This is a genomic window from Pseudomonas inefficax (genome assembly GCF_032164165.1).
In the GTDB taxonomy this organism is placed as follows: domain Bacteria; phylum Pseudomonadota; class Gammaproteobacteria; order Pseudomonadales; family Pseudomonadaceae; genus Aquipseudomonas; species Aquipseudomonas inefficax.
The window spans coordinates 1827203-2288575 of record NZ_CP134401.1 but is presented as its reverse complement, the minus strand read 5'-3'; the positions used below and the strand labels follow the sequence as shown (position 1 = coordinate 2288575).

Annotated in this window: 402 protein-coding genes, 2 tRNA genes, 5 pseudogenes and 2 riboswitches (2 of these 411 only partly in view); of the genes and pseudogenes, 225 read left to right on the top strand and 184 right to left on the bottom strand. The window is 61.8% G+C overall.

Annotated features, from left to right (window positions below; translation table 11 throughout):
- The 16 genes from aroK to RIN61_RS10125 form a co-directional block, all read left to right on the top strand.
- Positions 1-493 carry the 3' portion of a shikimate kinase AroK gene (aroK, locus tag RIN61_RS10200; RefSeq protein ID WP_025340956.1) on the top strand. It extends 26 nt beyond the left edge of the window, so the window shows 493 of its 519 coding nt (coding positions 27-519); its start codon lies beyond the left edge, outside the window; its stop codon occupies positions 491-493.
- A gap of 96 nt (positions 494-589) precedes the next feature.
- Positions 590-1687: a 3-dehydroquinate synthase gene (gene aroB / locus RIN61_RS10195; RefSeq protein ID WP_112249658.1), complete on the top strand. Its 1098-nt coding sequence runs from the start codon at positions 590-592 to the stop codon at positions 1685-1687.
- Between the two features lie 15 nt (positions 1688-1702).
- Positions 1703-3337: an SPOR domain-containing protein gene (locus RIN61_RS10190; RefSeq protein WP_112249656.1), complete on the top strand. Its 1635-nt coding sequence runs from the start codon at positions 1703-1705 to the stop codon at positions 3335-3337.
- A gap of 371 nt (positions 3338-3708) precedes the next feature.
- A complete protein-coding gene (gene gltB, locus RIN61_RS10185; RefSeq protein WP_252378397.1) occupies positions 3709-8154 on the top strand; it encodes a glutamate synthase large subunit in 4446 nt (1481 codons plus the stop codon).
- Between the two features lie 106 nt (positions 8155-8260).
- Positions 8261-9679, top strand: a complete 1419-nt coding sequence (locus tag RIN61_RS10180; RefSeq protein WP_013974599.1) for an FAD-dependent oxidoreductase — start codon at positions 8261-8263, stop codon at positions 9677-9679.
- Between the two features lie 235 nt (positions 9680-9914).
- Complete coding sequence (hemE, locus tag RIN61_RS10175; protein ID WP_313857008.1) at positions 9915-10979, top strand: uroporphyrinogen decarboxylase; 1065 nt, start codon at positions 9915-9917, stop codon at positions 10977-10979.
- Between the two features lie 399 nt (positions 10980-11378).
- Positions 11379-12842 carry an N-acetylglucosamine-binding protein GbpA gene (gene gbpA, locus RIN61_RS10170; protein WP_243432320.1) on the top strand — a complete coding sequence of 488 codons (1464 nt, stop codon included), beginning with the start codon at positions 11379-11381 and terminating at the stop codon, positions 12840-12842.
- 51 nt (positions 12843-12893) lie between these two features.
- Positions 12894-13406: a cytochrome b gene (locus RIN61_RS10165; protein ID WP_112249651.1), complete on the top strand. Its 513-nt coding sequence runs from the start codon at positions 12894-12896 to the stop codon at positions 13404-13406.
- Between the two features lie 5 nt (positions 13407-13411).
- Positions 13412-13909, top strand: a complete 498-nt coding sequence (locus RIN61_RS10160) for a type II secretion system protein N (protein ID WP_112249649.1) — start codon at positions 13412-13414, stop codon at positions 13907-13909.
- Positions 13906-15747 (top strand): type II secretion system secretin GspD, encoded by a 1842-nt coding sequence (gene gspD, locus RIN61_RS10155; protein WP_112249647.1) that lies wholly within the window; start codon positions 13906-13908, stop codon positions 15745-15747. Before RIN61_RS10160 ends, gspD begins: the two co-directional genes overlap by 4 nt.
- Positions 15744-17207 carry a type II secretion system ATPase GspE gene (gene gspE / locus RIN61_RS10150; protein WP_313857005.1) on the top strand — a complete coding sequence of 488 codons (1464 nt, stop codon included), beginning with the start codon at positions 15744-15746 and terminating at the stop codon, positions 17205-17207. The genes gspD and gspE overlap by 4 nt, the downstream gene beginning before the upstream one ends.
- 1 nt (position 17208) lies before the next feature.
- On the top strand, positions 17209-18414 hold the full coding sequence (gspF, locus tag RIN61_RS10145) for a type II secretion system inner membrane protein GspF (RefSeq protein ID WP_112249643.1): 1206 nt from the start codon (positions 17209-17211) through the stop codon (positions 18412-18414).
- A 1-nt stretch (position 18415) separates the two neighbouring features.
- Entirely contained in the window at positions 18416-18862 is a 447-nt protein-coding gene (gene gspG, locus RIN61_RS10140; protein WP_075046635.1) for a type II secretion system major pseudopilin GspG, read from the top strand.
- Positions 18859-19323 carry a type II secretion system minor pseudopilin GspH gene (gene gspH / locus RIN61_RS10135; protein WP_112249641.1) on the top strand — a complete coding sequence of 155 codons (465 nt, stop codon included), beginning with the start codon at positions 18859-18861 and terminating at the stop codon, positions 19321-19323. The genes gspG and gspH overlap by 4 nt, the downstream gene beginning before the upstream one ends.
- A complete protein-coding gene (gene gspI / locus RIN61_RS10130; RefSeq protein ID WP_112249638.1) occupies positions 19301-19681 on the top strand; it encodes a type II secretion system minor pseudopilin GspI in 381 nt (126 codons plus the stop codon). Before gspH ends, gspI begins: the two co-directional genes overlap by 23 nt.
- Positions 19668-20258, top strand: a complete 591-nt coding sequence (locus RIN61_RS10125) for a type II secretion system protein GspJ (RefSeq protein ID WP_112249636.1) — start codon at positions 19668-19670, stop codon at positions 20256-20258. The genes gspI and RIN61_RS10125 overlap by 14 nt, the downstream gene beginning before the upstream one ends.
- A 68-nt stretch (positions 20259-20326) precedes the next feature.
- Here RIN61_RS10125 and RIN61_RS10120 read toward each other — a convergent pair whose 3' ends face one another.
- A complete protein-coding gene (locus RIN61_RS10120) occupies positions 20327-20479 on the bottom strand; it encodes a hypothetical protein (RefSeq protein ID WP_181457293.1) in 153 nt (50 codons plus the stop codon).
- 84 nt (positions 20480-20563) lie between these two features.
- Here RIN61_RS10120 and RIN61_RS10115 point away from each other — a divergent pair, with 84 nt between their 5' ends.
- The 4 genes from RIN61_RS10115 (at position 20564) to RIN61_RS10100 (ending at position 23098) form a co-directional block, all read left to right on the top strand.
- Positions 20564-21112, top strand: coding sequence for a type II secretion system minor pseudopilin (locus tag RIN61_RS10115; protein ID WP_207878233.1), 549 nt, complete (start codon positions 20564-20566; stop codon positions 21110-21112).
- Positions 21105-22214 (top strand): type II secretion system protein GspL, encoded by a 1110-nt coding sequence (gene gspL / locus RIN61_RS10110; RefSeq protein WP_112249632.1) that lies wholly within the window; start codon positions 21105-21107, stop codon positions 22212-22214. Before RIN61_RS10115 ends, gspL begins: the two co-directional genes overlap by 8 nt.
- A 92-nt stretch (positions 22215-22306) precedes the next feature.
- The gene (locus RIN61_RS10105) at positions 22307-22690 is read left to right on the top strand and encodes a hypothetical protein (protein ID WP_220087572.1); all 384 of its coding nucleotides are present in this window, start codon (positions 22307-22309) and stop codon (positions 22688-22690) included.
- 60 nt (positions 22691-22750) lie between these two features.
- Positions 22751-23098, top strand: a complete 348-nt coding sequence (locus tag RIN61_RS10100; protein WP_207878230.1) for a YgiW/YdeI family stress tolerance OB fold protein — start codon at positions 22751-22753, stop codon at positions 23096-23098.
- 101 nt (positions 23099-23199) lie between these two features.
- Here the strand turns inward: RIN61_RS10100 and RIN61_RS10095 are convergent, their stop codons facing one another.
- On the bottom strand, positions 23200-24477 hold the full coding sequence (locus RIN61_RS10095) for an MFS transporter (RefSeq protein ID WP_390899133.1): 1278 nt from the start codon (positions 24475-24477) through the stop codon (positions 23200-23202).
- A gap of 75 nt (positions 24478-24552) precedes the next feature.
- Between RIN61_RS10095 and RIN61_RS10090 the strand changes: the two genes are divergently transcribed.
- On the top strand, positions 24553-25455 hold the full coding sequence (locus tag RIN61_RS10090) for a LysR family transcriptional regulator (RefSeq protein ID WP_112249626.1): 903 nt from the start codon (positions 24553-24555) through the stop codon (positions 25453-25455).
- 119 nt (positions 25456-25574) lie between these two features.
- Entirely contained in the window at positions 25575-26348 is a 774-nt protein-coding gene (locus RIN61_RS10085; RefSeq protein WP_112249624.1) for a ParA family protein, read from the top strand.
- On the opposite strand, the gene trxC is transcribed toward RIN61_RS10085, so the two are convergent.
- The 7 genes from trxC to betI form a co-directional block, all read right to left on the bottom strand.
- Positions 26345-26779 carry a thioredoxin TrxC gene (trxC, locus tag RIN61_RS10080; RefSeq protein ID WP_112249622.1) on the bottom strand — a complete coding sequence of 145 codons (435 nt, stop codon included), beginning with the start codon at positions 26777-26779 and terminating at the stop codon, positions 26345-26347. The genes RIN61_RS10085 and trxC overlap by 4 nt on opposite strands.
- A gap of 129 nt (positions 26780-26908) precedes the next feature.
- A complete protein-coding gene (gene selO, locus RIN61_RS10075) occupies positions 26909-28369 on the bottom strand; it encodes a protein adenylyltransferase SelO (RefSeq protein ID WP_112249620.1) in 1461 nt (486 codons plus the stop codon).
- A gap of 180 nt (positions 28370-28549) precedes the next feature.
- Positions 28550-31858: a mechanosensitive channel MscK gene (gene mscK / locus RIN61_RS10070; RefSeq protein ID WP_313856995.1), complete on the bottom strand. Its 3309-nt coding sequence runs from the start codon at positions 31856-31858 to the stop codon at positions 28550-28552.
- A 35-nt stretch (positions 31859-31893) separates the two neighbouring features.
- Positions 31894-33636, bottom strand: coding sequence for a potassium/proton antiporter (locus tag RIN61_RS10065; protein ID WP_112249931.1), 1743 nt, complete (start codon positions 33634-33636; stop codon positions 31894-31896).
- Positions 33637-33891: 255 nt separating this feature from the next.
- Positions 33892-35589 carry a choline dehydrogenase gene (gene betA, locus RIN61_RS10060; RefSeq protein WP_112249615.1) on the bottom strand — a complete coding sequence of 566 codons (1698 nt, stop codon included), beginning with the start codon at positions 35587-35589 and terminating at the stop codon, positions 33892-33894.
- Between the two features lie 77 nt (positions 35590-35666).
- Entirely contained in the window at positions 35667-37139 is a 1473-nt protein-coding gene (gene betB / locus RIN61_RS10055; protein ID WP_133975992.1) for a betaine-aldehyde dehydrogenase, read from the bottom strand.
- Between the two features lie 39 nt (positions 37140-37178).
- Positions 37179-37835 (bottom strand): transcriptional regulator BetI, encoded by a 657-nt coding sequence (gene betI, locus RIN61_RS10050; protein WP_112249611.1) that lies wholly within the window; start codon positions 37833-37835, stop codon positions 37179-37181.
- 534 nt (positions 37836-38369) lie between these two features.
- Here betI and RIN61_RS10045 point away from each other — a divergent pair.
- Complete coding sequence (locus tag RIN61_RS10045) at positions 38370-40316, top strand: BCCT family transporter (RefSeq protein ID WP_252378435.1); 1947 nt, start codon at positions 38370-38372, stop codon at positions 40314-40316.
- A gap of 118 nt (positions 40317-40434) precedes the next feature.
- Complete coding sequence (locus tag RIN61_RS10040) at positions 40435-45057, top strand: dermonecrotic toxin domain-containing protein (protein ID WP_313856988.1); 4623 nt, start codon at positions 40435-40437, stop codon at positions 45055-45057.
- Here the strand turns inward: RIN61_RS10040 and RIN61_RS10035 are convergent.
- The 4 genes from RIN61_RS10035 to gpmI form a co-directional block, all read right to left on the bottom strand.
- The gene (locus tag RIN61_RS10035; RefSeq protein ID WP_112249607.1) at positions 45041-45829 is read right to left on the bottom strand and encodes a divergent polysaccharide deacetylase family protein; all 789 of its coding nucleotides are present in this window, start codon (positions 45827-45829) and stop codon (positions 45041-45043) included. The genes RIN61_RS10040 and RIN61_RS10035 overlap by 17 nt on opposite strands.
- Positions 45830-45837: 8 nt before the next feature.
- Positions 45838-47154, bottom strand: a complete 1317-nt coding sequence (locus RIN61_RS10030; protein WP_112249605.1) for a S41 family peptidase — start codon at positions 47152-47154, stop codon at positions 45838-45840.
- Positions 47155-47232: 78 nt separating this feature from the next.
- Positions 47233-48537: a murein hydrolase activator EnvC family protein gene (locus RIN61_RS10025; protein ID WP_313856986.1), complete on the bottom strand. Its 1305-nt coding sequence runs from the start codon at positions 48535-48537 to the stop codon at positions 47233-47235.
- 143 nt (positions 48538-48680) lie between these two features.
- Positions 48681-50216 carry a 2,3-bisphosphoglycerate-independent phosphoglycerate mutase gene (gpmI, locus tag RIN61_RS10020; RefSeq protein WP_112249601.1) on the bottom strand — a complete coding sequence of 512 codons (1536 nt, stop codon included), beginning with the start codon at positions 50214-50216 and terminating at the stop codon, positions 48681-48683.
- Positions 50217-50422: 206 nt separating this feature from the next.
- Between gpmI and RIN61_RS10015 the strand changes: the two genes are divergently transcribed.
- From RIN61_RS10015 to secB, 3 genes are read left to right on the top strand one after another with little or no spacing between them, the layout of a single operon-like run.
- Complete coding sequence (locus tag RIN61_RS10015; protein ID WP_112249599.1) at positions 50423-50836, top strand: rhodanese-like domain-containing protein; 414 nt, start codon at positions 50423-50425, stop codon at positions 50834-50836.
- A gap of 1 nt (position 50837) precedes the next feature.
- Positions 50838-51092: a glutaredoxin 3 gene (grxC, locus tag RIN61_RS10010; RefSeq protein WP_003249204.1), complete on the top strand. Its 255-nt coding sequence runs from the start codon at positions 50838-50840 to the stop codon at positions 51090-51092.
- Between the two features lie 39 nt (positions 51093-51131).
- The gene (gene secB / locus RIN61_RS10005) at positions 51132-51617 is read left to right on the top strand and encodes a protein-export chaperone SecB (RefSeq protein WP_013974581.1); all 486 of its coding nucleotides are present in this window, start codon (positions 51132-51134) and stop codon (positions 51615-51617) included.
- Between the two features lie 162 nt (positions 51618-51779).
- Here the strand turns inward: secB and trmL are convergent, their stop codons facing one another.
- Positions 51780-52241 carry a tRNA (uridine(34)/cytosine(34)/5-carboxymethylaminomethyluridine(34)-2'-O)-methyltransferase TrmL gene (gene trmL, locus RIN61_RS10000; RefSeq protein ID WP_112249597.1) on the bottom strand — a complete coding sequence of 154 codons (462 nt, stop codon included), beginning with the start codon at positions 52239-52241 and terminating at the stop codon, positions 51780-51782.
- On the opposite strand from trmL, the gene RIN61_RS09995 reads away from it, so the two are divergent.
- Positions 52240-52677 (top strand): hypothetical protein, encoded by a 438-nt coding sequence (locus tag RIN61_RS09995; RefSeq protein ID WP_313856981.1) that lies wholly within the window; start codon positions 52240-52242, stop codon positions 52675-52677. The genes trmL and RIN61_RS09995 overlap by 2 nt on opposite strands.
- Before the next feature lie 382 nt (positions 52678-53059).
- On the opposite strand, the gene ntrC is transcribed toward RIN61_RS09995, so the two are convergent.
- From ntrC to glnA, 4 genes are all read right to left on the bottom strand, one after another.
- Positions 53060-54496, bottom strand: coding sequence for a nitrogen regulation protein NR(I) (gene ntrC / locus RIN61_RS09990; protein WP_046613491.1), 1437 nt, complete (start codon positions 54494-54496; stop codon positions 53060-53062).
- Entirely contained in the window at positions 54493-55578 is a 1086-nt protein-coding gene (gene glnL, locus RIN61_RS09985; protein WP_025340937.1) for a nitrogen regulation protein NR(II), read from the bottom strand. Before glnL ends, ntrC begins: the two co-directional genes overlap by 4 nt.
- Before the next feature lie 265 nt (positions 55579-55843).
- Entirely contained in the window at positions 55844-56008 is a 165-nt protein-coding gene (locus RIN61_RS09980) for a hypothetical protein (protein ID WP_243432318.1), read from the bottom strand.
- Between the two features lie 173 nt (positions 56009-56181).
- On the bottom strand, positions 56182-57588 hold the full coding sequence (gene glnA / locus RIN61_RS09975; RefSeq protein WP_025340936.1) for a type I glutamate--ammonia ligase: 1407 nt from the start codon (positions 57586-57588) through the stop codon (positions 56182-56184).
- 490 nt (positions 57589-58078) lie between these two features.
- Between glnA and thiI the strand changes: the two genes are divergently transcribed.
- On the top strand, positions 58079-59533 hold the full coding sequence (gene thiI / locus RIN61_RS09970; RefSeq protein WP_112249590.1) for a tRNA uracil 4-sulfurtransferase ThiI: 1455 nt from the start codon (positions 58079-58081) through the stop codon (positions 59531-59533).
- A 127-nt stretch (positions 59534-59660) separates the two neighbouring features.
- Positions 59661-61481: a translational GTPase TypA gene (gene typA, locus RIN61_RS09965; RefSeq protein ID WP_016712460.1), complete on the top strand. Its 1821-nt coding sequence runs from the start codon at positions 59661-59663 to the stop codon at positions 61479-61481.
- A 192-nt stretch (positions 61482-61673) separates the two neighbouring features.
- Here the strand turns inward: typA and RIN61_RS09960 are convergent, their stop codons facing one another.
- Positions 61674-62078, bottom strand: coding sequence for a YkgJ family cysteine cluster protein (locus RIN61_RS09960; RefSeq protein WP_003259873.1), 405 nt, complete (start codon positions 62076-62078; stop codon positions 61674-61676).
- A 185-nt stretch (positions 62079-62263) separates the two neighbouring features.
- Here RIN61_RS09960 and RIN61_RS09955 point away from each other — a divergent pair, with 185 nt between their 5' ends.
- The 5 genes from RIN61_RS09955 (at position 62264) to RIN61_RS09935 (ending at position 67630) form a co-directional block, all read left to right on the top strand.
- Positions 62264-64714, top strand: a complete 2451-nt coding sequence (locus RIN61_RS09955; protein WP_207878226.1) for a glycogen/starch/alpha-glucan phosphorylase — start codon at positions 62264-62266, stop codon at positions 64712-64714.
- A gap of 254 nt (positions 64715-64968) precedes the next feature.
- Positions 64969-65979, top strand: coding sequence for a class 1 fructose-bisphosphatase (locus RIN61_RS09950; protein WP_313856973.1), 1011 nt, complete (start codon positions 64969-64971; stop codon positions 65977-65979).
- Positions 65980-65982: 3 nt separating this feature from the next.
- Complete coding sequence (locus RIN61_RS09945; protein WP_112249585.1) at positions 65983-66579, top strand: DUF924 family protein; 597 nt, start codon at positions 65983-65985, stop codon at positions 66577-66579.
- A 227-nt stretch (positions 66580-66806) separates the two neighbouring features.
- Positions 66807-67061 (top strand): outer membrane protein assembly factor BamE domain-containing protein, encoded by a 255-nt coding sequence (gene bamE, locus RIN61_RS09940; RefSeq protein WP_003249234.1) that lies wholly within the window; start codon positions 66807-66809, stop codon positions 67059-67061.
- Positions 67058-67630 (top strand): lipocalin family protein, encoded by a 573-nt coding sequence (locus RIN61_RS09935; protein WP_112249583.1) that lies wholly within the window; start codon positions 67058-67060, stop codon positions 67628-67630. The genes bamE and RIN61_RS09935 overlap by 4 nt, the downstream gene beginning before the upstream one ends.
- A gap of 115 nt (positions 67631-67745) precedes the next feature.
- Here RIN61_RS09935 and RIN61_RS09930 read toward each other — a convergent pair whose 3' ends face one another.
- On the bottom strand, positions 67746-69110 hold the full coding sequence (locus RIN61_RS09930; RefSeq protein WP_313856969.1) for a formimidoylglutamate deiminase: 1365 nt from the start codon (positions 69108-69110) through the stop codon (positions 67746-67748).
- A gap of 145 nt (positions 69111-69255) precedes the next feature.
- Between RIN61_RS09930 and hutC the strand changes: the two genes are divergently transcribed.
- From hutC to hutG, 7 genes are all read left to right on the top strand, one after another.
- Positions 69256-69966, top strand: a complete 711-nt coding sequence (gene hutC, locus RIN61_RS09925) for a histidine utilization transcriptional repressor HutC (RefSeq protein WP_013974563.1) — start codon at positions 69256-69258, stop codon at positions 69964-69966.
- The gene (locus tag RIN61_RS09920) at positions 69963-70535 is read left to right on the top strand and encodes a HutD/Ves family protein (RefSeq protein WP_112249579.1); all 573 of its coding nucleotides are present in this window, start codon (positions 69963-69965) and stop codon (positions 70533-70535) included. Before hutC ends, RIN61_RS09920 begins: the two co-directional genes overlap by 4 nt.
- 255 nt (positions 70536-70790) lie before the next feature.
- Positions 70791-72464: a urocanate hydratase gene (hutU, locus tag RIN61_RS09915; RefSeq protein ID WP_013974561.1), complete on the top strand. Its 1674-nt coding sequence runs from the start codon at positions 70791-70793 to the stop codon at positions 72462-72464.
- Between the two features lie 107 nt (positions 72465-72571).
- The gene (gene hutH / locus RIN61_RS09910; RefSeq protein WP_003259868.1) at positions 72572-74104 is read left to right on the top strand and encodes a histidine ammonia-lyase; all 1533 of its coding nucleotides are present in this window, start codon (positions 72572-72574) and stop codon (positions 74102-74104) included.
- 157 nt (positions 74105-74261) lie between these two features.
- Positions 74262-75665 carry an amino acid permease gene (locus RIN61_RS09905; protein ID WP_182328860.1) on the top strand — a complete coding sequence of 468 codons (1404 nt, stop codon included), beginning with the start codon at positions 74262-74264 and terminating at the stop codon, positions 75663-75665.
- A 16-nt stretch (positions 75666-75681) separates the two neighbouring features.
- Positions 75682-76887: an imidazolonepropionase gene (gene hutI, locus RIN61_RS09900; protein WP_313856962.1), complete on the top strand. Its 1206-nt coding sequence runs from the start codon at positions 75682-75684 to the stop codon at positions 76885-76887.
- A 10-nt stretch (positions 76888-76897) separates the two neighbouring features.
- Positions 76898-77701: an N-formylglutamate deformylase gene (hutG, locus tag RIN61_RS09895; protein ID WP_112249571.1), complete on the top strand. Its 804-nt coding sequence runs from the start codon at positions 76898-76900 to the stop codon at positions 77699-77701.
- Between the two features lie 59 nt (positions 77702-77760).
- On the opposite strand, the gene RIN61_RS09890 is transcribed toward hutG, so the two are convergent.
- Positions 77761-83283: a dermonecrotic toxin domain-containing protein gene (locus RIN61_RS09890; protein ID WP_313856960.1), complete on the bottom strand. Its 5523-nt coding sequence runs from the start codon at positions 83281-83283 to the stop codon at positions 77761-77763.
- 170 nt (positions 83284-83453) lie between these two features.
- Between RIN61_RS09890 and pip the strand changes: the two genes are divergently transcribed.
- The 7 genes from pip to RIN61_RS09855 all read left to right on the top strand — a co-directional run bounded on the left by pip (position 83454) and on the right by RIN61_RS09855 (position 92212).
- Complete coding sequence (pip, locus tag RIN61_RS09885; protein WP_112249567.1) at positions 83454-84425, top strand: prolyl aminopeptidase; 972 nt, start codon at positions 83454-83456, stop codon at positions 84423-84425.
- A complete protein-coding gene (dtd, locus tag RIN61_RS09880) occupies positions 84422-84859 on the top strand; it encodes a D-aminoacyl-tRNA deacylase (protein ID WP_025340925.1) in 438 nt (145 codons plus the stop codon). Before pip ends, dtd begins: the two co-directional genes overlap by 4 nt.
- A 323-nt stretch (positions 84860-85182) precedes the next feature.
- A complete protein-coding gene (locus RIN61_RS09875) occupies positions 85183-86844 on the top strand; it encodes a glucan biosynthesis protein G (RefSeq protein WP_252378436.1) in 1662 nt (553 codons plus the stop codon).
- On the top strand, positions 86837-89410 hold the full coding sequence (gene mdoH / locus RIN61_RS09870) for a glucans biosynthesis glucosyltransferase MdoH (protein ID WP_215520512.1): 2574 nt from the start codon (positions 86837-86839) through the stop codon (positions 89408-89410). The genes RIN61_RS09875 and mdoH overlap by 8 nt, the downstream gene beginning before the upstream one ends.
- A 235-nt stretch (positions 89411-89645) precedes the next feature.
- Positions 89646-90443 carry a transporter substrate-binding domain-containing protein gene (locus RIN61_RS09865; RefSeq protein ID WP_024087841.1) on the top strand — a complete coding sequence of 266 codons (798 nt, stop codon included), beginning with the start codon at positions 89646-89648 and terminating at the stop codon, positions 90441-90443.
- A gap of 79 nt (positions 90444-90522) precedes the next feature.
- Positions 90523-91485 carry an amino acid ABC transporter permease gene (locus RIN61_RS09860; RefSeq protein ID WP_112249560.1) on the top strand — a complete coding sequence of 321 codons (963 nt, stop codon included), beginning with the start codon at positions 90523-90525 and terminating at the stop codon, positions 91483-91485.
- Positions 91478-92212 (top strand): amino acid ABC transporter ATP-binding protein, encoded by a 735-nt coding sequence (locus RIN61_RS09855; protein WP_112249926.1) that lies wholly within the window; start codon positions 91478-91480, stop codon positions 92210-92212. Before RIN61_RS09860 ends, RIN61_RS09855 begins: the two co-directional genes overlap by 8 nt.
- Before the next feature lie 115 nt (positions 92213-92327).
- Here RIN61_RS09855 and RIN61_RS26935 read toward each other — a convergent pair whose 3' ends face one another.
- The 12 genes and pseudogenes from RIN61_RS26935 to ubiE all read right to left on the bottom strand — a co-directional run bounded on the left by RIN61_RS26935 (position 92328) and on the right by ubiE (position 102656).
- On the bottom strand, positions 92328-94271 hold the full coding sequence (locus RIN61_RS26935; protein WP_112249558.1) for a methyl-accepting chemotaxis protein: 1944 nt from the start codon (positions 94269-94271) through the stop codon (positions 92328-92330).
- 263 nt (positions 94272-94534) lie between these two features.
- Complete coding sequence (locus RIN61_RS26930) at positions 94535-95248, bottom strand: methyl-accepting chemotaxis protein (protein ID WP_404940928.1); 714 nt, start codon at positions 95246-95248, stop codon at positions 94535-94537.
- A 141-nt stretch (positions 95249-95389) separates the two neighbouring features.
- A pseudogene (locus tag RIN61_RS26925) lies at positions 95390-96334 on the bottom strand (methyl-accepting chemotaxis protein); the annotation flags it as partial.
- 217 nt (positions 96335-96551) lie between these two features.
- Positions 96552-97259 (bottom strand): 16S rRNA (uracil(1498)-N(3))-methyltransferase, encoded by a 708-nt coding sequence (locus RIN61_RS09840; RefSeq protein WP_215520511.1) that lies wholly within the window; start codon positions 97257-97259, stop codon positions 96552-96554.
- Positions 97256-98047: a twin-arginine translocase subunit TatC gene (tatC, locus tag RIN61_RS09835; RefSeq protein WP_085621727.1), complete on the bottom strand. Its 792-nt coding sequence runs from the start codon at positions 98045-98047 to the stop codon at positions 97256-97258. The genes RIN61_RS09840 and tatC overlap by 4 nt, the downstream gene beginning before the upstream one ends.
- Positions 98044-98421 carry a Sec-independent protein translocase protein TatB gene (tatB, locus tag RIN61_RS09830; protein ID WP_025340918.1) on the bottom strand — a complete coding sequence of 126 codons (378 nt, stop codon included), beginning with the start codon at positions 98419-98421 and terminating at the stop codon, positions 98044-98046. The genes tatC and tatB overlap by 4 nt, the downstream gene beginning before the upstream one ends.
- Positions 98422-98424: 3 nt before the next feature.
- On the bottom strand, positions 98425-98697 hold the full coding sequence (locus RIN61_RS09825; protein ID WP_112249552.1) for a twin-arginine translocase TatA/TatE family subunit: 273 nt from the start codon (positions 98695-98697) through the stop codon (positions 98425-98427).
- A 147-nt stretch (positions 98698-98844) separates the two neighbouring features.
- The gene (locus RIN61_RS09820) at positions 98845-99180 is read right to left on the bottom strand and encodes a phosphoribosyl-ATP diphosphatase (protein WP_013974545.1); all 336 of its coding nucleotides are present in this window, start codon (positions 99178-99180) and stop codon (positions 98845-98847) included.
- Between the two features lies 1 nt (position 99181).
- Positions 99182-99574, bottom strand: a complete 393-nt coding sequence (gene hisI, locus RIN61_RS09815) for a phosphoribosyl-AMP cyclohydrolase (RefSeq protein ID WP_013974544.1) — start codon at positions 99572-99574, stop codon at positions 99182-99184.
- A gap of 72 nt (positions 99575-99646) precedes the next feature.
- Positions 99647-101266, bottom strand: coding sequence for a ubiquinone biosynthesis regulatory protein kinase UbiB (gene ubiB / locus RIN61_RS09810; protein ID WP_112249550.1), 1620 nt, complete (start codon positions 101264-101266; stop codon positions 99647-99649).
- Positions 101263-101886, bottom strand: coding sequence for a ubiquinone biosynthesis accessory factor UbiJ (locus RIN61_RS09805; protein WP_112249548.1), 624 nt, complete (start codon positions 101884-101886; stop codon positions 101263-101265). The genes ubiB and RIN61_RS09805 overlap by 4 nt, the downstream gene beginning before the upstream one ends.
- Complete coding sequence (ubiE, locus tag RIN61_RS09800; RefSeq protein ID WP_013974541.1) at positions 101886-102656, bottom strand: bifunctional demethylmenaquinone methyltransferase/2-methoxy-6-polyprenyl-1,4-benzoquinol methylase UbiE; 771 nt, start codon at positions 102654-102656, stop codon at positions 101886-101888. Before ubiE ends, RIN61_RS09805 begins: the two co-directional genes overlap by 1 nt.
- A gap of 124 nt (positions 102657-102780) precedes the next feature.
- Between ubiE and RIN61_RS09795 the strand changes: the two genes are divergently transcribed.
- A complete protein-coding gene (locus RIN61_RS09795; protein WP_112249546.1) occupies positions 102781-103056 on the top strand; it encodes a polyhydroxyalkanoic acid system family protein in 276 nt (91 codons plus the stop codon).
- Positions 103057-103076: 20 nt separating this feature from the next.
- On the opposite strand, the gene RIN61_RS09790 is transcribed toward RIN61_RS09795, so the two are convergent.
- Positions 103077-107807: a DUF6543 domain-containing protein gene (locus tag RIN61_RS09790; protein ID WP_313856947.1), complete on the bottom strand. Its 4731-nt coding sequence runs from the start codon at positions 107805-107807 to the stop codon at positions 103077-103079.
- Positions 107808-107985: 178 nt separating this feature from the next.
- On the opposite strand from RIN61_RS09790, the gene RIN61_RS09785 reads away from it, so the two are divergent.
- Positions 107986-108405 carry a phasin family protein gene (locus RIN61_RS09785; protein ID WP_112249544.1) on the top strand — a complete coding sequence of 140 codons (420 nt, stop codon included), beginning with the start codon at positions 107986-107988 and terminating at the stop codon, positions 108403-108405.
- Between the two features lie 10 nt (positions 108406-108415).
- On the top strand, positions 108416-109201 hold the full coding sequence (locus RIN61_RS09780; RefSeq protein WP_207879640.1) for a phasin family protein: 786 nt from the start codon (positions 108416-108418) through the stop codon (positions 109199-109201).
- 112 nt (positions 109202-109313) lie between these two features.
- Here RIN61_RS09780 and RIN61_RS09775 read toward each other — a convergent pair whose 3' ends face one another.
- The 14 genes from RIN61_RS09775 to gshB all read right to left on the bottom strand — a co-directional run bounded on the left by RIN61_RS09775 (position 109314) and on the right by gshB (position 123342).
- On the bottom strand, positions 109314-109928 hold the full coding sequence (locus tag RIN61_RS09775; protein WP_112249540.1) for a TetR/AcrR family transcriptional regulator: 615 nt from the start codon (positions 109926-109928) through the stop codon (positions 109314-109316).
- A gap of 13 nt (positions 109929-109941) precedes the next feature.
- The gene (phaC, locus tag RIN61_RS09770; RefSeq protein WP_112249538.1) at positions 109942-111624 is read right to left on the bottom strand and encodes a class II poly(R)-hydroxyalkanoic acid synthase; all 1683 of its coding nucleotides are present in this window, start codon (positions 111622-111624) and stop codon (positions 109942-109944) included.
- Positions 111625-111792: 168 nt separating this feature from the next.
- Positions 111793-112644, bottom strand: coding sequence for a poly(3-hydroxyalkanoate) depolymerase (gene phaZ / locus RIN61_RS09765; protein ID WP_112249534.1), 852 nt, complete (start codon positions 112642-112644; stop codon positions 111793-111795).
- A 62-nt stretch (positions 112645-112706) separates the two neighbouring features.
- Positions 112707-114386 (bottom strand): class II poly(R)-hydroxyalkanoic acid synthase, encoded by a 1680-nt coding sequence (phaC, locus tag RIN61_RS09760; protein WP_112249532.1) that lies wholly within the window; start codon positions 114384-114386, stop codon positions 112707-112709.
- Positions 114387-114654: 268 nt separating this feature from the next.
- Positions 114655-115032 (bottom strand): gamma-butyrobetaine hydroxylase family protein, encoded by a 378-nt coding sequence (locus tag RIN61_RS09755; protein WP_003249306.1) that lies wholly within the window; start codon positions 115030-115032, stop codon positions 114655-114657.
- A 164-nt stretch (positions 115033-115196) separates the two neighbouring features.
- Positions 115197-116540: an ATP-dependent protease ATPase subunit HslU gene (hslU, locus tag RIN61_RS09750; RefSeq protein WP_003249308.1), complete on the bottom strand. Its 1344-nt coding sequence runs from the start codon at positions 116538-116540 to the stop codon at positions 115197-115199.
- Between the two features lie 76 nt (positions 116541-116616).
- On the bottom strand, positions 116617-117147 hold the full coding sequence (gene hslV / locus RIN61_RS09745) for an ATP-dependent protease subunit HslV (RefSeq protein ID WP_025340909.1): 531 nt from the start codon (positions 117145-117147) through the stop codon (positions 116617-116619).
- Between the two features lie 213 nt (positions 117148-117360).
- Positions 117361-118632: a dihydroorotase gene (locus tag RIN61_RS09740; RefSeq protein WP_112249527.1), complete on the bottom strand. Its 1272-nt coding sequence runs from the start codon at positions 118630-118632 to the stop codon at positions 117361-117363.
- Positions 118629-119633: an aspartate carbamoyltransferase catalytic subunit gene (locus RIN61_RS09735; protein WP_003257774.1), complete on the bottom strand. Its 1005-nt coding sequence runs from the start codon at positions 119631-119633 to the stop codon at positions 118629-118631. Before RIN61_RS09735 ends, RIN61_RS09740 begins: the two co-directional genes overlap by 4 nt.
- A 12-nt stretch (positions 119634-119645) precedes the next feature.
- Positions 119646-120164, bottom strand: a complete 519-nt coding sequence (gene pyrR, locus RIN61_RS09730; protein WP_063912001.1) for a bifunctional pyr operon transcriptional regulator/uracil phosphoribosyltransferase PyrR — start codon at positions 120162-120164, stop codon at positions 119646-119648.
- Positions 120165-120213: 49 nt separating this feature from the next.
- The gene (gene ruvX / locus RIN61_RS09725) at positions 120214-120651 is read right to left on the bottom strand and encodes a Holliday junction resolvase RuvX (protein WP_013974530.1); all 438 of its coding nucleotides are present in this window, start codon (positions 120649-120651) and stop codon (positions 120214-120216) included.
- Positions 120651-121220 (bottom strand): YqgE/AlgH family protein, encoded by a 570-nt coding sequence (locus tag RIN61_RS09720; RefSeq protein WP_112249525.1) that lies wholly within the window; start codon positions 121218-121220, stop codon positions 120651-120653. The genes ruvX and RIN61_RS09720 overlap by 1 nt, the downstream gene beginning before the upstream one ends.
- A gap of 171 nt (positions 121221-121391) precedes the next feature.
- Entirely contained in the window at positions 121392-122297 is a 906-nt protein-coding gene (locus RIN61_RS09715) for an energy transducer TonB (RefSeq protein ID WP_133975914.1), read from the bottom strand.
- Between the two features lie 91 nt (positions 122298-122388).
- Positions 122389-123342 carry a glutathione synthase gene (gene gshB / locus RIN61_RS09710; protein WP_313856930.1) on the bottom strand — a complete coding sequence of 318 codons (954 nt, stop codon included), beginning with the start codon at positions 123340-123342 and terminating at the stop codon, positions 122389-122391.
- Positions 123343-123639: 297 nt separating this feature from the next.
- Between gshB and RIN61_RS09705 the strand changes: the two genes are divergently transcribed.
- From RIN61_RS09705 to trhA, 7 genes are all read left to right on the top strand, one after another.
- Positions 123640-124041, top strand: a complete 402-nt coding sequence (locus tag RIN61_RS09705) for a response regulator (protein ID WP_112249519.1) — start codon at positions 123640-123642, stop codon at positions 124039-124041.
- A 47-nt stretch (positions 124042-124088) separates the two neighbouring features.
- The gene (gene pilH / locus RIN61_RS09700) at positions 124089-124454 is read left to right on the top strand and encodes a twitching motility response regulator PilH (RefSeq protein ID WP_112249517.1); all 366 of its coding nucleotides are present in this window, start codon (positions 124089-124091) and stop codon (positions 124452-124454) included.
- Positions 124451-125005, top strand: coding sequence for a chemotaxis protein CheW (locus tag RIN61_RS09695; protein WP_112249515.1), 555 nt, complete (start codon positions 124451-124453; stop codon positions 125003-125005). The genes pilH and RIN61_RS09695 overlap by 4 nt, the downstream gene beginning before the upstream one ends.
- Before the next feature lie 11 nt (positions 125006-125016).
- Positions 125017-127071 carry a methyl-accepting chemotaxis protein gene (locus RIN61_RS09690; protein ID WP_133975910.1) on the top strand — a complete coding sequence of 685 codons (2055 nt, stop codon included), beginning with the start codon at positions 125017-125019 and terminating at the stop codon, positions 127069-127071.
- Positions 127072-127119: 48 nt separating this feature from the next.
- The gene (locus RIN61_RS09685; RefSeq protein ID WP_313856924.1) at positions 127120-132072 is read left to right on the top strand and encodes a hybrid sensor histidine kinase/response regulator; all 4953 of its coding nucleotides are present in this window, start codon (positions 127120-127122) and stop codon (positions 132070-132072) included.
- Positions 132065-132538 carry a chemotaxis protein CheW gene (locus tag RIN61_RS09680; RefSeq protein WP_112249509.1) on the top strand — a complete coding sequence of 158 codons (474 nt, stop codon included), beginning with the start codon at positions 132065-132067 and terminating at the stop codon, positions 132536-132538. The genes RIN61_RS09685 and RIN61_RS09680 overlap by 8 nt, the downstream gene beginning before the upstream one ends.
- A 158-nt stretch (positions 132539-132696) precedes the next feature.
- The gene (gene trhA, locus RIN61_RS09675) at positions 132697-133314 is read left to right on the top strand and encodes a PAQR family membrane homeostasis protein TrhA (protein WP_313856920.1); all 618 of its coding nucleotides are present in this window, start codon (positions 132697-132699) and stop codon (positions 133312-133314) included.
- Here trhA and RIN61_RS09670 read toward each other — a convergent pair whose 3' ends face one another.
- Entirely contained in the window at positions 133315-134034 is a 720-nt protein-coding gene (locus RIN61_RS09670) for a 16S rRNA (uracil(1498)-N(3))-methyltransferase (protein WP_215520507.1), read from the bottom strand.
- Between the two features lie 58 nt (positions 134035-134092).
- Positions 134093-135499, bottom strand: coding sequence for an adenosylmethionine--8-amino-7-oxononanoate transaminase (locus RIN61_RS09665; protein WP_112249505.1), 1407 nt, complete (start codon positions 135497-135499; stop codon positions 134093-134095).
- A gap of 265 nt (positions 135500-135764) precedes the next feature.
- Between RIN61_RS09665 and RIN61_RS09660 the strand changes: the two genes are divergently transcribed.
- The 3 genes from RIN61_RS09660 (at position 135765) to RIN61_RS09650 (ending at position 139068) form a co-directional block, all read left to right on the top strand.
- On the top strand, positions 135765-137630 hold the full coding sequence (locus RIN61_RS09660; RefSeq protein WP_313856915.1) for a flavin monoamine oxidase family protein: 1866 nt from the start codon (positions 135765-135767) through the stop codon (positions 137628-137630).
- 273 nt (positions 137631-137903) lie between these two features.
- Positions 137904-138455, top strand: a complete 552-nt coding sequence (locus tag RIN61_RS09655; RefSeq protein ID WP_112249501.1) for a cytochrome b — start codon at positions 137904-137906, stop codon at positions 138453-138455.
- A gap of 34 nt (positions 138456-138489) precedes the next feature.
- Entirely contained in the window at positions 138490-139068 is a 579-nt protein-coding gene (locus tag RIN61_RS09650; protein WP_025340897.1) for a YceI family protein, read from the top strand.
- Between the two features lie 139 nt (positions 139069-139207).
- Here the strand turns inward: RIN61_RS09650 and RIN61_RS09645 are convergent, their stop codons facing one another.
- The 5 genes from RIN61_RS09645 to ahcY form a co-directional block, all read right to left on the bottom strand.
- Positions 139208-141097: an RNA helicase RhlE2 gene (locus tag RIN61_RS09645; protein WP_313856911.1), complete on the bottom strand. Its 1890-nt coding sequence runs from the start codon at positions 141095-141097 to the stop codon at positions 139208-139210.
- Between the two features lie 219 nt (positions 141098-141316).
- Positions 141317-142105, bottom strand: a complete 789-nt coding sequence (locus tag RIN61_RS09640) for a substrate-binding periplasmic protein (RefSeq protein ID WP_313856908.1) — start codon at positions 142103-142105, stop codon at positions 141317-141319.
- A gap of 165 nt (positions 142106-142270) precedes the next feature.
- Complete coding sequence (locus RIN61_RS09635; protein WP_112249373.1) at positions 142271-143347, bottom strand: hypothetical protein; 1077 nt, start codon at positions 143345-143347, stop codon at positions 142271-142273.
- 92 nt (positions 143348-143439) lie between these two features.
- Positions 143440-144285 carry a methylenetetrahydrofolate reductase [NAD(P)H] gene (gene metF, locus RIN61_RS09630; RefSeq protein ID WP_025340893.1) on the bottom strand — a complete coding sequence of 282 codons (846 nt, stop codon included), beginning with the start codon at positions 144283-144285 and terminating at the stop codon, positions 143440-143442.
- Positions 144286-144451: 166 nt separating this feature from the next.
- Positions 144452-145861, bottom strand: coding sequence for an adenosylhomocysteinase (gene ahcY, locus RIN61_RS09625; protein ID WP_025340892.1), 1410 nt, complete (start codon positions 145859-145861; stop codon positions 144452-144454).
- Positions 145862-145881: 20 nt separating this feature from the next.
- Positions 145882-145978, bottom strand: a riboswitch (S-adenosyl-L-homocysteine riboswitch).
- 178 nt (positions 145979-146156) lie between these two features.
- Between ahcY and RIN61_RS09620 the strand changes: the two genes are divergently transcribed.
- Positions 146157-146558: an acyl-CoA thioesterase gene (locus tag RIN61_RS09620; protein WP_009399312.1), complete on the top strand. Its 402-nt coding sequence runs from the start codon at positions 146157-146159 to the stop codon at positions 146556-146558.
- 122 nt (positions 146559-146680) lie between these two features.
- Here RIN61_RS09620 and RIN61_RS09615 read toward each other — a convergent pair whose 3' ends face one another.
- Positions 146681-147916, bottom strand: a complete 1236-nt coding sequence (locus tag RIN61_RS09615) for a cation:proton antiporter (protein WP_112249374.1) — start codon at positions 147914-147916, stop codon at positions 146681-146683.
- Positions 147917-148236: 320 nt separating this feature from the next.
- On the opposite strand from RIN61_RS09615, the gene RIN61_RS09610 reads away from it, so the two are divergent.
- On the top strand, positions 148237-149070 hold the full coding sequence (locus RIN61_RS09610; RefSeq protein ID WP_112249375.1) for an EamA family transporter: 834 nt from the start codon (positions 148237-148239) through the stop codon (positions 149068-149070).
- Positions 149071-149098: 28 nt separating this feature from the next.
- Positions 149099-149485: an MAPEG family protein gene (locus tag RIN61_RS09605; RefSeq protein ID WP_112249376.1), complete on the top strand. Its 387-nt coding sequence runs from the start codon at positions 149099-149101 to the stop codon at positions 149483-149485.
- A 115-nt stretch (positions 149486-149600) separates the two neighbouring features.
- Here the strand turns inward: RIN61_RS09605 and mltA are convergent, their stop codons facing one another.
- Positions 149601-150752 carry a murein transglycosylase A gene (gene mltA, locus RIN61_RS09600; protein WP_112249377.1) on the bottom strand — a complete coding sequence of 384 codons (1152 nt, stop codon included), beginning with the start codon at positions 150750-150752 and terminating at the stop codon, positions 149601-149603.
- A gap of 119 nt (positions 150753-150871) precedes the next feature.
- Here mltA and RIN61_RS09595 point away from each other — a divergent pair, with 119 nt between their 5' ends.
- The gene (locus tag RIN61_RS09595) at positions 150872-151318 is read left to right on the top strand and encodes a c-type cytochrome (protein WP_112249378.1); all 447 of its coding nucleotides are present in this window, start codon (positions 150872-150874) and stop codon (positions 151316-151318) included.
- A gap of 157 nt (positions 151319-151475) precedes the next feature.
- Here RIN61_RS09595 and RIN61_RS09590 read toward each other — a convergent pair whose 3' ends face one another.
- The 4 genes from RIN61_RS09590 to RIN61_RS09575 form a co-directional block, all read right to left on the bottom strand.
- A complete protein-coding gene (locus tag RIN61_RS09590; RefSeq protein WP_112249379.1) occupies positions 151476-151868 on the bottom strand; it encodes a DUF1090 domain-containing protein in 393 nt (130 codons plus the stop codon).
- A gap of 132 nt (positions 151869-152000) precedes the next feature.
- Positions 152001-153701, bottom strand: coding sequence for an NAD-dependent DNA ligase LigB (gene ligB / locus RIN61_RS09585; protein ID WP_207879533.1), 1701 nt, complete (start codon positions 153699-153701; stop codon positions 152001-152003).
- Between the two features lie 145 nt (positions 153702-153846).
- Positions 153847-155037, bottom strand: a complete 1191-nt coding sequence (gene metK / locus RIN61_RS09580; protein WP_003249375.1) for a methionine adenosyltransferase — start codon at positions 155035-155037, stop codon at positions 153847-153849.
- Positions 155038-155055: 18 nt separating this feature from the next.
- Positions 155056-156048: an ArsR/SmtB family transcription factor gene (locus RIN61_RS09575; RefSeq protein WP_133975878.1), complete on the bottom strand. Its 993-nt coding sequence runs from the start codon at positions 156046-156048 to the stop codon at positions 155056-155058.
- A gap of 344 nt (positions 156049-156392) precedes the next feature.
- Between RIN61_RS09575 and tkt the strand changes: the two genes are divergently transcribed.
- The 9 genes from tkt (at position 156393) to RIN61_RS09530 (ending at position 166013) form a co-directional block, all read left to right on the top strand.
- The gene (gene tkt, locus RIN61_RS09570; RefSeq protein ID WP_112249383.1) at positions 156393-158390 is read left to right on the top strand and encodes a transketolase; all 1998 of its coding nucleotides are present in this window, start codon (positions 156393-156395) and stop codon (positions 158388-158390) included.
- A gap of 179 nt (positions 158391-158569) precedes the next feature.
- Entirely contained in the window at positions 158570-159631 is a 1062-nt protein-coding gene (epd, locus tag RIN61_RS09565; protein ID WP_013974502.1) for an erythrose-4-phosphate dehydrogenase, read from the top strand.
- 12 nt (positions 159632-159643) lie between these two features.
- Complete coding sequence (locus RIN61_RS09560; RefSeq protein WP_112249384.1) at positions 159644-160807, top strand: phosphoglycerate kinase; 1164 nt, start codon at positions 159644-159646, stop codon at positions 160805-160807.
- Complete coding sequence (locus RIN61_RS09555) at positions 160807-161058, top strand: hypothetical protein (RefSeq protein ID WP_112249385.1); 252 nt, start codon at positions 160807-160809, stop codon at positions 161056-161058. Before RIN61_RS09560 ends, RIN61_RS09555 begins: the two co-directional genes overlap by 1 nt.
- 160 nt (positions 161059-161218) lie before the next feature.
- Positions 161219-161548 (top strand): MliC family protein, encoded by a 330-nt coding sequence (locus tag RIN61_RS09550; protein ID WP_112249386.1) that lies wholly within the window; start codon positions 161219-161221, stop codon positions 161546-161548.
- A gap of 100 nt (positions 161549-161648) precedes the next feature.
- Positions 161649-162713: a class II fructose-bisphosphate aldolase gene (gene fba / locus RIN61_RS09545; protein ID WP_008093958.1), complete on the top strand. Its 1065-nt coding sequence runs from the start codon at positions 161649-161651 to the stop codon at positions 162711-162713.
- 324 nt (positions 162714-163037) lie between these two features.
- A complete protein-coding gene (locus tag RIN61_RS09540) occupies positions 163038-165164 on the top strand; it encodes a putative bifunctional diguanylate cyclase/phosphodiesterase (RefSeq protein WP_207879535.1) in 2127 nt (708 codons plus the stop codon).
- A 39-nt stretch (positions 165165-165203) separates the two neighbouring features.
- Complete coding sequence (locus RIN61_RS09535) at positions 165204-165704, top strand: M48 metallopeptidase family protein (RefSeq protein ID WP_112249389.1); 501 nt, start codon at positions 165204-165206, stop codon at positions 165702-165704.
- Between the two features lie 12 nt (positions 165705-165716).
- Positions 165717-166013 (top strand): winged helix-turn-helix domain-containing protein, encoded by a 297-nt coding sequence (locus RIN61_RS09530; RefSeq protein WP_003249396.1) that lies wholly within the window; start codon positions 165717-165719, stop codon positions 166011-166013.
- A gap of 122 nt (positions 166014-166135) precedes the next feature.
- Here RIN61_RS09530 and RIN61_RS09525 read toward each other — a convergent pair whose 3' ends face one another.
- A complete protein-coding gene (locus RIN61_RS09525; RefSeq protein WP_112249390.1) occupies positions 166136-166588 on the bottom strand; it encodes a GNAT family N-acetyltransferase in 453 nt (150 codons plus the stop codon).
- Positions 166589-166743: 155 nt separating this feature from the next.
- On the opposite strand from RIN61_RS09525, the gene RIN61_RS09520 reads away from it, so the two are divergent.
- A complete protein-coding gene (locus tag RIN61_RS09520) occupies positions 166744-167481 on the top strand; it encodes a substrate-binding periplasmic protein (RefSeq protein ID WP_112249391.1) in 738 nt (245 codons plus the stop codon).
- A 129-nt stretch (positions 167482-167610) separates the two neighbouring features.
- Here the strand turns inward: RIN61_RS09520 and yccS are convergent, their stop codons facing one another.
- The 8 genes and pseudogenes from yccS to RIN61_RS09485 form a co-directional block, all read right to left on the bottom strand.
- A complete protein-coding gene (gene yccS / locus RIN61_RS09515) occupies positions 167611-169794 on the bottom strand; it encodes a YccS family putative transporter (RefSeq protein ID WP_112249392.1) in 2184 nt (727 codons plus the stop codon).
- Between the two features lie 236 nt (positions 169795-170030).
- Entirely contained in the window at positions 170031-171212 is a 1182-nt protein-coding gene (locus RIN61_RS09510; RefSeq protein ID WP_207879536.1) for a BaiN/RdsA family NAD(P)/FAD-dependent oxidoreductase, read from the bottom strand.
- Positions 171213-171334: 122 nt separating this feature from the next.
- Entirely contained in the window at positions 171335-172672 is a 1338-nt protein-coding gene (gene dbpA / locus RIN61_RS09505) for an ATP-dependent RNA helicase DbpA (protein WP_235874650.1), read from the bottom strand.
- 112 nt (positions 172673-172784) lie between these two features.
- The gene (gene mdtD / locus RIN61_RS09500) at positions 172785-174212 is read right to left on the bottom strand and encodes a multidrug transporter subunit MdtD (RefSeq protein ID WP_112249395.1); all 1428 of its coding nucleotides are present in this window, start codon (positions 174210-174212) and stop codon (positions 172785-172787) included.
- Between the two features lie 127 nt (positions 174213-174339).
- Positions 174340-175659 (bottom strand): TldD/PmbA family protein, encoded by a 1320-nt coding sequence (locus RIN61_RS09495; RefSeq protein WP_207879538.1) that lies wholly within the window; start codon positions 175657-175659, stop codon positions 174340-174342.
- Positions 175659-177101, bottom strand: coding sequence for a TldD/PmbA family protein (locus tag RIN61_RS09490; RefSeq protein WP_207879540.1), 1443 nt, complete (start codon positions 177099-177101; stop codon positions 175659-175661). The genes RIN61_RS09495 and RIN61_RS09490 overlap by 1 nt, the downstream gene beginning before the upstream one ends.
- A 32-nt stretch (positions 177102-177133) precedes the next feature.
- Positions 177134-177253 (bottom strand): annotated as a pseudogene (locus RIN61_RS26750) (hypothetical protein); the annotation flags it as partial.
- Positions 177241-178116 carry a LysR family transcriptional regulator gene (locus tag RIN61_RS09485; RefSeq protein WP_207879548.1) on the bottom strand — a complete coding sequence of 292 codons (876 nt, stop codon included), beginning with the start codon at positions 178114-178116 and terminating at the stop codon, positions 177241-177243. The gene RIN61_RS09485 and the pseudogene RIN61_RS26750, both read right to left, overlap by 13 nt.
- A 367-nt stretch (positions 178117-178483) precedes the next feature.
- On the opposite strand from RIN61_RS09485, the gene RIN61_RS09480 reads away from it, so the two are divergent.
- The 3 genes from RIN61_RS09480 to RIN61_RS09470 all read left to right on the top strand — a co-directional run bounded on the left by RIN61_RS09480 (position 178484) and on the right by RIN61_RS09470 (position 180742).
- The gene (locus RIN61_RS09480; protein ID WP_112249399.1) at positions 178484-178747 is read left to right on the top strand and encodes a DUF3077 domain-containing protein; all 264 of its coding nucleotides are present in this window, start codon (positions 178484-178486) and stop codon (positions 178745-178747) included.
- 112 nt (positions 178748-178859) lie between these two features.
- A complete protein-coding gene (locus RIN61_RS09475; RefSeq protein WP_112249400.1) occupies positions 178860-179819 on the top strand; it encodes a 2OG-Fe(II) oxygenase in 960 nt (319 codons plus the stop codon).
- Positions 179820-179821: 2 nt separating this feature from the next.
- Positions 179822-180742, top strand: coding sequence for a DMT family transporter (locus RIN61_RS09470; RefSeq protein WP_025340868.1), 921 nt, complete (start codon positions 179822-179824; stop codon positions 180740-180742).
- A 19-nt stretch (positions 180743-180761) separates the two neighbouring features.
- On the opposite strand, the gene RIN61_RS09465 is transcribed toward RIN61_RS09470, so the two are convergent.
- Positions 180762-182564, bottom strand: coding sequence for an acyl-CoA dehydrogenase (locus tag RIN61_RS09465; protein WP_207879544.1), 1803 nt, complete (start codon positions 182562-182564; stop codon positions 180762-180764).
- A 237-nt stretch (positions 182565-182801) separates the two neighbouring features.
- Between RIN61_RS09465 and RIN61_RS09460 the strand changes: the two genes are divergently transcribed.
- Positions 182802-183272: a hypothetical protein gene (locus RIN61_RS09460; protein ID WP_313856883.1), complete on the top strand. Its 471-nt coding sequence runs from the start codon at positions 182802-182804 to the stop codon at positions 183270-183272.
- A 1098-nt stretch (positions 183273-184370) separates the two neighbouring features.
- Positions 184371-184634 (top strand): DUF3077 domain-containing protein, encoded by a 264-nt coding sequence (locus RIN61_RS09455; RefSeq protein WP_112249403.1) that lies wholly within the window; start codon positions 184371-184373, stop codon positions 184632-184634.
- A 421-nt stretch (positions 184635-185055) separates the two neighbouring features.
- On the opposite strand, the gene putA is transcribed toward RIN61_RS09455, so the two are convergent.
- On the bottom strand, positions 185056-189009 hold the full coding sequence (putA, locus tag RIN61_RS09450; RefSeq protein WP_207878638.1) for a trifunctional transcriptional regulator/proline dehydrogenase/L-glutamate gamma-semialdehyde dehydrogenase: 3954 nt from the start codon (positions 189007-189009) through the stop codon (positions 185056-185058).
- Between the two features lie 31 nt (positions 189010-189040).
- Positions 189041-189292 carry a hypothetical protein gene (locus RIN61_RS09445; protein ID WP_146742865.1) on the bottom strand — a complete coding sequence of 84 codons (252 nt, stop codon included), beginning with the start codon at positions 189290-189292 and terminating at the stop codon, positions 189041-189043.
- 74 nt (positions 189293-189366) lie between these two features.
- Between RIN61_RS09445 and putP the strand changes: the two genes are divergently transcribed.
- The 9 genes from putP to RIN61_RS09400 all read left to right on the top strand — a co-directional run bounded on the left by putP (position 189367) and on the right by RIN61_RS09400 (position 200263).
- Positions 189367-190845: a sodium/proline symporter PutP gene (gene putP, locus RIN61_RS09440; protein ID WP_207878642.1), complete on the top strand. Its 1479-nt coding sequence runs from the start codon at positions 189367-189369 to the stop codon at positions 190843-190845.
- Between the two features lie 185 nt (positions 190846-191030).
- Positions 191031-191867, top strand: a complete 837-nt coding sequence (locus RIN61_RS09435; protein ID WP_207878644.1) for a 23S rRNA (adenine(2030)-N(6))-methyltransferase RlmJ — start codon at positions 191031-191033, stop codon at positions 191865-191867.
- Between the two features lie 254 nt (positions 191868-192121).
- The gene (locus tag RIN61_RS09430) at positions 192122-193879 is read left to right on the top strand and encodes a carbamoyltransferase family protein (protein WP_013974482.1); all 1758 of its coding nucleotides are present in this window, start codon (positions 192122-192124) and stop codon (positions 193877-193879) included.
- A complete protein-coding gene (locus RIN61_RS09425; RefSeq protein WP_112253726.1) occupies positions 193863-194993 on the top strand; it encodes a glycosyltransferase in 1131 nt (376 codons plus the stop codon). Before RIN61_RS09430 ends, RIN61_RS09425 begins: the two co-directional genes overlap by 17 nt.
- A complete protein-coding gene (locus RIN61_RS09420; RefSeq protein WP_112253725.1) occupies positions 194993-195889 on the top strand; it encodes an antimicrobial resistance protein Mig-14 in 897 nt (298 codons plus the stop codon). The genes RIN61_RS09425 and RIN61_RS09420 overlap by 1 nt, the downstream gene beginning before the upstream one ends.
- The gene (locus RIN61_RS09415) at positions 195886-197289 is read left to right on the top strand and encodes a PIG-L deacetylase family protein (protein WP_313856873.1); all 1404 of its coding nucleotides are present in this window, start codon (positions 195886-195888) and stop codon (positions 197287-197289) included. Before RIN61_RS09420 ends, RIN61_RS09415 begins: the two co-directional genes overlap by 4 nt.
- Positions 197290-197337: 48 nt before the next feature.
- Entirely contained in the window at positions 197338-198294 is a 957-nt protein-coding gene (locus RIN61_RS09410) for a glycosyltransferase family protein (RefSeq protein WP_215520489.1), read from the top strand.
- A 66-nt stretch (positions 198295-198360) separates the two neighbouring features.
- A complete protein-coding gene (locus tag RIN61_RS09405; protein WP_215520488.1) occupies positions 198361-199134 on the top strand; it encodes a glycosyltransferase family 2 protein in 774 nt (257 codons plus the stop codon).
- 37 nt (positions 199135-199171) lie between these two features.
- Positions 199172-200263 (top strand): glycosyltransferase, encoded by a 1092-nt coding sequence (locus RIN61_RS09400; RefSeq protein WP_313856869.1) that lies wholly within the window; start codon positions 199172-199174, stop codon positions 200261-200263.
- Positions 200264-200266: 3 nt separating this feature from the next.
- Here the strand turns inward: RIN61_RS09400 and RIN61_RS09395 are convergent, their stop codons facing one another.
- Positions 200267-200872: a serine/threonine-protein kinase gene (locus tag RIN61_RS09395; RefSeq protein ID WP_133979316.1), complete on the bottom strand. Its 606-nt coding sequence runs from the start codon at positions 200870-200872 to the stop codon at positions 200267-200269.
- 101 nt (positions 200873-200973) lie between these two features.
- On the opposite strand from RIN61_RS09395, the gene RIN61_RS09390 reads away from it, so the two are divergent.
- The 3 genes from RIN61_RS09390 to hldE all read left to right on the top strand — a co-directional run bounded on the left by RIN61_RS09390 (position 200974) and on the right by hldE (position 205525).
- Positions 200974-202149: an O-antigen ligase family protein gene (locus RIN61_RS09390; RefSeq protein ID WP_215520486.1), complete on the top strand. Its 1176-nt coding sequence runs from the start codon at positions 200974-200976 to the stop codon at positions 202147-202149.
- 15 nt (positions 202150-202164) lie between these two features.
- Entirely contained in the window at positions 202165-203973 is a 1809-nt protein-coding gene (gene msbA / locus RIN61_RS09385) for a lipid A export permease/ATP-binding protein MsbA (RefSeq protein ID WP_112253718.1), read from the top strand.
- Positions 203974-204103: 130 nt separating this feature from the next.
- Positions 204104-205525 (top strand): bifunctional D-glycero-beta-D-manno-heptose-7-phosphate kinase/D-glycero-beta-D-manno-heptose 1-phosphate adenylyltransferase HldE, encoded by a 1422-nt coding sequence (gene hldE / locus RIN61_RS09380; protein WP_112253717.1) that lies wholly within the window; start codon positions 204104-204106, stop codon positions 205523-205525.
- A gap of 134 nt (positions 205526-205659) precedes the next feature.
- Here the strand turns inward: hldE and RIN61_RS09375 are convergent, their stop codons facing one another.
- The 4 genes from RIN61_RS09375 to RIN61_RS09360 form a co-directional block, all read right to left on the bottom strand.
- A complete protein-coding gene (locus RIN61_RS09375) occupies positions 205660-206628 on the bottom strand; it encodes a metal ABC transporter ATPase (RefSeq protein WP_133975797.1) in 969 nt (322 codons plus the stop codon).
- A gap of 50 nt (positions 206629-206678) precedes the next feature.
- On the bottom strand, positions 206679-207491 hold the full coding sequence (locus tag RIN61_RS09370; protein WP_313856860.1) for an aldo/keto reductase: 813 nt from the start codon (positions 207489-207491) through the stop codon (positions 206679-206681).
- Positions 207488-208663, bottom strand: a complete 1176-nt coding sequence (locus RIN61_RS09365; RefSeq protein ID WP_313856858.1) for an NAD(P)/FAD-dependent oxidoreductase — start codon at positions 208661-208663, stop codon at positions 207488-207490. Before RIN61_RS09365 ends, RIN61_RS09370 begins: the two co-directional genes overlap by 4 nt.
- A 162-nt stretch (positions 208664-208825) precedes the next feature.
- On the bottom strand, positions 208826-209158 hold the full coding sequence (locus RIN61_RS09360) for a DMT family transporter (RefSeq protein WP_008095055.1): 333 nt from the start codon (positions 209156-209158) through the stop codon (positions 208826-208828).
- An 87-nt stretch (positions 209159-209245) separates the two neighbouring features.
- Between RIN61_RS09360 and RIN61_RS09355 the strand changes: the two genes are divergently transcribed.
- Positions 209246-210136 (top strand): LysR family transcriptional regulator, encoded by an 891-nt coding sequence (locus RIN61_RS09355; RefSeq protein WP_207878661.1) that lies wholly within the window; start codon positions 209246-209248, stop codon positions 210134-210136.
- Between the two features lie 11 nt (positions 210137-210147).
- Positions 210148-211419: a lipid IV(A) 3-deoxy-D-manno-octulosonic acid transferase gene (gene waaA, locus RIN61_RS09350; RefSeq protein WP_215520483.1), complete on the top strand. Its 1272-nt coding sequence runs from the start codon at positions 210148-210150 to the stop codon at positions 211417-211419.
- Positions 211420-211597: 178 nt separating this feature from the next.
- Here the strand turns inward: waaA and RIN61_RS09345 are convergent, their stop codons facing one another.
- On the bottom strand, positions 211598-213034 hold the full coding sequence (locus tag RIN61_RS09345) for a TolC family outer membrane protein (protein ID WP_207878665.1): 1437 nt from the start codon (positions 213032-213034) through the stop codon (positions 211598-211600).
- A gap of 160 nt (positions 213035-213194) precedes the next feature.
- Positions 213195-213301: riboswitch (TPP riboswitch) on the top strand.
- 154 nt (positions 213302-213455) lie between these two features.
- On the opposite strand from RIN61_RS09345, the gene thiC reads away from it, so the two are divergent.
- Together thiC and cytX are read left to right on the top strand one after the other, a co-directional pair.
- On the top strand, positions 213456-215336 hold the full coding sequence (gene thiC, locus RIN61_RS09340) for a phosphomethylpyrimidine synthase ThiC (RefSeq protein ID WP_025340847.1): 1881 nt from the start codon (positions 213456-213458) through the stop codon (positions 215334-215336).
- A gap of 164 nt (positions 215337-215500) precedes the next feature.
- Positions 215501-216784 (top strand): putative hydroxymethylpyrimidine transporter CytX, encoded by a 1284-nt coding sequence (gene cytX / locus RIN61_RS09335; RefSeq protein WP_313856849.1) that lies wholly within the window; start codon positions 215501-215503, stop codon positions 216782-216784.
- Here the strand turns inward: cytX and RIN61_RS09330 are convergent.
- Positions 216753-217499, bottom strand: coding sequence for an RsiV family protein (locus RIN61_RS09330; protein WP_133975782.1), 747 nt, complete (start codon positions 217497-217499; stop codon positions 216753-216755). The genes cytX and RIN61_RS09330 overlap by 32 nt on opposite strands.
- Positions 217500-217695: 196 nt before the next feature.
- On the opposite strand from RIN61_RS09330, the gene RIN61_RS09325 reads away from it, so the two are divergent.
- The 9 genes from RIN61_RS09325 to RIN61_RS09285 all read left to right on the top strand — a co-directional run bounded on the left by RIN61_RS09325 (position 217696) and on the right by RIN61_RS09285 (position 227112).
- Entirely contained in the window at positions 217696-218313 is a 618-nt protein-coding gene (locus RIN61_RS09325) for an NUDIX domain-containing protein (RefSeq protein WP_112253702.1), read from the top strand.
- Positions 218304-218756, top strand: coding sequence for a DUF1249 domain-containing protein (locus RIN61_RS09320; protein WP_016501905.1), 453 nt, complete (start codon positions 218304-218306; stop codon positions 218754-218756). The genes RIN61_RS09325 and RIN61_RS09320 overlap by 10 nt, the downstream gene beginning before the upstream one ends.
- A gap of 85 nt (positions 218757-218841) precedes the next feature.
- A complete protein-coding gene (gene cpdA, locus RIN61_RS09315) occupies positions 218842-219642 on the top strand; it encodes a 3',5'-cyclic-AMP phosphodiesterase (protein WP_112253701.1) in 801 nt (266 codons plus the stop codon).
- A gap of 273 nt (positions 219643-219915) precedes the next feature.
- Positions 219916-220524: a YqiA/YcfP family alpha/beta fold hydrolase gene (locus RIN61_RS09310; protein WP_112253700.1), complete on the top strand. Its 609-nt coding sequence runs from the start codon at positions 219916-219918 to the stop codon at positions 220522-220524.
- A gap of 34 nt (positions 220525-220558) precedes the next feature.
- Entirely contained in the window at positions 220559-222463 is a 1905-nt protein-coding gene (gene parE, locus RIN61_RS09305) for a DNA topoisomerase IV subunit B (protein ID WP_015272020.1), read from the top strand.
- Positions 222460-223446 carry an esterase-like activity of phytase family protein gene (locus RIN61_RS09300; protein WP_112253699.1) on the top strand — a complete coding sequence of 329 codons (987 nt, stop codon included), beginning with the start codon at positions 222460-222462 and terminating at the stop codon, positions 223444-223446. Before parE ends, RIN61_RS09300 begins: the two co-directional genes overlap by 4 nt.
- The gene (locus RIN61_RS09295) at positions 223443-223961 is read left to right on the top strand and encodes a retropepsin-like aspartic protease family protein (RefSeq protein ID WP_112253698.1); all 519 of its coding nucleotides are present in this window, start codon (positions 223443-223445) and stop codon (positions 223959-223961) included. The genes RIN61_RS09300 and RIN61_RS09295 overlap by 4 nt, the downstream gene beginning before the upstream one ends.
- A gap of 10 nt (positions 223962-223971) precedes the next feature.
- Entirely contained in the window at positions 223972-226230 is a 2259-nt protein-coding gene (gene parC / locus RIN61_RS09290) for a DNA topoisomerase IV subunit A (RefSeq protein ID WP_112253697.1), read from the top strand.
- Positions 226231-226401: 171 nt separating this feature from the next.
- Complete coding sequence (locus tag RIN61_RS09285) at positions 226402-227112, top strand: PqiC family protein (RefSeq protein ID WP_112253696.1); 711 nt, start codon at positions 226402-226404, stop codon at positions 227110-227112.
- A gap of 178 nt (positions 227113-227290) precedes the next feature.
- Here the strand turns inward: RIN61_RS09285 and RIN61_RS09280 are convergent, their stop codons facing one another.
- A complete protein-coding gene (locus tag RIN61_RS09280) occupies positions 227291-228754 on the bottom strand; it encodes an AhpA/YtjB family protein (RefSeq protein ID WP_313856837.1) in 1464 nt (487 codons plus the stop codon).
- 135 nt (positions 228755-228889) lie between these two features.
- Between RIN61_RS09280 and serB the strand changes: the two genes are divergently transcribed.
- Positions 228890-230104 carry a phosphoserine phosphatase SerB gene (gene serB / locus RIN61_RS09275; protein WP_166674312.1) on the top strand — a complete coding sequence of 405 codons (1215 nt, stop codon included), beginning with the start codon at positions 228890-228892 and terminating at the stop codon, positions 230102-230104.
- 46 nt (positions 230105-230150) lie between these two features.
- Here the strand turns inward: serB and asd are convergent, their stop codons facing one another.
- The 3 genes from asd to RIN61_RS09260 are packed head-to-tail and all read right to left on the bottom strand — an operon-like array spanning position 230151 to position 233413.
- A complete protein-coding gene (gene asd / locus RIN61_RS09270; protein WP_215520481.1) occupies positions 230151-231014 on the bottom strand; it encodes an archaetidylserine decarboxylase in 864 nt (287 codons plus the stop codon).
- A 9-nt stretch (positions 231015-231023) separates the two neighbouring features.
- A complete protein-coding gene (locus RIN61_RS09265) occupies positions 231024-231833 on the bottom strand; it encodes a rhodanese-like domain-containing protein (RefSeq protein WP_112253692.1) in 810 nt (269 codons plus the stop codon).
- Between the two features lie 44 nt (positions 231834-231877).
- Positions 231878-233413: an HDOD domain-containing protein gene (locus RIN61_RS09260; protein WP_313856831.1), complete on the bottom strand. Its 1536-nt coding sequence runs from the start codon at positions 233411-233413 to the stop codon at positions 231878-231880.
- Between the two features lie 130 nt (positions 233414-233543).
- Here RIN61_RS09260 and motA point away from each other — a divergent pair, with 130 nt between their 5' ends.
- Together motA and motB are read left to right on the top strand one after the other, a co-directional pair.
- Positions 233544-234395, top strand: a complete 852-nt coding sequence (motA, locus tag RIN61_RS09255; RefSeq protein ID WP_112253690.1) for a flagellar motor stator protein MotA — start codon at positions 233544-233546, stop codon at positions 234393-234395.
- A gap of 3 nt (positions 234396-234398) precedes the next feature.
- Positions 234399-235412, top strand: a complete 1014-nt coding sequence (gene motB, locus RIN61_RS09250) for a flagellar motor protein MotB (protein ID WP_215520479.1) — start codon at positions 234399-234401, stop codon at positions 235410-235412.
- Between the two features lie 176 nt (positions 235413-235588).
- Here motB and rsgA read toward each other — a convergent pair whose 3' ends face one another.
- Positions 235589-236620: a small ribosomal subunit biogenesis GTPase RsgA gene (rsgA, locus tag RIN61_RS09245; RefSeq protein ID WP_112253688.1), complete on the bottom strand. Its 1032-nt coding sequence runs from the start codon at positions 236618-236620 to the stop codon at positions 235589-235591.
- A 142-nt stretch (positions 236621-236762) separates the two neighbouring features.
- On the opposite strand from rsgA, the gene orn reads away from it, so the two are divergent.
- A complete protein-coding gene (gene orn / locus RIN61_RS09240) occupies positions 236763-237305 on the top strand; it encodes an oligoribonuclease (protein ID WP_003258152.1) in 543 nt (180 codons plus the stop codon).
- Positions 237306-237405: 100 nt separating this feature from the next.
- Positions 237406-238017, top strand: a complete 612-nt coding sequence (locus RIN61_RS09235; RefSeq protein WP_013974442.1) for a trimeric intracellular cation channel family protein — start codon at positions 237406-237408, stop codon at positions 238015-238017.
- A 171-nt stretch (positions 238018-238188) separates the two neighbouring features.
- On the opposite strand, the gene queG is transcribed toward RIN61_RS09235, so the two are convergent.
- Positions 238189-239253, bottom strand: a complete 1065-nt coding sequence (gene queG / locus RIN61_RS09230) for a tRNA epoxyqueuosine(34) reductase QueG (protein WP_112253687.1) — start codon at positions 239251-239253, stop codon at positions 238189-238191.
- A gap of 65 nt (positions 239254-239318) precedes the next feature.
- On the opposite strand from queG, the gene RIN61_RS09225 reads away from it, so the two are divergent.
- The 12 genes from RIN61_RS09225 to RIN61_RS26920 all read left to right on the top strand — a co-directional run bounded on the left by RIN61_RS09225 (position 239319) and on the right by RIN61_RS26920 (position 253835).
- Positions 239319-240179, top strand: a complete 861-nt coding sequence (locus tag RIN61_RS09225; RefSeq protein WP_112253686.1) for an NAD(P)H-hydrate dehydratase — start codon at positions 239319-239321, stop codon at positions 240177-240179.
- A gap of 2 nt (positions 240180-240181) precedes the next feature.
- On the top strand, positions 240182-240640 hold the full coding sequence (gene tsaE, locus RIN61_RS09220; protein ID WP_153671421.1) for a tRNA (adenosine(37)-N6)-threonylcarbamoyltransferase complex ATPase subunit type 1 TsaE: 459 nt from the start codon (positions 240182-240184) through the stop codon (positions 240638-240640).
- A gap of 11 nt (positions 240641-240651) precedes the next feature.
- Positions 240652-242082, top strand: coding sequence for an N-acetylmuramoyl-L-alanine amidase (locus RIN61_RS09215; RefSeq protein ID WP_112253685.1), 1431 nt, complete (start codon positions 240652-240654; stop codon positions 242080-242082).
- The gene (gene mutL / locus RIN61_RS09210; RefSeq protein ID WP_112253684.1) at positions 242079-243977 is read left to right on the top strand and encodes a DNA mismatch repair endonuclease MutL; all 1899 of its coding nucleotides are present in this window, start codon (positions 242079-242081) and stop codon (positions 243975-243977) included. Before RIN61_RS09215 ends, mutL begins: the two co-directional genes overlap by 4 nt.
- Position 243978: 1 nt before the next feature.
- Positions 243979-244950, top strand: coding sequence for a tRNA (adenosine(37)-N6)-dimethylallyltransferase MiaA (gene miaA / locus RIN61_RS09205; RefSeq protein WP_112253683.1), 972 nt, complete (start codon positions 243979-243981; stop codon positions 244948-244950).
- A 94-nt stretch (positions 244951-245044) separates the two neighbouring features.
- Complete coding sequence (gene hfq / locus RIN61_RS09200) at positions 245045-245305, top strand: RNA chaperone Hfq (protein WP_003258160.1); 261 nt, start codon at positions 245045-245047, stop codon at positions 245303-245305.
- Between the two features lie 12 nt (positions 245306-245317).
- Positions 245318-246619, top strand: coding sequence for a ribosome rescue GTPase HflX (hflX, locus tag RIN61_RS09195; protein WP_112253682.1), 1302 nt, complete (start codon positions 245318-245320; stop codon positions 246617-246619).
- A gap of 96 nt (positions 246620-246715) precedes the next feature.
- Positions 246716-247897 (top strand): FtsH protease activity modulator HflK, encoded by a 1182-nt coding sequence (gene hflK / locus RIN61_RS09190; protein WP_112253681.1) that lies wholly within the window; start codon positions 246716-246718, stop codon positions 247895-247897.
- On the top strand, positions 247897-248766 hold the full coding sequence (gene hflC, locus RIN61_RS09185) for a protease modulator HflC (protein ID WP_112253680.1): 870 nt from the start codon (positions 247897-247899) through the stop codon (positions 248764-248766). The genes hflK and hflC overlap by 1 nt, the downstream gene beginning before the upstream one ends.
- Positions 248767-249067: 301 nt before the next feature.
- Positions 249068-250255, top strand: coding sequence for an ATP phosphoribosyltransferase regulatory subunit (locus RIN61_RS09180; RefSeq protein ID WP_112253679.1), 1188 nt, complete (start codon positions 249068-249070; stop codon positions 250253-250255).
- A 56-nt stretch (positions 250256-250311) separates the two neighbouring features.
- Entirely contained in the window at positions 250312-251604 is a 1293-nt protein-coding gene (locus tag RIN61_RS09175; protein ID WP_013974430.1) for an adenylosuccinate synthase, read from the top strand.
- A 296-nt stretch (positions 251605-251900) separates the two neighbouring features.
- Positions 251901-253835, top strand: coding sequence for a methyl-accepting chemotaxis protein (locus tag RIN61_RS26920; protein WP_112253678.1), 1935 nt, complete (start codon positions 251901-251903; stop codon positions 253833-253835).
- A 141-nt stretch (positions 253836-253976) separates the two neighbouring features.
- Here RIN61_RS26920 and RIN61_RS09165 read toward each other — a convergent pair whose 3' ends face one another.
- The 4 genes from RIN61_RS09165 to RIN61_RS09150 all read right to left on the bottom strand — a co-directional run bounded on the left by RIN61_RS09165 (position 253977) and on the right by RIN61_RS09150 (position 257074).
- Complete coding sequence (locus RIN61_RS09165; protein ID WP_313856811.1) at positions 253977-255542, bottom strand: ABC transporter permease; 1566 nt, start codon at positions 255540-255542, stop codon at positions 253977-253979.
- Positions 255542-256555 (bottom strand): extracellular solute-binding protein, encoded by a 1014-nt coding sequence (locus RIN61_RS09160; protein WP_133975738.1) that lies wholly within the window; start codon positions 256553-256555, stop codon positions 255542-255544. The genes RIN61_RS09165 and RIN61_RS09160 overlap by 1 nt, the downstream gene beginning before the upstream one ends.
- A 257-nt stretch (positions 256556-256812) precedes the next feature.
- Positions 256813-256899: transfer RNA gene (locus RIN61_RS09155), tRNA-Leu, on the bottom strand.
- Between the two features lie 88 nt (positions 256900-256987).
- Positions 256988-257074: transfer RNA gene (locus RIN61_RS09150), tRNA-Leu, on the bottom strand.
- Between the two features lie 271 nt (positions 257075-257345).
- On the opposite strand from RIN61_RS09150, the gene rnr reads away from it, so the two are divergent.
- The 8 genes from rnr to RIN61_RS09110 all read left to right on the top strand — a co-directional run bounded on the left by rnr (position 257346) and on the right by RIN61_RS09110 (position 267071).
- A complete protein-coding gene (gene rnr / locus RIN61_RS09145) occupies positions 257346-259934 on the top strand; it encodes a ribonuclease R (protein WP_112253675.1) in 2589 nt (862 codons plus the stop codon).
- A complete protein-coding gene (rlmB, locus tag RIN61_RS09140) occupies positions 259931-260677 on the top strand; it encodes a 23S rRNA (guanosine(2251)-2'-O)-methyltransferase RlmB (protein WP_207878683.1) in 747 nt (248 codons plus the stop codon). The genes rnr and rlmB overlap by 4 nt, the downstream gene beginning before the upstream one ends.
- Positions 260678-260981: 304 nt before the next feature.
- On the top strand, positions 260982-261407 hold the full coding sequence (gene rpsF / locus RIN61_RS09135) for a 30S ribosomal protein S6 (protein ID WP_003249557.1): 426 nt from the start codon (positions 260982-260984) through the stop codon (positions 261405-261407).
- Positions 261408-261435: 28 nt separating this feature from the next.
- Positions 261436-261666 (top strand): 30S ribosomal protein S18, encoded by a 231-nt coding sequence (gene rpsR / locus RIN61_RS09130; protein WP_003249563.1) that lies wholly within the window; start codon positions 261436-261438, stop codon positions 261664-261666.
- Between the two features lie 33 nt (positions 261667-261699).
- Positions 261700-262563, top strand: a complete 864-nt coding sequence (locus tag RIN61_RS09125) for a hypothetical protein (RefSeq protein ID WP_085627323.1) — start codon at positions 261700-261702, stop codon at positions 262561-262563.
- A 20-nt stretch (positions 262564-262583) separates the two neighbouring features.
- On the top strand, positions 262584-263030 hold the full coding sequence (rplI, locus tag RIN61_RS09120) for a 50S ribosomal protein L9 (protein ID WP_003249568.1): 447 nt from the start codon (positions 262584-262586) through the stop codon (positions 263028-263030).
- A 113-nt stretch (positions 263031-263143) separates the two neighbouring features.
- The gene (gene dnaB / locus RIN61_RS09115) at positions 263144-264541 is read left to right on the top strand and encodes a replicative DNA helicase (protein ID WP_015271992.1); all 1398 of its coding nucleotides are present in this window, start codon (positions 263144-263146) and stop codon (positions 264539-264541) included.
- 226 nt (positions 264542-264767) lie between these two features.
- Positions 264768-267071 (top strand): YgiQ family radical SAM protein, encoded by a 2304-nt coding sequence (locus RIN61_RS09110; RefSeq protein ID WP_112253671.1) that lies wholly within the window; start codon positions 264768-264770, stop codon positions 267069-267071.
- A gap of 121 nt (positions 267072-267192) precedes the next feature.
- On the opposite strand, the gene RIN61_RS09105 is transcribed toward RIN61_RS09110, so the two are convergent.
- Entirely contained in the window at positions 267193-267780 is a 588-nt protein-coding gene (locus RIN61_RS09105; protein WP_112253670.1) for a cytokinin riboside 5'-monophosphate phosphoribohydrolase, read from the bottom strand.
- A 349-nt stretch (positions 267781-268129) separates the two neighbouring features.
- On the opposite strand from RIN61_RS09105, the gene azu reads away from it, so the two are divergent.
- On the top strand, positions 268130-268576 hold the full coding sequence (gene azu / locus RIN61_RS09100) for an azurin (RefSeq protein ID WP_085627326.1): 447 nt from the start codon (positions 268130-268132) through the stop codon (positions 268574-268576).
- Positions 268577-268687: 111 nt separating this feature from the next.
- On the opposite strand, the gene nadE is transcribed toward azu, so the two are convergent.
- Both nadE and pncB read right to left on the bottom strand, forming a co-directional pair.
- Positions 268688-269515, bottom strand: coding sequence for an NAD(+) synthase (gene nadE / locus RIN61_RS09095; protein WP_313856802.1), 828 nt, complete (start codon positions 269513-269515; stop codon positions 268688-268690).
- 3 nt (positions 269516-269518) lie between these two features.
- Entirely contained in the window at positions 269519-270724 is a 1206-nt protein-coding gene (gene pncB / locus RIN61_RS09090; protein ID WP_112253668.1) for a nicotinate phosphoribosyltransferase, read from the bottom strand.
- A 525-nt stretch (positions 270725-271249) separates the two neighbouring features.
- On the opposite strand from pncB, the gene RIN61_RS09085 reads away from it, so the two are divergent.
- The 6 genes from RIN61_RS09085 to RIN61_RS09060 all read left to right on the top strand — a co-directional run bounded on the left by RIN61_RS09085 (position 271250) and on the right by RIN61_RS09060 (position 277812).
- Positions 271250-272386: a branched-chain amino acid ABC transporter substrate-binding protein gene (locus tag RIN61_RS09085; RefSeq protein WP_075046518.1), complete on the top strand. Its 1137-nt coding sequence runs from the start codon at positions 271250-271252 to the stop codon at positions 272384-272386.
- Between the two features lie 153 nt (positions 272387-272539).
- Positions 272540-273454, top strand: a complete 915-nt coding sequence (locus RIN61_RS09080; protein WP_013974411.1) for an ABC transporter permease subunit — start codon at positions 272540-272542, stop codon at positions 273452-273454.
- 2 nt (positions 273455-273456) lie between these two features.
- Positions 273457-274761 (top strand): high-affinity branched-chain amino acid ABC transporter permease LivM, encoded by a 1305-nt coding sequence (livM, locus tag RIN61_RS09075; RefSeq protein WP_112253667.1) that lies wholly within the window; start codon positions 273457-273459, stop codon positions 274759-274761.
- Positions 274758-275633, top strand: coding sequence for an ATP-binding cassette domain-containing protein (locus RIN61_RS09070; RefSeq protein WP_010955466.1), 876 nt, complete (start codon positions 274758-274760; stop codon positions 275631-275633). Before livM ends, RIN61_RS09070 begins: the two co-directional genes overlap by 4 nt.
- Positions 275630-276346, top strand: a complete 717-nt coding sequence (locus RIN61_RS09065; RefSeq protein WP_015271986.1) for an ABC transporter ATP-binding protein — start codon at positions 275630-275632, stop codon at positions 276344-276346. Before RIN61_RS09070 ends, RIN61_RS09065 begins: the two co-directional genes overlap by 4 nt.
- A 698-nt stretch (positions 276347-277044) precedes the next feature.
- The gene (locus RIN61_RS09060) at positions 277045-277812 is read left to right on the top strand and encodes an SDR family oxidoreductase (protein WP_013974408.1); all 768 of its coding nucleotides are present in this window, start codon (positions 277045-277047) and stop codon (positions 277810-277812) included.
- Positions 277813-277910: 98 nt separating this feature from the next.
- Here RIN61_RS09060 and RIN61_RS09055 read toward each other — a convergent pair whose 3' ends face one another.
- From RIN61_RS09055 to RIN61_RS09045, 3 genes are all read right to left on the bottom strand, one after another.
- Positions 277911-279008: an AGE family epimerase/isomerase gene (locus RIN61_RS09055; RefSeq protein ID WP_252379083.1), complete on the bottom strand. Its 1098-nt coding sequence runs from the start codon at positions 279006-279008 to the stop codon at positions 277911-277913.
- A gap of 175 nt (positions 279009-279183) precedes the next feature.
- Positions 279184-279816 carry a TetR family transcriptional regulator gene (locus RIN61_RS09050; protein WP_112253665.1) on the bottom strand — a complete coding sequence of 211 codons (633 nt, stop codon included), beginning with the start codon at positions 279814-279816 and terminating at the stop codon, positions 279184-279186.
- Positions 279817-279938: 122 nt separating this feature from the next.
- Positions 279939-280391 (bottom strand): phage infection protein, encoded by a 453-nt coding sequence (locus RIN61_RS09045; protein ID WP_313856791.1) that lies wholly within the window; start codon positions 280389-280391, stop codon positions 279939-279941.
- Between the two features lie 340 nt (positions 280392-280731).
- Between RIN61_RS09045 and RIN61_RS09040 the strand changes: the two genes are divergently transcribed.
- Positions 280732-282798: an AsmA family protein gene (locus tag RIN61_RS09040; RefSeq protein ID WP_112253664.1), complete on the top strand. Its 2067-nt coding sequence runs from the start codon at positions 280732-280734 to the stop codon at positions 282796-282798.
- A gap of 130 nt (positions 282799-282928) precedes the next feature.
- Here the strand turns inward: RIN61_RS09040 and RIN61_RS09035 are convergent, their stop codons facing one another.
- Both RIN61_RS09035 and osmE read right to left on the bottom strand, forming a co-directional pair.
- A complete protein-coding gene (locus RIN61_RS09035) occupies positions 282929-283459 on the bottom strand; it encodes a ferritin-like domain-containing protein (RefSeq protein ID WP_112253794.1) in 531 nt (176 codons plus the stop codon).
- A gap of 47 nt (positions 283460-283506) precedes the next feature.
- The gene (osmE, locus tag RIN61_RS09030; RefSeq protein WP_112253663.1) at positions 283507-283848 is read right to left on the bottom strand and encodes an osmotically-inducible lipoprotein OsmE; all 342 of its coding nucleotides are present in this window, start codon (positions 283846-283848) and stop codon (positions 283507-283509) included.
- 123 nt (positions 283849-283971) lie between these two features.
- Here osmE and RIN61_RS09025 point away from each other — a divergent pair, with 123 nt between their 5' ends.
- Positions 283972-284862: an esterase/lipase family protein gene (locus RIN61_RS09025; protein WP_112253662.1), complete on the top strand. Its 891-nt coding sequence runs from the start codon at positions 283972-283974 to the stop codon at positions 284860-284862.
- On the opposite strand, the gene RIN61_RS09020 is transcribed toward RIN61_RS09025, so the two are convergent.
- Positions 284859-285731 carry a DMT family transporter gene (locus tag RIN61_RS09020; RefSeq protein WP_112253661.1) on the bottom strand — a complete coding sequence of 291 codons (873 nt, stop codon included), beginning with the start codon at positions 285729-285731 and terminating at the stop codon, positions 284859-284861. The two genes, RIN61_RS09025 and RIN61_RS09020, sit on opposite strands and share 4 nt — an antisense overlap.
- A 226-nt stretch (positions 285732-285957) precedes the next feature.
- Here RIN61_RS09020 and RIN61_RS09015 point away from each other — a divergent pair, with 226 nt between their 5' ends.
- The 3 genes from RIN61_RS09015 to RIN61_RS09005 all read left to right on the top strand — a co-directional run bounded on the left by RIN61_RS09015 (position 285958) and on the right by RIN61_RS09005 (position 288175).
- Positions 285958-286746: an AraC family transcriptional regulator gene (locus RIN61_RS09015; RefSeq protein WP_112253660.1), complete on the top strand. Its 789-nt coding sequence runs from the start codon at positions 285958-285960 to the stop codon at positions 286744-286746.
- A 62-nt stretch (positions 286747-286808) separates the two neighbouring features.
- Positions 286809-287096, top strand: coding sequence for a PsiF family protein (locus tag RIN61_RS09010; RefSeq protein WP_003258250.1), 288 nt, complete (start codon positions 286809-286811; stop codon positions 287094-287096).
- Between the two features lie 71 nt (positions 287097-287167).
- Positions 287168-288175 (top strand): AI-2E family transporter, encoded by a 1008-nt coding sequence (locus RIN61_RS09005; RefSeq protein WP_112253659.1) that lies wholly within the window; start codon positions 287168-287170, stop codon positions 288173-288175.
- A 134-nt stretch (positions 288176-288309) separates the two neighbouring features.
- Here RIN61_RS09005 and RIN61_RS09000 read toward each other — a convergent pair whose 3' ends face one another.
- Positions 288310-289581 carry an Hsp70 family protein gene (locus RIN61_RS09000; protein ID WP_207877177.1) on the bottom strand — a complete coding sequence of 424 codons (1272 nt, stop codon included), beginning with the start codon at positions 289579-289581 and terminating at the stop codon, positions 288310-288312.
- Between the two features lie 164 nt (positions 289582-289745).
- Here RIN61_RS09000 and cbpA point away from each other — a divergent pair, with 164 nt between their 5' ends.
- Both cbpA and RIN61_RS08990 read left to right on the top strand, forming a co-directional pair.
- The gene (gene cbpA / locus RIN61_RS08995; protein WP_207877179.1) at positions 289746-290699 is read left to right on the top strand and encodes a curved DNA-binding protein; all 954 of its coding nucleotides are present in this window, start codon (positions 289746-289748) and stop codon (positions 290697-290699) included.
- Between the two features lie 2 nt (positions 290700-290701).
- Positions 290702-291007, top strand: coding sequence for a chaperone modulator CbpM (locus tag RIN61_RS08990; RefSeq protein ID WP_025340803.1), 306 nt, complete (start codon positions 290702-290704; stop codon positions 291005-291007).
- 126 nt (positions 291008-291133) lie between these two features.
- Here the strand turns inward: RIN61_RS08990 and RIN61_RS08985 are convergent, their stop codons facing one another.
- The 17 genes from RIN61_RS08985 to cbiE form a co-directional block, all read right to left on the bottom strand.
- Positions 291134-291649 carry a GNAT family N-acetyltransferase gene (locus tag RIN61_RS08985; protein ID WP_215520473.1) on the bottom strand — a complete coding sequence of 172 codons (516 nt, stop codon included), beginning with the start codon at positions 291647-291649 and terminating at the stop codon, positions 291134-291136.
- 31 nt (positions 291650-291680) lie between these two features.
- Positions 291681-292379 (bottom strand): urea ABC transporter ATP-binding subunit UrtE, encoded by a 699-nt coding sequence (gene urtE / locus RIN61_RS08980; protein WP_085587952.1) that lies wholly within the window; start codon positions 292377-292379, stop codon positions 291681-291683.
- 146 nt (positions 292380-292525) lie between these two features.
- Positions 292526-293383 carry an urea ABC transporter ATP-binding protein UrtD gene (gene urtD, locus RIN61_RS08975; RefSeq protein WP_313856784.1) on the bottom strand — a complete coding sequence of 286 codons (858 nt, stop codon included), beginning with the start codon at positions 293381-293383 and terminating at the stop codon, positions 292526-292528.
- The gene (gene urtC / locus RIN61_RS08970; protein WP_112253654.1) at positions 293380-294459 is read right to left on the bottom strand and encodes an urea ABC transporter permease subunit UrtC; all 1080 of its coding nucleotides are present in this window, start codon (positions 294457-294459) and stop codon (positions 293380-293382) included. The genes urtD and urtC overlap by 4 nt, the downstream gene beginning before the upstream one ends.
- Positions 294459-295946, bottom strand: a complete 1488-nt coding sequence (gene urtB / locus RIN61_RS08965) for an urea ABC transporter permease subunit UrtB (RefSeq protein WP_313856781.1) — start codon at positions 295944-295946, stop codon at positions 294459-294461. The genes urtC and urtB overlap by 1 nt, the downstream gene beginning before the upstream one ends.
- A gap of 138 nt (positions 295947-296084) precedes the next feature.
- On the bottom strand, positions 296085-297350 hold the full coding sequence (urtA, locus tag RIN61_RS08960) for an urea ABC transporter substrate-binding protein (RefSeq protein ID WP_207877183.1): 1266 nt from the start codon (positions 297348-297350) through the stop codon (positions 296085-296087).
- Positions 297351-297612: 262 nt separating this feature from the next.
- Positions 297613-299019 (bottom strand): D-serine/D-alanine/glycine transporter, encoded by a 1407-nt coding sequence (cycA, locus tag RIN61_RS08955; RefSeq protein WP_112253651.1) that lies wholly within the window; start codon positions 299017-299019, stop codon positions 297613-297615.
- 235 nt (positions 299020-299254) lie between these two features.
- A complete protein-coding gene (locus RIN61_RS08950) occupies positions 299255-300622 on the bottom strand; it encodes a PepSY-associated TM helix domain-containing protein (RefSeq protein WP_112253650.1) in 1368 nt (455 codons plus the stop codon).
- Between the two features lie 58 nt (positions 300623-300680).
- A complete protein-coding gene (locus RIN61_RS08945) occupies positions 300681-302747 on the bottom strand; it encodes a TonB-dependent copper receptor (RefSeq protein WP_112253649.1) in 2067 nt (688 codons plus the stop codon).
- Positions 302748-302815: 68 nt separating this feature from the next.
- A complete protein-coding gene (locus RIN61_RS08940) occupies positions 302816-303247 on the bottom strand; it encodes a DUF2946 domain-containing protein (RefSeq protein WP_112253648.1) in 432 nt (143 codons plus the stop codon).
- A 23-nt stretch (positions 303248-303270) separates the two neighbouring features.
- Positions 303271-303756, bottom strand: coding sequence for a copper chaperone PCu(A)C (locus RIN61_RS08935; RefSeq protein WP_112253647.1), 486 nt, complete (start codon positions 303754-303756; stop codon positions 303271-303273).
- A gap of 47 nt (positions 303757-303803) precedes the next feature.
- A complete protein-coding gene (locus tag RIN61_RS08930; protein WP_207877189.1) occupies positions 303804-304193 on the bottom strand; it encodes a DUF2946 domain-containing protein in 390 nt (129 codons plus the stop codon).
- Between the two features lie 223 nt (positions 304194-304416).
- A complete protein-coding gene (locus tag RIN61_RS08925; RefSeq protein WP_112253646.1) occupies positions 304417-305271 on the bottom strand; it encodes an SPFH domain-containing protein in 855 nt (284 codons plus the stop codon).
- Positions 305272-305297: 26 nt separating this feature from the next.
- Positions 305298-305735 carry an NfeD family protein gene (locus RIN61_RS08920; protein ID WP_112253645.1) on the bottom strand — a complete coding sequence of 146 codons (438 nt, stop codon included), beginning with the start codon at positions 305733-305735 and terminating at the stop codon, positions 305298-305300.
- 142 nt (positions 305736-305877) lie between these two features.
- Entirely contained in the window at positions 305878-306603 is a 726-nt protein-coding gene (locus RIN61_RS08915; RefSeq protein WP_112253644.1) for a cobalt-precorrin-6A reductase, read from the bottom strand.
- Positions 306600-307694 (bottom strand): cobalt-precorrin-5B (C(1))-methyltransferase, encoded by a 1095-nt coding sequence (locus RIN61_RS08910; RefSeq protein ID WP_313856776.1) that lies wholly within the window; start codon positions 307692-307694, stop codon positions 306600-306602. Before RIN61_RS08910 ends, RIN61_RS08915 begins: the two co-directional genes overlap by 4 nt.
- Entirely contained in the window at positions 307687-308898 is a 1212-nt protein-coding gene (gene cbiE, locus RIN61_RS08905; RefSeq protein ID WP_313856774.1) for a precorrin-6y C5,15-methyltransferase (decarboxylating) subunit CbiE, read from the bottom strand. Before cbiE ends, RIN61_RS08910 begins: the two co-directional genes overlap by 8 nt.
- A 243-nt stretch (positions 308899-309141) precedes the next feature.
- Here cbiE and cobG point away from each other — a divergent pair, with 243 nt between their 5' ends.
- The 7 genes from cobG to RIN61_RS08870 all read left to right on the top strand — a co-directional run bounded on the left by cobG (position 309142) and on the right by RIN61_RS08870 (position 315652).
- Positions 309142-310473 carry a precorrin-3B synthase gene (gene cobG / locus RIN61_RS08900; RefSeq protein WP_181457391.1) on the top strand — a complete coding sequence of 444 codons (1332 nt, stop codon included), beginning with the start codon at positions 309142-309144 and terminating at the stop codon, positions 310471-310473.
- Entirely contained in the window at positions 310466-311092 is a 627-nt protein-coding gene (locus RIN61_RS08895) for a precorrin-8X methylmutase (RefSeq protein ID WP_003257545.1), read from the top strand. The genes cobG and RIN61_RS08895 overlap by 8 nt, the downstream gene beginning before the upstream one ends.
- Positions 311089-311823, top strand: coding sequence for a precorrin-2 C(20)-methyltransferase (locus tag RIN61_RS08890; RefSeq protein ID WP_016712210.1), 735 nt, complete (start codon positions 311089-311091; stop codon positions 311821-311823). The genes RIN61_RS08895 and RIN61_RS08890 overlap by 4 nt, the downstream gene beginning before the upstream one ends.
- Complete coding sequence (gene cobJ / locus RIN61_RS08885; protein ID WP_207877201.1) at positions 311811-313508, top strand: precorrin-3B C(17)-methyltransferase; 1698 nt, start codon at positions 311811-311813, stop codon at positions 313506-313508. The genes RIN61_RS08890 and cobJ overlap by 13 nt, the downstream gene beginning before the upstream one ends.
- 93 nt (positions 313509-313601) lie before the next feature.
- On the top strand, positions 313602-314285 hold the full coding sequence (locus RIN61_RS08880) for a hypothetical protein (RefSeq protein WP_112253638.1): 684 nt from the start codon (positions 313602-313604) through the stop codon (positions 314283-314285).
- Between the two features lie 58 nt (positions 314286-314343).
- Complete coding sequence (locus tag RIN61_RS08875) at positions 314344-315036, top strand: hypothetical protein (RefSeq protein WP_243432187.1); 693 nt, start codon at positions 314344-314346, stop codon at positions 315034-315036.
- Positions 315029-315652: a hypothetical protein gene (locus RIN61_RS08870; protein ID WP_112253637.1), complete on the top strand. Its 624-nt coding sequence runs from the start codon at positions 315029-315031 to the stop codon at positions 315650-315652. Before RIN61_RS08875 ends, RIN61_RS08870 begins: the two co-directional genes overlap by 8 nt.
- Here the strand turns inward: RIN61_RS08870 and RIN61_RS08865 are convergent.
- The 9 genes from RIN61_RS08865 to RIN61_RS08825 form a co-directional block, all read right to left on the bottom strand.
- A complete protein-coding gene (locus RIN61_RS08865; protein ID WP_112253636.1) occupies positions 315649-316245 on the bottom strand; it encodes a MarC family protein in 597 nt (198 codons plus the stop codon). The two genes, RIN61_RS08870 and RIN61_RS08865, sit on opposite strands and share 4 nt — an antisense overlap.
- 177 nt (positions 316246-316422) lie before the next feature.
- Positions 316423-319194, bottom strand: coding sequence for a hybrid sensor histidine kinase/response regulator (locus RIN61_RS08860; RefSeq protein ID WP_112253635.1), 2772 nt, complete (start codon positions 319192-319194; stop codon positions 316423-316425).
- A gap of 143 nt (positions 319195-319337) precedes the next feature.
- Positions 319338-320633 carry a phosphoribosylamine--glycine ligase gene (gene purD / locus RIN61_RS08855; protein WP_075046492.1) on the bottom strand — a complete coding sequence of 432 codons (1296 nt, stop codon included), beginning with the start codon at positions 320631-320633 and terminating at the stop codon, positions 319338-319340.
- A gap of 135 nt (positions 320634-320768) precedes the next feature.
- On the bottom strand, positions 320769-322376 hold the full coding sequence (purH, locus tag RIN61_RS08850; protein WP_063911866.1) for a bifunctional phosphoribosylaminoimidazolecarboxamide formyltransferase/IMP cyclohydrolase: 1608 nt from the start codon (positions 322374-322376) through the stop codon (positions 320769-320771).
- A gap of 81 nt (positions 322377-322457) precedes the next feature.
- Positions 322458-322778: a DNA-binding transcriptional regulator Fis gene (gene fis, locus RIN61_RS08845; protein WP_019099786.1), complete on the bottom strand. Its 321-nt coding sequence runs from the start codon at positions 322776-322778 to the stop codon at positions 322458-322460.
- Positions 322775-323788: a tRNA dihydrouridine synthase DusB gene (dusB, locus tag RIN61_RS08840; protein WP_046613238.1), complete on the bottom strand. Its 1014-nt coding sequence runs from the start codon at positions 323786-323788 to the stop codon at positions 322775-322777. Before dusB ends, fis begins: the two co-directional genes overlap by 4 nt.
- A gap of 254 nt (positions 323789-324042) precedes the next feature.
- Positions 324043-325413: a DUF3426 domain-containing protein gene (locus tag RIN61_RS08835; protein ID WP_313856766.1), complete on the bottom strand. Its 1371-nt coding sequence runs from the start codon at positions 325411-325413 to the stop codon at positions 324043-324045.
- Positions 325414-325455: 42 nt separating this feature from the next.
- Positions 325456-326334 (bottom strand): 50S ribosomal protein L11 methyltransferase, encoded by an 879-nt coding sequence (gene prmA, locus RIN61_RS08830; RefSeq protein ID WP_313856764.1) that lies wholly within the window; start codon positions 326332-326334, stop codon positions 325456-325458.
- 247 nt (positions 326335-326581) lie between these two features.
- A complete protein-coding gene (locus RIN61_RS08825) occupies positions 326582-327037 on the bottom strand; it encodes a MaoC family dehydratase (protein ID WP_112253632.1) in 456 nt (151 codons plus the stop codon).
- Between the two features lie 143 nt (positions 327038-327180).
- Between RIN61_RS08825 and RIN61_RS08820 the strand changes: the two genes are divergently transcribed.
- Genes RIN61_RS08820 through RIN61_RS08810 form a run of 3 tightly spaced genes read left to right on the top strand, consistent with a single transcriptional unit; the run spans position 327181 to position 328856 of the window.
- The gene (locus RIN61_RS08820; RefSeq protein ID WP_046613232.1) at positions 327181-327543 is read left to right on the top strand and encodes a CidA/LrgA family protein; all 363 of its coding nucleotides are present in this window, start codon (positions 327181-327183) and stop codon (positions 327541-327543) included.
- Positions 327540-328256: an LrgB family protein gene (locus RIN61_RS08815; protein WP_313856761.1), complete on the top strand. Its 717-nt coding sequence runs from the start codon at positions 327540-327542 to the stop codon at positions 328254-328256. The genes RIN61_RS08820 and RIN61_RS08815 overlap by 4 nt, the downstream gene beginning before the upstream one ends.
- 9 nt (positions 328257-328265) lie before the next feature.
- On the top strand, positions 328266-328856 hold the full coding sequence (locus tag RIN61_RS08810) for an LON peptidase substrate-binding domain-containing protein (RefSeq protein WP_112253631.1): 591 nt from the start codon (positions 328266-328268) through the stop codon (positions 328854-328856).
- A gap of 116 nt (positions 328857-328972) precedes the next feature.
- Here RIN61_RS08810 and RIN61_RS08805 read toward each other — a convergent pair whose 3' ends face one another.
- Together RIN61_RS08805 and RIN61_RS08800 are read right to left on the bottom strand one after the other, a co-directional pair.
- Positions 328973-330289 carry a bifunctional DedA family/phosphatase PAP2 family protein gene (locus RIN61_RS08805; protein ID WP_112253630.1) on the bottom strand — a complete coding sequence of 439 codons (1317 nt, stop codon included), beginning with the start codon at positions 330287-330289 and terminating at the stop codon, positions 328973-328975.
- A gap of 3 nt (positions 330290-330292) precedes the next feature.
- Positions 330293-330961, bottom strand: coding sequence for a DNA-3-methyladenine glycosylase (locus tag RIN61_RS08800; RefSeq protein WP_112253629.1), 669 nt, complete (start codon positions 330959-330961; stop codon positions 330293-330295).
- Between the two features lie 329 nt (positions 330962-331290).
- Here RIN61_RS08800 and RIN61_RS08795 point away from each other — a divergent pair, with 329 nt between their 5' ends.
- From RIN61_RS08795 to RIN61_RS08735, 13 genes are all read left to right on the top strand, one after another.
- The gene (locus tag RIN61_RS08795) at positions 331291-332562 is read left to right on the top strand and encodes a glutamate-5-semialdehyde dehydrogenase (RefSeq protein WP_112253627.1); all 1272 of its coding nucleotides are present in this window, start codon (positions 331291-331293) and stop codon (positions 332560-332562) included.
- Positions 332531-333223 carry a nicotinate-nucleotide adenylyltransferase gene (gene nadD / locus RIN61_RS08790; RefSeq protein ID WP_112253626.1) on the top strand — a complete coding sequence of 231 codons (693 nt, stop codon included), beginning with the start codon at positions 332531-332533 and terminating at the stop codon, positions 333221-333223. The genes RIN61_RS08795 and nadD overlap by 32 nt, the downstream gene beginning before the upstream one ends.
- 44 nt (positions 333224-333267) lie before the next feature.
- The gene (gene rsfS, locus RIN61_RS08785) at positions 333268-333687 is read left to right on the top strand and encodes a ribosome silencing factor (protein ID WP_009685825.1); all 420 of its coding nucleotides are present in this window, start codon (positions 333268-333270) and stop codon (positions 333685-333687) included.
- A gap of 10 nt (positions 333688-333697) precedes the next feature.
- Entirely contained in the window at positions 333698-334165 is a 468-nt protein-coding gene (gene rlmH / locus RIN61_RS08780; protein WP_003249722.1) for a 23S rRNA (pseudouridine(1915)-N(3))-methyltransferase RlmH, read from the top strand.
- Positions 334166-334181: 16 nt separating this feature from the next.
- Positions 334182-336071, top strand: a complete 1890-nt coding sequence (gene mrdA / locus RIN61_RS08775; RefSeq protein ID WP_313856757.1) for a penicillin-binding protein 2 — start codon at positions 334182-334184, stop codon at positions 336069-336071.
- Between the two features lie 38 nt (positions 336072-336109).
- Positions 336110-337213, top strand: a complete 1104-nt coding sequence (rodA, locus tag RIN61_RS08770) for a rod shape-determining protein RodA (RefSeq protein WP_015271941.1) — start codon at positions 336110-336112, stop codon at positions 337211-337213.
- Positions 337214-337230: 17 nt separating this feature from the next.
- Positions 337231-338241, top strand: coding sequence for a lytic murein transglycosylase B (gene mltB / locus RIN61_RS08765; RefSeq protein ID WP_112253792.1), 1011 nt, complete (start codon positions 337231-337233; stop codon positions 338239-338241).
- Entirely contained in the window at positions 338241-339242 is a 1002-nt protein-coding gene (locus RIN61_RS08760; RefSeq protein WP_112253624.1) for a septal ring lytic transglycosylase RlpA family protein, read from the top strand. Before mltB ends, RIN61_RS08760 begins: the two co-directional genes overlap by 1 nt.
- Positions 339243-339512: 270 nt before the next feature.
- Positions 339513-340673 (top strand): D-alanyl-D-alanine carboxypeptidase family protein, encoded by a 1161-nt coding sequence (locus tag RIN61_RS08755; protein ID WP_085591614.1) that lies wholly within the window; start codon positions 339513-339515, stop codon positions 340671-340673.
- A 73-nt stretch (positions 340674-340746) separates the two neighbouring features.
- The gene (locus RIN61_RS08750; protein ID WP_003249736.1) at positions 340747-341022 is read left to right on the top strand and encodes a DUF493 domain-containing protein; all 276 of its coding nucleotides are present in this window, start codon (positions 340747-340749) and stop codon (positions 341020-341022) included.
- Positions 341022-341669, top strand: coding sequence for a lipoyl(octanoyl) transferase LipB (gene lipB / locus RIN61_RS08745; RefSeq protein WP_112253623.1), 648 nt, complete (start codon positions 341022-341024; stop codon positions 341667-341669). Before RIN61_RS08750 ends, lipB begins: the two co-directional genes overlap by 1 nt.
- Before the next feature lie 2 nt (positions 341670-341671).
- Entirely contained in the window at positions 341672-342688 is a 1017-nt protein-coding gene (lipA, locus tag RIN61_RS08740; protein WP_112253622.1) for a lipoyl synthase, read from the top strand.
- 129 nt (positions 342689-342817) lie between these two features.
- A complete protein-coding gene (locus RIN61_RS08735; RefSeq protein WP_313856756.1) occupies positions 342818-343756 on the top strand; it encodes a S66 peptidase family protein in 939 nt (312 codons plus the stop codon).
- Positions 343757-343890: 134 nt separating this feature from the next.
- Here the strand turns inward: RIN61_RS08735 and RIN61_RS08730 are convergent, their stop codons facing one another.
- The 5 genes from RIN61_RS08730 to leuS form a co-directional block, all read right to left on the bottom strand.
- Complete coding sequence (locus tag RIN61_RS08730; RefSeq protein WP_215520465.1) at positions 343891-345207, bottom strand: lytic murein transglycosylase; 1317 nt, start codon at positions 345205-345207, stop codon at positions 343891-343893.
- Positions 345208-345267: 60 nt separating this feature from the next.
- On the bottom strand, positions 345268-345432 hold the full coding sequence (gene arfA, locus RIN61_RS08725) for an alternative ribosome rescue factor ArfA (protein ID WP_207877218.1): 165 nt from the start codon (positions 345430-345432) through the stop codon (positions 345268-345270).
- 215 nt (positions 345433-345647) lie between these two features.
- Positions 345648-346685, bottom strand: a complete 1038-nt coding sequence (gene holA / locus RIN61_RS08720; RefSeq protein WP_112253619.1) for a DNA polymerase III subunit delta — start codon at positions 346683-346685, stop codon at positions 345648-345650.
- A 39-nt stretch (positions 346686-346724) separates the two neighbouring features.
- Positions 346725-347330 (bottom strand): LPS-assembly lipoprotein LptE, encoded by a 606-nt coding sequence (locus RIN61_RS08715; RefSeq protein WP_112253618.1) that lies wholly within the window; start codon positions 347328-347330, stop codon positions 346725-346727.
- 60 nt (positions 347331-347390) lie between these two features.
- A complete protein-coding gene (gene leuS, locus RIN61_RS08710; RefSeq protein WP_112253617.1) occupies positions 347391-349997 on the bottom strand; it encodes a leucine--tRNA ligase in 2607 nt (868 codons plus the stop codon).
- Positions 349998-350224: 227 nt separating this feature from the next.
- On the opposite strand from leuS, the gene RIN61_RS08705 reads away from it, so the two are divergent.
- Both RIN61_RS08705 and RIN61_RS08700 read left to right on the top strand, forming a co-directional pair.
- The gene (locus RIN61_RS08705; protein WP_112253616.1) at positions 350225-350539 is read left to right on the top strand and encodes a hypothetical protein; all 315 of its coding nucleotides are present in this window, start codon (positions 350225-350227) and stop codon (positions 350537-350539) included.
- Between the two features lie 136 nt (positions 350540-350675).
- The gene (locus tag RIN61_RS08700) at positions 350676-351437 is read left to right on the top strand and encodes a YdcF family protein (RefSeq protein ID WP_112253615.1); all 762 of its coding nucleotides are present in this window, start codon (positions 350676-350678) and stop codon (positions 351435-351437) included.
- 129 nt (positions 351438-351566) lie between these two features.
- Here the strand turns inward: RIN61_RS08700 and lnt are convergent, their stop codons facing one another.
- Genes lnt through RIN61_RS08680 form a run of 4 tightly spaced genes read right to left on the bottom strand, consistent with a single transcriptional unit; the run spans position 351567 to position 355422 of the window.
- Positions 351567-353084 carry an apolipoprotein N-acyltransferase gene (lnt, locus tag RIN61_RS08695; protein ID WP_112253614.1) on the bottom strand — a complete coding sequence of 506 codons (1518 nt, stop codon included), beginning with the start codon at positions 353082-353084 and terminating at the stop codon, positions 351567-351569.
- An 8-nt stretch (positions 353085-353092) separates the two neighbouring features.
- Positions 353093-353932 carry a CorC family transporter gene (locus RIN61_RS08690; RefSeq protein ID WP_046613214.1) on the bottom strand — a complete coding sequence of 280 codons (840 nt, stop codon included), beginning with the start codon at positions 353930-353932 and terminating at the stop codon, positions 353093-353095.
- A gap of 25 nt (positions 353933-353957) precedes the next feature.
- A complete protein-coding gene (gene ybeY, locus RIN61_RS08685) occupies positions 353958-354431 on the bottom strand; it encodes an rRNA maturation RNase YbeY (protein WP_133975639.1) in 474 nt (157 codons plus the stop codon).
- Entirely contained in the window at positions 354424-355422 is a 999-nt protein-coding gene (locus tag RIN61_RS08680) for a PhoH family protein (protein WP_112253612.1), read from the bottom strand. Before RIN61_RS08680 ends, ybeY begins: the two co-directional genes overlap by 8 nt.
- Before the next feature lie 249 nt (positions 355423-355671).
- Here RIN61_RS08680 and RIN61_RS08675 point away from each other — a divergent pair, with 249 nt between their 5' ends.
- Positions 355672-355998: a DUF1820 family protein gene (locus RIN61_RS08675; RefSeq protein ID WP_181457389.1), complete on the top strand. Its 327-nt coding sequence runs from the start codon at positions 355672-355674 to the stop codon at positions 355996-355998.
- Positions 355999-356002: 4 nt separating this feature from the next.
- On the opposite strand, the gene RIN61_RS08670 is transcribed toward RIN61_RS08675, so the two are convergent.
- From RIN61_RS08670 to RIN61_RS08655, 4 genes are all read right to left on the bottom strand, one after another.
- Positions 356003-356548 carry a tetratricopeptide repeat protein gene (locus tag RIN61_RS08670; protein WP_112253610.1) on the bottom strand — a complete coding sequence of 182 codons (546 nt, stop codon included), beginning with the start codon at positions 356546-356548 and terminating at the stop codon, positions 356003-356005.
- A gap of 257 nt (positions 356549-356805) precedes the next feature.
- Positions 356806-358089, bottom strand: a complete 1284-nt coding sequence (hemL, locus tag RIN61_RS08665; protein ID WP_112253609.1) for a glutamate-1-semialdehyde 2,1-aminomutase — start codon at positions 358087-358089, stop codon at positions 356806-356808.
- A 15-nt stretch (positions 358090-358104) separates the two neighbouring features.
- Positions 358105-358728 carry a thiamine phosphate synthase gene (gene thiE, locus RIN61_RS08660; protein ID WP_313856745.1) on the bottom strand — a complete coding sequence of 208 codons (624 nt, stop codon included), beginning with the start codon at positions 358726-358728 and terminating at the stop codon, positions 358105-358107.
- Positions 358729-358741: 13 nt separating this feature from the next.
- Positions 358742-359539 carry a hydroxymethylpyrimidine/phosphomethylpyrimidine kinase gene (locus RIN61_RS08655; protein ID WP_112253607.1) on the bottom strand — a complete coding sequence of 266 codons (798 nt, stop codon included), beginning with the start codon at positions 359537-359539 and terminating at the stop codon, positions 358742-358744.
- A 265-nt stretch (positions 359540-359804) separates the two neighbouring features.
- Between RIN61_RS08655 and RIN61_RS08650 the strand changes: the two genes are divergently transcribed.
- From RIN61_RS08650 to RIN61_RS08635, 4 genes are all read left to right on the top strand, one after another.
- Positions 359805-361793 (top strand): sensor histidine kinase, encoded by a 1989-nt coding sequence (locus RIN61_RS08650; protein WP_215520462.1) that lies wholly within the window; start codon positions 359805-359807, stop codon positions 361791-361793.
- 197 nt (positions 361794-361990) lie between these two features.
- Positions 361991-363643, top strand: coding sequence for an acyl-CoA dehydrogenase family protein (locus RIN61_RS08645; protein ID WP_207877231.1), 1653 nt, complete (start codon positions 361991-361993; stop codon positions 363641-363643).
- Between the two features lie 215 nt (positions 363644-363858).
- Positions 363859-365322 carry an AMP nucleosidase gene (amn, locus tag RIN61_RS08640; RefSeq protein WP_112253604.1) on the top strand — a complete coding sequence of 488 codons (1464 nt, stop codon included), beginning with the start codon at positions 363859-363861 and terminating at the stop codon, positions 365320-365322.
- 6 nt (positions 365323-365328) lie between these two features.
- Entirely contained in the window at positions 365329-365967 is a 639-nt protein-coding gene (locus tag RIN61_RS08635) for a pseudouridine synthase (RefSeq protein ID WP_313856739.1), read from the top strand.
- 137 nt (positions 365968-366104) lie between these two features.
- Here the strand turns inward: RIN61_RS08635 and RIN61_RS08630 are convergent, their stop codons facing one another.
- Entirely contained in the window at positions 366105-366308 is a 204-nt protein-coding gene (locus RIN61_RS08630) for a DUF2788 domain-containing protein (protein WP_013974331.1), read from the bottom strand.
- 54 nt (positions 366309-366362) lie between these two features.
- Complete coding sequence (locus tag RIN61_RS08625) at positions 366363-366839, bottom strand: Lrp/AsnC family transcriptional regulator (protein ID WP_003249795.1); 477 nt, start codon at positions 366837-366839, stop codon at positions 366363-366365.
- Between the two features lie 394 nt (positions 366840-367233).
- On the opposite strand from RIN61_RS08625, the gene RIN61_RS08620 reads away from it, so the two are divergent.
- Entirely contained in the window at positions 367234-368019 is a 786-nt protein-coding gene (locus RIN61_RS08620) for a DUF6515 family protein (RefSeq protein ID WP_207877233.1), read from the top strand.
- 165 nt (positions 368020-368184) lie between these two features.
- On the opposite strand, the gene RIN61_RS08615 is transcribed toward RIN61_RS08620, so the two are convergent.
- Together RIN61_RS08615 and RIN61_RS08610 are read right to left on the bottom strand one after the other, a co-directional pair.
- Positions 368185-369057: a cation diffusion facilitator family transporter gene (locus RIN61_RS08615; protein ID WP_112253601.1), complete on the bottom strand. Its 873-nt coding sequence runs from the start codon at positions 369055-369057 to the stop codon at positions 368185-368187.
- A gap of 22 nt (positions 369058-369079) precedes the next feature.
- Positions 369080-369499: a hypothetical protein gene (locus tag RIN61_RS08610; RefSeq protein WP_046613202.1), complete on the bottom strand. Its 420-nt coding sequence runs from the start codon at positions 369497-369499 to the stop codon at positions 369080-369082.
- A 117-nt stretch (positions 369500-369616) separates the two neighbouring features.
- Here RIN61_RS08610 and RIN61_RS08605 point away from each other — a divergent pair.
- Positions 369617-369997: pseudogene (locus RIN61_RS08605) on the top strand (DEAD/DEAH box helicase); the annotation flags it as partial.
- 356 nt (positions 369998-370353) lie between these two features.
- Positions 370354-372042: a hypothetical protein gene (locus RIN61_RS08600; protein ID WP_313856731.1), complete on the top strand. Its 1689-nt coding sequence runs from the start codon at positions 370354-370356 to the stop codon at positions 372040-372042.
- Between the two features lie 255 nt (positions 372043-372297).
- Here RIN61_RS08600 and RIN61_RS08595 read toward each other — a convergent pair whose 3' ends face one another.
- Positions 372298-372513 carry a hypothetical protein gene (locus RIN61_RS08595; protein WP_028697843.1) on the bottom strand — a complete coding sequence of 72 codons (216 nt, stop codon included), beginning with the start codon at positions 372511-372513 and terminating at the stop codon, positions 372298-372300.
- Between the two features lies 1 nt (position 372514).
- Positions 372515-373708 (bottom strand): hypothetical protein, encoded by a 1194-nt coding sequence (locus RIN61_RS08590; protein ID WP_141745075.1) that lies wholly within the window; start codon positions 373706-373708, stop codon positions 372515-372517.
- 343 nt (positions 373709-374051) lie between these two features.
- Here RIN61_RS08590 and RIN61_RS08585 point away from each other — a divergent pair, with 343 nt between their 5' ends.
- The 3 genes from RIN61_RS08585 (at position 374052) to hrpB (RIN61_RS08575) (ending at position 378684) form a co-directional block, all read left to right on the top strand.
- Positions 374052-374525 carry a hypothetical protein gene (locus tag RIN61_RS08585; protein WP_028697841.1) on the top strand — a complete coding sequence of 158 codons (474 nt, stop codon included), beginning with the start codon at positions 374052-374054 and terminating at the stop codon, positions 374523-374525.
- On the top strand, positions 374522-375550 hold the full coding sequence (locus RIN61_RS08580; RefSeq protein ID WP_028697840.1) for a serine/threonine-protein kinase: 1029 nt from the start codon (positions 374522-374524) through the stop codon (positions 375548-375550). Before RIN61_RS08585 ends, RIN61_RS08580 begins: the two co-directional genes overlap by 4 nt.
- Positions 375551-376149: 599 nt before the next feature.
- Positions 376150-378684, top strand: a complete 2535-nt coding sequence (gene hrpB / locus RIN61_RS08575) for an ATP-dependent helicase HrpB (RefSeq protein WP_121162271.1) — start codon at positions 376150-376152, stop codon at positions 378682-378684.
- Positions 378685-378752: 68 nt separating this feature from the next.
- Here hrpB (RIN61_RS08575) and RIN61_RS08570 read toward each other — a convergent pair whose 3' ends face one another.
- The gene (locus RIN61_RS08570; protein WP_313856722.1) at positions 378753-379238 is read right to left on the bottom strand and encodes a helix-turn-helix domain-containing protein; all 486 of its coding nucleotides are present in this window, start codon (positions 379236-379238) and stop codon (positions 378753-378755) included.
- Between the two features lie 220 nt (positions 379239-379458).
- On the opposite strand from RIN61_RS08570, the gene RIN61_RS08565 reads away from it, so the two are divergent.
- From RIN61_RS08565 to RIN61_RS08550, 4 genes are all read left to right on the top strand, one after another.
- Positions 379459-379839, top strand: coding sequence for a hypothetical protein (locus RIN61_RS08565; protein ID WP_028697837.1), 381 nt, complete (start codon positions 379459-379461; stop codon positions 379837-379839).
- 3 nt (positions 379840-379842) lie between these two features.
- Positions 379843-380238, top strand: coding sequence for a DUF6957 family protein (locus tag RIN61_RS08560; protein ID WP_121162269.1), 396 nt, complete (start codon positions 379843-379845; stop codon positions 380236-380238).
- A 74-nt stretch (positions 380239-380312) separates the two neighbouring features.
- On the top strand, positions 380313-381041 hold the full coding sequence (locus tag RIN61_RS08555) for a metallophosphoesterase (RefSeq protein WP_121162267.1): 729 nt from the start codon (positions 380313-380315) through the stop codon (positions 381039-381041).
- A 61-nt stretch (positions 381042-381102) separates the two neighbouring features.
- Positions 381103-381498, top strand: a complete 396-nt coding sequence (locus tag RIN61_RS08550) for a hypothetical protein (RefSeq protein WP_121162265.1) — start codon at positions 381103-381105, stop codon at positions 381496-381498.
- Positions 381499-381515: 17 nt separating this feature from the next.
- On the opposite strand, the gene RIN61_RS08545 is transcribed toward RIN61_RS08550, so the two are convergent.
- Positions 381516-381809 (bottom strand): hypothetical protein, encoded by a 294-nt coding sequence (locus RIN61_RS08545; protein ID WP_313856717.1) that lies wholly within the window; start codon positions 381807-381809, stop codon positions 381516-381518.
- A 182-nt stretch (positions 381810-381991) separates the two neighbouring features.
- Between RIN61_RS08545 and RIN61_RS08540 the strand changes: the two genes are divergently transcribed.
- Complete coding sequence (locus RIN61_RS08540; RefSeq protein ID WP_121162261.1) at positions 381992-382309, top strand: hypothetical protein; 318 nt, start codon at positions 381992-381994, stop codon at positions 382307-382309.
- Positions 382310-382975: 666 nt separating this feature from the next.
- Here RIN61_RS08540 and RIN61_RS08535 read toward each other — a convergent pair.
- From RIN61_RS08535 to RIN61_RS26735, 3 genes are all read right to left on the bottom strand, one after another.
- On the bottom strand, positions 382976-383467 hold the full coding sequence (locus RIN61_RS08535) for a cyclic nucleotide-binding domain-containing protein (RefSeq protein ID WP_183079118.1): 492 nt from the start codon (positions 383465-383467) through the stop codon (positions 382976-382978).
- A 331-nt stretch (positions 383468-383798) separates the two neighbouring features.
- The gene (locus tag RIN61_RS08530) at positions 383799-384614 is read right to left on the bottom strand and encodes a substrate-binding periplasmic protein (RefSeq protein WP_121162257.1); all 816 of its coding nucleotides are present in this window, start codon (positions 384612-384614) and stop codon (positions 383799-383801) included.
- An 89-nt stretch (positions 384615-384703) separates the two neighbouring features.
- Positions 384704-384895 carry a tautomerase family protein gene (locus RIN61_RS26735; protein ID WP_121162255.1) on the bottom strand — a complete coding sequence of 64 codons (192 nt, stop codon included), beginning with the start codon at positions 384893-384895 and terminating at the stop codon, positions 384704-384706.
- A gap of 560 nt (positions 384896-385455) precedes the next feature.
- Between RIN61_RS26735 and RIN61_RS08525 the strand changes: the two genes are divergently transcribed.
- The 7 genes from RIN61_RS08525 (at position 385456) to RIN61_RS08495 (ending at position 391895) form a co-directional block, all read left to right on the top strand.
- Positions 385456-386283, top strand: a complete 828-nt coding sequence (locus tag RIN61_RS08525) for a transporter substrate-binding domain-containing protein (RefSeq protein ID WP_121162253.1) — start codon at positions 385456-385458, stop codon at positions 386281-386283.
- Between the two features lie 56 nt (positions 386284-386339).
- Positions 386340-387125 (top strand): amino acid ABC transporter ATP-binding protein, encoded by a 786-nt coding sequence (locus RIN61_RS08520; protein ID WP_121162251.1) that lies wholly within the window; start codon positions 386340-386342, stop codon positions 387123-387125.
- Positions 387122-387790 carry an amino acid ABC transporter permease gene (locus RIN61_RS08515; protein WP_121162249.1) on the top strand — a complete coding sequence of 223 codons (669 nt, stop codon included), beginning with the start codon at positions 387122-387124 and terminating at the stop codon, positions 387788-387790. The genes RIN61_RS08520 and RIN61_RS08515 overlap by 4 nt, the downstream gene beginning before the upstream one ends.
- 7 nt (positions 387791-387797) lie before the next feature.
- Positions 387798-388466: an amino acid ABC transporter permease gene (locus RIN61_RS08510; protein WP_121162345.1), complete on the top strand. Its 669-nt coding sequence runs from the start codon at positions 387798-387800 to the stop codon at positions 388464-388466.
- 96 nt (positions 388467-388562) lie between these two features.
- The gene (locus tag RIN61_RS08505) at positions 388563-390284 is read left to right on the top strand and encodes an IlvD/Edd family dehydratase (protein WP_121162247.1); all 1722 of its coding nucleotides are present in this window, start codon (positions 388563-388565) and stop codon (positions 390282-390284) included.
- A gap of 77 nt (positions 390285-390361) precedes the next feature.
- Positions 390362-391108, top strand: coding sequence for a GntR family transcriptional regulator (locus tag RIN61_RS08500; RefSeq protein WP_121162245.1), 747 nt, complete (start codon positions 390362-390364; stop codon positions 391106-391108).
- A 37-nt stretch (positions 391109-391145) separates the two neighbouring features.
- Entirely contained in the window at positions 391146-391895 is a 750-nt protein-coding gene (locus RIN61_RS08495) for an SDR family NAD(P)-dependent oxidoreductase (RefSeq protein WP_183079117.1), read from the top strand.
- Positions 391896-391960: 65 nt separating this feature from the next.
- Here the strand turns inward: RIN61_RS08495 and RIN61_RS08490 are convergent, their stop codons facing one another.
- Entirely contained in the window at positions 391961-392695 is a 735-nt protein-coding gene (locus RIN61_RS08490) for a FadR/GntR family transcriptional regulator (RefSeq protein ID WP_121162241.1), read from the bottom strand.
- Between the two features lie 359 nt (positions 392696-393054).
- On the opposite strand from RIN61_RS08490, the gene RIN61_RS08485 reads away from it, so the two are divergent.
- The 3 genes from RIN61_RS08485 (at position 393055) to RIN61_RS08475 (ending at position 398083) form a co-directional block, all read left to right on the top strand.
- Positions 393055-395166, top strand: a complete 2112-nt coding sequence (locus RIN61_RS08485; RefSeq protein WP_313856709.1) for a hydantoinase/oxoprolinase family protein — start codon at positions 393055-393057, stop codon at positions 395164-395166.
- 12 nt (positions 395167-395178) lie between these two features.
- The gene (locus RIN61_RS08480) at positions 395179-396813 is read left to right on the top strand and encodes a hydantoinase B/oxoprolinase family protein (protein WP_121162237.1); all 1635 of its coding nucleotides are present in this window, start codon (positions 395179-395181) and stop codon (positions 396811-396813) included.
- 67 nt (positions 396814-396880) lie between these two features.
- Positions 396881-398083 carry a pyridoxal phosphate-dependent aminotransferase gene (locus tag RIN61_RS08475; protein WP_121162235.1) on the top strand — a complete coding sequence of 401 codons (1203 nt, stop codon included), beginning with the start codon at positions 396881-396883 and terminating at the stop codon, positions 398081-398083.
- 131 nt (positions 398084-398214) lie between these two features.
- On the opposite strand, the gene RIN61_RS08470 is transcribed toward RIN61_RS08475, so the two are convergent.
- Complete coding sequence (locus tag RIN61_RS08470; protein WP_147429988.1) at positions 398215-398982, bottom strand: SDR family NAD(P)-dependent oxidoreductase; 768 nt, start codon at positions 398980-398982, stop codon at positions 398215-398217.
- A gap of 305 nt (positions 398983-399287) precedes the next feature.
- On the opposite strand from RIN61_RS08470, the gene RIN61_RS08465 reads away from it, so the two are divergent.
- Both RIN61_RS08465 and RIN61_RS08460 read left to right on the top strand, forming a co-directional pair.
- Positions 399288-400097, top strand: coding sequence for an NAD-dependent epimerase/dehydratase family protein (locus tag RIN61_RS08465; protein WP_121162231.1), 810 nt, complete (start codon positions 399288-399290; stop codon positions 400095-400097).
- A 7-nt stretch (positions 400098-400104) separates the two neighbouring features.
- Positions 400105-401325: an NAD(P)/FAD-dependent oxidoreductase gene (locus RIN61_RS08460; RefSeq protein ID WP_121162229.1), complete on the top strand. Its 1221-nt coding sequence runs from the start codon at positions 400105-400107 to the stop codon at positions 401323-401325.
- A gap of 61 nt (positions 401326-401386) precedes the next feature.
- On the opposite strand, the gene RIN61_RS08455 is transcribed toward RIN61_RS08460, so the two are convergent.
- Positions 401387-401734, bottom strand: a complete 348-nt coding sequence (locus tag RIN61_RS08455; protein WP_121162227.1) for a RidA family protein — start codon at positions 401732-401734, stop codon at positions 401387-401389.
- 448 nt (positions 401735-402182) lie between these two features.
- Here RIN61_RS08455 and RIN61_RS08450 point away from each other — a divergent pair, with 448 nt between their 5' ends.
- Positions 402183-402791, top strand: a complete 609-nt coding sequence (locus RIN61_RS08450) for a TetR/AcrR family transcriptional regulator (protein ID WP_121162226.1) — start codon at positions 402183-402185, stop codon at positions 402789-402791.
- 635 nt (positions 402792-403426) lie between these two features.
- Here RIN61_RS08450 and kdgD read toward each other — a convergent pair.
- The 10 genes from kdgD to RIN61_RS08400 form a co-directional block, all read right to left on the bottom strand.
- The gene (gene kdgD / locus RIN61_RS08445; RefSeq protein WP_121162224.1) at positions 403427-404338 is read right to left on the bottom strand and encodes a 5-dehydro-4-deoxyglucarate dehydratase; all 912 of its coding nucleotides are present in this window, start codon (positions 404336-404338) and stop codon (positions 403427-403429) included.
- Positions 404339-404581: 243 nt separating this feature from the next.
- Positions 404582-405435 (bottom strand): IS5 family transposase gene (locus tag RIN61_RS08440; protein ID WP_121162222.1). Its coding sequence is split into 2 segments (ribosomal slippage): positions 404582-405091 and positions 405094-405435, totalling 852 coding nucleotides; the frame shifts between segments, so codons are not numbered across the junction.
- 43 nt (positions 405436-405478) lie between these two features.
- Complete coding sequence (locus RIN61_RS08435) at positions 405479-406165, bottom strand: RraA family protein (RefSeq protein WP_313856697.1); 687 nt, start codon at positions 406163-406165, stop codon at positions 405479-405481.
- Entirely contained in the window at positions 406162-406551 is a 390-nt protein-coding gene (locus RIN61_RS08430) for a RidA family protein (protein ID WP_121162218.1), read from the bottom strand. The genes RIN61_RS08435 and RIN61_RS08430 overlap by 4 nt, the downstream gene beginning before the upstream one ends.
- Positions 406552-406609: 58 nt before the next feature.
- A complete protein-coding gene (locus tag RIN61_RS08425) occupies positions 406610-407917 on the bottom strand; it encodes an OprD family porin (RefSeq protein WP_121162216.1) in 1308 nt (435 codons plus the stop codon).
- Between the two features lie 73 nt (positions 407918-407990).
- Entirely contained in the window at positions 407991-409316 is a 1326-nt protein-coding gene (locus RIN61_RS08420; protein ID WP_121162214.1) for an MFS transporter, read from the bottom strand.
- Between the two features lie 139 nt (positions 409317-409455).
- A complete protein-coding gene (locus tag RIN61_RS08415) occupies positions 409456-410682 on the bottom strand; it encodes a Zn-dependent hydrolase (RefSeq protein WP_121162212.1) in 1227 nt (408 codons plus the stop codon).
- 28 nt (positions 410683-410710) lie between these two features.
- Entirely contained in the window at positions 410711-411640 is a 930-nt protein-coding gene (locus tag RIN61_RS08410; RefSeq protein ID WP_121162210.1) for a 2-hydroxyacid dehydrogenase, read from the bottom strand.
- The gene (locus RIN61_RS08405; RefSeq protein WP_121162208.1) at positions 411637-412392 is read right to left on the bottom strand and encodes a class II aldolase/adducin family protein; all 756 of its coding nucleotides are present in this window, start codon (positions 412390-412392) and stop codon (positions 411637-411639) included. Before RIN61_RS08405 ends, RIN61_RS08410 begins: the two co-directional genes overlap by 4 nt.
- Positions 412393-412405: 13 nt before the next feature.
- Entirely contained in the window at positions 412406-413701 is a 1296-nt protein-coding gene (locus RIN61_RS08400; protein ID WP_121162206.1) for an MFS transporter, read from the bottom strand.
- 154 nt (positions 413702-413855) lie between these two features.
- Between RIN61_RS08400 and RIN61_RS08395 the strand changes: the two genes are divergently transcribed.
- Positions 413856-414833: a LysR family transcriptional regulator gene (locus RIN61_RS08395; protein ID WP_121162204.1), complete on the top strand. Its 978-nt coding sequence runs from the start codon at positions 413856-413858 to the stop codon at positions 414831-414833.
- Positions 414834-414913: 80 nt separating this feature from the next.
- Here RIN61_RS08395 and RIN61_RS08390 read toward each other — a convergent pair whose 3' ends face one another.
- The 3 genes from RIN61_RS08390 to RIN61_RS08380 form a co-directional block, all read right to left on the bottom strand.
- Entirely contained in the window at positions 414914-415150 is a 237-nt protein-coding gene (locus tag RIN61_RS08390) for a transcriptional regulator (RefSeq protein WP_121162202.1), read from the bottom strand.
- Between the two features lie 10 nt (positions 415151-415160).
- On the bottom strand, positions 415161-416576 hold the full coding sequence (locus tag RIN61_RS08385; RefSeq protein ID WP_313856687.1) for an amino acid permease: 1416 nt from the start codon (positions 416574-416576) through the stop codon (positions 415161-415163).
- 370 nt (positions 416577-416946) lie between these two features.
- Positions 416947-417369 carry an Lrp/AsnC family transcriptional regulator gene (locus RIN61_RS08380; RefSeq protein ID WP_121162200.1) on the bottom strand — a complete coding sequence of 141 codons (423 nt, stop codon included), beginning with the start codon at positions 417367-417369 and terminating at the stop codon, positions 416947-416949.
- Between the two features lie 183 nt (positions 417370-417552).
- On the opposite strand from RIN61_RS08380, the gene RIN61_RS08375 reads away from it, so the two are divergent.
- The 5 genes and pseudogenes from RIN61_RS08375 (at position 417553) to RIN61_RS08355 (ending at position 423238) form a co-directional block, all read left to right on the top strand.
- Positions 417553-418605 carry an ornithine cyclodeaminase gene (locus tag RIN61_RS08375; RefSeq protein WP_313856682.1) on the top strand — a complete coding sequence of 351 codons (1053 nt, stop codon included), beginning with the start codon at positions 417553-417555 and terminating at the stop codon, positions 418603-418605.
- A gap of 34 nt (positions 418606-418639) precedes the next feature.
- Entirely contained in the window at positions 418640-419578 is a 939-nt protein-coding gene (gene ctlX / locus RIN61_RS08370) for a citrulline utilization hydrolase CtlX (protein ID WP_183079116.1), read from the top strand.
- A gap of 153 nt (positions 419579-419731) precedes the next feature.
- Positions 419732-420071 (top strand): annotated as a pseudogene (locus RIN61_RS08365) (aminoacyl--tRNA ligase-related protein); the annotation flags it as partial.
- 720 nt (positions 420072-420791) lie between these two features.
- Entirely contained in the window at positions 420792-421823 is a 1032-nt protein-coding gene (locus RIN61_RS08360; protein ID WP_313856679.1) for a 1-aminocyclopropane-1-carboxylate deaminase/D-cysteine desulfhydrase, read from the top strand.
- Between the two features lie 32 nt (positions 421824-421855).
- A complete protein-coding gene (locus RIN61_RS08355; protein ID WP_313856677.1) occupies positions 421856-423238 on the top strand; it encodes an amino acid permease in 1383 nt (460 codons plus the stop codon).
- A gap of 43 nt (positions 423239-423281) precedes the next feature.
- Here RIN61_RS08355 and RIN61_RS08350 read toward each other — a convergent pair whose 3' ends face one another.
- Entirely contained in the window at positions 423282-424115 is an 834-nt protein-coding gene (locus RIN61_RS08350; RefSeq protein ID WP_220700303.1) for an AraC family transcriptional regulator, read from the bottom strand.
- Positions 424116-424713: 598 nt separating this feature from the next.
- Complete coding sequence (locus tag RIN61_RS08345; protein ID WP_121162189.1) at positions 424714-425508, bottom strand: OBAP family protein; 795 nt, start codon at positions 425506-425508, stop codon at positions 424714-424716.
- Between the two features lie 390 nt (positions 425509-425898).
- Between RIN61_RS08345 and RIN61_RS08340 the strand changes: the two genes are divergently transcribed.
- Both RIN61_RS08340 and RIN61_RS08335 read left to right on the top strand, forming a co-directional pair.
- On the top strand, positions 425899-426129 hold the full coding sequence (locus RIN61_RS08340) for a hypothetical protein (protein WP_121162185.1): 231 nt from the start codon (positions 425899-425901) through the stop codon (positions 426127-426129).
- A 60-nt stretch (positions 426130-426189) separates the two neighbouring features.
- Positions 426190-426399: a hypothetical protein gene (locus tag RIN61_RS08335; RefSeq protein WP_121162183.1), complete on the top strand. Its 210-nt coding sequence runs from the start codon at positions 426190-426192 to the stop codon at positions 426397-426399.
- Positions 426400-426587: 188 nt separating this feature from the next.
- On the opposite strand, the gene RIN61_RS08330 is transcribed toward RIN61_RS08335, so the two are convergent.
- Positions 426588-426920: a DUF7693 family protein gene (locus RIN61_RS08330; protein WP_183079115.1), complete on the bottom strand. Its 333-nt coding sequence runs from the start codon at positions 426918-426920 to the stop codon at positions 426588-426590.
- Positions 426921-427213: 293 nt separating this feature from the next.
- Between RIN61_RS08330 and RIN61_RS08325 the strand changes: the two genes are divergently transcribed.
- Together RIN61_RS08325 and RIN61_RS08320 are read left to right on the top strand one after the other, a co-directional pair.
- Complete coding sequence (locus RIN61_RS08325) at positions 427214-427540, top strand: hypothetical protein (protein ID WP_121162181.1); 327 nt, start codon at positions 427214-427216, stop codon at positions 427538-427540.
- Positions 427541-427800: 260 nt separating this feature from the next.
- The gene (locus RIN61_RS08320) at positions 427801-428169 is read left to right on the top strand and encodes a histone-like nucleoid-structuring protein, MvaT/MvaU family (RefSeq protein ID WP_313856668.1); all 369 of its coding nucleotides are present in this window, start codon (positions 427801-427803) and stop codon (positions 428167-428169) included.
- Positions 428170-428550: 381 nt separating this feature from the next.
- On the opposite strand, the gene RIN61_RS08315 is transcribed toward RIN61_RS08320, so the two are convergent.
- Positions 428551-430101 carry an SH3 domain-containing protein gene (locus RIN61_RS08315; RefSeq protein ID WP_313856666.1) on the bottom strand — a complete coding sequence of 517 codons (1551 nt, stop codon included), beginning with the start codon at positions 430099-430101 and terminating at the stop codon, positions 428551-428553.
- Positions 430102-430788: 687 nt separating this feature from the next.
- On the opposite strand from RIN61_RS08315, the gene RIN61_RS08310 reads away from it, so the two are divergent.
- The 3 genes from RIN61_RS08310 to RIN61_RS08300 are packed head-to-tail and all read left to right on the top strand — an operon-like array spanning position 430789 to position 434406.
- Positions 430789-431961: a phospholipase D-like domain-containing protein gene (locus RIN61_RS08310; protein ID WP_236198290.1), complete on the top strand. Its 1173-nt coding sequence runs from the start codon at positions 430789-430791 to the stop codon at positions 431959-431961.
- On the top strand, positions 431954-432415 hold the full coding sequence (locus RIN61_RS08305; RefSeq protein WP_313856660.1) for a three component ABC system middle component: 462 nt from the start codon (positions 431954-431956) through the stop codon (positions 432413-432415). The genes RIN61_RS08310 and RIN61_RS08305 overlap by 8 nt, the downstream gene beginning before the upstream one ends.
- Positions 432412-434406, top strand: a complete 1995-nt coding sequence (locus RIN61_RS08300; protein ID WP_313856658.1) for a DUF3732 domain-containing protein — start codon at positions 432412-432414, stop codon at positions 434404-434406. The genes RIN61_RS08305 and RIN61_RS08300 overlap by 4 nt, the downstream gene beginning before the upstream one ends.
- Before the next feature lie 127 nt (positions 434407-434533).
- Here RIN61_RS08300 and RIN61_RS08295 read toward each other — a convergent pair whose 3' ends face one another.
- The gene (locus RIN61_RS08295) at positions 434534-434830 is read right to left on the bottom strand and encodes a hypothetical protein (protein ID WP_313856656.1); all 297 of its coding nucleotides are present in this window, start codon (positions 434828-434830) and stop codon (positions 434534-434536) included.
- A gap of 329 nt (positions 434831-435159) precedes the next feature.
- On the opposite strand from RIN61_RS08295, the gene RIN61_RS08290 reads away from it, so the two are divergent.
- From RIN61_RS08290 to RIN61_RS08280, 3 genes are all read left to right on the top strand, one after another.
- On the top strand, positions 435160-435939 hold the full coding sequence (locus RIN61_RS08290) for a hypothetical protein (protein WP_313856653.1): 780 nt from the start codon (positions 435160-435162) through the stop codon (positions 435937-435939).
- A gap of 653 nt (positions 435940-436592) precedes the next feature.
- Positions 436593-437744 (top strand): PIN domain-containing protein, encoded by a 1152-nt coding sequence (locus RIN61_RS08285; RefSeq protein ID WP_313856650.1) that lies wholly within the window; start codon positions 436593-436595, stop codon positions 437742-437744.
- 49 nt (positions 437745-437793) lie between these two features.
- Positions 437794-438657, top strand: a complete 864-nt coding sequence (locus RIN61_RS08280; protein WP_050439908.1) for a hypothetical protein — start codon at positions 437794-437796, stop codon at positions 438655-438657.
- 171 nt (positions 438658-438828) lie between these two features.
- Here RIN61_RS08280 and RIN61_RS08275 read toward each other — a convergent pair whose 3' ends face one another.
- From RIN61_RS08275 to RIN61_RS08255, 5 genes are all read right to left on the bottom strand, one after another.
- A complete protein-coding gene (locus tag RIN61_RS08275; protein WP_313856648.1) occupies positions 438829-439656 on the bottom strand; it encodes a hypothetical protein in 828 nt (275 codons plus the stop codon).
- Positions 439657-439932: 276 nt separating this feature from the next.
- Positions 439933-441390, bottom strand: coding sequence for a tyrosine-type recombinase/integrase (locus RIN61_RS08270; protein WP_313856646.1), 1458 nt, complete (start codon positions 441388-441390; stop codon positions 439933-439935).
- On the bottom strand, positions 441371-441988 hold the full coding sequence (locus tag RIN61_RS08265) for a hypothetical protein (protein WP_313856644.1): 618 nt from the start codon (positions 441986-441988) through the stop codon (positions 441371-441373). Before RIN61_RS08265 ends, RIN61_RS08270 begins: the two co-directional genes overlap by 20 nt.
- The gene (locus RIN61_RS08260) at positions 441988-444063 is read right to left on the bottom strand and encodes an integrase (RefSeq protein ID WP_313856642.1); all 2076 of its coding nucleotides are present in this window, start codon (positions 444061-444063) and stop codon (positions 441988-441990) included. The genes RIN61_RS08265 and RIN61_RS08260 overlap by 1 nt, the downstream gene beginning before the upstream one ends.
- Positions 444047-446413, bottom strand: a complete 2367-nt coding sequence (locus RIN61_RS08255; RefSeq protein ID WP_313856639.1) for a hypothetical protein — start codon at positions 446411-446413, stop codon at positions 444047-444049. Before RIN61_RS08255 ends, RIN61_RS08260 begins: the two co-directional genes overlap by 17 nt.
- A gap of 14 nt (positions 446414-446427) precedes the next feature.
- Between RIN61_RS08255 and hrpB (RIN61_RS08250) the strand changes: the two are divergent.
- Positions 446428-448575 (top strand): annotated as a pseudogene (hrpB, locus tag RIN61_RS08250) (ATP-dependent helicase HrpB); the annotation flags it as partial.
- 36 nt (positions 448576-448611) lie between these two features.
- Here hrpB (RIN61_RS08250) and RIN61_RS08245 read toward each other — a convergent pair.
- Positions 448612-449268, bottom strand: a complete 657-nt coding sequence (locus RIN61_RS08245) for a YciC family protein (protein ID WP_112253599.1) — start codon at positions 449266-449268, stop codon at positions 448612-448614.
- 166 nt (positions 449269-449434) lie between these two features.
- On the opposite strand from RIN61_RS08245, the gene RIN61_RS08240 reads away from it, so the two are divergent.
- The 3 genes from RIN61_RS08240 (at position 449435) to RIN61_RS08230 (ending at position 451446) form a co-directional block, all read left to right on the top strand.
- Complete coding sequence (locus tag RIN61_RS08240; protein ID WP_207877235.1) at positions 449435-450190, top strand: DUF2076 domain-containing protein; 756 nt, start codon at positions 449435-449437, stop codon at positions 450188-450190.
- A 162-nt stretch (positions 450191-450352) separates the two neighbouring features.
- A complete protein-coding gene (locus RIN61_RS08235) occupies positions 450353-450832 on the top strand; it encodes a LabA-like NYN domain-containing protein (RefSeq protein ID WP_004576858.1) in 480 nt (159 codons plus the stop codon).
- 8 nt (positions 450833-450840) lie between these two features.
- The gene (locus tag RIN61_RS08230) at positions 450841-451446 is read left to right on the top strand and encodes a 3'-5' exonuclease (protein WP_207877237.1); all 606 of its coding nucleotides are present in this window, start codon (positions 450841-450843) and stop codon (positions 451444-451446) included.
- Here RIN61_RS08230 and RIN61_RS08225 read toward each other — a convergent pair.
- Positions 451443-451892, bottom strand: a complete 450-nt coding sequence (locus tag RIN61_RS08225; protein WP_015271918.1) for an Lrp/AsnC family transcriptional regulator — start codon at positions 451890-451892, stop codon at positions 451443-451445. The two genes, RIN61_RS08230 and RIN61_RS08225, sit on opposite strands and share 4 nt — an antisense overlap.
- 154 nt (positions 451893-452046) lie before the next feature.
- Between RIN61_RS08225 and yedA the strand changes: the two genes are divergently transcribed.
- On the top strand, positions 452047-452967 hold the full coding sequence (gene yedA / locus RIN61_RS08220; protein WP_112253595.1) for a drug/metabolite exporter YedA: 921 nt from the start codon (positions 452047-452049) through the stop codon (positions 452965-452967).
- Positions 452968-453022: 55 nt separating this feature from the next.
- On the top strand, positions 453023-454354 hold the full coding sequence (locus RIN61_RS08215) for an RNA helicase RhlE1 (RefSeq protein WP_112253594.1): 1332 nt from the start codon (positions 453023-453025) through the stop codon (positions 454352-454354).
- A gap of 117 nt (positions 454355-454471) precedes the next feature.
- Here RIN61_RS08215 and RIN61_RS08210 read toward each other — a convergent pair whose 3' ends face one another.
- The 3 genes from RIN61_RS08210 to pmrG form a co-directional block, all read right to left on the bottom strand.
- The gene (locus RIN61_RS08210) at positions 454472-455713 is read right to left on the bottom strand and encodes a TIGR03862 family flavoprotein (RefSeq protein ID WP_112253593.1); all 1242 of its coding nucleotides are present in this window, start codon (positions 455711-455713) and stop codon (positions 454472-454474) included.
- A 148-nt stretch (positions 455714-455861) separates the two neighbouring features.
- Positions 455862-456776, bottom strand: a complete 915-nt coding sequence (locus RIN61_RS08205; protein ID WP_061303542.1) for a histone deacetylase family protein — start codon at positions 456774-456776, stop codon at positions 455862-455864.
- Between the two features lie 173 nt (positions 456777-456949).
- Positions 456950-457636, bottom strand: a complete 687-nt coding sequence (gene pmrG, locus RIN61_RS08200) for a lipopolysaccharide core heptose(II)-phosphate phosphatase PmrG (RefSeq protein WP_207877243.1) — start codon at positions 457634-457636, stop codon at positions 456950-456952.
- A gap of 178 nt (positions 457637-457814) precedes the next feature.
- Between pmrG and RIN61_RS08195 the strand changes: the two genes are divergently transcribed.
- The 4 genes from RIN61_RS08195 (at position 457815) to RIN61_RS08180 (ending at position 461109) form a co-directional block, all read left to right on the top strand.
- Positions 457815-458384, top strand: coding sequence for a GNAT family N-acetyltransferase (locus RIN61_RS08195; protein ID WP_112253591.1), 570 nt, complete (start codon positions 457815-457817; stop codon positions 458382-458384).
- Between the two features lie 94 nt (positions 458385-458478).
- Positions 458479-459348, top strand: coding sequence for an acyl-CoA thioesterase II (tesB, locus tag RIN61_RS08190; RefSeq protein WP_112253590.1), 870 nt, complete (start codon positions 458479-458481; stop codon positions 459346-459348).
- Positions 459345-459935 (top strand): HAD family hydrolase, encoded by a 591-nt coding sequence (locus tag RIN61_RS08185; RefSeq protein WP_215520457.1) that lies wholly within the window; start codon positions 459345-459347, stop codon positions 459933-459935. Before tesB ends, RIN61_RS08185 begins: the two co-directional genes overlap by 4 nt.
- 163 nt (positions 459936-460098) lie before the next feature.
- Positions 460099-461109: a zinc-dependent alcohol dehydrogenase family protein gene (locus tag RIN61_RS08180; protein ID WP_112253588.1), complete on the top strand. Its 1011-nt coding sequence runs from the start codon at positions 460099-460101 to the stop codon at positions 461107-461109.
- Between the two features lie 149 nt (positions 461110-461258).
- Here the strand turns inward: RIN61_RS08180 and RIN61_RS08175 are convergent, their stop codons facing one another.
- A protein-coding gene (locus RIN61_RS08175; RefSeq protein ID WP_112253587.1) for a FadR/GntR family transcriptional regulator crosses the window boundary here: on the bottom strand, positions 461259-461373 show its final stretch. 593 nt of this gene lie beyond the right edge of the window; the window shows 115 of its 708 coding nt (coding positions 594-708); its start codon lies beyond the right edge, outside the window; it ends in the stop codon at positions 461259-461261.

Here is a 461373-nt window from a genome sequence, read left to right as displayed (position 1 = left end):
CATGGGCGCTGGTAAAAGCACCATCGGGCGCCTATTGGCCAAAGAGCTGCGCCTGCTGTTCAAGGATTCCGACAAGGAAATCGAACTGCGATGCGGCGCCAACATACCGTGGATTTTCGACAAGGAAGGCGAGCCGGGTTTCCGTGACCGCGAGCAGGCGATGATCGCCGAGCTGTGCGCACTCGACGGCGTGGTCCTGGCGACCGGCGGTGGCGCGGTAATGCGCGAGGCCAACCGCCAGGCCCTGCACCAGGGTGGCCGCGTGATCTATCTGCATGCTTCGGTGGAGCAGCAGGTTGGCCGCACCGCACGTGATCGCAATCGCCCCCTGCTGCGCACCGCCAATCCCGAGGCGACCTTGCGCGCCCTGCTGGAAACCCGCGACCCGCTCTATCGCGAGATCGCCGACCTGGTGGTGGAAACCGACGAGCGGCCGCCTCGCATGGTGGTGATCGATATTCTCGAGCGCTTGCAGCAGTTGCCGCCCCGTTAGCCCGGGACTATTCTCGGCCACCAGCGCCGAGGCTAGGTTCAACGTTACCGCGCGGGCGCCCGAACAGCGCAGCGCTCAAGTACATTGTGGGGATACATGCAGACACTAAAGGTCGACCTGGGCGAGCGTAGCTACCCGATCTACATTGGCGAAGGCCTGCTGGACCAGCCTGAACTGCTGGCGCCGCACATCGCCGGGCGGCAGGTTGCCATCGTTTCCAACGAGACCGTCGCGCCCCTGTATCTCGAACGCCTGAGCAAGACCCTGGGCGCCTATTCGGTGCTGCCGGTGGTATTGCCCGATGGCGAAGCCCACAAGAACTGGGAAACCCTGCAGCTGATCTTCGATGGCCTGCTGACTGCACGGCATGACCGCCGCACCACCGTGGTTGCCCTGGGTGGTGGCGTGATCGGTGACATGGCCGGCTTCGCCGCCGCCTGCTACCAGCGCGGCGTCGACTTCATCCAGGTGCCGACCACGCTGTTGTCCCAGGTCGATTCCTCGGTTGGTGGCAAGACTGGCATCAACCACCCGCTGGGCAAGAACATGGTCGGTGCGTTCTACCAGCCCAACGCGGTGCTGATCGACACCACCACGCTGCAGACCCTGCCGGCGCGCGAGCTGTCTGCCGGGCTGGCGGAAGTGATCAAGTACGGCCTGATCTGCGACAAGCCGTTCCTCACCTGGCTCGAAGATAATATGCAGGCGCTGCGCGCCCTCGATCCGGCGGCGCTGACCGAAGCCATTCGCCGTTCCTGCGCGGCCAAGGCCGCCGTGGTCGGGGCTGACGAGCGCGAATCCGGCGTGCGCGCCACGCTGAACCTGGGGCACACCTTCGGCCATGCCATCGAGACCCACATGGGTTACGGCGTGTGGCTGCACGGCGAAGCCGTGGCGGCGGGTACGGTGATGGCCCTGGAGATGTCCATGCGCCTTGGCTGGATCGACCAGGCCGAGCGCGATCGCGGAATCCGCCTGTTGCAGGACGCAGGTTTGCCGGTGGTGCCACCACAGGAAATGACCCCGGCGCATTTCATGGAGCACATGGCGGTCGACAAGAAGGTGCTCGACGGCCGCCTACGTCTGGTGCTGCTGCGCCAGATGGGCGAGGCCGTGGTGACCGACGACTATCCGAAAGAGATTCTACAGGCCACGTTGTCGGCGGATTACCGCGCGATCGTGGCCCAGCTTTGAGGTTGTGACAGCGCAATGACCAGTTTGCATGCCGATGAGGCCTTTCTCGACCATTACCAGTTGAGCCACGATCCGTTCGCACCCCGCGTGCCCGGCTTCAAGTTCTTCCCGGCCCAGCGCAAGCCCGTGCTCGGCCAATTGCACCACCTGGCGCGCTACAGCCAGCTGATGCTGGTTGTCACCGGCCCGCTGGGCAGTGGCAAGACCCTGCTGCGCCAGGCCCTGGTGGCCAGTACCAACAAGCAGGCAGTGCAGAGCGTGGTGGTTTCCGCTCGTGGCGCCAGCGATGCCGCCAGCGTACTCGGCCAGGTCGCGCAGAACCTGGATGTGGCCGAAGCCGAAATGCAGGCGATCCTGGCCAAGGTGGTGCAATTGGCACTGACTGGCCAGGAAGTGTATTTGCTGGTGGACGATGCGGAACAACTCGACGAGTCGGCACTCCAAGCGTTGCTGGAATTGGCGGCGGGTGTGCCGGAAGGGCGCCCGCACGTGTTCCTGTTCGGTGAGCCGTCGCTGATTGCCGGGCTGGACGAGATCAATATCGAGGAAGAACGCTTCCATATCATCGAACTCGCCCCCTACAGTGAAGAAGAAACCCGCGAGTACCTGGAGCAGCGCCTGGAAGGTGCTGGCCGGGGCATCGAGGTGTTCAGCCGTGAACAGATCGTCGATATCCATGAAAACTCCGACGGCTGGCCTGGCAACATCAACCAGGTCGCCCGTGACACTTTGATCGAAGCCATGATCGCCAGCCGCTCGACGGCCAAGCGACCATCCATGGGGTTCAAGATGCCTAAAAAACATGTGCTCGCGCTGTCCGCTGTGGTTGTGGTCGCCGTTGCGGCCGCGGTGTTGATGCCGAAGAAAGGTGACAAGGCGCCTGCCGAAGCGCCTGCCGCCCAGGCCCAGCTGCCGCTTGGCGAAGGCCAGGCCAATGGTGGCAACCCGGCCATCGAGTTCTCGGGTTCTTCCCAGCCGATGCCATTGCCGCTGGTTGGCCAGTCGCAGCCGGTGATGCGCGAGCCGCTGGCCCAGGCCGCGGGCATGGGCGAGGGTGAAGAGGGTAGCCCGGCCGGCGATACCGCCCTGCAGCCAGGCAACCCGCCGCCAACCGTGACCACCATCGCACCACCGCAAGGTGTGCCGGCAGGCCCGGCACCGGTACCTGCCCAGCCAGTAGCCTCGGCGCCGACCCAGCCGGTACAGCCGCAACCGCAGCCGGTTGCACCTGCAGCGAAGCCTGTCGCAACCCAGCCTGCCAAGCCGGTCGCGCCTGCCAAGCCTGCGCCAGCACCGACTCAAGTCGCCGTGGCCAAGCCGGCCGCCAAGCCTGTCGAGAAGCCGGCAGCCGGTGGCAGCGGCAACAGCGGCTGGTACACCGGTCAGAAACCGGGCAATTACGTGGTGCAAATTCTGGGTACCAGCTCCGAGGCTTCGGCCCAGGCGTTCGTCAAGGCCCAGGGTGGCGACTATCGCTACTTCAAGAAAAACCTGCAGGGCAAGCCGCTGTACGTTGTCACTTACGGCAACTTCGCCAACCGCGACGCAGCGGTTGCGGCAATCAAGAACTTGCCAGCGAAGGTCCAGGCTGGTAAACCTTGGCCACGTACCGTCGCCAGCGTCCAACAAGAGCTGGCCTCGGCCCGCTGATACCTTCCGGGCGGCATCACCCCGCTGCCCAGTTGCTGAGCGATTACTGACTTTCGACTAGCCTGCTGCGTTGTCACGCGGCAGGCTTTTCTGTCCCAGACTGCCGGCCACAAGCCTTACTTGCAGTCATGGCTGAAACGCTTCAGACTCGAGCCAGCCGCTATCACGGCGCATGGCGCAAAAACATTCAAAATTGCGACATAAATTTTCAATGGTGAGACATGAAAATTTGTGGGCATCGCTGTCGCTGTGCAACAATGGTTTTCCATGGCCACCGCAAAAAAGCTGGCGTTTGATCGGCGTGGATGGTAAGTGGTTGTTAAAAAAGAGATTTACCTCCGTTGAGAGGTGAACCTGGTGAGAATGTGTCTATGAAAACAGGTCTGTACCATCCCGAAGAATTCAAGGACAACTGTGGTTTTGGCCTGATCGCCCATATGACGGGCGAACCGAGCCACCACCTTCTGCAAACCGCCATGCAGGCATTGACCTGCATGACCCACCGCGGCGGCATTAACGCCGACGGCAAGACCGGTGACGGTTGCGGTCTGCTCATGCAGAAGCCCGATCAATTCCTGCGTGCCGTGGCCCAGGAGCACTTCGCCGTCGAGCTGCCCAGGCAGTACGCCGTCGGCATGGTGTTCTTCAATCAGGACCCGGTCAAAGCCGAAGCCGCTCGCGCCAACATGGACCGCGAAATCCTTGCCGCTGGCCTGAAGCTGGTCGGCTGGCGCAAGGTGCCGATCGACACCAGCGTGCTCGGCCGCCTGGCGCTCGAGCGCCTGCCACAGATCGAGCAGGTGTTCATCGGCGGTGAAGGCCTGAGCGACCAGGAATTCGCCATCAAGCTGTTCAGTGCTCGTCGCCGTTCTTCCGTGGCCAACGCCCACGACACCGACCACTACATCTGCAGCTTCTCGCACAAGACCATCATCTACAAAGGCCTGATGATGCCGCGCGATCTCGCGGCCTTCTACCCGGACCTGGGTGACGAGCGCCTGCAAACCGCGATCTGCGTGTTCCACCAGCGCTTCTCCACCAACACCCTGCCGAAATGGCCGCTGGCGCAGCCGTTTCGCTTCCTCGCCCACAACGGCGAGATCAACACCATCACCGGCAACCGCAACTGGGCCATGGCCCGTCGCACCAAGTTCGCCAACGACCTGATCCCCGACCTCGAAGAGCTCGGCCCGCTGGTCAACCGCGTCGGTTCCGATTCCTCGAGCATGGACAACATGCTGGAGCTGATGGTCACTGGCGGTATCGACCTGTTCCGTGGCGTGCGCATGCTGGTACCGCCAGCCTGGCAGAACGTCGAGACCATGGACGCCGACCTGCGCGCTTTCTACGAATACAACTCCATGCACATGGAGCCGTGGGATGGCCCGGCCGGTATCGTCATGACCGAAGGCCGCCATGCAGTGTGCCTGCTCGACCGTAACGGCCTGCGCCCGGCGCGCTGGGTAACCACCACCAATGGCTACATCACCATCGCCTCGGAAATCGGCGTATGGGGCTACCAGCCTGAGGATGTATTGGCCAAGGGCCGTGTCGGCCCGGGCCAGATCCTGGCCGTGGACACCGAAACCGGCCAGATCCTCGACACCGACGCCATCGACAACCGCCTGAAGTCGCGCCACCCGTACAAGCGCTGGCTGCGTCAGCATGCCACGCGCATCCAGGCGACGCTGACCGACGATCAGGGCGTGGCCAGCTACGACGCCGACCAGCTCAAGCAATACATGAAGATGTTCCAGGTCACCTTCGAGGAGCGTGACCAGGTACTGCGCCCGCTCGGCGAGCAGGGCCAGGAAGCGGTCGGCTCGATGGGTGACGACACGCCGATGGCCGTGTTGTCGCAGCGTGTGCGTTCGCCGTACGACTTCTTCCGCCAGCAGTTCGCCCAAGTGACCAACCCGCCGATCGACCCGCTGCGCGAAGCGATCGTCATGTCCCTGGAAATCTGCCTGGGTGCCGAGCGCAACATCTTCCAGGAATCCCCGGAGCATGCTTCGCGGGTAATCCTCAGCTCGCCGGTCATCTCGCCCGCCAAGTGGCGTTCGCTGATGAACCTGGAGCGCGAAGGCTTCGACCGCCAGCTGATCGACCTCAACTATGAACAGAGCGTTGGCCTGGAAGCGGCCATCCGCAACATCGCCGACCAGGCTGAAGAAGCCGTGCGCGCTGGCAAGACCCAGCTGGTGCTGAGCGACCGCTACATCGCCCCGGGCAAGCTGCCGGTGCACGCCTCGCTGGCCGTTGGTGCGGTGCACCACCGCCTGACCGAACAGGGCCTGCGTTGCGACAGCAACATCCTGGTGGAAACCGCCACCGCCCGCGACCCGCACCACTTCGCCGTGCTGCTGGGCTTCGGTGCCTCGGCCGTTTACCCGTACCTGGCCTATGAAGTGCTGGCTGACCTGATCCGTACTGGCGAAGTGCTGGGCGACCTGGACGAAGTCTTCAAGTACTACCGCAAGGGCATCTCCAAGGGCCTGCTGAAGATCCTGTCGAAGATGGGTATCTCCACCATCGCCTCGTACCGTGGCGCGCAGCTGTTCGAAGCCATCGGCCTGGCCGAGGAAGTGGTGGGCCTGAGCTTCAAGGGCGTTTCCAGCCGCATCAAGGGTGCGCGTTTCGCAGACCTGGAAAGCGACCAGAAGCTGCTGGCAGCCGAAGCCTGGAGCGCGCGCAAGCCGATCCAGCAAGGCGGCCTACTGAAGTTCGTCCATGGTGGTGAATACCACGCCTACAACCCGGATGTGGTCAACACCCTGCAGGCCGCCGTGCAACAGGGCGACTACGCCAAGTTCAAGGAATACACCACGCTGGTGGACCAGCGTCCGGTGTCGATGATCCGCGACCTGCTGAAGGTGAAAGTGGCCGACCAGCCGCTGGCGCTGGAGCAGATCGAGCCACTGGAGGCGATCCTCAAGCGCTTCGACTCCGCCGGTATCTCGCTGGGCGCACTGTCGCCGGAGGCTCACGAAGCGCTGGCCGAGGCGATGAACCGCCTGGGCGCGCGTTCCAACTCTGGCGAGGGCGGTGAAGACCCGTCGCGCTACGGCACCATCAAGAGCTCGAAGATCAAGCAGGTGGCCACCGGCCGCTTTGGCGTGACCCCGGAATACCTGGTCAACGCCGAAGTGCTGCAGATCAAGGTTGCCCAGGGTGCCAAGCCCGGTGAAGGCGGCCAGCTGCCAGGCGGCAAGGTCAACGGCCTGATCGCCAAGCTGCGTTACGCAGTACCTGGCGTGACCCTGATCTCGCCTCCTCCGCACCACGACATCTACTCGATCGAAGACCTGGCCCAGCTGATCTACGACCTCAAGCAGGTCAACCCGCAGGCCCTGGTTTCGGTCAAGCTGGTGGCAGAAGCCGGCGTCGGCACCATCGCCGCCGGTGTGGCCAAGGCCTATGCCGACCTGATCACCATCTCCGGCTACGACGGTGGTACCGGTGCTTCGCCGCTGACCTCAATCAAGTACGCCGGCGCTCCATGGGAGCTGGGCCTGGCCGAGACCCACCAGACCCTGCGCGGCAACGACCTGCGCGGCAAGGTGCGGGTACAGACCGACGGCGGCCTGAAGACCGGCCTGGACGTGATCAAGGCGGCTATCCTCGGTGCCGAAAGCTTCGGCTTCGGGACCGCGCCAATGATCGCTCTGGGCTGCAAGTACCTGCGCATCTGCCACCTGAACAACTGCGCCACCGGCGTGGCTACCCAGAACGACAAGCTGCGCAAGGACCACTACATCGGCACCGTCGACATGGTGATCAACTTCTTCACCTTCGTCGCCGAAGAGACCCGTGAGTGGCTGGCCAAGCTGGGCGTGCGCAGCCTCGGCGAACTGATCGGCCGTACCGACCTGCTCGACGTGCTGCCAGGCGACACCGAGCGCCAGCAGTACCTGGACCTGACGCCGCTGCTGGGCAGCTCGCATATCCCGGCTGACAAGCCGCAGTTCTGCGAGGTCGACAAGAACCCGCCGTTCGACCAGGGTGAGCTGGCCGAGAAGATGGTGGAAATGGCCATGCCGGCCATCCGTGACCAGGCCGGTGGCGAGTTCAGCCTCGACATCTGCAACTGCGACCGCTCCATCGGTGCGCGCGTGTCGGGTGAAATCGCCCGCCTGCATGGCAACCAGGGTATGGCCGCAGCGCCGATCACCTTCCGCTTCAAGGGCACTGCGGGCCAGAGCTTCGGCGTGTGGAACGCCGGCGGCCTGAACCTGCACCTGGAAGGCGATGCCAACGACTACGTCGGCAAGGGCATGACCGGCGGCAAGGTCACCATCGTGCCGCCAGTCGGCAGCCCGTTCGAAACCCAGCACAGCGCCATCGTCGGCAACACCTGCCTGTACGGCGCCACCGGCGGCAAGCTGTTCGCCGCCGGTACTGCTGGCGAGCGCTTCGCTGTACGTAACTCCGGCGCCCACGCTGTTGTCGAGGGCACTGGCGATCACTGCTGTGAATACATGACCGGCGGCTTTGTCTGCGTGCTGGGCAAGACCGGTTACAACTTCGGTTCTGGCATGACTGGCGGCTTCGCCTACGTGCTCGACATGGACAATACCTTCGTCGACAAGCTCAACCATGAGCTGGTGGAAATCCAGCGTATCAGTGGTGAAGCGATGGAGGCCTATCGCAGCCACCTGGCGCGGGTCCTTGCCGAGTACGTGGAAGAGACTGGCAGCGAGTGGGGGCGTGAGCTCTCGGAGAACCTGGACGACTACGTGCGGCGCTTCTGGCTGGTCAAGCCGAAGGCAGCCAACCTGAAGCAACTGCTGTCCAGCACCCGTGCCAACCCGCAGTAACAACAGCTGCAAGTGACGGCCCCGTACGCGGGGCCTGTCGTGCTCAAGTGATCGTCTTGCAGCTTGCAGCCTGAGGCTGGCAACTGCGGTAAAGAGGTTTTGAAAAATGGCTGAACGTCTGAACAACGACTTCCAGTTCATCGAAGTGGGCCGCAAGGACCCGAAGAAAAAGCTGCTGCGCCAGCGCAAGAAGGAGTTCGTGGAAATCTACGAGCCGTTCAAGCCGCAGCAGTCCGTGGAGCAGGCGCACCGCTGCCTGGGCTGCGGTAACCCCTATTGCGAATGGAAGTGCCCGGTACACAACTTCATCCCCAACTGGTTGAAGCTGGTTTCCGAAGGCAACATCCTGGCCGCGGCGGAACTGTCGCACCAGACCAACACCCTGCCGGAAGTGTGCGGCCGCGTATGCCCGCAGGACCGCCTGTGCGAGGGTGCCTGCACCCTGAACGACGGCTTCGGTGCGGTGACCATCGGCTCGGTGGAGAAGTACATCACCGACACCGCCTTCGCCATGGGCTGGCGCCCGGACATGTCCAAGGTCAAGCCAACCGGCAAGCGCGTCGCCATCATCGGTGCCGGCCCGGCTGGCCTGGGCTGTGCCGACGTGCTGGTACGTGCCGGCGTGACCCCGGTGGTGTTCGATCGCAACCCGGAAATCGGCGGCCTGCTGACCTTCGGTATTCCCGAGTTCAAGCTGGAAAAGACCGTGCTCAGCAACCGCCGTGAAGTGTTCACCGGCATGGGCATCGAGTTCCGCCTGAACACCGAGGTGGGCAAGGACGTGACCATGGAGCAACTGCTCGCCGAGTACGACGCGGTGTTCATGGGCATGGGTACCTACACCTACATGAAGGGCGGCTTCCCGGGCGAGGACCTGCCGGGCGTGCATGACGCGCTGGACTTCCTGATCGCCAACGTCAACCGCAACCTGGGCTTCGAGAAGTCGCCGGAAGACTTCGTCGACATGCAGGGCAAGAAGGTGGTGGTACTGGGCGGTGGTGACACCGCGATGGACTGCAACCGCACTTCGATCCGCCAGGGCGCCAAGTCGGTGACCTGCGCCTATCGCCGTGACGAGGCCAACATGCCGGGTTCGCGTCGTGAGGTGAAGAACGCCAAGGAAGAGGGCGTGAAGTTCCTCTACAACCGCCAGCCTATCGCCATTGTCGGCGAGGACAAGGTCGAAGGCGTGAAGGTGGTCGAGACTCGTCTCGGCGAGCCGGATGCCCGTGGCCGCCGCAGCCCGGAGCCGATCCCGGGGTCCGAAGAGATCCTGCCGGCCGATGCCGTGGTCATCGCCTTCGGCTTCCGACCAAGCCCAGCGCCGTGGTTCGAGCAGCATGGCATCCAGCTGGACAGCCAGGGCCGCGTGGTGGCACCGGAGAAGGGCAAGTTCAAGCACCAGACCAGCAACCCGAAAGTGTTTGCCGGTGGCGACATGGTGCGTGGGTCGGACCTGGTGGTGACGGCTATCTTCGAAGGGCGTACTGCTGCTGAAGGTATCCTGGACTACCTGGAAGTCTGATTGATTATGGGGCCGCTTTGCGGCCCGTCGCGACACAAGGCCGCTCCTACAGGGGATCGCGTACTTCCTGTAGGAGCGGCCTTGTGTCGCGACGGGCTGCAAAGTAGCCCCAAAGGCATTTTTGTATACAAAAATCCTTGATCCATGGCATCCAATAGACAAAACGCATGGCCTTGACCGTGCCTTTTGCGCTGGCGTCTGAGAAAATGCCCGCACTTTTTTTCCGGATGCCGACATGACTGCCCTGAAGAACGATCGTTTCCTGCGTGCACTGCTCAAGCAACCCGTAGACGTCACCCCGGTGTGGATGATGCGCCAGGCCGGCCGCTACCTGCCGGAGTACCGCGCCAGCCGCGCCAAGGCCGGTGACTTCATGAGCCTGTGCATGAACCCGCAGTTCGCCTGCGAGGTCACCCTGCAGCCGCTGGACCGCTACCCGCTGGACGCGGCGATCCTGTTCTCGGACATCCTCACCATCCCCGATGCCATGGGCCTGGGCCTGTACTTCGAAAGCGGCGAAGGCCCGCGCTTCAAGAAGGTCATCAGCACCCCGGCCGACATCGAAGCGCTGCCGATCCCCGACCCGCAGAAAGACCTTGGCTACGTGATGGACGCGGTCAGCACCATCCGCCGCGAGCTCAACGGCCGCGTGCCGCTGATCGGCTTCTCCGGCAGCCCGTGGACCCTGGCCACCTACATGGTCGAAGGCGGCTCGTCGAAGGACTTCCGCAAGACCAAGGCCATGGCCTACGACAACCCGCAGGCCCTGCACCTGCTGCTGGACAAGCTGGCCCAGTCGGTCACCAGCTACCTCAACGGCCAGATCCTCGCTGGTGCCCAGGCCGTGCAGATTTTCGACACTTGGGGCGGCAACCTGTCGGCGGCGGCTTACCAGGAGTTCTCCCTGGCCTACATGCGCAAGATCGTCAGCGGCCTGATCCGCGAGCACGAGGGGCGCAAGGTGCCGGTGATCCTGTTCACCAAGAACGGCGGCCTGTGGCTGGAAAGCATCACCGAAGCCGGCGCCGACGCGCTGGGCCTGGACTGGACCTGCGAGATCGGCGATGCCCGCCGCCGCGTGGGTGACAAGGTGGCGCTGCAGGGCAACATGGACCCGACCGTGCTGTACGCCAAGCCCGAGGCCATCCGCAAGGAAGTGGCGCGTATCCTGGCCAGCTATGGCCACGGCACAGGCCATGTGTTCAACCTTGGCCACGGCATCACACCGGAAGTCGACCCAGAGCACGCCGGCGTGTTCATCAACGCGGTGCATGAGCTGTCGGCGCAATATCACGCTTGATTCGAGGCTCCCCGAGGTTTCGGGTCGGGGAGTCTTTCGCAAGCCTGTTCGCATCAGATTGGGGATATTTCCCTGATGTTGAACAGGCTTGTTCAAGTTACATGTCAGCGTTTCACCAAGAAAGTTGCATGTCGCTGTGAATCTTTCGATGTAGAGGAAGTTCTCGACATTGAAGATCGATAGTAATCCCTTCTCGCGTCTTTAACGCTTTTGTTTCGAAAGTCCCTACATGGAAATTGCCTCAAGGCCGCGAGAAAAGACCGCGGCCTGCCAGGTTTATTCCTACATGAACGCAAAGTTGTTTTCTTTACTCTCCGCGCTCCATTCGCGCTGAAGGTGCATTGCATTTCAATAAATGTGCCTTTACGCATTTAACCAGCAATGCGTTCGGAGTTCGTGATGAATACAAGAAAGACCCTGCGAAAAAGCGTTGTCGCCACCGGTGTGTGGATGGCGATCGTAGGTGCAGGTTTGCAGGCGCAAATCGCCAATGCACATGGTTACCTGGCTGACCCTCCGTCTCGAGCAGCGCTCTGCCATGCAGGTTTTAAAAACCTGAACGTCAACTGCGGAGGTGCCCAGTACGAACCGTGGTCGGTCGGCGAAGTGATAGGGCGCTTTCCAAGCCAAGGTCCCGAGAATGGAAAAATCGCCAGTGGTGGTGTTCGGGGAGACTTTTCCGCACTCGATGAGCAATCAGCCAATCGCTGGCATTTGACCCCGGTCGTGGACCGTAACATGCAGTTCGACTGGCATTATGAAGCCCCGCATCCGGTGCGGTCGTGGGAGTACTTCATTACCAAGGCGGATTGGAACCCCAACGCTGCGCTGACCCGTGACTCATTCGATTCGACCCCGTTCTGTGCGTTGGATGGCAGCAACCAGATACCAGCAAAAGGTACCGGCACCAATCCAAGGCACAGCTGCACATTGCCTGCTGACCGTTCGGGCCAGCACGTGATTCTCGCCGTCTGGAAGGTTGGCGATACCGATAAGGCTTTCCACAGTGTCGCTGACGTCGATATCCAACTGGATGGCGGCCCGGTCCCTGAGTGGCCGCGCCTGGCTGAAATAAGCGCCAGCCGTGACCTAGAAGTAGGGGACAAAGTTACTGCCAGGGCATTCGATGCCAATGGGGAGCGTACTGCAAACCATGTAAGCATCAAGATCGAAAATGCCGAAGAAGCCATCGCTGCCAACTGGGCTTACAAGCTTGCCAAGCAGATCAACGAAACCCAGACGTTGGTACGTGCCGGTAAAATGGATGCGGACGGTAATATCGAGCCCGTGCAGGGTTCCAACAGCATCTTCGCCAAAGCCGAAAGTGGGCTGACCAACTACCTTCTGCACTTTGAAAGCGCCGCTGGCGAGCAGGCCACGATGCACCTGCACGATGTCAAACCCGAATACACGATCACCGATGGCAAAGGTGGTGTGGATTTCACCGTCATGACCAACAAGGCCCTGACAGTGACAGCGCGGTTGTTCGATACCAACAAGAAGCAGGTTTCTTACTCGCGCCAGAGCGTCAACGGCACCGAGCCGTTCGTGCTGAATGTCGAAAGTACCGAAGGCGAGCATACCCTCAAGGTCGTAGGTGTGGACAAGCGTGAGCGGGTGCTGCTGCAGGACGAGAAGACGGTTCAGCTCAAAGCGGCTGGCGATGGGTCTCACGACTTCGTTTTCCCGGAATCGCTGTCGAGCTACAAGGCTGGCACAACAGTGCTGCAGCCTAAGAATGGCAAGGTCTACGAGTGCCAGCCGTTCCCCAACTCGGGTTACTGCTTGCAGTACTCCGCAGATGCCACCCAGTTCGAGCCAGGTGTTGGTTCCCACTGGAACATGGCCTGGACCGAGAAGTAAAGCGTCTGACCTGGCCCCTTCCGGTGGGGCCAGGCTCCTCGAGTACTATCTATGCAAGTACAAAAATATTGCTGGCAGCAGATCCTCCTGCACTGGATCTCTGCCACGGTCATCATTTGGGTCTTGATCAGCGGTTTCTACGTGGCGTACCTGAATGTCTCCCCCGCCACACGCCACTTTGTGGCATTCGTCAATGTGGCCATGACGACGCTGTTCATTCCGATATTCATGCTGCGCTGGCTGTTGCGCCTGACCAGACCCAAACCACGCAGCCCGCATGACCATCTCAAGCACCAGCGCATCGCTCATGTCGCCCATGAGGGCTTGTACTGGACCACGGCTATCGTGCTGTTGTCCGGTGTGCTGATGATGGATCGGGTCATCGATGTGTTCGGTTGGTTCTCAATCGCGCCCATGCTGAGCGACCCGTTCTGGCACAACGTCTGGTTCAAGACTCACATCGCTTCTTGCCTGTTGCTAGGACTCGGCGTTTCGATGCACATCGCCGCCGTGCTCTTGCATGAGCTGTCCGGGCGGCGCGTGCTGAGGCGGATGCTGCCCTGATTACGATGAAGCGCTCGTCGTATCTGATTTGGCTGACGTTCGCGCTGGTAACGCTTGCCTGCCTGGCATGGCGTGAAAGCGTTTATCCCGCAGTTGCGCCCCCGGTCGTCCAGGACCCGCCGGTGACGACAGCGGCTTTGCCGGAAAAACCATTGTCGGCGGCTACCTTGGCCCTGGCGTTCGGCTTTCAGGCGCCGGGTCAACGGCAGTCGAGCCGGGCGGATATCGCCCTCAAGGCCAGCTTCGTTTCCAGCCAGGGCGATGCCCGAGCGTTAGTGAGAAGCGATAGCGGCGAGGCTATCTATCGCGTCGGAGACCGGTTACCTGGCCATGGCGTGCTGCGCCAAATAAATGTGCGTTCCATCGTGCTGTGGATCGACGGCCGCGAGGAAGTCGTGTCGTTGTCCAGCGATACGCCCCCTGTATTTCTGCCCACGGGTGCGGCAACCCGCCCGCGCCCTGTTTCAGACCCCTCAGCCCGCCTGTTGCGGGAGGTGCAATGACTTTGATGCGATATCTGCGCGCCGCCTCGTTCGGCGCCTCTCTAACCCTTGCCTGCGCTCTGGCGCTTGCTGAGGCACCCACCTGGCAACTGGCGATGAGCGATGCCGACGTGCGCGACGTGGTGCGTGAGGTGGGGGCGATCCTTGACCAGCCGATCATTCTCGACCCGCGCGTGCAGGGGCGCATCACCGTCCTTTCGAACGAGGCGCTCGATCGCGAAGGGATACGGCGGCTGTTCTACTCGGTGCTCAATGCCCAGGGCTTTGCCGCCGTGAACGACGGCGAACGCTTGCTGGTGCTGCCTGCAAGCGAAGCCAAGGCCTGGGCAAACCAGCAGGTGGAGGCCATACCGGCAGCGGTCACCACACGGGTTTTCAACCTGTCGGGTAGTGTCGCTGCCGATCTGGCCGGCTTGCTGCGGCCGTTGGTTTCCAGCAATGGCTACATTGGACCGTCCAGCTCCGCCAACGCCCTGGTGATCACCGACTCCGCAGCCAACCTGGACCGCCTGGAAAACCTGGTCCTGCAGCTCGACAGTGGCCAGCGGCATGATCATGAACTGGTGACCTTGCGCAAAGCCCAGGCCGAGGTTGTGTTCCCGGTGGTCGAAGCCGCCGCCGGTGGCCCGGACAGCGGCGTTCGGGTACTGGCTGACATGAACGGTAACCGTCTTCTGATCCTGGGCCCGATCAAGTCCAGGCAACGTCTTGCGCAACTGACCCGCTCGCTGGATGTACCGGTTACGGCCACTTCGCAGAACTGGCGGGTGGTACGCCTGCAACACAGCAGTGCCGAGCAGCTTGCCGAAGTATTGGGTGAGGTGGGCAAGCGGCTCGATGGTACGCCGGGCACCAAGGCTCTGGGCGCGGACCTCCCCGGCGAGGCCATGGTCAAGGCCGATGCCAGCCAGAACGCTCTGGTGATAATGGGCGAGCCGCAGACGCTGAGCCGCGTGGAGCAGATCATCCAACAACTGGACCAGCCCCGGGCGCAAGTGCTGATCCATGCGGCAATCGTCGAAGTCAGTGGCAGCATCGATGAAGCGTTGGGCCTGCAATGGGGCATCGACAAAGGTGGCCTCAAAGGCGGCGTTACCTTCAGCGAAAGTGGTGCTGCCCTGGCCGACCTGCTGGGCAAGGAAACCAAGCTGCCGGGGGGCGTCGCCCTGGCCATTGGCTCGGACCGTTTTGCCGCGCTGGTTTCGGCCTTGGCCAGCAATAGCCGCAGCAACCTGTTGTCGACGCCGAGCCTGCTGACCTTGGACAACCAGGAGGCGCAGATCCTGGTAGGCCAGAACGTGCCGTTCAAGACCGGCTCCTACGTTACCCCCGGTAGTGGTTCGGAGAACCCCTTTACCACAGTCGAGCGTAAGGACATCGGTATCAGCCTGAAGGTGCGCCCGCACATCAATGAAGGGCGCAGCCTGCGCCTCGAGGTCGAGCAGGAGAGCTCGGAAATTGCACCCAGCACGGCCGAGAACGACCTGATCACCAACAAGCGCACGCTCAAAAGCACCATCTTGGCCGCCGATGGCGAGATTATCGTGATCGGCGGCCTGATCAAGGACAGCGTGCGCAAGGTAGAGCGCGGTGTTCCGCTGCTCAGCCGAATCCCATGGGTGGGCGGTCTGTTCCGGTGGCGCAGCGATACTCAGGAAAAGACCAACCTGATGGTCTTCCTGCGCCCGACCATTCTGCGCAGCCAGGCCGAGCTGGTCGAGACGGGACGACGCGCCTACGAAGGGGTACGCGCTGCGGATGATTCGACCCTGCCGGAAGATCCCCGGCAGATGTTCGAGTCGCAGGCTCTGCCCGGCGCGTCAGGGCCACGCTCATGAACAGCGACCTGCCGTTCAGCTTTGCCCGACGTCACGGCATCCTGCTCGACCGCCAGGCGGCTGAGCCTGCCTTGCTGATGCGAGAAGGCACTTCGCTGGCAGCCCTTGCCGAGGCCTGCCGTGTAGTGGGCAGCAACTGGCACCTGCGGCGTGTCTGCGATGCCGACTTCGCCGAGCGCCTGGCCAGTTGCTACGGCCCCGGCCAGGATGCGGCGCAGGCCGTTGTTCAGGGCCTGGACCGGGAAATCGACCTGGCGCAGCTGGCTGAAGCCTTGCCGCAAACCAGCGACCTGTTGGAGCAACAGGACGATGCGCCGATCATCCGCCTGCTCAATGCCTTGTTCAGCGAGGCGGTGAGGGCCCGGGCCTCGGACGTCCACCTGGAAACCTTCGAGCATCAGCTGCGCGTACGCATGCGTATCGACGGCGTCATGCGCGAAGTGCTGGCGCCACCACGGGAGCTATCTGCACTGCTGGTTTCGCGCATCAAGGTCATGGCGCGCCTGGACATCGCCGAGAAGCGCGTGCCTCAGGATGGCCGGATCAGCCTGCGCCTGGCCGGCCACGAAGTGGATGTGCGGGTGTCGACCTTGCCCGCCGCCCATGGCGAGCGGGTGGTACTGCGTTTGCTGGACAAACAGGCAATGCGTCTGGACATCGACCATATGCAGATGCCCGGCTCTGTGCGTGCTGGCTTCATGCGCATGCTGGCGAAACCACATGGCATTTTCCTGGTCACCGGGCCCACCGGTTCCGGCAAGACCACAACGCTGTACACCGCGCTTTCGTACCTCAACCAGGTATCGCGCAATATCCTCACCGTCGAAGACCCGGTCGAGTACTACCTTCCCGGCATCGGCCAGACCCAGGTCAACACCAAGGTCGACATGACCTTCGCCCGGGGGCTGCGTGCCATCTTGCGACAGGACCCCGACGTGGTCATGGTGGGCGAGATCCGCGACCGGGAGACCGCCGAGATTGCGGTGCAGGCCTCGCTGACGGGCCACCTGGTGCTGTCCACCTTGCATACCAACAGCGCTCTGGGCGCAATCACACGCCTTGCCGACATGGGCATCGATACTTGCCTGCTCGCATCTTCGCTGGCCGGGATCATGGCCCAGCGCCTGGTGCGACGGCTTTGCCCCCATTGCCGGGTCGAACATGAAGTGGACGAGGCCACGGCGAGCGTCCTGGGCCACCCGGCCGAATTGCCACCGCGGCTCTACAAGGCGCAGGGCTGTAGCGAATGCCAGCTGGGTTACAGCGGGCGCCTGGCGTTGCACGAGATGCTGGTGGTGAAGCCCGCGCTGGCCCAGGCGATTCATGCCCGGGCGTCTCAGGACGACATGCTCGAATTGATCCGCGTGGATACACCAAGCCTGTTCCAGCATGGCGTCCAGCGTGTCTGCCAGGGGCAGACAAGCGTGGCAGAACTGCTGCGCGTGACGGGGCAGGACTGACATGGCGCTGTTCCGCTATCAGGCCCAGGATGCAAAGGGTGTGCGCCAGCGAGGCACCGTGGAAGCGTCGGGTGCGCGCCAGGCCCGGCAAACATTGCGCGAGCAAGGGTTGCTGGTGCTGAGCATGAGCCCCTTGGGGGCATCCCCTTTGGCCCGGTTGCTGGCACGCAATACCCTGAGTCTGGCCCGGCGCTCGCTGCTGACGCGCCAGCTGGCGACTCTGCTGCATGCCGGGGTGCCGTTGACCGAGGCGTTGCAGGCAGTTGCCGAGCAGAGTACGCCGCGCCACGTACGTCAGGTATTGCGCGGCGTGGCTGAGCGGGTTGCCGAAGGCCATGCGCTGGCGCAGGCCCTGGCGCATTACCCACAGGCATTTCCCATGGTTTATCGGGCCACCGTGGCCGCTGCCGAACGTTCCGGCCACCTGGCAGGTGTGCTCGAGCGTTTGGCCGAGCATGGCGAGAACCATCAGGCCCTGCGGCAGAAGGTACAGCTGGCGATGGTTTACCCGGTGATCCTGCTGGTTGTCTCGTTGCTGGTGGTGGGTTTTCTGCTGGGCTATGTGGTGCCAGACGTGGTGCAGGCCTTTTCGCATGACCATGCACAACTGCCGCTGGCAACGCGAGTGCTGATCACCTTGAGCGATGCCACGAACCATTACGGCTTGGCAGCGCTGGCGCTATTGGCCATGGCCATCGCACTGGTTGCCTGTGCCCTTCGCCAACCGGCACGGCGCAGGCAATGGCATGGCTTTTCACTGCGCCTGCCCGGATATGGCGAGTTCGTCCGGGCCAGTGAAGCGGCCCGTTTCATCAGCACCCTTGCGATCCTGGGGCGCAGCGGCGTGGTATTGGTCGAAGCGATGAACATCAGCGCGGGCGTGATCGGCAACCTGATTCTACGCGAGCGCCTGCTGCGGGCCGCCCGTGAGCTGGGCGAGGGCACCACGCTGGCCAACTGCCTGGCACGCAGCGAAGCCTTGCCACCGCTGATGCTGCACATGATCGCCAGCGGCGAACGCGCCGGTGAGCTGGACACCATGCTCGAACGTGCCGCAGACCTTCAGGCCAAACAACTGGCAGGGCGTATTTCCTTGCTGGTGAGCCTCTGTGAGCCCCTGATGCTGCTGGTGATGGGGGGCATCGTGCTGTTCATCGTGCTCGCCATCCTGCTGCCGATCCTCAACCTCAACCAACTGGTCAACTGACATGTCCATGCGTTCATCACGCCGCGCCGAACGCGGCTTCACTCTCATCGAAATCATGGTGGTGGTCATTATCCTGGGGGTTCTTGGCGCGCTGGTGCTGCCCAACGTCATGAGCCGTCCCGACCATGCCAAGCTGACCGCAGCTCGCACCGATATCCAGTCAATTTCCACCGCACTGGAAATCTACCGTCTGGACAACGGCCGCTACCCGACAACCGCGCAAGGGCTGGACGCCTTGGTGAAACGCCCCACGGTGGCGCCACTGCCACGTCAATGGAGTGCCCAAGGCTATCTGAAGAGCACACCAACCGACCCCTGGGGCTCGCATTACCAGTACGCAAGCCCAGGAACCCGTTCGACCCAGGGCTATGACCTCTACTCCCTGGGCGGCGACGGCCAGCCGGGCGGTGAGGAAATGGATGCTGATATCGGTAACTGGTCTGAATGAAACCGCGCCGCACTCGAGGCTTCACCCTGCTGGAGCTGCTTCTGGTGATGCTGTTGCTGGGCATTGTAATGGGCATGGCCGGGTTTACGTTCGCACGAGATCCGCAGCGTGTGGCCAGCCAGGAGGCCAACCTCTTCCTCCAGTTGGTGCAGTACGCGCGGCAGCAGGCGGTGCTGGAAGGGCTGACGCAAGGAATTCGCATCGATGCCCAGGGCTACCAACTGCTCAAAGCCTCTGAGGATGGCTGGGAGGCAGTCGGCAGGCATCGCGATATTGGCCTGGACCTGCGCTTGGAGATCGATGGGTTGCCTGTGCCGCATGCCCTGGCTGGCGGGGCGCCGCAACTGCTGATGTACGGTAATGACGAGCACACGCCGTTTACCCTGCATTTCGAGGTCGACAATGTGCGCCTTGTTTCCGTGTCGAGTGATGGCCTCAATGACCCCCAGTTCGTGCACTGAACGCGGCTTCACCCTGTTGGAGGTGTTGGTGGCGCTGGCGATTTTCGCGGTGCTGGCCGTGGCGGTGACCACGGCCAGCCAGCATGTACTGGCGCAATCGCAGGGGGTTCGAGAGCGCCTATTGGCTAGCTGGGTGGCCGACAACCACCTGACGGAGCTGGGCCTGCAAGCTGCGCCGGCTCCCGGCCAGCGGAGCCTGGAGGTCATGTTCGGTCAACACCGCTGGACTCTGCACGAAAGCCGCCGTCTGGGCGTGGGTGGCTTGCTGGAAGTGCAGGTACGTGTGGGCCTTGCTGCGGATCGCCAGGTGTTGCATCAGGCCACGGGGTGGCTGGGGATGGCGGATGCGCCGCGCTAGCCCGGGCAGGATGACCCGCCAGGGGGGCTTCACCTTGATCGAGTTGCTGTTGGCGCTCGCTATCTTTGCCGTCCTGGCAATCGGAAGTGCGCGTGTGCTCGATGTGTTCATGCGTGCCGAGTACGCACGCCACGCACAGGCCGATGAGCTGCGTGCGCTGGGCAGGGCCATGAGCTTGATCCAGCGCGACGCCATGCTGGGGTATGCGCCCGCGAGCCTGGGCAAGGGCGGTTACGGCATTCTGCTGAACGGCACTCGGGCCCATTGGTTGGCCAGCGAACAAGGCAGCCAAGCGCTCAAGCGCAGCGAGCTGAGGGTTGTCGAGTACTGGCTCGAAGACGGCGTGCTGTGGCGCCAGCGACGCACGCTGGGGCAAGGTCAGCCACGCCCGCAGCGTTTGCTCGAAGGTGTAGGCGAGCTGCATTGGCGTCTGCACGTGCCCGGTAGCGGCTGGCAGGCGCGCTGGCCAATGGCCCAGCGCCGGCCGGTGCCACCGCAGGCGCTGGAGGTGACACTGTCGACCAGGCGTTTTCAACAGATCCGGCGGGTACTGCCGCTGGGAGGCACCAGCCCATGAGGGGGCAACGTCAAAAGGGGCTGGCGCTAATCACCGTGCTGCTTGTCATGGCGCTGCTCACGTTGCTGTCAGCCGGTATGTTGCGCAGCCATCAACTGCTGATTGGTGGTGTCAGCCAGCAGATCGAAGCGTCGCGCTTGCTGCGTTTGGCTCAGGCCGGCGAGCAGCATGCCCTGGCGAGCTTGCGCCGTGAGGTAGGCGAAGTACTGCAGGTCACTCATGTTCGACAATCCTGGGCCCAGCCCCGAGCGCTCAGCCTTGGTCAGGGGCAACTGAGCCTGCAGCTGGAGGACCTCTCGGGCCGCTTGAACCTCGGCGCCCTGATGGCAGGCAAGGCACCCGACCCGCTGCTGCTCAAGCGCTGGGAGCGCCTATGCCATTCGTTGCAGGTGGAACCACCCGCTTTGGAAGGGCTCGCTGGCCAGCCGATGCTCGACCCAACCCAGTTGCGTACGTTGCCGGGTGTTTCTGCTGAGGTAATGGCGCGTTTGCAGCCTTGGGTAGTGGTGTTGCCCAAGGAGGCGCGGCTCAACATCAACACGGTCCCGGCGCTACTGCTTGCGGCGTCCGCCGAGGTGTCGCTTACGGTGGCAAGCCAACTGGTAAGCGAGCGCCCCGAAGCGGGTTACCCCACGGTAGAACGTTTTTTGGCTCTGCCCCAACTGGAGGGCGTGGGTCTGGACAGGCGCGGGCTGGCCGTGACCAGCCGCTGGTTTCGCCTGGAGGTGCAGGCAGAGATGGCAGGTAAGCGCATGTACCTGTACAGCGACCTGGAGATCGATTTGGACACGCATCAGGTTCGTGTGGTGCGGCGTGTGTTTTCTGCGATGCGGGAGCAAAGAGCAGATGAGTGAGAATTGGCTGTACCTGTTGCCGGAAGGGGTTGCGGCGGCCGATGCGCGGTGGCCGGTGTGGCTGCGTGCGGCGGATGGCAGCCTGCACAAGGCACGACTGGAGGAGCTGGCTTTGACGCTCACCGGTCCTGCTATCGTGGTGGTACCTATGGAGATGCTGGGCAGTTGCGAGATCGGTCCTGTGCCGGGCAAGCGGCCCAAGCCTGAAACATTGGTCTACGCTGCCGAAGACCATTTGGCAGCGCCGCTGGAAACGCTGCATCTGGTGTTCGGCCCGCCGGATGCGCAGGGGCATCGCCGGGCTCTGGTGATAGAGCGTCAGGTTCTGGCCAGCCTGATGGCCTTGTTGAAAAGCCAGGGAATCGACCCGCTCGGGATCCATGTCGATGCCGACCTGCTGGGCGCCGAGCAGCCCCGTGCACTGTGGCTCGAGGGTCGCTGGTTGTTGGGTGGGCATGGTGGGCCTTGGCTGGTCGCCGGCCCCCAGGCAGCCGAGGTCCTGGTGCGGCAACTGCCGCTGATGGAGCGGCCGGCCGAACCTGCTGATGCAGGGCAGGCGCTCCACAACCAAACCGTCGATAGCGCCTTTCACACCTTCATCCAAGGTCGGGCCAAGGCCTTGGACCTGCGTCAGGGGCCATTTCGGCGACGCAGCCCGATCGTGCCCTGGCCCTCCCTGGCGGGCGGAGCGCTGCTGGCCTTCGCAATGGTGTGCCTGGCGGAACATCTGCGTGCTGAATGGCTGTCGGAACGTACAGCACAGCTACATGCCGAGAATCTTCAGACGTTTCTGCGTTGGGCGCCCGGGCAGTCTGTCGCAGGTGACCTGGCCACACAGATCAGGGCACTAGAATTCCGTCCCCGGGAGAAGACTACCGTCGAGGGGCTGGTTTCTTTCACGGAGCAATTGGTGGAAACCGGGAACATCACGGTTGAACGGGCTGTGTCCAGTCCCAGTGAAGGGTGGCGCATGGAAGTGGTTGCGCAAGGTTTCGATGACCTTGAGCGCTTGCGCCAGCGGGCCCCTGCCGTGCTGATGGATCAAGCCCGGCAGGTCGAGCAGGTTGTGCGCGCGACCCTGACTTTCAGGGAGATTCGCTGATGCGGTGGATTGAGCAGGCCTTGATAGGCCAATGGCAATCGATACCCGGTGATCGAAGGGCCGTGATCCTGGCCGCACTCTGGAGTTTGGCCATGGTCCTGCTCTGGCAGTTTGCCTGGGTACCCGGCAAGCAGCGCTCGCAACAGGCCGAGCTCGCCCATGCGCATGAGCTGAAGCTCAGCGGGCATCTGCAACGGGTTTCGACAGGCCCGGCCTTGGCCGGGGAAGCGGTGACGGTGCTGACACCCGCTGTTCTGAACGAGCGCGCACTGGCCGCCGGTTTGCAAATTACCGGGTTGCAGGCACGGGCCGGTCAGGTGGACGTAAGCCTCGAGGGCGAGCCTGCGCCACTGCTGGGGTGGCTGCATGCGCTGGAGCTTGACGGCGCGCAGGTCCGCAGTTTGCAGTTGCAAGTTGTCGGGGAGCGGCTGCAGGCGCAGTTGGGGTTGGCGCTGGATGAGGCCAGTGCTGATTAAGGTTGGCTTCAGCCAGCAGCGGTAGGCTGTTTCCATCGAAATCGAATCAGGACCTGTCCCATGAAAATCCGTTACCTCGCCTTGATCCTCGCCCCTCTGTTCAGCACTGCCGCCCTGGCTGCCGGCTACACCGGCCCCGGCGCCCAGTCGGTCACCACCGTAGCTGCGGCCAACGATGCTGCCGACGACACCCCAGTGGTGCTGCAAGGCTTCGTGACCAAGAAGATCAACAACGACGACAAGTACGAGTTCAAGGACAGTACCGGCACCATCACCGTTGAAATCGACGACGAAGACCTGCCGCCGACGCCGTTCAACGACAAGACCAAGGTCAAGCTGACCGGTGAGGTAGAGAAACACCTGATGAGCCGGGAGGTTGATGTGGATATGGTTGAGATCATCAACTGAGCCACTGGCCCTCTTCGCGGGTGAACCCGCTCCCACAGGTACAGCGCTGCTCTCATATGTAGCGAGGTCCCTGTGGGAGCGGGTTTACCCGCGAATGGGCCTCAAGCAGTTTTTGGTGGCAGCTTGCTCAGGTGCAACGCCACCAGCAGAGCCACCGCCAGCAGGCTGCCGATGAACAGCCCAATGCCATTCCAGCCCCACTGGTGCCAGAACACCCCGCCCGCCGTCCCGGCCACGCTCGACCCTGCGTAATAACTGAACAGGTACAGCGACGACGCCTGCCCCTTGGCCTTCAGCGCCCGCCGGCCAATCCAGCTGCTGGCCACCGAGTGCGCACCGAAGAAGCCGAAGGTGAACACCAGCATGCCTACGATAACCATCACCAGCGGGCTGGCCAGTGTCATCAGCAAGCCGCCCGCCATTACCACGATACTGGCCCAGAACACCTTGCGCCGGCCCAGTTTGTCAGCCAGTGCGCCGACCTGCGCCGAGCTGTAGATGCCAGACAGGTACACCACTGACAGCAAGCCGACCAGCGCCTGGTTCATGTGATAAGGCTCGGCCAGCAGGCGGTAGCCGATGTAGTTGAACAGGGTGACGAAGGCGCCCATCAGCAGGAAGGCTTCGAGGAACAGCCAGGGCAGGCCGGCATCCCTGAAGTGCATGACGAAGCCATCCAGCAGGCTGCGTGGGTTCATCGCCTGCGGGCGGAAATTGCGCGATTCGGGCAGCACCTTCCAGAACACCAGCGCCGCCACCAGGGCCAGGCCGCCGATGGTCAGCATCGCCGTGTGCCAGCTGACGAAGTCGATCAGCACGCCGGTGATCAGGCGCCCGCTCATGCCGCCAATGGCGTTGCCGCCGATATACAGGCCCATGGCCAGGCCGATGTGCTGCGGGTGGATTTCTTCGCTCAGGTAGGTCATCGCCACAGCCGCAAGGCCGCTCAGCGACAAGCCGACCAGGGCGCGGGTAGCCAGTACCAGCTCCCAGCTCGGCATCACCGCGCTGGCCAGGGTGGAAAGGGCCGCGCAGACCAAGGCAAACACCATCACCGGCTTGCGCCCGATGCGGTCGGAGATAGGGCCGGTGATCAGCAGGCCGAACGCCAGCATGGCTGTGGACACCGACAAAACAAGGCTGCTCTGCGCCGCATTGATGGCAAACTCCTTCGACAGCAACGGCATCATCGGCTGCACGCAGTACAGCAGGGCGAAGGTGGCGAAGCCGCCGCTGAATAGCGCCAGCACGGTCTTCATGAAGGCGGGGGTGCCTTTTTCGATCCACATTTCGTTCAGCGGGGCAGTTTCGGGCTCGTTGGAAAGGGGAGCTACAGCAGTTTTCACGGGCGGGTACCTCTGGCGCAATGAAAAAAGCATATAGCTGGCTAATGATTAGATCCAATATATTGTTCGACCTATTTGAGATGTTTTACGACCTGTTCGGAGCTGATCATGGAACTGCGCCATTTGCGTTACTTCATCGCCGTGGCCGAAGAGCTGCATTTTGGCCGCGCCGCCCAGCAGCTGGGCATTTCGCAGCCACCCTTGAGTCAGCAGATCCAGGCGCTGGAGCAGGAGCTGGGGGCCCGGCTGTTCGAGCGTACCAACCGTCGGGTCGAGCTGAGCGAGGCGGGGCGGTTGTTCCTCGAGGAAGCCCGCCTGGTGCTGGCGCAGGTGGAAAAGGCCGCCGATGTCGCCCGGCGTGCGCAGTTGGGGGAGCTGGGGGAGATGAAGATCGGCTTTACCTCCTCGGCACCGTTCACCTCGAAGATCCCCAAGGCCATCCACGCGTTTCGCCAGCGCTTCCCGGCGGTGCACCTGAACCTCAAGGAAATGAGCAGTCGCGACGTGGCAGAAGGGGTGTTCGACGAGTCCATCGAGGTCGGGCTGATGCGGCCGATGCCGCTGCCGGAAGGGCTGGTGGCCACCGAGCTGTTTCGCGAGCCGCTGGTGGCAGTGATCAATGCCTCGCATCCATTGGCCGAAGGCACGGAGCATGGCGTGTACATGGCCGCGCTGGCCCATGAGCCGTTCGTGTTCTTCCCGCGCAGCTATGGCAGCGGGTTGCACGCGCAGTTGCTGAGCCTGGCGCGCCAGGCGGGTTTCAGCCCGCATTTTGCCCAGGAGGCGGGGGAGGCGATGACCATCATCGGGCTGGTATCTGCAGGGCTTGGGGTATCGGTGCTGCCGGCGTCGTTTCAGCGCATGCGCATCGAGGGGGTGGTTTATCGCACGCTGCTGGATGAAGGGGCGATGTCGGCGGTATGGCTGGTGCAGCGCGAGCGGGGCAATTCGGTGATGGCCAAGGCATTTGCGGAGTTGCTTACGGGGCAGGTGGCTGGCGGGGTAGTGTAGTTGCCCTGATCTGGCCACATCGCCGGCAGCACAAGACTGTCGCTCCCGGTCAAATGGCACTGGCCATTGCCGCAGCGGCGCCACATACTCGGGCATTCGTTGATACACGGAGGTCAATCATGCGGCGCGTGGTGTTCAATCAGAAAGGTGGCGTGGGCAAGTCGAGCATTGCCTGCAACCTGGCGGCGGTCAGTGCCAATGAAGGCTACCGGACACTGCTGATCGACCTGGATGCCCAGGCCAACTCGACCCAGTACCTCACCGGCCTCACCGGCGAGGAGATCCCCATGGGAATTGCCGATTTCTTCAAGCAGAGCCTGTCCAGCGGGCCGTTCAGCAAGAAGAACAAGGTCGATATCTATGAAACCCCGTTCGACAACTTGCACGTGGTCACCGCCACGGCTGAACTGGCCGACCTGCAGCCCAAACTGGAGGCCAAGCACAAGATCAACAAGCTGCGTAAGCTCCTCGACGAACTGGACGAGGACTACGAGCGGATCTATATCGATACCCCGCCGGCACTGAACTTCTATGCGGTTTCCGCGCTGATCGCCGCCGATCGCGTGTTGATTCCTTTCGACTGCGACAGCTTCTCGCGCCAGGCCCTGTACGGCCTGCTGGCTGAGATCGAAGAGCTCAAGGAAGACCACAACGAAGACCTGATGGTCGAAGGCATCGTGGTCAATCAGTTCCAGTCCCGCGCCAGCCTGCCGCAGCAGATGCTTGACGAACTGCTGGAAGAAGGCCTGCCGGTGCTACCGGTGTACCTGGGTAGCTCGGTGAAAATGCGTGAGTCGCACCATGCCAGCCTGCCGCTGATTCACCTGGAGCCCAAGCACAAGCTGACCCAGCAGTTTGTCGAGTTGCATTCGCTGCTCGAAGAGAACGCTTAGACCCCCTGGCTACGCAACCAATCCAGCAACGACTGGAGTGGAAACGCCCCAGCCTGGCGGCTGACTTCACGGCCATTCCTGAACAGCAGCAGGCTGGGGATCGAGCGAATGCCCAGTTGCCCGGCCAGGTTGCGGTTGGCTTCGCTGTCGAGCTTGGCCAGGCGGCAGCGGCCGGACAGCTGGCGGGCGGCCTGTTCGAAGGTGGGGGCGAAGGACTTGCACGGGCCGCACCAGTCGGCCCAGATATCGACCAGCAGCGGCATGTCGCCTTTGATCTGGCTGGCATAGCTGGCTTCGGTAAGTTCGAAGGGGGTGCTCAGCAGCACATCCTGTTTGCAGCGGCCGCATTTCGGCGCGTCGCCCAGGCGCTCGGCGGGCAGGCGGTTGAGGCCGTTGCAGTGGGGGCAGGGGATTACCAGTGGGTCGGACATTTCATCTCCAGTATGGCTTGCACGATTCCTTGTGGGAGCGGGTTCACCCGCGAAGAATAGGACGCGGTGGCTGGCACCGGCTGCGCCGGTGTTCGCGGGTAAACCCGCTCCCACAGGGTTCGGTGTTAATCAGGAAGAGCAGCTGATTTCCAGATGCTTGCCCCATTCCGGTGGCCGCTCGGCGTAGGCCTGCATTCCGGCTTGCTCTTCAAAGGGTTTGCTCAGCACCTCATGCAGCCGTCGCACTTCACTGTAGTCCCCCGCTTCGGCCGCTTCGATGGCTTTCTGTGCGAGATAATTGCGCAGTACATACAGCGGGTTCACCGCGTGCATCCGTTCCCGCCGACCCTCGGCATTGCCCGTTTCACGTTCGCAGCGGGCCAGGTAGTCCGCCCCCCAAGCGTCGAAACCGGCCAGGTCGATGAAGTCGTCGCGTACCACCTTCAGCGCCTCGGCTAAGGGCTGATCGCCCAGCTTGCGGAAAAACAGGTTGTAGTCCACACCACCGCTCTGCATGCACTGCAACAGGCGCTCTACCAACGCCATGTCGTCCTCTTCCGCGGTGGTCAGGCCCAGGCGCCGGCGCATCAGGTCCAGGTAGTGCGCCTGGTACAGCGGCAGGAACAGGCCCAGCGCTTCCTTGAGCGGTTCTACTTCGATCACCGTGGTCAGTGCCTGGGCCAGTGCACTGAGGTTCCAGTGGGCGATCGGTACCTGGTTGGCGTAGCTGTAGCGGCCACGGTCGTCGGAGTGGTTGCAGATGAAGTTGGCGTCGAAGTCGTCGAGGAAGGCGTATGGGCCGAAGTCGAAGGTGATACCGAGGATCGACATGTTGTCGGTGTTCATCACCCCGTGGCAGAAACCATAGGCCTGCCAGCGGGCGATCAGCTCGGCATTGCGCTCGACGATGGTGCGGAACATGGCCAGATAGGGCTGCTCGGCATCGCGGCATTCGGGGTAGTGCTGTTCCAGTATGTGGTCGATCAGCACGCGCTGCTGTTCTGGCTGCCTGGTGTAGTAGAAGTATTCGAAATGCCCGAAACGCACATGGCTCTGCGCCAGGCGGGTGAGCATGGCCGCGCTCTCGCGGGTTTCGCGCCAAACCGGGGTGCTCGAGCCGATCACGCACAGTGCCCGGCTGCTGGGAATGCCCAGGGCGTGCAGGGCCTCGGAGGCGAGGAACTCGCGGATCGAGGAGCGCAGCACGGCGCGGCCGTCGCCCATGCGCGAGTAGGGCGTCTGTCCGGCGCCCTTGAGGTGCAGGTCCCAGTGCTCGCCTTGGTCATTCAGCACTTCGGCCAGCAGCAGACCGCGGCCATCACCCAGGCGCGGGTTGTAGGAGCCGAACTGATGGCCGGAATAGACCATCGCCCGCGGGTCGGCCTCTTCCCATAGCTTGTGGCCGCTGAACAGTTCGGCAAAAACCGGCAGTTCTGCCTGGGCCGGGTCGAGGTCGAGCAGCGCCATGGCCGACTCGCTCGCTACCACCAGGCGTGGGTCTGCGATGGGTTCGGGCAGGACCTGGGTGGAGAACGCGTCGCCCAGGCGGGCGAAGCGGTTGTCGAAGGTGAGTTGGTCGAGGGCTTTCACGGGGCCGGCTCCAGAAATTGATGGACTGGGGCCGCTTTGCGGCCCTTCGCGGGCAAGCCCGCTCCCACAGGTATTGCGCAGTGCCTGAGAGCGGCGCGGCCCTTGTGGGAGCTGGCGCGCCCGCGAACGAGGGCGAAGCCCTCGCAGGGATTCTGCACAGAATAAAGTATTAGAGCCCACTCAGGCCGAAGCAGTGCCATCCGGTTTCGGCTGCTCCATCGGAATCAGCTGCTGCTTGCCGCCCTTAGAGTCCATCAGGAACACCTCGACCTGGCGCACCGAGATCTTGATGTTGTGCGCCTTGAACTCGCGGTTGATGTAGCGGTTGATCTCGTCCAGCGTCGGGTTGCGATCGCCCAGGTCGCGTACGTGCATGCGCAGCTCGTGGTCCAGCGAGCTCTCGCCGAAGTTGAGGAAGTACACGATCGGCTCCGGGTCCTTGAGCACGCGTGGGTTCTCCTGGGCGCCCTTGAGCAGCAGATCGCGCACCAGGTCCAGGTCCGAGCCATAGTCGATGCCCAGCTTCAGCGTTACCCGGGTGACCGTGTCGGTCAGCGACCAGTTGATCAGCTGGCCGGTGATGAAGGTCTTGTTGGGGACGATGATGTCCTTGCGGTCGAAGTCGGTGATGGTGGTGGCGCGGATGCGGATCTTGCTCACCGTGCCCGACAGGTTGCCGATGGTGATGGTGTCGCCGATCCGTACCGGGCGCTCGAACAGGATCATGATGCCGGAGATGAAGTTGGCGAAGATCTCCTGCATGCCAAAGCCCAGGCCCACCGACAGCGCGGCCACCAGCCATTGCAGCTTGTCCCAGCTGACCCCCAGGGTCGACAGGGTGCTGACGATGCCGATACCGACAATGGTGTACGACAACAGCGTGGTGGTGGCGTAGGCACTGCCCTGGGCGAGGTTCAGGCGGGACAGCACCAGCACTTCCAGCAGGCCCGGCAAGTTGCCGGCCAGGGCAAAGGTGATGCCGACTATCACCAGTGCGCCCAGCAGGTCGCCGAGGCTGATCGGCACCATGCTGGCGGCGGCGCCGGTGCCGCTGGTGTATTCGTAGAGGACGAAGTTGTTGAGGTAGGCGAACACCGAGATCAGGTCCGACCACACCCAGTACAGGCCAGCGATGAAGCCGCCAAGCAACGCCAGGCGGATAAGGCGCAGCGACTGCTGGTTGACCTGTTCGATGTCCAGCGTGGGTTCTTCGGTGATGACTTCGCCATCCAGCCCTTCCTTGGCCGCCGCCCGCTTGCTCAGTGCGCGCTGGTAGGCCAGGCGCCGTGCCGCCACCGACAGGCCACGCACGAAGGCAGCTTCGATCACCAGCCAGAACAGCAGCAGGTACAAGGTATAGATCAGACGGTCGGTAAGTTTCAGCGCGGTGTAGTAGTAGCCGAAGCACACGGCCACGAACAGGGCGATGGGCAGGGCGGTGAAGGCTACGCCCACGGCCTTGCGGAACAGCGAGGTGTCGCGGTGTGCCGGGCTGCTGAGCAGCAGGCGGCTGAGTAGCCAGGCCATCAGGGCGTAGCAGGCCAGTACTACGCCAATGCCCAGCACATCATCGGCCAGCGCCGAGGGCTGATGTTCGGCCACGGCCACCACCCCGACCAGTGCCAGTACCACGGTGCCCAGGCGGCGCACCCAGCCGCGCAGGAACTCGACCTGCGGCTTGTGCCAGCGGAAGTGGATTTCCGCCACGCCGCCCGGGGCGAGGATGCGGTAGGCGGTGTAGAACACCAGCCAGGCCTGGGCCAGTTGCCAGAGGGCGGCACCGAGGTTGGCATTCTGACCGCGGGCATCGATCTGCAGGGCGTAGCTGCACAGGGCCAGGCCCAGGCTGACCGGCATCGCCAGCAGGATGTTGATGAGAATTGCCTGGGGCGTGTGCCACTGGCTGTCACGGCGGAAGTGGCCGATGTCCTGGTGCACCTTGCCCAGCCGTTGGTACAGGTATTTGCGCCGCCACAGCAGGCCGCCGATCACCAGCAGCAGCGGCAGGAACAGCAACGGGCGCTGGCTCAGGCCGTCGCCCAGCTCCTTCAGGCCCGAGCCCCACGGCAGGTTGGCCACCTGGTCGGCCAGGCGCTCCGGCACATAGCGCAGCCAGTCCCAGTCCAGCGGCTTGTTGCTGGGGATCCAGAACATCTGCTCGTCGAGGGTGGTGCGCAGGCTCTGGGCGGTGTCCAGCAGCTGCTTCTGGTTGAGCTGCAGGGTGATCGATTCGTTGAGCAGCGCCGACAGCTCGCGGTTCAACCGCTCGAGCAGGTCGCTGCGGGTAATCGCCACTTCCAGCAAGGCCTTGCGCAGCTGTGGCGTCACCTCTTCCTGTGGCTGGGCAGCCAGCAGTTTGTCGACGTAGGTGACCGGGCTGCTCATCTGCTCGCGTTGCTGGTTGACTTCGAACTGGTACAGGCGGGTGTCGGCGATCTGGTCGGCCAGGTCGCGATCGACCTTCAGGTGCGGCAGGGTCTGCTTCTGCTTGTAGAGGATTTTCGACAGCAGCAGGCTGCCCTTGAGTACGTTGATCTGCTCGTCAAGCGCCTGGTCGGCCTGGGTCAGGCTGTCCAGCTGCTGCTTGGTGCGCAGGTTCTGCTGGGTCAGTTCGTTGAGGCGGTCGGTGCTTTTCAGCAGGTAGTCGGAGAGCTTGAGGTTGACCGCGCTTTCGGTGGCCAGCAGGCTGCTGCCGCCGGCTTTCTGGGCTTCGATCGACTGCTGGGTGACCGCTTCCTGGGACTGGGCCAGGCGCTTGTCGTTGATCAGGGTCTGCAGGTCCTGGATTTCCTGCTCCAGGCGCGCGGCGCGCTCGATCAGCAGGTCGTGGCGGGCGTTGCCCAGGTCTTGCAGCAGGCTGTTGCCGGCCAACTCCTGGCGGCGCAGCAGGGTCAGCGCGTTCAGCGAGGCCAGTTCGGCATTCAACTGGTTGCGCTGGTCGGCGTTGATCGGTTTGCCGGCGTCCTTGCCAGTCTTGAGAATGTTGTTGATCTGCTGGGTACGCGCCTGGCTGTTGCTGATTTCGGCCTGGGCGCGTTCCGGGCGGGTTTGCGAGTTGATGATCAGGCTGTTGGCTTCGGACAACGCTTTCTGCAGCTCACCCTGCAGGGTGCTGCGCTCGCTGAGCATCTGCTCCAGTTGCGGCACCGACAGGGTGGCGTACCGCTGGGCCACCGGCTGAGGCTTGCTTTCCTTGAGCTTGGCCAGTTCGCGCTGGCTGTCGCTGGTTTCTTTCGGCGCGCCGGTCAGCTGCTGCTTCAGCGCGGCGAGCTTCTTCTCGTTGTCTTCCTTGCTGGCGAGCAGGCTGAGGGATTGCTCCAGCACCTGCTGCAGGGCTTTCTGCTCGGCCTCGGGCAGCTTGCGCTCGGCGATCTTGTCGAGGCTGTTCTGGATGCTGGCGGTGGTCGGGGCTTCTGCTGCAGTGGCTGCAAAAGAGAGAGACAGACACAGCCCGAGGAGGGCTGTGCGAAGGTACACGCGCAGTGACATAGGCAGGCTACTTGTGGATCCGGCAGAAACGAAGTTTAGAGGAACAATCCTGGTCCGGGTCGCGTTCCTTCGGGGAATCTGACGCCTACTTTCTGGATCTTGTTCCCGTCCATGGTGGCCACGGTCCAGATCGTGCCATGCCATTCGACCTGGTCACCTACTACTGGAGCGCCTCCGACCTTCTGTCGGATGAACTGGGCCAGCGGCATTTTCGCGTCCAGGCCGTCGAGTTTCAGGCCGTACAGAGCTGCCACCGCACCCAGTTCGGCATCGCCTTCGAGCACGAAGTCGCCGAAGAAACGCAGGTCCAGGCCACGTTGTGGCGCCTGGCTGAAGAGTTTGCCCAGGGCCGGCAGGTTGTGCTCGTGGCCGATCACGCAAAGCATGTCACCCACTTCCAGCACGGTGCTGCCCGACGGGTGCAGCAACTGTTCGCCCCGGAACAGCGCCGCGATCCGCGTGCCTTCGGGCATTTTCAACTCGCGCAGGGCGGCGCCGATGCACCATTTTTCGGCACCCAGGCGGTAGACGAACATTTCCCACTCGCTGGTGATGTGTACTTCCAGGGCAGAACGGGAGATTGGTGCCGGGTCTGGCGGAACCGTCACTTTCAGCAGTTTGGCCATCCACGGCAGGCTGGTGCCTTGCACCAGCAGCGACACCAGCACGATGAAGAAGGCCAGGTTGAAGAACAGCTGGGCGTCCGGCAGGCCGGCCATCAACGGGAACACCGCAAGGATGATCGGTACCGCGCCGCGCAGGCCGACCCAGGAGATAAAGCCCTTTTCGCGGCCATGGAAAGCCTTGAACGGCAGCAGTGCGGCGACCACCGACAGCGGCCGTGCCACCAGGATCATCCACAGCGCCAGGCCCAGCGCCGGCAGGGCGATGGGCAGCAGGTCGTGGGGCGTGACCAGCAGCCCCAGCACCAGGAACATGCCGATCTGCGCCAGCCAGGCCATGCCGTCGAGCATGTGCAGGATACCGTGGCGGCTGCGGATCGGCTTGTTGCCAAGCACCAGGCCGCACAGGTACACGGCGAGGAAGCCGCTGCCGTGCAGGGCGTTGGTCAGCGAGAACACCACCAGGCCGCCGGCGATCACCAGGATGGGGTACAGGCCGCCAGCCAGCTTGATGCGGTTGACCAGTTGCAGCATCAGCCAGCCGCCGCCCAGGCCCAGCAGCCCGCCGATGCCGAACTCGCGCAGCAGGTGAGTGAGCAGGCTCCAGTGCAGGCCGGTCTGGCCGCTGGCGATCATGTCGATCAGGGTGACGGTGAGGAACACCGCCATCGGGTCGTTGCTGCCCGACTCGATCTCCAGGGTGGCGGTGACCCGCTCGTTCAGGCCCTTGCCGCCAAGCAGCGAGAACACCGCGGCGGCGTCGGTGGAGCCGACGATGGCGCCGATCAGCAGGCCCTGGATCAGGCTCAGGTTGAACAGCCAGGCGGCGACCAGGCCGGTGAGGGCGGTGGTGATCATCACGCCGATGGTGGCCAGCGACAGCGCCGGCCACAGTGCCACGCGGAAGCTCGCTACCCGCGTGCGCAAGCCGCCGTCGAGCAGGATCACGGCCAGCGCCAGGTTGCCCACCAGGTAGGCGGTCGGGTAGTTGTTGAAGATGATGCCGCCACCATCGACCCCGGCGACCATGCCGACAGCGAGGATGATGACCAGGATAGGGATGCCCAGGCGCGACGACAGCGAACTGACCAGGATACTTGCGCCCACCAGCAATGCGCCGATCAGGAACAGGCTGTTGATGGTGCTTGCATCCAAAGGCAGGTACTCCGGGGTATTGCGGAAAGAGGACTTGACTGGCAAGTCGCGTGCCAATCGATTCTAACCTGATGAATTGGCAGGCTGTAAAGCGTTTCTGCAGATGTGCAAAAGGCACCGCGATGGGTGCCTTTCATTGTATTGCCTGGGTGGGCCTCTTCGCGGGCGCGCCCGCTCCCACAGGTGAATCACAAATCTCAAGTTCTGTGAGAATCCTGTGGGAGCGGCTTTAGCCGCGAAGAGGCCGGGGCAGGCTTACGCCTGCTTCACTTCACGCATCGGCTTGCCCTTCACCGGTGCATCGCCCGCCACATAGTACTTGGCGGTGCTGCGCGGCAGCGGCTTGCGGCCACGGATCTTGTCCGAGATCTTCTCGGCGATCATGATCGTGGTGGCGTTGAGGTTGCCGGTGATGATGATCGGCATGATCGACGCATCGACCACACGCAGGCCCTTCATGCCATGCACGCGGCCTTCGCCATCGACCACCGCCATGTCGTCGGTACCCATCTTGCACGAGCACGACGGGTGGAAGGCGGTTTCTGCGTGCTCGCGGATGAACTTGTCCAGTTCTTCGTCGGTCTGCACGTGCGCGCCCGGGCTGATCTCGCGACCACGGTACGGGTCCAGCGCCGGCTGGGCCATGATTTCGCGGGTCAGGCGGATACCGTCACGGAATTCCTGCCAGTCCTGCTCGGTGGCCATGTAGTTGAACAGGATGCTCGGGTGCTGGCGCGGGTCCTTCGACTTGGCCTGGATACGGCCACGGCTTGGCGAACGCATCGAGCCCATGTGCGCCTGGAAGCCGTGTTCCTTCACACCGTTGGAGCCGTTGTAGTTAATCGCGACCGGCAGGAAGTGGTACTGGATGTTCGGCCATTTGAATTCAGGGCGGGTACGAATGAAACCACCGGCCTCGAACTGGTTGCTGGCGCCGATGCCGGTGCCGTTGAACATCCACTCGGCACCGATGGCCGGCTGGTTCCACCACAGCAGCGACGGGTACAGCGACACCGGCTGGGTGCAGGCGTACTGCAGGTACAGTTCCAGGTGGTCCTGCAGGTTTTCGCCAACGCCCGGCAGGTCGTGCACCACAGGGATGTCGAGGCTTTCCAGCAGGGCGCGCGGGCCAACGCCGGAGCGCTGCAACAGTTGCGGCGAAGCGATTGCGCCGGAGCTGACGATCACTTCCTTGCGGGCACGGGCTTCGACGCGCTCTTCGCTGTCGCCGACCAGGTAGGTCACGCCAATGGCGCGCTTGCCGTCGAACAGCACGCGGTCAGTCAGGGCGTGGGTGACGATGGTCAGGTTCGGGCGCTTCTTGGCCTGGTCCAGGTAGCCGCGAGCGGTGCTGGAACGGCGGCCGTTCTTGGTCACGGTACGGTCCATGGGACCGAAGCCTTCCTGCTGGTAGCCGTTGAGGTCTTCGGTGCGCGGGTAACCGGCCTGGACGCCGGCTTCGACCATGGCGTGGAACAGCGGGTTGTTGCCAGCTTTTGGCGTGGTCACGCTGACCGGACCTTCGCCGCCGTGATAGTCGTTCGGGCCGATGTCACGGGTTTCGGCCTTGCGGAAGTACGGCAGGCAGTCCAGGTAGGTCCAGTCTTCCAGGCCTGGCAGTTCTGCCCAGCCGTCGAAGTCCATGGCGTTACCGCGGATGTAGCACATGCCGTTGATCAGCGACGAGCCGCCCAGGCCCTTGCCGCGACCACACTCCATGCGGCGGCCGTCCATGTGCGGTTCCGGGTCGGTCTCGTAGGCCCAGTTGTAGCGGCGGCCCTGCAGCGGGAAGGCCAGGGCGGCTGGCATCTGGGTGCGGAAGTCGAAGCGGTAGTCGGGGCCACCGGCTTCCAGCAGCAATACGGTGACGCCGGCGTCTTCGGTCAGGCGGGTCGCCAGGGTGTTACCGGCCGAGCCGGCACCGACGATGATGTAATCGAATTCTTGGGACATGAAAGTACCCTCGTGTTGGCGGTGATAAGGGAGCGGGAACGCCCGTGCGCAGCGGCACGGGCGTGGCTAGACAGGGTTTAGAAAACCGAGTTGTAGCCGCCCAGCTCGACCTGGACCGACTTGATGCGAGTGTATTGAGCCAGCGAGCTGATGCCGTTCTCACGGCCGACGCCCGACTGCTTGTAGCCACCGACCGGCATTTCGGCCGGCGATTCGCCCCAGGCGTTGATCCAGCAGATACCGGCTTCCAGCTTGTGGATGATGCGGTGGGCGCGGGTGATGTCGTTGGTGCAGACGCCGGCGGCCAGGCCGTACTCGGTGTCGTTGGCACGACGGATGACTTCTTCTTCGGTTTCGTAGGTGAGGATGCTCATCACCGGGCCGAAGATTTCTTCCTTGACGATGGTCATGTCGTCAGTGCAGTCGGTGAACACGGTCGGGGCCACGAACGCACCCTTGGCGAAATCACCGGCGGTCAGACGCTCGCCACCGCACAGTACGCGGGCACCTTCTTCCTTGCCCTTGGCGATGTAGCCAAGCACGCTTTCCATGTGCTGGAAGCTGACCAGCGGTCCGAAGTTGGTGTTTTCGTCTTCCGGGTTGCCAGCGCGGATGCGGGCAACGCGCTCGACGATCTTGGCCTCGAAGGCAGCCTTCATTTCAGCCGGGATGAACACGCGGGTGCCGTTGGTGCACACCTGGCCCGAGCTGTAGAAGTTGGCCATCATGGCGATGTCGGCGGCCTTGTCCAGGTCGGCGTCGGCGCAGATGATCAGTGGCGACTTGCCGCCCAGTTCCATGGTGACTTCCTTGAGCGACGAGCTCGAGGCGCTGGCCATGACCTTCTTGCCGGTGGTGGTACCGCCGGTGAAGGAGACTTTCTCGATGCGTGGGTGCTCGGTCAGCCAGGTGCCGACTTCGCGGCCGCTGCCGGTCAGTACGTTGAACACGCCATTAGGCAGGCCGGCTTCGGTGTAGATCTCGGCCAGTTTCAGGGTGGTCAGCGAGGTGACTTCCGACGGCTTGAAGATCATCGCGTTGCCGGCGGCCAGGGCCGGGGCGGATTTCCACAGGGCGATCTGGATCGGGTAGTTCCAGGCGCCGATACCGGCGGTCACGCCCAGCGGCTCGCGGCGGGTGTAGACGAAGGACGATTCACGCAGCGGGATCTGCTCGCCTTCGATGGCCGGAACCAGGCCAGCGTAGTACTCCAGCACATCGGCGCCGGTGACGATGTCGACGTAACGGGTTTCCGAGTACGACTTGCCGGTGTCCAGGGTTTCCAGCATGGCCAGCTCGTCGTTGCGCTCGCGCAGGATCTCGACGGCGCGGCGCAGGATGCGCGAGCGCTGCATGGCGGTCATCGCGGCCCATACTTTCTGGCCACGCTCGGCGCTTTCGACGGCCTTCTCGACGTCAGCCTCGGTGGCACGTTGCACGTGGGCGAGGACTTCGCCGGTAGCCGGGTTGATGGCCTCGAAGGTGGCATCGCTGCCAGCGTCGACGTAAGCGCCATCAATGTAGAGTTTTTGCGTTCCGAAACGGGCCATAGTGTCCTCGCAAGTGCAGTGTGTGGTTTGGCTTGCGCGTCAGGCTCCTGCCGGGTTGGCCAGGGCCGTGCGTGCTTGTTCAGCGGCCTGGTCGTTTGTACCCAGGGTGTGCTGTTTAGCCAGTTGTAGATCCATGTATTCGTAAGCAATCCGTATCGCCTGGTCGGTGTCAAATGCATCACCCGACAGGGCGCCACGCAGCCACAAGCCGTCGATCAAAGCCGCCAGGCCGCGGGCTGCCTTGCGCGCATGGTAGAGCGGCAGGGCGCGGCGGAACTGGCAGCACAGGTTGGAATACAAGCGGTGGTCGTTGATCCGCTGCAACCTGTGCAAATCGGGCTGGTGCATGCTGGAAGCCCAGAAGGCCAACCAGGTTTTCATCGCCGGGCCGTTCACCTGGCTGGCATCGAAGTTGCCCTCGATGATCACTTTCAGGTGGGCGCGCGGGCTGTCGTCCGTCAGGGCCTGGCGACGTGCTCTGACGCCTTCGTTGAGCATGTTCATGATGTAACCCATCGTCGCTGCGATCAGGCCGTTCTTGTCCCGAAAGTAGTGACTGATGATGCCGTTCGACACACCGGCCAAACGGGCAATCAGCGCAATGCTGGCGTCACCCAGTCCGACCTGATCGACCGCCAGCAACGTGGCTTCGATCAACTGCTGGCGGCGGATGGGTTGCATACCGACCTTGGGCATCTTGCTATCTCCTCAGGCCTGCGAGCAGACGACGGGCGGCTGACTCGGCGAAGGCCAGTCTATTTTGTTTTGATTGAACGTTCAATCAATAAAGAATAAGCTCTGCGACAATTTGTGCCATTGACAGTTTTTCAAGCGGTCTAGAAAGCACGGATTGACACCCCAGGAAATCGCGTAACCCCCGGAATACAAGGCGTTGACGGGCATGAGCGATGCGAAATGCAGATTCTGCCGTGCGGTCATGGACCCTGCGGCGGGCCCTTGGAGCGGGCGGGGTGATCTGTGACGAATGCGCGCACCTCGGCTGAGGTGTGGCATTTTCAGCAGGCCACCTGTCTGTTTTTTTGCAACGTATCGATTCGGGATCACGGTTTCCAAGGGTGCTTTTATAACACCTGATGCAGTGGGGATATTCCACCAATTGCTCGGGAAAGACTGATTAGCCTCCACAGCTGCACTGCCCGGAGCATTCGTGCAATGAGTTCTGCCTCACTTACCAACCCTCCGGCCGAGAGGGTACGGGTCAACCGCGTGGTGTTCTTCACCTCCGCGCTGATGATCCTCGTTCTGACTGCCTTGCTTATCGCTGTACCCGAAACCGCCGGCCAAGTGCTGGGCGTGGCCCAAAAATGGCTGACGCGCACCTTCGGCTGGTACTACATGCTGGTAATCGGCGGTTACCTGCTGTTCGTCATCTACCTGGCCTTCTCCGACTACGGCAAGCTCAAGCTTGGCGGCAAGGATGACCAGCCCGACTTCAGCTATGGCGCCTGGGCCGGCATGCTGTTCTCCTCTGGTATCGGCATTTCGCTGCTTTACTTCGGCGCCTCCGAGCCGCTGGACCACTACTACAACCCACCGGAAGGCGCCTCTGCCAGCCTCGATGCAGCGCGACAGGGCCTGCAGCTGACCTTCCTGCACTGGGGCCTGCATGGCTGGGCGATCTACGCCCTGGTCGGCCTTGCCGTGGGTTACTTCGCCTACCGCCACAACCAGCCGCTGGCCCTGCGTTCGGCGCTGTACCCGCTGGTCGGTGAGCGTTGGGTCAAGGGCGCTGCCGGCAATGCCGTGGACATCTTCGGCATGTTCGTCACCCTGCTGGGCCTGGTGACCAACCTGGGCATCGGTTCGATGCAGGTGGCCTCCGGCCTGGAATACCTGTTCGGCATGGACCACAGCAAGACCAACCTGCTGGTGGTGATCCTGGTCATGGCCGGCGTTGCCACCGTGGCTGCGGTCTCGGGTGTGGAAAACGGCATCCGCCGCCTGTCCAACCTGAACATCGTGCTGTTCAGCGGCCTGCTGATCTTCGTCCTGCTGGGCGGTGAAACCCTGCACCTGCTCAACGGCTTCGTGCAGAACATCGGCGACTACCTCAACGGCATCGTGCTGAAAACCTTCGACCTCTACGTCTATGAAGGCGAAACCGGCAAGTCCGAGCGCTGGCTGGGCCTGTGGACCGTGTTCTACTGGGCCTGGTGGATCTCCTGGGGTCCGTTCGTCGGCATGTTCATTGCCCGTATCTCCAAGGGCCGCACCGTGCGCCAACTGGTCAGTGGCGTGTTGCTGATCCCACTGGGCTTTACCCTGGCCTGGCTGTCGATCTTCGGCAACACCGCGCTGGACCTGGTGATCAACCAGGGCGCCGTGGAGCTGGGCAAGACCGCCCTGGAGCAGCCGTCGATGTCGATCTACCAGCTGCTGGAGTACTTCCCGGCGGCCAAGATCGTGATCGGTGTAGCGGTGTTCGTCGGCTTCGTGCTGTTCCTCACCCCGGCCGACTCCGGCGCGGTGATGATGGCCAACCTGTCGTGCAAAGGCGGCAAGGTAGACGAAGACGCCCCGCACTGGATGGTGGTGTTCTGGTCGGTGGTCATCACCCTGGTCACCATCGGTTTGCTGTTTGCCGGTAACTTCGAGGCCATGCAGACCATGGTGGTGCTTGCGGGCCTGCCGTTCTCGGTGGTGCTGGTGCTGTTCATGTTCGGCCTGTACAAGGCCATGAAGCAGGATGTGGTGGTCGAGCAAGAGCGTGCCGAGCTGGCCGCCCGCGGTCGTCGCGGCTTCAGTGAGCGCTTGACCCAGCTGGAACTGCAGCCGACCCAGGCCGTGGTGCAGCGTTTCATGGACAAACAAGTCAGCCCCGCGCTGAAGGAAGCGGCCGCTCAGCTGCAGACCCTGGGCTTCGAGGTGGAAACCCGTGTCGGCCAGTCGCGCAACATGATGGGCCTGCGGGTGATGATGGAAGAGGGCAACCCGTTCGTTTATGAAGTGAGCCTGGACGGCTATCTGGCCGCGCCTAGCGAAGCGCCGGTGGAGGGCGAGCCGGAAGTGCGCCAGCGCTTCTACCGCGCCGAGGTGTACCTGCACGATGGTAGCCAGGAGTACGACCTGATGGGCTTTGCTCCGGACCAGATTGTGCGCGATGTGCTGGATCAGTTCGAGAGCCACCGCCAGTTGCTGGGGCGTGTTTACAGCTGATCAGCTATATCCAAAGGGCCTTGCCAAATGCAAGGCCTTTTTTTTGCCCAAGCATTATGTAACCCGCGCGGTTGATACAGCCAAGGCACCTTTCTGGTTTTGCCAAGAGGTGCTTTACATGAAACATCCCGCCTTCGACTTCCAGTACGCAGCCGCCAGGCATTTCTCCGACCGTCCGACGTTACGTCAAGTGGCGAGTCGCCAGTTACTGGAGGTCTTGCTGGCTGAGCTGCCGTGGCTTGCCTATGTGACCCCAGCGCTGTCGGATGCCGACCCGTTGATGCTTGATAGCCCAGACCCTGCCACGCCTTATTGGACCACACAGTCTTTGCTCGACAGGGTGCTCGAAGCCCTGCGTGGTCCTGGCGAGCTGGATCTGGAGCCAATCGGCGAGCGTCATTACAATCTGGGCTTGACGGCAGACTACCGCTTCGCCGGCTCCGACAGCGAATTTGCCACGCGGCAACTGGCCGGTTTGTCGGCCCCGCTCAATGAACTGCTTGAACAGTTGCCGCAACGGTTCTGTGAAGCGCAGCTGGACTACTGGCGGGCCAAGGGTAGCGCTGGCGTTAGCCGGGACAGCTGGTTGCAATTGCTGCTGCGCACCGCCCTGTTGCGCGGGCTACCGTTGCAAGGTCTGGACAAAGAGGAGCAGGCTTGCTTGCGCGGCTTGATCAGCGGTGGCAAGGATCAGCCCCTGGTGTTTGTTGTGCAAGCCAAGTTGGAAAGTGGGTCGCTGCATTTTCAGGAGAAGCTCAGCAGCCTGCTGGTGCTGGGGGAGTCCGATGCCCGTCAGATGGTGTTGTGGTGCGCCCCGTCGGGCATTGTCCGTAGTTTTGCCTCGTTATCAGCGTTCGGCGAAGGCTTGCGCGACGAATTGGCCCAGCGCTACAGCTTCGACAGTCTCAGCTGGGCCCGCTGCAGTGTTGAGGGCAACGTGTTTGCCCAACAGGTATCGCTGCTTCTCGACGGCATGTTCGAACGCTTTGAGCTGTTACGTCACGAAAATTTTGCCGATATCGACGAGCTTGAGCGGTGCTACGCCCGGTTGAGCGATCCAGCCGCCTGGTTCCTCCGTTATGAGGACGAGACGGCAGCAGTTGTACCACCTCCGGGAATTACGGCCAGTGCGCCGCAGGACAGTTTTGCATGGTGTGCTGCTTTGCTGCAGTTGGCGCTGCACCACATGGATGCCGATGGCGTGTCAGCGCTGGATGGCATCCAGCCATTAACGGAGTACGCCAGCCAAAAGTTGAGTGAGCGGATCGCCGAGGACCATGGCGATGACACCTCTCCCGATGACCTGATGCTGGACTTATACCGCGCCAACGGGGTACCGGGCGGGGCGGCGACAGGTGCAGGTGGTGGTGAGCCCTTGGTGTTTGTTGGCAGCAAGACCCTGACACAGTTCGCCATCGGCAACCTTGCTTCGCTCAAGGGGGCTTTCATCAAACAGATTCGTCGCCAGGACGGCAAAGCAAGCCCGGCCTGGCTGACTGCAAAGGCCGCTGCACAGCTGGTGACTGAACTCGATATCGGAGGCCAGTATCCGACCTACGTGGCTGCTCGGCTGAACGATACTAACGGGCGGGCCGAGCGTGTGATGCGCTTTGGCAAGGAATGGCGAAGCGCATTACTGGCGAGCGCCCTGGCTGGGAAGCTGGACGAAAAGGTGTCCGAAACCGGTTTGCAGTGCGTGATTGATTTCTGCGCGGGCCATGTGGACCCACAGACGCCTAGAATGACCATTTTCCCCCTGGCATTCAGGCGCAGTAGCACCTCTACGCACAAAGACGCGGTACGTGGCATGTATGTCCTGTTCTGTGCCGAGCCGCGTAGGGTGTTGTTGTACCGGCCGTTGTATCGGCAGGACACCGTTCGCGAGTATGCGAGCCTCGCCGCATTGCTTGAACACGTGCAAGAGTCGTCGTTGCTGCAAGCCAGCATCCTCGACTGGATGGAGCCAGACGCCAGGAGCATCTACCAGCAAGGTGGCTTCACCGAGCCGCATATTGTCAGCCTGGGCATCGACCCGTATGCGTTGCCCGAGCGCCCTGCCCCGGCGGTGCTCGACATCAAGCTCTGGCACAACGACCTCGACGAACGTTTGTACAAGGCCAATGCTGATTTGCTGATCGAGCTGGCAGACCTGCAATCCGTTTCCACTGCCGAAAGCCGCTGGGCGCTCCTGACTGAGGGGGCCTGGCTGTTGTTCGATGTAGCGACCTTGGCGGTGCGCGGCCCGGTTGCTACAGCAGCCTGGCTCTTGCAGCTGCTAACGTCGTTGCAGCATGACCTGATGGCGCTGGAGCAGGGCAGCGATTTCGACCGGCCTGCTGCCATTGCCGATCTGTTGCTGAACCTTTCGATGGTATTGCTGCACGCCCATCAACCGAATATTGAAGTATCTCCCGAGGCCTTGCTTGGTACCTTGAGCTTTGAAGGCTCCCGAGCGCAGACAGGGGCGTTCGGCGAAGTGGCTGTCAAACCCGTCGAGCAGGCACTCATCCCCTTGGTCGGCCAGGCGATAGACTTTTCGTGGCGCGGCCAGCACGGCTTCAACTGGTTGCCGCCGGCACAGCGCAAGCAGTTGCAAGCCATGCGCTCGAAGGTGTCGATCAATGGTTTGCAGCCCCTGCCTGAGGGTGTGAACGCGGGGTTGTATCGCATCGATGGCAACTACTATGCCGCCATGTCGGGTGACGTCTACCGCGTGGAGGTTTTATCGCAGGGTGTTCGGGTAGTTGATGGCACAGGCGCACCAGGGCCATGGCTTACCTTCATCAATGGAGTCTGGCGCATCGATAACGGGTTACGCCTTGCCGGGGGCGCCCCGGGCGGCGCAGCTCGGACTGCCGCACGGTTCAACGCCATGCATACGCAAATTGCGCGCCTGGACACTGAAATCGCAAACGTCAGGTTGAACGTGGCAAGCGCAGGCTCTGATGTTGTCGCCGCTGGGCGCGAGCTTGAAACCGTACAGCGCTTGCGCAGTGGTTTGCCGTCGCAGATCGGTTCGGCACCGGCGACCGAGGAACTGTCGGGTTTGCAATCGCTGGCGCTCAAGTATGACGAAAAAATCGCCACGCTAAAGACTCGTATCGTGCAAGCGCGGGAACTGGCGGCGACTTCACTGGAAGAAGCCGTTCGCAAAGGTCAGGATCGGCTAGAGCTTTTATCGGCCATGGCAGAAGCCAAATATGCGACCCAGCGCAGGAAAGGTGACTGGGACCCTGTGCTTGAAGAGCATCAGACCACGAGCCGAGTCGACCTGATTCGCGACAGCCAGTTCGTTTATAACGAGTTCTGGATCCTTGCCGACTACCCTCAGCTGAGCGTGCTGCAAAGTAACGTTGATGGTAAGCCCTTGGCAGAAGTTGGTGAACAATACGCCGCGCTTCGCGATCGTTTGGCGATCGTTGCCGAATACCAGGATCGCATGCTCGCCATGGGCATCGTACTGGATGACTTGCTGGCCAGTTCGCCGGATGATCTGGTCATATCCTCGGTCATTCCCGAGCACCAGAAAACAGTGGGGCAGTTGATCCGTGAACGCAGATTCACCACGATCCAGCTGCGTTTCCACCAGGTTCAAAACCTCGCGGAACTGGCGTTGCACCTGGACGCAGCTTCTGGCCAGCAGACGGTTGCTGCCTATCGGGAAGAACTGGTCGGGCTGTCCCTGCGCAGTGCGGCTGATGCGCACGGTGAGCTGGACATGGCCAATCTTTCGGCAGAAGACCAGGTGGTGATCCTGCAGGAGGCATGGGATGAGTACTCTGCTGCACTACTCAACAGTGCTCGAATCCTGCGTGATGGCGGCGAGCTGATAGAGCCTGCCATGCTTGAGCGGTACCGTCAGCATGTCGAGCAATTGAAGCATGATGCGGGACAGCGCCTGGTCGCCGCGCTGCAGCAGCCAGCCGTTGATGCGGTGGGCAAACGTGTACCGTATCTGGTTTCCACCGAGCAACAGCGGGTGGTGCGCAACCGCGAGGGCCAGCTGATGATCGGCACGCAGGTCGAGATCGACGGCCAGCCTGTCGTCGAGGTGCGCGAAGCGTTCAGTGAGGAGGTGCTGGCGACTTTTGACCTGGTGGAGGGCCAGTGGGTGCAGCGTGTCAGCAAGCACCCATCCTTGGCCGAAGATAGCGCGTCGAGTGACTTGCCGATGTGGGTCCAGGCTTTGCTGGATGATAGTAACACTGTGCGAGCCAAGGCCAGTGACTATGTCGAGAACGATATCAAAGGCACCTTGCTTGCCCAGTTGTTTGACCAGCAGCTGGAGAGACTGGACAAGGCGGTTGATGTGGTGCGCGATGCCGGAGGAAACGATGCGCTGATAAGAAGCCTTGAGCGTGACGCCGATACCCTACGCCACGAGAAGAGGCTGCAACTGACAACACTGTATACCGATACCAAATATCCTTCGGCTGAAGCGTTGCGCTTCCTGCATGGCGAAGGTTTGATCCGGGTCGAATACACCGCAAGGCAGACCATGCAGGATGGTAGCGTCTTTGATGAATACCGTATTGTGCGCCTGCCAAGCAAACGCAACCTCTGGGCTGCGCATTTTCATTTGCCTACACATGATGCCAACGCTGAGGACTTTACCGTGGGCCATCTCAAGACCTGGAGCCAGCGTCGGCTAAGTAGCCGCCTGGCTGCCATTGCGGGTCAGCGGTTGCATCGCGGCAAACTGACCCTTGAGCAGGCCAGAGGCATCATTCCGTTCCGCTGACCTGGCCAGCTGGGGCAATTGCACGGTGCCTGCGATGCGCAGGCATCGTCTGGTTGCCACGTTCGGCAATCATCTGCTCCAGGCTGATCAGTTCGATGCCCTGGCTTTTCAGCCGGGGCAGCTCGCGCGCCAGTACCGCCAGTGTCTGCGGATACGGGTGGCCGATAAGCACTGCCGAGCCCTGCCTGCGGGCAAGGACGATACCCTGGAGCAATTGATGTTCGATTGCCTCGAGCGACCGCTCATTATCCAGAAATACATCGCGTGATACATGGGCCAGGCCCATCTTCTGTGCGTGCGCCGCCGCCACGGTAGCGGCACTGGTGCGACTGTCTACGAAAAACAGGTGACGACGTTGCAGTTCGGCCATCAACCAGGCCATCGCCTCGTCCTGGGCAGTCATGCGGCTACCCATGTGGTTATTGATGCCAACAGCGCACGGGACTTTGCTCAACGCCATGTCCAACCGCTTGGCCAGCGTTTCAATCGGCACACCTGGGTGCCAGGCATAGGGTCCGGTGGCCGGGTCCATGGGCATGTGCAGGATCACCGTCTTGCCAGCCTTGTGTGCCTGACGGGCAAAGTCTGTGGCATGTGGGGTGTCAGGCATGATCGCCATGGTCACCGGGCCGGGCAGGGCCAGGGTACGGCTGTCGCGCTCGCTGCTCTGGCCCAGGTCGTCGATGATGATGCTCATGTAGGCCTTGCCGGCCGGCGCCGCTTGCGCGGCACTGGCCATCAGACCAAACAGCAGACACAACAGAAAACGCATGGGCTGGATCATTCGCCCTTGGTGATGTTCAGGCCCTTGAGCAGGCTCAGGGCCTGGCTCAGCTGGAAGTCGTCATCCTGCGGGCGCTCCTTGCGCTTGCCGCTGCCGGTCGGGCGGTCGGCGCCGCCGTTGCCATTGCCCAGGTGGCCCTGCAGGTCAGCTTCCTTGAAGTTGTCGGTGTCGGCTTCGGCAGTGAGCTTGGCTGGGCGCACTTCGATGTCGGGGACGATGCCCTGGGCCTGGATCGAGCGGCCGTTGGGGGTGAAGTACAGTGCGGTGGTGAGCTTCAGCGCACGGTCGTTGGCCAGTGGCAACACGGTCTGCACCGAGCCTTTGCCGAAGCTGTCGGTGCCCATCAGCACGGCGCGTTTCTGGTCTTGCAGGGCGCCGGCGACAATTTCCGACGCCGAGGCGCTGCCGCCGTTGATCAGCACCACCAGTGGCACGCCGTCGCTGGCGTCGGCCGGGTCGGCCGAGAAGCGCAGCTCGGAGTTGGCAATGCGGCCCTTGGTGTAGACGATCAGGCCCTTGGTCAGGAAGTGGTCGGCCACTTCCACCGCCGACTGCAGCACGCCACCCGGGTTGTTGCGCAGGTCCAGTACCACGCCGCGCAGCTTCTTCCCGTTGTCCTTGCGCAGCTTGGCCAGGGCCTTGCCCACTTCGTCGCCGGTCTTGACCTGGAACTGAGTGATGCGGATGTAGCCGTAGTCGTTCTCCAGCAACTGGCTCTTCACGCTCTTGACCTGGATGACCGCGCGGGCCAGGGTCACGTCGAAGGGGGTGCCGCCGTCGCGCACAAGGGTCAGGGTGATTTTCTCGCCGACCTTGCCGCGCATCTTGTCGACCGCTTCGGTCATGGTCTGGCCGCGGGTCGGGGCGCCGTTGATCTTGACGATCAGGTCGCCGGCCTGCACGCCAGCACGCGAGGCCGGGGTGTCATCGATCGGCGAGACCACCTTGATGAAGCCGTCTTCCTGGCCCACTTCGATGCCCAGCCCGCCGAACTCGCCGCTGGTGCTTTCCTGCAGCTCCTGGAAGTCCTCGGGGCCGAGGTAGGCCGAGTGCGGGTCGAGGTTGCTGAGCATGCCCTTGATGGCATTTTCCAGCAGGGTCTTGTCGTCCACCGGCTCTACATAGGCCGCCTTGATGCGGTCCATTACCTCGGCGAAGGTGCGCAGCTCTTCAAGCGGCAGCGGTGCCTTGGCGGTCACCTCGGTGGCCGGTACTGCGGCCGGCTTGGCCGGCTCTGCGGCAGTGACCAGGGGCGCGCCGACCGCCAGGGCGATGGACAGGGCCAGCTGGGTGAGACGAGGCGAGTGCAGCATGTCGAACGAACTCCTGATCCTGTAAGCGCTCCCTGGGGAGCGTCGGCGCAGCCCAAGGGCTACGCCGTAGAAATTTGACTAGCCCCGGCACCACTGCGAAGGATCGGTAGGCCGACCTTGTTGGCGGATGGCGAAGTACAAGCCGGCAGCGTCCTGGCCGCCGCTGTCGCCAACGGTGGAAATGGCCTCGCCGGCCTTGACGATATCACCGGCGCTCTTGAGCAGGCTCTGGTTATGGCCGTACAGGCTCAGGTAACCGTTACCATGGTCGAGAATGACCAGAAGCCCGGCACCGCGCAACCAGTCGGCGAACACTACGCGCCCGCCATGCACGGCTCGTACCTGGGTGCCCGGGTTGGCGCTGATCATCACCCCGTCCCACTTGGCACGGGCATCGCTGCCGCGGGCATCACCGAAACGTGCCAGCAATCGACCATTGACCGGCCATGGAAGTTTTCCCCGTGCGGCAGAAAATGCGCCGCCGTAGCTCGCGCCATCGCTGGAAACCATCGGACCCAGGGTGGTGCGGGCCTTTTTCGGTGGCTCCACCGGTTCGCCGGCCTGTTCGCGGGCGGCAGCGGCGGCCAAGGCTTCCTGCTGACGGCGTTTTTCCGCTTCCTGCAGGGCCAGCAAGGCCTTCTTGCGCGCTTCTTCGGCCTCGCGGGCCTGGCGGGCGAGGGTTTCTTCGATGGTCTTTAGTACTTTGGAAAGGTCGGCTTGATCCTGCTGGCGCGATTGCAGCTTCTGGTCGCGGTCCTTCATGTCGCTATTGAGCCTGGCCAGTACCTGCTGGCGCTTGCCTCGCTCGGTTTCCAGGGCCTGGCGGCGGGTGTCCAGGTCGGCGCGCTGGGCCAGCAGCTGTTGCTGCTGGGTAGCGATTTCCTGTTCGACGTTGGCCAGTTGGCGCAGGGTCTCGTTGAAGGTGCGCAGTTGCTCCAGGCGCGCCTTGCTCAGATAGTCGTAGTAAGTGAGGGTTCGGGCGAACTTCTCGGGGTTCTGCTGGTTGAGCAGAAGCTTGAGGTATTCCTCGCGGCCGTTCTGGTAGGCCGAACGAGCCTGGATGGCGATCAGTCGCTGTTGTTCAACGCGGGCGCTCTGGAGTTTTTTTTTCTCGGTATCAAGGCGCTCCAGCTCGCCTTCGGTCTTTTTTAGTTCTTGCTGCAGGGCCTCCACCTGCTTTTCGAGGTTGCCGATATCGGTCTCGGTGGCTTTGAGGTCCTTTTGCACACCGGCTTTTTCTTCCTGGAGCTTGCCCAGCGTCTTCTTGAGCTCGGCAATGTCCTGACGGGTGGCGTCCAGTTGCTGCTGGGTCTGCGCACGCTCATCGGCGAAGGCCGGGCTGAGCAGGCAAGACAGGGCTAGGAGAATCAGGGCGCGAAGCATGGGGTTTGGCGTACCAAGGATGGAGACTGGCCTAGTATGCCCGCGCGGGCGGGCAAAAAAAACGCCTCGCTGCGGGTGCAGAGGGGCGTTTGTCTGGAATTCATTTGTAATTGGGGCCGCAAAGCGGCCCCTATAGCTCAGGATCAGGCATCGACCAGGATGGATGTACCGGTCATTTCCACCGGCTTTTCCAACCCCAGCAGCTTCAGCATGGTCGGCGCCACATCGGCCAGCACACCGCCGTCACGCACCTTGACGTTGCGCTTGCCGACATAGATGAACGGCACCGGCTCGGTGGTGTGCGCGGTGTGCGCCTGGCCGGTGCACTCGTCTTCCATCTGCTCGACGTTGCCGTGGTCTGCGGTGATCAGCGCTTCGCCGCCGACCTTGTCCAGAGCCTCGACGATGCGCCCGACGCAACCATCCAGGGCCTCGACGGCCTTCACCGCAGCTTCGAACACGCCGGTATGGCCGACCATGTCGCCGTTGGCGTAGTTGACCACGATCACGTCATAACGCTGCTGCTCGATGGCTTCGACGATGCGGTCGGTAACTTCGGGCGCGCTCATTTCCGGCTGCAGGTCGTAGGTGGCAACCTTCGGCGACGGGATCAGGATGCGCTCTTCGCCTTCGAACGGCTCCTCGCGGCCACCCGAGAAGAAGAAGGTGACGTGTGCATACTTCTCGGTCTCGGCGATGCGCAGCTGGGTCTTGCCGTTCTTCGCCAGGTACTCGCCCAGCACGTTGTTCAGGCTGGCCGGAGCGAAGGCGGCGGGGGCCGGGATTTTCGCCGAGTACTGGGTCAGGCCAATGTAGGCGGCCAGTTTTGGCAGGCGGGCGCGGGGGAATTCATTGAAGTCGGGCTCGACGAACACGCGCGACAATTCCCGGGCGCGGTCGGCGCGGAAGTTCATGAAGATCACCGCGTCGCCGTCTTCGACCTTGACTGCTTCACCGACGCGTGTGGCCTTGACGAACTCGTCACTCTCGTCGCGAGCGTAGGCCGCTTCCAGGCCGGCCAGGGCGGTGTCGGCGGTGTATTCGGCAGCGCTGTCGACGATCAGGTTGTAGGCGGCGCTGACGCGGTCCCAGCGGTTGTCGCGGTCCATGGCATAGTAGCGGCCGATCAGGCTGGCGATGCGGCCCTTGCCCAGCTTGGCAAAGGTGGCATCGAGCAGTTCGATGGACGACTGCGCGCTGCGTGGCGGCGTGTCGCGGCCATCGAGGAAGGCATGCAGGTAGATATTCTGCGCACCGCGCTGCGCGGCAAGCTCGGCCATGGCCACCAGGTGGTCCTGGTGGCTGTGTACGCCGCCATCGGACAACAGGCCCAGGATATGCACCGCCTTGCCGGCACTGGCTGCCTTGTCCACGGCGCCGGTCAGTACCGGGTTCTCGAAGAAATCGCCGTCGCGGATGGCCTTGGTCACCCGGGTGAAATCCTGGTACACGACGCGGCCGGCGCCGAGGTTCATGTGACCGACTTCGGAGTTGCCCATCTGCCCGTCCGGCAGGCCGACATCCATGCCCGAGCCGGAAATGAGGCCATGCGGCTGGCTGGCGCGCAGGCGGTCATAGACCGGAGTGTTGGCGGCATAGATGGCGTTGTATTCGGGGCTTTCGCTGTGGCCGAAGCCATCCAGGATGATCAGGACCAGGGGTTTGGGCGTACTCGTCATCAATCAAACTCACGGTTGTTCAAAGATGATAAAGACACGCATTTTAGGGCAAATGCGCCACCGGCGGCGAATATTCGTCCTGTTCCCTGACCAGCGTGGCCAATGTGGCAACATGAAGGTACCTTTCCGGCCGGCCCGTCGGGCTTTGGTGGCAATAAGGGGCTGTGTATACTGGCCGGCATTTTCAATCGCGTGGAACACCCCAGATGGTTGCTAACCTGATTCAATTTGCGACAAACCACTACATCCTGGTGGCGATCTTCGTTGTCTTGCTGGTCGCGCTGCTGGTCAACGAAATCCGTCGCGGCGGCCAGAGCCTGAGCAACGGCCAGCTGACTGCCCTGGTCAATGCCGAGAAAGCCCTGGTCATCGACATCCGCCCGGCCAAGGAATACTCCGCCGGTCACATCGTCGGTGCGGTGAACATCCCGCAGGACAAGCTGGTCAACCGCATGAGCGAGCTGGACAAGCACAAAGACAAGACCCTGATCGTCGTCGACTCTATGGGCCAGCAGTCCGGCACCATCTGCCGCGAGCTGCTCAAGGCTGGTTACAACGCCGCCAAACTGAGCGGTGGCGTTTCCAGCTGGAAAGCCGATAACCTGCCCCTGGTGAAGTGATATGAAGCCCGTCATCGTCTATTCCAGCGACTACTGCCCCTACTGCATGCGCGCCAAGTACCTGCTCGAGAGCAAGGGCGTGGCCTTCGAGGAAATCAAGGTCGACGGCAAGCCACAGGTTCGTGCCGAGATGAGCCAGAAGGCCGGCCGTACATCGGTGCCGCAGATCTGGATCGGCAGCACCCACGTCGGTGGATGCGATGACCTTTATGCCCTGGAGCGCGCCGGCAAGCTCGATGCGCTGCTGGCGGCCTGATTTGCACTGCATTCAAAAACATTAGGATAAGGATCTGCCATGACTGACCAACAGACCAACGGCGCTGCTGCAGAAGACAACAGCCCTCAGTTCTCCATGCAGCGCATCTATGTGCGCGACCTGTCGTTCGAAGCCCCGAAAAGCCCGCAGATCTTCCGCCAGACCTGGGAGCCGAGCGTTGCCCTGGACCTGAACACCAAGCAGAAAGCCCTGGAAGGTGACTTCCACGAGGTGGTGCTGACTCTGTCGGTTACCGTCAAAAATGGTGACGAAGTGGCTTTCATCGCTGAAGTGCAGCAGGCCGGTATCTTCCTGATCAAGAACCTGGACGCGGCTTCGATGAGCCACACCCTGGGCGCGTTCTGCCCGAACATCCTGTTCCCTTACGCCCGCGAGACCTTGGACAGCCTGGTGACTCGTGGTTCGTTCCCGGCCCTGATGCTGTCGCCGGTCAACTTCGACGCCCTGTACGCGCAGGAAATGCAGCGCATGCAGGAAGCTGGCGAAGCGCCGACCGTGCAGTAATAGCTGCTGGTATCAGAAAAGCGCCTTTCGGGGCGCTTTTTTGTTGTCTGTGCCGGCCTCGTCGCGGGTAAACCCGCTCCCACAGGTGTTGCACTGGCTTTGAGTCTGTGCGGCCGCTGTGGGAGCGGGTTTATCCGCGAAGAGGCCGGCACAGGCTATAACTCAGCTCCCCGCAAACCCATTCTGCCGCCACGCCTCATACACCGTCACAGCCACGGTATTGGACAGGTTCAGGCTACGGCACCCCGGCCGCATCGGCAGGCGCAGGCGTTGTTCGGCAGGCAGGTTTTCCAGCACTTCGGTCGGCAAGCCACGGCTTTCTGGCCCGAACAGGAAGGCATCGCCCGGCTGGTACGCCACTTCGTGGAACGGGTGCGAGCCCTTGGTGGTGAAGGCGAACAGCCGTGGGTTGCCCAGGCTTTCCAGGCATCCGGCCAGGCTCTCGTGGCGCTTGAGCGTGGCATACTCGTGGTAATCCAGCCCCGCGCGCCGCAGGCGCTTGTCATCCAGTTCGAAGCTGATGGGCTCGATCAGGTGCAGGTCGCAACCGCTGTTGGCGCAGAGGCGAATGATGTTGCCGGTATTCGGCGGAATTTCTGGTTGAAAAAGGATGACGTGAAACATGCACGGCTCCAAGCGTGAAGATGACGGGCATTCTACCCCCGAACCGGACATGCGTTCGAAGGCGTTCCCGCGGGTGATGCTGTCGCTGGCGATTGTCGGCTTGATGGTGGGGCTGATGATCGGGCGCCTGACTACGCCCGAGGAGCGCGAGCTACTGCAGGTGGAGGTAGTGCAGGACAGCCTGGAGCTGTGGTTCAACGAAGAGCCTCAGCTGCATGGCGAGAATGTGGAAGGTACGGTAGCGCTGTTGTTCCAGGCCCAAGGCAAGGCCCGGCAGGGGCAACTGAGCCTGCAGGGCAAACCGGTGAGCTGGCGGGTGCAAAGGAGCAAGGAGGGGCTGTTGCTGACGGTGGTAGCCGCGCGCCCCCTGCGCGGCGAGTGGGCCGGTGCAGAGGACGCTGGGCGCTGGCGATTGCAGGTGAAACTGCACGAATAAAAGAGGGGATATCCCGGCCTGCCTGTACCGAGGTCCCCAAAACTGGCGATGTTGCTAATAAAAGAGGGGTTCACCCGGCCTGCCTGTACCAGGGCCCCCGAAACTTGGGATGTATTAGCTATTGCAGGGGGCGTGCCAGTTTTGAAAAGCCGCTGAATACCGGGGGTTCAGGGCGAATTGGCCGTTTTTTGAGGGGATTTGTGCCTTAGTGAGGTGCATCGGGCACAGGAACGGTGCATCGGAAGACTGAAACGTGTTCTGGCTCTTACAAACGCATTCGCGGGTAAACCCGCTCCCACAAGGGCGGCGCTAACCTTGAGGCTGGCGCTGTACCTGTGGGAGCGGGTTTACCCGCGAATGCGTTGTTGCAGGCAGTCAGGGATTAATGGTCATCACCTTCCTCATCATCCCCCCCAGCCACATTCATCCCCAGCTCCTTGATCTTGCGCGTCAGGGTATTGCGCCCCCAACCGAGCAGCAGCGCCGCATCGCGCCGACGGCCAGCGGTGTGCTTGAGCGCCGTCTCGATCATGATCCGCTCGAAGCTCGGCACTGCGCTGTCCAGTAGGCTGGTTTGCCCACGTGCCAACGCCTGGTCGGCCCATTGACGCAGGGCCTGCTCCCAGTTGGTTACCGGGGCGGCGTCCTGTGGCAGGTTCAGCAACTCGGGCGGCAAGTCGCCGATCAGCACTTCGCGGCTGGAGGCCATCACGGTGATCCAGCGGCAGGTGTTCTCCATCTGCCGTACGTTGCCCGGCCACGGCAGGTTGCGAATGAACTCCTCGGTTTCCGGCTTGAGGATCTTCGGCTCGACCGCCAGTTCCTGCGCGGCGCGGGCGAGGAAGTGGCGGGCGAGGGCGGGGATGTCTTCGCGGCGGTCGGCCAGCCGTGGTATGTGGATGCGAATCACGTTCAGGCGGTGGAACAAGTCCTCGCGGAACTTGCCGGCCTGTACCAGCGACTCCAGGTTCTGGTGGGTGGCGGCGATGATGCGCACGTCTACCTTGACTGGCACGTGCCCGCCCACGCGATAGAACTCGCCATCGGCCAGTACCCGCAGCAGGCGGGTCTGGGTGTCGGCGGGCATGTCACCGATCTCGTCGAGGAACAGGGTGCCGCCATCGGCCTGCTCGAAGCGACCCCGGCGCAGGTTGGCGGCGCCGGTAAAGGCGCCTTTCTCGTGGCCGAACAGCTCGGACTCCATCAGGTCCTTGGGGATGGCGGCCATGTTCAGGGCAATGAATGGCGACGCCGCACGCGGGCTGTGGCGGTGCAGAGCGTGGGCCACCAGTTCCTTGCCGGTACCGGACTCGCCATTGATCAGCACGGTGATGTTGGAGTGGCTGAGGCGGCCGATGGCGCGAAACACTTCCTGCATCGCCGGTGCTTCACCGATGATTTCCGGGGTGCGCGCCAGGCTCTGCGGTACATCCAGCCCTTGTTGCTCCTGGGCGTGCTGGTTGGCGCGCTTGACCAGCGAGACTGCCTCGTCCACATCGAATGGCTTGGGCAGGTACTCGAAGGCACCGCCCTGATACGACGCCACGGCGCTGTCCAGGTCGGAATGGGCGGTCATGATGATGACCGGCAGGCGCGGGTGCTGCTCTCGTATCTGTGCCAACAGGTCGAGGCCGCTGGTGCCCGGCATGCGGATATCGGAAATGATCACATCCGGTTGCTGGCGTGCCAGGCGGCCCATCACGCCATCGGCGCTGTCGAAGCTCTGGGTGGTCATGCCTTCCTGTTGCAGGGCTTTTTCCAGGACCCAGCGGATGGAGCGATCATCGTCGACGATCCATACGGTTTCACTTCGGCTCATGAGGCGGTGGCTCCTTGTTCCAGGGGCAGGTAGATCGAAAAGGCGGTGTGGCCTGCATGGCTTTCACACTCGATCAGGCCCTGGTGCTGGCTGATGATGTTCTGGGTAATGGCCAGGCCCAGCCCGGTACCGTCCGGGCGGCCGCTGACCATGGGATAGAAGAGGGTGTCCTGCAACTCCGGCGGGATGCCCGGGCCGTTGTCGATGATCTCCACCCGCGCTACCAGGCGATGGCGCACGTGGCCGATGGTGAACTGGCGCAGGGCACGGCTGCGCAGGGTGATGCGGCCCAGGCGCAATTCGTTCTGCGAACTTATCGCCTGCATGGCATTGCGCACGATGTTGAGCACGGCCTGGATCATCTGTTCGCGGTCGATCAACACATCCGGCAGGCTGGGGTCGTAGTCGCGCACCAAAGTGATGCAGCCCTGGCTTTCGGCCTCGACCAGGCTGCAGACCCGCTCCAGCACTTCGTGGATATTGGTCATGGCCAACGACGGCAGCTTGTTCGAACCGAGCATGCGGTCGACCAGGTTACGCAGGCGGTCGGCCTCCTCGATGATCACGTTGGTATAGTCGCGCAGGCCTTCTTCAGGCAGCTCGCGGGCCAGCAGCTGGGCTGCGCCGCGGATGCCGCCAAGAGGGTTCTTGATTTCGTGGGCCAGGCCACGCACCAGCATCTTGGTGGTTTCCTGCTTGCTCAGCTGGGCCTCTTCCTTGGTGATGCGCAGCAGCCTGTCACGCGGGTGCACCTCCAGCAGCAGCAGGGTCTGGCCCTGGTGCAGGATCGGCGTTACCGCGTAGTCGACGGTGATGGTCTGCCCGGTCAGCGAGGTGAGCTGCGCTTCGCGCTTGGTGAACGGGTGCGCCTGCTCGACCGCCTGGCGCAGGGAGCTGAGTGCTTCGGTCGACTCGGTGAACAGCTCGCTGATGAACTGCCCATGGCTGCGCTGGCCACTGACCGCCAGCAGCATTTCCGCGGCCGGGTTCATGTACTCCAGGCGCAGCTCGGCGTTGAGCAGCAGCGTGGCGGTGGTCAGGTTGTCCAGAAGCAGACGGTGCTGGGCATCGCTGATGGTCATAGGGCGTCGTCGACCTCTTTTGGCGCGTGTCGGGCATGGGCGCGGCCATGGTCGGGCGCGCGGTGGATCCGCTGATTCCAGTCTTTGGGCAAAAAATGCAAGAACCAAACCAAGGCTCCGAAAAGAAGCGGAATTTGCCGATAAAGCCCTGGAGACGGGACAATTCGCACCAGAATGAACTGATTAAACGGTTCACGTGATCGCTTTTGGGGTGCATTCGGGGGCGTTAGTCCACAGAATGCACCAATATGGAGCATAGGTGGTTTCAGGGTTTATCGCACAGCTGGCGGGCATTCGGCTTCTGGCGTTGAAAATGCAAGGTCTTCCGGTGAAGCACCTGTGACGTTGCCTGGCCTGGCGCGGTGCCATTGCTGGCGCAGCCGGCGAGGAGGGCGGATACGGTAATCATTGCAGGTAGAAGTTTGCGCATGGCGTGATGTCCATTGACTGAAGGGACGCCTACCCTGCGTGCTGAGGGGGCGGCGAAATGTCAGCGGCATCTGCTGGTTCTGTATGAAATCGATGAGGCAGCCACGGAAACGAAAACGGCCTCCCGAAGGAGGCCGTTCGTGATCATGTCATCGGCGCCAGGCGCCGATCAGATCAGCAGCTGTAGTACAGCTCGTATTCCAGCGGGTGAACGAAGGTGCGGACCTTGATTTCTTCTTCGCTCTTCAGCTCGATGAAGGCATCGATGAAGTCGTCGGAGAACACGCCGCCCTTGGTCAGGAACGCACGGCCCTTGTCCAGCTCTTCCAGAGCTTCCTTCAGGCTGCCGCAAACCTGCGGGATGTCCTTGGCCTCTTCAGGCGGCAGGTCGTACAGGTTCTTGTCGGCAGCATCGCCTGGGTGGATCTTGTTCTGGATACCGTCCAGGCCGGCCATCAGCAGGGCCGCGAAGGCCAGGTACGGGTTGGCCGACGGGTCCGGGAAGCGAGCTTCGATACGGCGGGCTTTCGGGCTGCCGACGTAAGGAATACGGATCGAGGCGGAACGGTTGCGAGCCGAGTAGGCCAGCATTACCGGGGCTTCGAAGCCTGGGACCAGACGCTTGTAGGAGTTGGTCGACGGGTTGGTGAAGCCGTTCAGGGCCTTACCGTGCTTGATGATACCGCCGATGAAGTACAGGGCGGTGTCGGACAGGCCGGCATAGCCTTCACCCGAGAAGGTGTTCTTGCCGTCTTTCCAGATCGACATGTGCACGTGCATGCCCGAGCCGTTGTCGCCGTACAGAGGCTTCGGCATGAAGGTGGCGGTACGGCCGTAGGCGTCGGCAACGTTGTGCACGACGTACTTCAGTGCCTGTACTTCGTCAGCCTTCTTCACCAAGGTGTTGAACTTGACGCCGATTTCGTTCTGGCCGGCAGTCGCCACTTCGTGGTGGTGAACTTCGACGGTCTGACCCATTTCTTCCAGTGCGTTGCACATGGCGGTACGGATTTCGTGGTCGTGATCGAACGGCGGAACCGGGAAGTAGCCGCCTTTCACGCCCGGACGGTGGCCTTTGTTGCCGCCTTCCACGTCAGCGCCGGTCATCCACGAGCCTTGCTCGGAGAAGATCTTGAACATCGAGCCGGAGATGTCCGACTGGAACTTCACTTCGTCGAAGATGAAGAACTCTGGCTCCGGGCCTGCGAATACGGTGTCACCGATGCCGGTGCTCTTCAGGTACTCTTCGGCGCGCTTGGCGATGGCGCGAGGGTCACGATCGTAGCCCTGCATGCTCGACGGGTCGACGATGTCGCAGGTGATGATCAGGGTCGGCTCTTCGGTGAACGGGTCCAGTACGGCAGTTTCGTCGACCGGCATCAGGATCATGTCGGAAGCTTCGATGCCTTTCCAGCCAGCGATGGAGGAACCGTCGAACATCTTGCCGACTTCGAAGAAGTCGTCTTCCAGCGCATCACGCGACGGCATGGTCACGTGGTGCTGAATGCCTTTGGTGTCCGTGAAACGCAGATCAATCCACTTGACGTCATGATCTTTGATGAGTTGAACCGACTTCGACATGTTGTCCTCCGGATGGTCTAGAGCGCGGTGGGCCGCTGCCCTGGAAAAAGGGTGTTGCCGGGCGCGGATAGTCGGCCAAGCTTACCTGCCTCACAAGGGAGCAAATTGCATGCCAGTGCCCGAAAATGGCGAGGGCGGGATAAAAGGGGGCGTTTGCGAGCATCTGGTGATGGGTTAATGGTGAAAAGTGCACTCTTAAGATGCGAATTTTGGTAGTAGTGCACCAATAGTGTGCACTGGTTGAATATTGTGCGTTCTTTGAGGGCCTCTTCGCGGGTGAACCCGCTCCCACAGGGACCGCACAGGTTTCGAAGGCTCTGACATTCTTGTGGGAGCGGGTTCACCCGCGAAAGGGGCGGCACAGCCAGCGCAAAACCCACTCCCTCTATTTATCTCAAAGCTTCTGATCAAAAGTTGCTCAAATCCTGAGCAATTTCCGCTATAATTCGCGCCCCTCATTTTCGGCAGGCCCTGCGCGCGCTGTTAACCAATGAAACTTATCGTCAAAGTCTTCCCAGAAATCACCATCAAGAGCCGGCCGGTGCGCAAGCGCTTCATCCGCCAGCTCGGCAAGAACATCCGCAACGTGCTCAAGGACCTCGACCCTGAGCTCGTGGTCGATGGTGTCTGGGACAATCTCGAAGTGGTCACCCGCGTCGAAGACGAAAAAGTCCAGCGCGAGATGATCGAGCGCCTCACCTGCACGCCGGGTATTACCCACTTCCTGCAGGTAGAGGAATACCCGCTAGGGGACTTCGACGACATCGTTGCCAAGTGCAAGCAGCACTTCGGTCACCTGCTGGCCGGCAAGCACTTCGCCGTACGCTGCAAGCGCGGCGGCCACCACGATTTCACCTCGATGGATGTCGACCGATACGTCGGCAGCCAGCTGCGCCAGCAGTGCGGAGCCGCCGGCATCGAACTGAAGAACCCGGAAGTGCTGGTGCGTATCGAAATCCGCGACCAGCGCCTGTACGTGATCCACAACCAGCACCAGGGCATCGGCGGCTACCCGCTGGGCGCCCTGGAGCAGACCCTGGTACTGATGTCCGGCGGCTTCGACTCCACCGTGGCGGCCTACCAGATGATGCGCCGTGGCCTGATGACCCACTTCTGCTTCTTCAACCTCGGCGGCCGCGCCCACGAGCTGGGCGTGATGGAAGTGGCCCACTACCTGTGGAAGAAGTTCGGCAGCAGCCAGCGCGTGCTGTTCATCAGCGTGCCGTTCGAGGAAGTGGTCGGCGAGATCCTCAACAAGGTCGACAACAGCTACATGGGCGTGACCCTCAAGCGCATGATGCTGCGCGGTGCCGCACACATGGCCGACCGCCTGGAGATCGATGCCCTGGTCACCGGCGAAGCGATTTCCCAGGTTTCCAGCCAGACCCTGCCGAACCTGTCGATCATCGATTCGGCCACCGACAAGCTGGTGCTGCGCCCGCTGCTGGCCAGCCACAAGCAGGACATCATCGACCAGGCCAACGCGATCGGCACTGCCGACTTCGCCAAGCACATGCCAGAATACTGCGGCGTGATCTCGGTAAACCCGACCACCCACGCCAAGCGCCACCGCATGGAGCATGAAGAGAAGCAGTTCGACATGGCCGTGCTGGAGCGCGCCCTGGAACGCGCCCGGCTGATCTCCATCGACCATGTGATCGACGAACTGGGCAAGGACATCGAAATCGAGGAAGTGACCGAGGCGCTGCCCGGCCAGATCGTCATCGACATTCGTCACCCCGATGCCCAGGAAGACGAACCTCTGGTGCTCGACGGTATCGAAGTCCAGGCCATGCCGTTTTATGCCATCAACAGCAAGTTCAAGCAGCTGGATGCCAACCGCCAGTACTTGCTGTATTGCGACAAAGGTGTGATGAGCCGTTTGCACGCACACCACCTGCTCAGTGAGGGACATGCCAATGTGCGTGTTTATCGTCCGACATAAGACGCCAGGGCTGTATGGCGGCAGCATCCGCCATCGCCCTCCCGACCATCGGGCCCGCTGAGCCTCAAACCGTACATATTCGCCGCCTACACTGGCGGCAACCGAATCCTCTGATCGAGATACAGTTGTGATCGAAAATCTGCGTAACATCGCCATCATCGCCCACGTTGACCATGGTAAAACCACCCTGGTCGACAAACTCCTGCGCCAGTCCGGCACCCTGGAGCGTAACGAGCTCAACGACGAGCGCGTGATGGACTCCAACGACCAGGAAAAAGAGCGCGGCATTACCATTCTGGCGAAAAACACCGCCATCAACTGGAACGGCTACCACATCAACATCGTCGACACCCCCGGCCACGCCGACTTCGGTGGCGAGGTTGAGCGTGTAATGTCGATGGTCGACTCCGTGCTGCTGCTGGTCGACGCCCAGGACGGCCCGATGCCGCAAACCCGCTTCGTGACCAAGAAGGCTTTCGAAGCTGGCCTGAAGCCGATAGTGGTGATCAACAAGGTTGACCGCCCGGGCGCGCGTCCTGACTGGGTTCTGGACCAGATCTTCGATCTGTTCGACAACCTCGGTGCCACCGATGAGCAGCTGGACTTCAAGGTTGTCTACGCCTCGGCCCTGAACGGCATTGCCGGTCTGGACCACACCGAAATGGGCGAAGACATGACCGCGCTGTACCAGTCGATCGTCGACAACGTACCAGCACCGTCCGTTGACCGTGACGGCCCGTTCCAGATGCAGATCTCCGCACTGGACTACAACAGCTTCCTCGGTGTTATCGGCGTTGGCCGTATCGCCCGTGGTCGCGTCAAGCCGAACACCCCGGTTGTCGCCATCGACACCAACGGCAAGAAGCGTAACGGTCGTATCCTGAAGCTGATGGGTCACCACGGCCTGCACCGCGTGGATGTCGAAGAAGCCCAGGCCGGCGATATCGTCTGCATCAGCGGTTTCGACGAACTGTTCATCTCCGACACCCTGTGCGCACCGGATGCGGTAGAAGCGATGAAGCCGCTGACCGTCGACGAGCCAACCGTTTCGATGACCTTCCAGGTCAACGACTCGCCGTTCTGCGGCAAGGAAGGCAAGTTCGTCACCAGCCGTAACATCAAGGACCGTCTGGACAAAGAGCTGCTGTACAACGTAGCCCTGCGCGTTCAGGAAACCGATTCCCCTGACAAGTTCAAGGTATCGGGCCGCGGTGAACTGCACCTGTCGGTACTGATCGAAACCATGCGTCGTGAAGGCTTCGAGATGGCTGTAGGCCGTCCTGAAGTGATCATCCGCGAAGTCGACGGCGTCAAGCAGGAGCCGTTCGAGAACGTCACCATCGACATCCCTGAAGAATCCCAGGGCAAGGTCATGGAAGAGATGGGCCTGCGTAAGGGCGACCTGACCAACATGGTGCCGGATGGCAAGGGCCGTGTTCGCCTGGAATACAACATTCCAGCCCGTGGTCTGATCGGTTTCCGTAACCAGTTCCTGACCCTGACCAACGGTGCAGGCATCCTGACCTCGATCTTCGATCGCTACGACACCATGAAGTCGGGCCAGATGTCCGGCCGCCTGAACGGCGTTCTGGTATCGGTCGAGACCGGCAAGGCGCTGACCTACTCGCTGGAAACCCTGCAGGCTCGCGGCAAGCTGTTCGTTGAACACGGCCAGGAGATCTACAACGGTCAGATCATCGGCCTGAACAGCCGTGACAACGACCTGGGCGTGAACCCGACCAAGGGCAAGAAGCTCGACAACATGCGTGCTTCGGGTAAAGACGAAGTCATCGCCCTGGTACCGCCAGTTCGCCACACCCTGGAACAGGCCCTGGAATTCATCCAGGACGACGAGCTGTGCGAAGTGACTCCTAAGTCGATCCGCCTGCGCAAGAAGATCCTGGACGAAGGCGAGCGTACCCGCGCTGCCAAGAAAGCCAAGAACTGAGTTAGCTCAGGCTGAATGAAAACGCCCCCGGTCGAAAGACCGGGGGCGTTTTTTTTGCCTGCAGGATTTGTGTTGTCTTTGCGGGCCTCTTCGCGGGTAAACCCGCTCCCACAGGTGCTGCACAGGTCTTGAATGTTGTGGTGTACCTGTGGGAGCGGGTTCACCCGCGAAGAGGCCTGAAAAGGCTAATGATCAGCGCCCGACAACCTTGGGCTTATAGGCACAATACCCCGGCCGCGGCCCGACCTTGGGGTGGTTGCGGCAGGTATCCGGCCGCTTGTCATAAATGGTGCACAGCCGGCTTTTACGGTCCAGGTACAGGCAGTCATCATTGCTCATCCGGGTCAGGGTGAAGATCCCCGACTTCTGGTTGAAGCGCTCGATGATGCCGTCCTTCTGCAGGCGCTTGGCGATGTTCTTCGGCGGTTCGTCTTTTTCGAACTCGTCGACCACGCCGATACGGATCAGATCCTTGATCTTCACCTCCACCGGCAGGGTGCAGCAGGTCGAATGGCAGCCATGGCACATGTTGCTGGTATAGCGCTGCCAGGTCTCCAGGCGGTCGACTTCGGCCGCGGCGATCAGGGTCGTTTTCATCGTTATGGGGGTGTATCACGGTCTTGGGGCGCGCGATCATACCGGAATTGTTCAATTTATGAACAACCTTTTGCCGGAATCGCAAAGTGGGCATGAAAACTGCGAACGGTAACTGTCACTCCCTGTCGAAGGGTCTAGGCTCAACAGTCTCCCTCCGTTTTCGTCAACTTGCCCGAGGATGCCGCATGTCCCAGGAACCAAAAGCTCGTGACGCCGAGGTGGCCGAATTTCGCGCCGCTGTACTGGACAAGCTGACCTACGCGGTCGGCAAGGACCCGGAGCACGCCTTCGACCACGACTGGTTCGAAGCCATCGCCCTGGCCGCGCGCGATCACATGGTCGATCACTGGATGGACCACACCCGCCAGGCTTATCGCCGCAGCCAGAAGCGGGTCTATTACCTTTCCCTCGAATTCCTCATCGGCCGCCTGCTGTACGACAGCCTGAGCAACCTGGGCCTGCTGGACATTGCCCGCGACGCCCTGGAAGGGCTGGACGTGGACTTGGAGCGCATCCGCCTGCTTGAACCCGATGCCGCGTTGGGCAACGGTGGCCTGGGGCGCCTGGCAGCGTGCTTCATGGAGAGCATGTCGACCCTGGGCATCGCCGCCCACGGCTATGGCATCCGCTACGAGCACGGGCTGTTCCGCCAGGCCATGGTCGATGGCTGGCAACAGGAGCAGACCGAGAACTGGCTGGACTTCGGCAACCCCTGGGAGTTCGAGCGCGCCGAGGTGATCTACCCCATCAGCTTTGGCGGCAGCGTCGAAACGGTGCACGACACCCACGGCCAGCAGCGCCAGGTGTGGTGGCCGGGCGAGACCGTGCGGGCGGTGGCCTATGACACGCCGGTGGTCGGTTGGCGCGGGGCCAGCGTCAATACCCTGCGCCTGTGGCGTGCGCGGGCGCTGGAAGAGCTGCACCTGGAGCGCTTCAATGCCGGTGACCATCTGGGCGCCGTGGCGGAAGTGGCACGGGCCGAAAGCATTTCGCGAGTGCTGTATCCGGCCGACAGCACCGAGGCGGGCCAGGAACTGCGCCTGCGCCAGGAATACTTCTTCGTCTCGGCCTCGTTGCAGGACCTGCTGCGCCGCCATCTGAACATGCACGACAACCTGCTCAACCTGCCGGACGCGGCGGCCATCCAGCTTAATGACACCCACCCGTCGATCGCCGTGGCCGAGCTTATGCGCCTGCTGGTCGACCAGCATGAAATCCCCTGGGATACCGCCTGGGAGCTGACCGTCGGCACCCTGGCCTACACCAACCACACCTTGCTGCCCGAGGCCCTGGAAACCTGGCCGGTAGCGCTGATGGAGCGCATGCTGCCGCGGCACATGCAGATCATCTACCTGATCAACGCCTACCACATCGACGCGCTGCGGGCGAAAGGCCTGCACGACTTCGATGTGTTGCGGGCCGTGTCGCTGATCGAGGAAGACAACGGCCGTCGGGTGCGTATGGGCAACCTGGCGTTCCTCGGTTCGCACAGCGTCAACGGTGTATCGGCGCTGCACAGCAAGCTGATGAAAAGCACGGTGTTCGCCGAGTTGCACAAGCTCTACCCGCAGCGGATCAACAACAAGACCAACGGCATTACCTTCCGCCGCTGGCTGTACCAGTCCAACCCGCAGCTGACCGCCATGTTGGTCGAGGCGCTGGGCCCCGAGCTGCTGGACGATCCGGAAGGGCGCCTGGCCAATCTGGTGCCGTTCGCCGAAAAGAGCGGCTTCCGCAAGCAGTTCGCCGCGCAGCGCCTGCACAGCAAGCGTGCCCTGGCCAGCATCATCCAGGACCGCCTGGGCGTTACGGTGAACCCCGAAGCGTTGTTCGATGTGCAGGTCAAGCGCATCCACGAATACAAGCGCCAGTTGCTCAACCTGCTGCATACGGTGGCGCTGTACCAGGCCATGCGCAACGACCCCGGTACTGACTGGGTGCCACGGGTGAAGATCTTCGCCGGCAAGGCCGCGGCCAGCTATCACCAGGCCAAGCTGATCATCAAATTGGCCAACGATATCGCCCGGGTGGTGAACAACGACCCGACCGTGCGCGGCCTGCTGAAGGTGGTGTTCCTGCCCAACTACAACGTCAGCCTGGCTGAAAGCATCATCCCGGCGGCGGACCTTTCCGAGCAGATTTCCACCGCCGGTTACGAAGCTTCCGGCACCAGCAACATGAAGTTCGGCCTCAACGGCGCGCTGACCATCGGCACCCTGGATGGCGCCAACGTGGAAATGAGCGAGCAGGTCGGGGCCGACAACATGTTCATCTTCGGCCTCACCGCGCAGCAGGTTGAAGCGCGGCGCCGCGCCGGGGACTTCGGTGCGACGGCGGCGATTGCCGCATCCAGTCGCCTGAACGATGTGCTGCAAGCCATTCGCAGCGGGGTGTTCTCGCCAGATGACCCGTCGCGCTACACCGCCTTGATCGACGGGCTGGTGGCTTATGACCGCTTCCTGGTGTGTGCCGACTTCGATGCCTACTGGGATGCCCAGCAGCGGGTCGAGGACCTGTGGCACAAGCCGCAGGAATGGTGGCGCATGGCGGTGCTGAACACCGCACGGATGGGCTGGTTTTCTTCGGACCGGACGATTCGGGAATATGCCAGCGAGATCTGGAGGGCCTTGGATTGAGGTAAGCCTGCACCGGCCTCTTCGCGGGTAAACCCGCTCCCACAGGGACTGCACAGGCCCTGAATTTTGTGAAGATCCTGTGGGAGCGGGTTCACCCGCGAATGGGCCTCACTCCGACCACCGGCCTGGCGCGTGCTGAACTACCGACCTATTGTGCCGTCTGAGAGCCGTGGCGAGTCTCATCACTCGCTAGCCCGCAACTCTCCCTGTAAACTGCGGGGGTTTTTATTCCCCCCATCCTTTCGGAGCCATACATGTCCCGCGTTACCCTGAGTCGCTATCTGATTGAGCAGACCCGCAGCAACAATACCCCTGCCGATCTGCGCTTCCTGATCGAGGTGGTGGCGCGTGCGTGCAAGGAAATCAGCCATCACGTGTCCAAAGGCGCCCTTGGTGGTGTGCTGGGCAGCATGGGCACTGAAAACGTGCAGGGCGAAGTCCAGAAGAAACTGGACGTGATTTCCAACGATATCCTGCTGGAAGCCAACGAGTGGGGCGGCCACCTGGCCGGCATGGCTTCCGAAGAAATGGACAACGCCTACCAGATCCCGGGCAAGTACCCGAAAGGCGCGTACCTGCTGGTCTTCGACCCGCTGGACGGCTCGTCCAACATCGACGTCAACGTTTCGGTCGGCACCATCTTCTCGGTACTGCGTTGCCCTAACGAATACCTGAGCCAGAACGAAACCCTGAACGAAAATGCCTTCCTGCAGCCAGGCAGCCAGCAGGTCGCCGCCGGTTACGCCATCTACGGCCCGCAGACCATGCTGATCCTGACCCTGGGCAACGGCGTCAAGGGCTTCACCCTGGACCGCGAACTGGGCAGCTTCGTCCTCACCCACGAAAACATCCGCGTGCCGGAAAGCACCGCAGAATTCGCCATCAACATGTCCAACCAGCGCCACTGGGAAGCCCCGGTTCAGCGCTACGTGGGCGAACTGCTGGCAGGCGAGACCGGCCCGCTGAAGAAGAACTACAACATGCGCTGGATCGCCTCGATGGTGGCCGACGTACACCGCATCCTGACCCGTGGCGGCCTGTTCATGTACCCACGTGACGCCCGCGAGCCGAGCAAGCCGGGCAAGCTGCGCCTGATGTACGAAGCCAACCCGATGTCGTTCATCATCGAACAGGCCGGCGGCGCTTCTACCAACGGTTACGATCGCATCCTCGACATCCAGCCAGAAAGCCTGCACCAGCGTGTGTCGGTAATCCTCGGCTCGAAGGAAGAGGTCGAGCGCGTCACCGCCTACCACAAGGAGTAAGTCATGCTCGCACCTTGGCAGCCGTTGCTGGAGTGGTGGTTCGGTTGGGGCACCAGTCCCCAGGCCGTGGCTGACGAGAAGAGTACGCTGTGGTTCGGCAAGCATCATGATGCCGAGGCCCATGCGCTGTTTGGCGAGCTGGTCGAGCATGCCCTGGCGGGTGGGCTCGACGAGTGGCAGCAAAGCCCGCAGGGCTGGCTGGGCCTGCTGATTCTGCTGGACCAGCTGCCGCGCATGATCTACCGCGACACGCCGCGCGCCTTCGAGGGCGATCGGCGTGCCCAAGTGGTGGCGATGCAAGGTTTGCAGAAAAACTGGGATTACCAGCTGCTGCCGATCCAGCGGGTGTTCGTGCTGCTGGTGCTGGAGCACGCCGAGGTACTGGACTGGCAGAACCTGTGCGTCGAGCGCTACCAGCTACTGCTGGAGGAGCAGCCCGAGGCCAACCGCCGGTTGTTCGAAGGCTTCCTCGACTATGCCGAGCAGCACCAGCGGGTGATTGCCCGTTTCGGGCGCTTCCCGCACCGCAACCTGGTGCTGGAGCGGCCGAGCACCAGCGAAGAGATGGACTTTTTGCTGGAGCCTGGGTCCAGGTTCTGAGATAGCAGGGGCCTGCTGCGCAGGCCATCGCGACACAAGGCCGCTCCTACAGGGGGCGGCTTTTTTATTGGGCGGATGATCAATGCTTTGTGATTAATCGCACAGTAGTGGCCATCCGACCAATGGCGTAGGGATAGAGGAGGGAGGGTAGGGAACCTGGGAGGGTTTTTACCGTCGAAGGTCACTGCAGGCCACTCGCCTGTATCCCCTCTCCAGGAGTGTCCTTCATGTCGTTGCGTTCCCTCGCCCTGTTGTCGCTGTGCGTCGTCCTGACTGCCTGCAGCAAGATCAATCAGGAAAACTATTCCAAGATCAAGGCCGGTATGAACAAGGCCGAGGTCGAGCAGTTGCTCGGCACGCCGACCGAGTGCTCTGGCGCGCTGGGGATGAGCAGCTGCACCTGGGGGGACGAGAAGAGCTTCATCAGTGTCCAGTATGCGGCTGACAAGGTGCTCATGTATTCAGGGCAGGGTCTCAAATGAGGCACCTGTATCTGCTGATGGGGGTATGCCTGGCATTGCTGCTGGGCGGTTGCGCCGGCTCCGTGCATGACCCGCTGGCACCGAAAACCGCAGGCAACATCGACCTCAAGCGCTACCAGGGCAAGTGGTACGAGCTGGCGCGCCTGCCGATGCGCTACCAGACCGGCTGCGAGCAGTCGGAAGCGCACTACAACCTCAGGCTCGATGGTAGCCTCGGCGTGCTCAACCGCTGCCGCACCATGGGTGACGAATGGCTGCGCGCCGAAGGGCATGCGAACATCCAGGAGCCGGGGCACACCGACAAGTTGTGGGTCGAGTTCGACAACTGGTTCACCAAGCTGGTGCCAGGGGTGGCGAGGGGCGAGTACTGGATTCTGTATGTGGATGATCGCTACCGTACGGCGGTGGTCGGCAGCCCGGACCGCAAGCACTTGTGGATCCTGTCGCGTACGCCGACGCTAGCGGCCTGGGAGCGCGAGAATCTGATGTCCAGGGCCCGGCAGCAGGGGTATGACACCAATCGGCTGATCTGGCGTGCGTCGGACCAGCAGATCGTCAAGAGGCACTGAATTTCTGAGGGTTGCTTTGCAACCCATCGCGACACAAGGCCGCTCCTACAGGGGAACGCATATCCCTGTAGGAGCGGCCTTGTGTCGCGATGGGCCGCAAAGCGGCCCCAAAAACTCAGCCCAAAAGCTGGCGCAACACCTCGGCAAACGCGCGCCCGCTTTCCTCTTGCTGTGCATGTTCCCCCTGGCGCACCACCCACTGCCCATTCACCATCACATCCCGCACCTGGCGATCGCCGCCGGCAAACAGCCAGCGGTTGAGAATCGCATCCCCATCGGCCATGGCGATGTAAGGGTCCTGCCCATCGAGCACCAGCCAGTCGGCGCGCTTGCCCACGGCCAGTTCCCCGACCGCCTGCCCCAGCGCCTGCGCGCCGCCCGCCAGCGCAGTGTCATACAGCGTGCGCCCGACCATCGGCTGGTCGCCGCGATACAGGCGGTTACGCCGCTGGTCGCGCAGCCGCTGGCCGTATTCCAACCAGCGCAGTTCCTCCACCACACTCAACGACACATGGCTGTCCGAACCAATGCCCATGCGCCCACCCTGTGCCAGATAGTCCACTGCCGGGAAAATCCCGTCGCCCAGGTTGGCCTCGGTGGTCAGGCACAGCCCGGCTACCGCGCCGCTGCGGGCCATGGCGGTGACTTCATCCGGCTCGGCATGGGTGGCATGCACCAGGCACCAGCGTGGGTCCACGTCCACGTGCTCGTACAGCCACTGCAGCGGGCGCAGGCCGCTCCAGGCCAGGCAGTCGTCGACTTCCTTCTGCTGCTCGGCGATATGGATATGCACCGGGCACTGCTTGTCGCTGGCTGCCAGCACTTCGGCGATCTGCCCGGGCGTCACGGCGCGCAGCGAATGGAAGCACAGACCCAGTTGCTGCGCGGGTTGCGCGGCCAGCAGCGGGGCCAGCTGCGCTTGCAGTTGCAGGTACTGCTCGGTGGAGTTGATGAAGCGCCGCTGCCCCTCATTCGGGGCCTGGCCGCCGAAGCCTGCGTGGCTGTACAGCACCGGCAGCAAGGTCAGGCCAATGCCGCTGTCGGCTGCAGCCGCGCTGATGCGGCGGGACAGTTCGGCCGGGTCGGCGTAGGCCTTGCCGGCCTGGTCATGGTGTACGTAGTGGAATTCGGCCACCGAGGTGTAGCCGGCCTTGAGCATTTCGATATAGAGCTGGCGGGCGATGACCTGCAGCTGCTCCGGGCTGATCTGGCCGACCAGGCGGTACATCAGGTCGCGCCAGGTCCAGAAACTGTCGTTGGGGTTGCCGGCGACTTCCGCCAGCCCTGCCATGGCGCGCTGGAAGGCATGCGAGTGCAGGTTGGGCATGCCGGGCAGCAGTGGGCCGGCCAGCCGCTCGGCGCCTTCGGCCGAAGCATCCGGTTCGATGCGGGCCACGCGGCCATCGCAGGTGACCTCGATGCGGACATTGCTGGCCCAGCCCGTGGGTAGCAGGGCGCGTTCGGCGAAGTAGGCGGACATCGGTGAAAATCCTGTTATTGTTGACTTGTATATACATATACAGGCGTTTGCCTGCCGGGTAAACTGCGGCAAGCTACCGCTCATTCCATTTGCACAAGGATCCAACGCCGTGCCGACACCTCCTGTCTCCGCGCTGGTTGCCCAGATGGGCGAGGGCCCGGCGCCGCTGTACGCCCGGGTCAAACAGATGATCATCCAGCAGATCGACAACGGCAGCTGGCCACCGCATCACCGAGTACCCTCGGAGAGCGAACTGGTCAGCGAGCTGGGCTTCAGCCGTATGACCATCAACCGCGCCCTGCGCGAACTTACCGCCGAAGGCCTTCTGGTGCGCATGCAAGGGGTCGGGACCTTCGTGGCCGAGCCCAAGGGGCGTTCGGCGCTGTTCGAGGTCAACAACATCGCCGATGAAATTGCCGCTCGTGGCCACCAGCATAGCTGCCAGGTGATCACCCTCACCGAGGAAACGGCCGGTTCCGAGCGGGCCCTGGCCCTGGACATGCGCGAAGGCCAGCGGGTGTTCCACTCGCTGATCGTGCATTTCGAGAACGGCGTGCCGGTGCAGATCGAGGACCGCTACGTCAATGCTGCGATTGCCCCCGACTACCTCAAGCAGGACTTCACCCGGCAGACGCCTTACGCCTACCTGTCGCAGGTGGCGCCGCTGACCGAGGGTGAACACGTGGTCGAGGCAATCCTGGCCGAGCCGGAAGAATGCCGCCTGTTGCAGATCGAGCGGGGCGAGCCCTGCCTGCTGATCCGCCGTCGCACCTGGTCCGGCCGCCAGCCGGTGACCGCCGCGCGGCTGATCCACCCTGGTTCCCGTCATCGCCTGGAAGGACGTTTCAGCAAATGAGTCAGCTGCAGTTGTTGCGTGCGCAGGGCTACCCGCGCATGCCGTGGAAGAACGGTGGCGGTTTCACCGAAGAGATTACTCGCGACAATGGCGAGGGCCTGGACGGCTTTGGCTGGCGCTTGTCGATTGCCGATATCGAGGAGTCCGGTGGGTTTTCCACCTTCGCCGGCTATCAGCGGATCATCACCGTGTTGCAAGGCGACGGCATGCGCCTGTTGGTCGACGGCCAGGCCAGCCGGCCGTTGCTGCCGTTCGATGCCTTTGCCTTCAGTGGCGAGAGCCAGGTCAGCTGCAAGCTGCTGGGCGGCGCGATCCGCGATTTCAACCTGATCTATGCACCGCAGCGCTACCGGGCGCGGTTGCAGTGGTTCGATGGCACCAGCCGTTTGTACAGTTCGGCGTCGACGCTGTTGCTGTTCGCGGCCAGCAGCCAGGTCGAGGTGGGTATTGCCGGGCGCGAGGCGCAGCGGTTGGGGCTGTATGACTGCCTGCGGCTGGAGGGCAATGACCAGTTGCTGGGGTTGGATGTGCAGGGGCGGTTCTGCCTGATCGAACTCGTTTCACGTTGAGATAGCCGGGGGCTGCTGCGCAGCCCTTCGCGGGCTTGCCCGCTCCCACAGGTACAGCGCACGCCTTGAAGGCAGTGGAGCTCTCTGTGGGAGCGGGCAAGCCCGCGAAGGGCCTCGCAGCGGCCCCATTTCTTTTGCCATTCAGCGGGAAAGTCCAATTATTTTGGTTGTCCATGCTTGTACATACAAGTAAAGGTGTGTTTGTATATCTACTACGACATACCCGCCCGCGGACGACCGCAGAGGACCTTTCCCGTGACCGACAACAACAAATACCGTGACGTTGAAATCCGTGCCCCACGTGGCAACAAGCTGACTGCCAAAAGCTGGCTGACCGAAGCGCCGCTGCGCATGCTGATGAACAACCTCGATCCACAGGTCGCGGAAAACCCGAAGGAACTGGTGGTGTACGGCGGTATCGGCCGCGCTGCCCGTAACTGGGCGTGCTACGACAAGATCGTCGAGACCCTGACCCGCCTGGAAGACGACGAAACCCTGCTGGTGCAGTCGGGCAAGCCGGTCGGCGTGTTCAAGACCCACAGCAATGCCCCGCGCGTACTGATCGCCAACTCCAACCTGGTGCCGCACTGGGCCAACTGGGAACACTTCAACGAACTGGACGCCAAGGGCCTGGCCATGTACGGCCAGATGACCGCCGGCAGCTGGATCTACATCGGCAGCCAGGGCATCGTCCAGGGCACCTACGAAACCTTCGTCGAAGCCGGTCGCCAGCATTACGGCGGCAGCCTGAAAGGCAAGTGGGTGCTCACCGCCGGCCTGGGCGGCATGGGTGGCGCCCAGCCACTGGCCGCCACCCTGGCCGGTGCCTGCTCGCTGAACATCGAATGCCAGCAGAGCCGCATCGACTTCCGCCTGGAAACCCGTTACGTCGATGAACAGGCAACCGACCTCGACGACGCCCTGGCACGCATCGCCAAGTACACCGCCGAAGGCAAGGCCATCTCCATCGCCCTGCACGGCAACGCTGCCGAAATCCTGCCAGAGCTGGTCAAGCGTGGCGTGCGCCCGGACATGGTCACCGACCAGACCAGCGCTCACGACCCGCTGAACGGTTACCTGCCTGCTGGCTGGACCTGGGAACAGTACCGCGACCGCGCGCAGACCGAGCCGGCTGCAGTGGTCAAGGCCGCCAAGCAGTCGATGGCTGTGCACGTGCAAGCCATGCTCGATTTCCAGAAGCAGGGTGTCCCGACCTTCGACTATGGCAACAACATCCGCCAGATGGCCAAGGAAGAAGGCGTGGCCAATGCCTTCGACTTCCCGGGCTTCGTGCCGGCCTACATCCGCCCGCTGTTCTGCCGTGGCATCGGCCCGTTCCGCTGGGCGGCGCTGTCCGGTGATGCCGAAGACATCTACAAGACCGACGCCAAGGTCAAGGAACTGATCCCCGACGACGCCCACCTGCACCGCTGGCTGGACATGGCTCGCGAGCGCATCAGCTTCCAGGGCCTGCCGGCACGTATCTGCTGGGTTGGCCTGGGCCTGCGCGCCAAGCTGGGCCTGGCGTTCAACGAAATGGTACGCAGCGGCGAGCTGTCGGCACCGATCGTGATCGGCCGTGACCACCTGGACTCCGGTTCGGTGTCCAGCCCCAACCGTGAAACCGAAGCCATGCGCGACGGTTCCGACGCTGTCTCCGACTGGCCGCTGCTCAACGCCCTGCTGAACACCGCCGGCGGTGCTACCTGGGTTTCGCTGCACCACGGTGGTGGCGTGGGCATGGGCTTCTCCCAGCACTCTGGCATGGTCATCGTCTGCGACGGTACCGATGAAGCCGCCGAGCGTATCGCTCGCGTGCTGACCAACGACCCAGGGACCGGTGTGATGCGTCATGCCGATGCCGGTTACGACATCGCCATCGAGTGCGCCAAGGAGCAGGGTCTGGACCTGCCGATGATCACTGGCTGATCGCCACGCTTTGGATCGCACCCCACAAGGGGTGATACTGAACAACAAGAAGGAGCACGCAGGCACTCACAAACGGGCCTGCGGCTCCACGCGATTGGAGTAGTGAAGTGACCGAATTGACCCTCAAGCCCGGCACCCTGACCCTGGCCCAGCTGCGCGCCATCCATGCCGCGCCTGTGCGCCTGCAACTGGACGCCAGCGCCGCGCCGGCCATCGACGCCAGCGTTGCCTGCGTCGAGCAGATCATTGCCGAAGACCGTACCGCCTACGGCATCAACACCGGTTTCGGCCTGCTGGCCTCGACCCGCATCGCCAGCCACGACCTGGAAAACCTGCAGCGCTCGCTGGTGCTGTCCCACGCCGCCGGTGTCGGCGCGCCGCTGGATGACGACCTGGTGCGGCTGATCATGGTGCTGAAGATCAACAGCCTCAGCCGTGGCTTCTCCGGCATCCGTCGCAAGGTCATCGACGCGCTGATCGCCCTGGTCAACGCCGAAGTCTATCCGCACATCCCGCTGAAGGGTTCGGTGGGCGCTTCCGGCGACCTCGCCCCGCTGGCGCACATGTCGCTGGTGCTGCTGGGTGAAGGCAAGGCCCGCTACAAGGGCCAGTGGCTGCCAGCCACCGAAGCCCTGGCCGTGGCCGGCCTCGAGCCGCTGACCCTGGCCGCCAAGGAGGGCCTGGCCCTGCTCAACGGCACCCAGGCGTCCACCGCCTATGCCCTGCGTGGCCTGTTCCAGGGCGAAGACCTGTACGCCGCTGCCATCGCCTGCGGCGGCCTGAGCGTCGAAGCCGCACTGGGCTCGCGCTCGCCGTTCGATGCGCGTATCCACGAAGTGCGTGGCCAGCGCGGCCAGATCGACACCGCTGCCTGCTTCCGTGACCTGCTGGGCGACTCCAGCGAAGTGTCGCTGTCGCACAAGAACTGCGACAAGGTCCAGGACCCGTACTCGCTGCGCTGCCAGCCGCAGGTCATGGGCGCCTGCCTGACCCAGCTGCGCCAGGCCGCCGAGGTACTGGGCATCGAAGCCAACGCCGTGTCGGACAACCCGCTGGTGTTCGCTGCCGAAGGTGACGTGATTTCCGGCGGTAACTTCCACGCCGAGCCGGTGGCCATGGCCGCCGACAACATCGCCCTGGCCATCGCTGAAATCGGCTCGCTCAGCGAGCGCCGTATCTCGCTGATGATGGACAAGCACATGTCCCAGCTGCCGCCGTTCCTGGTGGAAAACGGCGGGGTCAACTCGGGCTTCATGATCGCCCAGGTCACCGCTGCTGCCCTGGCCAGCGAGAACAAGGCCCTGTCGCACCCGCACAGCGTCGACAGCCTGCCGACCTCGGCCAACCAGGAAGACCACGTGTCGATGGCCCCGGCTGCCGGCAAGCGCCTGTGGGAAATGGCCGAAAACACCCGTGGCGTGCTGGCCATCGAATGGCTGGGCGCCTGCCAGGGCCTGGACCTGCGCAAGGGCCTGAAGACCTCGGCCAAGCTGGAGCAGGCGCGCCAGGCGCTGCGCAGCGAAGTGCCGCACTACGACCGTGACCGTTTCTTCGCGCCCGACATCGAAAAGGCCGTGGAACTGTTGGCCAAGGGTCGCCTGACCGGCCTGCTGCCGGCTGGTGTGCTGCCAAGCCTGTAATGCCCCCAGGGGCCGCTGTGCGGCCCATCGCCGGCAAGCCGGCTCCCACAGATGGAGATGCGACACACCATCTCTGTGGGGGCTGGCTTGCCGGCGATTGGGCTGCAAGGCAGCCCCCCTCGATCTCACGACCACAAAAACAATTTAAGGACGTGACATGCAACAAGCTCAAGGTCTAAAGCGCGGGCTAAGTGCCCGCCACATCCGTTTCATGGCCCTCGGTTCCGCCATCGGCACCGGGCTGTTCTACGGTTCCGCCTCGGCCATCCAGATGGCCGGCCCGGCTGTGCTGCTGGCCTACCTGATCGGCGGCGCCGCCGTATTCATGGTCATGCGCGCCCTCGGCGAAATGGCTGTGCACAACCCGGTCGCCGGCTCGTTCGGCCACTACGCCAGCACCTACCTCGGCCCCATGGCCGGCTTCATCCTTGGCTGGACCTACGCCTTCGAGATGGTCATCGTCGCCATCGCCGACGTCACCGCCTTCGGTATCTACATGGGCTTCTGGTTCCCGGAAGTGGCCCGCTGGATCTGGGTGCTGGGCATCGTCTTCCTGATCGGCGGCCTCAACCTGTGCAACGTCAAGGTCTTTGGCGAAATGGAATTCTGGCTGTCGCTGCTCAAGGTCGGCGCCATCGTGGCGATGATCCTGGCCGGCCTCGGCATCATGGCCTTCGGCTTCAGCCAGGTAGGCACCGGGCAGGCCGTGGGTGTCAGCAACCTGTTCGACCACGGCGGCTTCATGCCCAATGGCGTGGGTGGCCTGATCGCCTCCTTTGCCGTGGTGATGTTCGCGTTCGGCGGCATCGAGATCATCGGCGTCACCGCCGGTGAGGCCAAGGACCCGCAGCGGGTCATCCCCAAGGCTATCAACGCCGTGCCGTTGCGCATCCTGCTGTTCTACGTGCTCACCCTGTTCGTGCTGATGTGCCTGTTCCCATGGCCGCAGATCGGCAGCCAGGGCAGCCCGTTCGTGCAGATCTTCAGTAACCTGGGCATCGGCTCTGCCGCCGCGGTGCTGAACATCGTGGTGATTTCTGCCGCGATCTCGGCCATCAACAGCGACATCTTCGGCGCCGGCCGCATGATGTACGGCCTGGCCCAGCAAGGCCACGCACCGCGCGGCTTCAGCAAGCTGTCGAAGCACGGCGTGCCGTGGATGACCGTTGTGGTGATGGGTGCTGCGCTGCTGATCGGCGTGCTGCTCAACTACCTGATCCCGGAGAACGTGTTCCTGCTGATCGCTTCGATCGCTACCTTCGCCACCGTGTGGGTGTGGCTGATGATCCTGCTCACCCAAGTGGCCATGCGCCGCAGCATGAGCCGTGAACAAGTGGCCCAGCTACAGTTCCCGGTACCGTTCTGGCCTTACGGCCCGGCCATGGCCATTGCGTTCATGGTGTTCATCTTTGGCGTGCTCGGTTACTTCCCGGATACCCAGGCGGCACTGCTCGTCGGCGTGGTCTGGGTGGTGTTCCTGGTGGCGTCCTACCTGCTGTGGTGCAAGCCGCGCGCAGGGCAGGGCAACCCGGTAGCGGAACCGGCCGAGCTGCACCGCTAAGTACAGGAGTCAATGTATGAGAACCGTCTGGCAGCACTGCCATGTGGCAACCATGGCCGAAGGCCGTTACTCGGCCATCGAGGACGCGGCCATCGTCACCGACGCCGGGCTGATCGAGTGGATCGGCCCACGCGTCGAGCTGGTGTCGGTCGATGCCGAGCGTACGGTGGACCTGGGCGGCGCCTGGGTCACCCCGGGGCTGATCGACTGCCACACCCACGCGGTGTTCGGTGGCAACCGCAGCGGCGAGTTCGAGCAGCGCCTGCAGGGCGTGAGCTATGCCGAAATCGCCGCACAGGGCGGTGGCATCGCCAGCACCGTGCGGGCCACCCGCGCGGCCAGCGAGGACGAGCTGTTCGCCAGTGCTCGCCAGCGGGTCCAGGCGCTGATGCGCGATGGCGTGACCACCATCGAGATCAAGTCCGGCTACGGCCTGGACCTGGCCAACGAGCGCAAGATGCTGCGCGTGGCCCGGCGCCTGGCTGACGAGTTGCCTTTGGCGGTGCGCGCCACCTGCCTGGCAGCCCATGCCTTGCCGCCGGAATACGTCGGCCGGGCTGACGACTACATCGCGCACATCTGCGATGAAATGCTGCCGGCCCTGGCCGCCGAAGGCCTGGTGGACGCAGTGGATGCCTTCTGCGAACACCTGGCGTTCTCCCCGGCCCAGGTCGAGCGGCTGTTCATCAAGGCGCGCGAGCTGGGCCTGCCGGTCAAGTTGCACGCCGAACAGTTGTCGTCGCTGCACGGTTCCAGCCTGGCGGCGCGCTACCAGGCGCTTTCGGCTGACCATCTGGAATTCATGACCGAGGAAGACGCCATTGCCATGGCAAAAACCGGCACGGTCGCCGTGCTGCTGCCGGGCGCGTTCTACTTCCTGCGCGAAACCCAGCTGCCGCCGATGGACGCTTTGCGCCGCCACGGCGTGAAGATTGCCCTGGCCAGCGACCTCAACCCCGGCACCTCGCCAGGGTTGTCGTTGCGGCTGATGCTGAACATGGGCTGCACCTGCTTCCGCATGACCCCGGAAGAAGCCCTGGCCGGCGTCACCGTGCACGCCGCCACGGCGCTGGGCCTGGGCGACAGCCACGGCTCGCTGGAAGTGGGCAAGGTCGCCGACTTCGTCGCCTGGCAGATCGAACGCCCCGCCGACCTGGCCTACTGGCTGGGCGGCGACCTGCCCAAGCGCGTGGTGCGCAAGGGTCACGAGATTTCCAACTGAGTGAGGCACGATGGACAAGGTACTGAGTTTTCACCAGGGGCGCCTGCCGCTGCTGATCAGCATGCCCCATGCCGGCCTGCAACTGTCGCCGGCGGTACGAGACGGCTTGGTCGACCAGGCGCGCAGCCTCCCGGACACCGACTGGCATATACCACGGCTGTATGACTTTGCCCGTGACATGGGCGCCAGCGTGGTGGCGGCGGAGTATTCGCGCTTCGTCATCGACCTGAACCGGCCGGATGACGACAAGCCGCTGTACGTTGGTGCCACCACTGGCCTGTACCCGGCCACGCTGTTCGATGGCGAGCCATTGTTCAAGGACGGGCTGGTGCCGACAGGCGAGGAGCGCAAGCAGTATCTGGAGCAGATCTGGCGCCCCTACCACGACACGATTCGTCGCGAGCTGGCGCGGCTGCGCGAGCAGTTCGGCTACGCCCTGCTGTGGGACGCCCATTCGATCCGTTCACTGATCCCGCACCTGTTCGACGGCAAGCTACCGGATTTCAACCTGGGTACCTTCAACGGCGCCAGTTGCGACCCGGCTCTGGCCGAACGGCTGAAAGAGGTGTGCGCCCAGGCCCAAGGCTACAGCCATGTGCTCAATGGCCGCTTCAAGGGCGGGCATATCACCCGGCATTACGGCGATCCGGCCAATCACATCCATGCGGTGCAGCTGGAGCTGGCGCAGAGCACTTACATGGAAGAAGCCGAGCCGTTCGCTTACCGCGAAGACCTGGCACGGCCGACACAGGAGGTGTTGAAGCAGCTTCTGCAGGCAGTGCTGGACTGGGGCAAGGCGCATTACGGGCGGTGAAGTTCGCCAGTAAGAATGGCGACGCGATGCAGGCCATGCGCGTCGCCAGTCACTACGGGTCAGTTGTTGTTGATCTGCTTGATGGTAAGTTCGCGCAGTAGCTCCTTCTCTTCCTGGTCCTTGTCATCTTGCAGGCCTTGCTGCAAGTTCAACTCGTCCTGAAGCGAGTGGTCCTTGCTGGCCAGCTCGAGTACCCGCAGGCGGAAACGTGCGTCTATTTCGGCGAAGCGGTCGGCACACTCGGCGCGCAGGCGCGTGGTCCAGTCCGTATTCGCCAGCATGTAGTCGACCAGTGCATCGCTCAGTTCACTTTTGCGGACCTTTTCCAACACACTGGATAGCTCATCGCGCGCCAGGTTCGCAGCACCTCGAAAACGCATGCTGTCGGCGATCGGCAGGTCCAGTTCCCTGGCCAGTTCCCGGCGGTAGGCCAGGCGTACCGAGACCAGGTCACCCGAGCCGGTCCGTTGGTTGGCCAGCAGCTCCAGCTGTTCGATCCGGAAAAGCTGCAACAGGCGACGACGCAGTGCTTGCAGGGAATCGCCGGCGTCGACCAACAGGCGTTGGCTCATCAGGTACAGTTCAATATTGTTGAACTCCTGCAGCGCTCCGTCATGGCAGGTCTGCGAGCCGGTTACCGGGTCTGGCAATGCCGCTGCGGCGATGCTCTCCATGATCGGGCGTTCGGTTTCGTTGCTTGCAGCCACCACCAGCATCAAGCGCACCCGTTCGCAGAAGGTGGCTCGCGTATTCGGGTCAACGTATGGGGCGGCATTGTGCAAACGGCCCGCCAGACGCAACAGATCACTGCCTTCGAGCCGTTCCCAGCAGTCCTGCAATGCGGCATTCTGTGCTTCGCTACCCAGCATCCAGTCCTCCAGCCTGGGCGTATCATCGCCCAGCAGTGGGAAGTGAGGGTGGTCGAGAGATCCTTCGCTGGAAGAGTCGAAGAACATCAGGTCGTCGGGGATATCCAGGGCAAAGGAATAGCTGTGCTGGCTGTCCGAGAACGTGCGTACCCGCAGGATGGTTTCAAGAGGCAGCGGGTTGTCGAACAAGGCGATCGACGAGATTGGCATGGGATTGTTCAGGTTCGTCAGGATGTGCTCGGGCAACTGGGTGATGTTGTTCGAGCTCAGGTCCAGAAGTTCCAGTGGCAGCAAACTGTCACACCAGCTGGGCCAGGCTTGCAGGTTCATGTTGGTCAATGCGAGTGACTGCAGGTTGCCGGCCAGCGATGCGGGCACATGGTCGATGCTGCCTGCCCGGTTGCCCGACAGGTCCAGCGAGGTCAGGTTTCGCAGCCCTGCGAAAATGTCCATCATGGCCTGGTCGACCTCCAGACCCATGTTGCGAAACTCCAGGTAGGTGAGTTGGGGAAGGCGAGCCAGGGCGGATGCCAGCGAGGGCATGGCGGCCTGGTGTGCATCGATGGTCAGCCGGCTGATGTTAGGGAACCGGCTGAGTAGTTCATCGAGCTGTGAGGTGCTGCCTCGCAACCGCGTCAGGCTGAGTGCACGTACGCGGGCGCCGAAGAACGCTGGAAGCCGCCTGGGGAAATGCTCGATGGCCACGTCCTCGAGTTGCAGGCGCAGGTATGACTGGCCCTGCTCCTGTTGTTCCCAGAATTGATCGATTGCTGACGCGATACGTTGCCTGTCCGCCAGTGCGGCCTGGGTCAATGGGTTGCTCGAACTGGATGCCTGGGCCCAGCCATCGATCGCATCGCGCATCTGCCGTCGCTCATCGCGAATGCGTGCTAGCTGTTCGGAAAGTGCTGCTGGCTGGTCCGTGGTGATACCCGAGGTGTCGACGTGCTCGTTCAGCAACAAGCGCTGCAGGTGGGATTCATTGATACTGTTGCCTTCCAGCGAGATCACCGGTGGCGTGGTCAGCATGTCCGCTTCATGAAGCAGGAACGTGGGCAACGACCTGAGATTGTTGTGGCGCAATGACAGGTGGGCAATGCGCGCCAAGGCGTCGCTGCCAATCCCGATCGGCCATTGGGCCAATTGCATCTGGTCCAGGCCCAGGTAATCCAGGGTCAATTCATGGAAGCTTGGCCTGTTGCTCTGCGCCAGCCGGTTACCACTCAGGTCGAGGTATCTCAATTGGCGAAGCCCTGACAGCAGGTTCAGGTCGCTTTCGGAGAGCGTCATGTTCTGGTTGGTGAGCACCAGTCGTTGCAACGCTGGCAGGCACTCGGTGATGGTGGGCACGCTGAACAGGAAGGGCGAGGGTGTTGCCCTGGGGTCAAACGGACGGCTGATTTCCAGCGACTCGATCTGCGGCATCTGCCTGAGCAGGCGTTGCAGCAGGCGCTCGTTTTGCGCCCAGCCCGCCAAGGACCCTGACGGTAAGTCGATCAGGCTCAGGCTGCGCACGCGTGCGTTGAAAAAAGCGGGCAAGGTGAGGGGCACGTCGGCAAGGGGGACGCGGGCGATACGCAGTTCGGTGGTGGGCCCGGTGCTGTCCAGCGCAGTGTCGTACCAATGTTGCATGATCGAGTCACGCAGGCTGTCGTAGTCCTGTGCTGCCTGGTCGCTTGCCGGCGAAATGGCTTCGCTCCAATCGTCCAGGCTGCTTTGCAGCTCGTTGCGCTGCTCCAGTAGTGTCTGCAAATGTTCGAATATCTGCAGTTGCGTACGGCCGCGGCTGGCAAGTGCCAGCAGAACCTGATCCGCCGAGCGGCCGGTGCGTTCGGCGAGCCCTGTGGCTTCGATAGCTTCGAACAGCTGCTGGCGGGTGATGCCATGGGTGGCCGGGCCGCCGCCACTGAGTGGGTAGCCCAGGCGGCCATCAGCCAGGCGCATGGGAGAACGGTAGCCTGGGCGTACGGGCTGCATGCCCAGCAGCACCCTCAAGGCCGGGCGAGGCAGCAACGGGCTTTCCTGTACAAGGCGCTGCAGCGCTTGCTGATCGGCGACGTCCATGCTTGCCATGGCCGCTGGCAGTGCCTCGTACAATGCAGCGTAAAGGCTTGAATACACCTTGACCGCCGCGCTGGGCAGGCTTTCGTCGTGGACGATGTACCCTGCCTGGGCATGGGTGATGGTCTTGAATGGGCGGGTGTCCAGTGTGCCTATGGCATGATCCTGGGTCGGCCAGGACATGCGCTGGAGCAGCCGGAGCCTGGTCTGTGCAGGCCAGCCTGGCAAGCGTTCGAGCGTATGCACGATCAACAGGTCGCTATCCCAGTTCGGCACGCTGGACAGGTACAGCCCTTCGCAGGCGTGTGCAAGGCGAATTTGTTGCTGGTAGATGCGGGCCTCTTCGGCAAGGCGCAGTGGTACCTTGCCGTTGTCGAGTATCTGCAGTTCGTTGGCACTGGCCTCGCGCGCCAGCTCATTGGCGACTGCTGACGGCAATTTCGGATACGCCCTCTGGATGGCCTCGGCGCCCGGCGCCAGGTCGCGCGAAAGGCCGGCGTAGGCCCTGGCAAACTCAGCGGGCCGAGTGCTCTCGTCCGCCAGCTGGCGGACCGTTTCGTCCAGCTTGAAACGTTGCAGGGTGTCTTCCAGCAAGGCCGGCAGCCGCTGGCTTTCGGCCAGGGCGCGGCGCAGCTCGTCTTCGTGTACGCCGCTGACGGCGATAATCCGTTGCAGCGTCGGCTCGTCGAAGTGCCCACTCAAGTGGCCGATGCGGCGCAGGAGTGTCATGCCCGACCAACTCAGTGGCTTATCGGTAACGTGCAACCATGCTCCGGCACCGTTGTGCCGCACTGGCGGCTGGTAACGGCGAGGACTTGCAGGGTGTTGCAAACGATATTCACCAGTCGTTGGCGCTTGGCTGACGATGTACTGATTGCCCTGCAGTACCAGCCAGCGTTTGCCTTGGTGATGCCGTAGGCCCAGTTCGTCCGGTACCAGGTCATGGGGCAGTGTCTCGAAGCTCTGGTAGGGCGTGAGGTCGGTTTTCCACAGCCGCATCTGACCATCGGATGTTTCCACGTCTTCCAGTTCTTCGATGAATGAAGGCGTTTCTACAGGAATACGGGCTATCCCTGGTTCCTCGTCCTCTGGCTCTTCTACCGCCGGACCTTCCGAAGGCGTGCCGGTTTCGCTGCCCTGCGAGCCTCTCAATGCTTTGGCTGCTGCGCTGAGGGCGGCCATGACGGCCACGTTTTCGATCACATCGACCAGATAGCCATAGGCAGTATCACGCTCGTCGTTTTCCCAGGCGTCGATCCCTTCATACACCTCATGGGCCAGCTGGGCCAGGCAAACGGCAAGCATTGCCTCGCCAAGCCCCGGCACGAAGAAGCCGGCGATGTTCAAGGCCGTAAGCACACGGCCGGCGATCAGTTCCCGGTGGGCTTGCGTGGTGCGCCGGTCGACGATTTCGGTGGGAGTGGCGTGGAACAGCACATCCTTTTCATGACGCTGGGCCTTCTGGAAAGCCATCACGCCTTGGAAGGCGTAACTGAAAGGCTTCATGACCGGATACAGGGTGGCGTGCGGGTCCGGAACACGTTCATGCAAGCCGCGGACACTCCAGGCGAGGGGCATGAGCCGGTCCTTCAGGCGGGTGGTTATCCGCGCCTTGTCGCGGTCGGCGAGGTGGCTGTCCAGGTAGCCGATATCGGCCTGGAGCCTGTCGCGCAATTCGTCGTGCATGGCTTGCTGGCTGGTGAACTCCTTGAGGGGCGTGGTGCTGTCTTCAGGGATGTACAGCGCCACGGCCTGATGCCCTTCAGCTTGCAGGGTAATGAGCACAACGCCGGTCAGCTCGGCTTCCCACAACTCGAGCAAGCTGAATGTCATCGGCGAAGAGGGCGATGGCGCCTGGTCAAGTGGTGTGGCGAGAGCGGCGGAATATAGCGTTTCGCTGATATCACCCTTGAGGCGGGCGAAATGCAGGGATTGCCGGAATGCCGAGACCTCGGCACGCCCCAAGATTTCATAAACGGCCAGTGCGGCTTCATCGGCGCCGAGTGACGGCGTGGCCACCGGGTAGTAGATGGCATGTACCTGTTCGTGATACTTGCCGCCGATATCCAGCGTGCGACACAAGTCGGCGAAGTCTTCGGCGGCGATACCCAGTGCATTGATGATCGGCACGGTGCCCATGAAGCGCCGGTGATCGACGATGACCGACCTCTTGAGCAGGGAGGCGGGCGCGTCCATGCCGTGTTCGGCAGCGGCGGCCTGGTCGAAGTTGTGCAAGGCGCAGTGCAGCAGCGAACGTGTAGCCCGGTCGACGGCCTGGCGGCTGTCGATGGCGTCGGTCGTTTCGATCAGGCGGGCATCGACGAGGTAGGTGTTGCGCACATCCAGGTCAAACCTGAATCGCTGCTGGATGGCTTCGGTGAGTGCCTTGGCGGCGTAGGTTTCCAGGGTCGGAAGCTGTTCGAACAGCTTGTGCACCTGCACCTGGTGCTCGCGGTGGCGTGCGTGCTCTTCCTGCCATGCCTTGGCGACTTCCGGTTGTTGCTGGAGTGCCGTCACCAGCCAGGCAGGGGGTTGATGCCAGTTGCGCATCGCAAGTCGGGTTTCTGGTGGAGCCTGCTTGAGCCAGGTGGGGATTCTGCGCTCGATGGTGGCGTAATGAACACTAGGCACGGCAGTGACTGCAGTTGGCATGGCGAGGCCCTTGCTTGATTTGGGGCGAGGGACTATCGCGGGCCTGCCTGAACTGCTGGAGGTAGATATATGTGCCCTTGAGGTGCGGCGGCATCAGCGCGGGCAGTGCTCAAAGCGCAATTCAGGTTTATGATGGCCCACGGCCGAATAATCCTCACACGGAGTGCGCAATGCAGACCCTGTACCCGCAGATCAAACCCTACGCCCGGCACGATCTGGCCGTGGAAGCGCCGCATGTGCTGTATGTCGACGAAAGCGGCTCGCCAGAAGGTCTGCCGGTGGTATTCATCCACGGCGGCCCGGGCGCCGGTTGTGACGCCCAGAGCCGCTGCTACTTCGACCCGACCCTGTACCGCATCATCACCTTCGACCAGCGCGGCTGTGGCCGCTCCACGCCGCACGCGAGCCTGGAAAACAACACCACCTGGCACCTGGTCGAGGACCTTGAGCGCATCCGCGAGCACCTTGGCATCGACAAGTGGGTGCTGTTCGGCGGCTCGTGGGGCTCCACCCTGGCCCTGTCCTACGCCCAGACCCACCCCGAGCGGGTGCATGGCCTGATCCTGCGCGGCATCTTCCTGTGCAGGCCCCAGGAAATCCAATGGTTCTACCAGGAAGGCGCCAGCCGCCTGTTCCCCGATTACTGGCAGGACTACATCGCGCCAATCCCGCCGGAGGAGCGCGGTGACCTGGTCACGGCCTTCCACAAGCGCCTGACCGGCAACGACCAGATCGCCCAGATGCACGCGGCCAAGGCCTGGTCTACCTGGGAAGGCCGTACCGCCACCCTGCGTCCCAACCCGCTGGTGGTCGATCGCTTCTCCGAGCCGCAGCGTGCACTGTCGATCGCCCGTATCGAATGCCACTACTTCATGAACAACGCCTTCCTCGAGCCGGACCAGCTGATCCGCGATCTGCCGAAAATCGCCCACCTGCCGGCCGTGATCGTGCATGGCCGCTATGATGTGATCTGCCCGCTGGACAACGCCTGGGCGCTGCACCAGGCCTGGCCGAACAGCGAACTGAAGGTGATCCGTGACGCTGGCCACGCGGCCTCCGAGCCGGGCATCACCGATGCCCTGGTGCGTGCCGCCGACCAGATGGCCCGGCGCCTGCTCGACCTGCCCCTGGAAGAAGCATGAGGGGCCTGCTGCAGCGCGTGCGTGGTGCGCGGGTGGAAGTAGCGGGGGAGGTGGTAGGTGCCATCGACCAGGGTTTGCTGGTGCTGGTGGCTGTCGAGCCTGAAGACTCCCGTGAGCAGGCCGACAAACTGTTGCACAAGCTGTTGAACTACCGGGTGTTCAGCGACGAGCAGGGCAAGATGAACCTGTCGCTCAAGGATGTGGGGGGAGGTTTGTTGCTGGTGTCGCAGTTCACCCTGGCGGCAGACACCCGCAACGGCATGCGCCCGAGCTTCTCGACGGCAGCGCCACCGGCCCTCGGCGCCGAGTTGTTCGACTATCTTTTGCAGCAGGCGAAGGCCCGGCACGCCGATGTGGCAAGCGGGCAATTCGGCGCAGACATGCAGGTGCACCTGGTCAATGATGGCCCCGTAACATTTATGTTACAAATGTGAGTGTAAAAAACCCCTTGTTCACAGGAAAACAAGGGGTTTTGTACGATAAATAGTTGTTCCAGCCTGATGCGTTGTCACGCGACCTGCTGGATAATCGCGCGCTGCATGGACCTGCGTTCGCAGGTTCGTTTCACTCTGACTCGAGCATTGTCTGGATCCGTTTGGGGAATCATTACGCCCTCACGGGGTCCGAACAGTGCTCGCCAACCCGGCATTTGTCGCTGGCCGTTGGTTTCATGATCTGTTTTCGGCGAGGGTTGCTCGTGATTGTTAGTCCCCAAAAAGCATCAAGAATCCCCGGTACCGGGCTGCGCAAGGCCCTGATGGCCAGTGTGGCACTGGTCGGCCTGATGAGCGCGGGCCAGCTGTGGGCATTCAATCTTGACGATGTTGCAGCCAAGGCAAAGGATCTGGCCGGCCAGAAGTACGAAGCACCGAAAAGCAACCTGCCGGCCGTATTCCGCGACATGAAGTTCGCGGACTACCAGAAGATTCATTTCCTGCAGGAAAAGGCCGAGTGGGCCAAGGACAAGACCCCGTTCAAGCTGTCGTTCTATCACCAGGGCATGCACTTCGACACCCCGGTGAAGATCAACCAGGTCACCGCCACCAAGGTCGAGGAAATCAAGTACGACCCGAACCGTTTCGAGTTCGGTGACGTGCCACACGACCCGGAAACCACCAAGAATCTGGGTTACGCCGGTTTCCGCGTGTTGTACCCGATCAACAAGGCCGACAAGCAGGACGAGATCATGACCCTGCTTGGCGCCAGCTACTTCCGCGTGGTCGGCAAGGGCCACGTGTACGGCCTGTCGGCCCGTGGCCTGGCCATCGACACCGCACTGCCGTCGGGCGAGGAGTTCCCGCGCTTCACCGAGTTCTGGGTCGAGAAGCCCAAGCCGGCCGACAAGCACCTGGTGATCTACGCCCTGCTGGACTCGCCACGCTCCACCGGTGCCTACAAGCTGATCCTGCGCCCAGGCAACGACACCGTGGTCGACGTGCAGTCCCGCGTGTTCCTGCGTGACCATGTCAGCCGCCTGGGCATTGCCCCGCTGACCAGCATGTACCTGTTCGGCCCCAACCAGCCGTCCAAGGTCCTCAACTACCGCCCGGCCCTGCACGACTCCGAAGGCCTGTCGATCCATGCCGGCAACGGCGAATGGCTGTGGCGCCCGCTGAACAACCCGAAACACCTGGCCGTGAGCAACTTCAGCGTCGAGAACCCGCGTGGTTTCGGCCTGATGCAGCGCCAGCGCGCCTTCAGCGACTACGAAGACCTCGACGACAACTACCAGAAGCGCCCAAGCGCCTGGATCGAGCCGAAGGGTGACTGGGGCAAGGGCACCGTCGACCTGGTCGAAATCCCGACTGCCGACGAGACCAACGACAACATCGTGGCCTTCTGGAGCCCGGAGAAGCTGCCTGAGCCAGGCAAGCCATTCGAGTACGCCTACCGCCTGCACTGGACCATCGACGAGCCGAAGTTCCAGGCTTCCGAGCTGGGCTGGGTCAAGCAGACCCTGCGTTCCACCGGCGACGTCAAGCAGTCCAACCTGATCCGCCAGCCAGACGGCAGCGTGGCCTTCCTGGTCGACTTCGCCGGCCCGGCGCTGGCCGCCCTGCCGGAAGACACCGCCGTGCGCAGCCAGATCAGCGTGGGCGACAACGCCGAGGTGGTCGAGAACAACCTGCGCTATAACCCTGAGACCAAGGGCTGGCGCCTGACCCTGCGTTTGAAGGTCAAGGAAGCCAACAAATCGACCGAAATGCGTGCCGCGCTGGTGCGTGACGTGCCGGTCGAAGCCGCCAAGCCTGCCAAGGACGCCAAGCAGGACAAGGCTGCTGCCAAGCAAGCCAAGGCCGAGAAAGCTGCCAAGGCCGAACAACCTGCCGCCGATGCGGCGCCCACCAACGGGACCCCGGCCACCACCGAGAAGGTGCTGACCGAGACCTGGAGCTATCAGTTGCCTGCCGATGAGTAACTCAAGCGCAAGGCCGGAATCGCTTCGCGAGTACCTGGCCCACCTACCACTGAGCGACGAGCAACGGGCGGAACTCGCCAGCTGCACGTCATTCAGTGAGCTGCACCAACGCCTGGCGGCCAACCCGGCCGCCAGCTCTGCCGAGGCCGTGCAGGCCTCGGTGGGCCCGCGCCTGACCGTAGGCAGCGCCGCCGAGCTGGAAGACGCCGAAATGCTTGGTGTCGACGGCAGCGGCCGCCTGTGCCTGAAGATCGCTCCGCCGATCAAGCGCACCAAGGTCGTGCCCGAGCCATGGCGTACCAACGTGCTGATCCGCATGTGGCGGCGCATGACCGGCCGCACCAACGCCCCGCAGCCGCCCAAGCGCGAGCTGCCGCCAGCCCGCTGGCGTACGGTCGGCTCGATCCGCCGTTACATCCTGCTGGCGCTGATGATCGGCCAGACCATCGTTGCCGGCTGGTACATGAAGGGCATCCTGCCGTACCAGGGCTGGTCGTTCGTGGACTTTGACGAAGTCGTCAACCAGCCGCTGTGGGACACCGTGGTACAGGTTTGGCCGTATGCCTTGCAGACGTCCATCCTGGTTCTCTTCGGCATCCTGTTCTGCTGGGTATCGGCGGGCTTCTGGACCGCGCTGATGGGCTTCCTCGAGCTGCTCACCGGGCGTGACAAGTACAAGATTTCGGGTAGCAGTGCAGGCAACGAGCCGATCGCGCCCGAGGCGCGTACCGCGCTGGTGATGCCGATCTGCAACGAAGACGTGCCGCGCGTGTTCGCCGGCCTGCGCGCAACGTTCGAGTCGGTGGCCGCCAGCGGCAACCTCGATCGCTTCGACTTCTTCGTGCTCAGCGACACCAACGACACCGACATCGCCGTGGCCGAGCAACAGGCCTGGCTGGACGTGTGCCGCGAAACCAAAGGCTTCGGCCGTATCTTCTACCGCCGCCGTCGGCGCCGGGTGAAGCGCAAGAGCGGCAACCTCGACGACTTCTGCCGTCGTTGGGGCGGCGAATACAAGTACATGGTCGTGCTCGACGCCGACAGCGTCATGAGCGGCGAGTGCCTGAGCAGCCTGGTGCGCCTGATGGAGGCCAACCCGGACGCCGGCATCATCCAGACCGGGCCGAAGGCCTCGGGCATGGACACCCTGTATGCGCGCCTGCAGCAGTTCGCCACCCGCGTGTACGGCCCGCTGTTCACCGCCGGCCTGCACTTCTGGCAGCTGGGCGAGTCGCACTACTGGGGCCACAACGCGATCATCCGCATGAAGCCGTTCATCGAGCACTGCGCCCTGGCGCCATTGCCGGGCAAGGGTGCGTTCGCCGGTGCAATCCTCTCCCACGACTTCGTCGAAGCCGCGCTGATGCGCCGTGCCGGCTGGGGCGTGTGGATCGCCTACGACCTGCCGGGCAGCTATGAAGAACTGCCGCCGAACCTGCTCGACGAGCTCAAGCGCGACCGCCGCTGGTGCCATGGCAACCTGATGAACTTCCGCCTGTTCCTGGTCAAGGGCATGCACCCGGTGCACCGCGCGGTGTTCCTGACCGGGGTGATGTCGTACCTGTCGGCGCCGCTGTGGTTCCTGTTCCTGGTGCTGTCGACCGCGCTGCTGGCGACCAACACGCTGATGGAGCCGCAGTACTTCATCGAGCCGTACCAGCTCTACCCGCTGTGGCCGCAGTGGCACCCGGAGAAAGCCGTGGCGCTGTTCTCGACCACCATCGTGCTGCTGTTCCTGCCCAAGCTGCTCAGCGTCATCCTGATCTGGGCCAAGGGCGCGACCGAGTTTGGCGGGCGCATCAAGGTCACCCTGTCGATGCTGATGGAGATGCTGTTCTCCATGCTGCTGGCACCGGTGCGCATGATCTTCCACACCCGCTTCGTGCTGGCCGCGTTCCTCGGCTGGGCCGCGACCTGGAACTCGCCGCAGCGTGACGACGACTCCACGCCGTGGAGCGAAGCGGTGCGCCGCCACGGCCCGCAGACCCTGCTGGGCATTGCCTGGGCGGCGCTGGTGGCCTGGCTGAACCCGAGCTTCCTGTGGTGGCTGGCGCCAATCGTTGGTTCGCTGGTGCTGTCGATCCCGGTTTCGGTGATCTCCAGCCGTACCCGCCTGGGCCTGGCGGCCAAGGACGAGAAGCTGTTCCTCATCCCCGAGGAATACGCCACTCCGCAGGAGCTGCTGGCCACCGACCAGTACACCCACGAAAACCGCTGGCATGCCCTGCATGACGGCTTCGTGCGGGCTGTGGTCGACCCGCGGCAGAACGCCCTGGCCTGCGCCATGGCCACTGCCCGTCATGGTCAGGCGGCGCCGATCGAGGCACTGCGCGTCGAGCGCGTGGCCAAGGCGATGGAGGTCGGGCCGCAAGGGCTGGACCTCAATACCCGCCTGGCCCTGCTCAGCGACCCGGTGGCGCTGACCCGCCTGCACGAGCAGGTCTGGGCCGAGCACAATGCGGAATGGATCAACGTGTGGCGCGCATCGATCAAGAACGACCCGCATTCGCCGCTGTTGCCGTTGCACCCGGAGAACGAGGCCCAGCCTTCCCTGGTTGGTGCCTGACAGGGCCTATTCGCGGGTAAACCCGCTCCCACAGGGTTATTCACAGTCCCTGTGGGAGCGGGTTCACCCGCGAAGCTTTTAGGGCCTTGCCTAGATTTTGGCCAACAAAGTCCCCCCCGGCTCTAGGTCCCCGGGCCGCCATGCGTTAGCATCCCTCCCCGATATGACGCATCGGCCGCCACGGCCATGCCAACAATAAGATTCGCTACTTTTCTTGCTAGGGGACTTGGTGATGATCAAGAAATACCTTTCGCGACTGCTGGTCGGTGTCACCGCCCTGGTCGCCGTGACGGCGGCCCAGGCGGGCGCGATCGATGACGCGGTCAAGCGCGGCACCCTGCGGGTGGGCATGGACCCTACCTACATGCCGTTCCAGATGACCAACAAGCGCGGCGAGATCATCGGCTTCGAAGTCGATATCCTCAAAGCCATGGCCAAGTCCATGGGCGTCAAGTTCGAGCCGGTATCCACGGCCTATGACGGCATCATCCCGGCCCTGCTGACCGACAAGTTCGACATGATCGGCAGCGGCATGACCCTGACCCAGGAACGCAACCTGCGCCTGAACTTCAGCGAACCCTTCATCGTGGTTGGCCAGACCCTGCTGATCCGCAAGGAACTGGCGGGCGAGATCAAGTCGTACAAGGACCTGAACAACGAGAAGTACCGCATCACCTCCAAGCTCGGCACCACCGGCGAAATGGTTTCCAAGAAGCTGATCGCCAAGGCCAAGTACCACGGCTACGACAACGAGCAGGAAGCGGTGATGGACGTGGTCAACGGCAAGGCTGACGCCTTCGTCTATGACGCACCGTACAACGTGGTGGCAGTGGACAAGGCCGGTGCCGGCAAGCTGTTGTTCCTCGAAGAACCCTTCACCTACGAGCCGCTGGCCTTTGGCCTGAAGAAGGGCGACTACGACAGCATCAACTTCATCAACAACTTCCTGCACCAGATCAAGCATGACGGGACCTACGATCGTATTCACGACAAGTGGTTCAAGAACAAGGACTGGCTGAAGGAAATGGAATAAGGCCCAGGCCACAAGCCCGGCTTTATGACCTCGACGCGCAGGCAAACCCTGCGCGTTCGCATTTACGGAAGTACCCCACGTGATCAAACACAAGAAAGCCCAGTGGCCCTGGCACGGTTTGACTGCCCTGGTCCTGGTGGGCCTGGCATTCAGCCTGTACATGGCCACCTCGATGATTTCCTACGAGTGGCGCTGGAACCGCGTACCGCAGTACTTCGCCTACAAGGCCGAGGAAGCACAACGTGCAGCCGGTTACGGTACCGTGCAGGAGATCGTCATCTCTGGCGACAATGCCCGTGTCACGCTGAAAGATGAAAATGGTGCCGAGCAGGTGCTCGATGTGGCCAAGGACAGCCTGCAGCTGTCCCGTGGCGATGATGTGTCCGAAGGCGACCAGATTGGCGTCACCCGCCACTGGGCGGCTGGCCCGCTGGCCTGGGGCCTGTGGACAACGCTTTGGATTTCCGTGGTATCCGGTGCCCTGGGCCTGTTGATCGGCCTGTTCGCGGGTCTCTGCCGACTGTCCAGCAACCCAACGCTGCATGACCTTTCGACGGTGTATGTCGAACTGGTGCGCGGTACACCGCTGCTGGTGCAGATATTCATCTTCTACTTCTTCATCGGTACCGTGCTCAACCTGTCCCGCGAGTTTGCCGGGGTGGCTGCACTGGCGCTGTTCACCGGTGCCTACGTGGCTGAAATCGTTCGTGCCGGCGTGCAATCCATCGCCAAGGGCCAGAACGAAGCGGCCCGCTCGCTGGGCCTGAACGCTGGCCAGTCTATGCGCCACGTTATCCTTCCGCAGGCCTTCAAGCGTGTGCTGCCGCCTTTGGCCGGCCAGTTCATCAGCCTGGTCAAGGATACCTCGCTGGTCTCGGTGATCGCCATCACCGAACTGACCAAGAGCGGCCGCGAGGCCATTACCACATCGTTCTCGACCTTCGAGATCTGGTTCTGCGTGGCAGGCCTGTACCTGCTGATCAACCTGCCGCTGTCGCACCTGGCCAGCCGGCTCGAGCGGAGGCTTGCGCAAAGTGATTGAAGTCCGTGACCTGCTGAAAGTCTTCGACACCCGTGGCCACGTGGTACGGGCCGTGGATAACGTCACCACCCAGGTCGCCAAGGGCGAGGTGGTGGTGGTGCTCGGCCCGTCGGGCTCGGGCAAGTCGACCTTCCTGCGCTGCCTGAACGGCCTGGAGCATTTCGACGAAGGCCATGTGGCCATCAACGGGTTGCAACTGGCCGACCCGAAGACCGACATCAACGCCTACCGCCGCGAAGTCGGCATGGTGTTCCAGCACTTCAACCTGTTCCCGCACATGACCGTGCTGGAGAACCTGTGCCTGGCGCAGAAGGTGGTGCGCAAGCGTAACAAGGCTGACCGCGAAGCCAAGGCCCGGGCGCTGCTGGAGAAGGTAGGCATTGCGCAGAAGGCCAACGAATACCCATCGCGCCTGTCTGGTGGCCAGCAGCAGCGGGTTGCGATCGCCCGTGCCTTGGCCATGGACCCGAAAGTGATGCTGTTCGACGAACCGACCTCGGCGCTTGACCCGGAAATGGTCGGCGAGGTGCTGGACGTGATGAAGACCCTGGCTCAGGAAGGCATGACCATGGTCTGCGTTACCCACGAAATGGGCTTTGCCCGCGAAGTGGCGGACCGCGTGCTGTTCTTCGACCATGGCAAGTTGCTGGAAGATTCGGCGCCGGCCGCGTTCTTCGCCTCGCCGAAGGACCCGCGCGCGCAGGCATTCCTGCGCCAGGTGCTGTAGTCGCTGGGGGCGCTTTGCGCCCCTTTCGCGACACAAGGCCGCTCCTACAGGGGAATGCAATCTCTTGTAGGAGCGGCCTTGTGTCGCGATGGGCTGCAAAGCAGCCCCAAGAATTTCAGATGTTGAACCGCCCGACCATCCCCCGCAACTGCTGGCCCAGCTGCTCCAGTTCCCCACTCGAAGCCGCCGTCTGCTCACTGGCCGCACTGGTCTGATCCGAAACATCGCGCACATTCAGCACACTGCGGTTGATCTGTTCGGCCACCACGCTCTGTTCTTCGCTGGCGGTCGCAATCTGCTGGTTCATGCCCTGGATGCTCGACACCGTGTCGGTGATCTGGCTCAACGCATGCCCGGCCTTGCGGCTCAGCTCCACGCTCTGCTCGGTCAGGTTCTTGCTGTTGTCCAGCAGGCGGGTCACTTCGTCGGTGCCGTTGTGCAGGCTGTCGATCAGTTGGCCAATTTCCTCGGTGGCCGTCGAGGTGCGCTGGGCCAGGCCGCGTACCTCATCGGCCACCACGGCAAAGCCACGCCCGGCTTCGCCCGCCCGCGCCGCTTCGATCGCCGCGTTCAGGGCCAGCAGGTTGGTCTGCTCGGACACTGACTTGATTACATCGAGGATGCTGCCAATGCGCTGGCTCTCGCCCGCCAGGTGCTGCATGGCGGCCAGACAATGGTCCATCTGCCCGGCAAGCTGTTCGATACGGCCGATAGCTTCGGCCACCACCTGGTCGCCGACCTGTGCCTGCTGGTCGGCGTTGGTCGCTGCCAGCGAGGCCTGTTCAGCGTTCTGCGCCACTTCCTGCACGGTGGCGCTCATCTGGTTCATGGCCGTGGCCACCTGGTCGGTTTCCTCGCGCTGCTGGTTGATGCGCAGCTTGGTGTCTTCGCTGCTGGCCGCCAGTTGCGTGGCGGCCTGTGACAGGCTGCCGACGCCCTGGTCGATGCCACCGATCAGCTCGCGCAGGCTCAAGGTCATTTCGCGCATGCTGGCTTGCAACTGGCCCATCTCGTCGCGGCGTAGCACCGGTTCGACCTGGCTCAGATCGCCCTTGGCAATGCGTGCGGCCACGGCCAGGGTCTGGCGCAAAGGCTGGGTAATCTGCAGGGTGATCAGCCAACCGGCGACGACGCCTACGACCAGCGCCAGCAGGGCTACAGTGGTCAGCACCGAGCGGGCCTCAAGGGCTTCCCTGTCACGCTGCTCGATCTTGCGTTTGCCCAGTTCCAGGCTTACCGCGCGCAGCTCGTTGCCCATGTTCTCCATGTTGTCTTGCAGCTGTTCCACACGCACCGCAGCCCGGCGATAGTCATCCAGGCTGGCGCGGTACTTGGCCAGCTGCTCCCCGGGTTGCTGAGTGAGTGAACGGGGCAAGCCAAGTGGCGCAAGGCCTTTGAGCAGTTGCGCAAGGCTGCTGTCGGCAGCATCCAGGGAGCTGTCGCCGACCTTGGCGAAGCTTTCCACAGGGGAGAAGGTATAGGCCGGAACCAGAATCTGCTGGTTGGCACCGTCGACATGTCGGCTCAGCGTGTCCATCAGCCCCAGCACACCGCCTTGCTGGCTGTCGGCAGGCATCCTCAGCAAGGCCTGGGTCTGGAGATCATCGATCACTTCGCTGAGCTTCTGCTCCTGGGCCTGCATGGCCTGGCGCAGGGCGATACGTTTGGCGACAGTATTCTCCAGCTCGCTGAAATCGCCGCGCAGGCGCTGCAGCAGCTCCAGCTTTTCAGTCAGCATCTGCCGCGACTCATCCACACTGCTACGTTGTTGCAAGGTGGTCAGCATGCTGTTGAGCTGGTCGAGAATGTTGGCTATCCGCGTTCTGCTGGCGTTGTCGTTGAGGACGCGGTACGTGATGCGCTCTGCGCGCAAGTCCTTGGTCAGGTCGTTGATCAGGCCGATTTCGCTGAGTTGCTGCGAGCGGACAATGGCGTCATCCAGTGCACGCCAACCACTGACGGTGGTTGCCAAGGTAAGTAGCAGGACCACGGCAAAGCCGAGGGCGAGCTTGGCGCCGACACTGATGTTGCCGAGCTTGCGGTTGAGGTAGCCGAGCATGAGGAATCTCCGTGCGATTGGGGGCTAGGATGCAGGCACATTGCTGGCATCACACCTTTGCCAATCGGCAGCGGAGCTGTAGGACTTGACCTGATAATCAGGTAGGAAATTTCACTTCAATAGGTAGGAATATTCCGCCTGCGTCGGCCTCTTCGCGGGTAAACCCGCTCCCACAGGTACTACACAGACATTGAGAACTGTGCGGTACTTGTGGGAGCGGGTTTACCCGCGAAGAGGCCAGTACAGGCGACCTACACATCAACCTAGAGCCTGAACCGCCCCACCAACCCTTGCAAATGGGTACCCAACCGCGCCAGCTCCACACTGGAGCTGGCCGTTTCTTCACTGGCCGCCGAGGTCTGGTCAGAAATATCCCGCACGTTCATCACGCTGCGGTTGATCTCTTCAGCTACTGCGGTCTGCTCTTCCGCAGCGGTGGCAATCTGCTGGTTCATGGCCTGGATCGACGACACGGTCCGGGTAATGGTCTCCAGGGAGCTGCCAGCGCGGCGGGTCAGTTCGACGCTGCTATCGGTCAACTGGCGGCTGCTATCCATCACGCTGGCCACGCGCTGGGTGCCGCTCTGCAGGCCGGCAATCAACTCTTCGATCTCTTCGGTCGATTGCTGGGTGCGCTGCGCCAGGCTGCGCACCTCATCAGCCACCACGGCAAAGCCACGCCCGGCCTCGCCGGCACGGGCCGCCTCGATCGCCGCGTTGAGGGCCAACAGGTTGGTTTGCTGGGCCACCGACTTGATCACATCGAGCACGCTGCCGATCTTGTCGCTTTCGGCCTTGAGCTGGTTCATCGCTTCGCTGGAGTTGACTACTTCGCCGGCCAGGCGCTCGATCTGCGCCACCGCCTCGCCGACCACACGATCGCCTTCGCGGGCTTGCTGATCGGCCATCAACGCAGCTTCCGAGGCCTGCTCGGCATTGCGCGCCACCTCATGCACGGTGGCGGTCATCTGGTTCATGGCGGTCGCCACCTGATCAGTCTCGACCTTCTGGTTGTTGACCCCGGCACTGGTCTGCTCGGTCACCGCCGACAGCTCCTCGGCAGCGCTGGCGATCTGCGTGACACCATCACCGATGCCGCTGATCAGTTCGCGCAGGCCCTGAGTCATGCGGTGCATGCTGGCTTGCAACTGGCCCAGTTCGTCGCGGCGTTGTGCCTGCAGATCCAGGGACAGGTCGCCACTGGCCACGCGTTCGGCGGCGCGCAAGGTCTGGCGCAGCGGGATGATGATCTGCCGGGTGATGACCCAGGCCGCCAGCAGGCCGAGGGCCAGGGCCAGCACGGTGGCCACGGCGAGCACGGTCTTGGCCTGGGCCGCACCGGCATCGCGCACGGCGGTTTGCGATGTGGTCATGGCCTGGCTGGTCTGCAGCAGAACCGTGCCGTGCTCGACCATGCTCTGCAGGGCCTGTTCACTGGCGACCTGTGCACTGCCGTATTGGGTGACCGCGTCGCGGTAGCCCCCCAGGGCGGTGGTGGCATCGTCCAGGCTGGCAGCGTGCTCCGCTGGCACTTTGGCCGGTAGCGCGCGCAGTTCGGCCAAGGCCTGGTCGATGGCCTTGAGGGCCGTTTGCTGGTAGTCGGCGTTGCCGCTGTAGGTGTACCCGCGTACCTGGAAGCGTGCCTGTTGCAACAGGGCGCTGACTTCCACTGCGTGCTGGTATTGGCTGATATCGCCACCCTGCAGCAGGCCGCGTTGCACCCGGCCAATCAGCTCCGCAGCCTTGTCGGCAGTGTCGCCAAGCACAGCGCGGCTGGCCTCGCGGCGCTGGCCGGCCTGTTTCAGTTCGTTGAATGCCTGCTGGTAGCCACGCACGGCCTCGCGCTGCTGCTCCAGGCGCTGGCGGTCAGCGGGTTGCTCTATCTGCCCGAGCATAAGCTGCACTTGGCTGTCGAGGTTGCCCAGGGCCTTTTCCAGCTCTGCCACCGAAGCATCGTCAGGCTGGCGCTGGTAATGCTGGCGGGCGATGCGCAGTTCCTGGGTGTACTGCTGGATGACAGAGATGTTTCCCAGCTTGTCGCCACGGTCGATGATGCTGTCCATGCCGTGCCAGCCGGCCAGGGTGATGGCCAGGGTCAGCAGCAGCACGAGGCCGAAGCCCAGCCCCAGTTTGCGATTGACGCTCACATTGCCCAATGATTGGGCGAACCATTGATACATGTACGACTCCCCGGCGGCTTGGCAGCACCATTAATTGTTGTGTTGCCAAGACAATCGGCCTGGGGAAGGGAAACTTTATGGGTAAAAGCTGACTTACGTGTCAGAAAATCCGCGAGAGCAGTGCTGTCACAGCAGTCTCGACCCGCAGGATGCGGTCGCCCAGCTGGACCGGAGCCAGGCCTGCCTTGCCCAGCAGGTCCACCTCGTAGGGGATCCAGCCGCCCTCCGGGCCGATGGCCAGGGTCACGGGCTGCTCCACGGCGCGCGGGCAGGCGGGGTAGGGGCCGGGGTGGCCGACCAGGCCCAGGGTGCCTGCGGCGATGGCCGGCAGGCGGTCTTCGACGAACGGCTTGAAGCGCTTCTCGATGATTACTTCGGGCAGCACGGTGTCGCGCGCTTGTTCCAGGCCAAGGATGAGGTTTTCGCGAATGCTTTCCGGTTGCAGGAAGGGTGTTTGCCAGAAGCTTTTCTCGACCTTGTAGCTGTTCAGCAGGATCAGCCGCGGCACGCCGAGGGTAGCCACGGTCTGGAACAGCCGGCGCAGCATTTTCGGCCGAGGTACGGCGAGCACCAGGGTCAGCGGCAGCTTGGCCGGTGGCTGCTGGTCAAAGACGACTTCCAGTTCGGCTTCGTGCTTTTCCAGGCGCAGCACCGTGGCCTTGCCCATCAGGCCGTTGATACGGCCCACGCGCAAATTGTCGCCCACCGCCACACGGTGGATGTCCTGCATGTGGGTGAAACGCCGGTCTGCGAGAACGACGCGGTTGGCCGAGACGAAGTCGGCCTCTTCAAGGAGCAACAGGTTCACGGTTGGGTCGCTGGTGGCTGGTCGTTATGGTCGTTGGCGGCGCTATCGTCGGCTTCGCTGCGTTTGCGGATCAGGCTGCCGCACAGCACGCCGATCTCGAACAGCAGCCACATGGGTACGGCCAGCAGGGTCTGGGAGAAGATGTCCGGTGGGGTAAGGACCATGCCGACCACGAAGCAGCCGATGATCACGTAGGGGCGAATCTTCTTGAGGTACTTCACATCGACCACGCCGATCCATACCAGCAGCACCACCGCCACCGGTATTTCGAAGGCCACGCCAAAGGCGAAGAACAGCGTCATCACGAAGTCGAGGTAGCTGGCGATGTCGGTCATCATCGACACGCCTTCCGGCGTGGCGCTGGCGAAGAAGCCGAAGATCAGCGGGAACACCAGGAAGTAGGCGAAGGCCATGCCGGCGTAGAACAGGAAGATGCTCGACACCAGTAGCGGAATGGCGATGCGCTTTTCATGACGGTAGAGCCCGGGTGCGATGAAACCCCAGATCTGCTGCAGGATGAACGGGATCGCCAGGAACAGCGAGACGATCATGGTCAGCTTGAAGGGCGTGAGGAACGGTGATGCCACATCGGTGGCGATCATCGTGGCATTGGCCGGCAAGTGCTCGCGTAGCGGTGCGGAGACCAGGGTGTAGATCTGCTGGGCGAAGGAGAACAGCCCGGCAAAGATCAGGAAAATGACGGCAACGCAGCGCAGCAGGCGGGTGCGCAGTTCGGTCAGGTGCGAAACCAGCGGCATAGGCTGGTCATGTTCCGGATTTTCGCTCATGGGGCTCGCGGCGGTTGAGGCGGTTCAGAAGGCGTGGCCGGGGTGGCAGCGGTCTCGACCGGCCTGGCTTCGAGCCCGGCGGGCGGCTGCACGGTGGCGGTGGTGACAGGCGGCTGCGCCGGTGGCGTCATCGGGTTGAGGATGCGCTTGGCTTCCTCTTCCATCTGCAGAATGTGCTCATTGTGCAGCTGGCGGCGGATTTCGTCCGCGCCGATCTCGCGCTCCACTTCCATCTTGATGCTGTTGAAACTGCGCTTGAGCCGGCCGATCCACAGGCCTGCCGTGCGCGCGGCACCGGGCAGGCGCTCGGGGCCGAGCACCAGCAGGGCGACCAGGCCGACGAGCAGCAGCTCGCTGAAACTGATGCCGAACATTAGTCAGTCTTTCCGCTGCGGCTCTTGGACCGACTGGGCCTGGCCTTCGATGGTGTGGCCCTGGTTCTGCTGGGCAGTGTTCTGCACCGGTGGAACGGGCTGGGCAGGCGGCGGAGTCTGCTCGGCCGGCTTGTTCTCTTCGTCGCTCATGGCCTTGCGGAAGCCTTTGATCGACTCGCCCAGGTCGCTGCCGAAGTTCTTCAGCTTCTTGGTGCCGAACACCAGGACCACGACGACCAGCAGGACGATCCAGTGTTTCCAGTCAAAGATACCCATTTCGTACTCCTGAAATTTACAGGTACAGCGAATTTTTTCGGCAGCGCGGCCCCTGTGGGAGCGGGTTTACCCGCGAACACCGGCGAAGCCGGTGCCACCGCGTTGCATTCTTCGCGGGTGAACCCGCTCCCACAGGGGGAAAATACATCAGGCCGACGGTTGGCGTGCGGCCTTCTCATCATGCCCGGACAAACCGAAGCGACGTTCCAGCTCATCGAGCACGGCTTGCGGATGCTGGCCCAGCGCACTGAGCATTACCAGGCTATGAAACCACAGGTCGGCGGTTTCGTAGATGACATCGCTGTAATCCTTGCTGACCGCAGCGTCCTTGGCGGCAATGATCGTCTCGACCGACTCTTCGCCAAGCTTTTCGAGGATCTTGTTCAGGCCCTTGTGGTACAGGCTGGCAACGTAGGAGCTGTCGGGGGCCGCTTGCTTGCGTTCTTCAAGCACTTCGGCCAGGCGGTTGAGGGTGTCGCTCATGTCAGTGTCCTGCGCTGTAGATGGCATCCGGGTCTTTCAGGACCGGGTCGACGGTTTTCCACTGGCCGTCTTCGAAGACGCGGTAGAAGCAGCTTTCACGGCCGGTATGGCAGGCAATATGGCCCAGTTGCTCGACCATCAGGATGATCACATCGGCATCGCAGTCCAGGCGCATTTCATGCAGCTTCTGCACATGCCCGGATTCCTCGCCCTTGCGCCACAGCTTGCCACGCGAACGCGACCAGTAGATGGCGCGTTGCTCGGCGGCGGTCAGGGCCAGCGATTCGCGGTTCATCCAGGCCATCATCAGCACGCGTCCGGTCTTGTGGTCCTGGGCGATAGCCGGTACCAGGCCCTCGCTGTTCCACTTGATCTCGTCCAGCCAGTCTTTCATCGTCGACTCCAAAGCGGGCCCGCTCCTGTGCCGGGCCCTTTGCGCTAGTGTGCCAGCCATGGGCGCGGCTGGCTATTGGCGCACGATCAGGTAAAGGCCGGCGGCCAGCATCAGCCAGGCAGGCCAGGCGGCAGGGGCGGTCAGGCTCGCGGCCTCGGCGGCACCAGCAGCCAGTACCGCACCACCGCCCAGCAGGCCGGCACCCAGCAGGCGCAGCGCCCAGCGGTCGCCCTGGCGACGGCGTTCAGGCAGTTGCGGGTCGTGCAGGTGCGGTTGTGACAGGCGTTCGAGGACGTCGCGGGCCATGTCGGCCAGGTGCGGCAACTGCTCGACCTGGCTGTGGATGTTGCCAAGCACGGCTTTCGGGCTCATGCGGTCACGCATCCAGCGTTCGAGGAACGGTTTGGCGGTGCTCCACAGGTCCAGGTCGGGGTACAACTGACGCCCCAGGCCTTCGATGTTGAGCAGGGTTTTCTGCAGCAGGACCAGCTGTGGCTGGACTTCCATGTTGAAACGCCGTGCCGTCTGGAACAGACGCATCAGCACCTGGCCGAAGGAAATATCTTTTAACGGTTTTTCGAAGATCGGCTCGCAGACGGTACGGATCGCTGCTTCGAATTCATTGACCTTGGTGTGCACCGGTACCCAGCCCGAGTCGATGTGCAGTTGCGCGACGCGGCGATAGTCTCGCTTGAAGAAGGCAATCAGGTTACGCGCCAGGTAATCTTGGTCCTCGTCCGTCAGGCTGCCGACGATGCCGCAGTCGATGGCGATGTACTGCGGGCTCCAGGGGCGTACCGTGCTGACGAAGATGTTGCCGGGGTGCATGTCGGCGTGGAAGAAGCTGTCGCGGAACACCTGGGTGAAGAATACTTCCACGCCGCGTTCGGCCAGCATCTTCATGTCGGTGCGCTGATCGGCGAGCGTGGCCATGTCGGTCACCGGCACACCATAGATGCGTTCCATCACCAGTACTTTCGGCCGGCACCAGTCCCAGTACACCTGTGGCACATACATCAGCTCGGAACCTTCGAAATTGCGCCGTAGCTGGCTGGCGTTCGCCGCTTCGCGCAGCAGGTCGAGTTCGTCGTAGATGGTTTTTTCGTAATCGCCGACGATTTCCACCGGGTGCAGGCGGCGAGCATCGGCAGAGACACGCTCGGCGCCTTTGGCGATCAGGAACAGCCAGGCAATATCAGCGGCGATCACCGGCTTGAGGCCTGGCCGGACTACCTTGACCACCACCTCTTCGCCGCTTTTCAGGCGGGCAGCGTGAACCTGAGCCACCGAGGCCGAGGCCAGTGGCTCGACGTCGAAGCGGCTGAAGACCTGGCTGACCGGGGCGCCGAGCTGCTCTTCGATCAGCGCCACGGCCTGTTGCGGGTCGAACGGCGGCACGCGGTCCTGCAGCAACATCAGCTCATCGGCGATGTCGGTTGGCAGCAGGTCGCGGCGGGTAGACAGCAGCTGACCGAACTTGATGAAAATCGGCCCAAGGTCCTGCAGTGCCAGGCGCAGGCGCGCGCCACGGCTGAGCTCGGACGGCTTGCGCGGGAGCCAACGCCACGGCATCAGCAGGCGCAGGCTCATCAGCCACCAGGGCAGCGGGTAGTCGAACAGCAGGTCATCCAGCCGGTAACGGATGACTACACGCTGGATGCGAAAAAGACGGCGGACGGCGAGCAGCTTCATGCGTTATCGCTGATATCAAGGGATCGGGAGAGGCGCTTGAGGCGCGCCTCGAGGCGTTCTGTATCGAGCTTCAGGGCATCGAGCTCGCTGAAGGCGGCTTCGGCTTCGCGTTTGCCGACCAGGGTGCGGGATTCTTCGGCCAGGTACTCGGAAAGGTTCTGGCTGAAGCGCGCCAGGCCCTGGCGGGTCCAGCGTGCGCGCAGGCGGATGTGGCCGGCCAGCAGCGCGGTGGCGACCGGGCCGAGCCAGCGTTGCAGCTCGTGCTCCCAGTCCAGCTCCAGGTCCTGCAGCACGCCGAACAGGTCGAGCAGCACGGCACTGTCGCCATGCAGTTCGACTTGCGGGCTGTGCAGCACGGCAGTCTTGTCCCTGGCCACGGCCAGTTGTGCCAGGCTGCCGGCCGGGGCGCGCAGGCTGCAGTCGACCTCGCCTTGCCAGTGGGCGGCGAGCATCAGGCCCTCTTCATCGGGCAGGATGAACACCTGCAGGGCCGGTTGGCGGCAGTCGATCTCGATGACCTTGCCTTCCAGCGCGGCCAGCCGCGGCAGGGCCGTGCTGTCCATGCGCAGCACGCGGTTCAGGCCATGTTCGACGCTGGCGAGCAGCCCGGCCAGCAGCATCAGGGTTTGATTCCCCGGTGCACGGCGACGATGCCGCTGGTCATGTTGTGGTAGGTGACGCGGTCGAAACCGGCCTCGACCATCATGGCCTTCAACGTTTCCTGATCCGGGTGCATGCGGATCGACTCAGCGAGGTAACGGTAGCTCTCCGAGTCGTTGGTGATCAGCTTGCCGGCCAGCGGCATGAAGGCGAACGAGTAGGCGTCGTAGGCCTTGGACATGAGCTTGTTGGTCGGCTTGGAGAACTCCAGCACCAGCAGGCGACCGCCCGGCTTGAGCACGCGCAGCATCGAGCGGATGGCTTCGTCCTTGTGGGTAACGTTGCGCAGGCCGAAGGCAATGGTCACGCAGTCGAAGTGGTTGTCGGGGAATGGCAGCTTTTCGGCGTCGGCCTGGACGAACTCGATGTTGCCGGCCACGCCACGGTCGAGCAGGCGGTCACGGCCGACCTTGAGCATCGACTCGTTGATGTCGGCCAGCACTACCTGGCCGGTAGGGCCGACCAGCCGCGAGAACTTGGCGGCCAGGTCGCCGGTACCGCCGGCGATGTCCAGCACACGGTTGCCGGCGCGTACGCCCGACAACTCGATGGTGAAGCGCTTCCACAGGCGGTGCATGCCGCCGGAAAGCACGTCGTTCATCAGGTCGTACTTGGCCGCTACCGAGTGGAACACCTCGGCGACTTTCTTCGCCTTCTGGCTTTCAGGGACATCCTGGTAACCGAAATGGGTGGTGGGTTCGGCGTGGTCGCCTTTGCGCTGGTCGTTCATATCGCTTCACCGGAAAAAATTACCGCCATTCTAGGGCGAACGGGCGGATTTGTCTTGGCGGGGTGTGCCAGTGGGCAGGGGCGGGCATAATGCCCATTATGTCTTCATCTTCAGGAACACCTGCATGACTCAGATCAGCGTCGAACGCAAACATTCCCTCGGCCGCGATGCCGCCCGTGCCAAGGCCGAAGCGCTGGTCGACAGGCTGACCCGCGAATACGACCTCAAGGCCACCTGGAACGGTGACCGGGTCGACGTGGCGCGCAGCGGCGCCAACGGTAGCGTGCATATCGGTGAGGACAGCATCCGCGTGGAGCTGAAGCTGGGCATGATGCTGTCGATGATGAGCGGTACCATCAAGGGCGAAATCGAGCGCGCACTGGACAAGGCCCTGGCCTGAGGCCCAGCGCGCGCGGCCTGCTATGGTAACGCGGGCGGAAACGGGATGAGATCGGCAATCTGTGCCAGGCGCAGGTCGCCACGGTAAATCGCTATTCGCTCCCGCGGGTTACTGGCCAGCTCCAGTTCGGCGTCCCGGCCGACAGCGCGGGGCTCGCGGAATTTCAGGTGGCCTTTGACGAAATCATGGGGCTGGGCATCCGCAGTACGGTAATGAAAGTGGGCCTCCCACAGTACCGTTTGCGGCGCTTGGACGTCGCTGATCAGGTAGGTGTCGAGGTAGTCATCGGCGTGGCGAAGCGCCTTGCGCACTATGCCTGGCCTGATCGAGACGCGCTGCTGCCCTACCAGGTAGCGCAAGGCGGCGCTGTCTGGGTGGCGGGAGTTCAGGTAGGCATTGGTGAGCAGCAGCTGCTTGCGCTCGCTGACCCTGGCGATCGCCTGGCGCAGCTGATCGACCAGGCTGCCGTCGGTCCGCTCCAGTTGTCGCGCCAGCGCGCTCATGTCATCGATAGGCCAGTCCAGAAAGTCAGCCAGGCTATTGGGCTGGTTTGCGTAGCGGGCTGCGAAGTCGAGTTTTTCGTCAATTCTTGCCAGCAGGTGCCTGGCTTCCGTGCGCAGCTGGGACAGGTCGGGCTCTGCGGCGCGCGGCTGGGCGACTTGCTCATGCCACTCATTGCCGCGTCGCTCGTAGTTGCCAGCGGGTTGCTGATTCAGCGGGTTGCGTTGAACCGCGCGGTCGCCTTGCGCTTCGACCAGCGCCGGGCGCCCGCGTGCGACGCGGATCACCGTGCGCCTGGCCGGCATCGGGTGCTGGATTGTGCGCTGCGGCGGCGTGGCGATGCCTTTGTCGAGGCTGGCCAACGCCGTGGCCAGCTGGGCTTCGGTCGTGTGTACCAGCGCTTGCATTTCCTGGATATATTCATCGAGGATGGCCTCGTCCAGGGCCGGGTCGCTGAGCGACCTCATGTAGTGGGCCTTGTCGAGTATCGCGCGATACCGGCGTAGCACATCCTCCAGCACGTCGGCCTTGTCTTCGGCAGAGCCGTCGGCCGTGGCGAGGCCGTCATGGCTCCAGATCGAACGGCTCAGTTCATTGTTGCTGAGCACCTCCCGTAACGGCAGCAGGTTGTCGGCTGCTTCGGCGGTTAGCTTGGTCTTGTCCAGTGTCAGGTAGGCCAGGTCGCCGATTAATTGCGCGCGCACCACTAGCGTTGAATAGGTGCGCCGTTTGATGGCGTTTTCGATCTTGGTGGCCTTGTCGGCGAAGTCGATTTTGCTGTTTTCCAATGCTTCGGGTATGGCCCGATCCAGGCGTCGGCTGACCACCAGCAGACGGCGGCTGGCCTGCAGCGAGTCGCGAACGCTGTCACGGTAGCTGAGATAGCTCTGAATCTGCTCGTCGGTCTGCGGCAGCCGCACCATGCGCTTGCCCTGCTCCACCAGCAGTTCACGATCGACTTGTTCCAGCAGACGTTGGCATAACAGCATGTCGTTTTCGATGGCCGCCCCGAACCAGTTGCTGAATTTGCGTGCGTTGTTTTCGGTGGTGTCGAGCCTTAGAAAGCGCGGTTCACTCAGCTCCCTGAAGGTGTTGACGTTCGCTTGCAGAATCTCGCCCTGATTCTCCAGGAACAGCGCAGAAGCCTTGAGCTCGGTGGCATGTAGCCGACGCTGGGCCAGCAGCTGTTGTTTTTGCGCCTGCAGTGCTTCTGGTGGATTGGCGCGCTCATGCGCGGGCAACGCTTGCGACGCGCGGCGGTAGGCTGCGGCGAGCTCGTCATGATCGGCAAGGCGCTGGCTGTTGCGTTCCATGAGAGGGCGCAGCTTGTTCAGCGCGTCGCCATTGCGCATTGCCGCATCGTGCAGTTGTGAGTAGCGCTGCTGGTTGTCGGCGTTGATGGACCTGCTGGTCCTGGGCATGCCACCTGCCAATTTAAGGTTGAGCGCCCATTCTCCGTTCCAGCGCGTCAGCCAAGGGCCTCTGCTACGTTCACGGCCTACGATGTGGTAACCGTCGGGTGCGCCCTGCCATCGTGATTGCCATTCACTGCTGCTCGGGTCCGGGCCGACGATCTGTATGCCGCCCCATGTCTCCTGTACTTCGTACGCTACCCCCTGCAGTGCCACATAGTGGCGGTCGGCGATTTTATACAACCCGCGCAGGCGGCCCTCTACCAACGGTGCATGACCCTCCAGCGACAAGGTGGCCCGAAGCTTGACCAGCGCCTGGCGCTCGGGCGGCGTCAGGTTGCCCATGCGTTGGTTGTTGTGCCAGCTGGAGAGCCGCATTGGCACGGCCTTCTGTTCGGTGGTCAGTGTTTCCCAGGTGCGCTCATGCGGTTTGTCTGCGACCGCTGTCATGGCACCGTCCGGCTCGACGGGCTCGGCGAATCGCAACCTCTCAGCCGGCAAGCCGCTGGCGGGGAGGGGCGCATCTCGGTGTGCCAGAAGCATGGCCAGGTTGGTCAGCAGGTCGACTGTCGCCACGATCCGCGCGTCATCGCTACCGTTGGCCAACACCGATATATCATTCCGGGTGGCCGACAGCGCTTGCACCAGCCAGGTCAGGACGGCCAAGGGGCCGCGCCAGAATACGGTCAGGTTGTTGAACAACGACCAGGCCGCTTGTTGCACCAGTTGCCATTTTTCCTGCGCGTTGGACATGCTGCTGGTGGATGCGGCCAGACGCATGGCGCTGATCCTGGCGTCGAACAGGTGCGTGTCCAGATCGGTGAGCCAGGGGCTGAAAACGCAATCGACCGGTTGTCGAAGCAGCTGCACGAGTTCATCCGCCACCAGGCTGTCCCCACCCAGCAAATGTGCCAGTTGCTCCAGCCTGGGATGGAGGTGAGGGCGTGTGAAGCCGTCGTTTGCATAAACCGCGCGTACGTCTTCATGCAGCCAGTCGAGGACACTTTGTTGCAGCTCACCTTCAGTGCGGATTGCGGCCATCAGCTGATCCAGCTCAGCGAACTCCAGCAGGGCCTGGCTGGCATAGAACGGTCGGTACAGGACCCAGCCGTGCGTGGCGGGTAGCTTGATGAGGAACATGCCGTGGGCGATGTCCGTGGTCGCAGCGCCTGGCGCGCAAAGAAAGGCCAAGGGGGCAATGCGCAGTGGCTGGCCATCGCCGTTACCTTGGCAACAAGCCAGTAGCGCATCGCGCGCGGATTCGCTCAGCTGTTGCTGGATGCTGGCCTGGAGGGTGCTGAACAGCAAGTGGCTACGCCATTCCCGGGCGTATTGCCGGATCCGCTCGGCCCTGCGTGGTTGTTCGGCCACTGTAGTGTCCAGATAGCGAGGGTACTGGCCACCAATATCCACTTCGTGTATCAGCGCGTTGATCTGCTCGATGCTCAGCCAACCGCCGGGCTTGCCGCCAGTGGGCACCGTCACGCCAGTCATTACCTCGCCAGCGCCCAGGCGCAGGCGAGCGATCGCCAGCTCAGTCAAGCTTACCCTGCGCAGGGGCAGCGATTGCCCGCCTTGTATCGTGTTGCCGACGATGCTTTGTGAAACCTCGATCATGACCTCGTCAGGGTCGTGCTGTGCCACCTGCGGGTAGCTGCTTTGCAGTTGTTCGCGCAGGCGGCGTTTGGCGTAGCGCTGAAGGTCGTCGATATCGCTGAGTGAGGTGGAACCTTTGGCCTGCCCTTGCTGAGCCGCCAGGTCGAGCAGCGCCGCATGATAGGCGTAACGGTCGCTGCCCTCGGCGTCGGCCAGCCATGCCGGCAGGCTGACAGCAGGCGAGTCGTGCAGCCGACAGGCCTGGTTCAGAAAGTGCGCACTTGGGTCGGTCAGCCGGTGCAACTGGTTCTGCAGGTCACTCACCGAGGTCAACGAGCCGAGGCGCAAGCGCTCGATGTCTTCAAGCATGGCATTGAGCATTTGCCTGGCCTGAAAGGCGAATGGACTGCCAATCACGGGGGTGTGCGCCCATGACAGTCGCTCGAAGCGATAGCCCCGGGCCAACTCGTCCTGCAGTGCGCTGGCGAAGGCTGCAAGGTCGGTGAACCTGCGCACCCTGCCATCAGGCTTGCAATGCAGAAGCAGGCGCCGCGAGCCGTGCGTCATGCTCAGCAGCAGGCCCGCCAGTGTTACCGGCAGCGTCCCGCCTGCTGTTTTCAGGCTTACGCTCACTGCGCTGATGACCAGGTCTTCATGGGCCTCGGCGAGCAGAGCGTACAGGGCAGCCTTTTCATCGTTGTCCAGGCCCTGATCGTGCATGTTGCTGATCAGCGCGGCCTTGATCGTGTGCTCGAGCCAGCGCATGCGGCAGACCTGGCTGGTTTGGTCGATGCCATTCCAGAAACCGACCTGCGCCTGCTGAAACTTCTCCAGCAGGGCCCCCAGCACGTGGTCCAGGTCCTCGTTGAGCCTGCTCAGGTCCAGGGCAATCGCAGGCTTTTTGCTGCTGCCCGTCCCCTCAACCTGTACCTGAAACGGCTGCGGCGGCGCGATGCTTGGCCGATCGCCAGGGCTCAGCTGCAGATGTTTACCCGTCAGAAAATGCTCAAGCAGTTTATCCAGCAGCGAACGGTGCGGGCCGGCACCACCTGCAGTGGGCAGGATGACGAATTCATCGAGCGAGGTGAGCTGTGGATGGTTGTTGCGCACCCACGGGTAATGATCAACGAGAACCTGGAACCCTTCATGGGACAGCACCTCACGTACCGTGGGGCGTCCAGCGAAACAGTCTGCGACTTTTTGTTTGAAGGTTTCCCTGGTTGCGTCAGGGGTGTCAGTCATGGCGTCAGCTCCGAACAGATGAGTGACGTGACGCTAGCGTGGGGTTGCCCTGCACATGCGGTAGATGGTTAAAGCCGGTGGCACCTTAGGGTGAGGATTCTAATTTTCCTGCCTACCGTATGCTCAAGCCCAACCTTCATGGGCGGTTGTTCCCACTCATGAGCATGAGGTACACAGCATGGCCAAAGTGAACGTGAAGAAAAAGGACGACGCCCCGGGCACCCTGGGCGAGGTGCGCGGCTACGCACGCAAGATCTGGCTGGCCGGGATTGGCGCGTACGCACGCGTGGGGCAGGAGGGCTCGGACTACTTCAATGAGCTGGTCAAGGCTGGCGAAGGCGTCGAGAAACGTGGCAAGAAGCGCATCGATCAGGAGCTGGAGGCAGCCAATAACCAGATCGATGAAGCCACCCAGGCTGTCAGCCGTGTGCCAGGCCGGGTAGAAATTCAACTCGACAAGATTGAAAAAGCTTTCGACGCGCGGGTAGGGCGCGCCTTGAATCGCCTCGGCATTCCGTCTAAACATGACGTTGAGGCGTTGTCCATCAAGCTTGAACAGCTGCATGAGCTGCTCGAGCGCGTCGCGCACAAACCATAAGGAGAGCAGGATGGCTGGCAAGAAGAATTCCGAGAAAGAAGGCAGCTCCTGGGTCGGCGGGATCGAGAAGTACTCCCGCAAGATCTGGCTGGCAGGGCTTGGTATCTATTCGAAGATCGACCAGGACGGCCCCAAGCTGTTCGACTCGCTGGTGAAGGATGGCGAGAAGGCCGAGAAGCAGGCGAAGAAGACCGCCGAAGATGTTGCTGAAACTGCCAAGTCGTCGACCACTTCGCGTGTGTCGGGCGTGAAGGACCGTGCACTGGGCAAGTGGAGCGAACTCGAGGAGGCTTTCGACAAGCGCCTGAACAGCGCCATTTCGCGCCTTGGCGTGCCTAGCCGCAATGAGATCAAGGCCCTGCACCAGCAGGTGGACAGCCTGACCAAGCAGATCGAAAAGCTCACCGGCGCTTCGGTTACGCCGATTTCGTCGCGCGCTGCGGCCAAACCGGCTGCGAGCAAGGCGGCCAAGCCACTGGCCAAGACGGCAGCGGCCAAGCCTGCGGCGAAAACCGCGGCAGCCAAGCCCGCAGCCAAGCCAGCAGCAGCCAAGACCGCAGCGGCTAAACCTGCTGCCAAGACTGCGGCGGCCAAACCCGCGGCGAAACCGGCAGCGGCCAAGCCGGCCGTGGCGAAAAAGCCTGCAGTGAAGAAAGCCCCGGCCAAGCCGGCGGCCGCCAAGCCGGCAGCTCCAGCGGCCAGCGCCACTCCGGCCGCTAGCGCAGCTCCGGCACCAACCGCGGCTCCGGCCAGCAACCCGCCTTCGGCACCGACAGGCACCGGCACTCTGATCTGACACCGCGTCGCCTTATTCGCGGGTGAACCCGCTCCCACAGGCACACTACAGACCTTGTGGGAGCGGGTTCACCCGCGAATGCGTCGGTTGCTGCAATACATTCCTGTCAGTCTTACCCCTCCAGATAACGCACCGCCAACTGCTCCGTCGCCCCCCGCGCCTGGGCCTGCAGATGCGGCGCCACCAGCATCATCACCTGGTACACCACTATCCCCACATCCCCCTCGCGCCCCAGTACCCGCTGATAATCCAGCGAGAACATCAGTGTCAAAGTGATCTGCTCCACCAGTTGCCCCAGCGCCTGGGTCTCGCTCTCTATCAGCCCTTGGCCCTTGAGGCTGGCCAGCAACGCCGCCAGCGTGCGCTTGAGCGCGTTGATCAGGCTGCGCATGCCGCGCGCCAGTTTGGGCAGGCGCCCAGTCAGGTTCGACAGGTCCTGGAACAGGAAACGGTACTGCGCCATGCGTTCGACAATCAGGTGCAGGAACAGCCAGTAATCCTCGGCATCCAGGCGTACCTCCAGCGGCGGGTCGAGCAGGGGCATCAGCGCTTCTTCAAAGCGCTCGAACAGCCCCAGCACCAACGGCTCCTTGCCATGGAAGTGGTAGTAGAGGTTGCCGGGGCTGATGCCCAGTTCGTTGGCAATTTCCAGGGTGGACACGTTCGGTTCGCCCTGCTGGTTGAACAGCTGCAGGGCACATTCGAGGATACGATCGCGAGTCTTCATCCAGTCGGCATGCTCATCGGGTCAGCACATAGGTGCCCGGCGCCGGGCCCAGCGGTGGGTAGGTGGCATTGCCCAGCTCGTTGCGCGGTGCCTTGAGCGGGCCGGAGCGCGGGGTGATCCACTCCAGCCACAACGGCCACCAGCTGCCTTCGCTGCGCTTGGCATCGTGGAACCAGGCACGCGGGTCGCTGGACAGCTTGGGGTTGGCCAGGTAATAGGCCTTGGGGTTGCCGGGCGGGTTGATGATGCTCTGGATGTGCCCGCTGTTGGCCAGCACGAAGCGCCGGTCGCCACCCAGCAGCAATGTCGAGCGGTACACTGCATCCCACGGGGTGATGTGGTCGTTGCTGCCGGCAACGGTGAAGCTGTCCAGCTCGACCTTCTTCAGGTCGATGGGTGTACCGCATACCTCCAGCCCGGCGGGGTGGGTAAGCGGGTTGAGCTTGAAGAAGTCCAGCAGGTCGCCATGCAGTGCGGCGGGCAGGCGCGTGCTGTCGGCGTTCCAGTACAGGATGTCGAAGGCTGGTGGTGTCTTGCCGAGCAGGTAGTTGTTGACCCAGTAGTTCCATATCAGGTCGTTGGGCCGCATCCAGGCGAAGATCCGCGCCACTTCGGCGCCATCCAGCACCCCGCGCTGGTAGGAGCGACGCTTGGCGGCCTCGATGGTCTGCTCGTCGGCGAACAGGCTTGCGGGGCTTTCGAACTTGCTGTCCAGCAGGCTGACCAGGTAGGTGGCACTGCGTACCCGGCGCAGCTGGTGCTTGGCCTGCAGGTGGCCCTGCAGCGCGGCCATGGTCAGGCCCCCGGCGCAGGCGCCCATCAGGTTGGGGTCGCGGTTGCCGCTGATGCTGCGGCAGGCGTTGAGCGCTTCTTCCAGGGCCTGCACGTAGCTGGACAGGCCCCATTCGCGGTGGCGCGGGTCGGGGTTGCGCCAGCTGACCATGAACACCTGCAGGCCATTCTTGAGCATGTACTGGACGAAGCTGTTGGTCGAGCTCAGGTCGAATATGTAGAACTTGTTGATCTGCGGGGGCACCACCAGCAGCGGCCTGGAGTGTTGCTTTTCGCTCATCGGCTTGTACTGGATCAGCTCCAGCAGTTCGTTGCGAAACACCACGGCACCGGCGGTCGCGGCCAGGTTGCCGCCCACTTCGAAGGCGCGCTCGTCGACCTGGCGTGGCAGGCCGTCGTTGTGGCGCAGGTCATCGAGCAGATGGGCCACGCCGCGTACAAGGCTCAGGCCACCGCTGTTGAACAGTTCCTTGACCGCCAGCGGGTTGAGCAGCGAATTGCTTGGTGCCAGTGCATCGTTGATCAGGTTGAACAGGAAGTGCGCACGGGCCCGGTCATCGTCGTCCAGGTGGCTTTCCTCGATCCACAGGCGGGTCTGCTTCTGCCAGGCCAGGTAGGCCTGCAGGCCGCGCCGGTAGAACGGGTTCTGGCTCCATGTCGGATCGTTGAAGCGCGCATCGCGCGGGTTCGGCTGAAACGGTGTGTCACCCAGCATCACCCGACCCAGCTGGCCACCCAGAGCCAACAGGTGATGCGCGGTATGCAGCGGGTGGCGCAAGCTTTGACGGCTGACATTGCGCAGCGTGGAAATCAGGTCACGGCCACGCAGGCCGAGGATGGCGTTCTGCACGTTCATGCTGGTGGCGGGAAGCGTTGGCGTTCCTTTGGCCGGTTTGTCTTTCATGGCAACACTCCCTCGTCCTGACCTGGTGCTTCATGACTAAACATATTCACTGATTTAGCAGGGGCTCTGTGGGAGCGGGTTCACCCGCGAACACCGGCGAAGCCGGTGCCATGCACCGAGTTGGATTCTTCGCGGGTGAACCCGCTCCCACAGGGCCCCAAATCGCCCTCACACACCCGAAGCCGGGCGGGGATGCATGACAGCGCGCTGACGTTCTTGCTGAAGGAACTTCATGATGATCGGGGCGACGGCCTCGGCCCGGGTGATCAGGAACAGATGACCGTCGTCGATAATGTGTAGCTGGGCATTGGGAATTCGCCAAGCCAGCAGACGCATGTTGATCAATGGGATCAGCGGGTCGTCGTCGCCTGCCAGCACCAGGGTCGGCTGCTGGATCTTGTGCAGCCAGTGGATGCTGGTCCAGCCAAGCCCGGCGAACAGCTGCCAGTAGTAGCCCATCTTGCCGCCGGAGCGCACCTTGGCGGCGTGCTGCATGGCCAGCTCCGGGTCCCGTCGGAAGCCGCCGCCGTAGATCATCGGTGCGATGCGGATGACATGCGACGGCTGTACGTAGCGCCGTGGGCTGGCCATCATCCACAGCACCTTGGGTTTGCCCGGTACCATCACCGCACCGGCGGCAGTGGCGGCCAGCACCAGCTTCTTGCAGCGCTCGGGGTAGTCATGGGCGAACTGCTGGGCCAGGGCGCCGCCCCAGGACACGCCGATGACATTGACCTGGCCGTAATCGAGGTAGTCGAGCATGCGCGCCGTCAGCTTGGCCAAGCCGGGGAAGCGGTACGGGTGGCGCGGCGTGGACGAGCCGCCGACCCCGGGCACATCGAAGGCAATGACTTCCAGGTCCGGGTCCAGTGCTTCGATGAACGGGAACACCAGCTCCAGGTTGGCGCCGATGCCGTTGAAGATCAGCAAGGGCGTCAGGTGCGGTTTGCCCGGGCGGACGGCGGTGCGGATGGACTGGTTGTCCAGCTCGACGGTCCTGAAGATATAGGGTTGCGGCATGCACGTGACTCATGGGGTGAAATGAACACCGTGGCTCCCCGCAGGGGCCACGGCGCTGCAGCTCAACGTTCGTGAACGTAGGTGCCCGGGGCGGCTTCGCCAGCGGCGTAGGCACGGTTGCCCAGGCGGGTCGGCGCCTTCTTCAGCTCGCCGGCACGCTCGGCCAGCCAGCTCTGCCAGTGCAGCCACCAGGAGTCGGCATGCTTGGTGGCGTTTTCCTGCCAGGCCACCGGGTCACCCGGGCGATCTGCACCGGTCATGAAGCGCGCCTTGGGGTTGCCTGGTGGGTTGAGGATGCTCTGGATGTGGCCGCTGTTGGACAACACGAACTCGATCTTGCCGCCGAACAGGTGCGCCGAGCGGTAGCACGACTGCCATGGGGTGATGTGGTCGTTGGTGCCGGCGAGGCTGTAGATATCGCATTTGACCTGTTTCAGGTCGATCGGGGTGCCGCACACTTCCATGGCGTCCGGGCGTGTCAGTGGGTTGCTCTTGAACATCTCGATCAGGTCGCCGTGGAAGGCCGCCGGCAAGCGCGTGGTGTCGTTGTTCCAGAACAGGATGTCGAACACCGGCGGCTCGTTGCCGAGCAGGTAGTTGTTGACCCAGTAGTTCCAGATCAGGTCGTTGGGGCGCATCCAGGCGAACACCTTGGCCATCTCGCTGCCTTCCAGCACGCCAGCCTGGTAGGAATGGCGCTTGGCGGCTTCCAGGGTCTGCTCGTCGACGAACAGCGCGACCTGGTTGTCCAGGGTGGTGTCCAGCACGCTCACCAGCAGGGTCAGGGCATTGACCTTGTTCTCGCCGAGGGCGGCATAGTGGCCGACCAACGCCGTGCAGGTGATGCCGCCGGAGCAGGCACCGAGCATGTTCAGGTCCTTGCTGCCGGTAATCGCCAGCACCGCGTCGACCGCCTCCTTGAGCGCATCGATGTAGGTGGACAGGCCCCATTCGCGCTGGGCTTTGGTCGGGTTGCGCCAGCTGATGATGAAGGTCTGTTGCTGCGAGCGCAGGCAGTAGCGCGCCAGGCTCTTTTCCGGGCTCAGATCGAATACGTAGAACTTGTTGATCTGCGGCGGCACCACCAGCAGTGGGCGGGCATGTACCTGCTCGGTGATGGGACTGTACTGGATCAGCTCGAGCACATCGTTGCGGTATACCACGGCGCCGTCGCTGGTACCCAGGTTCTTGCCCACCTCGAAGGCGTCCATGTTCACCTGGCTGGGCATGCCACCGTTGTTGACCATGTCCTTGGCAAGGTTGGACAGGCCGTCGAGCAGGCTCTTGCCACCGGTTTCGAAGAAGCGTTTGACCGCCGCCGGGTTGGAAAGGGTGTTGGTCGGAGCCATGGCTTCGGTCATCAGGTTGATGACGAACTGGCCGCGGCTGATGTCCTGGGGCGACAGATCGCTGCTGCCGATCCAGTCCTGCAGCTCCTTGCGCCAGGCCAGGTAGGTTTGCAGGTAGCGGCGGTAGAGAGGGTTGTTGCTCCATGCCGGGTCATTGAAGCGACGGTCGTCGCTTTCCGGGGCAAGGCTGGACTTGCCCAGCAGCACGTTCTTCAGTTCCAGGCCAAAGTGCGCCACATGCTTGGCGCTGTGCAGCGGTTGGCGTACGGCCTGGCGCAGCACGGTGCGTGCCGAGCTCAACAGATCCTTGCGCCGGATACCGATGACCGGGTTCAGCCCCAGGGTGTTTTCCGAGGCCTGCCGCTGCAGCTCATCGTTGTTCTTGTTACTCATCTAAGACGCTCCGTTGTCCTGAGACGAGTACCGGTTGCTGTGACAGGTGCACAGTCCTGAGCCCGGTACTGCTACTCGGGTGACCAGTGATAAGGAACAGCGGTGCTGCGAGGGTTCTGTCTACCTGCAAATGGATGCAGGGAGCTTGCCAGCCTCATTGGTTACCCGACTTTCATGTAATGCGCAAGACAGCCCTTCACTGGGCTGTCTGTAGGCCATTCAAACAGATGAATCTAGAAAATGCGCTCTAAACCTTTCAGGCCTTGCGCTAGAGCATGAGTTTGACCACCGACTCGGCGGGGTCGCGGGATTTTCCGGCCTTGTGCAGTTCGTCGAGGTACTCGGCCCACAGCTGTTCCTGGCGCAGGCACAGCTGCTCGAGGTATTCCCAAGTGAACAGGCCGCTGTCATGGCCGTCGTCGAAGGTCAGTTTCAGTGCATATTGGCCGGCAGGTTCCAGGCCGCTGAGGCCGACGTTGATCTTGCCGAACTGCAGGATTGGGTTACCGTGGCCCTGGACCTCGGCGGAGGGGGAATGCACGCGGAGGAATTCGGCGGGCAGGTGGTAGACCTCGCCGGGGGCGTAGGTGAGGCTGAGGGTTTTCGAGGCTTTGTGCAGGTTGATGGCGGTGGGCAGGCGGGCCATGGGCAGAATCTCTCCGGAGCTGATGAAGCACAGCTTCCAGCTTATGGGCGAGGGATTCAAGGGCCCTTTCGCGGGTAAACCCGCTCCCACAGGGTCATCACATTCCTTGGAATTGTGGTGACCCTGTGGGAGCGGGTTTACCCGCGAAGAAGGTGAAACCAGTCTTACAGGATGTAGCGCGACAGGTCTTCGTTCTGCGCCAGCTCACCCAGGTGGCTGTTCACATACGCCGCGTCGATCTGGATCGGCGCTTCGTCATGGGTGCTGGCCAGGTCGCCAGCGCTGAACGACACCTCTTCGAGCAAACGCTCGAGCAGGGTGTGCAGGCGGCGGGCACCGATGTTCTCGGTCTTCTCGTTGACCTGGTAGGCAATCTCGGCCAGGCGCTTGATACCGTCGGCGAGGAACTCGATGTTCAGGCCTTCGGTCTTGAGCAAGGCCTGGTACTGTTCGGTCAACGACGCGTGCGGCTCCTGCAGGATGCGCTCGAAGTCTTCAGGAGTCAGGGCCTTGAGCTCCACGCGGATCGGCAGGCGGCCTTGCAGCTCGGGCACCAGGTCGCTCGGCTTGCTCAGGTGGAACGCACCCGAGGCAATGAACAGGATGTGGTCGGTCTTGACCATGCCCAGCTTGGTGTTGACAGTGCAGCCTTCGATCAGCGGCAGCAGGTCGCGCTGCACGCCTTCACGGGACACATCGGCACCGCCAACATTGCCACGCTTGGCAACCTTGTCGATTTCGTCGATGAACACGATACCGTGCTGCTCGACCGCTTCCAGGGCCTTGGCCTTGAGCTCTTCCTCGTTGACCAGGCGGCTCGCTTCTTCATCACGAACCATCTTGAGGGCTTCTTTAACCTTCAGCTTGCGCGCCTTGCGCTTGCCTTTGCCCATGTTGGCGAACAGGCTCTGCAGCTGGTTGGTCATTTCTTCCATGCCGGGCGGCGCGGCAATTTCGACGCCCACGGCATCGGCCACTTCGATCTCGATTTCCTTGTCGTCCAGCTGGCCTTCGCGCAGGCGCTTGCGGAACAGCTGGCGGGTGTTGGAATCGCTGCTGGTCTGCGCGGCTTCTTCGCTGAAGCTGGTCACGCGTGCCTGTGGCAGCAGGGCATCGAGGATGCGGTCTTCGGCGGCGTCTTCGGCGCGGTGGCGCACGCGGATGATCTCTTGCTCGCGCAGCATTTTCAGCGCGGCATCGGCCAGGTCACGGATGATCGACTCGACGTCGCGGCCCACATAGCCCACTTCGGTGAACTTGGTGGCTTCGACCTTGAGGAACGGCGCATTGGCCAGCTTGGCCAGGCGGCGGGCGATTTCAGTCTTGCCGACGCCGGTGGGGCCGATCATCAGGATGTTTTTCGGGGTTACTTCGGCGCGCAGCTCGGCGGGGAGCTGCATGCGCCGCCAGCGGTTGCGCAGGGCGATGGCCACGGCGCGCTTGGCGTCGTCCTGGCCGATGATGTGGCGGTTGAGTTCGTGGACGATCTCGCGGGGGGTCATGGACATGATCAATTGGGTCCTGGGGCAGATGAGTCAGCGTGGAAAAGCCCCCGCACCGGGCGGGGGCGCCAGAACAGCTGAATCACTCGGCCAGGTCCTGCTCCTCGATGGTCAGGTTGTGGTTGGTGAACACGCAGATGTCGCCGGCGATGTTCAAGGCGGTTTCGGCGATTTCACGGGCCGAGAGGTCGGTCTTGTTCAGCAGGGCGCGGGCTGCGGCCTGGGCGTAGGCGCCACCGGAACCCATGGCGATCAGGCCGTCTTCGGGTTCGACCACGTCGCCGTTGCCGGTGATGATCAGGGAGGCGTCCTTGTTGGCCACGGCCAGCATGGCCTCCAGGCGGCTCAGGGAGCGGTCGGTACGCCATTCCTTGGCCAGCTCGACGGCGGCACGGACCAGGTGGCCCTGATGTTTCTCGAGCTGGCCTTCAAAGCGCTCGAACAGGGTGAACGCATCGGCGGTGGCGCCGGCGAAGCCCGCGATGACCTGGCCGTGGTACAGGCGGCGCACTTTCTTGGCGTTGCCTTTCATCACGGTGTTGCCGAGGGATACCTGGCCGTCGCCGCCCATGACGACTTTGCCGTTACGGCGGACAGAAACGATGGTGGTCAAGGGGAGAGTCTCCACGCAGCGGGGCGAAAGTGCCTGATGCAGACTCATATGGGGGTGGGGGAAAGGATTTCAACCGTGGGGGATGAATGGTCGGGCCGGGCAGGTAGATCTGTGTTGGGTCATTCGCGGGTAAACCCGCTCCCACAGGGATCCCGCTGTTTTCAAGGACAGCGCAATACCTGTGGGAGCGGGTTTACCCGCGAATGGCTTTACTCAGGCCTCGTGGCAGATGTGCCCATCGACCAAGGTATAACGCACCGCACCCGGCAGGCAGTGGCCGATGAACGGGCAGTTCTCGCCACGCGAGAACCACTGCTCGCCAGCCACGGTCGAGGCTTGTGGGTCGAACAGCACCAGGTCGGCCGCGCCACCCACTTTCAGCTCGCCGGCCGGCAGGCGCAGGGCCGCCGCCGGGCCGCTGCTCAGGCGGGCCAGCAAGGTTGGCAGGTCGAGCAGGCCGTCCTGCACCAGGGTCATCGCCAGCGGCAGCAGCAGTTCGACGCTGCTGATGCCCGGCTCGGTGGCGCCGAACGGGGCCAGCTTGGCGTCGCGTTCGTGCGGCTGGTGGTGGCTGGAAATCGCCTGGATCACCCCCGACTTCACGGCCTCGCGCAGGCCGTCGCGGTCAGCGGCGGTGCGCAGCGGCGGCTGCACGTGGTACAGGCTGGAGAACTCGCGCAGCGATTCGTCGGTGAGAATCAGCTGGTACAGCGCCACATCGGCGGTTACCGGCAGGCCCAGGGCCTGGGCCTGGGCGATCAGCCGCGCGCCACGGGCGCTGGTGATCTGGGTGAAGTGCGCACGCACGCCGGTCTGTTCCACCAGCAGCAGGTTGCGCGCCAGGGCCACGGTCTCGGCGGTTTCCGGAATGCCTGGCAGGCCGAGGAAGCTGGCCATGGCGCCTTCATGGGCCAGGCCACCTTGGGCGAGGTCGCGGTCCTGGGAGTGGAACACCACGGTCAGGTCGAAGGTGGCGGCGTATTCCAGGGCTCGTGCCAGGGTACGGTTGTTGGGAATTTCCTTCAGGCCATTGCCGAAGGCCACGCAACCGGTGTCGCGCAGGGCCACCAGCTCGGCCAGTTGCTCGCCTTCCAGGCCCTTGGTCAGGGCGCCGATCGGGTAGACCTTGCTGTTGGCAGCCTCGCGGGCGCGGTCGAGGATCAGTTCGGCCACGGCCGAGGTGTCCAGCACCGGCTTGGTCTGCGGCGGGCAGCACAGGCTGGTGACGCCGCCGGCGACGGCGGCGCGGGTTTCGCTGGCGATGTTGCCTTTGCGGCTGTAGCCCGGCTCGCGCAGGGACACGCCGAGGTCTACCAGGCCGGGCGCGGCGACCAGGCCATCAGCCTGGATCGTGCGGCTGGCGCTGAACCCGGCCGGGGCGGCGCCGATGGCGGCGATGCGGCCGCCGTCCAGGTGCAGGTCGGTGACCTGGTCCAGGCCGCTGTTGGGGTCGATGACCCGGGCGCCGAGAATACTGATGGTCACTGGGCGTTCTCCTGGTCGAATTGACGTTGCGCGTTCTGCCCGCTCATGGCCATGGACAGCACGGCCATGCGCACGGCGATGCCGTAGGTGACCTGGTTGAGAATCACCGAGTGCTTGCCGTCGGCCACCGCCGACTCGATTTCCACGCCACGGTTGATCGGGCCCGGGTGCATGACGATGGCGTCGGGCTTGGCACCGGCCAGGCGCGCGGTGGTCAGGCCGAACAGGCGGTAGAACTCGCCTTCGCTGGGCAGCAGGCCACCGGCCATGCGCTCGCGCTGCAGGCGCAGCATGATCACCACGTCGACGTCCTTGAGGCCTTCGGCGAGGTCGGTGTACACCTTCACGCCGTACTGCTCGATACCGATCGGAATCAGGGTTTTCGGGCCGATCACGCGGATGTCCGGGCAACCCAGCGCTTTGAGCGCCAGCATGTCGGAACGCGCCACGCGCGAGTGCAGGATGTCGCCGACGATGGCCACCGACAGGTTCTCGAAGCTGCCCTTGTGGCGGCGGATGGTGAGCATGTCGAGCATGCCCTGGGTCGGGTGCGCATGGCGGCCGTCACCGCCGTTGATCACGGCGACTTCCGGGCACACGTGCTCGGCGATGAAGTGCGCGGCACCGGAGTCGGAGTGACGTACCACGAACATGTCGGCGGCCATGGCTTCGAGGTTGCGCAGGGTGTCGAACAGGGTTTCGCCCTTGCTGGTCGAAGAGGTCGACACGTTCAGGCTGATCACGTCGGCCGACAGGCGCTGGGCCGCCAGTTCGAAGGTAGTACGGGTGCGGGTGGAATTCTCGAAGAACACGTTGCACACGGTCTTGCCGCGCAGCAACGGGACTTTCTTCACGGCCCGGGCACCGACTTCCAGGAAGGAGTCGGCGGTGTCGAGGATCTCGGTAAGCAGTTCGCGGGGCAAACCGTCGAGCGAGAGGAAGTGGCGCAGCTGGCCCTGATCATTGAGCTGCAGCGGGCGCTTGGCGTCGATTGGCGTCATCGCGGGGGACTCTTAAAGGGCGGAAGCGGAGGCGAGGTCCTGGCGCTCGAGGGCGAGCGGTGCGGGTCCGGTCAATTTTACCCGTTCATGGGCGGCCAGCGACAGGGTGGCGCCGAGTACATTCGGGCGGATTGGCAGTTCGCCGGCATCCAGGTCCAGCAGGCAGACCAGAGTGACGCTGGCCGGGCGGCCATAATCGAACAGTTCGTTGAGCGCGGCGCGCACCGTGCGGCCGCTCATCAGTACGTCATCCACCAGCACCAGGTGCTGGCCTTCGACCTCGAACGGCAGCTCGGACGGGCGCACTTGCGGGTGCAGGCCGTTCTGGCTGAAGTCGTCGCGGTAGAACGAGACGTCCAGGGTGCCCATGGGGCTGGTGTCGCCCATGGCTTCCTGCAGGGCCTGGGCAACCCAGACGCCGCCGGTGCGGATACCGATGTAGCGCGGCTCGGTAATTGCCCGGCGGGCCAGGTGGGCGCGTAGGTCGTCAGCCATCTGCCGGATCAGCTCGGCGGGATTGGGTAGGCTCATTGCGGGCTCCTCGGAAGGGTGCGCCGGGCGCGCCCGGCGGCAAAGATGATCAGGTATTGGCCTCCAGCCATCCTTGCAGCAACAGGGCGGCGGCGATGGCATCGACCGGGTTGTCGCGGTAGCTGCCGCGCTGGCCGCCACGGGCCATGCGCTCACCCTTGGCCTCGAAGGTGGTCAGGCGTTCGTCGTGGGTGTGCACGGGCAGGTTGAAGCGGCCGTTCAGGCGGCGGGCGAACTTTTCCGCGCGGGCGCTCATTTCGCTGGGGGTGCCGTCCATGTTGAGCGGCAGGCCCACGACGATGGCGTCGGGCTTCCATTCGGCAATCAGCTTTTCCACCTGGGCCCAGTCCGGCACGCCGTTCTGGGCCTTCAGCGTGCACAGCTCGCGGGCCTGGCCGGTGACCACCTGGCCGACGGCCACACCAATCTGTTTGCTGCCGTAGTCGAACCCCAGCAGCAGGCGTAGTTCAGGGTGCAGTTCAGCCATCAGGCGTGGCCCGCCTGGCTGGTCAGCAGGTTCAGGTTGATGCCCAGGCTGGCGGCAGCGGCTTCCAGGCGCAGGTCGCTGGCCTTGCCGAAGATGATTTCCGGGTCGAACGGGCAGTTGAGCCAGGCGTTGTCGGCCAGTTCCTCTTCCAGTTGTCCGGCTTCCCAGCCGGCATAGCCCAGGGTGATCAGGCTCTGTTTCGGGCCGACTCCGGCGGCGATGGCCAACAGAATATCCTGCGACGTGGTCAGCGACAGCCCTTCCAGCGCCACGGTGGCCTGGAAGCTGCACTCGCTGCTGTGCAGCACGAAGCCACGGTCGGTCTGTACCGGGCCACCTTGGTAGATCGGCACCTGCAAGGTGCTGGCCGGAGGCATTTCGTCCGGGCGCAGCTGCTCGAGGATATCGGCCAGGTTCAGCTCCTGCGGCCGGTTTACCACCAGGCCCATGGCGCCATGGGCGTTGTGCTCGACGATGTACGTGAGGGTCTGGGCGAAGTTCGGATCGGCCATGTGCGGCATGGCGATCAGGAACTGATGCTTGAGGTAGCTCGGCGTGAGGGTTTTCATGGGGGATAGTGTGGCGCCAGGTGGCGAGGCTGACAAGGTGCATAACGAGGCTTGCGCGTTGCCTGTGGGAGCGGGTTTACCCGCGAATGCGCCAGATCAGGCAGCGATGTCGCTTAGTCGGACGCTTTCGCGGGTAAACCCGCTCCCACAGGGACCGCGTAATACCGCAGGTCAGTTACTGGACAAACGGTCCCCACGGGCAAAGCGCCAGGTGCGGATGATTTCCAGCCGGTCGAACTCGGCCAAATCCCCGGTAAACGGCGCAAACGGCGCCGCCAGCCGAACGATGCGCTGCGCCGCCTGGTCCAGCACCGGCTGCCCGGACGACTCCAGCACCAGTACCTCATACAGCGAACCATCGCGGTTGATCGACACCATCATGCGCAGGTTGCCGTAGATCTGCTGCCGACGCGCTTCGTCGGGGTAGTTCAGGTTGCCCACCCGCTCGACCTTCTTGCGCCACTCTTCCTTGTACCAGGCGCCCTTGTCGCGCATGGTCGAGGCGGCATTGAGCCGGTGGATGCGCGGGCGCTTGGCGTACATCTGCTGCTCGTTGGACAGCTCCGCCTCCAGGCTGGCGATCTGGCTGGACAACTGCGAGCTGTCGAAGTCCGGTGCCGGGGCTGCCGGCTTGGGCTGCGGCTTGCTTTCCTTCGGCTTGGGCTCGACTTTCTGCGGCTTGGGCGCCTTGGTCACCACTGCCGACTTCTCGGGCGTAGGCGGCGGTGTTACCTCGGGCCTGGCCGCGGGTGGCGGGGTGATCTTGTTGATCTTGCTGTCCTGGAACGGTGCCAGTTCGGTGGTCTTGGGCACCGCTTTCTTGTCCAGGGTGCCGCTGCCCTGCTGGTTGTCCTGGGCCTGGAAATCGGCCTTCTCCGGCGCTTTCTCGCTCTTGAAGGTGGCCAGGGTGATGTCCATGGTGTGGCGGATTTCGGCAGGCTTGACCACGCTGAAACCGACACCAAGGATCAGCGCCAGGTGCACCAGGGCAGCCAGGAACAGGGTAAAGCCGAGCCGGTCCACTGGGCGAACACGGGGAGGCAGCAGGTCGGCGGGGATGTCAGCGGGCAGCGTCATCGGGTTTCCAGCAACCGCAGGGCGGGGTAGCAGGCCAGGCTAAAAGGACCCGCATCATACCCCACTCTGGGTTGTAGCCGTGCGTCGGCGGTCAGCGCGCCTTCAGCTGGCGATCAATGGCATCCATCAATTGCCCGCCGATGTCGGTGTTGTAGGCGGCATCGATCTCGCGGATGCAGGTGGGGCTGGTGACGTTGATTTCGGTGAGGTAGTCGCCGATCACATCAAGACCCACGAACATCAGGCCCTTCTCGCGCAGGGTCGGGCCGACTTGGGCGGCGATCCAGCGGTCGCGGTCGGTCAGCGGGCGTGCCTCGCCACGGCCGCCGGCGGCCAGGTTGCCACGGGTCTCGCCGCTGGCCGGGATACGCGCCAGGCAGTAGTCCACCGGTTCGCCGTCGATCATCAGGATGCGCTTGTCGCCGTCGACGATCTGCGGCAGGTACTCCTGCGCCATGATCTGCTGGTTGCCATGCTGGGTCAGGGTTTCCAGGATCACCGACAGGTTCGGGTCGTCCTTGCGGTGGCGGAACACCGAGGCGCCGCCCATGCCGTCCAGCGGCTTGAGGATTACGTCACCACGGCTGTTGGCGAACTCGCGCAGGATGTCGACACGGCGGCTGACCAGGGTCGGCGCCATGCACTGCGGGAATTGGGTGGCGAACAGTTTTTCGTTGCAGTCGCGCAGGCTCTGCGGGCGGTTGACCACCAGCACGCCTTCGCGTTCGGCCTGCTCCAGCAGGTAGGTGCTGTAGACGAACTCCATGTCGAAGGGCGGGTCCTTGCGCATCAGGACCACATCCAGCTCGGCCAGCGCACTGTCCTGCTCCTCGCCCAGCTCGAACCAGCGGGCCGGGTCGGCGAACACTTTCAGCGGGCGCATCTGTGCACGGGCCTGGCCGGCGCCCAGGTACATATCGCGCTGCTCCATGTAGAACAGGCTCCAGCCGCGTGCCTGGGCGGCCAGCAGCATGGCCAGCGAGCTGTCCTTCTTGTAGGAGATGGACGCGATGGGGTCCATGACAATGCCGAGGCGAACGCTCATGGGGTGGTTCCTCTTGGCGGCAGGTGGCCGCGATGGATCGAAAGAAAAGTGGCTCAGGGTGGCGCCGTGAACGCCGCCGGTCAAGGGGCGCCGCAGATGGAACGGCCACCCGGAGTGTGCTAAAAATGCCAGGCATAGCGCTATACAACAGGCCTTTGGGGCTGCTGCGCAGCCCTATCGCGACGCAAGGCCGCTCCTACAGGAGATCGCGGTCCCTTGTAGGAGCGGCCTTGTGTCGCGATAGGGGCGCGAAGCGGCCCCGGGAATTCGGCATAAGCAGCGATGGTAGCCCAAGAGATGGAACAACCCCTGAAGGTGATGGTGATCGACGATTCGCGCACGATCCGCCGCACCGCGCAGATGTTGCTCGGTGAAGCGGGCTGCGAGGTGATCACCGCCAGCGATGGCTTCGATGCCCTGGCCAAGATCGTCGACCACCAGCCCAGCATCATCTTTGTCGATGTGTTGATGCCGCGCCTGGACGGCTACCAGACCTGCGCGGTGATCAAGCACAACAGTGCCTTCAAGGACACCCCGGTCATTCTGCTGTCGTCCCGTGACGGCCTGTTCGACAAGGCCCGCGGCCGGGTGGTCGGTTCCGACCAGTTCCTGACCAAACCGTTCAGCAAGGAAGAACTGCTCGACGCGATCCGCGCCCACGTGCCCGGTTTTGCCGCAGCCCGACAACACGCACCCTGACCGCGCCCCGCCATGGCACGGTCTTTCTTTCCTGATGGGGAAACAGCATGGCCCGAGTTCTGATTGTCGACGACTCGCCGACAGAGATGTACCGATTGACCGAATGGCTGGAAAAGCACGGCTACCAGGTGCTCAAGGCCAGCAACGGTGCCGATGGCGTGGCCCTGGCCCGGCAGGACAAGCCCGACGCGGTGCTGATGGACATCGTCATGCCCGGCATGAACGGCTTCCAGGCTACCCGCCAGCTCAGCAAGGACCCGGAAACCAGCGCCATCCCGGTGATCGTGGTCACCACCAAGGACCAGGAAACCGACCGTATCTGGGCCAAGCGCCAGGGCGCTCGTGACTTCCTGACCAAACCGGTGGAAGAGGACGCGTTGATCGCCAAGCTCAAAGAGGTGCTTGGGGCTTGACCACCCGCCCGCAGGGCGCGTCGCTGACCGCCTTCGAGTTGTTGCTGGACATCGACCGGCGCTGCCGCCTGCTGGTCGCCGACCAGCCGCCGCAGGATATCCGCCTGCAACAGTGGAGCGGCATCGGCTTTCGCATTGCCGGGCAATGGTTCGTCGCGCCCATGGGCGAGGTGGCCGAGGTGCTGCGCGAACCGCGCAGCAGCCGCGTCCCCGGCGTGCAGCCATGGGTGTGCGGGGTAGCCAACCTGCGCGGCCGGTTGTTGCCGGTGATGGACCTGAGCAGCTTCTTCGGCCTGGGCCACGCCGCCCCTGGCAAGCAGCGGCGGGTGCTGGTGCTGGACCGCGAGGACCTGTTCGTCGGCCTGCTGGTGGACGAGGTGCTGGGCCTGCAGCACTTTGCCCTGGACAGCCTGCAATTGTCGCCACCACAACCCCTGATTCGCGCCGCTGCCCCCTTCGTGCAGGGGCACTTCCCGCGTGAACGCAACTGGGCGATCTTCAGCCCCTTCGCCCTGGCCCAGGCGCCGGGCTTTCTCGATGTGGCGTTATAGGACCTGCGAACGTGAACAAGCCTGCCACCCCCGTCACCAGCGTGACCCCGCGTACCCGCAGCATCGCGCAGATCACCGTGCTGTTCCTGATCCTGATCCTGTCGATCATCCTGCTGTTCGCCAACTTTGCCTACTTGAACACCCAGTCCAACTACGACAAGCAGTACATCGGCCACGCCGGCGAACTGCGGGTGCTGTCGCAGCGCATCGCCAAGAACGCCACCGAAGCCGCCACCGGCAAGGCCCTGGCCTTCAAGCTGCTATCGGACGCGCGCAACGATTTCGAACGGCGCTGGGGCTATTTGCGTGAAGGTGACAAGTCCACCGGCCTGCCACCTGCGCCGCCCACGGTGCGTGACGAGATGGAAGCGGTACGCCGCGACTGGGAAAACCTGCGCAAGAACACCGACACCATCCTGGCCAGCGAGCAGACCGTGCTGTCGCTGCACCAGGTGGCGGCGACCCTGGCCGAGACCGTGCCGCAGTTGCAGGTGGAATACGAGAAAGTGGTCGAGATCCTGCTGCAGAGCGGTGCCCCGGCCAATCAGGTGGCGGTAGCCCAGCGCCAGCTGCTGCTGGCCGAACGCATTCTCGGCTCGGTCAACACAGTGCTGGCCGGTGACGATGCCGCGGCCCAGGCGGCCGACGCCTTTGGCCGCGATGCCGGGCGCTTCGGCCAGGTACTCGAGGGCATGCTCAGTGGCAACGCGGCGATCCAGGTGACCCGCGTAGAGGACGCCGATGCCCGCGCGCGTCTGGCTGAAATTGCCGAGCTGTTCCAGTTCGTTGCAGGCTCGGTGGATGAAATCCTCGAAACATCGCCAGAACTGTTCCGCGTGCGGGAGGCGGCGGGCAACATCTTCAGCCTGTCGCAAACCCTGCTCGACGAGGCCTCGCACCTGGCCAACGGTTTCGAGAACCTGGCCGGCGGGCGCACGCTCGACACCGTCGGCGGTTATGCCCTGGGCCTTCTGGCGCTGGCTTCGATCATCCTCATCGGCCTGGTCATGGTACGCACCACCAACCGCCAGCTGCGCGAGACGGCGGAAAAGAACGAACGCAACCAGCAGGCGATCATGCGCCTGCTCGACGAAATCGAAGAGCTGGCTGACGGCGACCTGACCGTGACCGTATCGGTGACCGAGGACTTCACCGGCGCCATTGCCGATTCGATCAACTATTCCGTGGACCAATTGCGCGACCTGGTCGCCACCATCAACCACAGCGCCGTGCAGGTCGCTGCTGCCGTGCAGGACACACAGAACACCGCACGCCAGCTGGCCAAGGCCTCCGAGCACCAGGCCGAACAGATCAGCGAGGCATCCGAGGCGGTCGGCGACATGGTCGAATCGATCGACCGGGTTTCGGCGCATGCCTACGAGTCGGCCAAGGTGGCCGAGCGCTCCGTGGCAATCGCCAACAAGGGCAACGAGGTGGTGCACAACACCATCAACGGCATGGACAACATTCGCGAACAGATCCAGGACACTGCCAAACGGATCAAGCGCCTCGGTGAGTCTTCCCAGGAAATCGGCGATATCGTCAGCCTGATCGACGACATTGCCGACCAGACCAACATCCTGGCCCTCAACGCGGCGATTCAGGCTTCGCTGGCTGGCGAGGCCGGCCGTGGGTTCGCCGTGGTCGCCGACGAAGTGCAGCGCCTGGCCGAACGTTCGTCGTCGGCCACCCGGCAGATCGAGGCGCTGGTGCGCACCATCCAGGCCGACACCAACGAGGCGGTGATCTCCATGGAGCAGACCACCGCCGAGGTAGTGCGCGGTGCCCGCCTGGCCCAGGATGCCGGGGTGGCGCTGGCCGAGATCGAAGGCGTATCGCAGAACCTCGCCGACCTTATCCACAGCATCTCCGATGCCGCCCAGCTGCAGACTTCGTCTGCCGGGCAGATCTCCCACACCATGGCGGTCATCCAGCAGATTACCGCGCAGACCTCTGCCGGCTCCAGCGCCACTGCCGACAGTATCCGCCACCTGGCGCGCATGGCCAGCGAGATGCGCCGTTCGGTGTCCGGGTTCACCCTGCCGCCACCAGCAGAGCCCAAATGATGAGCTCAACTGATGAGCTCAACTGAAAAGCCGCGCCGAGGAGTGCCCATGGCTGTAGCAGCTGTAAGCCCCGAGCGCCACGACACAGTGGCGCTGGCCTGGACCAAGGCCGCCATCCTCGACTGCCTGGGCCAGGCGCGCCAGGCGCTGGAGCGCTTTGCCGGCGAGCCTGGCGACCTGTCGATGCTGGCATTCGTGGTCGACAATCTGCACCAGGTGCACGGTTGCCTGCGCATGCTCGAACTGCGCGGGGCCACGCGCCTGGCCGAAGAACTGGAGCTGTTCGCCAAGGCCCTGGCCGATGGCCAGGTCAGCCCCCGCGGTGATTGCCTGGGCGCATTGTTCCGTGGCCTGGAGCAACTGCCGTCGTATCTGGAGCGCCTGCGCGGCGCTCGCCACGACCTGCCATTGGTGATGCTGCCGCTGCTCAACCAGCTGCGGGCCTGCCGTGGCGAGGAGCCATTGGCGCAGGCCAGCCTGATCAGCGGCGCCACCCAACGCTTTGCCGGTGCCGACGACCTGGCCAACCTCGACCTGTCGCTGGGCAACTGGCGCGAGCAGCTGCAGGCAGGGCCCGGACGCGATGCCCTGCGCTCGGTGGTGACTGCGCTGTGCGACGACCTGGTGCGCATCAAGGAGCGCCTGGACCAGTTCGTGCGCGGCGACCGCCAGCACAGCGAGCAGCTCGATGCCCTGCTGGCACCCCTGCGCCACGTGGCCGACACCCTGGCAGTGCTGGGCTTCCAGCAGCCACGCCGGGTGATCATCGACCAGGTGCTTGCGCTGCAGGCCCTGGCCCAGGGCGAGCGGGCGGTGGACGACGCGGTGTTGATGGATGTAGCAGGGGCCCTGCTGTATGTGGAGGCCACGCTCAATGGCATGGTTGGCCCGCTGGAGGAAAACGGCCAGGGCGGCCTGCCGGGCTCGGACCTGGCCGAAATCCGCCAACTGGTGTTGAACGAATCGCTGAACGTGCTGCAGCAGGCCAAGGATCTGATCGGCGATTGCCTGGAGTCCGGCTGGCCGCGACAACGCCTGCAACCCTTGCCAGGGCTGTTGCAACAGATTCGCGGTGCGCTGGCGATGTTGATGCTACCGGCGGTGGCCGAGCTGTTTGCCGGTTGCGCCAGCTATGTGCAGCGCTGGCTGCAGCATCTGGATGTAGAACCGCCAGCCGACGAGCTGACGCACCTGGCCGAGGCCCTGAGCGCTGCCGAATGCTACCTGCAATGGCGTGTGGCGGACCCATTGGCGGATGGCCAGCCCTTCATCGACATGGCGCGCGCCAGCCTGGCGACGCTGGGTGTGCACTGCGCGCTGGTCGAGGCCACCGCAGGCCACGATGGCAGCGCTGATGGCATTGATGACGAGCTGCGCGAAGTGTTTCTCGACGAGGCTGGTGAACTGCTGCCGGAAATCGAGCGCCATTGGTTGCGCTGGCGTGCCGACAACCAGCAGCGCGAGGCACTGGCAGAAGTGCGCCGCGCCTTGCATACGCTCAAGGGCAGCGGGCGCATGGTACATGCCGAGGCGGTGGCCAAGCTGGCCTGGGGCGCCGAGCACCTGTTGAACCGGGTACTCGAGGGCCGCAGCGTGCTCAGCCCGGAAGGCGTAGTGGCCCTGCAGCAGGTGTTCGTTCACCTGCCCGACCTGCTGGCCGATTTTGCCGCAGGCCAGTTGCCGCAACTGACGGAAATCGAGCAACTGGCCGGGCACCTGCATGCCCTGGCCGAAAACGATGCCCCGGTGGCGGCCGACATCGACGGCCTCGACCCGCAATTGCTGGATATTTTTCGCAGCGAGGCGCAGGGCCACCTGGCCAGCCTGGATGCTTTTCTGCAGGGCACCGACGGCCACGATGCGCAGGTCAGCGATGGCCTGCAGCGCGCCCTTCACACGCTCAAGGGCAGTGCCGCCATGGCCGGGGTGATGCCAGTCGCCGAACTGGCCACCGCCTTCGACCGCCTGGCACGTGAATACAAGGGCCACCAACTGCCCCTGCAAATGGCCGAGATCGAATGGCTGGAAGCTGCGCGCTCGCTGTTCCACCTGGGCCTGGCGCAACTCGACAGCACACCGCTGGCGGCCATCCCCGGTGCCGCAGAGCTGATCGAGCAGGTCGGCCAGGCGGTGGATGGGCACCTGGCCAGCTTGCATGGCGACCCGCAGCATGCGCGGCGTAGCAAGCGCGACCCGCAATTGACTGCCAGTTTCCTGGCCCAGGCCATGGATATCCTGCTGGAAGCCGAGTCGTTGCTGTCACGCTGGCAGGAGCAGCCCGGCCAGCGCGATGCGCTGGAAACCCTGCTCGACGAACTGACATCCCTGGGCCACGCCGCACACCTGGCCGACCTGTGGCAGATGGACGACGTGTGCGAGGCCTTGCTCGACCTGTACGGCGCCGTTGAGGAGGGCAGTCTGCCCGCTGATGCACGGTTCTTCGCCCATGTGCAGCGGGCCCATGAGGCCCTGCTCGACATGCTCGACGAAGTGGCGGCTGGGCAGGACATCCCGCCCAGGGCAGAGCTGGTCGACAGCCTGCGCAACCTGCTGGGCCAGGCCCTGGCACCGGAGGCCACTGGCCTGGTGGGCATCGACACGGTCACGCCGCTGCACCCGGACATGGACCTGGCCGATACCCTTGGCCTGGGGCAGGCGCACAACCCTTTGCTGCCGCCTGTGGCCGAGCCGCTGACCGAAGAGCCGGAAAGCCCTGGCGAAGAGCTGCTGGACGTCTTTCTGGAAGAAAGCTCGGACATCGTCGAGAGTGCCGCCGCAGCCCTGGCGCGCTGGCAGGCCGACCCGCGCAGCAGCGTCGAAGTGGACAACCTGATGCGCGACCTGCACACCCTCAAGGGCGTGGCGCGCATGGTCGAAATCGCACCGATCGGCGACCTGGCCCACGAACTGGAGTTCCTCTACGAGCTGCTGGCCGCTGGCCGTATGCCGCCGAGCGCACCACTGTTCGCCTTGCTGCAGAACTGCCATGACCGCCTGGCGCACATGCTCGATGCTGTGCGTCTGCGGCAACCGCTGCATGCCGCCACCGCGCTGATCGATTACATCCGCAACTTCAGCTTCTCGGCCCTGGCCGACAGCGCCGCCGGCCAGGGGCCGGTCGAGGCCGCGATCAGTGAGGCGCCTGCGGCAGCTCCCGAGCGGGCGCCAGGCGACATGGTCAAGGTCGATGCCGAGTTGCTCGACGACCTGGGCAACCTGGCCGGTGAGCACTCGGTCATCCGTGGGCGCATCGAGCAGCAGGTCAACGATGCGCAGTTCACCCTCAACGAGATGGAAACCACCCTCGAGCGCATGCGCGACCAGTTGCTGCGCCTGGACATCGAGACCCAAGGGCGGATCTCCAGCCGGCAGCAGTTCGAAGGCGATGCCTATGACGACTTCGACCCGCTGGAAATGGACCGCCACTCGCAGCTGCAGCAGCTGTCGCGGGCCCTGTTCGAGTCGGCCTCGGACTTGCTCGACCTCAAGGAAACCCTGGCACAGCGGGCCCAGGAGGCCTACAGCCTGTTGCAGCAGCAGGCGCGGGTGAACAGCCAGTTGCAGGAAGGCCTGACCGCTACCCTGATGGTGCCCTTCGAGCGCCTGGTACCGCGCTTGCAGCGTGTGGTGCGGCAGGTGGCCAGCGAGCTGGGCAAGCAAGTGGAGCTGGTGGTCGGCAATGCCGAGGGCGAACTGGACCGTAGCGTGCTCGAACGTATGGTGGCGCCGCTGGAGCACATGCTGCGCAACGCTGTTGACCATGGCCTGGAAAGCCGCGAAATGCGCCTGGCCGCCGGCAAGCCGGAGCAGGGCACCATCCACCTGAATCTGTTGCACGAAGGCGCCGACATCGTTATCGAAATGACCGACGACGGTGCCGGGGTGCCACTGGAAGCGGTGCGCCGCAAGGCCATCAAGCGCGGCCTGCTGGACCCGCAGGCGCAATTGAGCGATCACGAGATCCTCCAGTTCATCCTGCGCCCGGGCTTTTCCACGGCCGAGAAGATCACCCAGATTTCCGGGCGCGGCCTGGGCATGGATGTGGTGCACGAGGAGGTCAAGCAGCTGGGCGGCTCGATGAGTATCGAATCGGCCCAAGGCAAGGGCGCGCGCTTCCTGATCCGCCTGCCGTTTACCGTGTCGGTCAACCGTGCGCTGATGGTGCACCTGGGCGAAGAGCAGTACGCCATTCCGCTGAACACCATCGAGGGTATCGTCCGCGTGCCGCCGGCCGAACTGGCAGCGTGCTACCAGCTGGACGCCCCACGTTATGTGTACGCCGGCCACGAATACGAGCTGCGCTACTTGGGTGAGCTGCTCCAAGGTATGCCGCGCCCGGCATTGCTCGGGCAGAGCGTTCCGCTGCCGGTGCTGCTGGTGCATTCTCAGGAGCAGTCGTTCGCCATCCAGGCCGACAGCCTGTCGCCCAGCCGCGAGATCGTGGTGAAGAGCCTGGGGCCGCAGTTTGCCGCGGTTGCAGGTTTGTCGGGGGCGACGTTGCTGGGCGATGGCCGGGTGGTGCTGATTCTCGACCTGCTGGGCCAGTTGCGTGGCCAGCAGCGGCGCCTGGCGCGCCTGCCGGGCGGCGACGCGGCCCGGCGCCAGGTGTTCGGCCCGGCGCCACGGCGGGCGTTGCTGGTAATGGTAGTGGATGACTCGGTGACCGTGCGCAAAGTCACCAGCCGCCTGCTGGAACGCCATGGCATGAGCGTGCTGACGGCCAAGGACGGAGTCGATGCCATGGCCCTGCTGGAAGAACATCGCCCCGACGTGTTGCTGCTGGATATCGAGATGCCACGCATGGACGGCTTCGAGGTGGCCACACGCATCCGCCGTGACGAGCGGCTGAAAGACTTGCCGATCATCATGATTACCTCGCGCACCGGGCAGAAGCACCGCGACCGTGCCATGGCCATCGGCGTCAACGAATACTTGGGCAAGCCGTACCAGGAGTCGATCCTGTTGCAGAGCATTGCCCATTGGAGCCAGACCCATGCTTGAATTGATCGCCGGCCAGCGCAGCAGCCTGACCGGGCTTTTGCTGCCGTTGGGCGACCGTACCCTGGTGTTGCCCAACGTGGCGGTGGCTGAACTGAGTGGCCAGCGCAACCTGGTGTGCCAGCGCGGCGAGCCGGCCTGGCATCTGGGCTGGATCGACTGGCGCCAGCAGCGCCTGCCGCTGATCGGCTTCGAAGCCGCATGTGGTGGCGAGACACCCTGCGGCGAGCGGGCTCGCGTGGTGGTGCTCAATGCCCTGGGCGATACCGGCCTGCGCTACCTGGCGTTGTTGCTGCAGGACATACCGCGCTCGTGCAAGCTCGACAGCCAGCTGAACTACGTGGATGTGGCGCTGGGCCGGCTGGAGCTGGCGGCGGTGCAGGTAGGTGAACAGGTGGCACGGGTGCCCGACCTGGTGGGGCTGGAGCGGCTGGTGCGTGACGCGCAATTGCAACCTGAGGTTGGGTAGGATGTAAGCCATAGGGCCTCTTCGCGGGTGAACCCGCTCCCACAGATACGGCACCGTCCTCAGGCTTTTTAGGATCCCTGTGGGAGCGGGTTCACCCGCGAAGAGGCCGGAACAGAAGGACGCAGGAACCCAGCCCACCTCAGGAGGTCTGTGTTTGCATGTACTACGGTGAACGCTTCAATGCCTGGACCCACCTGGTCGGTGCCGTCCTGGCCTGTGTCGGTGCCATCTGGCTGATCGTGGCTGCGGGCCTGCAGGGCGACCCGTGGAAGATCGTCAGTTTCTCCATCTACGGCAGCACCTTGCTGTTGCTGTACAGCATTTCTACCCTGTACCACAGCACTCGCGGGCGGGCGAAGGTGATCATGCGCAAGCTCGATCACCTGTCGATATACCTGCTGATTGCTGGCAGCTACACGCCGTTCTGCCTGGTCAGCCTGCGCGGGCCCTGGGGCTGGAGCCTGTTCGGGGTGGTCTGGGGGCTGGCGGTGATCGGCATGCTGCAGGAAATCAAGCCGCGCTCCGAGGCGCGCATCCTGTCGATCATCATCTATGCAGTGATGGGCTGGATCGTGCTGGTGGCGGTCAAGCCATTGCTGCATTCACTCGGCAGCGCCGGCTTTGCCTGGCTGGCTGCCGGCGGGGTGTTCTACACCGTCGGCATCATCTTCTTCGCCTTCGACAGCCGCTTCCGCCACTGGCATGGCATCTGGCACTTGTTCGTGATTGCCGGCAGCCTCATGCACTTCGTGGCGGTGTCGTTGTACGTGCGCTAGTTAAAAGTCGCCCCACAGTTGCTGTGCCACCGACAGTGCCACCACTGGGGCGGTTTCGGTGCGCAGCACGCGTGGGCCCAGGCGTGCTGCGTGAAAACCGGCAGTCTTGGCCTGGTCGACCTCCGCCTCGCTCAGGCCGCCTTCGGGGCCGATCAGGAAGGCCAGGGTGGCAGGCTTGGCATGGCTGGTGAGCGGTTCGGCCACTGGGTGCAGGACCAGTTTCAGGTCGGCCTTGGCGCCGTTCAGCCATTCGGCCAAAGTCACCGGTGGGTGGATGACCGGCAAGGTCGAGCGGCCGCATTGTTCGCAGGCACTGATGGCCACCTGGCGCCAGTGGGCCAGGCGTTTGTCGGCGCGTTCGTCCTTCAGCCGCACTTCGCAGCGTTCGCTGACGATCGGGGTGATTTCGTTGGCGCCCAGCTCGGTGGCTTTCTGGATCGCCCAGTCCATGCGCTCGCCACGGGACAGGCCTTGGCCGAGGTGCACGTGCAGTGGTGAGTCGGCTTGGCCGGCGAGGGCCTGGTCGAGGCTGACGCGGACGGTTTTCTTGCCCACTTCGAGCAACTGGCCGCGGTATTCCTGGCCGCTGCCGTCGAACAGCTGCACGGCATCGCCAGGGGCCATGCGCAGTACGCGGCCGATGTAGTGGGCCTGGGCTTCGGGCAGATCGTGCTCGCCAAGGCTCAGGGGGGCGTCGATGAAGAAGCGGGACAGTCTCATGGTTGAGCTCAAGCTAAAGGTAGAAGGTGGTCCCTGTGGGAGCGGCGGGCTTTCGGGCTTAGCCCGGGTCACGGAAGTCGGGGTGGAAGTTGGCCGGTACGGCCACGCTGACGCTATCACGGGTGGCAATGTCGATGCCTTCGCTGGCCACTTCTGCCAAAAAGTCGATCTGCTCTGGCGTAATCACATAAGGCGGCAGGAAGTACACCACGCTGCCCAGCGGGCGCAACAGGGCGCCACGAGTCAGGGCATGTTCGAACACTTTCAGGCCACGACGCTCCTGCCATGGGTAGGCGACCTTGCCGGCCTTGTCCTGGACCATCTCGATGGCCAGGGCCATGCCAGTCTGGCGAATCTCGGCCACATGCGCGTGGTCAGCCAGGTGCGCGGTGGCGCTGGCCATGCGTGTGGCCAAGGCCTTGTTGGCCTCGATCACGTTGTCCTGCTCGAAGATGTCCAGGGTCGCCAGCGCCGCGGCGCAGGCCAGCGGGTTGCCGGTGTAGCTGTGCGAGTGGAGGAACGCGCGCAGGGTCGGATAATCGTCGTAGAACGCCTGGTACACCTTGTCGGTGGTCAGGCAGGCGGCCAGCGGCAGGTAACCGCCGGTCAGGGCCTTGGACAGGCACAGGAAGTCGGGGCGGATGCCGGCCTGTTCGCAGGCGAACATGGTGCCGGTGCGGCCGAAGCCCACGGCGATCTCGTCGTGGATCAGGTGCACGTCGTAGCGGTCGCAGGCCTCGCGCAGCAGCTTGAGGTACACCGGATGGTACATGCGCATGCCGCCAGCACCCTGGATCAGCGGCTCGACGATTACCGCACTGATCGAGGCGTGGTGCTCGGCCAGGGTCTGCTCCATGGCCTGGAACATGTTGCGCGAGTGCTCTTCCCAGCTCATGCCTTCGGGCCGCAGGTAGCAGTCGGGGCTGGGCACCTTGAGGGTGTCGAGCAGCAGCGCCTTGTAGGTTTCGGTGAACAGCGGCACATCGCCGACCGACATGGCGGCGATGGTTTCGCCGTGGTAGCTGTTGGTCAGGGTGACGAAGCGCTTCTTGCCCGGCTTGCCGACGTTCTGCCAGTAGTGGAAGCTCATCTTCAGCGCCACTTCGATGCACGACGAACCGTTGTCGGCATAGAACACCCGGTCGAGGCCGGCAGGGGTCATGGCTACAAGACGCTCGGACAGCTCGATCACCGGCTGGTGGCTGAAACCGGCCAGGATCACGTGCTCCAGCTGGTCGACCTGGTCCTTGATGCGCTGGTTGATGCGCGGGTTGGCGTGGCCAAACACGTTGACCCACCAGCTGCTCACCGCATCCAGGTAGCGCTTGCCTTCGAAGTCTTCCAGCCACACGCCTTCGCCGCGCCTGATCGGGATCAGCGGCAGCTGCTCGTGGTCTTTCATCTGGGTGCAGGGGTGCCACAGGACCTTGAGGTCGCGTTGCATCCACTGATCATTGAGGCCCATGGGCACTTCTCCTGGCTTTGCGGCTTGGTTCGACCGCGTAAGCCTAAGCAATGCCGCAGGGCAGAACAACCGCCGCTGTTCATCGGGTTGCCAGCTTCGCTTGCCACCGTTCGAATTCGCCGCAGATAAAAATGTCAGTGGCGAAAAGGACTTGATGTCACTGCGCTGGCAGGGGCGGCGGACCTGACGTATTCTTAACGCATCTCTCCCGGGGCATTCCTGCCTCTCCCCGTTTCTGTAACCCCCTGACTCGGAGTTCGCCGACATGGCTGCTGCTTGGGTGCGCCTGTGCGCGTTGGTATTGATTGGTGTGTCCAGCGGCGCCGCGCTGGCAAAGGACAAGACGCCTTCGGCGATCGTCGTGGGTGGCGGCCTGGCGGGCCTGACGGCCGCCTACGAGCTGCAGAGCAAAGGCTGGCAGGTAACGCTGCTGGAAGCCAAGCCAGGCATGGGCGGGCGCTCGGGCCTGGCCACCAGCGAGTGGATCGGCAACGCGAAGGCGCAGCCGGTGCTCAACCAGTACCTCGACCGTTTCAAACTTGAAACACTGCCGGCACCGGAGTTCGTGCGTACCCCCGGTTACCTGATCGATGGCGAGTATTTCAGTGCCACCGACCTGGCCACCAAGCAGCCGGCCACCGCCGAGGCGCTCAAGCGTTACGAGAAAACCCTCGATGACCTGGCCCGTTCGATCGACGACCCACTGAAACCGCAAGCCAACAGCACGCTGTTTGCCCTTGACCAGATCAACGTCTCCACCTGGCTGGACAAGCTGCAACTGCCGTCCACCGCCCGTCAGCTGGTCAACCAGCAGATCCGTACCCGCTACGATGAGCCATCGCGTCTGTCGCTGTTGTACTTTGCCCAGCAGAACCGCGTGTATCGCGGTGTCAGCGACCGTGACCTGCGTGCCGCGCGCCTGCCCGGCGGCAGCCCGGTACTGGCCCAGGCATTCGTCAAGCAACTGAAGACCATCAAGACCAGTTCGCCGGTGACCTCCATCGTCCAGGACAAGGACGGTGTCACGGTCAAGGTTGGCAGCGTCGGCTACCAGGCGGATTACCTGGTCATGGCCGTCCCTCTGCGTGCCCTGGCCAAGATCCAGATGACCCCGGGCCTGGACAGCCAGCACCTGGCGGCGTTGAAAGGCACCAACTATGGCTGGCGCGACCAGCTGATGCTCAAGTTCAAGAAGCCGGTGTGGGAAAGCCGCGCGCGCATGTCGGGCGAAATCTTCAGTAACGCTGGCTTGGGCATGCTGTGGATCGAACCCGCGCTCAAGGGTGGCGCCAACGTGGTGATCAACCTGTCGGGTGACAACGCCCGCCTGCTGCAGGCGTTCGGCGACAAGCAGATGGTCGACCAGGTGCTGATCCGCCTGCATGCGTTTTACCCGCAGGCGCGTGGCTCGTTCACCGGCTACGAGGTCAAGCGCTACAGCACCGACGCCGGCACCGGTGGCGCCTACCTGGCCTATGGCCCGGGCCAGATCAGCAAGTACTGGCGCCTGTGGGAGCGCCCGGTGCAGCGCATCACCTTTGCCGGTGAGCATACCGACGCCCTCTACCCAGGCACCCTGGAAGGCGCCCTTCGCAGCGGCCAGCGCGCGGCCAGCCAGGTACAGGACCTGCTGGCCGGCAAATCGTTCGACCCGGCCAAGGCGGCACCGGTGGCGGCAGCAGCAGCTGCAGGTGCCGTGGCGGCCAAGGAGGGCAAGGGTGGGTTCTTCTCCAATATGTTTGGCGGCTCTGACGACAAGGGCGACAAGGCTGACAAGGCCCCTGCCAAGGCCGAGCCGAAAAAGGATGATGAGGCCAGGCAGGACAAGCCGGGCTTCTTCAAGCGCCTGTTTGGCGGGGCGGACAAGCCTGAGGTGAAGGCCGAGCCGATTGCCAAGGCTGAAGAGGTGGCGCCGGTACCTGCGCCAGCGCCACAAGCCGCCCCGGCCCCGGTTGCACCAGCACCTGTGGCCAAGGAAGCGGTGGCCAAGCCTGCTGCGACCAAGGCTGCATCTGGCAAGCATGCCCCGGCGCACAAACCGGCCCAAAAGCCTGCCGAGGCCAAGAAGACAACTGCCAAGTCCGAGCCGGCCAAGAAAGCCGTAGCCAATACCCAAGCCAAGGCCGGTTGATTTATTCACAGTGCCGGCCCTTTCGCGGGTAAACCCGCTCCCACAGGTCCGGCACAGGTAGCAGGAACTGCGCCGACCCTGTGGGAGCGGGTTTACCCGCGAAGGGGCCGGCATTGGCAACCGCGAACGCTCCGTCTATCGTTAATGTTTCCTTAATGGCAAGGTTACAGAATACATATCGGATTTCTCGATAATCCAAAGCAATTTTTTCCGCTTTTCTTCGATACGTTACGCGTTAGTCTGTGCACAGCTTTCACGGGGAAACACGTCAACATGCAACTGCGCAATTCACCTTCTCGCTACGGCGTGGTCAGCATCGTCCTGCACTGGGGCGTGGCTCTGGCAGTGTTCGGCCTGTTCGGCCTGGGCCTGTGGATGGTCGGCCTCGACTACTACAGCCCTTGGCGCAAGGCCGGCCCGGACCTGCACAAGAGCATCGGCCTGGTGCTGCTGGCGGTGATGCTGCTGCGGGTGGTCTGGCGCTTCATCAGCCCGCCGCCACCGGCACCGGCCAAGCACGGCGCATTCACCCGCCTGGCAGCCAAGTTGGGCCACCTGGCCCTGTACGTGGGGCTGTTCGCGGTAATGATCGCCGGTTACCTGATTTCCACCGCCGACGGTGTCGGCATTCCGGTGTTCGGCCTGTTCGAAGTGCCGGCACTGGTCAGCGACCTGCCCGACCAGGCAGACCTGGCAGGCGTGATTCATCTCTGGCTGGCATGGGGCTTGGTGATTTTTGCCGTGCTGCATGGCCTGGCAGCGCTCAAGCACCATTTCATCGACCGTGACGCGACCCTGACCCGCATGCTGGGCCGCAAAGCTTGACTCTCAACCTCAATTGCATAGGAAGGAAGTAAGGATGTTGAAAAAGACTTTTGCCGCTCTGGCGCTCGGTACCGCTCTGCTCTCCGCTGGCCAGGCCATGGCTGCCGAGTACAAGATCGACAAGGAAGGCCAGCACGCGTTCGTTGACTGGAAGATCAGCCACCTGGGCTACAGCTTCATTCACGGTACCTTCAAGGACTTCGACGGCAACTTCACCTGGGACAGTGCCAAGCCTGAAGCCAGCAAGATCAACGTCGATCTGAAAACCGCCAGCCTGTGGTCGAACCACGCCGAGCGTGACAAGCACATTGCCAGCGCCGACTTCCTTGACGTGAAGAAGTACCCGGAGGCCAAGTTCGTCTCCACCAGCGTCAAGTCGACTGGCGACAAGACCGCTGACGTGACTGGCGACCTGACCATGCACGGTGTGACCAAGCCGGTTACCTTCAAGGCTACCTTCAACGGTGAAGGCAAGGACCCATGGGGCGGTGAGCGCGCTGGCTTCAACGCAACCACCACGCTGAACCTGAACGACTTCGGCATCAAGGGCCCAGGCGCTACTTCGCAGACCCTGGACCTGGATATCAGTGTTGAAGGTGTGAAGCAGAAGTAATTCTTACCTGCTGAAAACTGAGAGGGCCGCTTTGCGGCCCTATCGCGACACAAGGCCGCTCCTACAGGGAATTACGTAACCCTGTAGGAGCGGCCTTGTGTCGCGATAGGGCTGCGAAGCAGCCCCCTCGGTGCTTCTGTCAGCCCTTGCGGGTCAGCAGCGCCGGGCGCTCACCGCGCGGCCGGCTTGGCAGGTCATCCAGCTGCTCGGGCGTCGGGTAACGGTCGAGCTTGGACTCCTTGCGGATGATCACTGGCTGTTTTTCCGGCTGGCGTGGGTTGCGCACGGCCGGCTCTTGCCGGGCAGCATCGTCACGGGCCGGGCGACCACGGCCGCCGCCATCACGACGGGCACCGCCACCATTGTTGGCCCGGGGCGGACGTTTCTCGCCGCCACCGCCGCCACCGCCGCTGCGCGGCTGGCCGCTATTGCGAGCTTGGCCACCGGCGTTGCTGCGCTGGCCATTACCCTGACCTTGGCCGGCATTGCCACCCGGGCGGCGATTGCGGCCCTGGTTCTTGCCCTGGTACGGGCTGACATAGTCGGCACGGTTGCCGAAGTTGTCGATATCGTCGTCCAGGAACTCTTCCGGATCACGGTCGACAGGCACTTTCGGCGCGCTGTTGTTGCTTGCCTGCTGTTGCTGCTGGCGCGGCTTCTTGTCACGCGGCTTGCGTTGCTGCTGTTGCTTGTCGCCGCTCTTTTCCTTGTCGGCCGGCTTGTCCGCAGCCTGTTGCTTGGCCTTGCCTTTATCCTTGCCCTTGTCCTTGCGGCCGCCGTTGGCATCTTTGCCGCCTTCGCCGCGGGCCTGCTGGTTACGGCCACCACGGCCGTTGTTCTGCTGGCGTTCGCGCACTTCAGGCTTTTCGGCTTCTACCTGGCTGGCGTCGAAGCCCATCAGGTCGCCGTCCGGGATCTTCTGCCTGGTCACCCGTTCGATGCTCTTGAGCAACTTCTCTTCATCCGGCGCAACCATGGAAATGGCCTCGCCCGAACGACCGGCACGGCCGGTACGGCCAATGCGGTGGACGTAGTCTTCCTCGACATTCGGCAGCTCGAAGTTGACCACGTGCGGCAGCTGGTCGATGTCCAGGCCACGGGCGGCGATGTCGGTGGCGACCAGCACGCGGACGCTGTTGGCCTTGAAGTCGGCCAGCGCCTTTGTGCGGGCGTTCTGGCTCTTGTTGCCGTGGATTGCGGCGGCGGTCAGGCCGTGCTTTTCCAGGTACTCGGCCAGGCGGTTGGCGCCGTGCTTGGTGCGGGTGAACACCAGCACCTGTTCCCAGGCACCCTGGGTGATCAGGTGCGCCAGCAGTGCGCGCTTGTGGCTGGCCGGCAGGCGGTAGACGCGCTGTTCGATACGCTCGACGGTAGTGTTCGGCGGGGTGACCTCGATACGCTCCGGGTTGTGCAGGAGCTTGTCGGCGAGGTCGGTGATGTCCTTGGAGAAGGTGGCCGAGAACAACAGGTTCTGGCGCTTGGCCGGCAGGCGAGCGAGGACCTTCTTGACGTCATGGATGAAGCCCATGTCGAGCATGCGGTCGGCTTCGTCCAGCACCAGGATTTCCACGTGGGCCAGGTCAACCTTGCCTTGGCCGGCCAGGTCCAGCAGGCGGCCGGGGCAGGCGACCAGCACGTCCACACCCTTGGCAATGGCCTGGATCTGCGGGTTCATGCCGACGCCGCCGAAAATGCAGGCGCTGACCAGTGGAAGGTCACGGGCATAGACCTTGAAGCTGTCATGCACCTGGGCTGCCAGTTCACGGGTCGGGGTCAGGACCAGCGCGCGAGGTTGGCGCGGGCCGTGGCGCTGCGACTTGTCGGGGTGGCCGGCCGGGAACAGGCGCTCGAGGATCGGCAGGGCGAAACCGCCGGTTTTACCAGTACCTGTCTGTGCGGCGACCATCAGGTCGCGGCCTTGCAACACGGCGGGAATCGCCCGCTGTTGCACGGGGGTCGGCTGGGTATAGCCCGCAGCCTCGATAGCGCGGACAAGAGCCTCGGAGAGACCGAGGGAAGCAAAGGACATGGGCAATCCTGTTCTCGTGTGGGCTGGGCCCGTTTGGGATGTTCTGCCTGGCGCGACGGGCATCGGTGGGATGCGATCGCGTCCGGTCCAGCTGGGCTTTCACTGCACATCCGGGTAGCGGAGGGTGGACGCGAAGGCGCGTCGATGCCGATCGGGATGCCTGTTGCGAGGCCGAGCGTCCGGGCGTGAGCCGGGCGGGAAGGCCCGAGTATAACAGAGCTATCGCGCTGTGCTGCTTTCCTGCTGCTCAACGGCGTTGAGAATGTTTCCGATGTCGTCTGTGTAGCGGTTGCTTATAGCCGCATAAGCCGGTTCCTGCTTGAAGCGCTGCAGTTCCATGGCGAAGGCCTGGGCCAGTGCCTCCCGCCCCGGCTTGCGCACCAGCCCCAGGTATTGCGGCTGACGGCTGATCACCAGTGGCAGCTCCTCGACCTGCTGTTGCAGGCCCAGATGGCGCAGCAGGTAATGGCCGACCCTGCGGTCGGTGATTGCCAGGTCGATGCGGCCCAGCATCAGCTTGCCGAAATTGGCTTCATGGGTAGGCGCGGCCTCGCGCCTGAAATGTAGGGCCTCGTTGAACGCGGCACCATAAGCGTAGCCGGGCGAGGTGCCGACAGTGAGGCCGGCAAGGTCAGCCAGAGCCTTGACGGCATGGCGACGTGCGCTGGCCTGGAACAGGACGAACTCGACTTCCGACATGGGTTCGGGGGCGTATACCAGATAGGGCCGGCGCGACTCGGTCTGGAAAATGTCCATGATGCCGTCGGCCTGGCCCTGCTCGATCATTGCGAGGCAGCGCTTCCATGGCAGGAACTCCCACTGCACTTCGACGCCAAGGCGTTCGAACACGCGGGTGGTGACTTCGTAGTCGATGCCGCGCGGCTGGCCGTCGTGCTGGTACACATAGGGTGCCCAGTCATCAGTCACCAGGCGCAGCCGCTCGCCCAGGGCCAGCGGGCTCAGGCAGGCGAGAAACAGGATCCAGAACAGACGGGCGACGGGTGGCATGGCCGGAGATTACGCGCTCGGCCATTCCAAGGCCAGCGGGCGTGATGTTCTCCTGTGCCGGCCTCTTCGCGGGTGAACCCGCTCCCACAAGTACAGCACGAGCCTGCAAGCCAGTAGAGATCCTGTGGGAGCGGGTTCACCCGCGAAGAGGCCGCCACAGTTCAATCAAGTTTGGGAGGACCTCAGCAGATGCGCCTCGATATCCTTGCGCCGTTCGCCCAGTGACAGGCGCATCCCTGGGTGGCGCAGGCACTGGCGCAGTTGCTCGGGCTCCATGTGGCCATGGCGTGCATTGAGGTTTTCCAGGGCCTTGTCCCACCAGGCTGGCGCGCAGGCGCGGTCGAACTCATTGGGATAGGGGTAGCAGCCATACAGCAGCTCGCGGGCGAATTGGCGCTCATGGCTGGGCAGGGTCATGCTCAGCGCCTTGTAACCCAGGCGTTGCAGGGCCGGAGGCCGTGGCAGCTGGTCATTGACCAGGGACACGTCGGCCAGCGCCGCGTGGCTCAGCGGGTCATGGCCATGCTTGCGCAGCCAGGCCTGGATCTTGGCGCGAAACTGCGCCTTGCGGCTCCAGTAGTGATGAATGACATCTGTGCATTCGGCCAGCTCCAGTGTGCGGTAGGCCGCCACCGCCAGGCAGAACTCCTCGAGGGTATAGGCCTCGCGAGCCAGGGGGTGGAATTCGTCCATCATGGCGATGGAGCGGTCCAGGGTACCGGCGTCTTTCGCGCTGAGGCCAATCACCCCGGAGTTGACCAGTGGCATCTGGCAATCGGCCAGGCCCCTGGACTCGAGGATAGCCAGCAGGTTCTTGTACAGCAGGCACTTCTGGTTGCTGCCATAGCGCGCACCGATGGCATTGCACAGCAGGCGGCCTGGGGCTACCCGGGCAAACAGCTCCAGCGGCGACTTGCGGAAGAAGGTGTCGGTGTCGATCAGCACTGCCAGCGGGTATTGCTGCAGCACCTGACGCAACAGCACATGCTTGCTGCGGAAGTGGTAACCGTGAGGGGCGTTCCATGCCTCGCGCGTGGCTTCGTCCAGCAGGTGAACGGTGACCGGCAGGCCGGCATAAGGTTGCGGGTTGTCGGTGTAGACCTGGATGTCCATGGCTTCGCCTGCTGCCGTATCCAGATGGGCGAGGGCGCTGACGATGCTGAAGCAGGCTTCCTGATGGTAGGTTGCCGGGCCAAAAGCCAGGTAGACGAGCTGTGGACGCGATGGCTGGGGGGGCTGCATGGCAGGCAAGACCTGTTTAACTGGAAAATGAATAAGGCTTTAGTCTATGACCAAAGCCTTAATCAAATCTTAAACAGATTTTGCAAAAAATTTCAGCGCGGCAGCTTCAGGTTGTTCCAGATCGCCAGGCTCGGCTCGGCCTGGTTCAAGGTGTAGAAGTGCAGGCCCGGTGCGCCGCCTTGCAGCAGCTGTTCGCACATGCGAGTGATCACTTCTTCGCCGAACGCCTGGATGCTGGCGGTGTCGTCGGCATAGGCTTCCAGCTGCTTGCGGATCCACCGCGGGATCTCGGCGCCACAGGCATCGGAGAAACGCGCCAGCTTGCTGTAGTTGGTGATCGGCATGATGCCAGGCACCACCGGGATGTCCACGCCCAGCTTCTGCGCGCGCTCGACGAAGTAGAAGTAGCTGTCGGCGTTGAAGAAGTACTGGGTAATGGCGCTATCGGCACCGGCTTTGACCTTGTGCACGAAGTTGGCCAGGTCAGCCTCGAAGTTGCGGGCCTGGGGGTGCATTTCCGGGTAGGCGGCCACTTCCAGGTGGAAATGATCGGCGGTTTCCTGGCGGATGAATTCGACCAGGTCGCTGGCGTAGCGCAGTTCGCCACTGGCCATGCCCATGCCTGACGGCAGGTCACCACGCAGGGCAACGATGCGCTTGATACCAGCAGCCTTGTATTCGGCCAGCAGGGCACGCAGTTCGGCCTTGGTGTCGCCAACGCACGACAGGTGCGGCGCGGCAGGCACCTTCACTTCGCTTTCCAGCTGCAGCACGGTGTTCAGCGTGCGGTCGCGGGTCGAACCACCGGCACCGTAGGTGCAGGAGAAGAAGTCCGGGTTGTATGCGGCAAGCTGGCGGGCCACGCCCATCAGCTTTTCGTGACCGGCATCGGTCTTGGTCGGGAAGAACTCGAAACTGTAACGGCGTTCCTGGGACATCAGGCGTTCCTCTAGCAGCAAGCTTCAAGCGGCAGGCTGCAAGTAAAAGCCAGACCGGTCATGGCCGGCCTGGCTTGGGCATCGTTCAAGACCCTTGATGCTTGAGCTGCAAGCGGCAATGGCACGGTCTGCCTTTGCTTGCCGCTTGAGCCGTCAAGCTTGCCGCTTAGTAGCGGTAGGCGTGCGGCTTGAACGGGCCTTCGACGGTCACACCAATGTAGTCGGCCTGCTGCTTGGTCAGCTGGGTGACCACGCCGCCGAAGCCGCGGACCATTTCCAGGGCCACTTCTTCGTCGAGCTTTTTAGGCAGTACTTCAACAGTCAGGCGCTCGGCTTTCTTCTCGGCCGACAGGTCGGCGAACTTCTGCTCGAACAGGAAGATCTGTGCCAGTACCTGGTTGGCGAACGAGCCGTCCATGATGCGGCTTGGGTGGCCAGTGGCGTTACCCAGGTTGACCAGGCGGCCTTCGGCCAGCAGGATCAGGTAGTCGTCGTTCTGCGGGTCGAAGCTGCCAGCGCCGGTGCGGTGGATCTTGTGCACCTGCGGCTTGACCTCTTCCCAGGCCCAGTTCTTGCGCATGAAGGCGGTGTCGATCTCGTTGTCGAAGTGGCCGATGTTGCACACTACGGCACGCTTCTTCAGCGCCTTGAGCATGTTGGCGTCGCAGACGTTGACGTTACCGGTGGTGGTCACGATCAGGTCGATCTTGCCCAGCAGGGCCTTGTCGATGCTGGCTTCGGTGCCGTTGTTGATACCGTCGATGAACGGCGAAACCACTTCGAAACCGTCCATGCAGGCCTGCATGGCGCAGATCGGGTCGACTTCGGTGACCTTGACGATCATGCCTTCCTGACGCAGCGACTGGGCCGAGCCCTTGCCCACGTCACCGTAGCCGATCACCAGGGCCTGCTTGCCCGACAGCAGGTGGTCGGTACCACGCTTGATGGCGTCGTTCAGGCTGTGACGGCAACCGTACTTGTTGTCGTTCTTGCTCTTGGTAACCGAGTCGTTGACGTTGATCGCCGGGACTTTCAGCTCGCCCTTGGCCAGCATGTCCAGCAGGCGGTGCACGCCGGTGGTGGTTTCTTCGGTCACACCGTGCACGCGCTCCAGCACTTGCGGGTATTTCTTGTGCAGCAGCTCGGTCAGGTCGCCACCGTCGTCGAGGACCATGTTGGCGTCCCATGGCTGGCCATCCTTGAGGATGGTCTGCTCCAGGCACCACTCGTACTCCTGCTCGGTTTCACCTTTCCAGGCGAACACCGGGATACCGGCGGCGGCGATGGACGCGGCGGCCTGGTCCTGGGTGGAGAAGATGTTGCAGGACGACCAGCGCACTTCGGCACCCAGGGCGACCAGGGTTTCGATCAGCACGGCGGTCTGGATGGTCATGTGGATGCAGCCCAGAATCTTCGCACCCTTGAGCGGTTGCTCGGCCAGGTACTTGCGACGCAGGCCCATCAGTGCAGGCATTTCCGATTCGGCGATGATGGTTTCGCGACGACCCCAGGCGGCCAGGGAGATGTCGGCGACTTTGTAATCGGTAAAACCAGCAGGCATGTTTGCAGCGCTCATGAGAGCCTCCATTCGTAGTGTGCGAATGGGCGCCGTTGTGCGTTAAGCGCCCGCGAGAGCGAGCAACGCCCCATCCGAGCCTGACAGGCCTAGCCTGCTGCAGCGCCCCTCGGACGGGTGGCGGGCATGGCGCCGCTGTGGGCGGCCATGTGAAGCGGCGGAGATTATAGCCGCGCCCGGCGGCTTGCCCAAGGTTTTCTGTCGATTAATCGCGACGATAGTCGATGTTCAATGGAGCGACAGCGGCCGCTCTGCCATCATTGCTGTACGTTAGCCAAGCAGGTCAGGAGTACAGATGAACTTTCATACCCGCAAGTGGGTTAAACCCGAAGACCTCAACCCAAACGGCACTTTGTTCGGTGGCAGCCTGCTGCGCTGGATCGACGAAGAGGCAGCGATCTACGCCATCGTCCAGCTGGGCAACCAGCGCGTGGTGACCAAGTACATATCGGAAATCAACTTCGTCAGTGCCTCGCGCCAGGGCGACATCATCGAGCTGGGTATCACCGCCACCGAGTTTGGCCGCACCTCGATCACCCTCAAGTGCGAAGTGCGCAACAAGATCACCCGCAAGGCCATTCTCACGGTCGACAAGATGGTCTTCGTCAACCTTGGCGAGGATGGGTTGCCGGCGCCGCATGGGCGGACCGAGATCAAGTACATTCAAGACCAGTTCCCGGACAGTGCAGTCGAATAGATTTCGGTTGTCGGTGCTTGCCTCTTCGCGGGTAAACCCGCTCCCACAAGGTTTTAACTGCCCGAAAGGTAGCGGAGATTCTGTGGGAGCGGGTTCACCCGCGAAGAGGCAAGCACTATTGCTCAAGGCTGGTCGCTGACCTTGCGCACCACCCGCCCGATGCTCAACCCCTGCACCAGGATCGACGACAGCACCACGATGTAGGTGATCGACAGCAGCAGGTCACGTTCTGCGCCCAATGGCAGCGACAGCGCCAGGGCCACCGACACTCCACCGCGCAGGCCACCCCAGGTCAGTACACGCACCGTGCCTTTTGGCACCGGGCGCCAGCGTCGCAGCAGCACGATCGCCGGGGCCACCGTCAGCAGCCGCGACAGCAGCACCGCCAGCGCCAGCACGCTGCCGGCCGCCAGGTGCATCCAGTTGAATGGCAGCAGCAACAGTTCCAGGCCGATCAATGCGAACAGCAGGGCGTTGAGCATGTCGTCGATCAGTTCCCAGAAGCCATCCATGTAGCGACGGGTCATGTCGTTCATCGCCAGGTTGCGCCCCAGGTTGCCGATGATCAGCCCGGCCACCACCATGGCGATCGGCGCCGAAACGTGCAGCTCGTAGCACATCGCCGAGCCGCCGATGACCAGCGCCAGGGTCAGCATCACTTCCACCTGGTATTGCTCGACACTCTTGATCATGCGGTAGGTGGCGTAGCCGATCAGCCCGCCGAACACTACACCGCCGATGGCCTCGCGGGCGAACAGAACGGCCGTATCGGCCATGCTTGGCGTTTCGCCCAGCTGGATAATGCCCAGCAACACGGTGAACACCACCACGGCGGTGCCGTCATTGAACAGCGACTCGCCGACGATGGTGGTTTTCAAGGGTTTGGAGGCATTCGCGGTACGCAGCGCGCCCAGTACGGCAATCGGGTCGGTGGGCGAGATCAGCGCACCGAACAGCAGGCAATAGATCAGCGGTACCTGCCAGCCGAACAGGGCAAACACCCAGTGCGACAGGTAGCCGATGACCACGGTGGCGATCAGCACCCCGACGGTGGCCAGCAGGCCGATCGGCCAGCGGTAGCTGCGCAGGTCGGAGAGGTTGACGTGCAAGGCGCCGGCGAACAGCAGGAATGCCAGCATCCAGTGCATCAGCAAGTCGTTGAAGTCGATCTGGTTCATCAGCCCTTCGACGCGCGCTTCCAGGCCAGGGAAGCCGATCAGGCTCAGGCCCTGCAGCATCAGGGAAAACAGCAGCGCCGTTACCATCACGCCAATGGCGGGGGGCAGGCCGATGAAACGGTAATTTACATAGGTGAGGAGGGTGGTAAGGCAGATAAACGCGGCAACTAGTTCAAGCATCCCGAATCCTGTAACAGTGGCTTCCAAGTCGTAACCCGAATGGCTCGGGCAGTTCTTTGATGACCTGGCGCAGGGTTCGGGACACAAGGTTTGACCGGATTCGTTCCAATCGTTCCCGTTAACAGGCTGAACTGCGTACTCAAGCACGCTCAAAACATAAGGGCTGGTGCGATCTCTGTGGGAGCGGGTTCACCCGCGAACACCGGCAGGGCCGGTGCCATACACCGGGTCGCCTTCTTCGCGGGTGAACCCGCTCCCACAACAGTCCCTGCAAACGCTATATATTCACTGCCGTAAAAAAGCCATAAGGACAACAAGGCGTGTTGGCAACATCCCTGGTGCTGGTCGCTGCCCTGCTGCATGCGACCTGGAATACCCTGATCAAATTCAGCGGCGAACGCTTGCTGGTGATTGCCAGCATGGACACGGTGGCGCTGGCCTTCGCGGTGCTGGCAGTGCCCTTCGTCGAGCTGCCGCCAGCCAACATCTGGCCGTGGTTGCTGGCCTCGGCGCTGGCCGAGCAGCTGTACCGCTTCCTGTTGATCCAGGCCTACCGCGTGGGCGACCTGGGGCTGGTCTATCCTCTGATGCGCGGGCTGTCGCCGCTGGTGGTGCTGGGGCTGACCCTGGCTTTTGCCGGTGAGTCGCTGAGCCAGCAGCAGATCATCGGCATCCTGCTGATCCCCTGTGGCATGGCCTGCCTGCTGTGGCAGGGCGGTGGCGGGGACCGGCTGCCCTGGTCGATGCTGCCGGTTGTTGCCCTGATCGGCCTGTGTATTGGTTGCTACACCTGGTTCGACGGCCAGGCCGTGCGCCTGTGGGGCAAGCCCTGGGATTACCTGGTGTGGCTGACTTTGCTCAGTGCCTGGCCCTTCCCGCTGCTGGCCAGCGTGGCGCGGCGTGCGCCGTTCGTATTGTTCTGGCGCCTGCAGTGGCGCCTGGGGCTGGCAGTGGGGCTGTGTGTATTGCTCAGTTACGCGCTGGTGCTGTGGGCCATGCACCTTGGGTCGGTGGCCGAAGCGGCGGCGTTGCGCGAGTTGAGCGTGATTCTGGTGGTGCTGTTGGGGATGCGCTACCTGAAAGAACCTTTTGGCGGGCCAAGACTCCTAGCTTGCGGGCTGGTATTGGCCGGCATGTTGGTAATGAAGCTTTGACCCGAAGACTGAACAAGGAGTCCTGTCCATGACTGTTGCCCTGTGGTGCATCCTGATCGCGCTGTTCTTGCCCCCACTGTGTGCGTTGATCGCCAAAGTCGGTAGTGGCCGCTTCCGCCTGCGCGACAACCACGACCCGCGCGCCTTCCTGGATACCCTGTCCGGGCTGCCGCGGCGCGCACATGCTGCCCAGCAGAACAGTTTCGAAGCTTTCCCGGCATTTGCCGCGGCGGTGCTGGTGGCGGATATCGTCGGCAATGCCGAGCAGGTGACCCAGGATGTGCTGGGGGTGATGTACATCACCAGCCGGCTGCTCTACATCATCTGTTACCTGGCCGACTGGGCCGTGCTGCGATCGCTGGTGTGGTTTGCCGGGATGGCGATTATCGTGGCGTTCTTCGTGGTTTCCATCTGAAAGCTGGTGCGGTTCCTGTGGGAGCGGCTTTAGCCGCGAACACCGGCGAAGCCGGTGCCATATACCGCGTAGTCTTCTTCGCGGGTAAACCCGCTCCCACAGGGGTAGGGTAACGTCAGAGGACTTTCGGCACCTCAGGCAGCGGCTTGCCCTTGGGCCACAGCATCCAGATCTGCCCCTGCTGCTTCATGTTCCCGGCCAGTTCCCCGGCTTCCGGCCCTGTGCCCCAGAACAGGTCCGCGCGCACCTCGCCAGTAATTGCCCCGCCGGTATCCTGAGCCCCCACCGGGCGTACCACCGGTGTGCCGTCCGGGCGAGTGGTGGACAGCCACAGCAAGCTGCCCAGCGGAATCACCTTGCGGTCGATGGCCACGCTGTAGCCAGCGGTCAGCGGCACGTTCAGCGAACCTCGCGGCCCTTCGTTGCTGTCCGGGCGGGTGCTGAAGAACACGTAGCTGGGGTTGCTGGCGAGCAGTTCCGGTACCCGCTGCGGGTTGGCCTGGGCCCAGGCATGAATGGCACCCATGCTTACTTCTTCCTTCTTCAACTGGCCCTGGTCCACCAGCCAGCGCCCGATCGGCCGGTAGGGGTGGCCGTTCTGGTCGGCGTAACCCAGGCGCAGCTGGCGGCCATCTTCCAGTTGAACCCGGCCGGAGCCCTGGATCTGCAGGAACTGCAGGTCCATCGGGTCGGTCAGCCAGGCCAGCACCGGTGCCTTGACGCCGTCACGGTTGATTACCTCGGCGGTGTCGTAAGGCTTGAGCACCCGGCCATCGAGGCGACCGCGCAGGCGCTTGCCCTTGAGTTCGGGATACACGCTGGCCAGGTCGACCACGATCATGTCGTCGGGGATGCCGTAAACCGCCACATGGTTGGTTGCCGACTGGCTCAGGCTGCCAGGGTAGACCGGTTCGTAGTAACCGGTGATAAGGCCGTTGGCATTGTTTTCGGCCGAACGCAGGCCGTATACCTGCAGGTTCTGTTGCAGGAAGGCGCGCACCTGCAAGGGATTGTCGGGCACGTTGGCGGCTGCTTCGCAGGTGCTGGCCCAGACGGTGTCGCGCTTGAGCTTTTCACAGCCGTTGCGCCAGGCCTGGAAGCCCGCCACCAGGTCGCTGTCGCTGACGGTGGGCAGGTCCTGCCAGGTGGCATTGGCGTAGGTGGCGATGGCATGCGGCTCGGGTTTGGCGCTTTCACCACCATTGCAGCCGGCCAGCAGGGCCAGTACCGGGAGTGTCCAGGCCAGGTGGCGCAGGGCAGATTTCATGAATACATTCCTGTCATGGGTGAATACGGATATTCGCCCCTGTTTTTTATGTGGCTATTGGTCTTTGGCCGTTGGGCAGCGATACTGGCCACCCATTTGCGTAGGCCGAAGTGACCGTGATGTTGAAGCGATTGACCATTGTTCTGCTGGCAGCACTGGCCCTGGGTGGTTGCGACCGGGTTGACCCGAACTCCCCGCTGGGCAAGCGCAAGGTAATCTTCAAGGACATGCTCAAGACCAGCGAAGACCTGGGCGGCATGTTGCGTGGGCGGTTGCCCTTCGACGGGGTGAAGTTTGCCGATGGTGCGCTGAAGCTGGACAACCTTTCGCACCAGCCCTGGCAGCACTTTCCCCAGGCGCGTGATGGCGGCGACAGTAGCGCACGGGCCGAGGTATGGGAACGTCAGGCGCGCTTTCATGACCTGGCCCGGCAGCTGGAAAGCGTCACTGGCGAACTGGTCGATGTCACTCGCGGCCAGCCGCTGGACGCTGCGCAGTTGAAGGCGCCGATGGACAAGGTCGAAGCAGCTTGCAAGGCCTGTCATACCGAATTCCGCAATCATTGATTGCCTGCATTGCTCTGTGTAGGAGCGGCCTTGTGTCGCGATGGGCCGCAAAGCGGCCCCGGCGATTTATGCATCAGCTGAAATCCTGGGGCCGCTGCGCAGCCCTATCGCGACACAAGGCCGCTCCTACAATGATCGCGTTCGCCCGGTCGGAGCTTCAGCGGTCGAGATCCTCTACCGCTTCCTGCAGCTCCTTGCGCGACTCGGCCAGCTTGTCCTTGCGCTTGTTGATCTTCTCCGAATCGCCTTTCTTCTCGGCTTTCTTCAAGTCCCTTTCCCGCTGCGCCACTTCGTGACGGGCGTCGAGCACCTTCTGCTCGCGTTCCTTGCGCAGGCCGGCATCGGTGCAGTTGTCGACCCCTCGCAGCGCCTCTTCGAGCCCTGCGGCCTGGTGGCTGTTGCCTTGATCACGGGCAATCTTCAACTGGTTCTCGATGGCGCTGCGCTTGGCGGCGCAACCGGTCAGGCCGGCATCCGGCTGGGCGGCTTGTGCGGCGCCAGCGGCCAGGCCCAGTGTCGCAAGCAGGAAAAGGGTCGAAATACGTTTCATGAAAAGCCTCCTTGACGGGGCGGGGCAGCAAAAGTTGGGGGAAATCCTGCCTTGGTTTTGCCCATTTAGAAACCCTTGTTGGGCTTTTCCGGCTTAATCTCAGGATTTTCCTACGAGTAAATTGGTAAACAATCATTGCTTGATGCTTTGCCTGTCGGGCCGGAAGCCGTCGATCCCTGCCTTGGCCAGCTGCGTTGCAATGGCTTGCACCTCGGCGGCCGCAAAAAATCCTGCAAGCTGTTGCCCGCGCTTTTCGCCGATACCGGGCATGGCTTGCCATTCAAGGTTGGTGCGGGCAGCAAGCTCCAGCCAGTCGCCTGTCACCTGCATGCCGGTGGGTGTGGGCGCGCCCAGCCCGCGCAGCCATTGGGCAAAGGGCCGTGAGCGGGCTTGGTCGAAAGTGCCGAGCAACTGCGCAGCCGTTGCGTCACTGATACCGGTTACCTGGCCCAAGCGCTCGGCGTCCAGATGCAGCCAGTCGGTCATCGAAGTCACCAGCCCGGCAGCCACCAGCCGGCGCCAGGTGCCAGGGCCGGTGCGCGGCAGGGCCAGCCCCTGCTTGCCGCTGAGCCAGGTGAGGCGGGCAATGAACTGGTCCTCGCAGCCTTCGCTGATCTGCCAGCAACTGTGGGCATGATGTTGGCCGGGCGCTGGTGCGGTCACCGGTTGGCGCTCGGCGGCGCGGTGCACCACTTGCTCCAGGCGTGGGATGGTCAGCCCGGCAAGGCTGACGGCCACCTGGTCACCGGGACGGATGTCGAGCTTGAGCCAACGTGCCAGTGAGCCCAGGCTCACCTGGGTGATTCGCCGGTCATCCAGGGTAACCGGCAGCACCTGCAAGACCGGTGTGACCCTACCGGTGCGGCCGATGCGGAAGCGGACCTCGCGCACTTCGGCCAAGGCCTGTGTGTACGGGTGCTTCCACGCTGCGATCCAATAGGGGGCCTTGGCCTGCCAGCGCTCGGCCGGTGGCCGGCCGCCTTGGCGCAGCACCACGCCATCGGTGGCGAAGGGCAGGGGTGAGCGGTACCAGTACTCACGCCAGTGCGCCGCATCGTCCACTGTTTTTATGGCGACGCTGTAATCCCGGCTGTGCGCAAAGCCCAGTTCCGCCAGCTGCGCGAGGCGTTCGGCCTGCTGCTCGGGGCCGCGCGGCCAGTCCCACACGAACAGGCCAATGCGCTCGCCTTGCTCACGACCCAGCTGCTTGCGAGCCAGCAGCCCGGCTACCGTCCCTCGTGCGTTGGCGCTGCCTGCCTGAGCTTGCACGTGCGCGTCCAGACGCAGGTACAGTTCGCCCTGCAGTTGCAGGTCGATGGCCTGGGGCAACTGCCGATTGATGGCGTGGAGCTGGGGAATGTGGCGGCTCCAGTCGTGCCCCTGCACGCCGTCCCCGCGGCTGATCAACTGCTCCAGCCGGCCCTGTCGGTAAATGAGGGAGACCGCTACGCCATCGACCTTTGGCTGCACCCAGACATCGGTCTTGCCGGCCAGCCAGCGTTCTACAGCCAGGCGGTCGGCCAGCTTGTCGACGCCGGTATGTGGCACCGGATGCGGGATCGGCCCGCCAGCGCTGGCCAGCGGAGACTGGATGGTCGCGATGCCAAAGCATTGCTGCAGGTGCGTCAGGCGTTGGCGGCTCTGGTCGTAGAGTTCATCGGGTACGAGCGCAACGCCCTGGCGGTGGTAGTGGTCGTCCCAGTGGGCGAGCGTGGCACTTAGTCGGCTTACTTCAGCCTCGACTTGTTGCGGGTTCCAGGTAGGGCATGTGGCGGCACGTGCCAGGGGGGAACTCAGTGTCAACAACAGGGTGAACAGCAGTATCAACGGCATGGCCAGCATCCTTGCATGGCGGGTGGGAGCCCTCAGCCTAGGCAGGTTGCGTGCAGGTCGCCATGCGGTGTTTGTCAGCCCATATGTCACAAAAAAGCCCCTGCCGATTGCTCGGCAGGGGCTTTCGACCAGCGCAATGGGAAATTTACAGGCCGGCAGCGTCACGCAGCGACTGGGCGCGGTCGGTGCGCTCCCAGGTGAAGGTGGTGAAGGTGTCGTCGCCGACAGTCTTCTGCTGCGGGGTACGGCCGAAGTGGCCGTAGGCAGCGGTTTCCTGGTACATCGGGTGCAGCAGGTCGAGCATGGTGGTGATGGCGTAAGGACGCAGATCGAAGCACTCGCGCACCAGCTGGATGATCTTGTCGTCGGAGACCTTGCCGGTACCGAAGGTATTGATCGAGATGGAGGTCGGCTGGGCCACGCCAATGGCGTACGACACCTGGATCTCGCAACGCTCGGCCAGGCCTGCGGCGACGATGTTCTTGGCCACGTAGCGGCCGGCGTAGGCGGCCGAACGGTCGACCTTGGACGGGTCCTTGCCGGAGAACGCGCCACCACCGTGGCGGGCCATGCCGCCGTAGGAGTCAACGATGATCTTGCGCCCGGTCAGGCCGCAGTCACCCACCGGGCCGCCGATGATGAAGTTGCCGGTCGGGTTGATGTGGTACTGGGTGCCCTTGTGCAGCAGTTCGGCAGGCAGGGTGTGCTTGACGATCAACTCCATCACGGCTTCCTGCAGGTCTTTCTGCGAAACCTCAGGGTTGTGCTGGGTCGACAGCACCACGGCGTCGATGCCGACCACCTTGCCGTTTTCGTAGCGGCAGGTGACTTGCGACTTGGCGTCCGGGCGCAGCCATGGCAGCAGGCCGGACTTGCGTGCTTCGGCCTGGCGCTCGACCAGGCGGTGCGAGAAGCAGATTGGCGCTGGCATCAGCACTTCGGTTTCGTTGCTGGCATAGCCGAACATCAGGCCCTGGTCACCGGCGCCCTGGTCTTCCGGCTTGGAGCGGTCGACGCCTTGGGCGATGTCCACTGACTGCTTGCCGATGATGTTCATCACGGCGCAGGTGGCGCCGTCGAAGCCGACGTCGGAGCTGTTGTAGCCGATGTCGATGATGACCTTGCGCACCAGGTCTTCCAGGTCGACCCAGGCCGACGTGGTAACTTCGCCGGCGATGATGGCGACACCGGTCTTGACCAGGGTTTCGCAGGCTACGCGGGCGTACTTGTCCTGGGCGATGATGGCATCAAGGACGGCGTCCGAAATCTGGTCGGCGATCTTGTCCGGATGCCCTTCGGACACGGACTCGGAGGTGAAAAGGGAGTATTCGCTCATCTCGAAGGTTCCTGAAATTTACCGATGGTGTATGTCGCCAGCCGTCCGCTGGAAATGGCGGACCTGGATCTGGAAACCGTTACGCAAACCCACGTACAGGCTGTCCCCGGGGGCCAGCCCGGCGGCGTTGGCCCAACGGGCCAGGTCGTCCTGCTCGAAGCCAAGCCACAGGTCGCCGCAGGCTTCGCGCGCCCACCCCTGGTCATGGCTGCACAGTTCGGTTACCAGCAGGCTGCCGCCTGCCTTCACCCTTTTGGCCAGCTGGCGCAGGGCCAGGGCCGGGTCGCTGAAATGGTGCAGCACCATGTTCAGCACAACGCAGTCGGCGGCCACATCCGTTGCACCCAGTGCATCGGCCAACTGCAGGTTCACATTGTCGAGCCCTTCGCGCTGGCACACCTGGCGCGCCAGTTCGAGCATGGTCGGGCTGTTGTCCAGGGCAGTGACCTGGGCGAAGCGCCGGGCCAGGTCGGGCAGGAAGCCACCGTCGCCGGGGCCGACCTCCAGGGCGCTGGCGGCCGGGTCGAAATTCAGTTTGTCGAGCAACGCCAGCAGGCTTTCGCGGTACTGCGGCAGGCCGGCGATCAGGTCTTGCTGAGCGCGGAACTTCTCTTCCACGCGCAGGAAGAAGTCCTGGCTGGTGGCTGCGCGGCGCTGCTGTACCTGGGCGATGCGCGCCTGCACGTCAGGCGGCAGGGTCAGGTCATCCACCTCTTCGAGCAACGCTGCATGCAGCCGACCGCCCAGGCGCAGGCTGTCGGGCAGGGCGCGGCGGTAGAAGATGGCGTTGCCCTCGCGGCGGGTTGCCACCAGCTCGGCCTGGGCCAGCACCTTCAGGTGGTGGCTCATGCCCGACTGGCCCACATCGAAGATCTGCGCCAGTTCCAGCACGCCGAACGAGTCGTTGGCCAGGGCGCGCAATACGTTCAGGCGCAACTCGTCGCCACTGGCTTTGCACAGGGCTGCCAATGCTTCGCGTTGCTCGGGGATCGATTGCGCACGGAGGTTCATGGTGCGGCAGTCTAGACAGGCATCGTTGCCCTAGCAAGGGCAATATCAAAAAGTTTTGATATTGGATGATGGGCGGAGTGCGGGGTTGCCCTTTCGGGCCTCTTCGCGGGTGAACCCGCTCCCACAGGTTCAGCACTGCCCTCAGGCTTGGTGCGACCCTGTGGGAGCGGGTTCACCCGCGAAGAAGCCGGCATCGATTTCCAGATTTTGCCCCGAAATGAGTGCCAATCAGAGGAAAATCCCCCGACTGCGACCATACGTCATTGCCCCAAGCCCCCCCAGTGGGCGAAAATGGCCGCCTTTTTTCGTGACACCACCTATTCAAGCCCCTCAGGAGATCAGCGATGCCCAGCCGTCGTGAACGTGCCAACGCCATTCGTGCCCTCAGCATGGATGCCGTGCAAAAGGCCAACAGCGGCCACCCAGGTGCCCCCATGGGCATGGCGGATATCGCCGAAGTGCTTTGGCGCGACTATCTGAAGCACAACCCGAGCAACCCGAGTTTCGCCGACCGTGACCGCTTCGTACTGTCCAACGGCCACGGTTCGATGCTGATCTACTCGCTGCTGCACCTGACCGGCTACGACGTCACCATCGATGACATCAAAGGCTTCCGCCAGCTGCACAGCCGCACCCCGGGCCACCCGGAATACGGCTACACCCCAGGCGTCGAGACCACCACCGGCCCGCTCGGCCAGGGTATCGCCAACGCCGTGGGCTTCGCCCTGGCCGAAAAAGTGCTCGCTGCCCAGTTCAACCGTGACGGCCACACCATCGTCGACCACAACACCTACGTGTTCCTCGGCGACGGCTGCATGATGGAAGGTATCTCCCACGAAGTCGCCTCGCTGGCCGGCACCCTGGGCCTGAACAAGCTGATCGCCTTCTATGACGACAACGGCATTTCCATCGACGGCGAAGTGCACGGCTGGTTCACCGACAACACCCCGGCGCGCTTCGAAGCGTACAACTGGCAGGTGATCCGCAACGTCGACGGCCATGACGCCGACGAGATCAAGACCGCCATCGAAACCGCCCGCAAGAGCGATCGCCCGACCCTGATCTGCTGCAAGACCATCATCGGTTTCGGCTCGCCGAACAAGCAGGGCAAGGAAGACTGCCACGGCGCACCGCTGGGCAACGACGAAATCGCCCTGGCCCGCAAGGAATTGAACTGGAACCACGGCCCGTTCGAAATCCCGGCCGAGATCTACGCCGAGTGGGACGCCAAGGCCGCCGGTGCCAAGGCCGAAGCCGACTGGAACCAGCGCTTCGATGCCTACGCCAAGGCCTACCCGGAGCTGGCTGCCGAGTTCAAGCGCCGTGCCAGCGGCGAGCTGCCGGCCGACTTCAGCGAGAAGGCCCAGGCTTACATCAACGAAGTGGCTGCCAAGGGCGAAACCATTGCCAGCCGCAAGGCCAGCCAGAACGCCCTGAATGCCTTCGGCCCGCTGCTGCCAGAGTTCCTCGGCGGTTCGGCCGACCTGGCCGGTTCCAACCTGACCCTGTGGAAGGGCTGCAAGGGTGTCGAAGCCAACGACGCCAGCGGCAACTACGTGTTCTACGGCGTGCGCGAGTTCGGCATGACCGCCATCATGAACGGCGTTGCCCTGCACGGTGGCCTGGTGCCTTACGGCGCGACCTTCCTGATGTTCATGGAATACGCCCGTAACGCCGTGCGCATGTCGGCGCTGATGAAGCAGCGCGTGATCCACGTCTACACCCACGACTCCATCGGCCTGGGCGAAGACGGCCCGACTCACCAGCCGATCGAGCAGCTGACCAGCCTGCGCAGCACGCCGAACCTGGACACCTGGCGCCCAGCCGACGCGGTGGAATCCGCCGTGTCCTGGAAAAACGCCCTGGAGCGCAAGGACGGCCCTTCGGCGCTGATCTTCTCGCGCCAGAACCTGCAGCACCAGGACCGCGATGCCCAGCAGATCGCCGACATCAGCCGCGGCGGCTACGTGCTCAAGGACTGCGCCGGCGAGCCTGAGCTGATCCTGATCGCCACCGGTTCCGAAGTGGGCCTGGCTGTTCAGGCGTACGCCAAGCTGACCGAACAAGGCCGCAAGGTGCGCGTGGTTTCCATGCCGTGCACCAGCGTGTTCGATGCCCAGGACGCTGCCTACAAGCAGTCCGTGCTGCCGCTGGAAGTAGGTGCGCGTATCGCCATCGAAGCCGCGCACGCCGACTTCTGGTACAAGTACGTCGGCCTGGAAGGTCGTGTCATCGGCATGACCACCTACGGTGAGTCGGCGCCGGCTTCGGCACTGTTCGAAGAGTTCGGCTTCACCGTGGAGAACATCCTCGGTACTGCCGAAGAGCTGCTGGAAGACTGATGTATCAGTGGGGGCAATGACGCCCTCCAGGTCGTGCAAAGGGGAGGGCTTCGCCCTCCATCGCGACACAAGGCCGCTCCTACAGGGTACTGCGCATGCAGCTCCTTGTAGGAGCGGCCTTGTGTCGCGATGGGCCGCAACGCGGCCCCAACAGCCATCATGCGTTAGCGAGCCAACGAATGCCCCACCTGCGTCCCTACAAAGTTGCACTCAACGGTTATGGCCGTATCGGCCGCTGTGTCCTGCGCGCGCTGTTCGAGCGGGGGGCAAAGGCCGGTTTCGAGATCGTCGCGCTGAACGACCTGGCCGACCAGGCCAGCCTGGAATACCTGACACGCTTCGACTCCACCCACGGGCGTTTCCCCGGTGAGGTGAAGGTCGATGGCGACTGTCTGCATATCAATGGCGACTGCGTGAAGGTGATGCGCAGTGCCACCCCCGAAGGCATCGACTGGGCAGCCCTGGACATCGACCTGGTGCTGGAATGCTCCGGCGCCTACCACACCCGTGCCGATGGCCAGCGGTTCCTCGACGCCGGGGCGCCGCGGGTGCTGTTCTCGCAGCCGATGGCCAGCGAGGCCGACGTCGATGCCACGGTGGTCTACGGTGTCAATCAGGCTTGCCTGACCGGCAACGAGCGCCTGGTGTCCAACGCATCGTGCACCACCAACTGCGGCGTACCGCTGCTGCGCGTGCTGGACCAGGCATTCGGCATCGAGTATGTGCAGATCACCACCATCCACTCGGCGATGAACGACCAGCCGGTGATAGACGCCTATCACCATGAAGACCTGCGCCGCACGCGTTCGGCCTTCCAGTCGGTGATCCCGGTGTCCACTGGTCTGGCACGTGGTATCGAGCGCCTGCTTCCGGAACTTGCCGGGCGAATCCAGGCCAAAGCGGTACGCGTACCAACCGTCAACGTCTCGTGTCTGGACATCACCCTGCAGACCGCCCGCGATACCAGCGCGGCCGAAGTCAACCGGGTGCTGCGCGAGGCGGCGCTGGAAGGCCCGCTGAAAGGCTTGCTGGCCTACACCGAGTTGCCCCACGCCAGCTGTGATTTCAACCATGACCCGCATTCGGCGATCGTCGATGCCAGCCAGACCCGTGTTTCCGGCCCCCGCCTGGTGAACCTGCTGGCCTGGTTCGACAACGAGTGGGGGTTCGCCAACCGTATGCTCGACGTTGCCGAACACTATCTGCACGTCGTCCACCCAACCCGCAACAAACAGCCCTGAAGGACTGCATTCATGACCGTGTTGAAGATGACCGACCTCGACCTGCAAGGTAAGCGCGTACTGATCCGCGAAGACCTCAACGTGCCTGTGAAGGACGGTGTGGTAGCCAGCGACGCGCGTATCCTGGCAGCGCTGCCGACCATCAAGCTGGCCCTGGAGAAGGGCGCGGCGGTAATGGTCTGCTCGCACCTGGGCCGCCCGACCGAGGGTGAGTTCTCTGCCGAGAACAGCCTCAAGCCGGTCGCAGACTACCTGAGCAAGGCCCTGGGCCGCGACGTGCCGCTGGTTGCCGATTACCTTGGCGGTGTCGAGGTCAAGGCTGGTGACCTGGTGCTGTTCGAGAACGTGCGCTTCAACAAGGGCGAGAAGAAGAACGCCGACGAACTGGCGCAGAAATACGCCGCCCTGTGCGACGTGTTCGTCATGGACGCTTTCGGCACTGCCCACCGTGCCGAAGGTTCTACCCATGGCGTTGCCAAGTTCGCCAAGGTCGCTGCTGCCGGCCCGCTGCTTGCTGCCGAGCTGGATGCCCTGGGCAAGGCCCTGAAGGCCCCCGCCAAGCCGATGGCGGCCATCGTTGCCGGTTCCAAGGTCTCCACCAAGCTGGACGTGCTGAACAGCCTGAGCTCGGTCTGCGACCAGCTGATCGTCGGTGGCGGCATCGCCAACACCTTCCTGGCCGCAGCCGGCCACCCAGTGGGCAAGTCGCTGTACGAGCCTGACCTGGTCGACACCGCCAAGGCCATCGCCGCCAAGGTCAGCGTGCCTCTGCCGGTCGACGTGGTGGTTGCCAAGGAGTTTGCCGAGAGCGCCGAAGCCACCGTCAAGGCCATTGCCGACGTTGCCGCCGACGACATGATCCTGGATATCGGCCCGCAAACCGCAGCCCACTTCGCCGAGCTGCTGAAGTCGTCGAAGACCATCCTGTGGAACGGCCCGGTAGGCGTGTTCGAGTTCGACCAGTTCGGAAACGGCACCAAGGTGTTGGCCAAGGCCATCGCCGACAGCGCCGCGTTCTCCATTGCCGGCGGCGGGGACACCCTGGCAGCCATCGACAAATATGGCGTTGGCGCCGATATCTCCTACATTTCTACCGGTGGTGGCGCCTTCCTCGAGTTCGTCGAGGGCAAGGTCCTGCCGGCCGTGGCGATTCTGGAAGAGCGGGCCAAGGCCTGATGACGTCGGCGCTTGGCAAAGGGAGCGGCCTGATGGTCAAGCAATTGCCTGTGATGATGCTGGCTGGCCTGCTGAGCGCATGCGCCGGCAGCCCGGCCTCGGATGCCGACCCGACGCGGTCGCCCAAGGGCGGTTGCTACCAGTCCGAGTGGCAGGCCGAGACTGTGCCGGTCATCAGCAAGCGCGTGGGCCCGGAAGGCCTGGAAAAGTACGACGAAGACCACCAGCGCAAGGCGCCAGGTTGCCCTTGATCGGGTAACAGGCAACCTGAAGGCTGATTTGTGGTCTTGAGGTAGGGGCCGCTGAGCGGCCCTTCGCGGGCTTGCCCGCTCCCACATGTGCAGCGCTTGACCTGTGGGAGCGGGCAAGCCCGCGAAGGGCTGCACAGCAGCCCCAAATCGAGGAAACTGAATGAAAGCGCTTTTGGCCGTGACGGCTCTGGCGACACTGGCAGGATGCTCGCTACTGAAGCCGGCGCAACCCGCCCCGGCTGACGAATGGACCCGTTGGGTCTGCGACACCCAGGCTGAAGTGCTGTGGCGCTTCGCCGATGCGCAGCGCGACCAGGTCGATGTGCGCCTTGGTGGCGGCGACCAGGTCTACCGGCTCAAGGCCGAGCAGGGTGCCTCGGGTGCGCTGTACAGCGATGGCATGCTGGCCTTCCATACCAAGGGCGAAGAAGGCCTGGTGTACTGGGTGGCAACCAACGATCTGATTGGGCGGGGCTGCAAGGCACCGTGACTGGCCGGGCCGCTAGGGTGGCCCACACTACTTGAACAGCAACCGCCCCTGCGGCAGGCTTGCACGAAACAAACGACGCTTGTCGGGAGAGAGATACACAATGGCACTCATTAGCATGCGCCAGATGCTGGACCACGCCGCCGAGTTCGGTTACGGCGTACCAGCTTTCAACGTCAACAACCTCGAGCAGATGCGCGCCATCATGGAAGCGGCCGACAAGACTGACTCCCCGGTGATCGTCCAGGCTTCGGCCGGTGCTCGCAAGTACGCCGGTGCGCCGTTCCTGCGTCACCTGATCCTGGCGGCCATCGAAGAATTCCCGCATATCCCGGTGTGCATGCACCAGGACCACGGCACCAGCCCCGACGTCTGCCAGCGCTCGATCCAGCTGGGCTTCAGCTCGGTGATGATGGACGGCTCGCTGGGTGAAGACGGCAAGACTCCGACCGACTACGAATACAACGTCCGCGTTACCCAGCAGACCGTTGCCATGGCACACGCCTGCGGCGTTTCGGTAGAAGGCGAGCTGGGCTGCCTGGGTTCGCTGGAAACCGGCATGGCCGGTGAAGAAGACGGTATTGGCGCCGAAGGCGTGCTGGACCACAGCCAGATGCTGACTGACCCGGAAGAGGCCGCCGACTTCGTCAAGAAGACGCAGGTCGACGCCCTGGCGATCGCCATCGGTACCAGCCACGGTGCCTACAAGTTCACCAAGCCACCAACCGGTGACGTGCTGGCCATCGACCGCATCAAGGAAATCCACAAGCGCATCCCCAATACCCACCTGGTGATGCACGGTTCGTCCTCGGTACCGCAAGAGTGGCTGGCGATCATCAACCAGTACGGCGGCGACATCAAGGAAACCTACGGTGTACCGGTCGAGGAAATCGTCGAAGGTATCAAGCACGGCGTGCGCAAGGTCAACATCGACACCGACCTGCGTCTGGCCTCCACCGGTGCCATGCGCCGCCTGATGGCGCAGAACCCGAGCGAGTTCGACCCGCGCAAGTTCTTCGGTGAAACCGTCAAGGCCATGCGTGACGTTTGTATCGCCCGTTACGAAGCCTTCGGCACCGCTGGCAATGCCTCGAAGATCAAGCCGATCTCCCTGGAAGGCATGTTCCAGCGCTACCTGAAAGGTGAGCTGGCCGCCAAGGTCAACTGATCTTCTGGCATTGATGAAAAAGCCCGCAGCGATGCGGGTTTTTTCATTTCTGGGTGTTGGAATCCTACGCCTGTGCTGGCCTCTTCGCGGGTAAACCCGCTCCCACAGGGAGCATTCAAACCCACCAGGCAGCGCAGTACCTGTGGGAGCGGGTTTACCCGCGAAGAGGCCCGGCACATATTCCCGGCAAACTGACCGTTAGTCGGCTACCGTAGAGTTGAGGCACTGATAGCGTTCTGATTGCATTGCGTGTTATCCGCTCAGGTCTAGAGTACTAGTGGATCCAACCGTATATTGAAGTCGGTCACATAACAGAGAAGCAGCATGGATGTCGCTCACCCTCAACCTCAGCCACTGGATGGCAACTCGGTTCTTCTGGTGGTAGACGATTACCCCGAAAACCTCATCAGCATGCGGGCATTGCTGGCCCGTCAGGATTGGCAGGTGTTGACGGCAAACTCCGGGATGGAAGCCTTGAGTGCGTTGCTCGAGCACGATGTCGACCTGGTTCTGCTGGATGTACAGATGCCGGAGATGGACGGCTTCGAAGTCGCCAGGCTGATGCGCGGCAGCCAGCGCACACGGCTGACCCCGATCATTTTCCTCACCGCCAACGAACAGTCCGAAGCGGCCGTGCTCAAGGGTTACGCCAGCGGCGCCGTGGACTACATGTTCAAACCGTTCGACCCGCAAATTCTAAAGCCCAAGGTTCAGGCGCTGCTCGACCAGCAGCGCAACCGGCGCATGCTGCAGCGCCTGACCCGAGAGCTGGAAGCGGCCAGGGCGTTCAACGCGTCGATTCTGGAGAACGCCGCCGAGGGCATTCTGGTGGTTGACGCCCGAGGCATCATCAGTTTTGCCAACCCGGCCATTTCCCGTTTGTTGTCAGCGCCGGTGCAACAGTTGCAGGGCGCCCATCTGCTCGACCTGGTGCAACTGGCCACTGCCTGCTCGTGGAACGAATCGGACTTCTACCAGGCCTATCTGGGGCGGCGCATCTTCCGCGTGCACGATGCCCAGCTGCGCACCCTTGGCGGCGAGCTGGTGCCGGTGGCGTTGTCGTGTGCGCCACTGCCGGCCGAACAGCAGGGCATGGTGGTCACCGTGCTGGACATGTCAGTGGTACGCAACCTGCACCAGCAGCTGGAGTACCAGGCCGTTACCGACCCGCTTACCGGCCTGCTCAACCGCCGCGGGTTCTACCAGGCCGCCGAAGGTGTGCTGCTGCGCAACGAGCGCTCGGACAAGGCGCAGGCGCTGATGTACATGGACCTGGATGGCTTCAAGCGCATCAACGACTCGCTCGGCCACGACGCGGGCGACCGGGTACTGCACTGGGTGGCCGAACAGCTCAAGGATTGCCTGGGCAGTGAGGCGCTGCTGGCGCGCATGGGCGGGGACGAGTTCACTGCACTGTTCGACAGCCTGCCTTACCCGGAGCAGGCCGGGCGCTATGCCGAGCGGTTGCTGGAACGTATTTCCATCAGCCACCAAGTGGAAGGGCTGGATGTGAGCCTTGGGGTGAGCATCGGCATTGCCACCTATCCGGATTGCGGCGCCAATGTCGAAGGCCTGTTGCGCGCGGCCGATGCGGCGATGTACGCGGCCAAGCAGGCGGGGCGCCAGCAGTATCGCTTCTACGATCAGGAGCTCAATGGCCGGGCGCGTTCGCGGCTGATGCTCGAGGACAGCGTACGCACGGCCGTGGAGCAGCAAGACTTCACGCTGGTTTACCAGCCGCAGGTCGGCTTCCACGATGGCCGCTTGCGTGGCTTCGAGGCCTTGCTGCGCTGGCAGCACCCCAGTGTCGGCGACGTACCGCCGGGGCTGTTCATCCCGTTGCTGGAAGAGGCGCGCTTGATAAACCGCCTGGCCAGCTGGATCTACCGCCAGGGCGCGGCTCAGCGTCAGGCATGGTGCCAGCGTTTCCCGGCGGACCTGGTGCTGGGTATCAGCCTGAGCCGTGCGCAGTTCGTCATGCCAAGCCTGGTCGACGAGCTGCACCGGGTCATCCAGCTTTACCAGCTGGACCCGGCGCAGCTGGAAGTGGAAGTGGCGGAAACCTCGCTGATGTACAACATCGATGCGGCGGTGAAACAGATACACCGCTTGCGCGAGCTGGGTGTACGGGTGGCGCTGGATGATTTTGGTGCCGGCGACTGTTCGTTGCGCATGTTGCGCGACCTGCCGATAGATACACTCAAGCTCGACCGCCATCTGGTGGCGCGCCTGCCTGATTCGGCGGTGGATGCAGCGCTGGTGCGCAGCGTCATCGGCCTGTGCGCCGACTACAGCATCACGGTGATCGCCGAGGGGGTGGAAACCCCGGTCCAGGCTGCCTGGCTCAAGGCCAATGGTTGTGAGTACGTGCAAGGGTTCCTGGTGGCTTACCCGATGACCGCCACCGATGCCAGCAGCTTCCCGGCGATTTTCTCCTGGCCGGGGCCATGATTGGCTAGAATCGGCATTCGATACACCGAATGCAGCACCATGACCGTATTACGATACTTGCAAGCCTACCCCCCGCACCTGCAGCAGCAGGTGCGGCAGATGATCGACAGCGACCGCCTGGGCGAGTACCTGCAGCGCCGCTATCCCGACCGCCATGACGTGCAGAACGACAAGGCGTTGTACGCCTATGCCCAGGATCTGCGCCAGCAATACCTGCGCAGCGCGCCGAACCTGGACAAGGTGCTGTTCGACAATCGTCTCGACCTGACCCATCGGGCCCTGGGCCTGAATACGGCGATATCGAGGGTGCAGGGCGGCAAGCTCAAGGCGAAGAAGGAAATCCGCATCGCCTCGCTGTTCAAGGAGGCTGCGCCGCAATTCTTGCGCATGATCGTGGTACACGAACTGGCGCACCTGCGCGAGCGTGACCACAACAAGGCGTTCTACCAGCTCTGCCAGCATATGGAGCCGGACTACCACCAACTGGAATTCGACCTGCGCGTCTACCTGACCTATCGGGAGCTGCCGGGCAACTGTTAAGGACCACGCAGCATGGAAGTGAGCAAGACCAAGAGCAGCTTCTACCGCCGCCTGTACGTGGCCTGGCTGATCGACAGCCAGACCGCGACCAGCGTGCCGGCCCTGATGGAGGCCACCGGCATGCCCCGGCGCACCGCTCAGGACACCATTGCGGCGCTGGCCGACCTGGATATCGTCTGCGAGTTCGAACAGCAGGAAGGCGCGCGCAACCACGCCGGGCACTACCGCATTCATGACTGGGGAGCGATCGACAAGCAGTGGATCATCCGGCATTTGCGGCAGATTCGCGAAGTGCTGGGCTATCCCTGAATCGAAAAGCTGACGCATTCCCTGTGGGAGCGGGCGTGCCCGCGAACACGGGCGAAGCCCGTGCCATCCACCGCAGTGCCTGATTCGCGGGCAAGCCCGCTCCCACAGGGATAGCGGTTAACTCAGCCTTTGCGCATCCCGATATGCGGAATATCGTCCTCCAGATATTCCTCGCCCACCACCTCGAACCCATGCCGGGCATAGAACCCCTGCAAATGCGCTTGCGCCGACAGGTAAACCGGCACCCCCGGCCAGCAATGCTCTGCTGCTTCCAGCCCCTTGAGCAGCAAGGTATGCCCCAGCTTCAGCTCGCGCGCCGCGGGCGCAGTCACCACCCGCCCGATCACCACATCCCCACCCTGGGATTGCGGGTCGAGCAGGCGCAGGTAGGCCACCAATTTGTCATCCTGCCAGCCCATCAGGTGCAGGGTATCGCCGGTCAGGTCCTGGCCATCGACTTCCTGGTAGGCGCAGCGTTGCTCGACCACGAACACTTCAGTGCGTAATTGCAGAATGGCGTACAGCTGGTCCTTGCTGAGATCGGTGTGGTGCTTGCAGAGCCAGTCGATGGACATTGGCGCGAACTCCTTGAGTGAGCCGTCGATCATCGCATGATGTATGTGTCACGGCCAAAATAGAGGCTAAATGACACTATTGGCCGCTGCCCTCGCCAACGGCTTTGTGTAATCTCGTCGGCAGTGTGTGCCCTCCATTGCGAAAGGACGTGAGCATGCGGCCACTGCTTTGTGTTCTGGGATTGTTGGCAATGATGCTTGCAACGCCCGCCCCGGGTCGTGAGACGCTACGCCTGGTGGCCGACAACTGGCCGCCGTTCACCGATGCCAGCATGCCGGGCGGTGGCCTGGCGACCAGTATCGTCACCGCGGCACTGGCCCGGGCCGGCTACGCCAGTGGGGTAGAAGAGGCGCCGTGGGCGCGGGCCCTGCGGGGGGTGAACGAGGGGCGTTACGACGTGTTGATCAACGCCTGGTACAACGACTCGCGCGCCAGCATCGGGCAGTTTTCCAAAGCCTACCTGGTCAACCGTATTCGCCTGCTGCAGCGCAAGGGCGAGGCGTTTAGCTACAAGCGCCAGTCTGACTTGTACCCCTACAGTATCGCTGTGGTGCGTGATTACGCCTATTCACCCGAGTTCGACCGCGACACCCGCCTGCACAAGGTGGCGGTGCGCAACTTTTCCTCTGCGGTACGCATGCTGGCGGCGGGGCGGGTGGGCCTGGCGGTGGAAGACGAGTACGTGGCCCGTTACAACTTGCAGCGCGAGCTGCCGGAAGTGCGCGATGGGGTGATGCTGGTGGAACCGCCGTTGGCAGAGAACACCCTGCATATCCTGGTCAGCCTGAAGCACCCGGAGCATGCGCGGATCGTCGAGCGGTTCGAACAGGCGATCGCGGCGATGAAGGCGGATGGCAGCTATGCGCGGCTCATGCGTCAGCATGGCTTTTGATCTTGTCGCCTGTTCTGGCCTCTTCGCGGGTGAACCCGCTCCCACAGGTATTACACAGATCTCGAAACTTGTAGGGTTCCTGTGGGAGCGGGTTTACCCGCAAAGAGGCCAGAACAGGTAACAATGCATTCAGGCCGGTGCACCTTCCTTGATCAAATGCGCGGCCAAGGTCCGCAGCGGCCCCAACTGCCGGCAGATCAACGCCAACTGCGTCTGCACCAGCCGCTGATGCTCATCCAGCTCTTCCGGCATCTGCTCCAGGGCATTGGCCAGGGCCTCTTCGGCATCACTGTGAATCGCCACCGGCAGCCGCGCGGCCAGGCCGTTGGCAATCTCGTCCAGGCTGCTGGCCAGGCTTTGCCCGGCACCTTCGATCAACTGCTCCTGCACCTCCGCCGGCAGGGCAGTGTCGCGGTGCGCGCCCAGCCCCGAGAGGTAGCTGAGCAAGGTATGCGACAAAACCAGGAAGCGGAAGCCGACGTCGGCTTCCTTCCGGAAGTGCCCCGGCTCCATCAGCATGTTGGCCAGGGTGGTGGACAGCGCCGCATCGGCGTTGTGGGCGTTGCGTCGGGCCAGGCGGTAGGCCAGGTCGTCGCGCTTGCCGTGGGCATACTGCTGCATGATCTGCCGCAGGTACACGCTGGCGCAGGCCAGGGTATTGGCCAGCGCCTTGTTCAGCCGCCGCCCCTGCCAGTCGGGGAGGAACAGGAACACCGCGAGGATGGCGATCAGGCTACCGACCAGGGTATCGAACAGGCGTGGCAGGAACAGGCCATAGCCATCGCCGATCTGGTTGAAGCAGAACAGCACCATCAGGGTGATCGCGGCCGTGGCCAAGGTGTAGCGGGTAGTACGGTTGACGAAGAACACCACCCCGGCGACCACGGCGAACAGCGACTGGATGACCGGATTGGGGAACAGGTCGAACAGTGCCCAGCCCACCGTCAGGCCGACGGCGGTACCGATTATGCGCTGTACCAGCTTGCGCCGGGTTGCACCGTAGTTGGGCTGGCACACGAACAACGTGGTCAGGATTATCCAGTAGCCCTGGGTCGGGTGGATCAGGTGCACCATGCCATAACCGATCGACAACGCCAGCGGCAGGCGCAAGGCATGGCGGAACAGCAGCGAGGTCGGTGTCAGCTGAGTACGCAGACGGCTCCATACATCCTTCAGCGAACGCGGCGAGCGGTCGAGCAGGCTGCTGTCGCTGGCATCGGCCAGGCTGTCCGGGTTGCTGGCAGCGCTGAGCAGGCGGTCCAGCGTCGCCAGGTTGACGGCCAGCGCCCGCAGCGAGCGCAGCAGGCTGCGCCAGGCCGGGTTGTTCTGCATGCGCAGGTGTTCCAGCGAGGCGTTGAGGTCTTCGAGGGCTTCGGGGTAACCGCTGGCCAGCACGAACGGCTGGCGCAGACGGATGGAGCGGGCCAGTTCCTGGCAGGAAGAACCCTGTTTACGCAGCAGGCGCTGGCAGCGGAACATCACGTCGCTGTGGAAAAAAGCCTCGGTCAGCGCGTTGTAGGGATAGTGCGAAGCGCTGACCCGTTCATGGATGTCCTGGGCCAGGAAGTACAGCTTGAGGTAGCGGCTGACCTTGGAGTTCGGCTGGCTGTTGCCCACCCGGTGCAGGATGATTTCCTTGGCCGCGTTGAGCGCCGCCACCACCCTGCCGTTCTGCTGGGCCAGTTCCAGGCGCTGGGCTTCGACGTCAAGGGTGCGGATGGGTTCGAACAGGCTGGCCTTGAGCTTGAGGTAGCTGCCTAGCTCGAAGAACAGCTTGGCCAGGCTCTGCTGCACCGGCTGGTTGGAAAACAGCGCCTGCCACAGCACCGACAGTAGCCCGTACCAGGCTGCACCGGTCACCAGCAGCAGCGGTTCGTGCCAGAAGTCGGTGACCTGGCCGCCGCGCTGGTCCACGCCGATCATGGTGTACACCGCAGTGATCAAGGTCGCTGATGCGATGGCGCCATAACGCTCGCCCAGGGCACCGAGCATGGTCAGGCCGAAGGCCGCCAAGGCCAGGGCAATGACGAATACCCATGGGTAGGGGAACAGCAGTTCGACCGCCAGCGCGGCGATGGCAAAACACACCAGGGTGACGGCCAGGGCGCTGAGGCGGCCCTGCCAGCTGTCATCGGTTTCGGCCAGTGCGCTGGCGATGATGCCGAGAAACAGCGGAATCAGCAGGGCCATTTCGTTCTGGTACCAGCACAGGGCCAGGCTGCCGGTGAGGGCGATGGTGACCCGGATGCTGTAGCTGAACTTGTCTTGACCCCACAGGCGACGCAGTGACTGACGGAACGAGCTCGATGACATGATGGCCTGCTAGGCAGTGATCAGAGGAATATCTTTCGAGGCCGTGCAATTGGGGCCGCTGTCGCGGCCCATCGCCGGCAAGCCAGCTCCCACAGGTACTGCACAAGCCTGAAGGCCTGTGGAGACCCTGTGGGAGCTGGCTTGCCGGCGATGGGCTGCACGGCAGCCCCACTGCTTTACCGGCGCTCAAGCACGGGCCAGCAAGAAGCGTTCCGTGCTGCTGAATGGATTCTACTCTACACGAACTGCGCTGCGGCGTTGGCCGATGCCCAGGCCCACTGGAAATTGAAACCGCCCAGGTGGCCGGTCACATCCAGTACCTCGCCAATGAAATACAACCCGGGGCTCTTCAGCGATTCCATGGTCTTGGACGACACCTCGCGGGTATCCACGCCGCCAAGGGTCACTTCGGCAGTGCGGTAACCCTCGGTGCCGGCCGGTACAACCTGCCAGTTCGACAGTTTCTCGGCGATCTGTGACAGTTCCGCCGGGGTGTACTGCTTCATCGGTCTGGACTCGAACCACTGCTCCGCCAACAGGTTGGCCAGCTTGCGGGTAAACACTTCGCCCAGCACTGTCTTCAGTTCGGCGTTGGCGCGCTCGGCCTGCATCTGTTGCAGCCAGGTCAGCGCATCACGGTCAGGCAACAGATTGATCTCGACGGTGTCACCGGCTTCCCAGAACGAGGAGATCTGCAAAATCGCCGGGCCGCTGAGGCCGCGGTGGGTAAACAGCAGGTTCTCGCGGAAGCTGGTGCCGTTGCAGCTGGCGGTGCAATCCAGCGAGGTGCCCGAAAGCTCGGTGCACAGTGCCTTCAGTTGGGGCTCGGTGATGGTGAACGGCACCAGCCCGGCGCGTGTTGGCAGCAGGGTGTGGCCAAACTGGCGGGCCACCTGGTAGCCGAAGCCGGTGGCACCCAGGGTCGGGATCGACAGGCCGCCGGTGGCGATCACCAGCGATTGGCAGGTGAACTGGCCGCCGCTGGTCTGCAGCAGATAGCCGCCTTCGGTCTTCTCGATCTGCTCGATGCTGGTGTGCATGCGGATCTCCGCGCCGGCCTCATCGCATTCGGCCAGCAGCATGTCGAGTATGTCACTGGCCTTGTTGTCGCAGAACAGCTGGCCGAGCTTCTTCTCGTGGTATGCCACGCCATGCTTGCATACCAACTCGATGAAGTCCCATTGGGTGTAGCGGGCCAGGGCCGACTTGCAGAAGTGTGCGTTCTGCGAGAGGAAGTTGCCCGGCTCGGTATACATGTTGGTGAAGTTGCAGCGGCCGCCGCCGGACATGAGGATCTTCTTGCCCGGTTTGTTGGCGTGGTCGAGCACCAATACCCGGCGGCCACGGCGGGCGCTGAGCTGGGCGCACATCAGGCCGGCGGCGCCGGCGCCGAGGATGATCACGTCGGTGGAGTGCACGGTGTAAACCTTATAAGAAAGAAACACAGAACCCTGTGGGAGCGGGTTCACCTGCGAAGGCGGCAGTGAGCCCACTATCGCATTCGCGGGTAAACCCGCTCCCACAGGGACCTTGCATGGCTTTAGATAATGCGGACTTTCAGGGAGCGGCCCTTGATCTTGCCGCTGTTCAGCCGCTGCATGGCCTGCTTGGCCAGCGCCCGCTCGACGGCCACGAACGCCTGGAAGTCGAAGATCGCAATCTTGCCCACCTGCTTGCCCGGGATCCCGGCATCACCGGTCAGCGCCCCGAGGATGTCGCCCGGGCGCAGCTTGTCCTTGCGCCCGGCAGCGATGCACAGGGTACTCATCACCGGCAGCAGCGGCTCGCCACCTTTGCTCTTCAAGCTGTCCAGCTGGTCCCAGCGCAATGGGCTCTTCTGCAGTTGTTCGATGGCCTGGGCACGGTGGCCTTCGGCTGGCGCCACCAGGCTGACCGCAATGCCTTTCTCCCCGGCACGGCCGGTGCGGCCCACACGGTGCACATGAATTTCCGCATCACGTGCCAGCTCGACGTTGATGACCATGTCCAGGCCATCGATGTCCAGGCCGCGCGCCGCCACGTCGGTGGCTACCAGCACCGAGCTGCTGCGGTTGGCGAACATGGTCAGCACCTGGTCGCGGTCGCGCTGCTCCAGATCGCCGTGCAGGGCCTGGGCAACAATGCCCTTGGCGGTCAGGTGGGCGACCACATCCTCGCACTGCTGCTTGGTGAAGCAGAACGCCACGCAGGACTGCGGGCGGTAGTGGCCGAGCACGCGGGTGACGGCCTCGAGACGCTGTTGCGGGTCGATCTCGATGAAGCGCTGCTCGATCTGGTTGTCGGCATGCAGGCTCTCGACCTTGACCTGTTGCGGGTTGCGCATGAAGTCGGCGGCCAGTTGCTTGATGCCGGCCGGGTAGGTGGCCGAAAACAGCAGGGTCTGGCGGCGCGACGGGGTCTTGCCGATGATGCTGGCGATGGCATCGAAGAAGCCCATGTCGAGCATGCGGTCTGCTTCGTCCAGCACCAGGGTGTTCAGCCCGTCGAGCACCAGGGTGCCCTTGTCCAGGTGCTGCTGGATGCGCCCCGGGGTGCCGACGATGATGTGCGCGCCGTGCTCCAGCGAAGCGATCTGTGGGCCCAGCGAAACGCCGCCGCACAGGGTCAGGATCTTGATGTTGTCCTCGGCGCGGGCCAGGCGGCGCAGCTCCTTGGCCACTTGGTCGGCGAGCTCGCGGGTGGGGCAGAGCACCAGCGCCTGGCAGCCGAAGTAGCGTGGGTTGATCGGGTTGAGCAGGCCGATGCCGAAGGCGGCGGTCTTGCCGCTGCCGGTCTTGGCCTGGGCGATCAGGTCCTGCCCCTTGAGGATGACCGGCAGGCTCTGGGCCTGGATCGGCGTCATCGAGGCATAGCCGAGGGCGTCCAGGTTGGCCAGCATGGCAGTGGACAGCGGCAAGGTGGCAAAGGCGGTGGATTCGGTGGTCACGAGGCGGGCCTGCGGTGCGAAGCGAAAAATGCCGCACAGTCTACCAGCCTCGTGGCCATTCGCCCTACGACTCCATGTGTTGTTCCGGACGACGGGCACGCCTTCCGTCTGTCGGTGACAGCTGCAGGAAGATCGCCGCGGCCAGCATGGCCATCACACCGATGGTGACGAAGGTCAGCTGGAATGCGCCCAAGGTGGTTTCCACGCCGTCGGCGCTGCCGGCTGCGGTAAAGCCGCCGAGCAATGCACCCGCACACGCCACGCCCAGGCTCAGGGCCAGCTGCGCGACCACTGATAGCAGGCTGTTGCCGCTGCTGGCGCTGGCGTCGTCGAGGTCGATCAGAGTCACCGTGTTCATCGCGGTGAACTGCATGGAGTTCACCGCGCCCAGTAGACCGAGTTGTACCAGCAACAGCCAATAGGGCGTCTGCTCGTCCACCAGCCCCAGGCTGGCCAGCAGAAGGCCCAGCAGCAGGGTGTTGCCGGTGAGGATGATGCGGTAGCCAAAGCGTTCGATCAGCGGCCGGGCAATGGACTTGGCCAGCATCGCCGCAGCCGCCAGCGGGATCATGCTCATGCCGGCCTGGGCCGGCGAGTAGCCCAGCGCCACTTGCAGCAGCAACGGCACCAGGAACGGCAAGGCGCCGCTACCCAGGCGGGCGAACAGGTTGCCGAGAATACCGATGGCAAAGGTGCGTACGCGGAACAGGCTGGGCGAGAACAGCGGCTCTGGGTCGCGCCCGGCGCGCAGCCAGTAGGCCGCCAGGCAGGCCATGCCGGCGAACAGCAGCAACATCACCCGCAAGTGCGGCAGGTGCAGTTCGCCCAGGCCTTCCATGGCGATGGTGATCAATACCATCGCTGCACCAAACAGCAGGAACCCGGGGCCATCGAACGTGGTGCGCTCGGCACCACGCAGGTCGGGGATGAACTTCCACACGGCGTAGCAGCCGATCAGGCCGACCGGCAGGTTGAGCAGGAAGATCCAGTGCCAGCTCAGAATCTCCACCAGCCAGCCGCCAACCGTAGGGCCCAGTAGTGGCCCGAGCAGGCCGGGGATGGTGATGAAGCTCATGATGCGCACCAGCTCGGTGCGCGGGTAGGCACGCAGGACCACCAGCCGCCCGACCGGCAGCATCAACGCCCCACCCAGGCCCTGTACGACGCGGGCGAAGATCAGGAAACCGAGGCTGTTGGCGGCGGCGCACAGCAGCGAGCCGAAGCTGAACAGCAGGATGGCGCTGAAGAAGATGCGCTTGGTGCCGAAGCGGTCGGCGATCCAGCCCGAGGCGGGGATCAGCAGGGCCACGGTGAGCATGTAGGCAATGATCACGCCCTGCATGCGCAGCGGGTCTTCGGCCAGCGAGCGGGCCATGGCCGGCAGCGCAGTGTTGAGGATGGTGCCGTCAAGGGACTGCATGAAGAAGGCGATGGCCACCACCCAGGGGATCCAGCGGGCGGTGACGGGGTCCAGCGGGGTGCGTTCGGGCATGACTTCCTCGTTTGTCTGTACCGGCCTCTTCGCGGGTGAACCCGCTCCCACAGGGATGTCACCACATTCAAGGGCAGTGGAGATCCTGTGGGAGCGGCTTTAGCCGCGAAAGGGCCGGCGAGTCCAATCACAATGTCAGGGTCAACCCTTTGACCAGTGCCCCCGGCAAATGACTCGACCCGGTACTGCGCTGTCCATAGGTACTGGTCGACAGAATCATCTCGCGCTCCTGGGTCAGGTCTTCCAGCTGGCTGCCGAGCAAACTGTACAGGCTGTCATCGAAGCGCATGGTGCTCACCGGGCCCTGGATCTGCCCATCCTCCACCCAGAAGGTGGCGAAGCGGGTCAGCCCGGTCATGCGTGCTGCCGGCAGGTCGGAATAGTTCAGGTACCACAGGTTGCTGATGTACAGCCCGGTACCAAGACGCTCCAGGATTTGCTCGCTGGGCAGGCTACCTGCTGCCAGGCTGAGCGCACACGGCGACTCGTAACTATCGGCGCCATTGGCCAGCAACTCGAACTCGGCCGCACTGCGCGCACTGATCAATCGCTGCCGGGCCTCGCCTTGCTGGATCAACGGCACATCCAGGCGCGGCGAGCCTTCATCGGAAAACGCCGGGCTCAGCGAGCCGCTGACCTGTTCGGTGAAACTCACCAGCGGGCTCAGCCGCGCATCGCCGTTGTACAGGCGCTGCAGGGCGCTGTTGCCAGTGGCCAGGGCCTGTGCGGAAAACCCGCCCCAGCACAGCATGCCGGCTATTTCGTCCATGGCCGCCGGGGCCAGGTAGGCACGGTAGCTGCCAGGTTTCAGCGTGACGGCAGGGCGGCCAAGGAAACCCAGCTGTTCCCGCGCCTGGCGCAGGCGTGCGGTGAAGTCGTCGGCGCTCCACACTTGCCCGGCATAATTGGCCTTCACCGCCTCGCCGTTTTCGTGGAACAGGCTCCAGTCGAAGTTGAAGCTGTTGGCCTGGTGCCAGCCGAAGGCCCCGAACGAGCTGGCGAAGCCCCGGCAGATGGGGCCGGCGGCGTAGATGCCGACAAGGTCCAGGTCGCCGGCTTCGCGCTCGAGCAAGGTCAGCACATCGCTCAGTTCGGGCAGCGGCTGCTCCTGCTGGCTGTGGCTGTGCCAGGCGCTTTCGTCCAGGCGCAGGTACGGATCGACCGCCAGCAGTGGCAAGGTCTGGCGCAGTTGCTCCAGGGCCGTGACCAGGCGCTGGCTATCCAGTTGCGTGTCACCACTCAAGGTCACCTGTTGCTCTGCCTGGCGGCCATCGCGGATCAGCCGCAGTTGCGCGCCGGCCTGGTTCACGGTGCCGGCCTGGCGCACCTTGGCATGGTTGAAACGCACGAATTGCGACTGTTCGGCGCTATAGCCGAGGGTGAACTGTTCGCCCGTCTGCAGGGCTTTGCGTACATCCCCGACCAGGGTTTCGAAAGCGTGTTTCATCAGGCGTCTCCTCCGAATACGTCGATCTGGCGGAACACGCAGGCCGGCGAGGCGTGGCCGACCCGCACCACCTGGTTGGGTTCGCCCTTGCCGCAGTTGGGCGTGCCCAGCACCTGGAAGGTACTGCTGTCGCCGACCGCCGCCAGGTTGCGCCAGAACTGCGCGGAGATGCCGCGGTAGTTGGGGTTCTTGACGATGCCCTTGAGCTCGCCGTTTTCGATCAACTGCCCCCATTCACAGCCGAACTGGAACTTGTTGCGCGCATCGTCGATGGACCAGGAACGGTTGGTGCGCATCAGGATGCCGTGCTCGATGCCCTTCACCAGCTGATCCAGGCTCTGGTCGCCCAGCTCGATGTTGAGGTTGGCCATGCGGTCGATCGGCGCGCGGTTCCAGCCGCAGGCACGGCTGTTGGCCACACCGTCCAGGCCGGAGCGGAACTGCGACAGCGCACCCCCCAGCGGTCGCAGCAGCAGGCCATCGCGGATCAGGAACTGCTTGCTGGCCGGGGTGCCGTCATCATCGAAGCTGTAGCTGGCCAACTCTTCGCCGATGGTCGGGTCGAAGGTCACGTTGAGCAGCGCGGAGCCGTACTGCAGGTGGCCAAAGTCACCGGCCTTGACGAAGCTGGTGCCGGCGTAGTTGCGCTCGTCGCCGAGAATGCGGTCCATCTCCAGCGGGTGGCCGATGGATTCGTGAATCTGCAGCATCATCTGGTCCGGCATCAACAGCAGGTCGCGCGGGCCGCTGGGGGTGTTCGGCGCCAGCAGCAGCTGCAGCGCCTCGTCAGCCACTCGGCGGGCAGCGCCGACCAGGCCGCAGCGCTCGATGATCTCGAAGCCGCCCTGCTGGCCGAAGTTGTCGCGGCCCAGGCTTCGGCTCTGGCTGTCCTGCCCATCGCTGGCGGTCACGCCCAGGCCCGGGAACAGGAAGCGCTGGGCGTGGCGCAGCTCGGCGCCGGCCGAGTTCAGGTAGGTCTGCTCGACCAGGCTCAGGCCCAGGCTGGCCTGCCAGTCCACAAGGCGGCTGTCCTTGGGCACGCTGGCCGATTCGGCAGCGAGCAGGCCAAGGCAGTCGGCGAGGTTGGGCACGGGTTGGTCGAAGTTGGGCGAAATGTGGTCGTGGCGTGCGCTGGTCACCGGTTGCTCGCGCAGGTCCAGCAGGTTGTACCGGGCGATCTGCCGGGCCAGTGCCTCGGCGTGCTCCAGGGCACGCTGCAGGCCGGCCTGGGACAGGTCGGCGGTGGCGGCATAGGCTTCCACGCCATTCACCCGCACGGTGAGCATGGCGCCCTCGTCCTGGCTGAAGAAGGGTGGTTCCGCGACGTTGCGGCGAACCGACAGCGCCTGGTGCGACTGTTTCACATGGCGCAGGGAAAACAACTCGGCCGTACTGCGCAGCGCGGCAAAGCGCTGGCGCAGCAGGGCGCTGGTATCGAACATGTGGAAGCCTCCGTGTACACGGTGGCTCCCCCTTAGAACCACTCGTCCTGCATGGTGAGGCAAGTGTCGTCGCGCGCCTCGAGCAATGCCAGCTCATTATGGCAGCCAGGTACTTCCCAGGTCAGGAAATAAAGTGCGGTCAGCAAGGGCCCGGTGTTGCAGGTCCATCCTTGCGGATGGTGGCCTTCAACATTTCGTTCAGATGCGACGCAACATGGTGAGTGGTGTCCGTGAGCAGGTAGACGTGATGCTCGGCGAGCGCGGGGAAGCCCATGCCTTCCACGTACGCAAGTGATGTATCACCACTGTCCAGCCCCTCGACAATACCGACTGCCAGGCCGCTCCTCATGCAGGCTAGTACCGCATGCCAGTTGGCGCTTTCCAGCAGGATGCGGTACGCAATGCCATGCGTCTTCAATGCCTGCAATGCCGCCTCTCGGTACGGGCAGCCCTTCAACTGCAGGGCCAGTGGCAAAGGAAGGTCAGGGTCGTGGTGGAACCCTGGGGCTGCGGCCCAACGAGGCCTGGTCGAGCGAAGCCACTCCCCTTGTTCCCATACTTCGCTGCTGACCGCCACTGCCAAGTCCAGGCGCTGTCGTGCAAAAAGGTCGACGAGCTCTGCGCTGGACCGCGCTATGGCCTCCAGTTCCAGCTTCGGATTACTGGCTACGAAAACTGGCAGGAAATCGCTCATGAGGCTGGCTGCATATCCGTCTGGTACCCCAAGGCGGACCTTGCCGGTCATCTGCTGGGGCGACAACGTAGCCAGCAGCCTGTCATGGGCCATCAGAAAACGTGTCGCCTCAACCAGCAGGTGTCGACCCGCCGGGGTCAGTTCTACGGACTGGTTGCTGCGAGCAAACAGCTGTTGCCCGATCTGTTCCTCCAGCTTCTGTATTTGCGTCGTCACCGCCGACGGGCTGCGATGGACATAGTCGGCGGCATCCTTGAAGCGGCCCAGCCGGGCTACTGCCTGGAAGGTTCTGAGTACGTTGATGTCGAGGCCTTTCCCCATTGAACCACCTGATTTAGCCGGATCGAACCAGCGCTTCGATTTAATCAACTGTACAGGCTTTATACCCCCTCTTACTGTGTGGTTGCAGCACGGTTGTCACTCGGAAGTGCAATGGAATGATACGAATGAGCATCAGGTCATGCAGGAGTCGGCATTGATTCAGGTGCAGATGCCTAATGAGTTTCGGACTTTGCACTGAGGTTTGAGTGATGTGTTGTCTGGGTGGGCCTCTTCGCGGGTAAACCCGCTCCTACAACGGTCATCACATGCCATGGCCTGCAGTGGCCTTTGGAGCGGGCTTGTCGAGGCGTCGAACCGCCGCGAAAGGGCCCACCCAGGCAATTGAGAATTATCAGGGGATTGAACAATGACAACAGAAGACACCCAGTTCACCGTTGGCAAGACCACCTTCTACCAGGGTGAGAACGGCACCCATCCATTGTTCCGTATCGAGGCGGGCATCCCATGTAGGGACGCCCGCGAGCAGTCTTCGGAGTTGATGGGCTATGTGCGCGAATTGACCATCACCGGGCTGATGGACGAGAAACCGATGATGATCTGGGCTGCACATTATCTGGGTGCGATGGCCAAAGCGCTGATGGATGATGCTGAGTTGGGGATGAAGCAGTGAGGGATTGTTTTCAGGTCGCTGAAGTCTCCCAGGAATCCGCCAGCGGGGACGGCTCGGTGCGCTATCAAGTCGCGAGTACCTTCAGTAGCGGCTCCACAGGGACAGACGCATCATGAACCACTCCAACACCTTATCCCTGTTCGAGCGCGGCGTAGGCCGCGTGAAGCTGGCGCTCAAGTCAACGTTGAAGCGCACGCCGCGAGCTTCGTCGATCTGCCTGGGCGAGCAGGTTGCCTGGCGGGATGATCTGCTTCGACGACAAGGGCCCACCGTCACGGACACCCGAACGCTGGGGGAACTGGGTTATAGCCAAAGCCCACACTCGAAAGTTGCGGTAGATGCCATCACGGGGGTCGCTGTCGTCCATCGGTTGTTCACGCTCGAGGGCGTCGCGGCCTTGCAAGACATCTGCGCCCGCCTGGAGGAAGGGGCGGGCGACAGCGACTGGATCATTTCCCGGCGCACACGAGGGGTGACGGGGCTGTCGTCGTTCATCAACGACATGATGTGCAGTCGCTCATTCCTGCTGGCCATCTCGCGCATCGCTGGCGTGCCGCTCGTGCCTTACCCCATGCTCAATGCCCGCTCGCAGATCAACTACTACTACCCCAAGCCTGTCGAGCAACAGCAGCAACTGGGTATTTGGCATACGGACGGCACCAATTATGTGCTGAACATCGTGCTGTCGGGGCCGGCCGATTACAGCGGTGGCGAGTTCCTGTTCCACAACGGTACTGTCGATACCTTTGATGCTCTGGATTACCGCACCTTCGAAACCGCACGCCTGGACGAGCCCGGCGATGCCTTGTTCATCTATGGCAGCCGCCTGTTCCACGGCGTTCGCCCGGTGCTCAGCGGGCGGCGCATGTCACTGGTGTTGTCCTTCCATTGCCCTTACTTCGGTGACGACTCCAACCGCTTCTGGCACCTAGCCTCCGACGACGGCATTCCCGCGACCATCCCCAACTGGTTGGGGTTGCGCTGGGCCCTGCACCGATCAGCTGCTCGACAATACGCACGTATAGGCATCCAGCCGATTACGTTCGAGGAATTGCATCACATAGGGGCGTGAATATGCCAAGCAGTGCGCCATACCTGATCCTGCTGCAAGTCATTTTTGTCCTTTCCTGGAGTTCGGGCTTCATTGGCGCCCGGCTGGGCACGGAGGACGCTGGTGCAATAAACCTGCTGTTCTGGCGCTTTTTGCTGGTCTGCATCTGCCTGTTGCCCTTTGTCTTGCACCGACTGCGTGTACTGTCGTGGGCGCAGATACGTTACAACGCCGTGATCGGTTTTCTGGCCCAGTTTGCCTACCTGGTCAGCGTTTACATCGCCATCCGCGGCGGCCTGCCGGCGGGTATTGCTGCCATCATTTGCGCCTTGCAGCCATTGATCACGGCATCGATGAGCAGCAGGGACCACGGTGAACGCAGTGGCCGGCAGGAGTGGCTGGGGCTTGTGCTTGGGTTTGCGGGCGTCAGCGTAGTCATTCTGGGTGAGTACAGCCTGTCGACAGCCCGGCTTGAATTCTGGCTGTACGCTCTGCCGCTGATCGCTGCCATCACGCTGTCCATCGCCACGCTTTACCAGCGACGGCAATCGGTTCTGGAGACAGACCACAGCAAGGACGGTTTGCTGATGCCACTGTTTCTGCAATCGACCGCGACGCTGGTGTTGCTCACCGCTACAGGCTTGCCGTTGGGCTTGATCGAAGTGCCTGCCAGCACCCAGGCCTGGGTGGCTGTCGCCTGGCTGACACTGTTCTCAACGTTCATCGCCTATTTGAGCCTGTGGATATTGCTGACCAAGCTGACCGCGACCCGCGTGTCGGCGCTGGTTTATCTGGAACCGCCAGTGACATTGTTATGGGCTGCGTTGATGTTCGGCGACGCGATTCATTGGACAGCCTACCTGGGCATTGCGGTAGTCGCTGCAGGAATCGCTATTGCTCGCAACCCCCGCAGCTCGGCATCGCCCGCCAAGTGTACTCAGTGATTCACTTCACAGGTGCTGTCTAGAACCACTCCTCTTGCATGGCGAGGCAGGTGTCGTCGCGCGCCCCGAGCAATGCCAGCTCATTATGGCAGCCCGGTACTTCCCAGGTCAGGAAATAACGCGCGGCCTGTAGCTTGCCGAGGTAGAAGTCGCGGTCGGCAGGGTTGCCCTTGAGCAGGCCAAGCTCGGCATGAATCGCCTGCTCCAGCCAGCGCCAGCCGATCACGCAGTGGCCGAAGGCCTTGAGGTACAGGGCGGAGTTGGCCAGGGTACCGGCGACCTTGCCTTCGGCCAGGTCGCCAAGCAAGGTCAGGGTCACACCTTGCAGGCGGTTGACCAGTTGCTCCAGCGGCTGACGCAGTGGGTCGAGATTCGGGTGGTGGCTGGCGCTTTCGCCGGTGGCGGCGATCAGGCGGATCAGCTGTTTGAGGCCGGCACCATTGTTCTGCGCCAGTTTGCGGCCGAGCAGGTCGAGCGACTGGATACCCTCGGTACCCTCGTGGATCGGGTTCAGGCGGTTGTCGCGGTAGTACTGCTCCACCGGGTATTCGCGGGTGTAGCCGTGGCCGCCGAGGATCTGGATCGCCAGTTCATTGGCCTTGAGGCAGAAGGCCGAGGGCCAGGACTTGACGATCGGGGTCAGCAGGTCGAGCAGCTCCTGCGCCTGCTTGCGGGCGCTGTCGTCGCTGGCAGTCTGGGTGTCGTCGAACAGGCGCGCGGCATACAGGCCCAGGTCGAAGGCGCCTTCCACGTAGGCCTTCTGTGCCAGCAGCATGCGTTTTACATCAGTGTGTTCGATGATCGGCACTGCCGGGCTGTGCGGGTCCTTGTTGTCCGGCAGCCTGCCCTGCGGGCGCTGGCGGGCGTATTCCAGCGAATACAGGTAGCCGGCGTAGCCGAGCATCACCGCGCCCATGCCGACACCGATGCGTGCCTCGTTCATCATCTGGAACATGCAGGCCAGGCCCTGGTGCGGCTGGCCGACCAGGTAGCCGACGCACCGGCCGTTGTCGCCGAAGTTCAGCGCGGTGGAGGTGGTACCGCGCCAGCCCATCTTGTGGAACAACCCGGCCAGCAGCACATCGTTGCGCGGGCCACGGCTGCCATCTTCGCTGACCAGATACTTGGGCACGATGAACAGCGAGATGCCCTTCACACCGGGCGGAGCATCCGGCAGCTTGGCCAGCACCATGTGCACGATGTTTTCCGACAACTCGTGATCACCGCCGGAGATGAAAATCTTGTTGCCCTTGAGCCGGTAGCTTCCGTCACCGGCGGGTTCAGCGCGGGTGCGGATATCGGCCAGCGACGAGCCAGCGTGGGGTTCGGTCAGGGCCATGGTGCCGAAGTAGCGGCCTTCGATCATCGGCTGCAGATACAGGCGTTTCTGTTCATCGCTGCCAAAGCTCTCGATCAGGTTGGCCGCGCCCATGGTCAGGAACGGGTAGGCCGTGGTGCCGGCGTTGGCCGCCTGGAAGTGGGCGAAGCAGGCCTGCGAGACCAGGCTCGGCAGCTGCATGCCGCCGGCTTCGAAGTCGCGGTTGGCGTTGAGGAAGCCGGCTTCGAGAAAGGCGTCGACGGCGGGTTTCACTTCGGGGATCAGTTCGGCGCGGCCATCCACGTAGCGCGGCTCGTTTTCGTCGGCCTTGCGGTTGTGCGGGGCGAAGAACTTTTCGGCGATGGTGCGGGCAGTTGATAGCGCTGCATCGAAGGTTTCGCGGCTGTGCTCGGCGAAGCGCGGGCGCTGGGTCAGGGCCTCGGCGTCGAGGACTTCGTAGAGTTCGAAGGCGAGGTTGCGGGGGCTGAGCAGGGTCTCGGGCATGATCGCGGTCCTGAGGCGGGATGCTGCGAGTGTAGGAGGGTGGTGGGGTGGGGGACAGGTTAATAGGTTTGGGTGATATGGGTTGAGAAAGAGTAATGAGACCTGCGGTCTGGCATCCGTACAGATGTTGTTTTCCATGATACATGGAGAAATTTCCCACAACGTTATCAGAAGTGGTCCTACAGATTTTTTGAGCTAGTGAATGTAAGCGTCGGTGCTCGGAATGGAGGATTGGCAATGGAAAAGCTCACTCGCTGGACGAACGTTCGAACGGATGACCTGTGTAGGGTCGAAGATCCATTCTTTTCGACCGGGATAATTAGAGATTATGGCGATTTTCTGATTAACACCGTTTCTGCGATGAGTGGTCCGGGCAAATGGAAAATAACATCTATACGTGTTAATAAACTTGCTTCGAGTGCTGCCTTTGTTGCGAACTTCCTGACATCAAGAGGAGATGAGGGGCGTGTCTTCTTGTCGTCAGGGAAAGATTTTGCGAATACGACGAGAACAGTTACGCAGGAATGGGTGCCGCTTGATGAAGAGGAACAGTATTTTTCGCCATCCTCCGCAATCCACAGATATGGAATGGAACGTAAAGTAACGCAAATTTATGTGGAGGCTGATGATGCCTGGGATGTGTCGGGAACCTCATGGCATTGGCGACCAATAATAGCAAATGAAGAATATGAGTTGAAAGATAAATGAGCTGGAGCATCGGTTTGATAAGGTCAACGCGTTTGGTCGGTTTGTTTTGGGGTGGTATGGATGCTTTTTACATTTTTTTCGTTGTGGTCAGTAGCCTGAATAGAGGTGTGACCCCCTTTGTCAGTGATCTCAATTCCGCTCTTGCAAACATGGAGCAGTGGGGGGGAGGGCTTGAGGTCATGGTGTGGATGGGGCTGATTGTCCAGGTATCCCTTGTTGCCAGTAGCATATTACTTTGTATGGGGAGAAGATCAGGGCGTTATCTGGCTTTCGTTCAGTTTCCATTTCGTATCTTGTTTATAGTTCCGTCGTTTTCTTTGTTTCTATTATTGCCAGATACCAGTACGTGGGTTTGGTTGAGCCTTTTCGCAGCTTCTGAAGGGGCTAAAATCCTAAGCCTTTGGTGGTTCTGGCGAAGGCCCGGATGAGCGAGGGCATTAAAGGGTGCTTGCTTTGGTTCCTTCTATATCTGTGCGACCGAGCGGCGAGCGGTCACACAGGCGCGCTGCAAAGGGCGAGGTGAAACCTGCCAGCCCTACCGCATTTCAGTCAGCACCCCGGCAGTTTTTTAGGTTTTCGCCTATTCCATGTAGTCCATTTCCCAAACATACTCCCAACCCCTTCCTAGCCATTGCGGTGCTCTGGATCGGGCCATAGTCTCGGGTGGTCGCTGCCAAATCAGTGACCGGCTTTGACAGGCCGACCAGAAAATTCTCATGGCTTTCGCCTTTATGGCGGCTGTGTATGGGGCACCTCGTGTGCGCCGGGTTTTTGGATTTTTCTACCGGTCTGTCAACCCATGCACAGCTGCCACCCTCTTGTTTGACAGCAGGTGGTGATAGCCCTTACCGAGAAAAATACCAATGATGAAGATAGTTCCTGATCCACCCCTGAACGCAGTTTCACTCGAAGATCCTAATCTAGGTCGCGAACTTCGCACTGAGGCTTATTGATGTGTCGCCTGAACCGGCCCTTTCGCGGGCATGCCCGCTCCCAGAGGTACGGTGCAAGTCATGAAGCCTGTGGTGATCCTGTGGGAGCGGGCGCGCCCGCGAATAGGCCCGGCCAGGCACTCGAGAATTATCAGGGGATTGAACAATGACAACAGAAGACACCCAATTCACCGCCGGCAAGACCACCTTCTACCAGGGTGAAAACGGCACTCACCCGCTGTTCCGCATCGAGCCTGGCATCCCGTGCAGGGACGCCCGTGAGCAGTCGTCGGAGTTGATGGGTTATGTCCGTGAATTGACCATTACCGGGCTGATGGATGAGAAGCCGATGATGATCTGGGCTGCCCATTACCTGAGTGCGATGGCCAAGGCACTGATGGATGATGCTGAGTTGGGGATGAGGCAGTGAGGGTTTGGCTTCAGGTTGAATGAAGGCCGCTAGGTGTTTGCCGCAACATTTTCTGCGCCTGTGATATCGAGCGCCGCCCGCGCGGCGCTTCGCGGCACAAGGCCGCTCCCACATTTGTTGCAACGTGGCCATGCCTGTGAGGCCATGGTTGTCAGCCTTGGCGCATGACTAAAGACATGTTGGACGGCAGCCACGCCAACATGGAGATATCGGCGGACCAACAAAGCGGGTAACTATGGCCTGACAGGTTTGGCACGTTGCAACAAATGTGGGAGCGGGCTTGCCCCGCGAAGCGCCGCGCGGGCGGCGCTCGATACCACAGGCGCAGAAAATGTTGTGGCGAACACCTGTCAGCCCAACCCCAACCCCCATAAAAAAAGGAGAGCCGAAGCTCTCCTTTTTTCGTTAACAACCCTCAGCCTCAGCCAATGGTCATCAGGCTGGCATTACCACCGGCAGCAGCAGTGTTCACACTCACCGCCCGCTCAATCACCAAGCGCTCCAACGCAATCTGGTGGTCGCCGCTGGACAGCCCGTGCACACCCACGATCGCCCCGGCACGCTTGGCCACCTGCTGGCACACGCCGCGCAGCTGGTCCGAGTCGCCATGGTGGATCACGGCGTCGAACGCCACTTCATCCTTGTTCCAGTCCGCCACCAGCTTGACCTTGGCCTGCAGCTCTCGCGGCAGGCGGGCACGCAGGGCCTTGCCTGGCTCGCCGTCAGCCCATACCGCCGAGCTGCCAACGGCCAGTACTGCGGCGAACTGCGCCAGCAGGTCGGCTTCGTTGTCGGCCAGGCACAGCACGTGCTCGCGTGGCAGGATGGTGTAGCTGTTGCGCTCGCCGGTCGGGCCTGGCAACAGGCGGGCGATGCCGCTCTGCGACTGGCTGGCGAACTGGCTGCACAGCGCGGCCAGGTCAGCCAGCTGGTTGCTCTCGGCCCAGGCCTTCAGGCCGTGCAGCGGCTTGATCAGCTGTTCGTGCAGGGTGCGGTCAGGCTTGCCTTCGCCATCCTGCTGCTGGAAGTGGCGGCCGATCGCATCCGCCGGGCGGGTCGACAGCAGGCGGTACAGGTACAGCGGGCCGCCGGCTTTCGGGCCGGTGCCGGACAGGCCTTCACCACCGAACGGCTGCACACCTACCACCGCACCGACGATGTTGCGGTTGACGTACATGTTGCCGGCGTTGGCAGTTTCCACCACTTTGGCGATGGTCTCGTCGATGCGGGTGTGCACGCCGAGAGTCAGGCCGTAGCCGGAGTTGTTGATCTGCTCGATCAACTGGTCCAGGTTGCGGCGGTTGTAGCGCACCACGTGCAGCACCGGGCCGAAGATTTCACGCTTGAGCTCGTCGAAGCTTTCCAGCTCGATCAGGGTCGGCATGACGAAGGTGCCGCGCTTGATCTCGGCAGCATCGGCAATCGCCACCTGGTAGACCGAGCGGCCTTTCTCACGCATGCCCTGGATATGCTTCTCGATGCCGGCCTTGGCTTCGGCGTCGATCACCGGGCCGATGTCCACGGCCAGGCGGTCCGGGCAGCCCAGGCGGCTTTCGGCCATGGCGCCCTTGAGCATTTCGATCACGCGGTCGGCGGAGTCTTCCTGCAGGCACAGCACGCGCAGTGCCGAGCAACGCTGACCGGCGCTGTCGAAGGCCGAGGACACCACATCGATCACCACCTGCTCGGTCAGTGCCGAGGAATCGACGATCATCGCGTTCTGGCCACCGGTTTCGGCGATCAGCGGGATCGGGCGGCCCTGGTTGTCCAGGCGGCCGGCAACATTGCGCTGCAGCAGGCGGGCCACTTCGGTGGAACCGGTGAACATCACGCCTTTGACGCGCTCGTCACCCACCAGGCCGGCACCGACGGTTTCACCGCGGCCTGGCAGCAGTTGCAGCACGCCTTCAGGGATGCCGGCTTCCAGCAGCAGGCGCACGGCCTGCGCAGCGATCAGCGGGGTCTGCTCGGCCGGCTTGGCCAGGACCGGGTTGCCGGCGGCGAGCGCTGCGGCCACCTGACCGGTGAAGATCGCCAGCGGGAAGTTCCACGGGCTGATGCACACCACAGGGCCCAGCGGGCGGTGGGCGTCGTTGCTGAAATCGTTGCGTGCCTGCACCGCGTAATAGCGCAGGAAATCCACGGCTTCACGCACTTCGGCGATGGCGTTGGCGAAGGTCTTGCCGGCCTCGCGGATGAGCAGGCCCATCAGCGGCTGGATTTCGGCCTCCATCAGGTCGGCGGTGCGCTCCAGAATGGCGGCGCGCTCGGCCGGCGGGGTGGCCTGCCAGATCGGTGCTGCATTCAGTGCGCACTGGATGGCATTGTCGACGTCGGCGACAGTGGCTTCCTGGACATGGCCGACCACGTCGCGGTGGTCCGCCGGGTTCAGCACCGGTGCGACTGCGCCCTCGCTGGCGGCGCAGGCCAGCAGTGGCGCGGCTTTCCAGTCGTTGTGGGCGGTGGCCAGCATGGCGCAGGACAGCGATGCCAGGCGGTGTTCGTTGGCCATGTCGATGCCGGCCGAGTTGGCCCGCTCGCTGCCATACAGTTCACGCGGCAGCGGGATACGTGGGTGCGGCAGGCCGATACTGCCTTCCTGGGTGCCCATGCGCTCGATGCTGGCGACCGGGTCGGCGACCAGTTCCTGGATGGAGATCGAGTGGTCGGCGATGCGGTTGACGAACGAGGTGTTGGCGCCGTTTTCCAGCAGGCGACGCACCAGGTAGGCCAGCAATGTTTCGTGGGTGCCGACCGGTGCATAGACGCGGCACGGGCGGTTCAGCTTGCCTTCGGAAATCTTGCCGACCACCTGCTCGTAAAGCGGCTCGCCCATGCCGTGCAGGCATTGGAACTCGTACTGGCCCGGGTAATAGTTCTGACCGGCAATGTGGTAGATGGCCGACAAGGTGTGGGCGTTGTGGGTGGCGAACTGCGGGTAGATGGCTTCTGGCACTGCCAGCAGCTTGCGGGCGCAGGCGACGTAGGACACGTCGGTGTACACCTTGCGGGTGTAGACCGGGTAGCCTTCCAGGCCTTCGACCTGGGCGCGCTTGATTTCGCTGTCCCAGTAGGCGCCTTTCACCAGGCGAATCATCAGGCGGTGGCGGCTGCGCTTGGCCAGATCGATGACATAGTCGATCACATATGGGCAGCGCTTCTGATAGGCCTGGATGACGAAGCCGATACCGTTCCAGCCGGCCAGCGAAGGCTCGAAGCACAGGCGCTCGAGCAGGTCGAGCGACAGCTCCAGGCGGTCGGCCTCTTCGGCGTCGATGTTCAGGCCGATGTCGTACTGCTTGGCCAGCAGGGTCAGCGACAGCAGGCGCGGGTACAGCTCTTCCATCACGCGCTCGTACTGGGCGCGGCTGTAGCGCGGGTGCAGCGCCGACAGCTTGATCGAGATGCCCGGGCCTTCATAGATGCCACGGCCATGGGAGGCCTTGCCAATCGAGTGGATGGCCTGCTCGTAGGACGCCAGGTACTTCTGTGCGTCGTGTTCGGTCAGTGCGGCTTCGCCGAGCATGTCGTAGGAATAGCGGAAGCCCTTGGACTCGAAGCGGCTGGCGTTGGCCAGGGCTTCGGCGATGGTTTCGCCGGTAACGAACTGCTCGCCCATCAGGCGCATGGCCATGTCGACGCCCTTGCGGATCATCGGCTCGCCGCTCTTGCCGATGATGCGGGTGAGCGAGGAGGTGAGGCCGGATTCGTTGTGGGTGGACACCAGCTTGCCGGTCAGCAGCAGGCCCCAGGTGGCGGCGTTGACGAACAGCGACGGGCTGTTGCCCAGGTGCGGTTGCCAGTTGCCGGTGCTGATCTTGTCGCGGATCAGCGCATCACGGGTGCCCTTGTCGGGGATGCGCAGCAAGGCTTCGGCCAGGCACATCAGTGCCACGCCTTCCTGGGACGACAGCGAGAACTCCTGCAGCAGGCCCTGGACGATGCCGGCACGACCGCCAGCGCTCTTCTGGTTACGCAGTTTTTCGGCGATGCCGGCGGCCATCTTGTTGGTCGCTTCGGCCAGCGGGGCGCTCAGGCGCGCCTGCTCCAGCAGCATCGGCACCACTTCCTGCTCGGGGCGGCGGTAGGCGGCGGTGATCGCCGAGCGCAGTACCGACTGCGGCAGGATGCTCTCGGCGAACTCGAGGAAGCACTGGTGGCTGTGTTCGGGCTGGACCTCTCCGGCGTCGTCAGCCAGGTTGCTGGCATGGCCGTTGAGTTCGGTCAGGGTGGCACCACCCTCGAGCTTCTCCAGATAATTGAAGATCGCTTGCTTGATCAACCAGTGCGGGGTGCGGTCAATCGACTGCGCAGCTGCCTTGAGTCGCTCACGGGTCGGGTCATCGAGTTTGACCCCAAGGGTGGTCGTCGCCATTTCTTATCCTCGTTATTGCCACGGTTGTGGCCTAAGCTGACGCCAAGAGTAGCTGTAGGACAATTCGGGTGCAACCAGGTGCAACCCGAATTTTTGACGGAAAAGGTGCAACTCGTCCGACTGCCATTTCCATATTCTGAAAAGGATCGTTTCTGGTGCGTTTTATTCTTGAAAGCAGGCTTTTTGCTCCAAAAAGGAGCAAGAAATCAGATTTTTCGGAAAATGCACGAGCAGGTGCAACTTGCAAATGAAAAATGGTTGCACCCGCTTTGCGTTGTTGCATACGATTCGCCGCCTGGGTGCAACCGCCATGGCTGCGGTTGTGCATGACATAAAAACAAACGCCAGGGCACACGCATGGGTAATCCACTAACGATCACTTTTGTGGTCTATATCGCCGCAATGGTGCTGATCGGCTTCGCCGCCTATCGCTCCACCAAAAACCTTTCCGACTACATCCTCGGCGGCCGCAGCCTGGGTAGTGTGGTCACCGCGCTTTCCGCCGGCGCTTCCGACATGAGTGGCTGGCTGCTGATGGGCCTGCCGGGCGCCATCTACTTCTCCGGCTTGTCCGAAGCCTGGATTGCCATCGGCCTCACCGTCGGCGCGTACCTGAACTGGCTGTTCGTAGCTGGCCGCCTGCGCGTGCAGACCGAGCACAACGGTGATGCGCTGACGCTGCCGGACTACTTCTCCAGCCGTTTCGAAGACAATAGCGGCCTGCTGCGGATCATCTCGGCCATCGTCATCCTGGTGTTCTTCACCATCTACTGCGCTTCCGGCATCGTTGCCGGTGCCCGCCTGTTCGAGAGCACCTTCGGCATGTCGTACGAAACCGCTCTGTGGGCCGGCGCCGCAGCGACCATCGCCTACACCTTCATCGGTGGTTTCCTGGCGGTGAGCTGGACCGATACCGTGCAGGCGTCGCTGATGATCTTCGCGTTGATCCTCACTCCGGTGATCGTGCTGATCTCCACTGGCGGTTTCGATACCACCTTCGCTGCCATCGAGGCGGTGAACCCGGCCAACTTCGACATGCTCAAGGGCGCCACCTTCATCGGCATCATCTCGCTGATGGGCTGGGGTCTGGGCTACTTCGGCCAGCCGCACATCCTGGCGCGCTTCATGGCTGCCGACTCGGTGAAGTCGATCGCCAATGCCCGCCGCATCTCCATGACCTGGATGATCCTGTGCCTGGCCGGCACCTGCGCCGTGGGCTTCTTCGGCATCGCCTACTTCTCTGCGCACCCTGAACTGGCGGGTCCGGTCACCGAGAACCACGAGCGCGTGTTCATCGAGCTGGCGAAGATCCTGTTCAACCCGTGGGTCGCCGGTGTGCTGCTGTCGGCCATCCTGGCTGCGGTGATGAGCACCTTGAGCTGCCAGCTGTTGGTGTGCTCCAGCGCCCTGACCGAAGACTTCTACAAGTCGTTCCTGCGCAAGAACGCTTCGCAGGTCGAGTTGGTATGGGTGGGCCGCCTGATGGTGCTGGCCGTCGCCCTGATCGCCATCGCCATGGCTGCCAACCCGGAAAACCGCGTGCTGGGCCTGGTGGCTTACGCCTGGGCCGGCTTCGGTGCTGCTTTCGGCCCTGTGGTGCTGATTTCTGTGCTGTGGAAAGGCATGACCCGCAACGGCGCACTGGCCGGTATCGTGGTCGGCGCCCTGACCGTGATCCTGTGGAAGAACTTCGACACCCTCGGGTTGTACGAAATCATCCCGGGCTTCCTGTTCGCCAGCATCGCCATCATCGTGGTGAGCAAGCTGGGCAGCCCGTCGCAGGCGATGGTCAAGCGCTTCGAAACTGCTGATGCGGCTTATCACGCTGACAAGTAACACCGGTTGAATCGGCGGCGCCTGCTTCGCGGGTGAACCCGCTCCCACAGGTACCTCGCAGGCTTCGAGTTCTGTGCAATCCCTGTGGGAGCGGGTTTACCCGCGAAGAAGCCCCCGCCGATCAGCAGCCAGGCCTGACTCCGCCTGCAAGGCAAGGTAAACTTGTCACCCCCGCAGGAGTTGCCATGAACTATCGTCACGCCTTCCACGCCGGCAACCACGCCGACGTCCTCAAGCACATCGTGCTGACCCGCCTCATCGCCCTGATGTCGCGCAAGGAACAGCCATTCGCCTATATCGATACCCATGCCGGGCTCGGCCTGTACGACCTGCAGGGCGATCAGGCAAGCCGCACCGGCGAGTATCTGGAAGGTGTCGCCCGTCTGTGGAATCGCGATGACCTGCCGGCCATGGCCGATGACTACTTGCGCATCATCAAGCGCCTGAATGCCGATGGCGAGCTGCGCTACTACCCCGGCTCGCCTGAACTGGCCCGCCGCCTGATGCGCCAGCAGGACCGCGCCCTGCTCAACGAGAAGCACCCAGAAGACGGGCCGCTGCTCAAGGAAAACATGAAGAAAGACCCGCGCGTGACCGTGCACCTGGGTGAAGGCTGGCATGTGCCGCGGGCCTTGCTGCCGGTTCAGGAAAAGCGCGCGATCATGCTGATCGACCCGCCGTTCGAACAGGCTGATGAGCTCAAGCGCTGCACTACCGCCATGAAAGAAGCGATTGGCCGCATGCGCCAGACCGTCGCGGCAATCTGGTACCCGATCAAGGACCAGCGCTCGCTGACCCGCTTTTACCAGGACCTGACCAGCACCGGCGCACCGAAGCTGCTGCGGGTCGAGTTGTATGTGCACCACCAGGACAGCCCGCAGGGGCTCAATGGCTCAGGTCTGGCCATCGCCAACCCGCCGTGGGGGCTGGAGGAAGAGCTCAAGGAACTGCTGCCATGGCTGGCCAAAGAGCTGGCGCAGACTGCCGGTAGCTACCGGATGGACTGGTTGATCGCTGAATAAGCGAACAGCGCAGGCCCATGAAACTCATGCGGTGTGGCTGAAATCCCTGGGGCCGCGGTGCGGCCCTTTCGCGACGCAAGGCCGCTCCCACAAGGGTTGCACTATCCCTGTGGGAGCGGCCTTGTGTCGCGATCGAGGGCGCAGCCCTCGCAGAGGCATGCGCGTACTGCGCTTTGCGTTATAATCCCGCCCTTTAGCCGCCACCCGCCCAAGAGGCCGCTGGCGCATTTCTACCGAATGAAGAGGCTAATCCCTTGGCATTGACGATTCTTGGCCTGTCCGGCGCCCTTAGCCATGACCCTTCCGCGGCCTTGTACATTGACGGCAAACTGATTGCCGCCGCCGAAGAAGAGCGCTTCGTGCGTGACAAGCATGCGAAGAACCGCATGCCCTACGAGTCGGCGAAGTTCTGCCTGGAGCAGGCAGGCATCAAGCCATCCGACGTCGACGTGGTAGCCATCCCGTTCGCCCCGATCAGCCTGTTCGGCAAGGCGCGCTGGCACTATGCCAAGCGCTACTGGTACGCCCCGGACCGCGCCCTTGACGCCATCCTGATGGGCAACCGTCGCTACAAGCGCTACCGCAAGAAGATCGTCTGGTGCCTGGAGCAACTGGGCTTCGACCCGAAAAAGGTCAAGATCGAGCCGGTCGAGCACCACCTCGCCCACGCCTCCAGTGCCTACCACTGCTCGGGCTTCAAGGAAAAAACCGCAATTCTCGGCATCGATGGTAAAGGCGAATACGCCACCACCTTCTTTGGCTATGGTGAAAACGGCAAGATCCACAAGATCAAGGAGTTCTTCGACCCGGACTCGCTGGGCGGCCTGTACGGTGCAATCACCGAGTTCCTCGGCTTCGAGATGCTCGATGGCGAGTTCAAGGTCATGGGCATGGCGCCCTATGGTGACGCCAGCAAGTACGACTTCTCTCGTCTGGCCAGCTTCGAAAACGGCGAACTGGTGATCAACACCGAATACGCCAACGTCATCGGCCTGCGCCGCTATAAAGAGAAGGGCAAGGGCTTCTACTTCTCGCCGAAGCTGATCGAATGGCTGGGCCCCAAGCGCGAAGGCGACATTGCCGACGAGCCGTACATCCATTACGCAGCCAGCATGCAGGCGCTGTTCGAGAAGATCGCCCTGCAGATGATCGACCACTACCTGGGCGACGTTCTGCGTGAAACCGGCAAGCTGGCCTTTGCCGGCGGTTGCGCGCTGAACGTCAAGCTCAACCAGAAGATCATCGCTCGCCCAGACCTGAAAGAGCTGTTCGTCCAGCCGGCTTCCGGTGACGCCGGTACCGCCGTGGGTGCTGCCGCCTATGTTTCCCACGCCCGTGGCGTGCCGGTCGAGAAGATGGAGCACGTCTACCTCGGCCCTTCGTACTCCAACGAAGACGTGATTGCTGCCTGCGCCCGTCATCCGAACGCGCCGAAGTGGCGCAAGCTCGACGACATGCCGCAGCGCATCGCCAAAATCATGGTCGATGGCAACCCGGTGGCCTGGTTCCAGGGCCGCATGGAGTTCGGCCCCCGAGCCCTGGGCGGCCGTTCGATCATCGGTTGCCCGAGCGTGCCGGGCGTAGCCGACCGCATCAACGAGCAGATCAAGTTCCGCGAACGCTGGAGACCTTTCTGCCCGTCGATGCTCGACACCGTCGCCCCGCAAATGATCAAGGTCGACCACCCGGCGCCGTTCATGACCTTCACCTTCGAAGTGGCTGAAGAGTGGAAGACCCGCGTGCCGGAAGTGGTCCACGAGGACGGCACTTCGCGTGCCCAGGTGCTAAAGCGCGAGTACAACCCGCGCTATTACGACATGATGAAGGCGCTGGAAGACCTGACCGGCAACGGCGTGTCGCTGAACACCTCGCTGAACCGCCGTGGTGAACCGATGATCTGCTCGCCGACCGACGCCCTTAACATGTTCTTCGGCTCGGACCTGCAGTACCTGATCATGGAAGACATCCTGGTTGTAAAGGACGGCGCGGCCCCGTATGACCAGCCGCTCTGAACCGCGCATTCTGCAGTTCTGCCATGGCTATGACGGGCCGTTCCTGGACTGCGCCCGTCAGTACGCCAGCCTGTTCCAGGGGCGTGGCTACCAGGTGACCACCGTGTTCCTCACCGGCGCCGCCGACCCGCAGGTAGCGGCTGGCTGCGCGTCGGACGAGGTGCTGTTCCTGGAATTCAGCTCCAAGGCCGTGCGCGGCCTGAAACTCGGCGCCATCCGTGCATTGCGGCGGATTGCGGCCGAGCGCGATTTCGCCTTCTGCATTGCCCATCGCTTCAAGCCGATCTACGTGGCGTTGCTGGGCACCGGCTTGCCGGTGATCGGCGTGCACCATGCTTTCGGTGACTACGAGCGCAAGGGGCGACGCATCTTCGCCAACCTGTTCAGCAAACGCCTGAGCTTGCTGGGCGTGTCGGACGCAGTACGCGACGACATGCGCCGCTGTCTGCCACAGTGGCCGGCAGAGCGTATCCAGACCCTGTACAACCGCATCGACATCGACGCCCTGCAAGCGGCCCTGGTGCCACGCGCCGAGGCCCGCCAGGCCCTCGGCCTGGATGCGCAGGCGTGGATTGTCGGTAACGTCGGGCGCCTGCACCCGGACAAGGACCAGGCCACTCTGCTGCGTGGCTTTGCCGAAGCGCTGCCGGGGCTGCCAGCCGGCGCCCGCCTGGCAATCCTTGGCCAGGGCCGCCTGGAAGCCAGGCTCAAGGCCCAGGCCGCCGAGCTGGGCATTGCCAGGCAAGTGGACTTCCTTGGCCAGGTGCCGGATGCGCGCCGTTACTTCCAGGCGTTTGATGTGTTCGCCCTGAGCTCCGACCATGAGCCGTTCGGCATGGTCCTGCTTGAAGCCATGGTCGCCGGTGTACCGGTACTGGCCACGGCCTGTGGCGGTGCCCGCGAAGTGGTCGAGGGTGTCGGCGTGCTGTTCCCGCTGGGCGATGCCGGGCAGCTGGCCCAAGGCCTGAAACACATGGCGGTGCTCGATGGGCAGCAGCGCCAGGCCTGTGCCGAGCACATGCTGCAGCGCCTGCGTGAACGCTTCTCCGATCAGGCGGTGCGCGAGGCATTCTGGCAGCTGCCGCAGGTTCGTGCGCTGGTGGGGCAGGCCTGATGCTCAACCGTATCCAGGCCTTCCGCGAGCGCGGTTGGCAAGTTATCGACGCCAAGGCCTATGCCGAGGCATGGGCACGCTTTGGCGGAAGTGTCGCCACGCATCCGCTGGTGGTCGAGCAACTGGCGGACCTGGCGCAGATCCCGGTGCGTTACCTGGGGTGGCACCAGGCCGGCGAGCTGAAGGCCGCCATCCCCACCTGGGGGCGCCACCTCGCGCTGTCCAAGGATGTGCTCAAGCGTGCAGGTAAAAAGGCCCTGTTCGACCTGGGCAACGCCGAGATCATCCTGCCGGCGGCGGCCGATGCCGCTGCACCGCTGCGCCATGCCGCGCGCTACCTGTCCGAACTGAACCAGGGCCGCTTCAGCGGCCTCAAGGCGCAGAAGGAACAGCTGGCCATGGCCCGCGCCCACGAAGACCTGTCGAAGAAGTTCCGCTACAACCAGCGCCGCGAGCTGCGCCTGCTGGAAGAGGCGGGCGGCGTGGTGCGCACGATCAGCGACTTCAGCGCGAAGGAAATCGCCAGCATGTACTGCGACCTGTTCCAGCGCCGCTGGGGCTTCCCGGCTACTGGTGCCGAGCGCATGGCCGAGGTGCTGGAACGCCTGCGTGAGTTGTTGATCGGCTCGGTGCTGCTGTTGGACGGCAAGCCGATTGCCATTCAGCTGGTGTACCGTGTCGAAGCGCCGGAATGGATCAGCGTCGAGTACATCAATGGCGGTGTCGACCCTGAAACCAAGGCCTTCAGCCCTGGTAGCGTGCTGAGCTTCCTCAATACCCAGGCCGCCTGGGAAGACGCCCGTGCGCGCAACAAGCCGCTGCGGTTCTCGTTCGGCCGTGCCGACCGCGAGTACAAGGACCGCTGGTGCAACCCCGTACCGGTGTATCAGGCGTGAGTCGCAAGCAGCAGTTGCTCAAGCGCCACCGGCGCAACAAGCGCCTGGGCCTGCTGGCGGGCCTGGTCGCGCTGGTGGCCGTAGGTGTGTTCAGCTGGTGGTGGTTGCCACTGCTGCTGTTGCCGCTGCTGTGGGCTGCCCATGAGGCCTGGTTTGCCGACCACCTGTTCTACGCGCCAGCCGAGGACTACGCCTACGACTTCGGCGAGCAGACGCGGGAAGCCCCTGTCAGCCTGAACGGCGGCCTGCTCAAGGCTGACTGCGCATTGCAGGGCAACGAAACCCTGATTCTCGAGCTGCAGCTGAAAAGCAGCTGGCTGGGACGCTTCCTCGACCCGCAGGTCGAGCTGGTGGCTGGCGAGCAGGCCGACCGGCAAACCTTCGAGCGCGGCGTCGATGGCCTGCGCTTCCTCAACTTGACCGGCCTCGCCGCACCTCTGCAGGCTGGCGCGTTGCGCCTGCGTGGCCGGCATTGCCGGCTGTCGGGCCAGCCGCGCTTGTGGATAACCCCGGCGGTGGAGTTGCAACGGCGCCGGGTGATGGTGATCGCGCCGCATGCCGATGACGCCGAGCTGGCCGCTTACGGCCTATACAGCCAGGCTGACGAAACCTGGGTAGTGACCCTGACCGCCGGTGAGATCGAGGCCGAACACTATCAGCAGATGGGTCTGGCAAAGGCCGAGGCCGCTCGGCTGAAGGGCCGCCTGCGGGCCTGGGACAGTATTGCCGTGCCACGCTGGGCCGGTGTGGCCGAGTCGCGTTGTGTGCAGCTGGGCTACTTCTGCCTGCAGCTGCCTGCCATGCAGGCCGCGCCAGACCAGCCGATCCCTTCCCGGGAGGCTGACCTCGCCGATATTCGCGTGTTCCGCCAGTTCAACCCGTTCCCGCTGCCGGCCGACGATGATGGCGCGCCGACCTGGCACAACCTGCTGGCCGACCTGCGGGCCTTGCTGGAAATGGCCAGGCCAGAGGTGCTGGTGATGCCGCACCCGCAGCTCGACCCGCACCCCGACCACATCTGTGCCCAGGCAGCGGTGCTGGAGGCCTTGCAAGGCCTGGCCTGGCAGCCGCAAACCCTGCTGTGCTACGCCAACCACCTGCATGACAACGACCGTTGGCCAATGGGCGACAGTGGTGATGGCGTGGCCTTGCCGCCACAGATGAGCATTGCCCAGGCCTGGGCCCCTTGCAGCCTGGTACTGGACCTGGCAACCCAGCGCGACAAGGCCATGGCCCTGGGCATGATGCACGACCTGCAGCCACCGGCGCCGTTCAAGCGTCGCCTGCGCCGCCTGTTGCAGCGCTGGCTGGCCGGGCGACGGCCGTCGCCTTACGGCGAGAATGAATTCTTCCGCAAGGCCGTGCGCCGACATGAACTGTTCTGGCGGCGTGAGCTGTAGCCGCGCCCCATGCTTGACCGCGATGGCGCAGAGCGCCCAAGGAACCCAATGAAAGTCCTATTTCTAGTGCAGAAGGAACAGCGGGCGATTCTCGACCGCCTGTACGATGGCGTCGCGGCCAACTGCGAGTGCGACCTGCGCTGGCTGACCAGCGAAGACCAGCGCAACCTGCGCCGCTATTTCAAGCGTGAAGTGCAGGTCGAGCGCTATGACCGCATTGTCTTCTTCCTGCGTTTCAAGCAGGAAATCCGTCAGGTGGCATTCATCCGTACCGTGCCGAACCTGGTCATCCTCGAGCACGATGCCTACCAGAACTACATCCCGTGCAAATACACCGGCAAGTTCAGCGCCCATTACCGCAAGTTGCCCTGGGCACGGGTGATCAGCTCCGGCTACATGGTCAGCGAGCGCCTTCGCCAGGAAGGTTTCGACGCCGTGTTCGTGCCCAAGGGCTACGACGAGCAGTTGCTTGCCGACCAAGGGCGTGAGCGCGACATCGAACTGGCCTTCGTCGGCAGCACCAACAGCGTGGCCTACAGCGGCCGCAAGGCCTTGCTGGACGAGCTGGGCCGGGTCGAGAACCTGGTAGTCACTCGTACCAAGTCGGGTGAAGACTATTGCAACACGCTCAACCGGATCCGCTTCTTCGTCAGTGCCGACGTCGGCATGGGCGAATACATGATCAAAAACTTCGAAGCCATGGCCTGTGGCTGTGTGTTGCTGGCGTATGACCAGGGCGAGGAAGAGAACCGCGCACTGGGCCTGCAGGACATGCATAACGTGGTGTTCTATGACAGCATCCCGACCCTCCAGGAAAAGCTTCGCCGTTTGCGTGCGGACCCTGAGCTGGCTCGGCAGATTGCAGAAAATGGCCGCCATCTGGCGGTTTCCCGTTTCAGTTTCGGCGCAGTTGGACGTAGCATCGTCGACCACATGCGCCCGGCGCTCAGGCCCCATCCGCCGTTGTCTGCATGGCAGCGGCTGCGCCTGAAGCTGGGCATCTAACATAAGAGCTTTCGCGCCTGCGGAACGGGCGTTGAAAGTCGATAGTCGCAATGCGGAGGGAGTCCGGTGCGCTTTTCAAATGAGAGTGACGTCACGCTCGTCGTGACCAGTTGTGGGCGGTTCGATCTGCTCAAAGATACCCTTGAGAGTTTCGATCGCTACAATACCGCGCCCATTCGCGAAGTGTTCATCACCGAGGATTCCGGTGATGATGCCGTGCATGCCGCTGTGCCTGAGCACTGGAAACCGTACTGCAAGGTGTTCGTCAACCGGCCCAAGCTGGGCCAGTTGCCTTCTATCGACCTGGCCTACAGCCACGTCAGGACGCCCTACATCTTCCATTGCGAAGACGACTGGCACTTCTATCGCCAGGGCTTCGTCGAAGACTCCCGGGCCATCCTGGAGGTCAGCCCCGACCTGTTGCAGGTGTGGCTGCGCAGTCATGCCCATGACCTGGCCATCCACAGCCCGTACATCCACCTGGGCGACCGCCAGGTGATCGCCGGGGTGCCTTGCTACCCGCTGCTGTCCGACAAGGCCGAGTGGCAGGCGTTTTCGCTCAACCCGGGGCTGCGTCGGTTGAGCGATTACCAGCGTTGCGCGCCATTTGCCGCCTATGCTGGAGAAAAGGCACTTTCCCGACGCTACGCTGAGTTAAATCTGACAGCGGTCACCTTGGAGGGTGATGCAGTATTGCACACTGGATTTGGTAATCACGTGACCTTGCCCATCGAAGTGGAGCGCAAGGTAAAGCGTCGTAGACGTGATCGGATAAAGTTGGCATTGACGCTGGTGGCGGGTGCCTTGATTGGCATGGGAATCACCATTTTTGTTCAATGAAGTCGCTGTCCCACCTGACATGAGCGGGAGAGGGCCAATGAACATCGTCAATATGATGTGGGCGGGTGGAACGCCGTACATGTCCATCCACAAGGTGCATCGGCAAATACTGTCGCACGCGGGTGCCGATGCCCGGATCAGTAACTGGCTGTTGCTGGGTAGCGGGCTCTGCTGTGGGCTTGGTTCTACCCGGGAATGGCATATGCCTTCACGAGCGCTGAAAGGGCGGCACTTCTGGCGTCTGTTGCGCCCATGGTTGCGCATGCGCTTGCGCAAGGCGCTGAACGAGGCCCAGGCTGAGGTGGTGCTCCTCGACGGTGTCGGTGTGGCGCGGTTGGTGTTGCCGTTGTTGCAGCAGGTTCCGCAGGTACGTGCCAAGGTGCTGTTCCACGGCAAGACGCGCCTGAATGCCAGTGATGTTCGCCTGCTGCGCATGCTCCCTGCCGATCGGCTGAGCATCGCCGCCGTTTCGCAGACGCTTGCCACATCACTCGAACACGACCTTGGCAGGCCGGTGCAGACGTTGCGCATGGCCCTTGACCCGCTGGCTTTCGCCGAGCCTTTGTTAAACCGGGAGGCGGCCAGGCGAGCCCTGCAATTGCCAGCGGTAAACGGGGTGATGCTGGGTGCGGTCGGGCGGCTGGTGGAAAGCAAGGGTTTCGAGATGCTGATCGAGGCGTTCGCCAAGGCCTGCGTGCGCCAGCCGAACCTGCAATTGGCGATCATCGGCGAAGGCCCTCAGCGTGAGGTGCTGCAAGCCCGTATCGACGCGCTGGGCCTGGTCGGGCGTGTTCACTTGAGCGGTCACCGCGACGACCTGCAGCAGTTGTACCGGGCATTCGACTGGTTATTGGTGCCTTCGCGCTCCGAAGGCCTGGGGCTGGTGGTGCAGGAGGCGGTAATGGCCGATGTGCCGGTGGTGTGCAGTGACCTGCAGGTGTTCCGCGAGCAGTTGCAGGACACCGGTGGCTACCTGCCTGTGGCCAATGAAAATGCCTGGGCCGAGGCGATCGAGCGGTGCTCGGTGCTCGGTGCCCCGGCAGTAGCTGCCCGGCAGCGTGAGGCGCTGGCGCCGGAGCAGGCCTGGCAAGCTTTCTGTCACGGCTCGCAGAGCCTGCTGCGCAGCTGAGGCTCAGCGTGCCAGCAGGGCTGCCTCGAAGGCGGCAAGGGGGAACCGGTCACCCAGGTTCTCCCGCTCGATATAACGCACCATATGCTGCACGTTGCGCCGAATCATGCGCGCCGACAGTGGCGGGCGCAGGAAGCGCATGTCGGCCACGTCGATCAGCCCCAGGTGCTGGTCGGGAGTGACCACCACATTGCCCAGGTGCAACGAGCGGAAGTACACGCCGCTGCGGTGCAGTTGGCGGATCAGTTCGATCAGGCGCGGCAGGTAGGTGTCCCAGCTGAAACCCTCATCGCGCGACATCTGCAGCAAGGTACGCCCAGGCAGCGGGCGATACAGCACGGCGGTGCGGCCTGGCAGGTCGAGCTTGTGCTGGCTGATTACCTCCAGTGTGGGGATACCCAGTTGTGCAAGGCGTGCGGCGTTGTCGACGAAGCGCTGCGAGTACGGGCGCAGCAGTGCAGATGAAATCAACCGCTTTCTACGAAAAACCTTGAGGAAATTACCATCCGCGAGCAGGTAGACTTTGGCGCCATGGCTATCTGCCTCAAGCACCTGTGCGCCTTGTGTCAGCTGATCGAAGTCGACCTGGGGGAGCCGGGAGCATTGCATGAATAGAGCCTTGTCGTCGGGCGAACAGAATGACCGGCAATAATGCCGAAAATAATGTTGTAGCACCATTGGATGGTGTCTTTGATTCATCGGGGGAAAGGATGTTGTATCAAAAAAACTGGGCGCAAGCCTGGTTGGGGTTTGGTCTGGTCTGGTTCCTGGCAGCGATTGCCCTGGCACCGAGCAACAAGGTCTATCAGCAAGGCCTGGTGCTGTTCCTGTGGTTGCCGACGCTGGTAATGGCGTGGTCCGCGAGGCAGGTCATCGTACAGGCCTGGCGGCGTCAGCCGGCCTTGTGGGGGAGTGTTCTGCTGCTGCTGGTGTGGAGCGGGCTCAGCCTGGTTTGGTCGGCTGCAGAAGACCCGGGGCGCGAGGCCAAGCGCCTGCTCTACATCCTGGTATTCCTGCTGGCGTTCCCGCTGCTGGGCCAGCTTGGTCAGGCCCGCATTCGTCAACTGCTGCTGGCCGGCAGCGCCTTGCTGGCTGTTGCCGCGCTGGTCTCGGTCATCCATTTCTATGGCGTGCTGGGCATGCCTTTGCTGGCCCGCCTGGAGGGCATCGGCGAGATATCGCACCCGATACTGGGCGCCTATGTCATCGGTTCGGCCGTGCTTTTCCTGCTTTACGAGCCGCCGCGGCAACGTGGCCTGCAGTTGTTGTGGCTGGCGGCGCTGGTGTGCCTGGGCTTGTTTGCCATGCTCAGCCAGAGCCGTGGGGCAATCCTGGCCCTGGTCCTCACCGTGATCATTGCGCCACTGTGGTTCCGTGACCGCCACAGCCGGGTGTTCGCCATGCTGGCGGCCATCGCCACTGGCCTGGCCTTCTATCTTGTGTACGATGTGATCGCCCAGCGCGGCTCGTCCTACCGGCCGGAAATCTTCCATGCCGTGGTCGACATGATCGCCGCGCACCCGTGGACCGGCCTTGGCCTGGGGGCTGCGTACGACGTGAGTGCAGTGGGCAAGCACTTCGATCATACCCACAACATGTTCACCCACATCGCCGTGGAGATGGGCCTGCCCGGCATGCTGCTGTGGGTCATGGTGTGGCTGTATACCCTGGGTGAAATCGTACGCGCACGCGGCACGCTGTTCGGCAAGATCCTGCTCGGCTTCTGGGTGTACTCCACCCTGGCGATGCAGTTCGATGCCGCCAGCCTCACCGGTACGCCACGTGCCGAATGGTTCATCAGCTGGCTGCCCGTGGGCCTGGCCATGTTGCTGCCATGGGGGAGTGCCGAAAATGGCGCCTGTGGTAAAATTTCCGGTTCAACCTGAACAGCGAGCTTGATAATGGCCGAAACACCGCGATCGGCGGAGCACACCTCCAGCCTGAAGATCTACTTCCGGCTGCTGAGCTATGTGAAACCCTATGTCGGCATTTTCCTGCTGAGCATCATCGGTTTCGTGATTTTTGCCTCGACCCAGCCGATGCTGGCCGGGATCCTGAAGTATTTCGTCGATGGGCTGAGCAACCCGGAAGCGGTGTTGTTCCCCAACGTCCCCTACCTGCGCGACCTGCAACTGCTGCAGGCGGTACCGCTGCTGATCATCCTGATCGCTGCGTGGCAGGGCCTGGGCTCGTTCCTCGGCAACTACTTCCTGGCCAAGGTTTCCCTGTGCCTGGTGCACGACCTGCGTGTGGAACTGTTCAACAAGTTGCTGGTGCTGCCTAACCGCTACTTCGACAACCACAACTCCGGGCACCTGATCTCGCGCATCACCTTCAACGTGACCATGGTCACCGGTGCGGCCACCGATGCGATCAAGGTGGTGATCCGCGAAGGCCTGACCGTGGTGTTCCTGTTCGGCTACCTGCTGTGGATGAACTGGCACCTGACCCTGGTGATGGTTGCCATCCTTCCGGTGATCGCGGTAATGGTCAGCGTCGCCAGCAAGAAATTCCGCAAGCAGAGCAAGAAGATCCAGGTGGCCATGGGTGACGTCACCCACGTCGCCTCGGAAACCATCCAGGGCTACCGCGTGGTGCGCAGCTTCGGCGGCGAGGCCTATGAGCAGCAGCGGTTCGGCAAGGCCAGCCAGAGCAACACCGACAAGCAGCTGCAGATGACCAAGACCGGCTCGCTGTACACGCCGATGCTGCAGCTGGTGATCTACACCGCCATGGCCGCGCTGATGTTCCTGGTGCTGTTCCTGCGCGGTGATTCCACTGCCGGTGACCTGGTGGCTTACATTACTGCCGCCGGTCTGTTGCCCAAGCCGATTCGTCAGCTTTCGGAAGTCAGCTCCACCATCCAGAAGGGCCTGGCCGGTGCCGAAAGCATCTTCGAACAACTGGACGAAGCACCTGAAGTGGACAGCGGTACCGTCGAGAAGGAGCGGGTGGACGGGCGCCTGGAAGTGCGCAACCTCAGCTTCACCTACCCGGGTACCGATCGTGAGGTGTTGAGCGATATCAGCTTCGTCGCCGAGCCAGGGCAGATGATTGCACTGGTCGGCCGTTCCGGCAGTGGCAAGTCGACCCTGGCAGCGCTGATCCCGCGCTTCTATCACCATGATCAGGGGCAGATCCTGCTCGATGGCGTGGAGATCGAGGACTATCGTCTGCGCAACCTGCGTCGCCACGTTTCGCAGGTGACCCAGCATGTCACCCTGTTCAACGATACCGTGGCCAACAACATCGCCTATGGCGACCTGGCCGGCGCCCCGCGCGCCGACATCGAAGCCGCTGCGGCCGATGCCTACGCCAAGGAGTTCGTCGACCGGCTACCGAAAGGCTTCGATACCGAAGTGGGTGAAAACGGCGTGCTGCTCTCCGGTGGCCAGCGCCAGCGCCTGGCCATCGCCCGGGCGCTGTTGAAGAACGCGCCGCTGCTGATCCTCGACGAAGCCACCTCGGCGCTGGATACCGAGTCCGAGCGGCATATCCAGGCTGCACTGGACCATGTGATGCAGGGCCGTACCACGCTGGTGATCGCCCACCGTCTGTCGACCATCGAGAAAGCCGACCAGATCCTGGTCATGGACCAGGGCCGCCTGGTCGAGCGCGGCACCCATGCCGAGCTGCTCGCGGCCAATGGCCATTATGCCCGCCTGCATGCCATGGGCCTGGATGAGCCGGCCAAGGCCGATATCACCTGAACCCTCGTTGATCGGGGCCATCATGGCCCCGATTGTCACGGGAATTTTCCTGGGGTGATCTGGCCGTAAAGCCGTCGTCTACCCTGTGCTAATATCCTGCCCCTGTTCATTATTTCCATATGGGTTGCCCATGAAGTTGTCCATGCCGCGTTTCGATCAAGCCCCGGTACTGGTGGTCGGCGATGTCATGCTCGACCGCTACTGGCATGGCGGTACTTCGCGTATCTCGCCTGAAGCGCCAGTCCCGGTGGTCAAGGTCGATCAGATCGAGGATCGCCCCGGCGGCGCGGCCAACGTTGCCTTGAACATCGCCGCCCTGGGTGCACCGGCTTCGCTGATTGGCGTCACCGGCCAGGACGAAGCCGCCGACAGCCTGGCCAACAGCCTGCATGCTGCAGGCGTGCGCTCGGTGTTCCAGCGCATCGCGCACCAGCCGACCATCGTCAAGCTGCGGGTCATGAGCCGTCACCAGCAGTTGCTGCGCATCGATTTCGAAGAACCGTTCGCCACCGACCCGCTGTCGCTGGGTGCCGAGGTCGACAGCCTGCTCGAGGGCGTCAAGGTGCTGGTCCTGTCCGACTACGGCAAGGGCGCACTGAAAAACCACCAGAGCCTGATCCAGGCGGCGCGTGCCAAAGGCATTCCGGTGCTGGCCGACCCCAAGGGCAAGGACTTTTCCATCTACCGTGGTGCCAGCCTGATCACCCCTAACCTCAGCGAGTTCGAGACCATCGTCGGCCGTTGCGCCGATGAAACCGAGCTGGTCGCCAAGGGCCTGCAGCTGCTGCAGGACCTGGACCTGGGCGCCTTGCTGGTGACACGTGGCGAGCACGGCATGACCCTGCTGCGCAGCGGCCAGCCGGCGCTGCACCTGCCGGCGCGGGCGCGTGAAGTGTTCGACGTGACCGGTGCGGGCGATACTGTCATCTCCACCCTCGCTGCGGCCATCGCTGCCGGCGAGGACCTGCCCCACGCAGTGGCCCTGGCCAACCTGGCAGCGGGCATCGTGGTCGGCAAGCTGGGTACGGCTGCGATCAGCGCCCCCGAGCTGCGCCGGGCGATCCAGCGCGAGGAAGGCTCCGAGCGCGGTGTGCTGGGCCTGGAGCAACTGCTGCTGGCCATCGATGACGCTCGGGCGCACAAAGAGAAGATCGTCTTCACCAACGGCTGCTTCGACATCCTGCATGCCGGGCATGTGACCTACCTGGAGCAGGCGCGGGCCCAGGGCGACCGCCTGATCGTCGCGGTCAACGACGATGCCTCGGTCAGCCGCCTGAAAGGGCCGGGCCGGCCGATCAACAGCGTCGACCGGCGCATGGCCGTACTGGCGGGGCTGGGGGCTGTGGACTGGGTCATCAGCTTCCCCGAGGGCACGCCGGAGAACCTGCTGAGCCAAGTCAAGCCGGACGTCCTGGTCAAGGGTGGCGATTATGGCATCGACCAGGTGGTGGGTGCCGATATCGTCAAGGCCTATGGCGGTACCGTGAAGGTGCTGGGGCTGGTCGAGAACAGCTCGACCACGGCGATCGTCGAGAAGATTCGCAAGAACTGAAAAAACCGGGGGCCGCTTTGCGGCCCATCGCGACACAAGGCCGCTCCTACACCAGGCCGTGCAACTTCAAGGCTTGCGCGATCCCTGTAGGAGCGGCCTTGTGTCGCGACGGGCTGCGCAGCAGACCCAGAGTCTTACTTGTGCAATGAAGTCCGCGCCCGCACCAGCAGTTCCCGCGCCTTGTCGCCAAACCGCTGCAGGTGTGAGGCCCGTACCGGCTTGTTCTCCACCAACCCCTGCTGTTTCACCCAATCCTTCCAGCGCACCCGCTCGTCCGTGACCACCCAGCCCTCCTGCCGGGCAAAACTCTCGGCCAGGTACAGCCCGCGCGTGCTCGCCGGCACCAGTTCATCCTTCTTCACGGTATACAGCTCAGCCAGTGGCTGACCGTCCTTCAATGGCATCAGGTACAGATCTGGCCGTTTGCGGTTCAGCCGCGCCACCAGTTGGTCGCCCTCCAGCCGTTCATCAACATGGAAAAGGCTGAGCTTCTTGGCGTCCCGCGGTACCTGCAGGCGCATGTCGTAGATCAGTTGCAGCGAGGCGGTGGGCAAGTGCACATACGCCCGTGGCCGTTCCAGCAGCATCAGCTTGCCGCAGTGCACCGGGCGCGCGGCACCGGACTCCGGGGTCAGCACGAAGTGCGGCGTTTCGCGGTAGTGCAGGGCGGCAGCGTAGGGTACCGGCAGCCAGGTGTCGTTGAAGCGCCCGCCCAGCCAGCCTTCCGGTGTTTCCAGCAAGCATTCCTCGGCCACTTCCTGAACAGCCGTGTGCAATGGCAGGTTCAGTTCCTGTGCTGGCACATAGCCGGAAATCAGTTTCAGCACCACATCGCCGCGATCTTGCCGGCGCTGACGCACCAGCACCCAGTAATCGCGGTTCTGCCAATGCAGGGTCAGCCGTACCGACACACCCAGGTTGGCCAGTTCGACCACGAAGCGCTGCACATCGGGCAACTGGATGGCCTTGCGCCGCTGTTGAGTCTGGGCAAAGTTCAGTGGCATGCCGATGCTCTGGTAGATCAGCCCTTCGGGCGTGGCCTCGACATGCAGCGGCAGTGTCTTGAAGTTGCTCGGGTTCTTGCGGATCAGCGTTCGCGCCACGAGGCTCCTCCTTGCGTCGGGTCAGTCCAGGCCCGTGGGCCTGGGGCAACTCAATGCTGGCCCAGGATACGGGCCACGGTGGCCACGTTGTGGGCCAGGTGCAACGGATTGATGGTGCCGACGATAGCACTGCTGACGCCCGGGTGGGCGAATAGCAGCTCGAAGCTGGCTTGCACCGGGTCAACGCCGGGGGCCAGGCAGATATGCCCACTGGCCAGGGCCTTCTTCACCAGGATGGCCTTGCCATGCTCGGCAGCGTAGTCCAGTACCGGGCGTTCTGCTTGTTCGTTGAGGTTGTAGGTGACCATGGCGCAGTCGCCTTGCTCCAGCGCCTTCAAGCCACCGGCGACGGTCTTGCCGGACAGGCCGAAGCCAAGGATCTTGCCCTCCTGCTTGAGCTCGGCAAGGGTCTGGTAGACCTCTTGCTGTTCCAGGATCGCCAGGTCGTTGCCGTCGGAATGTACCAGCACCAGTTCGATGCGGTCGGTTTCCAGGCGCTGCAGGCTGCGTTCCACCGAGCGGCGGGTATGAGTGGCGCTGAAATCGAAGTGTGATTGGCCGTTGTCGAATTCTTCGCCAACCTTGCTGACGATCACCCATTCGTCGCGCTGGCCGCGCAGCAGCGGGCCCAGGCGCTCTTCGCTGCGGCCGTAGGCTGGGGCGGTGTCGATCAGGTTGATGCCCAGCTCGCGGGCCTGGGCCAGCAGCAGGCGGGCTTCGTCGTCGCCGGGAATGGTGAAACCGGTCGGGTACTTCACGCCCTGGTCGCGACCCAGCTTGACCGTGCCCAGGCCTAGTGGCGAAACCCTGAAACCGGTGCTGCCCAAGGGGCGATGGAAGTCGTGCAGGGTGGGCAGGCTCATGGCAGCAGTTGCTCCCAGGCCGGTACGCCCAGCGGTGGGCGTGGCAAGTCGGCCAGGTCGGCCTGCGCTTGTGGGCGAATGCCGTCGCGCTCCAGGTGGCTGATGACGCGGTCGCTGAAGTCCGGCGCAAGAGCCAGCTTGGTCGGCCAGCCGACCAGCAGGCGGTGCTGGTCGGCGAGGAAGGCGTTGTCCGGGCGTACCAGGCCCGATTGCGCCGGCTCCGCCCGGTCGACCCGCAGGGTGGCCCAGCGCACCTGGCTCTGGTCGACCCATGGCAGCAGGCTGGCGATTTCTTTCTGCGCCGCGGCAATTTGCGCAGCCGGCTCGCGGGCGACGCCATCGGCTTCGGCCAGGTCACCGCCCAGGTACCAGACCCACTGGCCGTCGGCGGCCGGGTGGGTGGTCACCGTTACTCGTGGCTTCGGCCCGCCGCCCAGGCAGTGGGCGTAAAGCGGCTTCAGGTTGGCACCCTTGGCCATCACCATATGCAGCGGACGTGTCTGCATGGCCGGCTGGTTCAGGCCCAAGGCATGCAGCAGGTCTTCGGTACCGGCGCCGGCACTGAGCACGATGCGCTGGGCGCGGATGTCGCGCCCGTCCACGCGCAGGCCGACCAGCTCGTCGCCCTCGCGCAGCGGCTCGATGCGTTCGCCGGCGAGCAGGCTGTCACCCGCCAGCTGGGCCATGTTGGCCAGCAGGCTGGGCACGTCCACGACCAGCTCGGCCAGGCGATAGACCTTGCCCTTGAAGGCGCGGTCCTGCAGCGCGGGCGGCAGTTGTTCGCCCTTAACCTGATCGACCCGGCCGCGCACGGCCTTGCTGGCGAAGAAGCTGGTGAGGTTGCCGGCCAGGGTGCCTGGCGACCACAGGTAGTGGGCGTCGGACAGCAGGCGGGTACTGGTCAGGTCCAGCTCGCCGCTGCCGCTCAGCGCTTCGCGCCACCGGCGTGGCATGTCGGCGATGGCTTCCGAGGCGCCGGTGAGGGCACCGTGGAGGGCGTACTTGGTGCCGCCATGGATGATGCCCTGGGACTTGATGGTCTGCTCGCCGCCAAGGCTGGCGCGTTCCACCAGTACTGTCGAGTAGCCCAGCCGGCGCAGGCGGGCATTGAGCCAGAGGCCTGCGACCCCGGCGCCGACGATCAGCACGTCAGTGGAAATGGCGGATGGCATGGCGGTACCTCGAAGACTGGGACAGCTGGCAAGTATACAGGGTATACCTGTGATGGCCCTATCACCGGCAAGCCAGCTCCCACAGGGATGGCGTTGTCCCTGCGGGCTGTATCAACCTCTGTGGGAGCTGGCTTGCCGGCGATGAGGCCCGTACAGGCTGCCTCAATGCCCAGCCGTCTTCGAAAACAGCTGAATCACCACCACCCCACCCACGATCATGGCCATCCCCAGCATCGCTGGTACATCCAGCTTCTGCCCGTAGATCACCAGCGCCGCCACACTGATCAGTACAATCCCCAGCCCCGACCAGATGGCATAGGCGATCCCCACCGGAATACTGCGCACCACCAGGGTCAGCATCCAGAACGCAATGCCATAGCCAACCACCATCAGCAGCAACGGCAACGGCGTGCTCAGGCCTTTCACTGCTTTCATGGAAGCGGTGGCGATGACTTCGGCGCAGATGGCGATGGCGAGGTAGGTGTAGGCATTCATGGCGGGATCCTCCGGTGACTGGACGGGCATTCTAGACGTTACCTGGATGGGGTAAAGTCATTACCTATCACTATTGGAGATAGGCTGATGGCCGAGCAGTGGAACCTTGAACAGTTGCGTACCTTTCTGCGTGTTGCAGAACTGCGCTCGTTCTCTGCCGTGGCCCGTGAGCAGCGCAAGGCCCAGTCGGCGATCAGCAGCGCGATCGCCCTGCTCGAAACCGATCTTGGGGTCACCTTGTTCGAGCGCAGCAGTGGTCGGCAACCCAAGCTGACCGAAAACGGCAGCGCCTTGCTGGAAGATGCTCGCGAACTGTTGCGCCAGTGCGAGCGTCTGGATGGCCGTGCGTTGGCGCTGATGCGTGGGCAGGAGGCCTTGTTGCGGGTCGCCCAGGATGAAGCCATGCCTTATCAGCCGGTCATTGACAGCCTCGACGAACTGGCCAGCCGCTATCCGTTCCTGGAGGTGCAACTGGCCAGCGGCGCCCAGGGTGATGTGGCGCGCAAGCTGGTAGAGCGGCGCGCCGATCTTGGCCTGTTCTTCCACCACGAGAGCATCCCGGCCTCGCTGGAGCGGCGCGCTCTGGGTAGCGTGGAAATGGTCACCGTATGCGCGGTCGGCCACCCGCTCGCCGGCGAAGCCCGGGTCACACGCCAGCAACTGGCGCGCCACCGACAATTACTGATCACCCCGCAGCAAAGCGGCTACCCCGGCGGCGAGGCGATCAGCCCGCAGGTGTGGCGCGCCGACAGCTTCTATGCAATGGCCGAACTGCTGATGCGCGGCCTGGGCTGGGCCTGGCTGCCGCGGCACGTGGTGCAGTACCCGACTTACCAGGCGCACATGGTCGAACTGGACAGCGAGTGGCGGCCACCGGCCTTGGTGGCTGAACTGGCCTGGCGCCGCGACGCGCCACTGGGGCCGGCCGCGCAGTGGCTGGCCGAGCGCTTTGCGGTGCACCTGCGTGCGATCGGGTAAACTCCGCGGCCATGAACAGAACTCTCTATACCTTGTTGTTTCACCTGGGCCTGCCGCTGGTTGCGCTGCGCCTGTACCTGCGCGCGCGCAAGGCGCCAGCCTATGGCCAACGCATCGGCGAGCGCTTTGCCTTCAAGCTGCCGGCCATGCGCCGGGGCGGCATCTGGGTGCACGCGGTGTCGGTGGGCGAGAGCATTGCGGCGGCGCCGATGGTGCGAGCCTTGCTCAAGGCCTACCCGGAATTGCCGATCACGCTTACTTGCATGACCCCGACCGGTTCCGAGCGTATTCGCGCCATGTTCGCCGACGAACCACGCGTGCAGCATTGCTACTTGCCTTACGACCTGCCGTGGGCGGCGGGGCGTTTTCTTGATCGAGTGCAGCCGAAGCTGGGCATCATCATGGAAACCGAGCTGTGGCCCAACCATATTCACCAGTGTGCAAAGCGCGGCATTCCGGTAGCGCTGGCCAACGCACGCTTGTCTGAGCGTTCGGCCCGTGGCTATGGGCGCTTTGCCAGGCTGACCCGGCCCATGCTGGCCGAGATGAGCCTGATTGCCGTGCAGACCGAAACCGAGGCCCAGCGCTTCCGTAACCTGGGCGCGCGCCCGGAGTGCGTGCAGGTCACCGGCTCGATCAAGTTCGACCTGAAGGTCGACGAGCAACTGTTGCCGCGCGCCAGGGCATTGCGTGAGCAGTGGGACGCTGCACAGCGTCCGGTGTGGATCGCCGCCAGTACCCACGAAGGTGAAGACGCATTGATCCTGCAGGCGCATCGGCAGTTGCTGCAGGTGCATGGCGATGCCCTGCTGATCCTGGTGCCGCGCCACCCCGAGCGATTCGCTGCGGTGTATACGCTGTGCAGCGAACAGTTCACCACCGTGCGCCGCTCTGCCGGCACGCCGGTCGATGGGCAGACGCAGGTATTGGTCGGCGACACCATGGGCGAACTGCTGTTCCTCTATGCCTTGGCCGACATCGCCTTTGTCGGTGGCAGCCTGGTGGCAACCGGCGGGCACAACCCGCTGGAGCCCGCAGCGCTGGCCCTGCCGGTACTGATGGGGCCGCATGTGTTCAACTTCCTCGAAATCAGCGCGATGCTGCGCGAGGCGGGGGCGTTGCAGCAGGTGGACGATGCCGACGGGCTGGCCGAAGCGGTGCGGAGGCTGGTCGAGTTACCGCAGGATGCCCAGCGCATGGGTGATGCGGGCAGGGCGGTGATGCGGGCCAATCAAGGGGCTTTGCAGCGGTTGCTCGATGGGTTGGGCAAACTCATCAGCTGACTTCTAAACAGAGTCAGCAATGGTGCGGTCCTTGTAGGAGCGGCCTTGTGTCGCGAAAGGGCCGCATAGCGGCCCCAGCAATCTGTGCATCACTGCTGATTCTCTGGGGCCGCTCTGCGGCCCTTTCGCGACACAAGGCCGCTCCTACAGCGACCGCGCTCGCCTTGGTCCAGTACTTTCAGGGGCGACGCTCGAAGTTCTTGGCCGCTGCAGCCGCCAGGTCCGGCGGCAGGAAGTCCTTGTCCGGGTTGTAGTCCGGCTTCAGGTACCGCTTGAGGTCCTCAAGGTCCTGCGGGCTCAAGGTGCCGGCCGCCTGCTTCAGACTCAGGTTGTCGAGGATGTAGTCATAGCGGCTGTTGTTGTAGTCGCGCACCGAGGTGTACAGCTGACGCTGGGCGTCGAGCACATCGACGATATTGCGGGTACCCACCTGGTAACCGATCTCGGTGGCTTCCAGCGCGCTCTGGTTGGAAATGATCGACTGCTTGCGCGCCTGCACCTGTTCCACATCGGTGTTCACCGCGCGGTGCAGGTTGCGGGTGTTCTCCACCACCTGGCGGCGCAGGCTTTCCCGCTGCTGTTCGCTCTGGCTCAGGCGCTGGTAGGCCTCGCGCACCTGCGAGCTGGTCAGGCCGCCGCTGTAGATCGGGATGTTCAACTGCAGGCCGATGCTGGTCTGCTCGACGTCGCCGCCATAGCGCGTAACGGGGGCCGGTGCGGGGTTGGTGAAACCGAAGTTGTCGTTGTCACCCTTCTGATACTTGGCCACTGCGTCCAGTGTCGGCGCATGGCCGGCCTTGCGCTGGCGCAAGGTTTCCTCGGCAGCGACCACCGCATGGTTGGTGGCCAGCAGGTTGAGGTTCTGGCGCCCGGCGGTTTCGACCCAGGCCTTGGCGTCGTTGGGCGTAGGGACCTGCACCGGCAGGGTGTGGACCACGCCCTGAATCGACGTGTATTCCCGGTTGGTCAGGGTTACCAGGGCCTCGAAGGCATCCTGTACCTGGCGCTCGGCAATGATCCGGTTGGCCCGCGCCGTGTCGTAGCTTGCCTGGGATTGCAGCACATCGGTCTTGTCGGATAGGCCGACGTCGAAGCGTTCGTTGGACTGGTCCAGTTGGCGCTTGAAGGCAGCTTCCTCGGCCTTGGTCGCCGCCAGGTTGTCCTGGGCGCGGAGCACGGCGAAGTAATTCTGCGCGGTTTGCAGGATCAGGTTCTGTTCGGTCGCCGACAGCTCCAGCGCCGCCTGTTCGTTGACCGCTTCGGCCGCCTGCAACTGGAACCAGCGGTCGGCGCGGAAGATAGGTTGCGCCAGGGTAGCGCTCCAGGTATTGCCGCTGCGGTTGCTGGTGGCCGATGGTTCGTCCAGCTTGGTGCGGGTGTTCAGCATCTCGGCACCGGCCGACAGGTTAGGCAGCAACCCGGCGCGAGCCTGTGGCACCACTTCGCGGCGTGCGCCGTAATCGGCGCGGGCCGCAGCCAGGTCAGCGTTATTGTCGACCGCTTCCTGGTAGACGCTGACCAGGTCGGTCTTGACTGTTTGGGGCACGTCCGCTGCCCAGACCATTCCGTTGGACGCACAAGACACGGCTATCGCCAGTGAAAGTTTGCGCAGCATAGAGGCAATCCTTGTACGAAATTTAATTACTGAACTGTTGAGTATCGAGCGACGGGCCAGTGTAGTGCCATGCGCACCCGGCAACAATCGCTCGGGGTGCCTTTCATCATCCGCGCATTTACCCGCTTGGCTTCACCGACCACTCCAGTCTAGACTGCGCATGTTCTTGTCGGGGTGCCTTGAAGCAAAGGCTGAGATCGCAAAGTTGCGGATCCCGTTGAACCTGATCAGGTTAGCGCCTGCGTAGGGAACAAGATTGCTCGCCTTCCCGGGGAGCCTCTTGTGCCAGGTCCGGGAATGTCGCAGCTGCATGCAGCTTCAGGCACCCCCATATCCGGCACTGCACCCATCAAGGGTGCGTCCGCGCCTTTCAGGTTCACCCCGACATTCCACTGCTAGGAAGCCGTCTGGAGAGCCTGTGATGACCAAACAAGAAAAAGCGATCAACCTAAGCGAATCGGCACAAGTCGATCAGCAGTCCGTGCAACCGTTCCCGCGTTCGCGCAAGGTGTATGTCGAAGGCTCGCGCCCGGACATCCGGGTCCCCATGCGTGAAATCAGCCTGGACGACACCCCGACCGACTTCGGTGGCGAGTCCAATGCCCCGGTGCTGGTCTACGATACTTCCGGCCCGTACACCGACCCTAACGTTGTCATCGATGTGCGCAAGGGCCTGGCCGACGTGCGTTCGGCGTGGATCGAGGCGCGTGGTGACACCGAGCGGCTGGCCGGCCTGAGCTCCGACTTCGGCCAGCAGCGCCTTAACGATGCCGAACTGGCCAAGCTGCGTTTCGCCCACGTACGCAACCCGCGCCGTGCCAAGGCTGGCGCAAATGTCTCGCAGATGCACTACGCCCGCCAGGGCATCATCACCGCCGAGATGGAGTACGTGGCCATCCGTGAAAACATGAAGCTGCAAGAGGCACGCGCCGCCGGCCTGCTCGACGAGCAGCACGCCGGCCACAGCTTCGGCGCCAACATCCCGAAAGAAATCACCCCCGAGTTCGTGCGCCAGGAAATCGCCCGTGGCCGCGCGATCATCCCTGCCAACATCAACCACCCGGAAGTGGAGCCGATGATCATCGGCCGCAACTTCCTGGTGAAGATCAACGGCAACATCGGCAACAGCGCCCTGGGTTCCTCGATCGAGGAAGAAGTGGCCAAGCTGACCTGGGGCATCCGCTGGGGTTCGGACACGGTCATGGACCTGTCCACCGGCAAGCACATTCATGAAACCCGCGAGTGGATCATCCGCAACTCGCCGGTGCCGATTGGTACCGTGCCGATCTACCAGGCGCTGGAAAAGGTCAACGGCGTGGCCGAGGACCTGACCTGGGAGCTGTTCCGCGACACCCTGATCGAGCAGGCCGAGCAGGGCGTGGACTACTTCACCATCCACGCCGGCGTACTGCTGCGCTATGTGCCACTGACCGCCAAGCGTGTTACCGGTATCGTCAGCCGTGGTGGCTCGATCATGGCCAAGTGGTGCCTGGCCCACCACAAGGAAAACTTCCTGTACACCCACTTCGACGAAATCTGCGAAATCATGAAGGCCTACGACGTCAGCTTCTCGCTGGGCGATGGCCTGCGCCCCGGCTCGATTGCCGACGCCAACGATGCCGCACAATTCGGTGAACTGGAAACCCTCGGCGAGCTGACCAAGATCGCCTGGAAGCATGATGTGCAGTGCATGATCGAAGGCCCGGGCCACGTGCCGATGCAGCTGATCAAGGAGAACATGGACAAGCAGCTGGAATGCTGCGACGAGGCGCCGTTCTACACCCTTGGCCCGCTGACCACCGATATCGCCCCTGGCTACGACCACATCACCTCGGGCATTGGTGCAGCGATGATCGGCTGGTTCGGTTGCGCCATGCTCTGCTATGTCACGCCCAAGGAGCACCTGGGCCTGCCGAACAAGGATGACGTGAAGACCGGCATCATCACCTACAAGATCGCCGCGCATGCCGCCGACCTTGCCAAGGGCCACCCGGGTGCACAGATTCGTGACAACGCCTTGTCCAAGGCGCGCTTCGAATTCCGTTGGGAAGACCAGTTCAACCTCGGCCTGGACCCGGACACTGCTCGCGCCTACCACGACGAAACCCTGCCGAAGGAATCGGCCAAGGTCGCGCATTTCTGCTCGATGTGCGGGCCGAAGTTCTGCTCGATGAAGATTACCCAGGAAGTGCGTGAGTACGCGGCCAAGATCGAAACCGTGGATGTGACGGTCGAGCAAGGCATGCGCGAGCAGGCCGAGCGGTTCCGCCAGGAAGGCAGCCAGCTGTACCACAAGGTGTAACTGACTTTACATCTGCATTGAACCGGCTGGCCTCTTCGCGGGTAAACCCGCTCCCACAGGTATCCCACTGCCTTGAGCATTGTGCGGTCCCTGTGGGAGCGGGTTTACCCGCGAAGAGGCCAGTCGGTTCAGCACATACCTCAACCCTTTTGGCGATCACAACAATGACCACCCCCAGCCAATTCTCCCCCGACCACCCGGTCCCCATCGCTCAGCGCATCTTCGGCGCCCGCGACCTGTTCTCGCTATGGTTTTCCCTCGGCATCGGCCTGATGGTGCTGCAGGTCGGCGCCATGCTGGCCCCCGGCCTGGGCCTTGCAGGCGCAGTGCTGGCCATTGCCCTTGGCACCGGTGTGGGGGTGCTGCTGCTGGGGGCCGCCGGTGTCATTGGCAGCGACACCGGCCTGTCGGCCATGGGCACGCTTAAACTGAGCCTGGGCGGCCACGGCGCGCGCTTGCCGGCGCTGCTCAACCTGCTGCAACTGGTCGGCTGGGGCGCGTTCGAGATCATCGTCATGCGCGATGCCGCCAGCCTGCTGGGCGCGCGGGCGTTCGGCGAAACCAGTGCCTGGAACAGCCCTGTGCTCTGGACGCTGTGCTTCGGCGCCCTGGCCACCTTGCTCGCGGTCGGTGGGCCGCTGGCGTTCGTGCGCAAGGTGCTGCGCACCTGGGGCATCTGGCTGCTGCTGGGTGCTTGCCTGTGGCTGACCTGGAACCTGTTCGCCAAGGCCGACCTGGCGGCACTGTGGAACCGCGCCGGCGACGGTTCGATGTCGCTGGCCGTTGGCTTCGATATTGCCATTGCCATGCCGCTGTCCTGGTTGCCGCTGATCGCCGACTACTCGCGTTTTGCCCGTAACGGCAAACATGTATTCGGCGGTACGGTACTGGGCTACTTTATCGGCAACACCTGGCTGATGAGCCTGGGCGTGGGCTACACCTTGGCCTTCGCCGGCAGTGGCGAAGCCAACGCCCTGCTGCTGGCCCTGGCGGGCGCTGGCATGGGCATTCCACTGCTGCTGATTCTGCTCGACGAGTCGGAAAAGGCATTTGCCGACATTCACTCGGCGGCCGTTTCCACCGGCGTGCTGATGCGCCTGAAGGTCGAACACCTGGCGCTGGCCATTGGCGTGCTGTGCACGCTGATCGCCCTGCTGGCGCCGCTGGCACAGTACGAGAACTTCCTGCTGCTGATCGGTTCGGTGTTTGCACCGCTGTTCGGTGTGGTCTTGATGGACCACTACGTGATCCGTCGCCGCCGCCTGCCGGCACAGGTGCATGGCTTGCACTGGCAGGCACTGCTGGCCTGGGGGGTGGGCGTTGCGGCGTACCATGTGATCGCCGCGCAAGCGCCCGACGTAGGGGCGACCCTGCCGGCATTGCTGCTGGCAGGGCTACTGCACGGGCTGCTGAGCCTCAGCCGCGGCCGGGAAACAGTTCGGGCTTGAGCACGCCATTCAGGCGCGGGTAGGGGATCTTCAATTCCACGTGGCCCATGGAATAGGGCGCGATGGTATAGACCTCGTACTTGACCACCACCGCGCCGTACGTCAGGGCGACGTGCGGCGACCGTTTGAACGGCCAGGTCTTGATGAACTCGGCATCCTTGTCCATGCCCACGCTGATCAGCCAGGCGCGGTGCGATTCTTCGACGGTTTTCCAGAAGGTGTCTTCCTGGCCGGGCACCAGCATGTCCTGCAGGGTCAGCACCTTGTCCAGCTTGCGCGAATAGTTGATGAAACCGCGCCCGGGCATGCCGTGGGCGCCGCCGCTGTCCAGGTAGCTGGACAGTTCGATGATCACCAGCCCGTCATGCTGCTCACGTACCTTGGCTTGCAGATAGCTGCTGTTGCGCTTGTCGGCACTGGCCAGGTACTGCTGCTCGTAGGCTTGCAGGGTGGCGGGTGCGTTACCGCGCTGGTTGTCTTCGGTCAGTTGCAGCAGGCGTTTCTCGACAATGCCATCGAGCTTGGGCAAGGCCGGGAAGTGGATCATGTCGATGTTCACCAGCGGGCAGTCGCTTTCGCTGCAGCCGGGTTTGACATGCTCCCAGGCATCGCGCTTGACCTCGAGCGGCGCCCGGTAGTTAGGCGTGAACAGGCTTTGGCAGGCCCCCAGGGCCAGGGCCAGCACAGCCACGGAAGTCAGTTTGACAAGTGTCATGAGGATCCTTGCAGAACAGGGAAAAGTCGGCCTTTGACCGTCTGCGCGGCCTTCAGTTCGCCACTAAGCTAACAGAGAGAAGGCGCGCTGTCCCGAGTGGGCGAACGGTTGCCGGAAAGGGGTGAAACCGGCAGGCGTGCAGAGTAGGATGGCGCGATGCGGTAAGCATGTGGTTGATGTAGCAACGAGGATTTCCATGTCAGACACGTTGAATTCGGTGCCCAAGGCGGTCGAGATCGTCAAGCGGGCCAATTGCTTCCAGGGCTTCTACAAGCTCGACAAGGTGCACCTGCGCCACGAGCTGTTCGCCGGGGGCATGGGCCGTGAGATCAGCCGCGAGTTGTTCGTGCGCCATGATGCGGTGTGCGTGCTGCCCTACGACCCGCAACGCGATGAAGTGGTGCTGATCGAGCAGTTCCGTGTGGGGGCGCTGGGCAAGGTCGACAACCCTTGGCTGATCGAAATGGTGGCCGGGCTGATCGACAAGGATGAGCAACCCGAGGAAGTCGCCCACCGCGAAGCCGAAGAAGAAGCCGGCCTGGCCTTCACCGCCCTGTGGCCGATGACCCGTTACTTCCCGTCGCCCGGCGGTAGTGACGAATACGTTCACCTGTTCCTCGGCCGTTGCAGCAGCGAAGGGGCGGGCGGCCTGCATGGCCTGGAAGAAGAGGGCGAGGACATTCGTGTGCGCGTGTGGTCGTTCGAGAATGCCTTGCAGGCTGTACGCGACGGGCGTATCTGCAACGCGGCGACCATCATCGGCCTGCAATGGCTGGCGCTGAATCGTGACGAAGTAAGAGGTATGTGGAAGTGAACCTGCTGCGCGAGCGTTATCGGGTCGACCTGGTCGGGCTGCAGGCAGCCTGCGAGGCCAACTACGCCCGGCTGATGCGCCTGTTGCCAGACATGCGCACCACCCAGAGCTCGCGCCGCATCGGCATGACCCAGGGCGACCAAATGCTCGGCGTGCTGGTGCTCGATGTGGTACTGGCCTGCCCGTACACCACCACCCTGCACGTGCGCCAGGAGCACAGCCTGCCGTGGTTGCCGGTACCGCACCTGGAAGTGCAGGTGTACCACGATGCGCGCATGGCCGAAGTGGTCAGTGCCGAGCACACCCGGCGCCTGCGCAGCATCTACCCCTATCCGAACGAGGCCATGCACCAGCCGGACGAAAAGGCCCAGCTCAACCTGTTCCTTGGTGAATGGCTGAGTCACTGCCTGGCTTGTGGCCACGAACTGGCGAGCGTTCGCTGAAGTGTGACGCAGGTCGTTCGTGGGTGTTTGCTCGCGACCGTCGCCCAGCCATAATTCCTGCTGAATCCGTTCGAGGAGACGGCCGTTGCCGCAGCCAGACCAATCGCGCCCCGTGCATGTGGTGCAACTGACCGATGCCCACCTGTTCGCCGACCCGGCCGGCAGCATGCTGGGCCTCAATACCCGTGACAGCCTGCGCCATGTAGTGGCCCAGGTGCAGCGGGAGCAGCCGCTTGTCGACCTGCTGCTGTGCACCGGCGACCTGTCCCAGGACGCCAGCGTGGCCTCCTACGAAGCGTTCCGTGAGCTGACCGCGCCGTTTGCCGTGCCCACGCGCTGGTTGCCGGGCAACCACGACGAGGCGCGGGTCATGGCGCAAGTGGCGCCGGAGCTGGTGCAGGCAGTGACCGATATCGGTGCGTGGCGCATCATCACGCTCGACACTGCGGTACCTGGGGCCACCCATGGGCTGCTGGAAGATCACCAGCTGAGCGTGTTGAAGGCTGCCCTGCAAGAGGCGGGCAACCGGCACTGCCTGGTGTGCTTCCACCATCAGCCGGTGGATATCGGATGTGCCTGGATCGCGCCGATCGGCTTGCGCAATGCCCAGGCGCTGTTCGATATCGTCGAGGGTTATCCACAGGTGCGGGCGCTGCTGTGGGGGCATGTGCATCAGGAATGGGATGAAGTGCGCGGTGGTCGGCGCTTGCTGGCCACCCCGTCGACCTGTATCCAGTTTGCGGCGGGTAGCGAAGACTTCAAGGTGAGCGACGAGCAGCCTGGATACCGCTGGCTGCGCCTGCATGCCGACGGGCGGTTGGAGACTGGAGTGGAGCGGGCGCTGGATTTCCAGGTGAAGCTCGATTTCGATAGCCCTGGCTATTGAGCTGCGGCTGCAGACGCGGTCAATTGTAGGAGCGGCCTTGTGTCGCGATGGGCCGCAGAGCGGCCCCGGCAATGTCTGTGGCGAAGCTGCAACCCTGGGGCCGCTTCGCGCCCCATCGCGACACAAGGCCGCTCCTACAGGGAACTGTGGTTGCGACTTCGGTGAAGAAATTGTTGCGAAACCCGTGACACTGCGTCAAAACCCGGCGAACGCGCTACACTGCGCGTCCCTGCGCCTATCACCGGGCGCGAAGCCACAGATTCCGGGGGCAGCATGTCGGGTTCCATCCTCTATATCCATGGCTTTAACAGCTCGCCACTTTCGACCAAGGCGCGTCAACTCGAGGCCGTGATGCAGCAACTGGGTCTGTCGGCCCAATTGCGGGTGCCCGCCTTGCACCACCACCCACGCCAGGCCATCGCCCAGCTCGAAGCGGCCATCGCCGAACTTGGCGCGCCATTACTGGTGGGCAGTTCGCTCGGCGGCTACTATGCCACCCATCTGGCCGAGCGCCACGGCCTCAAGGCCCTGCTGGTGAACCCGGCGGTGACCCCGCACAAGCATTTCGACGGCTACCTGGGCATCCAGCACAATCACTACACCGGTGAAGCCTGGGAGTTGACCCACGACCACGTGCAGGCCCTGGCCGAACTGGAAGTGCCAGCCCCGGTGGATGCCAGCCGCTATCAAGTGTGGCTGCAGACCGCCGATGAAACCCTGGACTATCGCCATGCCGAGCGCTATTACCGTGCTTGTGCGCTGCGCATACAGGCCGGCGGCGATCACAGCTTCCAGGGCTTCGCCGAGCGCCTGCCGGCACTGCTGGCCTTCGCCGGCATTGCCCGTGGGCAGTATGCAGCGCTCGATTTTTCTGTATTTTGACTTTTTGCATTCACCAGACTGACGACGAGACCCTATGGCCACTCCCAGCGCTAGCGCCTATAACGCAGACGCCATCGAAGTCCTCTCGGGCCTTGACCCGGTCCGCAAGCGGCCGGGCATGTACACCGATACCAGCCGCCCAAACCACCTGGCCCAGGAAGTCATCGACAACAGTGTCGACGAAGCCCTGGCCGGGCATGCCCGTTCGGTGCAGGTCATCCTCCATGCCGACCACTCGCTGGAAGTCAGCGACGATGGCCGCGGCATGCCGGTGGACATCCACCCGGAAGAGGGCGTTTCCGGGGTCGAACTGATCCTCACCAAGCTGCACGCCGGCGGCAAGTTCTCCAACAAGAACTACCAGTTCTCCGGCGGCCTTCACGGCGTGGGCATCTCGGTGGTCAACGCCCTGTCGACCCAGGTGCGCGTGCGCGTCAAACGTGACGGCAACGAATACCAGATGACCTTCGCCGATGGCTTCAAGGCCAGCGAGCTGGAAGTGGTCGGCTCGGTTGGCAAGCGCAACACCGGTACCAGCGTGTACTTCAGTCCCGACCCCAAGTACTTCGATTCGCCGAAGTTCTCCATCAGCCGCCTCAAGCACGTGCTCAAGGCCAAGGCCGTGCTGTGCCCGGGCCTGCTGGTCAGCTTCGAGGACAAGGCCAGCGGCGAGAAGGTCGAATGGCACTATGAAGACGGCCTGCGCTCCTACCTGGTCGATTCGGTCAACGAGTTCCAGCGCCTGCCCGACGAGCCGTTCTGCGGCAGCCTGGCCGGTAACAAGGAGGCCGTGGACTGGGCCCTGTTGTGGTTGCCCGAAGGCGGTGACAGCATCCAGGAAAGCTACGTCAACCTGATCCCTACCGCCCAGGGCGGCACCCACGTCAACGGCCTGCGCCAGGGCCTGCTGGATGCCATGCGCGAATTCTGCGAGTTCCGCAACCTGCTGCCGCGCGGCGTGAAGCTGGCGCCGGAAGACGTCTGGGAGCGCATCACCTTCGTGCTGTCGATGAAGATGCAGGACCCGCAGTTCTCCGGGCAGACCAAGGAGCGCCTGTCGTCGCGCGAGGCGGCTGCCTTCGTTTCCGGCGTGGTCAAGGACGCTTTCAGCCTGTGGCTCAACGCCCACCCCGAGTTGGGCATGCAGCTGGCGGAGCTGGCCATCAGCAACGCCGGGCGTCGCCTGAAGGCCAGCAAGAAGGTCGAGCGCAAGCGCATCACCCAGGGCCCGGCACTCCCCGGCAAACTGGCCGATTGCGCCGGCCAGGACCCGATGCGCGCCGAACTGTTCCTGGTCGAGGGTGACTCGGCCGGTGGCTCGGCCAAGCAGGCACGCGACAAGGAGTTCCAGGCGATCCTGCCGCTGCGTGGCAAGATCCTCAACACCTGGGAAGTGGACGGTGGCGAAGTCCTGGCCAGCCAGGAAGTGCACAACATCGCCGTGGCCATTGGCGTCGACCCGGGGGCCACCGACCTTGCGCAGCTGCGCTATGGCAAGATCTGCATCCTCGCCGACGCCGACTCCGACGGCCTGCACATCGCCACGCTGCTGTGCGCGCTGTTCGTCCAGCACTTCCGCGCGCTGGTCGAGGCCGGGCATGTGTACGTGGCCATGCCGCCGCTGTATCGCATCGACCTGGGCAAGGAAATCTACTACGCCCTCGACGAGGCCGAGCGTGACGGTATCCTCGATCGCCTGGTGGCCGAGAAGAAACGCGGCAAGCCACAGGTCACCCGCTTCAAGGGCCTGGGCGAGATGAACCCGCCACAGCTGCGCGAAACCACCATGGATCCGAACACCCGGCGCCTGGTGCAGCTGACCCTGGACGATGTGCAGGCCACCTGCGAGCTGATGGACAAGCTGCTGGCCAAGAAGCGCGCGGGCGACCGCAAGAGCTGGCTGGAAACCAAGGGCAACCTGGCCGAGGTCATGGTTTGATTCCGCGGCTTCTGGCTGCCTGCCTGGCGCTGGTTGCCCTGCCGAGCCTGGCGGGCAACTGGCCAGAGTTGAAGCTGAGCGCCGAGCACCCGATCGAAGGCATGCGCGGTGGCAACCTGTCTGGCCTGGTGGAATGCCGGGGCGGGCTGTGGGGCGTGTCCGACCGCGACGACGACCGCATTTACCGCCTTGACCAGCAGAACGCCACCTGGCGCGCACAACCGCTCACCTTCACGCCGCCGCCGGTGCCGGAAAGCGGCCTGCCGTGGGGGCTGAAGTCGCGCAACTGGGCGGCTTCGTACATTCGCGGTGGTGAGCTGGATTTCGAAGGCATCACCTGTGACCAGGCTGGCAACCTGTACCTGGTCAGCGAGGCCCATGCTGCCGTACTGCAGCTACCGCTGGAGGGCAAGCCGGACTGGTTGAAGATCGACCCGGCGATGGTGCGCCAAGCCCGGGCCAGTGGCATGCTGCTGAACTTCAACGCCTTGTTCGAAGGCCTGGCTATCAACCCGGCGGGCGACCGCCTGTGGCTGGCCGCCGAGCGCGAACGGCGGGGCCTGGTGGCAATCGAGCGCCAGCAATCGGTGTGGACCTGCGGGCGCAGCTGCGTGCTGCTGAGCGAGGCTGGCGTCGAAATGCAACCGGCGCAGATGCCCAATGCCCAGGCGCTGTCGCGCGACTTCGCCGATCTGGCCTGGTTCGAAGGCAAGCTGTTCACCCTCGAACGCAACGCTTACAGGGTGTGCCGTCGCGATACTGACAGTGGCAAGGTCGAGCGCTGCTGGTCGTTCGCTGCCGATGCCCTGGTCGAGTCGCGCCGTTATCAACAGCCGTTCGGCTTGGCCGAGGCCCTGGTGATCGATGCCAAGGGCGCCTGGATCGGTGTGGACAACAACAACGGCGCCCGCGCCGATGGCGAGACACGCCCGATCGTCTGGCGCTTCGATGCGCCGGAAGGCGGATGGAGCGCCAAGCCATGAGCCAGGCACCGGGCAAGCGGGCTGGCAAGGTATTGATGATCGTCGCCTGGGCGGCGGCGCTGTTCCTTGCCACGCGTTTCTTCGGCCAATGGGAAGACAGCCAGCGCAACCCCAATGCCCAGGTGCAATCGTCGCATGGCGAAGGCTTCATCGAGGTGCGTCTGCTCGGCAACGGCCAGGGCCACTTCGTGGTGGATGGCGCGATCAACGGCCAGGTGGTGCATTTCATGCTCGACACAGGTGCCACCGACGTGGCCATCCCCGAGGCGTTGGGCCGCGAGCTGGGCCTGCAGCGCGGCAGCCCGGTGCAGCTCAGTACCGCCAACGGCCGTACCGAGGGCTACCGCACGCGCCTTGCGAGCCTGCAGTTGGGTGATATCCGCCTGCAGGACGTGCGTGCCATCGTGGTACCGGGCCTGGACGGGCAGACCGTATTACTGGGCATGAGTGCCCTGAAACAACTTGAATTTACCCAGCGCGGCGGCACCATGTTGCTGCGCCAGAACCTGAAATGACGAGGCCCGCATGAGCGACTCACTGGAACTCAGCCTGGACGGCGTGGAACGCCGCTCGCTGGCTGACTTCACCGAACAGGCCTACCTCAACTACTCCATGTACGTGATCATGGACCGCGCCCTGCCGCACATCGGCGATGGCCTGAAGCCGGTGCAGCGTCGCATCGTCTACGCCATGAGCGAGTTGGGGCTCGATGCCGATGCCAAGCACAAGAAGTCGGCGCGTACCGTTGGTGACGTGCTCGGCAAGTTCCACCCCCACGGCGACTCGGCCTGCTACGAGGCCATGGTGCTGATGGCGCAGCCGTTCAGCTACCGCTACACCCTGGTCGACGGCCAGGGCAACTGGGGTGCGCCGGACGATCCGAAGTCGTTCGCTGCCATGCGTTATACCGAAGCGCGTCTTTCGCGCTACGCCGAAGTGCTGCTCAGCGAAGTGGGCCAGGGCACCGTGGACTGGGTGCCCAACTTCGACGGCACCCTGCAGGAGCCGGCCGTTTTGCCTGCGCGCCTGCCCAACATCCTGCTCAACGGCACCACTGGTATCGCCGTGGGCATGGCCACCGATGTGCCGCCGCACAACCTGCGTGAAGTGGCCACGGCGTGTGTGCGCCTGCTCGACGAGCCCAAGGCCACCATCGAGCAGCTGTGCGAGCACATCCAGGGGCCGGACTACCCGACCGAGGCCGAGATCGTCACGCCGCGCGCAGAAATCCTCAAGATGTACGAAAGTGGCCGCGGTTCCATCCGCATGCGTGCCGTGTACCGCGTCGAGGATGGCGACATCGTTGTCACCGCGCTGCCGCACCAGGTCTCCGGGGCCAAGGTGCTGGAGCAGATCGCTGCGCAGATGCAGGCCAAGAAGCTGCCGATGGTCGCCGACCTGCGTGACGAGTCGGACCACGAGAACCCGTGCCGCATCGTCATCATCCCGCGCTCCAACCGGGTGGATGCCGATGAACTGATGCAGCACCTGTTTGCCACCACTGATCTGGAGAGCAGCTACCGGGTCAACATCAACATCATCGGCCTGGATGGCCGCCCGCAGTTGAAGAACCTGCGGACGATCCTGGTGGAATGGCTGGAGTTCCGCACCAATACCGTTCGTCGCCGCCTGCAGCACCGCCTGGACAAGGTGGAGAAGCGTCTGCACCTGTTGGAAGGTTTGCTGACCGCGTTTCTCAACCTGGATGAAGTCATCCACATCATCCGCACCGAGGAGCACCCTAAACAGGCGCTGATTGCCCGCTTCGGCCTGACCGAAATCCAGGCCGACTACATCCTCGAGACCCGCCTGCGTCAATTGGCGCGCCTGGAGGAGATGAAGATTCGCGGCGAGCAGGACGAATTGCTGAAGGAACAGGCCAAACTGCTGGCCCTGCTGGGCAGTGAGGCCAAGCTGCGCAAGCTGGTACGCAGCGAGCTGATCAAGGATGCCGAAACCTATGGCGACGACCGCCGCTCGCCGATCGTCGAGCGCGCCGAGGCCAAGGCCCTGTCGGAAAACGAGCTGATGCCGACCGAGCCGGTCACCGTGGTGCTGTCGGAGAAGGGCTGGGTGCGCTGCGCCAAGGGCCACGACATCGATGCCACCGGCCTGTCGTACAAGGCCGGCGATGGCTTCAAGGCCGCCGCCGCCGGGCGCTCCAACCAGTTTGCCGTACTTATCGACTCCACTGGCCGCAGTTACTCGCTGGCCGCCCATAGCCTGCCGTCGGCGCGTGGTCAGGGCGAACCGCTGACCGGCCGCCTGACGCCACCGCCCGGGGCTACCTTCGAGTGCGTGCTGTTGCCGGACGACGACGCGCTGTACGTGGTGGCTTCGGACGCCGGCTATGGCTTCGTGGTCAAGGGTGAAGACCTGCAGGCCAAGAACAAGGCCGGCAAAGGCTTGCTCAGCCTGCCCAACGGTGCCAAGGTCATGACCCCGCGGCCGGTGGCAAATCGCGAGCAGGACTGGCTGGCGGCGGTGACCACTGAAGGCCGCCTGCTGGTGTTCAAGGTCAGTGACCTGCCTCAGTTGGGCAAAGGCAAGGGCAACAAGATCATCGGGGTGCCGGGCGACCGGGTGGCCAGCCGTGAAGAATTCGTTACCGATCTGGCAGTGATTGCCGATGGCGCGACTCTTGTATTGCAAGCCGGCAAGCGTACCCTATCTCTGAAAGCGGACGACCTGGAGCATTACAAGGGCGAGCGCGGACGGCGCGGCAGCAAGCTGCCACGCGGGTTCCAGCGGGTCGATGGGTTGCAGGTGGAAGTGCCGGCATAACCGGTGAAATGTCTGGAACGGCAATTTCAGCGCCGTTCCGGGCAGAAATGCTGGAGTCGGACGGTTATTTCGCGGATGATATGGCCCTTGCGGTGCCGGCGTGGCCGTGTGCCCGTTTGAACCTACATGTATCACTGCGGTTGGCCTGTTGGCGACCGCCTGGATGGGATGATGAAATTTCTGCGCCTTCCATTTGCGCTGTTGATGACTGGCCTGCTGGGCCTTGGCGGGTGCACCATGCACCAGCCGGTTGCCCTGTACCAGCTCGACAGTGGTGATCCTGGCCAGCCTTCGCAGAGTGCGGGCATGGCCGTGGTGCTCGGCCCGGTATCGGTAGCCGATTACCTGCAACGTGAGACGTTCCTGCAGCGTCAGCCCGATGGCAGCCTGAGTTCGGCGACGGACGGTCGTTGGGCCGGTAGCCTTTCGTCGGATATCGACCAGCTGCTGGTGCGCCAGCTTGCCTGGCGCCTGGACAGCCAGCGTGTGGTGCTGGCCCCGGCGGCGGCCGGTTTCAACCCGGATGTACAAGTGCTGTTGTCGATCACGCGCCTGGACTCGGGCAAGGACCAGCCGGCCATCCTGGATGCCCAGTGGCGCCTGCTGGACCGCCGTGGCCACGTGCGTGACAACCGCATCGTTCACCTCGAGCAGCCACATGCGGGCAGCGAGGCGTCGCAGGTGCAGGCCCAGGGGCAATTGCTGCAGAAGCTGGCCGAACAGCTGAGCACGGCGGTCAAGCCGCTGGCAAACCAACCGGCGATTGCCGAAGAGTCGCCAAAGAAGCAGGCTGCTCCGGTTCAGGTAAAGAAGACGCCGGAGAAATCCAAGATCCCGATGGCTGCGCCGATTCGGACCGATATGGAAGTCTACCGGTTCTGATCGAACTGCCAGATACGAAAAAGCCCGCAACGATGCGGGCTTTTTCGTATCTGCTGTTTGTGTACTGCCTGTACCGGCCTCTTCGCGGGTAAACCCGCTCCCACAGGTACAACACAGGCCTTGGGGGCGGTGATATCCCTGTGGGAGCGGGTTTACCCGCGAAGAAGCCACCTCGATATCAGGCTCGGCGTTCGTGCATCCGCGCCAGTTGCCGCTCAAGCATCGACGGGTAGGGCTCCATCAGGCGCTCCACGCAGCAGGCGCCTTCGGGGCTGGCAATCGGGCGAATGCGGGCGCGCTGGCGAATCAGCGTGTCATCGCTGATCTGCCTCTCTACCAGCAACAGGTTGCGGCTGTGCTGCGACAGCGCCAGGGCGTCCTGGGCCTTTTCGGCCATCAGCAGGTCCACCAGCTCCAGCCCTTGCAGGTCATTGCCCAGGGCCAGGCCCAGTTGCAGCTGCAGGGTTATGCCGCTGTCCGCTACCTCGATCTGCAGGGCATGGCCCAGGGCGCGCAATAGCTCGCCGCAGCAGATGGCGTTGGTCAGATAGTCCTCGCCGCAGTCGCGGCTGTGGAACAACACCAGGGTGCTGCCGTCGTTGAGCGTGTGAGTTTCGCCGTCGTAGAGCGAGGCGGCGTGCTCCAGGCAATCCCGGTAGCGCTCGGTCAGTTCGGTCAGGCGTGTGCGCGGCAGGCGACGCAGCTGCTCCTGCGAACCCAGTTGCACGGCAAGCACGGCGCTGTACTGCGGCTCGTCGGATTCGATCACGGCGGCCTTGGGCGCGCTTTCGTCGTCCAGCAGGCCGGCGAAGGCTTCATCATCATCGTCATCATCGTCCGCCTGGGTGGCAGGCTTGGCGTGTGGTGCGGCCTTGGCTGCCGGGACTGCGTCGTGCAGGTCATCGAACTGCTCGTCGTCCTCTTCTTCAGGCTCCGGCTCAGGTGGCGGTGGCGGGGCCAGGCGCGCATGCAGCTGGCGGGCGATGTCGCCGATCTCGTCCTGCCGGTCGGTGGCCGGGGTATAGGGTTGCGGGTCGCGCAGCCACACCCGCAGCTGCAGCAATGGCAGAGTGATGAAGCGGCCCTGGCGCAGGCTCAAGGTCAGCGCCAGCACCAGCAGGATGGCGGCAAGTATGCCCATGCTCTGCAGGCTGATCAGCATCGGCTGCTGGAACTGGCTCATGTCCAGGCTGATGCGCAGTTGCCCGGCGGTCACATCCTGGAAGGTGATCTTGGTCTGGTACAGGCCTTCGGCCTCGCCCAGCAGGCTGTTGCGCGGGCGCTGCCCGGCTTCGGCGAGGATGCGGTTGTCCACGCTGTAGATCGCCGCATGGGCCACCAGCGGGTTCTTCACCAGGTTGCCGAGCAGCACGTTGAGGCTGAGGATGTCGTTGGCCACCAGCAGCTCGGTCGCCGAGGTGGCGGTCTGGGTAGTCAGGCTCTGGCCCAGGGCATCGGCCTGCTCGTGCATGGCCTGCTTGAACTGCAGGCCCATTACGCAGGCGTAGATCACCAACGCCAGCGCCACCAGGAATATGTTGGTGCAGGCGATGCGCAGTGCCAGCGGCACGCGACGTTGACTCAGGGCGCGATAGATCATCAGGAAGAAGTTGTCTGCTTTGACGGGCGTGGGCCGGTTCACTGAGCTCGGCTCTTAATGGCATGAAAGTGTGGGGCAGTATAGCGAGCCGGGTTTTGTCGGCAAAGTATCGTTGGCGCCCGATGGTCACGGAAAATCGGTAGAATGCGCATTTTTCATCGAAGTCGGAGCCAGGTTGTGCGCGAAATCGTCCTGATCAACATCACCGGTGAGGACCGTCCCGGTCTCACTGCGGCTATCACCGGCGTCCTGCTGCAGGGCGGTGTGAGCATCCTCGACATTGGCCTGGCAGTCATGCACGGTACCTTGTCGTTCGGCATTCTGGTCGATATCCCGGACAACGAAGTGGCAACTTCGCTGCTGCAGAGCGTGCAGGCCAAGGCCCACGAACTGAACCTGCAGGCCCGCTATACGCCGATTTCCGAGGCAGACTACCAGCATTGGGCCGATGGCCAGGGCGAGGCGCGCCACATCGTCACCTTGCTCAGCCGCAAGATCACGCCAGAGCAGCTGCAGCGGGTGAGTGCGGTAATCAGCCAGTACGGCCTGACCATCGAGCGCATCGAGCGCCTGTCGGCACGTGTGGCGCTGGATGCCGAGACCGACAAGGGCAAGGCGGCCATCGAAATCTCTGTGCGCGGCGTGCCGAGCGATGCCCAGGCGCTGCGTGCAGACTTCTTCGCCCTGGCTGAAGAGCTGAGCATCGACATTGCCTTCCAGAAGGACGACCTGTTCCGCCGCAACCGTCGCCTGGCGGTGTTCGACATGGACTCGACGCTGATCGAAGCCGAAGTCATCGACGAACTGGCCAAGGCTGCTGGCGTGGGTGAGCAGGTGGCCGCGATCACCGAGCGCGCCATGCGTGGCGAACTGGACTTCCGCGCCAGCTTCAAGGAGCGCATGGCGCTGCTCAAGGGCCTGGATGTGGGTGTGCTGGACGAGATTGGTGCGTCGCTGCGCCTGACCGAGGGCGCCGAAAACCTGTTCGCCGAACTCAAGCGCCTGGGTTACAAGACGGCGATCCTGTCCGGTGGCTTCACTTACTTTGCCCGCCAGGTGCAGGCACGCCTGGGCATCGACTATGTGTTCGCCAATGAGCTGGAAGTGGTCGACGGCAAGGTGACCGGTGTGGCGGTGGAGCCGATCGTCGATGCCCAGCGCAAGGCCGAGCTGCTGCAGAAGCTGGCCAGCGAAGAAGGTTTGCAGCTGGAGCAGACCATTGCCGTGGGTGACGGTGCCAATGACCTGCCGATGTTGTCGCTGGCCGGCTTGGGCGTTGCGTTCCGGGCCAAGCCGCTGGTGCGTCAGTCGGCCAAGCAGGCGATTTCCACGCTGGGGCTGGATGGGGTGCTGTACCTGCTGGGCCTGCGCGACCGCGACGCCCGCGGCTGATCTGCAAACTTGGGGCTGCGAAGCAGCCCCAAGTTCTATCAGGTAATCAAGCCTGCACAGGCACCGCCAACTGCTGCCCCATACGCACCGCAGAGCCGGCACCCAGCGTTTCCGCCCATTTCACCTGCTCCGGCCCGAACAGCACGATAGCGGTCGACCCCAGCTTGAAGCGGCCCAGTTCGGCGCCTTTCTCCAGGTGGATCGGCGCGCGGCTGGCTTCGTCGTAGCGGAAGGTTTTCAGTTCACGCTTGGGCGGCGTCACCAGCCCGGCCCATACGGTTTCGATCGAAGCGACGATCATTGCGCCAACCAGCACCACGGCCATCGGCCCGCGCTCGGTATCGAACAGGCAGACCACGCGCTCGTTGCGGGCGAACAGCTCGGGGACGTTCTCTGCGGTTGTCTGGTTGACCGAGAACAGGCGGCCCGGCACGTAGACCATCTCACGCAGGGTACCGGCCAGCGGCATGTGCACGCGGTGGTAGTCCTTGGGCGACAGGTAGATGGTGGCGAACTCGCCGCCCATGAACGGCGCGGCCATGGCCGGGTCACCACCCAGCAGTTCCTGCGCGCTGTAGCCGTGGCCTTTGGCCTGGAAGATGCGGCCGTGCTCGATCGGGCCGAGCTGGCTGACGGCACCGTCGGCGGGGCACAGGATGGCGCCCGGGGTCTCGTCCAGCGGGCGGGCACCTGGCTTCAGGGCGCGAGTGAAGAACGCATTGAAGTGTTCATAGGCGCTCAGGTCTTCGACCAGCGCTTCGCTCATGTTGACCTGATAACGCTTGGCGAACCAGGCGGTGAAGGCGTTCTTGAACCAGCGCACGCGGCACTCGGCGATGCAGCCGGCCAGCCGCGACAGCAGGTGGTGCGGCAGCAGGTACTGGCTGATGATGAACAAACGGGATTTCATGCAGGTTCCTTAGACTTCTACAGGCGTGTCCGGGTGGTTGCCCCATTCGCTCCACGAGCCGGCGTAGGCCTTGACGCGTGGGTAGCCGAGGGCCTTGGCCACCAGATAGGTGAAACCGGAGCGGCGGTGGGTCTGGCAGTGGGTAATCACTTCCTTGTCGGGGGTGATACCCAGGTTCTGCAGGACTTCGGCGATGTCCTGGCGAATGCGCAGGTGGTCGTTGAGGTCCATGCCGGCGGTCCACTCGAAGTTGATTGCGCCGGGGATGTGGCCGCCCTTGGCTGCCAGTACTTTCTCGCCGCTGAATTCCTGCGGGCCACGGGCGTCCCAGATGACCAGGTCGTTGGCGCCCAGGCGGCTTTGCAGGTACTCGCGGGTGGCGGTGGGCGAACTGTCGATGCGCAGGTGCACCTGTGTGTTGCCGCTGGCGGGTACCTCTGTGGAGAGTTTGTCGGCAGGCCAGGCCTGGATGCCGCCATTGAGGTAGTGGTAACGCTTGTGGCCGATCACATCGAGCAGCCAGATGAAGCGCCCGGCCCAGCCGCCGCCCTCATCGTCGTACACCACATACACGGCATCATCGCGGTGGCCGAGTTCGCTGAACAGTTTTTCCAGCTCGCCCAAGGCCGGCAGCAGGCCTGGTGCGGGGGGCTGGCCAAGCTGGGTACGCTTGCCTTCGACGAAGTGTGCGCCGGGGATATGCCCGCTGACATAGCGGTTGGCGCTGCTCAGGTCGACCAGGATCAGCTGTGGCGAATCCAGGCGCGGCAGCAGGTCCGCAGCTTCGATCACCAGGGGCAGGCCGGAAAAGTCAGTCATCCACGGTCTCCAGTGTGGAAAGAGGGCCGATTGTAGCGCAAGGCTCAGGCCTTGCGGTTGGCAAACACCGACAGCGCCCGTTCAGTGCACTGTGCGGTCTTGCCGAAGGCTTGCACGCTGACATCGGCCAGCGGCCGACAGCCCTGGTCAGCCACCATCAGCATCAGCACCTGATCGTTCACCGCCAGTGAGCGCAGCAATACGTGCTCGCTACGGAACAAGGCACGCAGCGGGGCCGGCAGCAGCGCCGAGAACTGGCTGTGGTTTTCCGGGGTGATGCGCAATTGCCCAGCCTGGGCCAGCAGCTTCTGCAGCAGTTTGTTCTGCGCCACTGGCAGCACCAGCGCCCCGGCTTCCTTGGGCAGGCCGGCCATCTGCTGCACGCGCAGCTGGTCGTTGGCCCTGTCCAGGCTCAGTAGCAGGATCCGCTGCATGCCAGCGGCCAGAAGGGCCTCGATAACCTGTGTGGCCAGGTGCACGCTGTTGGTAAACGGGCTGGGCTGGGCCAGAAGGTCCTGGCACAGCTTGCGCCAGCGTGCCAGTTCGTCGTTGGTCGGCGGTGGCGGAGCCAGCATGTCCGGGTGCGGGCGGCGCTGGTGCCAGGGCCAGATCAGCGCTTCGGCCGGGTGGAACAGGGCATGCTGGGCATGGCGGCGGGCGCTGGCCGCAGCCTGCTGGTGCACCTGTTGCTGTACGTCTTCCAGCGAGGTCTGCAGGTACAGTGCGGTCAGCAGCTGCCAGCGCAGCAGGTGCGGGTTGTCCCAGCCCACTTGTGCCGCCAGGGCCAGGTTGTTGGCCAGCAGCACGGTGTTGGCCGGCTGGTTGAACCAGCGGCGCAGGCCCGGCTCGGCGTCCAGGCGATGTTGCTGGCTTAGCAGGTCCTGGTCGCGGGCGATGCTGAGCACCTGGGCCAGTTGTTCGCGCTCTTCCAGCAGCAGGCGGTAACCCTGGGTCACCCATTGTGGCAGGCGCCAGTACTCCGCCATGGTCTGGCACAGTTCCATGATGCGCACGCCAAACAGTTCGTCCTCGACATGTGCGGCGTCTTCGCCCTTGTGGATAACCCGCAGTTCCCAGGTATCGAGCAGCTTGGGGTAGGCCAGCGCCAGCGGCCAGAGCGGCGACAGGAACAACAGGCTGCCCCAGTGGATTTCCTGCCACAGCCGTGCCAGACGGCTGGCGAACAGGCCGCTGGCTTGCTGCGAGGCGTGCTGGCTGATCAGCTGGAACTGGCACAGTACCGGCGGGATCTCTTCGACGGGCACTGCCGGGAGGCGCTTGAGCAGCTGCTCGCTGCGCTCCAGGCCCAGGCGGTTGAGGGCGACTTCCAGGCTTTCGGCGGGTTCTGCCAGGCTGGCATTGGTGGGGTGATTGGCTTCGCGCATCACCGACAGCACCAGTGCCGGGCTGTCCTGCATCAGTTCGGCGATATCGCGCAGCGAGCGGCGGCTATCGTGGATGGCCGCCATGACCCGGTCGTAGCTGTGCTTCGGCACGGGGATGCGAACACTCTCGAGCAGCTTTACCCAGGCCTCTAGCGTACGTGGAGCCTGAGCGGGCACCTTGGTTTCAATTGGCATTTTGACATCAGTCCGAACTGGCTTTTCGCATTGAGTGGCTATAGTCTGGCGCAGTTCTGCCGATAAGTAGAAGAAGAGTTTTAAAGCTCCCGTCTCTTCCCCTGACCACGACAGCAAGTGCTTTGAACCTATGGCTAAAATTATCGGCATCATCGTCGTATTCGCGAGCGTGCTCGGCGGATACGTGCTTTCCCACGGCAAGATCGCGGCACTGATCCAGCCGTTCGAAGTACTGATCATCGGCGGTGCGGCCTTTGGTGCATTCCTGCAGGCCAACCCTGGCCACATGACCATGCACGTCATCAAGAAGTCGATGAAGATGTTCGGCTCGCGCTTCACTCATGCCTTCTACCTGGAAGTGCTGGGCCTGGTGTACGAGATCCTCAACAAGAGCCGGCGCGAAGGCATGATGGCCATCGAGGCCGACATCGAGGATGCCGCCGCCAGCCCGATCTTCGCCAAGTACCCGACGGTGCTGGCCGATGAGCGCATGACCGCGTTCGTCTGCGACTACCTGCGCATCATGTCCACCGGCAACATGGCCCCGCACGAACTCGAGGGCCTGTTCGACATGGAACTGCTGAGCATGAAGGAAGAGCTGGAGCACCCTTCCCATGCGGTGAACGGTATCGCCGACGGCATGCCCGGCTTCGGTATCGTTGCGGCGGTACTGGGTATCGTGGTGACCATGGCCTCGCTCGGCGAGGGTGACCAGGCCTCCATCGGCCTCCATGTGGGTGCGGCACTGGTGGGTACCTTCTTCGGTATTCTGGCGGCCTACGGCTTCTTCGGCCCGTTGGCCAAGTGCCTGGAGCACGATGCCAAGGAAGAGCTGAACCTCTACGAATCGATCAAGGCATCGTTGGTGGCCTCGGCCTCGGGCATGCCGCCGTCGCTGGCGGTCGAGTTCGGGCGCAAGGTGCTGTACCCCAAGCACCGCCCAAGCTTCGCCGAGCTGGAACAAGCGGTTCGCGGTCGCTGAGTCATGGAGAACAATCAGCCCATCATCGTCAAGCGCGTCAAGCGCTATGGCGGCGGCCACCACGGCGGCGCCTGGAAAATCGCCTTCGCCGACTTCGCCACGGCGATGATGGCGTTCTTCCTGGTACTGTGGCTGTTGTCCACGGCCACGCCGGAACAGAAGATCGCCATTGCCGGCTACTTCAAGGACCCGATCGGCTTCTCGGAAAGCGGTACGCCCTACATCATCGACCTGGGTGGCTCCCCTCAGCTGGCGCCGGAAAAGACCATCAACCCCGAAGCCAAGTCGGAGCCGACGCCTGATACCAGCATCCAGCTGGACAAGGATCAGGTGGAGACCATGGCCGAGCAGGTCGAGCGTGAGCGCCTGGAGTTGCTGCTGCAGGAATTGCAGAACAAGGTGGAAGAGAACCCGCAGCTGCAGAAGTTCAAGGACCAGATCCTGTTCGAGATCACCCAGGACGGCCTGCGCATCCAGATCATGGACGCCGAGAACCGGCCGATGTTCGACATCGGCAGCGCGCGCCTGCAGCCGTACTTCGAGGACATCCTGTTGGCGATGGCCGACACCATCAAGGCGGTGCCGAACAAGATCAGCATCAGTGGCCACACCGATGCCAAGCCGTATGCCGGCACTGGCGAGTTTGGCAACTGGGAACTGTCGGCCAACCGCGCCAACGCCGCACGCCGCGCGCTGGTGGCTGGCGGTTACCCGGACGGCCAGGTGGCACGGGTGGTGGGCTACGCCTCGTCGTCGCTGTTCGACCGCAAGGACCCGTTCAACCCGGTCAACCGCCGTATCGACATCATCGTGCTGACCAAGAAGGCCCAGCGCAATATCGAAGGTGAGCAGGGCGTGCCAGAAGCACCGGCTGCCGAGCCCGCGCCGCCGGCTGCTGCGGCACCGGCTGCGCCAGGGGAGGCCGGGCAGGCACCCATGCAGCCGCGTGAACTGCGCCAGAAGCTGAACATCTTCGAAGAGGGGACGCTGAAGATGGATGAGGCCAAGGACCAGTAAACCCTACAGGATTGCGCTGTAGCTGAAGCAAGCGCGGAACCTGTGGGAGCGGGCTTGCCCGCGAACACGGGCGAAGCCCGTGCCAACCACCGCGGTGCCTGCTTCGCGGGCACGCCCGCTCCCACAGGATTGGCGTGGCCCTTGAGCCTTGTCTAGTACCTGCGGGAGCGGGCAGGTCAGTAAGCGTCTTCCGGCAAACTGGCGATGATCGAGCGATAGCTGTTCATTCGTTGCGGCTTGATGCGCCCCTCGTCCAGCGCCTTGAGCAGCGCACAGCCCGGTTCGCGATCATGCTTGCAGTCGCGGAAGCGGCAGGTGCCGAACAAGTCGCGGAACTCGATGAAACCATCCTCCACATCGCTGCGGCTGACATGACCCAGGCCGAACTCGCGGATACCCGGCGAATCGATCAGGTCACCCCCATTGGGGAAGTGGTACAAACGCGCAGTGGTGGTGGTGTGGGTGCCCTGGCCAGACCATTCCGACAGGTCGCCGACACGGGTGCCGGCGTCCGGCAGCAGGCTGTTGACCAAAGACGACTTGCCCACCCCCGACTGGCCGACGAACACGCTGATGTGGCCGTCGAGCATCTGCTGCAGGCGTTGCATGCCGTCACCGTGATGTGCCGAGACTTCCAGCAGCGGGTAGCCCAGCTCGCGGTAAACCTCCAGCAGTGCGTGCAGGCCCGGGCCGTTCTCGTCGTTGATCAGGTCGGCCTTGTTCAGCAGCAACAGCGGGCGAATGCCGGCGTGCTCTGCGGCCACCAGGTAGCGGTCGATCAGGTTGGGGTGCGGTTCGGGCGCAGGGGCGAAGACGATCACGATCAGGTCGACGTTGGCCGCCACCGGCTTCAGCTGGCCGTGGTTGTTAGGCCGGCACAGCTCGGTGCTGCGCGGCATCTGCGCGACGATCACGCCAATGCCCTGGTTGCCCGCCCGCCATACCACGCGGTCGCCGGTAACCAGCGCCGGCAGGTTGGCGCGCAAGTGGCAGCGGAACACCTGGCCAGCGGCTTCGCCGTCCTGGGCTTCCACCTCTACCTGCACACCGAAGTGCGCAATCACCAGGCCCAGCTGCTCCGGCCCCAGGTCGCCACCCTCCAGTTCCTGCAGTGCGTGCTGTTCGCGTTTGGCCGCACGCGCGGCGCGCTCGTTCTGGATTTTTTCGATGCGCCAGTTCTGGCGGCGATTGAGCTGGCGTTTGGCCATGAAGGTTCCGTGCGTGGGGCAGGTTGAAAACGGCAGGCAGTTTAGCACGCCAGGCGCCGGACCATTTGGCTTACCTTCGTGCCGTGAATGGGCGTGCCTTGGCCACTACGCTACTATGACGGCCTATACGAGGAGTCCCCGCATGCAAAACCCACAGAACCTGATCTGGATCGACCTTGAAATGACAGGCCTGGATCCGGACAGCGACGTCATCATCGAGATGGCCACCATCGTCACCGACAGCGAACTGAACACCCTGGCCGAAGGGCCGGTGATCGCCATCCACCACAGTGACGAAGTGCTGGCGCGCATGGACGAATGGAACACCCGCACCCATGGCGCTTCGGGCCTGACCCAGCGCGTACGCGAGAGCAAGGTCGGCATGGCCGAAGCCGAGGCGCAGACCATCGCCTTCCTCGAGCAGTGGGTGCCGAAAGGCAAGTCGCCGATCTGTGGCAACAGCATCTGCCAGGACCGCCGCTTCCTGTACCGGCACATGCGCAACCTGGAAAACTACTTCCACTACCGCAACCTGGACGTTTCGACCCTGAAGGAGCTGGCTGCACGCTGGGCGCCTGACGTGCGCGACAGCTTCAAGAAGGGCAACACCCACCTGGCGCTGGACGACATCCGCGAATCGATCGCCGAACTGCGCCACTATCGCGAGCACTTCATCAAGGTGTGAGCCGAAAAGGCGCAGATATTGTATCTGCGCCCTCTTTTGGTGCCCTGGGCAACTGGTTAGACTGCGCGCCTTTCTCGCACGCCCGCACGGACTCCGCACCATGTTGTTGATGCTCTACCTCATCGCCATCACCGCCGAAGCCATGACCGGCGCGTTGTCTGCCGGCCGCCGCGGCATGGACTGGTTCGGCGTGGTGCTGATTGCCTGTGTCACCGCCCTGGGTGGCGGCTCGGTGCGTGACGTGCTGCTCGGGCACTACCCGCTGACCTGGGTGAAGCACCCTGAATACCTGGTGCTGACCAGCTGTGCGGCGCTGCTGACCATTTTCATCGCGCCGATGATGCGCCGCCTGCGCTCGCTGTTCCTGGTGCTCGATGCCCTGGGGCTGGTGGCCTTTACCCTGATTGGCTGCATGACCGCGCTGGAGATGGGGCAGGGCATGCTGGTGGCGTCGATCAGCGGGGTGATCACCGGGGTATTTGGCGGGATCTTGCGGGATATCTTCTGCAACGACATTCCCCTGGTGTTCCGTCGCGAGCTGTACGCCAGTGTGTCGTTTGCGGCGGCGTGGTTCTACCTGGGTTGCGTGTATTTCAAGGTGCCGGCGGAGCAGGCGATGCTGCTGACCTTGTTTGGCGGGTTCCTGGTGCGGCTGCTGGCCATTCGGTTCCATTGGGAAATGCCCAAGTTCCATTACAACGATCAGCAGTAGCGCAGTCGCGGGCGCAACCTGGCCCCTGTGGGAATTACCCAGCCCTTTGGGCTGCGCTGTCGCTCCGCGTACCCTGTGGGAGCGGCTTTAGCCGCGAAGAATCCAACGCGGAGCATGGCACGGGCTTCGCCCGTGTTCGCGGGTGAACCCGCTCCCACAGGGGTTGTGTGGCTACGAAACGCCGTGCTGCGCCAGCGCCCACTCCACATGCTCCCTCACCAGCTCCGAGGCATCCTCGCGCCGTGCCTTCAGCGCCTCGATCACCGGAATCGTCGAAGGCGCATTGCCAAGCCCCACTGCCAGGTTGCGCAACCAGCGCTCATACCCGGCCCGGCGCAACGGCCCACCTTCGGTCTTGCGCAGGAAGGTCCTTTCATCCCACAGGAACATCTCCGCCAACTCGGCATTCTCCAGCCCGTGCCTTGGCTGGAAGTCCTGTTCCTGGCTGTGCCTGGCAAAGCGGTTCCACGGGCAGACGATCTGACAGTCATCGCAACCGAACACCCGATTGCCCATCTTCGAACGCAACTCGACAGGGATCGGCCCGCGCAGTTCGATGGTCAGGTACGAGATGCAGCGCCGTGCATCCAGCACATACGGCCCGACGAAGGCCTGGGTCGGGCAGATGTCCAGGCAGGCCTGGCAGCGCCCGCAGTGTTCGCTGGTGGTGGCTTCGTCCACCGGCAGCGGCAGGTCGACGAACAGCTCGGCGAGGAAGAAGTAGCTGCCCGCCTTGCGGTTGAGCAGCAGGGTGTTCTTGCCGATCCAGCCTAACCCGGCCTGCTCGGCCAAGGCCTTTTCCAGCACCGGAGCGCTGTCGACGAAGGCGCGGTAACCGAACGGGCCGATGGCTTCCTGAATGCGATCGGCCAGAAACTGCACGCGCTTGCGCACCAGCTTGTGGTAATCCCGGCCCAAGGCGTAGCGCGACACGTAGGCTTTCTCCGGCTGTGCCAGGCGCTGCGCCATCTGCGTGTCGCCGGGCAGGTAGTCCATGCGCAGCGATACCACGCGTACCGTGCCGGGGATCAGCTGCTCTGGGTGCGCGCGCTTGCTGCCGTGCGCGCCCAGGTATTCCATCTCGCCCTGATAGCCGGCGTCGAGCCAGCGCTGCAGGTGGTGTTCGTGTTCGCCAAGGTCGACCCCGGCGATGCCAACGTGGGCAAAACCGAGTTCTTGGCCCCAAATCTTGATCGATTGGGCCAGTTGGATGAGGTCAGGCGTACAGGCGGACATGGATGGGCAAGGCAATACGGGCTCAGGTGCGTATAATTCTGCCAGACATTGGAGCCTTTGACCCCATGCCGCAGACCAAACACCCCAGCCACATCCCTCAATTGCTCAGCAGCGTGACTGTCGCGCACCTGCCGGCACGGCATGCGCATGCCCATAAAGGCGACTTCGGCCATGTACTGGTGGTCGGTGGCGACCTTGGCACTGGTGGCGCCGTGCTGCTCAGCGCCGAAGCTGCCCTGCGCTGTGGCGCGGGGCTGGTCAGTGTGGCGACCCGGCCCGAACACGTGACTGCCAGCCTGGCGCGCCTGCCTGAGGTCATGTGCCTGGGCGCCAGCTCGGCCAACCAGCTGATGGGCGTGCTGGAGCGCGCTTCGGTGCTGGTGGTCGGCCCAGGCCTGGGCCAGGCGGCCTGGGGCCGCAGCCTGCTGTCGGCGGTGGCCAATGCCGAGCGCCCGCAGGTGTGGGACGCCGACGCCCTGAACTTGCTGGCGCGCACCCCGTTAGCCCTGCCCAGTGGCAGCATTCTTACCCCGCACCCGGGGGAGGCGGCGCGGCTGCTGGGCATTTCCACCGAGGCTGTGCAGGCGGACCGCCCGGGCGCCGCACGCAAGCTGGCGCGCCGTTACAACAGCGTCTGCGTGCTCAAGGGGGCCGGCACTCTGGTAGCCGACCCGGTCGGGCAGTTGCTGCTGTGCGAACGTGGCCACCCGGCCATGGCCGGTGCCGGCCTGGGCGATGTGCTGACCGGCGTGCTGGCGGCGCTGCTGGCCCAAGGCCTGGATGCCTGGCATGCCGCAGGGCTGGGGGTATGGCTGCACGCCTGCGCGGGCGAGCGTCTGGGCGTAAAAGGTAGGGGCTTGGCTGCCAGCGATCTGGCGCCGGTCATTCGTGAGTTGTTGGAGGAGCATTCTGCGTGTCTGGCTTAAACCTGTTTCTGGCCGATGAAGCGGCCACGGTCAAATTCGGCGCACAACTGGCCGAGGTGACCGGCGGTCACGGCGTGATTTTTCTGGAAGGTGACCTGGGTGCGGGCAAAACCACGCTGTCGCGTGGCCTGATTCGCGGCCTGGGCCATACTGGTGCAGTGAAAAGCCCGACCTTCACTGTGGTCGAGCCTTACGAGATCGGCGAGGTGCGGGCGTTCCATTTCGACCTGTACCGCCTGGTCGATCCGGAAGAGCTGGAGTTCATGGGCATTCGTGACTATTTCGAGGGCGACCCGCTGTGCCTGTTCGAGTGGCCACAAAAGGGTGCGGGCGTTTTGCCAAAGCCCGACCTGACCATTACCATAAGCCCCCAAGCGGGCGGACGCTCGCTGATCCTTTCGCCGCAGGGGGCTCGCGGCGAGGCCTGGTGCGTGGCACTGGCCGAACACTATAAACAGTAAGTGGGGTAGGTATGCGCATACGCGCACTGGTCGCCATCGTTGGGCTGCTGCTGACAACGGTGACCGTTGACGCTCTGGCCGTCACTCAAGTCAAGAGCATGCGCCTGTGGCGCGCGCCGGACAACACGCGGCTGGTCTTCGACCTGTCTGGCCCCGTGCAACACAGCGTCTTCACCCTGAGCGCGCCCGATCGCCTGGTCATCGACATCAATGGCGCGACCCTGGCTGCGCCACTGAACGTGGCCACCTCCAATACGCCGATCAGCAGCGTCCGTTCGGCCCAGCGCACCCCGACCGACCTGCGGGTGGTGGTCGACCTGAAAAAGTCGGTCACCCCAAAAAGCTTCACCCTGGCGCCCAACGCCCAGTACGGCAACCGCCTGGTGGTCGATCTGTACGACCAGGAGGCTGACGCCATCGCGGCCAGTGCGCCGACTCCGGCCCCAGCCCCGGTACCAACGCCTGCAACCACGCCGGCAGTGCCGGTGACCCCGGCCCAGCCTGCCATCAAGCTGCCGCCGGTACCCAACGGCAAGCGTGACATCGTGGTTGCCATCGACGCCGGCCACGGTGGCGAAGACCCGGGTGCGTCCGGCTCGCGTGGCCAGCATGAAAAAGACATCGTGCTGCAGATCGCCAAGGAGCTGCAGCGCCAGATCAACAGCGAAAAAGGCTTCCGGGCCGAGCTGACCCGTACTGGCGATTACTTCATCCCGCTGCGCAAACGTACGGAAATCGCCCGCAAGAAGGGCGCCGACCTGTTCATCTCGATCCACGCCGACGCCGCGCCGTCCCGTGCCGCCTTTGGCGCCTCGGTATTCGCCCTGTCCGATCGCGGCGCTACCTCCGAGACCGCGCGCTGGCTGGCCGACACGGAAAACCGTTCCGACCTGATCGGTGGTGCCGGTAACGTCAGCCTTGACGACAAGGACCGCATGCTGGCCGGCGTGCTGCTCGACCTGTCGATGACCGCCACGCTCAGCTCCAGCCTTAATGTGGGGCAGAAGGTGCTGGGCAACATGGGCCGCATTACCTCGCTGCACAAGCAGCGGGTGGAACAAGCCGGCTTCATGGTGCTGAAGTCGCCGGATATTCCGTCGATCCTCGTTGAAACCGGGTTCATCTCGAACAACAACGAAGCCGCCAAGCTGGCCACCGCCAGCCACCAGCAGGCCCTGGCCCGTTCGATCCACACCGGTGTGCGCCAGTACTTCCAGCAGAACCCGCCGCCCGGCACCTACATCGCCTGGCTGCGCGACACCGGCAAGATCGCCGCTGGCCCGCGTGAGCACACGGTGCGCCCCGGCGAGACCCTGGCGATGCTTGCCGTGCGCTACCAGGTCAGCGTGACCAGCCTGCGCAGCACCAACAGCCTCAAGACCGATGAGCTGAAGGTCGGCCAGCGCCTCGACATCCCTGCTACCACATTGGCCTCGCAATGAGTGGCGGTTCGCGCATCCAGCTGCTCAGCCCGCGGCTGGCCAACCAGATTGCCGCCGGCGAGGTTGTCGAGCGGCCAGCTTCTGTCGCCAAGGAACTGCTGGAGAACAGCCTGGACTCCGGCGCCCGGCGTATCGACGTCGAAGTGGAGCAGGGCGGCGTCAAGCTGCTGCGGGTGCGTGACGATGGCAGCGGCATCTCCGCCGACGACCTGCCGCTGGCCCTGGCCCGTCATGCCACCAGCAAGATCCGCGAGCTGGAAGACCTCGAAGGGGTATTGAGCCTGGGCTTCCGTGGTGAGGCCCTGGCCTCGATCAGTTCGGTGGCGCGCCTGACCCTGACCTCGCGCACCGCCAGCGCTACCGAGGCCTGGCAGGTGGAAACCGAGGGCCGCGACATGACCCCGCGGGTGCAGCCGGCGGCGCACCCGGTGGGTACTTCGGTGGAAGTGCGCGACCTGTTCTTCAACACCCCGGCCCGGCGCAAGTTCCTCAAGGCCGAGAAAACCGAATTCGATCACCTGCAGGAAGTGATCCGGCGCCTGGCGCTGGCGCGCTTCGATGTCGGCTTCCACCTGCGGCACAACGGCAAGAGCATTTTCAGCCTGCATGAGGCTCACGATGAAACCGCCCGTGCGCGGCGGGTGGGCGCCATCTGCGGCCCGGGCTTCATGGAACAGGCGCTGCCGATCGATGTGGAGCGCAACGGCCTGCGTCTGTGGGGCTGGGTCGGCCTGCCGACCTTCTCGCGCAGCCAGGCAGACCTGCAGTATTTCTTCGTCAACGGCCGTGCGGTGCGCGACAAGCTGGTCGCCCACGCCGTGCGCCAGGCCTACCGCGACGTGCTGTTCAATGGTCGGCACCCGACTTTCGTGCTGTTCCTGGAGCTGGAACCCAACGGCGTCGACGTCAACGTGCACCCGACCAAGCACGAAGTGCGTTTCCGCGAGGGGCGCTCGGTGCATGACTTCTTGTATGGCACCCTGCATCGCGCCCTGGCCGATGTGCGCCCGGAGGACCAGTTGGCGGCGCCTGCTGCCGTGCCCGAAGTGGTCCGCGCCACGGGCCAGCAGGCCGGTGAGTTCGGCCCCCAGGGCGAAATGCGCCTGGCCTCGCCGGTGCTCGAGCAGCCACGTGCCCCGCAGCAGTCGTTTTCCAGCAGCGGCAGTGGCGCGGGTTACCAGTACCAGTACACCCCGCGCCCCTCGCAACCGCTACCGGCCGCCGAGGCGCAGGCGGTGTATCGCGAGTTTTACAAGCCGCTGGATGAAGGCGCGGCGCCGACGACGGCGCTGCCTGAAAGCCAGGGTGACATTCCCCCGCTGGGCTATGCGCTGGCGCAGCTCAAGGGCATCTACATCCTGGCCGAGAACGCCATCGGCCTGGTGCTGGTAGACATGCATGCCGCACACGAGCGCATCATGTACGAGCGTCTGAAGGTGGCCATGGCCAGCGAAGGCCTCAGCGGCCAGCCGCTGCTGGTGCCCGAGACCCTTGCCTTGAGCCAGCGTGAAGCAGATTGCGCCGAAGAGCATGCGCAGTGGTTCCAGCGGCTGGGCTTCGAACTGCAGCGCCTGGGCCCCGAGACCCTGGCCATCCGTCAGATCCCGGCTTTGCTCAAGCAGGCCGAGGCCAACCGCCTGGTGCAGGATGTGCTTGCAGACCTGATGGAATACGGCACCAGCGACCGTATCCAGGCGCACCTGAACGAGCTGCTCGGTACAATGGCTTGTCACGGCGCGGTGCGCGCCAACCGGCGCCTGGCGATCCCCGAGATGAACGCGCTGCTGCGTGACATGGAAAACACCGAACGCAGCGGCCAATGCAACCATGGTCGCCCCACCTGGACCCAGATGGGCCTGGACGACCTGGATAAACTCTTCCTGCGCGGTCGATGAAATGAGCGGCAAGCCCCCTGCAATATTCCTGATGGGTCCGACAGCGGCCGGCAAGACCGACCTGGCCATCGAGCTGACCAAAGCACTGCCGTGCGAGCTGATCAGCGTCGATTCGGCGCTGGTCTACCGGGGCATGGACATCGGTTCGGCCAAGCCGTCGAAAGAAGTCCTCGCCGCTCACCCGCACCGGTTGATCGACATTCGCGACCCGGCCGAGAGCTATTCGGCTGCGCAGTTCCGTGCCGATGCCCTGGAGGCCATGGCCGAGATCACCGCACGTGGCAAGATTCCGCTGCTGGTGGGCGGCACCATGCTCTATTACAAGGCTTTGATCGATGGCCTGGCCGACATGCCGGCGGCCGATGCCGCAGTGCGTGCCGAGCTGGAAGCCCAGGCCGAAGCGCTGGGCCTGGCCGAGTTGCACCGCCAGTTGGCCGAGGTTGACCCCGAGTCGGCGGCGCGTATCCACCCCAACGACCCGCAGCGGTTGATCCGGGCATTGGAGGTGTACCGGGTGAGTGGCGAGAGCATGACGGCACATCGACAGCGTCAATTCGCGGAAAGTCGCGGCGCAGACGCAGGCGCTGGCGGACATTTGCCCTATACTGTCGCGAGTTTGGCGATTGCTCCTACAGATCGTCACATTTTGCATCAGCGAATTGCGTTACGATTTTCACAGATGCTGGAACAGGGCTTCGTCGACGAGGTCCGATCGCTGCGAGCCAGAAGTGACTTGCACGCCGGGCTGCCGTCTATACGGGCAGTGGGGTATCGGCAGGTCTGGGATTACCTGGACGGCAAGCTGACTGAGAATGAGATGCGTGAACGCGGTATCATTGCTACCAGGCAGCTGGCCAAGCGGCAGTTCACCTGGTTGCGTGGCTGGCCTGAAGTACACTGGCTTGACAGCCTGGCCTGCGACAATCTGTCCCGCACCTTGAAATACCTTGGGGCCATCTCCATATTGAGCTGAGTCCCTGCTGATTGCCGTCTATTCTTGCGAAGGGGCGGCCTAATTTATCGATTTTCTTGATTTTCTATTATTTATCCTTACAGGAGTGCGGCATATGTCAAAAGGGCATTCGCTACAAGACCCTTACTTGAACACCTTGAGAAAAGAAAAGGTCCCGGTATCCATTTACCTGGTCAACGGCATCAAACTGCAGGGTTCGATCGAGTCCTTCGACCAGTTCGTGGTACTGCTGAAGAACACCGTCAGCCAGATGGTCTACAAGCACGCCATCTCGACCGTGGTCCCTGCCCGTCCGGTTCGCCTGCCAAGCCCGTCCGATTCCGAGCACGGCGACAGCGAGCCAGGCAACGCCTGATAGGAGCCTGCATTGTTCTTTGAGCGCCACGGTGGTGGTGAGCGGGCGTTGCTCGTTCACTTGGAAGGTCAGAACCCTGAGGCGCGCGAAGACCCGCAGGAGTTTCAGGAGCTGGCATTGTCGGCCGGTGCCGACATCGTCTCGCTGGTCACGGTGTCAAGGCATCAGCCTTCCGCCAAATACCTGATTGGCAGTGGCAAGGTCGAAGAGTTGCACGACCTGGTCCATGCCGAGCAGGTAGACCTGGTGATTTTCAATCACACCCTCACGCCCAGTCAGGAGCGCAACCTCGAACGCGTGTTCGAGTGTCGTGTGCTCGACCGTACCGGGCTGATCCTCGATATCTTCGCCCAACGGGCGCGTACCCATGAAGGCAAGCTGCAGGTCGAACTGGCCCAGCTCGAGCACATGAGCACGCGGCTGGTGCGCGGCTGGACCCACCTTGAGCGACAGAAAGGTGGTATCGGCCTGCGGGGCCCGGGTGAAACTCAGCTGGAAACCGACCGCCGCCTGTTGCGGGTGCGCATTCGCCAGATCAAGTCACGCCTGGAGAAGGTGCGCAGCCAGCGCGAGCAGGCGCGCCGCGGGCGCAAGCGCGCGGACATCCCGTCGGTGTCGCTGGTGGGTTATACCAACGCCGGCAAGTCCACGCTGTTCAACGCCCTGACAGAGTCCGAGGTGTATGCCGCAGACCAGTTGTTCGCCACCCTCGACCCGACCCTGCGCCGGCTCGAGCTGAACGACCTGGGGCCGATCGTGCTGGCCGATACCGTGGGCTTCATTCGCCACCTGCCGCACAAGCTGGTCGAGGCATTTCGGGCTACGCTCGAAGAGTCGAGCAATTCCGACTTGTTGCTGCATGTGATCGACGCCCATGAGCCGGAGCGCATGGAGCAGATCGAGCAGGTGCTGGCGGTATTGGGCGAGATTGGTGCCGAAGGGTTGCCGATCCTCGAGGTGTATAACAAACTCGACCTGCTCGAAGATGTCGAGCCGCAGATCCAGCGCAATGCCGATGGCAAGCCGGAACGGGTCTGGGTATCGGCACGCGATGGGCGTGGCCTGGAGCTGGTCGGCCAGGCGATTGCCGAGTTGCTGGGGGATGATCTGTTTGTCGGTACCCTGTGTCTGGAGCAGCGTTTTGCCCGCTTGCGCGCGCAATTCTTTGCCCTGGGTGCCGTGCAGAGTGAAGAGCATGATGAAGAAGGGCGCAGCCTGCTGAGCGTGCGACTGCCCATGGTCGAACTGAATCGCCTGGTCAGCCGCGAAGGCATGGAGCCGCAAATGTTTGTCGAGCAACACACTTTGCAATAAATGCTCGTCGAGGTCGCCGGGCAGCAGTGACAGGCATTCTGTAGCATTGGACGGCGCGCCGTGGGCGCGTCTTTGCTTTATCAGATGGAGAGCGCTATGGCTTGGAACGAGCCGGGTGGCAACTCGAACAATCAGGACCCCTGGGGCGGTCGCCGAAATGGCGGTGGCGGCGGTGGTGACAAGAAAGGTCCACCGGACCTGGACGAGGCCTTCCGCAAATTGCAGGACAGCCTGAACGGCATGTTCGGCAGTGGCAAGAAACGTGGCGGCGGTGACCGCAATGTCGGCAAGGGCGGTGGCCTGGGTCTGCTGGGCATCGGCCTGGCGGTACTGGCTGCAATCTGGCTGTACAGCGCCGTGTACGTGGTCGACGAGCAGGAGCAGGCCGTGGTGCTGCGCTTCGGCAAGTACTACGAGACGGTCGGTCCCGGCCTGAACATCTACTTCCCGCCGATCGATCGCAAGTACATGGAGAACGTCACGCGCGAGCGTGCCTATACCAAACAGGGCCAGATGCTGACCGAAGACGAGAACATCGTCGAGGTACCGCTGACCGTCCAGTACAAGATCAGCAACCTGCAGGACTTCGTGCTCAACGTCGACCAGCCTGAGGTCAGCCTGCAGCACGCGACCGACAGTGCCCTGCGTCACGTGGTGGGTTCCACTTCGATGGACCAGGTGCTGACCGAAGGCCGTGAGCAGATGGCCGTGGATATCCGCGAACGCCTGCAGCGCTTCCTCGACACCTACCGTACCGGTATCACCGTTACCCAGGTCAACGTACAGAGCGCGGCAGCCCCGCGTGAAGTGCAGGAAGCCTTCGACGACGTGATCCGCGCCCGCGAAGACGAGCAGCGTGCCCGCAACCAGGCCGAGTCCTACGCCAATGGCGTGGTGCCCGAAGCCCGTGGTCAGGCGCAGCGCATCATCGAGGACGCCAACGGTTACCGCGACGAAGTCATCGCCCGCGCCAAGGGTGAGGCCGACCGCTTCACCAAGCTGGTTGCCGAGTACCGCAAGGCACCTGACGTAACCCGTCAGCGCCTGTACCTGGAGACCATGCAAGAGGTCTACAGCAATTCGAGCAAGGTCATGGTGGCGACCAAGGACGGGCAGAACAACCTGCTCTACCTGCCGCTGGACAAGATGGTCGAAGGCAGCCGCAACCCGTCCGCGCCGACCACCAGCGTGTCGCCATCGGTCAACGATGCGGCCGCCCGTGCGGCGCAGGACCTGCAACAGCAACAGCAGCCGCTGCGTACTAGGGAGAGCCGCTGATGAGCAACAGATCGCTGATCGCCCTGATCGCCGCCGTGGTCCTGGCCCTCGTGGCCTGGAACAGCTTCTACATCGTGTCCCAGACCGAGCGTGCAGTACTGCTGCGCTTCGGTAAGGTGGTCCAGGCGGATGTCCAGCCTGGCATGCACGTGAAGATTCCGTACGTGAACCAGGTGCGCAAGTTCGACGCCCGCCTGATGACTCTCGACGCCCCGACCCAGCGGTTCCTGACCCTGGAGAAGAAAGCGGTGATGGTCGACGCCTACGCCAAGTGGCGCGTCAAGGACGCCGAACGCTTCTACACCGCCACATCCGGCATGAAGCAGATCGCCGACGAGCGTCTGTCGCGTCGTCTGGAAAGCGGCCTGCGTGACCAGTTCGGTAAACGTACCCTGCACGAAGTGGTTTCCGGTGAACGTGACGCGCTGATGGCTGACATCACTGCTTCGCTGAACCGCATGGCCTCCAAGGAGCTGGGCATCGAGGTGGTCGACGTGCGCGTCAAGGCCATCGACCTGCCGAAGGAAGTCAACCGCAGCGTGTTCGACCGCATGAGCACCGAGCGTGAGCGTGAAGCCCGTGAGCACCGCGCCAAGGGTAACGAGCTGGCTGAAGGTATCCGTGCCGATGCCGACCGTCAGCGGCGTGTGCTGCTGGCCGAAGCCTACCGTGAAGCAGAAGAAACCCGCGGTGACGGTGACGCCCAGGCGGCCGCCATCTACGCCAAGGCCTACAGCCAGGACGCTGATTTCTATGCGTTCCATCGTAGCCTGCAGGCGTACCGCGAGAGCTTCTCGAGCAAGAGCGACGTGCTGGTCCTGGACCCGAAGAACGAGTTCTTCCGCTTCCTGGACAAGAGCAAGCCGTGATGCTCAGGCCCTGATTTTCATGCGGCGGCGCCCCGCCTGGCAGCTAAAACGCCAGGCGGGGTGCATCCTGAATGAAAAGGGGTGTATGATGAGGCAGCCGGGAAATTTCCCGGCTTTTTTGCGTCTGCAAGGTTGATTGGCAAACCGCCAGTTGACGGTTTGGTCAGGTCGCAAGGCAATTCGAGGGTATCGGGTACGGTGGCTGCGCTGGGATCAGTGCTGCCCGCTGCTGTGCGCGATACCGGCTTTACTGACGGCTCGCCTGCTGGCAAGCCGCCCGGACCAGAGGGGAAATGGCGTAATGGCAACGGTAGACCGCTGGCTGCTGCCAGATGGCATCGAGGAAGTACTGCCACCTGAGGCCGCGCGCATCGAGATCGCGCGCCGCCAGGTGTTGGACCTGTTCCAGAGTTGGGGCTACGAACTGGTCGTCACCCCGCATATCGAGTACCTGGAGTCGCTGCTCACCGGCGCCGGCCAGGACCTGGATCAGCGCACCTTCAAGGTGGTGGACCCGCAGTCCGGCCGCCTGATGGGCTTCCGCGCCGACTTCACCCCGCAGGTGGCGCGCATCGACGCCCACACCCTGCGCCGTGAAGGCCCGAGCCGCCTGTGCTATGCCGGCAGCGTGCTGCATGCCCAGCCGCGCGCCCTGTCCACCTCGCGCAGCCCGATCCAGCTGGGTGCCGAGCTGTACGGCGACGCCAGCCCCACCAGCGATGTCGAAGTCATCAGCCTGATGCTCGCCACGCTGCAACTGACCGATGTGCCGGATGTGCACATGGACTTGGGCCATGTCGGTATCTACCGCGGCCTGGCCCGTGCTGCCGGCCTGTCCGGCGCGGTCGAGCAGCAGCTGTTCGACGCCCTGCAGCGCAAGGCCGTTGATGAAGTGCAGGTGCTCACCGCCGACCTGCCGAAGGACCTGGGCAACATGCTGCGCGCGCTGGTCGAACTGTGTGGTGGGCGCGAAGTGCTGGCCGAAGCCCGCGTGCGCCTGGGCCGTGCCCCGGCCAGCGTGCTGGCGGCGCTGGACGACCTGCTGGCGATCGCCGATCGCCTGGCGTCGCGCTTCCCGGACCTGCCGCTGTACTTCGACCTCGGCGAGCTGCGCGGTTACAACTACCACACCGGCGTGGTGTTCGCCGTGTTCGTCCCGGGTGAAGGTCAATCGATCGCCCAGGGCGGGCGCTATGACGACATCGGCGCCGACTTTGGCCGGGCACGCCCGGCCACCGGTTTCTCCACGGATTTGAAGACCCTGGTCACACTGGGGCGAGCGGAGGTCGTATTGCCAGCTGGCGGCATCTGGATGCCGGACAGTGGCGACGCGGCCCTCTGGCAGCAAGTCTGCCAGTTGCGCAACGAGGGCCAGCGTGTGGTCCAGGCTCTGCCTGGCCAGCCGTTGAGTGCTGCTCTCGAGGCGGATTGTGATCGGCAATTGATTCAGCAAGACGGGCGCTGGCAGGTTCTGCCGCTGGCCCAGTGAGTTTCTGCGTCGGCAACAGGCCGGCAACCAAGTTTGCGTGAATGAGGACCAATGTAATGGGTAAGAATGTCGTCGTCCTGGGCACCCAGTGGGGTGATGAGGGCAAAGGCAAGATCGTCGATCTGCTGACCGAACATGCTGCCGCCGTAGTGCGCTACCAGGGTGGCCACAACGCGGGTCACACCCTGGTGATCAACGGTGAAAAGACCGTTCTGCACCTGATTCCGTCCGGCATCCTGCGTGAAGGCGTACAGTGCCTGATCGGCAACGGCGTGGTCGTTGCCCCGGATGCCCTGATGCGTGAAATCACCAAGCTGGAAGAGAAGGGCGTACCGGTGCGCGAGCGCCTGCGCATCAGCCCGGCTGCGCCGCTGATCCTGTCGTACCACGTTGCCCTGGACCAGGCCCGCGAAAAAGCCCGTGGCGAAGCCAAGATTGGCACCACCGGCCGTGGTATCGGCCCGGCCTACGAAGACAAGGTCGCACGCCGCGGCCTGCGCGTGGGCGACCTGTTCCACCGCGAGCGTTTTGCCGCCAAGCTGGGTGAGCTGCTGGATTACCACAACTTCCAGCTGGTGAACTACTACAAAGAGCCGGCCATCGACTTCCAGCAGACTCTGGACGAGTGCATGGCCTATGCCGAACAGCTCAAGCCGATGATGCTCGACGTCACCGCCGAGCTGCACAACCTGCGCCGCGCCGGCAAGGACATCATGTTCGAAGGCGCCCAGGGCTCGCTGCTGGACATCGACCACGGTACCTACCCGTACGTCACCAGCTCCAACACCACCGCTGGCGGTATCTCCACCGGTTCCGGCGTTGGCCCGATGTACCTGGACTACATCCTGGGTATCACCAAGGCCTACACCACTCGCGTGGGTTCCGGTCCGTTCCCGACCGAACTGTTTGACGAGACTGGCGCTACCCTGGCCAAGCGTGGCCATGAGTTCGGCTCCACCACCGGCCGTGCACGCCGTTGTGGCTGGTTCGATGCCGTCATTCTGCGTCGCGCCATCGACGTCAACAGCATCTCGGGCATCTGCCTGACCAAGCTGGACGTACTGGATGGCCTGGAAACCATCAACATCTGCGTTGGCTACAAGAACGAGAACGGTGCCGTTATCGACGCGCCTTCCGATGCCGACAGCTACATCGGCCTGGAGCCGGTGTACGAAGAGATGCCAGGCTGGAGCGAATCGACCCTGGGCGTGAAAACCCTGGAAGAACTGCCAGCCAACGCTCGCGCCTATATCAAGCGCATCGAAGAGCTGATCGGTGCGCCGATCGACATCATCTCCACCGGGCCGGACCGCAACGAGACCATCGTGCTGCGTCATCCGTTCGCCTGATCTGCCTTCCAGGCTGATCTGACGCCGTGGCCCTGAAAGGGGCTGCGGCGTTTTCATTTGTGGGGTATGGCTGTCCTGGCTCTTTCGCGGGTAAACCCGCTCCCACAGGTACTGCACAGTCCTGGGGACCTGCGCGGTCCATGTGGGAGCGGGTTCACCCGCGAGGAGGCCCGTGCGGGCAACCTCATTGCTAGACCTTGGCGTATTTCCCTGCTGCCCCCGGCACAACCCTTGCTGTAAGAAGTTTCTGACGATGCCATCAAAGTAGTGGCGCCAGAAAACACGAGGGTTACACCGTGTCTGCCATCCTTTCACTGTTACGAAGCCGCCTTTTGCGGCCTGTGTTTGTTGCCCTGGGTATCGCGCTTTTGGTGCAGGTACTGGTTGCTGTTGCGCTGACTCGCAGCACGGTCACCGCCCTGGAGGCCGACCTGGGCGAGCGTCTGGGCAATGACAGCCGTCAACTTGCCGGCGAACTGGAGAAGGCCGGGCAGGATGTACGTTCGGGCCTTGACAGTTTGTCCAGCAGCACCCGCCAGCGGCTGAGTGCCGGCTTGTCCGCGCGCCTGCAGAATGAGCAGCAGCAACTGCGCAGCACGCTGGAAAAGAACCTCAAGGACTCCGCCAACGATATGGCCGAGCTGCTGGCTTCGGTCGCCCCGCGGGCGATCTGGGACAACGACGTGCCGGTGCTCTCTGACTTCGCCCGGCGTGCCCAGCGCAACCCCAACGTACTGTTTGTGGTCTACGACGACGCCCAGGGCCAGCACCTGACCCGCTATCTGAATCGGCAAAACCCGATCAACCAGGCGTTGATGGACAAGGGGCAGGGCGAGCGTGCGCTCGACAAAGTGATCGACGCGGCCCGGCGCGACCCGGCGGTGTACTTCGTGGAGGCCTCGATCAACCCCAATGGGGCAGAAATCGGCAAGGTGGTGATGGGTGTTTCCACTGCCGGCATCGATCAGGAACTCAAGGCCCTTGACCAGCGCTTCGCCGCCCTGATCGCCAGTGGTGAACAATTGGTCGGCGACAGCCTGGTCGGTGCGGCAGCTGACAGTGGCAAGACCCTGCGCGAGCGCCTGGAAAAGGCGCAGGGCAGCGCTGCTGCGATGCAGGCCAATACCGCACAGACCGTGCGTGATGCTGCCGCCGAGCTGCGCTGGCGCATCGGCCTGGGCCTGGTGCTGGTCGGCCTCGGCGTGCTGCTGGTGGTGGCTGTGGTGTTGGGCCGTCGGGTGTTGAGCAAGCTGCGCCTGCTGATTGCCGCCTTGAATGACCTGGCGGCGGGCGAGGGCGATCTGACCAAGCGCGTGCCGCTGGACAGTCGCGACGAGATTGGCGACATGGCGTCGGCGGTGAACCGCTTCGTCGACAAGCTGCAACCCATCGTGCGCGAGGCGGGCGAGGTGGCACAACGCACTGGTGTTGAGATTGGTGCCATGGCCCAGCGCAATGCCGGCGCCGATGCTGCCGCTGCACTGCAACGCGATGAAGTGGCTGCCAGCCTGCGCGACCTGTCGAGCATGGCCGACGAGGCCCAGGCTGAAAGCCACGCGATGCAGGCAGCCCTACAGCAGGTGGTGGATATCCGCCAGGCGACTGACGAGAACAGCCGTACCTCGACCCAGCTCGCCGGGTTGATCGAGAACCTGGCCGGGCAGGTGGATGCCGGTTCCCAGGTGATCGAGCGCCTGGCCAAGCAGAGCGAACAGATCGAGGTGGTGCTGACGGTAATTCACGGTATTGCCGAGCAGACCAACCTGCTGGCGTTGAACGCCGCCATCGAAGCGGCCCGGGCTGGGGAAACCGGGCGTGGCTTTGCCGTGGTGGCGGATGAGGTGCGGGCCCTGGCGAGCAAGACGCAAAGCTCCACCGGGGATATCCAGGCGCATATTGCCGCACTGCAGAAAGGCGCCAAGGAAGCTGTGGCCACCATCAGCCAAGCCGGGCTCAAGGCCAGCGAAGGGCTGTTGGTGCTGCGTGACAACGAGCGCCGCCAGCAGTCTGTGCAGGCAGCGGTGGAGCAGGTGCATGCGGCCATCGGCCTCGCTACTCGCGCCGCCGAGCAGCAGGCGAGTGGGGCGCAGGCGGTACGTGGGCGGGTGGAAACCATCCATGCCCAGGCCGAACGCTCGGCTGAAGTGGTGATGCAGACCACCGCCAGCAGCAAGGTGCTGGATGACCTGGCCGCGCAACTGCGTGCCAGCCTGGGGCAGTTCAGGGCATAGACATTCTCGGGAACATCGCTACCCCTGTGGGAGCGGGTTTACCCGCGAAGAAGACAGCGCGTTGGATGGCACCGGCTTCGCCGGTGTTCGCGGGTGAACCCGCTCCCACAGGTACCGCGCAAACCTGGGGAGCGGCGCCGATCAGGCCTTGTTCAGATACATCCGCGTAGTCAGCAGATAAACCGGCAACCCCGACACCACTATCAGCAGAGCCGCATATGGCGCCGCCGCTGCAAACTCGACGTTGGCCGTGTGCGCCCATACCTCGGTGGCCAGGGTAGTCATGCCGGTGGGGCTGAGCAGCAAGGTCGCTGTCAGCTCCTTCATGGCATCCAGGAACACCAGGGCAAAGGCTGCCGCCATGGCCGGGAAAATGATCGGTAGGGTCACCCGGCAGAAAGCGGCGAAGCTGTTCGCGCCCAAGGTTCGCGCGGCTTCTTCCAGCGTCGGCGAAGCCTTGTTCAGCGCGGTGCGCACCGGCGATTGCGCCAGTGGCAGGAACAGCAGCGCATAGGCCAGCAGTAACAGTGCCGTGGTCTGGTACAGCGCCGGCACGTAATGCAGGGCGAAGAACACCAGGGTCAGGGCAATCACCAGGCCGGGCAGGGCGTGCAGAAGGTACGGCAGGCGCTCGGCCCAGATTGCCAGGCGGCCCTTGTAGCGCACTACCAGGAAGCTGATGGGCAGGGCCAGTAGCACGCAGAAACCGGCACCACCCAGCGACACCGACAACGAGGTGAACAGCGCCTTGGAAATGGCTGCCACAGGGAATGCCGCCGACGAACCCACGCTCAGCCAGTAGCCGAGCATGGCCAGCGGAATACCGCTGCCCAATACCGCCAGGCCCACGCAGAACAATTGCGCCGGCACTGACCAGCCACGCAACCGCACCGGTTGCGCACGACGCGCCACGCCCTGGCCGATGCGCACATGGCGGGCCTTGCCACGTACCCGCAGTTCAAGCCACAGCATCGCCAGGCACATCGCCAACAGTACGGCGGACAGCATGGCCGCATTGGCGTTGCTGAACTCCAGTTCGAACTGTTGGTAGATCGCCGTGGTGAAGGTTTGCAGGCCGAGGATCGACAAGGCGCCGAACTCCACCAGCATGTGCAGGGCGATCAGCAGCGCGCCGCCCAGCATCGATGGCCACAGCAGCGGCAGGGTGACCTTGACGAATACGCCCCAGCGGCTGCAACCCAGCGTACGTGCCGACTCCTCCAGCGAGGTATCGAGGTTGCGCAGGGTTGCGGCCACCGGCAGGAACACCAGCGGGTACTTGGACAGGGCCATGACCATGATCGCTCCGCCCAGCCCTTCGAAGCCCGAGCTCAGTGACACCCAGGTGAAGCTGCTGACGAAAGACGGTACGGCAAACGGCAGGCATAGCACCACGCCCCACAATCGGCGGCCGGCCAGATTACTGCGCTCCAGCAGCCAGGCCAGGGCCAGGCCGACTACCATGCAGGTCAGCGTCACCCCGACCATCAGCATCAGGGTGTTGCGCATCAGTCCCCAGACAAACGGCCGCCACAGCAGGTGCAAGGCTTCGCGCCAGCCGGCCTCCCAGGCTTTCATGGCAACGTACAGCAAAGGCAGCAAACTCATCGCTACCAGGAACAGCACAGGCAGCACCACCCAGACGGAGGGGCGCTTGCGGCGTGGTACGAAGCGTACCGGCACTGGTTCGGTCAGGGCGGCAGTCATCAGAGCAGGCCGACCTCGCGCTCAAGCTCGATCGCTTCCTCGGCATTGCCCAGGTCGGCTGGAGAGATCTTCGGCGGGCGCAGGTCTTCAAACGGCTTCAGGCCACGGTCGGAGACCATGCCTTTGTGCAGTGGGTACTCGGCGGTGGTCTGGGTGATCACGCGCTGGCCTTCTTCGCTGGCCATCCAGTTGAGCAGGGCCTGGGCTTCTTTCGGGTGCTTGCTGGCCTTGACCACGGCTGCGCCGGAAATGGTGACCAGGTTGCCGGCATCGCCATCGGCCAGGTAGTAGAGCTTGGTGTCCAGCTTGCCGCGCTCGCGCTCGAGCGCATACCAGTAATAGTTGTTCACCAGTACCGCAGCCACTTCGCCTTTTTCCACGGCTTTGAGGGCGACCATGTTGTTGGTGTAGGTCTTGCCGAATGCCTTCAGGCCGGTCAGCCATTCTTCGGTGGCTTCACGGCCGTGCATCTTCAGGATGGCCACGGCCTGTTCCTGAAAAGCGCCGCTGGTGGGCACATAGCCGACGCGGCCTTCCCACTCGGGGTTGGCGAAGTCCATCACTGTGGTCGGCAAGTCTTTCTCGTCGACTTTCTTCGGGTTGAACACGACGATGCGCGTACGGGCGGTAATGCCCATCCAGGTGCCGTTGGCGCCAACGTACTCCTTGGGCATCATGTTCGCGGTGGCGTCGTCGATCTTCGCCAGCAGGCCCAGTTCGCCCAGGTTGTTCAGGGGAGGGGACTCTTCGGTATAGATGATGTCGGCCGGCGAGCGTTCGCCTTCCTCGATGATCTGGCTGGCCAGCTGGTTGCTGCTGCCCTTGCGGATATTGATGTGGACGCCGGTCTTGGCCTCGTAGGCCTGGGCGATGGCTTCGCCGATTTCCTTGTGCTGACCGTTGTACATGGTCAGGGTGACTGGTGCGTCTGCCATGGCGGCCGGAGCGCCGATGACCAGGCTCAGCGCGGCGGCGGCCAAGGTACGCATCAGCGGTTGCGGGCGGATCGTCATGCGGGTACTTCCTCGCTTACGGCTACATATTTGGAAACAATGGTAAACGAAATCGTTTCTCAAGTGGCCGGGTGACGAGAAATTCATGGTCAGACCATGGTGCAAGAGCCTGAAGGTGGGTTGGCTGTGCTGGCCTCTTCGCGGCTAAAGCCGCTCCCACAGGGGGGGCACAGGTCTGTACCTGTGACCGAAAGAGGGGAGGGATACAAAAATCGCAGGCAAGAAAAAACCCACTAGCAAGCTAGTGGGTTTTTGTATGGTGCCCAGGAGAAGACTCGAACTTCCACGACCGTTAAGTCACTGATACCTGAAACCAGCGCGTCTACCAATTCCGCCACCTGGGCAAAGCTTTGCATCATCTGGAGAAGGCGACTATCGTTCGCTTTCACACAGTAGTAACAGATCCTTGGTCATCTGTTACTTGAAAATATTTGGTGCCCAGGAGAAGACTCGAACTTCCACGGCCGTTAAGCCACTGATACCTGAAACCAGCGCGTCTACCAATTCCGCCACCTGGGCACACATTCGAGATTACCTGATGCTTTACAGCGTCGCTCATCTCTACTACAACTTCGGGGTTGTCCGTCGTTGTGGTGCGCACTATACGGACGGTCCTGGAGGCTGTAAACCCCCAAAGCAAAAAAAATTTCAAAAAATTCAACTTGTTGATTCCGCAGGCCTATTCCTGCTCGCCGGGTATGCCCGTGGGGCTGTCCAAGGCTGACATTTCCGGTTTCAATACGCCTATGCCAGAATTCATATCTATATACCCCAAGGTGAACCCCTTCTGATGGCCGATTGGCAATCCCTCGATCCCGAGGCCGCTCGCGAAGCGGAAAAATACGACAACCCCATTCCCAGCCGTGAGCTGATCCTGCAGCGCCTTGCCGACCGTGGCGAACCCGCTGCGCGCGAGGAGCTGGCGAAAGAGTTTGGTCTGTATGAAGAAGACCAGATCGAAGCCTTGCGCCGCCGCCTGCGTGCCATGGAACGCGATGGCCAGCTTATCTATACCCGGCGCGGCACTTATGCCCCGGTAGACAAACTGGACCTGATCTGCGGTCGGGTCTCCGGTCACCGCGACGGCTTCGGCTTCCTTATCCCGGACGACGGCAGCGAAGACCTGTTCCTCAGCCCGTCGCAGATGCGCCTGGTGTTCGACGGCGACCGCGGCCTGGCCCGGGTCTCTGGCGTCGACCGCCGTGGCCGCCGCGAAGGCGTGCTGGTCGAAGTCATCTCCCGTGCCCATGAGAGCGTGGTCGGCCGTTACTTCGAAGAAGGCGGTATCGGCTACGTGACCCCGGACAACCCGAAGATCCAGCAGGAAGTGCTGGTCACCGCCGGGCGCAACGGTGGCGCGAAGATCGGCCAGTTCGTCGAGATCAAGATCACCCACTGGCCCACCCCGCGCTTCCAGCCGCAAGGTGATGTGGTCGAGGTCATCGGCAACTATATGGCGCCGGGCATGGAGATCGACGTTGCCCTGCGCAGCTACGATATCCCGCACGTCTGGCCCAAGGATGTGATCAAGGAAGCGCGCAAGTTCCGCTCCGAAGTCGAAGAGAAGGACAAGGAGAAGCGCGTCGACCTGCGCCACCTGCCGTTCGTCACCATCGACGGTGAGGACGCCCGCGACTTCGACGACGCCGTCTATTGCGAGCCGCTGGGCAAGCTGCGGCTGTTCTCGGGTGGCTGGCGCCTGTATGTGGCCATCGCCGATGTGTCCAGCTACGTGCGTCTGGGTTCGGCCCTGGACGTCGAGGCCCAGCAGCGCGGCAACTCGGTGTACTTCCCCGAGCGCGTGGTGCCGATGCTCCCGGAAGAGCTGTCCAACGGCCTGTGTTCGCTGAACCCGCATGTCGATCGCCTGGCAATGGTCTGCGAAATGACCATGAACAAAGCCGGCCAGATGGTCGACTACCAGTTCTACGAAGGCGTAATCCACTCCCACGCCCGCCTGACCTACAACAAGGTCAGCAGCATGCTCGAGCACTCGCGTACCCGTGAGGGCAAGGCGCTGCGCGAAGAGTACAAGGCTGTCGTGCCGGACCTGAAGAACCTGTACAACCTGTACAAGGTGCTGGTGGATGCACGTCACACCCGGGGTGCGATCGACTTCGAGACCCAGGAAACCCGCATCATCTTCGGTGACGAGCGCAAGATCGCGGAAATCCGCCCGACCGTGCGCAACGACGCCCACAAGCTGATCGAGGAATGCATGCTGGCGGCCAACGTTGCCACTGCCGAGTTCTTGCAGAAGCATGGCGTGCCGGCCCTGTACCGTGTGCATGACGGCCCGCCGCCAGAGCGCCTGGAAAAACTGCGCGCTTTCCTCGGCGAGCTGGGCCTGAGCCTGCACAAGGGCAAGGACCCGTCGCCGAAGGATTACCAGGCCCTGCTGGCGAGCATCGCCGGGCGCCCGGACTTCCACCTGATCCAGACCGTGATGCTGCGCTCGTTGAGCCAGGCCGTGTACAGCACCGAAAACAACGGCCACTTCGGCCTGAACTACGAGGCGTACACCCACTTCACCTCGCCGATCCGTCGTTACCCGGACCTGCTGGTGCACCGCGCCATCCGCAGCATCATCCGCTCCAGGGTGGATACCCCGCACGTCAAGCGTGCCGGCGCCATGAGCATCCCCAAGGCGCGTATCTACCCGTACGACGAAAACACCCTCGAGCAGCTCGGCGAGCAGTGCTCGATGACCGAACGCCGGGCCGATGAAGCCACTCGTGATGTGGTCAACTGGCTCAAGTGCGAGTTCATGAAGGACCGCGTGGGCGAGACCTTCCCGGGTGTGATCACTGCGGTGACCGGTTTCGGCCTGTTCGTCGAGCTGACCGACATCTATGTGGAAGGCCTGGTGCATGTCAGTGCGCTGCCGGGCGACTACTACCACTTCGACCCGGTGCACCACCGCCTGTCTGGCGAGCGTACCGGACGCAGCTTCCGCCTGGGCGACACCATCGAAGTCAAGGTCATGCGTGTTGACCTGGACGAGCGCAAGATCGACTTCGAGGTGTCGGAAAAGACCCTGGCCGCACCGATCGGTCGCAAGCAGCGTGGCGCCGCGCCTGCTGCCGACAAGGTGGAACAGCAGCAGCCGGTAACTGAGGCGAAAGCCTCGCCGAAGCCGCGCAGCCGCAAGAGCGAAGCGTCCGAGGCGTATTTCCCGAAAGACGCCGTGCAGCGCAACGCCGAAGTGCGCAAGAGCCGCGAAATGAAGAAGGCGCTGATGAGCGATGCGCGCAGTGGCGGCCATGCCGGCAGCAAGTCGGACAAGGGCGGCAAGGCCTCGGCGTCCGGCAAGCCGACCAAGCACCGTAAAGGCCCGCCGAAGTCCGGCGCGCCACGCAAGAGCAAGAGTAAGTCATGAGTCAGCTGGAAAAGATCTACGGCGTGCATGCCGTACAGGCATTGCTGCAGCACCATCCGAAGCGGGTCAAGCAGATCTGGCTGTCGGAAGGGCGCAGCGAGCCGCGCCTCCAGGCGCTGCTGGCGTTGGCCGCAGAAAATCGCGTGGCGGTGGGCCAGGCCGAGCGCCGTGAGATGGATGCCTGGGTAGAGGGTGTGCATCAGGGTGTGGTCGCCGAGGTGAGTCCGAGCCAGGTCTGGGGCGAATTGATGCTCGAGGAGTTGCTCGAGCGCACCGAAACACCCCCTCTGATCCTGGTGCTGGACGGCGTGACCGACCCACACAACCTTGGCGCCTGCCTGCGTACCGCCGATGCCGCCGGTGCCACGGCGGTGATCGTGCCCAAGGACAAGTCCGCGACCCTGACCCCGGTTGTGCGCAAGGTGGCCTGCGGCGCGGCGGAGGTGATCCCGCTGGTGGCCGTGACCAACCTGGCGCGCACTCTGGAGAAACTGCAGCAGCGGGGCCTGTGGGTGGTCGGTACCGCCGGCGAGGCCGAGCAGGAGATCTACCAGCAGGACCTGACCGGGCCGCTGGTGATGATCATGGGCGCGGAAGGCAAGGGCATGCGCCGGTTGACCCGCGAGCATTGCGATTTCCTGGTCAAGTTGCCGATGGGCGGTAGTGTCAGCAGCCTGAACGTGTCGGTGGCGACCGGTATCTGCCTGTTCGAAGCCGTGCGTCAGCGCCAGGCCAAGCGCTGATCTATACCTGCACCGGCCTCTTCGCGGGTAAACCCGCTCCCACAGGGATCGCACAAGGCCTGAGCCCTGTGGAGTACCTGTGGGAGCGGGTTTACCCGCGAAAGGGCCGGCAGCCTGTAATGTGTTTCAGGCTGTTCAAATATTCGCCAATTACCTTGCTTGTGCGCCCCGCCTTCTCTACAATTGCGCCCCTTGCCGAGCTGGCAGGCGCACATGTGCCTCCCCTCCGTGCAAGACATACAGTGTCATTCACTCCTTGTCTGACCAGAATCACTGGCAGACTACTAACCCGTAAGGAGCATTCATGCGTCATTACGAAATCATCTTCCTGGTTCACCCGGACCAGAGCGAACAAGTCGGCGGCATGGTTGAGCGTTACACCAAGCTGATCGAAGAAGATGGTGGCAAGATCCACCGCCTGGAAGACTGGGGCCGTCGTCAACTGGCCTACGCAATCAACAATGTTCACAAGGCTCACTACGTGATGCTGAACGTTGAGTGCACCGGCAAGGCCCTGGCCGAGCTGGAAGACAACTTCCGCTACAACGATGCCGTTATCCGTAACCTGGTCATCCGTCGCGACGAAGCCGTTACCGGCCAGTCCGAGATGCTGAAGGCTGAAGAGAACCGCAGCGAGCGCCGTGAGCGTCGCGAGCGTCCTGAGCATGCTGACTCCGCCGAAGGCGACGACAGCAATGACAGCGACTCCAGCGATAACGCTGACGAGTAATCCACGGACCTTTAGAGGAGCCTATTAAATGGCACGTTTCTTCCGTCGTCGTAAATTCTGCCGCTTCACTGCTGAAGACGTGAAAGAGATCGACTTCAAAGATCTCAACACCCTGAAAGCTTACGTATCCGAAACCGGCAAGATCGTTCCAAGCCGTATCACCGGTACCAAAGCTCGTTATCAGCGTCAGCTGGCTACCGCTATCAAGCGCGCCCGCTTCCTGGCCCTGCTGCCCTACACCGACAGCCACGGCCGCTGAGACCGGGTCGTCGACAAGCAGTAAGGGATTAGCATGCGAGCGTTAGCAAGTTTCATCATGCGCGGTCGTGTGCAGGCCACCCTGGTGGTGGTCATCAGCGCGGTACTGCCGCTGCTGTTCTGGTTGAGTGCCGCTGCCGGCAGCCTTGTGCTGCTGCGGCGTGGTTTCAAGGATGCTACAACGGTCATCGCCGGCGGCCTGCTGGCCGGGCTGGCCGTGTGGGTCATGGGCGATCCCATCACCTTTCTGGTGATTGCGGGTGCCCTGGCCCTGGCCGCCATGTTGCGTGCCGAGCATCCCTGGAGCCGGGTGTTGCTCGCCAGTGCCGTGTTCGCCGTGGCGTTTAGCCTCGTGCTTGATCTGGCGCTGGCGCAAACCTTCGATGTGCTGGCCAAGGCGTTTGCCGAAGCCATGCCGAAAATCGAAGGGCAGCCGGTGCTCTCCGGTGAGCTGATCCGCCCTGTGCTGGTCGCTTCCACAGCAGTGACGGTGCAATTGTTCAGTGTGCTGGCGTTGATGCTGGCGCGCTATTGGCAGGCAGCGTTGTACAACCCTGGAGGCTTCGGTCGCGAGTTTCGCGAACTGAAGTTGCCGAAACAGACCATGGCGGTCTTGGTGGCAGTGATGGTGGTGGCCCCGTTCATCGGGTCGCAGTTCATCGTCCTGGCATCGGCCTCGAGCCTGGTACTGGTGCTGGCCGGCATCGCCTTGATGCACGGGCTGGTGGCACAGGGTCGACTGGCCGGTTTCTGGCTGGTGGGCATGTACGTGACGCTCCCGCTGATCATGCAGCTGATTTATCCGTTGTTGATGGTTTTGGCCATTGTCGACAGCCTGATTGATTTTCGCGGTCGCAAGTCCCCCAAGGGGAATGACTCCGCGAACGGTGAAGGTTAAAAGTTAAGAGGTTTTACCAAATGGAACTGATCCTGCTGGAAAAAGTCGCTAACCTGGGCAACCTGGGCGACAAAGTAAAAGTTAAGGCTGGTTACGGCCGTAACTTCCTGCTGCCATTCGGCAAGGCCACCGTTGCCAACGCCGCCAACCTGGCCGCGTTCGAAGAGCGTCGCGCCGAGCTGGAAAAAGCAGCTGCTGACAAGAAAGCTTCGGCTGAAAGCCGCGCTGCCCAACTGGCCGAGCTGGAAGTGACCATCACTGCCACCGCTGGCGACGAAGGCAAGCTGTTCGGTTCGATCGGCACCCACGACATCGCCGACGCCCTGACCGCCTCCGGCGTTGAAGTGGCCAAGGCTGAAGTTCGTCTGCCGAACGGCACCATCCGTCAGGTTGGCGAATACGACGTAGCCGTGCACCTGCACAGCGACGTTGAAGCCACTGTACGTGTGGTCGTCGTAGCTGCCTAAGCTGCGCTGACTGTCTGGCTCCTTGCGGGTCAGGCGGTTAACATCGGGCACGGTCCTGTTTTCGACAGGCCGTGCCCTTTGTCTTTTTCGTCCTCCAGAATTCTTTCGTGGCCATGAACGAGATCACCACCTCCGAACAGCTTGACCTGCAAACCGCAGCCCTGAAGGTGCCGCCGCATTCCATCGAGGCCGAACAGGCCGTGCTCGGTGGCCTGATGCTGGACAACAACGCCTGGGAGCGGGTGCTGGACCAGGTATCGGACGGCGACTTCTACCGGCATGACCACCGCCTGATCTTCCGAGCCGTGCACAAGTTGGCCGACGCCAACCAGCCATTCGATGTGGTGACCCTGCACGAGCAGCTGGACAAGGAAGGCCTTTCTTCGCAAGTCGGTGGGTTGGCGTATCTGGCCGAACTGGCCAAGAACACCCCGTCGGTAGCCAACATCAAGGCCTACGCCGCGATCATTCGCGAGCGCGCCACCCTGCGTCAGCTGATCAGCATCAGTACCGATATCGCCGACAACGCGTTCAACCCGCAAGGGCGCAACGCTGAAGAGATTCTCGACGACGCCGAGCGGCAGATCTTCCAGATCGCCGAGGCCCGGCCGAAAACCGGCGGCCCGGTGGGAGTCAACGAACTGTTGACCATGGCCATCGATCGCATCGACACGCTGTTCAACTCCGACAGCGACATCACCGGCGTATCCACCGGCTTTACCGACCTCGACGAGAAGACCAGCGGCCTGCAGCCAGCTGACCTGATCATCGTTGCCGGCCGACCGTCGATGGGCAAGACCACCTTCGCCATGAACCTGGTGGAAAACGCCGTACTGCGTACCGACAAGGCGGTACTGGTGTTCTCCCTCGAGATGCCAGGTGAATCGCTGATCATGCGTATGCTCTCGTCCCTGGGCCGTATCGACCAGACCAAGGTGCGTTCCGGCCAGCTGGACGACGACGACTGGCCACGCCTGACCTCGGCGGTGAACCTGCTAAACGATCGCAAGCTGTTCATCGACGATACCGCCGGCATCAGCCCCTCGGAGATGCGCGCGCGTACCCGCCGCCTGGCCCGCGAGCACGGCGAAATCGCCATGATCATGGTCGACTACCTGCAGCTGATGCAGATCCCGGGTTCGGCCGGTGACAACCGGACCAACGAAATTTCCGAGATCTCCCGCTCGCTCAAGGCACTGGCCAAGGAGTTCAACTGCCCGGTCATCGCCCTGTCGCAGCTGAACCGCTCGCTGGAACAGCGCCCGAACAAACGCCCGGTGAACTCCGACTTGCGTGAATCCGGTGCAATCGAGCAGGACGCCGACGTGATCATGTTCGTGTATCGCGACGAGGTGTACCACCCCGAGACCGAGCACAAGGGGGTGGCGGAAATCATCATCGGTAAGCAGCGTAACGGCCCCATCGGCTTCGTGCGCCTGGCCTTCATCGGCAAGTACACCCGCTTCGAGAACCTTGCGCCGGGCATGTACAACTTCGACGACGACGAATAAGCCCAGGGGCAGAGGCGGTCACTGTGGGAGCGGGTTCACCCGCGAACACGGGCGCAGCCCGTGCCATCCACCGCGTAGCCTTCTTCGCGGGTAAACCCGCTCCCACAGCGGATGGAGTCTCTTTCGTCAAGCAACCATGAATCCGACAACCATCGTCGGATTTGGTCAAATTTTGTGCTATATTCCGCGCCCGCGATTTCCCTGCACACCAGAACCGGTCACTGACATGCAAGCAGCCAAACCACTCTACGACTATCCCAAGTACTGGGCCGAATGCTTCGGGCCAGCACCTTTCCTGCCGATGAGCAGGGAGGAGATGGATCTGCTCGGCTGGGATTCCTGCGACATCATCATCGTGACCGGTGATGCCTACGTCGACCATCCGTCGTTCGGCATGGCCATCATCGGCCGCCTGCTGGAGGCCCAGGGCTTCCGGGTGGGCATCATCGCCCAGCCGAACTGGCAGTCGAAAGACGACTTCATGAAGCTCGGCGAGCCGAACCTGTTCTTCGGCGTGGCCGCGGGCAACATGGACTCGATGATCAACCGCTACACCGCGGACAAGAAGATCCGGTCCGACGATGCCTACACCCCTGGTGGCCAGGCTGGCAGCCGTCCGGACCGCGCCAGCCTGGTGTACAGCCAGCGCTGCAAGGAAGCCTACAAGCATGTGCCGATCGTACTGGGCGGCATCGAGGCCTCGCTGCGCCGCATCGCCCACTACGACTACTGGCAGGACAAGGTCCGCCACTCGATCCTGATCGACGCCAGCGCCGACATCCTGCTGTTCGGCAACGCCGAGCGTGCGGTGGTCGAGGTGGCCCAGCGCCTGTCCAACGGCGAAAAGATCGAGACCATCACCGATGTGCGCGGCACTGCTTTCGTGCGTCGCGACACGCCTCAGGGCTGGTACGAGATCGATTCGACCCGCATCGACCGCCCGGGCCGCGTCGACAAGATCATCAACCCGTACGTGAATACCCAGGACACCCAGGCCTGTGCCATCGAACAGGCCAAGGGCGACCAGGAGGACCCGAACGAAGCCAAGGTCGTGCAGATTCTCGACAGCCCGAGCATGACCCGGGAAAAGTCGGTGATCCGCCTGCCGTCGTTCGAGAAGGTGCGTAACGACCCGGTACTCTATGCCCATGCCAACCGGGTGCTGCACCTGGAGACCAACCCGGGCAACGCCCGCGCCCTGGTGCAGAAACACGGCGAAGTGGATGTGTGGTTCAACCCGCCACCCATCCCCATGAGCACCGAGGAAATGGACTACGTGTTCGGCATGCCCTATGCCCGTGTGCCGCACCCTGCCTACGGCAAGGAGCGCATTCCGGCCTATGAGATGATCCGTTTCTCGGTGAACATCATGCGTGGCTGCTTCGGTGGCTGCACCTTCTGCTCGATCACCGAGCACGAAGGCCGCATCATCCAGAACCGCTCGCACGAGTCGATCCTGCACGAAATCGAAGAGATGCGTGACAAGGTGCCGGGCTTCACCGGCGTGGTCTCCGACCTTGGTGGCCCGACTGCCAACATGTACCGCATCGCCTGCAAGAGCCATGACATCGAGAAGCACTGCCGCAAGCCGTCGTGCGTGTTCCCGGGCATCTGCGAAAACCTCAACACCGACCACAGCTCGCTGATCGAGCTGTACCGCAAGGCTCGTGCCCTGCCGGGTGTGAAGAAGATCCTGATTGCCTCGGGCCTGCGTTATGACCTGGCGGTGGAGTCGCCGGAGTATGTCAAGGAGCTGGTCACCCACCATGTCGGCGGTTACCTGAAGATTGCCCCGGAGCACACCGAGCGTGGCCCGCTGGACAAGATGATGAAGCCGGGCATCGGCACCTATGACCGCTTCAAGCGCATGTTCGAGAAGTTCTCGAAAGAGGCGGGCAAGGAGCAGTACCTGATCCCGTACTTCATCGCCGCGCACCCGGGCACTACCGACGAAGACATGATGAACCTGGCCCTGTGGCTGAAAGGCAACGGCTTCCGAGCCGACCAGGTGCAGGCGTTCTACCCGTCGCCGATGGCCTCGGCCACGGCCATGTATCACTCGGGCAAGAACCCGCTGCGCAAGGTGACCTACAAGAGCGAAGGTGTGGAGATCGTCAAGAGCGAGGAGCAGCGCCGGCTGCACAAGGCGTTCTTGCGTTATCACGACCCGAAGGGCTGGCCGATGCTGCGTGAAGCGCTGCAGCGCATGGGCCGTGCCGACTTGATCGGGCCGGGCAAGCACCAGCTGATCCCGCTGCACCAGCCGCAGAGCGATACCTACCAGAGTGCGCGCCGCAAGAACTCGACCCCGGCGGGTAGCCACAAAGTGGGCAAGGAGCAGAAGGTCCTTACCCAGCACACAGGTCTGCCGCCGCGTGGCAGCGATGGCAGCAAGCCGTGGGACAAGCGTGAAAAGGCCAAGGCCGAAGCGTTTGCGCGTAACCAGCAGGCGGCCAAGGAGCGCAAGGAAGCGGGCAAGGGTGGTGGCGGCAAGAGCAAGAAGCCGCGTCAGCCGGTCATCCCGCGCTGATCTTGAAAGCTACATGGAACCCTGTGGGAGCGGGCGTGCCCGCGAATGCGATGGTGGATTCACTGCCGCATTCGCGGGCACGCCCGCTCCCACAGGTTAGGTGTTCGGCCTGCTGATCGTATCAGTCAGGCTTCCTGTCGACCCACTTCGGCGCCACCGGCGCAACAAAGCTGTCCATCCCGTCCAGCAGCTCATCAGGCTGTTGCCCCAGCAGCAACATCGCCCGATGCTGCGGCCGCACAAAGCCTTCTTCGACGATATGGTCGAGGAACCCGCCCAGCTTGTCGTAGAAGCCATTCACATCGAGCAGTCCCAGCGGCTTGGCGTGATAGCCCAATTGCCCCCAGGTCCATACCTCGAACAACTCTTCCAGCGTACCCAGCCCACCGGGCAGGGCGATGAAGGCATCGCTAAGCTCGGCCATGCGGGCCTTGCGCGCGTGCATGCCATCCACCACTTCCAAGCGAGTCAGGCCCTTATGGCCGACTTCAGCGTCCAGCAGGCTCTGTGGAATGATTCCTACCACTTCGCCACCGGCTGCCATGGCCGCATCGGCCACCACGCCCATCAGGCCGACTGCGCCGCCGCCATAGACCAGTGTCAGGCCGCGACGGGCGATCGCCTGCCCCAGCGCGATGGCTGCTTCACGGTAGGCGGGGTTGGCACCAATGCTGGCGCCGCAGAACACACAAACGGAACGTACGGGCATTGCTCATCTCCAGTCACTCAGGCTGACAGGGTAAGGGCCATGTCCTACAGTTCCAAGGCCGGTTTCACTCCGGCCGGGAGAATTCACATATGGCGCCAGTCGCTCCATGGGCGTAGGCCGCCAGCAGGCTGTTCATCAAGCTACCAAGGGTCATTTCGTATTGCTCCTAAATGAGAGGTTGTCCCATCGTCCAATAAAAGGGCATGATGTGCTCTTAGATTGGTTGTATACAATCGATTGAACAATTCAACTGGCTGGCCGCTTGCCGCCCCTTTGACTCATGTCAGCAGGGGGCTGAACGGTTTCAGGCAGTCTCGCAATTGATAAAACCCTGCCAAGGAGATTCATGATGTTTGCGAAAGCTGTAGCGGTATCCCTGCTGACCCTCGCCAGCGCCTCCGTCTTCGCCGCCGACTGCAAAGTCACTGTCGATTCGACTGACCAGATGTCGTTCAATACCAAAGAGTTCACTGTCGACAAGAGCTGCAAGACCGTTGAAATCGAACTGACCCACGGTGGCAAGCTGCCGAAGAACGTCATGGGCCACAACCTGGTGATCAGCAAGACTGCCGACATGCAGGCCATCGCCACCGAAGGCATGACGCAAGGTCTGGAAAAGGACTACATCAAGGCTGACAACGCAGCGATCATCGGCCACACCAAAATGATCGGTGCCGGTGAAAAATCCAGCATCACCCTGGACACTTCCAAACTGGAAGCGGGCGGCGATTACAGCTTCTTCTGCACCTTCCCGGGCCACATCTCGATGATGAAGGGCAAGGTCGTCGTCAAGTAATCAAAGGCTGACGGTGAACCCTGTGGGAGCGGGTTCACCCGCGAATGCGTCGGTGGCTTCACCATCGTATTCGCGGGTGAACCCGCTCCCACAGGTCCTTCTATAGCCTTATCAAGGGGCGAACGGCAGTTCGCGCTTGTGCTGGGTCTTGCGGTAGGTGGCAACGATGATGTCGAACGCTTCCTGGTCAACCGGCTGCCCGTGCAGGAAGGCATCGATCTGCTGGTAGGTGATGCCATGTGATGCTTCGTCCGGCTTGCCTGGCGCAAGGTCTTCCAAGTCCGCAGTTGGTACCTTCTCCACCAGTGACTCCGGCGCGCCAAAGCTGCGCGCAATTGCCCGCACCTGGTTCTTCACCAGGCCGCTCAGCGGCGCCAGGTCGCAAGCGCCATCGCCAAACTTCGTGTAGAAGCCCATCACCGCCTCGGCGGCATGGTCGGTGCCGATCACCAGGCCTGCACGCGCGCCGGCAATGGTGTACTGGGCGACCATGCGCATGCGCGCCTTCACATTACCCACCACGAAGTCCACCAGGCTGGGCGAGCCACCCTTGAGCGCTTCAGTCTCTGCAGCAAGCGCCTTGACCGCTGGCGCGATGTCGATGGTGTGCACTTCATCGGCCTTGATCACATCCAGGCAAGCCTGGGCGTCGTGCTCGTCATGCTGAACGTGATAGGGCAGGCGCACCGCGATGAAGGTGTAGGCCTTGTCGCCGGTTTCGGCGCGCAGCTCATTGATGGCACGCTGGGCGAGCAGGGCGGCGGTCAGCGAGTCGACGCCGCCGCTGATGCCCAGCACCAGGGTCTTGAGCCGGGCGTTGGCCAGGCAATCCTTGATGAACGCCACGCGCCGGGCCACTTCGGCCTCGAGCGTGGCGGCGTCGGCGAACGGCGGCTGTACCTTCAGCGCCTGGGCAATCTCTTGCTGAACCGCTTGCATGGGTTACTCCTTGCTGGGGACTTTGAATACATGGCGCATGTAGGCGACGAAGTTCTCGTCGCGGCATTGGGTCTTGGCGGCTTCGTCCGAGATCTTCGCTACCGGCGCGCCGTTGCAGTCGGTCATTTTGAGCACAATGCTCATCGGGGCCACACCCGGGATATCACAGGTCAGGTTGGTGCCGATGCCAAAGCTGACATTGATGCGACCGCGCAAGGCTCGGAAGATTTCCAGCGAGCGGGTCAGGTTGAGACCGTCGGAAAACACCAGGGTCTTGGTCATCGGGTCGATACCCAGTTTCTGGTAATGGGCAATGGCCTTTTCCGCCCAGGCCACCGGTTCGCCGGAGTCGTGGCGCAGGCCGTCGAACAGCTTGGCGAAGTACAGGTCGAAATCGCCGAGGAAGGCATCCATGGTGATGCAGTCGGTCAGGGCGATGCCGAGCAGGCCGCGGTACTCGCGCACCCAGCAGTCCAGTGCGGCGATCTGGCTGTCGATCAGCCGCGGGCCGAGTTGCTGGTGGGCCATGATCCATTCATGGGCCATGGTGCCCAGCGGCTTGATATCCAGTTTCCATGCCAGGTCGACATTGCTGGTGCCGACGAAGCGGCCCGGGAAATCGTCGCGCAGCACGCGCACCACTTCTTCCTGCACACGGCTGGAAAAGCGCCGGCGAGTGCCGAAGTCGGCCACCTGCATTTCGGCCAGTTCATCATCAGTGGCATGTGCGCGTAGCCAGTCGAACTTGCGGTACAGCTGGTCGCGGGCCTCTGCCAGGCGCATGCGCGGGTGCAGATGGCGGTTGCGCACTTCGCTGATGATCGCCAGCAGCGGCACTTCGAACAGGATCACATGTAGCCACGGGCCTTTGAGGCGCAGGAACAGCTGGTCGTTTTCTATCCCCAGGCGTACGTAGCGCAGGTTGAAGCGGAACAGGCGCAGAAAGCGCAGGAAGTCAGGCTTGAGGAAGCTGATGCGTTCGAGGAAGGCCAGCTGGCCGTCATCCAGGGTCAGGTCGCTGAGCAGTTCGAGCTGGTTGCGGATCTCGCCGAGGTAGGGGCGCAGGTCCTCGCCGTTGCGACAGCGGAATTCCCATTCGACGTCGGCGTCCGGGTAGTTGTGAAGTACGCCCTGCATCATGGTGAGTTTGTAGAAGTCGGTGTCGAGCAGGTTGTGCACGATGCGCTCGGCGAATGCGCTCTCGCTCATCAATGGGGCTCCGGAAGCGGCGAATGGCGGACATTGTGCCAGCCTTTTGCGGCTTGTTGGGCCTGTACCGGCCTCTTCGCGGGTAAACCCGCTCCCACAGGTACTGCACCGCCCTTGAACCTAGTGGGGGCTCTGTGGGAGCGGGTTTACCCGCGAAGAGGCCGGAACTGCCAAAACCGCGTGTTTTTCCGTGCACCAGCTAGCCTTGAAACGGTGCCGCCTGTAGCAGTCGCGCACCAGCTGTGTGCAGTTCGGTGACGTCCGCTGTTACAGGGCGGTTGCACGTAAACACTTGCCAGGGTTGCAATGATGGCACTCGATGGTTGCTCCTTGTCTGTACGTGTGGTGGCGCCTGCCGCATGGCAGACGGTTGCACGCTCAATAAAGAAAAGGCCGTCGGTCGCCTGGCGCCAACCTGTAACGGGTGTTTTTCCGAAAGACAAAACCTATGGCACGGCCCTTGCTCGGAGCACAGGGCTGAGAAGTTGTAGTGCCAACCAAAAAAAACTCTAGGAGCACCACCTCATGTCGCAGACGTTTTACAAGAAAGGTTTCCTGGCTCTGGCCGTAGCTACGGCACTGGGTGTTTCTTCGTATGTTCAGGCCGACGTCAAGATCGGTGTAGCGGGCCCGATGACCGGAGCCAACGCAGCGTTTGGCGAGCAGTACATGAAAGGTGCGCAGGCAGCGGCCGACAAGATCAACGCCGCCGGTGGCGTGAACGGCGAGAAAATCGTCCTGGTCAAAGGCGATGACGCCTGCGAACCGAAGCAGGCCGTGGCCGTGGCCAACCGCCTGGTCGACCAGGACAAGGTGATCGGTGTGGTCGGCCACTTCTGTTCGTCCAACACCATCCCGGCCTCCGAGGTGTATGACGAGGCTGGCGTCATTGCCATCACCCCGGGCTCCACCAACCCACAGGTCACCGAGCGCGGCCTGGGCGCCATGTTCCGCATGTGCGGCCGTGACGACCAGCAGGGCATCGTCGCCGGCGACTACATCGTCGACGTGCTCAAGGGCAAGAAAGTCGCGGTGTTGCACGACAAGGACACCTACGGCCAGGGCCTGGCCGACGCGACCAAGGCACAGCTGGAGAAACGCGGCGTCAAGCCGGTGCTGTACGAAGGCCTGACTCGCGGCGAGAAGGACTTCAGCGCCGTGGTCACCAAGATCCGTTCCACCGGTGCCGACGTGGTCTACTTCGGCGGCCTCCATCCGGAAGCCGGCCCGCTGGTGCGTCAGCTGCGCGAGCAGGGCCTGAAGGACGTCAAGTTCATGTCCGATGACGGCATCGTCACCGACGAACTGGTGTCCACCGCCGGCGGCGCGCAGTACGTCGATGGCGTGTACATGACCTTCGGTGCCGACCCGCGCCTGCTGCCAGACAGCAAGGCCGTGGTGGAGGAGTTCCGCAAGGCCGGTACCGAACCTGAAGGCTACACCCTGTACGCCTACGCCTCGCTGCAGGCTTTGGCTGCCGCATTCAACGGTGCCAAGTCGAACAAGGGCGAAGCTGCTGCCGAGTGGCTCAAGGCCAACCCGGTGCAGACCGTCATGGGCGAGAAAAAGTGGGACAAGAAGGGTGACCTGACCGTGTCCGACTACGTGGTCTACCAGTGGGATGCCCAAGGCAAGTACCACCAGCTGGAAAAACAAAAATAACAACGGCCCATGGCCCGGGCGCGTCAGCCCGGGCCAAAGCCCCGCGGTACCTGTCTTTATCCGTAGATCTGCACAGTTCTGCGCTGCGAGGGCCGCCTGTCCCAGGCCCGCCGTGGTCGGCGCTCGTGCAATCTCAATAGGTGAGATTGCGTTATGGATGGTATTTTCCTGCAGCAACTGGTCAACGGCCTGACCCTCGGGTCGGTCTATGGCCTGATCGCCATCGGCTACACAATGGTCTATGGCATCATCGGCATGATCAACTTCGCGCACGGCGAGGTTTACATGATTTCCGCGTACCTCGCGGCGATCAGCCTGGCATTGCTGGCTTATTTTGGTATCGAGTCGTTCCCCCTGTTGATGCTGGGCACCCTGTTGTTCACCATCGTCGTCACCGGCGTATACGGCTTCACCATCGAACGCATCGCCTACAAACCCCTGCGCAACTCTACCCGCCTGGCACCGCTGATCAGTGCCATCGGCATCTCGCTGATCCTGCAGAACTACGCGCAGATCAGCCAGGGTGCGCGCCAGCAAGGCGTGCCGACCCTGCTTGAAGGCGCCTGGCGCGTCGAAGTGGGCACCGGCTTCGTGCAACTGACCTACACCAAGATTTTCATCCTGGTGGCAGCCTTCGTCGGTATGGGCTTGCTCACCTACGTGATCAAGTACACCAAGCTCGGCCGCATGTGCCGTGCCACCCAGCAAGACCGCAAGATGGCCTCGATCCTGGGCATCAACACCGACCGGGTCATCTCCTACGTGTTCGTCATCGGTGCGGTAATGGCTGCCTTGGCCGGCGTGCTGATCACCATGAACTACGGCACCTTCGACTTCTACGCCGGCTTCATCATCGGTATCAAGGCGTTCACTGCCGCAGTACTCGGCGGCATCGGCTCGCTGCCTGGCGCCATGCTCGGCGGGATCATCCTGGGCATTTCCGAGTCGCTGTTCTCTGGCCTGATCAACTCCGATTACAAGGACGTATTCAGCTTCTCGCTGCTGGTGATGATCCTTATCTTCCGCCCACAAGGCCTGCTGGGTCGCCCGCTCGTGGCTAAGGTGTGAACATGTCCATTGCCAAAACTGCCGCTGTAAGCGAAACCAACAAGGGTTTCGACCTTAAACGCAGCTTGCTGGAGACCATCGTCGCCGGCCTGCTGGCACTCATCGTGTTTGGCCCGGTCGTCGGCGTGGTGCTCGACGGCTACACCTTCAATGCCGAGCCGCGGCGTGTGGCGTGGCTGGTCGGCGGGGTGATGCTCGGGCGCTTCCTGCTCAGCCTGTACCTGCAGACAGCCGCCGGACGGCGCATGCTGGAAGGCTTCGATAGCGGCGGCTCGGGCGTGCATGTGCGCGCGCCGAACTACGTGTCGCGCCTGCGCTACATCATCCCGGCGCTGGTGGTGATCGCCATCGTCTTCCCGATCTTCGCCAACAAGTACCTGCTGACCGTGGTCATTCTCGGCCTGATCTACGTGCTGCTGGGCCTGGGCCTGAACATCGTGGTCGGCCTGGCCGGCCTGCTCGACCTGGGCTACGTGGCGTTCTATGCCATTGGCGCGTACGGCCTGGCGCTGGGTTACCAATACCTTGGCCTGGGCTTCTGGAGCGTGCTGCCACTGGCGGCCATCGCTGCGGCGCTGGCGGGGTGCATACTCGGTTTCCCGGTGCTGCGAATGCATGGCGATTACCTGGCGATCGTGACCCTGGGTTTTGGCGAAATCATCCGCCTGGTGCTGAACAACTGGCTGTCGTTCACCGGTGGCCCGAATGGCATGCCGGCGCCGGCACCGACCTTCTTTGGCCTGGAATTCGGCCGCCGGGCCAAGGACGGCGGGGTGCCGATCCATGAGTTCTTCGGCTTCGATTACAACGCCAACCTCAAGTTCGTGTTCATCTACGCGGTGCTGTTCATCGTCGTGCTGGCCGTGCTGTACATCAAGCACCGCCTGACCCGCATGCCGGTCGGCCGTGCCTGGGAAGCGCTGCGCGAAGACGAGATCGCCTGCCGCTCGATGGGCCTGAACCACGTGCTGGTCAAGCTCTCGGCCTTCACCCTGGGTGCCTCTACCGCAGGCCTGGCAGGGGTGTTCTTCGCCACCTACCAGGGCTTCGTCAACCCGTCGTCGTTCACCTTCTTCGAATCGGCGCTGATCCTCGCCATCGTCGTGCTTGGCGGCATGGGCTCGACCGTGGGCGTGGTGATCGCGGCGTTCGTGCTGACCGTGGCGCCGGAGCTGCTGCGCAGCTTCTCCGAATACCGGGTGCTGCTGTTCGGTGTGCTGATGGTGCTGATGATGATCTGGCGACCGCGTGGGCTGATACGCATCAGCCGTACCGGTGTGACCCCGCGTAAAGGAGTGGCGCCATGAGCGACGATATCATTCTCTCGGTCGACAACCTGATGATGCAGTTCGGTGGCATCAAGGCGCTCAGCGATGTCAGCCTGAAGGTCCGGCGTAACCAGATCTTCGCCCTCATCGGCCCCAACGGCGCCGGCAAGACCACTGTATTCAACTGCCTGACCGGCTTCTACAAAGCCAGTGGCGGGCGCATCGAACTGAACGTGCGCGGCAGCCATACCAATGTCATCCAGCTGCTCGGCGAGCGCTTCCAGGCGGCCGATTTCGTGTCGCCGGCGCGCTTTGCCAACCGCATGTACTACAAGATGTTCGGCGGTACCCACCTGGTCAACCGTGCCGGCCTGGCACGCACCTTCCAGAACATTCGCCTGTTCAAGGAAATGTCGGTGGTGGAGAACCTGCTGGTGGCCCAGCACATGTGGGTCAACCGCAACTTGCTGGCCGGGGTGCTCAACACCAAGGCCTACCGCAAGGCCGAGAGCGACGCACTGGACCATGCGTTCTACTGGCTGGAAGTGGTCGATCTGGTCGATTGCGCCAACCGCCTGGCCGGTGAGCTGTCGTACGGCCAGCAGCGCCGTCTGGAGATTGCCCGGGCCATGTGCACGCGGCCGAAGATCATCTGCCTGGACGAACCGGCGGCTGGCCTGAACCCACAGGAAACCGAGGCCCTAAGCCGCATGATCCGCGTGCTGCGTGACGAGCACGACATCACCGTGGTGCTGATCGAACATGACATGGGCATGGTCATGAGCATTTCCGACCATATCGTGGTGCTCGACCACGGCAATGTGATTGCCGAGGGTGCGCCGCAGGATATCCGCCACAACCCGACGGTGATCGCCGCCTACCTGGGTGCCGATGAAGAGGAGCTGGTATGAGTGCACCCATTCTCGAACTGAAGGACCTGGACGTGTTCTACGGCCCGATCCAGGCGCTGAAAAAGGTCTCGATGCACATCAACGAGGGCGAAACGGTCAGCCTGATCGGCGCCAACGGTGCCGGCAAGTCGACCCTGCTGATGTCGATCTTCGGCCAGCCGCGTGCGGCATCAGGGCATATCGTGTACCGCGGCACCGACATCACTCGCAAGTCGTCGCACTACATTGCCTCCAACGGCATTGCCCAGTCGCCGGAAGGGCGCCGGGTGTTCCCCGACATGACCGTCGAGGAGAACCTGATGATGGGTACCATCCCCATCGGCGACAAGCATGCCGACGAAGACATGCAGCGCATGTACGAGCTGTTCCCACGTTTGAAGGAGCGGCGTAACCAAAGGGCCATGACCATGTCCGGAGGCGAGCAGCAGATGCTGGCCATTGCCCGCGCGCTGATGAGCCGGCCAAAGTTGTTGCTGCTGGATGAGCCATCGCTGGGGCTGGCACCGATCGTGGTCAAGCAGATCTTCTCGACCTTGCGCGAACTGGCCAAGACCGGGATGACCATCTTCCTGGTGGAGCAGAACGCCAACCATGCGCTTAAACTGTCGGACCGGGCTTATGTGATGGTCAACGGGCAGATTCGCATGAGTGGGACGGGGCAGGAGCTGCTGGTCAACGAGGAAGTGCGCAACGCCTATCTCGGCGGGCATTGAGTTGCATTCGGGGGCCGCTTTGCGGCCCATCGCGACACAAGGCCGCTCCTACAGGTGATCTGCGATTCCATGTGGCATCGCGGCCCCTTGTAGGAGCGGCCTTGTGTCCCGATGGGCTGCAAAGCAGCCCCGATTCCAAATGTGGACAACTTGTCGCGGGCCTGCCTCCATACACTCCAGCATCCCATCTCAAGCCCTTGTTTCCACAGGCCCGATCTTTTCCACGGATAATGTGGAACCGCCTGTGGAAAACATGGTGGCATCTCGCTCAAGCCCTTTGATAGCAAGCCCTGCAGCTTCATGATCATTTTTTGATCACAAGCGCCTTGTGGATGATTTTCCCAGGTTTTTCAAAGCCCTGCATTCATTCCAAGGCTCGCGCAAAGCCTGTGGATAACCCTGTGAAAAAACCTTGGACAGACCGCTGCAGGCAGCATGCTTGAAAGCCCTGCGCCATCACCGAAGAGATATCCACCGACCGCAAGTCGCTGAAAGGGTTCCGCACCGTGGACAAGTTGCCCCCAATCCGTGGGGAAAGGCTTGTGGATAACGTGCGCATAGCTGCTGCCGAGCCCTCTGCTGCAAGGCTTTGCTGCATGTGATCAAAAAATGAACAGTGGCGCGGGCGGGTTGCTGCAAGCGCCCGGCGCGGGCATGCTGCAACACTGCCGATGACAACCCACCGTGAGGAACAGAGCATGACGTCCACCGTATTCATCACTGGCGCGACTTCCGGTTTCGGCGAGGCCACAGCCCGCCGCTTCGCCGAAGCCGGCTGGAAGCTGGTGCTCACTGGCCGCCGCAAGGAGCGCCTGGATGCCCTGTGCGCCGAACTGTCGGCCAAGACCGAAGTGCACGGCCTGGTGCTCGACGTACGTGACCGCAAGGCCATGGAGCAGGCCATCGCCAACCTGCCGGCCGGCTTCGACAAGTTGCGCGGCCTGGTCAACAACGCAGGCCTGGCGCTGGGTGTGGACGCGGCGCAGAACTGCAGCCTGGACGACTGGGAAACCATGGTCGACACCAACATCAAGGGCCTGATGTACACCACCCGCCTGCTGCTGCCACGGCTGATCGCCCATGGCCGTGGGGCGTCGATCCTCAACGTGGGTTCGGTGGCGGGCAACTACCCGTACCCGGGCAGCAACGTGTACGGCGGCACCAAGGCCTTCGTCGGCCAGTTCTCGTTGAGCCTGCGCTGCGATCTGCGGGGTACGGGTGTGCGTGTGAGCAACATCGAGCCGGGCCTGTGCGAGAGCGAGTTCTCGCTGGTGCGCTTCGGCGGTGACCAGGCCAAATATGACGCCACCTATGCCGGTGCCGAGCCGATCCAGCCGCAGGACATTGCCGAGACCATCTTCTGGATCCTCAACCAGCCGGCACATATCAACATCAACAGCCTCGAGCTGATGCCGGTGAGCCAGGACTGGGCAGGGTTTTCGATCGACCGGTCGGTCAAGGGCTGATCCGAGGGCCTCTTCGCGGGTAAACCCGCTCCCACAGGTACTGCACCGGTTTCAGAGCAGGCGCTATCCCTGTGGGAGCGGGTTCACCCGCGAATGCGTCAGCCCAGGCGCTGCAGCCCTTCCAGGCAAGTCGCCAAATGGTAGGGCGTAGTCGAAGGCATGTCATGCCGGCTGACACTGCCTTGCCCATCCCGGCACTCATACCAGCCCGCTTCACGCAGGAACCGTATTTCCAGCGCCTGCAGCTGCCCGGCCAGCTTCGCCTCGCCTCCTGTCCGCAAGACCAACGCACGCAGATACTCCGCCTGTGCCCAGATCCGCTGGGTGGCGTCGAGCACCTTGCCGTCTGCATCCAGCATGGCCAGCACCGCCGCATCCTTCACCCCGTACTGCTCGGCAAAGCCAAAGGCCCGGTCGATGGACGCATGCAGCGGCGTATCACGCAGCAATGGCGAGGTATGCAGCAGATAGAACCACTCGAACTGGTGCCCCGGCTCGAACCAGTTATCCACAGCGCCGCGTGGCTTTTCCAGCATCAGGCCGTGGGCCGGTTCGATGAAGTGCGCCTGCAGCGCCTCGCACAGTTGCAGCAGCGATTGCCGAGCGTGCTCGTCCTCACGCACCGCCAGCACTTGCAGGAAGGCTTCGGCCAGGTGCATCTGCGGGTTTTGCAGCGGGCCGCTGCCAAGGTCTGCCCAGTCTGCAGCGAGGCTGGCTTCGTACAGGCCATCGTCGCGGGCGAACTGCTGGTCGATGATGTCCAGCGCGGCGTTCAGCGTGGACTCCACCAGGTTTTCACGCACCTTGCCCCAGTAATGCGCACAGGCGAAGACGATGAAGGCGTGGGTGTAGAGGTCCTTGCGCCGATCCAGCGGTTTGCCCTGGGCGTCGATGCTGTAGAACCAGCCGCCGTGTTCGGCGTCATGGAAGTGCTTTTGCAGCGAGCGGAACAGGGCGGCCGCACGCTCGGCTGCGCCCGGTTGCCCGATGCGGCTGCTGAACAGGTACAGCTGGCGCGCGCAGGCCATGGCCCGGTAGCGCTGCACCGGCAATGGCTGGTGCTGGGCGTCCAGGGCTTCGTAGGGCAGGGCCATGTCGGCGTTCCAGCCCGGGCCTTGCCACAACGGCACGATGCGTTCGGCGAAGTGCTGGTTGAAGCGGGCCAGTTCGGGCAGGGTGGGGCGGGGGTCGGACATTTCGGCGCTCGTCGCTGTCGGGCAGGGCGCCATGGTAGCAGAACTGGGTTGTGGGTAGCCTGTGCCGGCCTCTTCGCGGGCACGCCCGCTCCCACAGGATCACCACAAGGTTCGAGCAATGCGGGGTACCTGTGGGAGCGGGTTCACCCGCGAAGAGGCCGGCACAGGCTACCGATCAGCCCGGGTTGCCAAGCCCCTGCCAATGCCGCGCACCCACGAAGATGAAGCGCAACTGCTGGGTGATCTTTTCCTGCGGTGTCAGCGCCTGTGGGTAACCCGCTTCGGGGCTGTCGATAAGCTCGGGCAGGGTGGCGAACACGGTCTTCACCACCAGGTCGGCCATCACCGCCAGCGCGGCGCTGTCCAGGTGCTGCCAGCGCTTCATCCGCGCAAGGTCGGTGGCCAGGTCGTCGCTGATGTCCTGGCGCAGGCGGGCAATGGCCTGGCGTACGGCATGCGAACCGCCGTACTGCTCACGGGCGAGGAACAGAAACTGCGCACGGTGGGCGGCGACTACGTCGAGGAAGATGCGCACCGATGCGTCAGTGATACCGCCCAGTTCGAATTCGTTCTGGCGCACCAGGCGGATGGTCTGGCGGAAGGTAGTGTCGACCTCGGCAACCAGGGCCAGGCCAAGGGCGTCCATGTCGGAAAAATGCCGGTAAAAGCCGGTAGGTACGATGCCGGCCGTCTTCGCCACTTCGCGCAGGCTGATACTGCCGAAACCACGGCCACTCTCCATGAGCTGGCAGGCAGCATCGAGCAGGGCCTGGCGGGTCTGTAGCTTCTGTTCGGCGCGCGGCAGCATGGTGCGGGCTTCTGTGGCGGTAAGGCTGGGCACTCTAGTTAAAAAAACAAAGCCCGGTCAATGGACCGGGCTTGGAGGGGAGCAGGCGTTGTGACAGAAGTTGTTGTTTTCGGCCATGGTGATCAGCTCACACGGCTGAGTTCAACCAGGCGATCGGAGCCACCTTCGGCAACGCGGCCACTACGTTCGATCAGGCGATCGGAGCCACCTTCGGCAACGCGGCCACTACGTTCGATCAGGCGATCGGAGCCACCTTCGGCAACGCGGCCACTACGTTCGATCAGGCGATCGGAGCCGCCTTCGGCAACGCGGCCACTACGTTCGATCAGGCGATCGGAGCCACCTTCTGCAACGCGGCCAGTACGTTCGATCAGGCGATCGGAGCCACCTTCGGCAACGCGGCCACTACGTTCGATCAGGCGATCAGCACCGCCTTCGGCAACAGTTTTCAGCGGCTGGGCAATTTCAGCTGCGCTGGAGCGCGATTCGGCGCTCAAATGTTGCTCGTCGGCTGGCAGGGCAAAAGCGTTGGCAGCCAGGATGGACAGGGTCAGGGTCAACAGATGGCGTTTCATGATTCGGTGCTCCTCTCGGGGGCTGGAAAGTGGGTACGGAGCCAATGCTACGCCGGGTAACGCCAGAGAGAAGTTCATACGGGTAATGGTAACAATCGACCGTATTGATAGAGGTCAGAAGCTGCTCTAGATGGTGCTTTTCAGGTCATTTGATGGCAATTTGATAGACTCCTTTCCGAGTAACACGCCTGCTCTGGCGCGACGAATTGCTGAGCAAAAGGCCAGGAAAAACTTCGCTATCATGGCGCCATTGATAAAACCCCACGGGTTTTCATCAGTCCGAGATATTGAGCGCCACCGCTGCGCCTGTTCTGTGCCATACCGCAAGGAGAATCACGCAATGACGCGTCCCGCCAGAATCCTCGTCTGGACCTTCACCAGCCTGCTGACCCTGCTGGCGATCCTGGTGGTGGTGATCGCCACCTTCGACTGGAACCGCGTCAAGCCCCTGCTCAACGAGAAAGTCTCCGAGGCCCTGCAGCGGCCTTTCGCGATCAATGGTAACCTTGCCGTGGACTGGCGCACCGAACCAGAAGAAGGGGGCTGGCGTGCCTGGGTGCCTTGGCCGCACTTCATTGCCGAAGACCTGACCCTGGGCAACCCCGATTGGCTCAAGGAACCGAAGATGGTCGGCCTGGAGCGCGTGGCGTTCCGCCTGGCGCCGCTGCCCCTGCTGTTCCAGCAGATCAGCATCCCGCGCATCGACCTGACCAAGCCCACAGCCAGCCTCACCCGCCTGGCCGACGGCCGCGCCAACTGGACTTTCGACTTCGGTCCCAAGGATGAAAATGCGGAGCCTTCCAAATGGCAGCTGGATATTGGTGCCATCGGCTTCGACCAGGGCAATGTCAGCTTCGATGACCAAACCCTGAAAACCAGCATGAAGGTGCAGATCGACCCGCTGGGCAAGCCTGTCCCATTCAGCGACATCGTCGGCAAGGCCAGCGCCGAGAAGACTGGTGCTGCGCAGGACTATGCCTTCGGGCTCAAGGCCCAGGGCCGCTACAAAGGCCAGCCGGTGTCCGGCACTGGCAAGATCGGCGGCCTGCTGGCCCTGCAGGACGCCAGCCAGCCGTTCCCGCTGCAGGCTGACGTGCGTATCGCCGACACTCATGTGGTACTCGCCGGTACCCTGACCGACCCGCGCAACCTCGGCGCCCTCGACCTGCGCCTGCGCCTGTCCGGGGCCAGCCTGGGCAACCTCTACCCGTTGACCGGCGTAACCTTGCCCGATACCCCGGCCTATTCCACCGACGGCCACCTCAGCGCCAACCTGCACGCGGCGCAAGGGGCCACCTTTAACTACCAGGGTTTCAACGGCAAGATCGGTGACAGCGATATCCATGGCGACCTGGCCTTCGTTGCCAGCCAGCCACGGCCCAAGCTGTCCGGTAACCTGGTATCCAACCAGTTGCTGTTCAAGGACCTGGCGCCGCTGATCGGCGCCGACTCCAACGCCGAGCAGAAGGCCCGTGGTGGTGCCAGCAAGCAGCCGACGGGCAAGGTGTTGCCGGTGGAAGAGTTCCGCACCGAGCGCTGGCGCGCGATGGACGCTGACGTCACCTTCGCCGGCAAGCGCATCGTGCACAGCGCACAACTGCCGTTCAACGACCTTTCGGCCCACGTGATTCTGGAAGACGGCCTGCTGCGCCTGGAGCCCCTGCGTTTTGGCGTCGCTGGCGGCAACCTGGCTTCCAGGATCCGCCTGGATGGCCGCAACGTACCGCTACAGGGTCGTGCCCGGCTGACGGCGCGGGGCTTCAAGCTCAAGCAGTTGTTCCCCTCCTTTGCGCCAATGCAGACCAGCTTCGGTGAGTTGAACGGCGATGCCGATATCACCGGCCGGGGCAACTCGGTGGCCGCCTTGCTGGGCACCGCCAATGGCGACCTGCGCATGCTCATCAACGATGGCGCCATCAGCCGCAGCCTGATGGAGATTGCCGGGTTGAACGTGGGCAACTATGTGGTCGGCAAGCTGTTTGGCGATGAGGATGTGAAGATCAATTGCGCGGCGGCTGATGTTGGTATCAAGGATGGCCTGGCGACAACGCGCCTGTTCATCTTCGATACCGAGAACGCGATCATCTACATCAACGGCACGGCCAATTTCGCCACTGAGCAGCTGGACCTGAAAATTACCCCTGAATCGAAAGGGTTGCGGCTGTTCTCGCTGCGCTCGCCGCTGTATGTGCGCGGGCCGTTCGCCAAACCCAGTGCCGGGGTGCAGGCGGTGCCGTTGGCCTTGCGCGGCGCGGGGATGGTGGCGTTGGGCGTGGTGGCCGGGCCGGCTGCGGGGTTGCTGGCGCTGATTGCGCCTAGCAGCGGGGATGATCCCAACCAGTGCACGCCGCTGTTGCAGCAGATGAAAGCCGGCAAGGCGCCAGCGGTGGTGAAAGAGCGGAAATAGCAGGGGGGCCGCTTCGCGGCCCATCGCGACACAAGGCCGCTCCTACAGGTATTTCACAGCCCTCAAGACTTGTGGAGTACCTGTGGGAGCGGCCTTGTGTCGCGAAAGGGGCGCAAAGCGCCCCCAAGAATCACAAGCCTTGCAACAGGTCGGACATATCGTCCGCGTGCTCTTCTTCCTGCGCCAGGATGTCTTCAAAAATCCGCCGCGTAGTCGGATCTTTATCCCCAATGTACCGAATGATTTCACGATAGCTATCGATGGCGATCCGCTCCGCCACCAGGTCTTCCAGCACCATCTCTTTCAATGAAGTGCCCGCCACATACTGGGCATGAGACCGTTTGCTGAGGTTGTCCGGGTTGAAATCCGGCTCTCCACCTAACTGCACGATCCGTTCGGCAAGCTTGTCGGCGTGCTCGGCTTCCTGGTTGGCATGCTCGAGGAACTCATCGGCAGCCACGCTGGCCTTGATGCCGCTGGCCATGAAGTAGTGGCGTTTGTAGCGCAATGTGCAGACCAGCTCGGTGGCCAGGGCTTCGTTGAGCAGGCTGATGATTTGCTCGCGGTCAGCCTGGTAACCCTCGGTCACGGCCCCGTTCTCGACATGCTGGCGAGCTCGTTCGCGAAGCGTTTGCACATCAGTCAGTTCAGTCGCATTCATGTTCATCTCCGAAAGCATCAGGGTGGTCATGGCAGGTCCTGTGAAAGTTATGCGCCGTGGGCAGCGTCGCTGTCTTCCTGGCGTTGCTTGCAGGTCTTGAAGCCTTTGGCATCGACATGGCCAGTGGCGTCGAAGCGCACGTAGTAGGGCTGCTGGTGGCCGTCATGGTTGAGGATGTAGTCGTTGCAGGTGCCGCCATGGGGAAGGTCGATGACGTTGGACGGGCTGCCGCCGATGGCGATGACTTTCTGCATGGTCATGCCGTTTTCCACCTGCTTGACCAGCGGCTCGTCGCGGTAGGTGACGTAGTCCACCGGGTTTTCCGGGCGGCTGCCGCAGGCGGCGAGGGTGGCGCTTGCCAAAAGGATTGCCAGGGTCTGCTTGTACATGGTCCCGCTCCTTGCAAAGGGTATGTGTGGTTTGGAACCGCAGCGCGCGCCGGGAGTTCGATTGCGATGGTCATCAAGGTCGCTGTAGTGTTGGCCGATCGTCCACGGAAAGGGGCTGGGGCAATGCAGCAGGAATTGGCCACGCGATACCCATTGGTTCTGGTGCCGGGCATGCTCGGTTTTGTCCGCGTCGTGCTCTACCCCTACTGGTTCGGCATCGTGCCGGCCCTGCGCAAGGGTGGGGCGCAGGTGTTCCCGGTGCAGGTTTCGCCGCTGCATTCCAGCGAGGTGCGCGGCGAGCAGTTGCTGGCGATCATCGAAGACATCTGCCAGCGCACCGGTGCGCAAAGGGTCAACCTCATAGGCCACAGTCAGGGCGCCTTGAGCGCGCGCTACGCGGCCGCCAGGCGGCCCGGGCGGGTGGCTTCGGTCACTTCGGTGGCGGGGCCCAACCATGGCTCGGAACTGGCCGACTACCTGGAGCGCACGGCACCGGGCGATTCCCCGCAGGGGCGTATCCTGAAGGCTGTGCTGCATGGCTTGGCCGTGCTGCTGGTGTGGCTGGAAACCGGCTGGCGCCGCGACCCGCTGCCGGTGGATGTACACGCCTCGCACCAGTCGTTGACCAGCGCCGGGGTGGCGCTGTTCAACCAGGCTTATCCACAGGGCTTGCCAGACACCTGGGGCGGGGAAGGGGCCTATGAGGTCGATGGCGTGCGCTATTACTCCTGGTCCGGCACCTTGCAGCCCGGCCTGACCGACCAGCGACGCAACCGTTTTGACGGCAGCAGCCACTTCTGCCGCCTGTTCGCGCGCAGTTTCGTCAAGGAAAAGGGCCATTGCGACGGTATGGTCGGGCGCTTCAGTTCGCACCTGGGGCAGGTGATCGGCGACGATTACCCGCTCGACCACCTGGATATCGTCAACCAGTCGCTTGGTGCGGTGGGCAAGGGTGCCGAACCGGTGCGGCTGTTCATCGAACATGCCGCCCGGCTCAAGGCGGCAGGGCTCTAGCGACGGATCGGCGTTGTCCAGCGCTCGGCCAGCACTACGCCCACCAGGGTCAGCAGGCCACCCACGAGGTGATAGCGGGCCAATTGCTCGTCGAGCACCACGGCGGCGATCAGTGCCGTGACCAGCGGCAGCAGGTTGAAGAACAGCGTGGTGCGGCTGGGCCCCAGGCGTTGCACGGCCTGCATCCACACCAGGGGCGCGATCATCGAGGCCAGCACGCAGGCGTACAGCACCAGGCCGATGTTGCGGCTGTTCAGGCCGGTCTTGTCCGACAGCAGGAACAGCGGCAGCAGCACGACGATGGCTACCAGCACCTGCAGGTACAGCAACTGCATCGGCGGCAGGCGTAGCTGCCATTTCTTCAGCAGGAAGCTGTACAGCGCGTAGGCCAGTGTGGCCACGAGCATCAGCAGGTCGCCGCTGTTCAGGCCTTGTTGCAGCAGGCTGGCGGGGTGGCCGGCGCTTACCACTTCAAGCACACCGAGAAATGACACCAGCGCGCCCAGCAGAGCGCCGTAGCTCAGGCGCTGCCCCAGCCAGGCGATGGACAGTGCCAGTGACATCAGTGGCATCAGCGAGAGGATGATGCCCATGTTGGTGGCGCTGGTGATGCCGGCGGCGAAGTAGGCCAGGCTCTGGTACAGCGCCATGCCCAGCACGCCCAGCACGAAGACCTTGCCCAGGTGCGGGCGGATGGCCGCGCGATTGCGCCACACGGCGGGCAGCAGGAACGGGGTGAACAGGAACGCGGCCAGCAGCCAGCGGTAGAAGCCGATCTCGGCGGGGTGGATGGCACCGGCGGACATCTTGGTGACCACGGTGTTGCCGGCCCAGATCAGGATGGCGGTCAGGGGGAACAGGTAGTTCATGTAGCGGTTTACTCGTTTTGGACTGATTGGGGCTGCTTTGCAGCCCATCGCGACACAAGGCCGCTCCTACAGGTATCGCACTGGCCCGGAAGGCAACGCGGGTCCCTGTAGGCGCGGCCTTGTGTCGCGATGGCCTGCGCAGCAGGCCCCGATGCCAGCCATTATCAACTGTCTGTCAACAAGCCTATACTTCTATCCAGACAACTCACCCCGCAAAGCAGACAGCATGCCGCGCAAATACCTCGACATTCCCCAGTTCAGCCAACTCCCGGCCCCGGTGTACTTCCGCCACGACGAGTTCGGTGCCGACACCCGCAGCGCCCTGCATCGCCACGCCTGGGGCCAGCTCAACTACACCGCCCACGGCGTGATGCACCTGGAGGTCGCCGGCCAGCACTTCCTGTCGCCACCGCAATACGCCGTGTGGGTGCCGCCCGACACCGAGCATGGCTGCTACAACCCACAGGCCATCGTCTACCGCTCGGTCTACCTGGAACGCAGCCTGTGCGCCGCACTGCCGCAGCAACCATGCAGCCTGATGATCAGCGACATCCTCAAGGCTATCCTCGCCGACTTCGCCCGACGCGACCTGCGGGTGGCCGAGGGCGAGCGCGACCAGCGCCTGGTGCAGGTGCTGGTCGACCAGCTGCTGCTGGCGCCCACCCAGGCCTGCTACCTGCCGTTTGCCCACAGCGAAGGCTTGCGCCAGGTGCTCGATGCCCTCGGTGCCGAGCCGGGCGACAACCGCCCGCTGGCCGGCTGGGCTGCCCAGGTGCATGTCAGCGAACGTACCTTGGCCCGCCAGTTTCTGCGCGAACTGGGTATCGGTTTTGGCGAATGGCGCCTGCGCCTGCGCTTTTTGCGCGCCATCGAAGCGCTTGAGGCCGGCCAGCCGATCCAGGCCATCGCCTTCGACCTGGGCTACAGCAGCGCCTCGGCGTTCATCGCCATGTTCCAGCGCCAGGCCCGGTGCACACCCGAGCATTACCGTCGCCAGGCACGGGCAGGGCGTTGAGAATCTTGGCTACACTCAGCTCGACCCCCGTGCATAGGGCGCGGAGCCAAGGAGACTACTCCATGAAAGTGCTGCAAATCCCCTTACTGGTATTGGCGGTGTTGTTCAGCGCCCAAGGCTTCGCCGCCAATACCGCGCAGCAGGAAAAGATGAAAACCTGCAACGCCGACGCCACCGCCAAGGCCCTCAAGGGCGATGAGCGCAAAGCCTTCATGAGCACCTGCCTGAAGAAGGATGTGCCACAAACCCAGCAAGAGAAGATGAAAACCTGCAACGCTGACGCCACCACCAAGGCACTGAAGGGTGACGAGCGCAAAGCGTTCATGAGCGACTGCCTGAAGAAGAAATGACCTGCGCCTATGCCTGCAGGCGTAAGGCTGGCAGACTGCGGGTCTTTCCCGTTGTCTGCCGTTGAGGCTGTATGACCTTCACCCCCCGCCAGGTCACCCTGGCCAGCTGGATCATCGTGTTTGCCGGCCTGTTGCTGGCGTTGCCCCTGAAGTTGCTGCCAAGCCTGCTGGCCGGCTTGCTGGTGTTCGAGCTGGTCAACATGCTGACGCCGCGGCTGCAGCCGCTGATCGCCGGGCAGCGTGCGCGGTGGCTGGCAGTGGCGCTGCTCGGCACGCTTGTGGTCAGTACCCTGACCCTGCTGTTTGCCGGTGCTTTCAGCTTCCTGCTGCACGAGGCGGAAAACCCCGGTGCCTCGCTGGACAAGTTCATGGCCCTGGTGGAACGTGCCCGCGGGCAGCTGCCGCCGTCCATCGAAAGCTACCTGCCGGCCAGTGCGGCGGAGTTCAAGGTGGCCATCGGTGACTGGATCAAGAGCCACCTGAGCGACCTGCAGCTGGTCGGCAAGGGCATGGCGCACATGTTCGTCACCCTGCTGATCGGCATGATCCTCGGCGCCATCGTCGCCTTGCAGCGCATCCCCGACATCTCCCGGCGCAAGCCGCTGGCGGCGGCGCTGTTCGAGCGCCTGAGCCTGCTGGTGCAGGCGTTTCGCAACATCGTCTTCGCGCAGATCAAGATTTCGTTGCTCAACACTACGTTCACCGGCATCTTCCTCGCCGTGGTGCTGCCGATGTTCGATGTGCACCTGCCGCTGACCAAGACGCTGATCGTGCTGACCTTCCTGCTGGGCCTGCTGCCGGTGATCGGCAACCTGATGTCCAATACCCTGATCACCATCGTCGGCCTGTCGCTGTCGATCTGGGTGGCGGCGGCGGCGCTGGGTTACCTGATCGTCATCCACAAGGTCGAGTATTTCCTCAACGCGCGGATCGTCGGCGGGCAGATCAGTGCCAAGTCGTGGGAATTGCTGCTGGCGATGCTGGTGTTCGAGGCGGCGTTCGGGCTGCCTGGGGTGGTGGCAGGGCCGATCTACTATGCCTACCTGAAGAGTGAGCTGAAGCGGGCCGAACTGGTCTGATTGTTTGTTGGCCTGTGCTGGCCCTTTCGCGGGTAAACCCGCTCCCACAGCGATCGCACAAACCTCAAGACTTGTGCAGTACCTGTGGGAGCGGGTTTACCCGCGAAAGGGCCGGCACAGGTTAGACAGTCGGCTCAGGCCAAGCCGTAACGCTTGCGCGCCTCGATGGCCAGCCCGCTACCAATGCTGCCAAAGATGTTGCCTTCCACATGCCGCGCATTCGGCAGCATCGCCGACACACTGTTGCGCAGCGCCGGAATCCCGCTGGAACCGCCGGTGAAGAACACCGTATCGACCTGGGCCTCGCTCACTCCCGCCTTGGCCAGCAGATCGCTCACGCTACCACGCACCCGCTCCAGCAAACCTTCGATCGCCTCTTCGAATAGCGCGCGGGTCAGTTCCGCAGTCAGCTCGGGCTCGACTCGCCCCAGGTCGATACGGCGGCTGTCCTGCTCGGTCAGCTCGATCTTGCTGGCTTCCACTTCCATCGCCAGCCAGTGCCCGGCGCGCTGCTCGATCAGCTTGAACAGGCGGTCGATACCGAAGCTGTCCTCGATGTCATAGCGCATGCTGCCCAGCGCCAGCTGCGACTTCTGCGAGTACAGGGCGTTGATGGTGTGCCAGGTGGCGAGGTTGAGGTGATAGCTGGTCGGCATCAGCGCGCCGCTCTTCATGCGGCTGCCGTAGCCGAACAGTGGCATCACACCCTGCAGGCTCAGTTGCTTGTCGAAGTCGGTACCGCCAATGTGCACGCCGCCGGTGGCGAGGATGTCGCTCTGGCGCTCGGCGACCAGGTGGCGCTCGGGCGACAGGCGGATCAGGGTGAAGTCCGAGGTACCACCGCCGATGTCGACGATCAGCACCAGTTCTTCGCGGCTGATGCTTGACTCGTAGTCGAAGGCCGCGGCAATCGGCTCGTACTGGAACGACACGTCCTTGAAGCCGATCTTGCGCGCCACTTCGGCCAGGGTGTCCTCGGCCTCCTGGTCGGCGGCCGGGTCTTCGTCGACGAAGAACACCGGGCGGCCAAGCACTACCTGCTCGAACTCACGCCCCGCAGCGGCCTCGGCGCGTTTTTTCAGCTCGCCGATGAACATGCCCAGCAGGTCCTTGAACGGCAGGGCGCTGCCCAGCACGCTGGTATCGTGCTTGATCAGCTTGGAACCCAGCAGGCTTTTCAGCGAACGCATCAGGCGGCCTTCGTAGCCTTCCAGGTACTCATGCAGTGCCAGGCGGCCATAGACCGGGCGACGCTCCTCGATGTTGAAGAACACCACCGAGGGCAAGGTGATCTTGCCGTCTTCCAGGGCAATCAGCGACTCGGCGCCGGGGCGGTGCCAGCCGACCGTCGAGTTGGAGGTGCCAAAGTCGATGCCCAGGGCGCGGGCCGGGGATACGTCAGACATGGGAAATGAGCTTCCGGAGGCAAAACGGCCGCGCAGTGTATGCCAGTTGGCTACAGAATCAAGACCGGTCGTCTGCCATGGAGCAAACCCAAGGCGGTCTTGAAAGGCTATGCTTGACCCCTATCTTCTCTTGCAACACGCACATTCACATTGGTGATCCATAGATGGACTTCAAAGACTATTACAAGATACTCGGCGTAGAGCCCACGGCGGACGACAAGGCGATCAAGGCCGCGTACCGCAAGCTGGCGCGCAAGTATCACCCCGATGTCAGCAAGGAGCGCGACGCCGAGGAGAAATTCAAGGAGGCCAACGAGGCCTACGAAGTGCTGGGCGACGCGCAGAAACGTGCCGAATTCGACGAAATCCGCAAGTATGGCGGCCAGCATGGCCGGCCGTTCCAGGCACCACCGGGCTGGGAAAGCCGCGGCGGTGGCGGTGGTTTCGAAGGCGGTGATTTTTCCGACTTCTTCAGTTCGATCTTTGGTAGCCGGGGGGGCAACCCGTTCGGTGGTGCCCGGCAGCAGCAACGCAGCGCCGGCAGGCGGGGGCAGGACGTGGAGCTAGAACTGGCGGTATTCCTTGAAGAGACCCTGAGCAAGGAGTCCAAGCAGATCAGTTTCCAGGTGCCGCAGACCAATGCCATGGGCCAGCGCACCGGCTTCACTACCAAGACCCTGAACGTGAAGATCCCGGCCGGGGTGACCGACGGCGAGCGCATCCGCCTCAAAGGCCAGGGCGCGCCGGGCATTGGCGGCGGGGCCAATGGCGACCTGTTCCTGACCATTCGCATGGCACCGCATCCGCTGTTCGATGTCGAAGGTCATGACCTGATCATCACCGTGCCGCTGGCACCGTGGGAGGCAGCACTGGGCGCCAAGGTGGCCGTGCCGACCCTGGACGGCAAGATCAACCTCACCATCCGCCCCGACAGCCAGAGTGGCCAGCGCCTGCGCGTACCGGGCAAGGGCCTGGCCAACAAGAGTGGCGAGCGCGGCAACCTTTACGCGCAACTGAAAGTGGTCATGCCGCCTGCATCCGACGAGTCTGCCCGCGAACTGTGGACCAAGCTTTCCGAGAAGGCTGCGTTCAACCCGAGGACACAATGGAGTAAGTGATCATGAGCAGCACCCTGATCGTTCAACTGGACATGCGTACCTTGTGTCAGGAGGCCGATATCACGGCTGACTGCGTGATCGAAATCGTCGAGCACGGCATTGTCGAACCTTCCGGCCGAACGCCGGAGGACTGGTTGTTCGACGATCAGGCGCCGTTGCTGGCCAAACGTGCGGCGAAGCTGCATCAGGAGCTGGAACTGGAGTGGGAAGGGGTGGCTTTGGCGCTGGAGCTGCTGCAGGAAGTGCAGCAGTTGCGCAGCGAGAACAACATGCTGAGGCAGCGGTTGGGCAGGTTTACCCAGATGTGAGGTTTGCAGGCCCGGCCTCTTCGCGGGTGAACCCGCTCCCACAGGAATCGCACGATTCCTGAGATGTGTGCAGTACCTGTGGGAGCGGGTTTACCCGCGAAGAGGCCAGTACAGGCAAAATCAAATTCAGCTTGGTTCTGCCCCCGGATCCAGCACCAGCTGCATGAAGGTCAGATCCAGCCACCGGCCAAACTTCACCCCCACCTGCGGCATCTGCCCGGTCACCACGAAGCCCAGGCGTTCGTGCAGGCGCACCGACGCTGCATTGCCGCTCTCGATAGCCGCCACCATCACATGCTTGCCACACTCGCGCGCGCGCTCGACCAGCGCCGCCATAAGCACCGGCCCCAGCCCCTTGCCACGCTGGTCGCCACGGATATACACCGAATGCTCGACGGTAAGGCGAAAGCCCTCGAATGGCCGCCAGTCGCCAAACGACGCATAGCCCAGCACCCCACTCTCATCCACCGCCACCAGGATCGGGTAGCCCTGCTGTGCCCTTGCATCGAACCAGGCCTTGCGGTTGGCCAGGTCCACCGGTGTTTCGTTCCAGATCGCCGTGGTGTTGCGCACCGCGTCGTTGTAGATGTCGAGGATGCCCGGCACATCGGAAAGCAGGGCGTCGCGGATTTCATGACTCATGACAGCGTCTCGCAGGGTCGTTGCTTGCAGATTAAATGGTTACCAGCCCGCGCACACCTTCGGCCTGCATGTTTTCACCGCGCCCCCGCTGGATGATCTCGCCACGGGCCATCACCAGGTACTGGTCGGCCAGCTCCTCGGCGAAGTCGTAGAACTGCTCCACCAGCAGGATGGCCATGTCGCCGCGCTCGGCCAGGCGACGGATGACTGCGCCGATCTCCTTGATCACCGAAGGCTGGATGCCCTCGGTGGGCTCGTCGAGGATAAGCAGGCGCGGGCGGCTGGCCAGGGCGCGGCCGATGGCCAGCTGTTGCTGCTGGCCGCCGGACAGGTCACCGCCACGGCGTTGTTTCATCTGTTCCAGCACGGGGAACAGTTCGTAGATGAAGGGCGGTACCTCCCGCGCTTCACGGGCGGGGAAGCGCGAAAGGCCCATCAGCAGGTTTTCCTCGACAGTGAGGCGCGGGAAGATCTCGCGGCCCTGGGGGACGTAGGCGATGCCTGCGTGGACCCGTTGCTGGGGCTTTAGGCTGGTGATCGGCTTGCCTTCCCATTCGATGTTGCCGTCGCGCGCCGGGACCAGGCCCATCAGGCAGCGCAGCAGGGTGGTCTTGCCCACGCCGTTGCGGCCCAGCAGGCAGGTGACTTCGCCGACCTTGGCTTCGAAGGACAGGCCCCGGAGGATGTGGCTGCCGCCGTAGTACTGGTGCAGGGTGTCGATCTTGAGCATGTGTGTATTCCTGAAATTGTTGCTGTGCCTGTGCCGGCCCTTTCGCGGGTAAACCCGCTCCCACAAGGACCACGCAGCTCCTCAGGTCTGTGGCGTACCTGTGGGAGCGGGTTTACCCGCGAAGGGGCCGACACAGGTTTCAATGTCTAGCGGCCCAGATACACCTCGACCACCCGCTCATCCGCCTGCACCTGCTCCAGCGACCCTTCCGCCAGCACGCTGCCCTGGTGCAGCACGGTCACATGGTCGGCAATGCTGCCGACAAACCCCATGTCATGCTCCACCACCATCAGCGAATGCTTGCCAGCCAACCCCTTGAACAGTTCGGCGGTGAACTCGGTCTCGGCATCGGTCATGCCCGCCACTGGCTCGTCCAGCAACAGCAATTGCGGCTCCTGCACCAGCAGCATGCCGATCTCCAGAAACTGCTTCTGCCCATGTGACAGCAAGCCTGCCTGGCGCTGGGCCAGCGGCAGCAGGCGCAAGGTGCCCAGCACCTCCTCGATGCGCTGGCGCTGCTCACCACCCAGGCGCGCTGCCAGGGTGGCCCACACCGACTTGTCGGTCTTCAGTGCCAGTTCCAGGTTTTCGAACACCGTCAGCGCCTCGAACACCGTGGGCTTCTGGAACTTGCGGCCTATGCCGGCCTGGGCGATCTGGTATTCGCTCATGCGGGTCAGGTCGAGAGTGTCACCGAAATAGGCCGTGCCACTGTCGGGCCGGGTCTTGCCGGTGATCACATCCATCATCGTGGTCTTGCCGGCACCGTTGGGGCCGATGATGCAACGCAGCTCGCCCACGCCGATGTACAGGTTCAGCGCGTTCAGCGCCTTGAAGCCATCAAAGCTGACGCTGATGTCTTCCAGGCTCAGCACCGTACCGTGGCGGGTGTCGAGGCCGGCCTTGCGGCTTTGGCCCAGGCCGATGGCGTCGCGGCCGGCACCGAGGTTGTCGAACACCGGTTCGAGCATGAATTCCGGATGTACCGGGGGCACGCCTCTCATGGCTGGCTCCTTTTCTTCAACAGGCCGACCACGCCCTGAGGCAGGTACAGGGTGACGAGAATGAACAATGCGCCGAGGAAGAACAGCCAGAACTCCGGGAAGGCCACGGTGAACCAGCTTTTCATGCCATTGACCAGGCCGGCGCCGAGCAGGGGGCCGATCAAGGTGCCGCGCCCACCCAGGGCCACCCACACGGCGGCTTCGATGGAGTTGGTCGGTGACATCTCGCCGGGGTTGATGATGCCCACTTGCGGCACATACAGCGCACCGGCCAGGCCGCACAGCACGGCACTGAGCACCCACACCAGCAACTTGAAGCCGCGCGGGTCGTAGCCGCAGAACATCAGGCGGTTCTCGGCGTCGCGCACGGCGGTGAGCAAACGGCCGAACTTGCTGCGGGTCAGGCACCAGCACAGGTACAGGCTGGCCAGGAGCAGGCCGACGGTGAGCAGGAACAGCACCGCGCGGGTGCCTTGGGCGGCAATGTCGAAGCCGAGGATGGTGCGGAAGCTGGTGAAGCCGTTGTTGCCGCCAAAACCGGTTTCGTTGCGGAAGAACAGCAGCATGCCGGCGAAGGTCAGGGCCTGGGTCATGATCGAGAAGTACACGCCCTTGATCCGCGAGCGGAAGGCGAACCAGCCGAACACCAGCGCCAGCAGCCCGGGCGCCAGTACTACCAGGCACAGGGCCCAGGCGAAATGCTGGGTACCAGCCCAATACCAGGGCAGCTCGCTCCACGACAGGAAGGTCATGAACCCTGGCAGGCCGTCACCGGCGGCCTGGCGCATCAGGTACATGCCCATGGCGTAGCCACCGAGGGCGAAGAACAGCCCGTGGCCCAGTGACAACAGCCCGGCGTAGCCCCAGACCAGGTCCAGGGCCAGGGCGACGATGGCGTAGCAAAGGATTTTGCCGACCAGGGTCAGGGTGTAGGCCGACACTTGCAGGGCATGGCCCGCCGGCAGCAGCGACAGCAGTGGCAGGGCCACCAGCAGCAGGACGACGACGGCGCCGATGGCCAGGGTCAGGCGTGGCCCGGCCTTTTGCGTAGCGGTGACAAGCAGTGGCTGGTTCATCAGTCGATTACCCGTCCCTTGAGGGCGAACAGGCCTTGCGGGCGTTTCTGGATGAACAGAATGATCAACGCAAGGATGAGGATCTTGCCGAGCACGGCGCCGATCTGCGGCTCCAGCAGCTTGTTGGCGATGCCAAGGCCGAAGGCTGCCCAGAGGCTGCCGGCCAACTGGCCGACGCCGCCGAGCACCACCACCAGGAACGAGTCGATGATGTAGCTCTGGCCCAGGTCCGGGCCAACGTTGCCGACCTGGCTCAGGGCCACGCCGCCGAGCCCGGCGATGCCCGAGCCGAGGCCGAAGGCGAGCATGTCGACACGCCCGGTAGACACGCCGCAGCAGGCGGCCATGTTGCGGTTCTGGGTGACCGCGCGCACGTTCAGGCCCAGCCGTGTGCGGTTGAGCAGCAGCCAGGTGAGCAGAACCACGGCCAGGGCGAAGCCGATGATCACCAGGCGGTTGTACGGCAGCACCAGGTTGGGCAGCAGCTGTATGCCCCCCGAAAGCCAGGCCGGGTTGCTGACTTCGACGTTCTGCGCGCCGAACAGCAGGCGGATGGCCTGGATCAGGATCAGGCTGATGCCCCAGGTCGCCAGCAGGGTTTCCAGTGGGCGGCCATACAGGTGGCGGATTACCGTGCGCTCCAGCGCCATGCCGACCCCGGCACTGACGGTGAAAGCCACCGGCAGGGCGATCAGCGGGTAGAACTCGATGGCGCCGGGGGCGTAGCGCTGCAGCAGTATCTGGACCATGTAGGTGCTGTAGGCGCCGAACATCAGCATTTCGCCGTGGGCCATGTTGATCACCCCGAGCAGGCCGAAGGTGATGGCCAGGCCAAGGGCTGCCAGCAGCAGGATCGAACCTAGCGACAGGCCGCTGAAGGCCTGGCCGAGCAGTTCGCCCACCAGCAGCTTGCGCTGCACCTGGGCCAGGCTGGTTTCGGCAGCGGTGCGCACGCCCGGGTCGGTTTCCGCGTTGGGTTGCAGCAATGCCTCGAGGCGGGTGCGGGCCAGCGGGTCACCGGTTTCGCCGAGCAGGCGAACGGCTGCCAAACGTACTGCCGGTTCGCTGGCATCCAGTTGCAGGTTGGCCAGGGCCAGGCCGATGGCGGCGTGCACGGCGGGGTCCACTTCGAGGGCAAAGCGCCGGTCGAGGAAGGCCATCTGCGCCGGTTGCGCGCTCTTTTGCAGTTGCTGGGCGGCGGCCAGGCGGGTGGCGCTGTTGTCGCTGAGCAACTGGTGGCTGGCCAGGGCGTTGTCGATCAGGCCGCGCAGGCGGTTGTTCAGGCGCACCTTGCGGGTGTCATTGGCGGCGATGCGGCCTTGGCGCAGATTGTCCAGCAGCGGCAGGCGTGCGGTATCGGGTTGCGCCGCCCAGCTTTCGAGCAGGCGGGCTTGCTCGGCGGGCTTGGCGGTGAGGAAGAATTCGCCCTCGCTGGCCTGGGTTGCCAGGGGGATCAGCAGGAGCAGGGTGAGCAGCAGTCTGAGCATGCGAGTAATCCTGAAAATCGGCGGTGGATTCTTCGCGGGTGAACCCGCTCCCACAGGGACCGCGCCGGTTTCAGACCTTGCACCGTACCTGTGGGAGCGGGTTTACCCGCGAATGGGCCGCATAGCGGCCCCATGCACTCAGTTACCTTTCACTGCGTAATCGGGGCGCTTGTCGTTGCCGGGAATGAACGGGCTCCACGGCTGCGCCCGTAGCGGTTGCTCGGTTTCCCACACTACGCTGAACTGCCCGTCATCCTGGATCTCGCCGATCATCACTGGCTTGTGCAGGTGGTGGTTGGTCTTGTCCATGGTCAGGGTGAACCCGGACGGCGCCTCGAAGCTTTGCCCGGCCAGTGCTTCACGCACCTTGTCGACATCGGTGGACTTGGCTTTCTCCACCGCCTGCGCCCACATGTGGATGCCTACGTAGGTAGCCTCCATCGGGTCGTTGGTCACCGCCTTGTCGGCGCCTGGCAGGCCCTTGGCCTTGGCATAGGCCTTCCAGTCGGCAACGAACTTCTGGTTGACCGGGTTATCCACCGACTCGAAGTAGTTCCACGCCGCCAGGTGGCCCACCAGCGGCTTCGTGTCGATGCCGCGCAGTTCTTCTTCGCCCACCGAGAACGCCACCACCGGCACGTCGGTGGCCTTCAGGCCCTGGTTGGCCAGCTCCTTGTAGAACGGCACGTTGGAGTCGCCGTTGACCGTGGAGATCACTGCAGTCTTGCCGCCGGCGGAGAACTTCTTGATGTTGGCGACGATGGTCTGGTAATCGCTGTGGCCGAACGGCGTATACACCTCTTCGATGTCCTTGTCGGCCACGCCCTTGCTGTGCAGGAAGGCACGCAGGATCTTGTTGGTGGTGCGCGGGTAGACGTAGTCGGTGCCCAGCAGGAAGAAGCGCCTGGCGCTGCCGCCGTCCTCGCTCATCAGGTACTCCACGGCCGGGATCGCCTGCTGGTTGGGCGCGGCGCCGGTGTAGAACACGTTCGGCGACATCTCCTCACCCTCGTACTGCACCGGGTAGAACAGCAGGCCGTTGAGCTCTTCGAACACCGGCAGTACCGACTTGCGCGACACCGAGGTCCAGCAGCCGAACACTACTGCCACCTTGTCCTGGGTCAGCAGCTGGCGGCTCTTTTCAGCGAACAGCGGCCAGTTGGAGGCCGGGTCGACCACCACCGGTTCGAGCAGCTTGCCGTTCACGCCGCCCTTGGCGTTGATCTGCTCGATGGTCATCAGCGCCATGTCCTTGAGCGAAGTCTCGGAAATGGCCATGGTCCCCGACAGCGAATGCAGGATGCCGACCTTGATGGTTTCGGCGGCCTGGATGCTCCAGCTCAGGCCCATTGCGGCAATCGATGCGCTAAGGGTGAAGGCCTTGATCAGACTGCGTCGCTTCATGTGCTCTCTCCGCTGAGTTGTTATGTGTTGGGCAAGCGGGGAGGGGTGTTGCAAGGGGTGTGCCTAACGGCGGAAGGTGCGCAATAGAGGGGTTGTGCGAGGTGTTGGGGCGTTGGTCGGATCCAGGTTGGTGCCTGATGGATTTGTGTGCACAGGATTGGGGCCGCTGTGCGGCCCATCGCGACAGATAGGACGGCGTACACCGTGCCTTTTGGGAGCGGCCTTGTGTCGCGAAAGGGCTGCAGAGCAGCCCCCTGGGCCATCAGCCGTTACGCACAGCCGTGCGCGGATGACGCTTGCTGCGCACCCCCTGATAAGTCACCGCCAGCAGCACGAACCAGATCGGCGTCACCAGCAACGCCGCGCGGGTATCGTCCTCCAGGCTCAGCAACACCAGGATGAAGGCAAAGAACACCAGGCACACGTAGCACATGAAGCGCCCGCCCGGCATCTTGTACTTTGAAGCCTGGTGCAGCGCCGAGCGGTGCTTGCGGTACTTCAGGTACGACAGCAGGATCAGCGTCCAGACGAACATGAACAACACCGCCGACACTGTGGTGACCAGGGTGAACGCCTCGACCACGTTCGGCACCAGGTAGATCAGCACTGCGCCCAGCAGCAGGCAGATGCAGGAGAAGTACAGGCCGTTGGCAGGCACCGAGCGGCTCGACAGTTTCTCGAATGCCTTGGGTGCGTCACCTTCCTGCGACAGGCCGTACAGCATGCGGCTGGTGGAGAACACGCCGCTGTTGGCCGACGAGGCCGCCGAGGTCAGCACCACGAAGTTGATGATGCTCGCCGCCGCCGGCAGGCCGGCCAGCACGAACAGCTCCACGAACGGGCTCTTGCCCGGTACCACGTCGCGCCATGGGGTCACGGCCATGATCGCGATCAGTGCCAGCACGTAGAACACGATGATCCGCACCGGGATCGAATTGATCGCCCGTGGCAGGGTGCGTTCCGGGTTCTTCGCTTCGGCGGCGGTGGTGCCTACCAACTCGATGCCGACGAAGGCGAACACGGCGATCTGGAAGCCGGCGAAGAAGCCCATCAGGCCGTTGGGGAACATGCCGCCGTCATTCCACAGGTTGGCCAGTTGCGCGGTACGCCCGCTGGGCGAGGTGAAGCCGGTGATGACCATGTACAGACCGGTCGCGACCAGGCCCAGGATGGCGACGATCTTGATCAGGGCGAACCAGAACTCCATTTCACCGAACATCTTCACCGTCACCAGGTTCAGCGACAGCAGCAGCCCTACGCAGGTTAGCGCGGGTATCCACTGCGGCAGTTCGGGGAACCAGAACTGCGTATATGCCGCGATGGCGACCACGTCGGCGATGCCGGTGACCACCCAGCAGAACCAGTAGGTCCAACCGGTGAAGTAGCCCGCCCAGGGGCCGAGCAGGTCGGCGGAAAAATCGATGAACGACTTGTAGTTGAGGTTCGACAGCAACAGTTCGCCCATGGCGCGCATGACGAAAAACAGCATGAAGCCGATGATCATGTAGACGAAGATGATCGACGGCCCGGCCAGGCTGATGGTTTTGCCCGAGCCCATGAACAGGCCGGTACCTATCGCGCCGCCAATGGCGATCAGCTGGATGTGGCGGTTGGTCAGGTTGCGCTGCAGATGCTGTTCATCTGGCGCTGCGGGTGAGGTTTGCGTCATAGGCTGCATTCCCTTGGAAGGTCGGTCGTCTTGTCAGAGGTAGCCGGCTAGGCTAACACGCGCGTTCCAGGTTGGGGCGCGACAGATCGACTCGACTTTTGGGGAGCAGTGTTGTGCCTGTGCCGGCCTCTTCGCGGGTGAGCCCGCTCCCACAGGATTCACAGATTTCGAAAACTGTGATGTACCTGTGGAAGCGGGTTTACCCGCGAAAGGGCCGGCACAGACGAAGCAATGCTCAAGCGCTGGCCAGCACCCGGCCGCGCCTGACCACCAGGCTATCCACCAGCCACATCACCACCATCGACACCCCCACCAGTGGGAACATCAACCCCAGCATCAGCATCACCCCCACCGCCGCCTTCCAGCGTGGCAGGTCATGGCGCAGCGGCGGCACACCCAGCCCGCCGGCCGGCCTGCGCTTCCACCACATCACCAGCCCGCTCACCGAGCCCAGCAAGATCATCAGGCACACCAGCAGGATGATGATCTGGTTGAACACCCCGAACATCTTGCCTTCATGCAGCATCACGCCCAACTCGGTGGCACGGGCGACCGGGTTGTAGTCCTGCCAACGCACATCGGCCAGGACCTTGCCGGTGTACTGGTCGACATGCAGGGTGGCGTCGTTGCGCGGGTCGTCGGCGAATACGGCAATGGTGAACACACCATCGGCCGTGGTCGGCGCGGTGATGCTGTAACCCGGTTCGACCTGGCGCGCGTTAGCGATGTCTTCGACCTGCTGCAGGCTTATCCGTGGCGCTGCCGGCGCGCTCGACATCGTGTGATGCCCTGCATGTTCGGCGTGTGCGCCGGACTGCGGCATTGGCGTGTTTTCCAGCGCCCAGGGCACGGTCTGGCGGTGCGCGCTGTTGAGTTCACCCGCCTGCTGGTCCGACTTGGGCACGTCGTTCCACATGGCCGCCGGAAAGCGGTTCCACAAGTCGGCGTACTGCTTGCCCCACAGGCCGGTCCAGGTCATGCCGCTGACCAGCATCAGCAACAACAAGGCCGAGCCCCAGAAGCCGGTCACCGCATGCAGGTCGCGCCAGAGCAGTCGGCCGCGGGCAGACAGCCGTGGCCACAGCACGCCAGCGCCATTGCGCCCGCGTGGCCACCACAAGTACAGGCCCGACACCACCAGTACGATGCCCCAGCCCGCAGCCAGTTCCACCAGGCGGTCGCCGACCGTGCCAACCATCAGTTCGCCATGCAGGGCGCGGGCGATGGCCTGCAGGTTCTGCTTGCCATCCTGTTCGCCAAGAACCTTGCCGCTGTAGGGGTCGACGAACACGTTCAGTTCGCGCCCGGCGTCATGCACCACGAACTGCGCGCTGCGTTCGGCATCCAGCGGTGGCAGGTACTGGCCAACGTGGCCCTCGGGATAGGCCTTGCGCACCTCGGCCAGCATCGTGTCCGCGCCCTGTCGGTGGTGGCCGGCTTCGACCACCATCAGCTCGCGGTACAGCAGCGGGTCGAGCTGCGGCTTGAACAGGTAGATGATCCCGGTGATCGCCAGCAGGATCATGAACGGGGCCACGAACAGCCCCGCATAGAAGTGCCAACGCCAGGCCAGGTTGTAGAAGTTGATGCGTGTTCCTCTCATGGGAACCTCCTGTTTGACCAGCAGATGGGCGCGACCTGCGCCGCGCCCGTTGTTGTTGTCAGAAGCTGAAGTCGACCTTGGTCCAGAAGGTCCTGCCTGGCTCGTTGACCGGCTGTGGATCGGTAGCCGGGTAGCCGAACCCGGCGTTCCCGGCCAGGTTCAAGTGCTCGGCGTAGGTCTTGTCGAACAGGTTGTCGACCCCCGCGCTGAGCTTGAGGTGGTTGCTCACCTTGTAGGCGCCATTGAGCGAGAACACGCCGAAGCCGGCACTCTTGTCGTAGTCCTTGCCGACCACGTTGCCCTGGTTCTCGGCGATGCGGTTCTGCGCCGCCACCAGCCGCCACAGTGCGCCGACGCTCCACACATCGCGGCTGTAGGTCAGGCCCAGGCGGCTTTCCAGCGGCGGCATTTGCGGTAGTGCTGTGCCGTCACTGCTGTTCTTGCCCCAGGCGTAGGCCAGCGTTGCGTCGGCCTTCCAGTTTTCCGTCAGCTGGTAGGCCGCGCCCAGTTCGCCGCCCATGATGCGGGCATCGATGTTCTGCGCCTGCGAGGTGCTCATGCCCATCATGCCGGTGCGGTAGTCGAACAGGATGTAATCCCGGATCTGCCCGACATAGCCCGAGGCCCAGGCTTCCAGGCGCTCGGTGCGGTACTGGATGCCGAAGTCCAGCTGGGTGGTCTTCTCTGGCTTGATGCCGTCGAAGGCGTTGGCCGCACCGGGTGGCGCCAGCTTGGGCGAGAACAGCTCCCAGTAGTCGGGGAAACGTTGGGCATGGCCGAGGCCGATATAGGTGGTGGCCGGAATGGCCGCCAGGTCGTGCTCGTAGCGGATGAAGCCGCTGGGCAGAGTGTCGGCGCGGGTGTCGCCTTCGGTGGCGCTGCCCTGGCGGAAGTCACGGGCCGAAGCACGGTCCAGCCGGGCACCGCTGATCAACCGGTCCTCGCCGCTGACGTACCAGGTCAGCTCGCCAAAGGCACCATAGTTGTGGAAGTCGGCATCCTTGGTCCAGGCCTTGCCCTTGTGCGCGTCCACGCCCATGCCGCCGCGCTTGCGATGTTCGTTGGTCTGCGCGTCGATGCCACTGATCAGTTGCACATCGGCCCAGCGCCAGGTGGCCTTGATGCGGGCGCCCATGGTGCGGCGGTCGACGTTGCTGACCATCGGCATGCCCATCATGCCGCTGCCCGAAGGCGTGCGCAGGCTGTAGTTGTCCATCACGTGGTCGGCGTAGTTGTAGTAGACCTGCGCCTCGACCTTGTCGAGCACCTCGCCAAGGTTGGACTTTTCGAAGCGCAGGCCCAGGCTTTCGCGCTTGAACTGCGAGCCATCCATGCCGCGCCCGGCATAGCGGGCCTCGCCATCGCCCTTGCCGGCGGTGAGCTCGAGCAAGGTGTCCTGGTCCGGGGTCCAACCGAGGGCGACATCGCCGTTCCATTTGTCCCAGCGTGACGGCACGGTGTTGTCATCGCCGTCGTGGTAGTCGTCCGAGCGCGACTGGTTGCCGACGAAGCGGGCGTAGGCCTGGTCGTTGCCGGCGGCGGTGTCCAGCACCTTGTCGAAGCGGCCGTTGGAGCCGGCCAGCAGGCTGGCATTGACCCGGCTGCCGAGGGTGCCGAACTTCTCCGGCTCGCGCTCGAAGAGGATGGTGCCTGCCGAGCCGCCCGGGCCCCAGATCACGCTTTGCGGGCCTTTGATGACGGTCAGGCGGTCATAGGTTTCTGGCGAAATGTACGAGGTGGGGGCGTCCATGCGGTTGGGGCAGGCGCCCAGCATCAGGCCGCCATTGGTGAGAATGTTCAGGCGCGAGCCGAACATGCCGCGCAGTACCGGGTCGCCGTTGGTGCCGCCGGCGCGGATGGCCGAGAAGCCGGGGATGGTCTTCAGGTAGTCGGCGCCGTCGCTGGCCGGCACCGGCTGGCGCGGGTCCTTCGGGTTGGTGACCACGGTCAGCGGCGAGCTCGGGGCCACGGCGGTGATCACCGTCGGGCTCAGCTCGGGGGCGTCGTGTGCATGGCCTTCATGGCCAGGGTCGGCGGCCAGGGCCACGGGCGCGAGCAGCGAGCCGCACACGGCGGCGATGGTCCCACGCAGGGACAAGGCAAAAACAGGGGTGCAGCCGTACATAATGATTCCAGTCGATCAGTCATGAGTCAGCGCGAAGCCTCCTGGCTTCGTGCGCAAGAAATGTGGGTTCAGACGTTGATCGAGGAAGGTGGGGCGCGGCTGCGCGCACCAGGGAATACAGCCTGCCGGGCATGGCCCTGGTGCGTGGGTGCGAACAGGTGAGTGGTGGGTACGACGCTGCCTGCGCTGAGCGGGCTGAGGGCCTGGGGCAGGGCCGGGCAGTTGAACAACAGGCTGCAGTAACCGCACTTTTCCCACATCACATGCAGCTGGCCATCACCAGCCTGGCCGTGATGGGTGTCGCCGCCATGCTGATGGGCGGTCGCCATCGGCATGTCCATCGGCATGCTCATGCCGGCGTGGTGGTCCATCGGCATCGACTGGGAAATCAGCGGGCCGATGAAGATCATCCACATGGCGAACAGGCTCAGCCATCCGCCACCGGCGCGCCTGCGGTCAGGGCGGGTGGTACGGCTGATGCTGTTGCGTGGCAGGCTCATGACGAGTGCCTTTCAGCGGGTGATCAGTGCGCGTGTTCGTGGGCTTGCGGCTGGTCCGTTGGCGCCTGCTTCTGCACGGCCACATCGACGGTGATATCGCCGGCCTTTTCGAAGTGCAGGGTCAACGGGAAGCGCTTGCCGTCGCTGAGCAGGCTGCGGTCCTTGGGCTGCATCAGCATCACATGGTAGGCGCTGGGGGCGAAGGTCAGGTCCTTGCCTGCGGGCACCAGCACGCTGGGCACCTGCTGCATCTTCATGGCACCGCTGGCGCCCATGGCATGCTCGTGCAGTTGTGCGTCATCGCTGATGGGGCTGTCGACACCGAGCAGGCGGTCGTCGGCCTGGCCATTGTTGTGCACCACGAAATACGCCGCGACGTTGGGGGCATTGGGGGGCAGCTGCAGTGACCAGGGGTGGGCGATGTGCAGGTCACCCACGCTGTATTCGTGGGCATTGGCAAAGGCGCCGGGCAGCAGCAGGGCGGCCATGACGAGGGCGTGCTTGAGCATGGTGAATCTCCGTTTCTGTTCAGGTTCAGGCAGACAGCGTGATGAACTCAGGCCAGCGGAGAGGCACGGGGGTTGAGCGCCGGCCAGAGTTGGCGAGGCGTGGCGTGGTAGTCGGCGGGTGGCGGCAGCAGCCCGGCGAGCAGTATCGGCGGGTTGTGCAGCTGCGGCGGGTAGCCGGGCAGGGCCAGCAGTGGCGCGGCACCGGTGCAGCACCAGCAATTCATCATGCTGGCGCTGTCGTCGCTTTGCGGGCCGAGGTCGATCTTGGCCAGGGCCTGGACGTCGACCTTGGCCTTGTTGGCCATGCTGGAACAGAAGGCCCCCCACAGCAGCTGCTCGGCCGGGCCCTTGGGCGCGGCAGAAGACAGCGGCATGGCCAGCAGGTTGAACAGCACTGCAAGGCAGGCTATCCAGGCGATGTGCCGACGTGGGGGCATGGAGAGATCCGGTCAGGAATCGTGGTGGGTATTGTAAGGCGGAGTATAGGTAAAAATGGCGGGGTGCGGTGAAGTGACGCAGGCCAGGTGGCTTCGGGGTCTGCTGTGCAGCCCATCGCGACACAAGGCCGCTCCTACAAGGGATCGCATCATGGCCAGACATGCACGGTTCTTGTAGGAGCGGCCTTGTGTCGCGATGGGGCGCAAAGCGCCCCCAGCATTATCAAGCCTTGCCACGCCCCATCAGCCCGCGGACGGTCTCCTGCAGGTCCGCCGGCAGCACCACCACCTTGGCATTGCTGCTGCCCGCCAGGTTCTCCATCGCCCCCACATAGCGCTCGCCCAGCAGGTACATCGCCGGCACGGTCTCGTTGCCTACCGCGTCCTTTACCAGCGAAATCGCCCGTGCCGAGGCCTCGGCCAGGCTGATCTGCGCTTCGGCATCCAGCCTGGCAGCCTGCAAGCGTGCTTCTGCTTCCAGGATTGCCGCCTGCTTGGCCCCTTCGGCACGGGTCACGTCGGCCTTGCGCTCGCGCTCGGCAGCCGCCTGGCGCTCCATGGCCAGTTGCATGTTCTCCGAGGGCTTGATGTCCTGGATCTCCACCGAGCGCACGGTCACGCCCCAGTCTTCGGTCTGCTCGGACATCGCCTCGCGCAGGCGCGCCTTGATCTGCTCGCGGCTGGACAGCGCTTCGTCCAGGTCCATGGCCCCGACAATGGCGCGCAGCGAGGTCATGGTCAGGCTGGTGACGGCGAACGAGAAGTCCTGTACGCCATAGGCGGCCTTCTGCGGGTCGACCACCTTGGCGAAGCACAAGGCATTGGCGACGATTACCGCGTTGTCCCTGGTGATGATTTCCTGCTGCTGCACATCGAGGATGATGTCCTTGGTCGGCAGGCGGTAGGCGACCACATCCATGTAGGGGATGACGATGTTCAGGCCGGGCTTGAGCGTGCTCTGGTAGCGGCCCAGGCGCTCGACGACCCACTCCTCGCCCTGGGGCACGATGCGCACCCCCTTGAACACGGTGATCAGGACGAACAGGGCGATGGCGATGACGACGATGAGGCTGGTCATGATGCGAAATTCCTTTTAGTGCGGATTCAGGCCCGAATGACCCGGGCAGTGTTCCCTTCGATGGCGGTCAGGCGTACCCGCTCGCCGGCAGCGATCTCGCTGTTGGCGATGCAGACCCATTCCTCGTTGCCGAGGATCGGCTTCTGGAAGCGCACGCGGCCTTTCTGGAACTCCGATACACCAGCAGTCAGCAGCCCCACTTCGCCGATCACGCTTTCGGCGGTCCAGCGCACGTCTGGTTGCTTGCGCCGGAACAGCTTGAACCACAGTGCAGTGGTGACTGACGACATCAGCACCCACAGCAGTACCTGCATATCCAGTTGCAGGCTGGGGGCGGCCAGCGAAATGAGTGATACCAGCACGGCGCCGATGCCGAACCAGAGGATGAAGAACGTCGGCAGGACCAGTTCGAGCAGCATCAGCGCGATGCCGAACACCAGCCAGATCCACCATTGCATTTCCATATGTATAGCGCCTTCCGGGGGGAGTGCCGAGTTTAAGGTAGCAGGGCGGCACAGGGCCACTTCATGGTTTGAAAGAAAAGTCCGAAATGGCTGTAGGAGCAGCTCCCTTGCGCAAATGTATGAAAATTGCCGCGCTCCCACCTTACTCGCGCAGGTCGAGCGCTGCAGTCAGATCAGGCAGTGAGTCGAAAGCCCGGTCCACCTCCGGCAACGGCGGGCGCTTGAGGATCAGCACCGGCACGCCCAGCTCCCGCGCCACCTCCAGCTTCGGTTCGGTCGCCACGCTGCCACTGTTCTTGCTTATCAGCACATCGATCTTGCGGCGCAGGAACAACGCCCGCTCATCCTCTATATGGAATGGCCCCCGCGCACCAATCACTTCGCAGCGATCGTTGCCAGGGCACGCCTCCAGCGCCCGCAAGGTCCAGAATTGCTCTGGCGGTATCTCGTCCAGATGTTGCAGCGGTTCACGCCCCAGCGTGAACAATGGCCTGCGAAACGGCTTGAGTGCCCCGATCAAACCTGCCCAGTCCTCGACCTCGCGCCAGTCGTCCCCGGCTTGTGCCTGCCAGGCCGGGCGGCGCAAGGCCCAGCACGGGATACCAGCCATGCGTGCGGCGTTGGCAGCATTGCTGCTGATTTGCGCGGCATAGGGATGGGTGGCATCGATAAGCAACGTGATGCCTGCCTCGCACAGGTAGTGGGCCAACCCTTCGGCGCCACCAAAGCCGCCGACCCGAACCTGGCATTGCAGGTCCTGCGGCACCCGGCCGATGCCCGCCAGGCTGTAGACGTGCTGCGGGCCCAGACGGCGAGCGATGGCCAGGGCTTCAGTGACTCCGCCCAGCAGCAGGATGCGCCCGTTCATTGCACACCCGCCCGGCCGACGATGCCGCCCTGGCGGTCGATGGCGAAGACCTCCACCTGTACCTGCGCCGGCACCACGCTGCGAGCGAAGGCCAGGGCGTGGGCGCACACCGCGTCACCCAGGTGGATGCCGGCGGCATGGGCCAGTGCCAGGGCCTGCTGGCTGGTGTTGGCGGCAATGATCGATGCCTGCAGCGCCTCGTCGGCGCCGATGTCCGCTGCCCAGCCGGCCAGTTGTGGCAGGTCGATGCTGGAGTGGCGGCTGTGCAGGTCCATGTGCCCGGCAGCCAGTTTGCTGATCTTGCCGAAGCCGCCGCAAAGGGTCAGGCGTGGCACCGGCACCTTGCGCATTTGCTTGAGCACTGCACCGACGAAGTCGCCCATTTCGATCAGGGCTATCTCCGGCAGGCCATAGACGCGGCGCATGGTGTCTTCGCTGGCGTTGCCGGTACAGGCGGCGATATGCGTGTAGCCGTTGGTGTGGGCGACGTCGATGCCCTGGTGGATCGAGGCGATGTAGGCCGCGCAGGAAAACGGCCGCACGATGCCGCTGGTGCCGAGGATCGACAGCCCGCCGAGGATGCCCAGGCGCGGGTTCATGGTCTTCAGGGCCAGTTGCTCGCCGCCCTGCACATTGACCGTGACCTCGAAGCCGCCGGGGTAGCTGCATTCGTCCGCCAGGCGTTGCAGGTGTTCACTGATCATGCGCCGCGGCACCGGGTTTATGGCTGGCTCACCCACCGCCAGCACCAGCCCCGGGCGGGTCACGGTGCCCACGCCGGTACCGGCGACAAAACGGATGCCCGGTTCGGCCAACAGGCGCACCTGGCTGTAGAGCAGGGCGCCGTGGGTCACGTCCGGGTCGTCGCCGGCGTCCTTGAGCGTGCCCGCTTCGGCACCTTGATTGGTGAGACGGCAGAACTCCAGGCGCATCTGCACCACCTTGCCCTTGGGCAGGGTGATGCTGACGGCATCGCTGCTCTCGCCGAGCAGCAGCAAGCGTGCTGCCGCCAGGCTGGTGGCGGTGGCGCAACTGCCGGTGGTCAGGCCGCTGCGCAATGGGGCAGGCTGTTCGCGGGTTTCTTCACGCATGGGCGGGTTTCACCACATCCAGCAAGGTAATCGGCAGCGCCTGGCGCCAAGTGTCGAACGCGCCCAGTGGCTGGGCATGGGCGACATGGATGCGAGTCAGCTCGCCGCCGTGGCGCTCACGGAAATGCGCCAGGGCCAGCTCGCTTTGCAGGGTCACGGCGTTGGCTACCAGCCGGCCACCCGGGCGCAGGTTTGCCCAGCACAGGTCGAGCACACCTTCGCGGGTGACGCCGCCACCGATGAAGACAGCATCCGGTTGCTCCAGGCCTTCCAGCGCTGCCGGGGCCTTGCCGCGGACCAGTTGCAGGCCGGGTACACCCAGCGCATCGCGGTTGTGTTCGATGAAACCCTGGCGGCCTTCGTCGGCCTCGATGGCCAGGGCGCGGCAGGCCGGATGGGCGCGCATCCATTCGATGCCGATCGAGCCGCAGCCGGCGCCCACATCCCACAGCAGCTCGCCGGGCTGCGGTGCCAGGCGGGCCAGGGTGATGGCACGGACATCGCGTTTGGTCAGCTGGCCGTCATGCCGGAAGGCGCTGTCCGGCAGCCCGGCCAGCCGGTGCAGGCGCGGGGCCTCGGGCGTGGCCAGGCACTCGATGGCTACCAGGTTGAGCGCGGCGACGTCGCTGTGCGGCCAGTCCTGGGCGGTGCCGGCCAACTCACGTTCGTCCACGCCACCCAAGTGTTCGAAGACCCGCAGGCGGCTTGGCCCGAAGCCCCGCTCGCGCAGTTGCGTGGCAATTGCTGCCGGGCTGTCGCCGTCGTTGCTCAGCACCAGCAGGCGTGCGCCGCTGTGCAGGTGGGCATTGAGCGTTGCCAGGGGCCGAGCGACCAGCGATACCACCTGCACATCCTGCAGTGGCCAGCCCAGGCGGGCGGCAGCCAGGGCACAGGAGGAGGGCATCGACAGCACGCGCATTTCAGCGGCGGGCAGTTGGCGCGCCAGGCTGGCGCCCACGCCGTAGAACATCGGATCGCCGCTGGCCAGCACGCATACCGGCTCGCCGCGCAGGGCCAGTAGCGGGGCCAGCGAGAACGGGCTTGGCCAGCCCAGCCGTTCGCCGGCCACGCAGCGTGGCAGCAAGGCCAGCTGGCGCGGGCTGCCGAAGATCCGCGCAGCGCCCAGCAGCGCGCGCCGGGCCTGTTTGCCCAGGCCGCTGAAGCCGTCTTCGCCGATACCTACTACTGTCAGCCAGGGTGCCATGTATTTCATTCCGCCATTTTTGGGGCCGCTGCGCGCCCCTTCGCGGGCTCGCCCGCTCCCACCGGTGCAGCGCAGCCGTTGAGGGCAGCGGCGGTCCTGTGGGAGCGGGCATGCCCGCGAAGAAGGCGCCGCGGTCCTGGATTTCCACTCGATCGTCGATGATGCTCGACCACCGGCTTTTCATGCCGCCGGACAAAGCAGGCATAATACCGCGCCTTCTACACTCAAGCGCATTTTCACAGATTGCCGGACGCCCCATTGACCCAGGCCAATGCCCCTCATGTATCGCCCCGTCCCTCGGCCTGCCCGGGGTTGTGGCGCATCGTCAGTGCCCGTGATGGCGGCATCTGCCGCATCAAGCTGCCGGGCGGCCTGCTGCTGGCCGACCAGGCCGATGCGGTGGCGGCGGCTGCCGAGCGTTTCGCCGGTGGCGTGATCGAAGCCACCAACCGCGGCAACCTGCAGATTCGCGGCATCGGCAGCGAGCATCGCAGCCTGGTCGAGACACTGCTCGCTGCTGGCCTTGGCCCACGTGATTCCGCCGGGGACGATGTGCGCAACCTGATGCTGAGCCCGCTGGCCGGGCATGACCCGGCGATGCGGCTGGACGCTCGGCCGCTGGCTGGGCAGATCCTCGACCTGCTGGAAGGCACCCCGCGTTTTCACCAATTGTCGGCCAAGTTCGCCGTGCAGCTGGATGCCGGCGAAAACCTGGCCATGCTCGAACACCCCCATGACCTGTGGCTGTCGGCCCTGCGCCTGGAGCAGCAGACCTGGCTGGCGTTTGGCCTGGCGGGTTGCCCGGCAGACGGCAAGGTGCTCGGCGCGGTGCCGGCGGAACAAGGCCTTGCCCTGGTGCGTGCGGTGCTGGAGCGCTTCCTCGACCTGGCGACCCCGGCACAGTCGCGCATGCGCCAGTTGCTCGAGGTGTGTTCCGTAACCGATTTCATCGACGGACTCGGCCTGGCCATCCGCCGCGATGCCGGCGTGCTCGCATGGCGACGTGAACCGCGCAGCGTCTCGTGGCTGGGCGTTCTGCCGCAGGCGCAGGGCCTCGCCTTGGGCGTTGCCCCGCCGCAGGGCCGCCTGACCCCGGCCATGCTGCGTGGCGCTGCGCGCGTTGCCCGTGAACATGGCGATGGCAGCCTTCGCCTGAGCCCCTGGCAAAGCCTGGTGCTGACCAACCTGCAAGCGCAACACATCGACCACGCCCAGGCCGAGCTGTCCGCCTTGGGCCTGCTGTGCCACGACCATGAGCCGCTGGCACGCATAAGCGCCTGTACCGGCGCCAGTGGCTGTGCCAAGGCCCTGGGCGAGACCAAGGCCGACGCCGTCACCCTGGCGGCACTGCTCGGCCCTGGCTTGCCCGGCAGCGTGCACTTGTCCGGTTGCCCCCGATCCTGCGCCGTGGCCCATGTTGCCCCGGCCACCCTGCTGGCCCGCGCGCCGGGCCGTTACGACCTGTACCTGCGTGATGCACGCCAGCCGGGCTTCGGCGCCCTGCGCGCCACCGACCTTACCTTGAATGAAGCAGGCGCCATGCTCGACCTGCCGACGGAGCACCTTGATGATTGACTACATCCGCGATGGTCAGGAGATCTATCGCAACTCCTTCCGGATCATCCGCGAAGAAGCCCGACTCGAGCGGATCCCCGCAGACCTCGAAAAGCTCGCCGTGCGCGTGATCCACGCCTGTGGCATGGTTGACGCCATCGACGGCCTGCAGTTCTCCGAAGGTGCCGGCCGGGCCGGGCGCGAGGCGTTGCTGAACGGCGCGCCGATCCTGTGCGACGCGCACATGGTCGCCGAAGGCATCACCCGCGCCCGCCTGCCCGCCGACAACAAGGTCATCTGCACCCTGCGCGACCCGAGCGTACCGGGCCTGGCGAAAGACGCCGGCAACACCCGTTCCGCCGTGGCCCTGGAGCTGTGGCGACCGCATCTGGAAGGCAGTGTGGTGGTGATCGGCAACGCGCCTACCGCACTGTTCTACCTGCTGGAAATGCTCGACGCCGGCGCCCCCAAGCCGGCGTTGATCCTCGGCTTCCCGGTCGGTTTCGTCGGTGCCGCCGAGTCCAAGGCGATGCTCGCCGCCGACAGCCGTGGCGTGCCGTTCGTGATCATGCAGGGCCGCCTGGGCGGCAGCGCGATGGCCGCCGCCGCGGTCAACGCCCTGGCCACGGAGGTGGAATGATGGCGCCGCGTGGACGTCTGCTCGGCCTGGGCGTAGGCCCTGGCGACCCTGAACTGATTACCCTCAAGGCCCTGCGCCTGCTGCGTGAAGCGCCCGTGGTTGGCTACTTCGTGGCCAAGGGCAAGCGCGGTAACGCCTTCGGCATCATCGAGGCGCACCTGCAGCCCGAGCAGACCTTGCTGCCGCTGGTCTACCCGGTAACCACCGAAGCGCTGCCGGCGCCGCTGTCCTATGAGCAGGTAATCAGCGACTTCTACGACGAGGCCAGTGTGCAGGTAGCCGAGCACCTGGATGCCGGCCGCGACGTGGCGGTTATCTGCGAAGGCGACCCGTTCTTTTACGGTTCCTACATGTACCTGCACGACCGACTGGCGCAGCGCTACGAGGCCGAAGTGATCCCGGGCGTCTGCTCGATGCTCGGTGGCGCCTCGGTACTGGGCGCGCCGTTGGTATACCGCAACCAGAGCCTGTCGGTGCTGTCTGGCGTGTTGCCGGCCGAAGAGCTCAAGCGTCGCCTGGCCGACGCCGACGCGGCGGTGATCATGAAACTTGGCCGCAACTTCCCCAAGGTGCGCGAAGTGCTGGCGGAACTGGGCCTGGACGGGCGCGCGCTGTATGTGGAGCGGGCGACCATGGCCAACCAGAAGATTGTGCCGCTGGACCAGGTCGACCCACAGTCGTCACCGTACTTCTCGCTGATCATCGTACCGGGTGAAAAATGGCAGGGCTGAACATGCACCAGGCACCGGCGATCGTCATTCTTGGCCAGGGCAGCCTGGCCACGGCGCAGCGTATCCAGCAGTGTTATCCACAGGCATCGATCCATGGGCTGGAAGGCCGGGTCGAGGGTGCCGACCTTTGCTACACCGCGTTCGGCGATACCCTGCGCGAGCTGTACCAGCAGAACACACCGATCATCGCCCTGTGCGCGGCGGGTATCGTCATCCGTAGCCTGGCCAGCCTGCTCAGCGAGAAAGGTGTCGAGCCGCCGGTACTGGCCGTGGCCGAAGACGGCAGTGCCGTGGTGCCGTTGCTCGGTGGCCTTGGCGGTGTGAACGTGATCGCGCGCCAGATCGCTGAAGCATTGGGTGTTGCTGCGGCGATCACCACCAGCGGCGAGCTGCGTTTCGGCACCTGTCTGCTGAACCCGCCGCAAGGCTATGCGTTGGGGGATATCGAACAAGGCAAGCGCTTCGTCTCCGACCTGCTGGCTGGCGAGGCGGTGCGCATCGAAGGTGACGCGCCGTGGCTGCAGCAGGCGCAGTTGCCTGCCAGCGAGGCTGCCCGGCGTACCATCCATGTGGGGCACCAGGCCCGCCCGGCCAGTCGCGACGAGCTGCTGATCCACCCGCGTTCGGTGGTAGTGGGTGTTGCCGGCGGCAGCCTGGCCAGTATCCGTGCGGCATTGCAGCAGGCCGGCATCGCCGAGCCCGCAGTGGCCTGCCTGCTGGCCGACGAGCAAGCCATGGCCGATGGCGCCCTGCACGAAGCGGCACAGGCCCTGGGTGTCCCCTTGCGCTTTGCCGGCAAGATGCATGATGTGGCGGGCATGGTTGCTGCGGCATTGCCCGCTGCGCAACTGATCGAGGTGGCAGATATAGTCATCGCGGTGGCGCCTGCCCCGGTCGAGGTGATGCAGGTTGGCCGTCGTCGGGGTCGCCTGGCGGTCATTGGCCTGGGGCCGGGTGCAGCCGAGCTGATGGTGCCGGCGGTCAAGGCCGAACTGGCGCGGGCCGAGGATGTGCTCGGTTACGAAACCTACGTGCGCATGGCCGGTCCGTTCCGTGACGACCAGGTGCTGCACTGCACCGATAACCGTGAAGAGATGCAGCGTGCCCGGCACGCTTTCGAACTGGCGGCCCAAGGGCGTTCGGTGGTGGTGGTTTCGTCTGGCGACCCAGGCGTGTTCGCCATGGCTGCTGCGGTGCTCGAAGCGTTGCACGAGTCGAGCGACCCCGCTTGGCATCGCGTCGATCTCGAGATACTGCCGGGGGTGTCGGCTTCGCTCGCGACGGCCGCGCAGGCAGGCGCGCCGCTGGGGCATGACTTCTGCGTGATGTCGCTGTCGGACAACCTCAAGCCTTGGTCGATCATTGAAAAGCGCCTGGACCTGGCGGCCCAGGCCGACCTGGTGCTGGCGTTCTACAACCCGATTTCCAAGGCCAGGCCACACCAGCTTGGGGTGGCGCTGGAGGTCGTGCGTCGGCACCGCGAGGGGAACACGCCTGTAGTCCTTGGCCGAGATATCGGTAGGCCGGGGCAGACGCTGAATGTCGTCACATTGGCCGAGCTGCTGCCGGAAATGGTCGACATGCGCACCATGGTGCTGGTGGGCTCCTCGACAACCTGCGTGTTTCCTCGCCTGTCGGGTGGAGTGTGGGCCTACACGCCACGTTGGTATCCCTCGGCCTCCTGAATACGTCGGAAACCCTTCAGCGCGTTGCGTATCGCCCGCGCTGGCTAAGGTGGCTGCCCCTGATTCATGGGGCAACCACCAAGGAGTTTCCAGATGTCCGAAGCAACCCAAGGCACCACCACCAACGACTCCGCCATCCTGGTCGAAGGCAACCTGCTCGCCTGCGGCGCTGGCATGTCTGCGCAAAACCGTCACGATGTGAAAAATGCCTTCCACTTTGCCACGCTGGTGGCCGACAAAGCCTTTGACGCCGAAAAACAGAGCAGGCAGTGGTACGACAAATTCGTCGATGTCATGCGTGATCTCGGCTTTACCATCCCGCGTCGCAGCTTCGAGCTGGAAACTTCGGCCGAGCTGTCTGTCACCGTAGGCGCCGTCGCTATCCGTGCGATAGGGGCTGCCGGCAATGCCATGCTGGGTGGCACGGTGCTGGCTGACCTGGCGAAGAGCGCTTTCGACAAACTGAGCACCGTCAAGAACGACGCCAAGGTGCTCGACCACAAGCGCAAGAACAAGGCCAGGGGCATGGTCGGGCTGGCCGCGTGCATCGAAACCGCAAACAACGATGTGGTGATGGTGGTGAGCTGCATTCAGGCCGGCGCTCCGAAACTGGATGACGATTTGCTGGGCATCCAATGGAAGCTGGACAAGACGCAGTATTACGCCGGTACGGCGGTGCTCACGCTCAATACCTTCGTCTACGACAAAATCCGCGAAACCGTGGAAAACAAACTCGGCGTGCGCAGCGTCGAGAACGTTCTCCAGTACGACATCTGAGTGCAAGGCGGCGTTGGCGCAACGCCGCCTTTTCGACTCCTTGTGACGAGGCAACGCAATGGATAAAAAAGTTGAACAACTGATGTTGATTGGCGGAACGGCGTTGCTGTATCCCGCGGGAACCGGCCCGATTCAACGTCAGGCCGCCTTCGACTCGATACTTTACGCGCAGTTGTTGGCCAACAAGAACGCTGGGTCACGCTTTGAAAACTACGAAGGCTGGTACGCCGCCTACCGAGATGCATACCGCCAACTGGGCTGGATCAAGCTGGCCAGCACGCATGATCTCAAACAGTTGGGGCAACCCGCGCGTAGCGCGCAGGCTCAGCCACTTGAGGCGTGGCTGAAAATACGCTCGATCCGCCACGAGGCCGTGCTGGCCGCGGTAAAGGCGGGCCTGGAACGATCAGCAGCAGGTTGTTGCCATTTGCTGAAATTCAGCGCGCAGGACCAGGCGCAGCGTTCGCAGTTGGTGATCGAGCTTGGCCTGCTCAAGCCAGGACCGGCCCTCGAGCTTTGCAGCATTACCTTGCAAATCGACAAGCCGATGTCGGGCGTCTCGCTGGATGGATTGCTAAGCGAACAATTGCTTCAGGGGGAAGCCGAGTTCAATGCAGTTTCTATGTTGCTGGATAACGGGCGCTTCCAACACCAGCGTGACGAACTGCAGGCATTGATGAAACTGAAGGATGCCCAGGGTGACTACCGATTCGATCCTCATGCGCCAGCAACAGGAGCACATCATGAGTGACGCCACGTCTGCCGTGATCGGTGCAGGAATTGTCTCGTTCCTGCCGGGTATTTCCGCAGCGCAGAAAACCAAGGTGAAACTGGCCCTGGCGATGGCCGAGCGCGCGACCGAGACGGCGTGCAGGGAAGGGCTGGTCAAGGACTGGTTTGCCTATTACCGCAACCAGCTCAAGTACATGGGCTGGGACGCCGTGTCTGCCGAGCAGCTTCATTGGCCCGACCAGCGCCGCGCCCGGCAGGCCGATCAGGTACTGGAAACCATTGCGGTAACCGCCGGCGAACATTTTGCCTCGGCCATTGGCATCTCCATGCAGAAGCTGCTGGCCAACCCGTCGGTTCTGCAGGAGCTTGAGCGGCGCGCCTATGAACGCCAGCACTTCCAGTTGTTGCCGTGTGCGCCGGCCGGTGCCAATCGTGTGGATATGGTGCTTTACCATGAGACCGACACGCGCTCGGCCTTCGGCGCGGGCTTCATCAGCCACAAGCGCAGCTACCGGAACGTGCGTGCGGAGTTGATACGTTTCAACCTGCTGGCTTTCGAGCACAGCTTCTTGCCCAAGGTGCAGGACCGGGTGGTGCAGGTGTCCATGCAGCGTGTTCTGGATTACGCCCTCTAGGAGGTCAGGTAGCCCTTGATTCCGGTGAAGATGATCTGCGCCGCCAGGGCGCAGACGAACAGCCCCATCAGGCGGCTGACGATCTGCAGGCCCTGGTCGCCTAGGATGCGCTCGATACGGTGTGACAGGTACAGCACCAGGCCGACGGTGAAGCTGGCCAGGGCTATGCTGATGATGGCCAACAGCTTGTCGTCCCAATGCGGGTGGCCGACGCCCATTACCAGCAGTGCACCGATGGTGCCGGGGCCAACGGTGAGCGGGATGGTCAGCGGTACGATGGTGACGTCCTGCTGCACGTTGTCGGCCTGTACTGCGGACTTGCCTTGAGCCATGCCCAGTGCCGAAATGAACAGCACGCTGCCCGCGCCGATGCGGAAAGCGTCGGCGGTGATGCCGAAGATGCCGAAGATCGCCCGCCCGAACAGGTACAGCAGGACACTGGCGACGAGCGCGGCAATAGCCACCTTCCATGCCAGCTGCTTGCGCTCTTTGCTGGAGTGGCCGCGGGTCAGGCTGATGAAGCACGACAGCACGAAGAACGGGCTGTAGAGCACGAGCATTTTCAGGTAGACGCTGAACAACTCATGGAGCATGGGGGCTGGTCCAGGCAGTTATGGCTGGGCAGAGTTTATCAGCAGATTCTGTTAATAGCCTGTGCCGGCCTCTTCGCGGGTGAACCCGCTCCCACAGGTACTGCACAAGGCCTGAAGGCAATGCTATCCCTGTGGGAGCGGGTTTACCCGCGAAGAGGACGGCACAGGCGCCTGAGATCAGGAACTATGCACCGGATCCACCTTGGCTTCCCGCTGATTGGCCCAGTACTGGATCAGCTCTCGCAACTGTGACAATTCCACAGGCTTGGCCATGTGCCCGTCCATGCCCGCCAGGCGGGCGCGTTCCTTGTGTTCAGCAAGTATGTGCGCGGTCAGCGCCACCACTGGGGTGCGCTGGCGCTGGTTGGCGGCTTCCCAGGCGCGTAGCTGCTGGGTGGCCGAGAATCCGTCCAGTATCGGCATTTCGCAGTCCATCAGCACCAGGTCATAGTGCTGCGCCTTCATCGCCTGCAAGGCCTCTTCCCCATTGCTGGCAGTGTCGGGCTCGAGGTTGAGCTTGCCGAGCATGCCGCGGATCACCTTGGTCGAAATGCTGTTGTCCTCGGCGACCAGCACGCGGAAGTCGCCGGGCAGGTCCAGTGCCTGGGGGCTGCCGGGCAAACTGGGCGGTACGGCTTGCTCGCGGCCGCGTTGGGCCAGCTCTTCGGCCAGGGTGGTTTTCAGCGTGTAGCCGGCCACCGGCTTGGCGAGGATCCGCTTGACCCCGGCGTTGCGCGCTATGACCTTGCTCGGCGCATTGCTGATGCCAGTGAGCATCACTACCAGGATGTCGTGGTTCAGGCTCGGGTCTTCCTTGATCTTGGCGGCCAGCTGCATGCCGGTCATGCCTGGCATGTTCTGGTCCAGCAGCACGGCATCGAAGTAGTCGCGCAGATGAGCCTTGGTGCGCAGCAGGGCCAGGGCTTCCTTGCCCGACGGGACTGCGCTGACGTTCATGCCCCAGGCGCTGCACTGCTGTACCAGCACCTTGCGGCAGGTGTCGTTGTCGTCCACCACCAGCACGCGGGCATCGCGCAGCGGGCTGTCGAGGTCTGCCGGTGGCTGTTCCAGGCGCGAAGGGTCCAGTGGCAGGGTCAGCCACAGGGTGTTGCCCATGCCGGTGCTGCTCTTGATGCCGAACTCACCCTGCATCAGGCCGATCAACTGCTTGGCGATGACCAGCCCCAGGTGGCCGCCCAGCTTGTTGCTGGAGAGGAAGTGATGGCTGTGCAACTCGGCCTGCAGCAGGGCTTCGCGGTCAGCGGCAGGCAACGGTTCGCCGCTGTCCTGAACGGCGATGCGCAGGCGCGGTACCTCGCCGCGCTGGTCCAATGCCACTACCAGCAGGATCTCGCCCTGGCTGGTGTTTTTCAGGGCATTCTCCAGCAGGCTCGACAAGGCCTGGCGCAGGCGCGTCGGGTCGCCGCTGATCACCCGTGGTACCTGCGGCTGGGTGAAGCTGATCAGTTCGATGTTCTGTTGTTCGGCCTTGGCGCGGAAGATGTTCAGGCAATCCTCGATCAGGGCGTTGAGGTCGAACTGCACGTCATCCAGTTCGATTTGCCGGGATTCCAGCTTGGAAATGTCGAGAATCTCGTTGATCAGCGTGAGCAGTTCGTTGCCGGCGCTGTGAATGGTCTGCACGTAGTCGCGCTGCTTGACCGACAGCGGCGTGCCCAGCAGCAGCTCGGTCATGCCCAGAACACCGTTCATGGGGGTGCGGATTTCGTGACTGATCTTGGCCAGGAACTCGGCCTTGGCGTTGATCTCGGCATCGCTGGCGGCCAGGGCGCGGCTGGCGCTGAAGCGCTCCTCGCTCATGCGTCGCAGGCGTTCGCTGACTGCCAGGTTGAGCAGCAGGCCGCTGGCCACGGTCAGGCCCAGCAGGATGCACAGCAGCCAGGGTGTCGAGGTACGAGTCAGGCCCAGCAGCGCCGGCAGCAGCACCAGGCCACCGAGGTTGAACACCACCATGGCCAGGCTGAACAGGCGTGCTGGCGCATAGCCCTTGTACCAGTGGTAGCTGCTGACCAGCAGCATGCTCACGCTGCCCAGGGCCATCAGGGCGTAGGTCATCAGGTTGAGCGGCAGGGTGTCGACGAACAGCAGCACCAATCCGCTCACCCCGGCCACCAGCATCTCGCCCTGCAGCAGGCGGTTGAGCCGTGGCGAGTTGCATGGCGAGAAGAAATGCTGGGTGAAACACAGCCCGGCCAGGCCGGCCAGGACCAGCGTCAGGTATGCGGCGGGTGTTTGCGCGCTATGCCACACGTGCCACCAGGGGCCGCTGAGGTTCAGCAGGATCAGGCCGCTGAGCAGCATCAGGCCATGGTACAGCGCCAGTATCAGGGTGGTGTTGGAGCGGCTGTAGAGGAAGCGGATCAGGTTGTGCAGGATCAGCATCACCAGCCCGCCGAACAGCATGCCGAACAGCAGTGGCTGGCGCTGGTCGGAGGCTGCCACGGCCGCAGGCTCCAGGCTGATGGCCGGGCGTAGCTGGTGTTCGGAAACCAGGCGCAGGTAGATATCCAGGGGTTGCTTGCTGTTGGGCAGGGGCAATACATGGTCGCTGCCGCGCAGGGTCGGGCTGGCATTGCCGGCCTGGCGCCCATGGTGCAGCTGACGCAGAAGCTGGTCGCCCTCGAGGGCGTAGAGGTCCAGGCCGGAAAGGTCTGGGGCGAAAACCCGCAGCAGTTGTTCCTGCTCGCCGGGCTCCAGGCGGTAGTGCAGCCACAGGGCCTGTTCCGCAGGTGCGGCATCCAGTTCGGCAAGTACCAGCGGGCTGAACTGGTTGCGGTAACGCTCGGAACGCACATCGCTCAGTTGCAGGTTGGCCTGTTCGTCGAGCAGAACGGCCCAGCCTCCGTCATGTTCGGCCGCAGCCGGGAACATGCAGAGCAAGGTCAGCAAGCTGACGATCAGAGCTGAGGCAATCCGAAGCCGACGCACTACGAAATCCCTTCTTAGCCAAGGTGCCGGGTATTAACTATGCGCGGCGCGCCAAGTCGAAGGCAAGGCCCCTCGGGGCCCTGTCGACGAGCCGGATGCCGCAGGCGCAAGGTGCTGGGCGCGCTGCGGCAGTCCGGTACCACTTACTGCTGGTGCTCACCGCGTTCGCGGGCGATGGCCCGGTAGCCGATGTCGGTGCGGTAGAAGCTGCCGTTCCAGCTTACTTCCTTGGCCAGGCGGTAAGCCTGCTGCTGCGCGTCGGCAACAGTGCTGCCCATGGCGGTGGCACACAGCACACGCCCACCGTTGGTGGTCACCTTGCCATCCTTGAGTGCGGTACCGGCATGGAACACCTTGCCTTCAATCTTCGCGGCAGCGTCCAGGCCGTTGATCACGTCACCCTTGGCGTAGTCGCCCGGGTAACCGCCGGCAGCCAGCACAACGCCCAGGCTCGGGCGCGGGTCCCACTGTGCTTCGACCTTGTCCAGTGCCTTGGCGAAGGCTGCTTCGACCAGCAGCACCAGGCTCGATTCCAGGCGCAGCATGACCGGCTGGGTCTCCGGGTCGCCGAAGCGGCAGTTGAACTCGATGACCTTGGGGTTGCCCGCCTTGTCGATCATCAGGCCGGCGTAGAGGAAGCCGGTATAGACGTTGCCTTCCTCGGCCATGCCGCGCACGGTCGGCCAGATCACCTGGTCCATCACGCGCTGGTGCACTTCGGCGGTGACTACCGGGGCAGGGGAGTAGGCACCCATGCCGCCGGTGTTCGGGCCGGTATCCTGGTCGCCGACGCGCTTGTGGTCCTGGCTGGTGGCCATGGGCAGCACGTTCTGGCCGTCGACCATGACGATGAAGCTGGCTTCCTCGCCGTCGAGGAACTCCTCGATGACCACGCGGGAGCCCGCATCGCCGAAGGCGTTGCCGGCCAGCATGTCACGCACGGCGGCTTCGGCTTCTTCCAGGGTCATGGCGACGATCACGCCCTTGCCCGCGGCCAGGCCGTCGGCCTTGATCACGATCGGCGCGCCTTTTTCCTGCAGGTAGGCCAGCGCCGGCTCGATTTCGGTGAAGTTCTGGTAGTCGGCGGTCGGGATCTTGTGACGCGCCAGGAAGTCCTTGGTGAACGCCTTGGAGCCTTCCAGCTGGGCCGCGCCCTTGGTCGGACCGAAGCAGTCCAGGCCGCGGCTGCGGAACAGGTCGACCACGCCGATGACCAGGGGTGCTTCCGGGCCGACGATGGTCAGGTCGACGTTCTTCTCGGCGAAGTCAGCCAGTTGCTCCAGGGCGCAAACGTCGATGGCAACGTTTTCGCACTTGGCTTCAATGGCGGTGCCGGCGTTGCCCGGTGCAACGAAGACTTTCTCGACGCGTGGGTCCTGGGCGACTTTCCAGGCCAGGGCGTGCTCACGGCCGCCGCTGCCGATGATCAAAACTTTCATGTCAAAACCTCTGTTTGGCGGCAGACCTCGTACCCTGTGGGAGCGGGTTCACCCGCGAATACGGCGGTGAACCCAGCATCGCATTCGCGGGTGAACCCGCTCCCACAGGGGCCGAGGGTCGGCCGGCCATCTTGATTAGTGGCGGAAGTGGCGCATGCCGGTGAAGACCATCGCGATACCTGCCTCGTCGGCAGCGGCGATGACTTCAGCATCACGCATCGAACCACCCGGCTGGATCACGGCGCTGATACCTACTTTAGCCGCATTGTCGATGCCATCACGGAACGGGAAGAACGCATCCGACGCCATGACTGCGCCCTGCACTTGCAGGCCGGCATGCTCGGCCTTGATTGCAGCAATGCGCGCGGAGTTGACGCGGCTCATCTGGCCGGCGCCGACGCCGATGGTCTGGCGCTGCTTGGCGTAGACAATGGCGTTGGACTTGACGAACTTGGCCACTTTCCAGGCAAACACCAGGTCGTGGATCTCTTGCTCGGTCGGCGCACGCTTGGTGACGATCTTCAGGTCATCGGCAGTGATCATGCCGATATCGCGGCTTTGGACCAGCAGGCCACCGTTGACACGCTTGAAGTCCCAACCGGCTGCGCGCTCGGCTGGCCACTCGCCGCACTCCAGCAGGCGTACGTTCTGCTTGGCGGCAACCACGTCGCGCGCGGCCTGGGAGATTTTCGGGGCGATGATCACTTCGACGAACTGGCGGTCGACGATGGCCTTGGCGGTTTCGCCGTCCAGTTCGCGGTTGAAGGCGATGATGCCGCCGAACGCCGACTCGGTGTCGGTGGCGTAGGCCAGGTCGTAGGCCTTGCGAATGCCGCCTTCGTCCTCAGGTACCACGGCCACGCCGCATGGGTTGGCGTGCTTGACGATGACGCAGGCCGGCTTGACGAAGCTCTTCACGCACTCCAGTGCGGCGTCGGTGTCGGCAACGTTGTTGAACGACAGTTCCTTGCCCTGCAACTGGATGGCGGTGGAAACGCTGGCCTCGCCTTTCTTCGCTTCTACGTAGAACGCCGCGCTCTGGTGCGGGTTCTCGCCGTAGCGCATTTCCTGGGCCTTGACGAACTGGCTGTTGAAGGTGCGCGGGAACTCGCTGCGGCCTTCGGTGCTCAGGGTTTCTTTGGCCTGGTCGATGGTGCCCATGTAGTTGGCGATCATGCCGTCGTAGGCAGCGGTGTGTTCGAACGCCTTGAGCATCAGGTCGAAGCGCTGGGCGTAGGTCAGGCCACCGGCCTTGAGGCCTTCGACGATGCCGGCGTAGTCGCTGGCGTTGACCACGATGGCCACGTCCTTGTGGTTCTTGGCAGCCGAACGGACCATGGTCGGGCCGCCGATGTCGATGTTCTCGATGGCGGTCGGCAGGTCACAGCCAGGCTTGGAAATGGTCGCTTCGAACGGGTACAGGTTGACCGCTACCAGGTCGATCGGCTTGATGCCGTGCTCGTTCATGATGGCATCGTCGGTGCCGCGACGGCCGAGGATGCCACCGTGGATTTTCGGGTGCAGGGTCTTGACCCGGCCATCCATCATTTCGGCGAAGCCGGTGTAGTCGGCCACTTCCACCGCGTTGACGCCGTTGTCCTTGAGCAGCTTGTAGGTGCCGCCGGTGGACAGGATCTCGACACCGAGCTGCTGCAGCTCACGGGCGAATTCGAGGATACCGGTCTTGTCGGAGACGCTGATCAGGGCGCGGCGGACTGGCAGGCGGGTAGTCTGGTCGGTCATTTCGGGTTCCAATAACGCGGTGGAGTCAGCAAAAAAGGCGCCTCTGTTCAGGGAGCCGCCTTTTCTGGTTGGGATTCTGGCTTACAACAAGTCGTACTGCTTGAGCTTCTTGCGCAGGGTACCTCGGTTCAGCCCGAGCATCTCGCTGGCCTTGGTCTGGTTGCCCTTCACGTAGTTCATCACGCATTCGAGCAGGGGCGCCTCGACTTCGGAGAGCACCAGGTTGTACACGTCCGTCACGGTCGCGCCTTCCAGGTGGGCGAAGTAGTTGTGCAGCGCCTTCTCGACGCTGTCGCGAAGGGTCTGGCCCTCTTCGCTCGGCGTGTTGAGGTGCTGTTTCAGGTTGGCGTTGTCGCTCACGGGCGTTGTTCCACTCACAAATGTCTCGGTCATCATCGTCATGCGGCCACCCCTTGTCCGTCCTCTGTCTCAAGGCTCTGTCGACGTTCGCTGAAAAACGCGCGAACGTTGGCGCACTGCGCTTGTGTGTCTTCCAAAGCGTTGAACCGGGAGCGAAACTCCTTGCCGCCGGGTCGTGTTGCCAGGTACCAGCCAACGTGCTTGCGGGCGATACGTACGCCCATCACATCGCCATAGAAGGCATGCAGCGCGGCCAGGTGCTCCAGCAGGATGCGTTCCACTTCGTCCAGCTGCGGCGCTGGCAGGTGTTCGCCAGTGCGCAGGTAATGCTCGATCTCGCGAAAGATCCATGGCCGCCCCTGGGCGGCACGGCCGATCAACAGGCCATCGACCCCGGTGGCGTCCAGCACCGCCCGGGCCTTTTCTGGCGAGGTGATATCGCCGTTGGCGAAAACCGGGATCGACACCGCCTGCTTGATCGCAGCGATGGTGTCGTATTCGGCTTCGCCGGTGTACAGGTCGGCGCGTGTGCGGCCATGCACCGCCAGCGCCTGGATGCCGGCCTGCTCGGCGATCCTCGCCACGTTCAGGCCGTTCTTGTTCGCCCGGTCCCAACCGGTGCGGATCTTCAGGGTCACCGGAACGTCCACGGCGCCGACCACGGCGTGGAGAATCTCGCTGACCAAGGCTTCATCTCTCAATAAAGCAGAGCCTGCGGCTTTGTTGCAGACTTTTTTTGCCGGGCAGCCCATGTTGATATCAATGATCTGGGCACCCGCTTCGACGTTGGCCTTTGCCGCCGCTGCCATCATCTGCGCATCACCGCCGGCGATCTGCACCGAGCGGGGCTCGGGATCACCTTCATGGATGCGGCGCAGGCTCGACTTGCGGCTGTTCCACAGGCTCATGTCGCTGGAGACCATTTCCGACACCACCATGCCGGCGCCCAGGCGCTGACAAAGCGTACGGAAAGGCTGGTCCGTGACCCCGGCCATGGGCGCGAGGATCAGGTTGTTACGTAGTGTGTATGGGCCGATGCGTACCGCCGACATAGGTGATCCCTGTTGTGGGGCCGAATCTTGGAGTTCGAAAAAGGGTTGGCATGATACCCGCTCTCGATGACCGGATAAAGATGGATTTGGATAAAATCTGAACAGTTGTCGGCTTATGACTTTTGGTACGGACGAGGCCCCAGGACCTTGCGCGGCCCCTGTGGGAGCGGGCGTGCCCGCGAAGCAGGCGGCGCAATGGGTGGCACGGGCTTCGCCCGTGTTCGCGGGCACGCCCGCTCCCACAGGGTCGGTGGCTATTCCGGCGAGCGGAAGCTCAGGCTGTAGTTCACTGCCTTCGGCCCTGGGTCGAGGATGTCCAGGGCGATATGGATTGGGGTCTGGCTGGGCATTTCGCCACGCCCGGCCAGTTCGCCCGACAGGTACTCGCTGGGCTTGAAGCGCCGGCTGGCGATCAGCTGGCCATTGAGATCGGCGAAGCGCAGCTCCAGCAGCGGGAAAGGCTGGGCGAACGGTGCGCGGTTGTAGATGATCGCATCGACGATCAGCGCGCCCTTGAAGTCCGGGTGGCTGCGGACCACCAGGTTGCTGCTCTTGATTCGGGCGATATCGACGCGGGTCGGCACCTCGCAGCCGACCAATGGGCAGACTTGCTGGAAAAGCGGCCGATATTGGTCCTGGCGGGCCATTTCGTCGAAATGGAACCACACGTACTGGAACGCCAGCAAGCCAGCGGCCAGCAGGGTCAGGAAGCCCCACAACAGGCGCTTGCCCCAGTTGGGTGCGGGCTTTTCCCAGCCCAGCTGCAGCGGGTCGTCGACCACATCGACCAGCGGCTCCTTGCGCGCCGGCCGCTCGGCTTTGCCGGCAAGGCCTGGCTCCAGGCGTTCGCCGGGTAGCGGCTCGACAGGCTCGTCATCGCGCGCTGACAGGCGCAGCTCCAGCGGCTCGTCATCGCGGGCGCTCAGGCCCAGTATGGGGGCTTCATCATCGCTGGCTCTCAGCGGGTCGTCGAATTCGGGGTGATCATCGATTTCGGCGGCAGGGTGGACCGGTGGCTCGTCGTCGATGTCCAGGTCCAGATTGCCGCTTAATGTCGGCTCGGTCCGCTCGCCAGGGGCGGGTTGCAGATTCAGCTCCAGGGGCTCCGGCTCCCGCAGCACGGGCGCGGGTTCAATTTCCGGTTGCGGTTCGAACGGCTCATCGGTAGCCGTACCGAACAGGTCGTCGGCATGTTCGTCCGGGTGCAGTTCGTCACGCCGCGCCTGCAGGCCGTCATCCTGGCTTGCCGGGCGAGCCGTGGCCGGTTGGCCGCGGCGTTCCAGGCGCTCCAGCTCCATGTCGAGGTCGAGCGCCTCCAGCGCCTGGGAGGTAAGCGCCCAGTCCTCGTCCGGGGTGATGCCCGGCGCGCTGGCGACAGGCTCGGGTTCGATCGCCGGTTCGATCGCCTCGACCGGCGGCTCGGCAGGGGCAGCTGGCATCGGCGCCGACACCGCAGGGGCGCTGGCTCCGCTGGCGCGGTTCTGCTCCAGCAGCTGCCTGGCGGCGTTGAACACCTGCAGGCAGTGGCCGCAGCGCACTACGCCGCGGGCCACGCTCAACTGGTGATGGGTGACGCGAAAGCTGGTCTGGCAATGCGGGCACTGGGTGACGAAACTGTCGGTCATGCGGCGATCCGGGAGCTATGCAGAAAAGTATTCTAGGCCCGCTTAGCGGCGGCGACCACTGATGCGCACCCAGCCGTCGCGCACGACGATCGGGTCCAGCTCGAAGTCGGCGGCATACGCGGTGGCAACTTCCTCACCTTGCTCGGCGAGGATACCCGACAGTGCCAGCAGGCCACCTGGGCGGACCAGGCCGGACAGTTGCGGTGCCAGCGACACCAGCGGGCCGGCGAGGATGTTGGCGACCAATACATCGGCCTGCATGGCCGGCATGTTCTCGGGCAGGTACAGCGCCAGCTTCTCGTCGGCGATGCCGTTGCGCTGGGCGTTGTCGCGCGAAGCCTCGATCGCCTGCACGTCGATGTCGGTACCGACCGCCTCACGGGCGCCCAGCAGCAGCGCGGCGATGGCCAGGATGCCCGAGCCGCAGCCGAAGTCCAGCACCTGGGTGCCTTCGAGCTGCTGGCCGTCGAGCCATTCCAGGCACAGGGCAGTGGTGGGGTGCGTGCCGGTACCGAACGCCAGGCCCGGGTCGAGCAGCAGGTTCACCGCGTCCTGTTCCGGGGCCTCGTGCCAGCTGGGCACGATCCACAGGCGGCGGCCGAAGCGCATCGGCTGGAAGTTGTCCATCCAGCTACGTTCCCAGTCCTGGTCCTCGATCACCTCGGCCTGGTGCTCGGGCAGCTCGGCGCCGGTCAGCAGGCGCAGGTGGGCGAATACCTGCTCAGGGTCGGCATCGGCCTCGAACAGGGCCAGCAGGTGGGTATGCGACCACAGCGGAGTGGTGTTGAGGTCTGGTTCGAAGATCGGTTGATCCTCGGCATCCATGAACGTGACCGAGACGGCACCCACTTCGAGCAGGGCGTCTTCGTAGGTTTCGGCTTGTTCCGGGCTGATGGCCAGGCGTACTTGCAGCCAGGGCATGGCGGGCACCTTTGGTAAATCGACAGGGGCAGCCCAAGGCTGCGCGAAGGCTGGCAGTTTACGCGAGTGCGGTGGGTTTGTAGAGGAGGCCTGGCGCAGACCCTGTGAGGGCTACTGCCTAGCGCAACATTGAAATCCTGGCATGAACCCTGTGGGAGCGGGCGCGCCCGCGAACACGGGCGAAGCCCGTGCCATCCACCGCGGTGCCTGCTTCGCGGGCATGCCCGCTCCCACAGAATGGGGTGCTTCAGATAAAGCAGAGGGAAAGCGACTCAGCTATATAAGCAGGCTTCTCTTCCCCATCGATCTCCAGCGTGGCAATCGCCTTGAGCAACCACTGCCCCGGCCTTTTTTCCGTCACCTCGGCCAGGTCCACCTTCAGCCGCACCTGGCTGTCGACCTTGACCGGCTGGATGAACCGTACGCTGTCCAGGCCATAGTTCACCACCATCTTCAGCCCTTCGGGAAGGACCAGGATGTCCTCGATCAGCTTGGGAATCAGCGACAACGTCAGGAAACCGTGGGCGATCGTGCTGCCGAACGGGGTTTTCGCCGCCTTTTCCGGGTCGACATGGATGAACTGGAAGTCGCCCGTGGCTTCGGCGAACAGGTTGATGCGCTGCTGGTCGATCTTCAGCCAGGCCGAGTGGCCCAGTTCCTTACCAACGTACTGCGAAAGCTCTGTAACCGGTACATGGGGCATCGCGGACTCTCCGAGTTGTAAGTTGGCACGAAAGTGCAAGATCAGCACGACGAACCGTATCAGTCAAGTTGCGCGCTTTTCGACGAATATCGGTATGTGGCGGCACGTGCTTATAATGACGGCCATGCTCGAGGGAGATGCTTATGCTGTTGCGTGGTTTGACCTGGCTGGTGCTGTTCCAGCTGCTGGGGACGGCGATCAACCACCTGTTGGTGCCGTTTCTGCCGGGGCCGATCATCGGCCTGTTGCTGCTGTTGTTCTTCCTCATGGCCCGTGGAGAGGTGGGCAAGCCGCTGAACGAGGCCGCCAGCAGCCTGCTGCGTTACCTGCCGCTGTTGCTGGTGCCGCCGGCGGTGGGGGTAATGGTGTATGCCAAGGATATTGCCGCCGACTTCTGGGCCATTGCCGGTGCCTTGCTGATCTCCTGCCTTGTCACCCTGGTGTTCGTCGGCGTATTGATGCAAAAGCTCATCCACCGCCAGGGCCGACGCGAGGAGCAGCCATGATGCTCGACTGGCAAGGCGCACTGGATGCGGTCGTTCATCATCCGTTGTTCGGTATTGGCATCACGCTTGGGGCCTACCAGGTGGTACTGGCGGCCTACGAGAAGACCCGCTGGATCTTCCTGCAGCCGGTACTGGTGTCGATGCTGCTGGTGATCGGCGTGTTGCTGGTGTGTGGCATCGACTACAGCGAATACCGCAAGAGCACCGAAATCATGAACATCTTGCTGGGGCCTGCCACCGTGGCCCTGGCCGTGCCGCTCTACCTCAACCTGCGGCGTATCCGGCAGCTGTTCTGGCCCACATTTACTACGCTGGTAGTCGGAGGCCTGTTCGCCACGCTGTGCTGCCTGTTGCTGGTCTGGTGGTTCGGTGCCGAGCACATGATCCTCATGACCATGGCGCCGAAGTCGGTGACCTCGCCGATCGCCATGCTGGTGGCCGAGCAGATTGGCGGCGTGGCGGCCCTGGCTGCGGTGTTCGTGTTGATTACCGGGGTGATCGGAGCAATCTTCGGCCCGGCGCTGCTGAGCCGTTTTGGCGTGCATAGCCCCGAGGCGCGCGGCATGTCGCTGGGCGTAACGGCACACGCGGTGGGCACTTCGGTGGCCCTGCAGGAAAGTGACGAATGCGGCGCCTTTGCCGCGCTGGCGATGAGCCTGATGGGGGTGGCCACGGCGGTGTTCCTGCCGCTGGCGGTCAGCCTGGTGGCTTGAGGACTTGTGATGACGCTACCGCTGTTTCCCCTCAATACCGTGCTGTTTCCTGGTTGTTTCCTCGATTTGCAGATTTTCGAGGCGCGCTACCTGGACATGATCGGGCGCTGCATGAAGCGGGGCGAAGGTTTTGGCGTGGTATGCATCCTGGAAGGCGAGCAGGTTGGCAAGGCGCCGCCAGTGGTCGCCTCGATCGGCTGCGAGGCAGTGATCCGTGACTTCGTGCAGCAGGATAACGGCTTGCTGGGTATCCGCGTGGAAGGTGTGCGACGCTTCAATCTGGACAGCACCGAGGTGCAGAAGGATCAGTTGCTGGTAGGGCAGGTGCAATGGTTGCCGGAGCAGGTGGACAGCCCGTTGCTCGAGGTGGACGAAGACCTGCTGGCGTTGCTGGTGGCCCTGGGCGAGCACCCGATGGTCGAAGCCCTGGACATGCCGCGCCCGGTGGGCGGGCGCCAGGCGTTGGCCAACCAGCTGGCGTATCTGCTGCCGTTCATGGAAGAGGACAAGCTGGATCTGCTCAGCCTCGACTCGCCACAGGAGCGGTTGGGCGAGATCCAGAAGCTGCTGGAGAGGATTCAGGGAGAGCTGTTTGCCTGATAGTGATGTGTTGCCAGTACCGGCCTCTTCGCGGGTAAACCCGCTCCCACAGGTACTGCATCAAGCCTGAGAACGGCGCTATCTCTGGGAGCGGGTTTACCCGCGAAGAGGCCATATCAATACTGATACCGCAGCAAAGCCTGCGGCAGCGCATGCATGGCAAAGAAAGCCAGCAATGCGACACATGCCGGCAACACCAGCCACCACACCCGCAGTGGCAATGCCGGCAGGGTCTGGTGACGCTGCGCCAGTGCCAGGCTGAGCGCGCACACACAGCATGCCAGCAAGGCCCCGGCGAGGATATCAGTCGGCCAGTGCGCGCCCAGATACACCCGTGACAGGGCAATCGCCAGCGCCGGAATGCAGCCCAGCATTACCCAGGTCAGGCGCATCCGCGGCGGCTGCCCGCGCCCGGCCAGCACCGCCATTACCAGGAAGAACGCAAACGACGCCGAGCTGTGTCCGCTGGGCATGCTGTAGCTGGTCAGCGGGTCACTCAGCACTTCCGGGCGGGCCCGCGCGAACAGCCATTTCAGCGTGCCATTGGCAAATGCCGTACCCATCAGCGTGCCCGCGGCGAACATCGCATGCCGCCACTGCCGGGCAAGCAGCAGCAGGCCTGTCAGCAGGCCGCCTAGGAATAACTGGGTGCGGAAGTCGCCCAGCCGGGTCACCAGCACCACGGCGCCGTCGATGGCCTGGCTGCGGTGCTCCTGCACCAGTGTCATCACGCCCTGGTCGAACTCGTGCAGGTAGGGCCAGCCGAGGAATACCCCGGCCAAGGCAAGGAAACTCATGCCGGCGATCAGCCGGGTGCCGTGGCGTTGATCGCGAATGCTGGTGTTCAGGCTCAGCCCGATGATGACTGCCAGGGTGCCGGCGATGATCCCGGCGTCCAGCCAGAAGCCTTCCGGCAAGGGTAGGCGCATGGCTGCGCCGGTAGCCCAGCCGGGCAGCAAATAAGCCACCGCCCAGCCGGCACCGGCCACCAGGCTGACGGCGATGAAGCGCGGCAGCGGCATGTCAAACATGCCGGCGACCATCGGCAGCATCGGCCGCAACGGCCCGATGAAACGCCCTACCAGCAGGCTGGCGATGCCGTAGCGCTGGAAGTAGGCCTCGGCGCTGCCTATCCATTCCGGATGGTGGCGCAGCAGGGGCAGGCGGCGAATGTTCTGATGGAAGTACTTGCCCACCGTGTACGACAAGGCATCGCCAACCAGGCCGCCGAGAAAGCCCAGCAGGAGGGTTTCGCCCAGGCTGAAGGTGCCGCTGCCGGCCAGTACCGCTACCGCGAACAGTAGTACGGTGCCTGGCACGATGATGCCGGCAATGGCCAGGCATTCGATGCAGGCCACCAGGAATATTGCCAGGCCAAGCCACTGCGGGTTGGCGCTGAGCCAGCCAGTCAGGCTGTCGAGCCATTGGCCCATGGTTCAGCTTCCTTGTTCGAGAATGAAGAAGTCGCGGCCTTCGACTTGGCCACGACGTAACGGGTTCCGCGTGCAGAAACGGGCGTACTCGGCATCGACGAAACGGTAGGGCAGGTGCTCGTCGCGGCCATGCGGGATGCCCAGGCGGGCAGCCTGGATCACCCGTGGCACGGCGTTGCCGCAATCCTCCACGTACAGGCGCTCGGCATCGAAACGCTGGGCATCCCAATGCGGCACCTTCAGGCCCAGCGCCCGGCACAGCAAGGTCTGGCCGGCGCACAGGCGCTCGACGGGGCGCAGATTGCCGCTGGCATCGGGGTTGTTCAGTTGCATCTGCGCCAGGCTGTTCGGCCCTGAACGGGCGTCCTGCCAAGGATAGGCCGACTTGATCAGCACGGCGTTGCCTGGCCCGTGGGCGCTGAAGTTCAGCGAGTCGCCGCCGCGCGCGTAGTACATATAGATGTGCCCGCCATCGAGGAACAATGCCTTGCGTTTCTCGGTGTAGCCGAGCGAGGCATGGCTGCCCTTGTCGGTGAGGTAGTAAGCCTCGGTCTCGATGATGCGCGCGGCCAACCAAAGGTCGCCGTGGCGATGGCGGATGACCTTGCCCAGCAAGGCCTTGGCCAGGGTTTGGGCATCGCGGTCGAAAAAGCTGTCGGGCAAGGCTGGCATGCGGGCGGTTCGCGGTTGGGAAGGCGGGGATGATAGCAATGAATGGCTTAATCGAGGCTGAATCAAGAGTGATGTTGGCAGGGTCGGCCTCTTCGCGGGTAAACCCGCTCCCACAGGAAACTTACAAGAATCGAGTCATGCAACCCCCTGTGGGAGCGGGTTTACCCGCGAATAGGCCGCAGTAGGAGAAAGAATTTTCGTTAAGCCCAGTTACATCTTTCCTACACAATGCCCCCAGCCATTTTCTACCATCCGCCACCCGCCGCTGGGCGTACACCTGCGCGCCAGTTATAATCAGCCGATTTCCCCTTCGCCAAGACACCGAACCCATGACTGAGTCCGTTCTTGACTATATGACCCGCCTGGGTCGCGCTGCCCGAGAGGCTTCCCGGGTGATCGGTCGTGCCAGCACCGCGCAGAAGAACCGCGCCCTGCAAGCTGCCGCCGACGCACTGGACGCCGCTCGTGCCGAGCTGACTGCTGCCAACGAGCTGGACCTGGCCGCCGGCCGCGCCAACGGCCTGGAGCCTGCGCTGCTCGATCGCCTGGCGCTGACCCCGGCGCGTATCGACGGCATGATCACCGGCCTGCGCCAGGTGGCCAGCCTGCCGGACCCGGTCGGTGCCATCCGCGACATGAGCTACCGCCCATCGGGTATTCAGGTCGGCAAGATGCGCACGCCGCTGGGGGTGATCGGGATCATCTACGAATCGCGCCCGAACGTGACCATCGATGCCGCCAGCCTGTGCCTGAAGTCTGGTAACGCGACCATCCTGCGTGGCGGCTCCGAAGCCATCCACTCCAACCGCGCCATCGCCACCTGCATCCAGCGTGGCCTGGCAGCTGCCGGCCTGCCGGCAGCCGTGGTGCAGGTGGTCGAGACTACCGACCGCGAAGCCGTGGGCGCGCTGATCAGCATGCCGGAATTCGTCGACGTCATCGTGCCGCGCGGTGGCCGTGGCCTGATCGAACGCATCAGCCGCGATGCCCGAGTGCCAGTGATCAAGCACCTGGACGGTATCTGCCATGTCTACGTCAGCCAGCACGCCGACCTGGACAAGGCCTGGCGCGTGGCGTTCAACGCCAAGACGTACCGCTACGGCATCTGTGGCGCCATGGAAACGCTGCTGGTCGACCAGCAGGTGGCCGAGCGCTTCCTGCCGGAAATGGCCCGCCGCTTCCTGGAGAAGGGCGTCGAACTGCGTGGCTGCGAGCGCACCCGGGCGATCATCGACGCCAAGCCGGCTACCGAGGCCGACTGGCACACCGAATACCTGGACGCGATCCTGTCGATCCGCGTGGTCGACGGCCTGGATCAGGCGATCGAGCACATCAACCACTATGGTTCGCACCACACCGATTCGATCATCAGCGAACACCAGGGCGAAGCCCGCCAGTTCATGGCCGAGGTCGACTCGGCGTCGGTCATGCTCAACACCCCGACCTGCTTTGCCGACGGCTTCGAGTACGGCCTGGGTGCGGAAATCGGCATTTCCACCGACAAGCTGCATGCCCGTGGCCCGGTCGGCCTGGAAGGCCTGACTTGCGAGAAGTACGTAGTGATCGGCGATGGCCAGCTGCGCGGCCAGGAGTCCTGCTGAGTTGAGCAAGGCCCAGGCAGTCCGGCGCATCGGCATTCTTGGCGGCACCTTCGACCCCGTGCATATCGGCCACCTGCGCAGCGCGCTGGAAGTGGCGGAGTTCATGGGGCTGGACGAGCTGCGTCTGCTGCCCAACGCCCGGCCGCCGCACCGTGACACCCCGCAGGTGGCCGCGCAGGACCGCCTGGCCATGGTGCAAGGCGCCGTGCAGGGCGTGCCCTGCCTGAGCGTGGATGCTCGCGAGCTGGCGCGCGACAAGCCGTCGTACACCATCGACACGCTGGAGTCGATCCGCGCCGAACTGGCCGCCGACGACCAGCTGTTCCTGGTGCTGGGCTGGGATGCCTTCTGTGGCCTGCCCGGCTGGCACCGCTGGGAAGAATTGCTGCAACACTGTCACATCCTGGTGCTGCAGCGCCCGGATGCCGACGTAGAACCCCCTGACGAGCTGCGCAACCTGCTGGCTGCGCGCTCGGAGAGCGATCCCACCGCCATGTCCGGCCCGGCGGGAAACATTTCGTTCGTCTGGCAGACGCCGCTTGCGGTGTCGGCTACACAGATCCGACAGCTGCTGGCCAGCGGCAAATCGGTGAGGTTCCTGGTGCCGGACGCCGTACTGGCCTATATCGAGGCGCACGAACTGTATCGTGCGCCCAACTGACGGTGCCTCCTGGCGCCTCATCCAACGAGTTGAACGAGTTTTATATGACCAAGCAGAAAATTTACGGCGAAGAACTGGTCGCAGTGACCAAGGCCGCGCTGGAAGACGTCAAGGCCCAGGACATCCAGGTCATCGACGTGCGTGAAAAGCACAGCCTGACCGACTACATGATCATTGCCACCGGTACCTCCAACCGCCAGATCAACGCGATGGCCGAAAAGGTCCGCGAAGCGGTCAAGGCCAAGGGTGCCCAGCCACTGGGTGAAGAAGGCAAGGGCGACAGCGACTGGGTGCTGCTGGACCTGAACGACGTCATCGTGCACATGATGACCGCCGCTGCCCGCCAGTTCTACGACCTGGAGCGCCTGTGGCAGGGTGCCGAGCAAAGCCGTGCCGCCGATGGCAAGCACCACAGCCCGGACCATGCCCACGAGTACTCCGACAAGCTCAAAGACCGCGAATGAGGAAAGCGCTGTGCGTCTGCGCCTGATCGCGGTCGGCTCGCGCATGCCGAAGTGGGTCGAGGAAGGCTGGCATGAATATGCCAAGCGCCTGCCCGCCGAGCTGTCGCTGGAGCTGGTGGAAATCCCGCTGAACACCCGAGGCAAGAATGCCGACGTCGCCCGCTTGATCCGTCAGGAGGGCGAAGCCATGCTGAGTAAGGTTCAGCCTGGGGAGCGCATCGTTACCCTCGAGGTACATGGCAAGCCCTGGAGTACCGAACAGCTGGCGACCGAGCTGGACCGCTGGCGCCTGGATGCGCGCACGGTGAATTTGATGGTGGGTGGCCCGGAAGGCCTGGCACCCGAGGTCTGCGCGCGCGCCGAGCAACGCTGGTCGCTGTCGCCGCTGACCTTGCCGCACCCGTTGGTAAGGATACTCATCGGCGAGCAGATCTACCGCGCCTGGACCGTGCTGTCCGGGCATCCTTACCATAAATGAGCCTGTAAGCAGTCCGATGTCGCAGCCGATCCGTCTCAAGGACCACGAGAAAGACGCCCGCCTGGTGCGCAACCGCGTCGTGGTCGGCGCAGTGGCGATCATGCTGCTCATTTGCGTGTTGATTGCGCGGCTGTATTACCTGCAGGTCATCCAGCACGACTATCACTCGACGCTGTCGGAGAACAACCGGGTGCATGTGCAGCCGATCCCGCCGACCCGCGGGTTGATCTTCGACCGCAACGGGGTGATCGTCGCCGACAACCGGCCCAGCTTCAGCCTGTCGATGACCCGCGAACGTGCGGGTAACTGGCAGGAAGTGCTGGATACCATCGTCGAAGTGCTGGAACTGACGCCCGACGACCGCGCCCTGTTCGAGAAGCGCATGCGCCAGGGTCGCCGGCCGTTCGAGCCGGTGCCGATCCTGTTCGAACTCAACGAAGAGCAGATCGCCCGTGTGGCGGTGAACCAGTTCCGCCTGCCGGGCGTGGAAGTGGTGGCCCAGTTGGTGCGCCATTACCCGCAGGGCGCGCACTTCGCCCATTCGGTGGGGTATGTGGGGCGGATCAACGAGAAAGAGCTGAAAACCCTCGACCCGGTGAACTACAGCGGCACCCACCACATCGGCAAGACCGGCATCGAACGCTTCTACGAAGCCGACCTGCATGGCCAGGTGGGCTACGAGGAAGTCGAGACCAACGCCCGCGGCCGCGTGCTGCGGGTGCTCAAGCGCACCGACCCGAAACCGGGCAAGGACATCGTGCTGAGCCTGGACATCAAGCTGCAGGAGGCCGCCGAGGCTGCCCTGGGTGGCCGGCGTGGTGCGGTGGTGGCGCTCGACCCGCGTACCGGCGAGGTGCTGGCGATGGTCAGCCAGCCCAGCTTCGACCCCAACCTGTTCGTCACCGGCATCGGCTTCAAGGCCTATGCCGAACTGCGCGATTCGATCGACCGACCGTTGTTCAATCGCGTGCTGCGCGGCCTGTACCCACCGGGCTCGACCATCAAGCCGGCAGTGGCCATCGCCGGCCTGGACAGCGGTGTGGTCAATGCCGGCAGCCGGGTGTTCGACCCGGGCTACTACCAGCTGCCCAACTACGATCACAAATACCGTAACTGGAACCGCTCGGGCGATGGCTGGGTCGACCTGGACGCCGCGATCATGCGTTCCAACGACACCTACTTCTACGACCTTGCCCACAAGATGGGCATCGATCGGCTGTCCAGCTACATGAACAAGTTCGGCATCGGCCAGCGGGTTTCCCTCGACATGTTCGAGGAATCCGCCGGGCTGATGCCGTCGCGCGAGTGGAAGCGCGCCACCCGCCGCCAGGCCTGGTTCCCCGGAGAAACCCTGATCCTCGGCATCGGCCAGGGCTACATGCAGGCCACGCCGCTGCAACTTGCCCAGGCCACTGCGCTGATCGCCAACAAGGGCGTGTGGAACCGCCCGCACCTGGCCAAGACCATCGAAGGCCAGCCGCCGGTGGACGACAACCCCATGGAAAACATCGTGCTGCGTGACAAGTCCGACTGGGCCAAGGTCACTCATGGCATGGAGCAGGTGATGCACAACGCTCGTGGTACCGCACGCAAGGCGGCCATCGGCTCGCAGTACCGCATTGCCGGCAAGAGTGGTACGGCCCAGGTGGTGGCGATCAAGCAGGGCGAGAAGTACGACCGCAACAAGCTGCAGGAGCGCCACCGCGACCACGCCCTGTTCGTCGCCTTCGCCCCGGCCGAGGACCCGAAGATCGTTGTTTCGGTCATGGTCGAGAACGGTGAGTCCGGCTCGGGCGTCGCCGCCCCGGTGGTGCGCCAGGTGATGGACGCCTGGCTGCTTGACGAAAATGGCCGGCTCAAGCCCGAGTTCGCGCCTGCCACGGTTACCCAGGAATCAGCCCTGTGATGAACAATTTCGATCGCATGCTCTCCAGCGAGGATGTGATGCGTAGGCGCGCCAGCTTTCTGCAGCGCATCCACGTCGACGGCCCTTTGCTGATCATTCTGCTGACCCTTGCGGCCGGCAGCCTGTTTGTCCTGTATTCGGCCAGTGGCAAGAACTGGGACCTGCTGCTCAAGCAGGCCACCTCGTTCGGTATCGGCCTGGTGTCGATGTTCATCATCGCCCAGCTGGAGCCGCGCTTCATGGCCCGTTGGGTGCCGCTGGCTTACCTGGCCGGGGTGCTGCTGCTTGTGGTGGTGGACGTGATGGGCCACAACGCCATGGGCGCCACACGCTGGATCAACATCCCCGGGGTGATCCGCTTCCAGCCCTCGGAGTTCATGAAGATCATCATGCCGGCGACCATCGCCTGGTACCTGTCCAAGCGCACCTTGCCGCCGCATCTGAAACATGTGGCGATCAGCCTGGTGCTGATCGGCGTGCCGTTCATCCTGATCGTGCGCCAGCCCGACCTGGGCACGGCGCTGCTGATCCTTGCCTCCGGGGCTTTCGTGCTGTTCATGGGCGGCCTGCGCTGGCGCTGGATCCTCAGCGTACTGGCGGCTGCGGTGCCAGTGGCGGTGGCGATGTGGTTCTTCGTCATGCACGACTACCAGAAGCAGCGGGTACTGACGTTCCTGGACCCGGAAAGCGATCCGTTGGGCACTGGCTGGAACATCATCCAGTCGAAGGCGGCCATTGGCTCGGGCGGCGTGTTCGGCAAGGGGTGGCTGCTGGGCACCCAGTCGCACCTGGACTTCCTGCCGGAAAGCCACACCGACTTCATCATCGCCGTTCTCGGCGAGGAGTTCGGCCTGGTCGGCATCTGCCTGCTGCTGATCGTCTACTTGCTGCTGATCGGCCGTGGCCTGATGATCACCGCCCAGGCGCAGACCCTGTTCGGCAAGCTGCTGGCGGGCAGCCTGACCATGACCTTCTTTGTATACGTGTTCGTCAATATCGGTATGGTCAGCGGCCTTCTGCCCGTGGTGGGCGTGCCGCTGCCCTTCATCAGCTATGGCGGAACTTCGTTGGTGACGCTGCTGTCAGCGTTTGGCGTTTTGATGTCGATCCACACGCACCGCAAATGGATCGCTCAGGTTTGAATAAGGTGAAGAATTTCATGCAAGCAGTGCGTAACTGGGCTGCCCGTTGTGCGCCGTGGATCGGCGCGGTGGGCCTGTTCGGCGCTGTACAGCTGGCCCATGCCGGCGATTACCAAGGCTCGCCCCAGGTGGCCCAGTTCGTTGGTGAAATGAGCCGCGACTATGGCTTTGCCCCCGAGCAGCTGATGGGTGTGTTCAGTGAGGTGCAGCGCAAACAGTCGATCCTCGACGCCATTTCGCGCCCGGCCGAACGGGTAAAACCGTGGAAGGACTACCGACCGATGTTCATCACCGACGCGCGCATCGCACGTGGTGTGGACTTCTGGCGCCAGCACGAGGCGGTGCTGGCCCGTGCCGAGCAGGAATACGGCGTGCCGGCACAGTACATCGTCGCCATCATCGGCGTGGAAACCTTCTTTGGCCGCAACACCGGCAACTACCGGGTGATCGATGCGTTGTCGACCCTGGGCTTTGACTACCCGCCACGGGCCGAATTCTTCCGCAAGGAGCTGCGCGAATTCCTGCTGCTGGCCCGTGATGAACAGCTCGACCCGCTCACGCTCAAAGGCTCCTACGCCGGTGCCATGGGCCTGCCGCAGTTCATGCCGAGCAGCTTCCGCAACTTCGCGGTGGACTTCGACGGTGATGGCCACATCAATATCTGGAACAACCCGGACGATGCCATCGGCAGCGTGGCCAGCTACTTCAAGCGCCACGGCTGGGTGGCCGGCGAAGGTGTGGTCAGCCGCGCCTGGGTGGACGGTGGGCGCGCCGACGAAGGCCTGACCACCGGCATCGAACCGGTAAAAACCGTTGGGGAGTTGCGCACGCTTGGCTGGTCGGTCCATGATTCGCTGCGCGATGATCTGCCGGTTACCGCCTTCCGTCTCGAGGGCGACAATGGCCCCGAATACTGGATGGGCCTGAAGAACTTCTACGCGATCACTCGCTACAACCGCAGCGTGATGTATGCCATGGCGGTGCATCAGCTATCGGAACAGCTGGTTCAAGCACGGGGCGTCAAGTAATGCGCGCAATCTTCTCTGGCAACACTTTCAAGCTGCTCACCTGCCTCGCCGTCGGCGTGGTGTTGGCCAGCTGTTCGTCCAACCGCCCGCCCAAGCAAAGCAGTGGCAACGTGGTGCGCACCCAGCCGGGCCTGGACATCAACCGGGCGCACAAGGACGGCGCGCCGTGGTGGGACGTGGATGTGAACAAGATCCCCGACGCCACGCCAACCGTGCACACCGGCAACTACAAGGCCAACCCGTACACGGTACTGGGCAAGACCTACTACCCGATGCAGGACTCGCGCAATTATCGCGCGGAGGGTACCGCGTCGTGGTACGGCACCAAGTTCCACGGCCAGAACACCGCCAACGGCGAGCTGTATGACCTGTACGGCATGAGCGCGGCGCACAAGACCCTGCCGCTGCCGGCCTACGTGCGGGTGACCAACCTGGCCAACGGCCGCAGCGTGATCCTGCGGGTGAACGACCGTGGCCCGTTCTATTCGGACCGCATCATCGACCTGTCCTACGCTGCGGCGAAAAAGCTTGGTTATGCCGAGATCGGTACCGCGCACGTGCGCGTCGAAGGCATCGACCCGCAGCAATGGTGGGCCCAGCGTGGCCAGACACCACCGATGGTGCTGAAAGAGCCGCAGGTAGCCCAGACCCAGGCAATCCCGGCCAGTACCGGGCGCGTCGAGCAATGGACCCCGCCGCCCCAGCAGCACGCGGCGCCGGTTGTGCCTGTGCAGGTGGCTGGCAACAACGTGCCGGCCGGCAATGGCGGCAGCTTCCTGCAGGTGGGCGCCTTCGCCAACCCGGACGCCGCCGAACTGCTGCGCTCCAAGCTCAGCAGCATGGTTAGCGCGCCAGTGTTCATCAGCTCGATCGTGCGTAACCAGCAGACCCTGCACCGCGTGCGCCTGGGACCGATCAACAGCCAGGGCGAGATCCAGCAAGCGCAGGACAGCATCCGCCTGGCGAACCTTGGGCAAGCCAAGCTGGTCACAGCTGACTGACCGCGTTGCCTTCTTCGCGGGCACGCCCGCTCCCACAGGGGCATGCGAAACCCTGTGGGAGCGGGCGCGCCCGCGAAGAAGGCAACACCAAACTGTCGGTTTTGTCATGAATTGCCGGGCACGGGCATGTACAATGTCGGCTTTTGCCCGCAGCGACATAAAGCCGCACTTTGCGAGCCTGGCCTACGGCCACAAAAACTAGACTGACTGGCGCTGGGCACATGATCTTGCCCAGGGAACATCAGACCATTAGCGATTTTCGAGAGACGGATGAACATCACCAACCTTGCCAAACGACTTTGCCTGCCCGTACTGCTGATGATCACGCCTGCCGCCTTCGCGGCTGAGCAGATGACGCCGGCGCCACCGCAACTGGCAGCCAAGTCCTACGTACTCATGGACGCGTCCAGCGGCAACGTGCTGGTCGAGAACAACGGTGACGAGCGCCTGCCGCCAGCCAGCCTGACCAAGCTGATGACGGCCTACATCGCCACCCTGGACATCCGCCGTGGCCAGATCGGTGAAAACGACCCGGTTACCGTCAGCGAAAACGCCTGGCGTACCGGTGGTTCGCGCATGTTCATCAAGGTGGGCAGCCAGGTGACCGTCAGCGACCTGCTGCACGGCATCATCATCCAGTCCGGCAACGACGCCTCGGTTGCCCTGGCCGAGCACATCGCCGGCAGCGAAGACGCCTTCGCCGACATGATGAACAAGACCGCTGCCGACCTGGGCATGGCCAACAGCCACTTCATGAACCCGACCGGTCTGCCGCACCCGGAGCACTACTCGTCGGCTCACGACATGGCTACCCTGGCCCGTGCGATCATCAACGTCGACCCGGCCCACTACGCCATCTACTCGCAGAAAGAGTTCTTCTGGAACAACATCAAGCAGCCAAACCGCAACCTGCTGCTGTGGCGTGACAAGACCGTCGATGGCCTGAAGACCGGCCACACCGACGAAGCCGGCTACTGCATGGTGGCTTCGGCCGTTCGCGATGGCCAGCGCCTGATCGCCGTGGTGTTCGGCACCAACAGCGAGCAGTCGCGTGCTGCCGAGACCCAGAAGCTGCTGACCTATGGTTTCCGCTTCTTCGAAACCCAGACCTTCTACCAGAAGGGCACCGAGCTGACCAAGTCGCCGGTCTGGAAAGGTGCGACTGGCGAAGTGAAGGCCGGCCTGGCCAACGACCTGACCCTGACCATGCCTAAAGGCCAATTGAAGCGCCTTCAGGCTTCGATGACCATGAACCCGCAGCTCACCGCGCCAATCGCCAAAGGTGACGTGATCGGCAAAGTGGAAGTCAAACTGGACGAGAAAGTGGTTCACAGCGCCGACCTGATCGCCCTCGATGGCGTCGAGGAAGGTGGTTTCTTCCGCCGTATGTGGGATAGCATCCGTCTATTCTTCTACGGGTTGTTCAACTGATACGTGACCTGCATGCCCCCGCGTATCCTGCGGGGGCATTGTTGTTGCCACGGCTTACGAGGCCGTTTCCGCCATGAGCGAACCAGACGTCAAGTCGCACAAGATCGAATTCCCCTGCGACGATTACCCGATCAAGGTCATCGGTGACACCGTTGTCGGCTTCAAGGACACGGTGATCGAGATCCTGAGCAAGCACGCCAAGGTTGACCTTTCCACCCTGGCCGAGCGCCAGAGCAAGGAAGGCAAGTACACCACCGTGCAATTGCACATCGTTGCCGAAAGCGAGAACCAGCTGCACGATATCAACAGCGCCCTGCGCGCTACCGGCATCGTGAAAATGGTGCTCTGATGTCCGCCTGCCTCGGTTTTCGCGAGCTTGGCCTGCAGCCCTATGAACCGGTGCTGGAGGCCATGCGTCGCTTCACCGAGCAGCGCAACCCGGACAGCCAGGATGAAGTCTGGCTGGTCGAGCACCCTGCGGTCTTCACCCAGGGCCAGGCCGGCAAGGCCGAGCACCTGCTGGTGCCGGGCGACATCCCGGTGGTGCAGACCGATCGCGGTGGCCAGGTGACCTACCATGGCCCCGGGCAGCTGGTGGCCTACCTGCTGCTGGATGTGCGGCGACTGGGCTTTGGCGTGCGTGAGCTGGTCAGCCGTATCGAGCAGACGCTCATCGACCTGCTCGCCAGTTACGATGTCCAGGCCGCGGCCAAGCCCGATGCCCCGGGCGTCTATGTCGACGGAGCGAAAATCGCCTCCCTCGGCCTGCGAATCCGCAACGGCCGTTCGTTCCACGGCCTTGCCCTGAACGTGGACATGGACCTTGCGCCATTCCGCCGAATCAACCCCTGCGGCTATGCGGGGCTGGCGATGACCCAGCTGCGCGACCTGGCAGGTCCGATCGAACTCGACGAGGTCAGGACAAGGCTGCGCGGACAGCTGGTCAAGCACCTCGACTACGCTGAGCAGACGACCCTCACGGGCGGAATCGACTGAATATGACAACTGTGCAAGAAGCCGTGCCGAACCTGACACCCTCCCAGGATGCCACCCCGCGCCCAGCGCCGAAGAAGGTGGAAGCCGGGGTCAAGCTGCGTGGTGCCGAAAAGGTGGCGCGCATCCCGGTGAAGATCATCCCTACCGAAGAGCTGCCGAAGAAGCCCGACTGGATTCGTGTGCGTATCCCGGTGTCGCCAGAGGTAGACCGCATCAAGCAACTGCTGCGCAAGCACAAGCTGCACAGCGTGTGTGAAGAGGCGTCCTGCCCGAACCTGGGCGAGTGCTTCTCCGGTGGTACCGCCACCTTCATGATCATGGGTGACATCTGCACCCGTCGTTGCCCGTTCTGCGACGTTGGCCACGGCCGGCCGAAACCGCTGGACCTCGATGAGCCGAAGAACCTGGCGGTTGCCATCGCCGACCTGCGCCTGAAGTACGTGGTAATCACCTCGGTGGACCGCGACGACCTGCGTGACGGTGGCGCCCAGCACTTTGCCGACTGCATCCGCGAAATCCGTGCGTTGTCGCCGGGCGTACAGCTGGAGACCCTGGTGCCGGACTACCGTGGGCGCATGGATATTGCCCTGGAGATCACCGCGCAAGAGCCGCCGGATGTGTTCAACCACAACCTCGAGACCGTACCGCGCCTGTACAAGGCCGCGCGCCCGGGTTCTGACTACGACTGGTCGCTGGACCTGCTGCAGAAGTTCAAGCAGCTGGTGCCGCACGTACCGACCAAGTCGGGCCTGATGCTCGGCCTGGGCGAGACCGACGAGGAAGTGATCGAAGTGATGCACCGCATGCGCGAACATGACATCGACATGCTCACCCTCGGCCAGTACCTGCAACCGTCGCGCAGCCACCTGCCGGTGCAGCGTTTCGTCCACCCGGACACCTTCGCCTGGTTCGCCGAGGAAGGTTACAAGATGGGCTTCAAGAACGTTGCCTCCGGCCCGCTGGTACGTTCTTCGTACCACGCTGACCAGCAGGCTCACGAAGCCAAGATCAAGCTCTGATCAAAGTTTGGGCCAAATGCCGATGCATGCCGGAAGGCGGCATCGGCATTTTTGTTGAGGGGGTTTCCTTGTGCTCGGGTTTGGCCCACACGAATAGAATCACGCCCTTCGACCTGCAAGGAGTTGCATGTGAATTGCCTTGAGCGTATCCAACCCTATCTGCCGATGGCGTTGCTACACGACGCCTGCTTTGGCATCGTTGCGCCCGCAGGCCCTGCCCGGCTGGATGCTGAGAAGACCACCCGATGGTTTGCCGAGCGCGGCTACCGGTGCCGGATCTACCCAGGGGCACACCAAGCCCAGGGCTACCTGGCGGGGCCGGACCAGCAGCGGTTGCAGGATTTGCATGATGCCTTTGCCGACCCGGCCATCGACGCCATTGTGTGCATGCGTGGGGGGTACGGCAGCATGCGCCTGCTCGACCAGCTCGATTTTGAACTGATCCGGCGCAACCCCAAGCCGCTGGTCGGTTACAGCGACATCACCGCGCTGCACACGGCGATCTACCGGCATACCGGGATGCTCACCTTCCATGGCGGGATGCTCAATGCCGACCTGCTGGGGGGCAAGTTGGCGCCAACCGAGGCTTCGTTGCTGGCGCAGCTGGGTGGGCATGTGCGGGCAGGGGAGCAGATCTTGCACCCTGCTGACTTCGACTTGAGCAGCGTGCTGCATGGGGTGGCCAGCGGGCCGCTGCTGGGCGGCAACCTGTCGATGCTGGGCGCTACCCTGGGGACGATTGCCGAGCTGGATACGCAGGGCTGCATTCTGTTTATCGAGGATGTCAACGAGCCGCTTTACCGGGTGGACCGCTTGCTCACCCAGCTGCGCCTGGCGGGCAAGCTGGAGGGGGTGAAGGGTGTTCTGGTGGGGGATTTTGCCGGGATTACCACTGTGGCATTGACGCCGTTGCTGGAGGACATCTTCGCGCCGCTGGGTGTGCCGGTGCTGGCCGGGTGGCGCAGTGGCCATTGTGACCCGAATGTGTGCTTGCCGTTGGGGGCTCGGGTCAGGCTGGACAGTGATCGGCAGAGCTTGATGCTGGAGCAGGATCTTTTCCAGGCTTGAGATTGTCGGGGCTGCTTTGCAGCCCATCGCGACACAAGGCCGCTCCTACAGGAGACCGCGTTACCCCGATGGTTGGCGATCGCCTGTAGGAGCGGCCTTGTGTCGCGATGGGCCGCGCAGCGGCCCCAAGATTCTCACGGCTGACGCAGGCTCTCGAGTAGCTTGTGCGTCGGATACCCATCCGCCGGCCACCCCAGCCCCTGCTGGGCATTGCGGATCGCCTTGCGGGTATTGGCGCCAATGATGCCATCGGCATTGCCGGCTTCGTGCCCTTTGCTGTTCAACAGGTTCTGCAGCTCCATGCGCTCGCTGCGGCTGAGCGGCAGGTCTTCTTTAGGCCAGCTGCCGGCAATGAAGCCCCAGCCCGTGAAGCGGTCACCCAGCAGGCTTACCGCCAGCGCGTAGGACGACGAATTGTTGTACTTGAGAATGGCGCGGAAGTTGTCCAGCACCAGGAACGCCGGGCCACGCGCGCCCGCTGGCAGCAGCAGGGCGGCAGACAGCTGGTTGCTGCCCACCGGCAATTGGGTACCGGCAGGCAGTTTCACACCCATCGCCAGCCACTCGCTCACCGGCTTGCGCAGGGCGCCATCGGCCTGCCAGTAATCGAAGCCAGGCGGCACCTGTACTTCGAAGCCCCACGGCTGGCCACGTTTCCAGCCCGAGCTCTGCAAGTAGTGCGCGGTCGAGGCCAGGGCGTCTGCCGTGCTGTTCCAGATGTCACGGCGGCCATCGCCATCGAAGTCTACGGCATGGGTGTTGTAGGTGGTCGGGATGAATTGGGTCTGGCCCATGGCGCCGGCCCACGAGCCACGCATGGCCTCAGGCAGGATATCGCCATGCTGGATGATCTGCAGCGCGGCGATCAGCTGGTCTTGAGCGAACTGCGGGCGGCGGCCCTCATAGGCCAGGGTAGCCAACGAGCGGATCACCGACTTGTTGCCCTGGAACTGACCGAAATTGCTTTCCATGCCCCATACCGCGACCAGCACCTGGCGATCGACGCCATAGCTTTGCTCGATGCGGGTCAGCAGTTCGGCGTTCTGTTCCAGCAGCTTCTTGCCGTTGCGTACGCGCAAAGGCGACAGGGCGCCTTCGAGGTATTCCCATACCGGGCGGGTGAACTCCGGCTGGCTGCGATCGGCCTTGATCACGTCCATGTCGGGGGTGACGCCGAGGAAGGCGCGGTCGAAGGTGTCTTGCGAAATGCCGGCTTGCAGGGCTTGCTGGCGAAAGCCTGCTTGCCATTGCGCGAAGGTTTGCAGAGGCTGGATTTCAGTGCTGGTATCGGGCGTCGTGCCGGGCAGGGTCACCACCGGGGTGGGCTGGGCAGGGGCCAGGGGCAGGGCATCGGCGGCGGTGGGCTTTTCTGCGCAGGCCACTAGCAGGATGAAACTGGAGGCCGCGATCAGCTGACGGGTTTTCCAGCGGGGGAGAAGACTGAGGAGCATTCACAGATCCAGAATTGCAGGTCAGGTGACGACCATACCATGCCTGCGCTTTCGATGCTTTCATGCAGCCAAAAAGTAGGAAGCCTCCCAATCTCTCGATTGGAAGGCTTCGCGGCGGTAGCTGCCTTTGCCTTTGTCTGGCCGTTCCTGGCGGCAGCGGAACAGTGGTTGGGCGATGATCGACTTGGCCTTGTTGGGGATGTGCTTTTTCGGCTTTTTGCTCATGGCGGAGTTCCCGGGTTGGGTGGGTTTCGCGGCGCACTGTAGGGCTTGGGACAGGGTGGGGCCAATTGATTGTGTTTATGGTCGAGATCGTGGCGCTGAGGTTGAGGCGAGCGCCGGCCCTGTGGGAGCGGGTTTACCCGCGAAGCATGCGACGCGGTGCATGGCACCGGCTTTGCCGGTGTTCGCGGGTGAACCCGCTCCCACAGGGGGGGCAGTTATTCGGAAGGGAGGGTGAGACGCTGACCGGCCATCAGCAGCGACAAGCGCGCCAGGCCCGTCCATGGCGAGCCCTCGGCCTGCCCCTTGATCTGTGCATCGATACGCTGGGCATCCTGCAACAACTGCGCCCAGCGCTGCGCCGACAGGCGCTGCAGGGCCTTGCTGACCAATGGCCGGCGTTTGTCCCAGACCGGCGGGCGGGCCTGGCTGAAAGCCTTGTCCAGCGGTACGCCCTGGCTGAACTGCTGGGCCAGCCCCGCCAGCTGGCGCAGCTCTCGGGCCAGGGCCCAGAGAATCACCGGTGGCTCCACGCCTTCACCGCGCAAGCCTTCGAGCATGCGCAACGCATGCGCGGCTTCGCCGTTGAGAATGGCATCGACCAGGCCAAAGACATCGAAACGGGCGCTGTCGGCGACGGCGGCCTGCACGGTCTCGACAGTTATCTGGTTGCCTTCGGCGAGCAGCTTGAGCTTTTCGATTTCCTGCGCGGCCGCCAGCAGGTTACCTTCCACGCGCGCGGCAATCAGGTCGACGGCGTCACGCTGTGCCGACAGGCCGGCCTGCTGCAGGCGCTGATTGATCCACTGTGGCAGCTGGTGTACATCCACCGGCCAGATCTGGATGAACTGGCAGTGGGCACCTTCGATCAGCGCCTTGCCCCACTTGGTCTTCTGTGCGCTGCCGTCGAGCTTGGGCAGGCTGACCAGCAGCAGAGTATCTTCGGCGGGGTTGGCGCAGTATTCCATCAGCGCAGCAGCGCCCTTGTCACCGGGCTTGCCCGAGGGCAGGCGCAATTCCAGCAGGCGGCGCTGGGCGAACAGCGACAGGCTGGCGCCGGCCTGGAGCAGGGTGCCCCAGTCGAAGTTGGCGTCGGCACTGAATACCTGGCGTTCATCGAAGCCCTGCTGGCGCGCGGCGTTGCGGATGGCGTCGGCGGCTTCCTGGCACAGCAGCGGGTCGTCGCCGCTGACCACGTAGACCGGTGCCAGGGCGCCTTGCAGGTGCTTGTTGAGTTGGGCGGGGGCGAGCTTCATGGGAATCAGGCGGGGCACCCGAAGGTACCCCGCTCGGGCTTAGTTGCCCGGTACTTCCAGTGGCGACTGCTGAGGCGTCTCGGCCTGCTGGCGGCGAGCGGCGTCCAGTGCAGCGGCTTCGGCCTTGGCACGCTCGTCGGCCTGACGCTGCAGCTCGTCCAGCTGGGACGGGGTCAGCATCTGCAGGCGAACGACCATGGCGTTGACCAGGTCGCGACGCATTTCTTCGCGGGCGCGGTCGGCTTCCTGCTCGGAGCCGGTGATGTTCGAGCCGTCACGCAAGTAGATCTTGCGCACTTCCAGCTTGTCGCTCATCAGCTCCAGGTTGTTCAGGCCCTGGATGCTGTAGTTCAACACGGTGGTCAGCTCGTACTCGGCAGTACGGTTGCCGCTGTTGTAGGTCGCCGAGCGCTCGCGCTCCTGCTCGTTGGTCAGCACCAGGCGGTACGGTGCGCCAGCGTGCACGTTGACACCGCTACGCTCCAGTACTTCACGCAGCTGAACCACGGTCGGGCCGTAGGCGTTGCGTGCGCTGACGTCCATTTCTTTCACGCTCAGCTCGGTAGAGCCGGTGCCGCGCAGCTGGAAACCGCAGGCGCTGAGCATGACCGCCAGGCCAATTACCAGCAAATTGCGTTTGATCATGTTGTTGCTCCCTTGTGGGCCTGTTCGCCCGCCCGCAGTGGCTGCGGGCGGGCGTTGCCATCAGTTGGCGACGATGTTGACCAGCTTGCCCGGAACCACGATAACCTTGCGGATGGTCAGGCCATCGATGAAGCGCAGGACGTTCTCGTTGCTGCGCGCGGCGGCTTCGATTTCTTCGCGGCTGGCGGCGGCCGGCATTTCGACCTGGCCACGCAGCTTGCCGTTGACCTGCACCACCAGGGTGACGGTGTCCTGTACCAGGGCTGCCTCGTCGACGGCTGGCCAGCTGGCGTCGATGACGGCCTGCTGGTGGCCCAGCTGTTGCCACAGCTCGTGGGAGATGTGCGGGGTGATCGGTGCCAGCAGCAGGGTGACGGCCTCGAGGCCTTCCTGCAGCAGGGCGCGGTCCTGTTCAGTGGCCTGCGGGGCCTTTTCCAGCACGTTCATCACGGTCATCACCTGGGCGATTGCGGTGTTGAACTTGTGGAACTGGCCGACGTCGGTGCTGGCCTGTTTGATGGCTGCGTGGATGGCGCGGCGAATGACCTTTTGTTCGTCGTTCAGGCCGGCGATGTCCAGCTTGCCTGCCGGGCCTTGGGCCACGTGGGCCTGGGCCAGGCGCCAGACACGGCGCAGGAAGCGGCTGGCACCTTCGACGCCGGAGTCGGACCATTCCAGGCTCGCATCAGGTGGCGAGGCGAACATCATGAACAGGCGGCAGGTGTCGGCGCCGTACTGATCGATCATCGATTGCGGGTCGACGCCGTTGTTCTTCGACTTCGACATCTTCTCGGTGCCGCCGATTTCCACCGGCAGGCCGTCGGTCTTCAGGCGGGCGCCAATGATCTTGGCCTTGGCATCACGCTCGATCTCGACATCTGCCGGGTTGAACCAGTCCTTGCCGCCGTTGCTGGCCACACGGTAGTAGGTTTCGGCGACCACCATGCCCTGGGTCAGCAGGTTCTTGAACGGCTCGTTCGAGGTGACCAGGCCTTCGTCACGCATCAGCTTGTGGAAGAAGCGCGCGTACAGCAGGTGCAGGATGGCGTGCTCGATACCGCCGATGTACTGGTCGACCGGCAGCCAGTGGTTGGCCGCTTTCGGGTCGACCATGCCACCTTCGTAGTTCGGCGAGGCGTAGCGGGCGAAGTACCAGGACGACTCGACGAAGGTGTCCATGGTGTCGGTTTCGCGCTTGGCCGCGGCGCCGCATTTCGGGCAGCTGCATTCGTAGAATTCAGGCATGCGCGCCAGTGGCGAACCGGCACCGTCCGGCACCACGTTCTCCGGCAGGGTGACCGGCAGCTGGTCTTCCGGCACCGGTACGTCGCCGCAGGACGGGCAGTGGATGATCGGGATCGGGCAGCCCCAGTAGCGCTGGCGGCTGATACCCCAGTCGCGCAGGCGGAACTGGGTACGCGATTTGCCCAGCTCCTTGCGGATCAGGGCGGCTTCGATGGCGTCGAAGGCACCGGCGAAGTCCAGGCCATCGAACTCGCCGGAGTTGATCAGCTGGCCGTGCTCGCCATAGGCGGCCAGCCACTCGCTGCCGACTTCATCACCAGCGCTGGTGCGTACCACGGCCTTGACCGGCAGGTTGTACTTGTGGGCGAACTCGAAGTCGCGCTCGTCGTGGGCAGGCACGGCCATGACGGCGCCATCGCCGTAGTGCATCAGCACGTAGTTGGCGACCCATACCGGCAGCTTCTCGCCGGTCAGCGGGTGCTCGACCAGCAGGGAAGTGGCCATGCCCTTCTTCTCCTGGGTGGCCATGTCGGCTTCGGCAACGCTGCCGCTCTTGCACTCGTCGATGAACGCCTGCAGCGCCGGGTTGCCCTGGGCAGCCTGGGTGGCCAGTGGGTGTTCGGCGGCGACGGCGACGTAGGTGGCGCCCATCAGCGTGTCGGGACGGGTAGTGAAGACCTTGAGGGTGCCTTCGTGGCCGATGCTGGCCAGGTCGTAGGGGAACTGCACTTCCATGCCGCGCGACTTGCCGATCCAGTTGCGCTGCATGGTCTTGACCTGCTCAGGCCAGCCCGGCAGCTCGTCGAGGCTTTCCAGCAACTCGTCGGCGTAGTCGGTGATGCGGAAGTAGTACATCGGGATTTCGCGCTTCTCGATCAGCGCGCCCGAACGCCAGCCACGGCCATCGATGACCTGCTCGTTGGCCAGTACGGTCTGGTCCGCCGGGTCCCAGTTCACGGTACCGTTCTTGCGGTAGATGATGCCTTTCTCGAACAGGCGGGTGAACAGCCACTGCTCCCAGCGGTAGTAGTCGGGCTTGCAGGTGGTGACTTCACGTGCCCAGTCGATGGCCAGGCCCAGGCTCTTGAGCTGGGTCTTCATGTAGTCGATGTTTTCGTACGTCCACTTAGCCGGGGCGACGTTGTTCTTCATCGCCGCGTTTTCCGCGGGCATGCCGAAAGCGTCCCAGCCCATCGGCTGCAGGACGTTCTTGCCCAGCATGCGCTGGTAGCGGGCAATCACGTCACCGATGGTGTAGTTGCGCACGTGGCCCATGTGTAGCTTGCCGCTCGGGTACGGGAACATCGACAGGCAGTAGTAGGTGTCCTTGCCTGGCTGTTCGGTAACAGCGAACGATTGTTGCTCGTCCCAGAACTTCTGGGCGGCGGCTTCGATATCACGGGGCGTGTATTGTTCGTGCATGGCTACTTTTTGCTGAGAGGGAAGAGACCTTGTTCCAGGCAGCGGAACCTCGCTGCGTCCGGCACTCCGGTGTCGTTTAGAGTGAACGCCGTAGCATACAGCAGCGCCGCGCATCGTGGGAAACCTTCGTTGCGAATGCCCGCTGGTCGCGGCACACGGCTGCTTTTTGCAACGACGCTAAGCTCAGGTGTGGGGGGAGATATTCTTATCTTCAATGAGGTGAACGGATGGGAGAGACGCAGCTACCCGCAATCAGACCGGAGCTATACGAACGCCTGATCGACCGGCTTGGCCTGGCACTGGAAGTGGCCAGGACCTCGGTGCGATTGCGCGACGAGATGCCAGCCGAGCTGGAGTTGCGTGGCCTGAGCCACGCAGAGTTCGAAGTGATCAAGGCCTACCTGGATTCCCTCCCGGAGCGCCACAATGCCTGTGTCGGCAGTTACCCACAAGCGGAGCCGACATCGGCCAAGATCATCTGGCTCAAGGACAAGAAACGCCCCGCCAGCACGGCGAGATCCAGGACGCTGCCACATCGCTAGCCGTTCAGGACGCCAGGCGCAGGCTATCGCGCGCCGGTTCTTCAATATCATCACAGCTCAGGATCGACGCCGGCCATCCTCTTGTTGACCGGCGTCGATCCACTTAGGCTGCACGCCTGCCAAGGAGGTGTAGCCGATGCCGATCCGATTCTTCATCAAACAATGGCTGATGCCGCCGGGCGTGCTTTTTCTGCTGCTGCTTCTGGCGTGGTGGTTGCGCGCCCGGCGGCCGCGGCTGGCGGCGCTGTGTTTTGCCGCAGGGCTGGGCGGCATGTGGTTGATGAGCCTGCCGCTGGTGGTGCAGGAAACCGCTCGTGTGCTGGAGACGGAAGCGCCGCTGGCGGTAAGCGATTGGGCCGGGCTGGCCAGCCGTGCAGATGCCATCGTGGTGCTGGGTGCGGGGCGAGAGCGCGGTGACCCAGCCTGGGGCGGTAGCGACCAGCCCACAGCCACAGCGCTGGAGCGCATGCGCTTTGCCGCGCGGCTGGCCAAGGCTTCGGGCTTGCCGGTGCTGACCAGTGGCGGGTTGCACTACGGCACGCCGCCGAGCGAGGCGCGCTTGATGGCTGATCGCCTGCGTGAAGATTTCGGCGTCGAGGTGAAATGGCGGGAGGAGGGCAGCCGCACGACCTGGGAGAATGCCCAGCTGACGGCCAAGGTGCTGCAGCCGTTGGGAATTCGCCGGGTGGTCGTGGTGACCCAGGCGTGGCACATGCAGCGCTCGCGCTGGAGTTTCGAGCAGGCTGGGTTCGAGGTGGTGCCGGCGCCGGTCGGGTTCCTCGGGCGTGATCATGCGCGGCCGTTCGGCGGGTTGCTGCCGGAGAGCCGGGCGATGTGGCAGAGCGGGCAGTTGCTCAATGAAGTGGCGGGGTTGGTGGGGTATCGGCTGTTTTACTGAGCCTTCTACTGCCTGTACCGGACTCTTCGCGGGTGAACCCGCTCCCACAGGATTACCACACGCTACGAGATCGGTGGAGAACCTGTGGGAGCGGGTTTACCCGCGAAGAGGCCGGTGCAGGCTACATCATCAGACAGTCTTGGCAATGCGCCCGGCCAGCAACGCCCAACCCAGCAGCAATGCACAGACAATTGCCAGTGGCCACGACCGCCATTGCAGGTACGGCGTCAGTTGCTGCATCGGCACCACTTCGCCATACAGCACCGCCTGCTGGAACTGTGGTACCTGCGTGGTAATGCGGCCAAACGGGTCGATCAGCGCGGTCACGCCATTGTTGGTGGCGCGGATCATCCAGCGCCCGGCTTCCAGCGCCCGCATCTGTGCCATCTGCAGGTGCTGCAACGGGCCGATCGAGGTGCCGAACCAGGTGTCGTTGCTGATGGTCAGCAGCAGGTCGCTACGGGCCGCCAGGCCAGCAGCGAATTCGGGGTAGACCACTTCGTAGCAGATGTAAGGCGCAATCTGGTAGCCCTTGGCCTGCAACAGCGGCTGGTCTTCCGGGCCGCGGGCGAAGTCCGACATGGGCAGGTTGAAGAACTCGATGGCGCCACGCAGCATGTCCTGCAGCGGAACGTACTCGCCAAACGGCACCAGCTTCTGCTTGAGGTAGGTGCCATCGCCTTCACCGGTGACGGTGATGCCGTTGTAGTAGCGGCGCTGGTGGTGCACCACTTCCCGCACCGGCACGCCGGTGATCAGCGCCGAATGCCGCTCGGCGGCGAACCGGCCCATCACATCGATATAGCCCTGGGCCTGGTCCTTGAGCACCGGAACCGCGGTTTCCGGCCACACCAGCAGGTCTACCGGCCTGGAGCTGAAGCTCAGGTCACGGTACAGCGCCAGTTGTGCGTCGATGTGCGCCGGGTCCCATTTCAGGTCCTGCTCTACGTTGCCCTGGATGGCCGCCACTTTCAACGGGTCGCCCGCCGGCTTGGTCCAGGCATGGCCCTTGAGCACCAGGCCCAGCACCCAAGGGGCCAGCAACAGCAGGCAGCCCACCGCCAGGAACGAGGGGCGGGCTTGCAGGCGGTGCAGGTTGCACAGCAGCGCAGCGGTCAGGGCCAGGGCAAAGGAAATCAGCCACACGCCGCCCAGCGGTGCCAGGCCGGCCAGCGGGCCGTCCAGTTGGCTGTAGCCGGCATAGAGCCAGGGGAAACCGGTCAGGAACCAGCCACGGAAGGCCTCTTGCAGCAGCCACAGAGCGGCAAAGCACAAGGCGTCGGCCAGTGGTGCTTCGGTCCGCCGCAACCAGCGTGCCCACAGCCAGGTGGGCAGGGCGAAGAACCAGGCCAGGGCGGCGAAGAACGCCAGCAGCAGCAGGATCGCCAGCAGCGGGGAGGCGCCGCCGTAGGTGTTCATGCTGACGTAGATCCACCAGGTGCCGGCACCGTACAGGCCGAAGCCGAACCACCAGCCACGCCACATGGCCTGGCGCGGGCTGAGCTCGCGCAGGCCGAGGTAGAGCAGGGCGATGGACAACACGGCCAATGGCCAGATGTCGAACGGCGCCAGGGCCAGGAGGGTGGAGGCACCGGCCGCCAGGGCCAGCAGGTTACCGGGCCAGCCGGGGCGGGTGATCCAACGCATGTTTGTCCTTAACGGGTGATCGGTGTCAGGCGCAGCAAGTGTATCCGCCGGCTGTCGGCATTGAGAATACGGAACTTGTAAGGGCCGATCTCGGTGGTTTCGTTGCGCTTGGGCAGGTGACCGAAGGCGCTCATCACCAGGCCGCCGACCGTGTCGAACTCGTCATCGGAGAATTCGCTGTCGAAGAACTCGTTGAAGTTCTCGATCGGGGTCAGCGCCTTGACCAGGAAGTCACCGCTGGGCAGCGGCTTGATGTAGCTGTCTTCCTCGACGTCGTGCTCGTCCTCGATGTCGCCGACGATCTGCTCCAGCACGTCCTCGATGGTGACCAGGCCGGCCACGCCGCCGTACTCGTCGATGACGACGGCCATGTGGTTATGGTTGGCGCGAAATTCGCGCAGCAGCACGTTCAGGCGTTTGGACTCGGGCACGAAAGTGGCCGGGCGCAGCAGGTCCTTGATGTTGAAGCTGTCGCCGTTCTCTTTGAGGATGAGTGGCAGCAGGTCTTTGGCGAGCAGGATACCGAGCACATCGTCGTGGCTTTCGCCGATCACCGGGTAGCGCGAGTGCGCGGCGTCGATCACCGCCGGCAGGAACTCCCGGGGCGACTGGCTGGCCTTGATGCTGATCATCTGTGAACGCGGCACCATGATGTCGCGAACCTGCAGGTCGGCCACCTGGATGGCGCCTTCGACGATGGTCAGCGCTTCGCTGTCCAGCAGTTTGTTCTGATGGGCTTCGCGCAGCAATTCAAGGAGTTGCTGGCGGTTTTTCGGCTCATGGGCAAAAGCCTGGGTCAGTTTACCCAGCCAGGACTTCTGCCCGTTGCTCGATCGATCTTCGCTCATGGCGGTTCTCGTGATCCTTCGTGTATCAGTGTGTGAGGGTGTCGGTTTCATCGTCGGCGTACGGGTCGGGATGACCCAGTTCTGCCAGCAATTCCCGTTCCAGGCCTTCCATTTCCTCGGCTTCCTCATCCTCGATGTGGTCGTAGCCGAGCAGGTGCAGGCAACCGTGGATGACCAGGTGTGCCCAGTGCGCTTCCAGCGACTTGCCCTGTTCGGCGGCTTCGCGCTCGACCACCGGCACGCAGATCACCAGGTCGCCCAGCAGCGGGATATCGAGCAGGTCGTCGGGGACGTCGGCCGGGAACGACAGCACATTGGTCGCGTAGTCCTTGTGCCGGTAGGTGTGGTTCAGCTCGCGGCCTTCGGCCTCGTCGACCAGGCGAATGGTCATTTCCGAATCGGCGCTGCGCTGGCGCAGGGCCAGTTCGCACCAGCGGCGAAAGGCGGTGTCATCCGGGGCGGCAGCATCCGTGGCCCGTTGAATATCGAGTTCAAGCATCTTTGCCGGGCGCCTCGGGCTTGGCCTGGCGGGCATCGAAGCGGTCGTAGGCCTCGACTATGCGCTGCACCAGTGGGTGACGAACCACATCTTTGGGTTGGAAGTGGGTGAAACTGATCCCCGGAACGTCCTTCAGCACCTCGATGACATGCGCCAGGCCCGACTTGGTGCCACGGGGCAGGTCGACCTGGGTGATGTCGCCGGTGATGACCGCGGTGGAGCCGAAGCCGATACGGGTAAGGAACATCTTCATCTGTTCCAGCGTGGTGTTCTGGCTCTCGTCGAGGATGATGAAGCTGTTGTTCAGGGTACGGCCACGCATGTAGGCCAGCGGGGCGATCTCGATCACCTGGCGTTCGATCAGCTTGGCCACGTGTTCGAAGCCCAGCATTTCGTACAGGGCGTCGTACAGCGGGCGCAGGTACGGGTCGATCTTCTGGGCCAGGTCGCCGGGCAGGAAGCCGAGCTTTTCGCCCGCTTCGACCGCCGGGCGCACCAGCAGGATACGGCGCACCTGTTCGCGCTCCAGCGCGTCCACGGCGCAGGCCACGGCCAGGTAGGTCTTGCCGGTACCGGCCGGGCCGATGCCGAAGTTGATATCGTTGGCCAGGATTTCCTTGACGTAGCGCTGTTGGTTGACCCCGCGCGGGCGAATGTTGCCCTTGCGCGTGCGCAGCGACACGCTGACCTCGTTGACGGCCGGGTTGTCGATGTTCTCGACGGTCGATTCCTGCAGGTACAGGTGCACGGTTTCCGGGGACAGATCGCTGGCCTTGGTCTCGCGGTAGAGACGGCGCAGCAACTGCTCGGCAGCGGAGGTGGTCTTGGGTTCGCCGATCAGCTCGAACTGATTGCCGCGGTTGCGGATCTCGATGGCCAGGCGCTGTTCGATCAGGCGCAGGTGCTCGTCGAACTGGCCGCACAAGTTGGCGAAGCGGTGGGCCTCGAAGGGTTCGAGGATGAAACGATGGGGTTCTATGGGTGCGTTCAAGGTCGTTTTTAGCCGCTCGACGGCAATGGATGTGAGCTCAAGAATAACCCTTGAATGGCAGTGGCGAAAGCACTGAAACGATCAAGGGTATGTGTGGCCTGTTCTGGCCCCTTCGCGGGTAAACCCGCTCCCACAGGGATTGCACGGTTCCTGCGGGCTGCGCAGAACCTGTGGGAGCGAGTTCACCCGCGAAGAGGCCGGCACTGCTATGATGCCGGCCTTTTCTTACGCATGTGTTATCCCCCGAACATGAGCAAACCCGAACCTGCCATCTATAAAGTGATCTTCCTCAACCAGGGGCAGGTCTTCGAGATGTATGCCAAGCAGATCTACCAGAGCGACCTATGGGGGTTCCTGGAGATCGAGGAGTTCGTGTTCGGCGAGCGCTCGCAGCTGGTAGTGGACCCAAGCGAGGAGAAGCTCAAGAGCCAGTTCGAGGGGGTGATCCGCAGTTTCGTGCCGATGCACTCTATCGTGCGCATCGACGAGGTGGAACGCCTGGGCACGGCGAAGATCAGCGAAGCCAAGGGCGGCGGCAACGTGATGCCGTTCCCCATGCCGATGCCGGAAAAGTGACCACTCAGGGCAGTGGCGAGAACGGTGTGCGCCCTTCGGCGCTCTGCAGCTCCAGCAGGTACTTGCGGAAAATCTGGCCGAGCACCTGGGTGGCATGCTCCAGCTCGTCGCGGGGCATCTGCTCGGTCACTTCGTCGGCCATGTCCAGCGCATCCTCGGCGCCGTTGACCGCGGCCATCTTCAGCAGGATGTAGGCCTGCACATTGTTGGCCTTGACCCCTTCGCCACGGAAGAACATGGCGCCCAGGCGATACTGGGCCTCGGCATGGCCTTGCAGCGAGGCCTTTTCGAACCAGTTAAGGGCTTTGCCCAGATTTTTCGGCGTTTGCGTGTAGTAGTACTCGCCCAGTTCGAATTGCGCCTGGGCATCCCCCGTGGTAGCCGTCTGCTCACAAGCCTTGAGGGCGTTTGCCAGGTCTTCGGGCTGGACATTCAAGGTGCAGCGGCCCGTTGCCGGAATCAGCAACGAGTTACCGCCCTCTGCCAGGGCCAGCAGGGGCTGAAGAAGCAACAGGCAGCCCAGGGTCAGGGCGCGGCCGGTGCGGTTCATGGGGATCGACTTACCTCTGCAAAGCTGCGGCCAATGTCTCTGGTGGCACATTATGGGATAAGCAGCGCCAACCTTACAAAGTTTTACTCGATTTTCTGCTTGGTTGGGGAAGTCAGCTGATTGTGCATGGGTATTTGTTGCCTGTGCCGGCCTCTTCGCGGGCGTGCCCGCTCCCACAGGGATCGCACCATCTTCAAGGTTGGTGCAGAACCTGTGGGAGCGGGCGAGCCCGCGAAAGGGCCGGTATGGGCTGACAATTACTTCAGGGCTGCAAAGGCCTTTTCAGCCGCATCCAGGGTGATCTGCAGCTCTTTTTCGCCATGGGCGATAGAGGTGAAGCCAGCCTCGAACGCGCTAGGCGCCAGGTACACGCCACCATCGAGCATCAGGTGGAAGAAGCGCTTGAAGCGCTCGGCGTCGCTGGCCATCACGTCTTCGAAGGTGACGATGTCGTCGGCACCGCTGAAGTACAGGCCGAACATGGCACCGGCCTGGGTGGTGACGAACGGCACGCCAGCGGCATCGGCGCGCTGTTGCAAGCCGTCGAGCATACGGCTGGTGTAGTCGGTCAGCTCGGCGTGGAAGCCCGGGCGGCTGATCAGCTTCAGGGTGGTCAGGCCGGCGGCCATGGCCAGCGGGTTACCCGACAGGGTGCCCGCCTGGTACACCGGGCCGAGCGGGGCGATGCAGCCCATGATTTCACGCTTGCCGCCGAAGCAACCGACCGGCATGCCGCCGCCGACGATCTTGCCGAAGGTCGACAGGTCCGGGTTGATGCCGTAGTGGCCCTGGGCGCCGCCGAGCGAAACGCGGAAACCGGTCATCACTTCGTCGAAGATCAACACCACGCCGTGCTTGTCGCACTGCTCGCGCAGGCCTTCGAGGAAGCCTGGCGCCGGTGGTACGCAGTTCATGTTGCCGGCTACCGGCTCGACAATGATGCAGGCTACGGACTGGCCGACTTCGGCAAGGGTTTTCTCGACGGCGGCGATGTCGTTGAACGGCAGGGTCAGGGTGTGCTTGGCGAAGTCCGCCGGCACGCCTGCCGAGCTCGGTACGCCCTGGGTCAGCAGGCCGGAGCCGGCTTTTACCAGCAGGCTGTCGGAGTGGCCGTGGTAGCAGCCTTCGAACTTGATGATGGCGTCACGGCCGGTGTAGCCACGGGCCAGGCGGATGGCGCTCATGGTGGCTTCGGTGCCCGAGCTGACCATGCGTACCATCTCCATGGACGGCACCAACGAGCAGACCAGATCGGCCATCTCGGTTTCCATGGCGGTCGGGGCACCATAGGACAGGCCGTGCTCCAGCTGCCTGCGTACCGAGTCCAGTACCTGCGGGTGGCCGTGGCCGAGGATCATCGGGCCCCAGGAGCCGACGTAGTCGACGTAGCGCTTGTCATCCTCGTCAACGACGTAGGCGCCTTCGGCATGCTTGAAGAACAGCGGCGTGCCGCCAACGCTCTTGAAAGCGCGGACCGGCGAGTTGACGCCACCGGGGATGTGCTTCTGGGCTTGGGCGAACAGGGCTTCGGAACGGGACATGGGGGTTCTCTCGAATCAGGATGCGAACAAGGCGTTGAAGGCGCGGGCGCGGCGGGTGACTTCCTGCGCGCTGTCGGCACCGAACAGGCCGTGGATCACCGCCAGCAGGTCGGCGCCATGGGCGACCAGCGGGGCGGCGTTGTCGAGGGTAATACCGCCGATCACCGCGATCGGCAGTTTCACCTGGGCGCGGGCCTGCTCCAGCAGTTCGATGTTGGCAGCGGGTGCACCCGGCTTGGTGACGGAATTGTAGAAGCGGCCAAAGGCCACGTAGCTGGCGCCTTCGCTGGCAGCCTGGACGGCCAGTTCGAGGCTGGCGTGGCAGGTGGAACCGATGATTGCCTGGCGGCCGAGCAGGGCGCGGGCCGGGGTCAGCGGGCCGTCGGTCTGGCCCAGATGCACGCCGACGCCAAGGCGCGCGGCCAGTTCGGCGTCGTCGTTGATGAGCAGCTGGGTGCCATAGTGCTCGCAAAGCTTCAGCAGCCCTTCGGCTTCACGCAGGCGCCGCGCCGCGTCGTCACTTTTGTCGCGATACTGCAGCAGGCACACGCCGCCTTCCAGTGCCGCTTCGACATGGGACAGGAAACGGCCAGCGAGCAGCTGGCTGTCGGTGATGGCGTACAGACCGCGTAGCTTCATTGGAGGCCTCGTGTCAGGAACAGAAATCCAGCGGCAGGCGGCGCGGCACGAACTGGCCCTTGCCCAGCTGTTCGGCGTCACGCAGGGTGCGCCAGGTGTAGTCCAGGGCACTGCGGACGGCGCTTTCCAGCTGCTCGCCGAGGGCCAGACGGCCGGCCAGGGCGCTGGCCAGGGTGCAGCCCGAGCCGTGGTAGCTGCCCGGCAGTCGCTGGCAGGTCCAGGTGTGGCGCTGGCCGTCGCGGCTGTACAGGCGGTTGTGAATTTCGTCTTCGTCGCCGTGACCACCGGTAATCAGCAGGTGTCTACAGAACGGCAACAGTTTCTCGGCACACTCGTCGGCGGTGCCTTCGGGCAGTTCGGCAAGGATGCGGGCTTCGGGCAGGTTCGGCGTGGCGATGATTGCCAGCGGCAGCAGGCGTTCGCGCAGGGCATAGCCCACTTCGTCCTTGCCCAGTCGGCCACCACCACCGGCACGCAACACCGGATCGCAGACCAGCGGCAGATGCGGGTGGGCGGCCAGCAGTTCGGCGACGGTGTCGACCATCTCGATCGAACCGAGCATGCCCAGCTTGACGGCGGCCACCGTAGAGTCGGCCAGCACGGCGTTGGCCTGGGCCAGCACCCACTCGCGGTCGAGCACGCGGAAGTCGGAAACGTTGACGGTATCCTGCACGGTCAGGGCGGTCACTGCGGGTGCGGCGTGACAGCCTTGGGCGATCAGGGCTTCGATATCTGCCTGCAGGCCGGCGCCGCCACTGGGGTCGTGGCCGGAGAGACAGAGGACAACGGGGCGGGAGCTGTAGGTATTCATGGTCGGCGAGCTTACCACCAATCCCGTTTGGGCGGATCGTCCTACAAACGAGTTTTGTTGATCAATAGGTCAGGTTTCTGTCGGATTTCTTTCTGTAAGCGCCGATTTAGAGCCTTTTCTTTGTGTTTGGATGTGGTCGATTGCCAGGTTGCGAAGCTATGCTAGAGTGCTCGGATAACTCTACAAACGGGTTCTGCCGGATCGTGTCGTCTCAAACGGATGGGAGGCAACCGCGACTCGACTGGACAGGCCATGCTGGGGCTGTATGCGCTATTTGCTGATTGTGCTTCTGGGCTTGCTGCCCATGCTGGCCGGGGCAGTCGATTTCGACGACGCTACCCGGCATCTTCCGCTGGGCAAGGCCATGCAGGTTTATGAAGACCTCGATGGCAGTGCCAGCATCGCCCAGGTCACTGCCCCTGGGTTCGCCAAGCATTTTCGCCCCCACCATGAAGACGTGCTGAACGCCGGTTACTCCACCTCGGTGTTCTGGCTCAAGGTCGAACTGCGCCCTGTCGCCGCACCCGGCGCCGCCCCACGGCAATGGCTGCTGGAGTTGGCCTACCCGCCGCTGGACCACCTCGAGCTGTACCTGCCCGACAGCAGTGGCAGTTACCGCCTGGCCCGGCGCACCGGCGACGCCTTGCCCTACCAAAGCCGGCAGATCCTGCAGAACAACTACCTGTTCGAACTGCAGCTGCCGCCTGGCCAGGTGACCACCGCCTACCTGCGCCTGCACAGCCAGGGCTCGGTGCAGGCGCCGCTGGCGCTGTGGTCCGCCCAGGCCTATATGGAGGAGCAGCCCACGCGCCTGTATGTGCTGGGGATGATCTACGGCGTGTTGCTGGTGATGCTGGTGTACAACCTGTTCATCTACCTCAGCGTGCGCGATGTCAGCTACCTCTACTACATCCTCTATATCGCTTCGTTCGGCTTGTACCAGGTGTCGGTGAATGGCGCCGGTGTGGCCTACTTCTGGCCGGACAGCCCGTGGTGGGCGAATGCTTCGACGCCGTTGTTCATCGGTGCCGCTGGCCTGTTCGGCTGCCAGTTCGCCCGGCACTTCCTGCAACTGGGCAGCATCAGCCGTGGTTTCGACCGGCTGCTGCAACTGCTGATGCTGGGTGGCGCGCTGGTCATGGTGCTGGCGGTGACCATGCCCTACGGTGTCGCTTTGCGCATGGCCACGGTGCTGGCGTTGCTATTTACCGTGAGCATCTTCAGTGCCGGTCTGTATGCCTGGTGGCGTGGCTTGCGCGTGGCACGCTGGTTCATCATCGCCTGGACGGCGTTCTTGCTCGGTGGCCTGGTCAACACCTTGATGGTGCTGGGCTACCTGCCGAACGTGTTCATTACCATGTATGCCAGCCAGCTGGGGTCGGCGCTGGAGGTGGCCTTGCTGTCGCTGGCGCTGGCCGACCGCATCAACAGCCTGCGTGAGCAGCAGGCCCAGACCTTGCGTGACACGGGGCGCACGCTGGAGCAACTGAACTTGCAACTGGCCAGGAGTAATCGTCTGAAAGACGAATTCCTGGCCAGCGTGACTCATGAACTGCGTACGCCGATGAATGGCGTGATCGGCTCGCTGGAGCTGATGCAGACCCTGCCGATGGAGGCCGAGATGGCCCAGTACCACCGCACGGCGGTGGGGTCGGCCCAGGGCATGATGGATATGGTCGATGCCATTCTTACCCTGTCCGAACTACAGGCCGGCCGCCTGCGCGCGCAGCCGGCGCCGTTCAGCCTGCGTGACCTGCTGCAGGGCGTGCGTGCCGGTTATGCCGGGCAGGCTTTGGGCAAAGGCTTGTACTTGAGCCTGGACATCCCGGCCGATGTGCCGGACGGGTTGCTGGGCGATGCTCAGAAGCTGGCCCGCTGCCTGGGGTGCCTGGTGGACAACGGTTTGAAGTTCACCCACCAGGGCGGGGTGATGATCCAGGTGCGCGGGCGCCGGGTGGGGCCTGACGACCTGGCGCTGACCTTCATGGTCAGCGACAGCGGTATCGGCTTCGATGACCTCGACCAGGCGACCCTGTACCAGCGCTTCTTCCAGGTCGATGGCTCGATGACCCGGCGCTATGGCGGGCTGGGGATTGGATTGTCGATTTGCCGGCAGATGGGGGAATTGCTGGGGGCGCGGTTGTCGCATGAGTCGACGCGGGGGTTGGGGAGCCGGTTCGAGTTGAGTTTGAACATGGCTATTGCGCAGGTGCAGATGGAATCGAATGTTCTGCAGGCGCGACGGTTGCTTTAGAGAGTTGGGTTTTATGCGCTAAGTGCTCGCCACGACAATTGCAGCGTCTGGTAGATCCCTCACGGCGAACCCCTCTCAGCCCCGCTGCAACCCAAAGCCATGCCCCCGCCACATGTTTAGTCATTAATGCCACTTTGACTGACTCGTACAGAGTGCTTCACTGGGTCTCTCAAGCTACCCGGATCCAGGAGCCCCCGATGAACCTGCACCAGTACGCTGAAACCCACGAAGTCACCAACCAGCCACCGCCCCTCGACGGTGCCAACCTGTACCGCCTCGACCTGCCGCTACAGGAATGGTCGCGGCGTTTCGGTGCGGGTTGGGCCGAATCGCGGATCGATGCCTACGGTGCCCTGGCCGGCGGCCCGCTGATGCAGGCGGGCTTCCTGGCCAATGCGCACAAGCCGGAGTTCAGCAGCCACGACCGCTACGGCCATCGCATCGACCTGGTCGAGTTCCACCCTGCCTACCACGAACTGATGCGCACCGCCGTCGAGCACGGCCTGCCGTCGCTGCCATGGGCCGAACCCCGCCCAGGCGCCCATGTGGCGCGGGCTTCGATGACCTACCTGCACAGCCAGGCCGAGGCCGGTACCGGCTGCCCGCTGACCATGACCTTCGCTGCCGTGCCAGCGCTGCGGCTGCAACCCGAACTGGCCGAATACTGGCTGCCGAAAATCCTCGCCTGCGAGTACGACCCGCGTAACGTCGGCGACCGTCACAAGGCCGGAGTCACCCTGGGCATGGCCATGACCGAGAAGCAGGGCGGCACCGATGTACGGGCCAACACCACCCGCGCTTATCCGGTCGGCGCCGCTGGCCCGGGGCAGGCCTACGAGCTGGTCGGGCACAAGTGGTTCTGCTCGGCGCCAATGTGCGATGCCTTTCTGACCCTGGCCCAGACCGAAAAAGGCCTGAGCTGCTTTCTGCTGCCGCGTCACCGCCCGGATGACAGCCGCAACCAGTTCTATATCCAGCGCCTGAAGAACAAGCTGGGCAACAGTTCCAACGCCTCCAGCGAGGTGGAATTGCGCGGCGCCCTGGCGTGGATGGTCGGGGAAGAAGGGCGGGGCGTGCCGACCATCATCGAAATGGTGGCCATGACCCGCTTCGACTGCATGGTCGGCTCCAGCGCCCTGATGCGCCAGGCGCTGACCCAGGCGGCCCACCACTGCGCGCACCGCAAGGTTGGCGGGCGGCTGCTGAACGAGCAGCCGTTGATGCAGAACGTGCTGGCCGACCTGGCGTTGGAAAGCGAGGCCGCGCTGGCCCTGAGCCTGCGCATGGGGCAGGCGCTGGAGCAGCTGGAAGACCCGCAGCAGGCGCATTTCGCCCGGCTGGTCACGGCGGTGGGCAAGTACTGGATCTGCAAGCGCGCGCCGGCGATGATCAACGAGGCAGCCGAGTGCCTGGGCGGGGCGGGTTATGTGGAAGACAGCATCCTGCCACGGCTGTACCGCGAAGCGCCGGTGAACTCGACCTGGGAAGGCTCGGGCAATGTGCAGTGCCTGGACGTGCTGCGGGCCTTGTCCAAGGAGCCGGGCGTGCTTGATGCACTGTTCGCCGAGCTGGGCGATGGGCACGGGGACCCGCGCCTGGCGGCGCACATCGGCAACCTCAAGGGGGCGTTTGCCGACACTGGCGACATGCAGTACCGCGCGCGGCAGCTGACCGAGGATATTGCCCTGGCGCTGCAGGCCAAGCTGTTGCTGGAGGCGGGCAATGCGGCGGTCAGTGATGCGTTCATCGACAGCCGCTTGACCGGCGGCGGGCGCGTGTATGGGGCGTTGCCGCGGGGTGTGGATGTGGAGGCATTGGTGGCCAGGGCGACGCCAGCACAGGACCTGTAGGAGCGGCCTTGTGTCGCGATAGGGCTGCGAAGCAGCCCCAGGGGATCAGCGCAGATGCACAAATTGCCGGGGCTGCTTTGCAGCCCTATCGCGACACAAGGCCGCTCCTACAGGGACCAGCGCTGGCCTGCTGATTAACACCGATCAATGGGGGTGTATTTAGCCAAGAAGGCAGGCAAGATGGTTCACATGCATGTCCAGACAGGAAGCACAGTGTGAGCCAAGCTTTTGTAGTCGTTGATACCCCCGAACAGGCCGTCGACCGTCTGGCGGCCCTGCATGACCAGGCCACCGGGGCCCTTAGCCAGGCCCTCAAGCGTTACCTGAAGGACCGTACCGAGCCGGGCGTCGAAGAGCGCGACCTGTTCCGCTACCCGGCGCTGCGCCTGACCTACTACAGCCACGGCGAAGTCGCCGCCACCACGCGGGCCTACGCCAAGGTCCAGGTGGCCGGTACCTACAGCGTCACCATCACCCAGCCGGCTGCTTTCCGTGGCTACCTGCTGGAACAACTGCGCCCGCTGATGCACGACTACACCGTCACGGTAGAGGTCGGCGTCAGCGAACAGAACATCCCTTACCCCTACGTGGTCGACCAGGGCGACGAGCTGGCCGGCAGCGGCATCACCGCCGCGCAGCTGGCGCGGGTGTTCCCCAGCACCGACCTGTCGGCTGCCACCGACAACATCGCCGACGGCCTGTATGACTGGGACAGTACCGAAACCCTGCCACTGGCGCTGTTCGATGCCGCGCGGGTCGACTTCTCGCTGCGCCGCCTGGTGCACTACACCGGCAGCGACTGGCGTCATGTGCAGCCGTGGATCCTGCTGACCAACTATCATCGCTATGTCGACCAGTTCATCAGCCACGGCCTCGACCAGTTGCGTGACGACCCGCGCTTCGTGCGCATGGTGCTGCCGGGCAACGTGGTGATCGAGAAGGGCATGGACCACGGTGAAACCCAGGCCCTGGTGGCCAGCGTGGTCTGGCACCGCTACCAGATGCCGGCATATCACCTGATCGCCGCCGACGGCGACGGCGTCACGCTGGTCAACATCGGCGTCGGCCCGTCCAATGCCAAAAACATCACCGACCACCTGGCCGTGCTGCGCCCGCATTGCTGGCTGATGATCGGCCACTGCGGCGGCCTGCGGCAGTCGCAGACCATCGGCGACTATGTGCTGGCACATGCCTACATGCGCCGTGACGGCATTCTCGACCGGGTGGTGCCGCCGAACATTCCGATTCCGGCCCTGGCCGAAGTGCAGCTGGCCTTGCAGGAAGCCGCCGCGCAGGTCACCGGCGAGCGTGGCGAACAGCTGAAGAAGCGCCTGCGCACCGGCACCGTGCTGACCTACGACGACCGCAACTGGGAGCTGCGCTGGGCCCAGGAGCGGCCGTTGATCAACCTGTCGCGTGCCGTGGCGGTGGATATGGAAAGCGGTACCATTGCCGCCCAGGGTTACCGCTTGCGCGTACCGTACGGCACCTTGCTGTGTGTGTCCGACAAGCCGTTGCACAGCGAGATCAAGCTGCCGGGTTCGGCCAACGCCTTCTATAACCGGGCGGTGAGCCAGCATCTGAAGATCGGCATTGCTGCCCTCGACCTGCTGCGCACCGAGCTCAACTCGCTGCACTCGCGTAAACTGCGCAGTTTCGATGAGCCGCCGTTCCGCTGAGGATCCATGTCACTGCCACCCCGTTCCAAGCCGCGCCGCCCCCAGGCGCGGCCTGCCACCGGCCTGCGTCGCCAGCCCAAGACGCCACCGGCCGAGCCGCGCCTGATCCTGTTCAACAAACCGTTCGATGTGCTTACCCAGTTCAGCGACGGCGACGGGCGCGCGACGCTCAAGGACTACATCGACATCCCCGGCGTGTACCCGGCTGGGCGGCTGGACCGCGACAGTGAAGGCCTGTTGTTGCTGACCAACGATGGCGGCCTGCAGGCGCGCATTGCCGACCCGAAGCACAAGCTCGCCAAGACTTACTGGGTTCAGGTGGAGGGGGAGCCGAGCGAGGAGCAGTTGCAGCGCTTGCGCGATGGTGTGGAACTGAACGATGGGCCGACCTTGCCAGCCGAAGCGCGGCGCCTGGACGAGCCGGCGCTGTGGCCGCGCAACCCGCCAGTGCGTTTTCGCAAAAGCGTGCCGACCAGCTGGCTGGAGCTGGTGATTCGCGAAGGGCGTAACCGCCAGGTGCGGCGGATGACGGCGGCGGTGGGGTTGCCGACCTTGCGCCTGGTGCGGGTGCGGATTGGCGACTGGGCGCTGGATGGGCTGGAGCAGGGCTGCTGGCGCGAAGTCACGGCGAAGTTGCAGCGTTAGCGGGGGCCGCTTTGCGGCCCATCGCGACACAAGGCCGCTCCTACAGGTGCAGCGCAAACTCAGGCATTGTGCGATCCCTGTAGGGAGCGGCCTTGTGTCGCGAAAGGAGCGCAAAGCGCTCCCGGCTTTCTTAAGCCTTACACCCCTTCGAGAAACCCCACCACCACGCTCTTGATGATAAAGGCCAGCACCCCCAGCCCCAGCACGAAGAACAGGATCAGCGTCCCGAACCGCCCGGCCTTGGACTTTTTCGCCAGGTCCCAGACGATGAAACCCATGAAACCGATCAACACGGTGACCAGGATGATCATCATCCACTCTTCGAATACGGCGGGATCCATCGGTGTTCTCCAGGCGGGTTGAGCGTCCGATTATACGCCTGCTGGCGCAGGCAATTAACGCAGGTGGGTCAAGGGCAGCTCGGTGCTGGCCAGCACCTGGTTCAGCACGAAGCTCGAACGTACGCTGGTGACGCCTTCAATGCGAGTCAGGCTGCCTAGCAGCAGTTTCTGGTAGTGGTCCATGTCGGGCACCACCACCTTCAACTGGTAGTCGGCATCCATGCCGGTGACCAGGCTGCATTCGAGCACCTGTGGCAGGTTGCGGATGGCCGCCTCGAAGGTTTCGAAACGCTCCGGTGTGTGGCGGTCCATGCCGATCAGCACATAGGCAGTCAGGCTCAGGCCCAGCTTCTTGCGGTCGAGCAGGGCCACCTGGCGCGAAATGTAACCATCGTCCTCCAGTTGCTTGACCCGACGCGAGCATGGCGAAGGCGAGAGGCCGATGCGTTCGGCCAGTTCCTGGTTGGAAATGCGCGCATCGCGCTGCAATTCGGCGAGGATGCTCAGGTCGTAGCGGTCAAGCTTGCTCATGGTTTATGCCTTTTCTGTTCGGATTGCTGCGAATTATCAATCCAGGGTGAAAAATTGCGCAAGTGCTATTTATCCGAGCAATCTTCGCAATCATCTGCCGGACTCTGTCCGGTATCTTTATCCACAGAATCACTGCCCGGACATCAGTCCACGGCGACGCGCCCTAGGCGGGCGGTCGCGGCCAGCCATCCAACAGGATCTGCAGGCCCCCGGGCTACACACCTTCCAGAAGACGGTGTGAGGTGAGCCGGCGCCACAAGTGCCGAGCACGGACGACAATTCCTGAAGGGAGGCCCTGCGGCCTCCCTTTTTTCATGGCTGGAAATTTAATTGGCCTGCGTTCCGGGCGCGGTAGACTGGCTGTGGTTGCCTTATTTCTACCGAGAGGAACAGCATGAAGTCGCGCATCTGGCAGTTGGCAGGTGTTGGTGTGTTGGGGTTGAGCATCAGCCTCGGGGCCGTGGCCGAAGGGCCGGTCGAGGGGGCGCCCGGCCGCTCGCTCAATTCGCGTGACGAAGTGCAGCAGACCCAGCCGCCACGTCAGGGCTATTACCAGGACATCCCCCGCCGCCATGGTGATAACCGCTACTGGGAAGCCGGTGGGCCGGGGCAACGGCCTGGCGGTGACTGGCAGGGGCGCCCGGACGGTCATGGCAATGGTTGGGGGCCGGGGCCGCAGTATCGCCCGGGGCATACCATCGATCATTTCCCGGACCGTTACTGGAAAGTGCCTTATCGTGGCGATGACTACTTCTACTCCGGTGGGTACTGGTATCGCCCCCATGGTGGCCGTTATGTCGTGGTGACCCCGCCCCATGGCGTGCGGGTCGACTACCTGCCGCCTTATGCGCGGGAAGTCTGGCTGGGCGGGGCGCTGTTCTTCCTGGTGGCCGATACCTACTACCAGTACCTGGCCGACAGCCGCGAATACGTGGTGGTCAACCCGCCGGTTGCCACGCCGACACCTGTCGGTGGCGGGTATGATGTGGTGGCCTACCCTATGTCTGGGCAAGGGCAGGAACAGCAGGACCAGGACCGCTACCAGTGCCACCGCTGGGCGGTGAGCCAGTCAGGCTTCGACCCGGCAACGGCAACTTATGCACCGCCGGCCAATGTGGCGGACAACTACCGGCGGGCGCTGGGCGCTTGCTTCAGTGGCCGAGGCTACAGCATCAACTGATGCGGGACACGTCCCTGCGATGGACCTGTATGCCTCACGTATTGATTGAAGCCGGCGCAGAGCCCTGTGGGAGCGGGTTTACCCGCGAAGAATGCGACGCGGTGCATGGCACCGGCTGTGCCGGTGTTCGCGGGTAAACCCGCTCCCACAGTTACGCTCACTGATTCACACCGGATCCGCATGCACCATCACATCCGCCTGTGGATAACGCTGGCGGATCACCCTAGAGGCCTCCACGCACAAGGCGTGCGCTTCATGCAGCGGCAATTGCCCCGGCATCTCCAGATGCAACTGCACGAACCACTGATTGCCCGACACCCGCGTACGCAGGTCGTGCACGCCCTTGACCCCGGGAATGGCCAGCACCAGCGCAGCCATGTCCTCGCCAACATCGCCGGGCAGTTCCTGGTCCATGAGGATGGCCGTACTCTCCCGCGCGATCTGCAGCGCGCTCCAGAGGATATAGACAGCGATGCCCAGGCCGAACAGGGCATCCAGCTGCGGCCAGCCAAAGCGTGCCAGCAGCAGGGCCAGCAGGATGCTGCCGTTGAGCAGCAGGTCCGAGCGGTAGTGCAGGGAGTCGGCCCGCACCGCCGTGGAGCCGGTCAGTCGGATGACCCTGTGTTGCAGTGCCAGCAGGGCAAGGGTCAGCACCAGCGACAGCAGCATTACCCCGATACCGACGGCGGTATCGCCCAAGGGTTGCGGGGTGTGCAGGCGTTCAACCGCCTGCACCCCGATCAGCACCGCACTGACCCCGATGAACAGCGCCTGCGCCATACCGGCCAGGGCCTCGGCCTTGCCATGGCCGAATCGGTGGTCGTTGTCGGCCGGGCGCAGGGCATAGTGCACGGCCAGCAGGTTGAGAAACGAGGCAACGGCATCCAGTGCCGAGTCGGTCAGCCCGGCCAGCAGGCTGACCGAGCCGCTCAGCCACCAGGCCAGCGCCTTGCTCAGGACCAGTATGCTGGCCACTGCCAGCGATGCGCGAGTGGCCAGGCGTAGCAGGCGCTGGTGTTCAGCCGGGGTGGTCATCATCCGTGGGCGGTGTCCTTGTGCTTCAGGCTGCAGGCACCAGGCCCAGGCTGGCCAGCTGCTCGATGCTGCCGCGATGCTGAATGAGCCGTGGGTCGTTCAGCGGCAGGCGCTGGCCCAGTTCGCTTTCCAGAATGGCTTGCAGCTTCAGGTTGTCGACCTTGCCATCGGGGCTCACGGCCTCGCGCAGTTTGACCGGGTCGACCTGAGCCGAGCGCCCGCCTGGGTAATAGATGGCGCCGGTGGCGAAGTCGATACCGAAGGCGATCAGCCCCGGGATTACGTAGAACAGGATGCCGATGGCATCCATTGCGGCAACCACAGGGTCGATCTTGCCGCCGATCTGGCCGCGCCGTTCCGGGTACAGAATGGTGCCGCAGGCCGTCAGTTGGGTCAGCAAGGTGACGATGAGGGCGCCACCGATGACGCGGGATGGGATGCGCATGTGAAAACTCCGAAAAGGTATTCAGCAGGGCAAGCGAAACGCCTGCACCTGAAGCTAAGACCATGATAAGGCAGCTTGGGTTCGCCGTTATACTCGCCGGACTGTTCGAGGACCACCATGATTTCATTACCGATCGATGCTGTCTTGCCCGCCTTGCGCCAGGCCCTGGAAAACCGTGACGAAGTGGTGCTCGAGGCGCCGCCTGGCGCCGGCAAGACCACCCGCGTGCCGCTGGCGCTGCTCGACGAGCCCTGGCTGGCTGGGCAGAGCATTCTCATGCTCGAGCCCCGGCGCCTGGCTGCTCGCGCGGCTGCTGAACGGCTGGCCAGCGAGCTGGGCGAAAAGGTCGGCGAAACCGTGGGCTATCGCATCCGCCTGGACAGCAAGGTCGGGCCGAAAACACGCATCGAGGTGGTGACCGAAGGCATCCTCACCCGCCGCCTGCAGGCCGACCCGGCGCTGGAGGGTGTGGGGCTGGTGATCTTCGACGAATTTCACGTTTTGCCATTTACACCGAAATAGGCAGTGATTTTGTCAAAAATCACTTACCCAGATCTCCCTCCTGACATCCCAGCCTCCGCGTCTACCCACCCTGTCCTTACCTTCCAGTCAGCCAACCTCTCTAGCATTGCCCTTAGGCTTACCTCCAGAAAGCAACCTCGGTGCGATTCCAAATCCCACCCCCGGTAGGTGCCACGATCTCAAACCCAACCCACCCAACCACGTCGACCACAGCCACCCCCGACGCCCTCCAGACCCATCCCACCCAACCACACCATCACCCCTCCAACCATCGCAATCCGCTCGATTTCCAAGCATCATCAGCACATCCAAATTCATCACCGGGACAGTGCATGAGCGGGCCGAAATCCAAGCCAAAGACCAGCGCAAAGAAGAAGGCAGCGACAGCTCCAAAGCGCGACAACTTCCTAGGAACGACAACGCAGAAGCTTCGCGATAGCGCTGGAAACGTGTGTTCTTTCCCGGGCTGCTACGTACATACCCATGGCGCGAAATCGAACGGAGAGGGCGCTGTAGGCATTGGTGTCGCATGCCACATTAAAGCTGCTGCACCAGGCGGCCCACGATACGATGAGCACCAGTCCCCAGAAGATCGCAAGCACTTCGACAACGGCATCTGGATGTGCCAAACACATTCGAAGCTCATTGATGCTGACGAGTCCCCCTACAGTGTCACGACGCTACTCCAGTGGAAGCGCGATGCTGAGGCTAGATCCAACTCCCTCCTGAACCAAAAGAGCTTCACTGAGAAAGAAGTCAAAGCCGCTGCAGATAAAGGTTCAGCCGATCTGCTCCATCGATTCATTAACAGAGCCAATGACCCACTCCAGACGCCAGTAGCCGAAATCATGAAAGGCTACGAATCCAACCTGGCTGACCTAGATCCGCGATTCACCGTGCAGTTGAACAAGACTGGAAACTCTTACACGCATGTTATACGTGCGGTCGACGAGGATGTTGTTGTCAATCTTGTTATCGAAGACCTTGATAAGATTGACGGGTATCTAGCAGCCGAGAAAGCTTTTCTGGAGGAGGGGCGAGAACTAACCATCCCTGGTGCGCATTTCAAAGTTGTTGGCTCTAAGCTCTTCGAAGCCATCCATCAGAGCACCCATGGTGTTGAACAAGCGGTACTTACAATGTCTGCGCCCAAGAAGGAGGCGCGTACGACTCTTTATGTCAGGACGCCGGAGGGGCACGAAACAGTGCTCGATACTTTCCCTTGCTACTACAGCTCGGGCTCAGTGAGGACTGTTTTTGAGGGAAGCGCTTTTGACGATTTCTTTAAGCTCAAGGCTTACTGCTCGCACGATGGATCTAATTCGAATTTTAACTTGTCCTTTAGCTTAGGGTCTTGGGTTGGCAAGAATATTCTTGAGCTTCCTCGCTTCCATAAGCTTATTAAGGCCGCTCAGCAATTAGACATAGGGCGTCTCGTTGTTGAAATCGAAATCGGTCAGGGGGAGGCATCTTTCAATTCGCGAACTAGTTCGGATGCTGATGGTTTCCATGCTCAAGTTCAATTCTTAATTAATTATATTGGTTATGTCAGGGCGTTGGCTGAGAAGTGCGCTGAGCCGTTGGTCATAACCAATATCGAAATCGATAAAGAAACATACGCAACTCTGAAATACTATTCGCGACTAGTGAAGGCACCGGTGGTAAGCGATCAGCAGCCTCACAAGATATGCACTGGAACATTTAACTACCATGAAGGGTATTCGTTCGCGGGCATCGAGAACGATGATGCTGGTGAGGTGATCAGGATTTCTGACGATGACGGTTGGAAGTTTGAAGTCTTTGGTCAGGTAATACAGGCGCCAAGAATTGTAAAGATGTACACTAAAGTCGAGTATGTTTTCTATAGTGAGCTAGAGGGTGACAAGAATTCGAAAGTAGAGGTGCATGCCACCGACGCTACCGTTCTTACGACCTACCTGGACGAGCGTGATATCTGGAGCGTATGCCGAGAACTGGATGTCACTCCAGATAGTTTAGAGCAGCAGGAGCCTCAGAGCTAAGAGCGCAAGAGTCAAGCCGGCGTTGCCGGATGTGCGACTGCAAAACGACGAATCCCGACACAGCGCGACTGCGGCCACAAGAGAGTTTTTGCCACCAAAGCGTGTACGTGTGACGGACGTGAGTGTTGCTGTAAGCTTGCGTGGTGGCTTGCCTTGCGGGGCGGATGGTTGCACTGAAGACAGAAACGAGAAAGCCACCTTTCGGTGGCCTTCAAGTAAGCTGCTAGCGCGTCGCAGTAATGGGGTACTAAGCGGCTAGCGGTGCTCGACTACGGTTACCAGGTCGAGCGAGCCGATGCCTTTCTCGACAACGTTCTTCGCCTTCTCCAGCATAGAAGCCCTAAGCTCTTCACGAGACATACGGCTATTGTAAATCTTCGCGAAAGCTTTGTTCTTCCGAGCATTGGAGACCTCAACTGCTACGTCACCTGTAGTCACAGTAACGTCTTCAGTTCTGGCAAGTTCGGTCATTTTAACTAGCCTCCATGTCGTTAGTTTCACGGTATAAGAATATCATATCATGCAAATACGCGCAAATTGGTTGCAATAACTGTACAAATTGTGCGTTGCGGCTATCACCCATAAGGATGTTCGCTTTGTTGTTGTAGATATTTAAGCATCCAATTGGGTGTGGCATCCCTTCACCATTATTACGAGAAACTAATGGAATGGAAAGAATGGACGTAGCGTAGCGATGAGAGTTGTAATAACGGGAGATGGTGGTTTTATAGTGTTCAGTTATATGCGGATTTTGCAGCGCCTCATCATCGAGCCACTGCTTGAAGTGTGTCCGAGAGTCTTCGATATATTGAGATGCCATGGTCGAGACCGCTACCGGCCCGCCGGGTAGGTTCGGGTGCGATTTGGCGTGATCCGACGCATCCATTTTGAACGGGAAGCAAATCGGCACGATATCGGTGTCCGGCTTTGCCAAAACCTGGGCGCCGACCAAGGTTGAGAGCTCAAGGTCTGTGATGTGTAGGATGCCGTCTGCGTTATCCAAGCGAGCATCAATGTTGGAGTTGAACAGGAAGAAGGGGCTGTCGTTTACCTGGTTCGAGTACTCCTTGCGGATGAGATCCTTGTCCTCCTCAATCATCATGATGTTGGCCCTGTACGTTTCGGAGGGCGCACTGTCCCAGTTCTGTGCCAAGACCAGGATCTTCGTGAGCATCATGCGGATGTCGCCTGCGAGACCTTTACGGGTCAACGGCGGCGCACCTTCTTCCAGTAGGCCCTCGTAAAGCTGCCGAATGTCGATCATCGCGTCGCTATAGGCGGCGAGAAACTGCTTGGGCGGCATGGTGGTCAGGCGATCCTGTAGCTCTTTTTCCTTCTTCCGGGTTGAGGTGACGACCCCTACCTCACGTAAGAACACCAAGATGACTGCGGCGATGGAGAGCTGAATGGACGGCCACAGGTAGTTTGTTGCGAAGAACTCAGGCCAGGTGTGTACGGCGGTATACTCGTTTTTGATGTCGCCGCTCATCACGGAGATCATCGCGGCGCTGCCGATGGTGAGTAGGGCGATGATCATGGAGCCCCAGGTGGTGCCCACCAGCATGCACATGCCCATGAAGACTTTCTTGATCTGACGTCCAGTCCAGAACAAGCAAGCCTTCGCGGTGGCCCAGATTTTTCGTTTTGTTACCTGCCAGTCATCCACTGTTCAGTCCCAAGTAGTGCCGTTACGAATGGCCATTCGGGCCATGTCCCTTTCTTGCGTTCCGCTTCCAGCGTCTATCGAACTCCACTCACAAACCCAGCTAAAGACGCCCGCTTGGCCTCCCAATGGCTCGCAGGATCTTGGCCGCCAACATTCGTCCCTCCAGACGGTCAGGTTTGAACCAACCGTCGGATCTCATGTTTCGTTGAAACCAGCAGGCTAGACGGCGTTGGCCCCGAATTCGGTGGTCTGGCAACGTTCACACACACAACCAGGCAATTGACGGTGTAAGCGGCTGTAATACCATGGCGTGATATTTAATTGCCTTCACAAGGAAAAGTACATGGCAACACGCTGCGTTGGTCTGATGGTAGGTTCCGGGGAAGTGACTGTCGTTGATACGCAGATTCCGGATGACTGTGATGCCCCTATCTCACTGGTTACCGATGTGACCTGGAAGCTGCCCACAGGGGATCGGCAGAAGGGATACGAAACGCTTTTCCATCGGTGCAAGGATTACCTTGAAGTGAATGGAATTGACCAGGTGGTGGTCAAGGCGAGCTCAGTACCTCAAGGCAAGGCCAACGGGGGGCTTCTCGATAGCGCAGAGCTTCGTGGTGTGATCATGTGCGCTGCTGCGTCTGCCTGTGAGACCCGTGTTCTCAAGAAAGAAGTGATCAGCCGAACCTACGGTCGGAAGGTCGATGATTGCGTGAACGACGACGCGTTTTGGGCAGAGAAGCTAGAGGGAGCGAAGCTGCGCAAGGGGAGTCGTGAGGCCGCAATGCTTGTGATTGCACACAGGGCTCGACCATGACCAGCGTCGTTCCGAAACTCCAAATCCTAGACAAATTGGGGAACGGGCACTTCGGTGAAGTGTTCCTTGGTCAAGACGCCGTTCATGGGCAAGTGGCAGTAAAAGTGGTTTCCCGTAAGGCGGAAAACGACGATGAAGAGTGGGTGGATATCAGGAGGGAATTCCTCGCCGAGGCTCAGCACCTGAAGACCGCCACTCACCGCAATGTCGTTCAGGTTTACGGTATAGACGAGGTGGAGGATGCCATCCGCTTCACGATGGCGTACTGCCCTGGTGGCTCCCTGCAAGCTCATTTTGAACGGGGGCCGATGACTCTCGCTGCCGTGCGGAAGGTCGCGATCGATGTGCTGATCGGGCTGCACGCATTGCACGGGCGCGAGATGCTTCACAGGGACATCAAGCCAGGCAACATCCTGCTCGACCATCTCGGCATGGCAAAGCTCGGTGACTTCGGTCTGGTCACCGACAGGTTGCTCCTTGGCTACGGTTCAGCTGCGGGGTACGCAGACCATATTGCTGTGGAGGTGTGGCAGGGCAGGGGTACCAGTATCAAGAGCGATATCTGGGCCTTGGGTATGACGCTGTTCCGGTTGTTGCACGGACAGGTCTGGTACGTGTTCCAGAACGAGTGTCCTGCAGATGTCATCGCCCAAGGCGGCTTCATTGAACGTCTGCGCTGGCTGCCACATGTTCCCAAGCCGTGGCGTAAGGTCATTCGAAAGATGATGGCTGATAACACCAACGATCGTTATGCGACTACCCAAGAGGTACTCAATGCCATTTCGGCTTTGCCGACTGAGCCTGAGTGGACAGTGCCTATCGTGACTGAGGATCTGGTGAGGTGGGAACTGCAGTCGCCCAAGCGGCTAAACGTCGTTGAGTGGAACATTCATGGTCAACGCCAGCATGAGTGGCGGGCCTGGAGCCAACCTTTGGGCAAAGGTAACAATCGGAGCCTGGGCGCATCCACGAAGGTCATAGGCCGCAATCAGGTTGATCGCGAACTGGAAGCGTACTTTCGGTAAGCGGTGCTTTAGCCGGCAGCGCTTCGCAGGCGGCGTGGTAGTAGGTACCCGCCGCTGAAGTCGGCAGCGCTCAGCGGCTTAAGCTGGAAGTGAGCCTCAGCAAGGGCGCGACGAGCATCAGCACAACAAGGGCAGTACGATTTGAGCGCGTCGATGCCTTCAGCTGGTTGCCAGGTGGCACCACAGAACGCACATCTAGGCGACGTAAGCCTCAGGTTGGGAAGCCGCTTGCTCATTCGAATCCTTCCTGTCGCCTCAGCGACGAACGTGGGCATTGTGGGCGTACATTTTTTCGGCGGCAAAGCTTATACGAGATCAATCCATTTGGCCTACGTATTCGCCGAAAGGTCATTCTGCACGGATGCTGCTTACTAATACTGTATACATGAACAGGTTTTGTGGCTAGGGGCCATTACAAAATTTAAAAACGCACTCTCATGTCGACTTTCGAGAGGCGTTTCCCAAGAGGTTTAGCAGATAAACCCAATCGCAGCACGGTTGAGGCTGCACATGAGAGGGCACGGGGTTCGTGAGTCCTCATCCATCGCATCTACCCCTGGTGAACCTTTGTATACTGCGCTTCTGCCGCAGGAGTACACATGAGTTCGTTGCCAATCAACGCCGCGTTGCCGGCCCTTCTTGAAGCCCTTCAAAATCGAAATGAGGTGGTGCTTCAAGCACCGCCTGGCGCCGGTAAAACGACTCGCGTCCCGCTTGCCTTGCTCAATGAACCATGGCTCGAAGGGCAGACGATCATCATGTTGGAACCTCGCCGTCTTGCTGCGCGAGCTGCTGCGGAGCGAATGGCCAGCGAGCTAGGTGAGAAGGTCGGTGAGACCGTTGGCTATCGGATTCGCCTGGACAGCAAAGTCGGGCCAAAGACGCGGATCGAGGTGGTGACAGAAGGAATACTGACGCGTCGTCTGCAGAGCGATCCTGCACTTGAAGGTGTGGGGCTCGTAATCTTCGACGAATTCCATTTGCGAAATCTAGATGCCGATCTCGCCTTGGCGCTGACGCTCAATGGGCGCGAGCTTTTCCGGGACGATGCCCCACTGAAGGTGCTGCTGATGTCGGCAACGCTCGAAGGTGAAAGGTTATCGCGCCTGCTGGATGACGCTCCGATCGTGACGAGCGAGGGACGCATGTTCCCGGTCTCGACAGTCTGGGGAAAACCTCAGCAACCTGGAGAATACATCGAGCCGCGAGTCATCAGTGCGTGCCTTGAAGCACTTGCTGATCAGCCTGGCAGCTTGCTGGTTTTCCTTCCTGGTCAAGCCGAGATCCGTCGAGTCGTAACAGGCCTGGAAGATGCTTTGACCCAGTCGGCATCACTTCAGCGTGACGTTCTTCTTTGCCCCCTTCATGGTGAGCTCGATCTGAGTCAGCAGCGGGCTGCGATTGATCCGGCACCGGCAGGAAAGCGGAAGGTTGTGCTGGCCACAAACATCGCTGAGACCAGTATCACCATCGACGGTGTGCGGGTCGTGCTCGATGCCGGTCTTGAGAGGGTTCCACGCTTCGATCCTCGTAGTGGGATGACGCGACTCGATACTCAGCGAATATCCAAGGCTAGTGCAACTCAACGAGCAGGTCGGGCAGGTCGAGTCGAGCCCGGTGTGTGCTATCGACTCTGGTCTGAGACGCAGCATGACCAAATGGCCTCTTTCAGCTCGCCTGAAATTCAGCAGGCTGACCTCACTGGCTTGGCGCTTCAACTGGCTAAATGGGGCGTTCAGCCGGGCGACCTAAAGTGGCTTGATGCTCCGCCCGCAGCTGCTTACTCCCAAGCCAACGACTTGCTTCGGCGCCTTGGCGCATTACAGCCTGATGGGCAACTGACAAAGCACGGCCAAGCGATGGCCGAGCTGCCAAGCCACCCTCGAATCGCCCATCTACTGTTGCGAGGTCACGAACTGGGTCTGACAGAGACTGCGTGCAATATCGCTGCTTTGCTTGGCGAGCGGGATATCCAGCGTGGTGGTGGTGCAGACCTTCATAGTCGCTTGGCCATCCTGTCCGGTGAGCAGAGAGCACAGCGGAGTGAGCAAGGCGGTGCTCAAAGAGCGAAGCAACTAGCGAGGCAATACCGGTCGTACTTGCGCGGCCCAGCATCCCAACCAGTCGCTGATTCAGACCACCCGAGGTGGGTGGGCTGCCTACTTGCTTTGGCGTATCCCGACCGGGTCGCGCAACAACGTCGTGCCGGTGGGGCTGAATACCGATTGGCGAATGGTCGGGCAGCTATGTTCACCGAGACCGATGCCCTGATGAAGCATTCTTGGCTGGTGATCGCCGACCTGGGCAGCCGGCAAGGCCAGCGTGAAGAGCGAATTTACCTCGCTGCTAACCTGGATGAGGCTTTGTTTGATACGGTCTTGAACGACCAAGTCAGCCAAGTGGATGAACTTGAGTGGGATGAGCGGGAGGGGGCCCTCCGCGCTGAGCGACAAGTGAAAGTGGGGGCGTTGGTACTGTCCCGCGCGCCGCTGGCAAACCTGGGTGATGAAGCGCGCACTCAGGCGTTGCTCAATTACGTACGCCGAAAAGGGCTGGAGCTTTTGCCCTGGACACCTGAGCTTCGTCAGTGGAAGGCGAGGGTCGAATTGCTGCGCGTGCTTGATGAGGAAGCTGGTAGTAAGGGTGAGTGGCCTGACTTACGTGATGAGTCATTACTGCAGTCGCTGGAGGATTGGTTGGGGCCATACGTTGGGAAGGTGACCCGCCTCAGTCATTTTGGCCAACTTGAACTGTCGAGCATCATTCGCAACTTGTTGCCCTGGCCTCTGCCACAACAGTTAGACACGCAGGCGCCTCAGACGATTGCGGTACCCTCGGGATCGAACATCCGTGTGGACTATAGTGAGCGGCCCCCTGTACTTGCCGTGAGGCTACAGGAGCTCTTCGGACAAGCTGATACGCCGCGCATTGCTAATGGTCGCCAAGTGCTCAAGCTGCATCTGCTATCCCCGGCGCGCCGCCCCGTACAGGTGACCCAGGACTTGGCAAACTTCTGGGCATCGACCTACGTTGAGGTGAAGAAGGATTTGAAAGGTAGATACCCCAAGCATTTTTGGCCTGACAATCCTCTTGTTGCCCAGGCCACTGCGCGCGCAAAGCCTAGGGGTACCTGATCTAACGGAAAATCTGACCGGTGAAAGGGCCCGCTGGTCATGAACAGTCATCGGTAAACCTACCCGCGCTACTGTTCTTCAGGTGGCATGTGCCAAATCTTGTGCACAGTGGACTTAGGTATGCCTAGCCTCACCGACGTCTCCTTCTGCGTCAGCCCTTCGGCTTTGCAATCAAGGACGGCTCTGATTTTGTCGGCGGAGGTAGCAGGCTTACCTCCTTTGGCAGCGATCAGCACGCCATCAGAGAATTGGGATGGCACGTTCTCCATGACTCTCATCGCGCGCAGCTTGCCAAGCTCACTCCACAAATAGGCCATGAACTCTTCGAAGGTCTCTTGACGGTCAAAACTCGAAGCGGCAGCAAGCAATGCTATGGGGTCGACCTCCAGATGGCCGCTGATACCCTCGAGCATTTTTAGCGTCATGTTAGTCAAGCCGTGCTCAACGTTGTGCAGGTGCCGGGCCTCCAGCGTTTTCACCATCTGCTCTTGAGAAAGGCCTCGAGCAGCACGCACGGTGCGCAACACAGCTGCTAGGGAGTGGGGCGAGGGCATCAAGACTTCCGGATAAAGGGAAGGATAAGGCCACAGCGCAAAATCCACATCTATGAAATATAGTCAGGGAATGTGGATTGGTGTTATCGTGCCTCACCTGTCTCGGAACGTAAGAAATTTCGCGTTTTTGCAGCTAATGGCCGGTAAAAGTGTCAATTTATATCAATTGTTGTAGGGCTTAACACTAGCTTGTAGCCCGAGAATAAGCGGAGTACGAGTTGTGCTGGTGACAAAGCGAACCGACTTGCGGGGGCAGTTCTTGGCGCCGGATCATCTGCGCTTGCTCTGGGACTCGGCGAGCCTGAACGCAGATTCCTACTATTTCATCGTAGAAGGGAGTGGCTTCGTCGACGGATGCCTTGGGCCTTCTATGCGCATCGTCTCGAGCGTCGAGGCTGTCGATTCGTTGTGTAAGGGCGATTCAGTCGATTTTTTGAGCGTCAACAAAGTTCAGCTGCTCGCTCCACCCGCGATGACCAATCAGACTGAGTTCTCAATGAGGCTCCTCTCAGAAATCCGTATTAAAGACGGTACGGAAGCGACCCCGATCTACGAGTTCGTCACTCATGATGGGCAAGTTTTCTCGAGCGCCAGGGGGTAAGAGATGTCCGTGTCCCTTGATGACGCTATGGAGTTTCTTTACGGCGCCGGCGAGGTTGTCCATGGGTGGTCTGGTGATAGAGCAGAGCTTATTCAAGCAGCAGAGCAGCGCTTTCCAGGTAAAGCCTTTTGCTTGGTGAAGCGTTGGATAATCGTTGAGATTCCCGCGAATGAGGTTGAGCCGCTGCCGGGCGGAATCGCGCCGATGATCGTGCTCGCTCATGAGGTCATCTACGACAGCCGAGAACGTTTTGTACCTGGTAGCTGGGTGAGATCGACCTACGCGATTTCGCATGAAAAGCCATGGATTTTTGAGACTCGAAACACGACCTATTTGCTTGTTGGCGACGGATACAGAAAGCAAGCACCGCTCGAATTGGTGCTGTCATTTCGTCCTTAAGCATTTCAGATTATGTAGCCCGGTTGTCCTTCGGACTGGCCCGGGAGGTGCGACGCAGCCCTATGGAGCGCGGTATGAAGATTGCGGTCTACTCCGACCTACACAACGAGTTCTCCGAGTTCGTGCCACCTAAGCTGGACGTCGCGCTGGTCGTGCTCGCTGGTGACATCTCTGTGCGCGGTCAAGGGGTCGAGTGGGCAAACGCGGCGTTTGACTGTCCAGTGATCTACGTCCCTGGGAATCACGAGTTCTACCGGGGCCATCTAGACCGTTCGCTGACGAAGATGCAACAGGCGGCAGCTGGGCATGTTCATGTTCTGGATAACCAGCCACTGATCGTTGGTGATGTCAGATTTTTAGCGACGACGGCGTGGACAGATTTTACGTCGACAGGGGATTACCGCGTAGCAATGTCGTTGTGCTGGGAGTGGATGAGCGACTTCACCCAGATCCGAATCGGCGAGGGCTTTAGAAAGCTTCGGCCTGTCGATCTCATCGCGCGCAATATTTGTGCGCGGGACTTTCTGGCTACGGAGTTGGCTAAGGACTTCGGAGGCAGGACGGTCGTCGTCACGCATCATTGCCCGATTGAAGAGGTCGCTGGTGATGGTCATGAAGGCCACCTCGGTGCTGCGTACTTCAACCAGTGGGGTGACCTAGTTTCGCAGGCTGATGCCTGGATCTTCGGCCATACCCATTACGCGGTCGACACGATCGTTTCGGGATGTCGGCTCATATCGAACCCCAGAGGGTATCCAGGTGAAAAGACCGGCTTTGTACCGGACTTCATCATTGAAATCTAAGCACTTCTAGGAACGAAAGCTCTCAGAGGGGGGGGAATTGGACGCAGGAGCGCATGAACACATGACAGATGAGATCATCAGGTACCCAGGTGAAGAACCATCGATTTTTCAGCTCACGCGCATCATACAAGCGATGGGTCAGCAGTATCCTGTGCCGATCACTGCCTATCTGAGCGACGTTGAAATTTCGAACGATTGCGCAGTCGGGGTCGTGGTTGGTCAGATCGTTCCAGGGCTTATTGAGAAGCGCACAGGGGCATATTTGCTTACCACCACGCCGATTTTCTTGTTGTTTAGAGTAGGACGCTTCTGGGTGGTCGATACAAAGGCAGGGAATTTTGTTCTGACTTCATTCAAGCGCGGAGCGGGGCGGAAGAGTCTTCGAGCACTGATCGCAACAGCTGACCAACCTGACGTATCTTCGGAGCGCGAGCCAGGCGCCATTGTGGGTGCCTGAAGGATCGAATATGCGGATCAGTTGAGCGTCGCAAGGAGTGTACGCAAAAAATCCTCACGGCGATGAATCGAGCTAAGGATCACGTAGTCGCGTTCGCCATCTGGTGGTAGATGACCACATTCCACTAGGCCGATGATGTAACCCTCTGCCTTCCCTCGGGCCTCGCGCAGGTCTTGCTCTGTCGTGGATTTGTGGATGTCATCCACTAGGCGTTTCCAACGCTCGGCTTGGCGTTTGCCGGTAGGGTCGCTGGAGAAAGTAGGAGCGTGAAGCAGTGAATCGTAGTAGCCGGTAGCAGGTTGCGTGCTCAAGCGGGAAGCTCCACAGATTAAATCTGCAGCGATTTTATCATGCGTACACTCAATCGCCTGTCACTAGACCCTCGGCGGAGGCTGGCGAAATCTGGCCGCTCGACGCTGAGTATCAACCTGCCTGGTTAGGTTGAGGTTGGGAAGGTACGACTCATGCTCGTAGAGGATTACGGAGGTGCTGTATGAAAGTCGCACAAGCAAGTGAGCCCGATGTGATCGTCGACGTGGTATGCGATGTCTGCGGTATGTCTACGCGAGATCGAGAAGCCAAGCTTCAATATGGGACGATGCATGCGTCATGGGACGAGGGTTCAGCACATTGCGGGGAAGACTACGAGCTTCACCTGTGCGAGCGCTGCTTTTTCTCGCAAGTAGCTGAGATGAAGCGGGCGCGGTGGCTTGCTGTGATGTTCGATGAGGAAGGCGATGCGATTTTGGTTGATGACGCCTACGGACGGGCTACTAAATCTGCCAAGGAGGGTGGCGGGGAGCATTGCTGACCGTAAGCCCACGGTTTAGGTCGAATTATGGAAAAGCAATAATTATTGCTGATGCATAATTTTCGCCAGCCTGCATCGACCCCAAGTGGCGCGCTTCAACGGCAGAAGGGCGCCACTGGATAGTAGACTAGCTTGGCTTCCCCCAAGTGCTTTGGAAGCTGGGGCCATCAGACTTTGGTGGCTGAGTTGGTTTGGCTATCTGAATCGTGACCGGGATCGGGAAATCCACACCCACCATCGCTACCTCACCCTGCTTCAGGTTTGGGAGGAATGCAGCAGCGGAGCGATCGATCTCACCGCAGGCTCGTTCAACCACTTCGCGGTCACGGTCGTTGGTAAGCCGATGGACGAGCAGGGTACCCATCTGACTGAGCACGCCTTCGGTTATGTCGCGCGGTCGCTGGGTCGCCAGGCAAATGTTCAGCCCGTATTTTTGTGTCGTCTGGCTAGGCACATGCAGGCAGTTTGCGGAGGTGTTGTATGAAGGTCACGCGAGCAGGTGAACATGACGTGGCCATCGACGTGGTATGCGATGTCTGCGGTATGTCTACGCGAGATGGCGAAGGTCTGATAACTAAACGTGTCTACGGCGGGCTTGGAGTTTACAATGGATAACCGCCGTCTGCAGTATCAGCCGGCTCTAGTCCATCGGCTTATCACGCGAGTTTAAGTACAGTTTTTGTCCAATTCCACAAGCTTGTCGGCCATCCTAAGGATCGTGCGAGCCATCCCGCGGGCGAGGTTAAGCAGTATCAGGCCGAATGCATCAGGCTCCTGTTCATGTAGCATGAAGAACTGTTCGATGCTGATTTCAAGGATGACGGCATCTTCTTCAGCAATTGCTGTAGCAGTGCGGTCACTTAGGCTGATCATATGTACAAAGCCTAAATCATCACCAGGTTCGTGATGTCGCGAGAGCACCATTGTTCCATCTTGTCCAGGTATAAAGTTGTTAATGCTTCCTTGAAGAACGATATAGAAGAATCCAGTGCGATCACCAAGTGAGTAAAGCACTTCGCCAGAGTTGAGTTGAAGTACCCGGCATGAGAGGAGCATATTCAGCAGCACGGCGTCCTGTATCGCACCAAAGGTCGAGAGCTCACGGAAGTAGGCGGGGCCCAGCTTCCGCCAAAGATCTTGGGCGTCAATTTGTTGCATTTTTCGCCTACCTGCTTCTGCTAGCCTCTTCTTACGTTTAAGCATAGTAAAAGCTTGACATGTGGGCGCGGTTAATTTATGGCTACACAAAACATAGCGAAACTCACCCGCCATCCCTTGCATGAGGGGAACCTTGCAAACATCCAGCGATCTTCGGCTTCCAAAGTCGCTTATATAAAAATGCGATGCGCTCTCGATGGTGGGCTAGGGAGAGCGTTCTCTCCGCCGATAAATAACGCATCAAAAAAGGGGCCTTGAATATAGGCCCCAAAGTCGCTACATAACAAGACGGCGACAACGGGCTGGGCAGTAGTTGACCAGCCCGTTAGGGTTAGTTCTGTTTAGAGAGCTTGTCAATATAGCCTTTGCCAAGCTCGTCGATTTCGCCTGTTGCAAGTTTATTCTGTACAAAGATGTCAAGCACCTGCATATCAGACAGCTTTGCATCGCGTCGAACTGCAAATGCGATACCCTGCTTGGCGATCGGCGGGTTCGGCAACAACACTGACCAGCGGTCTTTGTTCGTAGCGGCCAAAATCGCGTTCGTGTCAGCATCCTCAATCAGGACGTCAGCTCGACGAGAGGAAATTGCCAAGCGTGCTGCATCGACATCCGGAAGGCGCATGACCTGGGCTTGCTTGAGTTTTGGCGAAGCAGCTGCATCGATTGCTGTGCCGGACACGACTGCAACGGTTACGTCTGCTTTATCTATGTCCTGAAGCGATTGTGGAGCGTTAGCAAATTTCGGGTTTGCTCGGTCATAGACCGCCGATATTTGAAAGCTCCACACAGGATCGCTGTAGGTTACTGCCAATGCGCGCTTAGGGGTGCGGTTGAGCGCCATCGACATATCCCATCTACCGGATTGCAGACCTGCGACCATGTTGTCCCAGTTGGTGTCTACGATCTCGACTTTTACCCCCAGCTCTGCACCGAACTGGCGACACAGATCGACAAAAATTCCTGAATATTCAGATGTCTTGGGGTCACGCAGGATATATGGCGGTGCTGATGCAGCTCCGCATTTGAGAACGCCCTTCTTCTGAACTTCCTGCCAGTAGCCGGATCCCTCGTCGGAGTGCGCGGAGGAGAACATCAGCGCGCCGAACAAGGCGACGGCAACTTTCAGAGCTGGTGCAAATTTCATCACGTATCCTCTCAATAGCTTTTTTGTTATGAACGGAGGCAGTAATACATCTATATCGTAATTGTTATCGAATTAGCGTGCTCTGCACCTTAGCGTTGAGGATCGCTTTGGAGCATTCCGCCAGTAGCCCAGTTTTCCTTGCTCACTTCACTCAGTACAACCTGAACGTCGCTCACATCACATCTAGCAATTCGAGCAAGCTCCCGAGATAGTACCTCAGCTATCTCTCGTTTCTGCGCATGATCTCTACCTTCAAGCATTTCTACCCGTATGAAAGGCATCGTTTACCCCTTCCCAGCTATGTGAATCATTGCTATCGGGGCTTATCAGACTCTCCGGTAGCGCTAGGCGGCGATCTGGAGCACTCAAGCCGAGATTTTCTCGCTGCGTCGTGCGGCTGACCGTTTCCTGATGCCATGTTAAGTCTTGATCATATCTCTGTCTAGGGTAAATACACGGCAGTGAACATCTCCCAGTGGAGATAACACCACAACGGTTGCCCTTCCATAACCCACTGTTTAACCGTACAAAACAGCTCTAGAAGGCCAGATGCAGCAGCGCCTGAATGACGATAAACAGCAGTCTAGGGGATTTTTTATGAGAAAATGCTATACCTAAATTTTTTCTTCAGTCTTACGAGGTAGGATCAGTCCTGTCGGTTTTGGTTGAAAATCTTGTGCAATGTGCGTACTCTCGGTCATGTGATCTGCACACTGTGCGAAAAGAGTTGACATGTCGACAACTTGTTCGCATCTTAGGAGCTAAGCGAGCAACAGACCCGTACGATCTCCTTTCACTGCCTTCATCCGCCTACACAAGAACGTACAATGAGGATTCACAGGTGAAGAGTCTCAAGCTGTCAGCGGTCGCCCTAGGGCTGGCCATGACCTGTGGTATGGAGCTGCCCCCGGCATACGGCCAGGATGAAGGCGGCTACTGGGAAAAAATCCAACAAAGAGGAGTGCTGAGGTGTGGCGCAGCCTCGGCGCCTCCGTACATCCTCAGAGATCCGAAGACAGCCGCTTACTCTGGAATCTTTGTTGACCTGTGCCGGCAATTTGGAGAACAGCTCGGCGTCCGAATTGAGATCGTGGACACGACCTGGGACAACATGGTTGCTGGGCTGCAGGCTGGACGTTGGGATGTTTCTATGGCGCTTAACCGCACACCTCGTCGAGCGCTAGCGGTAAATTACAGCGATACCGTATGGGACTTCAGAATCTCGGGTTTGTATGATCATTCCAATCCGAAATTCAAGATGCAGCCAGTTTCGGTGTCAGACATCGATAAGCCTGGTATCACTATCGCGATGGTGGCCGGTACAGCTATCGATGCAGCCGTAAGCAAGAAAATACACAACGCCCAAATTCTCCGCTTGCCTGATATTGATAGCTCAAGGCTATCGTTAGTGTCGAGGCGTGCCGACATTTTATTTGAAGATGCCGACTCAAATGCGATTTTCGCGGCCACAAACCCGCAGAAATGGCAGGCGGTTCTACCTAACCCGTCAATCGCTAAGCAAGGAATTGCTTTTGCCGTCCGCTTGGAAGCAGAACCGGCTGACCTACAAGTGCTGAACATCATGATTCAGAACGAAATCGCTTCCGGTCAAGTCGCGGCCCTGGGTAAGCATTATATCGAACGGCTCGGAACTGAGATGCGGCGTTAATGCAAAGACGCTGGTTGTCATCTGATTAAGCTTAGCGAGAAGAGGTTGGGTGTACCATGAACGATAATAATTTTATTACAATCAAAGATCTGAAGAAAACCTTCTGCAATGGAAGTGTCAAAGTACTGGATGGTATGGATCTCACAATGGGACGGTCAGACCGCCTCGTTGTGTTGGGCCCGAGCGGTAGTGGTAAAAGTACGCTGCTTCGCTGTGTAATGGGGCTTGAAGAAATCGATGCGGGTTCAATCGCCATCGATGGTAAAGAATATGTATCTCGTGGAAGCAAAGGCACTCGTATTGATCAGGTCACGCAGAAACAAGTCGGCATGGTATTTCAAAGCTACACTCTGTTTCCGCATTTGACGATCCTTGGGAACTTGACACTAGCAGCTACCAAGTCACGAGGGATGCCTAAAAAGGAAGCTGAAACTCGAGGGCTCGCACTTTTGCGTCGATTCGGTCTGGAGGCAAAAGCTAGATCGTATCCTCAGGAGCTGTCCGGTGGGCAGAAGCAACGCGTTGCTATCGCTCGCGCCCTAATGCTCGATCCCAAGCTTATGTTGTTTGATGAAGTGACCTCGGCTCTTGACCCGGAATTGGTAAATGAGGTCGCCTCGATGATCTCCGAATTGGCCCAATCTGGTATGCCGATGATGATGGTGACCCACGACATGTGGTTCGCTAGGCGGATCGCCAGTCGGATCATTTTCTGCGCAGATGGCAAGATAATTGAGGACAGCCACCCAGAGGTATTCTTCACGAACCCCAAGACCCAGCGGGCCAGGGATTTTCTTCAAAATGTTCTGCATGAAATGCCGCCACAGGTAGAGTTCTCATGAATAACATTGACTTTTTCTTTGTCCTGGGTGCATGGCCTAAGCTGCTGGAAGGTCTTGTTATCACCATTAAGCTCACTCTCTGGGCGAACGTGATAGGGCTAGTCGGTGGGTTCATTCTGTCATTATTGAGGACATCTCACCTGCAGGTGGCTGTAGTAGCTGCGAAGCTCTATATTGAAATTTTTCGATGCACTCCAGCAATGGTGCAAATTGTTTGGTTCTTCTTCTGCGTTCCGATGCTGTTCAACGTATTTTGGCCCCCAGTCTTGACTGGTGCAATAATTTTGGGTCTCAACTTGATGGCATTTAACGCGGAAGCGTTCCGGGCATCAATTCAAGGCATTCCTCTCGCTCAGCGAGACGCTGGGATTGCGCTCGGGCTTTCCAAGTGGGTATGGGTCACAAGCATTGTTTTGCCTCAGGCGCTGCGGTCTGCGACGCCGGTCTTGATTACCAATGCAATCGGCACTTTCCAGCAAAGTTCGTTGGTCGCGTTGGTAGGAGTGCAGGATCTTATGTACCAGGGGAAAATGCTTTCGGTTGAGTCTTACAGACCTATCGAGACGTTTACGTTCCTAGTGTTGTTCTATCTTGCAGTTTCAATTCCACTTGGGCGTTTTGCCGCTTACTTGGAATTCCGTACTGCAAAAGCATTAAGGCAGTGAGGTGATCATGGATAACTTTGATTTTTCCGTGGTTTTTGAGTACCGCGATGCGTTGTTAGCTGGCCTCTGGGTTAGCATTCAGATAACCATTTTGGCTGGGATTCTAGGAACCATCGGTGGTTTTCTGATCAGCTTGGGTCGAAGCTCAAACCTGGCTCCGTTGCGTTGGATATGTATCGGGTTTGTGGAAATCATCCGAGGAACACCGGTGCTTATCCTGTTGTTCTGGGTTTTTTTCTGCTTGCCTATCATCTTGGGCATGGAGATCGGAACCTTCACGTCATCATTGATTGCGTTGACTGCCTACATGGCCGCGAGCACAAGTGAAGCTTTTCGCTCAGCACTCAAGTCGATACCCAACGAGCATTATGATGCATGTGTTGCATTGGGGCTGTCGCGACTTACTAGGTCTATCTATGTGGTCGCGCCTCAGGCCTTTATTCGCGCAATCCCTAACTTGCTTTCCAGTAATTTGAGTTTGTTCAAGGAGGGGGCTTTGGTATCGGCTGTGGGTATGGCAGATCTGATGTTCGCTGCGCAGAACATTTCTAATGTCACGGCTCGACCGATTGAGATTCTTACCATCGCTGCACTTATTTATTTGATCTTGGGCTCAGCATTAGCTCAGCTCGTAACCTTCATTGAGCGACGTATAAATCAGAAGATTGCTGCTTAAAGATACCAGGCGCAAGCGATCTTAACTGACCAGATATAAGCTGAGGCTGCCTTCCTTCACTTCCGGTGGACACCTCCGATTTCAAGAGCTACGGCCATGACTGACAAGACACTACGCAGTGCAAATTGGTTTCAACGAATTGACAATACCGGTTTTGAGCATCGTACCCACCTGAAAGCTAGGGGGGCGCTGCCTGAGATGTTTGAAGGTCGACCAGTCATCGGTATCGCCAACTCCGCTTCAGACTTGGTGCCTTGCAATGCACACTTGACTGAGCTGGCTGAATGGGTGTCGAGAGGGATCTTGGAGGCAGGTGGGTACCCCTTAGTCTTCCCCACCATGTCCATTGGCGACTCCATCATGCGTCCCACAGGGATGATGTTCCGAAACATGATGAGTATGGAGCTCGAGACGACTCTGCGCGCTAATCCGCTGGATGGCGTCGTGTTGCTGACTGGTTGCGATAACACTGCCCCGGCCTACCTGATGGGCGCAGCAAGTGTGGATCTACCAACCATTCTTGTGCACGGTGGCGCGATGATCAGCGGCCGAGTCGGCAGCCAGAAGGTTGGGTCAGGTACTGACATCTTCCGGATGCATGCCGAGTACAAAGCTGGAACGCTGTCGAAAGAAGGTTTCCTCGATGCCGAGTATGGTATGTCCCGCAGTAACGGGCACTGCAACACCATGGGTACCGCATCGACTATGGGCTGTCTGGCTGAGGCACTTGGCTTAACGCTTCCTGGATCTGCTGCGATCCCAGCAGTGGATGGTCGGCGAAAAGGTGATGCCCAGTTGTCTGGTCGCAGGATCGTGGAGATGGTGAGAGAGGGCCTTACCTTCAAGAAAGTGGTTGATAAGCGCTCATTTGAGAACGCAATCCGAATCAATGCGGCACTGGGCGGTAGCACCAACGCTATTATTCACCTAATCGCCTTGGCTGGACGCGTTGGGATTGAGCTGACGCTTGAAGATTTCGAGCGCAACTGCAGCATGATACCACTCTTGGTGAATGTCCTGCCGAACGGCAAATACCTTGCTGAAGAATTCTACGGCGCAGGTGGTCTGCCGGCGTTGATGGGCGAGATGAGGTCGCATCTGCACGCCGAGGCAATGTCCGTCACCGGTAGGACGATTGGTGAGATAACAGAAAATGCCCAAAGTTTGGATTTTGATGTAATTGCGAAGTTCGACTCCCCGGTGAAAGAACAGAATGCGCTGAAGGTACTGAAAGGCAATTTGGCACCTAATGGCGCGGTCATCAAACCATCCGCCGCGTCCCCTCATTTGCTTCATCACACAGGGAAGGCAGTCGTCTTTGACAGCGTTGAAGACTTGGACAAGCGCATCGATCTGCCTGAACTGGAAGTGGACGAGAACTCAGTGCTCGTGCTCCGTAACATAGGCCCCAAAGGTTATCCAGGGATGCCTGAGCTAGGCAACATTCGCTTGCCGGCGAAGCTGCTTGCAAAAGGCATTAAGGACATGGTGCGGATCTCTGACGGTCGCATGAGTGGTACAGCTTATGGCACGGTTGTTCTGCATGTAGCACCTGAGGCATCTGCCGGTGGCCCGTTATCCCTAGTAAAAACAGGTGACGAAATCACGTTGGACGTGGCTAGCGGGAGCCTCACCCTTAATGTGAGCGATGAAGAGCTCGCGAGCCGTAAAGCAGATGCTGTGCTTCCGCTCATTTACCACGAGCGTGGTTATGAAAAGCTTTTCGTCGAGCACATTTTGCAGGCTGATAAAGGGCTCGACTTCGACTTCCTTGTGGGTGGGAGTGGAAGTGCGGCTCCTCAGCGGCGACCATTCTAGTAATGAAGTGCCTGGCCCCTCAGGCACGCGTCGAGGGGCCTTGGATATGTCTAAGCGTTCGCGCGTAAGGGGATGTAATGGACATACGCTCTGAAAACTATCGGCACGAACGTCAAACTGGAAGCGCTAGAGTTTACAAGGATCTCAAGTGCCGTATTTTACGTCTGGAATTAGAGCCTGGGCATCGACTCGATGAGATCGCTCTAAGTCTGGAGTACAGCTTGTCCCGGTCTCCTATTAGGGAGGCATTGGGACGGTTGTCCGGCGAAGGCCTTGTTATGATCTCGCCAAATAGAACAACGACCGTAGCCTCTATGGATTTGGCACGGATAGCTGAATATTTGGACGCCCTTGAGCTTTTGCAGCGTACTGTAACTCGTATGGCTGCTATTAATCGCTCAAGTGTCGATATGGAACGTATTTATCAAGCTCAGTCGCATTGTAGGCGCTCAATTCCGCACATGCAGAAGAGCTCCAACCCTATCGGCTTTATCGAGGCCGACTCCGAGTTTCATTTGGCTATAGCTGCGGCTTGTAAAAATAAGTATTTCGCTGAGCCGTACGGCAAGCTCCTGATGGAGGGCCAACGTATGCTGCATTTGCATCACACCTGGGCGGCTCAGGAAGGTGGTGAGCACGACGATAATCACACGGCCGAACATGACGACATCATCAAGGCTATAGAGCGTCGCGATGCAGATAGTGCAGAACTTCACGCACTGAAGCATGCGGAAGGATTCAGAGTTCGACTCACAAGGTATCTGGATAGGAATCTGTCTCGATCAATTTCATTGTGTGGCGAGGTTGCGGCCAGCAGCCGCTGATGCTTCGTCTCCCGGAATATTATTTTTGGAGGATGATATGAGTAAACGAGTTGCGATTATTACCGGCGCGTCGTCTGGCATCGGTGCAGCCACGGCAAGAAAATTGTTTGCGAGCTTTGACGGCTTGGTCATCCATGCACGCAAATCAGCGGCTGGTCTAGAGCGCGTCGCTGAGGAGGCTCGCGGTGCAGGTGTCGAAGTACTGACTGTTCTGGGTGACCTGTCGGATTCAAATTTCGGTGATCAGTTGGTTAAGCAGGCTGTTGAAAGATTTGGCAGGCTTGACTGTGTGGTAGCGAATGCGGGCTTTCCAATCATTAAAACCTTCGAAGAAGGGACACGTGCCGATCTAGAATATGCTTTCCAGGGAAATGCCATCAGTTTCTATAGCCTGGCTAAAGCCGCTGCTCCGTTTATTAGCCAGTCGGAGAATGGGCGGGTGGTTGCAGTGGGCAGCTTTACCAGTCACGTTTTCCGCACCGATGTTCGGAATTACCCGCTGTCAGCAGCTTCAAAGGGAGCGTTGGAAGTGACTGTTAAAAGTCTAGCCCTGGAGCTAGCCAAGTCCGGTGTAACGGTGAACTGTGTGATCCCGGGATGCATCCAAAAGGATCACATGGAGGATAGTGTCTCTGACGAAGAGCTTTTGGAGCAAACCAAACGGATTCCTTTGGGGAGAGCCGGCCAGCCGCGCGACGTTGCATCGGCTATTAGTTTCTTGCTCAGCCCCGACGCCAGCTATATCACCGGTCAATGCATCCATGTGAATGGCGGCCTTCACATTTAAGCGGCACTCGAGGACAGCTGCTGAGTCGTAGCTGTCCTACATCAGCTTCTCAATCGGGGAAGAGATCAAGCTACGCTTGGCTCACGTTCCCTTATCGAATCAGGTGTGGTGCGGTATCTGCGGTGGCCACGTTCCAGGTGGTTGCGCATTTCACGTTGCGCACGCTCTGCATCGCCGGCGCTAATCGCTTCACATATCGCACGGTGCTCTATCACCGTCTGTTGAATGTACTCAGGAGTTACGAGGGCAGGATCTGAAGCGCGAGTGAAAGCGGGGCGCGGTGTAATTCGAGAACTGACGACGTTGAAAAACTCCATAAAGGCGGAGTTGTTGGTTGCTTCAGCAATAGCCCTGTGAAACGCGGCGTCGCATTCATCGAGCGCTGCTTCGTCACCGATTGCTGCTTCCAGCTGATGCGCTGCGTCCCATATCGCAGTTTCCTGCGCCCACGATCTTCTACTGGCGGCTAACCCTGCAGCATGCACTTCAAAAGCCATCCGAAGCTCAAGAATATCGATGAAGGACGACTTCGCGAGTGACAGGGGCGAGAGAATGGCATCGATGAGGCCAGTGTCTGGGGCGTTCTGTTCTGCGGTTCGGATGAAAACCCCAACACCGTGCCGAGACTCCAGGACACCATCCGAGCTCAGCGAAATCACAGCCTCCCGGATGACCGTTCGGCTTACGCCAAACTTCTCCGCGAGTTGGTTCAGCGTAGGGAGTTTGTCCCCAGGCTTGAGGCTCTCTTGATGAATCATTTCTTTGATCTGCTCGATCGTCCGGCTCATCAACGTATTCAAGTCGCACCTTTTCCGTGTCTTTGTGGTAGCCCGCCTATTCGAGACTTCCTCATGTAGCAAGATCCTATCACAGATTCTGTGATAGGACGACCTTCGAGCAGTATTCTCATCTTCGCCATATGCAAAAAATTGATCAGATTTGTTTGTGTTTGGCCCGTTTGATGGAAAAAGTCGATCGGAATTCTCGGCTCTGCCTGTGCGTCGCGGTACGCCACTGCATTTAAGCGGTTATCCGTCAGGTTGGCATTTCACTATGTGTGATGTGACCTCATTTGACTGTGTTGACTCGTGATCTGATTTCTGAGATAACACCTCCACGGCATCGTGTGCCAAGAGATCTACCCACGTCGAACGGGTCGTTGAACAACAAATGGGAGCTGGTGATGACGAAAGAAGGTAAGCCAATCAAGGTAGGTGTCGACATCGGTGGTACGTTCACTGACGTCGCCATGGAGGTCGGTGAGGCGCTGCACTCCACTAAGGTGTTGACGGACTACAGCTTCCCAGAGGCTGCGATCGTGAAAGGCATCCGTCAGGTTGCTGAGAGCGCTGGTGTTCAGCTTTCTGAAATCGACACCGTCATTCACGGTACTACTCTCGCTACCAACGCCCTTATCGAGCGGCGCGGTGCCAGAACCGCATTCATTACGACTCAAGGGTTCCGTGATGTGATCGAGATGCGTACTGAAAGCCGTTTTGAACAGTACGACTTGAATATCACCCTCCCGGCGCCACTGGTTCCCAGGAACGAACGTTTTGTACTGAACGAGCGCATTGCGGCTGACGGTAGTGTGTTGCAGCCTCTCGATCTGGCGGAGGTTGATGAGCTTTGTGATCGGATCATTGCGGCCGGGTACGACAGTGTGGCGGTCGGCTTTATCCACTCCTACATCAACGCTGATCACGAAAAACAAGTTCGTGATCGTCTTTTGGCTAAAAAGCCTGACCTGAGCGTCTCGATCTCTGCTGAGGTTTCGCCTCAAATGCGTGAGTTCCAGCGCTTCAACACTGTGTGCGCAAACGCATTTGTTAAGCCAATTATTGCCTCTTACCTCAACCGGCTGGTCGGTCGTCTGGAAACAGAGGGTCTGACCTGTCCGGTCTTTATGATCCATTCTGGCGGAGGGATCATCAGCGTCCAGACCGCCATCGAGTACCCAGTGCGGTTGTTGGAGTCGGGCCCAGCTGGCGGCGCGATCTTCGCGGCGCACGTAGCTACGCGTTACGGCATTGATCAGGTGCTCTCCTATGACATGGGTGGCACCACCGCTAAGATTTGTTTGATCGAAGGTCAAGTTCCGAAGACCTCGAAGACTTTCGAAGTTGCTCGCACCTATCGCTTCAAAAAGGGCAGCGGCATGCCTATCTCGATCCCTGTGATCGAGATGGTTGAAATCGGTGCAGGTGGTGGCTCCATTGCGAGCGTCGACGCAATGCGTCAGATCCGTGTGGGGCCTCACAGTGCCGGTTCGGAGCCAGGCCCAGCCTGCTACGGACGCGGTGGCGAGCATCCTACTGTTACAGATGCCGACCTGCTGCTTGGACGTCTCGATCCGAATGAATTTGCTGGCGGCTCCTTCAAGCTGATCACTGAAGCATCAGCATCCGCAATGCAGCGTGACCTCTGTGATCGTCTGGATATCGACGGCCCTACTGCGGCTTTCGGTATCAGCGAGATGGTCGACGAGAATATGAGCAACGCAGCGCGTATGCACGCTGTGGAAAATGGTAAAGAGCTCGCTGACTTCACCATGATCGCATTTGGTGGTGCTGCACCACTGCATGCCTCTCGTCTGTGTGAGAAGCTCGGTATTGATGAACTGTTGATCCCACCAGGAGCCGGGGTCGGTTCGGCTATCGGCTTCTTACGTGCTCCGTTTGGCTTCGAAAGTGTTCGCAGTGCCTACACCAAGTTCAGCAGTTTTGAGGCTGACCAAATCAACAAAATCATCCGCGAGCTGGTCAACGAAGCTACCTCGTTCGTGCATGCCGGCGCTCCAGACGTTCAGCCAGAGCTCGAGTGCACTGCATTCATGCGGTACGTAGGGCAGGGTTGGGAAGTGCCTGTCACTATCGACGTCCGAGAATACTCGCAAGCTGATGGCGAAGTCCTCAAGAAAGCGTTTGACGTTGCATATGAAAACTTCTTTGGCCGGATCATTGATGGCCTGGATGTGGAGATCGTGAGCTGGTCGCTGCGCGCCTCTTCTACGATGCTGCCGCCGCCACCCACCACCGTCACCGCCAAGAACAAAGCGGCTGCGGTACAGAGCGAACGTCGTATGTTCGACTCCCAAGATGGCGTCTTCCACCAAGCCTCCATCGTTGCTCGCTCGAGCATGCAGCCCGGGGATTGGGTTGCTGGCCCAGCAGTGATCACAGAGCGCGAAACATCGACCATTATCACCGCGAGTCGCGAAGTCATCATGCAGGCGGATGGCTGCTTGCTGGTTCGTGCGAAGAAGGCTTAAGGGAGCGTTATCATGACTAATATTGCCAATCTCTCTGAAGTACATCAGCAGATCATGTGGAACCGCCTGATTTCCGTCGTGGAAGAACAAGCGCTCACGCTCATCCGTACTGCCTTCAGTACCAGCGTTCGTGAATCCGGCGACCTTTCTGCAGGCGTGTTCAATCGTGCAGGTGAAATGATCGCCCAGGCGGTCACTGGCACCCCAGGGCACGTTAATGCCATGGCTGAGTCGGTAGGCCACTTCATTCGTGACATCGGCGTCGAGAGTATTCACGAGGGTGACGTCTATATCACCAACGACCCTTGGAAAGGCACTGGCCATCTGCATGACTTCACGGTTGTTTCGCCAAGCTTCCGTGGTGGGGAGCTCGTGGGCTACCTCGCCTGTACCGCGCACGTAGTAGACGTGGGTGGTCGTGGTTTTGGCCCTGACGCGAATGAACTCTACGAAGAGGGCATTTTCATCCCGATCATGAAGTTCGCTGATCGTGGTGTTGTGAATCGTGACCTCATCAATATCATCCGCAACAACGTTCGCGAAAACGACCAGGTTGTGGGCGACATTTACTCACTTGCTGCCTGTAACGAAATCGGCCATCGCCGCTTGATGGAGATGATGGACGAATTCGCTCTGTCTGATCTTGAGTCTCTCGCAGACTTCATTTTCAAGCGAAGCTACGATGCAACCGTGGAATGTCTGGCGAAGCTGCCCAAGGGTAGCTATGACAACTTGATGCGTGTCGACGGCTATGATGCTCCGATCGATATCGCTGTGCGGTTGGAGGTAGAGGGCGATCATATTACTGCTGATTTCGCCGGTACCTCAGGCCCTAGCCCCAAGGGAATTAACTGCCCGCTGATCTATTCGGCAGCCTATGCCTGCTATGCGATCAAATGTGCAATTGCGCCTGAGATTCCGAACAACCATGCTTCTCTGAAGCCCTTCCGCATCGTCGCTCCGACTGATTGCATCCTGAATGCGCAGCGTCCAGCTCCTGTATCGGTACGCCATGTTCTGGGTCACTTGGTGCCGGATGCTGTGCTTGGTGCAATCCACAAAATGCTGCCTGGCGTAGTACCTGCAGAGGGCGCAGGTGCTCTGTGGAACCTGCATATTAGCGCGCGTCCTCTCCAAGGCGCTCAGGCACCATCGGATGGTGGTCAGCGTGCAGAAGTACTGCTCTTCAACAGCGGTGGTATGGGGGCTCGACCTGAATTGGATGGCCCTAGCGCTACTGCTTTCCCTAGTGGCGTTCAGTCCATGTCGATCGAGGCAACGGAGCACGTGGGCCCGGTTATCTTCTGGCGTAAAGAGCTGCGGAACGGCTCGGGTGGCGCAGGGCAGTTCCGTGGCGGCCTTGGTCAAGTCGTGGAAATCTCTCCTAAGGCTGGTCATGAGCTGTACTTCAACGCGATGTTTGATCGTGTCAAGAACGCTCCACGTGGTCGAGAGGGTGGGGAGGATGGTGCGCCGGGTTCGGTGCGACTCGATGACGGTACTCAGTTGGCCGCCAAAGGTCGCCAATACGTTCCTGCGGGACGTCGTTTGATCCTTGAACTTCCTGGTGGTGGTGGGTACGGCCCGGCCTCCAAGCGCAGCCCGGAATTGGCTCAGATGGATGCTGATTTCGACTACCTCGGCTGATCTTGCTCGCAGATGCCGGGGGCCAGCTTAGGGCCTCCGGTATCATCTGAACGTGGAGTGTTTCCAGATGAATTACGAGAACCGTAAGGCCGCCGGTATCAAGGCATCCCCCAGCATGGCAATCGCGATGGCAGCAAAAGCTCTTCGGGCTCAAGGTCGAGACATTATCGATCTTTCCCTTGGTGAGCCTGATTTCGAGCCACCTCAGCATGTAGGTGAGGCTGCCTCCGCTGCTGTGCGTGAGGGTCGCATTCGTTATGGCGCTTCTGCCGGGACGGAGGCGATTCGGAAAGCTATCGCAGACAAGTTTAAGCGAGACAACAATCTCGTTTATGGTCTAGATGAAATTACCGTCGCTAATGGTGCCAAGCAGATCTTGTTTGACGCGTTCTTAGCAACACTTGAGCCCGGTGATGAAGTAATCATTCCTGCTCCGTGCTGGGTTTCCTATGGTGACATCGTCGCCTTGAATGGCGGTAAGCCTGTGTACATCCAGTGCGGCTCCGAGGCTGGATTCAAAATCACCCCTGAAGTTTTGAGCGGTGCGCTGACATCGCGTACGCGCTGGGTTATGTTCAATTCGCCATCCAATCCAACGGGCGCAATTTACTCACGTGAAGAGTATCAAGCCTTGGGTGATGTGCTCGTCGACCACCCTAATGTGCTTGTACTTTCTGATGAGATCTACGAACACATCATTCTAGGCGAACAGCCTTTCGTCTCGTTTGGTGAAGCTTGTCCAGAATTGCGTGATCGTACGCTCATTGTTAACGGGGTGTCCAAAGCCTATGCCATGACCGGGTGGCGAGTAGGTTACGCTGCAGGGCCGAAGGGGCTTATTTCAAGCCTCAATAAGATGCAATCCCAGACCGTTACTTCTGTGTGTGGAGTGGCGCAAGCGGCAGCGGTAGCAGCACTCAATGGTGATCAATCATTTGTTGACGCCGCTGCTGCAAAGTTCAAGCACAGAGCTCAAATTGTCACTAGGGGGCTGGCTAACATTCCTGAATTGGAATTTGTTGCGCCTGCGGGAGCTTTCTACGCGTTTATTGGTGTTTCAAAATTGATTGGCCGTCGAACCCCAGCGGGCGATCTTCTTAATACTGATAGCGCAGTTGCAGGTTACTTGCTGGAGAGTTTTGGTCTTTCCAGCGTTCCTGGCGAAGCATTTGCCTCTCCCGGCTTTATTCGTCTCTCCATTGCAGCTTCAGATGAGGAGCTGATTGGAGCTTGCGACCGTCTGGCAAAAATGGTTGCGTCCCTAGTTTGAATCACCGGCAAGGGCACTAGGTAGTGATCTGAAGAAGGACTTTCTAAGAACAGGGGCTACAGGCAGGTAGTTCTAGGTTCTGAGGATCCCGGCCGCTGATTGTTTGGCAGCACCCGTGGGTGCTGCCTTTTTTATTTGGCGGCGGCAATCTGGGCGGTCTGAGCGACCTGCAGCAGCCACCCTGCATCGACTGGCAGCATCACTCCTGTGATGGTCATAGCTTTTTCGGAACATAAAAAAAAGGCCGCTTCAGCAACATGCTCAGGTTTCACCACCGCGCGCAATGGGGGTGACATCAAGCGAGCCTTGGGATTCATCCAGGCTTGCTCCACCTGGCTTCTTAGCATCTCGGACAGCGCGCATCCTGGTGCGATGCTGTTCACTCTAATGCCAAATTGTCCGTAATCAATAGCTAGCATCTGGCTAAGTGAAAAGATGCTTTGGTTTTTATCGCTGATGGTGAAGGGTTGGGGTATTAAGGTTTCCAGAGATCCTAAATTTAGTATCGAACCTCTTCCCACATATTTCATTTCTTCCGCCAGCGCGCGGCTGGCCAATGCTGAGCTCTCATAGGATATTGTCCAGGGCCTGAGTGCTTCTGCCAGTGGGTTTTTGGAAGGTACCTTCTTCTCTGCTGCGGGACATGTCACGACGCAATCGGGTATGCCACCGAGCTCCTTGCACCTTGATATCAAAGCCCTTATGGATTCCTCGGTGGGTTCGTAGTGAACATACACACCCTGTCCTCCACGAGCAGAGATGCGATCTGCTAGCTTCAATCCCGCCTCAACCTCCTCGCTGGCTACGATCACTGTACCTCCGCCCTCAGCAAATCTGAGGCTGAGAGCCTTACCCAAATTTGAGGTGCCACCAATTATTACTGTCATCGGACGTTTCACGCATTGACCTCCGAGTTGAGTGCGTACACCGGAAAGCGCCACGCACAGAGTGCCTCAGGCCCAGGCAAGGCGGTCAGCCCAGAGAAGAAGGCTGGTCGCTTGTGAGGGGCCACCTCAATACCAAGCCCATTCATCAGATCCGCGTAGATCTAAAGATAAGATCACGCGTTAGTGATACTACCTTATTGACGAATCACTGGCTATGTCATATGTTCACTATGAACGCGACACGCACACGCGGGGCCTGACCAAGGCGGGTGTCGCGCCCCTTCTGGGGATACCTATAAGCAATGGAGAGACCTGGTATGGCCATCTTGTGCAATCGAATCCTGTTGACCGGGGCTGCTGGCGGGCTGGGTAGCCAGCTGCGGCCATTTCTGCGGGAGCGCTGCAATCATCTGAGGCTCAGCCATCTTCGTCCAATCGAGCTGGCTGACCCGAAAGAAGAGATGGCAACTCTAGATCTTGCCGATTTCTCCAAGGTGCTTGAGGCAACTCGGGATGTAGATGCGATCATCCACATGGGGGGAATCTCGAAGGAAAATACCTTTGAAAGCATTCTTCAAGGCAACATCAAAGGCATGTATAACGTCTATGAAGCTGCTCGCTTGAATAATGTCAAGCGTATTATCTGGGGCAGCTCAGTTCATGCCGTTGGCTACCATAAGCGCACTGATGTCCTTCAGACCGACTGCGTTACTCGCCCCGACAGCCTTTACGGAGTCTCCAAAGTCTTTGGCGAAGGACTTGCTCAGTACTACTTTGACAAGTTTGGTATTGAAAGTGTAACCATTCGAATTGGTTCCAGTTTTCCTGAGCCGAGCGATTGGCGAATGCTGTCGACTTGGCTCAGCTACAGCGACTTGAAGCATCTAATCGAACGTTGCTTGATCGTTCCGAAGGTCGACCACACTATAGTCTTCGGCTGCTCCAATAATGATCAAAGCTTCTGGGATAACAGTAAAGTCGGCTATTTGGGTTATAAGCCTAAGGACAATGCTGAAGATTTTCGCTCAAAGCTTGAATCCAGTGTAACTAAACCACCGTACGATGATACTGTCATCACCTACCAGGGCGGCGCGTTCGTGGCCGCTGGCCATTTTGAGGATAAGTGAGCTTCCCATGAGAATTTCAACACTTGGCCCGCTCTCGACGCAGCCCCGGCAAAATCATTATGATGTGGTAATAATTGGTGGTGCAGTGAGTGGGAGTTCAACCGCTTACTGGCTGGCCATGAACCCTGATTTCAAGGGGTCGGTGCTGGTTATCGAAAAAGATTCCCAGTACCAGTTTTGTGCCACTACGCTTTCGACCAGTGCTATCCGTCAGCAATATTCTAATCCAATCAATGTGAAAATCTCCCAATTCGGCGTCGAATTCATTCGGGATTTCCATAATAACGTTGAAGTAGACGGCGAGGCCCCAGACATCGGCTTCCACGAGAATGGCTACCTTTTCCTGGCAACAGAGGCAGGGCTTGACGTCATACGGGAGAACACACAGGTTCAGCAGGAGAATGGCGCTGATACTGTGCTTTTGACCCCTGCCGAAATCAAGGCGCGTTTCCCGTTTATCAATGTGGATGACTTAGCTGGTGGGAGCTGGGGCCGTACAGGCGAGGGATGGTTTGACAGTTATGGCCTCCTCCAAGGCTTCCGTCGTCGCGCGCGCTCCTTGGGTATGGAGTATGTCAACAACGAAGCGGTTGGCTTGGTTCGGAATGGTGATCGGATTGAAGGTGTGAAGCTAAAAACCGGAGAGATTATCGAGTGCGGAGCAGTAGTGAACGCTGCAGGAAGTTTTGGGCCTACCGTGGCAGATTGGGCGGGTCTGTCGATTCCTGTTGAGCCGCGTCGACGCAGTATTTTCATTTTCTCCTGTCCCACGCCTATTACTCAAAAAATGCCAAACGTCATTGACCCATCCGGGGTCTTCTGTCGTCCTGAAGGCTCAATGTTCCTCTCGGGTGGAGTTCCCGATCCAGATGTAGCCGTTTCACCGACGGATCATGACGTCGCCTATAACGAGTTCGAGGAGCAGATCTGGCCTAACATGGCTCATCGTATCCCTCAATTCGAAGCGATTCGTCAGGAAAACTGTTGGGCTGGGCATTACGACTACAACGTCCTGGATCACAACGCAATTGTTGGCCCGCACGATGAAGTGAAAAACTTCTACTTTGCAAACGGTTTCAGCGGTCACGGATTACAGCAGTCCCCTGCTGTCGGAAGGGCATTGAGTGAGCTCCTGATCTACGGCCAGTTTAAGACCTTGGATCTTTCGCCGCTGGGGTACGGCCGGGTTGCGCGGAATGAGCCTTTCTTGGAAAAGGCAGTGATCTAATATCAGCTGGTATAAAAAGAGCGCCTAATGGCGCTCTTTTTTATACCTTAAATTACTGTAGTTATGCTGCTGCAGTGATGATAATTTCAACGAGCATGCCAGACTTGGCCATACGCGCTTGGCCAGTCGATCGGGCTGGTGCGTTTTCCTTATCAACCCATGCATCCCAGACTTTATTCACTTCGTCAAAATCACGCAGATCATCCAGCCAGAGGATTGCACTCAAAATCTTGGATTTATCTGTGCCAGCCTGTGCCAGTAGGCGATCGATCTTGTTCAACACTTCCAAGGTCTGTTGGGTAGCCGACTCACCTGGGGTGCCGACCTGACCTGTCAAGTAAACCACACCATTGTGTTTGACGGCGTGGTGGATGCGGGTGTCGAAGTCATAGCGCTGAATGTCACTCATGGTACGTCCTTAGCTAAGTATGTGATCAGATGACGCGTGTGCGCCCCCGTCAATGAGCATATCATTATCTCGATGTGGTTTAGAATAGATATGATCACCTATTGACTTCGTGGCTTAACAGGAGTTAACTAGGATCATCGGTGCCGGGCTGCATTGGATCACGAGTCATCAGACATGGTGGATCAGATATGATTTCTCAAGCTTTCCGCGCGATTAGCCCTCTGGAGGCGTGGTCGCTATCACATAGATGGAGTGTTTCCCTTCCGAAAGGGAAGCTAAATTTGGTTGCTCCTGTGCCCGTGCTGCTGCCATGGAGGCGTCTATCTTGACGTCTTACAGGCTGTGACAGCCATTTGAACCCTAAGCACATATTTCTGCTGTGGTGCTGAGTGTTGGCACGTCAGTTGAAGTGTCTTGTTAATAAATAAGAGTTCCGGGCGTTCATAAAATGGGATCGATTGAACAATTGCCTTCTATGCAGGAGAGGCTTCGCAATGCGGCTTTGGATCTTTTCAGCGCGAATGGTTTCCAGTCGACAAGCATGCGCGATCTCGCTAGCCAAGTGGGTATCCATGCTGGCTCCTTGTATAGTCATATACGTAGCAAGCAGGATCTTCTCTTCGAAATCATTGAAGAGGCAGTAGATGACTTGGTGACCGAGTCTGTTTATCAAATTTCAAAAGAAAAGACGTTTGAAGGCAAGCTGCGAAAGTTTGTTGAGACTTATGTTTCTGTTTGTACGGCGGAGTGGAAAAGTCTTGATTTGTGGAACAGGGAGGCGCCAAATCTTTCTGAAACCCAAAGGCTACGTATCGGGGAGCTGCAAGCCGGTTACGTGGCTTGTTTGAGTCAATTGATTCTGCGTCATCCAAAGTGTAACAATATTTCAGTCTCGCTTTTAGAGACCTTGACTACTTGTATAATTGGTATGCTTCACGCATTGCCGATTCAAAGTTATCAGAAAAGCGGTTTGGCTCCAGATAAATTAGTTAGTTACGGTGTGTGCATAATTCACGGAGCAGTCATTGCTGCCGGGAGCTCGGCAGCCTCTCGGTAGATTTTTGGTCTACTGGGCATCTCATACTAATGCACGTCACGCCAAGCTAGGATGCTTAATTTGGGGCGCAATTCAGTGATGAGTTATCAATCATGTGTTTATTGCCAGCGCTTCACCCGCTGGTGTTACATTGTGTTCCAGATCTTTTCCAGGGCAGGGGTTTGGATCTGTGGGATCATTATGGCGTTCGGAGTTGTATTTGTTATCTGTCTGTTGTTCAGCTTGGGCGTGGTACTTACACTGGATGTGGCTTCCACCTGGTGAATCTCCTCAGCGCCTTGCGTGGGGCGTAGGATGTCCAAGATGCCTTGCAATCAATCAGCAGCCTCCTGAACGACAAGTGTCTTAAGGATCTTGTATCTGCGCTGCTGCCTGCTACATACTGGCTGCCATCTCGGTGAATCCACGCGCTGCATGCCGATTCTCCCACTTTGCGAGAAGCTGGACTCTGCTGGAGAGTTACGCCGACTACGTAATCTGCTCCTGATTTCAACGTATTTTGTACGCTTAATAGTAAGACCCACACGCTACCCTGTGTGAGGCTGGCCATAATTATGTTTCATAAGACGTGGGTGCGTTTGGTAGAAATTAGCTATCGGCGGTGAAGCCTACCGCCGATAGCCGTCTTTCTAGTATTATTGCGGGCCCAATTTGTTCATCAACACTGCAAGCATCTCGCATTCGTCAGCGCTGAGGTCAGTCAATGGGGTGCGTACCGGGCCTGCATCGTAGCCGGCGATTTTTGCTCCCGCCTTGACGATGCTTACGGCGTACCCCGGCTTCCGGTTGCGAATGCTTAGGTACGGAAGGAAGAAGTCGTCGATTAATTTGGCGACAGTTGTGTGATCATCGTTAGCAATTGCGTGGTAAAAATCCATTGCTGTTTTGGGAATAAAGTTAAACACCGCTGACGAGTATACAGGCACACCCAACGCTTTATACGCTGCAGCGTATACTTCAGCGGTGGGCAGTCCCCCCAGGTAGCTGAAGCGTTCGCCAAGCCGGCGGCGTATCGACACCATCAGTTCAATGTCTCCTAAACCATCTTTATAGCCAATCAGGTTCGGGCAGCGCTCAGACAGGTGCTCAAGCTGTACGGCATTTAGGCGGCAGACATTGCGGTTGTATACAACAACGCCGATTTTTACCGATTTGCACACAGACTCAACGTGAGCTGCCACACCATCCTGTGCTGCCTCAGTGAGGTAATGCGGTAGCAACAACAGCCCTTTGGCACCTAGCCTCTCTGCCTCTTGGGCATATTCGATAGCTTGTCGGGTAGAACCGCCCACGCCAGCGAGGATTGGGACTGAACCAGCACAGGTTTCGACAGCGGTTTTAATCACTTGGCTGTATTCGCTGGCCGCCAGTGAGAAAAACTCACCCGTACCGCCAGCGGCAAACAGTGCGGTGGCTCCGTAAGGGGCAAGCCACTCAAGGCGCTTGATGTAACCAGTTTGGTTGAAATCGCCTTGCGCATCGAAGTCCGTAACGGGAAACGACAACAAGCCATGATTCAGAATTGATTGCAGTTCGATCGGGTTCATTGGAGTGCCTATCCTGCTTGTCGAGTGGAGGTTGAATCACTGTGTGCAAGAGATACGTTACCGCAGTTGTTGTGATAATACCATGCCTATCTGTGTGCGATCTCTGTCGCTTCGCCCGGGTCGAGGAGGGAGGGGGCTATGTGCCTCCAGCCTGATGGCGCTGTGCCGGTCGGCTCCAGTGGCACGAAGGTGTTGCTCTGGCGGATCTAACTGACTGGTGGCGTGATTACGCAGCGTTTGGTTTTAGGCTCTGTACGAGAAGAGATGTCGCAAACACCGCGTGGAATAAGCCATAGAGACCATGGCGGCATAGCTTTTCGCGAGCTTGTCGAAGCGTGTGACGATGCGGCGATTCTCTTTCAGCCAGCCAAACATGCGTTCGATGATATTGCGCTGTCGGTATTTGGGCCGATCAAACAGTCTGGGTAAGCCTGGCTTGGGCTTGCGCTTCATCGAGCGCAGCGGGATGACGGGCTGCATTCGGTATTGGTCGCAGTAGCGGCGAAGTGCCTCGGCGTTGTAGCCCTTGTCGGCAAGCAACCATTTGCAGCGCTTGCGCGGGCGGCCATTTTGGCTCGATGGCATGCTGACCTCGTCCAGCAATGGCTGGGCATAGCTGATGTCACTGGCTTGACCGCCAGAGAGGAGGAAGCGCAACGGTGTCCCGTTGGCGTTGCAGCGCATATGGATGTTGGTTGTCAGTCCGCCACGGCTGCCTAAAGCGTGATCGGCAGGCTCGTCAGGCCCCCTTTTTTCCCGGCACCAGAAGAGGCTCGGGTTGCGCATACAGCGGTTGAGTCGATCATCCAGGTTTGCAGATCGATCAGGCCTTGCTCATTCAATCTCAGATGCAAGCGTTTGAGCTTCTGATCGAACGTGCCCTGGTTTCGCCAACCCCGGAACTGCTGATAGACCGTTGACCATGGGCCGAAGCGTTCCGGCATATCTCGCCCCGCAGCGCCTGAACAAAGCACCCAAAGCACGCCATCGAGCATCAGCCGGTCGTTCAGGCGTGGCCTCCCTCGACCATGAGTTTCGATGAAGAGATCGGAGACCACATCCCAGGCCTCGTCCGAGAGTTCGTAACGCTTTGCCATCACAGAATTCCTTTCCATCGATGGCGTGGGACTCTACAGAAACTCAGCGTTCGAGGGGTGGCGATTGGGTTTGTCGGGATTTCGTACAGAGCCTAGTGTGGTGTTTCACTCCTGCTCCTGATGTATTCAGTACATCAGACAGTTTTTGTCCGCTGCTCAGGCGTGCAAGCAGATCAGGTTCTGCAAGATCCGATGCCAGCGCTCTGTCCACCACATCAGTCAAATCTTCCGCAGGTAGCACCAACACTCCATTATCATCTGCTAGCACCATGTCACCTGGGTTTACGACAATCCCTCCACAGGACACTGGAACGTTGTATGCGCTTTTGTCTTCTCCTACCAGTTTGGTGGTGAGTTGAGTCGTGCCCCGAGCGAAGACCGGCAGTTGGCATGCACGCAACTCATTCAGGTCAGTTACTACGCCATCGACTACGATCCCCGCAGCACCGGCACATCGGGCCGCAAATTGCGTTACTGCACCGATACAGGCGTGGTCATGGTCGTCGGCCATGTCAATCACTAGCACATCGCCAGGGTGTAAACTAATCAGGGCCTGGTTGACTGCGCAGGCATCTGCTTGGGCAACACGCAGGGTTACAGCGCGTCCTACGATGCGACCGCCAGGCACCATCGCACGGATGGCATAGTTGACGAATCCGTTCTCCAGAAAATGGCCTAGGGTAGCGAAACTGACCTCACGAAGCTTCGCAGTCAATGATTGTTCATTCATTGCGATCGCTCCATTTCGATTAGCTCGGCGATGCAGTCAATTTCCAAGCTGACTTCCCAAAGCTGTACACATACCGTGGTGCGTGCAGGTGGCGCATGGCCAAGGATTTCCTTGTACACCTCGTTGAAGGGCACCAGTTGATCGGGGTCTGTCAGGTAGGCGTTCATCTTGACGATGTGGGAAAGGCTGGAACCCGCCGCTTCGAGGATCGCGGCCAGGTTGGCGAAGGTCTGCCTCACCTGGTCTTTGAAGCTTTCGGGTTGTTCTTCCAGGCTGCCCAGCGATGGGATCTGGCCGGCGGTGAACACAAGGTGGCCGCTGACCACGGCTTGGGAGTAGGGGCCCACTGGGCTGATGGTGCCTGGGGCACGGTGGATGCGTTTCATTGATAACTCCTTGAAGCGAAAGTGTGCCGCCGGATCGCCGGCAGCACTGGGTCAGAGATCAGAAAAGCGCCAGGGTGTAGCTGACGATGAGTCGGTTCTGTTCTTGGTTGGGGTCGATCTCGGAGTGCAGCAACCCGTGGCGCCAAGCCAGGCCGAGGCCTTTGAGCGCGCCGTCCTGCACGACATAGTCCAGGCCTATATCTCGCTCCCATTCGCTCGCGTCATTTCCGCTGGTGGTGCGGATGTCGTCACCCTTCAGGTACATCAGGGAAAACTTCAGGCCGGGTATGCCGGCAGCGGTGAAGTCGTAGCTGTACTGGACGAACGCGGTACGCTCGCCCGCTCGGTTGAAGCTCGCGAGCATCCGGTCGGTGTAGAGGTAGACACTGGCACCGCCTGCGCCCTTGCCGCTGAGGGAACCCTGGTTCGGCTGGACGAAGTTGCTTCCATCCGACACCGCCTGATAGCCGGCCATGAGCGCGTGGCCCTGGACGGAATAGGTCAGCGCGGCACTCCAGGTATGGTTATCGATCTTGCCGTCACCGTCCTCGGTGTAACCGCCCACGCGGTATCCACTTGCGCGACCAGCAGCAGAGTCGTTGGCTCCATCGGCGAAGGTACGGAAGTAGCGCAGGTCAGTCCGCAGCGATTGGCCTTCGGATAGCGCAAGCGTGTGGGTTAGGCCTACGAAGTGCTGGGTGTAATAGTCCTCAAGATTGGCAACGTAGTATTGCGCCGTAAGTTGCTTGCCGATCCGGTAGTCGCCACCCGCGAACAGGAACTGGTCGCTCTCACGGCTGCCGCCGGCTACGGCCAATCCAGTACGGTCACTGGAGGCACGGCCCGTAGCACGGTTGAGGCGCCCGCCGGTAAGGGTCAGGCCATCCAGGTCGGTTGAGGTGATCTGGGCCCCCTCGAACGTCTGGGGCAGCAGGCGCCCATCGTTGTAGGTCAGTACCGGCAGCTTGGGCATCAGCGTGCCGTATCGCAGTTCGGTGTTGGCGACTTTCAGCTTGGGTGTCAGGCCCAGGCGGCCCCACTGTTGAGCTGCTCCCGAGCCGTCATCTGGAATCATGCTGCTGCCTCGGTGGCGACCATCGCCGCTATCTAGCGTCGCGCCCATCAAACCCAGTGCATCCAGGCCGACCCCAATTGGCCCATCAGTAAAGCCGGATTTGAAGTCGAGAACGAAGGCTTGGGCCCACTCTTCGGTATTGCTCTGGCCCAGGCTGCCGGCCTGATCGCGAAAGTCGTTGTTGAAGTAGAAATTGCGCAGGCCAAGGTTCGCATGGCTGTCGCCCACCAGATCGGCTTGTGCAAAGGGGGACAAGGCGAAAACGCCTGCACTCATCAGGTATTTATTCATCTGGAAACTCTTCAAACGGAAGTAGGAAACACTCGCCTGGTTGGCGAGAGAAACTCGGGCGTTCAGCCCGGAATTACTGCCGTGCTTGGTCGATATCCCGTTTGAAGGTCTCAGTGAGTAGGAGCAGCGCGATCAGAGAAACAACGGCTGAGCCGATCATGTACCAGGCAATCGATGAGCCTTTGCCAGTCCACGACAGCAATGCGGTGGTAACCAGAGGCGTTGCGGCGCTTCCGAGCAGGCCGGAAAGCATGTAGCTGATCGACAGGCCCGAGTAACGAACTCGAGTGCCGAACAACTCCGCGAGGAATGTGGCGATGGGGCCGTAGTTGGCCGCGAATGCCGTCATCATCAGCATGTAACCGGCGAACGCCAGGCCGAGAGCTTTGGAATCCATCAGCCAGAACATCGGGAAGGCCACGAGTGCCTCGGCGATGATCCCGCCGATGATGATCGGCTTGCGGCCAACCTTGTCGGAGAGGGCGCCGAAGAACGGCAGCATAGCGATACAGGCAGCGCAGGAAACCAGCACTACCGTGAGCATTTCGCCACGTGTGAAGCCCAAGGTCTGAGTGCCGTAGGTCAGGCCGAAGGCCACGATGAGGTTGTAGGAGGTGCCAGTGGACATGGTTGCCACACCACCCAGGACTACCTGCTTCCAGTATTTGCGGAACACCTCGAACAGCGGCACTTTGACTTGGCTGCCTTTGTTCTCCACCGCTTTGAACGACGGTGTCTCATGGATGTTGAGGCGGATGTACAAGCCCAATCCGATCAGCAGAACGCTGAGCAGGAACGGCACACGCCAGCCCCAATCCAGCAGCTGCTCGTTGGTCAGCGTGGTGGCGAACATCAGGAACACGAGGTTGGCCAGCATCGTCCCTGCCGGTACGCCGATCTGAACCCACGAGCCGTAGAGTCCGCGTTGATGCTTTGGCGCATGTTCCACCGCCATCAGCACGGCGCCGCCCCATTCTCCGCCCAGAGCCAGGCCCTGGATGATGCGCAGTGTAAGCAGCATGATCGGTGCCCAGATGCCGACCGACTCATAGCTCGGCAACAGGCCGATGGCGAAGGTGGCCGCACCCATGGTCAGCAACGAGATGAGCAGCATCGACTTTCGGCCCAGGCGGTCACCGAAGTGACCGAAAAGCGCGGCGCCGATCATCCGGGCGCCATAGGCTGAAGCAAAGGTGCCGAAAGCGAGGAGGGTGCCTACCAGGGGATCAAAGCCTGGGAAGAAGATCTTGTTGAATACCAGGGCCGAGGCCGTGGCGAAGAGGAACAGGTCATACCACTCAACGGTGGTGCCGATCACACTGGCGACCGCGACTTTTTTCATGTCGGCGGTGCGTTGTGGTTGCGCGCTGGCAACCTCGGTGTACGCAGGGCTGGTCATTGCCATTTTCTCCCGAAAGATGGGTTCTGGTTGTTATTGGCAGCTGAAGGCGGAGCGGCTATTTCTTGTTTTTGGGTAAAGCGTTCCCGTGGGCCCAGCTTTCTTGAATTGGCTGGGCGCCTGGGTGGATCTGGTTAAGTCAGCGTCTGTCGGCGCGGGTCAGCACGGCGTTGAGCAGTACGTCGCAGCCCATGGTCACGTCGTTGGGCAAGGCGTCTTCGGCTTCGTTATGGCTCAGGCCGCCGACGCAGGGGATGAACACCATGGTGGTTGGGCAGTGGCGGGCCAGATGAATCGCATCATGGCCGGCGCCGCTGACGATTGGCTGGTACGGATAGCCCAGGCCTTCGATGGCTTTGCGTACTGCATCGATGCAGGCCGGATCGAAAGGCGTGGCCGGGCTCAGCCAGTGGCGGTTGATCTGAACCTCCAAACCACGCTTGGTGGCGATCTGGTCGATGAGTGCCCGGGCGCGGGCTTCCATGTCAGCGATGGCGGCGTCTTCGTGATGGCGAAGGTCGAGAGTGAATGCCACGTGGCCAGGGATGGTGTTGCGGGAAGAGCGGGCGATCTGCAATTGGCCAACGGTAACGAGACCTTTGGGTGCGAAGTCGCGTGACAGTTGCTCCAGTGAGGTGATCATTTCACCTACGCCGAACAGGGAGTCGCGTCGCAAGGGCATTGGCGTGGTGCCTGCGTGAGCGGCTTGGCCACTGATCTCGATGTCTAGCCAGCAAATCGCTTGTCCACCCGTGACCAATCCTACGGGCAGGCCGGCGTCCTCCAGGATTGGGCCTTGCTCGATGTGCGCTTCGAAGTACGCGTCGAACTCACGGCCCAGGGGAAGCTCACCTGCGTAGCCGGTTTGTTCCAACGCTTCGGCAACGCTGACGCCTTCAGCATCGAGGCTGGACAGCGCTTGCTCGAGGGGCAGCTCGCCCGTGAACACCGCCGATCCGAGCATGGCAGGAGTGAAACGAGCGCCTTCTTCGTTCGTCCAGACCGCGATTTCCAATGGGCGCTCGAGCTGCAGGCCTTTGTCCTTAAGGCTGCGTACCACTTCCAGGCCGGCAAGCACGCCGTAGATGCCATCGAAGCGACCGCCCTTCGGTTGGGTGTCCAAATGGCTGCCCATGACCACAGGAGGCAGGGCGTCATTGCGACCTGGCAGGCGCGCGAATAGGTTTCCGATGGCATCAACATGGATGCTCATTCCGGCCTCGCGGCACCAGCATGCGAACAGCTCGCGTCCGTCTCGGTCTTCTTTCGACAGTGCCAAGCGGCAGTTGCCGCCTTTGGCGGTTGGGCCGACCTTGGCCATGTCCATGAGGCTGTCCCACAGCCGTGTGCCATTGCATGTATGCATGATGTGAATCCTCAAACAGGCGGTGGGATCAGTATCCGAGCGCGGGGTCTACTTGGTTCAGGAGTGGTTCAGCACAGGCCAGACGCCGAGCGTTCTCGGCAACTTGCTGGGCGATACAGTCGTGGGAAGCGCATGAGGCCATGTGGGGTGTGACGACGATTCCCGGCGTGTTCCAGAGGCGGCTGTCCAATGGCAGCGGCTCTTTCTCGAACACATCGAGAAGCGCACCGCGCAGTCGGCCACCGTTGACGGCGTTGATCAGGTCATCCACCTGCAGGTGCTGCCCTCGTCCGCAGTTGATCACTGCCGCGTTTGGCGCCAAGGCTTCAAAGGTCTTCTGGCAGAGGATGCCGCGAGTGGCATCGGTCAATGGCAGCAGGTTGATCAACAGGTCGAGACCATCCAGGAACTGATCGAACTCCGCTGGGCCTGAGAATGTGCGCACGCCGCTCAGCTGTCTGGCACTCCTCGACCAACCTCGGACAGCATATCCAGCCTCGGCCAACTCGCAGGCAATGGCACCTCCAAGGGAGCCGAGCCCCATGACGCCGATGTGGTATTCACCAGCGAGGCGTTGAGGATGACGTTGCCATACCTGTTGCTTCTGTTGGGCAAGTGCTCGGTCGAAGTCCCGGTGGTAGTGGATGACCGCCCAGCGAACATACTCCGCCATGCCTTGGCGGTGAGCTGGGTCTACGACTCTGCACACTGGCAATGCTGGCTGGCTCGGGTCGTTGGCCAGGTGATCAACACCTGCAGCCACCGAGTGGATCAGCTTCAGATTGGGTAATGCGCTGAGGCTGCCTACGGGAGGGAACCAGCATGCGGCTACCTGTGCCTCCTGGGCTGCGGGATCGTTGGCCAGCACTACGCGTAGCTGGGGAGCACTGCGAGCGAAGGCAGACTGCAGTTGGCCCAAAAGTGCCTGGTCAGTTGAAAGCAGTACCAGCGGTTTCATGAACAGTACGACTCGCGTTGGTGTTCGATCAAGGTCAGGGCGGCGTTCCAGCTCAGGCTGATGATTTGCGCTGACTCGTCGCGTTGGAACTGCGCGGCGGTGTGGCGGCAGACTTCTTCGCTGGGGTAGATGAGTTTGCTGCCGCCGGCCAATGCCTGTACTTGCGCCTGGCAGGCGCGCTCCAGGAAGTGAATCTCATGGAAGGCCTCGGCAACACTGGCGCCGCCGGCCAGCAGGCCGTGGTTTCGCAGGATCATTGCTTTGTGGGTACCGAGGTCGGCAACGAGGCGCTCGCGTTCGTCCAATGACAGGGCGATGCCTTCATACTGGTGGTAGGCCAGCTTTTCGTAGAACTTCAGCGCATGCTGGCTAATCGGTAACAAGCCGTTTTCCTGAGCTGACACCGCAATGCCTGCGGCAGTATGGGTGTGGATCACGCAGTGCATGTCTGGGCGTGCCATGTGGATTGCTGAGTGGATCACGAAGCCAGCCGCGTTCACCCGACGTTCGCCAAAGGCCTGGTCAACCACATTGCCATGTTGGTCGATGCGTACCAGATCACTGGCGCGCATCCGGTCAAAGATCACTCCGTACTGGTTGATCAGGAAGTGATGCTCAGGCCCAGGAATACGCAGGGTGATGTGGGTGTCGATCAAATCGGTCATGCGGAAGTGCGCAACCATCCGGTACAGCGCGGCCAGTTCGCAGCGTGCCTGCCATTCGACATCGCTAATGTTGTGCGGCTTGCTCATGAAAACTCCTGATTTAACGAGCGATGACGGGGGTGGGTTGCTGCTGCTCGCCACGCAGGCGAGAGAGACCACAGACGCCGATCAAGGAAAGCGTGGAGAGCGTGGTGAAGAACACGGCGAGTGGCAGCCACTGGCCGGCGAAGCGGTCGGCCAGCAACGTGCCGATGATCGGCGTGCTGCCCCCGGCGATTGCGCAAATCAACTGGTAGGCCAGGGAGATTCCGGAGTAGCGTAGGTGAGCAGGGAAGGCCTGTGTCATGTAGCCGGCGATCACCGCATACAGTGCCGAGAGTGTGACCACTGCCATAGCGATGCCGGCTGTCATCAACACCAGGTTTTGGGTGCCGACCAGCATGAACATGGGGTAGGGCACGACCATGCACAGCAGGGCTACCAGCTTGAGGAAGCGACCTTCGCCAATGCGTTCAGCCAGCAGCGCGGCCAGTGGCTGGGTCAGGAACTGCAGGATGGTCACCAGGAACAGGCAGTCGAGGATGGTTGCTCGAGGGATACCCTGGTAGGTGGTGACGTAGGTGATCATGAAGGTGTTCGTGAAGAAGAAGCCGGCGGAGCCGATCGTTACCGCGAGAGCGGCAAACAGGATCTGCCTCCAGCAGTCACGTACCACTTCAAGCACCGGGTATTTGACGACCTCTTGCTTGGCCTTGGCGGCTTGGAATTCAGGGCTTTCCTCGACGCCGAAGCGGATAGCCAGGCCAGCCAGCATCAGGACGCCGCTGGCCAGGAACGGCAGACGCCAACCCCAGCTCAGGAACTCTTCGGGCTCCAAGGAAGACACCAGGCGGAATGCGATCAGCGCGAGCAGCAGACCAGCCGGGCTGCCGAGCTGAGCGAACGAGGCATAGAACACTTTGCGTTTGGCCGGCGCATGCTCGCTGGCCATCAGGACGGCACCACCCCACTCACCACCTACGGAGATCCCCTGGACAATCCGCAGGGCAATCAGTCCGATGGGGGCCCAGATGCCTACACTGGCGTAGCTGGGTAGTAGGCCGATGCCTGTGGTGGCCAAACCCATCAATACCATGGTTACCAGCAGCATTTTTTTACGGCCCACGCGATCGCCTAGATGGCCAAACACCATGCCTGCCATTGGCCGGGCGATGAAGCCCACAGCGAAGGTGCCGAAAGCCGCCAGGGTGCTGAGCAATGGATTGCTGCTGGGGAAGAACACCTGACCGAGCACAAGTGCAGCCGCCGTGGCGTAGATGTAGAAGTCGTAGAACTCGATGGTGGTACCGACAAATGCGGCAGCCGCCGCTCGGCGTGGTTGATTGGACGTGTGCATGCAAGGCCCTTCTTAGAGTTATAGGCAGGTGGGCAGGTTTAGCTAAGCCGGTCGCGCTCTTTGGCGCTTTCGGGTTTTATCGCCTTGGGGCTATGATTAGTCAATTTGCTATATCTTATCCGTCGTATTAGCAATGCTACTAATGAGCCCCCAAATGAATCCGCCAAGCTCTAGAACTGACGCATTGATCAATAAATGGGAGGGGCGTCGATTCCTGAACGATCGCCTGGACTGGAACCTGCTGCGCACTTATCTAGCCATTGGCCAAGAGGGGAGTATCAGCAGGGCAGCAGCGAGATTGCACGTGACCCAGTCGGCGGTCAGTCAAGCGCTCAAGCGACTAGAGGAACAGCTCGGTTGTGCTTTGGTTGTTAGAGGTGGGTCGCGTTTCGACCTGACTGCTGCAGGAGAAGATGTGCTGCGCATCGCTATCGATATTTATGGCGACGTATCACGCATCAGTGCGGCGGTAGAGAAGGAAAGCGATGAAGTTGTTGGCAAGGTGAGGTTGTTGAGCGTCAGCCGAGTTCAGTCACAGGTTTACGATGACTTCCTCGGTGATTTCCACGAGGCACATCCACGTGTGGAGCTGGAAATCGATGTCATGCGGAGTGCTGACATCATCAGCTCTCTGCTGCAGAAAACTGCCACAGCCGGTGTTGGTTTGTGTCGAATTCCACAGCCCAAACTGGAACAGCGGTTGCTGATCAGCCAGCGTTATGCTTTCTTCTGTGGTGCGCGGCACCGTTTATTCGGGCGCGGCGATGTGACCCTCGAGTCGCTTCGCGGAGAGAACTTCGTGAGTTTCGTCAGTGATCAGTTGGGTGGGAATCTGTCGCCACTTGCGATGTTCCGTGACCAACATGGGTTCACCGGGCGCATCGTAGCTTCCTCTCCTAGCGTTGAAGAAGTCCAACGGCTCGTCTCTGCCGGTTTCGGGGTAGGCTGCATGCCCGAGCACCTCCTCCATGAGGATGTCGAGAAGGGGCTGCTATGGCGTTTGCCGCCATCCGAAGGCATCGTCAATGCGGATCTGCATTTGCTCTGGAACAGAGAGCAGAGGATGACCATGGCGGAGACCATGTTCCTGGAAAGCTTTCAGCACTCCCTCGCCCAGGCCTCGCTGGTTTGAGCCCAACACGTTTTGCAATCGCGGCTGCTCTTGGGCCCAAATGGAACGACCGCAGTGTTTGGCTGCGGTCGTCATTTTCATTAGTCGACGTTCAGCAATTGCTGTCGGCCCAGGACGCTGTTCAATCGATCATCGTTGTCTAATTCGGTCTCGCTTAGCATGTCCGCAACGCCGGCACCGGACTCAACTCTCTCCAGCCAATAGAGCACTGCCTTCTTCATAAACCAGTGAGGAGTGCGATCCAAGAGGCCAGCGGCCTCCTTGATTCGCTCCTTGGTCGGCGCGTCGAGTTTGATACCTGTCGTTATCGAGCTCACGAGCGCCTCCTTACGATGCAGTCACAGCTACATTGCCTTGCGTTTTGGCGCTTCGTTGATAGGCCAGCAGCAGTCCGATGTACCAGAACGGCATGATGTACAGAGCTGTCCGAGTATCAGCCTCTAAGGAGAGCAGGCAGAGTACGAACAGGAGGAAGGCCAGAGAAAGCACCGCAGTGAACTTACCACCAGGCAGCTTGAAGGTTGAGCGCTGGTGAGCTTCTGGGTTTGTCCTGCGGTAAGCCAGGTAAGAAAGCAGGATCAACGACCAGGTGACAACGACCATGACCGCCGAGATTGTCGAAACCAAGGTGAATACACCCATGACATCTGGAATCACGAAGAGCAGCGTCAGCGCGATAGTCATGCACAGGCCTGAGAACATCAGTGCACGGATTGGAGTGCCCGAGCCGGACAAGCGTCCGAAGGCATGCGGTGCCTGTTTGTTGTGAGACAGGCCGTAGAGCATGCGTGAGCCAGAGTAAACGCCGCTATTCGCTGAGGAGGCAGCTGAGGTCATGACTACAAAGTTGATCATCCCAGCAGCAGCAGGCAAGCCTCCCAGAAGGAATAGCTCCACAAATGGGCTACGGTTCGCTGGCACATGAGGCCAGGAAATCACGCTGATGATGCATGCGAGAGCGGCCACGTAAAACAGCAGTATCCGCAGCGGGATGGTGTTGATCGCTTTGGGCAACGTCTTCTCGGGATTGTGAGCTTCAGCTGCAGCGGTGCCGATTAGCTCAGTTCCCACGAAAGAGAAGATGGCGATCTGGAAGCCCGCGAGGAAGCCGAGCATCCCATGCGGCATCATCACCCCAGGCTCAACCAGGTGGCTGAACGTCGCAGTGACACCATCGGGAGAGGTGTAAGAGGTAGCAATCATGAAGAGGCCGGTGAGTACCAGCGCTACGATTGCAATAATCTTGATCAGACCGAACCAGAACTCAACCTCACCAAAGGCTTTAACAGCCAGCATGTTGAGCGCTACGAGCAGGAACATGGTTCCGAAGGCTGGTATCCACGTAGGAAGGTCGGGGAACCAGTACTGCAGAAAACCAGCGACTACCACAACATCGCCTACGGCAACGACAACCCAGCTCAGCCAGTACGACCAGGCGAGGATGAACCCGGCACGGGGGCCCATGTGGTGGTGGACGAGCTCTGCAAACGAGCCCATTTCCAGGTTGGCGAGGAGCATCTCACCCATCGCCCGCATGATGCAGAAAACAAAGAAACCAATGATCGCGTAGACAAGTAGGATCGAAGATCCAGACATGGCTATCATTTTTCCCGACCCCATAAAGAGGCCTGTCCCAATAGCTCCACTGATGGCAATCAACTGGATATGCCGATTTTGCAGTCGACGCTTGAGTTCTCGGCCATCACCGCTATTTGCTTCTTGCGAGTTGCACGTCTGATGCATATATAACCTCTTATTCTTTTTCTGTGAACAACCGTTACCCTCCCTCAAGTTAGAAGGTGCATTGCTAAGTGGGCTGTAGAAGTTGAGCCCCTCATAGCGGAGGGTAGGCCGGTACATACGCAGACGATGAAAAATGAACTAAATTGAGTTCCTTCATCAAGCTGGCTAAGTAATTAAAATAGTCCCAAGCTAGGTGCTCATTCCCCTGTGAGATCCCGCATCTGCGGTTCAGAAGCGCCATTCTGCCAGTCATAGTTGCCAATCGGAACGCTACAAATTGGTATACCACAAGCTAATAGCTATCACATTGCTCAAAAATCATAGCAAACTGCCAAGTTGCACTGACATCGTGCTAAACTGGGTGCATCGACTACATCTTGATGCTTGATAGAAGTATGCTGGTTTCGGTGTTTTCGATGTGCTGGATCGAGCGAATGGTGTTCAACGCTTTGTCAAAGGCCTCCAGCGTATCGGCTCGGAGCTCGGCCATAAGATCCCACCGACCGTTGGTTGTATGTATGGCAAAAACGTTGGGATGCCCGCGCAGCGCGTGCTTGACCTCAGCAGCGTGGTGCCCGCTGATGCTGATGCTGGTGATGGCCCTGACCCCACGGTCTATCTCATCGGATTGGAGGCGGATGGTATAGCCCATGATGATGCCTTGCTCTTCAAGCCTGGCGAGTCGGTTTTGAACCGTGGCACGGGCCACCTTCAATTTCTTAGCTAGCGTCATCACAGGGGTACGTGCGTTGTCCCGCAGAAGCGCGATGAGTTCGCGATCAGTGTTATCCATGAGCTCCGACCATCCACATTGCTTTGAAGAGTGGGCAGATTGTCTAGAAACTTGCGAAATCTGGCAACCTGTACACTTCAATTTGCACCAATATTTCATCAGAATTTCGGAGGTCGAAAAAAATCATAACTAGCGTTCGCCCATGCACTGGCTTGAGGCGCGCGCACTTCCAAGGTGCATAACATGACGCATTTTATTGATGTCCCTACAATGTCCGATCTGGTTAACGATATCGGCGTAGTGGATTTCCTGGGTGAGCTGGCAGAGGTCATTCGTGATGACTTCAAGCGCTGGCCTGAGTTTGATAAGTCTGCTCGAGTGGCCAGTCACTCCGAGGTGGGGGTGATCGAACTTATGCCTGTGGCTGACACGAGCCAATATGCGTTCAAGTATGTGAATGGTCACCCATCTAACACCTTCAAAGATCTTCATACCGTGATGGCCTTTGGCGTGCTGGCCGATGTCCAAACGGGGTATCCAGTGCTGCTTTCTGAGCTGACCATCGCGACAGCTCTGCGTACTGCGGCAACATCTCTGATGGCCGCCAAAGCGCTGGCTCGTCCAAATTCGCGCAAAATGGCTCTCATCGGTAACGGCGCCCAGAGCGAGTTCCAGGCCCTCGCATTCCACAAGCATCTGGGCATCCAAGAAATCGTCGCATATGACGTCGACCCTCAGGCAACCGCCAAGCTCGTTCGAAACCTGCAGGAATACATCGACCTCAAAATCACCCGGGCCCAAAGCATTGCTGAGGCAGTCCGCGGTGCTGACATCGTGACTACCGTCACTGCCGATAAAGCGTATGCCACGATCATCACTCCGGAAATGCTGGAGCCTGGCATGCACCTGAATGCTGTCGGTGGCGACTGCCCAGGTAAGACCGAACTGCATGCCGACGTGCTGCGGAAGGCGAGGGTCTTCGTTGAGTATGAGCCGCAAACTCGTATAGAAGGTGACATCCAGCAGCTTGAAGCTGACTCAACGGTCGTTGATCTGTGGCGTGTGCTGACAGGCGAGCAGGAAGGCCGCCAGAGCGATGAGCAAGTTACCGTCTTCGACTCGGTTGGTTTCGCCTTGGAAGACTACTCGGTGCTGCGTTACGTCCTGGAGAAGGCCGAGAAGCGTGGTGTCGGTACCAAAATCGATCTCGTCCCCTGGGTTGAAGATGATCCGAAAGACCTGTTCAGCCACACCCGTGGCCGCTCTGCCAAAAAACGTATTCGACGCGTTGCATAACTTTAAGATCAGCAACCCAAATCGGTATTACTGAATGGCACTTCCTACTCGTTCGATTCAAGCACCTGCAGCAGTGGTGATGGTCAGGCCGCACGCCTTCACCCCTAATCCGGAGACCGCTGCTGACAACTCGTTCCAAAGCTCAAGCCCCGACATTGCTGCACACACCGTCTCCGAGATTGCTCGAGATGAGGTCACTCAGGCCGTGGGTCGCTTGGAGGCCGAGGGAGTCCGTGTCCATCTATTTGATGACTTCGGCGACAACGACACCCCAGATTCAGTGTTCCCGAACAACTGGTTCTCTACGCACCCGGGTGGCCACATCGCTATTTACTCCATGTACTCGCCGAACCGTCGACGGGAAAGGCGTAGTGACGTGATTGAGATGCTCAAGCAGGAATACCGGGTACAGGATGTGATCGACTACTCCGGCCTCGAGCAGGATGAGCTTTTTCTGGAAGGCACCGGGGCTATGGTGTTTGATCACATGTCTCGTGTGGCCTACACCGCCCGTTCCAACCGTGCAGACCCGATTGCCCTAGAGCGCTTTAGCACTCACTTCAACTTCGAGCCAATGGTCTTCGATACTGCAGACGAGAAGGGGGCTCCGATTTATCACACCAACGTTCTGATGTGTGTAGCCACTGAGTTCGCACTGGTGGGTTTTGGCACCTTCACGAACAAGGCCCGTGCAGAAGAGGTTCGCATGCGACTGGTGGAGTCCGGTCGAGAAGTCATCGATCTGAGCAACAAGCAGATCGCAGAGTTTGCTGGCAATGCCATCGAACTGTCGGGGCGCGATGGGCGAATCCTGGCACTGTCACGTCGGGCCTTCAACAGCCTGACCCAAGATCAACGAACTCGCATTGAGCGTTCCGCCAGGCTGGTGCCGTTGGATGTACCTACTATTGAAATGGCAGGTGGCTCGGTGCGATGCATGATCGCAGGGATTCACCTCTCTCCTCGCAAGTAGATCAGTGAAAATCCCCACCCTTCGAGGTGGGTTTTTTCGTCACCGCGTCAGGCTGTCGAAGTCCTGAAGCGTGTTGACCGCGTTGATACCGATCTCATCAACCATGTAGCCACCTTCCATCACAAACAATCGTCGGTATCCGGGCCTTTAGCTCTTGAGCTGCTATATCGAGTCCTGGTTCTCTGCGCAAGCGATATGGGTTTCAGCGTCATCAAAACCTACGATTTGGAGGTCTGGGTGCGTAGCTAGAACAAGTATCGCGAGATCAGCTCATGCTCCAACTGCGGCGACTTCCGGGCCCGCCGTATACAAGCGCCGTTGGCGCAACCCAGAGACTGGCAAGCCGGAGCTGGTGCATACGTTGAACGGTTCGGGCCTTGCCGGTGGGCGTACGCTGGTGGCGGTCTTGGAGAATTATCAGCAGTCAGATGGATCTGTCGTAGTACCAGAGGTGCTCAGGCACTACATGGGAGGCATCGACGTTATTCGCTGAGACGAAGCACCTCAGTGCCACGCTTGGTACCTAGAGGCGCTGAGGCGAAACTTCATTGAGCGCTGAAGCCACGAGCGACTTTTCGTGTAGGTACGAGCTGCCGATGATCACGGCTTCTCTGTCGTGAGATTCGAAGCCACGCAGCGATACACGCGTTTACGTGCAATAGGCGCAGTTTCTAATCGCAGCATGGATTTTCTCGCTGATCATCTCTCGCTGCTATAAATGAATTTGAGATCTAGCGGGCTGATTCTGAATATCGAGGCCTAATTTACGATATACGCCTCTCCAATAAATGCAGCCCACCAAGGCGTTAGGTATGCACTACCGCTAAGCAGAGGTGCTGGTTGCTCAACCTGAGCCATGGAGCGAGCCCGCATCTGGCCAGCGAGAGCTCCTAGTGGTCATTGGTGTCGAAGCAGGCAGATTCGAAGATCTTCATAATGTCCTGCGCGTTCAGCTTCGACTGTGAGATGTCACTCTTCGCTTTTCCCTCCTTGGCATGAGTCACCATCCGTCCAGGGACGCCGTCCTGCAGCGTCTGCCTTCCATTACCAAGCTCGGGATATGGATCCGCCTAGATAGCGAGACCTAACCTCTGATGTGGCAGCGGAGGATTGCCGTCGATCGTAGCAATTTGTCAGATCTTCAATATCCGGTGTCAGGACATCGTTATGTGCTTAGGAGCAGCATGAAAGCTCCGAAGAAAAGAGGTGCTATATGTCCATGCTCAAAACTCTCCAAGATGTAAAGCGACTGGATCTCCGTGGCTTCACCCCACCGGTACAATTACTAGAACGTTTTAGTGACACTATTGGGGTTGAAGTGTGGTGCAAACGTGATGATATCGGCTCCGTTGGTTTAGCAGGGAATAAAGTACGTAAATTGGAGGTAGAGCTTGCTCATGCTCTGGCCAGCGGAGCTACGCACTTGGTCGCTGAAGGGTCTCGTCTTTCCAATGCTACCCGAGCAGTAGCTGCGGCGAGTGCAGCGCTCGGGCTGCAATGCACTTTGATTCTATCTCATGAAGAACCGCATGAACCGGTGGGGAATCTGATGCTTGATGGGTTGCTCGGGGCGAACCTCAGATTTGTCGGTGATGTTACCTGGTTGGAATTGAGTAAACATGCTGAATCGGTAGTGGCCGAGCTTGAATATAAAGGCGAGCGTGTTTACCGACTTCCAATTGGCTGTGCTTCTGAAAGAAGCTGTTTAGGCTTTGCGTTGGCTTATGCAGAAGTCCGGGAGCAAATGCAGTCACAGGGTAGGCCTATCGGCTCCATCATCCATGCTTCCTCCTCCGGCGGAACGCATGCGGGCCTGACTCTTGGAAAAAAACTATTTTCTGATAGCACCGAAATTCGTGGTGTGGTCGTTGCCGAAAATGTCTACGAAGATGTAGTCGGAACCTATGTCTCTTATGCAAATGGAGCGGCGAAAATCATTGGGGAAGACGTAGAAATTCAACGGCAGGACATCAATTTGACATATGACTACCTAGGTGAAGGCTACGGTTTGCCTTCAAAAGGAGTCTATGAAGCTATAGATATTTTGGCCTCAAAAGAGGGGCTTCTGGTCGATCCTGTATATAGCGGTAAAGCGGTTGCAGCGATAGTGGATCTGGCTGCGAAAGGTGAGCTAGTTGGGCCAGTCGTTTTCTGGCATACCGGTGGGTATCACGCTCTATTTGACCCAAGTTATGCGAAGAAAGTTTGGGGTGCGATTGACCGGTTGGCACAAGTCCAGCTCTAATCAAAAATAATATATGATCAATGGCGAAGAAAATGACAAATACAAATCTTCGACGACGCCTGAGTGCGCGCCACATAAGATTCATGGCTTTAGGGTCAGCTATCGGAACGGGACTTTTTTACGGATCTGCATCTGCTATAAAGTTGGCAGGGCCTTCAGTACTGTTGGCTTACCTGATTGGGGGTGCGGCTATTTATTTGATGATGCGCGCGCTGGGTGAGATGGCGGTTAATAATCCAGTGTCAGGTTCGTTTGGTCATTATGCTTCTCAATACCTCGGCCGCTATTGGGGCTTTTTGACTGGGTGGAGCTACGCATTTTCGATGTTAGTAGTTTGCCTTGCTGATATTACGGCTTTCGGTGTGTATATGGGCTTCTGGTTTCCGGAAACGCCTAAGTGGATCTGGGTGTTGGGAATTGTTTTGCTAATTGGGGCCCTAAATCTCTGCAGTGTAAAAGTATTTGGAGAGATGGAGTTCTGGCTGTCGCTTTTGAAGGTCACCGCGATTGTAGCCATGATTATGGGGGGTGCTTGGATATTGTTCTTTGGGATGCAGTCAGGTGATTCTAGTATAGCTCGAAGTGGCTTTTCGAATCTTTGGGCTAATGGCGGATTCTTCCCAAATGGCATATCAGGGATGTTGGCTTCATTCACCGTTGTGATGTTCGCTTTTGGTGGTGTCGAGATGATAGGCATCACCGCTGGTGAGGCGAAAGACCCGAAGAAGGTACTACCTCAGGCTATAAATTCTGTACCTATCCGAATTTTGCTATTCTACGTAATGACATTGTTGATTTTGATGTCGATTTACCCTTGGAGCAAAGTTGGAAGCGAAGGGAGTCCATTCGTACAGATCTTCAGTGGCTTAGGTATTGATTCTGCAGCATCCATTTTGAATGTTGTCGTCATATCTGCAGCGGTCTCTGCTATTAATAGCGATATATTTAGTGCAGGCCGGATGATGTACGGAATGGCAGAGACTGGCCAAGCGCCGGCAGCGTTTGCAACTCTATCTCGCTTCGGAGTGCCTTGGATGACCGTAGCAGTAATGAGTGCTGGCTTAATACTGGGTATTGTGCTGAATTACCTCATGCCTGATGGTCTGTTCATCGTTCTCGCATCAATCGTAACTTTCTCAATCGTCTGGGTATGGTTGATGATTCTGCTTTCTCAGATAGCAATGCGCCGTAAAATGGGGCCGGCAGAAGTGAAAGCATTGGAGTATCCAGTGCCGCTTTGGCCTGCAGGGCCAATTTGTGCTGTGATATTCATGTTATTCATTTACGGGACTCTATCTTGGTTCCCAGAATCACGTACAGCCTTGTACGTAGGCGGAGGATGGTTGGCGCTTTTGTCAGTTGCATACTGGTTGTGGGTCGCAAATCCTCTTGGAGAGAAAACTTTCGATAGTTGATGTTGAGCCTTAAGGGGCAAAGGAATGCTCCGTCTTGATATGGTTAAGTTTTTTTGGGCTTACATGTTAACTTGACCGCTGGTTTTTTTCTGATGTTGTTAGGTGTTGTTCCCATGGCTTTCTGAAACATTGTAATGAATGCAGAGGGTGTACTGTAACCTAGGGTTTGTGAGATGGTCTGAACGGTCATTCCGTCGGAGAGCATTTTAAGCGCTCGTGAGAGCCTTAGTCGTTGCTTCCATTTTGCCAAGCTCATATTTAGCTCGCGATCGAATTTTCTAGCTAGCGTTCTTTCTGTGCAACCAACAACAAGCGACCATTCCAATAGTGATTTATTGTCTGCTGGGTCTGCATATAGCTTTTCAAGAATTTTTTTCAGAGTCGGATCGTTTGAGCTTGGCAGGAAGTTTTCAATGCTTACCGCATCACCCATTTGGTCGACAAGCACGTGCATAAGTCTTATATCTTTCGCAGTTGCCGGTGTCTCAACTTTTCTGCGCTTGAGGTCTGCTAGGATAGCCTTGCAGATGTCGCTGACTGATATTATTGCAGCGTGGTTTGGAAGTTTAGTGCACGAAGCTGCATCAATATTGATCAAATAGTATTCTGAGTGGTCGGCGACCCAGGCTTGGTGTTCGGTATCTGGTGGTAGCCAAACTCCAAATTCTGGGGGGGCGGTTAGAAGTTCGCGCTTAACCGTTAACTCCACTACCCCTTTGGCGGAATAAACGAACTGCCCCCATTCGTGTTTTTCTATGCTAAAGATAGTTCGTTCTGTTATTTCAACTAACCCCACGGATACATGCTGTTCTGTATTTTTGGAGTCTGAGTCTTGGTTGTTTGTTTTTTGGTTTGTCATGGCCGTATTAATTGTCATGCTGAAAGACCAAGTATATCCAGTATTGGATTCTTCGCAATGCCCCTAACGGCAACGAAAATCCTGATATATCCATGTCACCACACTCTTTGCATTGTGGTTATTTGCCTGCATAGGCGCTTGGGCTTTGAGGAAGCTTATCGGAATCGCCAAAGCGGCTTGGGCGGTCGTGCCATGGCTGCTCTTTACAGAGTTCGTGATGAACCGCTGGAGCTGAGATCTGGAAACTTCCCCAACCGGCTAAGGGCTTTTTGTACCGTCTCGACAGATTCAATCTAATACCTGCCTTAGCCGTTTTCGACGTGGTAGGCAATCTCCTGAACTCGCAAGGCTCGCATCGTTCGCCCATCGATCTCCTGCGGCTCACACTCGACACGTTTTGAAGACAGGTGAGGTGGCAACCTCTTAAGCCCCAGCAGGGACACATCGACACTTTAGTGTTATCCATAACAAGCGGAGCGCGCCGCCCACGAAGGGCCAGAGTCGTGAGGATGAAGGCCCGATAGGGCCGTAACCTGGCTATGCCAGATTGCGGTTCACGACAGCCGTCCCCGGAGGGGCACGCCCAAGGCGTAGCTACATGCCTTGGCCTCAAGTGCTATTGGCTGGAACGGCTGTTGGTATTCGCCGGAGTCGATGTAGCGGGGCGGTGCAGATGCGCGCCAGTTGGATCGGTGATTTGAATGACGTTACCGTGCTGCCAGCCATCAGCCTGGGGATCAGCTGCAGGAATACGAATGTCAGCCCGCTCGGCTTTGGTTTTTGCAGCATCCACACCCAGGCGCTGATTGCGCTGTTCGACCATCGCCGGATCAGCCTGCCCATCTGCGGTAAAGCCCATCATCAACTGCGGCACCCCCACCGGCAGCGCTTTGTCCTGATCGGTATGCCAGGTATGCCATGTCTTCCCGTAGGTATGCGCCAGGCGCTCCATCAGTGCATGCTCAGCTGGTGCCGGAATGCCTGGGGCGATCAGCTGCCCAGAAGAGACCTCGTAACCATGGCTGTGCCACATCGCCTTCTCCTTGGGTGGCAATCCGGCAAAGAGCTTGTCGTCGATGATGTACTCGACGCCCATGATCTTGGCGCCCTTCGTGTTTCCATCGAAGATCACGCACTGGATCACATCCTCACTCAGGATCGAGCAGTAATGGTGTGCTTCCATCTGTACGTCCGGATGCCCGTTGTAAAAGTGAAAGCCATCCAGGTAGGCGTTGATGGAGTCAATGGGCGGCTTGGACTGCAGCGTCGCGGCGCCGGCTTCCAGCAGCTGGGTTTTAGCAGACTCGGGCCTGTCTGGTGTTTCCACAGGAGACTTCGTTTCGGGAGCGGAACAAGCCCACAGCAGAGTGCAGGCGAGGGGAAGGGTTATCGTTTGGAATAGCTGTCGCATGAGGAAGTCTTTGGCTGGTGTCCTTAGAGGACAGCCTTGGCCGATGAAGCGGACAGCTCAACGGACGAATGGCTCGAGTCGATGAAGAATTGCGGGCAAAAGAAAGCCCGCTGCTAGGTGGGCAAGGGAGCTTCTATCACACATAGGGATAGCTAATGTTCCCACACCGCATGTGAGAAGTACGTGAATAGTATCGGGGAGGGCTATCGCAAATCGCTTGGATGAACCCAGTCTGTGTCAGCCGAATCCAGGCTTTGCGGGTTGCTCGGCGAGCCTTGCTCAATCTCGGCCAACCTTAACTCCCCTCGCAGGCGCATTTCGTCCGCACTGCCTATGCAGCCGGGCTTTTTCGGAATGCTGTATGTGCATCCAGTAAAAAAGGATGCCGCCATGACAGGCACCAACCTGCCGGTAATGTCGATCCAGGAGTGGCGGCAGCTGCTCAACGACACCCAGGCGCTGCTCCTCGCGCCGAAGAAACATCATAGGGAGCTTCTGCACCAAGCATATGCACTACGTGATACGCATGCCGTGGACTCAGGAACCTTGGCCGATATGTTGGAGCTCGCGGACGAAGCATTGATGTACGCCCACTCTTTCCAAGCTGACCAGCAGTGGTAGGCTGGATACACGCCCTGGTACGGCGTCGCGTTGGGATAGCCATGGCGAAAGGGAGAGATCGTGAACAGAGATCCGAGCAAGGTGCTCATGCCCGACCACCCTCTGTACAGCGAGGCTGTGGAAGCACTCAAGCTGTACCACCAAGCTCAGGCTGATGGGGTAGTTGGAGCGGAGCTGGAGCGTCTCAAGCTGTTGGCCGAACATCGCTTTCAAGCCGTCACTGATTATCAGCTCCAAGCTTTTGGTGGCCCGGCTGAGCAAGGCCATTAGCAACCCGCCTTCCTGTCGGCGCCAATATAAGTTAGCGGTCTAATGCCGTCTTAGAAGGATCACCAAATGAGAGTCAGCAAGCGGAGCGCGCCGGCGCGACGGATGGATGCCCGAAGGCTCGAGACGTCGGCGTACGATGAGGACTCGGCTCATGACAGCCTGGCCAGGGAGGGCACGCCCTCATTGCTCTACAGGGCTTTCAACATACGCTCCAGTGTCTGATGCTCCCAAGTCGACAGTAGAGCAACCGGATCTGTCCGGTCACCAGGATCGAAATCCCAGCGCTGCCCATCCGGGCTAACGCACCGCTCGCAATAGTCCAGCTCATCACAGTCGTTGTAGATCGTGATCCGCCATCCCTCTATATCCACTTCGAAGTGGCAGGCGTACACATGCTCCCAGGACTGGCTGCCAATCTTGGTCATTGTCCGGCGCCCGAACACCGCATCTCGCAACACCTCGCTGACGTCCCGGGCCGTTAACGCGCCTGATGGTAAGTCGTGCCGGCTATGTTCAGTCATACGCTGCCTGAGCCTCTCAGTGATCAGCCATCGATAATAACCTGTGTCAAAGGAGCTCCGTAAAACACGCAGGAGAGGTGCGTTTGGTGGATGCAGCGACAGGAAGAGGTTGGAGTACAAATGTGCTCCATGGCGCTAGTGAAAGCTGACTTGCTCCCCTCGTGCATCCAGCTGGCAGGTTGCGCTGCCTCCACGATCGACAGTTCAGGCAATGTGGCGATCCGTCTTCTTCTGGCATGCAGCCTTTGAGTCATCTCTGGTGTCCTTGATATATCGCTCACGAGATCTGCGCTATGAATCCAACGACACCAGACGGACGCTATTTCGTTGTTAAAGGTCAGCTCTGGCGCTGCACGAATCCTTCATTGAGTGAATGCGAGCGGCAACGCCTTGTGCATGCCCTGATGGATGCTCGACGAAATGTCAAAAAGGCCAAGCGCGCTGACGATTTGAGCATGCTCAAATCTGCGCGTGCGCGAGTGAACGCTGCCAAAGTGGGACTGGGCGAGCGGGGGCCCGTTTGGTGGGACGACGGCAGCCCGGACTATAATCACTGTCGGGTAGACCTTTCGCCATATGCTGACTGGTACAAGGCTTTGGATGCCACAGTAGCTGAGTAATGTGCTGTAAATGCGCGCGCTTCGGGACTGCGCCCCATATCCGCATTGGCACCATATCTTCGCCCTTGGAGTTGGCTGTATGGGTTACAGACCGGACAACAAGTTGAGCTGCTGGATTCACTAAAAATAGATATCTCGAAAGTTTTCGGCATTTCCATAGACCCGCGAGCTCAGAATGTGCTTGCGGATTTTCATTTGGGTTTGAACTTAAACTGCGTTAGGATTCTCTTAAGACCAAGTACACATCACGGAGTATGCACATGTCGAGATTGGCCGAATTTCGTCAGCTTGAACAAAAATTAGCCGCCCAGTTGGCTGAGCTGGAAGCTATGAAGGGCAGCAGTGAGCTTCAGCGAGAGATCGAGTTTGAGACCAAACTGCGCGACCTTCTGGCTAAGTACGGCTTTAGCCTGCGTGACATCATCAACCTCCTAGATCCGCAGTCCGGTCGCCGCACTGCGGCTCCTGCGGCTACGGAGAAGGCGCCGCGTCGTGCCCGCCAAGTAAAGCAATACAAGAACCCGCATTCGGGTGAGGTTATTGAGACTAAGGGCGGCAACCACTCGAAGTTGAAGTCCTGGAAAGCTGAATATGGTTCTGATGAAGTAGAAAGCTGGCTCTCTAAGTAAGCCGCAAGGACTGAAGAAACCTCCGCTTTCGGAGGTTTTTTTATGGCTTGAAACGAGGTCTTGGCTGTTGAACAGGAGGGCGCGAGACAGTGAAGCCAACGGAAAAATCAATAATCGCCCGGGCATTTGAGAGGCTTTCCCCATGCAGGAAGACCAAAAAAAACACAGCTCACTAAGGCTACAGAAGGCCTGCATTACCTCGACTTGATACTCACAGCCCAAGAAGCAGATGATCTCAGGGAGCTCGTACAAGAACTCCAAGCCGCAGGTAAGCACCCTGGACTGGCCGGCGTGTTCAGATCCATCTTGGAAGATACCTGGAGCGGTGATGAGCCTTGGCCTAAGATCTCATCACCGGAGACGCCGGAGGGCGATTGAGCTCTATTTTTTGGCTGGCAGTCGGATCGGAATGGTATATCTGCGGGCTATCCAGCCTTCCAAGGCCTCACCAGCGACATCTACAGACACTCGAATCCAGACCTCGCCATCCTCCAGAACCTCAAGTAGGGCGCCCTTCTGCGGTAAAGCCTTGATCTCAGATTGTTCTGATGGCTCAGTTCTCAAGTTTACCTTGTCGCCAGTGAGCACCCTGTGCCCGTCGAGCAAGCTGAGTTTGTCCATGGGAATCGTGGCTAGAGTTTCGGTGATTTCTGTCGAGCTTTCCGCGCCGGACAATTTCTCTTGTACGAAGTCGTAAGCCTGCCAAACCCCTATGACATCCACGATCGCACTGGCCATAGCGATCAGGAACACGAGGCAAGCAATCAGACGGGCTCTGGAGACTGCAGGCAACTGCTCAACTGCATCCCCACGGTCTAACCGTTCGACTATCTGACCGTCCACTGCAGTGGCTTCGAACTTTTCAAACTCACCGCTTTCAATCAAATCCAGCGGGGCATCGAATGCAGCTTCACGCAGCAGCAGAGCAAGGTCAGGGGCTTCGTCAGAGGCGAGATAGCTCAGCAACGGCGAATTCAGCTCTCCCCACGAGGTGACAGCTGCTGCAGCCATACGCAGGGCCGAACGGTTTGTTAACGAATCCAGCCCGGCAAAATTACTTCTCCAGGAAGCGAGGTTCAGGGAATCCAGTGCTGCTCTGGCTGAACGCAAGCTGGAGTTATTGAGGGAGTTGAGTGCAGCTGCAGTCGCTCTCCATGAAGCGTTGTCCATGGCGTTGACGGTAGCCATTGCCTGCTTCCAAGGCGGGTTTTTTATCGACTCGATAGCCGCTACGGCCTGTCTCAAGGAGGAGCTGTTGATCGAGTCGACCGCTGCCATTGCCAGCTTCAGGGACGGAATGTTCATCGTCTTGACCGCTGCCACGGCCTGCTGCAGGGACGAGCTATTCATCGATTCCACCGCAGCCCTTGCTTGCTGCAGGGAGGAGTTGTTCATGGACTCAACTGCGGCCCTTGCTTGTTGTAGGGACGAGCTGTTCATTGACTGAATTGACGCCATAGCTTGCTTTAACGATGAGTTGTTCAACGATTCAACGGCTGCTCTTGCTTGTTGCAGAGACGAGCTGTTCATCGACTCAACTGACGCCATAGCTTGCTTCCAAGACGGGTCTTTGATCAGGCTCAGAGCAGAAACCGAATCTTTCCAAGGCGGATTCTTTATCGCGTCGAGTGTGGCCCTCGCTTGCCTCAAGGAAGGAGAGTCCAGCATCTCCCGAGCTGTCGCAAATGTTCGGGCAGCTTCTTCTGGATTGAGCGGTGCTGACTCAGCCTCAGCAGAAGCGTCATCCAGATCAAGTACGAAGGCCTCGGGCTTGGGCTTAGCAGCGGCGGGCCCCGCTTCCTGACTGTCGACTGCTCCTTGTGCAGAAATGCCGGATCCAAGGGTGGCTTGATCGAGTTCGTTCTCTGAGCCTTCGGAGCTCTTTTTCGGTTTTCCTGCACTGCTGCTCGGAGCCTGGCTCTTGTCTTTCACTCGATCACCATCCTTCTGCGGCCTCTGACATGGGGGCCTGGATGGAGGCGATTCTAAGCCATTTTCCTCCATCGCTGGCTGGCCGAAACACAAAGAAGCAGCTGCATTCTCCCTTGGCCAAGCCGCCGTCTCGGACGCACTGCAACCATCATGAGAAGACAGCCAAGCCATCGCTAGTCCGGCTCGAAGAGTCCGGCTGCTCGTGGATGCCTTTCGTTGAACGTGCGGCTTTGGGGATCGGAGGTGCGAGGTGGTGGAAGGGGCGGGCATCGGGTCGATGAGAGGGGCGCGTGCATCTTCTGCATGGGGCAGAGACTTGCATTGAGGCAAACGAACTCCATCAAATTTTGGCTGGGGTTCAAAGTTGAGGCCTCACACAACAATCCTCATTGGGATTGGGAAATTGACGTCAAACAAATCACATTAAGAGGATGCTCTTAGGATACCGTTTTTATACTCTGTCAGAGTATGCGGTAAACATACCGTTAAACATTCTTTGCGATTGTCGTTTTCGCGGTGTTACTATCTGGCCGACCAACTATTTCGAGCTGTATTTTTGTACAGTGCCAGCATCTGGTGGCTGTGCTTTTGTACAGTGGCGACTACGTATTCGAATATCGAAGGGCAGCAGTGCTGAAGCGACCCTGGATAACTTACGTGCCTATTTAGGGCGCTCGCGGAATCTTTATGGACAAATCTCCTGACAAATTACCCTTTGATGCAACAAAGTTGTTCGAAGCGCTTCAGTACCAGCTCGTTGTCGCGCTTGAGTACTGCTACAAGCTTGAGAAAGGTAAGCGCTTGTGGGTCGAGGTCTATGGCGACGTGACGCTCGAAGGCGCGTCTCAGGTTGAGGTCAAGCTCTACGCCGATACACTGAGGGACGGCCATCCGAACATCTGGAACACGCTGAACAACTGGCTGAACAAGGCCTTCGACCATCGAGCCTACGAAAGCCTGGTGCTGATGACAAACCAGGAGTTTTCGCCCCGATCGACACTTACGGGGTGGAACAGCAGCACCGCCGCGCAAAAGCATGCTCTGCTGGCTGCCATCTACGACCCCGCCGAAAAAAAGTTTGCTGGGTCTAAAGCTAAGGAGCCATCCGAGGGTTTGGCACTGCAGCGCTCTGTCATGGATCCCGCGCTGAAGGATGACCTCCTGGAGGTGCTGGAGAAGGCTGTGTTTATCACCGCATCGCCTTCGCTCCAGGAGCGTATTCACGACTTCAAGGTTCTACATCTGCGGGCGATCCGGGAGTCGAAGCATCAGAGCTTCATCGATGACATCCTCGGTTTCATCGGCAGTACCAAGTTCATCGAGAGCGGCTGGGAAATCTCCTGTGAGGATTTCAACGCAAAGGTCGCTGAGCTGACCAAGCGTTATATGTCCCACTCCAGCATCTTCCCGGAGGTTGATGTCGATGCCCTGGAGCAGAGTATTGACCTGGCAGAGATCGCTGACCGACCTTTCGTGAAGAAAATCTTTGAGATCGAAGGCGAGAAGCGGCTCAAAAAGGCGGCCTTGGAGTTGCTGATCGCCGGCGAGGTCATTGACCAGCTGTACACGGACTGCCTAGCTTCGCCATTCGACATCAAGCGCTACCAGAAAAACCACTTGGATCGTCACCAGGATGGGCGGCAGATGGCGATGATCGACTGCATGGGTGAGACGTGCCCGATCCAGCTCAAGCTCAATTCCTTGAGGTTTTTCTTCGCCCAGCATTCTGCACGGGTCGAGAAGCTGAAAACCTTTGAAGACACCACCACGGAATTCCGCAACGGCATCTACCACATGCTCGCCGATGCGAAGGCCGACAAGGTCGAAGACGAGTTCTACTGGAGGCTCTGGGATGAGTAACAATGCCGCGGATCACATCTATACACTGCGCCGAACTCCCTTTGCACTCGCACCGGTGATCCATTCGTTCTACGACCACTGGGATGGTACCGAAAAGGATGTCTTGCTCAGCTACCTGATCCTCCCGTTAGTAACCTACAAGCCGCTCCACAAATTCCTGCATCACTCCAGCAGAAAGAGCTCTCTTCGTACGCTGTTGCAGGATCCATCCCGCGTGCTGGGCCTTGAGCTGCGTCTCGAAGAGTTCAAACCGATCACCAATGCTGCCCTGCTGATCCTGACGTCAGAAAGGAGCATTCAGATCGCCGACGACATGTCGGTCGCGTCGCAAGGGAAAATCCGTGAAGAGAACGCCGACGACAAGCTCATGAAGTACGCAAGAAAGCTGGCGGTGGTTTTTAACGGTGAAAGTGTCGTTTCTATTTACAGGTCGCTGGGGCTCAAATCGCTATGAATTGCTACGTTAGCTACATCGGTGTCGTTGACAAGGACAAGCAGCTTCACTACGTCCCGCTCTTCCCAGGCCTGAACGTCATCACCGGTAGATCCTCCACTGGTAAAAGCGCAATTCTCGAGATCTTCGACTACTGCATGGGTAGCAGCGAGGACACCATCCCTGATGGCAAGCTGACCGACCGTGGCGAGATTTTTTTCACCGTCCTGCAGTTCCCCGAACTGACCCTTGTGACGGGGCGCGTAGCTGCCTCGAAGCGCTGCTTCCTGCGCGAAGCCACCGAATCTGACGCGAAAGAAATCATTGAGGCCATGAAACACGTCGACTACTTCTTCGAGGATCGATACTTCATCCCTCGGGATCAGTATCTCAAGAGCCTTGGCAGGTACTTCGGCGTGACTTTGGAGAACATCGACGTCGACCCGATGTACCAAGAGGTCACCGGTAAGAAAAGTGCAACGCCGTCGGTACGCAGCTTCCCGTCACTAATGCTCCAGCACCAGAACCTGGTAGCGAACAAGCACGCGATTTTCTACCGCTTCGACGAGAAGGTTAAACGGGATCAGGCGATCGATCACTTCAAGATCCTGATGGGCATTGTAGGCGAGGAGTACTTCGATATCGCCAAAGAGCTCACTGAGGCCTCGTACGAGCTGCGTCGAGCCAAGCTTAAGATCACGAAGGACGACAAGCAGCGAGAAGCCACCATCGGCAAGTTCGAGCGGCTGCTTTCCGAGTACAAAGCCCTCGCAGGCAAACCCCTCTTCGACATGACTGCTGAGGAGATTTTCATCAAGCCTAAGGCAGCGTTGCGGCAGCTGGAGGGCACCCCGGTTTTGGTCGACGGCCTGGCTGATGATTACGAAGCCACCGTGGCATCGCTGCGAGAGAAGAAGGCCAGCCTTGTTCTGGAGCTCCGCTCAGCGCTGGGCAGGAGCGATCTTCTGGATCGTTCTGTTGAGCACGCCAAAGGTATCGGTGCCAATTTCGCTTCACTGCCGGTACCTCGTTCTACCAGCCTCGATCACACCTTCTGCCCCGTCTGCGAATCTCATTCCGACATCCCGGAAGACCAGGCCAACAAGCTTACCGAGGCCATCGAGTGGCTGAACGGCCAATTGAAGCTTTCGTCGTATGCACGGGAGAGCCTTGGGCAGGAAAGCCGTGAGCTGAAGGCAGAGATCAAGGCTATTCGTCTGCAGATCAGGGAAGTCCAAGGGGCGCTCAAGCCCTTTGAAGAGCAAGAGGCAAGGCGCGCAGAGGCGAACGCCCTGGAAGATGCCCCAAAGAAAACGAAGATGCGGCTCGAGATCGAGATCGAGAAATTCATGGAGGATGTGCCTTCCGATTCGAAGGATCTGGCCGCGTACTGGGAGGAAAAGGTTGCGGCATTGAAGGAGCTTCTGGGCTCGTATGATGTCGAAGTCGAACTGGATCGACTGACGCGCGACATCAACAAGAAGATGAAGGAACTGGGTAAGAACTTCCCCTTCGAGCAGCATTACAGGACGGGTTCCCTGAAATTCGACCTGAACACTTTCGATCTGTGGCATGAGAAGGACGCATTCAAAAAAGTGTTCCTGCGATCCATGGGTAGCGGAGCGAACTGGCTGTACTCCCACCTCACGCTGTTCATGGCGCTCCATTATCAATTTGCGGCGCGTGCCAAGGACTGCAAGATTCCACCGATCCTTTTCCTCGATCAGCCGACCCAAGTCTACTTCCCTTCAGCTGACCATGGGGATGAGTTCGTCCCGGCAAACCTCCGCTCGGAAGAGAACAAGGGGGTGGATTGGCATGATGACCTGGATGCAGTGGCCAACATGTTCACCCAACTTGCCCGATTCTGCGATCAGACCAAACACGAGACAGGTGTGATGCCGCAGATCATCGCCTGCGATCACGCGGATCATCTCGAGTTGGGAGAGGGCTATCGTTACAACGACTTCGTTCGCGCCAGGTGGCGTCAGCGTGGGCTCATAGCAGACTGATCACCAGATACAGTCAGCTATCTCGCCTGAGGCTCGCGTAATCACGGCTGCGGATTACGTTGGCCTCAGTGCATTGAGCAGGGTAGGTCACACCTACCTTCTAAGCTCATCCGTTCGGTTGCTGTTGCTAGAAGGCCGAGCCGGCTTTTGACGACAAGGGCGCACTTCGGGAAAGCACTCGACCACGACTAGCCCCCCAGGCCATCGCGCGAGCTAGCGTATCGCCAGGCCTCTTGTCGTAGGCCTCTTCCAACCGGGCCAGGCCTGACGGTTCGTAGATCCCGATAAAAAGCTGTGTATCACCGGATCGCGATAGCCGGACTTGAACATCAAGTCTCGCTCCGTCAGCAAGCGCTTCCTCATGCGAGCGGTGCTCAAGACTGGGGTCGGCCCAAGCCCAGAATACTTCTCCGCGATGTCGCATCCATGCCTCCTGATGAATCTCCTTTCAGAAAGCCTAGCCCGTTTCGTCTAGCACGCCGTCTCCAGATGTTTACAAAATTGTTCAGCCCGATATGCAGAAGCGATCTTGAAGATTTTAAACATTGCGGCTAATACTTAAGTGCTGTCGGCAAGAGATGATCACGCAGACTGAGCACTTGAGATTTCTGGATTGAATCGAGCGTTTTTGGGTTTTGCTTAGGCAGGCGAGCCGTCGATGAAGTCTACACTTGCTCTGGTACATTTCGAAGAATATTGTGCTTGAGCGTTTGGTTCGTAGGTGTGTTTGGTATTTACGTTAGAGGTTTACGGATGACGTGGGTGATTGGTGGTAAGCATCTGTTTTGTGCAAGGGCGATGTCAGATGTCCAGATTACAATACCCTTGGAGTACGGTGGCTTTAAATATCTGAATATTTTGCAAAAAGTTCATCTGATTACGCCAAAGATCACGGTGTTGTTCGCTGGCTCCGTGAGATTGGCTCTTGCAATCATAGAAGATCTTAAGAGAAATTATGCGCCTAAAGTTAAAAGCGCGTGGTATGCGGAACCATCGCATGTTGCTAATGATTTGAGACGCCATATAAATCGTAGCGATGAAATAAATCGTACGCCTATGGATGGTCAGGTACAGTTCTTGGTGTTTGTTGCTCCTAATGGCACCCATAAATCATTTGGAATGTTCAAAATGGTTTCGCCCGGATATAGCATCAGCACTACTAAAGAAGGAACTCCATTTGAAATTTTTGAGTTGGGGTCTGGGTCTGTACTTGACGACTACAGGTCTATCGTGAGTAGACACTCTGAGGGAGTGTATTTCTTTGACGATGATGAAGGTGGGAAGCCCAATGCCGTAATTCCGGTAGGTAAGGTTGCCTTAGAATTTGCTTATCAAGAGGCGCTTCAGTATCAGAATGCCGGTATAAGTAAAGCTATGCACATCACCTTGGTTACACATAAAAAGGCAATTCTGAAAATGCTGCCGGAATCTCCTAATTTGGCTTTTCCTCAAGTAGCTGATAACTGGGGTGATTTGTGCCAGCTAGCACAGAACAAAGGCATTTGCCTCGCGTCGTGTGACGCGAAAGCTTAGAGCATTTAAGGAAGGTGAGTTTATATCTGGAGCGTGCTGTTGAGAAATGCCATTGAGTATCACTCGCGCACGCATCATAGGCTATGGGGTTCGAGTGTTCTATTAAAGGCGCTGGAGAAGCCGGCTTGACTCGCTATCAGGGTCGCCAAGGGCAGTTCAGGTGACCGTCCCTGAGGCAGTTCGGATCAGCGAGCAGTTAAGGGCGTTTGATGTGCAGTCTCACTGCCATCTTAGCGGAGCTCTGATGAGAAAGTAGCTAAGGACAGTGTGAGGGCCACGGCCAAGGCTGGTACCGGCACGAAGGCCAAGCGCACATCTAGGCGGAAAGGCAGGACATTGAGCTTCGATAAGAGTGACGGACAAGCCACTGGTTGTTGAGGGAGTTGTCGCCCGTGCATGTCGCTGCTTCGGGTACGGGATGGCCGCCTGGCTGGTAAGCAGGACAGGTACCTAATCTTTGGTCGTCATTGGCCGGGGATTCTCATCACCGAAGTGATGTCGCTGGAAGCAGATTGTCTATGATGATGGCGTTAGGCTATGCTCAGCTGTTCGCTTACTAAAAACGCTGATGAAGGCGAGTCATCGGGAGCGAGAGCCCGATCATTTTGTGCTCTGAGTTAGCCCTGCCGTAATCTTCAACTAGGACGAAGTCTGTGAGAGTGTCGCTCGATACGAACGTGCTGCATCAGGAGGGGTTTAATTCTCAGTCGATGCGTTTATTGCAGCGGCTCATTATTGCAGGCTTTGTGAAGCTATATATCAGTAGAATTGTGCTTCGTGAGCACGATACAAAGCGATACACTGAGACGTGCTCCAGATTGCAGAGTGTTCGGGACAATCTTCTAGAAATAAACAAAGCATTCTTAAAATCTGGCGCTCAGATGAGCGCGCTTTCCAGGCTGGAAAGTCAAATAGAAAAATTAGCTCCAGACTTAGACGCAAGTCGGGAAGCTTCTACTGAGGCTTGGTTACGTGATTTTCAGATTGAAATTATAGAGGCAGATGCCCAAGTGCATGAGTTGGCTTGGGACGACTATTTCTCTGGGAACGGCGCATTCAAGCGTGCTAAAAATCGCGAAGACATTCCTGATGCAGTCATAGCGAGGTCACTGGAGCGCCTTGCTAGCGATGAGGAAGAGCTAACGTTCATTTGTAAAGATGGACAGCTGAAAAAATTCATGAGTGAAGTTCCTGGGGTTCGCGTCTTTAGTGAGCTGTCGGAATTTATTTCCAGCCCTGATGCCGTGAATAAACTAAATGAGCTCGACTCTCATGACAAAGCCATTGAGGCATACAAAGCTGCCATAGCGTCCGAGGAATTCCTTGTCGGTGTTATAAAGTACTTTTCCGCTCCTGAATCTGATTTCCAGTATGCAACCTGGCAGGGTGAAGAGATCGAGAGCAAAAGCGGACTACCACTGGTGGTTTATGGAGAGCCAGTCGTAAAGGGGGTGGTTGCCCAGTCGGTGAAAAGTCTGAGGTTCGGGCCCGTAGCCTCTCTTGCCCCAAGGCACTATGTCGTACCGATATCGTTTACGGCGAATGCACGTTTTATATTTCTCGCTGATTATAACGAATGGCTTCAAGCTCCCGACGATGTCAAGGAGTGGGTTGATGTCATTTCATCCGATCGGGCAGGACTTTGTAAATTTTCGGCACTACAAGCCTGCGAGATCACTGGTCAAGTTGATATTCATTTCCCGGAAGGTGTTACGCCCGAAAGCATGTTGATACACGCCAATTACATCGGTGCAGATGATTCGCCCCTTGACATCGAATTTATTCCAGGGAAAGTGGTTGTTTAGAGTCCGGTCTCGACGATTTGTGACAACATTGTTGATTGAGTTTATGTAAATGAATGGGCATATTCAAGAACCAAAGGTTCGTCTAAGGCTTCCGCACTCCGCAGAAATACTTCTCTGGTTGATCATCCCCGTGGCGCTTTTGCTCCGATTGACTTACATGTATGAGTATGATGCTATTAAGTATTTCGTGCGGGACTACTACTGGGATATGATTATAGCTACGCTATTTACAATATTTCCAATATTTTTCAGGCAGATTTTCTCAAGCTATCCTCTAGAGTTCTTGATGAAAGCTAAGGCTTTTAGTCACGAGTCCGTAATTAATGTTGGTCGAGATTACATTGCGCCCGCTAGGGAGGAAAGTCGCTTCGATGATGCTCGAGTAAAGAATCCGCATTTATCAAGCGGGACGGAAGCTTTATTTGGGCAAGCTGAAAGATCTCGTAAGCTTGCCAAAGACATTTATGGCCGCTCCGGCGTCTATCTGTTGCTCGGCGTTTTGGTGGCATTCTCCGGACTTGTATTTTTCTATACCCAAACAACCACTCTAAATGAGCCGGGTGCGCTCAGCGAAAAGTTGCTTCTATTGGCGCCAAAGTTCGGTATATTGTTCTTCATTGAGTTTGTAGCTTTCTTTTTCTTGAGGCAGTATCGATCGGCTATGGATGAGTTTCGATACTATGAGTCTATCGCAAGGAGGCGCGAAGAGGTCAGCGCGCTGCTCATACTTTCAGCTGAGTCCGAACCGAAGATCAATCTGATGGAGCTTGTGAAAAGCGACTCATACTTCTCTAAAGTTTCCGCGCTTGAGAAAGATCAGTCTACAGAGATCCTTGAAGCCAGAAAGCTGGAGAAGGGTGAGCTTGAGCTACTAGGGAAAGTCGTTGAATCGGTTGTCAAAGCAAAGGGATAGGTAGAGACGCTAGCGCTGAGAGCTTGGGCTGCCAGGCTAGGCGACTGGGACGCGCTGTCTCTACATGGCCGCAGGCGGGGATAGCACCTGCTTCAGAAGATCAGGTGCGTATCCTGTTGCAGAGTCCTCGTAGCAAGCCGACGACTGTCACAGAGAGTCTTACAGACGAGCTTAAGCCGCTGCCCTACTGGTCAACCTCGCATCATAGATGGGCAATGTGGCTCGTTTTAACAGGGCTTGGACAAAGAAGTTCAACGAGTTTTTCGAGCATTTTCCTTTGCGACGCTCCAGGTAAAAGTCCCTTGAGGCTCTCCAGGCCAAGGCAGCCATTCCGAAGACTACGGCGCAGTAGATCGCAAGGATGATGCTGGTAACAGTGTAAGCTGTGAGATTGTGAAGGTATGGAGCTGCTTGCGCTTTCAAGCTTTCATTGTTATCCAGTATCCTGAACGTTGCGTTCATCGCGAGCCCGACGAAACCAAGGGTGAAGAAACCGCGAAACAGCTTTATACTGAAAATGTGGTTGATGATGCTTTCACCAACGGTTAGCGCATTTTCTTTAAAGCTTTTGCTAAGGGTAATGACCTTATCAAGGTTCTCTACAATTTCCAGGTAGGAAGCCTCGGAGGCATTAATGTGCCGCTTCAGCCAAGCACTCTTGTAGTCCTCGAGCCTGCTGCGGGAGTAAGTTGTCTCGCTACCCAGGATGCCATGCTTCCTGAGCATAAACTGCCGGTATTCCGGATCGTATCGGCGTGCCAGTAGGTATAGAGCAACTAGCTCGAACATAGCGGCAATGAGACAGAGGGGTAGAGTGAGCTTGGAGTCTGCGACCTGAGCAGCAAAAGACCCGACCATGAAGACAACGGTTAACAGGATGAAGCCTATGGCAAGCTTATAGGTCTTTGTCTTGGGGCCGGAAGCAATCGTGGATGGGCCGAAGGCAAGGTTGTACTTCATTGCAACTGTTTCGATTTTTTCTAACGTTAGAATTTCCATTGTTCTCTTGTATTACATCCATTGTTACTGTCGTAATTCTAAATCAAAGCACATAGTAAACAGCCCTGATGAGTGACTGTCCACGCTACCTTACCGCACCTCGGCAGGGCTGTCAGCGCTGTATCCCATGCTTGGTGTAGGTCGCTGCCTCGGGCCCTGGGTGGCCGCCTGGCTCTCAACTGGATGTGTTCTGGGGCGATAGGGCGTAGAGTAGGCAAGTGGCCCCTTTCAGCACCTTAAGTGACCTTGAACCCGTGCCCAATTGCTACTTCAATTTTAATGAAGCGCTGAGCGCGCTCGGTCTGCGACAGCTAGATCTTCACTAAAGCTCTCGTCGAGTTCTTCGTCGAGAGCAACAAATTCTTCAGTCGGCATTCCTTCCAGCAGGGCGTCTCTCAGTTCTTTACGCTTGCGAAGGTAGACCTCCCTAATTTGGTGGTGCCTTACTGACTTTATGGTTTCGTCATAGCTTGCTAGGTCGCGGAATGCCCAATTAATGTAGTGCTCAACAGAACTTTCGTCTATTTGGCCGGTCTCTTGTTGAATCTCTTTGATAAAAGTATTTATGTCAATAAGGCTTTTTCGGAACTCATCGTCGTTGCGAATTTGGTTTTCGTTAAGAAGCTTTAAGATTTTCTTGGTAATGAACGCATGGCGATACATGTGCAGGCAGACTTGGTGCGGTATTCCGGCTAGTTTCCGCAAGTGTCCTATTTCGTTAGATAACGTTTGGCCGCTAAGCGCTTTGCCTGTGCGTTCAGAAATGAAAAGCTGTCTATGGTCGGCCCCTAGTTTATAGTGTGCAGCTATTATAGCTGCGCGAGCTTTTCGTATATGAGTTCTGATCTTTCGTAGGATCATAAGTGGGACAGGAACTTCCCTTTTTTTAATTTCACCACCGCCCTTTAGTGTGATCAAGGTTAGTTTGTGTTCAGGATGATCCAGTGCATCTATAATGTCGTCGGTGGAGACGTTCTGAATTTCGTCCCGTCTAGCCCCAGTGGCTTCAAATAGATCAAGTAAACAAGCTCGGCGCTCTCGGACAAAAGCGCTAGATTTCGAGTGCCGATTGGCGGTCGTTAGTTTTTCAATGTCTTCATTGGTGATGGGGTCTCTTTTGTGTTCCCTTCTTGCAAACGTAAATGACCGGTGAGTTTTATAACTTCGCCAAATTAGAGCGCCTCCACGAACTTTGGTAGCGAAGGTTTCGATTTTTATTCGTATTACGCCGTTCTCAGAAACAAAATTAGGGTTTCCATAAAAAATACCGACGTATGTTAAAAAATCTAGCCAAACTCGCCCCGTGGCTCGTGCTGAAGCGCCACTTTTCTTTTCGATTGAAGGATTCCTAGATGATTTTTCATTGGCCATCTCTTTAACGTACTCGCCAAATTTCGCGTCGGTAAGATCTTTCGGTTCGATCGAGTCCCGATAGCAGCGCTTGAGCAGCTGGCTTACCTTCGCAGCGTAGTCTCCGATACTGCCACCCTTATCGCCCTTCCGGGACAATCCTACTCGGCCACCGCGTCCAACACGTCTTAACAGATTTAGCATATATAGATTCCCAATTAGACACGGTGATTTATCAGGCCATGTAATATAGGAAATATTGCTCGCGTCTTGCTTGGAGAGGCGATCAACCGAAAAACGTTCGTTGACCTCGAAACTCCCAAGGAGATGATATATCTTTTGGGAAGTCACGCTTTTAGCAGGTTTATCGGTTACGGTACGCATTTAGGTCAGTTACCTCTAAGCTCGGTGCAGGGGAGGGGCGAGAGAGTTGATCGAATGGATGATTGTTCATCGCGACAATAGCCCTCAGACTATTTGACGCGTTTTCAGCACGTTCCTCGCGTCGAGCGGCGTCGGAACCCTCACTTATTGTAACGAACTGATGTAGTGCGTCATCGAGTGCGCAGAGCAAAATCATATTTGTCTGGCGCAGGATTTCTAACTCAACTTCAAGTTCTTCTACTTTAAGTGTTAATCCCGATTTACTTCTTTTGTTAGCCCTGGCGGCTTTCTTGTCGGAGTACTCTAGAGCCGCAATAGCTTTGCGGCGTAAGTCATCAAGCGATTTGTAGCCGCCTGAAATAATGATGGTGGAATGAGTTTTAAGAGTGTTCAGGCTCATTGGGAAGGTGCTCAGCTCCACACCCGAATCTGTTAGTACAGTCCGCTGAATCCTAGCCAGATTAGCTTGTGTTTTTAATGCTGCTCGAAGCTCTAGGTCGCCTGCATGTTCTTTTGGGCGCTTAATAATATTAATAAGTAATTGCTGGAGCGCATTGATTCCCAGCGACAGTTGCACGTCCTTAGTTTTTTTACTCATCAGGCGCTCCTGGGTTTAGTCAGCTTGGCTACAATTTTGTAGCTCTCGCCATGCACGTCAGTGAAAAATTCCGGCTCAACCTCAAGCCAGCCGTCTGTTATCAAGTCAAGGATGTAGTCTTCAATGGCATCGCTGTCAATTACCTCGACATCATCTGTCCCGTAATGATCTTTAACCAGCGTCGCCAGATCTTCATACTCGGAATAATCCCCAGACTTGAGGCGCTCTCCCAGATACTGTGCACTAGCGGTTCTCACAATGGCACCATCTATTGTTTCGGAAATATAATGCCAAACATGACTCGGGTCTGTGTGGCCAAGCATCCATCGCAATGTGCCGAGGTTGTTAAACCCGCTGCAATAGAAAAATAGCATCGCAAAGAAGCGGCGCAGTTGATGCTGTCGGATGTAAAGGCGTTGCCCTTGGCTGTTCAATGGGGTCTCAAAATAGTCACAAAAAATATCGAGATTTCCATTGAAATTGCTTTGGGTGAGCTTAGCCGCTCCCCTCATGTGGGGAGTAGAAAAGAGTTTTTTATAGGTTTTAATGAACCCTATGCGCTTGAGTTCTGTTTGCATGTGTGTCAGGTTTTTAATCATCTGCACAGCAATCGGATCTATGGGGCGTGCTTCTGTCAATCGCTTTCCTAAAGCGTATCGTGTGCTTTTAGCATTCAGGAATATTAGCCAAGATTCCGTACTGTCCAGGCAATTGTCTGCCATCAGGCCCGTTAATTCACTCATGCGTCGAGCCATTAAAATACCGACTACTATTTGAATACCCCCGACGTAGACGCCGATCATCTCATAGAGGCCGCGGTTAGCCCTGAGGTCTCTGAAGTAATCAGATTTACTTCCTTTGTGCGGTGTAGAGTAGTCGTGATCCTCGTCAGGGATACCCAGGGACAACCTTGTAACTCCAAGTTTAACCAGATCTGGGCTAATTAGTTGGCGTACTCTTTTGGAAGATAGGCCCGCTGGCGACACCTTAAGTCGTTGACACTCTTCTGCTATGCTGCACATTGCATCAACAAGGCTTTGACCATGTTTGAAGTGAAACTCGATAGCATTGCGAATTGATTTGAAAGCCACCTCTGATGGAAGAGTTTGGAAACGCCCCAACTTCGACAGCTTAGGCTTGAATTGCTCTGCTTCCACCAAGGCCTTGATCGGTGGCGCAGGGTAACCCACCTCATGGAGAATTCCTAGGCTATAAACAGCGTGCTTGTACGAGGCGTATCCGCTCTCGCCCAGAAGCTGTTCATTATCTTTGCGTACCTGCGCACGGGGATACTCTCTCTCAAATAAGCAAGAGTTTTCATTATACGTCAGGATTAGGTTGACTGGCTTGAGCGTCGTATTGCCCCAAATACAGCTTTTGTAGATATCCCTTGAGATCAAAGCTGAGTTAGGTTGATTCCCATGCTTTGTCTTGTAATAGTACCCATGCAGGAGCAGGCATGCTCTGATTTTAGGGATCAGGGCTTCTTCAATGCCTAACGTGGCATCGTCCCTTTGCTCATCTGTTATATCCAGAATCTGAGGATTGAGGCTTATGGTTTCCTGGATCTTTTCAGCGCAGGTTGAATCTAATAGACCTAAGCAAAATTTCTTTAGCTCGCTTGTCCAATTGTGGATTGACTCATGCGTGTACGGGCTCTGAGATATTGTCTCTAATATCTCTTTAAGGTTGCCGGATGTGAGTTCCCCAAGTTGAAATTTGTGAATCTTGTATCTGGTGCAATTAATCAGCAGATAGTCGATCACGCAGCAAGCAGTAGCAAAGCGCTTCGCCTGCATTTCCTTGGATGTGGTTTCGTTCGAGTGAGAGTCTCGTGTTGCACCAATAAGATAATATTTAAAACTTTCTAATAAGATTTTGTTCTTGTCATCGGTAAGCATGCTGCCATCGGGGAGCTTTACGCACCAGTCGATATGCAGGGGTTGGATGTAGCCAAAATTGTAGTGCCACTGAGTTTCGTCAAAGTCGCTTTGCAGCCAAGTGGCACTCCGGTAGATTTCACGCGGATCTTGTGTGAATTTCTTCAGAAACGCTAAGTTAGGCGGCAGATTCATATATGAACTTCTTCATAGATTCGGGATTGGTGTTGGCCTCAGCGACATCAAGACTCTTCTGGAGGTCTTCATCGAACCCTTCTCGGATGTTTGACGAGATCAGCGTTGTGAAAGCCGCCCAATATTTAGCTTTCGCATTCACTTGGTCTGGCGTAGATGCTGAGTTGACTGCGTCGCGCAACGAGACGAGGCTGGTCATCAACGGAGTGCTAATGGATATCAGTACTCGCTGCTCGTCTTCTTTACTCCGGCGCTTCTGAGATTTCCCTGTATGATCTTTTGGAGATTTCATACCTTCAGGAATCTCTTTTAAAGCGTGGTTTGACAGGAATTCGTGGAGTTTGTCCATATTTTCAAAGCCACTAGCTTCTAGAAGATATGAGCTATCTTTCATCGCTTCGAGAATGATCCCTTTCTGGAATATCCTGATCCAACGTGTTTGGAAGAAATCCAATATGACCTGTGGTAAGTACGAGCTCAGTAGATCGGCGCGATAGGCTGTATGTCCGAGGCTTCGAGCGAGTTTTGTTACACTATTGTGTTCTAAGTATTTTTCGACGGCAACCGAAGGGCGATAGTTGTTGGTGGATACTCGTTTAACGAGTCGCCGTAACTCAATATCGCCGAGTGAGCTGTGATTGGCGAACTCGCTAACGATTTCTTCCATCACGCTTTTTTCGGTATATCTACCCCATCGCTTCAATCCGGGGCGAGTAGGTTGGTTGATATACTGGTTGCAGTGAAGGAATAAATATCGCCAGTCATCGACCCCTGCTTCCTCTAGCTCTTTACGAAGCGGTGCGGTCAGTTGAATGAGCATCCTGATTACAGCAGCAGTACGCGGGGTTAGGTCAATCTTTTGTTCACTTAGTTTGCCCCCTTTGCGCTCTTTGTATCCAACAAGTTGATAACCGCTATTGGTTTTTAAGAGGCCGGAGGGTTTTCCATATTTGTTATTCAGCTCAAAGCCTTTAAAAAAACTTTCAGTCAATTCAGGGTGCGAGTGGACTAGCATGAGCTGAAATGCAATGAAGTCGTAGCCTTTTGGTAGGCCAAGCTCATTAGATATCTCAGCTTTCTGCATGTTGCCGAAGCGTTTTTGGTAGTCTTCCCGAAAGAACGGCAAGCCGTGTGCCTCGAACGAAGCGCAGATGTTTTCAACGCCAATGTCATTGATGGAATTGGCGCTTGGGTATCTGTTCGTAATAACAGTGCCTGACTTTGCCAGTCGGATTCGGCGGAGTTGTGCTTTACGTACTTTCATGCACCGACTTCTCGCCCATTTGTATACGAGTGCATTATCTGACTTTATTTTTTTAAAGAGAAGTTCAATTGCTTCTGAGTCGGTAAGCTCAAGGGGGATTTCAGTGATGAGGTTGTTTTTGACCTCTCGACCTTCATCGTTTTCGATGACCTTTCGGCGAGACCCGCACTTCGGTATGACAGGAACTTTGTTTAAGCTGCCACTAAATGGCTTGGCCCAAATTCCCGGATTCAGAAAGCTTTCAGTAATAGAGTATATAAACTTTGAATAAACTTGTGATTTTGCTTCGTTGCCTACCCCGGCATTGGAAGATCTAATCCAGCTTTCGGTCAGGTAATTATTGAAGAGTTTATTAATGCCCACTGGGCAGCCGAACGTTTCTGGTGGGTATTCAGACGCGTTAGCTGCTACATAGTCAAGGAAATGATTCAGTTCTGCGTTTTCATTCCTCAACTTGTTTTCATGAGTGGCACTATAGTTTTTGAAGAATTCTTCCGCGAACTCACTGCCATGAGAATGCCAAATCTGCGGCAGGGAAAGAATAATAGTCGTACCCTTAGGGTCGGTAATAGTCCAACCGTTCCAGTACCTCGCAGCATGATGGTCTAGCTGGAGCTTCTGTTCTTCCCACACAGCGGCACATTCCTTGAAGAAATCTGGGCTCTGTTCATAGGTTGGACAGAGGGGCACGTGCTTCTGCATCTCATCCAGGAGCTTCATGTAGTTGGTTGCGTAGCGGCGGCGGGTCTGATGGGCGCCACCGATCAGGCAGTGGCCGCTGAACGAACCGATGAACCCGAGACAGGTGCGATGGAAGCTCCTGTCCGACATGCCGAGGTAGGTCACCGCCGTACCCGTTAAGTGGCAGTAGGCCTCAAAAAGCTTCATCAGATAGGGGAAGCTGCCGGCGGTAATGACGGTGCTGCATTGCTCCATCAAGGCGCGTACATCCTGCGACAGCATCCGGTACGGGTAGTAGTCCAGAGAGGAGGTGTTTTTGATAATTGTCAAAGGATTTTGCTCCGGTTCATTCGGCTGTAAGGCCTCTATGACGGGGTTTTTCGCACCTTTGACAAGATAGTGCAAGTGGCATAATCACTAAGCGCAGCCTCGATGCCGACCTGGCTTTGGCATTGAGCCTGAATGGTCGGGAACTGCTGCGGGACGATCCGCCACTGAAGGTTTTGCTGATGTCCGCGACCCTGGAGGGCGAGCGCCTTTCGCGGCTGCTGAATGATGCCCCGGTGGTCAGCAGTGAAGGCCGCATGCACCCCGTCGACATCCGTTGGGGGCGGCCTTTCCAGCCGGGCGAGTTCATCGAGCCACGGGTAGTGGACAGCGTGCTGCAGGCACTGGCTGACCAGACCGGCAGTGTGCTGGTGTTCCTGCCGGGTCAGGCCGAGATCCGCCGGGTGCACCAGAGCCTGCAGGAAGCATTGGGCGAGCGCCCCGAGGTCCTGCTCTGCCCGTTGCATGGCGAGCTCGATCTCGACGCCCAGCGTGCGGCCATCGACCCTGCGGCCGAGGGCCTGCGCAAGGTGGTGCTGGCCACCAACATAGCCGAGACCAGCCTGACCATCGACGGCGTGCGCGTGGTGATCGATGCAGGCCTGGCCCGGGTACCGCGCTTCGACCCTGGCAGCGGCATGACCCGCCTGGACACTCAACGCATCTCCCGTGCCAGCGCCACCCAGCGCGCCGGCCGTGCCGGCCGCCTGGAGCCCGGCGTGTGCTATCGCCTGTGGTCCGAGGCCCAGCATGACCAGCTGGCCGCCCACGGCAGCGCCGAAATCATGCAGGCCGACCTGGCCGGCCTGGCCCTGCAACTGGCGCGCTGGGGTGTGACGCCCGAGCAATTGCGCTGGCTCGACCAGCCCCCCACGGCCGCTTTCGCCCAGGCCCAGGACCTGCTGGCGCGGCTCAATGCCTTCAAGCCTGGCAGCCGTGACAACCTTAGCGAACACGGCCAGGCCATGGCCGAGTTGCCGGCGCATCCGCGTATTGCGCATCTACTCTTGCGCGGCCAGGACCTGGGCCTGGCACAGATGGCCTGCGATGTGGCGGCGCTGCTGGGCGAGCGGGATATCCAGCGCGGCGGCGGTGCTGATTTGCACAGCCGCCTGGCGCTGGTCAGTGGCGAGAGCAAGGCCGCCCGTGGCAGCCGCGGCGGTGTGCAGCGTGCGCGCCAACTGGCCCGCCAGTACCGTGGCCTGCTGCGTGGCAAACCAGGCTCGCCGGTTGCAGACCCTGATCACCCGCGCTGGCTGGGCGCACTGCTGGCGCTGGCCTACCCCGACCGCGTCGCCCAGCAGCGCCGCGAGGGCGGTGCGGAATATCGGCTGGCCAACGGCCGTGCGGCGCTGTTTGCCGAAGTCGACGCACTGATGAAGTGCCCGTGGCTGGTGATCGCCGACCTGGGCAGCCGCCAGGGCCAGCGCGAAGAACGTATCTACCTGGCTGCCGAGTTCGATCCGGCGCTGCTCGAGGGCGTGCTGGCTGAACAGGTCGAGCGGGTCGATATCCTCGATTGGGACGAGCGCGAGCAGGTGTTGCGCGCCGAACGCCAGGTCAAGGTCGGCGAGCTGGTGCTCAGCCGCGAACCGCTGGCCGGCCTGGATGACGAAGCGCGGGCTCGCGCGTTGCTTGGCCTGGTCCGGCGCAAAGGCCTGAACCTGCTGAGCTGGACTCCCGAGCTTCGGCAATGGCAGGCGCGCGTGGCCTTGCTGCGTCAGCTGGACCTGGCCAAGGACGGCCACAGCGAATGGCCCGACCTTGCAGACGAGGCCTTGCTCGCCAGCCTGGAAGACTGGTTGCAGCCTTACCTGGGCAAGGTGTCGCGCCTCAGCCATTTCGCCGCACTGGACTTGCCGTCGATGCTGCGCAACCTGTTGCCCTGGCCGCTGCCGCAACGCCTGGAAGAGCAGGCCCCTGCGCACCTGACGGTACCGTCCGGCTCGAACATCCGCCTGGACTACAGCGAAAACCCGCCAATCCTCGCGGTGCGCCTGCAAGAGCTGTTCGGCCTGGCCGATACCCCACGCATCGCCAACGGCCGCCAGCAGGTCAAGCTGCACCTGTTGTCACCGGCACGCCGGCCGGTGCAGGTAACTCAGGACCTGGCCAACTTCTGGCGTACGACCTATGCCGAGGTGAAGAAAGATTTGAAGGGGCGTTATCCGAAGCACTATTGGCCGGATGACCCGCTGGTGGCCGAGGCAACGGCACGGGCCAAGCCTCGAGGGACCTGATAACAGTGAGTTCCGGTCAAGCGATGAGCCTGGGCATTACGCCCCGGCTTCGCCTTCCAGCAACATGAACAGGCGGTACAGCACCACGGTGCTGAACAACTGCAGGAAGCCGCTGAGGCTGTCCATGGCCAGCTCCATGCCTGGCGATGGCTCGGGGAAGGCCATCAGCAGCAGGCCGTCAATCAACCAGATCGGTGCCAGCACACCTACGACACAGATCATGATGCGCATGAAGTGCCCGGTGGTCATGCTTGCACTGTCGCGCATCGACTGCACCACCGGCCGGCCGCGCAGTACCAGCAGGTACTCGGCGAACACCAGGTTGATCATGATCCACACGCCCGGGAAGATGAACAGCGCAAGGCCGGCCATGATCAGCAGCGAGCTGATCAGGATCAGCAGGGCCAGCTGTGGCCACAATTGCAGGGCGCGGGCGAACAGGTCGCGCTTGGCGATTTCCTGGCCGTTGCTGCGGGTGTCGAGGTACAGGATCAGCGCGGCGCTGTACAGCGGGTAGAACAGCAGGCTGACCAGCATGCCGTAGGCCGGCGATGCCTGATCGCCCATCTGTCGGTACAGCAGCTGGGTGAGCAAGGCTTCCAGCACCACCAGCGGCAGGCACAGCTGGAGGATGTTCGGCAGGTGGCGGCGGAAGAAGTACAGGGAGTCGCGCAGGACGCTCAGCGGGTTCATCGGTCTACATCGCATGGCAGTAAAAACAGGGGCATAACTTTAGCCCAAAGCAGGCCTGGGGCTGTCACTTGCTGAAAAAAGTTTCACGCCGCCGGTGATTGAATCCCACGCCTGTACGCCCCATCTTTGACGCTGTCCGTTGTCCGCTACCCCACGAGGTCGCCCCATGAATACTGAAGAACAAACCCTGATCGACGGCCTGTTCGGCCGCCTCAAGCAAGCCGAGGACCCTAGCCAGCCACGCGATGCGCAGGCCCAGGCATGCATCGAGGAACACGTACGCCAGCAGCCGGCGGCGCCTTATTACATGGCCCAGGCGATTCTGGTGCAGGAGGCGGCGATCAAGCGCCTCGACGAGCAGAACAAGCAATTGGAAGCCGAACTGAAGCAGGCTCGTGCCCAGGCCGAGGCCGCCCGTGCCGGCAGCGCGCCGAGCAATGGTGGTGGTGGTTTCCTGTCCAGCATCTTTGGTTCGTCTGGGCGCAATGCGGCCCCGGCCGTGCAACCGCAGCGTCCCGCTGCAGCCCCCGTGGCATCTGGCGGTGGCTGGCGTGAGCCGTCGGCGCCGGGCTTCTCCCAGCCACAAGCGCAGCAGTCTGGCTTTGCCGCTGCACCGGCACGCAGTGGTGCCAGCAGCTTCCTCGGCGGCGCGATGCAGACTGCGGCCGGTGTGGCGGGTGGTGTGTTGCTGGCGCAGGGCATCAGCAGCCTGTTCAACCACAACTCGCAGCCGGAGGAGGTAGTAGAGGTGATCAAGGAAGAGCCGGCGCCGGCCAGCGACAGCGGTGGCTGGAACGACTCGGGGGCGCAGCAGCAGGTGGCTGACAACGGTGGTTGGGGCAGCGACCAGGGTGGTTATGCCGACAGCGATTATGGCAGCGATGATGGCGGGTTCTTCTCGGACGACGATTCGTACGTCTGACAGGTCTGGCATACTGCTCGCAGTTTTGGGGGCGCTTTGCGCCCCTTTCGCGACACAAGGCCGCTCCTACAAGGGTACGCGAACCCCTGTAGGAGCGGCCTTGTGTCGCGAAAGGGCTGCAAAGCAGCCCCCAGCATTCCAGGCCGACCAAGGGGTTCCAAGGTGAAAAAGATCGCGCTGTTCGCCGATGTGCAGAACCTCTACTACACCGTGCGCCAGGCCCACGGCTGCCATTTCAACTACACCGCCCTGTGGGCCGATGTCAGCCGCGAAGGCCAGATCGTCGAGGCCGTGGCTTATGCCATCGACCGTGGCGACAGCAAGCAGCAACAGTTCCAGCAGATCCTGCGCAACCTAGGTTTCGATGTGCGCCTCAAACCCTTCATCCAGCGCAGCGATGGCTCGGCCAAAGGTGACTGGGATGTGGGTATCACCCTGGATGTGATCGACGCCGCCAGCCGCGTCGACCAAGTGGTACTGGCCTCCGGCGATGGCGATTTCGACCTGCTGCTGGAGCGGGTGATACAGCGCCATGGCACCGAGGCAGTGGTGTATGGTGTGCCCGGGCTTACCGCACTGTCGCTGATCCGTGCCGCCACCCGCTATGTGCCCATCGAGGGTGCGCTGTTGCTAAAACACTGAGATTTTTCATGGAACGTATCGCTGTCATCGACTTTGAAACCACCGGCATCAGCCCCGGCGCCGGCTGCCGAGCTACCGAGGTGGCGGTGGTGATGCTCGAGGGCGGGCGCATCGTCGAGCGTTACCAGAGCCTGATGAACGCCGGCGTGCCGGTACCGGCCTTCGTCGCCGGGCTCACCGGCATCACCACCGCCATGCTGCGCAGTGCACCGCCGGTGGACAAGGTGATGAACGAAGTGGCCGAGTTCGTCGGTAATACCCCGCTGTTGGCACACAATGCCGCCTTCGACCAGAAGTTCTGGGACTACGAACTGAGCCGCATCGGCCGTAACCGCAGCCAGGCCTTCGCCTGTTCCCTGCTGCTGTCACGGCGCCTGTTGCCGGCGGCGCCGAACCACAAGCTGGGCACTCTGACCCGCTGGGCCGGGCTGCCGGATACCGGTACCGCGCACCGGGCCATGGCCGATGCCGAAATGGCCGCCAACCTGCTGCAACACTTGGCTGGAGTGCTGCGCCAGGGCCATGGTGTACAGCAACTCTCGCACGACCTGCTCTGCCGCCTGCAGAAAACCCCAGCCGCGAAGGTTCGTGAAACCCTGGCCAGGTTCTGTTAGGGCTTCTTCTCCAGTTGCGCCAGCGGCACCCGCCGCTCCACAGCGCTTGAGAGAATGATCGACGTCTTGCTGAAGCCGAACTGCGCGACCCGGTTGATCAGTTCTTCCAGCTCCGGCATCGAACCCACCGCTGCCTGCATGATGACGCAGGGGTCGCCGGTTACCCGGTGGCATTCGGTCAACTGGGGGATCTGGGTCAACGCTTCATAGGCTTGCTGGTTGCCGTGGCTGGCCAGGCGCAGTTCGATCACGCACTGGATCGGCAGGCCGATCTTGCTCATGTCGACCTTGGCCTGGTAGCCGGTGATAACCCCGCTGGCCTCGAGCTTGGCCACCCGCTCGGCCACTGCCGGCGCCGACAGGTTCACCTGGCGCGCCAGTTGCGCGAAGGTGGCGCGGCCATTGTCGAGCAGGGCGGCGAGCAGCATACGGTCGTACTTGTCCATGGGTTATTCCCGTCTTGTTTCGATTCTATTGAAAAGCATCCGAATAACCATGCAATGCAAAGTGTTCGGGTGATTTAAAGTTGTTTTGTAACTTAAGTTTACCCGGTGGCCTTTCTAAACTAAGCCACCCGTAAACGGATTTCGAGTGTTTCCCATGCCTGCCTCCCGTCGCTTCCCGTTGTTGCTCATTGGCGCTTTCCTGGCCTTGTACCTGGTCTGGGGCTCCACCTACCTGTTCATTCGCATAGGCGTCGAAAGTTGGCCACCGATGCTCATGGCCGGGGTGCGTTTCCTGATTGCCGGGGGCCTTCTGTATGGCTTCTTGCGCTGGCGCGGTGTGCCGGCACCGACCTGGCCGCAGTGGCGGGCTGCGGGGGCGATCGGTTTTCTGCTGCTCAGCTGTGGCAACGGTGGCGTGACCGTGGCCGAGCATGCTGGCGTAGCCTCAGGCGTGGCGGCGTTGGCGGTGGCGACGGTACCGCTGTTCACCTTGCTGTTCGGCCTGCTGTTCGGGCACCGCAATTCGAAGCTGGAGTGGGCAGGGATCGCCTTGGGGCTGGTGGGTATCGGCCTGCTGAACCTGGGCTCCAACCTGCAGGCAAGCCCGATTGGTGCTGCGCTGATCATTTTTGCGGCAGCGTCGTGGGCATTCGGCTCGGTGTGGAGCAAGACCTTGCCGCTGCCCCAGGGGCCCATGGCCAGCGCCGCGGAAATGCTGGTCGGTGGCGCTGTGCTGCTGCTCGGCAGCGTGCTGTCTGGCGAGCGCATGACGCAGATGCCGACCGCTGCCGGCTGGGGGGCACTGGCCTACCTGGTGTTCTTCGGTTCGATCCTGGCGTTCAGTGCCTACATGTACCTGCTCAAGCACGTGCGCCCGGCAGCTGCCACCAGCTATGCCTATGTCAACCCGGCAGTGGCCGTGCTGCTGGGCATCATCTTTGCCGGTGAGCAGATCGGTGCCGAAGAATGTGTGGCCATGGCGGTGATCATCGGCGCGGTGGTGCTGATCGGCCTGCCGCAGTGGCGCAAGGCACCTGAGCCGGCGCAGCCGTTGAAAGGCGAAATCTGCAAGTAGACAGGGGCGATGCGGTAAACTTGCCGCCTTCGCTGAACCCCCTGACGGTATTGCCATGAATTTCGCCAAACTCGGCCTGATCGAACCGTTGCTGCGCACCCTGCAGCAACTGGACTACACCACCCCGACGCCGGTGCAGGCCAAGGCCATCCCCGCCGTACTGGCCGGCCGCGACCTGATGGCCGCGGCCCAGACCGGCACCGGCAAGACCGCGGGCTTTGCCCTGCCTGTGCTGCAGCGCCTGGCGCTGGAAGGCGAGAAGGTGGCCGGCAACTCGATCCGCGCGCTGGTGCTGGTGCCCACTCGTGAGCTGGCCGAGCAGGTGCACAACAACGTACGCGAGTACGCCGAGAACCTGCCACTGAGTACCTATGCGGTGTATGGCGGGGTCAGCATCAACCCGCAGATGATGCGCCTGCGCCGTGGTGTCGACCTGCTGGTGGCCACCCCGGGGCGCTTGCTCGACCTGTTCCGGCAGAACGCCGTGAAGTTCAACCAGGTGCAGACCCTGGTGCTGGACGAAGCCGACCGCATGCTTGACCTGGGCTTTGCCGAAGAGCTGCAGTCCGTGTACGCGGCGCTGCCACGCAAGCGCCAGACGTTGCTGTTCTCCGCCACTTTCTCCGACCAGATTCGCATGCTGGCGGGGCTGGCCCTGAATGACCCGCTGAGCATCGAAGTCAGCCCGCGCAATGCCACGGCCACCAGCGTCAAGCAATGGCTGGTGCCTGTGGATAAAAAGCGCAAAGTCGACCTGTTCTGCCACCTGCTGCGCAAGCAGCGCTGGAAGCAGGTACTGGTGTTCGCCAAGACTCGCAATGGCGTCGATCAACTGGTGGAGCGCTTGCTGGCCGAAGGTGTGAATGCCGACGGTATCCATGGTGACCGCCCGCAAGCCACCCGCCAGCGCGCGCTGGACAGCTTCAAGGCCCGCGAAATCCAGGTGCTGGTGGCAACCGATGTGGCGGCTCGCGGCCTGGATATCGATGACTTGCCGCTGGTGGTCAACCTTGACCTGCCGATCGTTGCCGAGGATTACGTGCACCGCATCGGGCGTACCGGGCGGGCCGGCAACAAGGGTGAGGCGATCTCGCTGGTGTGTGCCGATGAAGTGCAACTGCTGGCGGCGATCGAAGTGCTGACCCGGCAGACCCTGCCCCGTCATGAAGAGCCGGACTTCATCCCTGACCACCGGGTGCCGATGACCGACGCCAGTGGCCAGGTGATCAAGAAACCGAAGAAGCCCAAGAAGCCGAAGGAAAACAGCGCCAAGCGCGGGTTGGGGCGCTGGATGGACAGCGCTGAAACAGGCAGTGCGGAGCCGGCGGTGAAGGCGGTGCGCAAGGTGCCGAGCTTCAATGGTGGGCCGCGCAAGCGTAAGCCGTAGATTCGCGGCCTACACGGTCCCTGTGGGAGCGGGTTGACCCGCGAACACGGGCGAAGCCCGTGCCATACACCGCGTCGCATGTTTCGCGGGTGAACCCGCTCCCACAGGGGAGCGGTGTCAGCCTCGGGATTTGAGCCAGCTTGCCGCCGCCCGCCCGGCGCGCAACCCGCTGGCAAAGCACGCGGTCAGCAAATACCCCCCGGTCGGCGCCTCCCAGTCCAGCATCTCGCCGGCACAGAACAACCCCGGCATGCCCTTGAGCATCAAGCCCTCATCCAGCCCCTCGAAACGCACCCCTCCCGCGCTGCTGATTGCCTCGTCCAGTGGTCGTGTGCGCACCAGCGTTATCGGCAAGGCCTTGATCGCCTTCGCCAAGGCATCAGGGTCGGCAAAGGTCGCCTGATCGGTCAGCTCGCGCAACAGCGCCGCCTTGACCCCATCGATACCCAGCTGGCTGTGCAGGTGCTTGGCCATGGAGCGCGAACCCCGTGGTTTGGCCAGCGCCCGGGCAATCTTGTCCACAGGCTTGTCCGGCAACAGGTCTAACAGCAACACCCCATGGCCCTCACGGTTGATGGCCTCGCGCACCGGCGCTGACCATGCATACACCAGGCTGCCTTCCACACCCTGCGCGGTCAGGATGAACTCCCCCTTGCGCGGCGCGCTGCCGGGAACGCTGAGGGCAATGTTCTTCAACGGCGCACCGGCGAACTTGTCCTTGAGCAACGCGCTCCAGCCTGCCACTTCAAAACCACAGTTGCTGGGCTGCAGGGGCGAGATATCCACAGCTCGTTCGGCCAGCAGCGGCTGCCAGCTACCGTCCGAGCCCAGTCGCGCCCAGCTGCCGCCACCCAGCGCCAGCACCACCACGGCGGCCTTCACCAGCCGCTCGCCTTGTGGATAAGCAATCCGCAATGCACCTTCGGCATTCCAGCCCAGCCAGCGGTGGCGGGTGTGGATAACTACCCCGTTGTCGCGCAGGCGCTTGAGCCAGGCGCGCAGCAGTGGCGCGGCTTTCATGTCGGTGGGGAACACCCGGCCCGAGGTGCCGACGAAGGTTTCGATGCCCAGGCCGTGGATCCACTGGCGCAAGGCGTCGGCATCGAAGTCTTGCAGCAGCGCAGCGATTTCGCCCTGGCGCTCGGCATACCGGCTGACGAACGCCGGGTATGGCTCGGAATGGGTGATGTTCATGCCACCGACACCCGCCAGCAGGAACTTGCGGCCTACCGAAGGCATTGCATCGAACACCTCGACCGGCAGGCCCGCCTGGGCCAGTGCTTCGGCAGCCATCAGGCCGGCTGGGCCGCCGCCGATGACGACAGCGAGAGGAGGGAAGGCGGGGCTCAGATCAGGCATGGTGGGCAGCAGGCTGTGGAAAAGAGGCGCATTCTAGCGCAGCGCGGCCTGTGGAAGCACTGATCAAAAAATGATCACTACTCTTCAGGCCTTGTTTGTAAAGGGCTGCAGCGCCTTTCCCGCAGGTTATCCACAAGCGGTTCCACAGTCATTGTGAACAACCGATGACGCGCGCCGCGCTGTGATGAAGGATGCCATGGCGCCTGGCCAGCGCTGCGCGGTCCTTGCTGTAGCCACCGCCAATCACACCCACCACCGGGATGTCGCGGCCCAGGCAGTGGCGCAGCACCGCTTCGTCACGGGCGGCAACGCCTGCATCGGTCAGTTGCAGATAGCCCAGGGCGTCATCCTTGTGCACATCGACCCCGGCGTCATACAGCACCAGGTCCGGTCGATAGAGGGGCAGCAGGTAGTTGAGGGCGTCGTCCACCACCTTCAGGTAGGCCATGTCGCCCATACCGCGGGGCAGGGGGATGTCCCAATCGCTTTGTGCCTTGCGCGCCGGGAAGTTCTGTTCGCAATGCAGCGACACGGTGATGGCGTCTGGCGTGTCGTGCAGTATGCGCGCGGTGCCGTCACCCTGATGCACATCGCAGTCGAAGATCAGCACCCGGTGTACCCGGCCAGCCTCCAGCAGGTAGTGGCTGATCACGGCCAGGTCGTTGAAGATGCAAAAGCCGGCAGGGTGGTCGTAATGGGCGTGGTGGGTGCCGCCGGCAAGGTGGCAGGCAATGCCGTGCTGCAGCGCCATCTCGGCGCTCAGCAGCGAGCCGCCTACGGCGCGCACGGTACGCCGGGCCAGGGCCTCGCTCCAGGGCAGGCCGAGCCGGCGCTGGTCCTCGCGCGACAGGTCGCCATTCATGTAGCGCTCGATGTAGCTGCGGTCGTGGGCCAGGGCAAGGATGTCGTTGGGGCATATGTCCGGGCGCAGCAGGGCCTGGTCGGTGGTGAGCCCGCTGTCGATCAAGTGGTCGTGCAGCAGGCGGAACTTGTCCATGGGGAAGCGGTGTTCGGCGGGGAACTCCGGGCTGTAGTCTTCGTGGTAGATCAGCGGCAACGGCATGGGTGGGGTCGCAATCGGGGCCAGTGCTGATCTTGCCATGGCTGGAGACTGCTGTGGGAGAACCTGCCTGGCATCAATCTCCTGGCCAGCGCCGGCCTTTGTAGGAGCGGCCTTGCGTCGCGAAAGGGCTGCGCAAGGCCGCTCCTACAGGGCGTGTTTGCCGCGAGGGGGCGTTATTTCGTGGTACTGGCCAGCACCCGTTGCCAGTCCGGCTCGTTCAGGCGACCGAGGATGCGCGCCTTGCCATTGCCATCCACCGAAACGAACAGCGCACTGGCATAGCCGCTCTCACGCTCGCCCCCCGCAACTTTCTGCTGGCGGGCAAAATGGTCGATGCAGCCGTTGTGGGTCACCAGCACCAGGTTATGTCCCGGTCGTTTGTGTGCCAGCGCTTCACTGGCGAACTGGCTGTCACAGCTTTCCAGCCAGTCCCCACTGGCCACCGCCTGGCCAAGGATGAAATGCGCGGTTTGCCGTGTGCGCAGTTTCGGGCTGCTGAGCATGTCGGCGTTGTCCAGGCCCAACCGGTGCAACCCCTGGCCAACGCGCCCGGCAGCCTGGCTGCCGGCCACGGTGATGCCGGTGGGGTCGTCCAGGCACGGGCCGGGGGCGCTGTCGCAGCGCTCGGCGTGGCGGATCATCACGATCACCGCACCTTCGGCCCAGTCCTGCAGCAGGCCGCTGTCACTCAATTGTCGATCGTTGCCAAGCTCCACGATGTGCGTCCTCGTCGCCAGCCAGGTGCTCAACGCCGCCACGACCATGCACAGGCCAAGGGCGGCACCGAGGGCTTTGCGGGTCATGCGTCGCTTGCGCCGGGCGTGGATGGCAGGGTGCCCCAAGGTGTTGCTCGATAACATGTGTTGCTCCGTTGGCGTGATCGCGGCTGGCGCGACGGTGTTGCTGGCATCCTGCCAACTGGCCTGTCGGGGGGCGGTGAAGGGCGTGTGAAAATTGCATTCGGGCGCGCCGGCTGGGTGAAACCCGCACCCGCGCCTACGCTGTAAACTGCAAGGCGGTAAAACCGGAGCACGCCCCATGACCCCAATCCTGCAACTGGAAAGCGCGCGGCTGGTTCTGCGCCAATGGCACGACGACGACCTGCGCGAGTTCGCCGCCCTGTGTGCCGACCCGCAGGTGATGCGCTACTTCCCGGCACCGCTGACACGCCTGGAGGCAGCCGCGCTGATCGGCCGTGTGCGCGGGCATTTCAATGAGTACGGCTTTGGTTTGTGGGCCCTGGAGCGCAAGGACAGCGGTGCCTTCATCGGCATGACCGGGTTGCTGCACGTGGGGTTCGATGCCGATTTCACGCCGGCGGTGGAGATCGGCTGGCGCCTGGCACGCCGTCACTGGGGCCTGGGTTTCGCCAGCGAGGCGGCGTGGACCTGCCTGCGCTGTGCTTTCGCCCAATTGCGCCTGGACGAGGTGGTGTCGTTCACCAGCGAGAGCAACCTGCCGTCGCAGAAGGTCATGCAGGCCATCGGTATGCAGCAGGACCTGAATGGCAGTTTCGAACACCCCCGCCTGCCTGTGGGCCATCCGCTGCGCCCGCATGTGCTGTACCGCATCGACCGCGCTCACTGGGAGCGTACCCTGCGCGCCTGAATGCATGGCCATGCCCGGCGCCTATGACAAACCCTGTATCATTTGCCTTCACAAGTGTGCTGTAGAAATGTGTTGCCTTGCTAGGAGAACCCCGATGAGTCATGTGTTGGACGACCTGGTCGACCTGTTGAGCCTCGAGTCCATCGAGGAGAACCTGTTCCGTGGACGCAGCCAGGACCTGGGCTTCCGCCAGCTGTACGGCGGGCAGGTACTGGGCCAATCGTTGTCGGCGGCCAGCCAGACGGTCGAGGATGCACGCCATGTGCATTCGTTGCACGGCTACTTCCTGCGCCCTGGCGATGCCAGCCTGCCGGTGGTGTATTCGGTGGACCGCGTGCGCGATGGCGGCAGCTTCAGCACCCGGCGGGTGACCGCGATTCAGAAGGGCCAGCCGATCTTCACCTGCAGCGCCTCGTTCCAGTATGACGAGGAAGGTTTCGGGCACCAGGCGCAGATGCCCGAGGTGGTCGGCCCGGAGAACCTGCCAACTGAAGTCGAGCTGGCCCGGGCCATGGCCGACCAGTTGCCCGAGCGCATTCGCGACAAGGTGCTGTGCGCCAAGCCGATCGAGATACGCCCGGTCACCGAGCGCGACCCGTTCAACCCCAAGCCTGGCGACCCGGTGAAGTACGCCTGGTTCCGCGCCGACGGCAACCTGCCCGATATCCCCGCCCTGCACAAATACATGCTGGCCTACGCCTCGGACTTCGGCCTGCTGACCACTGCGTTGCTGCCCCATGGCAAATCGGTGTGGCAGCGTGACATGCAGATCGCCAGCCTCGACCATTCGCTGTGGTTCCATGGCAACCTGCGTGCCGATGAGTGGCTGCTGTACGCCACCGACAGCCCTTGGGCAGGCAATGCCCGCGGCTTCTGCCGCGGCAGCATCTTCAATCAGGCCGGGCAACTGGTGGCGTCGTCGTGCCAGGAAGGCCTGATTCGCCACCGCAAGGACTGGGCATGAGCCTGGGCGAGCTGCGCAACTGGGTGTTCGACATGGACGGCACCCTGACCGTGGCCGTGCACGATTTTGCCGCTATCCGGGTGGCGCTGGATATCCCGGCCGAGCACGACATCCTCACCCACCTGGCAGCCTTGCCAGCGGACGAAGCGGCGGCCAAGCATGCCTGGCTGCTGGAGCATGAGCGTGATCTGGCAATTGCCTCCACAGCGGCCGCCGGGGCGGTGGAGCTGGTGCGCGAACTGGCCGAGCGTGGTTGCCGGCTGGGCATTTTGACCCGCAATGCCCGCGAGCTGGCGCATGTGACGCTGGAGGCCATCGGCCTGGCGGACTGCTTTGCGGTGGAACACATTCTCGGGCGTGACGAAGCGGCGCCCAAACCAAGCCCGGATGGGCTGCTGAAAATTGCCAATGCCTGGGGGGTGGCGCCAGGTGAGCTGGTGATGGTGGGGGATTACCGGTTTGACCTTGACTGTGGGCGGGCTGCGGGGGCGCGCACGGTGCTGGTGAACCTGCCGGACAATCCGTGGCCGGAGCTGGTGGATTGGCATGCGGCCGATTGCCGGGCACTGAAGGTAATGCTGGGCTGAGTTTTTGTGTCGCCTGTGCGCGCCTCTTCGCGGGTAAACCCGCTCCCACAGGAACCGCACCGAGCTCAAGTCCAGCACTTAACCTGTGGGAGCGGGTTCACCCGCGAAGAGGCCGGACCTGTCTATGCTGAACCCCAATCTATTCATGAACGGAGACCCACCCATGACCAGCAAGGCCATCTACGTACAACCCGGCGGCGGCTACGACAAGGTCGAGGTCGGCACCTGCGAAGCCTCTGCACCCCAGGCCGGCGAGATCACCGTGCGCCTGCATGCCAGCTCTCTCAACTACCACGATTTCGCCGTTGTCAGCGGCATGTGGGGCCCGAGCGAGCGGCGCATCCCCATGGCCGATGGCGCAGGCGAGGTGGTCGCGGTGGGTAGCGGCGTCACCGAGTTCCAGGTTGGCGACAATGTGGTCAGTACCTTCTTCCCCGACTGGCTCGACGGCCAGGCCAATGTGGAAGGCTTTGCCAGGGTGCCCGGCGACGGTATCGATGGTTACGCCCGTGAACAGGTCACCGCTCGCGCCACTGCCTTCACCCTGGCGCCCAAGGGCTTCAGCCATGCTGAAGCTGCCACGCTGACCACGGCCGGTCTCACGGCCTGGCGTGCGTTGATGAGCGACGACCACCTCAAGCCTGGCGATACGGTGCTGGTGCAGGGCACTGGCGGTGTGTCGATCTTCGCGCTGCAGTTTGCCAAGCTGGCCGGCGCGACGGTGATCGCCACCTCTTCCAGCGACGCCAAACTGGAGCGCCTGAAGGCCTTGGGTGCCGATCACCTGATCAACTACAAGAGCACCGCGGCCTGGGGTGAGAAAGTGCGCGAGCTGACTGGCAACCGCGGTGTCGACCATGTGATCGAAGTAGGTGGCCCGGCGACGCTGGAGCAATCGATGATTGCCGCGCGCATTGGTGGACATGTGTCGTTGATCGGTATCCTCACCGGCGTGGCCGGGCAGTTGCCGCTGGTGCAGGCGCTGGTACGGCAGATTCGTCTGCAGGGCGTGCTGGTTGGCAGCCGCGCCCAGCAACAGGCGATGGTGCGGGCAATCGATGCCAACGGCCTGCGGCCAGTGGTGGACAAGCATTTCGAGCTGGAGCAGATCGTCGACGCATTCCGTTATCAGGAGAGCAACCGGCATTTCGGCAAGATCTGCCTGACCTGGTAACCAGGGCCCGACGCGGTTCTCTTTGTAGGAGCGGCCTTGTGTCGCGAAAGGGCTGCGAAGCGGCCCCAGCAATTTTTGCATCATCGCTGAAATCCTGGGGCTGCTGTGCAGCCCTTCGCGACACAAGGCCGCTCCTACAGGGGATCGTGTCAGGCCTGTTCGGGCAGTAGTCGGTCGCGGCTATTGGACAGGTGCAGGCACACCGCCGCCCGCGCCGCGTCCGGGTCCCGCCGGCGGATGGCATTGAGGATCGCCTCATGCTCG

Coding starts and splice junctions, on each gene's coding strand:
- aroB (WP_112249658.1), top strand. CDS start 590: ATGCAGACACTAAAGGTCGACCTGGGCGAGCGTAGCTACCCGATCTAC.
- RIN61_RS10190 (WP_112249656.1), top strand. CDS start 1,703: ATGACCAGTTTGCATGCCGATGAGGCCTTTCTCGACCATTACCAGTTG.
- gltB (WP_252378397.1), top strand. CDS start 3,709: ATGAAAACAGGTCTGTACCATCCCGAAGAATTCAAGGACAACTGTGGT.
- RIN61_RS10180 (WP_013974599.1), top strand. CDS start 8,261: ATGGCTGAACGTCTGAACAACGACTTCCAGTTCATCGAAGTGGGCCGC.
- hemE (WP_313857008.1), top strand. CDS start 9,915: ATGACTGCCCTGAAGAACGATCGTTTCCTGCGTGCACTGCTCAAGCAA.
- gbpA (WP_243432320.1), top strand. CDS start 11,379: ATGAATACAAGAAAGACCCTGCGAAAAAGCGTTGTCGCCACCGGTGTG.
- RIN61_RS10165 (WP_112249651.1), top strand. CDS start 12,894: ATGCAAGTACAAAAATATTGCTGGCAGCAGATCCTCCTGCACTGGATC.
- RIN61_RS10160 (WP_112249649.1), top strand. CDS start 13,412: ATGAAGCGCTCGTCGTATCTGATTTGGCTGACGTTCGCGCTGGTAACG.
- gspD (WP_112249647.1), top strand. CDS start 13,906: ATGACTTTGATGCGATATCTGCGCGCCGCCTCGTTCGGCGCCTCTCTA.
- gspE (WP_313857005.1), top strand. CDS start 15,744: ATGAACAGCGACCTGCCGTTCAGCTTTGCCCGACGTCACGGCATCCTG.
- gspF (WP_112249643.1), top strand. CDS start 17,209: ATGGCGCTGTTCCGCTATCAGGCCCAGGATGCAAAGGGTGTGCGCCAG.
- gspG (WP_075046635.1), top strand. CDS start 18,416: ATGTCCATGCGTTCATCACGCCGCGCCGAACGCGGCTTCACTCTCATC.
- gspH (WP_112249641.1), top strand. CDS start 18,859: ATGAAACCGCGCCGCACTCGAGGCTTCACCCTGCTGGAGCTGCTTCTG.
- gspI (WP_112249638.1), top strand. CDS start 19,301: ATGACCCCCAGTTCGTGCACTGAACGCGGCTTCACCCTGTTGGAGGTG.
- RIN61_RS10125 (WP_112249636.1), top strand. CDS start 19,668: ATGCGCCGCGCTAGCCCGGGCAGGATGACCCGCCAGGGGGGCTTCACC.
- RIN61_RS10120 (WP_181457293.1), bottom strand. CDS start 20,479: ATGAGTGACCTGCAGTACTTCGCCTACCTCACGGCGCAAGCTCGCCAG.
- gspL (WP_112249632.1), top strand. CDS start 21,105: ATGAGTGAGAATTGGCTGTACCTGTTGCCGGAAGGGGTTGCGGCGGCC.
- RIN61_RS10105 (WP_220087572.1), top strand. CDS start 22,307: ATGGTCCTGCTCTGGCAGTTTGCCTGGGTACCCGGCAAGCAGCGCTCG.
- RIN61_RS10100 (WP_207878230.1), top strand. CDS start 22,751: ATGAAAATCCGTTACCTCGCCTTGATCCTCGCCCCTCTGTTCAGCACT.
- RIN61_RS10095 (WP_390899133.1), bottom strand. CDS start 24,477: ATGCTTTTTTCATTGCGCCAGAGGTACCCGCCCGTGAAAACTGCTGTA.
- RIN61_RS10090 (WP_112249626.1), top strand. CDS start 24,553: ATGGAACTGCGCCATTTGCGTTACTTCATCGCCGTGGCCGAAGAGCTG.
- RIN61_RS10085 (WP_112249624.1), top strand. CDS start 25,575: ATGCGGCGCGTGGTGTTCAATCAGAAAGGTGGCGTGGGCAAGTCGAGC.
- trxC (WP_112249622.1), bottom strand. CDS start 26,779: ATGTCCGACCCACTGGTAATCCCCTGCCCCCACTGCAACGGCCTCAAC.
- mscK (WP_313856995.1), bottom strand. CDS start 31,858: ATGTCACTGCGCGTGTACCTTCGCACAGCCCTCCTCGGGCTGTGTCTG.
- betA (WP_112249615.1), bottom strand. CDS start 35,589: ATGTCCCAAGAATTCGATTACATCATCGTCGGTGCCGGCTCGGCCGGT.
- betB (WP_133975992.1), bottom strand. CDS start 37,139: ATGGCCCGTTTCGGAACGCAAAAACTCTACATTGATGGCGCTTACGTC.
- betI (WP_112249611.1), bottom strand. CDS start 37,835: ATGCCCAAGGTCGGTATGCAACCCATCCGCCGCCAGCAGTTGATCGAA.
- RIN61_RS10040 (WP_313856988.1), top strand. CDS start 40,435: ATGAAACATCCCGCCTTCGACTTCCAGTACGCAGCCGCCAGGCATTTC.
- RIN61_RS10035 (WP_112249607.1), bottom strand. CDS start 45,829: ATGCGTTTTCTGTTGTGTCTGCTGTTTGGTCTGATGGCCAGTGCCGCG.
- RIN61_RS10030 (WP_112249605.1), bottom strand. CDS start 47,154: ATGCTGCACTCGCCTCGTCTCACCCAGCTGGCCCTGTCCATCGCCCTG.
- RIN61_RS10025 (WP_313856986.1), bottom strand. CDS start 48,537: ATGCTTCGCGCCCTGATTCTCCTAGCCCTGTCTTGCCTGCTCAGCCCG.
- gpmI (WP_112249601.1), bottom strand. CDS start 50,216: ATGACGAGTACGCCCAAACCCCTGGTCCTGATCATCCTGGATGGCTTC.
- RIN61_RS10015 (WP_112249599.1), top strand. CDS start 50,423: ATGGTTGCTAACCTGATTCAATTTGCGACAAACCACTACATCCTGGTG.
- grxC (WP_003249204.1), top strand. CDS start 50,838: ATGAAGCCCGTCATCGTCTATTCCAGCGACTACTGCCCCTACTGCATG.
- secB (WP_013974581.1), top strand. CDS start 51,132: ATGACTGACCAACAGACCAACGGCGCTGCTGCAGAAGACAACAGCCCT.
- RIN61_RS09995 (WP_313856981.1), top strand. CDS start 52,240: ATGCACGGCTCCAAGCGTGAAGATGACGGGCATTCTACCCCCGAACCG.
- trmL (WP_112249597.1), bottom strand. CDS start 52,241: ATGTTTCACGTCATCCTTTTTCAACCAGAAATTCCGCCGAATACCGGC.
- ntrC (WP_046613491.1), bottom strand. CDS start 54,496: ATGAGCCGAAGTGAAACCGTATGGATCGTCGACGATGATCGCTCCATC.
- glnL (WP_025340937.1), bottom strand. CDS start 55,578: ATGACCATCAGCGATGCCCAGCACCGTCTGCTTCTGGACAACCTGACC.
- RIN61_RS09980 (WP_243432318.1), bottom strand. CDS start 56,008: ATGCGCAAACTTCTACCTGCAATGATTACCGTATCCGCCCTCCTCGCC.
- glnA (WP_025340936.1), bottom strand. CDS start 57,588: ATGTCGAAGTCGGTTCAACTCATCAAAGATCATGACGTCAAGTGGATT.
- thiI (WP_112249590.1), top strand. CDS start 58,079: ATGAAACTTATCGTCAAAGTCTTCCCAGAAATCACCATCAAGAGCCGG.
- RIN61_RS09960 (WP_003259873.1), bottom strand. CDS start 62,078: ATGAAAACGACCCTGATCGCCGCGGCCGAAGTCGACCGCCTGGAGACC.
- RIN61_RS09955 (WP_207878226.1), top strand. CDS start 62,264: ATGTCCCAGGAACCAAAAGCTCGTGACGCCGAGGTGGCCGAATTTCGC.
- RIN61_RS09950 (WP_313856973.1), top strand. CDS start 64,969: ATGTCCCGCGTTACCCTGAGTCGCTATCTGATTGAGCAGACCCGCAGC.
- RIN61_RS09945 (WP_112249585.1), top strand. CDS start 65,983: ATGCTCGCACCTTGGCAGCCGTTGCTGGAGTGGTGGTTCGGTTGGGGC.
- bamE (WP_003249234.1), top strand. CDS start 66,807: ATGTCGTTGCGTTCCCTCGCCCTGTTGTCGCTGTGCGTCGTCCTGACT.
- RIN61_RS09935 (WP_112249583.1), top strand. CDS start 67,058: ATGAGGCACCTGTATCTGCTGATGGGGGTATGCCTGGCATTGCTGCTG.
- RIN61_RS09930 (WP_313856969.1), bottom strand. CDS start 69,110: ATGTCCGCCTACTTCGCCGAACGCGCCCTGCTACCCACGGGCTGGGCC.
- hutC (WP_013974563.1), top strand. CDS start 69,256: ATGGGCGAGGGCCCGGCGCCGCTGTACGCCCGGGTCAAACAGATGATC.
- RIN61_RS09920 (WP_112249579.1), top strand. CDS start 69,963: ATGAGTCAGCTGCAGTTGTTGCGTGCGCAGGGCTACCCGCGCATGCCG.
- RIN61_RS09905 (WP_182328860.1), top strand. CDS start 74,262: ATGCAACAAGCTCAAGGTCTAAAGCGCGGGCTAAGTGCCCGCCACATC.
- hutI (WP_313856962.1), top strand. CDS start 75,682: ATGAGAACCGTCTGGCAGCACTGCCATGTGGCAACCATGGCCGAAGGC.
- hutG (WP_112249571.1), top strand. CDS start 76,898: ATGGACAAGGTACTGAGTTTTCACCAGGGGCGCCTGCCGCTGCTGATC.
- RIN61_RS09890 (WP_313856960.1), bottom strand. CDS start 83,283: ATGCCAACTGCAGTCACTGCCGTGCCTAGTGTTCATTACGCCACCATC.
- pip (WP_112249567.1), top strand. CDS start 83,454: ATGCAGACCCTGTACCCGCAGATCAAACCCTACGCCCGGCACGATCTG.
- dtd (WP_025340925.1), top strand. CDS start 84,422: ATGAGGGGCCTGCTGCAGCGCGTGCGTGGTGCGCGGGTGGAAGTAGCG.
- RIN61_RS09875 (WP_252378436.1), top strand. CDS start 85,183: ATGGCCAGTGTGGCACTGGTCGGCCTGATGAGCGCGGGCCAGCTGTGG.
- mdoH (WP_215520512.1), top strand. CDS start 86,837: ATGAGTAACTCAAGCGCAAGGCCGGAATCGCTTCGCGAGTACCTGGCC.
- RIN61_RS26935 (WP_112249558.1), bottom strand. CDS start 94,271: ATGCTCGGCTACCTCAACCGCAAGCTCGGCAACATCAGTGTCGGCGCC.
- RIN61_RS26930 (WP_404940928.1), bottom strand. CDS start 95,248: ATGAACCAGATGACCGCCACCGTGCATGAGGTGGCGCGCAATGCCGAG.
- tatC (WP_085621727.1), bottom strand. CDS start 98,047: ATGAGCGAAAATCCGGAACATGACCAGCCTATGCCGCTGGTTTCGCAC.
- tatB (WP_025340918.1), bottom strand. CDS start 98,421: ATGTTCGGCATCAGTTTCAGCGAGCTGCTGCTCGTCGGCCTGGTCGCC.
- RIN61_RS09825 (WP_112249552.1), bottom strand. CDS start 98,697: ATGGGTATCTTTGACTGGAAACACTGGATCGTCCTGCTGGTCGTCGTG.
- RIN61_RS09820 (WP_013974545.1), bottom strand. CDS start 99,180: ATGAGCGACACCCTCAACCGCCTGGCCGAAGTGCTTGAAGAACGCAAG.
- hisI (WP_013974544.1), bottom strand. CDS start 99,574: ATGAAAGACTGGCTGGACGAGATCAAGTGGAACAGCGAGGGCCTGGTA.
- ubiB (WP_112249550.1), bottom strand. CDS start 101,266: ATGAAGCTGCTCGCCGTCCGCCGTCTTTTTCGCATCCAGCGTGTAGTC.
- RIN61_RS09805 (WP_112249548.1), bottom strand. CDS start 101,886: ATGCTGCTGGCCGGGCTGCTCGCCAGCGTCGAACATGGCCTGAACCGC.
- ubiE (WP_013974541.1), bottom strand. CDS start 102,656: ATGAACGACCAGCGCAAAGGCGACCACGCCGAACCCACCACCCATTTC.
- RIN61_RS09795 (WP_112249546.1), top strand. CDS start 102,781: ATGACTCAGATCAGCGTCGAACGCAAACATTCCCTCGGCCGCGATGCC.
- RIN61_RS09790 (WP_313856947.1), bottom strand. CDS start 107,807: ATGACTGACACCCCTGACGCAACCAGGGAAACCTTCAAACAAAAAGTC.
- RIN61_RS09785 (WP_112249544.1), top strand. CDS start 107,986: ATGGCCAAAGTGAACGTGAAGAAAAAGGACGACGCCCCGGGCACCCTG.
- RIN61_RS09780 (WP_207879640.1), top strand. CDS start 108,416: ATGGCTGGCAAGAAGAATTCCGAGAAAGAAGGCAGCTCCTGGGTCGGC.
- RIN61_RS09775 (WP_112249540.1), bottom strand. CDS start 109,928: ATGAAGACTCGCGATCGTATCCTCGAATGTGCCCTGCAGCTGTTCAAC.
- phaC (WP_112249538.1), bottom strand. CDS start 111,624: ATGAAAGACAAACCGGCCAAAGGAACGCCAACGCTTCCCGCCACCAGC.
- phaZ (WP_112249534.1), bottom strand. CDS start 112,644: ATGCCGCAACCCTATATCTTCAGGACCGTCGAGCTGGACAACCAGTCC.
- phaC (WP_112249532.1), bottom strand. CDS start 114,386: ATGAGTAACAAGAACAACGATGAGCTGCAGCGGCAGGCCTCGGAAAAC.
- RIN61_RS09755 (WP_003249306.1), bottom strand. CDS start 115,032: ATGGCCCGCCTGCCCACCGCCATCAACCTGCACAAAGCCTCGAAAACC.
- hslU (WP_003249308.1), bottom strand. CDS start 116,540: ATGTCCATGACCCCCCGCGAGATCGTCCACGAACTCAACCGCCACATC.
- RIN61_RS09735 (WP_003257774.1), bottom strand. CDS start 119,633: ATGACGCCAATCGACGCCAAGCGCCCGCTGCAGCTCAATGATCAGGGC.
- pyrR (WP_063912001.1), bottom strand. CDS start 120,164: ATGAGCCTACCCAATCCCGCCGAGCTGATCCGGCAGATGGCTGACGAC.
- ruvX (WP_013974530.1), bottom strand. CDS start 120,651: ATGGCTGAACTGCACCCTGAACTACGCCTGCTGCTGGGGTTCGACTAC.
- RIN61_RS09720 (WP_112249525.1), bottom strand. CDS start 121,220: ATGAAAACCCTCACGCCGAGCTACCTCAAGCATCAGTTCCTGATCGCC.
- RIN61_RS09715 (WP_133975914.1), bottom strand. CDS start 122,297: ATGACGCTGCCCGCTGACATCCCCGCCGACCTGCTGCCTCCCCGTGTT.
- gshB (WP_313856930.1), bottom strand. CDS start 123,342: ATGAGCGTTCGCCTCGGCATTGTCATGGACCCCATCGCGTCCATCTCC.
- RIN61_RS09705 (WP_112249519.1), top strand. CDS start 123,640: ATGGAACAACCCCTGAAGGTGATGGTGATCGACGATTCGCGCACGATC.
- pilH (WP_112249517.1), top strand. CDS start 124,089: ATGGCCCGAGTTCTGATTGTCGACGACTCGCCGACAGAGATGTACCGA.
- RIN61_RS09685 (WP_313856924.1), top strand. CDS start 127,120: ATGGCTGTAGCAGCTGTAAGCCCCGAGCGCCACGACACAGTGGCGCTG.
- RIN61_RS09680 (WP_112249509.1), top strand. CDS start 132,065: ATGCTTGAATTGATCGCCGGCCAGCGCAGCAGCCTGACCGGGCTTTTG.
- trhA (WP_313856920.1), top strand. CDS start 132,697: ATGTACTACGGTGAACGCTTCAATGCCTGGACCCACCTGGTCGGTGCC.
- RIN61_RS09670 (WP_215520507.1), bottom strand. CDS start 134,034: ATGAGACTGTCCCGCTTCTTCATCGACGCCCCCCTGAGCCTTGGCGAG.
- RIN61_RS09665 (WP_112249505.1), bottom strand. CDS start 135,499: ATGGGCCTCAATGATCAGTGGATGCAACGCGACCTCAAGGTCCTGTGG.
- RIN61_RS09660 (WP_313856915.1), top strand. CDS start 135,765: ATGGCTGCTGCTTGGGTGCGCCTGTGCGCGTTGGTATTGATTGGTGTG.
- RIN61_RS09655 (WP_112249501.1), top strand. CDS start 137,904: ATGCAACTGCGCAATTCACCTTCTCGCTACGGCGTGGTCAGCATCGTC.
- RIN61_RS09650 (WP_025340897.1), top strand. CDS start 138,490: ATGTTGAAAAAGACTTTTGCCGCTCTGGCGCTCGGTACCGCTCTGCTC.
- RIN61_RS09645 (WP_313856911.1), bottom strand. CDS start 141,097: ATGTCCTTTGCTTCCCTCGGTCTCTCCGAGGCTCTTGTCCGCGCTATC.
- RIN61_RS09640 (WP_313856908.1), bottom strand. CDS start 142,105: ATGCCACCCGTCGCCCGTCTGTTCTGGATCCTGTTTCTCGCCTGCCTG.
- RIN61_RS09635 (WP_112249373.1), bottom strand. CDS start 143,347: ATGCAGCCCCCCCAGCCATCGCGTCCACAGCTCGTCTACCTGGCTTTT.
- metF (WP_025340893.1), bottom strand. CDS start 144,285: ATGTCCCAGGAACGCCGTTACAGTTTCGAGTTCTTCCCGACCAAGACC.
- ahcY (WP_025340892.1), bottom strand. CDS start 145,861: ATGAGCGCTGCAAACATGCCTGCTGGTTTTACCGATTACAAAGTCGCC.
- RIN61_RS09620 (WP_009399312.1), top strand. CDS start 146,157: ATGAACTTTCATACCCGCAAGTGGGTTAAACCCGAAGACCTCAACCCA.
- RIN61_RS09615 (WP_112249374.1), bottom strand. CDS start 147,916: ATGCTTGAACTAGTTGCCGCGTTTATCTGCCTTACCACCCTCCTCACC.
- RIN61_RS09605 (WP_112249376.1), top strand. CDS start 149,099: ATGACTGTTGCCCTGTGGTGCATCCTGATCGCGCTGTTCTTGCCCCCA.
- mltA (WP_112249377.1), bottom strand. CDS start 150,752: ATGAAATCTGCCCTGCGCCACCTGGCCTGGACACTCCCGGTACTGGCC.
- RIN61_RS09595 (WP_112249378.1), top strand. CDS start 150,872: ATGTTGAAGCGATTGACCATTGTTCTGCTGGCAGCACTGGCCCTGGGT.
- RIN61_RS09590 (WP_112249379.1), bottom strand. CDS start 151,868: ATGAAACGTATTTCGACCCTTTTCCTGCTTGCGACACTGGGCCTGGCC.
- ligB (WP_207879533.1), bottom strand. CDS start 153,701: ATGCCGTTGATACTGCTGTTCACCCTGTTGTTGACACTGAGTTCCCCC.
- metK (WP_003249375.1), bottom strand. CDS start 155,037: ATGAGCGAATACTCCCTTTTCACCTCCGAGTCCGTGTCCGAAGGGCAT.
- RIN61_RS09575 (WP_133975878.1), bottom strand. CDS start 156,048: ATGAACCTCCGTGCGCAATCGATCCCCGAGCAACGCGAAGCATTGGCA.
- tkt (WP_112249383.1), top strand. CDS start 156,393: ATGCCCAGCCGTCGTGAACGTGCCAACGCCATTCGTGCCCTCAGCATG.
- epd (WP_013974502.1), top strand. CDS start 158,570: ATGCCCCACCTGCGTCCCTACAAAGTTGCACTCAACGGTTATGGCCGT.
- RIN61_RS09560 (WP_112249384.1), top strand. CDS start 159,644: ATGACCGTGTTGAAGATGACCGACCTCGACCTGCAAGGTAAGCGCGTA.
- RIN61_RS09555 (WP_112249385.1), top strand. CDS start 160,807: ATGACGTCGGCGCTTGGCAAAGGGAGCGGCCTGATGGTCAAGCAATTG.
- RIN61_RS09550 (WP_112249386.1), top strand. CDS start 161,219: ATGAAAGCGCTTTTGGCCGTGACGGCTCTGGCGACACTGGCAGGATGC.
- fba (WP_008093958.1), top strand. CDS start 161,649: ATGGCACTCATTAGCATGCGCCAGATGCTGGACCACGCCGCCGAGTTC.
- RIN61_RS09540 (WP_207879535.1), top strand. CDS start 163,038: ATGGATGTCGCTCACCCTCAACCTCAGCCACTGGATGGCAACTCGGTT.
- RIN61_RS09535 (WP_112249389.1), top strand. CDS start 165,204: ATGACCGTATTACGATACTTGCAAGCCTACCCCCCGCACCTGCAGCAG.
- RIN61_RS09530 (WP_003249396.1), top strand. CDS start 165,717: ATGGAAGTGAGCAAGACCAAGAGCAGCTTCTACCGCCGCCTGTACGTG.
- RIN61_RS09525 (WP_112249390.1), bottom strand. CDS start 166,588: ATGTCCATCGACTGGCTCTGCAAGCACCACACCGATCTCAGCAAGGAC.
- RIN61_RS09520 (WP_112249391.1), top strand. CDS start 166,744: ATGCGGCCACTGCTTTGTGTTCTGGGATTGTTGGCAATGATGCTTGCA.
- yccS (WP_112249392.1), bottom strand. CDS start 169,794: ATGTCATCGAGCTCGTTCCGTCAGTCACTGCGTCGCCTGTGGGGTCAA.
- dbpA (WP_235874650.1), bottom strand. CDS start 172,672: ATGCTGGCCAACCTGGACGCCCTCGGCTATGCCTCGATGACGCCGATC.
- mdtD (WP_112249395.1), bottom strand. CDS start 174,212: ATGCCCGAACGCACCCCGCTGGACCCCGTCACCGCCCGCTGGATCCCC.
- RIN61_RS09495 (WP_207879538.1), bottom strand. CDS start 175,659: ATGAAACACGCTTTCGAAACCCTGGTCGGGGATGTACGCAAAGCCCTG.
- RIN61_RS09490 (WP_207879540.1), bottom strand. CDS start 177,101: ATGTTCGATACCAGCGCCCTGCTGCGCCAGCGCTTTGCCGCGCTGCGC.
- RIN61_RS09485 (WP_207879548.1), bottom strand. CDS start 178,116: ATGGGGAAAGGCCTCGACATCAACGTACTCAGAACCTTCCAGGCAGTA.
- RIN61_RS09480 (WP_112249399.1), top strand. CDS start 178,484: ATGACAACAGAAGACACCCAGTTCACCGTTGGCAAGACCACCTTCTAC.
- RIN61_RS09475 (WP_112249400.1), top strand. CDS start 178,860: ATGAACCACTCCAACACCTTATCCCTGTTCGAGCGCGGCGTAGGCCGC.
- RIN61_RS09470 (WP_025340868.1), top strand. CDS start 179,822: ATGCCAAGCAGTGCGCCATACCTGATCCTGCTGCAAGTCATTTTTGTC.
- RIN61_RS09465 (WP_207879544.1), bottom strand. CDS start 182,564: ATGCCCGAGACCCTGCTCAGCCCCCGCAACCTCGCCTTCGAACTCTAC.
- RIN61_RS09460 (WP_313856883.1), top strand. CDS start 182,802: ATGGAAAAGCTCACTCGCTGGACGAACGTTCGAACGGATGACCTGTGT.
- RIN61_RS09455 (WP_112249403.1), top strand. CDS start 184,371: ATGACAACAGAAGACACCCAATTCACCGCCGGCAAGACCACCTTCTAC.
- putA (WP_207878638.1), bottom strand. CDS start 189,009: ATGGCGACGACCACCCTTGGGGTCAAACTCGATGACCCGACCCGTGAG.
- RIN61_RS09445 (WP_146742865.1), bottom strand. CDS start 189,292: ATGCAACAACGCAAAGCGGGTGCAACCATTTTTCATTTGCAAGTTGCA.
- putP (WP_207878642.1), top strand. CDS start 189,367: ATGGGTAATCCACTAACGATCACTTTTGTGGTCTATATCGCCGCAATG.
- RIN61_RS09435 (WP_207878644.1), top strand. CDS start 191,031: ATGAACTATCGTCACGCCTTCCACGCCGGCAACCACGCCGACGTCCTC.
- RIN61_RS09425 (WP_112253726.1), top strand. CDS start 193,863: ATGACCAGCCGCTCTGAACCGCGCATTCTGCAGTTCTGCCATGGCTAT.
- RIN61_RS09420 (WP_112253725.1), top strand. CDS start 194,993: ATGCTCAACCGTATCCAGGCCTTCCGCGAGCGCGGTTGGCAAGTTATC.
- RIN61_RS09410 (WP_215520489.1), top strand. CDS start 197,338: ATGAAAGTCCTATTTCTAGTGCAGAAGGAACAGCGGGCGATTCTCGAC.
- RIN61_RS09400 (WP_313856869.1), top strand. CDS start 199,172: ATGAACATCGTCAATATGATGTGGGCGGGTGGAACGCCGTACATGTCC.
- RIN61_RS09395 (WP_133979316.1), bottom strand. CDS start 200,872: ATGCAATGCTCCCGGCTCCCCCAGGTCGACTTCGATCAGCTGACACAA.
- RIN61_RS09390 (WP_215520486.1), top strand. CDS start 200,974: ATGTTGTATCAAAAAAACTGGGCGCAAGCCTGGTTGGGGTTTGGTCTG.
- msbA (WP_112253718.1), top strand. CDS start 202,165: ATGGCCGAAACACCGCGATCGGCGGAGCACACCTCCAGCCTGAAGATC.
- hldE (WP_112253717.1), top strand. CDS start 204,104: ATGAAGTTGTCCATGCCGCGTTTCGATCAAGCCCCGGTACTGGTGGTC.
- RIN61_RS09370 (WP_313856860.1), bottom strand. CDS start 207,491: ATGAGCCTGCCCACCCTGCACGACTTCCATCGCCCCTTGGGCAGCACC.
- RIN61_RS09365 (WP_313856858.1), bottom strand. CDS start 208,663: ATGCCATCCGCCATTTCCACTGACGTGCTGATCGTCGGCGCCGGGGTC.
- RIN61_RS09360 (WP_008095055.1), bottom strand. CDS start 209,158: ATGAATGCCTACACCTACCTCGCCATCGCCATCTGCGCCGAAGTCATC.
- RIN61_RS09355 (WP_207878661.1), top strand. CDS start 209,246: ATGGCCGAGCAGTGGAACCTTGAACAGTTGCGTACCTTTCTGCGTGTT.
- waaA (WP_215520483.1), top strand. CDS start 210,148: ATGAACAGAACTCTCTATACCTTGTTGTTTCACCTGGGCCTGCCGCTG.
- RIN61_RS09345 (WP_207878665.1), bottom strand. CDS start 213,034: ATGCTGCGCAAACTTTCACTGGCGATAGCCGTGTCTTGTGCGTCCAAC.
- thiC (WP_025340847.1), top strand. CDS start 213,456: ATGACCAAACAAGAAAAAGCGATCAACCTAAGCGAATCGGCACAAGTC.
- cytX (WP_313856849.1), top strand. CDS start 215,501: ATGACCACCCCCAGCCAATTCTCCCCCGACCACCCGGTCCCCATCGCT.
- RIN61_RS09330 (WP_133975782.1), bottom strand. CDS start 217,499: ATGACACTTGTCAAACTGACTTCCGTGGCTGTGCTGGCCCTGGCCCTG.
- RIN61_RS09325 (WP_112253702.1), top strand. CDS start 217,696: ATGTCAGACACGTTGAATTCGGTGCCCAAGGCGGTCGAGATCGTCAAG.
- RIN61_RS09310 (WP_112253700.1), top strand. CDS start 219,916: ATGTCGGGTTCCATCCTCTATATCCATGGCTTTAACAGCTCGCCACTT.
- parE (WP_015272020.1), top strand. CDS start 220,559: ATGGCCACTCCCAGCGCTAGCGCCTATAACGCAGACGCCATCGAAGTC.
- RIN61_RS09295 (WP_112253698.1), top strand. CDS start 223,443: ATGAGCCAGGCACCGGGCAAGCGGGCTGGCAAGGTATTGATGATCGTC.
- parC (WP_112253697.1), top strand. CDS start 223,972: ATGAGCGACTCACTGGAACTCAGCCTGGACGGCGTGGAACGCCGCTCG.
- RIN61_RS09285 (WP_112253696.1), top strand. CDS start 226,402: ATGAAATTTCTGCGCCTTCCATTTGCGCTGTTGATGACTGGCCTGCTG.
- asd (WP_215520481.1), bottom strand. CDS start 231,014: ATGAAATCCCGTTTGTTCATCATCAGCCAGTACCTGCTGCCGCACCAC.
- RIN61_RS09265 (WP_112253692.1), bottom strand. CDS start 231,833: ATGACTGACTTTTCCGGCCTGCCCCTGGTGATCGAAGCTGCGGACCTG.
- RIN61_RS09260 (WP_313856831.1), bottom strand. CDS start 233,413: ATGCCAATTGAAACCAAGGTGCCCGCTCAGGCTCCACGTACGCTAGAG.
- motA (WP_112253690.1), top strand. CDS start 233,544: ATGGCTAAAATTATCGGCATCATCGTCGTATTCGCGAGCGTGCTCGGC.
- motB (WP_215520479.1), top strand. CDS start 234,399: ATGGAGAACAATCAGCCCATCATCGTCAAGCGCGTCAAGCGCTATGGC.
- rsgA (WP_112253688.1), bottom strand. CDS start 236,620: ATGGCCAAACGCCAGCTCAATCGCCGCCAGAACTGGCGCATCGAAAAA.
- orn (WP_003258152.1), top strand. CDS start 236,763: ATGCAAAACCCACAGAACCTGATCTGGATCGACCTTGAAATGACAGGC.
- RIN61_RS09235 (WP_013974442.1), top strand. CDS start 237,406: ATGTTGTTGATGCTCTACCTCATCGCCATCACCGCCGAAGCCATGACC.
- queG (WP_112253687.1), bottom strand. CDS start 239,253: ATGTCCGCCTGTACGCCTGACCTCATCCAACTGGCCCAATCGATCAAG.
- RIN61_RS09225 (WP_112253686.1), top strand. CDS start 239,319: ATGCCGCAGACCAAACACCCCAGCCACATCCCTCAATTGCTCAGCAGC.
- RIN61_RS09215 (WP_112253685.1), top strand. CDS start 240,652: ATGCGCATACGCGCACTGGTCGCCATCGTTGGGCTGCTGCTGACAACG.
- mutL (WP_112253684.1), top strand. CDS start 242,079: ATGAGTGGCGGTTCGCGCATCCAGCTGCTCAGCCCGCGGCTGGCCAAC.
- miaA (WP_112253683.1), top strand. CDS start 243,979: ATGAGCGGCAAGCCCCCTGCAATATTCCTGATGGGTCCGACAGCGGCC.
- hfq (WP_003258160.1), top strand. CDS start 245,045: ATGTCAAAAGGGCATTCGCTACAAGACCCTTACTTGAACACCTTGAGA.
- hflK (WP_112253681.1), top strand. CDS start 246,716: ATGGCTTGGAACGAGCCGGGTGGCAACTCGAACAATCAGGACCCCTGG.
- hflC (WP_112253680.1), top strand. CDS start 247,897: ATGAGCAACAGATCGCTGATCGCCCTGATCGCCGCCGTGGTCCTGGCC.
- RIN61_RS09180 (WP_112253679.1), top strand. CDS start 249,068: ATGGCAACGGTAGACCGCTGGCTGCTGCCAGATGGCATCGAGGAAGTA.
- RIN61_RS09175 (WP_013974430.1), top strand. CDS start 250,312: ATGGGTAAGAATGTCGTCGTCCTGGGCACCCAGTGGGGTGATGAGGGC.
- RIN61_RS09165 (WP_313856811.1), bottom strand. CDS start 255,542: ATGACTGCCGCCCTGACCGAACCAGTGCCGGTACGCTTCGTACCACGC.
- RIN61_RS09160 (WP_133975738.1), bottom strand. CDS start 256,555: ATGACGATCCGCCCGCAACCGCTGATGCGTACCTTGGCCGCCGCCGCG.
- rnr (WP_112253675.1), top strand. CDS start 257,346: ATGGCCGATTGGCAATCCCTCGATCCCGAGGCCGCTCGCGAAGCGGAA.
- rlmB (WP_207878683.1), top strand. CDS start 259,931: ATGAGTCAGCTGGAAAAGATCTACGGCGTGCATGCCGTACAGGCATTG.
- rpsF (WP_003249557.1), top strand. CDS start 260,982: ATGCGTCATTACGAAATCATCTTCCTGGTTCACCCGGACCAGAGCGAA.
- rpsR (WP_003249563.1), top strand. CDS start 261,436: ATGGCACGTTTCTTCCGTCGTCGTAAATTCTGCCGCTTCACTGCTGAA.
- RIN61_RS09125 (WP_085627323.1), top strand. CDS start 261,700: ATGCGAGCGTTAGCAAGTTTCATCATGCGCGGTCGTGTGCAGGCCACC.
- rplI (WP_003249568.1), top strand. CDS start 262,584: ATGGAACTGATCCTGCTGGAAAAAGTCGCTAACCTGGGCAACCTGGGC.
- dnaB (WP_015271992.1), top strand. CDS start 263,144: ATGAACGAGATCACCACCTCCGAACAGCTTGACCTGCAAACCGCAGCC.
- RIN61_RS09110 (WP_112253671.1), top strand. CDS start 264,768: ATGCAAGCAGCCAAACCACTCTACGACTATCCCAAGTACTGGGCCGAA.
- RIN61_RS09105 (WP_112253670.1), bottom strand. CDS start 267,780: ATGCCCGTACGTTCCGTTTGTGTGTTCTGCGGCGCCAGCATTGGTGCC.
- azu (WP_085627326.1), top strand. CDS start 268,130: ATGTTTGCGAAAGCTGTAGCGGTATCCCTGCTGACCCTCGCCAGCGCC.
- nadE (WP_313856802.1), bottom strand. CDS start 269,515: ATGCAAGCGGTTCAGCAAGAGATTGCCCAGGCGCTGAAGGTACAGCCG.
- pncB (WP_112253668.1), bottom strand. CDS start 270,724: ATGAGCGAGAGCGCATTCGCCGAGCGCATCGTGCACAACCTGCTCGAC.
- RIN61_RS09085 (WP_075046518.1), top strand. CDS start 271,250: ATGTCGCAGACGTTTTACAAGAAAGGTTTCCTGGCTCTGGCCGTAGCT.
- RIN61_RS09080 (WP_013974411.1), top strand. CDS start 272,540: ATGGATGGTATTTTCCTGCAGCAACTGGTCAACGGCCTGACCCTCGGG.
- livM (WP_112253667.1), top strand. CDS start 273,457: ATGTCCATTGCCAAAACTGCCGCTGTAAGCGAAACCAACAAGGGTTTC.
- RIN61_RS09070 (WP_010955466.1), top strand. CDS start 274,758: ATGAGCGACGATATCATTCTCTCGGTCGACAACCTGATGATGCAGTTC.
- RIN61_RS09065 (WP_015271986.1), top strand. CDS start 275,630: ATGAGTGCACCCATTCTCGAACTGAAGGACCTGGACGTGTTCTACGGC.
- RIN61_RS09060 (WP_013974408.1), top strand. CDS start 277,045: ATGACGTCCACCGTATTCATCACTGGCGCGACTTCCGGTTTCGGCGAG.
- RIN61_RS09055 (WP_252379083.1), bottom strand. CDS start 279,008: ATGTCCGACCCCCGCCCCACCCTGCCCGAACTGGCCCGCTTCAACCAG.
- RIN61_RS09050 (WP_112253665.1), bottom strand. CDS start 279,816: ATGCTGCCGCGCGCCGAACAGAAGCTACAGACCCGCCAGGCCCTGCTC.
- RIN61_RS09045 (WP_313856791.1), bottom strand. CDS start 280,391: ATGAAACGCCATCTGTTGACCCTGACCCTGTCCATCCTGGCTGCCAAC.
- RIN61_RS09040 (WP_112253664.1), top strand. CDS start 280,732: ATGACGCGTCCCGCCAGAATCCTCGTCTGGACCTTCACCAGCCTGCTG.
- RIN61_RS09035 (WP_112253794.1), bottom strand. CDS start 283,459: ATGAATGCGACTGAACTGACTGATGTGCAAACGCTTCGCGAACGAGCT.
- osmE (WP_112253663.1), bottom strand. CDS start 283,848: ATGTACAAGCAGACCCTGGCAATCCTTTTGGCAAGCGCCACCCTCGCC.
- RIN61_RS09025 (WP_112253662.1), top strand. CDS start 283,972: ATGCAGCAGGAATTGGCCACGCGATACCCATTGGTTCTGGTGCCGGGC.
- RIN61_RS09020 (WP_112253661.1), bottom strand. CDS start 285,731: ATGAACTACCTGTTCCCCCTGACCGCCATCCTGATCTGGGCCGGCAAC.
- RIN61_RS09015 (WP_112253660.1), top strand. CDS start 285,958: ATGCCGCGCAAATACCTCGACATTCCCCAGTTCAGCCAACTCCCGGCC.
- RIN61_RS09010 (WP_003258250.1), top strand. CDS start 286,809: ATGAAAGTGCTGCAAATCCCCTTACTGGTATTGGCGGTGTTGTTCAGC.
- RIN61_RS09005 (WP_112253659.1), top strand. CDS start 287,168: ATGACCTTCACCCCCCGCCAGGTCACCCTGGCCAGCTGGATCATCGTG.
- RIN61_RS09000 (WP_207877177.1), bottom strand. CDS start 289,581: ATGTCTGACGTATCCCCGGCCCGCGCCCTGGGCATCGACTTTGGCACC.
- cbpA (WP_207877179.1), top strand. CDS start 289,746: ATGGACTTCAAAGACTATTACAAGATACTCGGCGTAGAGCCCACGGCG.
- RIN61_RS08990 (WP_025340803.1), top strand. CDS start 290,702: ATGAGCAGCACCCTGATCGTTCAACTGGACATGCGTACCTTGTGTCAG.
- RIN61_RS08985 (WP_215520473.1), bottom strand. CDS start 291,649: ATGAGTCATGAAATCCGCGACGCCCTGCTTTCCGATGTGCCGGGCATC.
- urtE (WP_085587952.1), bottom strand. CDS start 292,379: ATGCTCAAGATCGACACCCTGCACCAGTACTACGGCGGCAGCCACATC.
- urtD (WP_313856784.1), bottom strand. CDS start 293,383: ATGAGAGGCGTGCCCCCGGTACATCCGGAATTCATGCTCGAACCGGTG.
- urtC (WP_112253654.1), bottom strand. CDS start 294,459: ATGAACCAGCCACTGCTTGTCACCGCTACGCAAAAGGCCGGGCCACGC.
- urtB (WP_313856781.1), bottom strand. CDS start 295,946: ATGCTCAGACTGCTGCTCACCCTGCTCCTGCTGATCCCCCTGGCAACC.
- urtA (WP_207877183.1), bottom strand. CDS start 297,350: ATGAAGCGACGCAGTCTGATCAAGGCCTTCACCCTTAGCGCATCGATT.
- cycA (WP_112253651.1), bottom strand. CDS start 299,019: ATGACGCAAACCTCACCCGCAGCGCCAGATGAACAGCATCTGCAGCGC.
- RIN61_RS08950 (WP_112253650.1), bottom strand. CDS start 300,622: ATGAGAGGAACACGCATCAACTTCTACAACCTGGCCTGGCGTTGGCAC.
- RIN61_RS08945 (WP_112253649.1), bottom strand. CDS start 302,747: ATGTACGGCTGCACCCCTGTTTTTGCCTTGTCCCTGCGTGGGACCATC.
- RIN61_RS08940 (WP_112253648.1), bottom strand. CDS start 303,247: ATGAGCCTGCCACGCAACAGCATCAGCCGTACCACCCGCCCTGACCGC.
- RIN61_RS08935 (WP_112253647.1), bottom strand. CDS start 303,756: ATGCTCAAGCACGCCCTCGTCATGGCCGCCCTGCTGCTGCCCGGCGCC.
- RIN61_RS08930 (WP_207877189.1), bottom strand. CDS start 304,193: ATGCCCCCACGTCGGCACATCGCCTGGATAGCCTGCCTTGCAGTGCTG.
- RIN61_RS08925 (WP_112253646.1), bottom strand. CDS start 305,271: ATGACCAGCCTCATCGTCGTCATCGCCATCGCCCTGTTCGTCCTGATC.
- RIN61_RS08920 (WP_112253645.1), bottom strand. CDS start 305,735: ATGGAAATGCAATGGTGGATCTGGCTGGTGTTCGGCATCGCGCTGATG.
- RIN61_RS08915 (WP_112253644.1), bottom strand. CDS start 306,603: ATGAACGGGCGCATCCTGCTGCTGGGCGGAGTCACTGAAGCCCTGGCC.
- RIN61_RS08910 (WP_313856776.1), bottom strand. CDS start 307,694: ATGCGTGAAGAAACCCGCGAACAGCCTGCCCCATTGCGCAGCGGCCTG.
- cbiE (WP_313856774.1), bottom strand. CDS start 308,898: ATGGCACCCTGGCTGACAGTAGTAGGTATCGGCGAAGACGGCTTCAGC.
- RIN61_RS08895 (WP_003257545.1), top strand. CDS start 310,466: ATGATTGACTACATCCGCGATGGTCAGGAGATCTATCGCAACTCCTTC.
- RIN61_RS08890 (WP_016712210.1), top strand. CDS start 311,089: ATGATGGCGCCGCGTGGACGTCTGCTCGGCCTGGGCGTAGGCCCTGGC.
- cobJ (WP_207877201.1), top strand. CDS start 311,811: ATGGCAGGGCTGAACATGCACCAGGCACCGGCGATCGTCATTCTTGGC.
- RIN61_RS08880 (WP_112253638.1), top strand. CDS start 313,602: ATGTCCGAAGCAACCCAAGGCACCACCACCAACGACTCCGCCATCCTG.
- RIN61_RS08875 (WP_243432187.1), top strand. CDS start 314,344: ATGGATAAAAAAGTTGAACAACTGATGTTGATTGGCGGAACGGCGTTG.
- RIN61_RS08870 (WP_112253637.1), top strand. CDS start 315,029: ATGAGTGACGCCACGTCTGCCGTGATCGGTGCAGGAATTGTCTCGTTC.
- RIN61_RS08865 (WP_112253636.1), bottom strand. CDS start 316,245: ATGCTCCATGAGTTGTTCAGCGTCTACCTGAAAATGCTCGTGCTCTAC.
- purD (WP_075046492.1), bottom strand. CDS start 320,633: ATGAAAGTTTTGATCATCGGCAGCGGCGGCCGTGAGCACGCCCTGGCC.
- purH (WP_063911866.1), bottom strand. CDS start 322,376: ATGACCGACCAGACTACCCGCCTGCCAGTCCGCCGCGCCCTGATCAGC.
- fis (WP_019099786.1), bottom strand. CDS start 322,778: ATGACGATGATGACCGAGACATTTGTGAGTGGAACAACGCCCGTGAGC.
- dusB (WP_046613238.1), bottom strand. CDS start 323,788: ATGTCGGCGGTACGCATCGGCCCATACACACTACGTAACAACCTGATC.
- RIN61_RS08835 (WP_313856766.1), bottom strand. CDS start 325,413: ATGACCGACAGTTTCGTCACCCAGTGCCCGCATTGCCAGACCAGCTTT.
- prmA (WP_313856764.1), bottom strand. CDS start 326,334: ATGCCCTGGCTGCAAGTACGCCTGGCCATCAGCCCGGAACAAGCCGAA.
- RIN61_RS08825 (WP_112253632.1), bottom strand. CDS start 327,037: ATGCCCCATGTACCGGTTACAGAGCTTTCGCAGTACGTTGGTAAGGAA.
- RIN61_RS08820 (WP_046613232.1), top strand. CDS start 327,181: ATGCTGTTGCGTGGTTTGACCTGGCTGGTGCTGTTCCAGCTGCTGGGG.
- RIN61_RS08815 (WP_313856761.1), top strand. CDS start 327,540: ATGATGCTCGACTGGCAAGGCGCACTGGATGCGGTCGTTCATCATCCG.
- RIN61_RS08810 (WP_112253631.1), top strand. CDS start 328,266: ATGACGCTACCGCTGTTTCCCCTCAATACCGTGCTGTTTCCTGGTTGT.
- RIN61_RS08805 (WP_112253630.1), bottom strand. CDS start 330,289: ATGGGCCAATGGCTCGACAGCCTGACTGGCTGGCTCAGCGCCAACCCG.
- RIN61_RS08800 (WP_112253629.1), bottom strand. CDS start 330,961: ATGCCAGCCTTGCCCGACAGCTTTTTCGACCGCGATGCCCAAACCCTG.
- RIN61_RS08795 (WP_112253627.1), top strand. CDS start 331,291: ATGACTGAGTCCGTTCTTGACTATATGACCCGCCTGGGTCGCGCTGCC.
- nadD (WP_112253626.1), top strand. CDS start 332,531: ATGGCCAGCTGCGCGGCCAGGAGTCCTGCTGAGTTGAGCAAGGCCCAG.
- rsfS (WP_009685825.1), top strand. CDS start 333,268: ATGACCAAGCAGAAAATTTACGGCGAAGAACTGGTCGCAGTGACCAAG.
- mrdA (WP_313856757.1), top strand. CDS start 334,182: ATGTCGCAGCCGATCCGTCTCAAGGACCACGAGAAAGACGCCCGCCTG.
- rodA (WP_015271941.1), top strand. CDS start 336,110: ATGCGTAGGCGCGCCAGCTTTCTGCAGCGCATCCACGTCGACGGCCCT.
- mltB (WP_112253792.1), top strand. CDS start 337,231: ATGCAAGCAGTGCGTAACTGGGCTGCCCGTTGTGCGCCGTGGATCGGC.
- RIN61_RS08760 (WP_112253624.1), top strand. CDS start 338,241: ATGCGCGCAATCTTCTCTGGCAACACTTTCAAGCTGCTCACCTGCCTC.
- RIN61_RS08755 (WP_085591614.1), top strand. CDS start 339,513: ATGAACATCACCAACCTTGCCAAACGACTTTGCCTGCCCGTACTGCTG.
- RIN61_RS08750 (WP_003249736.1), top strand. CDS start 340,747: ATGAGCGAACCAGACGTCAAGTCGCACAAGATCGAATTCCCCTGCGAC.
- lipB (WP_112253623.1), top strand. CDS start 341,022: ATGTCCGCCTGCCTCGGTTTTCGCGAGCTTGGCCTGCAGCCCTATGAA.
- lipA (WP_112253622.1), top strand. CDS start 341,672: ATGACAACTGTGCAAGAAGCCGTGCCGAACCTGACACCCTCCCAGGAT.
- RIN61_RS08730 (WP_215520465.1), bottom strand. CDS start 345,207: ATGCTCCTCAGTCTTCTCCCCCGCTGGAAAACCCGTCAGCTGATCGCG.
- arfA (WP_207877218.1), bottom strand. CDS start 345,432: ATGAGCAAAAAGCCGAAAAAGCACATCCCCAACAAGGCCAAGTCGATC.
- holA (WP_112253619.1), bottom strand. CDS start 346,685: ATGAAGCTCGCCCCCGCCCAACTCAACAAGCACCTGCAAGGCGCCCTG.
- RIN61_RS08715 (WP_112253618.1), bottom strand. CDS start 347,330: ATGATCAAACGCAATTTGCTGGTAATTGGCCTGGCGGTCATGCTCAGC.
- leuS (WP_112253617.1), bottom strand. CDS start 349,997: ATGCACGAACAATACACGCCCCGTGATATCGAAGCCGCCGCCCAGAAG.
- RIN61_RS08705 (WP_112253616.1), top strand. CDS start 350,225: ATGGGAGAGACGCAGCTACCCGCAATCAGACCGGAGCTATACGAACGC.
- RIN61_RS08700 (WP_112253615.1), top strand. CDS start 350,676: ATGCCGATCCGATTCTTCATCAAACAATGGCTGATGCCGCCGGGCGTG.
- lnt (WP_112253614.1), bottom strand. CDS start 353,084: ATGCGTTGGATCACCCGCCCCGGCTGGCCCGGTAACCTGCTGGCCCTG.
- RIN61_RS08690 (WP_046613214.1), bottom strand. CDS start 353,932: ATGAGCGAAGATCGATCGAGCAACGGGCAGAAGTCCTGGCTGGGTAAA.
- ybeY (WP_133975639.1), bottom strand. CDS start 354,431: ATGCTTGAACTCGATATTCAACGGGCCACGGATGCTGCCGCCCCGGAT.
- RIN61_RS08675 (WP_181457389.1), top strand. CDS start 355,672: ATGAGCAAACCCGAACCTGCCATCTATAAAGTGATCTTCCTCAACCAG.
- RIN61_RS08670 (WP_112253610.1), bottom strand. CDS start 356,548: ATGAACCGCACCGGCCGCGCCCTGACCCTGGGCTGCCTGTTGCTTCTT.
- hemL (WP_112253609.1), bottom strand. CDS start 358,089: ATGTCCCGTTCCGAAGCCCTGTTCGCCCAAGCCCAGAAGCACATCCCC.
- thiE (WP_313856745.1), bottom strand. CDS start 358,728: ATGAAGCTACGCGGTCTGTACGCCATCACCGACAGCCAGCTGCTCGCT.
- RIN61_RS08655 (WP_112253607.1), bottom strand. CDS start 359,539: ATGAATACCTACAGCTCCCGCCCCGTTGTCCTCTGTCTCTCCGGCCAC.
- RIN61_RS08650 (WP_215520462.1), top strand. CDS start 359,805: ATGCGCTATTTGCTGATTGTGCTTCTGGGCTTGCTGCCCATGCTGGCC.
- RIN61_RS08645 (WP_207877231.1), top strand. CDS start 361,991: ATGAACCTGCACCAGTACGCTGAAACCCACGAAGTCACCAACCAGCCA.
- RIN61_RS08635 (WP_313856739.1), top strand. CDS start 365,329: ATGTCACTGCCACCCCGTTCCAAGCCGCGCCGCCCCCAGGCGCGGCCT.
- RIN61_RS08630 (WP_013974331.1), bottom strand. CDS start 366,308: ATGGATCCCGCCGTATTCGAAGAGTGGATGATGATCATCCTGGTCACC.
- RIN61_RS08625 (WP_003249795.1), bottom strand. CDS start 366,839: ATGAGCAAGCTTGACCGCTACGACCTGAGCATCCTCGCCGAATTGCAG.
- RIN61_RS08620 (WP_207877233.1), top strand. CDS start 367,234: ATGAAGTCGCGCATCTGGCAGTTGGCAGGTGTTGGTGTGTTGGGGTTG.
- RIN61_RS08615 (WP_112253601.1), bottom strand. CDS start 369,057: ATGATGACCACCCCGGCTGAACACCAGCGCCTGCTACGCCTGGCCACT.
- RIN61_RS08610 (WP_046613202.1), bottom strand. CDS start 369,499: ATGCGCATCCCATCCCGCGTCATCGGTGGCGCCCTCATCGTCACCTTG.
- RIN61_RS08600 (WP_313856731.1), top strand. CDS start 370,354: ATGAGCGGGCCGAAATCCAAGCCAAAGACCAGCGCAAAGAAGAAGGCA.
- RIN61_RS08595 (WP_028697843.1), bottom strand. CDS start 372,513: ATGACCGAACTTGCCAGAACTGAAGACGTTACTGTGACTACAGGTGAC.
- RIN61_RS08585 (WP_028697841.1), top strand. CDS start 374,052: ATGGCAACACGCTGCGTTGGTCTGATGGTAGGTTCCGGGGAAGTGACT.
- RIN61_RS08580 (WP_028697840.1), top strand. CDS start 374,522: ATGACCAGCGTCGTTCCGAAACTCCAAATCCTAGACAAATTGGGGAAC.
- hrpB (WP_121162271.1), top strand. CDS start 376,150: ATGAGTTCGTTGCCAATCAACGCCGCGTTGCCGGCCCTTCTTGAAGCC.
- RIN61_RS08570 (WP_313856722.1), bottom strand. CDS start 379,238: ATGCCCTCGCCCCACTCCCTAGCAGCTGTGTTGCGCACCGTGCGTGCT.
- RIN61_RS08560 (WP_121162269.1), top strand. CDS start 379,843: ATGTCCGTGTCCCTTGATGACGCTATGGAGTTTCTTTACGGCGCCGGC.
- RIN61_RS08555 (WP_121162267.1), top strand. CDS start 380,313: ATGAAGATTGCGGTCTACTCCGACCTACACAACGAGTTCTCCGAGTTC.
- RIN61_RS08550 (WP_121162265.1), top strand. CDS start 381,103: ATGACAGATGAGATCATCAGGTACCCAGGTGAAGAACCATCGATTTTT.
- RIN61_RS08540 (WP_121162261.1), top strand. CDS start 381,992: ATGAAAGTCGCACAAGCAAGTGAGCCCGATGTGATCGTCGACGTGGTA.
- RIN61_RS08535 (WP_183079118.1), bottom strand. CDS start 383,467: ATGCAACAAATTGACGCCCAAGATCTTTGGCGGAAGCTGGGCCCCGCC.
- RIN61_RS08530 (WP_121162257.1), bottom strand. CDS start 384,614: ATGAAATTTGCACCAGCTCTGAAAGTTGCCGTCGCCTTGTTCGGCGCG.
- RIN61_RS26735 (WP_121162255.1), bottom strand. CDS start 384,895: ATGCCTTTCATACGGGTAGAAATGCTTGAAGGTAGAGATCATGCGCAG.
- RIN61_RS08520 (WP_121162251.1), top strand. CDS start 386,340: ATGAACGATAATAATTTTATTACAATCAAAGATCTGAAGAAAACCTTC.
- RIN61_RS08515 (WP_121162249.1), top strand. CDS start 387,122: ATGAATAACATTGACTTTTTCTTTGTCCTGGGTGCATGGCCTAAGCTG.
- RIN61_RS08510 (WP_121162345.1), top strand. CDS start 387,798: ATGGATAACTTTGATTTTTCCGTGGTTTTTGAGTACCGCGATGCGTTG.
- RIN61_RS08505 (WP_121162247.1), top strand. CDS start 388,563: ATGACTGACAAGACACTACGCAGTGCAAATTGGTTTCAACGAATTGAC.
- RIN61_RS08500 (WP_121162245.1), top strand. CDS start 390,362: ATGGACATACGCTCTGAAAACTATCGGCACGAACGTCAAACTGGAAGC.
- RIN61_RS08495 (WP_183079117.1), top strand. CDS start 391,146: ATGAGTAAACGAGTTGCGATTATTACCGGCGCGTCGTCTGGCATCGGT.
- RIN61_RS08480 (WP_121162237.1), top strand. CDS start 395,179: ATGACTAATATTGCCAATCTCTCTGAAGTACATCAGCAGATCATGTGG.
- RIN61_RS08475 (WP_121162235.1), top strand. CDS start 396,881: ATGAATTACGAGAACCGTAAGGCCGCCGGTATCAAGGCATCCCCCAGC.
- RIN61_RS08465 (WP_121162231.1), top strand. CDS start 399,288: ATGGCCATCTTGTGCAATCGAATCCTGTTGACCGGGGCTGCTGGCGGG.
- RIN61_RS08460 (WP_121162229.1), top strand. CDS start 400,105: ATGAGAATTTCAACACTTGGCCCGCTCTCGACGCAGCCCCGGCAAAAT.
- RIN61_RS08455 (WP_121162227.1), bottom strand. CDS start 401,734: ATGAGTGACATTCAGCGCTATGACTTCGACACCCGCATCCACCACGCC.
- RIN61_RS08450 (WP_121162226.1), top strand. CDS start 402,183: ATGGGATCGATTGAACAATTGCCTTCTATGCAGGAGAGGCTTCGCAAT.
- kdgD (WP_121162224.1), bottom strand. CDS start 404,338: ATGAACCCGATCGAACTGCAATCAATTCTGAATCATGGCTTGTTGTCG.
- RIN61_RS08435 (WP_313856697.1), bottom strand. CDS start 406,165: ATGAATGAACAATCATTGACTGCGAAGCTTCGTGAGGTCAGTTTCGCT.
- RIN61_RS08430 (WP_121162218.1), bottom strand. CDS start 406,551: ATGAAACGCATCCACCGTGCCCCAGGCACCATCAGCCCAGTGGGCCCC.
- RIN61_RS08425 (WP_121162216.1), bottom strand. CDS start 407,917: ATGAATAAATACCTGATGAGTGCAGGCGTTTTCGCCTTGTCCCCCTTT.
- RIN61_RS08420 (WP_121162214.1), bottom strand. CDS start 409,316: ATGACCAGCCCTGCGTACACCGAGGTTGCCAGCGCGCAACCACAACGC.
- RIN61_RS08415 (WP_121162212.1), bottom strand. CDS start 410,682: ATGCATACATGCAATGGCACACGGCTGTGGGACAGCCTCATGGACATG.
- RIN61_RS08410 (WP_121162210.1), bottom strand. CDS start 411,640: ATGAAACCGCTGGTACTGCTTTCAACTGACCAGGCACTTTTGGGCCAA.
- RIN61_RS08405 (WP_121162208.1), bottom strand. CDS start 412,392: ATGAGCAAGCCGCACAACATTAGCGATGTCGAATGGCAGGCACGCTGC.
- RIN61_RS08400 (WP_121162206.1), bottom strand. CDS start 413,701: ATGCACACGTCCAATCAACCACGCCGAGCGGCGGCTGCCGCATTTGTC.
- RIN61_RS08395 (WP_121162204.1), top strand. CDS start 413,856: ATGAATCCGCCAAGCTCTAGAACTGACGCATTGATCAATAAATGGGAG.
- RIN61_RS08385 (WP_313856687.1), bottom strand. CDS start 416,576: ATGCATCAGACGTGCAACTCGCAAGAAGCAAATAGCGGTGATGGCCGA.
- RIN61_RS08380 (WP_121162200.1), bottom strand. CDS start 417,369: ATGGATAACACTGATCGCGAACTCATCGCGCTTCTGCGGGACAACGCA.
- RIN61_RS08375 (WP_313856682.1), top strand. CDS start 417,553: ATGACGCATTTTATTGATGTCCCTACAATGTCCGATCTGGTTAACGAT.
- ctlX (WP_183079116.1), top strand. CDS start 418,640: ATGGCACTTCCTACTCGTTCGATTCAAGCACCTGCAGCAGTGGTGATG.
- RIN61_RS08360 (WP_313856679.1), top strand. CDS start 420,792: ATGTCCATGCTCAAAACTCTCCAAGATGTAAAGCGACTGGATCTCCGT.
- RIN61_RS08355 (WP_313856677.1), top strand. CDS start 421,856: ATGACAAATACAAATCTTCGACGACGCCTGAGTGCGCGCCACATAAGA.
- RIN61_RS08350 (WP_220700303.1), bottom strand. CDS start 424,115: ATGACAATTAATACGGCCATGACAAACCAAAAAACAAACAACCAAGAC.
- RIN61_RS08345 (WP_121162189.1), bottom strand. CDS start 425,508: ATGCGACAGCTATTCCAAACGATAACCCTTCCCCTCGCCTGCACTCTG.
- RIN61_RS08340 (WP_121162185.1), top strand. CDS start 425,899: ATGACAGGCACCAACCTGCCGGTAATGTCGATCCAGGAGTGGCGGCAG.
- RIN61_RS08330 (WP_183079115.1), bottom strand. CDS start 426,920: ATGACTGAACATAGCCGGCACGACTTACCATCAGGCGCGTTAACGGCC.
- RIN61_RS08325 (WP_121162181.1), top strand. CDS start 427,214: ATGAATCCAACGACACCAGACGGACGCTATTTCGTTGTTAAAGGTCAG.
- RIN61_RS08320 (WP_313856668.1), top strand. CDS start 427,801: ATGTCGAGATTGGCCGAATTTCGTCAGCTTGAACAAAAATTAGCCGCC.
- RIN61_RS08310 (WP_236198290.1), top strand. CDS start 430,789: ATGGACAAATCTCCTGACAAATTACCCTTTGATGCAACAAAGTTGTTC.
- RIN61_RS08305 (WP_313856660.1), top strand. CDS start 431,954: ATGAGTAACAATGCCGCGGATCACATCTATACACTGCGCCGAACTCCC.
- RIN61_RS08300 (WP_313856658.1), top strand. CDS start 432,412: ATGAATTGCTACGTTAGCTACATCGGTGTCGTTGACAAGGACAAGCAG.
- RIN61_RS08295 (WP_313856656.1), bottom strand. CDS start 434,830: ATGCGACATCGCGGAGAAGTATTCTGGGCTTGGGCCGACCCCAGTCTT.
- RIN61_RS08290 (WP_313856653.1), top strand. CDS start 435,160: ATGACGTGGGTGATTGGTGGTAAGCATCTGTTTTGTGCAAGGGCGATG.
- RIN61_RS08280 (WP_050439908.1), top strand. CDS start 437,794: ATGAATGGGCATATTCAAGAACCAAAGGTTCGTCTAAGGCTTCCGCAC.
- RIN61_RS08275 (WP_313856648.1), bottom strand. CDS start 439,656: ATGGAAATTCTAACGTTAGAAAAAATCGAAACAGTTGCAATGAAGTAC.
- RIN61_RS08270 (WP_313856646.1), bottom strand. CDS start 441,390: ATGCGTACCGTAACCGATAAACCTGCTAAAAGCGTGACTTCCCAAAAG.
- RIN61_RS08265 (WP_313856644.1), bottom strand. CDS start 441,988: ATGAGTAAAAAAACTAAGGACGTGCAACTGTCGCTGGGAATCAATGCG.
- RIN61_RS08260 (WP_313856642.1), bottom strand. CDS start 444,063: ATGAATCTGCCGCCTAACTTAGCGTTTCTGAAGAAATTCACACAAGAT.
- RIN61_RS08245 (WP_112253599.1), bottom strand. CDS start 449,268: ATGAACCCGCTGAGCGTCCTGCGCGACTCCCTGTACTTCTTCCGCCGC.
- RIN61_RS08240 (WP_207877235.1), top strand. CDS start 449,435: ATGAATACTGAAGAACAAACCCTGATCGACGGCCTGTTCGGCCGCCTC.
- RIN61_RS08230 (WP_207877237.1), top strand. CDS start 450,841: ATGGAACGTATCGCTGTCATCGACTTTGAAACCACCGGCATCAGCCCC.
- RIN61_RS08225 (WP_015271918.1), bottom strand. CDS start 451,892: ATGGACAAGTACGACCGTATGCTGCTCGCCGCCCTGCTCGACAATGGC.
- yedA (WP_112253595.1), top strand. CDS start 452,047: ATGCCTGCCTCCCGTCGCTTCCCGTTGTTGCTCATTGGCGCTTTCCTG.
- RIN61_RS08215 (WP_112253594.1), top strand. CDS start 453,023: ATGAATTTCGCCAAACTCGGCCTGATCGAACCGTTGCTGCGCACCCTG.
- RIN61_RS08210 (WP_112253593.1), bottom strand. CDS start 455,713: ATGCCTGATCTGAGCCCCGCCTTCCCTCCTCTCGCTGTCGTCATCGGC.
- RIN61_RS08205 (WP_061303542.1), bottom strand. CDS start 456,776: ATGCCGTTGCCGCTGATCTACCACGAAGACTACAGCCCGGAGTTCCCC.
- pmrG (WP_207877243.1), bottom strand. CDS start 457,636: ATGTTATCGAGCAACACCTTGGGGCACCCTGCCATCCACGCCCGGCGC.
- RIN61_RS08195 (WP_112253591.1), top strand. CDS start 457,815: ATGACCCCAATCCTGCAACTGGAAAGCGCGCGGCTGGTTCTGCGCCAA.
- tesB (WP_112253590.1), top strand. CDS start 458,479: ATGAGTCATGTGTTGGACGACCTGGTCGACCTGTTGAGCCTCGAGTCC.
- RIN61_RS08185 (WP_215520457.1), top strand. CDS start 459,345: ATGAGCCTGGGCGAGCTGCGCAACTGGGTGTTCGACATGGACGGCACC.
- RIN61_RS08180 (WP_112253588.1), top strand. CDS start 460,099: ATGACCAGCAAGGCCATCTACGTACAACCCGGCGGCGGCTACGACAAG.